The sequence below is a fragment of the Methylobacterium sp. C25 genome (genome assembly GCF_021352225.1).
Classification (GTDB): domain Bacteria; phylum Pseudomonadota; class Alphaproteobacteria; order Rhizobiales; family Beijerinckiaceae; genus Methylobacterium.
In genome coordinates, this window is record NZ_JAAUVI010000001.1 from 450,644 (window position 1) to 905,250 (window position 454,607).

423 protein-coding genes, 3 tRNA genes, 6 pseudogenes and 1 riboswitch (1 of these 433 cut by a window edge) are annotated in these 454,607 nt (G+C 66.8%); of the genes and pseudogenes, 189 read left to right on the forward strand and 243 right to left on the reverse strand.

The features are described 5' to 3' along the window. Positions 1-33: 33 nt before the first annotated feature. Together HCU64_RS02150 and HCU64_RS02155 are read right to left on the reverse strand one after the other, a co-directional pair. The gene (locus HCU64_RS02150) at positions 34-711 is read right to left on the reverse strand and encodes a response regulator (RefSeq protein ID WP_233382142.1); all 678 of its coding nucleotides are present in this window, start codon (positions 709-711) and stop codon (positions 34-36) included. A gap of 13 nt (positions 712-724) precedes the next feature. Then, positions 725-2,203 (reverse strand): ATP-binding protein, encoded by a 1,479-nt coding sequence (locus HCU64_RS02155; protein ID WP_233382143.1) that lies wholly within the window; start codon positions 2,201-2,203, stop codon positions 725-727. Between the two features lie 459 nt (positions 2,204-2,662). On the opposite strand from HCU64_RS02155, the gene HCU64_RS02160 reads away from it, so the two are divergent. Then, complete coding sequence (locus tag HCU64_RS02160) at positions 2,663-3,586, forward strand: hypothetical protein (RefSeq protein WP_233382144.1); 924 nt, start codon at positions 2,663-2,665, stop codon at positions 3,584-3,586. Positions 3,587-3,618: 32 nt separating this feature from the next. Here the strand turns inward: HCU64_RS02160 and HCU64_RS02165 are convergent, their stop codons facing one another. After that, positions 3,619-5,334, reverse strand: coding sequence for a DEAD/DEAH box helicase (locus HCU64_RS02165; RefSeq protein ID WP_233382145.1), 1,716 nt, complete (start codon positions 5,332-5,334; stop codon positions 3,619-3,621). Positions 5,335-5,589: 255 nt separating this feature from the next. Here HCU64_RS02165 and HCU64_RS02170 point away from each other — a divergent pair, with 255 nt between their 5' ends. Together HCU64_RS02170 and HCU64_RS02175 are read left to right on the forward strand one after the other, a co-directional pair. Beyond that, complete coding sequence (locus HCU64_RS02170) at positions 5,590-6,690, forward strand: calcium:proton antiporter (protein WP_233382146.1); 1,101 nt, start codon at positions 5,590-5,592, stop codon at positions 6,688-6,690. An 8-nt stretch (positions 6,691-6,698) separates the two neighbouring features. After that, positions 6,699-7,793: an NAD(P)/FAD-dependent oxidoreductase gene (locus HCU64_RS02175; RefSeq protein WP_233382147.1), complete on the forward strand. Its 1,095-nt coding sequence runs from the start codon at positions 6,699-6,701 to the stop codon at positions 7,791-7,793. 8 nt (positions 7,794-7,801) lie between these two features. Here the strand turns inward: HCU64_RS02175 and HCU64_RS02180 are convergent, their stop codons facing one another. The 14 genes from HCU64_RS02180 to HCU64_RS02245 all read right to left on the reverse strand — a co-directional run bounded on the left by HCU64_RS02180 (position 7,802) and on the right by HCU64_RS02245 (position 22,538). After that, complete coding sequence (locus HCU64_RS02180) at positions 7,802-8,563, reverse strand: ferredoxin reductase (protein ID WP_233382148.1); 762 nt, start codon at positions 8,561-8,563, stop codon at positions 7,802-7,804. Beyond that, positions 8,523-9,128: a sulfite oxidase-like oxidoreductase gene (locus HCU64_RS02185; protein ID WP_233382149.1), complete on the reverse strand. Its 606-nt coding sequence runs from the start codon at positions 9,126-9,128 to the stop codon at positions 8,523-8,525. The genes HCU64_RS02180 and HCU64_RS02185 overlap by 41 nt, the downstream gene beginning before the upstream one ends. A gap of 91 nt (positions 9,129-9,219) precedes the next feature. After that, positions 9,220-9,972, reverse strand: a complete 753-nt coding sequence (locus tag HCU64_RS02190) for a peptidase (protein WP_233382150.1) — start codon at positions 9,970-9,972, stop codon at positions 9,220-9,222. 88 nt (positions 9,973-10,060) lie between these two features. Next, entirely contained in the window at positions 10,061-10,897 is an 837-nt protein-coding gene (locus tag HCU64_RS02195) for a transglutaminase family protein (RefSeq protein WP_233382151.1), read from the reverse strand. 48 nt (positions 10,898-10,945) lie between these two features. Further along, on the reverse strand, positions 10,946-11,890 hold the full coding sequence (locus tag HCU64_RS02200) for an alpha-E domain-containing protein (protein ID WP_233382152.1): 945 nt from the start codon (positions 11,888-11,890) through the stop codon (positions 10,946-10,948). A 191-nt stretch (positions 11,891-12,081) separates the two neighbouring features. Further along, a complete protein-coding gene (locus HCU64_RS02205) occupies positions 12,082-13,521 on the reverse strand; it encodes a circularly permuted type 2 ATP-grasp protein (protein ID WP_233382153.1) in 1,440 nt (479 codons plus the stop codon). A 73-nt stretch (positions 13,522-13,594) separates the two neighbouring features. Further along, entirely contained in the window at positions 13,595-14,332 is a 738-nt protein-coding gene (radC, locus tag HCU64_RS02210; protein ID WP_233382154.1) for a RadC family protein, read from the reverse strand. A 16-nt stretch (positions 14,333-14,348) separates the two neighbouring features. Then, entirely contained in the window at positions 14,349-15,176 is an 828-nt protein-coding gene (gene map, locus HCU64_RS02215) for a type I methionyl aminopeptidase (RefSeq protein ID WP_233382155.1), read from the reverse strand. Between the two features lie 74 nt (positions 15,177-15,250). Further along, the gene (locus tag HCU64_RS02220) at positions 15,251-16,360 is read right to left on the reverse strand and encodes a DUF2125 domain-containing protein (protein ID WP_233382156.1); all 1,110 of its coding nucleotides are present in this window, start codon (positions 16,358-16,360) and stop codon (positions 15,251-15,253) included. 98 nt (positions 16,361-16,458) lie between these two features. Next, a complete protein-coding gene (locus HCU64_RS02225; protein ID WP_233382157.1) occupies positions 16,459-16,824 on the reverse strand; it encodes a hypothetical protein in 366 nt (121 codons plus the stop codon). Between the two features lie 296 nt (positions 16,825-17,120). Beyond that, a complete protein-coding gene (locus tag HCU64_RS02230; protein WP_233382158.1) occupies positions 17,121-17,363 on the reverse strand; it encodes a hypothetical protein in 243 nt (80 codons plus the stop codon). A gap of 156 nt (positions 17,364-17,519) precedes the next feature. Further along, positions 17,520-19,781 carry a glycoside hydrolase family 3 N-terminal domain-containing protein gene (locus HCU64_RS02235; protein WP_233382159.1) on the reverse strand — a complete coding sequence of 754 codons (2,262 nt, stop codon included), beginning with the start codon at positions 19,779-19,781 and terminating at the stop codon, positions 17,520-17,522. An 83-nt stretch (positions 19,782-19,864) separates the two neighbouring features. After that, entirely contained in the window at positions 19,865-21,253 is a 1,389-nt protein-coding gene (cycA, locus tag HCU64_RS02240) for a D-serine/D-alanine/glycine transporter (RefSeq protein ID WP_233382160.1), read from the reverse strand. 121 nt (positions 21,254-21,374) lie between these two features. Then, entirely contained in the window at positions 21,375-22,538 is a 1,164-nt protein-coding gene (locus HCU64_RS02245) for a GGDEF domain-containing protein (protein ID WP_233382161.1), read from the reverse strand. Positions 22,539-22,796: 258 nt separating this feature from the next. Here HCU64_RS02245 and HCU64_RS02250 point away from each other — a divergent pair, with 258 nt between their 5' ends. After that, entirely contained in the window at positions 22,797-23,480 is a 684-nt protein-coding gene (locus HCU64_RS02250; protein WP_233382162.1) for an outer membrane protein, read from the forward strand. 59 nt (positions 23,481-23,539) lie between these two features. Here the strand turns inward: HCU64_RS02250 and HCU64_RS02255 are convergent, their stop codons facing one another. Continuing rightward, positions 23,540-24,214 (reverse strand): Crp/Fnr family transcriptional regulator, encoded by a 675-nt coding sequence (locus HCU64_RS02255; protein ID WP_233382163.1) that lies wholly within the window; start codon positions 24,212-24,214, stop codon positions 23,540-23,542. 187 nt (positions 24,215-24,401) lie between these two features. Between HCU64_RS02255 and HCU64_RS02260 the strand changes: the two genes are divergently transcribed. After that, positions 24,402-25,202: a pentapeptide repeat-containing protein gene (locus HCU64_RS02260; RefSeq protein ID WP_233382880.1), complete on the forward strand. Its 801-nt coding sequence runs from the start codon at positions 24,402-24,404 to the stop codon at positions 25,200-25,202. Positions 25,203-25,207: 5 nt separating this feature from the next. Here the strand turns inward: HCU64_RS02260 and HCU64_RS02265 are convergent, their stop codons facing one another. Then, entirely contained in the window at positions 25,208-25,996 is a 789-nt protein-coding gene (locus HCU64_RS02265) for a methyltransferase domain-containing protein (RefSeq protein ID WP_233382164.1), read from the reverse strand. Positions 25,997-26,407: 411 nt separating this feature from the next. Here HCU64_RS02265 and HCU64_RS02270 point away from each other — a divergent pair, with 411 nt between their 5' ends. Beyond that, complete coding sequence (locus HCU64_RS02270; RefSeq protein WP_233382165.1) at positions 26,408-27,358, forward strand: sialate O-acetylesterase; 951 nt, start codon at positions 26,408-26,410, stop codon at positions 27,356-27,358. A gap of 65 nt (positions 27,359-27,423) precedes the next feature. On the opposite strand, the gene HCU64_RS02275 is transcribed toward HCU64_RS02270, so the two are convergent. The 7 genes from HCU64_RS02275 to HCU64_RS02305 form a co-directional block, all read right to left on the reverse strand. After that, positions 27,424-27,921 (reverse strand): hypothetical protein, encoded by a 498-nt coding sequence (locus HCU64_RS02275; RefSeq protein WP_233382166.1) that lies wholly within the window; start codon positions 27,919-27,921, stop codon positions 27,424-27,426. 362 nt (positions 27,922-28,283) lie between these two features. After that, the gene (locus HCU64_RS02280; protein WP_233382167.1) at positions 28,284-28,769 is read right to left on the reverse strand and encodes a monooxygenase family protein; all 486 of its coding nucleotides are present in this window, start codon (positions 28,767-28,769) and stop codon (positions 28,284-28,286) included. Between the two features lie 114 nt (positions 28,770-28,883). Beyond that, complete coding sequence (locus tag HCU64_RS02285) at positions 28,884-30,431, reverse strand: winged helix-turn-helix domain-containing tetratricopeptide repeat protein (RefSeq protein WP_233382168.1); 1,548 nt, start codon at positions 30,429-30,431, stop codon at positions 28,884-28,886. Between the two features lie 362 nt (positions 30,432-30,793). Continuing rightward, positions 30,794-33,700, reverse strand: coding sequence for an autotransporter family protein (locus tag HCU64_RS25395; protein WP_233382169.1), 2,907 nt, complete (start codon positions 33,698-33,700; stop codon positions 30,794-30,796). A gap of 689 nt (positions 33,701-34,389) precedes the next feature. Continuing rightward, positions 34,390-36,195 carry a methanol/ethanol family PQQ-dependent dehydrogenase gene (locus tag HCU64_RS02295; RefSeq protein ID WP_233382170.1) on the reverse strand — a complete coding sequence of 602 codons (1,806 nt, stop codon included), beginning with the start codon at positions 36,193-36,195 and terminating at the stop codon, positions 34,390-34,392. Positions 36,196-36,221: 26 nt separating this feature from the next. Further along, positions 36,222-37,118: a site-specific tyrosine recombinase XerD gene (locus tag HCU64_RS02300; RefSeq protein ID WP_325169942.1), complete on the reverse strand. Its 897-nt coding sequence runs from the start codon at positions 37,116-37,118 to the stop codon at positions 36,222-36,224. A gap of 89 nt (positions 37,119-37,207) precedes the next feature. After that, a complete protein-coding gene (locus HCU64_RS02305; RefSeq protein ID WP_233382171.1) occupies positions 37,208-37,360 on the reverse strand; it encodes a histidine kinase in 153 nt (50 codons plus the stop codon). Positions 37,361-37,533: 173 nt separating this feature from the next. On the opposite strand from HCU64_RS02305, the pseudogene aroB reads away from it, so the two are divergent. Then, a pseudogene (gene aroB, locus HCU64_RS25535) lies at positions 37,534-39,270 on the forward strand (3-dehydroquinate synthase). A gap of 11 nt (positions 39,271-39,281) precedes the next feature. Here the strand turns inward: aroB and HCU64_RS02320 are convergent. Together HCU64_RS02320 and HCU64_RS02325 are read right to left on the reverse strand one after the other, a co-directional pair. Continuing rightward, complete coding sequence (locus tag HCU64_RS02320; RefSeq protein ID WP_325169943.1) at positions 39,282-39,806, reverse strand: sigma-70 family RNA polymerase sigma factor; 525 nt, start codon at positions 39,804-39,806, stop codon at positions 39,282-39,284. Positions 39,807-39,868: 62 nt separating this feature from the next. After that, positions 39,869-40,099 (reverse strand): NepR family anti-sigma factor, encoded by a 231-nt coding sequence (locus tag HCU64_RS02325; RefSeq protein ID WP_233382174.1) that lies wholly within the window; start codon positions 40,097-40,099, stop codon positions 39,869-39,871. 426 nt (positions 40,100-40,525) lie between these two features. Between HCU64_RS02325 and HCU64_RS02330 the strand changes: the two genes are divergently transcribed. After that, positions 40,526-40,601, forward strand: a tRNA-Thr gene (locus tag HCU64_RS02330). A 210-nt stretch (positions 40,602-40,811) separates the two neighbouring features. Here the strand turns inward: HCU64_RS02330 and cynS are convergent. The 4 genes from cynS to HCU64_RS02350 all read right to left on the reverse strand — a co-directional run bounded on the left by cynS (position 40,812) and on the right by HCU64_RS02350 (position 44,569). Then, positions 40,812-41,300, reverse strand: coding sequence for a cyanase (gene cynS / locus HCU64_RS02335; protein ID WP_233382175.1), 489 nt, complete (start codon positions 41,298-41,300; stop codon positions 40,812-40,814). An 82-nt stretch (positions 41,301-41,382) separates the two neighbouring features. Next, entirely contained in the window at positions 41,383-42,360 is a 978-nt protein-coding gene (locus HCU64_RS02340; protein ID WP_233382176.1) for an ABC transporter ATP-binding protein, read from the reverse strand. 10 nt (positions 42,361-42,370) lie between these two features. Beyond that, positions 42,371-43,210, reverse strand: coding sequence for a nitrate ABC transporter permease (gene ntrB / locus HCU64_RS02345; RefSeq protein WP_233382177.1), 840 nt, complete (start codon positions 43,208-43,210; stop codon positions 42,371-42,373). 3 nt (positions 43,211-43,213) lie between these two features. Further along, entirely contained in the window at positions 43,214-44,569 is a 1,356-nt protein-coding gene (locus tag HCU64_RS02350; RefSeq protein ID WP_233382178.1) for a CmpA/NrtA family ABC transporter substrate-binding protein, read from the reverse strand. Positions 44,570-44,727: 158 nt separating this feature from the next. On the opposite strand from HCU64_RS02350, the gene HCU64_RS02355 reads away from it, so the two are divergent. After that, entirely contained in the window at positions 44,728-46,620 is a 1,893-nt protein-coding gene (locus HCU64_RS02355) for a sigma 54-interacting transcriptional regulator (protein WP_233382179.1), read from the forward strand. Positions 46,621-46,626: 6 nt separating this feature from the next. Here HCU64_RS02355 and HCU64_RS02360 read toward each other — a convergent pair whose 3' ends face one another. From HCU64_RS02360 to HCU64_RS02435, 16 genes are all read right to left on the reverse strand, one after another. Continuing rightward, positions 46,627-47,580, reverse strand: coding sequence for an MBL fold metallo-hydrolase (locus HCU64_RS02360; protein ID WP_233382180.1), 954 nt, complete (start codon positions 47,578-47,580; stop codon positions 46,627-46,629). 10 nt (positions 47,581-47,590) lie between these two features. Continuing rightward, on the reverse strand, positions 47,591-48,925 hold the full coding sequence (locus tag HCU64_RS02365) for an FAD-dependent oxidoreductase (RefSeq protein ID WP_233382181.1): 1,335 nt from the start codon (positions 48,923-48,925) through the stop codon (positions 47,591-47,593). Further along, positions 48,922-50,097: an acyl-CoA dehydrogenase family protein gene (locus tag HCU64_RS02370; protein WP_233382182.1), complete on the reverse strand. Its 1,176-nt coding sequence runs from the start codon at positions 50,095-50,097 to the stop codon at positions 48,922-48,924. Before HCU64_RS02370 ends, HCU64_RS02365 begins: the two co-directional genes overlap by 4 nt. Positions 50,098-50,159: 62 nt before the next feature. Continuing rightward, complete coding sequence (locus HCU64_RS02375; protein WP_233382183.1) at positions 50,160-50,711, reverse strand: OsmC family protein; 552 nt, start codon at positions 50,709-50,711, stop codon at positions 50,160-50,162. A 192-nt stretch (positions 50,712-50,903) separates the two neighbouring features. Next, positions 50,904-52,487, reverse strand: a complete 1,584-nt coding sequence (locus tag HCU64_RS02380; protein ID WP_233382184.1) for a sigma 54-interacting transcriptional regulator — start codon at positions 52,485-52,487, stop codon at positions 50,904-50,906. Between the two features lie 168 nt (positions 52,488-52,655). Further along, positions 52,656-53,429 (reverse strand): ferredoxin--NADP reductase, encoded by a 774-nt coding sequence (locus tag HCU64_RS02385; RefSeq protein ID WP_233382185.1) that lies wholly within the window; start codon positions 53,427-53,429, stop codon positions 52,656-52,658. Between the two features lie 29 nt (positions 53,430-53,458). After that, positions 53,459-53,797, reverse strand: coding sequence for a ferredoxin FdxA (gene fdxA, locus HCU64_RS02390; protein ID WP_233382883.1), 339 nt, complete (start codon positions 53,795-53,797; stop codon positions 53,459-53,461). A gap of 142 nt (positions 53,798-53,939) precedes the next feature. Then, entirely contained in the window at positions 53,940-54,800 is an 861-nt protein-coding gene (locus tag HCU64_RS02395; protein ID WP_233382884.1) for an ABC transporter ATP-binding protein, read from the reverse strand. Positions 54,801-54,852: 52 nt separating this feature from the next. After that, entirely contained in the window at positions 54,853-55,761 is a 909-nt protein-coding gene (locus HCU64_RS02400) for an ABC transporter permease (RefSeq protein ID WP_267922105.1), read from the reverse strand. Between the two features lie 4 nt (positions 55,762-55,765). Beyond that, positions 55,766-57,130: an ABC transporter substrate-binding protein gene (locus tag HCU64_RS02405; RefSeq protein ID WP_233382885.1), complete on the reverse strand. Its 1,365-nt coding sequence runs from the start codon at positions 57,128-57,130 to the stop codon at positions 55,766-55,768. A 226-nt stretch (positions 57,131-57,356) separates the two neighbouring features. Continuing rightward, the gene (locus HCU64_RS02410; RefSeq protein ID WP_233382187.1) at positions 57,357-58,055 is read right to left on the reverse strand and encodes a Crp/Fnr family transcriptional regulator; all 699 of its coding nucleotides are present in this window, start codon (positions 58,053-58,055) and stop codon (positions 57,357-57,359) included. 267 nt (positions 58,056-58,322) lie between these two features. Then, positions 58,323-59,288, reverse strand: a complete 966-nt coding sequence (locus tag HCU64_RS02415; protein ID WP_233382188.1) for a HEAT repeat domain-containing protein — start codon at positions 59,286-59,288, stop codon at positions 58,323-58,325. Positions 59,289-59,296: 8 nt separating this feature from the next. Then, the gene (locus HCU64_RS02420) at positions 59,297-59,530 is read right to left on the reverse strand and encodes a 4Fe-4S dicluster domain-containing protein (protein ID WP_233382189.1); all 234 of its coding nucleotides are present in this window, start codon (positions 59,528-59,530) and stop codon (positions 59,297-59,299) included. A gap of 43 nt (positions 59,531-59,573) precedes the next feature. After that, positions 59,574-61,316 carry a fumarate reductase/succinate dehydrogenase flavoprotein subunit gene (locus tag HCU64_RS02425; RefSeq protein WP_233382190.1) on the reverse strand — a complete coding sequence of 581 codons (1,743 nt, stop codon included), beginning with the start codon at positions 61,314-61,316 and terminating at the stop codon, positions 59,574-59,576. A 67-nt stretch (positions 61,317-61,383) separates the two neighbouring features. Further along, positions 61,384-61,755 (reverse strand): gamma-butyrobetaine hydroxylase-like domain-containing protein, encoded by a 372-nt coding sequence (locus tag HCU64_RS02430; RefSeq protein ID WP_233382191.1) that lies wholly within the window; start codon positions 61,753-61,755, stop codon positions 61,384-61,386. Between the two features lie 244 nt (positions 61,756-61,999). Beyond that, positions 62,000-62,749, reverse strand: coding sequence for a GntR family transcriptional regulator (locus HCU64_RS02435; RefSeq protein WP_233382192.1), 750 nt, complete (start codon positions 62,747-62,749; stop codon positions 62,000-62,002). Positions 62,750-63,027: 278 nt separating this feature from the next. On the opposite strand from HCU64_RS02435, the pseudogene HCU64_RS02440 reads away from it, so the two are divergent. The 6 genes and pseudogenes from HCU64_RS02440 to HCU64_RS02465 all read left to right on the forward strand — a co-directional run. After that, positions 63,028-63,579 (forward strand): annotated as a pseudogene (locus tag HCU64_RS02440) (MFS transporter); the annotation flags it as partial. Positions 63,580-63,787: 208 nt separating this feature from the next. Then, on the forward strand, positions 63,788-64,183 hold the full coding sequence (locus tag HCU64_RS02445; protein ID WP_233382886.1) for an MFS transporter: 396 nt from the start codon (positions 63,788-63,790) through the stop codon (positions 64,181-64,183). Positions 64,184-64,286: 103 nt separating this feature from the next. After that, the gene (locus HCU64_RS02450; protein ID WP_233382193.1) at positions 64,287-65,078 is read left to right on the forward strand and encodes a sterol desaturase family protein; all 792 of its coding nucleotides are present in this window, start codon (positions 64,287-64,289) and stop codon (positions 65,076-65,078) included. A 7-nt stretch (positions 65,079-65,085) separates the two neighbouring features. After that, on the forward strand, positions 65,086-65,475 hold the full coding sequence (locus tag HCU64_RS02455; RefSeq protein WP_233382194.1) for a hypothetical protein: 390 nt from the start codon (positions 65,086-65,088) through the stop codon (positions 65,473-65,475). 15 nt (positions 65,476-65,490) lie between these two features. Beyond that, positions 65,491-65,709, forward strand: a complete 219-nt coding sequence (locus HCU64_RS02460) for a hypothetical protein (RefSeq protein WP_233382195.1) — start codon at positions 65,491-65,493, stop codon at positions 65,707-65,709. Next, the gene (locus HCU64_RS02465; protein WP_233382196.1) at positions 65,706-66,002 is read left to right on the forward strand and encodes a DUF6166 domain-containing protein; all 297 of its coding nucleotides are present in this window, start codon (positions 65,706-65,708) and stop codon (positions 66,000-66,002) included. Before HCU64_RS02460 ends, HCU64_RS02465 begins: the two co-directional genes overlap by 4 nt. A gap of 36 nt (positions 66,003-66,038) precedes the next feature. Here the strand turns inward: HCU64_RS02465 and HCU64_RS02470 are convergent, their stop codons facing one another. Then, positions 66,039-67,178 (reverse strand): HPP family protein, encoded by a 1,140-nt coding sequence (locus HCU64_RS02470; protein ID WP_233382197.1) that lies wholly within the window; start codon positions 67,176-67,178, stop codon positions 66,039-66,041. Positions 67,179-67,595: 417 nt separating this feature from the next. On the opposite strand from HCU64_RS02470, the gene HCU64_RS02475 reads away from it, so the two are divergent. After that, positions 67,596-68,003 (forward strand): hypothetical protein, encoded by a 408-nt coding sequence (locus HCU64_RS02475; RefSeq protein WP_233382198.1) that lies wholly within the window; start codon positions 67,596-67,598, stop codon positions 68,001-68,003. A 164-nt stretch (positions 68,004-68,167) separates the two neighbouring features. On the opposite strand, the gene HCU64_RS02480 is transcribed toward HCU64_RS02475, so the two are convergent. The 5 genes from HCU64_RS02480 to HCU64_RS02500 form a co-directional block, all read right to left on the reverse strand. After that, positions 68,168-68,374, reverse strand: coding sequence for a hypothetical protein (locus HCU64_RS02480; protein ID WP_233382199.1), 207 nt, complete (start codon positions 68,372-68,374; stop codon positions 68,168-68,170). Between the two features lie 227 nt (positions 68,375-68,601). Beyond that, entirely contained in the window at positions 68,602-68,853 is a 252-nt protein-coding gene (gene moaD, locus HCU64_RS02485; RefSeq protein ID WP_233382200.1) for a molybdopterin converting factor subunit 1, read from the reverse strand. A gap of 17 nt (positions 68,854-68,870) precedes the next feature. Next, the gene (pgsA, locus tag HCU64_RS02490; RefSeq protein WP_233382887.1) at positions 68,871-69,467 is read right to left on the reverse strand and encodes a CDP-diacylglycerol--glycerol-3-phosphate 3-phosphatidyltransferase; all 597 of its coding nucleotides are present in this window, start codon (positions 69,465-69,467) and stop codon (positions 68,871-68,873) included. A 58-nt stretch (positions 69,468-69,525) separates the two neighbouring features. After that, positions 69,526-71,577 (reverse strand): excinuclease ABC subunit UvrC, encoded by a 2,052-nt coding sequence (uvrC, locus tag HCU64_RS02495; RefSeq protein WP_233382201.1) that lies wholly within the window; start codon positions 71,575-71,577, stop codon positions 69,526-69,528. A gap of 53 nt (positions 71,578-71,630) precedes the next feature. Continuing rightward, positions 71,631-72,353 carry a protein phosphatase CheZ gene (locus HCU64_RS02500; protein ID WP_233382202.1) on the reverse strand — a complete coding sequence of 241 codons (723 nt, stop codon included), beginning with the start codon at positions 72,351-72,353 and terminating at the stop codon, positions 71,631-71,633. Between the two features lie 349 nt (positions 72,354-72,702). On the opposite strand from HCU64_RS02500, the gene HCU64_RS02505 reads away from it, so the two are divergent. Beyond that, positions 72,703-73,491: a L,D-transpeptidase gene (locus HCU64_RS02505; RefSeq protein WP_233382203.1), complete on the forward strand. Its 789-nt coding sequence runs from the start codon at positions 72,703-72,705 to the stop codon at positions 73,489-73,491. An 88-nt stretch (positions 73,492-73,579) separates the two neighbouring features. On the opposite strand, the gene HCU64_RS02510 is transcribed toward HCU64_RS02505, so the two are convergent. The 5 genes from HCU64_RS02510 to lgt form a co-directional block, all read right to left on the reverse strand. Then, on the reverse strand, positions 73,580-74,335 hold the full coding sequence (locus tag HCU64_RS02510; RefSeq protein ID WP_233382204.1) for a DUF2076 domain-containing protein: 756 nt from the start codon (positions 74,333-74,335) through the stop codon (positions 73,580-73,582). Between the two features lie 261 nt (positions 74,336-74,596). Further along, complete coding sequence (locus tag HCU64_RS02515) at positions 74,597-75,472, reverse strand: outer membrane protein (protein ID WP_233382205.1); 876 nt, start codon at positions 75,470-75,472, stop codon at positions 74,597-74,599. A 339-nt stretch (positions 75,473-75,811) separates the two neighbouring features. After that, positions 75,812-76,582, reverse strand: coding sequence for a peptidoglycan editing factor PgeF (gene pgeF, locus HCU64_RS02520; protein WP_233382206.1), 771 nt, complete (start codon positions 76,580-76,582; stop codon positions 75,812-75,814). A 38-nt stretch (positions 76,583-76,620) separates the two neighbouring features. Next, positions 76,621-77,628 (reverse strand): class I SAM-dependent methyltransferase, encoded by a 1,008-nt coding sequence (locus tag HCU64_RS02525; RefSeq protein ID WP_233382207.1) that lies wholly within the window; start codon positions 77,626-77,628, stop codon positions 76,621-76,623. A gap of 86 nt (positions 77,629-77,714) precedes the next feature. Beyond that, positions 77,715-78,608, reverse strand: a complete 894-nt coding sequence (lgt, locus tag HCU64_RS02530; protein ID WP_233382208.1) for a prolipoprotein diacylglyceryl transferase — start codon at positions 78,606-78,608, stop codon at positions 77,715-77,717. A 154-nt stretch (positions 78,609-78,762) separates the two neighbouring features. On the opposite strand from lgt, the gene HCU64_RS02535 reads away from it, so the two are divergent. Beyond that, on the forward strand, positions 78,763-79,440 hold the full coding sequence (locus HCU64_RS02535; RefSeq protein ID WP_233382209.1) for an MgtC/SapB family protein: 678 nt from the start codon (positions 78,763-78,765) through the stop codon (positions 79,438-79,440). Between the two features lie 11 nt (positions 79,441-79,451). On the opposite strand, the gene ilvA is transcribed toward HCU64_RS02535, so the two are convergent. The 4 genes from ilvA to HCU64_RS02555 all read right to left on the reverse strand — a co-directional run bounded on the left by ilvA (position 79,452) and on the right by HCU64_RS02555 (position 83,374). Further along, complete coding sequence (gene ilvA / locus HCU64_RS02540; protein ID WP_267922154.1) at positions 79,452-81,059, reverse strand: threonine ammonia-lyase, biosynthetic; 1,608 nt, start codon at positions 81,057-81,059, stop codon at positions 79,452-79,454. A 9-nt stretch (positions 81,060-81,068) separates the two neighbouring features. Continuing rightward, a complete protein-coding gene (locus HCU64_RS02545) occupies positions 81,069-81,413 on the reverse strand; it encodes a diacylglycerol kinase (protein WP_233382211.1) in 345 nt (114 codons plus the stop codon). Continuing rightward, positions 81,410-82,462 (reverse strand): AbrB family transcriptional regulator, encoded by a 1,053-nt coding sequence (locus tag HCU64_RS02550; protein WP_442785888.1) that lies wholly within the window; start codon positions 82,460-82,462, stop codon positions 81,410-81,412. The genes HCU64_RS02545 and HCU64_RS02550 overlap by 4 nt, the downstream gene beginning before the upstream one ends. A gap of 219 nt (positions 82,463-82,681) precedes the next feature. Next, entirely contained in the window at positions 82,682-83,374 is a 693-nt protein-coding gene (locus HCU64_RS02555) for a BA14K family protein (protein ID WP_233382212.1), read from the reverse strand. A gap of 143 nt (positions 83,375-83,517) precedes the next feature. On the opposite strand from HCU64_RS02555, the gene HCU64_RS02560 reads away from it, so the two are divergent. Next, entirely contained in the window at positions 83,518-83,844 is a 327-nt protein-coding gene (locus HCU64_RS02560; RefSeq protein ID WP_233382213.1) for a YnfA family protein, read from the forward strand. Here HCU64_RS02560 and HCU64_RS02565 read toward each other — a convergent pair. The 5 genes from HCU64_RS02565 to HCU64_RS02585 form a co-directional block, all read right to left on the reverse strand. After that, entirely contained in the window at positions 83,823-85,025 is a 1,203-nt protein-coding gene (locus HCU64_RS02565) for an MFS transporter (RefSeq protein ID WP_233382214.1), read from the reverse strand. The genes HCU64_RS02560 and HCU64_RS02565 overlap by 22 nt on opposite strands. Next, positions 85,022-86,710: an apolipoprotein N-acyltransferase gene (lnt, locus tag HCU64_RS02570; RefSeq protein ID WP_233382215.1), complete on the reverse strand. Its 1,689-nt coding sequence runs from the start codon at positions 86,708-86,710 to the stop codon at positions 85,022-85,024. The genes HCU64_RS02565 and lnt overlap by 4 nt, the downstream gene beginning before the upstream one ends. A gap of 235 nt (positions 86,711-86,945) precedes the next feature. After that, the gene (locus tag HCU64_RS02575; protein WP_233382216.1) at positions 86,946-88,064 is read right to left on the reverse strand and encodes a hemolysin family protein; all 1,119 of its coding nucleotides are present in this window, start codon (positions 88,062-88,064) and stop codon (positions 86,946-86,948) included. A 45-nt stretch (positions 88,065-88,109) separates the two neighbouring features. Beyond that, entirely contained in the window at positions 88,110-88,595 is a 486-nt protein-coding gene (ybeY, locus tag HCU64_RS02580; protein ID WP_233382217.1) for an rRNA maturation RNase YbeY, read from the reverse strand. A gap of 95 nt (positions 88,596-88,690) precedes the next feature. After that, entirely contained in the window at positions 88,691-89,899 is a 1,209-nt protein-coding gene (locus HCU64_RS02585) for an FAD-dependent oxidoreductase (protein WP_233382218.1), read from the reverse strand. Between the two features lie 129 nt (positions 89,900-90,028). On the opposite strand from HCU64_RS02585, the gene HCU64_RS02590 reads away from it, so the two are divergent. After that, entirely contained in the window at positions 90,029-91,315 is a 1,287-nt protein-coding gene (locus HCU64_RS02590) for a lipopolysaccharide biosynthesis protein (protein WP_233382219.1), read from the forward strand. A gap of 5 nt (positions 91,316-91,320) precedes the next feature. On the opposite strand, the gene HCU64_RS02595 is transcribed toward HCU64_RS02590, so the two are convergent. The 3 genes from HCU64_RS02595 to miaB are packed head-to-tail and all read right to left on the reverse strand — an operon-like array spanning position 91,321 to position 95,091. Beyond that, positions 91,321-92,631, reverse strand: coding sequence for a leucine-rich repeat-containing protein kinase family protein (locus HCU64_RS02595; protein ID WP_233382220.1), 1,311 nt, complete (start codon positions 92,629-92,631; stop codon positions 91,321-91,323). Then, the gene (locus tag HCU64_RS02600; RefSeq protein WP_442785889.1) at positions 92,628-93,722 is read right to left on the reverse strand and encodes a PhoH family protein; all 1,095 of its coding nucleotides are present in this window, start codon (positions 93,720-93,722) and stop codon (positions 92,628-92,630) included. The genes HCU64_RS02595 and HCU64_RS02600 overlap by 4 nt, the downstream gene beginning before the upstream one ends. Before the next feature lie 31 nt (positions 93,723-93,753). Next, positions 93,754-95,091 (reverse strand): tRNA (N6-isopentenyl adenosine(37)-C2)-methylthiotransferase MiaB, encoded by a 1,338-nt coding sequence (miaB, locus tag HCU64_RS02605; RefSeq protein ID WP_233382221.1) that lies wholly within the window; start codon positions 95,089-95,091, stop codon positions 93,754-93,756. A gap of 120 nt (positions 95,092-95,211) precedes the next feature. Here miaB and HCU64_RS02610 point away from each other — a divergent pair, with 120 nt between their 5' ends. Then, complete coding sequence (locus tag HCU64_RS02610; protein ID WP_233382890.1) at positions 95,212-95,658, forward strand: MEKHLA domain-containing protein; 447 nt, start codon at positions 95,212-95,214, stop codon at positions 95,656-95,658. A gap of 9 nt (positions 95,659-95,667) precedes the next feature. Here HCU64_RS02610 and HCU64_RS02615 read toward each other — a convergent pair whose 3' ends face one another. The 4 genes from HCU64_RS02615 to HCU64_RS02630 all read right to left on the reverse strand — a co-directional run bounded on the left by HCU64_RS02615 (position 95,668) and on the right by HCU64_RS02630 (position 98,493). Beyond that, positions 95,668-96,561, reverse strand: a complete 894-nt coding sequence (locus tag HCU64_RS02615; RefSeq protein ID WP_233382222.1) for a lysophospholipid acyltransferase family protein — start codon at positions 96,559-96,561, stop codon at positions 95,668-95,670. A 22-nt stretch (positions 96,562-96,583) separates the two neighbouring features. Beyond that, complete coding sequence (locus HCU64_RS02620; RefSeq protein ID WP_233382223.1) at positions 96,584-97,105, reverse strand: GNAT family N-acetyltransferase; 522 nt, start codon at positions 97,103-97,105, stop codon at positions 96,584-96,586. Further along, positions 97,102-97,782 (reverse strand): tRNA (adenosine(37)-N6)-threonylcarbamoyltransferase complex dimerization subunit type 1 TsaB, encoded by a 681-nt coding sequence (gene tsaB, locus HCU64_RS02625; RefSeq protein ID WP_233382224.1) that lies wholly within the window; start codon positions 97,780-97,782, stop codon positions 97,102-97,104. The genes HCU64_RS02620 and tsaB overlap by 4 nt, the downstream gene beginning before the upstream one ends. A 144-nt stretch (positions 97,783-97,926) precedes the next feature. Then, positions 97,927-98,493, reverse strand: a complete 567-nt coding sequence (locus HCU64_RS02630; protein WP_233382225.1) for a NifU family protein — start codon at positions 98,491-98,493, stop codon at positions 97,927-97,929. A 294-nt stretch (positions 98,494-98,787) separates the two neighbouring features. Between HCU64_RS02630 and rplS the strand changes: the two genes are divergently transcribed. After that, entirely contained in the window at positions 98,788-99,180 is a 393-nt protein-coding gene (gene rplS, locus HCU64_RS02635) for a 50S ribosomal protein L19 (RefSeq protein ID WP_183501984.1), read from the forward strand. A gap of 121 nt (positions 99,181-99,301) precedes the next feature. Here the strand turns inward: rplS and HCU64_RS02640 are convergent, their stop codons facing one another. The 3 genes from HCU64_RS02640 to HCU64_RS02650 all read right to left on the reverse strand — a co-directional run bounded on the left by HCU64_RS02640 (position 99,302) and on the right by HCU64_RS02650 (position 102,175). Next, positions 99,302-100,486: a lytic murein transglycosylase gene (locus HCU64_RS02640; protein WP_233382226.1), complete on the reverse strand. Its 1,185-nt coding sequence runs from the start codon at positions 100,484-100,486 to the stop codon at positions 99,302-99,304. A gap of 148 nt (positions 100,487-100,634) precedes the next feature. Further along, a complete protein-coding gene (leuD, locus tag HCU64_RS02645; RefSeq protein WP_233382227.1) occupies positions 100,635-101,237 on the reverse strand; it encodes a 3-isopropylmalate dehydratase small subunit in 603 nt (200 codons plus the stop codon). An 89-nt stretch (positions 101,238-101,326) separates the two neighbouring features. Next, the gene (locus HCU64_RS02650; RefSeq protein ID WP_233382228.1) at positions 101,327-102,175 is read right to left on the reverse strand and encodes a hypothetical protein; all 849 of its coding nucleotides are present in this window, start codon (positions 102,173-102,175) and stop codon (positions 101,327-101,329) included. Positions 102,176-102,259: 84 nt separating this feature from the next. Between HCU64_RS02650 and HCU64_RS02655 the strand changes: the two genes are divergently transcribed. Both HCU64_RS02655 and HCU64_RS02660 read left to right on the forward strand, forming a co-directional pair. After that, positions 102,260-102,436 carry a hypothetical protein gene (locus tag HCU64_RS02655; RefSeq protein ID WP_233382229.1) on the forward strand — a complete coding sequence of 59 codons (177 nt, stop codon included), beginning with the start codon at positions 102,260-102,262 and terminating at the stop codon, positions 102,434-102,436. 124 nt (positions 102,437-102,560) lie between these two features. Next, entirely contained in the window at positions 102,561-102,962 is a 402-nt protein-coding gene (locus HCU64_RS02660; RefSeq protein WP_233382230.1) for an ABC transporter ATP-binding protein, read from the forward strand. 34 nt (positions 102,963-102,996) lie between these two features. On the opposite strand, the gene ccrA is transcribed toward HCU64_RS02660, so the two are convergent. From ccrA to HCU64_RS02675, 3 genes are all read right to left on the reverse strand, one after another. Beyond that, complete coding sequence (gene ccrA / locus HCU64_RS02665) at positions 102,997-104,301, reverse strand: crotonyl-CoA carboxylase/reductase (RefSeq protein WP_233382231.1); 1,305 nt, start codon at positions 104,299-104,301, stop codon at positions 102,997-102,999. Positions 104,302-104,522: 221 nt separating this feature from the next. Further along, positions 104,523-104,903: a hypothetical protein gene (locus HCU64_RS02670; RefSeq protein ID WP_233382232.1), complete on the reverse strand. Its 381-nt coding sequence runs from the start codon at positions 104,901-104,903 to the stop codon at positions 104,523-104,525. Positions 104,904-104,942: 39 nt separating this feature from the next. Beyond that, complete coding sequence (locus tag HCU64_RS02675; RefSeq protein ID WP_233382233.1) at positions 104,943-106,454, reverse strand: carbohydrate porin; 1,512 nt, start codon at positions 106,452-106,454, stop codon at positions 104,943-104,945. Positions 106,455-106,712: 258 nt separating this feature from the next. On the opposite strand from HCU64_RS02675, the gene proB reads away from it, so the two are divergent. From proB to rsfS, 4 genes are all read left to right on the forward strand, one after another. Further along, the gene (proB, locus tag HCU64_RS02680; protein WP_233382234.1) at positions 106,713-107,849 is read left to right on the forward strand and encodes a glutamate 5-kinase; all 1,137 of its coding nucleotides are present in this window, start codon (positions 106,713-106,715) and stop codon (positions 107,847-107,849) included. Between the two features lie 133 nt (positions 107,850-107,982). Continuing rightward, positions 107,983-109,284 carry a glutamate-5-semialdehyde dehydrogenase gene (locus tag HCU64_RS02685; protein ID WP_233382235.1) on the forward strand — a complete coding sequence of 434 codons (1,302 nt, stop codon included), beginning with the start codon at positions 107,983-107,985 and terminating at the stop codon, positions 109,282-109,284. Between the two features lie 19 nt (positions 109,285-109,303). Continuing rightward, the gene (locus HCU64_RS02690; RefSeq protein WP_233382236.1) at positions 109,304-109,900 is read left to right on the forward strand and encodes a nicotinate-nucleotide adenylyltransferase; all 597 of its coding nucleotides are present in this window, start codon (positions 109,304-109,306) and stop codon (positions 109,898-109,900) included. Positions 109,901-109,995: 95 nt separating this feature from the next. Continuing rightward, entirely contained in the window at positions 109,996-110,385 is a 390-nt protein-coding gene (gene rsfS, locus HCU64_RS02695; RefSeq protein ID WP_233382237.1) for a ribosome silencing factor, read from the forward strand. 97 nt (positions 110,386-110,482) lie between these two features. On the opposite strand, the gene HCU64_RS02700 is transcribed toward rsfS, so the two are convergent. The 5 genes from HCU64_RS02700 to HCU64_RS02720 form a co-directional block, all read right to left on the reverse strand. Continuing rightward, a complete protein-coding gene (locus HCU64_RS02700) occupies positions 110,483-111,166 on the reverse strand; it encodes a DUF4166 domain-containing protein (RefSeq protein ID WP_233382238.1) in 684 nt (227 codons plus the stop codon). A gap of 4 nt (positions 111,167-111,170) precedes the next feature. Further along, complete coding sequence (locus HCU64_RS02705) at positions 111,171-111,731, reverse strand: GbsR/MarR family transcriptional regulator (protein WP_233382239.1); 561 nt, start codon at positions 111,729-111,731, stop codon at positions 111,171-111,173. 63 nt (positions 111,732-111,794) lie between these two features. Further along, on the reverse strand, positions 111,795-112,835 hold the full coding sequence (locus tag HCU64_RS02710; RefSeq protein WP_233382240.1) for an aldose epimerase family protein: 1,041 nt from the start codon (positions 112,833-112,835) through the stop codon (positions 111,795-111,797). An 80-nt stretch (positions 112,836-112,915) separates the two neighbouring features. After that, positions 112,916-114,703 (reverse strand): ABC transporter ATP-binding protein, encoded by a 1,788-nt coding sequence (locus tag HCU64_RS02715; protein ID WP_233382241.1) that lies wholly within the window; start codon positions 114,701-114,703, stop codon positions 112,916-112,918. A gap of 92 nt (positions 114,704-114,795) precedes the next feature. Continuing rightward, the gene (locus tag HCU64_RS02720) at positions 114,796-115,341 is read right to left on the reverse strand and encodes a Spy/CpxP family protein refolding chaperone (RefSeq protein WP_233382242.1); all 546 of its coding nucleotides are present in this window, start codon (positions 115,339-115,341) and stop codon (positions 114,796-114,798) included. A gap of 177 nt (positions 115,342-115,518) precedes the next feature. Between HCU64_RS02720 and HCU64_RS02725 the strand changes: the two genes are divergently transcribed. Next, positions 115,519-116,454 carry a metal ABC transporter substrate-binding protein gene (locus tag HCU64_RS02725; RefSeq protein WP_233382243.1) on the forward strand — a complete coding sequence of 312 codons (936 nt, stop codon included), beginning with the start codon at positions 115,519-115,521 and terminating at the stop codon, positions 116,452-116,454. Positions 116,455-116,464: 10 nt separating this feature from the next. Here the strand turns inward: HCU64_RS02725 and HCU64_RS02730 are convergent, their stop codons facing one another. After that, positions 116,465-116,719 (reverse strand): hypothetical protein, encoded by a 255-nt coding sequence (locus HCU64_RS02730; protein WP_233382244.1) that lies wholly within the window; start codon positions 116,717-116,719, stop codon positions 116,465-116,467. Between the two features lie 196 nt (positions 116,720-116,915). On the opposite strand from HCU64_RS02730, the gene HCU64_RS02735 reads away from it, so the two are divergent. Beyond that, on the forward strand, positions 116,916-117,602 hold the full coding sequence (locus HCU64_RS02735; RefSeq protein WP_233382245.1) for a hypothetical protein: 687 nt from the start codon (positions 116,916-116,918) through the stop codon (positions 117,600-117,602). A 37-nt stretch (positions 117,603-117,639) separates the two neighbouring features. Here the strand turns inward: HCU64_RS02735 and HCU64_RS02740 are convergent, their stop codons facing one another. The 8 genes from HCU64_RS02740 to HCU64_RS02775 all read right to left on the reverse strand — a co-directional run bounded on the left by HCU64_RS02740 (position 117,640) and on the right by HCU64_RS02775 (position 123,903). Further along, entirely contained in the window at positions 117,640-118,530 is an 891-nt protein-coding gene (locus tag HCU64_RS02740; protein WP_233382246.1) for a LysR family transcriptional regulator, read from the reverse strand. A gap of 128 nt (positions 118,531-118,658) precedes the next feature. Further along, on the reverse strand, positions 118,659-118,970 hold the full coding sequence (locus HCU64_RS02745; protein WP_233382247.1) for a hypothetical protein: 312 nt from the start codon (positions 118,968-118,970) through the stop codon (positions 118,659-118,661). Positions 118,971-119,007: 37 nt separating this feature from the next. Further along, on the reverse strand, positions 119,008-119,277 hold the full coding sequence (locus HCU64_RS02750; protein ID WP_233382248.1) for a hypothetical protein: 270 nt from the start codon (positions 119,275-119,277) through the stop codon (positions 119,008-119,010). An 87-nt stretch (positions 119,278-119,364) separates the two neighbouring features. Then, positions 119,365-121,428 (reverse strand): 2Fe-2S iron-sulfur cluster-binding protein, encoded by a 2,064-nt coding sequence (locus tag HCU64_RS02755; RefSeq protein ID WP_233382249.1) that lies wholly within the window; start codon positions 121,426-121,428, stop codon positions 119,365-119,367. A 60-nt stretch (positions 121,429-121,488) separates the two neighbouring features. Next, positions 121,489-122,106, reverse strand: coding sequence for a glutathione S-transferase family protein (locus tag HCU64_RS02760; protein ID WP_233382250.1), 618 nt, complete (start codon positions 122,104-122,106; stop codon positions 121,489-121,491). 144 nt (positions 122,107-122,250) lie between these two features. Continuing rightward, a complete protein-coding gene (locus tag HCU64_RS02765) occupies positions 122,251-122,967 on the reverse strand; it encodes an LrgB family protein (RefSeq protein WP_233382251.1) in 717 nt (238 codons plus the stop codon). Then, on the reverse strand, positions 122,964-123,362 hold the full coding sequence (locus HCU64_RS02770; protein WP_233382252.1) for a CidA/LrgA family protein: 399 nt from the start codon (positions 123,360-123,362) through the stop codon (positions 122,964-122,966). The genes HCU64_RS02765 and HCU64_RS02770 overlap by 4 nt, the downstream gene beginning before the upstream one ends. Before the next feature lie 28 nt (positions 123,363-123,390). Next, complete coding sequence (locus HCU64_RS02775) at positions 123,391-123,903, reverse strand: tellurite resistance TerB family protein (protein ID WP_233382253.1); 513 nt, start codon at positions 123,901-123,903, stop codon at positions 123,391-123,393. A gap of 220 nt (positions 123,904-124,123) precedes the next feature. On the opposite strand from HCU64_RS02775, the gene ppk2 reads away from it, so the two are divergent. After that, complete coding sequence (gene ppk2, locus HCU64_RS02780) at positions 124,124-125,032, forward strand: polyphosphate kinase 2 (RefSeq protein WP_233382254.1); 909 nt, start codon at positions 124,124-124,126, stop codon at positions 125,030-125,032. 73 nt (positions 125,033-125,105) lie between these two features. Further along, a complete protein-coding gene (locus HCU64_RS02785) occupies positions 125,106-126,530 on the forward strand; it encodes a carbohydrate porin (RefSeq protein WP_233382891.1) in 1,425 nt (474 codons plus the stop codon). Between the two features lie 15 nt (positions 126,531-126,545). On the opposite strand, the gene HCU64_RS02790 is transcribed toward HCU64_RS02785, so the two are convergent. Next, entirely contained in the window at positions 126,546-127,574 is a 1,029-nt protein-coding gene (locus HCU64_RS02790) for a CorA family divalent cation transporter (RefSeq protein ID WP_233382255.1), read from the reverse strand. A 109-nt stretch (positions 127,575-127,683) separates the two neighbouring features. Continuing rightward, a pseudogene (locus HCU64_RS02795) lies at positions 127,684-127,820 on the reverse strand (hypothetical protein); the annotation flags it as partial. Positions 127,821-127,834: 14 nt separating this feature from the next. On the opposite strand from HCU64_RS02795, the gene HCU64_RS02800 reads away from it, so the two are divergent. Beyond that, positions 127,835-128,200 (forward strand): hypothetical protein, encoded by a 366-nt coding sequence (locus HCU64_RS02800; protein WP_233382256.1) that lies wholly within the window; start codon positions 127,835-127,837, stop codon positions 128,198-128,200. A 94-nt stretch (positions 128,201-128,294) separates the two neighbouring features. Here HCU64_RS02800 and HCU64_RS02805 read toward each other — a convergent pair whose 3' ends face one another. Both HCU64_RS02805 and HCU64_RS02810 read right to left on the reverse strand, forming a co-directional pair. Next, the gene (locus tag HCU64_RS02805) at positions 128,295-129,701 is read right to left on the reverse strand and encodes a mannose-1-phosphate guanylyltransferase/mannose-6-phosphate isomerase (RefSeq protein ID WP_442785890.1); all 1,407 of its coding nucleotides are present in this window, start codon (positions 129,699-129,701) and stop codon (positions 128,295-128,297) included. 182 nt (positions 129,702-129,883) lie between these two features. Further along, positions 129,884-133,831: a rhamnosyltransferase WsaF family glycosyltransferase gene (locus tag HCU64_RS02810; protein WP_233382258.1), complete on the reverse strand. Its 3,948-nt coding sequence runs from the start codon at positions 133,829-133,831 to the stop codon at positions 129,884-129,886. A gap of 790 nt (positions 133,832-134,621) precedes the next feature. Between HCU64_RS02810 and HCU64_RS25540 the strand changes: the two genes are divergently transcribed. The 4 genes from HCU64_RS25540 (at position 134,622) to HCU64_RS25555 (ending at position 135,759) form a co-directional block, all read left to right on the forward strand. Further along, complete coding sequence (locus HCU64_RS25540; RefSeq protein ID WP_442785891.1) at positions 134,622-134,816, forward strand: hypothetical protein; 195 nt, start codon at positions 134,622-134,624, stop codon at positions 134,814-134,816. 93 nt (positions 134,817-134,909) lie between these two features. Then, positions 134,910-135,305 carry an IS66 family transposase gene (locus HCU64_RS25545; RefSeq protein WP_442785892.1) on the forward strand — a complete coding sequence of 132 codons (396 nt, stop codon included), beginning with the start codon at positions 134,910-134,912 and terminating at the stop codon, positions 135,303-135,305. Positions 135,306-135,436: 131 nt separating this feature from the next. Next, on the forward strand, positions 135,437-135,607 hold the full coding sequence (locus tag HCU64_RS25550) for an IS66 family transposase (protein WP_442785893.1): 171 nt from the start codon (positions 135,437-135,439) through the stop codon (positions 135,605-135,607). Then, a complete protein-coding gene (locus HCU64_RS25555) occupies positions 135,604-135,759 on the forward strand; it encodes a transposase domain-containing protein (RefSeq protein ID WP_442785894.1) in 156 nt (51 codons plus the stop codon). Before HCU64_RS25550 ends, HCU64_RS25555 begins: the two co-directional genes overlap by 4 nt. A gap of 18 nt (positions 135,760-135,777) precedes the next feature. Here the strand turns inward: HCU64_RS25555 and HCU64_RS02820 are convergent, their stop codons facing one another. The 3 genes from HCU64_RS02820 to HCU64_RS02830 form a co-directional block, all read right to left on the reverse strand. Continuing rightward, the gene (locus tag HCU64_RS02820; RefSeq protein ID WP_233382259.1) at positions 135,778-135,918 is read right to left on the reverse strand and encodes a hypothetical protein; all 141 of its coding nucleotides are present in this window, start codon (positions 135,916-135,918) and stop codon (positions 135,778-135,780) included. 90 nt (positions 135,919-136,008) lie between these two features. After that, on the reverse strand, positions 136,009-136,266 hold the full coding sequence (locus HCU64_RS02825; protein WP_233382260.1) for a hypothetical protein: 258 nt from the start codon (positions 136,264-136,266) through the stop codon (positions 136,009-136,011). 340 nt (positions 136,267-136,606) lie between these two features. Continuing rightward, positions 136,607-137,389, reverse strand: a complete 783-nt coding sequence (locus HCU64_RS02830; protein ID WP_233382261.1) for a class I SAM-dependent methyltransferase — start codon at positions 137,387-137,389, stop codon at positions 136,607-136,609. Between the two features lie 701 nt (positions 137,390-138,090). On the opposite strand from HCU64_RS02830, the gene HCU64_RS02835 reads away from it, so the two are divergent. Next, entirely contained in the window at positions 138,091-138,900 is an 810-nt protein-coding gene (locus tag HCU64_RS02835) for an ABC transporter permease (protein WP_233382262.1), read from the forward strand. A 38-nt stretch (positions 138,901-138,938) separates the two neighbouring features. Here HCU64_RS02835 and HCU64_RS02840 read toward each other — a convergent pair. The 5 genes and pseudogenes from HCU64_RS02840 to HCU64_RS02860 all read right to left on the reverse strand — a co-directional run. Beyond that, positions 138,939-139,505: pseudogene (locus tag HCU64_RS02840) on the reverse strand (transposase); the annotation flags it as partial. Positions 139,506-139,859: 354 nt separating this feature from the next. Beyond that, a complete protein-coding gene (locus HCU64_RS02845) occupies positions 139,860-140,783 on the reverse strand; it encodes an inositol monophosphatase family protein (protein WP_233382263.1) in 924 nt (307 codons plus the stop codon). Between the two features lie 969 nt (positions 140,784-141,752). Further along, positions 141,753-143,915 carry a methylmalonyl-CoA mutase gene (gene scpA, locus HCU64_RS02850; RefSeq protein ID WP_233382264.1) on the reverse strand — a complete coding sequence of 721 codons (2,163 nt, stop codon included), beginning with the start codon at positions 143,913-143,915 and terminating at the stop codon, positions 141,753-141,755. A 76-nt stretch (positions 143,916-143,991) separates the two neighbouring features. Continuing rightward, the gene (locus tag HCU64_RS02855; RefSeq protein WP_233382265.1) at positions 143,992-144,825 is read right to left on the reverse strand and encodes a DUF3108 domain-containing protein; all 834 of its coding nucleotides are present in this window, start codon (positions 144,823-144,825) and stop codon (positions 143,992-143,994) included. Between the two features lie 118 nt (positions 144,826-144,943). Further along, a complete protein-coding gene (locus tag HCU64_RS02860; RefSeq protein WP_233382266.1) occupies positions 144,944-145,357 on the reverse strand; it encodes a hypothetical protein in 414 nt (137 codons plus the stop codon). Positions 145,358-145,516: 159 nt separating this feature from the next. On the opposite strand from HCU64_RS02860, the gene HCU64_RS02865 reads away from it, so the two are divergent. Beyond that, positions 145,517-146,458, forward strand: a complete 942-nt coding sequence (locus HCU64_RS02865; protein WP_233382267.1) for a DUF817 domain-containing protein — start codon at positions 145,517-145,519, stop codon at positions 146,456-146,458. A 103-nt stretch (positions 146,459-146,561) separates the two neighbouring features. On the opposite strand, the gene HCU64_RS02870 is transcribed toward HCU64_RS02865, so the two are convergent. Beyond that, positions 146,562-146,777 (reverse strand): hypothetical protein, encoded by a 216-nt coding sequence (locus HCU64_RS02870; RefSeq protein ID WP_233382268.1) that lies wholly within the window; start codon positions 146,775-146,777, stop codon positions 146,562-146,564. Between the two features lie 432 nt (positions 146,778-147,209). Here HCU64_RS02870 and HCU64_RS02875 point away from each other — a divergent pair, with 432 nt between their 5' ends. After that, entirely contained in the window at positions 147,210-147,899 is a 690-nt protein-coding gene (locus HCU64_RS02875; protein WP_233382269.1) for a J domain-containing protein, read from the forward strand. 87 nt (positions 147,900-147,986) lie between these two features. On the opposite strand, the gene HCU64_RS02880 is transcribed toward HCU64_RS02875, so the two are convergent. Continuing rightward, positions 147,987-149,471 (reverse strand): serine hydrolase, encoded by a 1,485-nt coding sequence (locus tag HCU64_RS02880; protein WP_233382270.1) that lies wholly within the window; start codon positions 149,469-149,471, stop codon positions 147,987-147,989. A 429-nt stretch (positions 149,472-149,900) separates the two neighbouring features. Here HCU64_RS02880 and clpS point away from each other — a divergent pair, with 429 nt between their 5' ends. The 3 genes from clpS (at position 149,901) to HCU64_RS02895 (ending at position 153,235) form a co-directional block, all read left to right on the forward strand. After that, on the forward strand, positions 149,901-150,284 hold the full coding sequence (clpS, locus tag HCU64_RS02885; RefSeq protein WP_233382271.1) for an ATP-dependent Clp protease adapter ClpS: 384 nt from the start codon (positions 149,901-149,903) through the stop codon (positions 150,282-150,284). 24 nt (positions 150,285-150,308) lie between these two features. After that, entirely contained in the window at positions 150,309-152,819 is a 2,511-nt protein-coding gene (gene clpA, locus HCU64_RS02890) for an ATP-dependent Clp protease ATP-binding subunit ClpA (protein WP_233382272.1), read from the forward strand. 122 nt (positions 152,820-152,941) lie between these two features. Beyond that, a complete protein-coding gene (locus tag HCU64_RS02895; RefSeq protein WP_233382273.1) occupies positions 152,942-153,235 on the forward strand; it encodes a hypothetical protein in 294 nt (97 codons plus the stop codon). 55 nt (positions 153,236-153,290) lie between these two features. Here HCU64_RS02895 and HCU64_RS02900 read toward each other — a convergent pair whose 3' ends face one another. Together HCU64_RS02900 and HCU64_RS02905 are read right to left on the reverse strand one after the other, a co-directional pair. Then, positions 153,291-153,533 (reverse strand): hypothetical protein, encoded by a 243-nt coding sequence (locus tag HCU64_RS02900; protein WP_233382274.1) that lies wholly within the window; start codon positions 153,531-153,533, stop codon positions 153,291-153,293. Positions 153,534-153,635: 102 nt separating this feature from the next. After that, entirely contained in the window at positions 153,636-154,133 is a 498-nt protein-coding gene (locus tag HCU64_RS02905) for a glutathione peroxidase (RefSeq protein WP_233382275.1), read from the reverse strand. A 222-nt stretch (positions 154,134-154,355) separates the two neighbouring features. Here HCU64_RS02905 and HCU64_RS02910 point away from each other — a divergent pair, with 222 nt between their 5' ends. From HCU64_RS02910 to HCU64_RS02920, 3 genes are all read left to right on the forward strand, one after another. Next, positions 154,356-155,108, forward strand: a complete 753-nt coding sequence (locus HCU64_RS02910) for an invasion associated locus B family protein (protein ID WP_233382276.1) — start codon at positions 154,356-154,358, stop codon at positions 155,106-155,108. Between the two features lie 108 nt (positions 155,109-155,216). Next, complete coding sequence (locus HCU64_RS02915) at positions 155,217-155,711, forward strand: hypothetical protein (RefSeq protein ID WP_233382277.1); 495 nt, start codon at positions 155,217-155,219, stop codon at positions 155,709-155,711. A 102-nt stretch (positions 155,712-155,813) separates the two neighbouring features. Beyond that, positions 155,814-159,170: a hypothetical protein gene (locus tag HCU64_RS02920; protein ID WP_233382278.1), complete on the forward strand. Its 3,357-nt coding sequence runs from the start codon at positions 155,814-155,816 to the stop codon at positions 159,168-159,170. A gap of 3 nt (positions 159,171-159,173) precedes the next feature. On the opposite strand, the gene HCU64_RS02925 is transcribed toward HCU64_RS02920, so the two are convergent. From HCU64_RS02925 to HCU64_RS02945, 5 genes are all read right to left on the reverse strand, one after another. Further along, positions 159,174-159,614, reverse strand: coding sequence for a DUF779 domain-containing protein (locus HCU64_RS02925; RefSeq protein ID WP_233382279.1), 441 nt, complete (start codon positions 159,612-159,614; stop codon positions 159,174-159,176). Between the two features lie 142 nt (positions 159,615-159,756). Continuing rightward, complete coding sequence (adh, locus tag HCU64_RS02930; protein WP_233382280.1) at positions 159,757-161,280, reverse strand: aldehyde dehydrogenase; 1,524 nt, start codon at positions 161,278-161,280, stop codon at positions 159,757-159,759. 218 nt (positions 161,281-161,498) lie between these two features. Then, the gene (locus HCU64_RS02935) at positions 161,499-163,229 is read right to left on the reverse strand and encodes a serine hydrolase (RefSeq protein WP_233382281.1); all 1,731 of its coding nucleotides are present in this window, start codon (positions 163,227-163,229) and stop codon (positions 161,499-161,501) included. 143 nt (positions 163,230-163,372) lie between these two features. Then, positions 163,373-164,617 carry an adenylosuccinate synthetase gene (locus HCU64_RS02940; protein ID WP_233382282.1) on the reverse strand — a complete coding sequence of 415 codons (1,245 nt, stop codon included), beginning with the start codon at positions 164,615-164,617 and terminating at the stop codon, positions 163,373-163,375. A 12-nt stretch (positions 164,618-164,629) separates the two neighbouring features. Further along, positions 164,630-165,544 (reverse strand): hypothetical protein, encoded by a 915-nt coding sequence (locus HCU64_RS02945; protein ID WP_233382283.1) that lies wholly within the window; start codon positions 165,542-165,544, stop codon positions 164,630-164,632. 119 nt (positions 165,545-165,663) lie between these two features. On the opposite strand from HCU64_RS02945, the gene HCU64_RS02950 reads away from it, so the two are divergent. Together HCU64_RS02950 and HCU64_RS02955 are read left to right on the forward strand one after the other, a co-directional pair. Continuing rightward, complete coding sequence (locus tag HCU64_RS02950; RefSeq protein WP_233382284.1) at positions 165,664-166,365, forward strand: NUDIX hydrolase; 702 nt, start codon at positions 165,664-165,666, stop codon at positions 166,363-166,365. Between the two features lie 89 nt (positions 166,366-166,454). Next, positions 166,455-166,805 carry a PilZ domain-containing protein gene (locus HCU64_RS02955; protein WP_233382285.1) on the forward strand — a complete coding sequence of 117 codons (351 nt, stop codon included), beginning with the start codon at positions 166,455-166,457 and terminating at the stop codon, positions 166,803-166,805. Between the two features lie 45 nt (positions 166,806-166,850). Here the strand turns inward: HCU64_RS02955 and pyrF are convergent, their stop codons facing one another. The 5 genes and pseudogenes from pyrF to HCU64_RS02980 all read right to left on the reverse strand — a co-directional run. After that, positions 166,851-167,546: an orotidine-5'-phosphate decarboxylase gene (pyrF, locus tag HCU64_RS02960; RefSeq protein ID WP_233382286.1), complete on the reverse strand. Its 696-nt coding sequence runs from the start codon at positions 167,544-167,546 to the stop codon at positions 166,851-166,853. Positions 167,547-167,577: 31 nt separating this feature from the next. After that, positions 167,578-168,237 (reverse strand): uracil-DNA glycosylase family protein, encoded by a 660-nt coding sequence (locus tag HCU64_RS02965; protein WP_233382892.1) that lies wholly within the window; start codon positions 168,235-168,237, stop codon positions 167,578-167,580. Between the two features lie 62 nt (positions 168,238-168,299). Further along, positions 168,300-169,538 (reverse strand): NAD(P)/FAD-dependent oxidoreductase, encoded by a 1,239-nt coding sequence (locus HCU64_RS02970; protein ID WP_233382287.1) that lies wholly within the window; start codon positions 169,536-169,538, stop codon positions 168,300-168,302. Positions 169,539-169,746: 208 nt separating this feature from the next. Continuing rightward, a complete protein-coding gene (locus tag HCU64_RS02975; protein ID WP_233382288.1) occupies positions 169,747-171,942 on the reverse strand; it encodes a xanthine dehydrogenase family protein molybdopterin-binding subunit in 2,196 nt (731 codons plus the stop codon). A gap of 53 nt (positions 171,943-171,995) precedes the next feature. Continuing rightward, positions 171,996-172,445, reverse strand: a pseudogene (locus HCU64_RS02980) ((2Fe-2S)-binding protein); the annotation flags it as partial. Positions 172,446-172,768: 323 nt separating this feature from the next. On the opposite strand from HCU64_RS02980, the gene HCU64_RS02985 reads away from it, so the two are divergent. Beyond that, positions 172,769-174,322, forward strand: coding sequence for a sensor histidine kinase (locus HCU64_RS02985; protein WP_233382290.1), 1,554 nt, complete (start codon positions 172,769-172,771; stop codon positions 174,320-174,322). Between the two features lie 5 nt (positions 174,323-174,327). Here HCU64_RS02985 and HCU64_RS02990 read toward each other — a convergent pair whose 3' ends face one another. Beyond that, positions 174,328-175,101, reverse strand: coding sequence for a C1 family peptidase (locus HCU64_RS02990; protein WP_233382291.1), 774 nt, complete (start codon positions 175,099-175,101; stop codon positions 174,328-174,330). Next, positions 175,098-177,341: a caspase family protein gene (locus tag HCU64_RS02995; protein WP_233382292.1), complete on the reverse strand. Its 2,244-nt coding sequence runs from the start codon at positions 177,339-177,341 to the stop codon at positions 175,098-175,100. Before HCU64_RS02995 ends, HCU64_RS02990 begins: the two co-directional genes overlap by 4 nt. Positions 177,342-177,595: 254 nt before the next feature. Here HCU64_RS02995 and HCU64_RS03000 point away from each other — a divergent pair, with 254 nt between their 5' ends. Continuing rightward, positions 177,596-177,874, forward strand: coding sequence for a hypothetical protein (locus HCU64_RS03000; RefSeq protein ID WP_233382293.1), 279 nt, complete (start codon positions 177,596-177,598; stop codon positions 177,872-177,874). Positions 177,875-177,928: 54 nt separating this feature from the next. Here the strand turns inward: HCU64_RS03000 and cobT are convergent, their stop codons facing one another. After that, the gene (cobT, locus tag HCU64_RS03005; RefSeq protein WP_233382294.1) at positions 177,929-178,954 is read right to left on the reverse strand and encodes a nicotinate-nucleotide--dimethylbenzimidazole phosphoribosyltransferase; all 1,026 of its coding nucleotides are present in this window, start codon (positions 178,952-178,954) and stop codon (positions 177,929-177,931) included. Between the two features lie 130 nt (positions 178,955-179,084). Between cobT and cobS the strand changes: the two genes are divergently transcribed. The 4 genes from cobS to HCU64_RS03025 all read left to right on the forward strand — a co-directional run bounded on the left by cobS (position 179,085) and on the right by HCU64_RS03025 (position 181,254). Then, positions 179,085-179,912, forward strand: coding sequence for an adenosylcobinamide-GDP ribazoletransferase (gene cobS, locus HCU64_RS03010; protein ID WP_233382295.1), 828 nt, complete (start codon positions 179,085-179,087; stop codon positions 179,910-179,912). A gap of 43 nt (positions 179,913-179,955) precedes the next feature. Next, on the forward strand, positions 179,956-180,168 hold the full coding sequence (locus HCU64_RS03015) for a DUF1289 domain-containing protein (protein ID WP_233382296.1): 213 nt from the start codon (positions 179,956-179,958) through the stop codon (positions 180,166-180,168). Then, positions 180,165-180,860, forward strand: a complete 696-nt coding sequence (locus tag HCU64_RS03020) for a retropepsin-like aspartic protease family protein (protein WP_233382297.1) — start codon at positions 180,165-180,167, stop codon at positions 180,858-180,860. The genes HCU64_RS03015 and HCU64_RS03020 overlap by 4 nt, the downstream gene beginning before the upstream one ends. A gap of 118 nt (positions 180,861-180,978) precedes the next feature. Then, positions 180,979-181,254, forward strand: a complete 276-nt coding sequence (locus HCU64_RS03025; RefSeq protein WP_233382298.1) for an SH3 domain-containing protein — start codon at positions 180,979-180,981, stop codon at positions 181,252-181,254. 12 nt (positions 181,255-181,266) lie between these two features. Here HCU64_RS03025 and HCU64_RS03030 read toward each other — a convergent pair whose 3' ends face one another. From HCU64_RS03030 to HCU64_RS03040, 3 genes are all read right to left on the reverse strand, one after another. Next, complete coding sequence (locus HCU64_RS03030) at positions 181,267-183,297, reverse strand: TonB-dependent receptor (protein ID WP_233382893.1); 2,031 nt, start codon at positions 183,295-183,297, stop codon at positions 181,267-181,269. Between the two features lie 206 nt (positions 183,298-183,503). Further along, positions 183,504-183,700, reverse strand: a riboswitch (cobalamin riboswitch). Positions 183,701-183,786: 86 nt separating this feature from the next. Next, positions 183,787-185,175: a sensor histidine kinase gene (locus HCU64_RS03035; protein ID WP_233382299.1), complete on the reverse strand. Its 1,389-nt coding sequence runs from the start codon at positions 185,173-185,175 to the stop codon at positions 183,787-183,789. Beyond that, a complete protein-coding gene (locus HCU64_RS03040) occupies positions 185,168-185,845 on the reverse strand; it encodes a response regulator transcription factor (RefSeq protein ID WP_233382300.1) in 678 nt (225 codons plus the stop codon). The genes HCU64_RS03035 and HCU64_RS03040 overlap by 8 nt, the downstream gene beginning before the upstream one ends. A gap of 390 nt (positions 185,846-186,235) precedes the next feature. Between HCU64_RS03040 and HCU64_RS03045 the strand changes: the two genes are divergently transcribed. Then, entirely contained in the window at positions 186,236-186,967 is a 732-nt protein-coding gene (locus HCU64_RS03045) for a sigma-70 family RNA polymerase sigma factor (RefSeq protein WP_233382301.1), read from the forward strand. A 13-nt stretch (positions 186,968-186,980) separates the two neighbouring features. On the opposite strand, the gene dusA is transcribed toward HCU64_RS03045, so the two are convergent. Together dusA and HCU64_RS03055 are read right to left on the reverse strand one after the other, a co-directional pair. Next, complete coding sequence (gene dusA, locus HCU64_RS03050) at positions 186,981-187,991, reverse strand: tRNA dihydrouridine(20/20a) synthase DusA (RefSeq protein ID WP_267922108.1); 1,011 nt, start codon at positions 187,989-187,991, stop codon at positions 186,981-186,983. Between the two features lie 9 nt (positions 187,992-188,000). Further along, positions 188,001-188,765 (reverse strand): urease accessory protein UreE, encoded by a 765-nt coding sequence (locus HCU64_RS03055; RefSeq protein WP_325169944.1) that lies wholly within the window; start codon positions 188,763-188,765, stop codon positions 188,001-188,003. A 15-nt stretch (positions 188,766-188,780) separates the two neighbouring features. Here HCU64_RS03055 and HCU64_RS03060 point away from each other — a divergent pair, with 15 nt between their 5' ends. Next, positions 188,781-189,050 (forward strand): hypothetical protein, encoded by a 270-nt coding sequence (locus tag HCU64_RS03060; RefSeq protein ID WP_147045581.1) that lies wholly within the window; start codon positions 188,781-188,783, stop codon positions 189,048-189,050. Between the two features lie 119 nt (positions 189,051-189,169). Here the strand turns inward: HCU64_RS03060 and katG are convergent, their stop codons facing one another. Together katG and HCU64_RS03070 are read right to left on the reverse strand one after the other, a co-directional pair. Further along, positions 189,170-191,356, reverse strand: coding sequence for a catalase/peroxidase HPI (katG, locus tag HCU64_RS03065; protein ID WP_233382302.1), 2,187 nt, complete (start codon positions 191,354-191,356; stop codon positions 189,170-189,172). 168 nt (positions 191,357-191,524) lie between these two features. Next, a complete protein-coding gene (locus HCU64_RS03070) occupies positions 191,525-192,436 on the reverse strand; it encodes a LysR substrate-binding domain-containing protein (protein ID WP_233382303.1) in 912 nt (303 codons plus the stop codon). Positions 192,437-192,623: 187 nt separating this feature from the next. Here HCU64_RS03070 and HCU64_RS03075 point away from each other — a divergent pair, with 187 nt between their 5' ends. Both HCU64_RS03075 and HCU64_RS03080 read left to right on the forward strand, forming a co-directional pair. After that, positions 192,624-193,349, forward strand: a complete 726-nt coding sequence (locus HCU64_RS03075; protein ID WP_233382304.1) for a J domain-containing protein — start codon at positions 192,624-192,626, stop codon at positions 193,347-193,349. Further along, positions 193,346-194,101: an N-acetylmuramoyl-L-alanine amidase gene (locus HCU64_RS03080; RefSeq protein WP_233382305.1), complete on the forward strand. Its 756-nt coding sequence runs from the start codon at positions 193,346-193,348 to the stop codon at positions 194,099-194,101. The genes HCU64_RS03075 and HCU64_RS03080 overlap by 4 nt, the downstream gene beginning before the upstream one ends. 12 nt (positions 194,102-194,113) lie before the next feature. On the opposite strand, the gene HCU64_RS03085 is transcribed toward HCU64_RS03080, so the two are convergent. Continuing rightward, positions 194,114-195,118: a TerC family protein gene (locus HCU64_RS03085; protein ID WP_233382306.1), complete on the reverse strand. Its 1,005-nt coding sequence runs from the start codon at positions 195,116-195,118 to the stop codon at positions 194,114-194,116. Positions 195,119-195,317: 199 nt separating this feature from the next. Here HCU64_RS03085 and HCU64_RS03090 point away from each other — a divergent pair, with 199 nt between their 5' ends. Then, positions 195,318-196,538, forward strand: coding sequence for a TIGR03862 family flavoprotein (locus tag HCU64_RS03090; RefSeq protein WP_233382896.1), 1,221 nt, complete (start codon positions 195,318-195,320; stop codon positions 196,536-196,538). Positions 196,539-196,572: 34 nt separating this feature from the next. Here the strand turns inward: HCU64_RS03090 and HCU64_RS03095 are convergent, their stop codons facing one another. After that, a complete protein-coding gene (locus HCU64_RS03095; protein ID WP_233382307.1) occupies positions 196,573-197,328 on the reverse strand; it encodes a collagen-like protein in 756 nt (251 codons plus the stop codon). 131 nt (positions 197,329-197,459) lie between these two features. Here HCU64_RS03095 and HCU64_RS03100 point away from each other — a divergent pair, with 131 nt between their 5' ends. The 5 genes from HCU64_RS03100 to HCU64_RS03120 all read left to right on the forward strand — a co-directional run bounded on the left by HCU64_RS03100 (position 197,460) and on the right by HCU64_RS03120 (position 202,748). Then, a complete protein-coding gene (locus tag HCU64_RS03100) occupies positions 197,460-197,903 on the forward strand; it encodes a hypothetical protein (protein ID WP_233382308.1) in 444 nt (147 codons plus the stop codon). A 74-nt stretch (positions 197,904-197,977) separates the two neighbouring features. Continuing rightward, entirely contained in the window at positions 197,978-199,501 is a 1,524-nt protein-coding gene (locus tag HCU64_RS03105) for a malonate--CoA ligase (RefSeq protein WP_233382309.1), read from the forward strand. A 454-nt stretch (positions 199,502-199,955) separates the two neighbouring features. After that, entirely contained in the window at positions 199,956-201,110 is a 1,155-nt protein-coding gene (locus tag HCU64_RS03110) for a YihY/virulence factor BrkB family protein (protein WP_233382310.1), read from the forward strand. A gap of 80 nt (positions 201,111-201,190) precedes the next feature. Next, the gene (gene msrB, locus HCU64_RS03115) at positions 201,191-201,610 is read left to right on the forward strand and encodes a peptide-methionine (R)-S-oxide reductase MsrB (RefSeq protein WP_233382311.1); all 420 of its coding nucleotides are present in this window, start codon (positions 201,191-201,193) and stop codon (positions 201,608-201,610) included. 229 nt (positions 201,611-201,839) lie between these two features. Beyond that, complete coding sequence (locus HCU64_RS03120) at positions 201,840-202,748, forward strand: hypothetical protein (RefSeq protein WP_233382312.1); 909 nt, start codon at positions 201,840-201,842, stop codon at positions 202,746-202,748. A gap of 219 nt (positions 202,749-202,967) precedes the next feature. On the opposite strand, the gene HCU64_RS03125 is transcribed toward HCU64_RS03120, so the two are convergent. Further along, positions 202,968-203,402 (reverse strand): L,D-transpeptidase, encoded by a 435-nt coding sequence (locus HCU64_RS03125; protein WP_233382313.1) that lies wholly within the window; start codon positions 203,400-203,402, stop codon positions 202,968-202,970. Between the two features lie 268 nt (positions 203,403-203,670). On the opposite strand from HCU64_RS03125, the gene HCU64_RS03130 reads away from it, so the two are divergent. The 10 genes from HCU64_RS03130 (at position 203,671) to HCU64_RS03175 (ending at position 218,747) form a co-directional block, all read left to right on the forward strand. After that, positions 203,671-205,059, forward strand: a complete 1,389-nt coding sequence (locus tag HCU64_RS03130) for a dicarboxylate/amino acid:cation symporter (RefSeq protein ID WP_233382314.1) — start codon at positions 203,671-203,673, stop codon at positions 205,057-205,059. A 13-nt stretch (positions 205,060-205,072) separates the two neighbouring features. Then, entirely contained in the window at positions 205,073-205,987 is a 915-nt protein-coding gene (locus tag HCU64_RS03135; RefSeq protein WP_233382315.1) for an ROK family protein, read from the forward strand. A 102-nt stretch (positions 205,988-206,089) separates the two neighbouring features. Beyond that, positions 206,090-207,370, forward strand: coding sequence for an aminotransferase (locus tag HCU64_RS03140; RefSeq protein WP_233382316.1), 1,281 nt, complete (start codon positions 206,090-206,092; stop codon positions 207,368-207,370). Between the two features lie 106 nt (positions 207,371-207,476). After that, entirely contained in the window at positions 207,477-209,030 is a 1,554-nt protein-coding gene (locus tag HCU64_RS03145; RefSeq protein ID WP_233382317.1) for a caspase family protein, read from the forward strand. Then, positions 209,027-209,773 (forward strand): N-acetylmuramoyl-L-alanine amidase, encoded by a 747-nt coding sequence (locus tag HCU64_RS03150; RefSeq protein ID WP_233382318.1) that lies wholly within the window; start codon positions 209,027-209,029, stop codon positions 209,771-209,773. Before HCU64_RS03145 ends, HCU64_RS03150 begins: the two co-directional genes overlap by 4 nt. Positions 209,774-209,847: 74 nt before the next feature. Further along, a complete protein-coding gene (locus HCU64_RS03155; RefSeq protein WP_233382319.1) occupies positions 209,848-210,858 on the forward strand; it encodes an ArsR/SmtB family transcription factor in 1,011 nt (336 codons plus the stop codon). Between the two features lie 51 nt (positions 210,859-210,909). Next, a complete protein-coding gene (gene metF, locus HCU64_RS03160) occupies positions 210,910-211,830 on the forward strand; it encodes a methylenetetrahydrofolate reductase [NAD(P)H] (protein ID WP_233382320.1) in 921 nt (306 codons plus the stop codon). Positions 211,831-211,966: 136 nt separating this feature from the next. Beyond that, positions 211,967-215,719 carry a methionine synthase gene (gene metH / locus HCU64_RS03165; RefSeq protein WP_233382321.1) on the forward strand — a complete coding sequence of 1,251 codons (3,753 nt, stop codon included), beginning with the start codon at positions 211,967-211,969 and terminating at the stop codon, positions 215,717-215,719. 262 nt (positions 215,720-215,981) lie between these two features. Continuing rightward, complete coding sequence (locus HCU64_RS03170; RefSeq protein WP_233382322.1) at positions 215,982-217,793, forward strand: AsmA family protein; 1,812 nt, start codon at positions 215,982-215,984, stop codon at positions 217,791-217,793. Between the two features lie 33 nt (positions 217,794-217,826). Next, positions 217,827-218,747, forward strand: a complete 921-nt coding sequence (locus tag HCU64_RS03175) for an efflux RND transporter periplasmic adaptor subunit (protein WP_233382323.1) — start codon at positions 217,827-217,829, stop codon at positions 218,745-218,747. Between the two features lie 57 nt (positions 218,748-218,804). Here the strand turns inward: HCU64_RS03175 and HCU64_RS03180 are convergent, their stop codons facing one another. Together HCU64_RS03180 and HCU64_RS03185 are read right to left on the reverse strand one after the other, a co-directional pair. Next, a complete protein-coding gene (locus HCU64_RS03180) occupies positions 218,805-219,176 on the reverse strand; it encodes a plastocyanin/azurin family copper-binding protein (RefSeq protein WP_233382324.1) in 372 nt (123 codons plus the stop codon). Positions 219,177-219,196: 20 nt separating this feature from the next. After that, positions 219,197-219,397 (reverse strand): hypothetical protein, encoded by a 201-nt coding sequence (locus HCU64_RS03185; RefSeq protein ID WP_233382325.1) that lies wholly within the window; start codon positions 219,395-219,397, stop codon positions 219,197-219,199. Positions 219,398-219,768: 371 nt separating this feature from the next. Here HCU64_RS03185 and HCU64_RS25400 point away from each other — a divergent pair, with 371 nt between their 5' ends. After that, the gene (locus tag HCU64_RS25400; RefSeq protein ID WP_233382326.1) at positions 219,769-221,349 is read left to right on the forward strand and encodes an ankyrin repeat domain-containing protein; all 1,581 of its coding nucleotides are present in this window, start codon (positions 219,769-219,771) and stop codon (positions 221,347-221,349) included. Here the strand turns inward: HCU64_RS25400 and HCU64_RS03195 are convergent. The 4 genes from HCU64_RS03195 to HCU64_RS25200 all read right to left on the reverse strand — a co-directional run bounded on the left by HCU64_RS03195 (position 221,316) and on the right by HCU64_RS25200 (position 228,152). Beyond that, a complete protein-coding gene (locus tag HCU64_RS03195; protein WP_233382327.1) occupies positions 221,316-224,474 on the reverse strand; it encodes an efflux RND transporter permease subunit in 3,159 nt (1,052 codons plus the stop codon). The genes HCU64_RS25400 and HCU64_RS03195 overlap by 34 nt on opposite strands. Before the next feature lie 60 nt (positions 224,475-224,534). Next, positions 224,535-225,494 carry an efflux RND transporter periplasmic adaptor subunit gene (locus tag HCU64_RS03200; RefSeq protein WP_233382328.1) on the reverse strand — a complete coding sequence of 320 codons (960 nt, stop codon included), beginning with the start codon at positions 225,492-225,494 and terminating at the stop codon, positions 224,535-224,537. An 80-nt stretch (positions 225,495-225,574) separates the two neighbouring features. Beyond that, on the reverse strand, positions 225,575-226,279 hold the full coding sequence (locus HCU64_RS03205; protein ID WP_233382329.1) for an OmpA family protein: 705 nt from the start codon (positions 226,277-226,279) through the stop codon (positions 225,575-225,577). A 151-nt stretch (positions 226,280-226,430) separates the two neighbouring features. Further along, the gene (locus tag HCU64_RS25200; protein WP_267922109.1) at positions 226,431-228,152 is read right to left on the reverse strand and encodes a caspase family protein; all 1,722 of its coding nucleotides are present in this window, start codon (positions 228,150-228,152) and stop codon (positions 226,431-226,433) included. Between the two features lie 256 nt (positions 228,153-228,408). On the opposite strand from HCU64_RS25200, the gene ahcY reads away from it, so the two are divergent. The 6 genes from ahcY (at position 228,409) to addB (ending at position 238,825) form a co-directional block, all read left to right on the forward strand. Next, positions 228,409-229,815 carry an adenosylhomocysteinase gene (ahcY, locus tag HCU64_RS03220; RefSeq protein ID WP_233382330.1) on the forward strand — a complete coding sequence of 469 codons (1,407 nt, stop codon included), beginning with the start codon at positions 228,409-228,411 and terminating at the stop codon, positions 229,813-229,815. Positions 229,816-230,182: 367 nt separating this feature from the next. Then, complete coding sequence (locus tag HCU64_RS03225; RefSeq protein ID WP_233382898.1) at positions 230,183-232,696, forward strand: sensor histidine kinase; 2,514 nt, start codon at positions 230,183-230,185, stop codon at positions 232,694-232,696. Positions 232,697-232,803: 107 nt separating this feature from the next. Further along, positions 232,804-234,396, forward strand: coding sequence for a tRNA (adenosine(37)-N6)-threonylcarbamoyltransferase complex ATPase subunit type 1 TsaE (gene tsaE, locus HCU64_RS03230; protein WP_233382331.1), 1,593 nt, complete (start codon positions 232,804-232,806; stop codon positions 234,394-234,396). Positions 234,397-234,412: 16 nt separating this feature from the next. Next, a complete protein-coding gene (locus HCU64_RS03235; RefSeq protein ID WP_233382332.1) occupies positions 234,413-234,838 on the forward strand; it encodes a VOC family protein in 426 nt (141 codons plus the stop codon). A 93-nt stretch (positions 234,839-234,931) separates the two neighbouring features. After that, a complete protein-coding gene (locus tag HCU64_RS03240; RefSeq protein ID WP_233382333.1) occupies positions 234,932-235,678 on the forward strand; it encodes a nucleotidyltransferase family protein in 747 nt (248 codons plus the stop codon). Positions 235,679-235,714: 36 nt separating this feature from the next. Continuing rightward, on the forward strand, positions 235,715-238,825 hold the full coding sequence (gene addB, locus HCU64_RS03245; RefSeq protein WP_233382334.1) for a double-strand break repair protein AddB: 3,111 nt from the start codon (positions 235,715-235,717) through the stop codon (positions 238,823-238,825). Here addB and murJ read toward each other — a convergent pair whose 3' ends face one another. Beyond that, entirely contained in the window at positions 238,826-240,355 is a 1,530-nt protein-coding gene (gene murJ / locus HCU64_RS03250) for a murein biosynthesis integral membrane protein MurJ (RefSeq protein ID WP_233382335.1), read from the reverse strand. Between the two features lie 250 nt (positions 240,356-240,605). After that, a complete protein-coding gene (locus HCU64_RS03255) occupies positions 240,606-241,202 on the reverse strand; it encodes a superoxide dismutase (RefSeq protein ID WP_233382336.1) in 597 nt (198 codons plus the stop codon). A 265-nt stretch (positions 241,203-241,467) separates the two neighbouring features. On the opposite strand from HCU64_RS03255, the gene HCU64_RS03260 reads away from it, so the two are divergent. After that, positions 241,468-242,385 (forward strand): hypothetical protein, encoded by a 918-nt coding sequence (locus HCU64_RS03260; protein ID WP_233382337.1) that lies wholly within the window; start codon positions 241,468-241,470, stop codon positions 242,383-242,385. Positions 242,386-242,416: 31 nt separating this feature from the next. Here HCU64_RS03260 and HCU64_RS03265 read toward each other — a convergent pair whose 3' ends face one another. The 3 genes from HCU64_RS03265 to HCU64_RS03275 form a co-directional block, all read right to left on the reverse strand. Then, on the reverse strand, positions 242,417-244,174 hold the full coding sequence (locus HCU64_RS03265; protein WP_442785895.1) for an HWE histidine kinase domain-containing protein: 1,758 nt from the start codon (positions 244,172-244,174) through the stop codon (positions 242,417-242,419). Positions 244,175-244,410: 236 nt separating this feature from the next. Next, positions 244,411-245,889: a M48 family metalloprotease gene (locus HCU64_RS03270; RefSeq protein ID WP_442785896.1), complete on the reverse strand. Its 1,479-nt coding sequence runs from the start codon at positions 245,887-245,889 to the stop codon at positions 244,411-244,413. A gap of 6 nt (positions 245,890-245,895) precedes the next feature. After that, a complete protein-coding gene (locus tag HCU64_RS03275) occupies positions 245,896-246,705 on the reverse strand; it encodes a DNA-binding protein (protein WP_233382339.1) in 810 nt (269 codons plus the stop codon). Between the two features lie 657 nt (positions 246,706-247,362). On the opposite strand from HCU64_RS03275, the gene HCU64_RS03280 reads away from it, so the two are divergent. The 7 genes from HCU64_RS03280 to HCU64_RS03310 all read left to right on the forward strand — a co-directional run bounded on the left by HCU64_RS03280 (position 247,363) and on the right by HCU64_RS03310 (position 254,193). Further along, positions 247,363-247,773, forward strand: coding sequence for a helix-turn-helix domain-containing protein (locus HCU64_RS03280; RefSeq protein WP_233382900.1), 411 nt, complete (start codon positions 247,363-247,365; stop codon positions 247,771-247,773). Positions 247,774-247,910: 137 nt separating this feature from the next. Next, a complete protein-coding gene (gene metK, locus HCU64_RS03285) occupies positions 247,911-249,086 on the forward strand; it encodes a methionine adenosyltransferase (protein WP_233382340.1) in 1,176 nt (391 codons plus the stop codon). A gap of 361 nt (positions 249,087-249,447) precedes the next feature. Next, positions 249,448-250,152: a tRNA (guanine(46)-N(7))-methyltransferase TrmB gene (trmB, locus tag HCU64_RS03290; protein ID WP_233382901.1), complete on the forward strand. Its 705-nt coding sequence runs from the start codon at positions 249,448-249,450 to the stop codon at positions 250,150-250,152. A gap of 543 nt (positions 250,153-250,695) precedes the next feature. Beyond that, the gene (locus HCU64_RS03295; RefSeq protein ID WP_233382341.1) at positions 250,696-251,181 is read left to right on the forward strand and encodes a hypothetical protein; all 486 of its coding nucleotides are present in this window, start codon (positions 250,696-250,698) and stop codon (positions 251,179-251,181) included. A gap of 345 nt (positions 251,182-251,526) precedes the next feature. Beyond that, positions 251,527-252,393, forward strand: coding sequence for an SMODS domain-containing nucleotidyltransferase (locus tag HCU64_RS03300; protein ID WP_233382342.1), 867 nt, complete (start codon positions 251,527-251,529; stop codon positions 252,391-252,393). 9 nt (positions 252,394-252,402) lie between these two features. Then, a complete protein-coding gene (locus HCU64_RS03305) occupies positions 252,403-253,251 on the forward strand; it encodes a hypothetical protein (protein WP_233382343.1) in 849 nt (282 codons plus the stop codon). A gap of 231 nt (positions 253,252-253,482) precedes the next feature. Next, on the forward strand, positions 253,483-254,193 hold the full coding sequence (locus tag HCU64_RS03310) for a L,D-transpeptidase (protein ID WP_233382344.1): 711 nt from the start codon (positions 253,483-253,485) through the stop codon (positions 254,191-254,193). A 62-nt stretch (positions 254,194-254,255) separates the two neighbouring features. On the opposite strand, the gene HCU64_RS03315 is transcribed toward HCU64_RS03310, so the two are convergent. The 4 genes from HCU64_RS03315 to HCU64_RS03330 all read right to left on the reverse strand — a co-directional run bounded on the left by HCU64_RS03315 (position 254,256) and on the right by HCU64_RS03330 (position 258,982). Continuing rightward, on the reverse strand, positions 254,256-254,465 hold the full coding sequence (locus HCU64_RS03315) for a DUF6894 family protein (RefSeq protein WP_233382345.1): 210 nt from the start codon (positions 254,463-254,465) through the stop codon (positions 254,256-254,258). Positions 254,466-254,899: 434 nt separating this feature from the next. Next, positions 254,900-256,666 carry an ABC transporter ATP-binding protein gene (locus tag HCU64_RS03320; protein WP_233382346.1) on the reverse strand — a complete coding sequence of 589 codons (1,767 nt, stop codon included), beginning with the start codon at positions 256,664-256,666 and terminating at the stop codon, positions 254,900-254,902. 208 nt (positions 256,667-256,874) lie between these two features. Next, complete coding sequence (locus HCU64_RS03325) at positions 256,875-258,209, reverse strand: MFS transporter (RefSeq protein WP_233382347.1); 1,335 nt, start codon at positions 258,207-258,209, stop codon at positions 256,875-256,877. Then, complete coding sequence (locus tag HCU64_RS03330) at positions 258,206-258,982, reverse strand: PRC-barrel domain-containing protein (protein ID WP_233382348.1); 777 nt, start codon at positions 258,980-258,982, stop codon at positions 258,206-258,208. Before HCU64_RS03330 ends, HCU64_RS03325 begins: the two co-directional genes overlap by 4 nt. A 506-nt stretch (positions 258,983-259,488) precedes the next feature. On the opposite strand from HCU64_RS03330, the gene HCU64_RS03335 reads away from it, so the two are divergent. Further along, positions 259,489-259,884, forward strand: coding sequence for a hypothetical protein (locus HCU64_RS03335; protein WP_233382349.1), 396 nt, complete (start codon positions 259,489-259,491; stop codon positions 259,882-259,884). A gap of 182 nt (positions 259,885-260,066) precedes the next feature. Here the strand turns inward: HCU64_RS03335 and HCU64_RS03340 are convergent, their stop codons facing one another. Both HCU64_RS03340 and HCU64_RS03345 read right to left on the reverse strand, forming a co-directional pair. Continuing rightward, positions 260,067-260,507 (reverse strand): PRC-barrel domain-containing protein, encoded by a 441-nt coding sequence (locus HCU64_RS03340; protein ID WP_233382350.1) that lies wholly within the window; start codon positions 260,505-260,507, stop codon positions 260,067-260,069. A 112-nt stretch (positions 260,508-260,619) separates the two neighbouring features. After that, positions 260,620-260,850: a DUF6894 family protein gene (locus tag HCU64_RS03345; protein ID WP_233382351.1), complete on the reverse strand. Its 231-nt coding sequence runs from the start codon at positions 260,848-260,850 to the stop codon at positions 260,620-260,622. A gap of 603 nt (positions 260,851-261,453) precedes the next feature. Between HCU64_RS03345 and HCU64_RS03350 the strand changes: the two genes are divergently transcribed. Next, a complete protein-coding gene (locus HCU64_RS03350) occupies positions 261,454-261,789 on the forward strand; it encodes an SWIB/MDM2 domain-containing protein (RefSeq protein ID WP_233382352.1) in 336 nt (111 codons plus the stop codon). Between the two features lie 71 nt (positions 261,790-261,860). Here HCU64_RS03350 and HCU64_RS03355 read toward each other — a convergent pair whose 3' ends face one another. Both HCU64_RS03355 and HCU64_RS03360 read right to left on the reverse strand, forming a co-directional pair. Then, positions 261,861-262,652, reverse strand: a complete 792-nt coding sequence (locus HCU64_RS03355; RefSeq protein WP_233382902.1) for an SDR family NAD(P)-dependent oxidoreductase — start codon at positions 262,650-262,652, stop codon at positions 261,861-261,863. A gap of 79 nt (positions 262,653-262,731) precedes the next feature. Next, positions 262,732-264,123 (reverse strand): MFS transporter, encoded by a 1,392-nt coding sequence (locus HCU64_RS03360; protein ID WP_233382353.1) that lies wholly within the window; start codon positions 264,121-264,123, stop codon positions 262,732-262,734. 145 nt (positions 264,124-264,268) lie between these two features. On the opposite strand from HCU64_RS03360, the gene HCU64_RS03365 reads away from it, so the two are divergent. The 3 genes from HCU64_RS03365 (at position 264,269) to HCU64_RS03375 (ending at position 266,529) form a co-directional block, all read left to right on the forward strand. Continuing rightward, positions 264,269-265,138 carry an NAD(P)-dependent oxidoreductase gene (locus HCU64_RS03365; protein ID WP_233382903.1) on the forward strand — a complete coding sequence of 290 codons (870 nt, stop codon included), beginning with the start codon at positions 264,269-264,271 and terminating at the stop codon, positions 265,136-265,138. A gap of 524 nt (positions 265,139-265,662) precedes the next feature. After that, positions 265,663-265,905 carry a hypothetical protein gene (locus HCU64_RS03370; protein ID WP_183501872.1) on the forward strand — a complete coding sequence of 81 codons (243 nt, stop codon included), beginning with the start codon at positions 265,663-265,665 and terminating at the stop codon, positions 265,903-265,905. Positions 265,906-266,166: 261 nt separating this feature from the next. Continuing rightward, positions 266,167-266,529 (forward strand): hypothetical protein, encoded by a 363-nt coding sequence (locus tag HCU64_RS03375; RefSeq protein WP_233382354.1) that lies wholly within the window; start codon positions 266,167-266,169, stop codon positions 266,527-266,529. Positions 266,530-266,584: 55 nt separating this feature from the next. Here the strand turns inward: HCU64_RS03375 and HCU64_RS03380 are convergent, their stop codons facing one another. The 3 genes from HCU64_RS03380 to HCU64_RS03390 form a co-directional block, all read right to left on the reverse strand. Next, positions 266,585-267,406: a transglutaminase-like domain-containing protein gene (locus HCU64_RS03380; protein ID WP_233382355.1), complete on the reverse strand. Its 822-nt coding sequence runs from the start codon at positions 267,404-267,406 to the stop codon at positions 266,585-266,587. Positions 267,407-268,185: 779 nt separating this feature from the next. Continuing rightward, positions 268,186-269,364 (reverse strand): MFS transporter, encoded by a 1,179-nt coding sequence (locus HCU64_RS03385; RefSeq protein ID WP_233382904.1) that lies wholly within the window; start codon positions 269,362-269,364, stop codon positions 268,186-268,188. A 214-nt stretch (positions 269,365-269,578) separates the two neighbouring features. Beyond that, complete coding sequence (locus tag HCU64_RS03390) at positions 269,579-270,523, reverse strand: Kelch repeat-containing protein (protein WP_233382356.1); 945 nt, start codon at positions 270,521-270,523, stop codon at positions 269,579-269,581. 125 nt (positions 270,524-270,648) lie between these two features. Here HCU64_RS03390 and HCU64_RS03395 point away from each other — a divergent pair, with 125 nt between their 5' ends. Then, a complete protein-coding gene (locus tag HCU64_RS03395; RefSeq protein WP_233382357.1) occupies positions 270,649-271,362 on the forward strand; it encodes a sulfate transporter family protein in 714 nt (237 codons plus the stop codon). Between the two features lie 7 nt (positions 271,363-271,369). On the opposite strand, the gene HCU64_RS03400 is transcribed toward HCU64_RS03395, so the two are convergent. Further along, on the reverse strand, positions 271,370-271,825 hold the full coding sequence (locus tag HCU64_RS03400; protein WP_233382358.1) for an Rrf2 family transcriptional regulator: 456 nt from the start codon (positions 271,823-271,825) through the stop codon (positions 271,370-271,372). An 88-nt stretch (positions 271,826-271,913) separates the two neighbouring features. On the opposite strand from HCU64_RS03400, the gene HCU64_RS03405 reads away from it, so the two are divergent. Further along, positions 271,914-272,693: a class I SAM-dependent methyltransferase gene (locus tag HCU64_RS03405; protein ID WP_233382359.1), complete on the forward strand. Its 780-nt coding sequence runs from the start codon at positions 271,914-271,916 to the stop codon at positions 272,691-272,693. Between the two features lie 16 nt (positions 272,694-272,709). Here HCU64_RS03405 and HCU64_RS03410 read toward each other — a convergent pair whose 3' ends face one another. After that, positions 272,710-273,000 (reverse strand): hypothetical protein, encoded by a 291-nt coding sequence (locus HCU64_RS03410; RefSeq protein ID WP_233382360.1) that lies wholly within the window; start codon positions 272,998-273,000, stop codon positions 272,710-272,712. Positions 273,001-273,059: 59 nt separating this feature from the next. Continuing rightward, complete coding sequence (locus HCU64_RS03415) at positions 273,060-274,064, reverse strand: 2-hydroxyacid dehydrogenase (RefSeq protein WP_233382361.1); 1,005 nt, start codon at positions 274,062-274,064, stop codon at positions 273,060-273,062. 219 nt (positions 274,065-274,283) lie between these two features. On the opposite strand from HCU64_RS03415, the gene HCU64_RS03420 reads away from it, so the two are divergent. Further along, positions 274,284-274,826, forward strand: a complete 543-nt coding sequence (locus HCU64_RS03420) for an SH3 domain-containing protein (protein WP_233382905.1) — start codon at positions 274,284-274,286, stop codon at positions 274,824-274,826. 54 nt (positions 274,827-274,880) lie between these two features. Here the strand turns inward: HCU64_RS03420 and irr are convergent, their stop codons facing one another. Together irr and HCU64_RS03430 are read right to left on the reverse strand one after the other, a co-directional pair. Further along, positions 274,881-275,384, reverse strand: a complete 504-nt coding sequence (irr, locus tag HCU64_RS03425; RefSeq protein ID WP_233382362.1) for a Fur family transcriptional regulator Irr — start codon at positions 275,382-275,384, stop codon at positions 274,881-274,883. A 118-nt stretch (positions 275,385-275,502) separates the two neighbouring features. Further along, on the reverse strand, positions 275,503-276,717 hold the full coding sequence (locus HCU64_RS03430; protein WP_233382363.1) for a polyhydroxyalkanoate depolymerase: 1,215 nt from the start codon (positions 276,715-276,717) through the stop codon (positions 275,503-275,505). Positions 276,718-277,089: 372 nt separating this feature from the next. Between HCU64_RS03430 and HCU64_RS03435 the strand changes: the two genes are divergently transcribed. Then, positions 277,090-277,746: a glutathione S-transferase family protein gene (locus HCU64_RS03435; RefSeq protein ID WP_233382364.1), complete on the forward strand. Its 657-nt coding sequence runs from the start codon at positions 277,090-277,092 to the stop codon at positions 277,744-277,746. Between the two features lie 24 nt (positions 277,747-277,770). Here HCU64_RS03435 and ligA read toward each other — a convergent pair whose 3' ends face one another. Further along, a complete protein-coding gene (gene ligA / locus HCU64_RS03440; protein ID WP_233382365.1) occupies positions 277,771-280,209 on the reverse strand; it encodes an NAD-dependent DNA ligase LigA in 2,439 nt (812 codons plus the stop codon). Between the two features lie 195 nt (positions 280,210-280,404). Between ligA and HCU64_RS03445 the strand changes: the two genes are divergently transcribed. Beyond that, positions 280,405-280,725 (forward strand): hypothetical protein, encoded by a 321-nt coding sequence (locus HCU64_RS03445; RefSeq protein WP_442785913.1) that lies wholly within the window; start codon positions 280,405-280,407, stop codon positions 280,723-280,725. Positions 280,726-280,740: 15 nt separating this feature from the next. Here HCU64_RS03445 and HCU64_RS03450 read toward each other — a convergent pair whose 3' ends face one another. After that, the gene (locus HCU64_RS03450; protein ID WP_233382367.1) at positions 280,741-281,274 is read right to left on the reverse strand and encodes a c-type cytochrome; all 534 of its coding nucleotides are present in this window, start codon (positions 281,272-281,274) and stop codon (positions 280,741-280,743) included. After that, positions 281,255-282,559 (reverse strand): sulfite dehydrogenase, encoded by a 1,305-nt coding sequence (soxC, locus tag HCU64_RS03455; RefSeq protein WP_233382368.1) that lies wholly within the window; start codon positions 282,557-282,559, stop codon positions 281,255-281,257. The genes HCU64_RS03450 and soxC overlap by 20 nt, the downstream gene beginning before the upstream one ends. A 259-nt stretch (positions 282,560-282,818) precedes the next feature. Here soxC and HCU64_RS03460 point away from each other — a divergent pair, with 259 nt between their 5' ends. After that, the gene (locus tag HCU64_RS03460) at positions 282,819-284,507 is read left to right on the forward strand and encodes a methyl-accepting chemotaxis protein (protein ID WP_233382369.1); all 1,689 of its coding nucleotides are present in this window, start codon (positions 282,819-282,821) and stop codon (positions 284,505-284,507) included. Between the two features lie 250 nt (positions 284,508-284,757). Further along, positions 284,758-285,771, forward strand: coding sequence for an adenosine kinase (locus HCU64_RS03465; protein ID WP_233382370.1), 1,014 nt, complete (start codon positions 284,758-284,760; stop codon positions 285,769-285,771). Positions 285,772-285,852: 81 nt separating this feature from the next. Here HCU64_RS03465 and HCU64_RS03470 read toward each other — a convergent pair whose 3' ends face one another. The 3 genes from HCU64_RS03470 to HCU64_RS03480 all read right to left on the reverse strand — a co-directional run bounded on the left by HCU64_RS03470 (position 285,853) and on the right by HCU64_RS03480 (position 289,097). Beyond that, entirely contained in the window at positions 285,853-286,437 is a 585-nt protein-coding gene (locus HCU64_RS03470) for a hypothetical protein (protein ID WP_233382371.1), read from the reverse strand. Positions 286,438-286,547: 110 nt separating this feature from the next. Then, positions 286,548-286,880: a hypothetical protein gene (locus HCU64_RS03475; protein ID WP_233382372.1), complete on the reverse strand. Its 333-nt coding sequence runs from the start codon at positions 286,878-286,880 to the stop codon at positions 286,548-286,550. A 129-nt stretch (positions 286,881-287,009) separates the two neighbouring features. Next, positions 287,010-289,097, reverse strand: coding sequence for an ATP-binding protein (locus tag HCU64_RS03480; protein WP_233382373.1), 2,088 nt, complete (start codon positions 289,095-289,097; stop codon positions 287,010-287,012). A gap of 242 nt (positions 289,098-289,339) precedes the next feature. Between HCU64_RS03480 and trpA the strand changes: the two genes are divergently transcribed. After that, positions 289,340-290,173 carry a tryptophan synthase subunit alpha gene (gene trpA, locus HCU64_RS03485; RefSeq protein WP_233382374.1) on the forward strand — a complete coding sequence of 278 codons (834 nt, stop codon included), beginning with the start codon at positions 289,340-289,342 and terminating at the stop codon, positions 290,171-290,173. A gap of 7 nt (positions 290,174-290,180) precedes the next feature. Here trpA and HCU64_RS03490 read toward each other — a convergent pair whose 3' ends face one another. The 5 genes from HCU64_RS03490 to HCU64_RS03510 all read right to left on the reverse strand — a co-directional run bounded on the left by HCU64_RS03490 (position 290,181) and on the right by HCU64_RS03510 (position 293,599). Further along, a complete protein-coding gene (locus tag HCU64_RS03490; RefSeq protein ID WP_233382906.1) occupies positions 290,181-291,431 on the reverse strand; it encodes a CCA tRNA nucleotidyltransferase in 1,251 nt (416 codons plus the stop codon). Continuing rightward, complete coding sequence (locus tag HCU64_RS03495) at positions 291,431-291,688, reverse strand: DUF6111 family protein (protein WP_233382375.1); 258 nt, start codon at positions 291,686-291,688, stop codon at positions 291,431-291,433. The genes HCU64_RS03490 and HCU64_RS03495 overlap by 1 nt, the downstream gene beginning before the upstream one ends. Positions 291,689-291,722: 34 nt before the next feature. After that, a complete protein-coding gene (locus HCU64_RS03500) occupies positions 291,723-292,403 on the reverse strand; it encodes a CoA pyrophosphatase (RefSeq protein ID WP_233382376.1) in 681 nt (226 codons plus the stop codon). Continuing rightward, on the reverse strand, positions 292,400-292,990 hold the full coding sequence (locus HCU64_RS03505) for a DUF1285 domain-containing protein (RefSeq protein WP_233382377.1): 591 nt from the start codon (positions 292,988-292,990) through the stop codon (positions 292,400-292,402). The genes HCU64_RS03500 and HCU64_RS03505 overlap by 4 nt, the downstream gene beginning before the upstream one ends. Positions 292,991-293,173: 183 nt before the next feature. Beyond that, positions 293,174-293,599: a PaaI family thioesterase gene (locus HCU64_RS03510; protein WP_233382378.1), complete on the reverse strand. Its 426-nt coding sequence runs from the start codon at positions 293,597-293,599 to the stop codon at positions 293,174-293,176. 211 nt (positions 293,600-293,810) lie between these two features. Here HCU64_RS03510 and HCU64_RS03515 point away from each other — a divergent pair, with 211 nt between their 5' ends. The 4 genes from HCU64_RS03515 to HCU64_RS03530 are packed head-to-tail and all read left to right on the forward strand — an operon-like array spanning position 293,811 to position 300,742. Further along, positions 293,811-294,818, forward strand: a complete 1,008-nt coding sequence (locus tag HCU64_RS03515) for an AAA family ATPase (protein WP_233382379.1) — start codon at positions 293,811-293,813, stop codon at positions 294,816-294,818. Positions 294,819-294,831: 13 nt separating this feature from the next. Next, positions 294,832-295,746 carry a DUF58 domain-containing protein gene (locus tag HCU64_RS03520; protein ID WP_233382380.1) on the forward strand — a complete coding sequence of 305 codons (915 nt, stop codon included), beginning with the start codon at positions 294,832-294,834 and terminating at the stop codon, positions 295,744-295,746. 9 nt (positions 295,747-295,755) lie between these two features. After that, positions 295,756-298,611: a DUF4159 domain-containing protein gene (locus tag HCU64_RS03525; protein WP_233382381.1), complete on the forward strand. Its 2,856-nt coding sequence runs from the start codon at positions 295,756-295,758 to the stop codon at positions 298,609-298,611. Positions 298,612-298,657: 46 nt separating this feature from the next. Beyond that, entirely contained in the window at positions 298,658-300,742 is a 2,085-nt protein-coding gene (locus HCU64_RS03530; RefSeq protein WP_233382382.1) for a hypothetical protein, read from the forward strand. A gap of 33 nt (positions 300,743-300,775) precedes the next feature. Here HCU64_RS03530 and HCU64_RS03535 read toward each other — a convergent pair whose 3' ends face one another. The 5 genes from HCU64_RS03535 to HCU64_RS03555 form a co-directional block, all read right to left on the reverse strand. Next, on the reverse strand, positions 300,776-301,276 hold the full coding sequence (locus tag HCU64_RS03535; protein ID WP_233382383.1) for a GNAT family N-acetyltransferase: 501 nt from the start codon (positions 301,274-301,276) through the stop codon (positions 300,776-300,778). 43 nt (positions 301,277-301,319) lie between these two features. Continuing rightward, positions 301,320-302,423 (reverse strand): microcin C ABC transporter permease YejB, encoded by a 1,104-nt coding sequence (locus HCU64_RS03540; protein ID WP_233382384.1) that lies wholly within the window; start codon positions 302,421-302,423, stop codon positions 301,320-301,322. A 13-nt stretch (positions 302,424-302,436) separates the two neighbouring features. Next, complete coding sequence (locus HCU64_RS03545; protein ID WP_233382385.1) at positions 302,437-304,305, reverse strand: extracellular solute-binding protein; 1,869 nt, start codon at positions 304,303-304,305, stop codon at positions 302,437-302,439. 122 nt (positions 304,306-304,427) lie between these two features. Beyond that, positions 304,428-306,332: an extracellular solute-binding protein gene (locus HCU64_RS03550; protein ID WP_233382386.1), complete on the reverse strand. Its 1,905-nt coding sequence runs from the start codon at positions 306,330-306,332 to the stop codon at positions 304,428-304,430. Positions 306,333-306,470: 138 nt separating this feature from the next. After that, entirely contained in the window at positions 306,471-307,448 is a 978-nt protein-coding gene (locus HCU64_RS03555) for a c-type cytochrome (protein ID WP_233382387.1), read from the reverse strand. 277 nt (positions 307,449-307,725) lie between these two features. On the opposite strand from HCU64_RS03555, the gene HCU64_RS03560 reads away from it, so the two are divergent. The 3 genes from HCU64_RS03560 to HCU64_RS03570 are packed head-to-tail and all read left to right on the forward strand — an operon-like array spanning position 307,726 to position 310,585. Then, complete coding sequence (locus HCU64_RS03560) at positions 307,726-308,469, forward strand: 3-deoxy-manno-octulosonate cytidylyltransferase (RefSeq protein ID WP_233382388.1); 744 nt, start codon at positions 307,726-307,728, stop codon at positions 308,467-308,469. 16 nt (positions 308,470-308,485) lie between these two features. Continuing rightward, the gene (locus HCU64_RS03565) at positions 308,486-309,343 is read left to right on the forward strand and encodes a prephenate dehydratase (protein WP_233382389.1); all 858 of its coding nucleotides are present in this window, start codon (positions 308,486-308,488) and stop codon (positions 309,341-309,343) included. Between the two features lie 27 nt (positions 309,344-309,370). Then, a complete protein-coding gene (locus HCU64_RS03570) occupies positions 309,371-310,585 on the forward strand; it encodes an MFS transporter (RefSeq protein ID WP_233382390.1) in 1,215 nt (404 codons plus the stop codon). A 14-nt stretch (positions 310,586-310,599) separates the two neighbouring features. On the opposite strand, the gene HCU64_RS03575 is transcribed toward HCU64_RS03570, so the two are convergent. Genes HCU64_RS03575 through HCU64_RS03585 form a run of 3 tightly spaced genes read right to left on the reverse strand, consistent with a single transcriptional unit; the run spans position 310,600 to position 313,116 of the window. Beyond that, entirely contained in the window at positions 310,600-311,373 is a 774-nt protein-coding gene (locus HCU64_RS03575; RefSeq protein WP_233382391.1) for an ABC transporter ATP-binding protein, read from the reverse strand. After that, entirely contained in the window at positions 311,354-312,088 is a 735-nt protein-coding gene (locus tag HCU64_RS03580; RefSeq protein ID WP_233382392.1) for an ABC transporter permease, read from the reverse strand. Before HCU64_RS03580 ends, HCU64_RS03575 begins: the two co-directional genes overlap by 20 nt. 41 nt (positions 312,089-312,129) lie before the next feature. After that, positions 312,130-313,116, reverse strand: coding sequence for an ABC transporter substrate-binding protein (locus tag HCU64_RS03585; protein ID WP_233382393.1), 987 nt, complete (start codon positions 313,114-313,116; stop codon positions 312,130-312,132). A gap of 228 nt (positions 313,117-313,344) precedes the next feature. Here HCU64_RS03585 and HCU64_RS03590 point away from each other — a divergent pair, with 228 nt between their 5' ends. Beyond that, positions 313,345-313,716 (forward strand): 4a-hydroxytetrahydrobiopterin dehydratase, encoded by a 372-nt coding sequence (locus tag HCU64_RS03590; protein ID WP_233382394.1) that lies wholly within the window; start codon positions 313,345-313,347, stop codon positions 313,714-313,716. A gap of 70 nt (positions 313,717-313,786) precedes the next feature. On the opposite strand, the gene minC is transcribed toward HCU64_RS03590, so the two are convergent. Continuing rightward, positions 313,787-314,461: a septum site-determining protein MinC gene (gene minC, locus HCU64_RS03595; protein ID WP_233382907.1), complete on the reverse strand. Its 675-nt coding sequence runs from the start codon at positions 314,459-314,461 to the stop codon at positions 313,787-313,789. A gap of 327 nt (positions 314,462-314,788) precedes the next feature. On the opposite strand from minC, the gene typA reads away from it, so the two are divergent. After that, positions 314,789-316,606 carry a translational GTPase TypA gene (typA, locus tag HCU64_RS03600; RefSeq protein ID WP_233382395.1) on the forward strand — a complete coding sequence of 606 codons (1,818 nt, stop codon included), beginning with the start codon at positions 314,789-314,791 and terminating at the stop codon, positions 316,604-316,606. A gap of 77 nt (positions 316,607-316,683) precedes the next feature. Here typA and HCU64_RS03605 read toward each other — a convergent pair whose 3' ends face one another. Next, the gene (locus HCU64_RS03605; protein ID WP_233382396.1) at positions 316,684-317,682 is read right to left on the reverse strand and encodes an aldo/keto reductase; all 999 of its coding nucleotides are present in this window, start codon (positions 317,680-317,682) and stop codon (positions 316,684-316,686) included. Positions 317,683-317,782: 100 nt separating this feature from the next. Between HCU64_RS03605 and HCU64_RS03610 the strand changes: the two genes are divergently transcribed. Continuing rightward, on the forward strand, positions 317,783-318,703 hold the full coding sequence (locus tag HCU64_RS03610; protein WP_233382397.1) for a LysR family transcriptional regulator: 921 nt from the start codon (positions 317,783-317,785) through the stop codon (positions 318,701-318,703). A gap of 56 nt (positions 318,704-318,759) precedes the next feature. Then, the gene (locus HCU64_RS03615) at positions 318,760-319,689 is read left to right on the forward strand and encodes an alpha/beta hydrolase (protein ID WP_233382398.1); all 930 of its coding nucleotides are present in this window, start codon (positions 318,760-318,762) and stop codon (positions 319,687-319,689) included. A gap of 17 nt (positions 319,690-319,706) precedes the next feature. Here the strand turns inward: HCU64_RS03615 and HCU64_RS03620 are convergent, their stop codons facing one another. The 4 genes from HCU64_RS03620 to HCU64_RS03635 all read right to left on the reverse strand — a co-directional run bounded on the left by HCU64_RS03620 (position 319,707) and on the right by HCU64_RS03635 (position 325,265). Beyond that, the gene (locus tag HCU64_RS03620) at positions 319,707-320,798 is read right to left on the reverse strand and encodes a sensor histidine kinase (protein ID WP_233382399.1); all 1,092 of its coding nucleotides are present in this window, start codon (positions 320,796-320,798) and stop codon (positions 319,707-319,709) included. Beyond that, on the reverse strand, positions 320,795-322,297 hold the full coding sequence (locus tag HCU64_RS03625) for an ATPase domain-containing protein (protein WP_233382400.1): 1,503 nt from the start codon (positions 322,295-322,297) through the stop codon (positions 320,795-320,797). Before HCU64_RS03625 ends, HCU64_RS03620 begins: the two co-directional genes overlap by 4 nt. A gap of 225 nt (positions 322,298-322,522) precedes the next feature. Continuing rightward, on the reverse strand, positions 322,523-324,328 hold the full coding sequence (lepA, locus tag HCU64_RS03630) for a translation elongation factor 4 (protein ID WP_233382401.1): 1,806 nt from the start codon (positions 324,326-324,328) through the stop codon (positions 322,523-322,525). Positions 324,329-324,458: 130 nt separating this feature from the next. Further along, the gene (locus HCU64_RS03635) at positions 324,459-325,265 is read right to left on the reverse strand and encodes a HugZ family pyridoxamine 5'-phosphate oxidase (protein ID WP_233382402.1); all 807 of its coding nucleotides are present in this window, start codon (positions 325,263-325,265) and stop codon (positions 324,459-324,461) included. Positions 325,266-325,556: 291 nt separating this feature from the next. On the opposite strand from HCU64_RS03635, the gene HCU64_RS03640 reads away from it, so the two are divergent. The 6 genes from HCU64_RS03640 to HCU64_RS03665 all read left to right on the forward strand — a co-directional run bounded on the left by HCU64_RS03640 (position 325,557) and on the right by HCU64_RS03665 (position 331,025). Then, a complete protein-coding gene (locus HCU64_RS03640) occupies positions 325,557-326,267 on the forward strand; it encodes a response regulator transcription factor (protein WP_233382403.1) in 711 nt (236 codons plus the stop codon). A gap of 32 nt (positions 326,268-326,299) precedes the next feature. Next, positions 326,300-328,150 carry a sensor histidine kinase gene (locus HCU64_RS03645; protein WP_267922177.1) on the forward strand — a complete coding sequence of 617 codons (1,851 nt, stop codon included), beginning with the start codon at positions 326,300-326,302 and terminating at the stop codon, positions 328,148-328,150. Then, on the forward strand, positions 328,147-328,674 hold the full coding sequence (locus HCU64_RS03650; protein WP_233382405.1) for an HPr kinase/phosphorylase: 528 nt from the start codon (positions 328,147-328,149) through the stop codon (positions 328,672-328,674). The genes HCU64_RS03645 and HCU64_RS03650 overlap by 4 nt, the downstream gene beginning before the upstream one ends. Before the next feature lie 123 nt (positions 328,675-328,797). After that, positions 328,798-329,199 carry a PTS sugar transporter subunit IIA gene (locus HCU64_RS03655; RefSeq protein WP_233382406.1) on the forward strand — a complete coding sequence of 134 codons (402 nt, stop codon included), beginning with the start codon at positions 328,798-328,800 and terminating at the stop codon, positions 329,197-329,199. Between the two features lie 143 nt (positions 329,200-329,342). Further along, positions 329,343-329,660 (forward strand): HPr family phosphocarrier protein, encoded by a 318-nt coding sequence (locus tag HCU64_RS03660; RefSeq protein WP_233382407.1) that lies wholly within the window; start codon positions 329,343-329,345, stop codon positions 329,658-329,660. A 138-nt stretch (positions 329,661-329,798) separates the two neighbouring features. Continuing rightward, positions 329,799-331,025: an acyl-CoA dehydrogenase family protein gene (locus HCU64_RS03665; RefSeq protein ID WP_233382408.1), complete on the forward strand. Its 1,227-nt coding sequence runs from the start codon at positions 329,799-329,801 to the stop codon at positions 331,023-331,025. Positions 331,026-331,034: 9 nt separating this feature from the next. Here the strand turns inward: HCU64_RS03665 and HCU64_RS03670 are convergent, their stop codons facing one another. Further along, positions 331,035-331,229, reverse strand: coding sequence for a DUF2735 domain-containing protein (locus tag HCU64_RS03670; protein WP_233382409.1), 195 nt, complete (start codon positions 331,227-331,229; stop codon positions 331,035-331,037). A gap of 359 nt (positions 331,230-331,588) precedes the next feature. Here HCU64_RS03670 and HCU64_RS03675 point away from each other — a divergent pair, with 359 nt between their 5' ends. The 8 genes from HCU64_RS03675 (at position 331,589) to HCU64_RS03710 (ending at position 339,668) form a co-directional block, all read left to right on the forward strand. Continuing rightward, entirely contained in the window at positions 331,589-332,503 is a 915-nt protein-coding gene (locus tag HCU64_RS03675) for a DUF3108 domain-containing protein (RefSeq protein WP_233382908.1), read from the forward strand. 75 nt (positions 332,504-332,578) lie between these two features. Then, positions 332,579-332,902, forward strand: coding sequence for a hypothetical protein (locus HCU64_RS03680; RefSeq protein WP_233382410.1), 324 nt, complete (start codon positions 332,579-332,581; stop codon positions 332,900-332,902). Positions 332,903-332,982: 80 nt separating this feature from the next. Further along, a complete protein-coding gene (locus HCU64_RS03685; protein WP_233382411.1) occupies positions 332,983-336,261 on the forward strand; it encodes a helicase-related protein in 3,279 nt (1,092 codons plus the stop codon). A gap of 55 nt (positions 336,262-336,316) precedes the next feature. Next, a complete protein-coding gene (locus HCU64_RS03690; protein WP_233382412.1) occupies positions 336,317-336,607 on the forward strand; it encodes an RNA-binding S4 domain-containing protein in 291 nt (96 codons plus the stop codon). A 232-nt stretch (positions 336,608-336,839) separates the two neighbouring features. Next, the gene (gene fdxA / locus HCU64_RS03695; protein WP_233382413.1) at positions 336,840-337,178 is read left to right on the forward strand and encodes a ferredoxin FdxA; all 339 of its coding nucleotides are present in this window, start codon (positions 336,840-336,842) and stop codon (positions 337,176-337,178) included. 422 nt (positions 337,179-337,600) lie between these two features. Continuing rightward, positions 337,601-338,191 (forward strand): CarD family transcriptional regulator, encoded by a 591-nt coding sequence (locus HCU64_RS03700; protein ID WP_233382414.1) that lies wholly within the window; start codon positions 337,601-337,603, stop codon positions 338,189-338,191. A gap of 249 nt (positions 338,192-338,440) precedes the next feature. Then, on the forward strand, positions 338,441-339,313 hold the full coding sequence (locus tag HCU64_RS03705; protein ID WP_233382415.1) for an RNA polymerase factor sigma-32: 873 nt from the start codon (positions 338,441-338,443) through the stop codon (positions 339,311-339,313). A 166-nt stretch (positions 339,314-339,479) separates the two neighbouring features. Further along, complete coding sequence (locus HCU64_RS03710; protein ID WP_233382416.1) at positions 339,480-339,668, forward strand: hypothetical protein; 189 nt, start codon at positions 339,480-339,482, stop codon at positions 339,666-339,668. Here the strand turns inward: HCU64_RS03710 and HCU64_RS03715 are convergent. Then, entirely contained in the window at positions 339,665-340,654 is a 990-nt protein-coding gene (locus tag HCU64_RS03715) for a LysR family transcriptional regulator (RefSeq protein WP_325169945.1), read from the reverse strand. The genes HCU64_RS03710 and HCU64_RS03715 overlap by 4 nt on opposite strands. Positions 340,655-341,112: 458 nt before the next feature. Here HCU64_RS03715 and HCU64_RS03725 point away from each other — a divergent pair, with 458 nt between their 5' ends. Together HCU64_RS03725 and HCU64_RS03730 are read left to right on the forward strand one after the other, a co-directional pair. After that, positions 341,113-341,862, forward strand: coding sequence for a 4'-phosphopantetheinyl transferase family protein (locus HCU64_RS03725; protein ID WP_233382417.1), 750 nt, complete (start codon positions 341,113-341,115; stop codon positions 341,860-341,862). A 93-nt stretch (positions 341,863-341,955) separates the two neighbouring features. Next, positions 341,956-342,032 (forward strand) — tRNA-Pro (locus HCU64_RS03730). Positions 342,033-342,234: 202 nt separating this feature from the next. On the opposite strand, the gene HCU64_RS03735 is transcribed toward HCU64_RS03730, so the two are convergent. The 6 genes from HCU64_RS03735 to HCU64_RS03760 form a co-directional block, all read right to left on the reverse strand. Continuing rightward, positions 342,235-343,635: an NAD(P)(+) transhydrogenase (Re/Si-specific) subunit beta gene (locus tag HCU64_RS03735; RefSeq protein ID WP_233382418.1), complete on the reverse strand. Its 1,401-nt coding sequence runs from the start codon at positions 343,633-343,635 to the stop codon at positions 342,235-342,237. A gap of 4 nt (positions 343,636-343,639) precedes the next feature. Next, positions 343,640-344,089 carry a proton-translocating transhydrogenase family protein gene (locus HCU64_RS03740; protein WP_233382419.1) on the reverse strand — a complete coding sequence of 150 codons (450 nt, stop codon included), beginning with the start codon at positions 344,087-344,089 and terminating at the stop codon, positions 343,640-343,642. Positions 344,090-344,091: 2 nt separating this feature from the next. Next, entirely contained in the window at positions 344,092-345,315 is a 1,224-nt protein-coding gene (locus tag HCU64_RS03745; RefSeq protein ID WP_233382420.1) for a Re/Si-specific NAD(P)(+) transhydrogenase subunit alpha, read from the reverse strand. 140 nt (positions 345,316-345,455) lie between these two features. Continuing rightward, the gene (locus tag HCU64_RS03750; protein WP_233382421.1) at positions 345,456-345,749 is read right to left on the reverse strand and encodes an aa3-type cytochrome c oxidase subunit IV; all 294 of its coding nucleotides are present in this window, start codon (positions 345,747-345,749) and stop codon (positions 345,456-345,458) included. Between the two features lie 113 nt (positions 345,750-345,862). Then, complete coding sequence (locus HCU64_RS03755; RefSeq protein ID WP_233382422.1) at positions 345,863-347,224, reverse strand: ABC1 kinase family protein; 1,362 nt, start codon at positions 347,222-347,224, stop codon at positions 345,863-345,865. Between the two features lie 87 nt (positions 347,225-347,311). Continuing rightward, positions 347,312-349,180 carry a M3 family oligoendopeptidase gene (locus tag HCU64_RS03760; RefSeq protein ID WP_442785897.1) on the reverse strand — a complete coding sequence of 623 codons (1,869 nt, stop codon included), beginning with the start codon at positions 349,178-349,180 and terminating at the stop codon, positions 347,312-347,314. A 298-nt stretch (positions 349,181-349,478) separates the two neighbouring features. On the opposite strand from HCU64_RS03760, the gene HCU64_RS03765 reads away from it, so the two are divergent. From HCU64_RS03765 to HCU64_RS03775, 3 genes are all read left to right on the forward strand, one after another. Beyond that, a complete protein-coding gene (locus tag HCU64_RS03765) occupies positions 349,479-350,972 on the forward strand; it encodes a sigma-54-dependent transcriptional regulator (RefSeq protein ID WP_233382424.1) in 1,494 nt (497 codons plus the stop codon). A 213-nt stretch (positions 350,973-351,185) separates the two neighbouring features. After that, the gene (locus tag HCU64_RS03770) at positions 351,186-353,225 is read left to right on the forward strand and encodes a L,D-transpeptidase family protein (RefSeq protein WP_233382425.1); all 2,040 of its coding nucleotides are present in this window, start codon (positions 351,186-351,188) and stop codon (positions 353,223-353,225) included. A gap of 253 nt (positions 353,226-353,478) precedes the next feature. Further along, a complete protein-coding gene (locus HCU64_RS03775) occupies positions 353,479-354,990 on the forward strand; it encodes a DUF882 domain-containing protein (RefSeq protein ID WP_442785914.1) in 1,512 nt (503 codons plus the stop codon). Here the strand turns inward: HCU64_RS03775 and HCU64_RS03780 are convergent, their stop codons facing one another. Next, positions 354,991-355,422: a PilZ domain-containing protein gene (locus HCU64_RS03780; RefSeq protein ID WP_267922113.1), complete on the reverse strand. Its 432-nt coding sequence runs from the start codon at positions 355,420-355,422 to the stop codon at positions 354,991-354,993. It abuts the gene before it with no gap. 567 nt (positions 355,423-355,989) lie between these two features. Between HCU64_RS03780 and HCU64_RS03785 the strand changes: the two genes are divergently transcribed. After that, the gene (locus HCU64_RS03785; protein WP_233382427.1) at positions 355,990-356,154 is read left to right on the forward strand and encodes a hypothetical protein; all 165 of its coding nucleotides are present in this window, start codon (positions 355,990-355,992) and stop codon (positions 356,152-356,154) included. Between the two features lie 54 nt (positions 356,155-356,208). On the opposite strand, the gene HCU64_RS03790 is transcribed toward HCU64_RS03785, so the two are convergent. Beyond that, the gene (locus HCU64_RS03790) at positions 356,209-357,105 is read right to left on the reverse strand and encodes a metallophosphoesterase family protein (protein WP_233382428.1); all 897 of its coding nucleotides are present in this window, start codon (positions 357,103-357,105) and stop codon (positions 356,209-356,211) included. A 204-nt stretch (positions 357,106-357,309) separates the two neighbouring features. Between HCU64_RS03790 and HCU64_RS03795 the strand changes: the two genes are divergently transcribed. Genes HCU64_RS03795 through lpxK form a run of 3 tightly spaced genes read left to right on the forward strand, consistent with a single transcriptional unit; the run spans position 357,310 to position 360,326 of the window. After that, entirely contained in the window at positions 357,310-358,032 is a 723-nt protein-coding gene (locus tag HCU64_RS03795) for a lysophospholipid acyltransferase family protein (RefSeq protein ID WP_233382429.1), read from the forward strand. Further along, positions 358,029-359,333 carry a 3-deoxy-D-manno-octulosonic acid transferase gene (locus HCU64_RS03800; RefSeq protein WP_233382430.1) on the forward strand — a complete coding sequence of 435 codons (1,305 nt, stop codon included), beginning with the start codon at positions 358,029-358,031 and terminating at the stop codon, positions 359,331-359,333. Before HCU64_RS03795 ends, HCU64_RS03800 begins: the two co-directional genes overlap by 4 nt. Further along, positions 359,334-360,326 carry a tetraacyldisaccharide 4'-kinase gene (gene lpxK, locus HCU64_RS03805; protein WP_233382431.1) on the forward strand — a complete coding sequence of 331 codons (993 nt, stop codon included), beginning with the start codon at positions 359,334-359,336 and terminating at the stop codon, positions 360,324-360,326. A gap of 25 nt (positions 360,327-360,351) precedes the next feature. Here lpxK and HCU64_RS03810 read toward each other — a convergent pair whose 3' ends face one another. Beyond that, complete coding sequence (locus HCU64_RS03810; RefSeq protein ID WP_233382432.1) at positions 360,352-360,576, reverse strand: DUF2093 domain-containing protein; 225 nt, start codon at positions 360,574-360,576, stop codon at positions 360,352-360,354. A gap of 110 nt (positions 360,577-360,686) precedes the next feature. Between HCU64_RS03810 and HCU64_RS03815 the strand changes: the two genes are divergently transcribed. Genes HCU64_RS03815 through deoA form a run of 4 tightly spaced genes read left to right on the forward strand, consistent with a single transcriptional unit; the run spans position 360,687 to position 364,022 of the window. Beyond that, positions 360,687-361,127, forward strand: a complete 441-nt coding sequence (locus HCU64_RS03815) for a cytidine deaminase (protein ID WP_233382433.1) — start codon at positions 360,687-360,689, stop codon at positions 361,125-361,127. After that, complete coding sequence (locus HCU64_RS03820; RefSeq protein WP_233382434.1) at positions 361,124-361,963, forward strand: purine-nucleoside phosphorylase; 840 nt, start codon at positions 361,124-361,126, stop codon at positions 361,961-361,963. The genes HCU64_RS03815 and HCU64_RS03820 overlap by 4 nt, the downstream gene beginning before the upstream one ends. Next, positions 361,960-362,715, forward strand: coding sequence for a deoxyribose-phosphate aldolase (gene deoC / locus HCU64_RS03825; RefSeq protein WP_233382435.1), 756 nt, complete (start codon positions 361,960-361,962; stop codon positions 362,713-362,715). Before HCU64_RS03820 ends, deoC begins: the two co-directional genes overlap by 4 nt. After that, positions 362,712-364,022, forward strand: a complete 1,311-nt coding sequence (gene deoA / locus HCU64_RS03830; RefSeq protein ID WP_233382436.1) for a thymidine phosphorylase — start codon at positions 362,712-362,714, stop codon at positions 364,020-364,022. The genes deoC and deoA overlap by 4 nt, the downstream gene beginning before the upstream one ends. A gap of 7 nt (positions 364,023-364,029) precedes the next feature. Here deoA and HCU64_RS03835 read toward each other — a convergent pair whose 3' ends face one another. The 4 genes from HCU64_RS03835 to dnaK all read right to left on the reverse strand — a co-directional run bounded on the left by HCU64_RS03835 (position 364,030) and on the right by dnaK (position 368,574). After that, complete coding sequence (locus HCU64_RS03835; RefSeq protein ID WP_233382437.1) at positions 364,030-364,428, reverse strand: hypothetical protein; 399 nt, start codon at positions 364,426-364,428, stop codon at positions 364,030-364,032. A gap of 116 nt (positions 364,429-364,544) precedes the next feature. Beyond that, positions 364,545-365,192, reverse strand: a complete 648-nt coding sequence (locus HCU64_RS03840; protein WP_233382438.1) for a class I SAM-dependent methyltransferase — start codon at positions 365,190-365,192, stop codon at positions 364,545-364,547. Between the two features lie 171 nt (positions 365,193-365,363). Further along, entirely contained in the window at positions 365,364-366,515 is a 1,152-nt protein-coding gene (dnaJ, locus tag HCU64_RS03845) for a molecular chaperone DnaJ (RefSeq protein ID WP_233382439.1), read from the reverse strand. Between the two features lie 142 nt (positions 366,516-366,657). Beyond that, positions 366,658-368,574: a molecular chaperone DnaK gene (dnaK, locus tag HCU64_RS03850; protein WP_233382440.1), complete on the reverse strand. Its 1,917-nt coding sequence runs from the start codon at positions 368,572-368,574 to the stop codon at positions 366,658-366,660. A gap of 406 nt (positions 368,575-368,980) precedes the next feature. Here dnaK and HCU64_RS03855 point away from each other — a divergent pair, with 406 nt between their 5' ends. From HCU64_RS03855 to HCU64_RS03870, 4 genes are all read left to right on the forward strand, one after another. Next, positions 368,981-369,949: a hypothetical protein gene (locus HCU64_RS03855; protein WP_233382441.1), complete on the forward strand. Its 969-nt coding sequence runs from the start codon at positions 368,981-368,983 to the stop codon at positions 369,947-369,949. Between the two features lie 130 nt (positions 369,950-370,079). After that, entirely contained in the window at positions 370,080-370,958 is an 879-nt protein-coding gene (gene accD, locus HCU64_RS03860) for an acetyl-CoA carboxylase, carboxyltransferase subunit beta (RefSeq protein WP_233382442.1), read from the forward strand. A 54-nt stretch (positions 370,959-371,012) separates the two neighbouring features. Then, the gene (locus HCU64_RS03865; RefSeq protein ID WP_233382443.1) at positions 371,013-372,338 is read left to right on the forward strand and encodes a bifunctional folylpolyglutamate synthase/dihydrofolate synthase; all 1,326 of its coding nucleotides are present in this window, start codon (positions 371,013-371,015) and stop codon (positions 372,336-372,338) included. Between the two features lie 260 nt (positions 372,339-372,598). Then, complete coding sequence (locus HCU64_RS03870) at positions 372,599-373,477, forward strand: outer membrane protein (RefSeq protein WP_233382444.1); 879 nt, start codon at positions 372,599-372,601, stop codon at positions 373,475-373,477. A 151-nt stretch (positions 373,478-373,628) separates the two neighbouring features. Here the strand turns inward: HCU64_RS03870 and trxA are convergent, their stop codons facing one another. Beyond that, positions 373,629-373,949 carry a thioredoxin gene (gene trxA / locus HCU64_RS03875; protein WP_233382445.1) on the reverse strand — a complete coding sequence of 107 codons (321 nt, stop codon included), beginning with the start codon at positions 373,947-373,949 and terminating at the stop codon, positions 373,629-373,631. 400 nt (positions 373,950-374,349) lie between these two features. On the opposite strand from trxA, the gene HCU64_RS03880 reads away from it, so the two are divergent. Next, positions 374,350-375,636: a PQQ-dependent sugar dehydrogenase gene (locus HCU64_RS03880; protein WP_233382446.1), complete on the forward strand. Its 1,287-nt coding sequence runs from the start codon at positions 374,350-374,352 to the stop codon at positions 375,634-375,636. A gap of 24 nt (positions 375,637-375,660) precedes the next feature. Here the strand turns inward: HCU64_RS03880 and HCU64_RS03885 are convergent, their stop codons facing one another. Both HCU64_RS03885 and HCU64_RS03890 read right to left on the reverse strand, forming a co-directional pair. Next, positions 375,661-376,560 carry a TIGR01459 family HAD-type hydrolase gene (locus HCU64_RS03885; RefSeq protein WP_233382447.1) on the reverse strand — a complete coding sequence of 300 codons (900 nt, stop codon included), beginning with the start codon at positions 376,558-376,560 and terminating at the stop codon, positions 375,661-375,663. A gap of 92 nt (positions 376,561-376,652) precedes the next feature. Then, the gene (locus HCU64_RS03890; RefSeq protein ID WP_233382448.1) at positions 376,653-378,071 is read right to left on the reverse strand and encodes an EAL domain-containing protein; all 1,419 of its coding nucleotides are present in this window, start codon (positions 378,069-378,071) and stop codon (positions 376,653-376,655) included. 262 nt (positions 378,072-378,333) lie between these two features. Between HCU64_RS03890 and HCU64_RS03895 the strand changes: the two genes are divergently transcribed. After that, a complete protein-coding gene (locus tag HCU64_RS03895; RefSeq protein ID WP_233382449.1) occupies positions 378,334-378,645 on the forward strand; it encodes a hypothetical protein in 312 nt (103 codons plus the stop codon). A 54-nt stretch (positions 378,646-378,699) separates the two neighbouring features. Here the strand turns inward: HCU64_RS03895 and murA are convergent, their stop codons facing one another. Then, positions 378,700-379,989: a UDP-N-acetylglucosamine 1-carboxyvinyltransferase gene (gene murA / locus HCU64_RS03900; protein WP_233382450.1), complete on the reverse strand. Its 1,290-nt coding sequence runs from the start codon at positions 379,987-379,989 to the stop codon at positions 378,700-378,702. Between the two features lie 141 nt (positions 379,990-380,130). Continuing rightward, entirely contained in the window at positions 380,131-380,331 is a 201-nt protein-coding gene (locus HCU64_RS25560; protein WP_442785898.1) for a hypothetical protein, read from the reverse strand. Positions 380,332-380,746: 415 nt separating this feature from the next. On the opposite strand from HCU64_RS25560, the gene hemA reads away from it, so the two are divergent. After that, a complete protein-coding gene (gene hemA / locus HCU64_RS03905; protein ID WP_233382911.1) occupies positions 380,747-382,030 on the forward strand; it encodes a 5-aminolevulinate synthase in 1,284 nt (427 codons plus the stop codon). 16 nt (positions 382,031-382,046) lie between these two features. Here the strand turns inward: hemA and HCU64_RS03910 are convergent, their stop codons facing one another. Both HCU64_RS03910 and HCU64_RS03915 read right to left on the reverse strand, forming a co-directional pair. Beyond that, positions 382,047-382,577: a DUF2059 domain-containing protein gene (locus HCU64_RS03910; RefSeq protein ID WP_233382451.1), complete on the reverse strand. Its 531-nt coding sequence runs from the start codon at positions 382,575-382,577 to the stop codon at positions 382,047-382,049. 67 nt (positions 382,578-382,644) lie between these two features. Next, on the reverse strand, positions 382,645-383,376 hold the full coding sequence (locus HCU64_RS03915) for an MBL fold metallo-hydrolase (RefSeq protein WP_233382452.1): 732 nt from the start codon (positions 383,374-383,376) through the stop codon (positions 382,645-382,647). Positions 383,377-383,488: 112 nt separating this feature from the next. Here HCU64_RS03915 and HCU64_RS03920 point away from each other — a divergent pair, with 112 nt between their 5' ends. From HCU64_RS03920 to HCU64_RS03930, 3 genes are all read left to right on the forward strand, one after another. Beyond that, positions 383,489-384,052, forward strand: coding sequence for a DUF4337 domain-containing protein (locus HCU64_RS03920; protein WP_233382453.1), 564 nt, complete (start codon positions 383,489-383,491; stop codon positions 384,050-384,052). Between the two features lie 102 nt (positions 384,053-384,154). Then, on the forward strand, positions 384,155-384,670 hold the full coding sequence (locus HCU64_RS03925; RefSeq protein WP_233382454.1) for a phosphate-starvation-inducible PsiE family protein: 516 nt from the start codon (positions 384,155-384,157) through the stop codon (positions 384,668-384,670). Positions 384,671-384,797: 127 nt separating this feature from the next. After that, the gene (locus HCU64_RS03930; RefSeq protein ID WP_233382455.1) at positions 384,798-385,478 is read left to right on the forward strand and encodes a DUF4142 domain-containing protein; all 681 of its coding nucleotides are present in this window, start codon (positions 384,798-384,800) and stop codon (positions 385,476-385,478) included. A gap of 243 nt (positions 385,479-385,721) precedes the next feature. Here HCU64_RS03930 and HCU64_RS03935 read toward each other — a convergent pair whose 3' ends face one another. Continuing rightward, positions 385,722-386,624, reverse strand: a complete 903-nt coding sequence (locus tag HCU64_RS03935; RefSeq protein ID WP_442785899.1) for an N-formylglutamate amidohydrolase — start codon at positions 386,622-386,624, stop codon at positions 385,722-385,724. A gap of 148 nt (positions 386,625-386,772) precedes the next feature. Here HCU64_RS03935 and cpdR point away from each other — a divergent pair, with 148 nt between their 5' ends. The 6 genes from cpdR to HCU64_RS03965 all read left to right on the forward strand — a co-directional run bounded on the left by cpdR (position 386,773) and on the right by HCU64_RS03965 (position 390,171). Next, positions 386,773-387,129 carry a cell cycle two-component system response regulator CpdR gene (gene cpdR / locus HCU64_RS03940; RefSeq protein WP_147045432.1) on the forward strand — a complete coding sequence of 119 codons (357 nt, stop codon included), beginning with the start codon at positions 386,773-386,775 and terminating at the stop codon, positions 387,127-387,129. A 100-nt stretch (positions 387,130-387,229) separates the two neighbouring features. Continuing rightward, positions 387,230-387,487 (forward strand): glutaredoxin 3, encoded by a 258-nt coding sequence (gene grxC, locus HCU64_RS03945; RefSeq protein ID WP_233382457.1) that lies wholly within the window; start codon positions 387,230-387,232, stop codon positions 387,485-387,487. Further along, the gene (locus HCU64_RS03950; protein ID WP_233382458.1) at positions 387,487-388,329 is read left to right on the forward strand and encodes a carbon-nitrogen hydrolase family protein; all 843 of its coding nucleotides are present in this window, start codon (positions 387,487-387,489) and stop codon (positions 388,327-388,329) included. The genes grxC and HCU64_RS03950 overlap by 1 nt, the downstream gene beginning before the upstream one ends. Before the next feature lie 21 nt (positions 388,330-388,350). Then, positions 388,351-388,836, forward strand: coding sequence for a DUF1178 family protein (locus tag HCU64_RS03955; RefSeq protein ID WP_233382459.1), 486 nt, complete (start codon positions 388,351-388,353; stop codon positions 388,834-388,836). An 85-nt stretch (positions 388,837-388,921) separates the two neighbouring features. Then, positions 388,922-389,587 carry a peptide-methionine (S)-S-oxide reductase MsrA gene (gene msrA, locus HCU64_RS03960; RefSeq protein ID WP_233382460.1) on the forward strand — a complete coding sequence of 222 codons (666 nt, stop codon included), beginning with the start codon at positions 388,922-388,924 and terminating at the stop codon, positions 389,585-389,587. An 80-nt stretch (positions 389,588-389,667) separates the two neighbouring features. Next, positions 389,668-390,171, forward strand: a complete 504-nt coding sequence (locus HCU64_RS03965; RefSeq protein WP_233382912.1) for a TIGR00645 family protein — start codon at positions 389,668-389,670, stop codon at positions 390,169-390,171. Here HCU64_RS03965 and HCU64_RS03970 read toward each other — a convergent pair. Then, positions 390,159-391,571 (reverse strand): amino acid permease, encoded by a 1,413-nt coding sequence (locus tag HCU64_RS03970; RefSeq protein ID WP_233382461.1) that lies wholly within the window; start codon positions 391,569-391,571, stop codon positions 390,159-390,161. The two genes, HCU64_RS03965 and HCU64_RS03970, sit on opposite strands and share 13 nt — an antisense overlap. 54 nt (positions 391,572-391,625) lie before the next feature. Next, a complete protein-coding gene (gene mepA / locus HCU64_RS03975) occupies positions 391,626-392,555 on the reverse strand; it encodes a penicillin-insensitive murein endopeptidase (RefSeq protein WP_233382462.1) in 930 nt (309 codons plus the stop codon). Between the two features lie 114 nt (positions 392,556-392,669). Between mepA and HCU64_RS03980 the strand changes: the two genes are divergently transcribed. Beyond that, a complete protein-coding gene (locus HCU64_RS03980) occupies positions 392,670-393,071 on the forward strand; it encodes a PRC-barrel domain-containing protein (protein ID WP_233382463.1) in 402 nt (133 codons plus the stop codon). Positions 393,072-393,098: 27 nt separating this feature from the next. Further along, positions 393,099-393,719: a hypothetical protein gene (locus HCU64_RS03985; RefSeq protein ID WP_233382464.1), complete on the forward strand. Its 621-nt coding sequence runs from the start codon at positions 393,099-393,101 to the stop codon at positions 393,717-393,719. A 36-nt stretch (positions 393,720-393,755) separates the two neighbouring features. Here HCU64_RS03985 and HCU64_RS03990 read toward each other — a convergent pair whose 3' ends face one another. Next, positions 393,756-394,187 carry a MarR family winged helix-turn-helix transcriptional regulator gene (locus HCU64_RS03990; protein ID WP_325169946.1) on the reverse strand — a complete coding sequence of 144 codons (432 nt, stop codon included), beginning with the start codon at positions 394,185-394,187 and terminating at the stop codon, positions 393,756-393,758. Between the two features lie 320 nt (positions 394,188-394,507). Here HCU64_RS03990 and HCU64_RS03995 point away from each other — a divergent pair, with 320 nt between their 5' ends. Beyond that, the gene (locus HCU64_RS03995) at positions 394,508-394,762 is read left to right on the forward strand and encodes a DUF6894 family protein (RefSeq protein WP_233382466.1); all 255 of its coding nucleotides are present in this window, start codon (positions 394,508-394,510) and stop codon (positions 394,760-394,762) included. A gap of 47 nt (positions 394,763-394,809) precedes the next feature. On the opposite strand, the gene HCU64_RS04000 is transcribed toward HCU64_RS03995, so the two are convergent. Both HCU64_RS04000 and HCU64_RS04005 read right to left on the reverse strand, forming a co-directional pair. Further along, a complete protein-coding gene (locus HCU64_RS04000) occupies positions 394,810-395,157 on the reverse strand; it encodes a PetM family of cytochrome b6f complex subunit 7 (RefSeq protein ID WP_233382467.1) in 348 nt (115 codons plus the stop codon). Between the two features lie 93 nt (positions 395,158-395,250). Continuing rightward, positions 395,251-395,403 (reverse strand): hypothetical protein, encoded by a 153-nt coding sequence (locus HCU64_RS04005; protein WP_233382468.1) that lies wholly within the window; start codon positions 395,401-395,403, stop codon positions 395,251-395,253. A 170-nt stretch (positions 395,404-395,573) separates the two neighbouring features. Here HCU64_RS04005 and hyi point away from each other — a divergent pair, with 170 nt between their 5' ends. After that, the gene (gene hyi, locus HCU64_RS04010) at positions 395,574-396,365 is read left to right on the forward strand and encodes a hydroxypyruvate isomerase (RefSeq protein WP_233382469.1); all 792 of its coding nucleotides are present in this window, start codon (positions 395,574-395,576) and stop codon (positions 396,363-396,365) included. Positions 396,366-396,370: 5 nt separating this feature from the next. Here hyi and HCU64_RS04015 read toward each other — a convergent pair whose 3' ends face one another. The 7 genes from HCU64_RS04015 to HCU64_RS04045 form a co-directional block, all read right to left on the reverse strand. Beyond that, entirely contained in the window at positions 396,371-396,844 is a 474-nt protein-coding gene (locus HCU64_RS04015) for a hypothetical protein (protein WP_233382470.1), read from the reverse strand. A 108-nt stretch (positions 396,845-396,952) separates the two neighbouring features. Beyond that, positions 396,953-397,852: a 2-hydroxy-3-oxopropionate reductase gene (locus HCU64_RS04020; RefSeq protein ID WP_233382471.1), complete on the reverse strand. Its 900-nt coding sequence runs from the start codon at positions 397,850-397,852 to the stop codon at positions 396,953-396,955. 23 nt (positions 397,853-397,875) lie between these two features. Next, on the reverse strand, positions 397,876-398,643 hold the full coding sequence (locus HCU64_RS04025) for an HpcH/HpaI aldolase family protein (RefSeq protein WP_233382472.1): 768 nt from the start codon (positions 398,641-398,643) through the stop codon (positions 397,876-397,878). Positions 398,644-398,845: 202 nt separating this feature from the next. Beyond that, on the reverse strand, positions 398,846-400,207 hold the full coding sequence (gene gudD / locus HCU64_RS04030) for a glucarate dehydratase (protein WP_267922183.1): 1,362 nt from the start codon (positions 400,205-400,207) through the stop codon (positions 398,846-398,848). 125 nt (positions 400,208-400,332) lie between these two features. After that, positions 400,333-401,214 (reverse strand): LysR family transcriptional regulator, encoded by an 882-nt coding sequence (locus HCU64_RS04035; protein WP_233382473.1) that lies wholly within the window; start codon positions 401,212-401,214, stop codon positions 400,333-400,335. Positions 401,215-401,297: 83 nt separating this feature from the next. After that, on the reverse strand, positions 401,298-402,884 hold the full coding sequence (gene garD / locus HCU64_RS04040) for a galactarate dehydratase (RefSeq protein ID WP_233382474.1): 1,587 nt from the start codon (positions 402,882-402,884) through the stop codon (positions 401,298-401,300). 12 nt (positions 402,885-402,896) lie between these two features. Next, positions 402,897-404,222 carry an MFS transporter gene (locus HCU64_RS04045; RefSeq protein ID WP_233382475.1) on the reverse strand — a complete coding sequence of 442 codons (1,326 nt, stop codon included), beginning with the start codon at positions 404,220-404,222 and terminating at the stop codon, positions 402,897-402,899. Between the two features lie 378 nt (positions 404,223-404,600). Here HCU64_RS04045 and HCU64_RS04050 point away from each other — a divergent pair, with 378 nt between their 5' ends. Further along, on the forward strand, positions 404,601-404,831 hold the full coding sequence (locus HCU64_RS04050; protein WP_233382476.1) for a hypothetical protein: 231 nt from the start codon (positions 404,601-404,603) through the stop codon (positions 404,829-404,831). A 159-nt stretch (positions 404,832-404,990) separates the two neighbouring features. After that, positions 404,991-405,173, forward strand: coding sequence for a hypothetical protein (locus HCU64_RS04055; protein ID WP_233382477.1), 183 nt, complete (start codon positions 404,991-404,993; stop codon positions 405,171-405,173). Positions 405,174-405,198: 25 nt separating this feature from the next. On the opposite strand, the gene HCU64_RS04060 is transcribed toward HCU64_RS04055, so the two are convergent. Both HCU64_RS04060 and HCU64_RS04065 read right to left on the reverse strand, forming a co-directional pair. Next, positions 405,199-405,735, reverse strand: a complete 537-nt coding sequence (locus HCU64_RS04060; protein WP_233382478.1) for a cupin domain-containing protein — start codon at positions 405,733-405,735, stop codon at positions 405,199-405,201. Between the two features lie 43 nt (positions 405,736-405,778). Beyond that, positions 405,779-406,471 carry a L,D-transpeptidase gene (locus HCU64_RS04065; protein WP_233382914.1) on the reverse strand — a complete coding sequence of 231 codons (693 nt, stop codon included), beginning with the start codon at positions 406,469-406,471 and terminating at the stop codon, positions 405,779-405,781. 233 nt (positions 406,472-406,704) lie between these two features. On the opposite strand from HCU64_RS04065, the gene HCU64_RS04070 reads away from it, so the two are divergent. Next, positions 406,705-407,367: a response regulator gene (locus HCU64_RS04070; protein ID WP_233382479.1), complete on the forward strand. Its 663-nt coding sequence runs from the start codon at positions 406,705-406,707 to the stop codon at positions 407,365-407,367. Then, positions 407,364-408,680, forward strand: a complete 1,317-nt coding sequence (locus HCU64_RS04075) for an ATP-binding protein (protein WP_233382480.1) — start codon at positions 407,364-407,366, stop codon at positions 408,678-408,680. Before HCU64_RS04070 ends, HCU64_RS04075 begins: the two co-directional genes overlap by 4 nt. A 48-nt stretch (positions 408,681-408,728) precedes the next feature. Here HCU64_RS04075 and HCU64_RS04080 read toward each other — a convergent pair whose 3' ends face one another. The 3 genes from HCU64_RS04080 to HCU64_RS04090 all read right to left on the reverse strand — a co-directional run bounded on the left by HCU64_RS04080 (position 408,729) and on the right by HCU64_RS04090 (position 412,214). Further along, positions 408,729-410,075 (reverse strand): HlyD family type I secretion periplasmic adaptor subunit, encoded by a 1,347-nt coding sequence (locus HCU64_RS04080; protein WP_233382481.1) that lies wholly within the window; start codon positions 410,073-410,075, stop codon positions 408,729-408,731. Then, positions 410,072-411,808, reverse strand: a complete 1,737-nt coding sequence (locus tag HCU64_RS04085) for a type I secretion system permease/ATPase (RefSeq protein ID WP_233382915.1) — start codon at positions 411,806-411,808, stop codon at positions 410,072-410,074. Before HCU64_RS04085 ends, HCU64_RS04080 begins: the two co-directional genes overlap by 4 nt. A gap of 331 nt (positions 411,809-412,139) precedes the next feature. Next, positions 412,140-412,214: transfer RNA gene (locus HCU64_RS04090), tRNA-Glu, on the reverse strand. A gap of 141 nt (positions 412,215-412,355) precedes the next feature. Here HCU64_RS04090 and HCU64_RS04095 point away from each other — a divergent pair. Continuing rightward, a complete protein-coding gene (locus HCU64_RS04095) occupies positions 412,356-413,162 on the forward strand; it encodes a TrmH family RNA methyltransferase (RefSeq protein ID WP_233382482.1) in 807 nt (268 codons plus the stop codon). 49 nt (positions 413,163-413,211) lie between these two features. Here the strand turns inward: HCU64_RS04095 and HCU64_RS04100 are convergent, their stop codons facing one another. Together HCU64_RS04100 and HCU64_RS04105 are read right to left on the reverse strand one after the other, a co-directional pair. After that, positions 413,212-415,119, reverse strand: coding sequence for a CHASE3 domain-containing protein (locus HCU64_RS04100; RefSeq protein ID WP_233382483.1), 1,908 nt, complete (start codon positions 415,117-415,119; stop codon positions 413,212-413,214). A gap of 100 nt (positions 415,120-415,219) precedes the next feature. Beyond that, positions 415,220-416,773 (reverse strand): CYTH and CHAD domain-containing protein, encoded by a 1,554-nt coding sequence (locus HCU64_RS04105; protein ID WP_233382484.1) that lies wholly within the window; start codon positions 416,771-416,773, stop codon positions 415,220-415,222. Positions 416,774-417,098: 325 nt separating this feature from the next. Here HCU64_RS04105 and HCU64_RS04110 point away from each other — a divergent pair, with 325 nt between their 5' ends. Continuing rightward, positions 417,099-417,737, forward strand: a complete 639-nt coding sequence (locus tag HCU64_RS04110) for a hypothetical protein (protein WP_233382485.1) — start codon at positions 417,099-417,101, stop codon at positions 417,735-417,737. A gap of 22 nt (positions 417,738-417,759) precedes the next feature. On the opposite strand, the gene HCU64_RS04115 is transcribed toward HCU64_RS04110, so the two are convergent. Further along, complete coding sequence (locus HCU64_RS04115; protein ID WP_233382486.1) at positions 417,760-417,993, reverse strand: GcrA family cell cycle regulator; 234 nt, start codon at positions 417,991-417,993, stop codon at positions 417,760-417,762. 433 nt (positions 417,994-418,426) lie between these two features. On the opposite strand from HCU64_RS04115, the gene HCU64_RS04120 reads away from it, so the two are divergent. From HCU64_RS04120 to HCU64_RS04135, 4 genes are all read left to right on the forward strand, one after another. Further along, on the forward strand, positions 418,427-420,064 hold the full coding sequence (locus HCU64_RS04120) for an inorganic phosphate transporter (protein ID WP_233382487.1): 1,638 nt from the start codon (positions 418,427-418,429) through the stop codon (positions 420,062-420,064). Between the two features lie 115 nt (positions 420,065-420,179). Continuing rightward, positions 420,180-421,220: an NAD-dependent epimerase/dehydratase family protein gene (locus HCU64_RS04125; RefSeq protein ID WP_233382488.1), complete on the forward strand. Its 1,041-nt coding sequence runs from the start codon at positions 420,180-420,182 to the stop codon at positions 421,218-421,220. A gap of 104 nt (positions 421,221-421,324) precedes the next feature. Then, positions 421,325-423,142 carry a chloride channel protein gene (locus HCU64_RS04130; protein WP_233382489.1) on the forward strand — a complete coding sequence of 606 codons (1,818 nt, stop codon included), beginning with the start codon at positions 421,325-421,327 and terminating at the stop codon, positions 423,140-423,142. A gap of 60 nt (positions 423,143-423,202) precedes the next feature. After that, positions 423,203-424,282: a tartrate dehydrogenase gene (locus HCU64_RS04135; protein WP_233382490.1), complete on the forward strand. Its 1,080-nt coding sequence runs from the start codon at positions 423,203-423,205 to the stop codon at positions 424,280-424,282. Between the two features lie 10 nt (positions 424,283-424,292). Here HCU64_RS04135 and HCU64_RS04140 read toward each other — a convergent pair whose 3' ends face one another. Continuing rightward, on the reverse strand, positions 424,293-424,904 hold the full coding sequence (locus HCU64_RS04140) for a glutathione S-transferase family protein (RefSeq protein WP_233382491.1): 612 nt from the start codon (positions 424,902-424,904) through the stop codon (positions 424,293-424,295). Positions 424,905-425,085: 181 nt separating this feature from the next. Then, positions 425,086-426,027 (reverse strand): LysR family transcriptional regulator, encoded by a 942-nt coding sequence (locus HCU64_RS04145; RefSeq protein ID WP_233382492.1) that lies wholly within the window; start codon positions 426,025-426,027, stop codon positions 425,086-425,088. 121 nt (positions 426,028-426,148) lie between these two features. Between HCU64_RS04145 and HCU64_RS04150 the strand changes: the two genes are divergently transcribed. From HCU64_RS04150 to HCU64_RS04160, 3 genes are all read left to right on the forward strand, one after another. Continuing rightward, entirely contained in the window at positions 426,149-427,216 is a 1,068-nt protein-coding gene (locus HCU64_RS04150) for an aldo/keto reductase (RefSeq protein WP_233382493.1), read from the forward strand. 28 nt (positions 427,217-427,244) lie between these two features. Next, positions 427,245-428,387 carry an aldo/keto reductase gene (locus tag HCU64_RS04155; RefSeq protein WP_233382494.1) on the forward strand — a complete coding sequence of 381 codons (1,143 nt, stop codon included), beginning with the start codon at positions 427,245-427,247 and terminating at the stop codon, positions 428,385-428,387. A 116-nt stretch (positions 428,388-428,503) separates the two neighbouring features. After that, entirely contained in the window at positions 428,504-429,328 is an 825-nt protein-coding gene (locus tag HCU64_RS04160) for a 3-keto-5-aminohexanoate cleavage protein (RefSeq protein WP_233382495.1), read from the forward strand. Positions 429,329-429,390: 62 nt separating this feature from the next. On the opposite strand, the gene HCU64_RS04165 is transcribed toward HCU64_RS04160, so the two are convergent. After that, positions 429,391-430,752, reverse strand: coding sequence for an MFS family transporter (locus HCU64_RS04165; protein ID WP_233382496.1), 1,362 nt, complete (start codon positions 430,750-430,752; stop codon positions 429,391-429,393). A 204-nt stretch (positions 430,753-430,956) separates the two neighbouring features. Here HCU64_RS04165 and HCU64_RS04170 point away from each other — a divergent pair, with 204 nt between their 5' ends. From HCU64_RS04170 to HCU64_RS04185, 4 genes are all read left to right on the forward strand, one after another. Next, positions 430,957-431,385, forward strand: a complete 429-nt coding sequence (locus tag HCU64_RS04170) for a VOC family protein (protein ID WP_325169947.1) — start codon at positions 430,957-430,959, stop codon at positions 431,383-431,385. A gap of 152 nt (positions 431,386-431,537) precedes the next feature. Next, positions 431,538-431,879: a DUF6180 family protein gene (locus HCU64_RS04175; RefSeq protein ID WP_233382497.1), complete on the forward strand. Its 342-nt coding sequence runs from the start codon at positions 431,538-431,540 to the stop codon at positions 431,877-431,879. Positions 431,880-432,118: 239 nt separating this feature from the next. Beyond that, positions 432,119-432,901, forward strand: a complete 783-nt coding sequence (locus tag HCU64_RS04180; RefSeq protein WP_233382498.1) for a DUF1236 domain-containing protein — start codon at positions 432,119-432,121, stop codon at positions 432,899-432,901. A gap of 287 nt (positions 432,902-433,188) precedes the next feature. Continuing rightward, positions 433,189-435,357 carry a malate synthase G gene (locus HCU64_RS04185; RefSeq protein ID WP_233382499.1) on the forward strand — a complete coding sequence of 723 codons (2,169 nt, stop codon included), beginning with the start codon at positions 433,189-433,191 and terminating at the stop codon, positions 435,355-435,357. 50 nt (positions 435,358-435,407) lie between these two features. Here HCU64_RS04185 and HCU64_RS04190 read toward each other — a convergent pair whose 3' ends face one another. Next, the gene (locus HCU64_RS04190) at positions 435,408-436,304 is read right to left on the reverse strand and encodes an SDR family oxidoreductase (protein WP_233382500.1); all 897 of its coding nucleotides are present in this window, start codon (positions 436,302-436,304) and stop codon (positions 435,408-435,410) included. Positions 436,305-436,404: 100 nt separating this feature from the next. On the opposite strand from HCU64_RS04190, the gene HCU64_RS04195 reads away from it, so the two are divergent. Both HCU64_RS04195 and HCU64_RS04200 read left to right on the forward strand, forming a co-directional pair. Continuing rightward, positions 436,405-437,229 (forward strand): helix-turn-helix transcriptional regulator, encoded by an 825-nt coding sequence (locus HCU64_RS04195; protein WP_233382501.1) that lies wholly within the window; start codon positions 436,405-436,407, stop codon positions 437,227-437,229. A 68-nt stretch (positions 437,230-437,297) separates the two neighbouring features. Continuing rightward, complete coding sequence (locus HCU64_RS04200) at positions 437,298-437,855, forward strand: dihydrofolate reductase family protein (RefSeq protein ID WP_233382502.1); 558 nt, start codon at positions 437,298-437,300, stop codon at positions 437,853-437,855. Between the two features lie 50 nt (positions 437,856-437,905). On the opposite strand, the gene hrcA is transcribed toward HCU64_RS04200, so the two are convergent. Next, the gene (gene hrcA / locus HCU64_RS04205; protein WP_233382917.1) at positions 437,906-438,958 is read right to left on the reverse strand and encodes a heat-inducible transcriptional repressor HrcA; all 1,053 of its coding nucleotides are present in this window, start codon (positions 438,956-438,958) and stop codon (positions 437,906-437,908) included. Positions 438,959-439,274: 316 nt separating this feature from the next. Between hrcA and HCU64_RS04210 the strand changes: the two genes are divergently transcribed. Further along, positions 439,275-439,496 carry a hypothetical protein gene (locus HCU64_RS04210; RefSeq protein ID WP_233382503.1) on the forward strand — a complete coding sequence of 74 codons (222 nt, stop codon included), beginning with the start codon at positions 439,275-439,277 and terminating at the stop codon, positions 439,494-439,496. Between the two features lie 68 nt (positions 439,497-439,564). Here the strand turns inward: HCU64_RS04210 and HCU64_RS04215 are convergent, their stop codons facing one another. Next, positions 439,565-439,954, reverse strand: coding sequence for a hypothetical protein (locus HCU64_RS04215; protein ID WP_233382504.1), 390 nt, complete (start codon positions 439,952-439,954; stop codon positions 439,565-439,567). 301 nt (positions 439,955-440,255) lie between these two features. On the opposite strand from HCU64_RS04215, the gene HCU64_RS04220 reads away from it, so the two are divergent. Together HCU64_RS04220 and HCU64_RS04225 are read left to right on the forward strand one after the other, a co-directional pair. After that, complete coding sequence (locus HCU64_RS04220; protein WP_233382918.1) at positions 440,256-440,465, forward strand: cold-shock protein; 210 nt, start codon at positions 440,256-440,258, stop codon at positions 440,463-440,465. Positions 440,466-440,700: 235 nt separating this feature from the next. After that, positions 440,701-440,919 carry an AsnC family transcriptional regulator gene (locus HCU64_RS04225; protein ID WP_442785900.1) on the forward strand — a complete coding sequence of 73 codons (219 nt, stop codon included), beginning with the start codon at positions 440,701-440,703 and terminating at the stop codon, positions 440,917-440,919. Here HCU64_RS04225 and HCU64_RS04230 read toward each other — a convergent pair. After that, positions 440,903-441,745, reverse strand: a complete 843-nt coding sequence (locus HCU64_RS04230) for an inositol monophosphatase family protein (RefSeq protein ID WP_233382506.1) — start codon at positions 441,743-441,745, stop codon at positions 440,903-440,905. The genes HCU64_RS04225 and HCU64_RS04230 overlap by 17 nt on opposite strands. 288 nt (positions 441,746-442,033) lie before the next feature. Between HCU64_RS04230 and HCU64_RS04235 the strand changes: the two genes are divergently transcribed. Continuing rightward, positions 442,034-442,552, forward strand: coding sequence for a DUF6101 family protein (locus HCU64_RS04235; RefSeq protein WP_442785901.1), 519 nt, complete (start codon positions 442,034-442,036; stop codon positions 442,550-442,552). Positions 442,553-442,558: 6 nt separating this feature from the next. Here HCU64_RS04235 and ubiA read toward each other — a convergent pair whose 3' ends face one another. Beyond that, the gene (gene ubiA / locus HCU64_RS04240) at positions 442,559-443,539 is read right to left on the reverse strand and encodes a 4-hydroxybenzoate octaprenyltransferase (RefSeq protein WP_233382507.1); all 981 of its coding nucleotides are present in this window, start codon (positions 443,537-443,539) and stop codon (positions 442,559-442,561) included. Between the two features lie 37 nt (positions 443,540-443,576). Continuing rightward, positions 443,577-444,215: a hypothetical protein gene (locus HCU64_RS25565; RefSeq protein WP_442785902.1), complete on the reverse strand. Its 639-nt coding sequence runs from the start codon at positions 444,213-444,215 to the stop codon at positions 443,577-443,579. A gap of 281 nt (positions 444,216-444,496) precedes the next feature. On the opposite strand from HCU64_RS25565, the gene HCU64_RS04250 reads away from it, so the two are divergent. Beyond that, the gene (locus tag HCU64_RS04250) at positions 444,497-445,249 is read left to right on the forward strand and encodes a 16S rRNA (uracil(1498)-N(3))-methyltransferase (protein ID WP_233382508.1); all 753 of its coding nucleotides are present in this window, start codon (positions 444,497-444,499) and stop codon (positions 445,247-445,249) included. Between the two features lie 88 nt (positions 445,250-445,337). Here HCU64_RS04250 and HCU64_RS25570 read toward each other — a convergent pair. Continuing rightward, a pseudogene (locus tag HCU64_RS25570) lies at positions 445,338-445,397 on the reverse strand (SEC-C metal-binding domain-containing protein); the annotation flags it as partial. 327 nt (positions 445,398-445,724) lie between these two features. Between HCU64_RS25570 and HCU64_RS04255 the strand changes: the two are divergent. From HCU64_RS04255 to HCU64_RS04270, 4 genes are all read left to right on the forward strand, one after another. Then, positions 445,725-447,095, forward strand: coding sequence for a glutamate--cysteine ligase (locus tag HCU64_RS04255; protein WP_233382509.1), 1,371 nt, complete (start codon positions 445,725-445,727; stop codon positions 447,093-447,095). Between the two features lie 137 nt (positions 447,096-447,232). Beyond that, a complete protein-coding gene (locus tag HCU64_RS04260) occupies positions 447,233-447,589 on the forward strand; it encodes a hypothetical protein (RefSeq protein WP_233382510.1) in 357 nt (118 codons plus the stop codon). A gap of 75 nt (positions 447,590-447,664) precedes the next feature. Then, positions 447,665-447,910, forward strand: a complete 246-nt coding sequence (locus tag HCU64_RS04265) for a sulfurtransferase TusA family protein (protein ID WP_233382511.1) — start codon at positions 447,665-447,667, stop codon at positions 447,908-447,910. 109 nt (positions 447,911-448,019) lie between these two features. After that, positions 448,020-448,625 (forward strand): NUDIX domain-containing protein, encoded by a 606-nt coding sequence (locus tag HCU64_RS04270; RefSeq protein ID WP_233382512.1) that lies wholly within the window; start codon positions 448,020-448,022, stop codon positions 448,623-448,625. Here the strand turns inward: HCU64_RS04270 and HCU64_RS04275 are convergent. Beyond that, entirely contained in the window at positions 448,612-449,451 is an 840-nt protein-coding gene (locus tag HCU64_RS04275; protein ID WP_233382513.1) for a WecB/TagA/CpsF family glycosyltransferase, read from the reverse strand. The genes HCU64_RS04270 and HCU64_RS04275 overlap by 14 nt on opposite strands. A gap of 68 nt (positions 449,452-449,519) precedes the next feature. On the opposite strand from HCU64_RS04275, the gene HCU64_RS04280 reads away from it, so the two are divergent. Beyond that, positions 449,520-450,323: a polysaccharide deacetylase family protein gene (locus HCU64_RS04280; RefSeq protein WP_233382514.1), complete on the forward strand. Its 804-nt coding sequence runs from the start codon at positions 449,520-449,522 to the stop codon at positions 450,321-450,323. Between the two features lie 10 nt (positions 450,324-450,333). Here the strand turns inward: HCU64_RS04280 and HCU64_RS04285 are convergent, their stop codons facing one another. The 3 genes from HCU64_RS04285 to HCU64_RS04295 all read right to left on the reverse strand — a co-directional run. Then, on the reverse strand, positions 450,334-451,815 hold the full coding sequence (locus tag HCU64_RS04285) for a GumC family protein (protein WP_233382515.1): 1,482 nt from the start codon (positions 451,813-451,815) through the stop codon (positions 450,334-450,336). 394 nt (positions 451,816-452,209) lie between these two features. After that, positions 452,210-453,301, reverse strand: a complete 1,092-nt coding sequence (locus HCU64_RS04290) for a glycosyltransferase (RefSeq protein WP_233382516.1) — start codon at positions 453,299-453,301, stop codon at positions 452,210-452,212. Next, positions 453,298-454,607 carry the 3' portion of a glycosyltransferase gene (locus HCU64_RS04295; protein ID WP_233382517.1) on the reverse strand. The gene runs 682 nt beyond the window's last position, so 1,310 of the gene's 1,992 nt are visible here — the last part of the coding sequence; its start codon lies off the right edge, out of view; its stop codon occupies positions 453,298-453,300. The genes HCU64_RS04290 and HCU64_RS04295 overlap by 4 nt, the downstream gene beginning before the upstream one ends.

Here is a 454,607-nt window from a genome sequence, read left to right on the forward strand (position 1 = left end):
GAACGGTCGGATCGGCCGAGTGAGAGCTGACCTTCAGCCCTGCCGCTGTGCCTGCGTCACCGCCACGTGGATCAGTTCGGCCAGGGTGCGCACGCCGAGCTTCTGGCGCATCTGCGAGCAGGCATTGGTGACGGTCTTGTAGCTGACCGACAATTCCGAGGCGATGGTGCCGTAGGACTTGCCCTGGGCGAGACGCGCCAGGATCTGCTGCTCGCGCGGCGTCAGCTGCGTCTCCGGCGTACGGCGCGGGTCGGCCCGCAGCATCGCCACCTCGGTGGCGAGCCGGCGGTCGAGATAGACCTCCCCGATCCGCACCTGCTCGAAGGCCTGGTACAGCTCGTTCGAGGCGTGGTCCTTGAGCACGTAGCCGAGCGCTCCCGCCTCCAACGCCCGCGAGACGATGACCGGGTCGTTGTGCATCGAGAAGACGAGGATGCGCGTGCTCGGCTCGACGGCCCGCATGCGCCGGATCAGGCCGAGCCCGGCAAGGCCGTTGCCCTGGAAGGTGAGGTCGCAGATGACCACCGGGGGGCGCAGCCGGAAGAAGGCGCGGTAGCCCGAGACGACGCCGGTGGCCTCGGCAACGGTCTCGATGCCGGCATCCTCGAGGACGCGGCGGCATCCCTGCAGCACGATCGGATGGTCGTCGATGACGAGCACCGGAAGAACGGCGCGGCTACGGCTCGGGTCGGGACGGGTCAGGGCGTTCATGATGCTGGCGCGTTCAGGACGAGGGCGGGGCTGGCGGATGCTCGGACCGGACATCCTCGGCTACCTCGGGCTCGATGGGGATGACAATCCGCACAACCGCTCCGGGAGCCGCATTGTCAAGCGCGAAGGTGCCGTCGAGGGCTTCGACGCGCTCGCGCATGCCGGACAGGCCGAGCCCGGTGCCGTGCGAGTGCGGCAATCCCGTGCCGTCGTCTCGGATGACGACGTGCAAAGTCGAGAGGCCACCGCCGGAAGATCCGCGGCGCTCATGGGCCTCGGCCCGGACATGCGTGGCCCCGCCGTGGCGGACGGCATTGGTCATGCTTTCCTGGATGCAGCGGAACACGGTCAGATCAACGAGGTCACCGTAACCGCGCGCCAGACCCTCGAAGCTGCCTTCGAACGCCGTACCGGGATGACGCCTGCCAAAATCCGCGAGCAGCAGATTCAGGCACTCGGAGAGCGGCACCTGACCAAGCGCATGGGGACGAAGCCGATTGAGCAGCTCACGGTTGCGGGCCTGAACCTGGCCGACGATGCCGCCGATCTCGGCCGCACGCGCGGCGAGCTTGCCGCGATCCGGTGTGCTTTCTCCGTCTGCAATGCGAGCGATCGAGGACGCATTGGCCTCCAGGGCGAACAGGCAGGGGCCGAATTCGTCGTGCAGTTCGAGGGCGATCCGACGTCCCTCGTCGTCCTGCGCCGTCAGCAATTGGCGGTTGAGCCGGCCATTTGCCGCCCGGGCTTCTCCCAGGGCACCGGCGACACTGTTGAAGCGTTCTGCGATCACCGCCAGTTCACGAGAGGCCGGCGCATCGAGATGGGCCGTGTAGTCGTGGCGCTCGAGACGGGTCAGCCCATCGGCGAGACGCTCCAGGGGTTTCAGGACGCGCCCGAAGGCGATGGCGAGAGCAGCCAAAACCGCGAGATTGAGGAGCAGACTCGCCAGCGATAGCGACACCGCGTAACCCCAGACCTCGTCGATCTCATCCAAGGGCTCCGCGGTGACCACCGCCTTGCCGATCGGACTTCCGTTCACGACGATCGGCAATTCGTGCTGCTCGGGCGGAGGCGCGATCAGCGCCACGAACCAGGACGGCGCGACGTGATCGTCTCGGCGCAGGTTCGGCAGCACGAAGCCGATCCGCTCGCCCTTCGCATCGAAGACCGCGACCCGCACGTGCCGCAGGGTTTGGAGGCGCAGATCGAGGGTGTGGAGCAGGTTCTCGGGCGATGGGTTGCGCGCCATGCGAATGGTGTCGGCAACCAGCGGCTCGACGGTGGCCCGCGTCGCATTCATCTCCACGATCACGGCGGAGCGCGCATTCAGCACCATTACCGCGCAGCAGACGATCGCGGCGAGGACATCGATTGCAAGCACCACCAAGATGAGCCGCGTGCGCGTCGGCAGGCTCGCCCAGATGGAGGCGCGGCGTCGCACCGCATCCCGGTCGACGATTTGGTGATCGAACTCCGTGCTTTTCGGCATCATGGTCATCGGCGCGGCATTCAGATCGGTGTCACATCCATCCGCGCCAGCCCCGAACTCGGGATATTTCGGCAAAGGACCATCGGATAAGGCACTTGGGTCCTTGCTGTTTTCGCTCGTTCGAACTTCGCCGATCACCGGGACGATGTCCATGACGCGGGACGACCAGATGCACTGATGATTCTCTTAGGAGGAAGTGTGCGACGGGATGCGAGGCGGCCGCATGAAGAGCGCCAATCTGGAGACGAGACAGGAGTGTAAGCCGCTCCCGAGAGTCTCGCCGCGCCCCATACCGGGATTGGTCAAGTGCAGGCCGGTGACCCTTCCTTAATCGTGCGCGCCTAGATCAGTTTCTGTGAGAATGTTGGGTCACGACGACTGTGCCCAGCGCTTCAGACATCTTGTAGCCGCAATGTCGGGGTCGGGTCGTTGCCATTGTACAACGTTCGAGAGTCCGATCTGATGACGGTAAACATCGATCCGTCCGAGGTCCGAGGCGGCGCCTCTCCCGCACCGTCGTTTGCCAAGGCTCGCCTGCGGCTGCCGCTGCGCACGATGCTGATCGGCGGCCTCGGCGGAGCCGGGCTGATCGCCTTCACCGTCGGCGCCTTCTCGTTCTTTTCGACGCTTGCGGATCCACGCGCCCGCTTGCCGAAGCCGATGCAGTCCGCGGCCTCAATGCCCGATTTGAAGGACGGCCTGCCTGCGCTGGTCGACAGCAACGGCCCGGCCAAGGCAACGACCTTCAATCTGCCGCGTCCCACGGCCACCGAGCCCGTGGAGGCATCGCAGCCGATCGTCCAGAAGGCTGCCGTCGCGACGCCCGTTGCCGACCCCGCTCCTGAGCCGGCCAAGGAGGCCGTTGCCGCAGCACCGGCCGCCAAGCCGGAGGCCGTCGCGAGTGCCGCGGCCTTCGATCCGCAGGCGCCGGCCCTTCGCACTGGCCCGACCCCGCCCCAGATCCAGAACGCGGCGACGGTCCCCGCAACCCGGACGGCCGCGATCGTCGCGCCGCCAGTCCGTACCGTCGCGACCATCGCGCCGGCCCGCGCCGAGACGGTGAAGGCAAAGCCTGTGCAGGCGGCTTCCATCGCTCCCGTGGCTTCGCCGAGCCACGAGCCGGACGCGCAGGCGGAGCCGACCTCAACCGCGACCGTGACCTCCCCTCCCCCGGCGCATAAGGCCGTTGCGGCCAAGCCGACGGTGCAGAAGGCGGCTGCGCGCAAGGCGACCGCGAAGACCGCTTCGGCCGAGCCGGACGATGCCCCGGCGGCAACGCCCGCTGCAGCAAGCAGCGACGATTCCGATATTCCGGGCGCCCGTCAGTTCCGGGCTGGCGTCAAGGCGATCACCGGAATCTTCGGCGGCGACACCAAGGAGGACTGAGCCGGTAGACGGCTCAGGCCAGCCGGACGCGTTCAGCCATGCTGGCGCTTCGGCTTTCCAACTTCGCGACGATGCTTGTTGGCACGCGGGCTATGCTTCTTCGGCGGCGGAGCCCCCTCACCCGCCAGCCTCTCGATGGCGACGTCGGGCGGCCCGCGCTCGAAGGCGGCCGCGAAGTCGGCAGCAGCCGTTGCGCGGATCTCGAACTTGGTCTCGCGCTCGAAGATCCGGATCGCGCCGATGTCGCCGCGCCCGATCTTGCCGCGACGGGTCAGCATCGGCAGCAGACGGCGCGGATCGGCGGAGTCCCGGCGACCGAGATTGAGCCGGAACCAGACCGAGGGACCATCTTCGCCGACGCGGGGCGCGCCGACCGGCACGGCGCCACGCTCGCCGGCTGCGGCCTTGCGCTGGCTCTGGCGTGACTCCGTGGAAAAGTTCGGATCACCGACCTCCTCGGGGGCCGGGATGCGGGCGCGGTAGGCGCGGGCGAGCGCTGCGGCGAGCTTCTCGGGAGGCAGCTTGGCGAGCAGGGCATCGGCCCATTCCCGGTCTTCCTCGTTCGGCTCCTCGCTGAAGGACGGGTCGTCGAGCATACGCTCGCGATCGAGGACGCGAACCTCGTCGGCGGTGGGCGGGCCGCTCCACTCATAGCTGACGCCGGCGATCGCGAGCATCTGCTCGGCACGGCGGCGCCGCGAGCCGGCGACGAGCAGCACGCTGGTGCCCTTGCGCCCGGCACGGCCCGTGCGGCCGCTACGGTGCTGCATCACCTCGGCATCGTGCGGCAGGTCGGCATGGATGACGAGGTCGAGACCCGGCAGATCGATGCCGCGGGCGGCGACGTCGGTGGCGACGCAGACCCGCGCGCGGCCATCGCGCAGGGCCTGGAGCGCCGCGTTGCGCTCGCCCTGGCCGAGTTCGCCCGACAGCGCCACGGCGGTGAAGCCGCGCTCGATCAGCGAGGCCTGGAGATGGCGCACGCCCTCGCGGGTATTGCAGAACACGATCGAGGTCGGCGCATCGACGTAACGCAGCACGTTGACGACGGCGTGCTCGATCTCGCGCGGATAGACCCGCACGGCCCGGTACTGGATGTCCGCATGCCCGCGCGAGGCGCCGGCCACGGCCAGCCGCAGGGCGTCGCGCTGGTAACGCTCGGCGAGCGCAGTGATGAGCTTCGGCAGCGTGGCGGAGAAGAGCAGCGTGCGCCGCGTCGGAGGCGCTGCGGAGAGAATGAATTCGAGGTCGTCGCGGAACCCGAGATCGAGCATCTCGTCGGCTTCGTCGAGCACGACGGCCGCGAGCGTCTCGGTCTTGAGGCGGCCGCGCTCGATATGGTCGCGCAGGCGCCCCGGCGTACCGACCACGATATGGACGCCGGCATCGAGTGCCCTCGCCTCGCGGCGCGGGTCCATGCCGCCGACGCAGGGCACCACCCGCGCACCGGTCTCGGCGTAGAGCCAGGACAGCTCGCGCTCGACCTGCAGAGCCAGCTCGCGCGTCGGCGCGATCACCAGCGCGAGCGGGGCGCCGGGAGGCGGTAGCGTCTCGTCCTCTCCGAGCAGGCGTTCGGCGAGGGCGATGCCGAAGGCCACGGTCTTGCCCGACCCGGTCTGAGCCGAGACCAGCAGGTCGCGGCCCTGGGACCCGGCATCGAGCACGGCCTCCTGAACCGGGGTCGGCTCTTCGTAGCCGCGTGCGGCGAGCGTCCGCGCGAGCGGGGCTGGAAGTATCGGAAACGGCACGGGCAATCGACCTTGGAGTCTTGGGGCGGGCAACGCTGGGCGGCCCGCGATCCGTCCGGCGGCAAGCCGGTCTCGGATGAGAAGCAGACGCGCTTCCTACGCGCACCCGGCCCGGAAGGCCACGGCCAGCGACGCATGCCGCTCGTGCGATGCGGCACGTCCCGCGCTGCAGTGGAAAATTGTCCATCCCTTCATCGGGTTGTCGCGCCGACCGACGCATGCCACGAAACCGTGTCGCTGTGGGAAAGGGAGAGGATGGGAACGCTTCTGCGCTTGGTGGTCGCCTGGGCGAGCGTGGCGGCCTTCGCCGTGTTCGGCACCGGCTGGCTCGGAGATCTGGCCTCGCCACTCTGGGTGACCGGGCTGTTCCTCTGGCTCTTCCTCGTCATCATGTGGTCGGCCTTCGGCGTTGTGCACGAAGCGGAAGACCTGGCGCATCGTCTCGGCGAGCCGCTCGGCACGCTGATCCTCACCCTCTCCATCGTCATCATCGAGGTGGTGCTGGTCTCCGCCGTGATGCTGTCAGCCAAGGATGCGCCGACGCTCGGGCGCGACACGATGTTCGCCGTCCTGATGATCGTCCTGAACGGCGTCGTGGGCCTCGGCCTGCTGATCGGCGGCCTGCGCCACCACCAGCAGCGCTACAACTTGAAGGGCGCCGCCGCCTTCCTGTCGGTCATCATTCCGCTGACGGTGATCGCGCTGATCATCCCGAACTTCACGACCTCGACGACGAACGGCTCTCTCACGCCTTTCCAGGCAATCTCGTTCTCGATCTTCACGATCGCGCTCTACGGCGTCTTTCTGCTGATCCAGACCAACCGGCACAAGAGCTTCTTCCTGGAAGCCGAGGCGGAGGAGAGCGAGGCCGCGCCTGAAGGGCACAAGGGCGAGGCTTCGGCCAAGGCCGTCCTGATCCATACGGCTCTTCTGCTCGCCAACATCCTGCCGATCGTGCTGCTCGCAAAGAGCCTCGCCAAGCTGCTCGACCACGGCATCGCCGCGCTTGGCGCGCCGCACGCGCTCGGCGGCGTGCTCATCGCCGGGATCGTGTTCACGCCAGAAGGGATCAGCGCGCTCAAGGCCGTCTCGCGCAACGAGCTGCAGCGGGCGATCAACCTCTGCCTCGGCGCGGCCACATCGACGGTCGGCCTCACCGTGCCGGCGATCCTCGCCGTCGGCCTCATCACCCACCAGACCGTCATCCTAGGCCTCGCCCCCACCGAGATGACGCTGCTGGCGGTCACCCTGATCCTGAGCACGCTGACCTTTTCCGGCACCCGCACGACGGTGCTGGAAGGGGCGGTGCATCTAGTGCTGTTCTTCGTCTACCTGACGCTGATCTTCTCGCCGTGAGTTGAACGATGGACGTGCTCATCATCGGCGCCGGCGTGATCGGTCTCGCCGTTGGGCGAGCACTGGCCCTGCGCGGGCACGACGTCATCGTGGCGGAGGCTGCAACGGCCTTCGGGACTGGCGTGTCATCCCGCAGCTCCGAAGTGATCCATGGTGGCATGTATTACCCGGCCGGGTCGCTGCGCGCGCTCCACTGCGTCGAGGGACGCCGCCTGCTCTACGCGTTCTGCGAGCGCCACGGTGTCCCACATCGCGCCTGCGGCAAGCTGATCGTCGCGACCTCGGAGGGCGAGCGCGCCAGTATCGAGGCGATCCAGGCCCGTGGGCTCGCCAACGGCGTCGAAGGTCTGAGGCTGCTCGAGGGCGCGGAAGCGCGGCGGCTCGAACCCAACCTCGCCTGCGTCGCCGCAATCGACTCGCCGGAGACCGGCATCATCGACAGCCACGCGCTGATGCTGGCGCTTCTGGGGACGATCGAGGATGCGGGCGGAACACTGGCGCTACGCACGCCGGTCGGCTCGATGCGGCGCGTCGCCAACCGCTGGAGGGTCGATTTCGGCGGCCCAAGCCCTGGGACCCTCGACGTCGATGCCGTCGTGAATGCCGCAGGGCTCGGCGCGCAGACCGTCGCCCGAGCGATCGAGGGTTATTCCGCAGAGCGCGTGCCACGGCAGGTCCTCGCCAAGGGGCGCTATTTCGGCTGCATGGGTAAGCCGGCCTTCACGCGGCTCATCTATCCGGCCCCGGTCGAGGGCGGTCTCGGCACCCATCTCACGCTGGATCTCGCCGGGCGGATGCGCTTCGGCCCGGACGTCGCATGGATCGAGACGCCCGATTATACGGTCGAGCCCGAAATGGCCGCCGTGTTCGAGGCGTCGATCCGGCGCTATTGGCCGGGGCTGCCGGCTGGACGTCTGACGCCTGACTATGCCGGGATCCGTCCCAAACTCTCCGGGCCCGGCGAACCGGCCGCCGATTTCGTGATCGACGGTCCGGACGAGCAGGGTCTTCCCGGCCTTGTCCAATTGTTCGGTATCGAGAGCCCTGGTCTGACGTCGTCCCTGTCGCTTGCTGAGCATGTGGCCGACCAGCTGCGGGCCTGAAGGCAGAGTCAGCCGCCGAAGCGCTCGGTGCGGATGGCGCCCGGCTTCACCCCGGCATCGACGAGCAGATCCGAGACCGTGCCGACGAAGGCATTGCCGCCGCAGACGAAGACGTGGCGTGGCTTGCCGATATGGTCGAGGGCGGTCTCGATCATGACCCGGTCGACGCGGCGCCCGGCCGTGGCGCCCTCCCGGGTCGTCAGCAGGGTGAGATCGAAGCCCGGTTCGTCGCGCGCGCGCGCCTCCAACTCCTCCCGCAGGATCGCCTCCGCCGCCTCGCGCACGGAATAGATCAGCAGCATCGGCGTCTCGCTGCCAGTCTCGGCGCGCGCCCGCAGCATCGAGAGCAGCGGCACCACGCCGGACCCGCCGCCGATCAGGAGGACGGGGCCGCCATCCTCGGGCGACCAGACGAAGGACCCGCCGATCGGCCCGCGCAGCTCGACCTCGTCACCGACCTCGGCGATATCGGCGAAGTAGCTCGACACCTCTCCGCCCGTGAGCCCCTCGATCATCAATTCGAGCCCGTCAGCGTCACCCGGGGCAGAAGCAATCGAGTAGCTGCGCTGCGCCTGATAGCCGTCCGGCGCCGTGAGGCGCAGTTCGACGTGCTGGCCGGCCCGATGAGTCCCGTCGAGTCCCGTAAAACGCACGCTCTTCACGCGCGGTGTCACCGGCGTGATCGCGCCAATCCTGGCTTTACGCCAGGGCACCCTGTCTGCGGCCACGTCAGTCTCCGGTGAAGCGCTGCTCGCGCCAGGGATCGCCATACATGTGATAGCCGCGAAGCTCCCAGAATCCGCCCTCGTCCTTCCGGGTGAAGCGCAAGCCCTTCACCCATTTCGGGCTCTTCCAGAAATAGAGATGCGGCACGAGTAGGCGTGCAGGGCCGCCATGATCGGGCGGGATCGGCTTGCCCTCGTAGGAGGTCGCCACCATCGCCCGGCCACCGCGTAGATCCGCGACCGGCACGTTGGTGGTATAGTCGTCGAAACCTTCGAACAACGTGAAGTCCGTCGGCGGCTCGATCCCAACATCGGCCAGGATGTCGTCGAAGCTCACGCCCTCCCAGGCGGTGTCGAACTTCGACCACTTGGTGACGCAGTGGATGTCACCCTTCCAGCGGGTATGCGGCAGCCGCGCGAATTCGGCCCAGGTCCAGCTCTTCAACGGCCGGGGGCCATCGCGCAGGGTGAAGCTCCAGGTCTCCTCCGTCACCCGAGGCGTGGGCCCGAGCTGCAACACCGGAAAGTCCTCGGTGAGATACTGGCCCGGCGGCAGACGCGCAGCGACGTCGGCCTTCGGCGGCCGGCCTGTAAAGCCCCGTGTCACCATCCGTCCCTCCACTCTCTCGCCGCACCCGGCCTCAGCGCCCCGATATGCTCCTTGAGCTCGTGGAGTTCAAAGGCCGCCTCGGCGCGCTCGATTACTTGTTTTTGGGAGGACCGTAGGGAGGGCGCGGGATCGCGCGGTGCGCTGCACGCAGAGCGGCCGACCAGCGCTCGCGCAGGTCGTGGAAATAGGGCTCTCCGGCCTCGATCCGGTGATCGACTTCGAGGGTCAGGGCTCCGCGGCGCGCCACCGCGATGTCGATCGGCAGCCCAACGCCGAGGTTCGAGCGCATCGTCGAGTCCATCGAGACCAGAGCAACCTTGAGGGCGTCGTAAAGGTCGAGACTCGAAGTAACCGCGCGGTCGAGGATCGGCTTGCCGTATTTGTGCTCACCGATCTGCAGGAAGGGCGAGTCCTTCCCGCATTCGATGAAGTTGCCGGCCGAGTAGACCATGAACAGCCGCATCTCGCCGGTGCCGATCTGGCCACCGAGCAGGAAGGAGACCTCGAAGCGGATATTGGCCCGTTCGAAGCCTTCGTGCTCGATCTTGCGGACCTGCCGGACGGCTCGGCCGACGAGTTGCGCCGCCTTGAACATGCTCGGCACGTCAACGAGCTTCTCGGGCGGCTGCCCCTCGACGTCGTCGACGCCCTCGCGCAGCAGGCTCAGGACGGACTGCGTCACCGAGAGGTTGCCGGCGGAGGCGAGCATGATCACCCGCTCGCCCGGGACGTTGAACAGCTGCAGCTTTCGGAAGGTCGAGATGTCGTCGAGCCCCGCATTGGTGCGGGTATCGGCGATCATCACCAGCCCATCCTCGACCAGGACTCCGACGCAGTACGTCATCGCGACAGAGGCCTCGTCACGGGGGAAATCGGGCGCCCGGATCGCATATCGGGCTGGCGTGGCGCAAGGCCGTCGATTGGTGAGGCGGTCAGCCCTGAGACTGGCTCTGGGCGAGCATCGCCTCGTCGACCCGCAGGCGCACTTCCAGACCTTCCGTGCCGCCACCGACACGACTGCCGCGGATCGGGGCTGCGCCGAGATAATCGAGGCCGATCGCAACTCGGACATGGGCATCGGTCGTCGAGATGCCGTGGGCCGCGTCGAAGCCGACCCAACCGAGGCCCGGCACCAACGCCTCTGCCCAGGCATGTCCGGTACGCTGCTCGTCCACCTCTTCCTCGGAACGGACATAGCCGGAGACGTAGCGGGTCGGGATCTCGAGATGGCGCGCCGCCGCGATGAAGACGTGCGCCATGTCCTGGCAGACGCCCTTGCCGGCTTCGAACGAGGCGGATGCCGTGGTGCTGGCGCTGGTCGGACCCGGCTCGAAGGCCACGCGTTCGGGGATCGCGGCGAGGAGCTTGTGCAGCACCGACAGGCGTTCACCCGCGCCGCCCGACGTGGTCTCGTGTGCGAAGGCCTGGATCTCGGGGCTCGGCTCGGTCAACGGCGTCTCGCGCAGGTAGAACGGCTCGGGCAGCCGTTCCACTGCGCCGCGCACGATGCCGGCGGTATCGAAGGTCTCGACCTCGCCGGTCACGCGCACGGTGAGCGCATCGGCCGCCTCGTCGGCAGTGAACCAGTGGACGATGTTGCCGAACCCGTCCTCGCGCGCCGTCAGCCGCCCGTCGACCGAGGGCTCGATCCGCCACTCGCGCACGTGTTGCCCATCGTGGTCGCGCGGGGTCAGCCGGAGGACCTGAATCAGGCCGCGTGCCGGTTGCTCGTAGGTGTAGATCGTGTCGTGAACGACGCGGATGCGCATGCCTGAATCCCGGATGCGTGGGGTGAGCGAGGAGCGGTTGGCGCGAGCCTATATCAGATACTGGTCGCTGATTGCCGCCCCGAGCTTGTTGTTCTCGCCGATGAAGGCCTCGATGAACTCGTGCAGCCCCGAGGCGAAGATCCGGTCGATGTCGGCGTTGTGCAGATAGCTGCGCAGGTTGCTCGCCAGCCGCTGGCTCTCACCGCGGCGACCGTAGGAATCCGCGATCAGGTCGAGATGTTCCACCAGCATGCCGACGCAGTTGGTGAGCGAGCGCGGCATCTGGCGGTTGAAGATCAGGAGGTCGGCGACGAGCACCGGCTTGATGCTCTCGCGGTAGACCCAATGATAGGCGTTGAAAGCCGACACTTCGCGCAGGATCGTGGTCCACTGGAAATAGTCGAGCGTGCCGCCGACACGCTCCGAGGCCGGCAGCAGGATCTGGTACTTCACGTCGAGGATGCGGGCCGTGTTGTCGGCCCGCTCGATCGCCATACCGAGGCGGGTGAACCAGTAGCCGTCGTTGCGCAGCATCGTGCGGTAGGCCGAGCCGTCGAAGGCCAGCGAAACCTGCTTCACCCAATCGAGGAACTGCGAGAACTCGTCCCGCGACAGCTCGCGGCCTTCGTAGCTGCGCAGCTCCAGCCAGGCGCCGTTAATCGCGTCCCACATCTCGGTGGTCAGCGCCGTGCGGATCGAGCGGGCATTCTCGCGGGCGGTCTCGATGCAGGAGCGGATCGAGGACGGGTTGTGCCGCGAGAAGGCGAGGAAGTCGCAGACGGTGTGCTCGTTGACGGCGTCGTAGTGCTTCTTGAACTCGTCGGCGTCGCCCGTGGATTCGAGTGCCGATGCCCACTCGTTGCTTGCCCGGCCACCGTAGCTCGACGGCAGGGCGGCCAGGCGATGCGCCGCATCGAGGATGCGCGCGACGAAATCGGCACGCTCGGCGTAGCGCGAGAGCCAGTAGAGGTTGTCGGCGGTGCGGGACAGCATGGCTCAGGTCACGGCTGCGTCGGGCCCGAAAAGGCCGATATGGGAGGAAAGAGCGAGAATGTCGTCGCAAGCGGCGGCCCGAACCGCTACCCCGCGACGCGGAATTGCTTGAAAAAGGGGCATCTGCTCACTTCCTGCGCAGCTCCTTTGGAAGGCGGGCCCAGCAGCCGCCTCTGCGTTGCGCAATCCGGTCAAGCGTCGAGCACCCATGTGTCCTTGGTGCCGCCGCCCTGGCTGGAATTGACGACGAGCGAGCCCTCCTTCAGCGCCACGCGGGTCAGGCCGCCCGGCACGATGCGGATCTCGTCGGCCCCGGCGAGCACGAAGGGGCGCAGGTCGACGTGGCGCGGCGCGACGCCGGAGGCGACGAAGGTCGGGCAGGTCGAAAGCGACAGCGTCGGCTGAGCAATGAACCCGTCCGGCGCATGGCGCAGCCGCTTGCCGAACTCCTCGATCTCGCGGCGAGTCGCGTGTGGGCCGACCAGCATGCCGTAGCCGCCCGAGCCGTTGACCTCCTTCACGACGAGATCCTTGAGGTTATCCATCACGTAGGAGAAGGCCTCCTTCTCGCGGCAACGATAGGTCGGCACGTTGTGTAGAATCGGCTCCTCGCCCGTGAAGAACTTCACGATTTCAGGCATATAGCTGTAGACGGCCTTGTCATCCGAGATGCCGGTGCCGACGGCGTTCGACAACGTGACGTTGCCGCGCTCATAGGCGTTCATCAGGCCGGGCACGCCGAGGACGCTGTCCGGCCGGAAGACCAGCGGATCGAGGAAGGCATCGTCCAGCCGGCGGTAGATCACGTCGACGCGACGCGGCCCCTCGGTGGTGCGCATGTAGACGACGTCGTCCTTGGTGAAGAGATCGCCTGCCTCCACCAGCTCGACGCCGAGTTTGTCCGCCAGGAACGAGTGCTCGTAGAAGGCCGAGTTGTAGCGGCCCGGCGTCAGCAGCACGACGGTCGGATCGCGCGTCGCCGATTGCGGAGCGAGGCTGCGCAAGGTGGCGAGCAGGGCATCGGGATAGTTCTCGACCGGCGCGACGCGATGGCGCGAGAACAGCTCCGGGAAGAGCCGCAGCATCACCTCGCGGTTCTCCAGCATGTAGGAGACGCCCGAGGGCGTGCGGGCATTGTCCTCGAGGACGAAGAAGTCCTTCTCGCCGGTGCGGACGATGTCGATGCCGGCGATGTGGACGTAGAGATCGTGCGGCACCCGGAAGGCGCGCATCTCCATCTGGTAGTGCTGGTTCCGATAGACCAGATCGGCCGGGATCACGCCCGCCTTGATGCACTCCTCCGCGCCGTAGATGTCGTTGAGGAACATGTTGAGCGCGGTGACGCGCTGCTTCAGTCCCCGCTCCAGAAAATCCCATTCCGGCTTGGTCAAAACCCGCGGAATGATGTCGAACGGGATCAGCCGCTCGGTGGAATCATTCGAGCCGTAAACGGCGAAGGTGATGCCGATGCGCCGAAACAGCATTTCGGCCTGGCTGCGGCGGGTGTTGAAATGCTCGGGCGGAGTCTTGTCGAGCCAAGCCTTCAGAGTGTCGTAGGCGTCGCGGACCGGTCCTCCGGCGGGCAGATCTCCCGGCCCGTTCATTTCGTCGAAGGCTTTCGCCAGCGCCATTCGTGACTCCCCTTGCTCTACGTTCACCTAGGCAAGAGGCAGGCCAGGGGAAGACCTGAGGTTCGCCACGATCTCAGATCAGCTTCAGTCCCTTGAAACTTGCATGACCGTCACGGCCGAGGATGACGTGGTCGTGGACGACGATCCCGAGCGGGGCGAGCACCGAAACGATCTCGCGGGTCATCTTGATGTCCGCGCCGGACGGCTTGGGGTCGCCCGATGGGTGGTTATGGGCGAGGATAAGTGCCGTTGCGCCGAGTTCGAGCGCGCGCTTGGCGACCTCGCGGGGATAGGCTGGCGTGTGGTCGACGGTGCCGCGTCCCTGCACCTCGTCGCGGATGAGCTGGTTGCGCTTGTTGAGGAACAGCACCCGAAACTCTTCGCGACCTGAGAAAGCCATGGCCGAGCGGAGATATTCGACGAGCGCACTCCACGATGACATCACCGGGGTCTCTCCGATCACGCTGCGGGCAATGCGCTGCCCGGCAACGGCGACGAGCTTCAGATCCGCGGCGACGTTGTCTCCGATACCTTTGATCTCTGCCAATTGGCTCGGTTCGGCTGAAAGAACCGCAGCATACGACCCGAAGCGATCGACCAACTTCTTGGCGAGCGGCTTCACATCCTTGCGGGGTATCGAACGAAAAAGAACGAGTTCGAGCAACTCGTAGTCAGGCAGCGCCTCGGCGTTCTTGAGGAAACGCTCGCGCAGGCGGTCACGGTGCCCGATGTAATGCGGCTGTTCCGGCTTGGCCGCCGGCTCGGCGCCGAGCAGATCGGGCGTCGAGGACGACGGCACTCGGCTCTTCATCGGCGCGGGCCTTCGCTCAGACCTGCGGCTTCGGCTGGTCGAGCCCCTTCGGCGACAGCGTGAAGATCTCGTACCCGGTCTCGGTGACCGCGACGGTGTGTTCGAACTGGGCGGAGAGCGAGCGGTCGCGTGTCACCGCAGTCCAGCCGTCCGAGAGCACCTTCACCGACGGGCGCCCAAGATTGATCATCGGCTCGACGGTGAAGAACTGGCCCGGCTTGAACGGCACGTCGTAGCTTGCCTCGACGTAGTGCAGAATGGTCGGTGCGTCGTGGTAGACACGGCCGAGGCCATGGCCACAGAAATCGCGAACGACAGAGCAGCGCTCGGCCTCGGCATATGTCTGGATGGCGTGGCCGATATCGGTGGTGGAGCCGCCGGGCTTGATCGCCTGGATACCGCGCATCAGCGACTCGTAGGTGATTTCGCACAGGCGCTGCGCCTTGCGCGGCACCTCTCCGACGTAGGCCATGCGGCTCGAATCCCCGTGCCAACCGTCGAGGATCAGGCAAATGTCGAGGTTGACGATGTCTCCATCGCGAAGCGGCTTGTCGTTCGGGATGCCGTGGCAGACGACGTGGTTGATCGAGGTGCAGATCGACTTCGGGTAACCGCGATACATCAGCGAGGCCGGATAGGCCCCGTGATCCATCGCGAAGGTGAAGGCGAGCCGGTCGAGATGCTCCGTTGTGACGCCGGGCTGCGTCGCCTCGACGAGCAGGTCGAGCGCCTCGGCCGTCAGGCGGCCGGCTCGGCGCATTCCCTCGAACCCCTCGGGCCCGTGGATCGGCGGCTCGGGCGAGCGCCGGCTGCTGGCGGCGACGGCCTGGTCTTCTCGGCTCATGGATCTTTGCTTGGAGGCATCTGGTCGAACGTCTGTCTACGCCCGGTTGCAGGTGCCGCCAACCCTGCCGAACTTCAATAGAGCGGCGGCAGCGCGACGTTCGGAATCGCGAAAGGCCCGAGCATCAACCGTCCCCCCGCGAGCTTCACGGTGGGGATGGGCTGCAGAGCCGGATCCGCGGTTGCGGCCCCCGACTCCGCTTCCGGATCGCGCCGCTTCATCCCCCCCAGGAACTGGGCGACGAGGTTGCCGATCAGCCCGCCCTTGTCGTTGCCGAGGCGCTTGCCCATGACCTGAGCGACGAGATCTCCGAGACCGGCGGCGCGAACATCGAACTGCCCCTCCGGCCGGTGCGCCTCGTCGAGGCCGACCTCGCCCTTGGCCTGGACGCGGCGGTTGCCCTTGATCAGCGAGAGTGAGGTCACGTCGAGTTGGCCTTCGGCCAGCCGCCAAGCCTCCAGTTCACGCTCGACGGCGCGGGTGCGCAACACGGTGGCGCGCTCCAGCGTCGCGTCGAGGGACGCCCCGATCGGATCGGCATTGCCCACGAGCGGGTCGAGCATGGGGAACACGCCGTCGGTCAGACGCAGGTTGAGATCGACCGCTCCGTCGGACTCGAAGCGGCCAGGCGTCGGGCGGGCATGCATCTCTAGATGCTTGGCCGCGAAATCCACTTGGCCCGGCAGGCCACCGCGCACGCTGCCCTTCGGTCCGTCGACGACGACCGAGGCGCGCACGAAACCGCCCGAGGCGCCGTGGAAACTCCCTTCCAGCGAGGACCAGTTCACGTCGCCGGCGAGATTTCCCTGCTCGACATGGAACGGCCCCGTCGCCTCGAAGATGGCATGGCGCGGCTGGTAGATCTGCACCAGGGCCGTGATGGGCCCGAGCGTAAAGCCGCCATCCGAACGCGCGAATTTCAGGGATGCGCAACGCAGTTCGATGCGGAACGGAAAGCCGGTGATCGTGCGGTCGGCGCAGGTCCAGTTGCGTCCTGCCGCCGCCTCGCGGCCGAGCCACGCATCCATCTCCGAGGCCGCCTTGCCGCGAATCCAGAACCAGCCGGCCGACCACAGCAGCGCCAGCAGGAGCAGCAGGATGTAGGGAAGAAACAGCCCGATCCGCGAGCGCCGCCGCCCCTTGGCGGGTGACGGTTCGGTGTTCGGCTCGGATCCCTGCGCCATCCCGGTCCCTCGGCTCTGCCCGGACGTCGCGGGCGGGCCGTCTTTGACGACAGGAGTTCGGCCGGCGCAAGGGCGACGGCGCGATCGTCGCTGTTCGATCAGTTCAGAGCCGAGGCCGGAATGTCCAAATCCTCCAGGACGGCGCGGCGCTCGTCCTCGGTCTGGGCGAGGCGGTGGACATGCATCTCGGTGGCGCCGCGCCGGGCGACATGCGCCAGCCAGCCGCCCCTCAACCGCTCCCGCGGGCTCTCGCCGGACGTCGCCACGCAGACGGGCTGCGCGATACCGGACCCGTCGCGCCGCACCGCGATCACCACGACATCGCCCATCTCCGCGAGATCGGTCTCGGCCATTTCGTGCACGCCGACGACATAGCGCCGGCCCGACCGGCCACGCCAGGCGCTCAAGGTGACCGCCGGCGTCCCGCGCAGGTTTGCGATGGTTCTGAGTCGCTCCTCGGCCATGTGCGCTCTCCTCGATCCGCCGCTCCGGCCCGGTCCGCCGGTGCGCGAAGCACTTTGTTCACTTTCTGTTCTCGTTTTAGCGACGCATCGACTCCGCCGTCAAGGCCGATCAGCAGAGCCGGAAGCCGGGCGATCAAGCCTGGATCGACACCGCCGCCGGAGGGATCACGAACCAATGTGAGACGAGACCGGCTTGCCGCGTCGAGCCCAGCGAACAGCGAACGTTGAGGCCTGGACCGCTTCCCGATTTGCCATCCTGCTCTGGCAAAACGGCATGCGATGCCGCCTGAGACTGGTTACGCGTGCAGACCCGTCAATCGACACAGCACCTCGATCTGCGCCGGTCCGAAGAGAACGCCATCAGCCTCGATCCAGGGTCGCGCGGTTGCGTCAGGCGACGACGATTTGGCTTTGTCCAGCGCGTCGGAGAAAGACGCGCAGGCCGTCGTATCCGGCCATTGCAGGCAGGTCCGATCAGGCTTGTCCGGCCCTGCCATCCAGAAGAGGCTGATATCGAAGGCTTCGCTTGCTTTGGTCACGGCGCATCGCTTCCTGCTGCGCGGTGAGGGTAGGCCGAGTGCAGCAGTGGCGGGAGTGGCCGGAACGAGAACAGGTGATGCGCCGGCCGAAATCAGATTTCCAGCGGCGCGAGACCATAGCCCGCCAGCATCGCCGACATGAAACGATGGCGCGACCTACCGGCTCCTCGCCTCAATATTGCCAGGCGCCCCGCGCCAACCCGTTTCGACCGCGAAATCCGCGCCCTTCACCGCATCGGAATCCTCGCCGACGAAGACGCGATAGTTGCCGGCCTCCACCACCAAGGTGCCGTCCGCCTCGTGGAAGCCGAGGTCGCGAGACGGGATCCGGAAGCGCGCGATTCCCGTTTCGCCCGGTGCCAGGCTCAAGGGCACGGCACCCTTCAGCAGGCGCAGGGGGCGGCTGCGGCTGGCCACCGGTTGGCTGAGATAGAGCTGGGCGACCGTGCGGCCGGGCCGCGTGCCCGTATTCGTGACGCTGGTCTTGACCTCCAGAGTCGCCTCGTGGCGATCCCCGACGCCCACCTTCGGCGTGAGCACTTCCGGATCCCCGTAGGCGAAGTGCGTGTAAGTGAGCCCATAGCCGAACGGGAAAAGCGGCGAGATGGTCTCGTCGGTATATCCGAGCGTCCAGCGTGCCCCGTCGATATGCGGTCGGCCGCCGGGGCGGCGGTCATAGGTCAGCGGCAACTGGCCAACGGTGCGCGGCCAGCTCAGCGGCATCTTGCCGGACGGCGCGACGTCGCCGAACAGCGTCTCGGCCACGGCCGGGCCGCCCTCTGTGCCGGGAATCCAGATCATCATCGCGGCCTGGGCCCGGTCGATCGCCTCGTGCAATTCGACCGGACGTCCGCCGAAGACCAGCATCACCAGCGGCTTGCCGGTGGCGGCGACCTGCCTGATCAGATCCTGCTGCGCGCCGCGCATGCCGAGATAGGCCCGCGAGGAACCCTCGCCGGACTGGTCGCGCCCTTCGCCCACGACCGCGATGACGAGATCGGCCGCCTTGGCCGCCTCCACTGCTTTCGGGACATCGCTCGGGTCCGCACAGAGGCGGTCACAGCCCGGGGCAAAGTCGAGGGTGATGCCGGCCTTTTCGGCGCGCTCGGCGAGGCCGGTGCGGATCGAGATCACGTCGTCGACCTGGCCGTTGCCCTCGTGCGGGCCGACCTGGTCCCATTTGGACTCGGCGAAGGGGCCAACCAGCGCGATCCGCTTCACCTTGGCGGGATTGATCGGCAGCAGATCGTTCTGGTTCTTGAGCAACACGAAGCTCGCTTGCGCGGCTTCGCGGGCGACCGCGCGAGTCTCGCGCGTGAGCAGCTTGCCGTCTGCCGACGCCGGGTCGAGCAGCGGCTTGTCGAACAGGCCGAGACCGAATTTCAGCCGCAACACACGGCGCACGGACTCGTCGAGCGAGGCCTGCGTGATACGCCCTGCCCTGACTTCGTCCGGCAGGTATTTCACGAACAGCCCGCTGGTCATGTCCATGTCGACGCCCGCCGCAAAGGCTTTGCGGGTGGCGTCGGCACCGTCCTTTGCGACACCGTGTTTGATCAGGCTCGCCACCGCCTCCCAATCGGCGATCAGCACGCCTTTGAACCCCAATTCGCGCCGGAGGATCTGCGTCATAAGATGCGGATCGGCCGTGGTCGGCAGGCCGTTGAGCGCGGTGAGTGCGGTCATCACCGAGTCCGCACCGGCGCGGATGCCGGCGCGGAACGGCGGCAGGTAGGTGTCGTAGAGCTCGGTGGGCGGCACCCAGGTGACGTCGTAGTCGCGCCCGCCATTGACGGCGCTGTAGCCGGCGAAATGCTTCAGCGTGGAGGCGACGCCGCCATCACGGAATCCCTCGACCTGTGCCGCGGTGAGTTGCCCGGTGAGCCAGGGGTCCTCGCCGAGCCCTTCGACCACGCGGCCCCAGCGCAGGTCGCGGGCGACGTCGGCCATGGGCGCGAAGGACCAGTTGACCCCGACGGCGAGGCTCTCGCGCGCCGCAGCCGCGGTGGCGCGCCGGACGAGGCCGGGATCGAAGCTCGCCGCCATGCCGATCGGCAGCGGCAGCACGGTGCGGTAGCCGTGAACGATGTCGAGGCTGACCAGGAGCGGGATGCCGAGCCGCGAGGAGCGGGCATAGGAATCGATGTTGGAGGCCAGGTGTTGGTTCGAGAAGTTGATGACCGCGCCGACCTCGCCGCGTCGAACGCTCTCAGGGTCGAAACCGGGCTCCAGCGAGACGAGGTTGAGCTGCCCCGCCTTCTCCTCGAGCGTCATCTTGCCGAGCAGCGCCTCGACGCGCTCGTCGATCGTCTCGGCCCGCACGAGCGATGCAGCGCAGACGAGCGCCGTGGCGGCGAAAAACCGTGCGCCGATCCGAAAAGCCTTGGCCCGCATCATCCCCTCCCGGTCGACCGCCACGGCTCGAGGCCGTGTTTCGATCGACGCGGGAAGACAACTCGCTGATCAGGATGGCTTAATTGCGCCGAAACGGGTCGCGGGCATCACGCAGCCGCCGTGCGGCGCCCGCGCAACGCCATCCAGGCGATGCCGAGGATCGCGAACCAGACCGGCGACGCCATGAGGGCCAGCCGCGTGTCGGCCTCGAAGGTGAGCAGCACGACGATGAAGGCGAAGAAGGCCAGGCACGCCCAGCACATCAGCACGCCGGCCGGCATCTTGTAGGACGAGCGTGCATGCAGCTCGGGCCTGTTCTTCCGGTAGGCGAGATACGAGAACAGGATCATCGCCCAGACGAACATGAACAGCACGGCCGACAGCGTCGTGACGAGCGTGAAGGCCTCGCCGAGATCCGGCACGAGATAGACGAGCAGCACGCCGCCGAGCAGGCAGAAGCCGGTGAAATAGAGCCCGATCGAGGGCACCCGTTGCGCCGACAGGCGACCGAAGGCACTCGGGGCATCGCCCTTGTCGGCGAGGCCGTAGAGCATGCGGCTCGTCGAGAAGATCCCGCTATTGGCCGACGAGGCCGCCGAGGACATCACCACGAGGTTCACGAAGGCCGCCGCCGCCGGCAGGCCGGCGAGCACGAACAGCTCGACGAAGGGGCTCTTGTCGGCACTGAGGGTCTTCCAGGGCGTCACCGCCATGATCACGGCGAGCGCGCCGAGATAGAACAGCAGAATGCGGATCGGGATTGCGTTGATGGCGCGCGGCAGCGTCTTTTCCGGATCGCGCGTCTCGGCGGCCGTGGTGCCGACGAGTTCGATCCCGACGAAGGCGAAAACCGCGATCTGGAACCCCGCGAAGAAGCCCCACAGCCCCGTCGGAAACAGCCCGTCTCGGGTGATGTTGGCGAAATCCGCCTTGGCGCCCGACGGAGCGGTGAAGCCGGTGGCGACCAGCGCGATGCCGACGAAGATCAGCGCCAGGATCGCGACGATCTTGATCATCGCGAACCAGAATTCGAGTTCGCCGAAGGCCCGCACGTTGACGAGGTTCAGCCCGAGCAGCAGCGCGACGCAGGCGAGTGCCGGAATCCAGCTCGGCATCAGCGGGAAGAAGAACTTGGCATAGGCCGCGATGGCCACGACCTCGGCGATGGCCGTGACGATCCAGCAGAACCAGTAGGTCCAGCCGACGAAGAACCCGGCCCAGGGCCCGAGCAGGTCGTCGGCGAAGTCGGTGAAGGACTTGTAGGCCAGGTTCGAGAGCAGCAGCTCGCCGAGCGCCCGCATCACGAAGAACAGCATCACGCCGATGATCAGGTAGACCAACAAGATCGAGGGACCGGCGACCGAAATGGTCTTGCCGGAACCCATGAACAGGCCGGTGCCGATGGCACCGCCGAGCGCCATCATCTGGATGTGTCGGTTCTCGAGGCTGCGCTCGAGGCCTCGACCGGGCCCGTCAGGTCCGCCGGATCGACCCATACCCGCCACCGCTGCACCCCCGTCCAAGCTTGGCCCTGAAACACCTTGTAGACGACGAAGCCTCGCTGCAGGAAGCACGTTGCCCGTGCATCCGGCCTAAATCTTGGGACGGTCGTCGTTTTCAGGCGGCAAGCCGGTGCAGCGAAGGCTCGGCGACGACGACGCGGCCGCGCCCAGCCCTTTTCGCGGCGTAGAGCGCGGCGTCGGCGCGGCGCATGAGGTCGTCGAACTCCGCGATCTCGCCGGGATTCGCCACGGCGACGCCGACGCTCACCCCGATGCGCAGCCGCGGATAGGCGGCCACCGAAACCGCTGCCACGGCATTGCGGACGCGCTCGGCGATGCGCGCGGCTTCGCCGGCGTCGCGGCCGGACAAGGTGCAGGCGAATTCCTCGCCGCCGAGTCGGCCGAGCACCGCGCCGGGCGGAAGGATGGCCGCCGCGACATGGGAGAAGGCAACGAGCACGCCGTCGCCGACCGTGTGCCCGTAAGTGTCGTTGACCGCCTTGAAGTGATCGAGATCGAACAGGAGCAGAGTGACAGGCTGGCCGCTCGCGAGAAGGCGCTCGGTTCTACCGACGAAGGCGCGCCGGTTGGCGAGCCCGGTGAGCGAATCCGTCTCCGCGGCGAGCCGCTGCTGCCGCTCGGCGCGCTCCTTGGTCATCGCGATCAGGACGAAGGCGATCGCCACCGTGAACAGGACGCCGGCGAAACAGAGGATGGCGATCCAGGGCGATTCCGGGATGCGGGCTGCCGGAATCGACGGAACGAACACCGCGAGCGGCACGCGGATCCAGTACAGGCCCGCATAGAGCGACATCAGGATGATGGCGGACCAGCGGGAGGCCAACGGCTCGTCGCGCCCGCGCAGGATCTCTCGAGCGCTCAACGCACAGAACAGTCCCGCGATCGAAGAGGCGAGCACGATGCGCGTGGGCAGCGACGCGTAGAAGGCGGGCACCAGGCAGGCGAGAACCCAGAGCAGGCCGCCGGACACGGCGAGCCGGTAGGACGGCGGCCGGCCTTCGAAGGCGCGCACGCCGCTCCAGATCAAGCCGTAAGCTGCGAGCATCAGCGCGTTGGCGGCGCCGATGGAGAGGCTGTTCGGGATGGCCCCGCGCAGGCACAGCAGCGCGGAGGCGGCCGCACCGACGATGTGGGCGATCCCCCAGATCGCAAGCGCGCGCGACTTTCGGTCCTGGCTCCAGGACAGCAAGAAGAGCACGCCGACCATGAAGGTGACGACGACCGTCATCAGAAACAGGGTCGGCGTGTCCAGACGCATCCGTCGCGGTCTATCCCTCGATTGCCGTCACCGGGCCGGCACGATCACGAGATTGTTGACCATCAACCGCCAAGATTGCGTTTACGCAACGTGAGGTCATCTCGCCGCACTCGCGCCCGCCGAACGACGGCGCCGAGGTTGCGAGACGCAGGAGTGACGTCGCTGTCGAGCGCCGACATTCTCTTAGCGCCGGCAGGGGCCGAAGTGGCGCAGTCATGCTCGATGACAGACTCCGCAAATCCGTACGATCGGTCGAATTTGCGACACAAGGTCGGTTTGTCTCGGGCGGCCGGCTCGGTCTATCTTGGCCGTATGAGCCTGCTTCGCCATCCCCGCCGCGTGACCTGCTGGGCCGCCTGCCTCGCGGCCGGCTTTTGCGCAGGCTGGGCCAACCCTGCGGCGGCACAAGGCTACTCGCCCTATATCGGCTTCGGAGCGCTGCCCTCCTTCGCCTGGCCGCAGCCGGTTGCGGTCGACGACAGCCGCTGGGCCGGCTCCTACGCGGCGATGTCGGCGGGCTACCAGGTGTCGTCCTCGAAGCATTTCGGCAGCTATTCCGGCCCGACCGTCGGGTTCGAGGGCGGCCGGATGTGGCAGGAGGGTCGTTTCGTCTACGGCATCGTCGGCGGCTTCGATTACCTCTCGGCGGTCGGCGGAAGCCTGAATCCGGGCTTCGGGCGCCTCGCCTATTCGCGCGATTTCGCCGGCGCACTTCAGATGAAGTTCGGCGCGCTCGTGACGCCCGACGTGCTGGTCTACACCAAGGTGGGCGCCCTGGCCGTGCACGAGCAATGGCGCGTGGGGGCAACCTCGGTGTCGCAGCCCTTCACGCGCGACGACATCGCGATCCGGCCGGACGCGCGCGTCGGCGTCGAATGGGCCGTCACCGATCGCCTGTCGCTGGCGGTCGAAGCGGGCGTGACCGGAAGCGGGATCCGCTAAGCGCGCCGCAGGCCGCTGCGGCTGGAGCACGTCCCACTCAGCCGCCCCTCCGACGGCTCCTAATGCGGCTGGTGCCCTGCCAGGGCAGCCCGATCGATGATCGCCACCTGCCCGCGCTTCAGCTCGACCAGGCCCTTGTCGGCCCACTCGCCCAGAACACGGCTGACCACCTCGCGCACGCTGCCGAGGTCGGCGGCGAGTTGCTGGTGCGTCTTGGCGACGATGCCGGCGGGATTGGCCTCGACCAGCAGCCGGCGCGCCAAGCGCTGCTCCAAGGGAGCAAAGGCCACCTCCTCAATCAGCGTCAGCAGGTTGGCCAGCAGCCTGGTGTAATCGTCCAGCACGAAGCGGCGAAAATCCTCGCTCCCGGCCATGAGCTGCCGGAAGGTGCTGACGGGAAAGGCAGCCAGTTCGGTCCTCTCCTCGGCAATGCTCTCGGCCGGGAAGGTGCCGCCCGTCAGCAGGCACTGCGTGGTCAGCACGCAGGTGCCGCCGCCCGTGACCTTGTAGATCAGCATCTCGCGGCCGGCCTCCGACAGGCGAAACACGCGCGTACGCCCCTCGATACACATCAGGTAATTGGCGCACTCGCCCTCCAGCTCGTAGGCCGTGGCGCCAGCCTCCAGCACCGGAAAATGGACGGTGCCGCGGGCGATCTGGAGTTGCGACGCATCGAGCGCCTGGACGATGGGAAAGCGCTCGATCCAGCGCTCGATCCGGTGGTTGTCGGGCATCTGGCGTCACCTCGCACCGGCCCGCTGCGTGGTCCGCCCGGCCGATCCTGCGTTTTTCCCCCGCTGGACAGGGGTTCGGTGACCTGGGTCACCGATCCGTCCGGCGATCTCTCTTAGCATTCCCTCAGACCAAAACACGATGAAGGCCGCGGGCAATGATCCCCGGCCTTTCGACAGGAGAGAAATGATGCGTGCCGCCGCCCTCAGTCTCATGCTCGTCACGCTGGCCGCGCGTCCCGCCTCCGCCGAACAGGATCTGCTGCTCGGGGCGGACATGACCGCCCCAGCCATGACCCAGGCCGAGATGAGCCGCGCCGACATTCAGGGCATGATCGCCAAGGCGAACGGCCAACCCCTTGATCTCCATGACAAGGCGCTGTCCGGTCTCGACCTCTCCGGGCTGAACCTCCGGGGTGCGAACCTCCGCACCGCGCGTCTCAACAAGACCAATCTGCGTGGCGCCGATCTCAGCGGGGCGAACCTGGAACAGGCTTGGCTCCTGAAGGCCGACCTGTCCGGTGCGCGACTGCAGGACGCCAAGATGTTCGGCATCACCGCACGCGACGCCAATTTCAGCGGAGCGGACCTCAGCCGTGCCATGCCCATCGGCGACTTCAAGGGTGCCAACATGAGCGGGGCGACCCTCTTCGACCTCAAGGGTGGCGCAGATCTCAAGAACCAGTCGATGGGCCTGATGCGGACGGTGTTCACCTCGGTGAACCTGTCGGGCGCCAAGCTGAAGGGGGCCAATCTCGGCCGGTCCCGTCTGGAATACGCCAACCTCACGGACGCCGACCTCACCGACGTCGTGCTGATGGGATCCGACCTATCGGGCGCCAACCTGACCGGCGCCACCATCGCCGGGGCCGACTTCAAGAACGTCGACGTGAGCGGCGCGAGGCTCCTGGACCTCAAGGGTCAGGACAGCGCCAAGGACTGGGCGGCGCGGGTCAATGCGGATCGCGCCGTCACCGTGAAAAACGACTGAGTGCGCTACGGCTGCCTCGCAGATTTCGGCTCCCCAGCCCGGCGGATCAGACAAGTGGCGACGGCGTAGGTGACGCTCGCGCCCTGCGCGTCGAAAGCGCGCAGAGCCCGCCGGAGCTGCCCGGCGGAGCGGGGCGCTGCGAGCTCGGCGGGCGTGTCGGCACCGATCGCCCGAAGCGCGCGCAGGAAGGCGGCACCATCCGCGTGGGTCTCCCGAACGTCCTCGAGCCGGATCTCGGTGCGGCAGTTCTCGAAGCGCATCGACCGAAGGGTCTCGATCGTCGGATAGGCCGGGGTCGCCGAGACCCGTCCCGCCTTGTCCTGCGCCGCGTCCCACTCGCGAAACGTTCCGGCGGCAAGCGTGGTGACGGCGAGGAGGCCGCCGGGACGCAACAGAGCGGCGAGCCCAGCCAAGGCGCCCGGCAGATGCGCAAACCATTGCGCCGCAAGGCTCGACGCAATGAGGTCGAACCCGGCTGTCGCCGCGGGACGCTCGGCATCCATGACGGCGAAGTGGAGATCGGGGACTTCCCCGATCCGGGTCCGGCAACGCGCGATCATCGCCGCGGCGATATCGCTGGCGAGCATCGGCCCGACCGAGACCCGGCTCCGCAAGGCCTGCGTCAGGAAGCCGGTGCCGCAGCCGATCTCCAGGACATGCGGCGATGGCGCCAGCGGCTCGGCGGCAATCGCCACGGCGAGGCCGTCGGCCACCATCGCCTGAATCCGGGCGGCACCGTCATACTCGTCCGCGCGATCGAAGGCCCGCGCGACAGCCTGTTTCCACGCGGTCATTCTTGTTCGAGATGCGATCGTCCAGCGGCTCGCGACCGCCCTACCCTGCCGGGGTCGCTCTCTCAAGCCAGCGCGATGCGGGCTTGGACCGCGACGCTCTCAATGCGCTCCGCCTCGCCTGCGCGCCGTCTGCATCCATCACGGCACGCGCGAGGCGGCCACCAAGACAGCCAATCGCCAGACAATGCCGGCGACGCCCCCGCACATGGGCGATCGCGGGTTTTGGCAGTTTCATAGCGACGCGTGCCCTGGCGGCAACTCGACATATTGCGCACGACCTGTAATCATGATTCACCTAATCCGTGAAAAGCAATGTACGCCAGCAGATTCAATCTTTACTTGCTGCAATAGCTCAATATATCAATCTAAACAGTGTATTTTGGATGGTTTTCCTTTGACAAGGAGATCATAATGTCGGTAAAATTTGCGGAAAATCAGTTTAAAAATTTAATCTACATTGTCGTCATATCAGCTTGCATTGCCGCATATCTGCTCGGCGCTTTCAGCGACCGCCATAACGTTTTTCCGATGCCGCAATTGACGGCCCTTCGCGAGCATTTTCGTCCGGCCGGATTCAAACCGGAAAGCCGATATCTCTTCGACAACCAGGAGCGCCTGATCGGCGACGAGAAGCGACCTGCCGTGCCCTGCCCAAAACAGACCAATCGAACCGAGGTGCTGCTGGTGCTCGGACAATCCAATGCAGCCAACTATGCGGGTCAGCGCTATCGCTCAAACTTTGGCGAGAAGATTGTCAATTTCTTCGATGGGCAATGTTTCATCGCCGCTTCCCCATTGCTGGGATCAACCGGCACGAAAGGAGAATATTGGACCGAGTTGGCCAATAAGCTCATTGCCTCACAGAAGGTCGACAACGTCGTCATCGTGCCGATCGCCTATTCGGGTTCGGCAGTCGCACTCTGGGCGGCGGGCGGCAAGTTCAATGATGTCATGGTCGCGACGGTCGGTGCACTGAAAACCGCCGGCTATCAGCCAACGCGGGTCATGTGGGACCAAGGCGAATACGATTATGTGTTGGGTACGACAGAAAAAACCTACAGCGAGCGGCTCACCTCGGTGATCGACACGCTGCGAGGCCAAGGGGTCAGTGCGCCCTTCTATGTCAGCATCGCCTCCAAATGTCTGGAGCCGAGCAACGGCGGCTTCAAGGAAGACGTCGCCGACAACCCGGTCGTCCGGGCTCAACTGGCTCTATCGAGCGGCGCAGGAGGCATCAGGCGGGGCGTCAACACCGATGCTCTGCTTGGTGAGGATGACCGATACGATGACTGCCACATTGGTGGGGCCGGAGCCGCAAAGGTGGCAAGCGCCTGGGCCGACATTTTGCTCAATAATCATTGAGCGCATCAGCCCGTCGATCACCCTCGACCAGATGCAGGATCACATCAAGTACGACGGACTTCGTATCAGCGATTGGACGCCACGGTGGCGGGCGGCCGGAACTCACCTCGCCAGTCGGTGACCTGATCCGTTTGCGACGTGAAGGATGTCGAGAATGTTCCCTTTCCCTTCAAGCCAGCGAATGCGCCGGTCGCCTTCGAGACCTTGAATGTTCCCGTGGCGGTCATCCGTCCCTGGGCATCGGTCGTGACCTTGCCTGTGTAAGGACTGGCGCTCGTTCCATCGGGCGTCGTGAAGACGATCGTCCCTTTCACGGGGCCTTGGCCGGCGGTGAGCCTCACCGTCTCGACGATTGATACCTGCGCGTTATCGAATGGCTGGCCGGGACTCCTGTTCACCCCAGTCCCCCGCTCGTCGATCACGACCTGGTTCGGTGCGATCGGCTGAGGATTCTGCTGATCATAGCGCACGGTGAATGTGCCACCCATCGGCATGGCATATGCGCTCGTCGCAACCAGTGCGAAGATCGGCGCGATAGCAAGGATTCTGACTGGACGAGTCATTGGATATCTCCGTAATTCATCAGCATCATTGAAAATAGCTTCGGATATCTCGGCGCAGAACCGAGTTCTTACGGGGAGATAATTGGCATATATAGCCTGTTGTGTTTCTTCGTATTCTATTGGTTGTTGAGGCAAAGAATGCCCCATCAATGGAGGAGTGTCCTGAGAGAACGCTGAAATGCCGCTGAAATCCGCCCTGTCGCGCCGGGGGCGGATCAGGCTCGGCAGGAGTGTCTAGCGAAACCGCAGACAGACCCAGGGCCCATCCGGGAACGATCGTTTGACCGGTTCCGCTAAAGTCTGACGACCGGCACAGGTGTCGTTTGCACGGAAGCGACCAGAATTCGCCCTGTCTGGGCTCGCTAGTCCGGGTTCGAGGCGCTGCTCGTTGCCGTTGCCCGATATCTGCTCATCATGGTGCCGTGAGCCGGAAGCATGGGCATGAAGGCGGAGAGGCCAACAGGTTGTGGCATGTCGACATAGACCGCCTCCATGCCGCCTCTCATATGATAGGTCTCGTGCCAGAAGCCGGTGCCGCGGGAATCTTCAAGGAAGGTGCGCCACCATTCATGATGCGGCTCTGTCTTGGCCCAAGCCTCGAGACAGTGAATGTCGCTCCAGTACCACCGCATGCCGACATGGGCGGGCCTGAGGCTGTAGATGATCCGATTTTCATAGTGGAGCAGCCCTTTCGGCCGGCTCCTGCCTGCCCATTCGATGGGCTTGTTGAGCCCGAGCAGAATCTTCAATCCGTAGAGCGTCCGCACCCGCATGCCGAGCATAATCACGACAAGATCAGGGTAGCAGCTGAAGTCAGGAACCTCGCGGCGAGCACCAGCGCGAAACATCTGATCCTCCACGACAAATCTATATCATAAATATATCTCGAACCAAACATTGCTCAGTTTTTCATATATACTGAACAGTCACGCCTTAACGCAGCCACTTGATCTGCGAACACGTCACATCGGCAGTCCAGACGCCCGAAGATCTTCAGCAAAGCGATCGGCGATGCGTCGGTCTCTTCCGAAGGCATGCGCGACCCGCGGAATCTTCAGGCTAAATGTCGGGCTCCGACGCAGCAGATCGGCGATCCAGCCGACAGCCTCCTCTGTGCGGTCGAGACGGACACAGGACGCTGCCGCCATGGCATAGGCGATCAGATAACCCGGACTACGGATCAGGGCTCCGGTCGCGTTGCGCAGAGTCTCCTCGAAGCGGTCGAGGGCGTAGAGAGGGCCGGCGGCGATGCCTTGATAGAAGCCCGGAGCCAGGGGACTCAAGCTGATCGCTCGCTCGACGCTCGCCAGTGCGTCGGCGTAGTGGCCCACCCCCGTCTGCGTCAAACTGAGGAAGGCCAAGGCCATGGCCTCGCCTGGGCTCAGCGCGACGCTGCGCTCCGCGGCAATCAGGGCTTCCTCGTATCGTCCCGTGTACAAAAGCGCGTAGCCCAAGGCACGGTGGCCGGTTGGCAGCATGGGGTCGAGTTCCAAACCACGCCGGATCGCCGACAAGGCATGGTCAAGCCGATCCAGGCTTGCTTCTCCCGTAATCGCCATGGCGGCATCGGTTGCGATGCAGAAACCGCGCGCAACATGCGCAGCACCATAGAGCGGGTCCAGAACAATGGCCGTCTCGACGTCTTCCAGCGCCGACGCGACACTCGCCTGGCTGAACTGCAACATCTTGGCCGCGGACCGGACCGTCAGCTCGTAGACATCGAGGCTGGCAGGCGGTCGGCGCAGGCTGGCGCCCTGCTCGTGGCTTTGAACGCCTGAGAAGAGGGTCGCAGCGATCCGCGCGGTCAGTTCGTCCTGCACCACGAACAGGTCTTGTGCCGCAAAAGCGTAGCGCTCCGCCCAGACGTGGCTGTCGGAGATCCCGTCTACGAGCTGGGCGTTGACGATCATGCGGTCGCCGGAGCGCCTGATGCTGCCTTCAAGAATATACCGAACGGCGAGGACCCGCGCGATGTCCGAGGCCGTGCCGCCCAGCGCCTTCGCAGCGAACGAACTGTGTCGCGCAATGACAGTGACGTTTCGATTTCGAGCGAGTTCGGTGGTGATGTCTTCGGCAAAGCCCGCTCCGAGGACGCCATACGTGTTTGGCGCGGCAGTGAACTCGTCAAACGGTAGAATGGCGATGCTCGGCCAGAAGCTCCCCGGAGCCCTGATCGCCGCCGCCGCGACAGGGGCCGGCTCTGATGCGCCGGGGAGGACCAGCATATAGCCGCGTTTCGGTATGGTCCGGATCAGGTCTCGCCCGTCGGGACCCAGGGTTTTGCGGATATCCGAGATGCACTGCGTCAGTGAATCTTCGGTCACGATCACGCCTGGCCAGCAATCGGCGAGGAGATCGTCCTTCGTGACGAGATCGCCTGCGCTCGACGCTAGACGGCGAAGCACATCAAACGAGCGAGGTCGAAGCTCCAGCCGCCGCCCGGCATGAGTGAGAATCTGTTCGCGCCGAAGATCGACGACCATCTCGGAGAGCGTGATGCAATCGACCATTGCAGCCCGGACAATTTCGGACCATCGCGTTGCGCCCCGGCATTTTGCTTCGGCCATCGAGCGAAGAAAAGGGAAATTTTGGCGAAAGAGCAAATCGCTGGAATCAAATTTAGAAAATTGTCAAGCTCGCCGTTAGGTCGCATCTCGTAGATTTTGTGATCCAATTCAGGCAATAAAATATTCAGGAATTACAAAATTGAACCGATAAAACAATCTTTGTCAGACAAATAACCGTCGTTGCTTTTTGCTACTCGAGCGCAAGAATGCTCGTCCGTCGACGGAGGCCTGTTCTCTAAAGGGAAAGCCCCGCATCGTTGGGTGATGCGGGGCTTCATTCGTGAAATCGAGTGGGACAGTCGCGTTCAGAAGCTGTAGCGGGCTCCGGCGCGTCCGGCCTGGATGGTGTCAGTGGTCGCGACCTCGGCATCGTAGTTGACGAAGCCCGTCCATCCGGGGGCCAACACTGCGTTCAGGCCGGCGCCCACCAGGGCCCTGTCGCGGTCGAGGCGGCGCCCCTGGACGGTGAACGGCAGGGCCGGCACCAGGGCAAAGCTCGACTGGATCGTACGGTCCACATCCGCGAAATCGTGGACGTAGGCGCCCTTGATTGCGAAGGTGACGGGCCGCCCGCCGATCTCGGCGAAATGCTCGATGCGCGCGCCGATCTGCGAGCGAGCCGACAGGAAGTCTTTCGCCGCGACGTTCAGGTTGAACGGGCCGAGGCCGGTCTCCGACACGCGATCTTGGCTGAAGGTCGACACCTGGAAGCCGATGAAGGGCGTCACCGAGGCATCCCGCGCATAGGTATAGCGGTAGCCCGCCTCACCCGCCGACAGGAACTGGTCGCCGGTGAGCTTGCCGCGTGCACCACCCGGCTGCAGCGCCTGCAGGCCGGCGAGGGAGCGGGTCATGCGCCCATCGACATGGGCATAGCCCACCGCCGCCGTGGCATAGAGCGGGCCGCTGCCGATGCCGCCGTAGAGGCCAACCTGGGCATTGTCCGTATGGGCGCGCTCGCCCGTCTGCCGCAGCGAGACGTCGACCGAGCCATAACCCGCCGCGATGCCGAGGAAAGTCCCGGCGCTCGGATGCATGTCGACGCCGGCCGCGAAGCCGCCGATCGTCTCGTTGCGGCCCGAATTGGCGACGGTCGCCGCGACGTTGCCAGTTTGGCCGTAGCCGGTCGCCCAGACGCCGTAGCCGCGAGTGGCCTCGACGAAACGGGGCTCGGGCACGGGACCACGGTTCGGCATGTCGGCGGCGTAGGTCGCCGGCGGCAGGGTGAAACCCGTGGCGCCAGCCTCGAACACGCCCGAATAGGCCCGTGTCATCAGCGAGTCGGTGAAGGCCCGGCCGGCCCGGAACTGCGGATCGGCAACCGAGGCGTAGCCCTGGCCGGCCACGCGGTCGAGGATGCCGATGACCGCACGGTCGCTCTGGTTGTCGATATAGGTCAAGGCGGCCGTGTTGCCGGCGAGCAAGGCATCGAAGCTCGGCGCGACGCTGCGCTGGTTCGGGGTCTGCGCCAGCACGCCGAAGCTCTGCTGCTGGAGCGTCAGCACGATGGTGTTGCCCTCGGTGGTGGCAACCGGAGCGAGCAGGGTCGGTAGACCGATCTTGGAGACCGTGTCGAAGCGGCTGTTGTTGAAGCCTCCCGTCGCGTTGAGCACCGTGTAGCGCGTGCCCGGGACGTAGGTTCCGGCCGCACCGACGAGTTGCACGTCGCCGGCCAGCGTCGCAGTGCCGTTGACCTGGAGCTTCGCGCTGGTGCCGTCGGCCTTGACGTTGACGGCGAGCCGGGCGTCGTCGTCCTGGCGATAGGCGCCAGCGACGGTCAGCGTGCCGTAGGGCGTCACATCCGAGCCCGGCATGACCACGCCGAAGTTCGAGACGCGGCCGTTGATCCGGCCGTTGCCGCCGAGAGTGCCCTCCTCGCCGACAGTCGTATTCGCATTAAGCGTCGAGTCGACATACAGCGTGCCGCCATTGACCGCAGCGCCCTGCGAAAAGGTCTGGGTCGAGCCGGCGGCAAGCGTCCATGTGCCACTCGTGACCGTCAGTGAACTGAAGCCGCTGACGTTGCTGGTCAGCCTGCCGTGCCCGCTTCCAGTGGCAGCGGCGGCGGGAGCGGCCGCAACCACGTCATCATCATCGTCGTCGTCATCATCGTCGCCGCCGCCGCCTCCGTTGCCGGCGCCGCCGGCGACATCCATGAGGATGAGGCTGTTCGCGCCGAGGCCGCGGGCGGTGATGTTGCCGCCGATCACCGAATCGGTGCCCAGCGTGACGGTATTCACCGAGCCCGGAACGAGGCCGGCCTGGCCGACGTCCAGGAACGTGATGTTGCCGCTGATCTTGCCGTTGTTAGCGATGGTCTGGTTGCCCTGGCCGAAGAACAGATTGCCGTTGATCGTCCCGTCGTTAGTCAGCTGGCCGTTCCGACGATTGACCACGGCGCTTGCGGCCGTCTGCTGGTCGACGTCCGTATTGCGGATGTCGCCATTGATGATGCCGGTTGCGGTATTGGTGATCGAGGTATTGTAGGGCTGGACAACGTTGGCGGCGTAGGTGGCGATCGCCGCCGAGCCTGCCGCGGTGCTCAGGTTTTCGATGGTGCCGCTGTTGATCACCGTGAAGGACGAGGCGCGGCCGTTGACGGCGCGGGTGTTGGCGCCCGAGGCGGTGATCTTGCCGGCATTGCGCAGCGTGAACGAATCCACGTCGTCGTCGGAATCGACGCCGGCGACCGATTGCGTGGTCTGAGTCGCCGTCGCGGCGCGGGTCGCGGTGATCGTGCCGTTGTTCACGATCGTCAGTTCGTCGATGTCCTCGCCGGCATAGATGCCGATGGCCCGGCCGTTGCCGGACTGCGAAACGCTGATGGAGTTGTTGTTGACGACCCGCACGTCGTCGAACTCGGTGCCGGCAGGCACGCCATCGGCGCTGACGTAGACGCCGTAGAGGCGCTGCGTGTTGCCGATCGTCGTGGCTGCCCCAGAGATCGTGCCGTTATTGTTGAGCGTGACGTTGCTGCCGTAGAGGTTCACGCCGAAATTGTCGCGGTTCTTCGGCGTCGTGATCGAGATCGTGCCGTTGTTGTTGACGACGCTGCCGTCGTTCACGCGGACGTTCGAGAAGGCAAGGTTTGCGCCCGAGCCGCCCGTCTGGGTCGAGCCGCTGATCGTGGCACCCTGCTGGATGTTGACCGTCAGGCCCGTAACACCGGCGGGAGCGACGAAGCCGGTCGCGGTGGTATCCGCGCAGGTCACGGTCGCGCCATTCGTCGGAGCAGCCGGCGCGCAGGCTGCGTGAGCGCCAGCAACAGCAAAAGTCCAGACCGGAATACTCAAAAGGAGAGACCTACGCAGGGATTCTGCGCGCCCGTTCTTATTCACGACACTTCCCCCAATACTTATTTGATATGTCGAGGCGCCTCCTTCCGCAATGCAGACGGACCATACCTCAAGACACCTTGAATAAGCATGCCGATCACGCTCATTCAATACTTATGTTGGTAGGCTTATCAGAGTCATTGAATAGGTTGTAAAAATGAAACAAACCAGAAAAACTTGGGTCAATAAGGCAAAAGATCCGAGCTGTTTCGGAACATTTGCAGTAATAATTCGGCAAATTTTTGCGGGATAAACCGGCAATCGTCTAAGTCAGGGACCTGGATCGGGAATGTGTAGAGGCTCCTCAACCGCAAGAGGCGAGTGACCTCGGCCGCCTTCTCAGCGTGCTGACGACCAGGGCGCACAGCCTGCGATCGCTTCAGCAACGCGAAGACAAGCCTCGAGAGCGTCGGTTCGCTGACCCGCCGAGCCAAGAACGTCGTTCAGTTTTTGCCGGACGTCGGATGTTCGCCTGTCGATTTTTTGCGCCCGAAGGCGGACCGACAGATTCCCACCCGGATATTGCGAGCAAGCAGCGAGCGTCAGACGTCAATCAATCGCCAGCCTCACGGCAGCGCGAACACCGTGAGCTGGCCTCCAGGTGCGGTGTATTGCGAGAGCGCCGCGTAGCCGCCGACCGCGCCGGAGCCGTCGGACGGGTCGGTCAGGCCGGCGGCGAGGCCGATCCCGGCCCAGCCGCCGACGCCGGAGAGCACCGCGACGTACTGCTTGCCGCCATGCATGAACGTCATCGGGTTGCCGACGATGCCGGACGGCGTCTTGAAGCGGTAGAGTTCATGCCCGTCGCGGGCATCGACCGCCTTCAGCCAGCCCTCCAGCGTCCCGTAGAACACCACGCCGCCTGCCGTCGCCAGTGCGCCGGACCAGACAGAAAACCGCTCCGGGATCGACCAGACGATCCGCCCTTTCACTCCGTCCCAGGCGATGAAATTTCCGGTGCGGTCGGAGCCGGGCGGCGGGTAGAGCCCGAGCGTCGCGCCGACATAGGGCTGGCCCGGCACGTAGGTCACGTGGAAGGGCTCGTAATCCATGCAGAGATGGTTGGTGGGCACGTAGAACAGGTGCGTCTGCGGCGAGTAGGCGGCCGGCTGCTGGTTCTTGGCGCCCAGCGCCGAAGGGCAGATGCCCTTCATCACCTCGTCCTCGCCGGTCGTCTCCGGCGCGTGGTCTTTGTCGACGAGGGGGCGCCCGTAGGTCGGCGAGGCACGGTCGCGATTGATCGCCGACGCCCAGTTCACCGTCGGATCGAACTTTTCGGCGGTGACCAGTTCGCCGGTGGCACGGTCGAGGCTGTAGCCGAAGCCATTGCGGTCGAAATGCGTGAGGAGATGGCGGGGCCGGCCGTCGACCTCCTGATCCGTCAGGATCATCTCGTTGACGCCGTCGTAGTCCCACTCGTCATGCGGCGTCATCTGGTAGAGCCAGGCCGCCCGGCCGGTCTCGGGATGGCGCGCCACGATCGACATGGCCCATTTGTTGTCGCCCGAGCGCTGGGCCGGGTTCCAGGTCGAGGGGTTGCCGGTGCCGTAATAGAGGAGGTCAAGGGCGGGATCGTAGGAGAACCAGCCCCAGGCGCAGCCGCCGCCCATGCGCCACTGGTCGCCGTCCCAGGTCTTCAGCGAGGAATCCTTGCCGATGGGCTTGCCGAGCTCCGTCGTCGTCTCCGGATCGACCAGCATGTCCGCGTCCGGCCCCGTCGCATAGGCGCGCCAGATCCGCTTGCCGTCCTTGAGGCCGTAGGCGGTGACGTGGCAGCGGGCGCCGTATTCGCCGCCGGAGATGCCGACGATGACCTCGTCCTTCACCGGAAGCACCGTGGCGGTGTTGGTCTCTCCCTTCGACGGGTCGCCGTTCTTCACCGACCAGTTCACTCGGCCCGTCTCGGCATCGAGCGAGACCAGGGTGGTGTCGTTCTGGTGCAGCAGGATCGCGCCCTCCGCATAGGCGAGCCCGCGATTGACCGTGTCGCAGCACATCACCGGCACGACGTCGGCGGCCTGTTTCGGCGCGTATGTCCAGAGGATGCGGCCGTCATGGTCAAGATCGAGCGCGTAGACTTTGTTCGGGAACGGCGTGTGCACGTACATCCGGTTGCCCACGACCAGCGGCGCGCCCTCGTGTCCGCGCAATACGCCGGTCGAGAAGGTCCAGGCCACCCTGAGCTGCGCGACGTTGCCGGCGGTGATCTGGTCGAGCCGCGAATAGCGGGTATTCGCGTAGTCGACCGTCTGCAGCACCTGCTGACCGGGATCGGCGAGCCGGGTTTCGAGATCGGATCTTTCGGCTTGGCCGACGGCGAAGGCGGGCCCGGCGAGGCTCCACAGGAGCACCGGCAGCAGACAACGTTTCATTCCAAATCGCCTTGTCCGAAGACCCGTCAGCCGTCGTTCAACGGGTGCAGGTCGCGCACCATGCTCTTGAGGCGGTCGTCGAGCACGTGGGTGTAGATCTGTGTGGTCGAGATGTCGGCGTGGCCGAGCAGCTCCTGGACGATCCGCAGGTCCGCGCCGTTGCGCAGCAGGTGGCTGGCGAAAGCGTGGCGGAGCACGTGCGGCGAAATCCGGTCGGCCCGGATGCCGGCCGCGGCGCCCGCGACCTTCAAATCGCGCGCGAAAGCCTGCCGCGTGAGGTGGCCGCTCTCGCTGTCGGCCGGAAACAGCCACGGACCATCACCCGGAACATGACCGAGGTGCTCACGCATGGCCTCCCGGGCGACCTCGGTCAGCGGCACCAGTCGCTCGCGCCCGCCCTTGCCTTTCACGACGAGATAGCGCTCGCGCGTCGAGGCCGCCGAGCGCGGCAGCGCGATCAGTTCCGAGACGCGCAGGCCCGTCGCGTAGAGAAGCTCCAGCAGGCAAAGCATTTTTTTGGATTTGGCCGCCTCCCCGGCGCTCTCCGCGACGGCGATGCGCTGGCGCGCGGCCGCCAGCAGGCTGTCCACCTCGGCGATCGACAAAACCTTCGGCAAGGCTTGCGCACGGCGAGGGCCAGCCACCGGCGCGCTCGGGTCGGAATCCGAAAAACCTTCGGCATAGAGAAACTTGTGGAAGCCGCGGATGCAGGAGAGCCGGCGTGCCGCGGAGGACGCCTTCAGGCCGCGCGACTCGAGATCCGCGATATAGGCGCGCACGCTCGCCGCATCGGCCTCGACGGGATCGATCCCCTCCGCTCCGAGATACGTCAGGTAGTCGTCGAGATCGCGCCGATAGGCCGCCAGCGTGTTGGCGGCGGCGCCGCGTTCGGCGGCCAGCATGTCGAGATACGGCTGCGCCACGTCGGCAGGGAGCTTCTCCGTTCCACCGGCAACGTTGGGCGCTGCCTCCGGGCGGCGTCCTCGGCGTGATGCGCCTGGATGGCCGCCGCTCACTTGTTGCCCGGTTGGAGCTTCGACGCCGGTATGGTGACGCTCATCTCGCGCTGGGTCGGCTGGACGAAGGTCGCCAATGCAAAAATGCCGGCGAAGACGGCCCCCCCGAGGATGGCCAGGATCGCCAGGAAGCGGAACAGGGACGGCACGGCGCGCGAACCTTTCGGACGAACTCTACGATGCGCGCGGCAAGGCCGCTTACGCCTGTCGGACCGGGAGGATCTGGTCCCATGCGTGGCGCGCGAAGGCAAGGTCCACGAAGCCACAGGCAGAGCTTGGCGAATGGCTTCGCCCGCTCTCGAAAACCGTCTATGACCGCGCGATGACCGACCCCGACACCACGGGCTCAGAGCCGGACGACCCGATCGAGGCGCGCATTCGCCGCGCCCTCGGCGCGCGCTCGATCGTGCTCGTCGGCCTGATGGGAGCCGGCAAGAGCACGGTCGGACGCCGCCTCGCCACGCGCCTCGGCCTGATGTTCAAGGACGCCGATTCCGAGATCGAGGCGGCCGCGAACCTCACCATCACCGATCTCTTCGCGATCTACGGCGAGGAGAGTTTTCGCGAGGGCGAAGAGCGGGTCATCGCCCGGCTGCTGCGCCAGGGGCCCATGGTGCTGGCGACCGGCGGCGGCGCCTTCATGCGCGACGCGACCCGCGAGCGGATCGTGCAGAGCGCCGTATCCGTCTGGCTTCGCGCCGAACTCGACGTGCTGATGCGGCGCGTGAAGAAGCGCGGCACCCGCCCCCTGCTGCAGACGGCCGACCCGGAGGCGACGATGCGCGACCTGATGGCGGTGCGCCACCCGATCTATGGACAGGCCGACGTCATGGTCCTGTCCCGCGACGTCTCGCATGACCGCGTGGTGCAGGACGTCCTGGAAGCCCTCGACGTCTGGCTGACCCCGCCGGCCCAGGGCGTCGCCGCGCAGTAGAGCGAGAGAATGAGCGAACGTCTCACGGTCCACGTGCCCCTCGACCAGGGCCGCGACTACGACATTCTGATTGGCCGTGGGCTGCTCGACGAGGCCGGCCCACGAGTCGCCGCCCTCGGCGGCAAGGCAGCCGCCATTGTCACGGACGACACCGTCGCGAGCCTCTATGCCGATCGGGTCCGGCTGTCGCTCGAGGCCGCCGGCCTGCGCTCCGGGACGGTCAGCGTACCGCCCGGCGAGGCCTCAAAGAGCTACGCGCGCTTCGCCGAGGTCTGCGACGGTCTGCTCGCGCACCGGATCGAGCGCGGCGATCTGGTCGTGGCCCTTGGTGGTGGCGTCGTCGGTGATCTCGCCGGCTTCGCAGCAGCCTCGCTCCGCCGCGGCGTGCGCTTCGTCCAGGCGCCGACGAGCCTGCTCGCGCAGGTCGATTCTTCGGTCGGCGGCAAGACTGGCATCAACTCGCCGCTCGGCAAGAATCTGATCGGCGCGTTTCACCAGCCCCGCCTCGTCCTCGCCGACACGGCGACGCTCGATACGCTGTCCGAGCGTGAGATGCGCGCCGGCTATGCCGAGGTCGCGAAATACGGCCTGATCAACGATGCGGCCTTCTTCGATTGGTGCGAGGCGAACTGGTCCGGAATCTTTTCGGGCGGCTCAGAGCGCGAAGAAGCGGTGGCGATCTGCTGTCGCTCGAAGGCCGGTGTCGTCGTGCGCGACGAGCGTGAGGACGGCGAACGCGCCCTGCTCAATCTCGGCCACACCTTCGGCCATGCCCTAGAGCGCCTGACCGGCTACGACTCGACCCGGCTCGTCCACGGCGAGGGCGTCGCGATCGGCCTCGCCTTGGCCTTCCGGTTCTCTGCGCGGCTGGGACTGTGTCCCGGCCAGGATGCCGGCCGCGTCGCCAATCACCTGGCTCTGGCCGGCCTTCCGACGCGCCTGAGCCAGGTCCCAGGTGGCTGCGGCGACGCCGATGCTCTCCTCGACGCCATGGCGCAGGACAAGAAGGTGCGAGACGGGCGGCTGACCTTCATCCTGTCCCGCGGGATCGGCCAGAGCTTCATCGCCCCGGGCATCGAAGCATCGGACGTGCGCGCCTTCCTCACCGATGAACTGGCCGCCTAGGGGCGCCGAGACTATGAGGAACCGAGAGCCGCTCGCGTCATGGCGTCGGCACCGATCTCGTCTCCTGCCTTGGTGCCGAGGATCTCGGTAAGCCGAAGCCTCGCGCGGCTCACCCGGCTCTTCACGGTACCGACGGCGACGCCGCAGATCTCGGCTGCCTCCTCGTAGGTGAAGCTCTGCGCTCCCACCAGCACCAGGGCCTCACGCTGGCTGAAGGGCAGCAGGTCGAGCGCTTCCTGGAACTCACGCAGCTCGAGCCGCACCTCCTGCTCAGGCAGACTGGTCAGCTTGGCCGCCAGAGCGCCATCGCCGTCCTCCACCTCGCGCTTGCGCTTACGCAACTCGGAATAGAACAGGTTGCGCAGGATGGTGAACAACCAAGCGGTCAAATTGGTGCCACGCTGAAAGCTGTCCGCCTTGGTCCAGGCGCGCACCAGCGTGTCCTGAACCAAATCATCGCTGCGATCGAGGTCGTAGGTCAATGAATAGGCAAAGGCTCTGAGCGCAGGGATCGCCCCGAGCAGCAGAGATCGCATCTCCGCGTCGGCTCCAGGCGACGTGTTCGACGCCGGCCGAATCGTGACTGCAATCCGGGTCATCATGAGCCCTCCTTGCTTCGATCCTGAACGGCCAGTTCGTCGACGAGCCGCGTCAATCTCTCGGGCAGGGGCTGATTGAGGACGCCCGCATAGAGAAGGCGCAGATCGCGCCCGATGCGTCTTTGCGCCTCGGCGGCAACGCCGGCGACCGGCGCCCTCTCGGCTCCCACTTCGGATGCGCGGAGCTTCGAGTGTTCGATCTCGGACTGGTTGCGCTCGCGATCGCTCATCGCTCCCCATCATCGTGCCTGCCTGAGGGCCAAGGCCGGCTTCGGAGCGTGCGGAAATTCTGAAACCGTTGCTCCCGTCGGACGAGGCCATCACTTAAGGTCGACGTGGTAGTGCGGCGCGATTTAACCGCCTCTGAAATACGTATTCAGAAGCCTTTCAAGAATCGGAAACGATCAGAAACACAACGCAAATCGGGCTTATAGCCAAGTCAATCACGGACGCAGCTGCCGCTATACCGTCATGGGCCGCTCAATGCTCAAGCGAATGCTTCCAGAACCGATACCTTCAAGCCCGCGGCGGGGCGGACTTGTCGGGCTCGGCGAGAGTTGAAGGTTGCGCGGACCGATCCGGTGTTCCGGCAGCGCGCCGCGGGCGGGCGCATCGGCTTGCATGGCGCGGTAGCGGCTGGTAGCCCATTTCCCGATGCCGGTTTAGCTCAGCTGGTAGAGCAACCGCCTTGTAAGCGGTAGGTCGCGAGTTCAAGTCCCGCAACCGGCACCATCAATTCAGCCCGCCAGGTCAACGACTTAGCGGGCGTTCTTTTTACATTTTGAGGCACGAAACCGTGCTGTGGCTTGCAGGACAGTCTCGTGTTCTGAATGCCGACTTGCTCGACAGCAGCATAGGGGAGCTTCGATCTGAGGCTCCTGATGCATTTGGGTTGCAAGGGTAGCCGGCCGGCGAAAAGCGTTTCGCCGGCCATGACTGGGTTCATGCTTCCTTGAAGCCGTATTCCGGCACGCCATCCTCGGCACCGTAATACTTATAGGGCAGGAACTTGCCCGAGAGGCTCATCTTGACCCGGTCGCCCTTGTTGTTGGGCTCGCGCTCCATGGTCATGTTGAAGTCGATCGCCGACATGATGCCGTCGCCGAAATCTTCCTGGATCAGCTCCTTCCAGGTGGTGCCGTAGACCATCACCAGCTCGTAGAACCGGTAGATCAGCGGGTCGGTCGGCGGCATCTGGGCGATCGAGCCGCGATAGGGCGCCTCGTTGAGCATGCGCTCCTCGGCCTGGCTCAGGCCGAACAGCTCGGCGGCCTTCTTCGCCTGGGCCTTCGGCAGCTTCATCTGGCCCATGCAGGCGGCGGTGATCAGGATCGGCGAGATGCCGCCGATCTCGTCCTGAATGTACTTCCAGGTCCAGCCCTTCTCGCGCTTGATGTCGAGGAGCTTCTCGGTGAGGTCTTCGCGCTTCATGGGTGTCTCCTTTTGCGTTGGGACGTGACTGAGGGTTCCGCCTCACGAGTGAGGCGGTCGGGCGAGGCCGTGGCCGGGCGGTTCAGGCCCGCTTGGCCGGTGGTTCGGAGCCGATGGCGGCCGCATCCGCCTCGCTGAGCGAGGGGCGCACCACCGACGGATGACGCGGATCGTAAGAGGCCGGCATCGCGTCCCGCATTGTCTTCGAGCGGGTCACGAGGAAGTCGATCAGGTGGTTGCGGATCGCGTAGTAGCCGGGCGCGTGGTGGAGTTGCGTGCGGTCGCGGTCCTTCGGCAGCGGGTTCTCGACGATCTCGGCGACCTTGGCCTCTGGGCCATTCGTCATCAACACGATCCGGTCGGCGAGGTAGATCGCCTCGTCGACGTCGTGAGTGATCATGAACACGGTCTGGCCGGTCTCGACGCAGATGCGACGGACCTCGTCCTGCAACGTCCCGCGAGTGAGGGCGTCGAGCGCCGAGAACGGCTCGTCCATCAAGAGAATCTTGGGGTCGATGGAGAGCGCGCGGGCGATGCCGACGCGCTGCTTCATGCCGCCCGAGAGCTCGGAGGGCCGCTTGTGCTCGGAGCCGGCGAGGCCGACCGTCGCGATGGCCTTCTTCGCCCGCTCCTCGACCTCGGCCTTCGGGGCCTTCCGCCAGCGCGAGGAGACCGCGTAGGCGACGTTGCCGAGCACCGTGCGCCAGGGGAGCAGGGCATGGCCCTGGAAGATCACGGCGCGGTCGAGGCTGGTGCCCTCGATTGCCTTTCCGTCGACGATCACCACGCCCTCGCTCGGCGCTTCGAGGCCGGCGAGGATGTTCAGCACCGTCGTCTTGCCGCAGCCGGAATGGCCGATCATGCAGACGAACTCGCCGCGCCGCATCGGCAGCCACAGGTTCTCGAAGATCGTGGTCTGCTTTCCGCCGGGGGCTGGGTAGCGCCGGGCGATGCCCTCGATCGAGATGAACTTTTCGGACGAGGACATGCGCTTGGTCCCGGCGTTCTGGTCGGGAGCGGTGCTGCCTGAGCGCCGCACGAAGGGAAGGAGCTTGCTCATCGCGTCAGCCTCACTCGGGGAAGGTCACGAGGCGCTGGGCGCGAGCGAGCATCTGGTCGAGAACCATGCCAACGAGGCCGATCACCAGGATCGAGGTGATCACGTTGGTGATCGAGAGGTTGTTCCACTCGTTCCAGACGAAGTAGCCGATGCCGGTCCCGCCCACGAGCATCTCGGCGGCGACGATGACGAGCCAGGCGATGCCGATGGAGATCCGCATGCCGGTGAGGATCGTCGGCGCGGCCGCCGGCAGGATCACCGTGAAGGCGCGGCGCACGGGGCCGACCTCGAGGGTGCGGGCGACGTTGAGCCATTCCCTGCGGGTCGAGGCGACGCCGAACACCGTGTTGATCAGCATCGGCCAGATCGAGCAGATGAAGATCACGAAGATCGCGGACAGGCTTGAATCCTTGATCGTGTAGAGGGCGAGCGGCATCCATGCGAGCGGCGAGACCGGCTTCAGAATCTGGATGTAGGGGTCGAGCGCCTGGCTCATCAGCGGCGACATGCCGATCATGAAGCCGATCGGAATCGCCACAGCGACGGCGAGCAGGTAGCCGAGCGCGACGCGGCCGATCGAATAGCCGAGCTGGATGCCGATACCCTTGTCGTTCGGGCCGCGGTCGTAGAACGGGTCCTTCAGGTGTTTCCAGATCGTGGCGCCGACATCCAGCGGGCCGGGCATGGCTGACTTCCCGGTTGTCGCCGACTGGCCCATCAACGCCGCATATTCCGGGTCCATGGCCTCGGTCTTGGCGATGCCGCCGACGGCGACCTGCCAGAGCAGCAGGAAGGCCGCGAAGATCGCCAGCGAGAGCAGGCCGGCGCGCAGGCGAAGGGAGCTCCGCATGGCTCAGCTCGCCCGCTTGATGGCGAAGGAGTCGAGATACTCCTTGGGCTTGTCCGGATCGAAGGTCTTGCCCATCACCACGAAGGTCTTGGTGGTGGCCTCCGGCGGCGTCAGGCCGGCCTGCTTCATGAGCCGGGCCGCGTCGGTGGCGCGGTAGACCTGCTGGGCCACCGCCTTGTAGTCGACCTCGCCCTTGATCTGGCCCCAGCGCTTCATCTGGGTCAGCGTCCAGACCGCGAAGCTCTCGTAGGGGAACGGGTCGAAGGCCACCCGCTTCGGGTCCTTCTTCACATTGCCGAGGCCGTCCGCATAGGTGCCCGTGAGGACCTGCTCGATCACGGTGAGCGGCTGGTTGAGATAGTTGGCAGGCGCGATGGCCGCGGCCACGTCCTTCCGGTTCTCGGGCTTTGAGGCGTAGGCGGTCGCCTCCATGATCGCCCTGAGCAGCGCCGCCGTGGCGTTCGGCATCTGCTGGACGGTCTCCTGCGCGATCGAGAACGAGCAGCAGGGATGCCCGTCCCAGATCTCCTTCGACAGGATGTGAATGAAGCCGACGCCGTCATAAACCGCGCGCTGCACGACGTTGTCGGGCGCCAGGAAGCCGTCGATGTTGTCGGCGCGGAGGTTCGCGACCATCTCCGGCGGCGGCACCGAGCGCAGCTGCACGTCGGTATCGGGGTCGATGCCGTGCTCGGCGAGGTAGTAGCGCAGCAGGTAGTTGTGGTTCGAATAGTCGAACGGAATGGCGAGCTTCATGCCCTTCCAGTTCTTCGGGTCGCGGTTATCCTTGTGCTTGTTGGCGAGGCAGATCGCCTGGCCGTTGACGTTCTCGATCGCCGGCACCGCGAAGGGCACCGGGTTCGAGCCGAGCCCCATGGTGATGGCGATCGGCATCGGCGCCAGCATGTGGGCCGCGTCGTATTCCTTGTTCAGCGTCTTGTCGCGAACCACGGCCCAGCCGGCGGTCTTCACGACGTCCACGTCGAGCCCCTGCTTCTCGTAAAAGCCCATGGGCTTGGCCATGATGATCGGCGTGGCGCAGGTGATTGGGATGAAGCCGACCTTGAGGTCGGTCTTCTCCGGCTTGCCGGCTTCGGCGAAAGCCTCGGCGACGAACCGGGTCGGCAGGATCTGGCTGATGGCGGCGAGCGCCGTGGCGGCGCCGACGCTGCTCAGGAAGGCGCGGCGCTCGACCTCATGTGGGAGAACCGCACGCAGCATCGATTGCTCGACGGTGCGTTGAATGGCGGCGTCGCTCGTCGCGGCCTCGTGCTCGGCCTGGCTAGCATGGGCACCGCACGAGCATGCGCTGCGGCTTAGGCGATGTCGTTTGCCGAAAGGATTGTCGAACAGAGCCATTTGCGCCTCGCACGGTTCGTGACAGCGAAACCGTGGCAAGCGGCGTGCCAGCCTCGCAAATAAAATATATTGAATAAAATCAATGATTTAGAAATCTGCCAAAAATCACGAGATTTCGTGTATTATGAAAATTCGTAGTTCAGGTACGAAAGTTCGTAATGATCTCGGCGCATGGCATCGAGCCGGATGGCTTCGGTCTGGTCTTCGAGGCCTCGCACGAACCGATGCTCGTCCTCGATCCCGGCGAGGACCGCATCGTCGACGCCAACGCCGCGACGGCGCGGCTCCTCGGCTACGCGCGAGATGATCTCGTCGGGATGGCGGTGAGTACTCTTCATCCGGGCCAACTCCCGACGCTCATCGTCTTCACCCAGGCCGTGCAGGCGAGCCGGCGCTGGTGGACGCATGCGCTGACGCCGCGCCATAGCAAAGGCGAGGTGCTGCGCCTGGAATATGCGGGCTCCCTCTTGCCCGGCCCGAAGCAGCGCATTCTCGTGACCCTGGCCGATCTCGAAGAGCGCCGGAACCGCGGCATCGACAGCGAGGCCGACGCCCATATGCGGGCCGGCCTCTCCGAGTGGCAGCGGATGGAGCGGATCTTTCGCGACATCGAGCGCGAGAATCAGCTGATCCTGCGGGCAGCTGGCGAAGGGATCTACGGCGTCAACGCCGAGGGGGTGACCACCTTCGTCAATCCGGCCGCCGAGCGCATGCTGGGCTGGAAGGCTACCGACCTCGTCGGACGGGACATGCATGCCACCGTCCACCACACCCACCAGGACGGCGCGCACTATCACCACCACGATTGCCCGATCTACGCGGCCTTTCGCGACGGCGCGGTGCACCAGGTCGACAGCGAAGTCTTCTGGCGCAAGGACGGCACGGCCTTCCCGGTTGAGTACACCTCGACGCCGATCCGGGATCGCGGCCGGCTGCTCGGCGCCGTCATCATCTTCCGCGACGTGAGTCAGCGGCGCGAGGCGGACGAGCAGTTGCGCACGGCGCTGGCCGAGGTCGACTCGCTGCGCACGCGGCTCGAACTCGAGAACGCCTATCTCAAGGAGGAGATCAGGGCCGAGAGCCACCACCAGGGCATCATCGGCCGCTCGCCGGCGATCGAGGCGACGCTGCGACAGGTCGAGCTCGTCGCCGGAACCGATGCCACGGTGCTGGTCATCGGCGAATCCGGCACCGGCAAGGAGCTGATCGCACGCGCGATCCACGAGGCGAGCCGCCGCCGCGAGCGGCCGCTGATCCGCGTGAACTGCGCGGCGATCCCCCGCGAGCTGTTCGAGAGCGAATTCTTCGGCCACGCCAAGGGCGCCTTCACCGGCGCGCTGCGCGACCGCGTCGGCCGTTTCGAGCTGGCCGATGGCGGGACGCTCTTTCTCGACGAGGTCGGCGAGATCCCCCTCGACCTGCAGGGCAAGCTCTTGCGCGTGCTGCAGGAGCGCTCCTTCGAGCGCATCGGCGACGAACGCACCCGCGCCGTCGACGTCCGCCTGGTGGCCGCGACGAACCGCGACCTCAAGGACGCCGTTCGGCGCGGGCAGTTCCGCGAAGACCTCTACTTCCGGCTCAACGTTTTCCCGATCGGCGCGGTGCCACTGCGCGAGCGCCCCGAGGACATTCCGCTGATCGCGCAGCATTTCCTGAAAGGTGCCGCCCGACGGCTCAACATCCCGGAGCCGCGCCTGACCCAAGGAGATGTGCGTCGCCTGACCCGCTACGACTGGCCGGGCAATGTGCGCGAACTGGAGAACGTCATCGAGCGCGCCGCCATCCTCGCATTGCGCGGGCGCCTGCGCTTCGACCTGCCGGAGGTGGATGCACCCGTTCCCGAAGAGGTGGTGAGCCGGCCCACGGTCTCAGGGCGCCCCGCGACGGAGACCGAGCGTCGCGCCCGCGACCGTGCCGATATCGAGGCGGCCCTTGCCGCCTGCGGCGGCAAGGTCTTCGGGGCCGGCGGCGCGGCCGAACTCCTCGATCTCAAGCCTACCACCCTGGCGTCGCGGATGAAGGTGCTCGGCATCCGACGGCCAGGGCGGTGAGCGCCTTCAGGATCGCGACGTCGGCGACAGCGGGATCTTGAGGTAGCGCGTCCCGTTCTCTTCGGGCTCGGGCAGGCGGCCGCCGCGCATGTTGACTTGGATCGAGGGCATGATGAGGCGGGGCGCCTTCAGCGTCCGATCGCGGGCGGTGCGCATCGAGACGAAATCGTCCTCCGCCGTCCCGTCGCGGACATGGACGTTACCGGCCCGCTGTGCGGCGACCGTCGTCTCGTAGACGAAGCTGTCGCGCCCTGGCGCCTTGTAGTCGTGGCAGAGGAGCAGGCGAGTGTCGTCGGGGAGTGCCAGCAGCCGGCGGATCGAACGGAAGAGCTGGCGGGCATCGCCGCCGGGGAAGTCGGCGCGCGCGGTGCCGTAATCCGGCATGAACAGCGTATCGCCGACGAAGGCGGCGTCGCCGATGACGTAGGCGAGGTCGGCCGAGGTATGGCCTGGTACGTGCAGCACCGTGGCTTCCACGTCGCCGATCATGAAGCTGTCGCCGTCGTCGAACAGGCGGTCGAACTCCTCGCCGGTGCGCGCGAAGTCGGTGCCGGCATTGAACAGCTTCCCGAACTCGTTCTGCACCTGGAGGATGCCGCGGCCGATGCCGAGCCGGCCGCCGAGCTGCTGCTGGAGATAGGGCGCCGCCGACAGGTGGTCGGCATGGACGTGGGTCTCGAGAATCCACTCTACCGAGAGATCGTTCTCGCGAATGTAGGCGATGACCTTGTCGGCGGCCTCGTAGGAGATCGCGCCCGCGGCAGGATCGAAATCGAGCACGCTGTCGATCACTACAGTCGCGCGAGTGCGGGGATCGTGGACGACGAAGGTCGCCGTGTTCGTCGGCTCGTCGAAAAACCCTTGAACGACGCCCTTCGCGCGCTTGCCGGCAAGCGTCGCCGTCACCTGCTCGCTCGCTCGGGCCAGCGCCTGGTCTTCGGTGAGGCTGTGGTTCGTCATGATCCGGTCCTCAGGCTGCCAGCCAGGCGGTGACCTGGCCCTCGTGACGCTGTTCCATCGCCAGACGATGCTCGGTCTGCTCCGTGATGGCCCAGGCGGCCCCGGCGACGGGCCGTCCATGCAGCTCGATCGGCGCCGAGCGCGTCTTCAGCCGGATCACCGGCGCGCTGTGCGTATAGCCCGAATGGTCCCGGCCGAGGATCGCGAAGGCGATGGCCTCCGCTTGGCGCCCGATCGGCTCGATGAACCGGCAGGGCTGGCCCGCGATGCTGATACAGTCGCCGAGCGCGTAGATGTCGGGGCCGCTCGTGCGGAGCGTGGCCTGATCCACGACGATGCCGCTGTCGAACGCGAGGCCGGCTCCGCGCACCAGACGGGAGGGCGTGGCGAGGCCGGTCGCGGCGATCACGGTGGCGGCTTCCATCGCGGCGCCGTCGGCGAAGTCGAGGGCGACCTTGCCGTTCGCGGTACGGGTCAGTTTGCTCACCAGCGTGTTGCCCCGGAAAATCACGCCGAGGCCTTCGAGACCGGCCAGGAGGCGGCGAGAGGCCGGCTCGGGCAGGATCTCCGGCAAGGGCAGCGACGCGGCGCCGATCAGCGTCACGGCATGGCCGGCCCGCGCGAGGTCCTCGGCGAGTTCGCATCCGACCATGCCGGCACCGATCACCGTGACGTCGCGGGGCGCGCCCGCGAGGTCGGCATGCATGCCGGACCAGGCCGCAAGATCGTTGACCCGCCAGCACAGGCTCGGATCGAGATGGCCCGGCAGCGCCGAGCGAGCGCCGTGCGCCAGCACGAGATGCGTGTAGCCGAGCGTTCCGCGCGTGGTGCGCAGGCTGTGCCGCTCCGGAGACAGGCCGATCGCGACGGTATCGGTCATCAGCGTGAGGCCGAGGCGAGACGCAGCCTCTGCGCCGCTCTCGCGGCGCAGCTTCTCCGGCGAGAGGCCGCGCCCGAGCGCCACCGACAGTTCGGGCTTGTGGTAGACGTCGCCGCTGCAGGCGGTGACGAGCGTGATCGCCAGGCTCGCATCCTCGGCGCGGATCGCCTCGGCGGCGCTCCAGCCGGCGAGACCGGCGCCGACGATCACCACACCGGGGCGGCGCTGGCGGATCGCCGGGACGGCTGCCGGCGCGACCGGGGCTCGGCGCTGATACGGCTCGAAATCCGTCTTGGTGACGCCGCAGATCGGGCAGGCCCAATCGTCGGGGATGTCGGCGAAGCGCGTGCCCGGCTCAAGCCCGCTGTCGGGGTCGCCCTCGCCCTCGTCGTAGATCAGGCCGCAGGCCCGGCAGAGAAACTGCTTCCAAGGGCCGAGGCCGTCGGTGGGCTCGATGACGCTCATGCCACGGCTCCCTGAGCGCTGGCGGCGGGAAGGACCTCTCGCGAAAGCCGCGCCATCTCCCAGCGCAGATGCTTGATGGCCGGCGTGACGATCGCCACGAAATGCGCCTCTCGGGCGCGACGCTGGGGGGCGGCCGACATCATGTAGCCGCGCGCTCCCTGGTGCAGCAGCGCCGATTGCGCGGCGCGCAGGGCCAATTCGGAAGTCTGCGCGCGGGCATCGAGCACGTCGATCAGGTAGTCCGTTGCGCTCTCGTAGGGCGTCTCAGCGAGACGCATGACGCGGGCGCGCAACTCGGCCAGCTCCGCCGCAATCTCGGCGGGCCGGTCGTCGAGGAACTGGTTGACGTGGCCGAGGGTCTCCTCGACCGCGAGCATGGAATCGAGGCTTCCCTCGGCGACGCCCAGGCCCATACCGCATTGGAGCAGGATGAAGGCGCCGCGGATCCGTCCGATGAGCGGCCGGGCCGGATCTGCGATGATGTCGCCCTGGCCGACGAAGTAGTCGTCGAGCTTGAGGCCCCAGGTGCTGGTCCCCTCCATGCCGGAGAATTCCGGGCAGCGGCGCAGTTCGGCGCGGTCGCAGCGCAGCAGGAACATGATTTCGTGGCCGATCCCGCCGTTGGCGTCGACGCCGGCGATGGCGCCGCAATACTGGCCCGGATCGATATGGCTCACCCAAGGCAGCATCCCGCTGACCCGGTAGCCGCCCGCGACACGCTGAGCCCGCAGCAGGATCGGCTCGATCCCGGCAAAGGCCTTCATCGGGTTCGAGAGGGCGGTGCCGCCGAAGCTGCGCCCCGCGGCATGGTCATCGAGCAACGTGCCGGTCAGGGCGGGATTGCCGGATTGCTCCATGTAGAGGCCGCAGACGTCGTGGCACCACATCAGGAAGCCGGTCGCCCCGCAGGCGCGACTCACGGCCTGCATGGCGGCGATGGAGAGGCCGACTCGCCCACCGTGACGGTCGAGATGGACGCCCAGCGCGCCCGCCTCGCCCAGCTGTCCCAGGATGTCGAGCGGGTAGGTTCCGTGGTCGATCGCACCTGCCGCGGCAGCGAGCGGACCATCGGCAATGGCCGTCGTCGCGGCCAGCACGGCCTCGTCCGACCATCGGCCAGCTTCGGAGGCATCGGGGGTCTCGGCCGGACGGAGAGCGAGGGCGCTCGGCATCGTGCAATCTCCTCGGAATGGGGGCGACGCGAGGAGCGGGGTGGCCCGCTCCTCGAACGGGCTCAGTCGGCGAGGCCGATCTCGAACGGGATCGGGTTGCGCATCGAGTTGGCGACCGGCGAGTAGGTGTTCGCGTGCCGCGCGATCTCGTCGAGTTCCTCGCGGCTGGCGTCGCCCTCGATGGTCACCTTCACCCGGATCGCCTGGAAGCCCATGTCGGCCGGCATCTTCTCGGCGCCGCCGGCGCCCCAGGCCGCCGGGTTGCCGATGTCACCTTCGAGATGCAGTTCAAGGCGCGAGAGACGGACCCGCTTCCAGGTGGCGACGGCCGTGATCCCAACGGCGAGGCACCCGCCCAGCGCCGACAGGACGATCTCGCCGGGGGCGGGTGCGGTGTTCTCACCGAACAGGTGGAGCGGCTCGTCCACCACCACCGGGGCATGGTCACCGACATAGCTGAGGGTGCGGTACTGGCCGTCGACCACCGTATGCACCTTGTTGGTGCCGCGGGAGCCCGGGTTGCATCGGCCCTTCTCGGCGAAGGCCGCGAGGCCGTCGCGATCGATCGGGCGCAGATAGGCGGAGACGGTTGTCGGGGCGGCGCTGGCGCTCATGGCTGATCCTTTTCTGGCGCGGCCATGCGGGCCGGCTCAAGGGAATCAGCGCAAGGCAAGTGCCAAGATCAGAATCTTCAGGGATTTTCTTAAAAAAATAAATTTTCCAATGATTTGGCAAAACATCCGGATCACGGAGCCATATGAGCGCGACAAGAAATGTCGACAAAATATCGACATTGTCGACATTGTTCAGCCGGTACCGGGGACTGGTTGCAGCTTGCGCCAGCGGTAGGAGAACTGGCGCTCGGTTAGCCCGAGCCGCTGGGCGGCCCGGGTCTTGTTGCCGCCGGCCTGGGCGAGCGCGATCCGCAGTTGTTCGTGGCCATGCGAATCGGCAGCAAGGTACGGACGCACGATGCCTCCCATCGACGGAGTCGGCACGCGCTCCAGCATTGCCGCCTGGATCGGCGCTGCGCCCTGCGAGCCGGCCAGCATCGGCGCGAGATCGCTGGCGTCGAGCACGCCCTCGCTGGCGAGCAGCACGAGGCGCTCGATGAAGTTCGCGAGCTGCCGGATGTTGCCCGGCCAGGGGTGGCGGGCGAGGAGCGCCAACGCGTCCTGCGTCAGGTTCACGTTGCGCTGGTTGTCCTGGTTCGCCCGCGTCAGGAAATGCAGCACGAGGTCCGGGATGTCGCCGCGCCGCTCAGCGAGCGGCGGCAGGACGATCGGGATCACGTTGAGCCGGTAGAAAAGGTCCTCGCGGAAGCGACCATGAGCGACTTCCGCCGCGAGATCCCGGTTTGTCGCCGCGACGAGGCGCATATCCACGCGGATCTCGCGCTTGCCGCCGAGGCGCACCACAGTGCCCTCCTGGAGCGTGCGCAGCAGCTTGGTCTGTAGAACCGCCGGCATCTCGCCGATCTCGTCGAGGAAGATGGTGCCGCCGCTCGCCTGCTCGAACCAGCCGGCTCGCGGCTCGACGGCACCGGTGAACGCGCCGCGCTCGTGGCCGAACAGCTCGGATTCGAACAGGCTCTCGGGGATCGCCGCGCAATTGACCTTAACGAAGGGCCGGTCGCGGCGCGGGCTCGCCAGGTGCAGCGCGCGCGCAAACAGCTCCTTGCCGGTGCCGGACTCGCCGAGGAGCAGGACGCTCGCCGTGGCATCGGCCACCTTCTCCACCTGGACGAGCGCCCGCAGCAAAGCCGGCGAGGTGCCAATGATGCCGTAGCGCGCCCGTTTGATGCGCAGCTCACGGGCGAGCATGTCGTTATGTTCTTCGAGTGCCCGGGTCTTCTGCTCGACCTGACTGTTGAGGGTCAGCAACTGGCCGACCATGGTGGCGATGATGCGCAGGATCGTCAGGTCGTCGGATAGTGCGCGCTCGCGATGGCGGATGCGATGACAGGCGATTGCGCCGATCGTCTTGTGGTTGACCCGGATCGGCAGGGCCAGGAACGAGACGACGCCCCTCGGCAATCGCGCGCGCTCGACGGCACGCGCGAGGAAGATCGGATCCTTGTCGATATCCTGCACGATGATGAGATGGCCGTCCTGGATCACCCGCCCGGTGATGCCCTCGCCCAGAACGTAGCGGCCGCGCGCAGCCTCCTCGCGGGTCAGGCCGTAGGAATGCGCGATGCGGTAGCCGTCGCCATCCGGGTCCTTGAGGACGATGCGCCCGCGGTTCAGGCCGATGATCTCCGAGAGCAGGTGCAGCATCTCGCGCGCGACTTGGTCGAGCTGGATGCCCTTCCCGATGAGGCTCATGACCTCTTGGAGAAGAAACATCTCCTGCGTGCGCCAATGAGCGCCCGACGCATCTTTGCTCATTCGCTGCTCGTTCCGCTGCTCGGATCCCCTTCAAGCGCAGCCGGAGGGAGGCCTGCAAGACCTGTGCGAGCGGGCGTGGCGGCAAGTGTGCTCCCGTTGAACCTTCTTCTGGTCTTCACGACACGCATTGTCGCTCTCTCCCCACAAGGGGAAGAGAGCGCAGCCCGCTCACTTTTCGACGAAGGCCTTTTCGATGACGTAGTGGGCGGCCTCGCCGTGGTTGCCCTCCTCGTAGCCGAGGCCGGAGAGCAGCTCGCGGGTGTCGCGGATCATCTCCGGCGAGCCGCACAGCATGAAGCGGTCGTTCTCGATCGACATGTTCGGCAGGCCAACATCCTCGAACAGCTTGCCAGAGACCATCAGGTCGGTGATGCGGCCGCGGTTGCGGAACGGCTCGCGGGTCACCGTCGGGTAATAGATCAGTCCGGCCGAGATCACTTCGCCGAGGAACTCATGGTTCGGAAGCGACTCGGTGATGGTCTCGCCATAGGCGAGTTCCTGCACCTGCCGGCAGCCATGGACCAGCACAACCTTCTCGAAGCGCTCGTAGGTCTCCGGATCCTTGATGATCGACATGAACGGCGCGAGGCCGGTGCCGGTGCCGAGCAGGTAGAGGTTCTTGCCCGGAAGCAGGTTGTCGAGCACCAGCGTACCGGTCGGCTTCCTGCCGACCATGATCGGGTCGCCGACCTTGAGATGCTGGAGCTTAGAGGTGAGCGGGCCGTTCGGCACCTTGATCGAGAAGAACTCGAGCTCTTCCTCGTAATTGGCCGAGACCACCGAGTAGGCGCGCAGCAGAGGCCGTCCCTCGACCTCGATGCCGATCATCGTGAATTCGCCGTTGCGGAAGCGGAACGAAGGATCGCGCGTCGTGCGGAAAGAGAAAAGCGTGTCGGTCCAATGATGAACGCTGAGGACTCGCTCTTCGAGGTACTTGCTCATGGCATCACCTATGATCTGAGAGATTGCGGTTAGGCGGCGGCCGGGTCGGCGACGCCGAAGACGGTTTCAAGCTTGCCGGTGCGGCCGTCCCATTCGGCGGCGTCGCTCAAGGGGTCGAGCTTCTCGCTGATGTTCGGCCAGATGGCGGCGTATTTGGCGTTGAGGGCGAGCCAGCCTTCGAGGCCCGGCTCGGTATCGGCCTTGATCGCATCGGCCGGGCATTCCGGCTCGCAGACGCCGCAATCGATGCACTCGTCGGGATTGATCACGAGCATGGTCTCGCCGACGTAGAAACAGTCGACCGGGCAGACTTCGACGCAATCGGTGTATTTGCAGCGGATGCAGTTGTCGGTGACGGCATAGGCCATGGCTGGAACCTGTAGGATTTGCTGAGGTGCCGGCACGACGAGAGCGCTCATCGACCCGATCGGGTCGAGACGGGCTCTCTCGGATCATGGATGGGACGCGCTTTCCGTCGGCGAACCGGCACCCCTGCCGTCGGAAAGCGCCTTAGAGGACTGTCGCGAGATCTTGCCCTTCGAGGTTGATCGCGAGGCCCTTCAGCGAGTCGAGACTCACCTCGCCGCCCATGGCGCGGATGCTCTCCTCGCGGATCAGCGACATCAGCCCGCGGCGCAGGCCCAAGAACTCCGAGGACAGGGTCATCGAGGGTTCGCGCGGACGCGGCAACGGCACCACGATCTCGGACTTGATGGTGCCTGGGCGGGCGGTCATCACGTAGATCCGGTCCGACAGGAAGATCGCCTCGTCGATGTCGTGGGTCACGAACAGGACCGAGATCTTCAGCCGCTGCCACATGTTGGTGAGGATCTGCTGCATGATCAGCCGGGTCTGGGCGTCGAGCGCCCCGAACGGCTCGTCGAGGAGCAGGATGCGCGGGCCGGTTGCGAGCGCCCGCACGATGCCGACGCGCTGTTTCATGCCGCCCGAGAGCCGGTCCGGGTAGTGGTTCTCGAACTGCGTGAGGCCGGCGAGGCCGAGCAGCGTCCGGGCCCGGCGCTCGCGTTCACTGCGCGAGACACCGCTCATCTTGAGCCCGAACTCGACGTTCTCGCGCACGGTCTTCCAGGGAAACAGCGAATATTGCTGGAAGATCATGCCCCGGTCGGCGCTGGGCCCCGAGATCGCCTCGCCGTCGACCGTCACTGTGCCGCCCGAGGGCGTGAGGAAGCCGGCCAGCGCGTTGAGCAGGGTCGACTTCCCGCAGCCCGACGGGCCGACGATGGAGACGAACTCGCCCGGCTGGACGTTGAGCGAAACGTCGGAGACGGCCTCGACGGCGCCCTCCATGGTCTCGTAGCGCAGGCAGAAGTCCTGGACCTCGATCAGGCCCCGAGCCGTCCCGGCCATGGCGTGTCCCTTCATCGGATGGATCGACGGTATCGCTGGTTGGAGGCGGCCCTCAGCGGGCCGCACCCCATGGCATGGCCAACCGGCCGAGCAGGCGGATGGCGAAGCTCGAGGCAAGGCCGAGCACGCCGATCGTGATCATGCCCAGCGCGATGTCGGAATACTGGACCAGTGAGTAGGCCTCCCAGGTGAAGTAGCCGATGCCGAACTGGCCGGAGATCATCTCGGCGGCGATGAGCGAGACCCAGGCGACGCCCATCCCCACGGTCAGCCCCGTGAAGATCTGCGGCAGCGAGGCCGGCAGGTAGACCTCGCGGAAGACCGAGGCCTCCTTCGCTCCCAGGCAGCGCGCGGCCCGCACCAGCACCGGATCGACGGTCGCCATGCCCTGCAGCGTGTTGATCAGGATCGGGAAGAACGAACCGAGGAAGGTGATGAAGACGATCGATTCCTCGTTCGTCGGCCAGAGCATGATCGCCATGGGGACCCAGGCGATGGCCGGGATCGGCCGCGTGACCTCGCAGATCGGGAAGACGATCTCGCGCAGGATCCGGAAGCGGCCCATCAGCAGGCCCAGCGGGATCGCGACCACGCTCGCCAGGGTGAAGCCGTAGAGGATGCGGCGGCAGCTCATCCAGATATGATCGCCGAAGACGGGATTGTGGGCCGCGAGGATCGCACGCGCCAACACCTCTTCCGGGCTCGGCACGTTGGTGAAGCGCACGTAGAAGATGGCGTGGTTCACCGTCAGCAGCTGCCAGACCGCGATGAACACGGCCAGCGAGACGAGGCCGAGCATCGCGCCGCGCAGTTGCCCTCGATGCAGCCGGAACCAGCGGGCAATGTGGTCCTTGCGAACCGACGCCCTTGGCGTCGGTTCGGTCTTTTTTGGTGCAAGCGCGTCGCTGGACGCCTCCGGCACGGGCGTCGGGTTGGGGAGGGAACGGAGAGCGGCTTCCAACGGATCAGCCCCCCGTCACTGCGGCCTTGATGGCCTCGTCGTATGGCATCACCTTCGAGCCGGATTTCTCCGCCGCAGCCTCGGCATCGCGCTTCAGCAGGTACGGCGCGATCTCGCCCTTGCCGCCAACGGCGTAGAACGCCTCCTTGGCAAAGAGCTTGATGCCGCGCGACGTATCGAAGACGTAGGCGACGTTGATCTCCTTGCCCTTGGACTTGAGATCGTTGATGGCGCCGAGCGTACAGGCCGCGCTCGAATAGGGCTTGATGTCGCCGCCCTTGACCCAGATTTCGCCAGCCTTGCGCGGATCGGTGATCGGCTTCTTGCAGAAGCTGTCCTCGCCGGAGACTTCGTAATTCGCGGTGCTAGCGAGTTGCTTGTCGTAGTCGAGTCCACGCTCGGCGAAGGCCTTGCGGATCGGCTTGTCGTTGACCCAGGTGGAGACGTCGAACTCCTTCACCCGGTCGAGCTTCTGCAGGACCTTGACGTCTTCCTTGGCCGCGTCGACGAGCTGCGGTTTGATGGTGGGATCAATGGTCATGATCCCGCCCGGGCCGAGGAAGATGTAGACGACCTCCTTGTCGGTGCCGGTCCAGGCCGCGATCTGCTCGGCGGCGCGCTTCGGATCGGCCTTCACCCAGGCCTGCGCATCGAGCACCGCCTGGAGATAGGCGTCGACGATCTCGGGATACTGCTTGGCGAAGTCGGTGCGGACCACGACGCCGTGCCAGGTCGGCAGGTTGGTCTCGACACCGTCGAACACCTTGCGGGCAAAGCCGCGGAACGGCAGCAGCTCGGCGAAGGGGACGAAGTCGGCATGGGCGTCGATCTTCTTCTCCTGCAGGTTGGTCGAGCCGACCTCGGGGCTCTGGTTCACCAGCCGGAAGAAGGTCTGCGGATAGCCTTTGTCCTGCAGCGCCTTGAGCACCATGCCGTGGGCGGCAGAGCCGAAGGGAACGCTGACCACCTTGCCCTTGAGGTCGTCGAAGGAGAAGTTGTCGGTCTCCTTGTTGACCACGATACCGTTGCCGGAGCCGTAGAGATTGTAGGCCGCGACCGAGATCAGCTCGGACTGGCTCTCGGGGTTGTTCTTGAAGGTGTAGCCGTTCACGACCAGCGGATAGTCGCCCATCGCGCCGAACTGCAGCTTGCCGGCCATCATGCCGTTGGTGACGGGCGGCCCGGAGGTGAAGTTCTGCCAGTCGAGGGTGATCTTCATGTCGGCATACTTGCCGGTCTTCGGAAGATGCTTCTCGATGAGCTTGAGCTGGCGGATCACGACGCCGACGGTGGCGGTGTTCGTCGTGGTGTCCTGCGTGCCGATGCCAACGGTGAGGGCGGTCTCGGCGCTGGCGGGGCTCGCGAGCATCGCGCCAGCGGCTGCCAGGAGCGCGATCGCCGAGACCGCGCTTCGTCCAACCCAAGTCGACGTCATCATGCGCTCCGTCCTGTGCAATGTCGCTTCGACATCCAGGTCATGATCAGGCGCTTGTCGGATCGCGATCAAATGGAGAGGTCGAAGTCGAGTCGATTAGTTGCTCAAAAAGTCTCGCCGCCCGCGGGCGTGACGCACTTTTGAGCGAGAAGCATTCGAATTAAGCGTCGTCCTTGGCTCCGGGCATGCGCGCGAGGACATCGGGACGCTGAATCAGGATCTGGGAGCGCCTGGTCGAGACGATGCCTTGCTCGGCGAAACGCTTGAGGCTGATCGTCACCCATTGCCGGGTCGCGCCGACCATGTGTGCGAGATCGGCATGGGTGAAGTCGGCAGCGATCAGGACGCCGCCATCCTCCTCGACGCCGTAGAGCCCCGAGAGGTGCATCAGCAGGAAGGCGAGCCGGTCGGTGATCGAGCGGGTGCCCAGCATCTGGGCAAGCGCGGAGTAGCAGCGCCCCTTGAAGGTGAGCCCGTCGATGATGCCGAAGGCCAAGGACGGGATCTTGGTCACGAGCTGGCGCAGGGCCGTGCCCGGCAGGTGCAGCACCGTCGAATTGCTCGCTGCCATGCCCGACCAGCTATGGGTGCCCGTGCCGAACACCTCCGGCCCCCCCACGAAGTTGCCGGGATACCAATAGGCCAGGGTGATCTCGCGGCCGGTCGGCGCGGCGTAGAAGACGCGGATGCGACCGGTCTCGATCAGCCAGATACCGTCGTTCGGCGTCTCCTGGGTGAACAGGGTCGCGCCCCGGTAGAGGACACGGCGGCGGCCCTTCTCCATGACTTGGCTGCGCTCGGTCTCGCTGAGCCCTTCAAGCAGGGGCCGGGGCCCAGCGGGCTGGGGGAACGCCTCCATTGGATTCGTCGCGGCTCCGAAGCATGTCGGAAGCGACAGGCCCGATGAGAGATGGGCCGTTTCCGTCCGGACGGGGATGGGCTGCATCGCTGAACCTCGCATGTGACGAGGGCAGTGCAGCAAAGCCTGTACCAGCTCTAAACTACGGGGAGGCGAGCCAGTCGCTGGACGCGGGGATCGGACGGGCGTGCCTCCCCGAAGCGAAGCGGCACCGGACCTTCAAAGTCCGATGCCGCTCTGTCGACGGTATGCGCTGAGGTCCTGGCTTCAGACCTCCGCCTGGCACCTGCCAATGGCCCAGCGGATCAGCTTGCGCACGTCGGGATCGGGATCCTCGGAGGAACGCTCGAGGTAGCTGAGCGCCTGCGGATGGGCGATCTCGCCGAGGGCCGCGGCGGCCTCCTTGCGCAGATTGCTCACCTCGGATTCGAGGGCGCTGCCGAGCACGTCGATGGCGGCAGTGGACTTGATCCGGCCGAGTGCGTTGGCGGTCTTCGTCTTCACCTGCCAGACCGGATCGGCCATCGCCGCGATCAGCGGCTCGACGGCCTCCGGGAGGCGGCTCTTGGCGATGGAGACGGCGGCCTCCTCGCGCACCTGCCAGTTCTCGTCCTGGAGGCCGGCAAGCAGCGTCGAGACGCCGGGGCCGCCGGAGCGCAGGAAGACCAGCGCCGACATGGTGGCGCGCCGCACGCTCGCGTCGCTGTCCCGTGCCGTGGCGAGCAGAGCCGGAAGCGCCTCCTCCGCCTTGAGGTAGCCGATGACGCCGAGACCTTCGCGGCGCACTTCCGGAGCGACACTCTGCAGCGCCTTCAGGGCAGCGGAGAGAGCGTCGGGGATCACCAGCTCGCGCAGAGCGCGGAGAGCCGCAGCCTGGACGAAGGGGTCGGTGTGCTCTGCCCGTTCGATGAGCAGCGGCCCGCAGGTCGGCTCCTTCTTCTCGGAGAGAGTCTCGGCAGCGGTACGGCGAACCTCCTCGTCTGCATCCTCGAGAGACGCGACCAAGCCCTCGACCACATCGGGGCCGTCATGCTCGTCGAGGGCTTTTGCGGCCGCGGCACGCACGGTAGCGTCGTCATCCGCGAGGCCCTTCAGCAGCAGGACCTTGGCCTCGGCGCCCACGGCCTCGGCAAGCTCCATCATCGCGACGCGGCGGATGCCGGCATCGGGGCTCTCAGCGCGCTCTGCGAGATCTTCCAAGTCGTCGTCGAAGGTTTCGAATACCGGTGCCATAATCGACCTCAGCGCAGCAAGTAGGGGATGTTGACCTTCACTGCATTGGTCGGGCAGTCGACTTCGCAGGGCATGCAGTACCAGCACTCGTCGTACTTCATGTAGGCCTTCTGGCGCGTCTCATCGATCGCGAGGATGTCGAGCGGGCAGACATCGACGCAGACGCGGCAGCCCTTCTCGGCGATGCACTTGTCGTCGTCGATGACGACCGCGGCGCTCTTGGCCTGGTTGATGATGGGCATGGAGTATCTCCGTGTCTCAGGGGGATAGGGCCGTCGCGGCGCGCTATTCGGCGGCGACTGGCGTCTTGATGCGGAGCTGGTGGTAGGCGCTCATCTCTTCCTCGGCGACGGGAACGATGAACGGGTCGACCTCGCGCTTGGCGCTCGCCATCCTGCCCTTCTCGTCCTTGAACAGGACCGTGTGGCAGGCCCAGTTCGGGTCGGTTTCCGGGTGGTCGACACGCAGGTGGTAGAAGCCCCAGCGGCTCTCGGTGCGATAGAGAGAGGCGTGGGCGGCCATATCGGCGCAGTCGAGAATGGTCTGCGTCTCGAGCGCGCGCAGCAATTCGTGCGGGTCGCGGGCGACGAGGTGGCTGAGATCCTCGCGGACCTCGGCAAAGCGGCGCTGGCCGAGCTCCATCTTGGCCGTGACCTTCGGCGGCTCGAGATAGTCGTTGACGAAGCGTCGGGTCTTGAACTCCATCTCGTTGGGGGTGATGCCGTCCTCGCGGCGGGTCGGCGCCAGCACGCGCTCCTGCTCGGCCACGACGTCGCCCTGGTCGTATTCGGCCAGCGTCGTCGAGGCACAGTAGGCGGCCGCATGGGCGCCGGCGATGCCGCCATTCACGAAGGCGCCGAGCATGTAGTTGTGCGGCACGGCCGCCATGTCGCCGACCGCGTACAGGCCGGGCACGGTCGTCTGCGCATACTCGTCGACCCAGACGCCCGAGGCCGAATGGCCCGAGCAGAAGCCGATCTCGGAGATGTGCATCTCGACGGCGCGCTGGCGGTAATTGGTGCCGCGCCGCTCGTGGAACCGGCCGCGCGAGGGCCGTTCGTTCGAGTGAAGGATCGTCTCGATCTCGGAGATCGTCTCCTCGCGCAGGTGGTCCATCTTGAGGAAGACCGGGCCGTTGCCGCCCTGAAGCTCGCGCCAGAACTCGAGCATCATCTGGCCTGACCAGTAATCGCACTCGATGAAGCGGTCGCCCTTGTTGTTGGCGGTGTAGCCGCCGAACGGGCCGGTCACGTAGGCGCAGGACGGGCCGTTATAGTCCTTGATCAGCGGGTTGATCTGGTAGCATTCGAGGTTCGCGAGCTGGGCACCGGCATGGTAGGCCATGGCGTAGCCGTCACCGCAATTCGCCGCGTTCTCGTAGGTGCCGAACAGGTAGCCTGAGGCCGGCAGACCGAGCCGCCCGGCCGCGCCGCAGGCGAGCACCACGGCCTTAGCCTTCACGATCAGGAACTCGGAGGTGCGCGTATTGACGCCGATGGCACCGGCGATGCGGCCATCCGCATCCTTGAGCAGGCGGGTGGCCATGTAGCGGTTGGTGACCGCGACCTGGAGGCGGCGGAGTTGCCGATAGAGCACCTTCTTGACGTTGTGCCCCTCGGGCATCGGCAGCACGTAGGTCCCCATGTGGTGGACCTTGCGCATGTTGTATTCGCCCGAGCCGTCCTTCTCGAACTTGACCCCGAGCTTGTCGAGGTACTGGATCATCGGGAATGAGCCCTGGGCGTAGGCCATCACCGCCTTCTGGTTGACGATGCCGTCATTGGCGACGGTGATCTCCTTCACGTATTGCTCAGGCGTGGCGTAGCCCGGCACGACGGCGTTGTTCAGCCCGTCCATGCCCATGCTGATCGCGCCCGAGCGCTTCACATTCGCCTTTTCCATCAGCAGCACGCGCAGCTTCGGATCGGCCTCCTTGGCCTTGATCGCGGCCATCGGGCCGCCGGTGCCGCCACCGATGACGAGGATGTCGGTCTCAACGATTTCGACGATGGGACTCGTTTCGGTCATGATGCGGGCTCGCTGATCGGGCGCTGGCCGGAGCCGCGCACTCGGGAAAGAAAACAGGTTCGGTCGGTCATGCCGCCTGGGGCGTGCGGTCGTCGTCGACGGCGATCGCCGGGTCGGAGGCCTCTCGGGCGAGGTCGCGCAGGTAGACCCACGGGAAGATCCCGCGCGCATGCCCGTCGGAGAAGCCGAGATTCACGGCGTATCCGCCGAGCGGATCGATCTTGGTGACGGCCACGGCCTGGAACGAGGCAGGGAACTTGTCCTCGATCCGGTCCCGCGTGCACCAGGCGCAACGGCAGCGCAGTCGCAGCGTCTCGGCTGGCAGGACAGCCTCCTCGCCATTCGCCCAGACGAGACGCAGGTCGCGACCACCGCGGGAGACCACGGCATCGGTCGGAACGGCTTCGGGATCGAACGGCGGTTGTTCGGGCAATCTCATGGTGGGTCCGTCATCCACTGGTGCCTGAAGGCAGGTGGATTAGAACCGGCGTAAGAGACGCCAGCGAGCAATTAGTTGCCGGAAGGGCTCGAAAGGTTTCGGCAGCCTCGCGTCGGGCCGACGTCCGCAGCCTCTAGCGTATGGTCGTCGGGAGAGCAGGATCGCCATCGAGCGACGGCTTCATCCAGCGCCGCATCTGAATATCAGCCGCGCGGCGACGGACTTCGGCGAACAGTCTTCGGTTTCACGTATCGAGCGTCTTCCTGGCGAAGCTCTCGATGTAGTCGATGAGCCGATCTGAGGCGGCGCCGGCCGCCTCGGCATCACGCCTCGCGACGGCGTCGCAGACGTCGGCATGGAGGTTGGCGGTCAAGGGCAAGTCCGCAGCCTGCTTGTAGTGCTGGTACCAGAATCGACGCGACAGGCCGGCCATGTTCGCGAGTGAGCGCACGGCAAATTCGTTGCGTGAGGCCGCAGCGATCAGCTCGTTGAATTGATGGTCGAGCCGCATGAAGGCGAGATCGTCCGAAGAGGCGGCGGCCGCGCGCATGTCGCGGGCAATCGCATCGAAAACCGTGCGCTCTTCCTGCGTCGCACGCTCGGCGGCGAGCCGGGCGATCAGGCCTTCCAGCACCCGTCGCGTTTCGAGGAGACGCAGCTGAGTGCGCACATTGATCTCCGATACGAGAATCCCGCGCCGCGGCATCACGACGACGAGGCCGTCGCGAACGAGACGCTGGAGGGCCTCTCGGATCGGTGTCCGGCCGATGCCCAGACGCTGCACGAGATTCTGCTCACCGAGGACCATGCCCGGCGGCAGGACGAGGGTGGTGATCAGCTCCTCGAGCTGCCGGTAGGCCTTCTCCGTGAGCGTGAGGTCGGGCAGATCCCCCTGATCGGCCCGAGTGACGGAACCCGCCTTGGCACGGCCGGCGCTCGCTCGCCCACGCTTCTCCAAGCCACGGGTCGAGGACTTCCCGCTCACGAAGTTCATGTTCCATCCGCCTCGTACTTGCCCCGCATGCCTAGCACGCCGCCTTCGGCGATGCATGGCTGATAAAGCCAGTGTGCGCACATGATCGCCCACTGATATATCTTGCGCATCTCAGACATATCCTTCATGCTGACTAGATAAAATAATGCATGTGGGAGGGTGTCTTGGTAGGGCAGATCGCGATACCGGCCAGCGGCGCACTGCCGGCTGAGGCAGAGACGAGATCCATTGCGCGCGCGTCGAGCGGAATGATTGCTGCGCGGCTCGAACGGCTGCCGATGACGCCGTTTCAGCGCAACATCTTCCTCATCATCGCGACTGCCTGGTTTTTCGATTCGATCGATCTCGGCTCGCTCACCTTCCTGCTCGGTTCGATCAAGACAGAGTTCGGCCTCACCACCGCCCAGGCGGGCCTGCTGTCGAGCATGAGCTTCGTCGGCATGTTCCTGGGCGCTGGCATTTCCGGAATGCTGGCGGATCGCTTTGGCCGGAAGATCGTCTTCCAGGTCAGCATGATCTTCTGGGGCCTGGGCAGCCTGTGGTGCGCCTTCGCCCACGACGCCACCACACTGGGTTACGCCCGACTGCTGCTCGGCTTCGGAATGGGCATGGAGTTTCCCGTCGCCCTCGCGATCGTTTCGGAGTTCCTTCCGACGGCGAAACGCGGTCGCTACCTCGCGATCATGGAAGGCTTCTGGCCCCTTGGTTTCATCGCGGCTGGCTGCCTCTGCTACGTGCTGCTCTCTTACTTCGACTGGCGTGCCGTCTTCCTCGCCCAGGCCATCCCGGCGCTTTTCCTCTTCGTGATCCGGTTCTACGTGCCTGAGTCGCCACGCTGGCTGGCCGATCGCGGTCAGCACGACGAGGCGAACAGAGTGATGAGCGGCATCGAAGCGAAGGTCGGCGCGCATCTCGCCGGCCGCTCGCTTCCCGAGCCGCAGCCCCTGCCCGAGCAGCCTCAGGGCGAACGGCGCTTCTCCTTTCTGGACGATCCTGATTTCGCTCGCGGGCGTCCCCGGCTTCATCACCTCGGCAATCCTGGTCGAGCGCTGGGGCCGCAAGCCGACCGCCGTGCTGATGCTGCTTGGGAGCGCCGTAGCCGCCTACCTCTACGGCCACTCGCCGAGCTTCGGCTGGCTGATCGCCTTCGGCTTGGTGATGCAGTTCTTCCTGTTCGGAATGTGGTCCGTTCTCTACGCCTACACGCCCGAGCTCTACCCGACCCGGGCACGGGCCACAGGCGCCGGCTGTGCCTCCGCCATCGGTCGCATCGGCTCCCTGATCGGCCCCTACGCCATCGGCATCATCCTACCGACCTTCGGCCATGGCGGCGTCTTCGCTCTCGGCGCCGGCTCGTTCGTGATCGCCGCGGCGAGCGTGGCTTTCCTCGGGATCGAGACGAAGGGTCAGGCGCTGGAAGCCATATCGAGCTGACGGGTCAGGGTGTGTGGCGCACCTCGCATCGATCGCGCAGCCGTAGGCGTTGCAATCTAATATATCAGTGATATTTTAAACGCCGACGAACGGAGGAGATGCCATGGAACTCGCGGTCACCAAGATGAGCGAGCGGCAGCGCGCCTACCGGGCTAATTACCGCCAGCGGGTTGCCGGCTGGTACAACGGCGTCCTGCACATCGCGATCATCTACACGATCGGTCTGACGGCGCTTTACATCTACATCTCGAACCTCAAGGCGCCGAGTTGGGTCGAGTTGCTGACGGTCCCGGTCGTATTTCTGTTTTGCAACTTCTTCGAATGGTGGCTGCATCGCTACGTGATGCATCGCCCGTCGCAGAACCCGGTGGCGCGCGCCGTCTACAACCGCCACACGCTGCAGCATCATCAGTTCTTCACTGAGCACGAGATGCGTTTCGCCGATCACCGGGACTACCGGGTGACGTTCTTCCCGCCCTATGCGCTGGCGACTTTCACGCTGTTGTCGATTCCGGGCGCGATCGTCCTCGGCAATCTGTTCTCGGCCAATGTCGGCTGGCTGTTCATCACGACGACGACCAGCATCTACATGATCTACGAGTTCATGCACTTCTGCTGCCACGTCGACGAAAACTGGTTCGTGCGGAACATGCCGTTCATCAACACGAACCGGCGGCATCACACAGCCCACCACGATCAGTCGATCATGATGGAGCGCAACATGAACCTCACCTTCCCGATCATGGATTGGCTGTTCGGAACGTCCGATCTCAACCGCGGCCTGCTCGGGACGCTCCTGAACGGTTACGACACCCGCTTCGTGAAGACCGATATGCGCAAGACCGCCCGCACGCCCGGCGCGACGCCGTCGGGTGCGATGCAGCCGGCGGAGTGAGCCCGCCATGAGCATGATCGAACCGAATGTGTCGGCGCTCGCCTGGTTCGCCCTGTTCGCGGGCGTCGCTAGCACGGGCTTCTACGTCCTGACTGGCGTGTTTCCGCTGGAGACGCGCCCGGACTTGAGGGGCCGTCCGCTTGGCCTCGCGCTGGTCGTCGCCAACGTGGTCCTGCTGCTCGCCCTGATCGGCGGCAGCCTCGCCTACGGCGCTGCGGAGCTGCGCTGGACGAGCCTCGTCATCGTCAGCGGTCTCGCGGTTCTGTTCGCACCGGGGTTGTTCAACATCTGGCCGCAAGGCTGGCGCGACGGGGTCGCCGGGCTCGTCATCGTCCTCACGGGGATCAGCATTTCGGTCGGCCTGCTGCAACATGTCGGTGCGGTCTTCAGCCTGTAATCCAGGAGCGATCCCATGCCGTTTCGTATCAAGTTCGGTCTGTCCGTCGCCGTAGCCTTGGCTGCGCTCGGAGGCTGGTTCTACATGCGCTACCTAGGTCAGAGCGGCCCGCAATGGGCTGTCGCCTTCCTCGGTCCGTTCATGGTCGTGAGCCTATGGATCTTCCCGGAGGTCATGCGCACCCGCTCCGAGGGCCGTACGCCGCGCCATCAACTGAGGGATGCGCGTCCATGAGCAGGATCTATCTGGGCGACCGCACCATCGACGGCATCGTCCTGACCGTCGATGGTGAGCCGCTCGATGACCACGCTGGAACGCGCTGCTACTCGCGCAACGGGTTCGAATGGAGCTACGAGGGCCCGGAGCCGTCCCAGCTGGCCTATGCGATGCTCGTCGAGCACCTCGGCGATCCTGCTCAGGCGGAGCGGCTGCAGGAGCCCTTCATGCGCAACGTCGTGGCGAATTTCCAGAACGAGTGGGAGATGAGCTCGGCGGACATCGACCGGGTTCTCCAGAACCTCCGCTAGGCGCTTCTCCGAGCGATCGAGCCGAAGCCGACATCATCAGGCAGCAACTGGTTGGGAACGACCAGCAATGGGTTGCAACGTGGCATGACGAGCCAGCGTGGCGAGAAGATCCGTTTGCGTGATGACGCCAATGATCATCCGGTCGGCCGAAACGATGACAATCGCATGGGTCCGACCATCCGTGAGCGTCTGAACCAAGCCGACAGCCGGGTCGTCCTTGGCCGCGACCTTCGCCTCTTGGACCACATCGGCAACCTGCACGGCGGCCTTCTTCGCGAGTTCGCGAAGGCCGACCGTTCCCAGCAGTCTGCCGCCTTCGTCGACAACGGGAAGCGTCCTGATGTTGTGGTCGAGAAGCAGTGCCGTTGCCTGCTCGATCGTCCCGCTCCCTGTGATCGTAATGACGTCGCGGGACATGACGTCTTCGCAAGTGAGTTCGCGATGGGTGTGTACGAGGGCCTGTAACTCGACCTGGTGGAGGAGACGGTCGAGATCGGCTCGATTGATATCCAGTGTCTCGTTCATCACCGTCAGAGCCGCATCGACATCCTCGGCCCTGAAACCGACGCGCAAGCCAGCAGGAAGATCAGCCGTCCCATGTGTGTTGACCGGTGGTTTGACCGGCACGTGCGGATAGCTCCGCCCCGAAAGCTTGTGAAAGACGACACCCAAGGTGACCAGGATCACCGAATTGATGCACACCGGAAACAAGGGGAACAAGAAACCAGCCGACGTCACAGCGTGACCGCCGATCAGAGCCGTCAACGCGGCCGCGCCACCCGGCGGGTGAAGCGAGCGCGTAAACGACATAGCCGCGATCGCGAGTGAAACGCCGACGCCGATCGCCATGATCGGATCCGGAACGAACCGGGCGGCGAGAACGCCCATGAGCGCGGAAATCGTGTTCCCCCCGATGATCGACCAGGGTTGGGCGAGTGGGCTTGCAGGCACCGCGAAAAGGAGCACCGCCGAAGCGCCCATCGGTGCAACGATCAGGGGGATGTGTGGCCCTTCGCCGAAGAACCAGCCGCAGATGAGACCCGTCAGGGCAATGCCGATGAGGGCGCCGAGACAGGCGATAAGGCGCTCCCTGAGCGTGGCTCCGGCGAGGATCGGCCTGAAGATCTGAAAGCCGAAGAGTTTCGCTCCTGGTGTCGATACCTTGGGATCGGCCATTCGCTGTCTTCCTCGACGCACGCGGGGAGCTTCGGAAGCGAGGCCACGCAAGCGGGCCAAGCCTCCATCGAAGCGCCGGGCTGAGCGTAGCAGTGGCCACGCTTCGGCAATGAGCGGTCTAAACGCAGAGCGGATTTGCACATTGCGCGTGCAAAGCCGCTCAGGATTGCAGCATTACCGGTTCAAATGAGCCGGCGCAATAAAGGTATATCGTGTTTGGTATACCAAATGCCCATCAAATGGGCATCGAAAGGCTCTGCATCGAGGCGAGGAGAGGTGCCTCGACCCGCGTGAGGTGCACACGCCGATGGCATTCCTGACGACAGCGCGCAGTGCGGCCGCCACCACCAAGGAAGTCCGCTCAGTCGGGGAGTGGCACGCAAGTTGCCCCGTCTATTCGTGTTCAGGGGCTGTCGAGTGAGAGCGCTCGATCCGATTGAGGTCGCATCGATGACACAAGGACTTACACCGGACGAAGGCAAGCCCAACAAAGATCTCAACGGTTTCGCAAAACTACTGCATTCGCTTGCCAATCACATGCTTCTCATTTCAGGATGTTATTTGGTTGCAATCGTTGCCGCGCAATTGATGATTTACAACCGGGATGGCCAGTGGATCGGCGCTATTCGGCCGCTTTACGCGAAAATCATAGATTCCAACGTCGCGGCGATCTCGGCGGATTCGGGTGTGCTCTCTTACATGTTGGATAGTGTGAACACGCTGTTTCTCGCTGGCGGGACGATGCTCGTGTTCGGTGGCATTAAACTCGCGCTCGGACATCGTATTCCGCCTAAAGACGTCTCGATGGAGCCTTTGATTGCATGACCTGTGATCAGGCTCGTCGTTGGGCCTGACCAGCGTATCGTTTTTCCAGGCGGCCAACTCCGGTTGCCTTCATCTCAAAAGCTGACGTTCCGCATTCGGCCACTCTCAGCGAGCGAAAACCCAATCTGGGTCTGCTTTCGGGCAGCATGCGCCGCCGCTTCTCATCAGCTGGCCGCCGCCGCCGTGGCTGCAGCCTTTGCGTTCGACGATGCGGAGTAGGATTCAAGCAACCTGATCGCCGCCGCAAGCTCACCCATGGCGTCCCGAGCGACGATGATGCCGTGTCGCTCGTACACAGCCCTCAAGGCTTCCTCGGCGAAAGTCGCTGCGTAGATCAATTTGGCCAGATCATCTTGAGACACGTCCGCCATCGATCATCCCCGTGTCGCCGCACGCCCGGGCTTTAGCATAGCCTTCGCCGTTTGACCTGCTTCTCAATGTCCCGGTGTCACAGGTCGACAAGCGCCGCCCGATGCGCAGATCGGACGGCGAGGATCGAGGGACGAGAGCCTTTCCGGCACGTCGCCGGTCATCCGGAGTGAGGGAACGTCGTCACGCCGATACCGCTTGCTTGCAGCGGCTGTTCGGCTTGCTCGAGTCAGCCGCCGGTCATCGGTGGGAAGAACGCGATCTCTCGAGCCCCGTGGATCGGGCTGTCGGTGCGGGCATGGACCCGATCGATGGCCGCGCGCACCACACCCTCGTTCTCGAAGGCGTAGGCATATTCCTCGCCGCGGCCCTTCAGCCACGCGACGAGGTCAGCGACCGTTCTGGTGTCGGAAGGAGGCGTAACGGTTTCCTCGGCCTTGCCGATCCGTTCGCGCACCCACGCGAAATACACGAGCTTCATGACGGTCCCGACCAAACTCAAGGCTCGTCGATGACGTGCCGGATCCCCGCTCTCATGTAGTCCCAGCCGGTATAGAGCGTGAGGGCTGCGGCGATCCAGAGCAGGACAAGGCCGATGGTGACCGTGCCGGGCAGGATCGTCTCACCGGCAGGCCCAGCCACCAGGAAGCCGAGCGCCATGATCTGTAGCGTCGTCTTGTACTTTGCGACCTTGCTGACCGGCACGCCTACCTTCAGCTCCGCGAGATATTCGCGCAGGCCCGACACCAGTACTTCGCGGCACAGAATGACAATGGCGGCCCAGACCGACACGCCGCCAATCGTGTGATCGGCCACCAGCATCAGGAGGCAGGCGGCCACCAAGAGCTTGTCGGCAATCGGGTCGAGCATGCGGCCGAGCGCAGACGTTTGCGCGTAGGTGCGGGCGACGTAACCGTCGAGATAATCGGTGATGCCGGCAGCGATGAAGACGCCGAGGGCCGCGAAGCGGGCCGAATGTTCTTCCGGCCAGAACAGCAGTGCCACAAGCACCGGGACCGCGACGAGGCGGCCGTAGGTCAGGCAGTTCGCCAGCGTCCAAGCCTGCGAGCGCCTCTGAGGAAAGACCACGTTCATCGGCGCGGTGAAATCACGCGCCTGCGAGGGCGTCAACCGCGGCGTTTGAGACATGGGCTCAGGCATTTGCATGGAAGAAGTCGTAGACCGCCCTTGCCGTGGCCGCATTCACACCCGGTGCCTGGGCAAGATCCTCCAGCGCGGCGCGCTGGATCGCCTTCACGGTCCCGAAATGGTGGAGCAGCGCGCGCTTGCGCGTCGGCCCGATGCCGGCAATTTCGTCGAGCGGGTTGCGGACCAGCTCGCGCTTGCGCTTGGCCCGGTGCGTGCCGATGGCGAAACGGTGGGCCTCGTCTCGCAGGCGCTGCACGAAATAGAGCGTCGGATCCCGGGGCGGCAGCTTGAAGGGCGCCTTCCCTGGAATGAAGAAGGTCTCGCGGCCGGCATCGCGGTCGCGCCCCTTGGCGATACCCGCCAGCGCGACGTCGGTGACGCCGACCTCCTCCAGCGTCGAGCGGGCAGCCTCCAACTGGCCCTTGCCGCCGTCGATTAGGACGAGGTCGGGCCAAGCCGGAAACACATCGCCGTCGGCATCCGGTTCTGCAACGGGCTCCGGCGCCCCATCCTCCGCGGCGGTGGCCACTTCCCTGGACGTGCGAGGCGCCTCCTTGACCAGCCGCTTGAAGCGCCGGTGCAGAACCTCGCGCATCATGCCGAAATCGTCGCCTGGGGTCAGCTCCTCCGATTTGATCGTGAAGGTGCGGTAGTGCGTCTTCATGAAGCCGGTCGGCCCGGCGACGATCATCGCGCCGACCGCATTCGTGCCCGAGATGTGAGAATTGTCGTAGACCTCGATCCGTCGCGGCGGCGTCGCGAGGCCGAACGCCTGGCCGAGGGCTGCAAGTAGCTTGCCCTGAGAGGCCGTGTCCGCGAGACGACGGCCGAGGGCCTCCTTCGCGTTGCGCTGCGCGTACTCGACCAACGCCTTGCGCTCGCCGCGCTGAGGCTGGTGGATCTCAACACGATACTCGACACGGCTCGACAGGGCGGCGGCGACAAGCTCCGCATCCTCGATGGCATGACTGACCAGGACCGCCCGCGGGGCCGGCTTGTCGTCGTAGAACTGGCTGATGAACGAGGCGAGCACCTCGTCCGGGCTCATGCTCTTGTCGGCCTTGGGGAAGTAGGCGCGGTTGCCCCAGTTCTGGTGGTTCCGGAAGAAGAACACCTCGATGCAGAACTGACCGGCCTGCTCGTCGAGGGCGAAGACATCGGCTTCCTCGACGCCCTGGGTGTTCACACCCTGCGTGCCCTGGATTGTCGAGAGCGCGGCGATCCGATCGCGGAATCGCGCGGCGCGCTCGAACTCCATGGCATCCGAGGCCTCCTGCATCGACTCGCGCATCCGGTCCTTTACGGCGTTGGACTTGCCGGACAGGAAGGCCTTCGCGTTCTCGGCGAGACCGGCATAGTCCGCCTCCGAGATCTCTCCGGTGCAGGGGCCGGAGCAGCGCTTGATCTGGAAAAGCAGGCAGGGCCGGCTGCGGTTCTCGTAGTAGCTGTCCGAGCAGGTGCGCAGCAGGAAGGCGCGCTGCAGCGCGTTCACCGTGCGGTTGACCGCCCAGACGCTGGCAAAGGGTCCATAATAGTTGCCCTTCCGACGCCGTGCGCCACGGTGCTTGACGATCTGAGGGGCCGGCCCGTCGGCGGTGAGCAGGATGTAGGGGAACGACTTGTCGTCCCGCATCAGCACGTTGAAGCGGGGCTTGAGCTGCTTGATGAGGTTGGCCTCGAGCAGCAGCGCTTCGGTCTCGGTGGCGGTAGTGACGAATTCCATCGCCGCCGTCTGCGAGATCATGCGGGCGATGCGATTTGAATGGGCTTGGCCGCGGGCATAGGAGCCGACGCGCGCCTTCAGGTTCTTGGCCTTGCCGACGTAGAGGACGTCGCCCTTGTGATCGAACATCCGGTAGACGCCGGGCGAGCCCGGCAATGTCGACCAGAAGCGCTTGATCACCTCGGTGCCGGCGGCGACTGCGCCGGGCTCGAAATCGAAGTCGATCTCGGCCGCATCGTCGAGGGCGGGAGCCTCCGGCTCGTCGTCCTCGGGGGCGTCGAACCCATCGGGGGGAACGTCGCCTTGGTTCGATCGGGGTCCGGGGCGGCTCATGGCCCCGATGTAAGGCCCGGCGATTCCGCTTGGAAGGGCCGGCGGCGTGCGCCTCAGTCGAACAGCGCGTCGATGTCCGACTGATCGACGTGACCGGGATCCTCGTCGAGCTTCGGCCCGTTCAGGAGGGACTTCTCGTCGTCGATGCTCACGGCGGGCGCATCGACGGTGATCAGCTCGCGGAAGCTGTCGAGCCCGCTCCAGGCTTCGATCATCCGGTCGAGATGCTCCTCGACGAACTTCAGCACGCTGACGATCTTGCTGATGCGCTGGCCGGTGAGGTCCTGGAAGTTACAGGCCTCGTAGGCGACGATCACACGCTCGAGGATGACGTCGACATGCGCCTGAGTCGCCTTCGGAAGGCGCTGGCCGCGCAGCATGTTGGCGTTGGTCTCGATCTCCTCGATCGCGCCGAGGATGGTCGAGGTGGCGGCTTCGGTCGACTCGACGACGGCATCGAGCTCGCCCGCGACACGGCGCATACCCTTGCCGGCGCTGTCCGAGCGGTGGAGGTTCGCAATCTCCTGCTTGGTCCGCGTGATCGCGTCCTTCATCAGGTCGAGTTCGGAGCGCATGGCGAAGGCCTCGCTCAGCTCGCGCCGGCAGGCATCGACGGTCTCGCCGGCACTGGCCTGCGTGAGACGCTTCAGGTCCTGGATCGCGGAGAGGATCTCGTCGAGTTGGGCCGCTCGGGCCGGAGACGCCGCCGCCGACTCGGCCTGGGCGTCGAAGCTGAGGCCGAGGGTATCCTCGATGCGGTAGCGTTTGGCGGTCATCGTCGGCTTCGGCCCATGGCGGGGATGGCAGGTGAAAATCCCGCAAAACGGTTTCCAATTGCTGAAAGAATTCAGCGTCGCTTTCGTATTTACCGGGCGTTCACGACGAATCGTCTCGGCCGTGCGCCGGATATCGCCTCCCTCCCCCCTCGACGAGACCCGTTTCCCACGAGTAAGTTACTGAAATCGATCGGATTTTAGTCAACCTGCCCGCGGCGCGCTTCCCGGAACGTCGTGAACGATTCACCACGTTCCTTCACCGCATTCTCGTGCTGTCCGGCCAAGCTCGTCCCGGACAGCCCCGCATGAGCCCTGCCGGCTCTCCCGGGCGCGACGAGGACGACATGCGATGCGTTTGACGGTGACTCTGTGCGCGGCCGGGATCGCCGCCATCCTCTCGGCGACGGCGGCGCAGGCCCAGTCGCGTTCCGGCCAGTACGGCGGCGGCTTCATCGAGTATCTGGTGACGGGCGGCGAGACGATGCGCGCTCCGGCTGGCGGCCGCGCGTTGCGCGACGACGGCGTGCTGCCGCGGCACCCCGCAGCCTACGGCTATGGTGGGCCGGATGCGATGCGCTATCCCGATGGCGATCCCTATTCGGGCAATAGCCCCGAGGCGTCGGCACCGCGTACGCGCCTCGCCGCCCTCCCCCCGCAGGCCGCTCCTCAGGAGGCCACGATCGGCCGCGCGATGGACCCGCGCTACGAGCGCCAGGTCGTCGAGTTTTCCGGCAGCCAGCGTCCAGGCTCGATCGTGATCGATACGAACGCCAAATATCTCTATCTCGTGCAGGGCGGCGGCCGCGCCGTCCGCTACGGCATCGGCGTCGGCCGGCCCGGTTTCCTCTGGCACGGCACCAAGACGATCAGCGCCAAGCGCGAATGGCCGGATTGGACGCCGCCCGCCGAGATGCTGCTGCGTCGTCCCGACCTGCCGCGTCACATGGCAGGCGGACCGGCCAACCCGCTCGGCGCCCGCGCCATGTATCTCGGCTCGTCGCTCTACCGCATCCACGGCACCAACGAGCCGCATACGATCGGCCAGGCGGTGTCTTCGGGCTGCATTCGGATGATGAACGAGGACGTCATCGATCTCTACGAGCGCACCCCCGTGGGAACGCGCGTCGAAGTGATCTGACGACCGGCTTTCCGAAAGAAAGCCCCGGCGCGGATCTCTCCACGCCGGGGCTTTTCTATTCTGTTTCGTGCGATACGGGCGACTGCGATCAGACCCAGTCGTCGTCCCCACCGCCTCCGAAGTCGCCGCCCGAGTCACTGTCGAACGAGGCGTCGTCGAAGTTGCCGGAATCGCTGCCGCCGCCGAGCGCCGAGCCGAGATCCTGGTTGTCGCCGCCGCTACCGAAGAAGTTGTTCTCGGTGATGTTGTCGCCACCGCCGAGGCCCGCCGCCGCGGCGCTGCCGAGATGCGAGTGGCCGCCCGCGAAGGCGTTCGACAATGCGCTGCCGAGGAGCATGCCGCCGGCCGCGCCCGCGGCCATCGGAAGAGCCGTCGCGAGGAAGCCGCCGCCCCTTGCCGGGGCCTGCTGAGCCTGCCCACCCCAGGGACCGCCCTGCTGCGGACCGCCATAGGCCGGCTGTCCGCCATAGCCGCCCTGCTGCGGATATCCCTGTTGAGGGTACCCCTGCTGCGGACCACCCTGGTTGCCCCAGGGCTGTCCGGCCGGACGCTGCTGCGGCTGCTGGTCCGGGCGCGCGCCACCGCCGAAGATGCTGGACAGGAAGCCGCCACCGCCCTGCGGCTGCTGCTGCGCCTGCTGCCTGGTCTGTTCGAGCTGCTGGTTCAGGCTCTTGATCGCCTCTTCCTGCACGTAGATCAGCTGAGCCATGGCGTAAGGCGCATAGGGCTGGCTGCGCAGCTTGTCGGCAATGAAGCGCTCGGCGTCGGCGTCGCGCGGCTGGTTCCCAGCCTGCTCCAACCGCTGGAAGATGCCGTTGATGATGTCGCGTTCTTCGCTGTTCATAGGCCGTCCTCCTGAGGGCGGGCGGCAGCAAGGCCACCGCATGACGCCTCAGAGATGGGGGGCTGCGACAGCTTTGTCAGGGGTCTCCGCAAACTTTGGCCTGCGCTCAGGGGCCGCGGGATGAAAATCGCCGGTGGCCGCCGCGGTTGGCATAGGCCCGAAACGGCGGAAGCCCGGCCGTGAGGCCGGGCTTCCTGAGCGATACCGAAGCGGCAGAGCTTGATCGGGCACGACCGCGAGGATCGCCCCCCAAGTTCGGTCTTAGTACGAGCCGAACTTGTAGTTGATGCCGGCGCGGACGACAGCGAACTCGGTGTCGCGGACACGCGAGCCGCCGGAGGCGACGACGACGCCCGGGCTGGAGGTGGTGACGAGCGCACCAGCGTTGTTGACGGCGAAGGCGCCGGCGCTGGCGTTGCTGTTGCGATCGAGGTTCACGTACAGACCTTCGACCTTGAGGGTCACGGCCGACGAGCGGAAGAAGTTCAGGAACGAGTCGGTCGGGAGAGCGTACTCGATACCACCGCCTGCGACCCAACCGGTCTGGAAGTCGTTCGAGGACACGCCCGTGCCGAACTGGCTGCCGCCGCCGCTGCCGTAAGCGAAACCGCCGGTGCCGTACACCAGGGTGCGGTCGAAGGCGTAGCCGAGGCGGCCGCGAACGGTGCCGAAGTAGTCGAGGCCCGAGAGGCCGTTCGGGTTGAACACGGCCTGCGCAGCGAGCGGGCCGGTCGAGACGAAGCGGTTCCGCTCACGACCGAAATCGGCGTACTGGGCGTCAGCCTCAACACCGATCACGAAGCCCGAGCCCGGGGTGAACTGGTAGTTGTAGCCGATCTGACCACCGCCGACGAAACCGTCGTTGCTGCGGTTGCCCGGGAAAGCGATCGCGGCGGTCGTGCCCGGCAGGACCAGCGTGCTGGCGCCGTTGACGCCGAGGACGGTCGGGCCGTTGTTGTCAGACGTGCCGAAGCCGTAACCGGCGTTGAAACCGGCGTAGAAGCCCGTCCAGGTGAAGACCGGAACCGGCGTGAAGACCGGCGGGGGCGCAGCGCGGCGCGGCAGGTCGGCAGCGAAGGCCGAGCCAGCGAGAGCGATAGCAGCGAAGGCCGTCGTGGCCCGGAGGAAAGATTTCATCGTACTGGTCCCTTTTACTCTGCACCGATCCACCCTGAGGGCCGGTCCGGCGCGGTTCCCCGTATCTATTCCAGCAACCGAGGGGATGCTGTTGCGCTGCAACCACGCCAGCCGTCCCGAAGGCGGCCCCTTTGTGGCAGTGGTTGCCGATCCCTTGGTCACTTGAGGCTAAAACGCCACCAAACGGTCAAGGTTGCCTTACCGCCGAGCTTTTTTCCCCTGTTTTGTTGGACAAGTTGTCGCAGGGGTGGAACCCGTACGGCCAAGTTCCGAGAGCGTGATACCAAGCTGGTAGGAGCCTGCGATGTGCGGTGCCGCACCCGAATTCCGGCTCCGAGATCACGGGGTCAGGGCGATTGCCGAGATCAGCCGGCCATAATCGGCCTCGCCGCGATGGGTCGTGCGCCGGTAGCTGTAGAAGCGCTCGTCGTCGGCATAGGTGCATGCACCGAGGATGACGGCCTCGCCGACACCAGCTTCCTCCAAGCGATTCAGAATGAAGCCCGGCAGATCGAACTGCGCGTGCCCGGGCCGCTCGCCCTCGGCGAAGAAACGCTCGGAGCCCGGCGCCTCCGCGCGGAAGCGCTCGACGAAGTCTTGTCCGACCTCATAGGCGGGCTGCGAGATGGTCGGCCCGAGCACGGCGACGATCCGGCTCCGATCCGCACCGAGTTCCTCCATGGCGGCGACCGTGTTTGCGATCACGCCAGTCAGCGCGCCTTTCCAGCCGGCATGAGCCGCGCCGACGACGCGGCCCTCGGGATCGGCGAACAGGATCGGCCCGCAATCGGCCGTGGCGATGCCCAGCGCGAGCCCCGGAACCCGCGTGACCATTGCGTCGGCCTGCGGACGTTCGTCGAGCGGGAACGGCGCCTCGACGGTCACCACCCGGTTCGAATGCACCTGATAGAGACTGACCAGGGCATCCTTCGGCAGGGCGAGCTGGGCGCACATCCGCCCCCGGTTCTCGGCGACGCAGGCTGCCTCGTCGCGGGAACCGATGCCGCCATTGAGCGAGGCGTAAAGCCCCTCCGAGACGCCGCCCTGACGGGTGAAGAAAGCGTGCCGCACATAAGAGTGCGAAGAGAGTTCGGGCGCTTCGATGAACATGGCGGGTCCGGGGCGATCGATCGTTGCGAGGGCCGTGGTCACGCCGATGCCGGAAAGCCGGGCAGCGCGTCGAGCGAGGAATGGCTGATGCAGAGCACCTTGAACAGGGAGCCCATGCCGCGCCGCGCCGGGTCGGTCAGCCGCGCATGGGCCGCTTCGATCGCCTCGGCCTGAGCCGGCGTCGCGCGCTGCTTCAGCCGGTCGGCGCGCAGGCGCAGGCCGAGGGCGCCCAGAAAATCGCGCTGGCCGACGGGACCGTGGATGCGCGCACCTTCGGCGGAAGCGGCGGAAGCGAGTGCGGCGAAATCGACATGGGTTGTGAGGTCGGCCTCGCCAGGCGCCTCCAGCGGATCGACGAAACGATGGCTGGCGAGCGCCTGCAACGTGTCGCCGAAGCCTGGGCGGACATGGCCGTAATCGATCGCGAGCAAAGCGCCACCCTGGCGGACGAACCGTCCAGCGAGTGTGCGCGCGGTTGCGAGCGCCGCACTCGGCACGGTCAACACGACACCGACGGGTGCATCACGAGTGATCGTCCTATCCGGCTCGGGGGACAGGCCGCGCACCAGACGCGTTCCATCGGCCGAGAGGCCGACCAGCCGCTCGCACCATCCGGTCTCCCGCCGCTCGAACTGCCTGACGGGCAGTGCATCGAAGAACTCGTTGGCGACGAAGATCGCAGGACCGTCGGGAAGGGTGTCGATGGCCTCGTGCCAGTGCGGCGAGACCCCGGAGAGACGATCCTCCTGGAGTGCGCGCAGAACCGGGCTGGTCTCGACGAGGTGGAGATCGATCGCGGCACCGGGTGCGGCAGAGCGCAGGGCCCGCACGGCATCCACCATCAGCGTTCCGCGGCCCGGACCCAGCTCGACGAGATCCAGCCTCTCGGGTGATCCCATCGCGGCGCGGGTTGCGGCGATCCAAACACCGATCAGCTCGCCGAACATCTGGCTGATCTCAGGCGCGGTGATGAAGTCGCCGCCGCGTCCGAGGGGATCGCGCGTCCGGTAATAGCCGTGGACCGGGTGGCCGAGGCAAAGGGCCATGTACCGGTCGAGGCCGATCGGGCCGTTCTCACGGATCTCGGCCGCGATCTCCGCGAAGAGCGGCGTCGGCTCTGGGCTGGTAGTGGTCAGATCTGTCCCGCCTCGGCCTGAACCTCGACCTCGGGATGACGCGGCCGGGTGACGCCGCGTGCAGCGAGCACGATGTACATGATCCCCACGATGGCCATGGGCACGCACAGGAGCATGCCCATGGTGATGCCTCCACCGAGCGCGCCGACCTCGCGTCCGAACAGGAAGCCGAGTTGCGGATCGGGTTCGCGGAAGAACTCACAGAAGGTCCTAGTGATGGCGTAGCCGAGGACGAAGATGCCGCCTAGGAGCCCTGGCTTGCGGAAGCCGAACCGGCGCACGCTGATCGCCATGACGATGAAGAGCAGGAGCCCTTCCGCCGTCGCCTCGAAGAGCTGGCTCGGATAGCGCGGAACATCCCCCCCGGTGGGAAAGACGATGGCGTAGGGAAAGTCGGGTGCCGCCCGGCCCCAGAGCTCCCCGTTCACGAAATTGGCGATGCGTCCGAAGAACAGCCCGATCGGCACCACCACGGAGGCGAGATCCAGCATGGTGTAGCCGTTGAGCCCGCGCCGATGCGCGAACAGCAGGAGAGCGAAGATCGAGCCGAGGAACCCGCCGTGGAACGACATGCCGCCGTTGCGAATCGCGAGGATCTCGGCCGGGTCGTCCATGTACATCGGCAGGTTATAGAAGAGCACGTAGCCGATGCGGCCGCCGAGCACGACGCCGAGCGCCACCCAGACGATCAGGTCGTCGACGTCGCTGAGCTTCGGCCGCTTGACCACACCCCAAAGCGAGTCGGACGCCACCAACTGGCGCGCGTAGAACCAGCCGCCGACGAGTCCGGCGATGTAGGCCAGCGCGTACCACTTCACGATCGGCACGCCGCTGATCGAGATCGCGACGGGATCGATGGCCGGGAACGGGATGGCGAAGAGGGGTGGCATCGGCTGAGGTCCCGGAGCGTCGGGCTATGCGATCGGTCGCGCTGGCCTTGCACCCGCGCCCGCGGAACCGTCAAGCGCGGCGGCCCGTGCTTGCCTCGATGCCTGTAGCGCGGGAAAGCTCCAGCTTTACGACGAAGCGACGAGGGCAGTCGGCTTGTTGAGCAACGTGGAGATGGTGGCGCGTCTGGTCCTGGCGGGCGCGCTCGGCAGCGTGATCGGCTTCGAGCGCGAGCGCTTGCTCTGGGCAGCAGGCCTGCGCACGCACATGCTGGTCTGTGTCGGCGCCTGCCTGATCATGATCGTCTCCGCCTTCGGCTTCGCCGACGTGATGGGCGCCGACAAGATCGTGCTCGATCCCTCCCGCGTCGCGGCCCAGGTCGTCTCGGGCATCGGGTTTCTCGGCGCAGGAACCATTCTCTTACGCGGCGAGGTGGTGAAGGGACTCACCACGGCAGCGAGCCTCTGGGCCGTTGCGGCGATCGGCCTCGCCATCGGCGGCGGCCTCTACGTGGCGGGGATCGCGACCACCGTCATCGTGATCGGCATCCTCGCCGGCGTGAAGCCGATCGAGGAGAAATGGCGGGGGCACATGCAGACACGTGGGCTGCAACTGACCGTGCGGAGCGGGACAATGTCGATCGACACGCTGCACGTGGTCGCCGGCGCCCGCGCCTCCCGCGTGCGTCAGTTCGTGGTCAGGCCAGGCGCGGACCCGGACCACGAGGAGGTCACGGTGTCATTCGTCCGGCTGTCGCAGACGAGCGTCGACGCGATCGCCGCGAAGCTGCGCAAGAACGAAAACGTGATCAGCGTCGCGTCCTCGGACGACTAGCGGCGAGCCGTTCAGACCGAGGCGTCGTCCAGGAACAGCCGGTAGGCCGGGTTGTCGGTCTCGTCGACATAGGGATAGGCGAGCGCGTCCAGCGCCGCGTCGAAGCGGGCACGCTCGGCCGGCGGCACGTCGATCCCAGCGAGCACACGGCCGTAATCGGCGCCGTGGTTGCGGTAGTGGAACAGCGTGATGTTGAACCCGTCGCCGAGCGCCTCGAGGAACTTCATCAGAGCCCCCGGCCGCTCCGGAAACTGGAAACGGTAGAGCCGCTCGTCGGGCAGCCCCTGAGCGCGCCCGCCGACCATGTAGCGCACATGGACCTTGGCCATTTCGTTGTCGCTCATGTCGAGCACGCGATAGCCCTCGGCGGTCAGGGAGGCGATCAGCTCGCGCTTCTCCGGCCGGCCGCCGGGCAGGTTGATGCCGACGAAGATCTGCGCCTGTGCATCACGGGCGTAGCGATAGTTGAACTCGGTGATGGCGCGCGGCCCGAGCGCGGCGATGAAGGCGCGGTACGAGCCCGGCCGCTCGGGGATGGTGACGCCGATCAGGACCTCACGCTCCTCGCCGATCTCGGCGCGCTCCGCGATGTGGCGCAGGCGGTCGAAATTGAGGTTGGCACCCGAGGAGATCGCGACGAGCGTTCCGCCGCCGCCGTTCTCGGCCGCCCAGGCCTTGGCGCCGGCGAGACTGAGCGCGCCCGAGGGCTCGGAGACGGCACGGGTGTCGTCGAAGATGTCCTTCACCGCCGCGCACATGGCGTCGGTATCCACCGTGACGATCCCGTCGAGATGCTCGCGGCAGAGCCGAAAGGTCTCCTCGCCGACCTGGCGCACCGCGGTGCCGTCGGCGAAGAGGCCGACGCTCGGCAGCGTGACGAGGCCGCCCGCATCGAATGCCGCCTTCATGCTCGCGGCATCATCCGGCTCGACGCCGATCACCTTGGTCTCGGGCCGCAGGTACTTCACGAAGGTGGCGATGCCGGCCGCGAGGCCGCCGCCGCCGATCGGCACGAAGATCGCCTCGATCGGCCCCGAATGCTGGTGCAGGATCTCCATGCCGATGGTGCCCTGGCCGGCGATCACGTCGGGATCGTCGAAGGGGTGCAGGAAGACCAGGCCCTGCTCGGACTCGAGCCGGCGGGCTTCGCCGAGCGCCTCGTCGAAGTTGTCGCCGAACAGCACGACCTCGGCACCCCGCGCGCGGCAGGCATCGACCTTGATGGCCGGCGTCGTGCCCGGCATCACGATCACCGCGCGCACCCCGAGTTGCGCCGCGCCGAGCGCCACGCCCTGCGCATGGTTGCCCGCCGAGGCGCAGATAACACCGCGCGAGAGCTGTTCGGGCGGCAGTTGCGACATCTTGTTGAAGGCGCCACGCAGCTTGAACGAGAAGACCGGCTGCAGATCCTCGCGCTTGAGCATGACGGGACGGCCGAGGCGCGCCGACAGGCGCGGCATCGGATCGAGCGGGCTCTCCTTGGCAACGTCGTAGACGCGGGCGGAGAGGATCTTCTTGATGTAGTCGGTCACGGCAGGGGAACTTCGCGACGGGGCGGGAGGACTCCGGAGAGCCCGATCTAGTCCCTCCGGCCGCCGGACGCGAGCACCCTGGCGCAGGTCTGCCCTTCAGAGCCGGTCGATCAGCGCCGCAATCCAGACGAGAGCAGCGAGCCCCTGCGCGGCAAAGGCTCCCGCGGAGGCGAGATCCTTGACCACGCCAATGCGGGCGTGCCGGTCGGGATGAAGATGGTCGCAGAGCTTCTCGATCGCGGTGTTGAGAAACTCTGCGCAGAGCATCAGCAGCAGGCTCGCCAGCAGCGCGACGCGCACCCAGAGGCCCGTGCCGAGAAGCAGGGCGGCGGGCAGCCCGAATGCCAGCAGCAGGAGTTCCAGCCGGATCGCGCGCTCCGTGCGGGCTCCGTAGACGAGGCCGCGCCAGGAATTCAGGAAGGCGAAGTAGAGCGCCCTCATGCGGCCGCATCCGGCGCGGAGCGGGCGATCCAGCGCGCCAGGATCGGGCCGGTCAGCAGGACCGTGAACAAGCGAAGCGTCTGCACGCCGAGGACGAAGGAGACATCGGCCTTCGAGCCGACGGCGATGATGGCCACGGAATCGAGGCCGCCGGGGCTGGTCGCCAGGAACGCGGTCAGGAAGTCGATCGGCAGGAGGAAGGTCAGCCCGTATGCCCAGGCGCCGCAGAGCAGGATGATCGCGATGGTCGCGATCAGGATGCCGGGCAGCGCGTGCAGCGTCGTATGCAGGGTCTCGCGCGTGAAACGCAGACCAACATACCAGCCGATCGCTGCATAGGCGGCATCGAGCAGCGGCCCGGGCACCGCGACGCTGGCGATGCCCGTGGCATGCAGGGCCGCGCCGAGCAGCATCGGACCGACGAGGGCGCCGGCCGGCATCCGCAGCATCAGCGCGACGCCTGCGCCGACGGATGCGATCCCGAGGGTCGCGGCGATCGAGGTGAGCGGCAGGAGTGGGGCCGCCACGCTCGCCGGCTCGGCAGAGACGTCGACGAGCAGACGCGCCACGACAGAGGCGGTGAGAACGACGGCCGCGACGCGGACGTACTGCATGAAGGCGACGAGACGCGGATCGGAGCCGTAGGCCTCCGACATCGCCACCATCGCGGCGGCGCCCCCCGGCGCCGAACCCCAGGCCGCAGTCGCACCGGGCAGGACCTGCAGCCGCGTCAGGGTGATGCCCACGACGACGCCGGCCATCACGGTGACCAGCACTGCCGCGACCATCAGGGCGCCGTCGTCGATGATGGTCCGAGCGATCTCGGGCGTCACCGAATGCGCTACGAGGCACCCGATGATCGATTGCGCCGCCAGGAAGAGTGGACGCGGCAGAAGGAGCCGGGCGCCACCGACGCCGAAGCCGATGGCGGCCAGCATGGGCCCGAGCAGCAGCGCCGCGGGGAACCGGGCGTAGCTGAGCGCGATGGCCAAAACGGCGGAGACCGCGAGGAGCCCCATCCAGCGAGCGGGCGTGCGGAGATCGAGCAAGGGCTGCTGCCGCAGGTTCCAGGGAGCGCGCGCGGGAGCACCGCGCCCGGTGCCGCTACACCGCTTGCGAGCGCCTGTCACGGTTCGACGACGTGAGAAGCCCTCTTCCTCAGCCGGTACGACAGAGCCCCGCGAAGCTCGAGCTTCGCGGGGCGTCTTCAGGAAGCCGACTGACTAAAAAAGGCCGGCGCCAAGCGGCGCAGGCCCTTTCCGATTCGGTTACGGGCAGGCGTGCCGCGCGCCGTCATTGCCGAGATAGGTCCCGGTGCGGCGGTCGTAGGATTTGAAGCGGCTGACGCAGTAGGCGACGGATCGGGCCGGCTGGACGGCCTGGGGCTGCCCGACGTCATAGCCTTCCTGATCGTAGCCGTAGGCCGCCGGGGCGTAACCGCCGTAATAGCCGTCGTCGTACCCGTAGCCGTCATAGCCGTAGCCATAACCCAGGCCACCGAGCGCCAAGCCGAGGCCAAGGCCGCCATAGCCCCAACCATAGCGGTTATGGCGACCATGCCAGCGGCCGTTCCAGCCGCGGTTAGCCGCGAAGCCCCGTCCGGCGACACCGGGGTTGAGACCTCGGTTGATACCGCCGCCGACAACGGCGCGCTGGAAGCCGTTATTCACTCCAACGCCACCGATCGCACCCCGCTGGGCACCGATCGCCGAGGCACCACCGAATCCGGCCGGCCTGAAGCCGCCACCGAAATTGCCACCGCGGAAGCCGCCTGCGCCCATTCCGCCCCGGAAGCCACCGCCACCACCGAAGCCGCCGCGGAAACCACCGCCACCGCCGTGGAAACCACCGCCGCCGCCGTGAAATCCTCCGCCACCGAAGCCGCCGCGAGCGTCCGCGGTCGCAGGAACCAGAAGGAGAGCACCGGCCAATGCCACCGATGCCGTCAGGATACGCTTCATCGTCTTCACCACGTTGCGGGAGATGTCCCTTGGGGAAGAAACGCGCCTGAGCTTGGTTTGATCATGCGGCATAACGGTATTTGTTGCCGACGAAGCTCGAAGCGTGGCTTGCTCGATGCCGGTCGGCGTTCGAGAGAGGGTTTATGACGACCTTCGCCGCCTTTATCGGTGCTGCGCTCGCCGAGATCGCAGGTTGCTTCGCCTTCTGGGCCTGGGCGCGGATGAACGCCTCCGCGCTCTGGCTATTGCCGGGCATAGCCTCGCTTCTCGCCTTCGCGAGCCTGCTCACCCTCGCCGATACGGCCGCGGCAGGGCGCGCCTACGCGGCCTATGGCGGGATCTACGTGGTCGCTTCCCTCATCTGGCTGCGCCTCGTCGAAGGCGTCCACCCGGATGGCTGGGACCTCGCGGGTGCAGGGCTTTGCCTCGCTGGGATGGCCGTGATCCTCTACGGACCGCGCGCGGCCTGACCGACATGCAGGTTGCGCCCTGCGCCGAGGCCACAGAGCGCAGCCCCGAGCGCCACGCCGGCGAACAGGATCGTCGGCCAGGCCCAGCCACCGCTGATCTCGTGTGCGAGCCCGAACCCGAAGGGGCCGAGTGAGGCGAGCGTGTAGCCGAAACCCTGCGCCATGGCGGAGAGGGCACCGGTGCTCGCCGCATCGCGCGCTCTCAGAACGATCACCGTCAGGCCGAGCCCGAAACAGCCTCCCAGGGCGAAGCCTTGCACGATCGCCGCCACCACCATGCCTTTCGCCGGGCCGAAGCCGAGCGCCGCGAAGACCACGACGGTGATGAAGAGGCTGCCGACGATCCAGCCGCGCTGATCGCGTGCGCCGGCCGCCAAAATCGGCACCACGAGAGCGCCCGGCGCCTGCGCGAAGGCCGACAGCGCGGTGAGATAGCCGGCATCGACGGCATCGAGCCCGCGTCCCTGCAACAGCGCCGGCAGCCAGCCGAACTGGATGTAGGCCAGCGAGGATTGCAGACCCATGAACCCGGCCACCTGCCAGGCGAGCGGCTCCCGCCAGAGCCGAACTGCCGGCTCCGCGCCCCGGACAGCGGCCGCCGCGGGGCGCAAGCGTGCAAACGGAATCCAGGCGACCACGGCTGCGAGCGCCGGCAGCGCCCAGACGGCGAGTGCGGCAGCCCAACCCTGGCCAAGCCAGTGTTCCAGTGGCACCGTCAGTCCGGCCGCCGTCCCAGCGCCGATGCAGAGTGCCATCGTGTAAAGCCCGGTGGCGCGGCCGGCATGGCGGGAGAAGTCGCGCTTCACGAGCGCCGGCAGCAGAACGCCAGACAGTCCGATCCCGAGCCCGGACAAAGCCGCCCCAGCGAACAGGGCGGGCAGGCCTCCGAGACCACGCAGTAGCAGGCCCGCGAGGACGGCGACGAGCCCCGCGAGAATGCCCACATCGACGCCGAGCCGTCGGATCGCCGGCGGCCCGAAGGCGCCGCCGAGGCCGAGGCACAGCACCGGCAGGGTGGTGAGTAAGGCGGCGGTCGTGGCGGTCGATCCGGTATCGGCCAAGATTTGCGTCAGCAAAGGCCCCACGCTCGTCAGCGCCGGCCGCAGGTTGAACGCAACCAGCATCACAGCGAGGCCGAAGAGGAGCGGGCCGTATCGTCTTGCTTCAGTCGTCGCGTTCATGCGGCACCATTGGCGTCGCGCCGGCGGCCCGCGAAGGCGACGAGGAGGGCGCCGAGCAGCATCGCGGCGAAGGGAGCGTCGCCCAGAAAAGAATAGACGGTGCGGCCGGGGATACGCGCCGGCAGCTCCGCATCGAGCACGCCCTCCTGGCCGAGGGGCAGCGCGGCGACGATGCGTCCATGTGCATCGACCACGGCCGAGATGCCGCTATTGGCGTCGCGCACGAGGGGCAGGCCTTCCTCGACGGCGCGCAGCCGCGCCTGGGCGAAGTGCTGATGTGGCCCCGGCGTGTTGCCGAACCAGGCGTCGTTGGTGAGGTTCAGGATCAGGCCCGGCACCACGGCACCGCCATCCAGCGCGTCGGCCGGCACGATGGCGCCGGGAAAGATCGACTCGTAGCAGATCGTCGCCGCCACCGGCGGCAGGCCCGGCACGGCGAGGATACGCTGGCCCGCCCGCAATCCCGGCGTGAAGCCGCCCGGTACCGACACGAATTGCCGAAGGCCGACCGCCTTCAGAATCGCGTCGAACGGAGCTGGCAGATATTCGCCGAAGGGCACGAGATGCACCTTGTCGTAGATCGGGCCGAGGGTGCCGCCATGCTCGATCGTCAGGATCGCGTTGAAGAACACCGCGTGCTCTCGGGTGAAGGGCTCCTGCGCCCGCGCCGCACCGGTAATCAGGTGCTTGTCCCTGGGCAGCACCGCGCCGATGCGCCCGAGCGTCTGGGGATCGCGCTGGATCAGGAAGGGAAATGCGGATTCCGGCCAGACGATGTGGGTGACGTCGGCGATGCCGCTGCGCTCGGGGGATGTCGCGCGATCGCTGAGCGCGAGATACTTGTCGACGACGGCGTCGCGATGGCCGGGCTCGAACTTGTCATCCTGCTGGATGTTCGGCTGGATCAGGCGCAGTCGTACCCCGGCGATGGTCGCGTCGGGTCCACTCGGGATGCGCCAGGCCCCGAACAGAGCGAGCGCCGCCAGGATCGAGCCGCCGAGGACGAGAGGTCCGAAGCGAGCGCGGGGGCTGGCGCCGGTGGCGAGCGTTGCGGGAGCGGCAGCGATCGGCACGACGATAAGGCTGAGGCCGTAGAGGCCGACGAGCGATGCCCCCTGCATCAGCCAAAGATTGCCGCCGAGCGCCATGCCGACATTGTTCCAGGGAAAGCCGGTGAACAGATGCCCGCGCAGCCACTCGCTGCCGGCAATGGCGAAGGCGAGCGCGAAGAGGCGTCCCGCCCCGCGTGACCAGACGAGCCGGGCCGCCGCGAACCCGAAGGCGTAGAATACGGCGAGCACCGCCGGCAGCCCGACCACGCCGAGGGGCATCGCCCATGCGAACTGATCGGCCTCCACCAGAAAGGCCGCACCGAGCCACCACAGGCCGGCCACGAAGTAGCCGAAGCCCCAGCCCCAACCGACGAGGGCGCAATCCCGGAGTGTTCTCCAGCCGCGAGGGCCGGCACTCGCGCCGTCGATCAGCCAGACGGCCACCGTGAGCGACACGACGAGGGCCGGCAGAATGCCATAGGGCGGCATCGCCAATGCCCCGACCGCACCCGCCAGGACGGCGAGCCCGAACCTCGGCCAACCGTGGCTCAGGATGATGCGATGGGCGATCGCCTCGAGCCAGCCGCCGACGGGCAGACCGGTCTGGGCATCGCTCTTGCGCGCGAGGGTCATGCGAGGCGGATCATCGGACGGCCGAGCTTGGCGTTGAGCCGCTGGGCATTACACGATTCCCAGACTTTGGCTGCCTCCTGCGAGACTCAGCCGCGATCCGACCGTCTCGACCCGCGCTTCGGTGAATCGGCGGAGTACAGCTTCGCTCCAGTTCCGATCGCCACGGCCCTTGGCCTCCTGCCCCGCCTCGCCTTCCGATCAGCGAGGCGCGCGGAGATCGGCGCGTCAGCGGTCTTCAGCCCCCGGCCGCTTGAGCCGGCGGCGGCTCGGCTGACGGAGCTGGCAGCGCCAGGGGCACCACCTGACCGACCTTCGCCTGCCCGCGCTGCAGGCGCAGGCGCTTCACGCGGCGCGGATCGGCATCGAGCACCTCGAATTCGAGTTCGCTCGGTCCAGCGATGATCTCGCCCCGCGAGGGCACGCGGCCCGCGAGCGTGACGATGAGGCCGCCGATCGTGTCGATTTCCTCCGCCATCTCGCCGGCCGAGGCGACCAGGTCGACGCCGGTGGCCTCCGAGACCTCGGCGAGGCCGGCGCGGGCGTCGGCGACATAGGCCTCGGTCTCGCCCTCGACGCGGTTGACGAGTTGGCCCTCGGCCACGTCGTGCTCGTCCTCGATGTCGCCGAGCACCACCTCGATGAGGTCCTCGATCGAGATCAGCCCGTCCGTGCCGCCATACTCGTCGATGACCAGCGCCATGTGGGTGCGCGTCGCCTGCATGCGGACCAGCAAGTCGATCGCCGGCATGGAGGGCGGCACGAACAGGACCGGGCGCTGGATCCGGGTCGAGGCTAGGGTCGCCGACAGATCGACTTTTCCGAGATCGAGATCGCGCACCGCGCGCGCCGGCAGCCGACGTACGCGGGTCGGCGTCGCCGGCTTGTCTTCGGTCGTGGCCGCAGCAGGAGCGGCTGCGCGGCGGGTGGCCGGCTCGGCCTTTGAGGCGAGGTACTCCACGAAGTCGCGGATGTGGACCATGCCGCGCGGGTCGTCGAGCGTCTCGCCATAGACCGGCAGACGCGAATGGCCGGCGGTGCGAAAGAGCTTGAGCAGATCGCCGAGGCTGCTGTCAACCGGCACGGCGACGATGTCGGCCCGGGGTACCATGACGTCGTCGACGCGCACCTTGTGCAGGCCGAGGACGTTCTTGAGCATCGCCCGCTCCAGCGGGGAGAACGAATCCTCGCCCGTATCGGGCTCGGCCAGGGCGTCCTCGATGCCGGTGCGCAGGCTGTCACGTGAGCGCAGGTTGAAGACATTCAGCAGGCGATCGTACCAGGCCTCGCGGGGCTGGGCGTCGGCATCTGCATTGGGCGCGGCCAGGGCCGCGCCGCGACTTCGGTCGTTCGTCATGTCTCTCTTGAATGTCCGAGGCGGAAGTGCCGGTGTCGAAGCGGGTCAGTCGGCGTAGGGATCTGGGATGCCGAGCGTCGCCAGGGCCGCGACTTCGATGGCTTCCATCGCGTCGGCCTCGGCCTCGCCGGTCTCGTGATCCTGCCCGAGCAGGTGAAGAGTGCCATGGACGAGGAGATGCGCGAGGTGGTGGCTGAGCGGCTTCGACTGCTCGGTACTCTCGCGCAGCACCGTGTCATAAGCAAGAACCACGTCGCCGAGCGGCTCCGGCTCTCCCGGCGGCACAGGCTGGTCGGCCGCCGGAAACGAGAGCACGTTGGTGGGCTTGTCCTTGCCGCGCCACGTCTTGTTGAGGTCCTGCACGGTCGCGTCATCGGCGAGCATGACGCTCACCGAGACATGCCCCACATGCGAATCGGGCAGGGCCGAGAGGCCCGCGGTGACGGCCTGCTCGACCAGGGCCTCGAGGTCGGGGACGGCCGCCTGCCAGCGCTCGTCCTCGATGGCGACGTCGATCTCGGGTTGGCTCACGGGCGAGGCTTGTCCGGCGGTGCGAGAGGCGCTGTTAGCGAGCGCACGCCCCTTCCGGCAACAGGCCACGAGACAAGGCTGGCCCGCGAAATGGTCTAGCGACGCTCCATGAAGCGGTTGGCCGGAAGCCGGTAGAGCATCCTCACCAGTGTCGCGCTCTTCACCCGCTTCAGCTTCCAGCGAAGGGAGGTCTCGATCTTGATCGAGCGGGCGTCGAGGCTCACGCGGAGTGCCGAGCGATCGCGCGCCTGCTTGACCGGGTCGGCGTAAAAGCTCGCGAGCTTGCTCGCCCCCATCCCCGGCGTCGCGAGCCAGTGCGGCATGTGGACGTGGCAGAGCCGGTCGACGTCGGTCAGCGCCTTGTCGATGCCGGTTCCGGTGATCGGGCAGCTCGTCGAGAAGGCGTCGCCCACCACCACGAAGCCGTCGCGTTCGTGGTCGCGGACGCGGTAGAGGTCGATCGGGCGCAGCACCACGGGGCCGTCGACGCGGATCTCGCCGAAAGTCTCCTCCAGCGTCGGCATCAGCGCGCGCAGCATGGCTTCCGGGGCGAGCCGGAAATCCCGCGACCAGGCATCCGACGGCGTGCGGTAGACGTAGAGGTTGGCCCGCATCGTGCCACCGACCGGAAACAGCGTCAGGTAGGAGACGCGGTCACCGAACTGCTCCCCCGTCCAGACCAGCGAGGGAAACGGAAAGTCACCCGGCGGGCGCGTCAACGTGAACCCTGCCGCAAGCGTGTGGGCGGGGCTCACCATCTCCTTGCGCAGGCCGAGACCACGACGCACCTCCTCGCCGAGGCCGGTCGCGACGACGAGGAGCCGCGCCGTGAGGTTGCGGCCGTCGCGCAGCCGGACCGTCTGCCGGCTCGGGTTCGTCTCGATGGAATCCGTACGCCCGACGACGATCCGGACCGTGGGCGGCAAGGCGGCGCGGAGACCATCGACCAGGCGCGCGTAGTCGCAGCCGTATTCCCGCCGCGTATTGCGATCGGCGATCCGGCCGAAACGATGCAGCCAGACCCCGTCGAACCCCGTCGTGGCCGCACGCGCCGCCTCGCCGAGCCCCATCTTGTCGAAAAGCCGCATCTGCGGCTCACCGAGCTTTTCCGCGCGGAATTCGGGAGGGTGGCGCTCGTGCTGGGCGATCAGGATGACACGCCGCCCCTGGCGGGCCAGAGCAGAGGCGGCGGCGATGCCAGCAATGCCGGCACCGAGCACGATCACCTCTGCCTCGTCGCCGGTGGCATCCGTCGGCCGTGCGGATTGACCGGGGCTGGATCTCAGGGTGTCTTGCGCCGCCATGACGCCTCTCGCGGATCGTCTGCCATCGCAAGCGACGGCAGCATGGCCCCCGCACCGTCAAACGCCAGTCGCAACGCCTCGGCAAGGGGTGAATCTGCGTAGCTCTTTAATCCCGGAGATAACAAACTCTTGATCCGTCTGCTCTCCCCGAGGCTGGCTGCCCTGCGACGGCACCTGCCCTTGGGGCTGTCCTACATCGCGTCCAGCGGCAGCCTCGTCGCGTCGAGCGCCGCCCAGCTTGTCACCTTCGCGATCCTGGCGCGAGCACTCGGCCCCCACGAGTTCGGCCTCTTCGTGAAGCTCGCCGCGATCACCAACGTCGCCGTGCATGTCTGCGGGATCGGTGCCTCCGACTGCCTGTTGCGCCGGGTGTCGCAGGACAGGGCGATGTATCCGGCCATGCTCGGCCACAACCTCATCCTCATCGGCCTGACCGGCGCGCTCCTCGTCGCCCTCGGCCTCGCGGTGCTGCCATTCTGGATCACGATTAGCCCCGACCCAGTCGTCAATCTGAGCGCGCTGGCACTCTTCCTGATCACGAACGTCGTCCTGGTGCGGCTAACGCTGCTGACGGATCTGATTTTCCTCGGTCATTCGCGCTATGCCTCGGCCAACCGTGCCGTCGTCGGCTACGCGGTGGCGCGAACGGTCACCGCGATCCTCGCCTGTCTCGTCTTCTCGACCGCGAGTCTCGCGCAATGGACGGCTTGGCAGTTCGCCGGCAACCTCGTCGTGGTTGCGGCCTACGCGTGGTGGCTTCGCGGGCTCGGCCGGCCGCGCCTCACGGTCGTGCGCGAGGAGATCCGGCTCGGCCTGTTCTTCTGCTCGCAATTCGTGGCGCGCTCGGTCCGGCAGAACGCCGACCTGTTCATGCTCGGCCTCGTCGCCTCGATCGAAGTGGTCGGCAGCTACGGTGTCGCGCGGCGCATCCTGGACAGCAGCTACCTCACGATCGACGCGCTGAACCGGATCGCGTTTCCCAGCTTCGCCAAGACCAGCCTCGGCGGCATCCACGCCGCGATGCCGAGCGCCCTGCGGCTCCTGCCCGTCGCGCTGGCACTCGGGCTCGCCACCTCGATCGGATTGTTCGTCGTCTCCGGCTACCTGCCCCTGATCTTCGGGCAGGACTACACGTCGCTGACGCGGTTCGTCGGGATCCTCGCCTGGCTTCCGCTCTTCATCGCCGCCTCCTCCATCGCCATGGACGTGCTCGGCGCCTCCAGCCACCAGGGCGAGCGCGCGGCGATCGTCAATGCGACCAATCTCGGCGGCTCGCTGCTCATCGTGTGGTTTTCGTGGTGGCTCCCGCCGAACGGCACGTTCGCCGCCCTCTACATCATCGAGGGCTGCACCGTCGCCGCGGCGTGGCTGATCCTGCTCAGGCTCGTCCGCCGCAGCGCTGCGCGGACGGCGTAGCGGGCTTACGCTGCGTCGAGCGCAGCGACCACCTCGCCCATCAGCGGGCGCGCCGCCGGCTCGGCCTGGCTGCAGGCCCGTTGAAGTTCCTGCAGCGCTGCCGCTGGCGCCGGGCCGAGGGCCAGGAGTTCGCCGAGCAGCAGGCCCCAGGCCCTCACCTCGATCCGCTGAAAGGCCGCGCCGTCCGAACCGGGCGGAAGCCACGAGGCCGCGCCGAAATCGCTGAGGACCGCTTCGCCGGCCTCGCCGTCCCAAAGCAGGTTATGCGCATAGAGGTCGCCGTGCAGCAGGCCGCGCCCGTGCAGGTGAGCGGCAGCCGAGGCAGCGGCCCGGGCGAGCCGCCGCACGGCATCGTCGCCGAGGCACAGGGCCGGGTCGTAGACGTCACGGCTGCAGCTCGCCAAGCTCGGCGGCCCGGCCAGTGCGTGCCAGTGCGATGGCAGCAGGCGCATCGCCAGCCCCTCGACGCCGTCGGGATGCCCCGCCAGCCGGCCGATGCCACTCGCGAGATGAGGGTGTTCTCCAGCAGCCAGGCATGCCGCCACCTCGCGGTCCGGCAGCCCGTCGCTGGTCATGGCGCCCTTGAACAGCTTGAGCGCGATGCTGCGTGTCTCGCCGGCCGCGCGCCAGGAGGCACGGTGGGTGATGCCGGACGCGCCCTCCCCCAGCCGCTCGCCGAGGGTGACATCGTTCCACGATACGGCAGCGACGCCGGCCAGCGGCGTCACGCGTTCCAGCGGATTGCCGGCATAGGACAGCCAGGCGAGACTGGGCAGCGTCGCCAACCAAGCTGGCAGCGCCTCGAAGCGGTTGGCCGCGAGCCGGATCAGCTCGAGACCCCGGGCGTTGGCCAGCCCCTCCGGCAGCGCGCGGAGTCGGTTGCCGGCAAGCAGCAGTTTCTGAAGATGCGGCCGTTCGCCGAGCGCAGCCGGCAGCTCTTCGACGGTATTGTCCGTGAGCGTCAGCCAGCGCAGGGCGGCCGGCAACGCCTCGCCCGGGACTTCGCGCAGCCCGGCGCCGCGCAGGCCGATCTGGCTCAGCGCGGGGCAATCGCCCAGCGCCGGCGGCATCCGCTCGAAACGGTTGCCGGACAGGAAAAGGACGCGCAGCTTCTTCAATCGGCCAAGCTCGGCAGGCAGGCTCGTGAGGTTGCCGCCGCCGAGATCGAGCACCTCCAGGCTGTCGGCCAGGCCGAAAATCTCCTGCGGGAACTCGGCAAGACCGCCAGGTAGGAAGAGTTCCCGCGCTCCCGCGAGATCGCCGCGGCGAAGCGCCGTGAGCGTGTCGGCCCGGCTGGCGCGCACGGGTCCGCTCACGCCACTGGGCGCCGCCGCGGGTTCGGGTTGCGGTCGGCCTCCGCCTCGCCGTGGCTCGCGGCCTCGTAGGCGGTGACGATGCGGCGGACGAGGTCGTGACGCACCACGTCGACGTCGCGGAAACGGACGCGGCCGATGCCCTCGACTCCGTCGAGCACGTTCACCGCTTCGACGAGACCGGATTTCTGGCCGGGCGGCAGGTCGATCTGGCTCGGATCGCCGGTGACGATCATCCGCGAGTTCTCTCCCAGGCGGGTGAGAAACATCTTCATCTGCATCGAGGTGGTGTTCTGCGCCTCATCGAGCAGCACCACGGCGTTGGTCAGCGTGCGTCCGCGCATGAAGGCGAGCGGCGCAATCTCGATGATGCCGGTCTGCAGGCCGCGATCGACGTGGCGCGCCTCCATGAAATCGTAGAGCGCGTCGTAGATCGGCCGCAGATACGGATCGACCTTTTCGCGCATGTCGCCGGGCAAGAAGCCGAGGCGCTCCCCGGCTTCCACCGCGGGGCGCGACAGGATCAGCCGCTCCGCATGCCCCTGTTCCAGCAGCGAAACGGCGTGCCCCACGGCAAGCCAGGTCTTGCCGGTGCCGGCAGGGCCCTCGGCAAAGACGAGTTCCTTGGTCCGCAGCAGCTTGATGTAGTCGCTCTGCGCGGCGTTGCGGGCCCGCACGGCGCCGCGGCGACGGGTGGCGATCTGCTCGAAATGCTCGCGATCCGGCTCGGCCGCGATCTCGGCCGAGGGAAACAGATTGCCCTGGATCGTGACCTCCTGGATCACGCCGTCGACATCGCCGAGCGTCACAGCCGTGCCGCCCTTGCGCACGCGGGCATAGAGCCGCTCGAACACCCGGCGGCCTTTCTCGGCGGCATCGGGCGTACCCTTGATGACGAGGTGGTTGCCGAGCGCCGTCGCCGTCACGTCGATGCGCCGCTCGATATGCGCGACGTTCTGGTCGTATTGGCCGAAAACGAGGCTCGCGAGCCGATTATCCTCGAAGGTCAACGAGACCTCGACGGTCTCGGCCAAGCCGCCCGGCGCGGCTGGTCCCCTCCCCTTCAGGGCCCGCCCGGCGGCGTCATTCGGCACTGGCGAGATCCTTCAAGCGGAATTCCTTCTGTCAGGCAGCAGCCGCATCGGGCAGCAGCTCGCCGAAGAGGCTGTTGGCGCCGCTCCGAGTGATCCTGACCGTCAGCAGGGTACCGATGGTCGATGCCGGCGCATCGATCTGTACCATGAGCAAATGTGGCGTCTTGCCGGCGACCTGCCCAGGGTGGCGTCCGGCTTTCTCGACGAGAACTTCGACGGTCCGACCGACCATGCTCTCGTTGAAGGCGTGGCGCTGCTGGTCGAGGAGGTGCTGCAGCCGGGCGAGGCGCTCGGTCTTCACGGCTTCCGGGATCGCATCCTCGCGCTCGGCAGCGGGCGTGCCGGCGCGGGGGCTGTACTTGAACGAGAAGGCGCTCGCGAAGTCGATGTCGGCGACGAGACGCATGGTCTCCTCGAACTCCGCGTCGGTCTCGCCGGGGAAGCCGACGATGAAATCCGAGGACAGGGCGATGTCGGGCCGCGCCTCGCGAACCCGCGCGATGAGCCGGCGATACTCGTCCGCCGTGTGCTTGCGGTTCATCGCCTGCAGCACGCGGGTCGAGCCCGACTGAACCGGCAGGTGCAGGTAGGGCATCACCAGCGGGTTGTCGCCGTGGGCGGCGATGAGGTCGTCGCCCATGTCGTTGGGGTGGCTCGTGGTGTAGCGCAGCCGCGCGAGCCCCGGCAGGTCGGACAGCGCCCGCATCAGGTCGGCGAGCGTGGCGGAGCCGCCGCCGGGCGCCTCGCCGTGATAGGCATTCACGTTCTGGCCGATCAGGGTGATCTCGCGGACGCCGCCGGCGAGCATCGCCTCGGCCTCGGCACGGATCTGGGCCACAGGCCGCGAGACCTCGGCACCGCGGGTATAGGGCACCACGCAGAAGGCGCAGAACTTGTCGCAGCCTTCCTGGATGGTCAGGAAGCCGGTGACGCCGCGGTTGCGGCGGGCCGGCAACTTCGAAAACTTGTCCTCGATCGGAAACTCGGTGTCGACGACGCGGCGACTGCGAGACTCGGCCAGCAATTCCGGCAGGCGATGATAGCTCTGCGGACCGACCACCACGTCGACGGCCGGCGTGCGGGCCAGGATCTCGCGCCCCTCGGCCTGCGCGACGCAGCCAGCGACGACGATGCGCGTATCGAGCCCGGCCTGGGCCCGCTCTGCCTTCAGCACGCGCAGGCGGCCGACCTCGGAGAAAACCTTCTCGGAAGCCTTCTCCCGGATGTGGCAGGTGTTGAGGACGACGACATCCGCCTCCTCCACCGTTTCCGTCGCGGAATAGCCCTCCGCCGCGAGCAGGTCCGCCATGCGGCCCGCATCGTAGGCGTTCATCTGGCAGCCGTAGGATTTGACGAAGGCTTTCTTCAACGTGGTCCGGCCGTGTTGAGCTCTGCGCCGACGGCCCCGCCGACGGTCGTTTCAGGATATGGAGGCGGCCTTAGCACGCTTTCCGGCTCACGTCGCCGAGGCCGAACCCGGGAGATCACCATCGCCGACCTGACGAAAGATCCCGACTTCTTCGCGCTCCTGGCCGGCAGCCACCAGCGCCTCGTCGGCAGGCCGCTTCTGCCCGACGGCGCGGATGCGCGATGGGCCTACGAGGACGCGCCGTTCGCACTTCTGGCGCACGACACCGATGCCGATCCGCGCTTCGTCTACGCAAACCGCATGGCGCAGCAGAGTTTCGGCTATGGGCTCGGCGAGATGATCGGCATGCCCTCGCGGCTTTCGGCGGAAGCGCCGGATCGCGCCGAGCGTGACCGGCTTCTGGCAGCCGTGGCGCGGGATGGCTACGTCGCCGGCTATTCGGGGATCCGGATTGCCAAGTCGGGCCGTCGCTTCCCGATCGTCGACGTCGTGGTGTGGCAACTGATCGACGAAGCAGGCGTGACCCACGGTCAGGCCGCGACGTATCGGCTGCCGTCGAACGGTTAGAAGCTCGTCTCAGACCGCCGCGATGCCCGGCGCGGAGACGTCGGCGCCCTCGTTGCCGGCCTGGCGGTCGGCGGCTTCGGCGGCGCGGTTGCCCGCCGTCGCCGTCGGACGACCGGCAAGGGCATCGCGGAGCGACCGCCGGACCGCCGCTTCGGCCTGCGCCGTCGCAACCTTGCGGTCGGTGCCGGGTTCGAAGGCGATTGGTGCGCCCCAGACCACGTGGAGATCGATCGCACCGCGCCGCGCGAAGAGGTCGAGATGGGGCGCGAGCTCCATGTCGCCGTACCAGGCGACATCGGGGCGCTCGATCCGCGTCAGCGGCAGGCCGCCGCGCCCGGTATAGGCGAGCGCCAGGGGCTGCAGCCGGATGCGGGCAAGGCCTCCGGTCCCCTCGGTGAGCGCCTCGCGAGCGGCGCCGACCAGGGAGGAGCGGAACGGCAGCAGGCGCAGGCCGTCGCCGGTGGTGCCCTCGGCGAACAGCACGACGAGTTCGCCCGCCGCGAGCCGCTCGCCGATCATCGAATTCACGGTGGCGGTGGCGCCACGCCGCGCCCGATCGATGAACACCGTGCGCTGGAGCCGCGCGAAGGTGCCGATCACCGGCCATCCGGCGATCTCCGACTTCGCCACGAAGGAAAGCGGGCGCAGCGCCCCGAGCACGACGATGTCGAGCCAGGAGACGTGGTTGGCCAGCACCAGCGCGCCCTCCCCCGCCCGCGGCGGCGTGCCGCTCTGGATCACCCGCACCGAAAACAGCCACAGGAAAACGCGGTGCAGCAGGACCGGCAGCCGGCCGGCGAGGCGTCCGCGCCCGTAACGCAGACTCAGCACGTGCGGACCGACGATGAGCGCGAAGAACAGCGCGTAGAACATCATCCGCGCGATGATCCCGATGCGCGCCATGGCGTTCACGCGGTACGCACGCTCAGGCCAGCGTAGCGCGCATAGTCAGCGCCGTGGCGCGGCTGCCGTCGGGCCGCGGATAGTATCCGGTACGCTCGCCGGTCTTGGTGAAGCCGTGACGCGCATAGAGCCGCAGGGCCGGATCGTTGCCCTCGTCCACTTCGAGATGGACGTTGCGCACGCCCGCGAAGCTGAGCGCAGCGAGATGCTCGCGCAGCAGCCGGTGGCTGTGGCCGCCGCCGCGCAGGGCGGGCGAGAGCACGATGGTGAGGATCTCAGCCTCGTCCTCGACCTTGCGGGATAGCGCGAAACCATGGACGCCGTTGCCGCGCCAGAGACCATGCGCCTCGGTGGAACGCTCGCAGAGCATCCGCTCGAATTCATGCGCGTCCCAAGGACGCGCGAAAGCGGTGGCGTGCAGGCGCGAGAGCGCCGAGGCTTGTCCCGGATCGCGCAAGGGCGCGATGTAGGGGGTCGAGCCCCAGGCATCCCACCAGGCGGACCACCAGTCGAGAGCCCAGAAGGGGGACAGGCCGCGCGTCATTGGAGCGCAATCCTCGTATGTTCCTGGGGCTGGGCGTCGGCGCCGCGCAGGTAGAGTGGCCTCGGCAGCGCCTGTTCGGGATCGGCCACGAGGCCGAGCTGGGCGACCCAGGCGATCAGCGGTGCGCCGGTCTCGGCGACGGTGACTTCGAGGCCGCGATCCTTCGCGGCCGCTGCGAGCGCCTGGGCTCCGGAGCCGACCAGGGTAATCCGATCACCGACGATGCGCTCCAGCGCCTCCTCGACGGATAGACGGACGGGCGGCACGGCGACGCCGGCCGAGGCGCTGATCGCCTGCAGATAGACCGAGCCGTGGCGCGCATCGATCGCAGCGACGACCAGGCCCTCGGTCTGCAGAGCGAGTTGCGGTGCGAGCAGCGCCGACAGCGTCGTCACCCCGACGACCGGGATCTTGGCGGCAAGCCCGATGGCGCGCGCCGCCGACAGACCGACCCGCAGCCCGGTATAGCTGCCGGGGCCGACCGTGACCGCGACGCGGTCGAGGGTCTCGAAGCCGCCCTCGACACGCGCCATCACCCGCTCGACAAGCGGAAGAAGCGCCTCGGCATGGCCGCGCGAGAGCGTCATCGACTCCTCGCCGAGCAGCTCTTCGCTCTCGTCGGTGGCGACGCAAGCGGAACAGGCGTCGAGCGCCGTATCGATGGCGAGAATGCGCACTCTGACTCCGTTTCGGGCCGCGGTGCTCGCGATCACCGCCCCTCTGGCACCACGTTTAAGGCAAGAACGGCCGCCCCGTCAGCGCGGGGCGGCCGATTTGAGGTGCATTGACGAGGAAGTGTTGCCGGTGTGCCCGGCGCTTCCTCAGATCGCCTGGACTTCGCGCACGCTCGGCAGGAAGTGGCGGAAGAGATTCTGCACGCCCTGGCGCAGCGTCGCGGTAGAGGACGGACAGCCCGAACAGGCGCCCTTCATCTCGAGGTAGACCACGCCTTCCTTATAGCCGCGGAAGGTGATGTCGCCGCCGTCGCTCGCCACGGCCGGACGCACGCGGGTCTCGAGCAGGTCCTTGATGGTCACGACGATGTCGTGATCGGCCTCCTCGTAGAATTCTTCCGCGCTGCCCTCCTCAAGCACCACACCTTCGGCGAGAATCGGGGCGCCGGACTGGAAGTGCTCCATGATCGCGCCGAGCACGGCGGGCTTCACCTGCGGCCACTCGCTCACACCGTCGGCCTTGGTCACCGAGATGAAGTCGTGCCCGAAATAGACCCCGGAGACGCCGGGCACGTCGAACAGCGCCTTGGCCAGCGGCGAGCGCGCAGCACCCTCCTCATCCTTCGCCTCGAAGGTCGATTCGGGCAGCACCACGCGTCCGGGCAGGAACTTCAGCGTGGCGGGGTTCGGGGTGGCTTCGGTCTGGATGAACATGGCTATCGAAAAATCCTTGTCCGCTGGCGCCGGTTCAAGGCCGGCCGGGAACGGCGCCGGAGCGGTCCGACACCATGTTTCATGTGGACCCGAATGCCGATTTTCTCAACATGGCAGGGCAACGTGCCGAGCTGATCTGCAACGCTCAGCCCCTGTCACGATACCACTCCATGACCGCGGCGTGACAAACGTCCTCGCCTCCTGTATGGCGCACGCCAACTCACAACAGGATGCCGAAATCCTGACGCCCGTTATCCATGAGGGATGGCGCGGCGCGACGGCCGGAGCTTTGCCATGAACATCATCCAGCAGATCGAGCAGGAAGAAGTTGCTCGTCTCGCCAAGACCATTCCCGACTTCCAGGCCGGCGACACGCTCATCGTGAACGTCAAGGTCAAGGAAGGCGAGCGCACCCGCGTCCAGGCCTATGAGGGCGTCTGCATCGCGCGCTCGGGTGGCGGCCTCAACGAGAGCTTCACCGTCCGCAAGATCTCCTACGGCGAGGGCGTCGAGCGCGTGTTTCCCGTGCATGGCCCGCTGATCGACTCGATCAAGGTGGTCCGTCGCGGCAAGGTGCGCCGCGCCAAGCTGTACTACCTGCGCGACCGTCGCGGTAAGTCGGCCCGTATCGTCGAGCGCACCGACCGCACCGCGAAGGCCGCCAAGGCTCCTGCCGCCGCCGAGTGATCGCTCGCGGGCTCCTGTCGCGGAGCCTACGTCCAAGAATACAAAAGCCCGTTCCGATGTCTCGGAGCGGGCTTTTCGTTGCGACCAGATGCGAGATCCAGCCGGAAGAGGCAGACCGAGGTTAGCCTCCTAGCGCCTGCAGCACCTTGCCGCCGGGACGGCCGGTGAGCGGCATGCCGAGGCTGCGCTCGACGGCCTTGATGGCTTCGCGAGTCTTCTCGCCGACCTTGCCGTCCGGCTCGCCGACGTCGAAGCCGCGCTTGGTCAGGCGAACCTGGAGATCGCGACGCTCTGCGCGCGAGAGCGGCGGATCGTCGGTCGGCCAGTCGGCCTGCACACCGGGACGGCCGCGAAGGCGGTCCGAGAGCACGGCGATGGCGAGCCCGTAAGATTCGGCAGCGTTGTAGGAATAGATCGCGTCGAAATTCTTGGTCACCAGAAAGGCCGGTCCGTTCGCGCCGGCGGGCGCCAGGATACCGACGGGACCGGAGGCTGTGAGCGGGCTGCCATCGGCCTTCGTAACGCCCAAGGCGCTCCAGTGCCCGACTGGGTGTTTGCGGGTACGGCCGGCGGCGGCGGTGTTGAAGCCGCGCGGCAGGCGGACCTCGTAGCCCCAGCCCATGCCATTCGACCATTTCGCGGCGCGCAGGAAATTGGCGGTCGAGCCGACGGCATCGGCGGTGGAATCGACGACGTCGCGGCGACCATCGCCGTCGAGGTCGACCGCGAGGCGCTGGTAGGTCGAGGGCATGAACTGGGTCTGGCCGAAGGCGCCGGCCCAGGAGCCGGTGAGGCGCGAGGGCTCGATGTCGCCGCGCTCGATGATCTTGAGCGTCGCGATCAGCTCACCGCGAAAATAGTCGCGACGGCGGCTGCCGGAGCAGGCGAGCGTCGCGAGCGACTGCACCAGCGGCATGGTGCCGAGGTTCTTGCCGAAATTCGACTCGACACCCCAGACGGCGGCGATGACGTGGCGATCGACGCCGTAGCGCTGCTCGGCGGTGGCGAGCGCCTGTGCATTACGGCGCATGGCGGCCTTGCCGTCCTCGACGCGCTCGTCGTCGACGAGGGCGGCCATGTAGTCCCAGATCGGCGTCTTGAACTCGGGCTGCTTCTGCGAAAGCTCGATGACCTTGTCGTCGTATTCGATCCCGCGGGTTGCCGCACGGAAGGTCTGCGCCGAGACGCCGGCCGCTGCGGCCTGATTCTGAATGCCGGCGAGGCAGGAATCGAAGTCGGCTCGTGCGGGGCTTGCTGCGAGGCCGGCGAAGCAGACGAGGGCGGTGATCGTGGCGCGCGAGGTCATCGGAGCGTCTCCTGCCGGCTCTGCCGTCGCCGCACTGTCCGACGACGAACCGAAATTCGTTTCGTCGGATCGTGCTCTGGCTATTCCGCAGATTTAAGGCGCCCGGATGGTAAAGACTTCTCTAACGAAATCTTCTCGAACTCCGGTCTCAGGCCCAGCCCCGCTCCGCGAGCTTGGCCTCGTAGCCGGAGATCGCCGCGCCACGCTCCAGGGTCAGGCCGATCTCGTCGAGACCGTTGAGCAGACTGTGCTTGCGCGCCTCGTCGATGTCGAAATGCAGCGTGCCGCCATCCGGCCCCTTGATGGTCTGGGCGGCGAGGTCGACGGTAAGCGTCGCGTTGGCGCCGCGCTCAGCATCCTCAAACAGTTTTTCCAGATCTTCCGGCGAGACGACGATCGCGAGGATGCCGTTCTTGGCGCAGTTGTTGAAGAAGATGTCGGCGAAGCTCGTCGAGATGACGCAGCGTATGCCGAAATCGGCGAGCGCCCAGGGCGCATGCTCACGCGACGATCCGCATCCGAAATTGTCGCCAGCCACCAGGATCTTGGACTGGCGGTAGGCCGGCTTGTTCAGGATGAAGTCCGGGTTCTCCGAGCCGTCGTCCCGGTAGCGCATCTCCGAAAACAGGCCCTTGCCGAGGCCGGAGCGCTTGATGGTCTTGAGATACTGTTTCGGAATGATGCGGTCGGTATCGACGTTGATGATGCGCATGGGGGCGGCAACGCCCTCCAGAGTCGTGAACTTGTCCATGATCGTCGCCGTCGTGACTGTCGTCGGCTCGCGCCGTTCTGAACCCGCCTTCTAGCAGCGCGCCGAGGCCGTCGGAAGCCGCCCTCGGCTCACGCGTTCTTGCCGAGGATCGCGGCTTTCTCCTCGTCCGTCAGGACGAGCGGGCGGAAATCGGTGGCGACGAGCAACGCGCCCTTCGGGCTGGTCAGGGCGAGAAGTCGCGTCCCCTGTGGGTCGAGCGAGATCGGCTCGCGATAGCGCGACTTTCGATCGTAGACGCCCGGATTCGCCGGCACGATCCCCAGCCGCTGCTTGGAACGACGCAACCCCTCCGGCCCGTCGACTTCGAAAGTGATCTCGCGCGCATATTCGGGGTTCTTGACGTAGCGCGAGGCGATCACGCGCGCCGCGACGGGCTGGGGATCCTTGACCAGGATGCGCCACAGCCGGGCCTCGCGAAGCGCCATCCAGACGCCGAAGGCGATCACGGCGCTGAGAAAGGCCAACCCACCCGTCAACTCGGCGACGGCGATCCAACGCTCCGCAGCGGCGTCGACCATGGCGTTGAGCGCGAGGCTGCGTGGATCGGCCGGGTCGACTTTGGCGACCGGGCGAGGGAGCGGGTTGTCGAGACCGCCGAAGACCAGCGCCGACACTTCCGTCTCCTCGCTCTTGCCTGGCGAAGGCTCGTAGCTCACCGTGAGACTGCACTGCGCGGCGAGGAGGAGATTGCTGCGGCAACCTCCGCGGACGTCCTTCACCGCAACCAGGCGGCCCTCCTTCCAGATCCGCTGATCCTGTAGAATCTCGCGCGACTGGCTGATGCCGATGAATGCGGCTCCGGCAAGCGAGGCGACGACCATGAACGCGCCGAAGTAGAGGGCGCCCTGGGCGCGCCAGCCGGCCTTCAGCGCGATCGGTCGCCGGGGAAAGGCCGCGAGCGGAGCGCTGTCCGTCATGTTTCGGTCTCAAGAACAGTATTCGGAAGGGGCCCAAGGCCGGCGGGATCAAGACCTGTGACCGACCGAACCGTCGAGGACCCCATGTCCGACTCGTCCAACACCTTCAAGAAGGCACCGAAGCGCAAAGGCGACAAAGGCCGTCGGGTCACGATGTCGCCAGAGATGAAGCAGGCCTATGCCGATCTCATCACCAAGCGTGGGGAAGAGGAGGAGACGTATAAGCGCCACCTCCCGCAGAACGAGACCGGCAAGCGCTGAGACACCGGGTCTCGATCACGGCTTTGCTTCACCAAGTCGTGCATTGAGGCATCGAAAGTGCCGTGCCACCGCTCCGCTTGCCGAGTGATCCATGATCGCTCGTGATCGGAGGACGAGACAGCCTGTGACCGCGCCTGGGCAACACCCATCGACCGTCGAAGAGCTCAACGAAGCGCTGCGGCTCTACCGCCGAACCGTCCTCACGGTCATCGCGCTGGGTGTTCTGGGCCTTCCGGCTTGCTGGGGCCTCAGCATTCTCGGCACCTGGCTGAAGCCGCCCTATGGCCTCTACATCTACGGCGAGAGTCTCGCGACATGGGGCCTGATCGTGGTCGTCGGACTGCTGATCGCACAGCTCTGGTGGGGCGGCCGTCAGATCGGGCGCATCCTCAGCGACCCGGTGACGAGCGCCGCGCCCGCGATCGGCGTGATGACAGCACAAACGGTCATCGCCCAGCGCGCGCACGCAATGGGCATGAAATGGACTGGCTTCTTCGGAGACCTGCAACCCGTCCGCAAAGGCTGATCGCCTCGCGGACGGATGTGTTGGCGCGAAGGCCTCAGACCGCCTTCTTCGGGCCGGCCTCGATCACGTCCTCGACGGTGCGCAGTCCGGCCTTGGTCGCGTTGACGAGGCAGGCCATGTTGCCCGGCGGGTGCTGGTTCTTCCACATCTTGGTGTGGGCCTCCGGGATCTTCTCCCAGGGGTAGACCTCGCTCATGCACGGGTCGACGCGGCGGTCGATCACGAAGCGGTTGGCCGAGGCCGCCTGCTTGAGGTGGGCGAAGTGCGAGCCCTGGATACGCTTCTGGCGCATCCAGACGTAGCGGGCGTCGAAGGTGATGTTGTAGCCCGTGGTGCCGGCGCAGAACACGACCATGCCACCGCGCTTCACCACAAGGCAGGAGACCGGGAAGGTCGATTCGCCCGGGTGCTCGAACACCATGTCGACGTCCTTGCCCTTGCCGGTGATCTCCCAGATCGCCTTGCCGAACTTGCGGGCTTCCTTGAGCCAGACGTTGTATTCTTCGGAGTTCACCTTGGGCATCTGGCCCCAGCAGTTGAAGTCCTTGCGGTTGATGACGCCCTTGGCACCGAGGCTCATCACGTAGTCGCGCTTCGATTCGTCCGAGATCACGCCGATGGCGTTCGCGCCCGAAGCCGCGATGAGCTGCACGGCGAACACGCCGAGACCGCCCGAGGCGCCCCAGACGAGGACGTTGTCGGAGGGCTTCAGCTGGTGCGGCGTATGGCCGAACAGCATGCGGTAGGCCGTGGCGAGCGTCAGCGTATAGCAGGCCGCTTCTTCCCAGGTGAGGTGCTTCGGGCGCGGCATCAGCTGGCGCGACTGCACCCGGCAGAACTGCGCGAAGGAGCCGTCCGGCGTCTCGTAGCCCCAGATGCGCTGGGAGTTCGAGAACATCGGGTCGCCGCCGTTGCACTCCTCGTCGTCGCCGTCGTCCTGGTTGCAGTGGATGACGACCTCGTCGCCGACCTTCCACAGCTTCACCTTGGAGCCGACCGCCCAGACGATGCCCGAGGCATCGGAGCCGCCGATATGGATGTCGCACTTGTGCGAATCCATCGGCGAGACCGGCTCACCGAGCGAACCCCACACGTGGTTATAGTTGATGCCGGCAGCCATCACGTAGACGAGCACGTCGTCGTCGCCGAGCGACCAGGTCGGGACGACCTCGACCTCATTGGCGCTCTCCGGCGGCCCGTGGCGGTCCTTGCGAACCACCCAGGCGTACATGTTCTTCGGCACGTGGCCGAGCGGCGGGACCTCGCCGAGATCATAGAGGTCCTTTTTCTCGGTGGACCCACCCGTCCAGGTTTGGGTCACCGCTGCGCTCGATGCCATCTTGGCACTCCTCAGGTACGAAGTTTCGCGTCGCTATAGCGACGTTACCGAGGGTGTCCAAGGGGGCCAAAGGGCTAAGGATAGACGGCAATCCACGTAATCGGGCGTCGCCCGAGACGAGCGGCAAATGAATACAAAATTATCCCCAAAATCAGGGAGAGTTGCGACGCAACGGCAACATGACGAAAGCCGAAACCGCAGCCAGCGGCTTCGCTAATCAGTCACCGGATCGGCTGAGCCCGATACGCTGATCTTCGCGCATGCTCGAATTTCGACCACGTGCGATCCCCACGCGCAAGCGAGCCAGTGGTCGCCGGCTGCAACATCGACACGGGATCACCGGCGAGTGTGCGGCCTTGAGGGATCGGCGGGCCTGCCGTCGCGCCGAGCGACGCCGCAACACTACCGGTCGAACCGTAGCCCTGCGCGTTGGCGGTGGAGATGGTCGCGCCGGTGGCAATCGCCGCGACGGCGGTCAGAACGAGGATACGCTGGCTCATGGACAGCTCCGCTTCGATGTCACTGGCCGATGATGCGATCGGGACCAGCTGAGATGTGAAGCGGATCTGGGACGGCATGGCGTCATTCAAAGTGCGGCGCAACACATCATGCTGCGCGGCACTCTCAAGCCGAATGGCTTGCTAGATGCTGCCGGGCCCCTTGGCGAGGCCGAACAGCGTGAAGAGGTCGCAGGAGAACTTGGCGCCGAGCACGAAGGCGTCCGGGATGGGCTTGGGCCGGAACGGAAAGCGGGTCTGGTCCGGGTTGACGATGTACTGGAGTTGCGGCGTCAGGCGGGCGGCCGGCGAGAGCTGGATGCCGTAGTTCAGTTCCATCATGATCTGTTGGGTGGCGATGTCGCGCGGGTCGAGCCCTTGAGAGGCACGGGCCGCCCGGATGTTGGCGAGGCCGAGCGACGAGTATTTCTGGACCGAGACCACGAAACCGACGGTATCGAAGGGACGGTCCGCAAAGGTGCCGGTCTCCACGGCACCGAGTTCGAGGAAGTAGTCCTGAGTCTGGCGGCCGCCAGTCGACTTCATCGCCACGCCGAACAGGCTCAAGCCCTGCGGCTGCGTCGGATCCGGCCGCCAGACCATCTGGTCGAACCGCGCGTAGACGAGCGAGCGGCCGAATTGCGTGAACGGATCGAGCCCCGAGAACAGAGAAGAGCCTCCAAGGACGTCGCGCACCGGGTCATTGTACTTCGAACGGTCGACCACGGCGCCGATCCCGTAATTGCGCGGCATCAGGTCGTTGTCGAAGGTCGTCGAGTAGCCGACCTCCATCGGGATGACCGCGCCCGTCGCGCCGCGAGTGGACCAGTCGATGCCGTTGTCGGTCGACAGCAGCAGGTTCGGGTTCACCTCGTAGGCGCCGATATGGACAAAGAATTTGCGCTCGTCATCGATCCAGAGCTTGGCGTGGCCGGCCCAGCTCGAAGTCGGGAAGTAGGTGAAGTTCGTGGTCTTGAAGGTGAAGGTCGGCGAGCCGCAGGTCGCGTTGTTCTGGAAGTTGCAATAGAGCGGCGAGCCGAGGAAGGCGCCCTGCCCGTTCAGGCGCCCGACCTCGAAATCCAGCCGGTTGTCGAACAGCTTCTGCTGCCAGCTGAGCTGGGTCAGCCGCGCCGTCTGCCCGCCGCCGTAGATTTCCTGCACCGATGTGTCGTTGCCGATGAAGTCGTTGGACAGGCTGCGGCCGTGGCGCTGGGTGACGATGGAGTGGAGCGAGGCGCCCTCGATCCCAGCGAGCCGGTTCAGGTCAGCGTCGATGCCGAAGAAGATCTGCGCCGAATAGGCCGTGCCCTGCCGGATGCCGCCGATCGGGTTGGCAGCGGATTCGCTCGTGTAGTTGAGCAGGAAGGTCAGGCCGTTGCCGAGATCGAAGGTGCCCGGCGGCAACTTCGCAGGCGCGGCGGTCTGGCCCTGCCGAGAGGCGTTGCCCTGGGCACTGTCAGCAGCGGCGATGCCCTGGCTCTGGCCGCCCCGCGCCGAACGCGGTCTCGCGGCCCGCGCCCTGGCCGGCCCGGGCTTCGGCCGGACGATCGGCGCCTCGGCCCCAGGCGCCCCCGGGGAAGCAGGCTGAGCCGACGCGGGCGTCATGGCGATCGCACAGAGTCCAAAGGCGGATAGACCCGTGAGAAACGCCTTCATCGCATCGCTCCCATCACTTCGTATCGTGCGGGCCGATCTCCGCCGGCGCTCGAATTTATTAACATGCCGCAATCGCGGCTGAACACGCCGCCGGAGCGATACGAACGAAATGCAAAATTATTCCGGTTCGCCTGTGCCCTGAACGCCTCAAGCGCAGCCTGTGTGACCACGCCGCAATCCTGTCCTCTGCTGTTCAAGCCCTGCGAGTTCGTGCAAACGGGAAGCGTCCCCTCCGCCTCCACTCGCCTGCATCCTCTCGTGTCGACACCTGCCCTCGAAGATTTCCGACGCGTCGTCATCAAGGTTGGCTCCGCCCTGCTCGTCGACAGCAGCCGAGGGCGCCTGCGCCATGCCTGGCTCGCGGCGCTTGCCGAAGACATCGCAGAGCTGCATGCGTCAGGCGTCGACGTCGCCGTGGTGTCCTCCGGTGCCATCGCGCTGGGGCGTACCGTGCTCGGCCTGCCACCCGGCCTCCTGCGGCTGGAGGAGAGCCAGGCTTCGGCAGCGGTGGGGCAGATCGCGCTCGCCCGGCATTGGACCGAGGCACTCGGGCATCACGACATCGTCGCAGGCCAGATCCTGGTGACGCCGCGCGACACCGAAGAGCGCCGCCGCTACCTGAATGCGCGCGCCACCGTCCAGAAGCTGCTGGAGGTGCGCGCCGTGCCCGTCGTCAACGAGAACGACACCGTCGCCACCGTCGAGATCCGTTACGGCGACAACGACCGCCTCGCCGCTCGCGTCGCCACCATGATCGGCGCCGACGTGCTGGTGCTCTTCTCCGATGTCGACGGGCTCTACACTGCGCCGCCACATACCGATCCGAATGCACAACACCTGCCTGTGATCGACCGGATCACGCCCGAGATCGAGGCGATGGCTGGCGGACCGGCCTCCGAGCTTTCGCGAGGCGGCATGCGCACCAAGGTCGAGGCTGCCAAGATCGCGGTGGCCGGCGGCACGCACATGGTCATCGCCGACGGCCGCGGAAAAAACCCGTTGCGCGCCATCCGCGAGGGGAAGCGCTCTTCCTGGTTCCTCTCGGCCTCCACCCCGACGGCGGCTCGGAAAACCTGGATCGCCGGGGCGTTGGAGCCGAGCGGCGCGCTCGTCATCGACGATGGCGCCGCTCGCGCCTTGCAGAGCGGCGCAAGCCTGCTGCCCGTCGGCGTCACCGCCGTCGAGGGCGCCTTCGGCAAGGGTGACGCCGTGCTGATCCGCGACAAGTCCGGCCGCGTGCTCGCCCGCGGCCTCGTCTCCTTCGACAGCACCGAGGCCCAGCTCATCATCGGTCGGCCGAGCCGCGAGATCGCCGAGCTGCTCGGCTATTCGGGCCGCAGCGAGATCGTCCATCGCGACGACATGGCGACGGTCGGCCAGATCAATCCTGTCTGAGGCTCCGCGCTGGGCGCAACGGTGCCGTCCCCGGCCTAGGCGCTCCTGGACTTGTTGGGAAAACACCCCACGTGCGATGAGACAGCGAAATATCCTGCGCAACGCACGCGCCACCGATGATGGAAACGGGACAGTGCCTGTTCTGAACCTGCGCTCCGAACTCGCGGACGCCGACGACCTGCCCACACAGATGGCCGAGATCGGCCGCCGGGCTCGCGCTGCGACGCGCGGCATGGCACTCGCGTCCGCTCAGACCAAGGACAATGCGTTGCGCGCCATCGCCGAGCGCATCCGCATCAACGCCGCCGAGATTCTTCGCGAGAACGCGCGCGATGTCAGCGCCGCCAAGGCGGCGGGACAGTCCAACGCCATCATCGACCGGCTCACCCTCGACGAGCGCCGAGTCGCCGGCATCGCCGAAGCGGTGGCCCAGGTCGGAGCGCTGCCCGATCCGATCGGGCGCCAGCTCGCCGCCTTCGAACGGCCGAACGGCTTGATGATCGAACGCATCGCCGTACCGCTCGGCGTCGTCGGCGTGATCTTCGAAAGTCGGCCCAACGTCACGGCCGATGCCGGGGCGCTCTGCCTCAAGGCCGGCAACGCCGCGATCCTGCGCGCCGGCTCCGATTCGCACCGGACCGCGACGGTGATCGCCCGCGCCATGAGCGAGGGCCTCGCCCAGACCGGCCTGCCGGCGGACGCGATCCAGCTCGTGCCGACTCGCGACCGCGCCGCGGTCGGCCTGATGCTGTCCGGCCTCGATGGCTCGATCGACGTGATCGTGCCGCGCGGCGGCCGCAGCCTCGTCGAACGTGTCCAGGCCGAGGCGCGAGTGCCGGTCTTCGCCCATCTCGACGGCATCAACCATGTCTATGTCGCGGCCGGCGCCGATCTCGACATGGCCCGCACGCTGCTCCTCAACAGCAAGATGCGCCGCACCGGCGTCTGCGGCGCGGCCGAGACGTTGCTCGTCGACAAGGCGGTCGCCGAGACGCACCTCAAGCCGCTGGTCGAGGCCCTGCTCGAGTCCGGCTGCGCCGTGCGGGGCGACGAGGCAGTGCGCGCAGTCGATTCCCGTGTCACGGCGGCGGACGAAGCCGACTGGCACACCGAGTATCTCGACGCGATCATCGCGGCGCGTGTCGTCGACGGTCTCGACGCCGCGATCGACCACATCGAGTCCTACGGCTCGCATCACACCGACTGCATCGTCACCGACGACGCGGAGGCGGCCACCCGCTTCCTGGCCGAGGTCGATTCTGCGATCGTTACCCACAATGCCTCGACGCAGTTCGCCGATGGCGGCGAGTTCGGCTTTGGTGCCGAAATCGGCATCGCCACGGGCCGGATGCACGCGCGCGGTCCGGTCGGCGTCGAACAGCTCACCACCTTCAAGTACCGCGTCCACGGCAACGGGCAGACGCGTCCGGTCTGACGCGTTGCGACGACAGGCAATGGAGACGGCGCGCCTGCCGCCGGCTTTGCCCGGCCTTCGGATCGGGCTCTACGGGGGCTCGTTCAACCCGGCCCATGCCGGTCATCTTCATGTTAGCCGCATGGCGCTGAAGCGTCTGCGGCTCGACCGGGTCTGGTGGCTGGTGACGCCCGGCAATCCGCTGAAGGACCGCAACGACCTCGTGCCGCTCGCTGAGCGCATGGCGGCTGCGATGCGCGTGGCCCGCGATCCCCGCATCGCCGTAACAGGGTTCGAGGAGACGATCGGCGCGCGCTTCACCATCGAGACCCTGCGCTGGCTGCGCCGCCACTACCCCTCGGTTCAATTCGTCTGGATCATGGGCGCCGATTCGCTGGCGAGCTTCCACCGCTGGGAGCGTTTTCAGGAAATCGCCTCGCTGATGCCGATCGCCGTGATTGATCGGCCCGGCTACACCCTGTCCGGGCCGAACGCCCCCGGAGCCCGGACGCTCGCCCGCTGGCGCATCGACGAGACCGATGCCCCGCTCCTGGCGGGCCTGCCGCCGCCGGCTTGGGTCTTCCTGCATGGCCCGCGTTCATCCCTGTCATCGACGGCGCTGCGGAACCGTGTATGAAGGCGCGGTTGGCGAGGCGGCATTGAAGTCGGCGGCCAAACCATCCAAGTTTTCGTGACAGAACGACAGCCGCCTCGGACGAGGCCGCGCCTATAGTGGGAACCGATCCGCTGAACGACCAACACGCACAAGAAGCGCAGGCCTCCGAGGATCTGAAGTCCCTCGCGCTGGGCTGTCTCGACGACATGCAGGCCGAGGAGACGATCGCCATCGATCTCGCCGGCAAGACGTCTCTCGCCGACACCATGATCATCGCCTCCGGCCGTAACCACCGCCATGTCGGCGCCATCGCCGACAAGATCCTGCAGGGTCTGAAGAATGGCGGATACGGCACCCCGCGTGTCGAGGGCATGCCGGCCTGCGACTGGGTGCTCATCGATGCGGGCGACCTCCTCGTCCACATCTTCCGTCCAGAGGTGCGCGGCTTCTACAACCTCGAGAAGATCTGGGGCGACGATCGCCCCTCGGCCCATCTCGGCGGCTGAGTCTTAGGCACCGCAGCTCCTTCGATCCGCCGAACGGCACTCATCCCGAGGTGCTGCGCAGCGGCTTCGAAGGATTCCAGGGATCGCCTGACCGGTCTCAGCGCCCTGGCGTGCCCGGAACGCTGTCCCGAAACTCCGCTTCCTGTCGGATCAGCAGCCCGAGCAACGGGTGCCGAAGGTCGAGGATGAAGCGGAAGGCGTCGTCCGTCATGGCGGCATGGGTCACGCTCAGAGCGCCCGGCGAAAGCCAGGCCGGCAGCGTGAGCCGCAGACCCAGCACATCGACAAAATAGCCGCGGCTGCGAAACACCAGCGCTCCATCCTCGACGCCGACGCTCAGCCTCATGCCGATCCCCGCGCCGATATGCTCTTCGAGGCCCGTCGGCCCGGCGAAGCGCTTGGCCGAGTGGATCATCTGCGGAAAGCCGCTCGGCCGGGCATAGAGCCGCGTCCAGATTTGGCCGCCGCCTTGAGGGTCCTCGGTGACCGACACGACGCTCGCCATGCCGACAGCCCGGGAGAGCGGCAGCGGCGCGCCGATGAAGCGCGTCGCCTGGGCCAAGAGCCACCCGGCCCAATTCATCCGCGTCGAGACGACCTGCCCGGCATAGACTGCGCTCGCCCCCTGCGGCAGCCGCTTCGAGAAGCGGCGGCGCACGGCCTCGGGCAGGCAGGCCCATTGCGCTTCCGGGATCAGCGCGCGGAAGCGGAGATCGAGCAGATCCGTCCTGGCCGGTACGGGCGCTGTGGGCGCCGGGCGGCAGCGTGCGAGTGCGGACATCGAACTACCCCTCCGGCTTCGAGGGTAGGAAACGGACGATGCGGCTGCCGAGCTTGATCAGCTTGGCGAGTGTCCCGTGCGGCACGTGCAGCATCTGCGCGTACCAGCCCTCCATCGTCTGCGTGAAATCGAGCATCGCTGTCAGCCGCCGCTGTGCCACTTGGCCGATGGCGGGATCCCCCTCTGCCTGGAGCGCGCACGCGCGCAGAGCCGCGATGGCCGGGTCGATCTCGCGCTCCTTGCGTCCGGCGGCGATCCGCGTCGCCATCTCCCAGAGATCGGTCTCGGCCACGAAGTGATCGCGCCTGTCGCCGAAGACCGGCACCCGCCGGATCAGGTTCCAGCCGGTGAGTTCCCTCAATGAGTTCGAGACGTTCGAGCGGGCGATGCCGAGCGTGTCGGCAATCTCCTCCGCCGTGATCGGCTTCTCGGAGAGGTAGAGCAGGGCGTGGATCTGCGCGACGGAGCGGTTTACGCCCCATTGGCTGCCCAGGTTGCCCCAGTGCATGACGAAGCCCTCGACGGCTGCGGGAAGCTTCCTTTGTTGGTCCGTTATTTCTGTCATGACAGAAATTAGAGACCTGTTCGAGCTGCCCGTCAAGCCATTTCGGGTATGGCGAAGCTCGGCTTATGCCACCGAGAACCGAAACGTCGTCGTCGACACGAACGGCGCGCCAGACCTCAGCACCGTCGAGGGGAAGTCCGGGTGGTTCGGTGCATCCGGAAAGCCCTGCGTCTCGAAGCAGACGCCGTCACCGGAGCGATAGGTGCGTTTCGAGGGGCCGACCAGCGTGCCGTCGAGATTGTTGCCCGTGTAGAGTTGCACGGCCGGCTGGGTCGTCGCGATGTCGAGGCGGCGGCCACTCGACGGCTCGAGGCAGGAGGCGGCCGGTCGCAGGCCGCCGCCGGCATTGCGAAGCACGAAATTGTGGTCGTAGCCCTTGGCCAGCACGATCTGCGGGTCGTCCTGGCGGATGCGCTGGCCAACCGCCGTGGCCTTGCGGAAGTCGAAGGGCGTGCCCTCCACGGAGCGTATCTCGCCGGTGGGGATCTGGCCGGCATCGGTCGGCGTATAGGCATCCGCCGCGATCTCGACGACATGGCCCATCACGTCGCCGGAGCCTTCGCCGGCAAGGTTGAAGTAGCTGTGATTGGTGAGGTTGAGGACGGTCGGCTTGTCCGTGAAGGCGCGGTAATCGATGCGCAACACGCCATCCTCCGGCAGGCTGTAGACCACCTCGAGGTCGAGATTGCCCGGAAAGCCCTCCTCGCCATCGGGGCTGCGCCGCATCAGTACGACGCGCTGGGCATCCGCAGCCTCGATCCGGAAGAGCCGCTTGGCAAAGCCATTCACGCCGCCATGCAAGGTGTTGGGCGGGTTGTTGATCGGCAGCTCATAGGCCGTGCCGTCGAGGGTGAAGCGGCCGCTCGCGATGCGGTTGGCGTAGCGGCCGGCCAGCGCCCCGAAATGCGGGCTCACCGTCTCGTAGCCCTCGACGGAATCGAGGCCGAGCACGATGTTCGCCAGGCGGCCCTGGCGGTCGGGCGTCTCGATCGTGGTGATGATGCCGCCGTAATCGAGTACCTGGACGCGAAAATTGCCGCGCTCCAACGTCAGCCGGCTGACGATCTCGCCGCCCTTGGTCTTGCCGAAGATCTCGCCGGCCATTCGGATCTCCCGCCTGCCACGCTCCCGCGTGGAACATTGCGCGCGAGCCGGCTTCGTCCATGGGCTCGGGACGCCCTGCCCTATTCTTCGGCGAGGACCGGCTGGGGCTCCGACGGCTCGGAGAGTTGCAGGCGATGGAGCCGCGCGTAGGCGCCCCCCGCCGCGACCAAGGTGTCGTGGGTTCCCGTCTCGACGACCCGTCCTGCATCGAGCACTGCGATCAGGCCGGCATCGCGCACGGTTGAGAGGCGATGAGCGATGACGAGCGTCGTGCGCCCCGTCATCAACCGCTCCAGGGCGGCCTGGACGAGCCGCTCAGATTCGGAATCGAGCGCGCTCGTCGCTTCGTCGAGCAGCAGGATCGGCGCATCTTTCAAGAAAGCGCGGGCCAGCGAGACACGTTGGCGCTCACCGCCGGAGAGCCGGCTGCCGGACGGCCCGACGCGAAAGTCGTAGCCTTCGGCAAGCCGCGAGATGAAGCCATGCGCCGCGGCAGCCTCGGCGGCGGCCTCGATCTCGGCACGGCTCGCACCGGGGCGGCCGAAGGCGATGTTGGCGGCGATGGTGTCGTCGAACAGCACGACGTCCTGCGAGACCACGGCAACGGCCTCTCGCAGCGAGGCCAGCGTCACGCGGCGGATGTCCTGGCCGTCGATGAGCACACGGCCCTGCGTGACGTCATAGAGGCGCGGCACGAGGTTGAGCAGCGACGACTTACCCGAGCCCGAACGGCCGACCAGCGCCGTGGTGGTGCCACCCGGCACCGTCAGGTCGATCCCTTCGATGGCCGGCGCGTCCTCGCGGTAGCGGAAATGCAGGTTCTCGAAGCGGATCTCCCCCTTCGTCACCTGCAGAGGCACGGCGTCTGCCGGCTCGCGGATCGTCGCGGGCTCGTCGAGCAGCGCATAGTAGCGGGTCAGGGCGGCGGAGGCCTCCTGCAGGATGGCGTTGAGCGTGCCGAGCGCGCGTGCGGGCTGCGAGGCAAGCAGCAGGGCGGCGACGAAACCCGTGAAATCTCCGACCGTCTTCTCGCCCGACATCACCCGTTGCCCGACCAGCACCAGCACGGCGGCAACTGCAAAGCCGCCGCCGACCTCGAGCAGCGGATCGAGCCGGCCGCGGGTGTTGGCCGCCTTCATCTTGAGCCGGCGCACATGCTGCAGGGCGTCGGCGGCACGGCCTTTCAGATAGCCTTCGAGCGCGTAGGTCTTGGCGACGCGCGCTCCCTGCAGGCTCTCACTGATCAGGCTCGCCATCAGGCCCATCTGCTCCTGCGTGTTGGTGGAGACGCGGCGCAGCTTCTTGCCGACCCGGCCGATCGGCCCGGCGACGAACGGAGCGGTCACGCCGGCCGCGAGGGTCATGATCGGGTCGATCCAGAGCAGGGCGCCGACCAGCGCGATCAGCATGGCGAGGTCGCGCAGCATCACGGTGGAGATGCGGGTCAGCGCCTCCTTGATGAAGGCGAAATCGGTGGTGAAGCGCTGTGTGAACGAGGCGGCGCTCTCGCGACCGAGCTGCGCCATGTCGGCTTCGATCAGGTGCGCATAGAGCGCAGCCTGCATGTCGGCCTCGACCTGGGTGACGACGCGGTTCGTAAGCACGGTCTGGCCGTAGAGCGCGAAGCCTCGCACGGCCGTCACCGCGATGACGACGAAGGGTCCATAGATCAGCGCTCGCTGGTCCTTGGCGTCGAAGGCGTCGAAGGCTGCCTTGATCAGCGTCGGGTACAGGCCAGTCGCAGCCCCGACGATGGCGATCAGCACGAGCACGGCTGCGAGCGTCGCGCGATGCGGCGCCATCCACTCGCGCCAGAGCCGTCCGAGAAGGGGGAGAGTGTCGCCTCTCAGGAGCGGGCGCCGCGCCATGCGTTTCGCGTTTTCCGTGATCCGACCCCGTCGAAGGGACAGCGGTGTTTGCCGCCGCCGCCCCCCGGGATCAAGCGAAACCCGCGAAACGATCAGTCGTTGTGCTTGTCGCCCGGCCCGTCGCCCTCGCCACCGCGATGGCGCCAGCCTCCATGGCCGCCCTCATCGCCACCGCGCCCGCGCAGCGGATGCGCGAGGATCGCAGCGCGTCGCTTCTGACCCTCGTCGAGGGTGGCATAGAGCGGCCCGGTGGCGTCGGCGAGCTTGCGCAGGGCCTCGCCGCGGGCGGTCGCCGCATCGGCCATGGCGCGCAGGCGGGTCGGTGCGTCCTGGGACTTCTCGCCGCGCTCGCGCCAGGCCTGCATCCGGGCCTGCCGCTGCTTGAACATGTCGCGCATGGCCGCCTCGACCGGTGGCCAGAGCTTCTCCTGGTCGGCATTGAGCTTCATGCCGGTGTGGAGCGCGGCGATGCGCGCATCGGCAAAGGCCGCACGGTCTTCGGGGGTCAGCGCGCTCCAGCGCCCGTGCCGATGGCCGGGGCCGTCCCAGCCGTGACGCCCCTCGGCGCTCGCCGAGGCAATGGCGCCAGCACCGGCCAGCCCGGCCAGCATCACCGCAACGATCACACGTTTCGACATGGCGGAACCTCGATCCAACGAATGAACTCACCCCAGGCCGACAGAATGCCCAAGCCCGTGTATCCGGCGTATGTCCGGCACGTTGCGGCTTCGTCACGTTGCGTAACGCGCGACCCGATTGGCAATGTGATAATGTTACATTATCTGACCGAGATCGGTGAGAGGCGGACGGGATCGATGAAGGGCAACCGGCACTTGGGACTTCAGCGAGCGGGGGCGTGGCTGCTGCTGATCCTGGCCGTCCTCGCGCCGGCCGGGGCCTCGGCCGAGGAGCCGATCAAGGCGGTGGCGACCTTCTCGATCCTCGGCGATCTCGTGCGCCAAGTCGGGGGAGACCGCGTCGCCGTCACCAACCTCGTCGGGCCGGATGCCGACGCGCACAGCTTCAGCCCGTCACCGGACGATGCGCGCCGGCTCGCCAGCGCCGACATCGTCTTCGTCAACGGCCTCGGCTTCGAGGGCTGGATGGAGCGGCTGATCCGCGCCTCCGGTACCAAGGCGCCGGTGATCGTCGCGTCGAGCGGGGCGAAAACCATCGCCGGGTCGCGTGATCACGCCGATCATGATCACGGCGATGTCGCGGACAACCATGAAGATCCGCATGCCTGGCAGAGCGTGGCGAACGCCAAACTTTACGTCGCCGCCATCCGCGACGGGCTCTCGCGGATCGACGCCGCCCACGCGGCCACCTACGCCGAGAATGCCAGGGTCTATACCGACAAGCTCGACGCGCTCGATGCGGAAATCCGCATGACGATTGCCGAGATCCCCGAGGCGCGCCGGCGGATCATCACCACGCACGATTCCTTCGGTTACTACACGCAGGCCTATGGCTTGCGATTCGTCGCGCCGCAGGGCCTCTCGACGGACAGCGAGGCCGGCCCGCGGGACGTCGCCCGCATCATACGGCAGATCCGCCAGCAGAAGATCCCGGCGGTCTTCCTGGAATCCATCGCCGATCCGCGCCTGATGCAGCAGATCGCCCGCGAGAGCGGCGCCAAGGTCGGCGGCAAGGTCTATTCGGACGCGCTGAGCGCGGCGGACGGGCCGGCGCCGGGCTATCTCGAGATGATGCGCGCCAATCTCCGGGCGTTCCGCGACGCGCTGGGCTAGCGCGCGGCGTTCAGTCCAGCTTCGCCTCGACCCGGCGCGTGGGTGTGCGGGCCAGCGTCTGGATCACGCGGGGCGGACGGCTCGCCTTCTCGGCGATCTCGGCTTCCTGCTCCTCGATCATCGTCCGGGCGGGCTCGTCGCCGTCGAGGCCGCCGAGGATCTCCATCGGGATGCGGCGGTTCGAGGCGAGGCTGCCATCCTCGAACACCACGTCGAACAGAACGAACCCGCGCTCCTGCGGCTTCGACTTCACGCGCTTGGCCATGGGAGGAGACTCTTTTGATCGATCGCGGCCATCCTTGGCGAGGCCGGCGATACGGAATGCCCGAAACGACGAGACCAATGGGTCTCGCTTCGGGCGCCTGCATAGCCCCGTCCGCGGTCGCCGCCTACCCCGCCCGGCGTCGCGTCTGCTAAGCGCCGGCAGCCATCCTCTTCTCACTCACAGCAAAGCCAACGACGTGAACGACTGGATCCAACGCGATGTCGGCGCGGTGCCCGGCACGCCCGATACGATGCGGCTGATGCAGCGCAGCGACGGCTTCACCATCATGGTGGGCAAGGTCGAGCTGATGAGCGACCTGCTCTGCGCCTCGGAGCGAGCACTGGCGACCCTGGCCTGCGAACGCCTTCGCGACCGTCCGGCCGCGCGCATGCTCATCGGCGGGCTCGGCATGGGTTTCACGCTGCGCGCCGCCCTGGATGGGCTCGGCCCGCAAGCCGGCGTCGTCGTCTCCGAACTCGTCCCCGCCGTCGCCACCTGGGCGCGCGGCCCCCTGGCGCATCTGTTCGAGGGCGCGCTCGACGACCCGCGGGTCGTGCTGCGGCTCGAGGACGTCAACCGCATCATCCAGGAGGCCCCCGCGGCTTACGACGCCATCCTGCTCGACGTCGACAACGGCCCGGAGGGGGCCACGCGGAGACAGAACAGCCGCCTTTACGACGAATGGGGTCTGAAGCGCGCGCGCTGGGCCTTGCGCCCCGGCGGCATCCTGGCGGTCTGGTCCGGCCACCCCGACCGCAAGTTCAAGGCGCGCCTGAAGCGGATGGGGTTCTCCGTGGAGGAGATCCGCATCCGCTCGAACGTCGATAGCGGCCGCCGCCACGTCCTGTGGCTCGCGACGGTGCGCTCCGGGCAGGTCGAGTAGGCCCCTTCGGCTGAATCCACGGAGCGGCTGCCGCCGCTCAGTTCAGGAACCGGTCGGCGCGAAGGCGGGCCACGGCAAGATCGACGAAGGCCCTGACCTTCGCCGGAGCCTGGCGCCCCTCGGCGTAGATGACGTGGATCGGGAGGGGTGGCTCCTCGTAATCGCCGAGCACGATCTGCAGGCGTCCGTCGAGCAGGGCCGGACCGATCTGATAGTGCAGCACCCGCGTCAGGCCCCAGCCTGCCGACACGGCGGAGATCGCGGCTTCGTTCGTGTTGGACTGGAGAACCGCGTCAATCGTCACCCTGTGGTCCCCCCCGAAACGCCATTCCGGCGAAGCCCAGGCACTCGTGGGTGCCGCGATACGGTGGCTCCTCAGGTCGGCCGGGGTCTCGGGAACGCCGTGCTTCTCGAAATAGGACGGCGCGCCGCAGACGACCCGGCGCACCGCGCCGACCTTGACCGCAGTGAAGCCGGAATCCGCGAGGTTCCCGATTCGGATGGCGACGTCGATACCCTCCTCGACGATGTTTACGGAGCGATCCACGAATAGCGTCTGCGCCGCCATGGTCGGGTAGCTGTCGAGGTACTCGGTGACGACGGGCAGGACGTACATGTGCCCGAACAGGAGCGGCGCGGTGATGGAGAGCGTCCCGGACGGCGTCGCGTAGGAGCCGGCAGCGGCAGCCTCCGCCTCGGCGATGTCGGCGAGGATGCGCCGGCAATCCTCGACATAGCGCCCGCCAGCCTCGGTGAGCTTCACCGAACGCGTGGTGCGCACGAACAGGCGCGCGCCGATGGTTTCCTCCAGCGCCGCGATGGCGCGGGTCACGGCCGGAGCGCTCATGTGCATCTGGCGCGCGGTCTCGGCGAAACTCATCGTCTCGGCGACCTTCGCGAAGATGCGCATGGCATGCCAGCGGTCCATCGACTGTCGTTCGCTCCCGGACGAGACTCGGAGCGCGCAGCCGCGCCCTCCGACAGCCCCTATCATCCGGGATGGAACAGCCAATCGGCAAGGCGCGAACACGCGGCTCTCACCGCTAAGGCAGTGGATCACGCCCGAGCGGCCAACTCCTCAATCTCGTCGCAGACGGCCTCGGCGATGCCGAACCGTCGGGCGCGGGCGCGCTCGATCCGCACGCGGTCCCGGTCGCCAGAGGCCGAAGCCAGCGCGAGGGCCAGGGCTGCGGAGGTCCGCATGTCGAAGCTGCGGCCATGCCGGGCGGCGTCGATCTCGGCCCCGGTCATGCCGAGCCGGCAGGCCGCTTTCTCCTGTCGGCGGTGCAGCGCCGGATCGCCGTAACCCGCCGTGAGACCGAGAGCGATCGACAGGCGCACGCGCTCGTCGAGCGTGAAGGAGGACATTGTGGGATTTCCGATCGGCGGCTTCGTGGCTCTGGAGTCAGGTCGCCTGCCGGCCGGAGACGGGGACAATCACACCGGCTCGCCTGTCGCGCGCGATGGCCTCGACGATCTCGGCGTCGCCGAAACCGGCCGCATGGACCGCAGCCATGTCACTCAGGGCGACCGCGCCGCAGACGGGTGGAATCCCGACGGAGGCGGGGAGGCCGCGGATCGCCTCCGGCACCCGGCCGCGATGCCTGTGGAGTGCCTGCAGGAACCACCGGGAGGGGCCGTGCTGCAGGCCGAAGGGAATCGAAAGACGGTGCATGATCTCATCCCCGTTCGAGGCGTCGGCTCCTCTCGAGAGACCGAGGGCAATCGCGAAAAACCTCGTTTTTTCCGCGATTTGACGATGTCAGAGGGCGAGTTGAATGCGGTCCTCGCCCTCGGCCGGCGCAGCCGAGCAGATCAGCACCTCGCCCTCCTCCAGGGGAGCCGTCGGCTCCCGCAGATAGGTGACCTTTCCGGCCAGCAGCCGGGTCTTGCAGGTGCCGCAGGAGCCCGTCCGGCAGCTGAATTCCGGGCTGAGTCCCCGCGCCTCGGCGAGGTCGAGCAGGGACCCGGATTCAGGCGTCCAGCGAGCCTCCTTCGTCGAGTCCATGAACGCCACCGGCACCGGCTTGGTCGAGGGCGGCGGCCAGGACGATACGGGTGCCGCCGCCGGCAGGGTCCGGACCAGCGACGAGGGCCCGAACGCCTCCGCATGGATGCGCTCGTCCGCGATGTTCAGGCCGCGAAGGCCGTCGTAGAGCGCCTGCGTGAACAGCGGCGGCCCGCAGAGGTAGAAGTCGTAATCGGAGAACGGCAGGAAGCGGCCGAGCATCGCCATGTCGATCCGACCGGCGACATCGTAGTCGACGCCCTCCTCGGCGCCCTCCGGATCGCTCAGCACGCGAACGACCCGCACGCCCCCCTGCGCGGCCTCGACGATGGCCTCGAGCTCCCGGTCGAACGGGCGCTCGCTTTTCGAGTGGGCCGCGTAGAACAGGACGGTCGGACGGATGCCGCGGGTGCGCAGGCCCTCGTAGACGACGTGGCGCAGCATCGCGAGCATCGGCGTGATGCCGATGCCGCCGGCGAGCAGCACGGCCGGGCGCTTCTCGCGCGCATCGATCGTGAACATGCCGTTCGGCGCTCGCGCTTCGATGATGTCGCCGACGCGCAGGGTGTCGTGCAGGTGCCGCGAGACCACGCCGTCCCGCTTCACGCTGATGCGGTAGACCGCATCTGACGGCGCGACCGACAGGGTGTAGGTGCGGATGACCGGCTTCTCCGATCCCGGCAGCGTGACGCGGATCGGCAGGTGCTGCCCCGCCTTGTGCGGGAGCAGCCCGGCGCCATCGTCCGGAATCAGGTGGTACGAGCGGATCGCCTGACTCTCGTCGACGATCCGCGCCACCTTCATCGGGCGCCAGCGCGTCGCCAGTTCGGCCGCACGGAGGCGGTCGGCGGCCTGCTGCCAATCGCCGGTCATCAGGGCGTTCGGCGACCAGCCGTCTTTGCGGAACGACCAGCGCAGGGGCAGCGCGCCACGCCGCCGCACGATGCGGCGGGGGCGGAAGCTCCACAGGCGCTCAGCCCCCTGGAAGGCGGCGATCTCGGGCGAGTCGAGGATGACCTCGGCCTCGCCCGTCATCTGTAGCAGGTCGCCCGTCTCGAAATCGGCGAAGACGAGGCCGGCCTTGCCGTTCAGCAGGATGTTGCCGAGCGTCGCGAAGAACAGATTGCCGGCAAAATCGGGGATGGTGAGCGTGCCGTCCTCGGCGATGCGCACGAACCCGGTCTTGCCGCCGCGATGCGAGACGTCGACCTGCCGCCGGTCGTCGCGCTCCGCATAGGAGGCAACGAACAAGGTGTCGGCCGCAGCGATCATCGCGCGGGCCGATGGGTCGAGCGCGACGCTCTCCTCGACGAGGCCGGCGAAGGGCTCGCGCGGGTCGCGGACATAGTCGAGGTCGCGCAGCTGGATGTATTGCGGGCAGTTTCCGAAGCTCTGATCGACGTCGAAGCGGAAGCCTTCGCCGGTCTCGGCGCGGACGATACCGTTCGCGCGGTTGCGGCGTCGGGTGTTCAGCTCGATGCCGAGCAAGCCGATGGCATTGCCTTCCGCCATGCCTTCGGTGGCCGGATCGCTCGCGTCACCCCGTGCGCCGATCTCGAGGATGTGCGCGTCGGGGGACGCGATGAAGCCCGGCCGTCCCGGCAGGATCGTCGCCCAAGGATCGCCCTGGCGATCGACGCTGCCGAGGATGATGAAGGGGATGTGCTCGAAGAAGTCGCGATGCTGGTCCGGCAGGTAGTCCCGGACCACGCGCTGACCGACCTGCTCCATCCGTTCGGCGACGCCGGCCTTCTCCTGGATGGCCTTCTCCCCGGCATGCCAGGTGGCCAGCTTGCTCATCGTCGTCACGTCGCTCATGGCCGTGTCCTCCGATCGGGTGAGACAGGGCGCGCCACCCGGCGCGCCCTGAGCTTCATGTCACGCTGCGGCCGAGAGGCCGGCCGGGGTCTCGACGAAGGAGACGAAGCCCGGCAGCGCCTCGACCCGGCGCAGGAAGGCCGTCACCTTCGGATAACCCGAGAGATCGACATTGCCCTCGGGAGCGCGGGCCACGTAGCTGTAGATCGCCACGTCGGCGATGGTCGGGCGCTCGCCGACGAGCCAGTTGCGGCTGCCGAGATGCGCTTCGAGGCGCCCCAGCAGGGTGTGGGCCCGGCCGATCACTTCCTCGGGGCTGAACTTCGCACCGAAGACGGTGACGAGACGGGCCGCGGCCGGGCCATAGGCCAGCTCGCCGGCGGCAACCGACAGCCAGCGCTGCACGGCAGCCTCGCCCTGCGCATCCGACGGCAGCCAATCGGACCGTCCGAGCTTGCGAGCGATATAGACGAGGATCGCGTTGGAATCGGAGACGACGACGCCGTCATCCTCGAGCACCGGCACCTGGCCGAAGGGGTTCAACGCGAGGAATGCGGGCGACTTATGCGCGCCGGCCATGAGGTCGACCTCGACCAGCTCGTGCGGAACACCGAGCAGCGAAAGGAACAGGCGAGCCCGGTGCGAGTGGCCGGATAGGGGATGGACATGGAGTTTCATCGGTTTGATCCCTGGCTGTCATGGCCGGGATGTCCCCGGGCCGTGATCAGAGAGTGCTCTGGGACCTTGCCGATGATAATGCCCGATCTCGGCAGTTCATTGCTGCGCGAGGCGGAATAATGAATGGAGCGACCGAAGCAGGGACTACCTGATCAGCCCGAGCGCCACCGGCACGAGCATCGCCGTGAGGAACGCGTTCAGCCCCATGGCGATGCCGGCGAAGGTGCCGGCGGTCTCGCTGACCTGGAAGGCGCGGGCAGTGCCGAGGCCGTGGGCCGCAAGCCCGGCGGCGAAGCCACGGGCACGCAGGTCGCGGATCCTCAGGAGGTTGAACAGGGGCGAGACGATGATCGCCCCAACGGCGCCGGTGATCATCACCAGCACGGCGGCGAGGGTCGGATCGCCGCCCAGCGTCTCGACGATGCCTATGGCGACGCCCGTCGTCACCGATTTCGGGGCGATCGCCACGATGATCTCGTGGTTCAGACCGAGCGCCCGGCCGAGCAGAAGGGCGGTGCCGAGCGCCGTGACGCAGCCGACGACCAGGGCCGCGAGCATCGGCAGCAGGGCGCGCATCACGATGGCTCTGCGTTCGTAGAGCGGCAGGGCCAAAGCCACCGTCGCCGGGCCGAGCAGGAAGTGCACGAACTGCGCGCCCTCGAAATAGGTCTGGTAGGGCGTGCCGGTGAGCTTCAGGACAAGCCCGGTCAGCCAGATCGCGTGCAGCACCGGGTTGGCGAACGGGTGGCGTCCGGTCGCCTCGGAGAACCGGTCCGCGATCGTGTAGGCCACGAGCGTCACAGTCAGCCACAGGAGCGGCGTGCGCGAGAGATAGACCCAGAGGGCGAAATCGCCGTTCACGGGCGCTCCTCCGGCGGCCGCACGAGGCGGGAGACCGCGGCGAAGGTCAGCGCCGTGGCCGACAGGGTCAGCACCACGGAGACGAGCAGCACGACGGCGAGCGCGAGGCCGTTCGCCGCCAGCACGTCGAGCCGGCCGACGATGCCGACGCCCGCCGGCACGAACATCAGCGAGAGATGGGCGAGCAGGCCCTTCGCGGTAGTTTCCAGCCCGCCATCGACGAGGGGGCGCGGCAGGATCGTTTCGGCGGCCCGGCGATACCGGTCCCGGATCAGCAGGAAGCCGAACATCAGCGCGGCCCCGAGCACCGGCCCGGGCACAGGCAGACCGCTCGCATGCGCCGCAACCTCGCCGAGGAGTTGGGCGACCAGAATGAGGGCGAGGCTGACGATCACCGCGGGAAGGGGCTCCGCCCGAGATCCGTCACCGGCCCGTGCGGCCAGCCTGCGCCAGCTCCGCCGTGGCCTCGGCCGCCATGCGGGCACCGTCGCGGGCGCGGCCGATGGCGGTCTCGTCGAGGCCCAGCAGTTTGCCGAGCCGCCAGACCAGAGCCTCCTCGAACTCGTGCACGTCGCCATCCGCTCCCGCGACGGACCAGGCCATGGCCAGGATGCGCTCGCGCTCCTCGGTATCGCCCTCCCCGATCAGCTCGACGAGGCTCGACATGTCGCGGGTCTCCGCGTCGAACGCGGCGGCGCGGGCGATCAGCGCCGTCGCCTCGGCCTCCGTCGCCGCGAAGCGGGAGCGCACGAGCCGGGTCAGCCGCTCGGCCTCGGCGGGGTCGAGCACGCCGTCGGCCCGCGCGACGTGGACCAGCAGGGCCGTGGCCGCGAGATGCTCGTCGGCCTGGGCGGCCGTTTCCGCGTCCAGGCGTACGGGCTTGTCGGAGCCGAAGGCCGCCGAGGCGTATGAGATCAGTCGGGCGAACAGCGCCATGGGGGCTCGCGGAGCGTGAGGTGCGCTAACCTTGGGAGGGGCGCCATCGCCGTCAAGCGACGAGGCCGTCCGCGGACGAGATGGCGACGGGGCGTGGCCCTGCTGCATCGCGCGCGGCGGACGGCGGTGGGGAAACCTCGTCCAGGAGCACGGCCTTCTCGGAACTGTCACGAACGGCGGTCTAATCCGGGTCGGAACGACATAACCTGGAACAGCCGAGATGACCGACAACGCAGCCACCATCGAGGCCATCCGCCGCGAGCTGGCGGACAGCTACGACGAGGAGTTCGAGCTGGAACTCGAGGACGACCGCCTCGAGAGCCTCGATGAGGCCGCCGCCGAGCGCAAGGCCAGAGGGCTCGACCGCAAGGTCTATTTCCGCGAACTGCTCCGCCTCCAGCACGAACTCGTCCGGCTGCAGGATTGGGTGAAGAGCCAAAACCTGCGGGTCGTGGTGCTGTTCGAAGGTCGCGATTCCGCCGGCAAGGGCGGCGCGATCAAGCGCATCACCCAGCGCCTCAACCCGCGGATCTGCCGCGTGGCGGCGCTCCCCGCGCCGAGCGAGCGGGAGCGCACGCAATGGTACTTCCAGCGCTACGTCGCCCATCTGCCGGCAGCCGGCGAAATCGTGCTGTTCGACCGCTCCTGGTACAACCGCTCCGGCGTCGAGCGGGTGATGGGTTTCTGCACCGAAAACGACGTGGAAGAGTTCTTCCGCTCCGTGCCCGAATTCGAGCGGATGCTCGTTCGCTCGGGCATCATCCTGGTGAAGTACTGGTTCTCGATCACCGACGAGGAGCAGGAGTTCCGCTTCCAGATGCGCATCCACGATCCGCTGAAGCAGTGGAAGCTCAGCCCGATGGATGTCGAGTCGCGCAGCCGCTGGGAAGACTACACCCGCGCCAAGGAGGAGATGCTGGCCCGCACCCACATTCCCGAGGCGCCCTGGTGGGTGGTCGAGGCGGTGGACAAGAAGCGCGCCCGCCTGAACTGCATCAGCCACCTGCTCGAGCAGATCCCCTACGGCGAGGTTCCGCATCCGCCGGTGAACCTGCCGGACCGCGTCCGCCACGACGACTATATCCGCCACCCGGTCGCGCCGGAGCTGTACGTTCCGGCCAAGTTCTGATCCGGCAGACGCGTCGGCCATGGCCCGCCGGCGCCTGCCCGAACGGCTGCGACACGTCGCAGCCGCCGTCGCGATGGCAGGCGCCCTCTGGGGCGGCGGCCCGGTTCAGGCGCAGCAATCGCAGCTGCCCCTGACCGGCGCCGGCGGCGATCCGCAGACCGCGGTCGCCCAATCGCGCACCTCGGATCAGGTCTCCGTCACCAATGGCGGCTCGATCCAGTCGTCGCTCGGACCCTACGGCGATCCGTTCGGATACCGCGCCTACCTCGCCGAGCGCGGGATCACCTACGTCGTCACCTATATCGGCGAGGGGCTCGCCGACGTGCGCGGCGGCCTGCGCCGCGGCGCGACCTATGGCGGGCGCCTCGACACCTCGCTCGACGTCGACCTCGACAAGCTGGCGGGCTGGAGCGGAGCCCGCTTCCATACCGACTTCTTCCAGATCAACGGCCACGGCCTCAGCCGCAAGTTCGTCGACAACCTGACGACCGTGAGCGGCATCGAGGCGCTGTCGGCGACGCGGCTGTTCGAACTCTGGATCGAGCAGCGCCTGTTCGACGACAAGCTGTCGCTGAAGGTCGGCCAGATCTCGGCCGATACCGAGTTCGCCATCGCCCAGTCGGCGGTGGTGTTTCTCAATGCCGGTTTCGGCTGGCCGAATATCGGCGCCGTCGTGCTGCCGAGCGGCGGCCCGATCTATCCCCTGGCGACCCCGGCGATCCGCGCGAAATACGTGCCCGACGAGCACCTCTCGTTCCAGGCCGGGCTCTTCAACGGCGACCCTGCGGGCGTGCCGGCCGCGGGCGACGTCACCGATCCGCAGCGCCGCAACCCCAGCGGGACGAGCTTCCGGGTGAACGACCCGGCTCTCGCCATCGCCGAGGTCGCCTACGCCTACAGCATCGCCAACGACGCAAAGGGCTTGCCCGGCACGGCGACGCTCGGCGGCTGGCATCATTTCGGCCAATTCGACAGCCCGCGCTTCGACAGTGTCGGCGGCCGCCTTCTGGCCGACCCCCAGGCCAGCGGCTTCGCGCGCCGCTTCCGGGGCGACGACGGCATCTACGCGATCCTGGACCAGACGATCTATCGCGAGCCCGATCACGACGACCAGGGCGCCAGCGTGTTCTTCCGGGTTTCGGCGACACCGTCGGACCGCAACCTGGTCAGCTTCTACCTGGATACGGGCATCGCCTATAAGGGCCTCTTCCCGGACCGCCCGAACGATACGATCGGTCTCGGCCTGCTCTATTCGCGGATCGGCTCGGCCGCCCGCGGCTACGACCGAGACCTCGTCTTCCTCGGACAGGGAACCGGCCCGATCCGCAGCAGCGAGGCGGTCCTGGAGTTAACCTATCAGGCCGAAATCGTGCCGGGCCTGACGGTGCAGCCCGACTTTCAGTACGTGATGCGCCCCGGCGGCGGTCTCGTGGACGATCAGGGCAATCGCATCCGCAACGCCGCCGTCTTCGGCCTGCGCACGACCATCAACTACTGATCGGAACGGTCAACCTCACTCACGCGGCGACCTGATGCCGAGCGCGCGGATCACGCCGAACACCGCCAAAGCGGACACGACGCCGATGACGATCGCGATCGTCGAGCCGTTCTCCAGATCCGAAAGCGGCAAGCCCTTGGTGTTCATCCCGAACAGGCCGGTGACCAGCGTCGGCGGCAGGAAGACCGCCGTGAGGATCGAGAGCGTGTAGATCTGGCGGTTCGACTCCTCGGCGAGGTGCGCGGTCACCTCTTCCTGCATCAGCCGGCTGCGATCGGCGATCATCACCATGTCGCGGTCGAGAGCGTCGAGGCGCTGGGCGATCCGGCTGGCCGTCTTCACCGCGGCCGGCGCGATGTTCTCGTCCTCATCCGCTGCCTCGAGGCGGTGAAACACGGCACGCAGGCCGAGCAGCTGCCGGTGCAGACGCACGGCATCGCGTCGGATCGGACCGAGGCGCCGACGCTCGCCGCGGGTGCGTCCGCGCCGCTCGAGGATGTGGTCCTCGATCGTATCGAGCTCGTCGACGAGGCGCGCGCCCGTGGCGGCCATCGAGGCGATGACGTGGCTGACGAGCGTCTCGAGCAGCGCGATCGGCGCGTTCATGCTCTTGCCCTCGGCCGCAGCCTCACGGACCGCCTCGGGCGCCAGGACGGGATGACGGCGGCCGCTCACCAGGAACTGCGACCCCATCACGAAATGCAGCCGCCCCGCGGCATCCGCGTTCGCTTCCGGGCAGAATTCCTGGACGAGATCCGCCACCACGCCGCCGATATGGCCATCCTCGACCGCGATGCGCTGGTGCTCGTCCGACCCGAAGGCGGAGGCAGCCAGATGGGCTGGCCCGAACCGCCCTTCCGCGATGGCGTCGGTCAGCCGCGCATCGTTCAGATTGAAGTGCAGCCAGAAGAACGACTCGCCGAATTCACCGGGCGCCGGCAGGGGCTCGCCGTGAGGAACGAGATGGCCGAGGCCCGTCTCGTCAAAGCGCATGGCCCAGAGAAGGCCGGGCATGGCCGGCGCGTCGCTCAGAAGGTGTTGCATGGGGATGAGTGCCGGCCGTTCCCGAGGTCTGGAACACCTGCGACGACATCGCAGGCCGGGCGTGTTCCTGGCTCAGCTCCGGCTACACTTTCATGACGGCCGCCGGCGGCTACCGTCCATAGATATCCTCGACGCGGATGATGTCGTCCTCACCCGTATAGGAGCCCACCTGGACCTCGATCAGTTCCAGCGGAATCTTGCCGGGGTTGGTGAGGCGGTGCATCGAGCCGATCGGCAGGTAAACGGNCGGACTTGAACCGATGCAGCGCAACAAGGTGAGCGCCGTCTTCACGCTGGCCAGGGTCGCCGCTGGCCTCGGAGTAGACGAAGACGCCCTGTGCGACATCATCGTCGACATGGACCCTGAGGACGGTCTGATCTGGGTCCACGGCTTGGGCGACGAGGCATGCCCCGCATTGACCCGCGACGGCATCAACAAGGTCAAGGTGCGGATCGCCGCCCACAGAGCGGAAAAAGACCTGCCGCCGCCTAAACCGAAGCCCACGAGTCCTTCACCGGACGGATACCCGCATCCGCGCGATGCGGAACGAGAAAGTCGACACGCCCGCCGCCACCAGCACGATGCTGAAGGAGCTCAGTTCTTTGTTCGAGTGAGCCAAGGATAACAGCCTCGCTGACATCAACCCGCCAAAGGAAGTCAAGTGAATCTGCTATGGCTTATCCATCGAATTTCAGTTCATCACGAATTAAAGGCGGTGCTCAACGCCCGTATATATCCTCGACGCGGATGATGTCGTCCTCACCCGTATAGGAGCCCACCTGGACCTCGATCAGTTCCAGCGGAATCTTGCCGGGGTTGGTGAGGCGGTGCATCGAGCCGATCGGCAGGTAAACGGCCTCGTTCTCGTGCACGAGCACGATTTGCTCGTTCAACGTCACCTCGGCGGTGCCCTTGACCACGACCCAGTGCTCGGCGCGATGGAAGTGCTTCTGCAGCGAGAGCCGGCCGCTTGGCGTGACCATGATCCGCTTCACCTGGAAGCGCTCGCCGATGTCGATGCGCTGATACCAGCCCCAGGGACGGTACATGCGGCGATGCGCATCCGCCTCCGGATGGGCCTTCTGGCGCAAGGTCGTGACGAGGTCCTTGACCTCGCCCGAGCGGGATTTCGAGGCGACGAGAACGGCATCGGGCGTTGCCACGACCACGACGTCGTCGAGGCCGACCACGGTGGTCAGCCCCTCGCCTTCGCTGTGCACGAGACTGTTACTGGTGCCGACGAGCTCGACCCGGCCGCGCACGGCGTTGCCCTGCGCGTCATGATCCAGAACCTTCCAGACCGCGTCCCAGGTGCCGACATCCGACCACGGGAACGAGACGGGTAGCACCCCTGCTCGACTGGTCCGTTCCATGACGGCGTAGTCGATCGAGGTCTTGGGCGCCTTGGCGAAGGCAGCGGCGTCCAGGCGGATGAAGTCGAGGTCGGTGGTCGCTGCCTCAAGCGCAGCGCGGGCGGCGGCGAGAATCTCGGGCACGTGGGCTTCCAGCTCGGCGATCATCACGTCGGCACGGAACAGGAAGTAGCCGGAATTCCACAGGCCGCCCTCGGCGATCAGCCGCTCGGCGCCGGCCGTGTCCGGCTTCTCGACGAAGCGCTCGACTGCGTGGAGTCCGGGCAGGCGGTCTAGGGCCAGACCGGGGCGAACATAGCCGTAATCGCTCGACGGCCGGGTCGGCTCGATGCCAAGGGTCATGATGTGGCCGGCCCCGGCACCCACCGCTGCGTCTCGAGCGGCTCTGCGAAAGGCCTCGGTGTCGCCGATGACATGGTCAGCCGCCAGGATGAGGACGACCGTCTCGGGATCCCGCTTGGCCGCACTGAGCGCGGCAACGGCGACGGCCGCGGCGGAGTCCTGCCGGCTCGGCTCCAGCACGATGTCGGCCGCGACGCCCACCTGTTGAAGCTGTTCGGCGACGATAAAGCGCGAATCCGAGGAAGCGATCACGATCGGCCGTGCGAAGATCGAGGCATCCGTCACGCGCTGGGCCGTAGCCTGGAAAGTCGAGGTCTCGGCATCGACGAGCCGTGAGAATTGCTTCGGCATGCTCTCGCGGGAGGCCGGCCACAACCGCGTGCCGGAACCTCCACACAAAACAACTGGCAATACAGTCCTAGCGGTGCACAAAATCAAAACTCATCAATCATACCCCTAAATAACTTAAATTCCAATCCAATGCACTGCCTATATACCGATTCAAGCTAAAGTAACTATAATCCAAATGAGTTTATATATTGTATTTCAAAACTCCCTATAAAATATTATAAATCGTTCCTGTCGTAAGTCAACTACTGTGCCAACTTTCTTTGATGACGGCAATAATTTCTAACCTCGGATCGATCGTCAAACCGACTGATAAACGGCTCATCAAAATAACTCATTGTTGGTGCTGTTCCCTGAACGCGTGAACCCGTCATCTGAAGGACAATAGCATTGGCTATTACATCACTCTCCCAACTCAGCGTCCTACTACGCATTGCTTTGACCGACTGCGCACGTCGAGTTGCGGCTTGCTCAGCATCGAGCTCTAAAACATGCAGTATAGCATCCGCAATTGATGGCGCATCCTGGTATGCAAGCACTGCCGTGCCATCAGCATAATCAAATAAATTATTATACCGATACAAATCAATAGGAATGCACCCGGCGGCCATCATCTCGAATGGTATGCGAGATGGATTAGTCAGACTCAAGCAAAGCCCGACCGAACATTTATTGTACAGCTCATTGATCTTATTCTGATCAAAGATCAATCCAAGATTTTCAATACCATGCATTGAATTTAATGCAACATTAGAGCCATAGGCATAAATTCGAACAGATGGATCCAGCCTCTTAATCAACGACAGCGCATCCAATGCAGTCTCAGCTAGCCGACGAGGCTTCTCCGGCTGATACAAAAAGCAGATCGCGCGCTCGCGCTTCGTATCAGTTAAACAACGATAGATGTTATGATCCACACCTAGTCCTGACGAAATTGCGACTCCCCCAGTCATGCTTGGAATAAGATGAGACAGCCACCGACCAATAGTAAAATGTGTTAAGCCAAACGAATAACTATTCTCCGCTTTAACATAACCATCGCTCATAGGATTGAAATACGCTTCAAAATCTTGAACGAGGTACCCCTTATGTCTCGCGTTACTTAACTCCGCCACGAACGAAGCTGAATGAGCAACAGTGGCTAGGGCATAGTCCAAATTAATATGTTTGTGCCATTGCGAATGGATGACAACAGATGAATCTTCAAGCCATTCTTCTACTAACTCAAGACCTTCCCCCTCCTGTTCCACAAAACAATGAACCTCGCACCCGAGCCTGCGAATTGCTCTGACCACCGCAAATATTGTCCGGTGTCCTCCTGATCCTGCAATTGGTGCCGGTGCAAATACTCCTACGCGCAACTGTCCAGTGCAAGTACTCCCTCCCAGGCGAGCATAAGTCAACGCGGTCGGACAGGAGATTACTTGTTGCGTCGACTGCCTTTCCCACCACCTGACTACTGCTTCAGAGTTGTACAAAGCTTGTGGCCATCGATGATTCTTCGCAGCATCGGAAATCCTTAAGTGGACTTCAGCGCTTGTGGTATGGTCCAAAATTTCATCGAGAAAGTCATGCCCACCTATTATGTCAACATCTCCCGTCCCAAAAGTCTCGTTATGCTCAAGTGCTAGAAACGCATCAGCGACCTCAGAAGGGGGATTATTGGAGAGATCTAATAATAATGACCTCGAAAATTCCTTGAGACTCGATGATGTGAGTCCGTGTAAGCGAATATATTCGATAACTAGTCCTACGACATGAAGCATTCCCGCCTGTATCGGCTCTATGTATTCCTTAATAACGGCTTCTTCATTCTTCACGATGAGACGTGAGACAATAACTGAATCTGTTTCATCTAGATATTTCAGAACAGATCCGCCTTGCGAATTAAATAACATTTCAAGAGGAGCAACATCGGCGGCAAGCGCTGAAGTTGGGTCGCCGTTCTCATCATACAACCAGCCAAACTTTACGCTGTTCTTGGGTTGCTCATTCAAAAACTTATTAAGTCCCAGGTAATGACCGCGAATAGGCCTCCCCGTTATATGGGCTATATTATCCTGTATCGTGCCTCTCCAACCAATATCAACGACGATCGGTGCGCGATCATGTGAGGCGTCAAAGTTTTTGCTCTTCAAATACCGGAAAAAAACTACTCTTTGATATTCAATCGTCTCGGTGATAATCGATTGAACCCTAGAGTCCATGACAACAGCCATAAAATCGGAATCGAGCCATGGATATTGAATCTTTTTATCAAATTGCACTTGTAGATCACCGCACACGCCTTCCATTAACTTTAGATCTAAGTTAAGGGAAACCGAAAAAGACCTTAAAGATTGCGAGCTATATAAACTCCACATCCGCATAAGATCGCCTGTAAAATTCTGCGATAGCGACGGACCATATGTTGACCGCCGGCTGACCTCCAAAATTTCCAAATTCGGATAAGCTGAAGAATAAGGATCCTCCTGAATTATTTGATTAGCTATTTTTCTGAAAAACACACCCTCTCTTGTAAAGAAGAAAACATCAGATGCACCTTCGCTGATAGCGTCTTCAATAACTGACAATGCAAAACCTATCGCAATAGGCGCTAATCTTGCGCCTACAGCCTCTTTAAACCTCCCCTGACTAACTAATTTCTGGGCAGCGTTCTCTAATATGCTGTAAATTCGAGCCTCATGAGTGAGATTATTACCCGCCGCCCCATCGTCATAAGCAACTTTAAACCAATTAGTTCTGTCGATTTCGATTTTGTTCTTGTACAAGCGAGCGTCGATCCCCGCTTTCCGCGCAGATGTTATATCAGCCTGAATATTATCACCTACATGAACCCAGTGAGACGTACTCTCAATTTCCAAAGCATCCTCTACGACTTTGTACAATTCACCGCTGCGTTTGTTTTTATAGGTTTCAGATGAAACGAACCCATTCATCAAAAGGTTATCAATATTGTGAGATTTCAGAACATTTCTTATAAAATTAGAATCCGTATAGAAATCTGATATGAAGTATATCGGCCTTTTGTATTCAATAAGTGCAGATTTTGCAAGTTCATCTACCCGCGTCGAGCGCCGCTCTGCTGAAAGCTCAAACTGTATCGCGGCTGTATATATTTCCAAATGCCTCGTCTGCGACAAACCATTTTTTAAACTTATTTGAAGCCATCGGGTTACCACATCTTCAAGACGGTATTCCCAGTCTGCGGTTGCAACCTCACGCTCCGCCTCAAATCTGCATCGAAGGAGAGCGTTAGGATCACGAAGATGAGGCAGTATGTCGAGTTTGAACTTTACGCACAAGCTTCGAGAGACCTGTAGTTTGATTTCATCTGGATGACAATCTCTACGTAATATAGTATCCCAAATATCAACTGTAAGAAATGCGGCATCACCAATAAATGGAAATATTTCGGACGAAACGTCGATCGCAGGCACAGGCGTATCGGCTTTCGCTTGCTGCATTATTTCAGCTTTGTTTCGGTAAGGCTTTCTTGCGTCGCTTAACGTGACGCGATATCCGAAACGCCGCTGATCATCCTTGGCCGATGTCGCTTTCATCTTAGAATTCAGAACAAGGTGCGTCAGTAACTCAGATTTTGAGCCTGTGAAAGAACTGTATCGACGGGAATACCATCGCAAATCGACGTTCGGGTGCGGTGGCCGCCCTTCTTCGATGCCATACTTTAGAAAATGAAATAACGGATTTATTTTAACCTTTGAGACGTCAGAATTTTGAGACACATACCAATCAAGATTAAAAAACGGGCTCGGATTAAGGCCGCGCTTCCAGCCAATTGTTAGAAAGTGCAAATATGGGGGAATCTCATTAAAATTTGTTTCAGAATATTCATCATGCGACCTGACACATGTCATGTAATACTGACTATCGAATAGCGGACATGGGTCCCTAAACTCATACTGCCCATGGTTTACAAAATGCCGAAGAGCGTCAGCGTTCGATCCAGATATGTCGTCATACTTTTGTTGATAGAAAATTGGATCAAATAGGTACAGATCGCTTATATTCGCTAATTCTAATCTTTTTATAAACTTGCGCGGGTTTCCAAATAATTTGGTTCTATAAAGTCGCATGCCATTTATTTCGATCATGACTCGCAGTATAGCGAGGCTTGAATGGGCGCGAGATCCATTTGGTTTTATTGGAAATCGCAAGATCAGCTTCGCCATTTAAAGAGTCCTTTTTAACTAGTCTATTTTATCAGTAGAGGTATCTTCGTCAAATAAATTATAAAATTATCGATTGATGTAATTTCGTATTAATCTTTCGTGCTATGTTCAGTATCTCATTTTCTTTCAAATTAAATGTCATTTAGGTCCGGAATCTGTTCGATCTAGACTGCTGCTTACTCGGCCTATAGCGGCTATCGCCTTGGCTTTTGAATGAGCTATCTTGAGGGCGGACTAGCCTTCTCAACGAGCATCAATGAGTCATTGGACCTGACCATCAATGCCCGTCGAGCGAGCGCTCTGCCCGCTTAGCTGCAAGGTTGTCAACACCGGTCGCCGCGTTTGCTACGGTATCGAGAGCTGGGCCCACTCACGTAGCGACGGCCAAGTTGTTATCGTCGCCGCATCAGCTTGGGCTTGCGCCAGGCGGTTCGGTGACTCGGACGGGTGATGATGCAGTCGACTAATGCGTCTGAGGATCGCTTCGGCAGTTTTGTCCAGGTGAAGGGTTTTGGTCCTGATTGTGCCGGGCGATGTATCGTTTGATGGCCGATGATCGAGAACGGCGTCGTCCGGCTGAGCGCGGCGGAGTTCGCGGCACTCCTCGAAGGCTTAGACTGGAAGCGCATCCATGCGGCTCGTCCCGTCAGCGTGCCGAGAGTGGTAAGCTGAGCAAAAAGCCTAGTTGACGGGCTGCATCGCAGTGGTAAGGCACTGACAGATCTGCTCTAATCAAGCTCGTGGCTGCACCTGCTTCGCCCTCGTCCGCCTGCACCAGATCAGCGAGGACGTGTCCGAGCGCCTCGAGGTGGCCAGGGCAGTTCGGGGTGCTAGTCATCAGCCGCCCGCCCTACGCCTACCGTGCCTGCGAAACGCGATCGTGCAGGTTGTGGTACCGGCACGGCTAATCGAGGGCGGCCTGCCCCCCGACGCTCTCGTGGCGCAGGTTCTCGTCTCCAAATACGCCGACCACCTGCCGCTCTAGCGGCAGGTGCAGATTTTCGCCGGCCAGGGCGCCATCTTCGACTGATCACCGCTGGCCGACTGGGTCGGACGCACAGGCTTCTTCCTCCGGCCCGTGCATGAGCGGCTGCTGGAGACGCTGAACCGATCAGGCAAGCTGTTTGCCGACGAGACCACCGCACCGGTGCTCGATCCAGGGCCCGGTCGCACCAAGATCGGCCAACTCTGGGCTGATGCCCGTGACGACCGGCCCTGGGGCGGATCTGATCCGCCGGGCGTTGCCTACGTCTACGCGCCCGACCGCACTGGCGGCCGGCCGATCGCGCATCTGGCGGGGTTCGAAGGCGTGCTGCAACTCGACCGCTATTCCGCCTACGGGGTGCTGGCCAAGGGCGGAGCGGTGCGGCCGGCCTTGCTCAAGCCATGTCCGTCGAGCTTCTACGAACTCGCCGCCGCCTCGCCGATCGCCACGGAGGCGCTGGCGCGCATCGCTGCGCTCTATCGGGTATAGATCGATCCGTGGTCGCCCGGCCGACGAGCGGCGCGCCATGCGCCAGGAGGGAAGCCGGCCGGTCATCGACGCGCTGGAGCCGTGAATGCGCGAGAGGCTCGGCCTCGTCAGCCGCAAGAGTAAGCTCGTCGATGCGATCCGCTACGCCGTTGTCGCGCTGGGCTGGCTTGAGACTGTTCCTCGGCGACGGCCGGGTCGAGATCGACTCCAACATCGTCGAGTGCGCGATCCGGCCCCTGGCCTTAAACCGAATAAACAGATCTTCGCTGGCTCGGACGGCGGCGGCCAGCATTGGGCGGTGATCGCCTCGCTGATCGAAACCTGCGAGCTCGTCGGCGTCGAGCCGCACTCCTATCTCACCGACGTCAGCACCCGGATCGTCGAGGGCCCATCCACAGCGTCGTCTCGACGACCTGCTGCCATGGCCCTCCCGGCGACGCCAGCCCTATTCTGAGCAACCTTTGTGAGGGGCTCACATCCCGAAGCCATGGAAAACCTCTTTCAAGGACTTATGGGTCTTGTCACGTGAGGTGAGGCGCATGTGCAGGGCGACGGGGGCCGCCTTCCAGCGATAGATGGCCGGCAGGGCCGAGGTGTGAAGGGCGGTTCGCACACGGGCGCGCCCACCGCTGATTTGTAACGTTCGCAGCGATGCCGGCGAAGCTTGCTGCCTGTTCGCGCGAGAGGGGGCCGAGTTCGGGCATCAGCACGGCGAGCCGCAGGGCGGTCTTGAGGCCGAGGCCAGGGGGCTAGAGCAGGTCGACGCGATCGCGAGATCGGGCTCGGCCCGAACCGCCGCGACGAGGCGATCGGCCAGCGGTTGCAGGCGCGGATCGGGGGCGGCGCGCCCGGGCTGGCTCTTGATAACGAGTGCTGTGAAGGCGGCCATCAGGGCGGCGTCCAGCCGCTCGATCCTGGCCCGACGCAACTGCATCGTGGCGAAGGCTACGGTCCGCGGCATGCTCGACAACTATGCCGCCGCTCACAAACTCCGGAAGGTACTGGCTTAGCTAGTGCGCCATTCGCGCCGGATCGTCCACTTCACTTAAGACCTCAGCCTCTCTGCTCAGCACTGTCGAAGGCTCCTTCTTGGCCCTGTCGAGCGCCGGGGCAACTTGAACGGCATCGCCGATCTCCAGCCCCCGATCTGCCGCTACATCGCCGAGCACAACGAGCGCGCACGGCCGTTTCGCTTGAAAAAGCCCCAAACGCCATCTCGGCGCCATCAGTCCCCGAACCACCCGCCTGAGTTACTGCACTAATCGCATCGGACAGCTGCTGCAGCCTAGTTACGATGTCAATCAGCATCTTATCCAAGGTTTTTGAACAATTCCCAGCCCGCATCCGTCTTGATAAGGCAAATCATCAGCATTCTCATTTCCATCCACAAACGAATTAATAAGAAAAGGGGTTAGATTCATGCATGCTGCCCATTCCTGGACAGCTGGTAGAACTCCACCATTGGACGAAGCGTCGAAAGCTTTAGCGAATCGAGAAACATCGTGAAGCACCAAGAAACCACCGGGCACTATCTCATTCCACCATAATTCCAGTTCTCGAAGAGTGTGTTCGTACATATGCGAACTATCAATGAAAACGATTTGTGGCTTCCCATCAAGCCATTCGTACGCTCGCTCTGGGCAAACTTTATCTGCGCTATCCATAACTTCGAGTTTGACGATCTGACTTAAATTTGCCAGCTGAATCCATGCTTCAGTGTAATCAGTCATATCCCTATCAATATCAACGCTCCATAATGCGCGATTTTTACCCATTCGCGCTAAAGCAAAACCTAACAACAGCGTACTATATCCAGCATAGTGGCCACACTGAACGACGCGAGATATTCCGTTACCAGATATAAGGCCTAGCAGTAGACTAATTCCCGGAACGCTGATTTCACCCGGGCTTTTAAATTTTTTTCCGGTATCCAGAAACCAGTCAGCCATCAAAGACCATTCAACATCAGTCATACTTTGAAATATCGGAGGCACATAATTGTTCTGTGGCCGTTGGTACCACCAAAATCTGTTATCCGAACGTCCTATAAAGTCGAGCGTTTTTCTCTGCGGCGCTTCACTCATCTAACTTACTCCCTTTTGCTGATATTTGAAACTTATGATCTATAGAACCTACATCTCTTGGCTGGAAGAGACGCAACATTGAACCACAACTATCGTTTCGTGCCTCCCTGAAGTCAATCGCGAAACTTCTAAATATACGCCGACAATTTATTTGCGGCGATCGCTAGGAGGAATTGCAATGCGGTGGGACGACCGTGAATTAAGATAGTTTTCCAAATTCATAAACTATTTGCAACAATTTTTATTTATTAAAAATCTCATTATATTCGTCTATCAAACTTAAATACATGATAAATAAAATAACGAATTAGCTTACTTATTTGCGATATTTATTATGGTAATATAATTGGTCATTATTTTATGATTGCTACCCTTAGCCAGCTGAGACGGCGGCTCATCAGGCGCTTCGATTCGCGAAAAGATAGTTACAATCAGTCCGAAGATCGCCCGGGGCGGGTTCTCCTCAAATTACACGTAATTCGATCAATAACTTGGCGATCTTTTATTATAAAATACTTATCGATTAAGCTGACTCGATTGCGTCTCGGACATCGACCGCCGGGCAATTGTTAGATGGTAGCTCGCAGTGGGTAACGATGCCATTTTGGAGCCATATTATTGATTTATTTGGCTTGCGCTACATGTGGCTGCGAGATTTTTCGAATATTCCTCGATCAGTAAGCGAGAATGCGGAATAAAATATGGATGCCGAAATTGAAGTTCGCGCCTCTCAACTAAGACAGCCTAGCCACGACTCGGTTGATGCCTATCTACGGGTAATCAGTGCTCTAATGTTGCGTGACATGCGAACGCGTTTTTTTGGATCCTATTGGGGCTACGTCGCCCAGGTTCTTTGGCCTGTCGCGCATATGTTTATTATTTCGGGCGCATTGGTATTTCGTAAAGTGCCCGCGCCTTTTGGTGACAGTGTCATGATCTTTGCTGCGTCAGGAGCTGTTCCCGCTCTGGCGTTTCAATATATTGCGAGAGAGATGATGAAAGGCATCCTTCTTAATAGGCCCTTGATCTATTATCCACAAGTGAAAGCTTTTGATGTAATGATTTCAAGAGCCACAATTGAGATAATCGGTAGCTTAATGGGCGTTATTATAATTTTTGTATTATTACTTTGTCTTGGAATTAATCCTATTCCAGAAAATATACCTACCGCAATATCGGGTTATCTGTGTGCGGTCTGTCTTGGCATTGGTATTGGCACAGTAAATTGTGCGATTGTCCAATTTTTTCCCGGATGGCTCCTCGGTTTCATTGGCATTAACATCCTCCTGTATATTTCTGCTGGAGTTTTCTTTCTAGCAACTGATTTTCCCTCCCAGATATATGGAGTGATGAAGTGGAATCCGATACTTCAGCTCGTCGAGTGGGTAAGGCTTGGATATGACCCGTCATTGCCCATAGAAATTGATTATATATATATGTTTATGTGGGTATTTGGATCGCTAACATTTGGTCTTTTGCTTGAGCGTACAGTAAGTCGGCGATCAAGTTAGTTGGTTAATTCAAATATTTTGGAAGACATTACAATAAGTTACTTGGGCTTGCGCGAGGTGAGGCGGTGGCTTAGACGGGTGATGATGCAGTCGACTGATGCCTTTGAGGATGGCTTCGGCGGTTTTGTCCAGGTCAAGGGTTTTGGTCCTGATTGTACCGGGCGATGTATCGTTTGATGGCCGCCTGCAAATCGACGATCCCGGTCAAGGTGCCCCGTTGGAGCGGACAGCGCGTGAGGGCCAAGAAGAAGCCCTAGACGGCGTTTAGCTAGGAAGCCGAGGTCGGGGTGAAGTGGAAGGTCCAGCGCGGTTGGTGCGCGAGCCAGGCGCGGACGTTCGGGTGCTTGTGGGCAGCGTAGTTATTCAGGATCGCGTGAACCTGCCTGTCGGGACGGCTGCTTCGACGGCGTTGAGGAAGCGGATGAACTCACCAGGCCGGTGGCGCTGCATGAATCGGCCCAGCACCGTGCCCTCCAGCACACTGAGAGCGGCAAACAGGGTCGGCCGTGGTGCGTATAGTCGTGAGTTTGGGCGGCCGGATGCCCTGGCTTGAGTGGTAGGTCGGGGCAGTTCCGCTCCAGGGCCTGGATCTGGCTCTCCTCATCCTGAGGCCTTCGAAGGATCGTCGATGGACAGCACGACGGCATGGACCGACGATTCCAAGGGTTCCGGATACGCGACGCCGCTGCGGACACCGCAGTAGGCGGTAGCTGTTCCCGAGTATTCTTGTAGTGTTCCCACGGCTCGACCCTGTTGAGGTCATATCGAAAAGCTTCTTCGGGGGGGCTCGTTGTGGCGGTTGCCGCTTACCGCTTACGCTTCTCGACCGGCCCGTCACATATAGATTGATGCTCGACGTCTCGAAAAAAGAAAGCCGGTCGCGCGATACTTCCGAGCGCACGGCGAACTCTTCCAGTTCGGCGCCGATGTAACCGGCGGCAGATCTTTTCTAGGCCCAGTCAGGTCTCGATTTGTGCGGGATAAGGTGGGATGGGAAGAGCAATTTGTATAGCAGAGGCCAGCTTAACCGCATCATCACGGCCTCTACAGACCAGCCAGAGTTCACTGTGTGCTGAAAAATCGTTGTCGAAGAGCGCTATGAGTGACGATGGTGCCGGGGTCACGTCTGGCCAACGGTAAAGCTCGAAGCCGAGAGCCTCAAAGATCGGCAAGGCTGCAGCAAGGTCCCAAAGTTTATGGTTGTGAACGGTTGCGTCTAGCCGACCCGTCGCCAAAAGTGCCGCATCCGCAATTGCGCTACTTTCACACCATGGAAAGTAGCCTCTCTCATAATCGAACAGGTAGCGCTTCGAGGCTTGGCACAGCCAGCCGACGTGAAAGGTTGGAGTCATGGACGGTTCGAGTGTTTGTAGGTCATCAATGCGCCGACCACCAAGCGTCGGAGCCCAGAGCGCGCTTCCTTCATGTGCTGCGATCAAAATTCCTCGCTGCCCTGCTGGATCGATAGGGCTTTTCGGGAGCTGTCGATCACCGGACCAAGCGGGGAGGATCATGACGCCGGTTCGTGCCCGCCCGTTTCGACATGCCGCAATCATCGTGCCCCATGCAGAGAGGCCTCCGGCATAAGGCTTTGTCCCGTCGATCGGGTCCGCCACAAAGGTCCACTTGTCTTCGCCGATCATCCGAGCCGCCCTATCCCAGCCGATTGTCTCGGCGGTTTCCTCCTCGACGATGCGAACGCCGAAGCGGTCGTGCAGGAGCCGGCTGATGCGGAGGTCGGTCTGGGTGAGCGCTTGCCCGAGTCCCTCTCCCTTGTGCGAAACAACCAGACCCTCGGCGCGGGCGCGCAGCGCCATCTCCGCCGCGTCCTCGGCGAACGTAAGCATCTTATCGAAATAGTCGGCGTCTTGAAATTTGGTCATGCCTCGCTTTAGCGTGCAGCAGTTGCTTGCGCACCCAGCTCTGACTCATATGTCGAACGGCCCGAGTCGCAAGCGGCTTTTGGAGGTGTGATCCTGCCGGGGGCGGTGCAGTCATACGTCCGGCCTTCAATGCAGACCTGAGGACCGCTGGCCATGATCAACTCCGCGATGTCGGATCGCCTTATCGATTTCGCGAGCTCGGTTGTTCATTGAGTCAGGCGGCGTAATAGATATCGGGCGCGTGCCCGTCGTGGACTTCCCTGCTTCTGCACCGTGTTCGTGTTCGGCTACTCTGCCCAGATCTCGTGATCACACCGGGGTCGGCTCCGGCTCCCTGTACGTTCCTCCCTTGGTGGGGAGGGCCCAGATGATCTGGCGAGTGTGACGGCCGCAAGCTTGTAGAGCCTGCGAGCCAGCAGGGCCGTCAGCCAAGCCGGCAACGGCACCCCGCGTTTCGTCTGCTTGATGATCGACTAAGCGCCGACAATGAGGAGCGTCCGGGGCCGACGTTGCTTTGCTTCTAAATCGATCCGAGCCTGTCCTTGCCCCCGCTGGGGATCAGACCTAACGTGAGCCCCAATCAGGTTGCGAAGTCTCGGCCTCGCCTGGAGTCGCTTGGATCGTGGACGGTGGCGCGAACCACGGCATGATCGTCTCGTCAGGATTGAGGCTGGCTGGCGATAGCGCTCAGGCTGCCTCGGCACACGGACCGGTGGCCGGGCGCCAATGCCAGGAAAGAAGCTCGTGCAGGCGCTGCGCCGGGNGGATCACCGGAAGAACGCGCTCGACGCTGACTTCGGACATCAGAACTTGCCGCCCCAAGAGACAGATGATGGTCCGCTAGGCGCCCTCGACGTCCCGGCCTGAGACGTGAACGAGGGAAGCCTGCGGGAGACTGACCCGCTCCGGGACGGACCGGGTCAACTCAGATCCGCCCAAGCAAAAATCGCGCAGGCGCTTCAGCGGGGATTACTCCGCAGCCTGCTGCTTCGCGTAGCCCAGTCTCTCATTCAGCTCGCTCAGCAGCTTGACCGCCGCCTCGGCGATCACCGTGCCGGGCGGGAAGATCGCCGAGGCGCCGGCCGCGTAGAGCGCGTCGTAATCGGCCGGCGGGATCACGCCGCCGATGACGATCATCACATCCTCGCGGCCCTGCTCCGTCAGCGCAGTCTTCAATTCCGGCACCAGCGTGAGATGGCCGGCGGCGAGCGAGGAGACGCCGATGATGTGGACGTCGTTCTCCACCGCCTGGCGCGCAGCCTCGTCCGGCGTGGCGAAGAGCGGTCCGATATCCACGTCGAAGCCGAGATCGGCGAAGGCCGAGGCGATCACCTTCTGGCCGCGATCATGTCCGTCCTGGCCCATCTTGGCGACGAGGATACGCGGGCGGCGCCCGTCGTTCTCCTCGAAGTCCTCGACGAGGTGCCTCACCTGTTCCACCGCCGGCGACATGCCGCCCACCTCCCGCTTGTAGACGCCCGAAATCGAGCGGATCTCGGCACGGTGACGGCCCCAGGCCTTCTCCAGCGCCTCTGAGATTTCGCCGACCGTGGCCTTGGCCCGCGCCGCATTCACGGCGAGTTCGAGCAGGTTCTCGCTCGTGTTCACCGCGTTGGTGAGCGCGGCGAGCGCCGCATCGACATCGGCCTGTTTGCGCTCGGAGCGCAGCCGCTTGAGCTTGTCGATCTGGAGCCGACGAACGTTGCCGTTATCGACACGCAGCAGCTCGATCGCCAGTTCGTCGTCCGGCTTGTACTTGTTGATGCCGACGATGGTCTGGCGCCCGGAATCGATGCGCGCCTGGGCGCGGGCCGCCGCCTCCTCGATACGCAGCTTCGGCACACCGGCCTCGATGGCCTTGGCCATGCCGCCGAGTTCCTCGACCTCCTTGATGTGCTCCCAGGCCCGCTTGGCGATGTCGGCGGTGAGCCGCTCGACATAGTAGGAGCCGCCCCAGGGGTCGATGATGCGGGTGGTGCCGCTCTCCTGCTGCAGGAAGAGTTGGGTGTTGCGGGCGATGCGCGCCGAGAAATCGGTCGGCAGGGCCAGCGCTTCGTCGAGCGCGTTGGTGTGGAGCGACTGCGTGCCGCCCTGCGTCGCCGCCATCGCCTCGATGGCGGTGCGGGTGACGTTGTTGAACACGTCCTGCGCCGTCAGCGACCAGCCCGAAGTCTGGGAGTGCGTGCGCAGCGGCAGCGACTTCTCTTTCTGCGGATCGAACTGCTTGACGAGCTTCGCCCAGATCAGGCGCGCGGCCCGCATCTTGGCGATCTCCATGAAGAAGTTCGTGCCGATTGCCCAGAAGAAGGACAGGCGCGGTGCGAACTGGTCGATGGTCAGACCGGCGGCGAGGCCCGCCTTGATGTATTCGACCCCGTCGGCGAGCGTGTAGGCGAGTTCGAGATCGTTCGTCGCCCCGGCTTCCTGCATGTGATAGCCGGAAATCGAGATCGAGTTGAACTTCGGCATGTTCTTCGAGGTGTAGCCGAAGATATCCGAGATGATCCGCATCGATCCCTTGGGGGGATAGATGTAGGTGTTGCGGACCATGAACTCCTTGAGGATGTCGTTCTGGATCGTGCCGGCGAGCTTTTCGGGCGGCACGCCCTGCTCCTCGGCCGCAACGATGTAGAGGGCGAGGATCGGCAGCACTGCGCCGTTCATCGTCATCGATACGGTCATCTCGTCGAGCGGAATGCCCGAGAAGAGCGTGCGCATGTCGTAGATCGAGTCGATCGCCACGCCCGCCATGCCGACGTCGCCGGAGACGCGGGGGTGGTCGGAATCGTAGCCGCGGTGGGTGGCGAGATCGAAAGCCACCGACAGGCCCTTCTGCCCCGCCGCGAGGTTGCGCCGGTAGAACGCGTTCGAATCCTCGGCCGTCGAGAACCCGGCATATTGCCGGATCGTCCAGGGCTGCGCCGCGTACATTGCCGGGTAGGGGCCGCGCAGATACGGCGCGATTCCCGGGAACGAGCCGACCCCTTCCAGGCCCTCGCGGTCCTCGGGACCATAAAAGCCCTTCACCGGGATGCCCTCGGGGGTCATCCACGGCTCGGAGACCGGGGGCGGCGGAGCGGGGATCGGCTCGGCCGCGTAGGACAGGGTGGTGAAATCGGGAATCCGGGACATCGGCGAACTCTAGTACAGCCTTTGCCCGGTTATAGAAGCTTTGAGGCGGCGGCCAAGCACACCTTATGGTGGAGCGCTAAGGTTGTGCCGAGGCCTTGGCGCCCTTGCCCGGCTTCGGCGCAGGCGGGGTCTCGCCCCAACGCGTCGCATCGATCTTGGCCGTGCCCCAGGTCAGGCCGACGCTGATCGACAGCGGCAACAGCAGGCCGACCTCCGGTGCCGGGGCCAGGCGGATGCGCATGTCGTCGTTTTCCTGCATCCGCTTCACCGACGATCCCTTCGGCCGATGACCCGAGACCGGCACCCAGCGCGCCCGGCAATCGAGCACGGGCCCGCGATAGGGCCCCTTGGTGACGGTGCTCACGCTGCCCCGGGAGAGCACGATGTCCACGCGCGTCAGCCCGTCGAAGACCGGAATGCGCCGATCACAGAACGACGGCTGGAGCGGCCCGGACGGAGCGGGAATCGCGAGCATGCCGACCGGATCGGTCACGCCGACCTTGTCGCTGGCCGGGACCGGGAGCCGATCGGGGCGCGGTGTCGGCATCGGGTCGACCGAGGCGCTCTTCACGGTGCCGTCGTTGAAGGCGACGGCGACCGTCACCGGATAATCCGAGTAATGCGCGTCGATCTTGAACGACGAAGGCACGGCCCCCGATTTGGACATCCGGCCGCTCGATCCGGCCTTGCCGCCGCCTTGGAAGAACCAGCCGGCCATCCCGGCGAGCCCCCCGTCGAGATCGAGCGAGTAGTGATCCGCGTTCCGCTCCGCCGTCAGCGTCGACTTGCCGACCGTCAGGCCGAGAAAGGACAGGCCGTAATCGACGACGAAGGTTCGCGGTGCCGCTTCGGCGGCCAGCGTTGACGCCGCCAGGAGCGCCCCCACCAAGCTGCTCAGCCGCCATACCATGTTCGACTCCGACCTACCGACCCGAAACACCCCCTGGATGCCGCCATCCTCCCGCTTCGCGGCGGGATCATGTCAGCGGCGGCGCCTGGCGGTGAACAACAAGCGCCGCCGGGCGGATTCACGCTCGGCCGAGAAGCCAAGTCCTTCGCGTCTCGATCATTTCATCGAGCCGTGCCCGGCGTTTCTCCTTGCGCTGACAGTCGCCGGGGCAATCGCAGTGACAATCCGGGGATTCGCAGGACAGCACGGACAGGAGGACGAAGCCGATCGCGATGGCGGCGAGCGCGTAGAGCGGCCACGCGAACCCGATGCCGACCACGAGCGCGAGCCCGAGCTTGAGGGTAATCGAGCCGGCGACCTTCAACTTCAGCAACGTCGCCAGGGTCCCGCCGGCGCCGAGGCCGCCGCGCAGGGCCCTCAGGATCGCGATGCGGATGCGTCGCCGTGCAGCAAGCGCCTCGAGCCGCGCCAGCTCTCGCTCGACGCGGATGACCGATGGGTCACGGCTGTCATGGGTCCTCGACGGCAGCATCGCGCCCTCCCCTTTCGCCAAGCGCAGTGTTGTCGCTCGAACGATTGTCGCTTGAAGGCGGCACTTTCATCCGTGCGCCAGCGAACGCGAGCGGGCGGCCATCATCGCTAAGCTTGGCACGCTCGCATGGCGTCGAGTATCGCGATGGGAGGGGTTCGCATGACATGGCGACGCGGTGGCAAGCCCGAGGAGACCAGCGCGGCGCGGCTCTGGCGCCCGCTCTCGCGCTTCATCACGGCGGAAGCCGACCTGGGCGCGCGTGTCGCCGCCAAGGGCCCGGCGGCGGCTTTCGCCTACGAATTCCTGCGCTTCGGGGTGAAGCAGGGCTGGGCCTGCCTGTTCGGCGGCTTGATGTGCGCGCTGCTCATCGGCACGCATCTCTTCTACCCGGCCCATGCCGCGCTCAGCCGCTACGACTTTCTCACCCTCGCCGCGGTGGCGATCCAGGCGGCGCTGCTGGCGCTCAGGATGGAGACCTGGGAGGAAGCGAAGGTCATCGCGCTCTACCATGTCGTCGGCACCGTCATGGAGATCTTCAAGACCGGTGTCGGCTCGTGGATCTATCCCGAGGAGAGCCTCTTACGGATTGCCGGCGTGCCGCTCTTCACGGGCTTCATGTATGCGAGCATCGGCTCCTACATCGCCCGCGTCTGGCGGCTGTTCGACTTCCGCTTCAAGCGGCATCCGTCGCTGATGTTCACGCTGCCGCTGGCCGCCGCGATCTACGCGAACTTCTTCGCGCACCATTACATGCCCGACTTGCGCATCGCGCTGTTCGCGGTCACCGCGCTGCTGTTCGGGCGGACGATCGTCCACTTCAAGGTCTGGCACACGCACCGTTCGATGCCGCTCATCGTCGGGTTCGGTCTCGTCGCGCTGTTCATCTGGTTCGCCGAGAACATCGGCACGGCGACCCGGGTCTGGATCTATCCGAGCCAGGCCGCCGGCTGGTCGCCGGTCGCCTTCGCCAAGCTCGGCTCCTGGTTCCTGCTGATGATCGTCTCCTACGTGCTGGTGACGCTGGTCAGCCGACCGAGAGCCATGAGGGAGGCGGCCTCGGCGACCGAGCCGGTCTCGATGCCCGCTGCCGAAAGCGCCTGAACCGCGCCGGGAGGCGCCGCAGACGAAAACGGCCCGGACCCGAGATCGGGCCGGACCGCTTTCTGCCGGAAGCCCGGCCATATCGATCGGCGAAACGCCGCAATCAGTTGAGGTAGGTGCGGATCCAGTTGGGGGAGAGGATCTCGCCCTCTTCCGTGATGATCCAGGGCTGCTTGGCCGGGTCGGTCAGGGCGCCGGCGGCGGCGGCGAGCGCCTCGCGCAGCGTGTCGTAGCGAGCGGGCTGCGCCAGCGGCGACGAAGCCGGCAGCGTGCGCCAAATCGTCAGGTCGGCCGGTCGTTCGAGAGCCTCGGTTTCCATGTCTCGACTGTCCTCTTGAACCCTGTTCTCTTGAGGCTCATCGGCGATGTGTCGCTTCAACGAGCCGAGATGATGCTTCTTCGTGCGCAATTGGGAGCATCTGTTGACGTCTTTGCGATCATTTCAGGCAATTCAGGCCTGATCGACACGTTCTCGACGCAGTTCCACACTCCCGACACAAAGGTTTCACGGCCTTTGCGCCTTGGGTGCACCTCGGATGCTCCTCATCGGCAATACGATGACTGTGCGTTCGAAGTGTAAGCAATTCGTTAGCTTGGCGGCTACCATCGCTGCAGTGCGGTGGCGCACCTTCACAGCTTGTGGACGACTGTGGGCATCTTGCATCATTCGGCAGTATCGGCCGGGCGTCGGTGATCGAGCGCACCCGTCTCGAGCCTTTACCTGGGAGCCGAACGATCCGATCACGGGGCCATGCTTCTCGCCCTCGGTCTCGTCGCGCTCTTCGGCTTCTGGTGGCTCGGCCGCAGCGGCGGCCGCCTGCCTGCGGGCCTGACCCCGCGTCGGCTCGCGGGATATGCGGCTTTCGCGCTCGCCGCCCTGCTGGCGATGCGCGGCTCCCTGCTGCCGTCCGCCTTGCTGGCGGGAGCCGGCCTCTGGATCGTGTGGGGTGGGGAGAGGCTGGCCGGCAGGCTGGGCCGCCTCCTGTCGGAGCTGACGCCGAGGCGGTCGGCGCGGCGCACCGCGAGCATCGAGCTCGATCACGGTTCGGGTGACGGCCTCGTCCTGGCCGGCCCCCGAGCCGGGGAGCGCCTGTCGGCCGTTCCGCGCGACGATCTCGTCGCGTTTCTCGCCCTCTGCCGAGGGTCCGATCCCGAAGGCGCGGGTCTTCTAGAGGCGTATCTGGACCGCCGGCATCCCGGCTGGCGTGTAGACGCTGAGCGCGATCTTGACCCGCGGACGGGCCGCCCGCTTGACCCAGGGGCGATGACGCAGGAGGAGGCCTATCAGATCCTGGGGCTTGAGCGCGGGGCGTCCCTGGAGGAGGTCCGCGCGGCGCACCGAACGCTGATGAAGCGGCTGCATCCCGACCAGGGGGGCAGCGCTGCGTTTGCCGCTCGCGTCAACGCGGCTCGAGACAGACTGACGAACCGACATCGCTGATACTCCACGCGCGTTGTCAGAAGGTGATGGGTGAGATTGGCCGCCGGCCCGGACGAGGGTCGGCGGGTAGTCACAGGCTCCCGGTCGTCAGCTCCGGGTGGCGAAGCAGTTGAAGCCGTTCTTCTTCAGCGCCGAGCAGGCATCCTGCGCGGAGCCCTGTTCGGCGAAGCCCGAGAACCGGGCGCGGTAAAGCGTCGTGCCGCCATGGCTGACGCGCACAGTGTAGGGCGCTGCCTTGCCGAGCGCGCCACCGGCGCGGCCACGGGCCTCGGCCAACATCGACTTCGCCTTGTCCTCGTCATCCATGGCGCCGAGCTGGATCACCCAGGCGGTCGGCGTCACGCCGCGCGAGGTGATCTCGGCCTTCTCGGGCTTGGCCGGTGCCTCGGAGCGAGCGGCGACGGCGTCATAATCGTAGGCCGGCAGCCTTGCGCTCGACTTGCCACCCGGGAACGGGGCTTGCGCCGGGGCGCCGGCATAGGCCTGCGCCGCGCCGGGGATCGCCTGCAGAGGCTTGCGGCTCATGCCAGGCGTCGTGGTCGGGACAGCATCCGTCGAGTTCGTCGTCTCGATCTCGTCGTCCTCGGCCGAGGCGTAGCGGGTGCGGGTCTTCGACGCGGCGTCGGCGATGACGGCCGGGCGGCCGCGCTCGGCCGTCTCGATCAGGCCCGGCACCTGGCGGGCACCGGCATAGGCGCGCGGCAGGCTGGAGCGGACGAGGTCGGCCATGATCCGGTCCCGGCTCGCGCCCGACTTGCCGCCGAGCACGATGGCGACGATCTGGCGGTTGTCGGACTTCGCGGCGGTCATCAGGTTGAAGCCGGAATCGCGCGTGTAGCCGGTCTTGATGCCGTCGACGCCCTGGACATTGCCGAGCAGGTGGTTGTGGTTGCCGATGACCCGGCCGCGGAAGGCGAAGGAACGGGTCTGGAAGTACTTGTAGTAGTGGGGGAAGCGATCCTGGATCGCGCGGGCGAGCACCGTGAGATCGCGGGCCGTGGTGATCTGGTCGGCATCCGGCAGGCCGGAGGCGTTGGCATAGTGCGTGCGGGTCATGCCGAGCGAGCGAGCCTTGCTCGTCATCATCTCGGCGAACCTTGCTTCCGACCCGGCGATGTTCTCGCCGATGGCGCAGGCCACGTCGTTGGCCGATTTCGTCACGATGGCCTTGATCGCGTCCTCGACCTCGATGGTCGAGCCGGGGCGCAGGCCGAGCTTCGACGGAGCCATGGAGGCGGCGTTGGCCGAGATCGTCAGCGGCGAATCGAGCCGGTAGCGGCCGCGCTCGAGCTGCTCGAACAGCATGTACAGCGTCATCACCTTGGTGATCGAGGCCGGGTGACGCAGGGCGTCCTCGTTGACCGCGTGCAGCGTCTTGCCGGTCTTCACGTCGACAACCATCGCGGCATAAGGCGGATTGTAGCCGCCGGCCACAGCGCGATGATGGGCCGCCCGATGATGCCCGTGGCGGCGTGCTTCGGCCGGGGTGGTGATCGCGGCAAGGATCGCGGCAGCGACCAGGGCTGCGGGAGGAACGGTCGAACGAAGGGTACGGCCTGACGCGCTACGCATTACCGATGATCCGTTCCGCACTCTTCGAACCGATTGGCCGGCCAGCGCCGCGCCGTCATCGCGGACAGCACCGGGTCGGCCCGGCATTCCGCTCCATCACTGATGCGCAACGGTATGCGGACGCGGTTACGCGGCCGTTAATTCGGACGCGTTCGGCGACGAAACCGCGTGGTTCGACAGCAAGCTGTGCGAAAGTCGCACGTCACCAATCGTAAAGATCGTGCGCCGGACCCGGACAAGTGAGCGCATCCGACTGGCGGAGTCGGATCACGGCCTATAGATTGCCTGTTGCTGGTTGCGTCTCAGCGGCGCCCTGGGCGGAGGGCCGCCTCAGGTCCGTCACACTTCCCACGAACAACGTCATACGAACGAAATATGCCGCCGGACGGACTCGATACGATTCCGATGTGTCAGACACCGAAGCGGGCCATGGCGACCGCTGGACACGAAGGCTGGCGCGCCAACGGCGCCACGCCGATCACGGCCGCGGGTCCGCGCGGGTCCGGCGATGGCGACCGCTCGAACACCGCGATCATCACGCGCACCAAGCCGAAGACGAAGCGCCCGAGCCTCTACCGGGTGCTCCTCCTGAACGACGACTACACGCCGATGGAATTCGTCGTCCATGTCGTCGAGCGCTTCTTCAATAAGAACCACGACGACGCATATCAGATCATGATGCACGTGCATCAGAACGGCGTCGGCGAGTGCGGCGTCTTCACCTACGAGGTCGCCGAGACGAAGGTGACGCAGGTGATGGACTTCGCCCGCAAGCACCAACACCCTCTCCAGTGCGTTATGGAGAAGAAGTAAGGCCCCGGAACAAAGGCTCGAGCATTGCCAAGCTTTTCACGTAGCCTGGAACAAGCCCTCCACCGCGCACTGGCCCTGGCCGGTGAGCGGCGCCACGAATACGCGACGCTGGAGCATCTCCTGCTCGCTCTGGTCGACGATCAGGACGCCGCCGCGGTGATGCGGGCCTGTTCCGTCGAGGTCGACGTCCTCAAACGCAACCTCGTCGAATACGTCGACACCGAACTCTCCAACCTCACCGGCGACGGACGCCAGGACGCCAAGCCCACGGCCGGCTTCCAGCGCGTGATCCAGCGCGCGGTGATCCATGTCCAATCCTCGGGACGTGAGGAGGTGACCGGCGCCAACGTGCTCGTCGCGATCTTCGCCGAGCGCGAGAGCCACGCCGCCTACTTCCTGCAGGAGCAGGACATGACCCGTTACGACGCGGTCAACTACATCAGTCACGGCATCGCCAAGCGACCGGGCGCCTCCGAGTCGAAGCCCGTGCGCGGTTCGGACGAGGAGGGATCCTCTGAGCGCCCCGGTGGCGACGAGGAGGGTGGCCGCAGCACCAAGAAGAAGGGTGACGCGCTCGATGCCTACTGCGTCAACCTCAACAAGAAGGCCAAGGACGGCAAGATCGATCCTCTGATCGGCCGCCATTCCGAGGTCGAGCGCACGATCCAGGTGCTCTGCCGCCGCCAGAAGAACAACCCGCTGCTGGTGGGTGATCCCGGCGTCGGCAAGACCGCCATCGCCGAGGGCCTCGCCCGCAAGATCACCCAGAAGGAGGTGCCGGAGGTTCTCGCCGACGCCACCGTCTTCTCGCTCGACATGGGCACGCTGCTCGCCGGAACCCGCTACCGCGGCGACTTCGAGGAGCGCCTCAAGCAGGTGATGAAGGAGATCGAGCAGCACCCGAACGCGATCATGTTCATCGACGAGATCCACACGGTGATCGGCGCCGGCGCGACCTCGGGCGGTGCGATGGATGCCTCGAACCTGCTCAAGCCTGCGCTCGCGAGCGGAACGCTGCGCTGCATCGGCTCGACGACCTACAAGGAGTACCGCCAGTACTTCGAGAAGGATCGCGCCCTGGTGCGTCGCTTCCAGAAGATCGACGTCAACGAGCCGTCAGTGCCGGATACGATCGAGATCCTGAAGGGGCTGAAGCCGTATTTCGAGGAGTTCCACAAGCTGAAATATACGGCCGACGCCGTGAAAGCGGCCGTGGAACTCTCTGCGCGATACATCAACGACCGCAAGCTGCCGGACAAGGCGATCGACGTGATCGACGAGACCGGGGCCTCGCAGATGCTGGTTCCGGAGGCGCGCCGCAAGCGCACCATCGGCGTCAAGGAGATCGAGGCGACCATCGCCACGATGGCCCGCATCCCGCCCAAGACCGTGTCGAAGGACGATGCGGTCGTGCTGCAGAACCTCACCGAGAACCTGAAGCGGGTCGTCTACGGCCAGCCCAACGCCATCGAGGCGCTGACCTCGGCGATCAAGCTCGCCCGTGCCGGCCTGCGCGACCCGGACAAGCCGATCGGCTCCTACCTGTTCGCCGGCCCGACCGGCGTCGGCAAGACCGAAGCCGCCAAGCAGCTCGCCGCCTCGCTCGGCGTCGAGATGCTGCGCTTCGACATGTCGGAATACATGGAGCGCCACACGGTGAGCCGCCTGATCGGCGCGCCTCCCGGCTATGTCGGTTTCGACCAGGGCGGCCTGCTCACCGACGGCATCGACCAGCACCCGCATTGCGTGCTGCTGCTCGACGAAATCGAGAAGGCCCATCCGGACCTGTTCAACATCCTGTTGCAGGTGATGGACCACGGTAAGCTGACCGACCACAACGGCAAACAGGTCGATTTCCGCAACGTGATCATCATCATGACCACGAATGCGGGTGCGTCCGACATGGCGCGGGCTTCCTACGGCTTCACGCAGAACAAGCGGTCGGGCGACGACGTCGAGGCGATCAACCGGTTGTTCGCACCGGAATTCCGCAATCGGCTCGACTCGATCATCTCGTTCGGCCACCTGCCGAAGGACGTGGTCGCCAAGGTGGTCGACAAGTTCGTGCTGCAGCTCGAGGCTCAGCTCGCCGACCGGAACGTCACCATCGAGCTCTCGGACGAGGCACGCGAGTGGCTCGTCGAGAACGGTTACGACGATGCGATGGGCGCGCGCCCGATGGCCCGCCTGATCCAGTCGACTATCAAGACGCCGCTCGCCGACGAGGTCCTGTTCGGCAAGCTGAAGAACGGCGGCCTCGTGCGCGTCGTCCTGCGCAAGGCCGACGCCGACGCCAAGGGGCTGAAGGACATCTCGGCGAAATCCGCGCTCACCTTCGAGTTCCCGGCCGGTCCGGTGACGCCGCGTCCCGAAAAAGACGTGACCAACGCGGTGAAGCGCCACAAGCGCTCGAAGCCGCGCTCCGCTCCCAAGCGCAAAGGTGGCGGCGGCGGCAAGAATGGCGGGCCGGACGGCTCTGGCGGCACCGGCAGTGTTCGCAGCACGGTGCCGAAGGTGCCGCTCGTCAAGGCGTGATCGTTGCAACCACTCGGGGAAGGCGGGTTGCCTTCCTCGGGCCGGTCGCGGATATGGGCGCACCGAGATGAGACGAGCGAGGGCGGGGGCGCTCTCGCGCATCTGCTGACGACGGGGGCACCATGACGAGCGACACGCATGAGGACGCTCTCGCGCCTGCGCCCAGGCAGGCTCCGGCTCCCAAGCCGAGGGTCACGGCCAAGACCAAGCTCACCGGACGCGAAGCGCGCCGCAAGCGGCGCAAGGCCCGCCGGCGCGGCGAGGAAATCCTGGCCTGGATCCTCGTCCCACTGATCGTTCTTGCGCTCTGGTGGAGCGCGAACGCCGTGTTCGACTTCTTCGGAACCACGCCCAGCACGGTCTGGGACCAGCTGATGATGGCCAAGAAGCAGCTCGAGAAGAAGGGTCTGCCGTAGCTCCCGGCCCGCGATCGCCGCGAACCGGTTCGATGCCGACCCGGTGGGACCGTCTTTAGTCGCAGCGCTCCTTGCGGACGGTCGTGGTCTCGCCGTCGTCGTCGGTGCGCGTGACGGTCTTCGATTCGCATCCGGCTGCGGGCGGCAGATCGCGGTCCACCTCACGGCGCTCGATGACAGCGGCAGGGCGGTCACGCACGACGACCGCAGGCTCGTCGCGTTCGATGACGGTGGTCTGGGCGGAGGCGGCGCCGCTCAGGGCGACGACGGTCGCAGCGGCGAGAAAGAGGGCTCGCATGAGTCTCTCCGAGCTGTGGGACAAGCCCATCAAACGACCTCGACAGCTGGACAGTTCCAAATGATGGCCGCGCCGCGCCGGACCTCCGGCCCGATATCGTGCTCAGGCTGGCGCCGCCTCGGCGAGAGCATCGGCCACGGCCCGTTCGAGATCCGCCGGCTTGGTCTTGGGTGCGAACCGGGCCATCACCCGGCCGTCACGCCCAACCAGGAACTTCGTGAAATTCCACTTGATCGACTGTGACCCGAACAGGCCCGGGCGCTCACGCTTGAGCCGGATGAACAGCGGGTCGGCCGCCGGCCCGTTCACCTCGACCTTGGCGAGCACCGGGAAGGTCACGTCGTAGGTGAGCGAGCAGAACTGCGCGATCTCTTCGGCATTCCCCGGCTCTTGCGCGCCAAACTGATTGCAGGGCAGGCCGAGCACGACGAGACCAGCCGCGCGATGACGCCGCCAGAGCGCTTCGAGCCCCTCGTATTGCGGCGTGAACCCGCATTTCGAAGCCGTGTTGACGATGAGCAGGACGCGACCACGATACTGGCTGAGCGGGTGAGGCGCGCCGCCCGCATCGCTTGGTGAAAAATCGTAGATGCCGCTCATGCCGCGTTCCTCGTATACGCCCGCGGTCTCATACAGTGGCGTCGCCGGAAAAGCTCGCACCATCGCCGCGGGCGATCCGGGATAATTAGGCAAGTTCAGTTTTGAATAGATCCAAGATCAACGCGGCATTCCTGCATCGTCACCAATCTTTTGCCGCCGGCATGATTGCGCCGCGCCGCTGGCAACGTTAGGCGGCGCACACGCTGTGCTGAAGGCCGCTCCATGACACCGATCCGCTTTTCCCTGCTCACGGCAACGTTGCTGATCGCATCTGCGACGCTCGCGCCGCCGGCTCGGGCGCAGGAGCCCGAGGCCCCGGCCGCCGCGCCTGAAGCACCGGCCGCGCCCGAGGAGGCCGCCAAGGCGAAGCCGCGTCCCAAGAAGGTCCTGCCGCACAAGCCGAAGGTCGCCGAGCCCAAACCGGCGGATGCCAAGCCGGCCGATCAGAAGACGGCGGAGCCTGCGGCCAAAGCGGCCTCTGACGGCACGTTGCTGGAGCCGGCGGTTTCCGATGCAAAAGTGCAGTGGCCGAACGGGGCCCGCTCCGTCAGCGAGTCCTATGGCGACTGGACCATGAACTGTAATCGCGAGGGCTCGCAGACGGATTGCGTGGTGATCCAGTCCCAGGGCGATCGCCGCACTGGCCGGCGGCAGTTCAGCGTCGAACTGCGTGCGCCGAAGGATGGCCGCGCCGAGGGTCTGATCCTGATGCCGTTCGGCATGCAGATCGAGCCCGGCGTCAGCTTCAAGCTGGACGACCGCACCCTCGGCAAGGGCGCGCCCTTCTCCTACTGCGTCAATGACGGCTGCCTCGTGCCGATCAGCCTGCCGACGCTCGCCACCGATACCATGAAGACCGCCCAGACCATGAGCGTGTCGGGGATGAAGCAGGACGCGAAGGAGCCGACGACGATCAGCGTGCCGCTGGCCGGCTTCGCGGCCGCCTTCGCCAGAGCCGCCGCTTTCGGTGGTTGAGACCGGGCAGAACAGGCAAGCCGCGCTGGGTTGACCCCGGCAGCGTCCTCCCGCAACGGAAGGCCAACGCGCGATCACAGGCGCACTGGAAATCCGTTTGGGAGGAAGATGATGAAGCAGGCCCTATCCGCCGTATGCCTCGCGGCCGCTTTCGCCGCGGCCTCGGCTGGCCCACTCGCCGCCGAGACGCCCGCTGCGCCCGAACCGGCTCCGGCGCAAGCGGCGCCGGCACCTGCTCCCGGCCCACAGGCCGACCCGCGCGTCGAGCGCCAGCGCAAGGGCGCCGCGAAACTCGCCGGCATGATCCGCTTCGTGGACGTCGAGTGCCCGGATGCGAAGCCCGATTACGACCGCTTCAAGAAGGTCATCGCGTCGATGGGCGTCGACCTCAAGGACCTCGAACAAGGTCCGCTGATGATCGAGTCGCTGGGCTACAGCGAGGCCTACAAGAAGAATACCGCCGAGAGCTGCAAGCGCGCCTTCGAGCATTTCGGCGAAAGCGGAACCACGGTCCCGGGGCTCCTCGCCCACAAGGCACCGGACGCGAAGGCGCCAAACGCCACCGCTCCTGATGCGAAGCCTCCCGAAACCAAGGCTCAGTGACGAGACCTTAAGCGCGCATTCACCCCGTTCAGCGACACTCCGGCCCGAATGTGGCGTACGGCCGACCCTGTCGCGGGGTCGCCGAGAGTTCGGACGGGCGCGATGCGATTGCGAGCCGAGGGCGAGAGGCGGCCGCGCGGGGCGAGTGCCCTGCTGCGGCTCGTCGCGCTATCGGCCCTCCTGGGGCTCGCTTTGCCGGGCGCCTCGGCCCAGGCCGCGCGCCTGGTTTCGGCCAATGGCAGCCAGCCCGGCGGCTACGGCCGCATCATCCTTGCGTTCGATGTTCCGGTCGCGGTCAAGGCGCGCCTCTCGGGCGCGATCCTGACGCTCAGCTTCGGCGAAGCCGTCAAGGCAGGGTCTGAGCGGATCGCAGCGGGCATGCCGGATTTCGTCAGCATCGTGCGGCGCGATCCCGACGGCTCCGCCCTCAGGCTTGCCCTGCAGCGCGGCTACCGCGTGAACCTGCAGCAAGCCGGCGAGCAGGTCTTCGTGGACCTGCTACCGGAAAGCTGGGCCGGACTGCCACCGCCGCTGCCACCCGAGACGATCGCCGAACTCGCCCGCCGTGCCCGCGAGGCAGAAGCCGCGCTGACGGCCAGCAAGCCCGCACCGCTGCCGCAATCCATTGCGGCGGAAGTCTCGAACGCGCCCGGACGAACCCGGGTCAGCCTCAGGTTGCCGCGCGACCTCAAGGCGGTCTTCGAAGAGGCCGACGAGGGTCAGCGCCTGACGCTGGCCGGCGCATGGCGCATCGACGATCAGGGCGCACGTGGGCGCATGAAGCCCGAAATCGGCAGCATTCACATCGTGAACGATGCCTCGGGCGCGCAGCTGACCGCGCTCCCTGCCGACGGCGTCAGGGTCGAGACCAGCCGCGATGGCGAGGAAGCGGTCATCGACTTCCTTTGGAAACTGCCCGAGACCGCGAAGGCCCAGGACGGCAAGGACGCCTTGAAGGCTGCAACTGCCGACCCCGGAAAACCCACGCACGACAAGGCCGAAACAGACGGTCCGGCTACGGCCACGGCCGCCCCGAAGGGCGAACCTGCCAAGGCGGAAATCCAACCGACGGAGCCGCCGCCGCGTCGCGCCGGCTCTGGGCTGGTCTTCCCCTTCGAGAAAGCCGTCCCGGCCGCTCTGTTCGAGCGGGCCGGCATTGCCACGCTCGTGTTCGAGACGCCGGGGCCGATCGCGGTGCCGCCTCCCGGCGCGACCGGACTGGTGCCGCTCGGCCCCACGCAGCGGGTCGGGAACGTGACGGTGGTTCGCTTCAACGTGCCGACGGGCACCCTCGTCGACCTCCTTCCGGTCACGGAGCCACGGGGCTGGGAACTCGCGACCGGCGACGTCGTCGCGCCGAGCGAGAGCCTGCTCGCCAGACGCGCATCGGGCGGCAAGGGCCGCGTCGCCATCGGCGTCGGCCTGCCCGATCCCGGTTCGGTCACCTGGCTCGATCTCGACGGCGAGCGCGTCGCCGTGGTGACGGCGGGTGGCACGAAGCGGGCAGGTGTGTCGAAGCCGCAGCGCTTCGTCGATTTCGAGTTGCTGCCGAGCCGGGTCGGCCTCGCGGTGCTTGCCAATGCCGACGACCTCGCCGTGAGACCAGACATCGACGGGATTGCGATCGAGCGCGAGGGCGGCGTCGCGGTGTCGGGCCTCACCCGTGCGCCGGAGCCGACCGTCGCGCCGGCCGGTGATTTGGTCATCGATCGCGATGCTTGGCAGACCGCGCGGCGCGGCGATGTCGGCGCGGCGTTGCGTGAAAAATATGCCGCAGCAGCGGGTGCCTCGAATGCGGAACGCAGTGCGGCCCGCCTCGCGCTCGCCAAGGCACTGATGGCCAACGGTCTCGACATGGAGGCGCTCGGCGTCCTCGCCGTCGCCGCGTCGGAAGACCCTGTCCTCGACGGCGAAGCGCAGACCGCGCTGATGCGCGGCATCATGACGGCGCGGATCGGACGCTTCGACGAGGCCGAGAAGATATTGGCCAACGAGCGGTTCGCCCGCAATCCCGAAGCGCGGCTCTGGCGGGGTTACATCGCGGCCCGACAGGGCCGTTGGGGCGCGGCCGATTCGAGCCTGAATGCCGGCATATCGGTGCTGGAGCGCTATCCCGAGGGCGTCGCGGCACCGCTCTACGCAGATGCCTCGGAAGCATCGGTCGAGCTCGGCGACTGGGACGGCGCCCTGCGCACGATCCGCGCCGCGACGCTCGGAGCCGACGCGCTGACCCGCGACCGCGTCACGCTGCTGCGCGCCCGGATCGACGAGGCCAAGGGCGGCGTCGCAGCGGCGCTCGAGAGCTACGACGCCCTCGCCGCCAAGGCACAGCGCCCCATCGCGGCGGCCGCGAGCCTGCGCGCGACGATGCTGTCGCAGACGCAGCACAAGATCGACACCAAGGAAGCCATCGACCGGCTCGAGACGCTGGCTCTCATCTGGCACGGCGGCGCCACCGAGGCCGAGACGCTGGGCATGCTCGGCCGCCTCTACACCGAGGCCGGCCGCTGGCGGCAGGTTTTCGCGACGGCGCGGCGCGCCAATATCCTGGCGCCGGACGCGCCCGCCACGCGCACGATGCAGGAAGCCGCGCAGGCCCTGTTCGAGGATCTCTTCCTCGGCGAGCGTGCCGCTTCGCTCGGCGGCGTCGAGGCCCTGGCGCTCTATTTCGACTTCAAGGAATTCGCGCCGATCGGGCGGCGCGCCGACGAGATCGTGCGGCGGCTGGCCGACCGGCTCGTCGCCCTCGACCTGCTCGAATCCGCCGACGAGCTCCTGGACCATCAGGTCGCGCACCGCCTGACCGGCCCGGCCCGCGCCAGTGTCGCCGCACGGCTCGCAACCATTCGCCTGATGGAGGGCAAGCCGCTCGAAGCATTCAAGGTCCTGGAGGAGACGCACCTGCCATCGCTCAGCGAGGACCTGCGCCGCGCCCGCGCCTTGCTGCGCGCCCGCGCCCTGTCCGACCTGACGCGGACCGACCTTGCCCTGGAGACGATCGAGGGAGAGAGCGGCCCGGATGCCGAACGCCTGCGGGCCGACATCCTCTGGTCGGCACGGCGCTGGCGCGAGGCCGGCGAGGCGCACGAGGGACTGCTCGGCGACGTCTGGCGCGGCAAGAAGCCCCTCGACGATGCGGCTCGCGCCGACGTCATTCGCGCCGGGATCGCCTATGGGTTGGCCGGCGAGAGCCTTGGCCTGGAGCGGTTGAAGGCAAAGTTCGCCGGCCCCATGGCCGACGGACCCGATGCGCGCACATTCGCTCTGCTCACCCGCAGCGACGCGCCGCGCACAGCGGCTTTCCGTGAGGCGGCCCGCCGCGCCACCTCCGCGGAAACGCTTGGCGCGTTCCTCGCCGAGTACCGCAAGCACTATCCGGATGCCGCCGTGCCCGAGCGTGGCTCCGAGGGCGCCGCCTCGCGCGCCGAGGCGAGCGGAACGCCAACCCCGAAGGGCTGAACGTCAGATCTGGCAGGCGCCGGCGAGCGCATCGTTCTCGGCCTGGCTGAACAGGCGCGAGCGGATGTGGAAACGCTTCTCGCGGCCGTTCTCCAGCGAGAACATGCCGCCGCGGCCCGGCACCACGTCGAGGATGATGTGGGTGTGCTGCCAGACGCCGAACTGCGAGCGCGAGATGAAGAAATCCGCCCCGGCGACCTGGCCGAGATGCACGTCTCCGTCACTCGTGATGAAGTCGCCGACGGGGTAGCACATCGGCGACGAGCCATCGCAGCAGCCGCCCGACTGGTGGAACATCACCGGACCGTAATCCGCCTTAAGCTCTTCGATGAGCTCCAGTGCGGCCGGCGTTGCCGTCACGCGCAGCGGCGTGCCGGCATTGTCGGCCTGTTCGGCGGTCACCGGCTCGGCGGCTTCGACGGGGCTCGTGGCCTGTTCAGTCATGAGGTCGTCTCCCTAAGCTGTTCTGTTGTTATGTGAGGCGTTCGGCGTCGAATTCCACGCTGCGTCGGACGGAGAGCGGAGCGCTTCAAACAAAAAACCCCGGCCTTTCAGCCGGGGTCGGAGGTGCGGGAGGAAACGCCTCCTAGAAGAAGCCGAGCTTCTTCGCGGAGTAGGACACCAGCATGTTCTTGGTCTGCTGGTAATGGTCGAGCATCATCTTGTGGGTCTCGCGGCCGATGCCGGACTGCTTGTAGCCGCCGAAGGCCGCGTGGGCCGGGTAGGCGTGGTAGCAGTTCGTCCAGACGCGGCCGGCCTGGATGGCGCGGCCGAAGCGGTAGGCGCGGGTCCCGTCGCGGGTCCAGACGCCGGCGCCGAGGCCGTAGAGCGTGTCGTTGGCGATCGAGAGCGCCTCTTCGTCGTCCTTGAAGGTGGCGACGGAGAGAACCGGGCCGAAGATCTCCTCCTGGAAGATCCGCATCTTGTTGTGGCCCTTGAACACGGTCGGCTGCATGTAGAAGCCTTCCGCCAGATCACCGTCGCGGTTGCCGCGGGCGCCGCCGGTGAGGCACTGCGCGCCTTCCTGCTTGCCGATGTCGACGTAGCTCAGGATCTTCTCGAGCTGCTCCGAGGAGGCCTGGGCGCCGATCATGGTCGCCGGATCGAGCGGCGAGCCCTGGGTGATCGCCTCGACGCGCTTGATGGCGCGCTCCATGAAGCGGTCGTAGATCTTCTCGTGCACGAGCGCGCGGCTCGGGCAGGTGCAGACCTCACCCTGGTTGAGGGCGAACATCGTGAAGCCCTCGAGGGCCTTGTCGAAGAAGTCGTCGTCCTCGTTCGCCACGTCCGAGAAGAAGATGTTCGGCGACTTGCCGCCCAGCTCCAGCGTGACCGGGATCAGGTTCTGCGAGGCGTACTGCATGATGAGGCGACCCGTGGTCGTCTCACCGGTGAAGGCGATCTTGGCGATGCGGGGCGAAGAGGCCAGCGGCTTGCCGGCTTCGAGGCCGAAGCCGTTGACGACGTTCAGCGTGCCGGGCGGCAGGATGTCGGCGATCAGTTCCAGGACGACCAGGATCGAGGCCGGGGTCTGCTCTGCGGGCTTCAGCACGATGCAGTTGCCGGCGGCGAGCGCCGGGGCGACCTTCCACACGGCCATCAGGATCGGGAAGTTCCACGGGATGATCTGGCCGACGACGCCGAGCGGCTCGTGGAAGTGGTAGGCCACCGTGTCGTGGTCGATCTCGGAGATCGAACCTTCCTGCGCGCGGACACAGCCGGCGAAGTAACGGAAATGGTCGATGGCGAGCGGGATGTCGGCATTCACCGTCTCGCGGATCGGCTTGCCGTTGTCCCAGGTCTCGGCCAGCGCGATCAGATCGAGGTTTTCCTCCATCCGGTCGGCGATCCTGTTGAGGATGCGGGCGCGTTCGGCCGGCGCGGTGCGGGCCCAGGCATCCTTGGCGGCATGCGCGGCGTCGAGCGCCTTGTCGATGTCCTGCGCGTCGGAGCGGGCGACCTCGCAGATGACCTTGCCGGTGATCGGCGAGGTGTTCTCGAAGTAGCGGCCGGCCGCGGGGGCGACCCACTTGCCGCCGATAAAATTGTCGTAGCGCGGCGAAAAGGGCGACTTGGTCTTGGCGTCAGCCAAAAATTCCGGCTTGTTCATCGGCATTCCTCCGTGTGGCTCTTTGGCGGCTTTGTTGCGGGAGACAAATCCAGCCGGTGCCTCAAATCAAGGTGGACTTTAGGCCAACCCCGCGCCGCACCCCGCAAGTCATTGTCCGATAACGGCTTTTTCTCAAGGCAGAAATCCGCCTGGGTGCCGCTTGCGGGAGCGTCTTCTACGCCTGTTCCGGGATGATGGCGACACCTGGCGGCGCGCCCTCAGCGGGTCTGCGTCCTGGCCGGCTTCTTCGTGGAAGCCTGATCCGGCTCGATGCGGTGGGCGGGTGTGTCGAGACCGTTCCGATGCAGGACGAGGCCCGTGGCGCGCCCCCCGCCATCGAGTTCGAAGCTCAACTGGGCATCGACCGTCTTGAGGAAGAACTCCCGTTCGTTCTCCGCGAAAACCTCGCTGCGGGGCTGGCCTGTGGCCTGGGCATAAAGGCGGCCGTTCTCGAAACTGACGGTCAGCACGGCGTTCGGGCCGAGGTCGTAGCGGCCGGTGAGCCGGCGCAGGCGCGCGCGGTCGACCGCGACCTCGTGACGGAGCGGCCGTGGTTGGGCGAGGATGCGATCCGCCTCCTCGGGAGCGATCCTCGGCGCGATGCGGTCGCGTCCCGCCTGATGGAAAATCAGGCCGTTCGGGCGCCCGTCCGGCTCGGTGTCCAGGGTGATGCGGGCATCGATCGCTGGCGAGACGAAGGTGCGGTCGCTCTCGGGAAGGAACAGCACGGCCGGCTCCCCCGTCCCCTTCGAGAGGAGGCGTCCATGCTCGCGGGTGATGGTCAGGAAGAAGCGCGGCCCGAGCCGATAGGTGCCGGCATAGCGATCGAGGATCACATCCTCGAGGACGATCGAGTCGGGCGGATCGAGCACGCCGAGCCAGAGCGCGGAGAGTTCGCGGGCGATCTTCTGCGCGGGCGCATTCTCGTTGTTGGCGAGCACGATCACGTCGAGCCCGTCATCGGGATAATGGTCGATCATGGAGAGGAAGCCGGACACGGCGCCCCCGTGCGACCACACCCGGCGCTCATGCGCCTTGCCGACATACCAGCCAAGCCCGTAGCCGCGACCGCCATCGTCGGTCATCTCGGCGAGCGAGGCGGCCGAAAGCACCTTTCCTCCGAACAGCGCACGGCTCCAGGCGAGCAGGTCGTCGGCCGTGGAATAGAGGCCGCCGGCGGCATAGGCGATGCTGGAGGCCATGGCCGGCGCGTTGCGCCAATGCGCCTGGCCGAAGCGGTAGCCCGAGGCTCGGCGCGGCAGCACCAAGCTGACGTCGTCGTAGCCCGTCTCCGTCAGCGCCAGCGGCGTGAGGAAGGTGTCGCGGATGTATTGCGCATAGGGCTGGCCGGTCGCCGCCTCGATCGCCATGCCGAGCAGCACGTAGCCGGTGTTGCTGTACTCCATCCGCGTCCCCGGCTCGAAGAGCAGGGGCTCGTTCTCGACCAGCGCGATGATTTCCTGCGGTGAGCGTTCGAGGCGGGAGATCTTGGCGTAGTAGTCCGGCAGCGCCGTGTAGTTGATGATGCCGGAGGTGTGGCTGAGCAGGTGCCGCAGGGTGACGTGGTCCCAGGAAGCTGGCGCACTGGGCACGAACTGGCGGATACGGTCGTCCAGCTTGAGCTTGCCGGCCTCTACGAGCTTCAGGATCGCCGCCGCAGTGAACGGCTTGGTGAGAGATCCGATACGGAAATGCGTGTCGAGGGTGTTGGCCGCGTTCCATTCGCGATTGGCGAGGCCGTAGGCGCGGCGGAAGACCGGCTTGCCGTCTTTCGCCACCAGGATCGTGCCGGAAAACAGGCCGGATTGCAGGTAGGGCTCGATCAGGCCCTCCGCTGCGGTTGCGTAGGTCGCCTCGGTGACACGCGGGCGCGCCGCGGCCGGCAGCACCAGCGCGAGCCCGAGCATGACGATCGCGCCGAGACGCGATGCGAACCTGTCACCGATCACGCAATCCTCTGTCCGACGGGATTTTCGCCGAGGCGCACCCAACCTTTGCACTCATTGCGGCCGAGCGATGACATCCCACCGGCAGGCCCAATGCGGCAAGACATCTTGCCGTGCGCGAGCACACATCAATTGGCGATGAGCCGTCAGGCCTTCACCTCGGCGGCGAGATTGCAAAGCGTCGTTCGGCTCGGGCCATAGCTCGATAGCGGAAGGTTTCCATCGGAAACCATTGCCGCTGCGGCCTCGGCGAGCCGTTCGGCAGGCCCTTGGACGGTGCAGCCTCCGCTCATCCAAGAGACCGGCCTGCCCTCGAACTGATCGAGGCAGGTCATCGCGAGGCGCGGTTCGACCTGCAGCCGACCTTCCGCGTCGGAGAGATCGGCCCGGATGGCACCGCCGAGAACGTCGAGGTCGAGCCGGCCGAAGCGAAGCTGCCCCTGCCAGGGGTTGGGCCGATTGGTGGCATCCGCGAAAAGCGGGCTCGGCGGCGCTACCTGCTCGTGGGCGAGCGGGCCGGCCCCGTGGCGGGTGACGTAGGCGCGGGTGGCGTAGACGGCCTGGAGCCGGCCAAAGCCGAGTTCGCCGGCCACATCGAGCACATTGGCGAGCCCCGTGTTCGAGCGGGTGACGTGCGGGAAGGCGCCGCGATCCTGGTCGAGCATCAGCCCCTGCGCGCCCTCGAAGATGACGGGCGTATCGGCGGCCACGGCCTCCGATGGCCGGCCGGCCAGATCGACATGCGCCAGCATGCCGACCGCGAGCGCGACCGCGCGCTCCAGCCCCTCCTCCGACAGGATCAGGTCGCGGTGGCGCAGGTACAGGCCGGGATGGCCGAGCCGCGTCAGGCGCGCCGGCACCCATTGGCGGCGGATGCGGTCGAAGCGGTCGCGCAGACGCCCGAGATCCCCGCGCAGCATGGCGAGATCGGTGGCGAAGGCCGGGTTCAGGTTCCGCTCGATCGTCTCGCCGAAACCGAGCCCGCAGGAGCCGTGACGACCGCCGCCGCGCGCCTCCTCCACGAACTGGTTGATCATCATGTCCCAGGGCGTGGTCAGCAGCCCGCGCTCGTCTGCCCGGATGCGGGGCGCGACACCGAGCTGCGCGAGCGCCGCGATCTCCCCGGCGAGCACGATCGGGTTCGATGCAAAATGCCGGGACAGGAAGGTCGATGCGCCGGCAAAGCTTCCCGACCCGACATGGTGGAAGACGTGGCGGCGCCCATCCGGCGTGGTCACGGTATGCCCGGCCTGGGCACCGCCATTATGCCGGATCACCACCGTGCCTGCGCCGAGGCGGTCGGCAAGGGCGTCGGTGACGACGCCCTTGCCCTCGTCGCCATAGCCCGCCCCGATCACCGCGAAGGCGGGTGCGCGCTCTGCTGTGCTCATGCTCTCCTCCCCTCAGCGGAACCAGGTGCCGAAAAAGCCGGGCGATGGCGGTGCCAGGGCCGCCCGAACAGAGGCCGCGGCCGAGGCATTCGTCCAGGATGAGGCCGCATCGTCTGGGTCGACGCCCTCCGCGACCTGGATCGCCGAGACGACGAGCTCGGCGAGATTGCGGTAATCGTCGAGGATCAGCAGCCTGCGCCCGAGCAGCGGCTGCCAGGTCCGCAACGCCTTGTGGAAGCCACCATCCGTCGCCGAAAAGCCCTCGCGCAGGATGACGTGGAAGACGTCGTAGCTGCGCTGGGCCAGGCCCAGGCATTCGGCGGCGGTCGCGTCGCGCTCCAGGCGGATGCCGAGGAACTGCGCTGCTTCCTCGCGGGTGACGTAAGGCAGGATCGGCTCGTCTCCGAAGGAGAACAGGTAGCCGCGCTTGCCCCGCTTCTCGAAGGAGTCGGTCGCGGTCTTGGTGCCGCAGAACAGCCAGGGCAGCGCATAGCTCTCGCCGCCATTGCCGCCGCCGCCGCCTTCGACGAAGAGCTGACGCATCTGCTCGGCGAGCCGGATGTCGGCCTCGAACTGCGTCGCCTGCAGCGGGGCGCGATCGCAAGTAGCATCACCCACCGCTATCGCCATGATGTGCGGATCGCTCACCGGCTTGCGGGCCAGGATCTCCGAGACCAGTACCCCGAGCTTGTCCTGCATCAGGATGCGCGCGACTTCGCCGAGGCTGCCGGTGACGTCGCTCGCCAGCACGATCGGCGTCGAGGCCGCGTTATCCGGCCCGTCGCGCGATTCCCTCATGCGGATGCGCGCCGGGTCGTATTCCGGCAGCAATCCGCGGCTCGTGAAGATCTCCTCCCGGCTCCGGCCGGCCGTGTTGCGGCCCGCCCAATCCCGCCAATCGGCGGTGCTCCATCGTCCGTGTCCCATTGCGACCTCCTTGCTGTCCGGCCTCATGCCGTACCGCTTGATACGCCACATCTTTGTTATTTGCAAATAACAAAGATGTGGCAGCTGGCACTCCCGGAGGGATGGGGTAAGACGTGCGCATGCCGGACGACTTCCCGCCCGTGATCCTGACGATCGACTGCGTGCTGCTGACCTTGCCGAGCGATGTGCCGGCGGCTGGCCTCAGCGTGGCGCTGCTGATGCGCGATACCGCGCCCTTCGAGGGCGTGGCGGCCTTGCCCGGCGGCTATGTCCACGCCGACGAGGATGCCGATCTCGAAGCGGCGGCGCGGCGCGTGCTCGCGGCCAAGCTCGGCATTGGCGGGGCGAGGTTCTTCCTCGAGCAGCTCTGCACGGTATCGGGATCCGCTCGTGACCCACGTGGCTGGTCGGCCAGCGTCGTCTATTACGCACTCGTCCCGGAGGCGCGGCTGACAGGTGTGGTGGGCCGGCTCGCGCCGGTCGACGCGCTTCCGCAATTGGCCTTCGATCACGCAGCGATCGTAGCGCGAGCGGTGGAACGCCTGCGCGCCAAGACGAGCTATTCGAACTTGCCGGGTTTCCTGCTGCCCGAGACCTTCACGCTGCCGGAGTTGCAGGACGTCTACGAGCGCGTGCTCGGCCTCGCCCTCGACCAGAGCGTGTTCCGCAAGCGCATGGACGAGATGAACCTGATCGAGGCGGTGCCGGACGGCTTTCGGAAGGGCGGCCGGCACCGGCCGGCACAGCTTTATCGGCTGCGCGACGGCTCCGCCTCGCTGCACGACCGGATCGTGGCCCAGCGCCCGCGCGGCCGCCGCTGAAAGGCCTGCACGAGGGCAATCTGACGTTTACGCATTCCTAGGAGTGAGAATGTAAATTCCAAAAAGGATGCCTCGATCTTCGGGCGGAAATGATCACACGGGCCGAAGAGCGTCGGGAGACCAACTGGATCGCGATGATCCGGCTCGCCGATGGGACGGAGATCCCCTGCACGGTCAAGGACGTATCGAAATCCGGTGCGCGGCTCGGCGTGCCGAGCAAGATAGAGCTTCCCGATCACTTCAAGTTCAAGGTGCTCGGCCGCGATTTCGTCTGCGCGGTAAAGGTGGCGTGGCGCCGTGGCGAGTATGTCGGCGTGACCATCGAGCAGGTCGGCAAGCTCAAGCAGCCGGCTGCGAAGGAGACGCCGGAACCGACCGCAGCGCCGCCCGAAGCGTCCAATACGATCCAGGCCCGCCGCAGCCGGTTCGCGGAACGCTGAGCCCTCGCGCGGCCTCGGATCGCTGCCCCAAGAAAGCTGCCGATATCACGCCATCTCTGCGACGATCGCTTGCGCCACCGCGCGCGGATCTGCCGCTCCGGTGATTGGACGGCCGACCACGACATGGTCGATGCCCGCCGCCCGCGCCTCGCCCGGCGTCATCACCCGCTTCTGATCGCCGAGATCCGCACCGGCCGGGCGAATTCCCGGCGTGACGATGAGCCGGTCGGGACCGATCTCGCGCCGCACCGAGATGGCCTCGACCGCGCTGCAGACGATGCCGTCGATCCCGGCTTCCGCGGCCTGCCGGGCGCGCAGCGCGACGAGTTCGGGCACAGGCAAGGCGTAGCCGGCCTCGCGCGCATCGTTCTCGTCGTAGGAGGTGAGCACGGTTACGGCCAGGATCTTGAGACCGCTGCCGGCGGCGCCCCGCACCGCGGCGCGCATCGTCTGCGGATAGGCGTGTACGGTCAGGAAGGTCGCGCCGTGACCGGCGAGCGAGCGCACCCCCTCCTCCACGGTATTGCCGATGTCGTGAAGCTTGAGATCGAGGAAGGTCTTGAGCCCGCGCCGGGCGAGCCGCGCCGCGAAGTCGAGACCGCCAGCGTAACCGAGCCGGTAGCCGATCTTGTAGAAGGTCGCAGCATCACCGATGCGTTCGACCAACGCCTCGGCCGCCGCCACGTCGGCGAGGTCGAGGGCAACGATCAGGCGGTCGCGGGGATCTTGTAGCTCGGGCATCGGCGGTCCCGGTTGAAGGTTGGCGGCACCATCACGGGTCGGCTGGAGCTGTCAATGCCGCGGGCGGCGCCCCCATCACCCGCGCGACCTCGGCCTTGAGCACCGGCAAGAGCTCGGTCTCGAACCAGGGCTGCGCCTTCAGCCAACCGTTGTTGCGCCAGGAGGGATGAGGCAGCGGCAGGATGCGCGGCCGGCGCGGTTCGGCGAGGATCTCGCGCCAGCGCCGCACGGTCCCGGTCAGGCCGCCCTCGAGACGCCCGAGATGCCAACCCTGCGCATATTGGCCGATCAACAGAATCAACTCCAGGTTCGGCAGGCCTGCGAACAGTTCCTCGCGCCAGCGTTCCGCGCATTCCCGCCGCGGCGGCCGGTCGCCGCCCTTGGCGTCGAGCCCCGGGAAGCACGAGCCCATCGGCACGATCGCGAGGCGGGTGGCATCGTAAAACTCCGTCTCGTCGAGCCCGAGCCAATCGCGCAGGCGCACGCCGGAGGGGTCCTTGAACGGCACGCCGGAACGATGCGCGCGGTTGCCCGGCGCCTGGCTCGCGATGCACAGCCGCGCCGTGCCCGACCCTTGAATGATCGGCCGCGGCTCCTGCGGCAGGGGCGCCCCGTAAAGCGGGTCGTCGCGACAGATCCGGCAGGCGCGCAGGCGTGCGGCTGTCCTCTCGAAAGGCACGGGGGCGGGCATCACCGGGACATGGGTTGTCCGGCGCCCCAAGACGATGGGCGCTTCGCCGGTGCGGCAACCGATCACGTGGCCTGTGGCGCGGCCGGGCGGCTCTGGACGATCGGTGCGGCGGCCGCGAGGATCGCGTCGCGACCGCCGGGCGGATAGATGCGCTGGCGGTTGATCACCGTCTTGACCCGCTTGGCCTCCTCACCGGAGGCGACGAGGACATCGCGCTGCCATCCGCTGGTATAGGCCGCGCCCCAGGGGCCGAGATCGAGCACGGTAACGTAGTCGGGCGCGGAAAAGGCGATGCGCTCGGCGGGAATGCCGAGGAGATCGCAGGCCGCGTTGTGCCCCGCGAGGCGGCCCATCGGCCGGGCGTGCTGACAGGACATCACCGTCGCGTGCCCCGCCTCGTCTGCAACCGCGCGAGCGATGTCGCCTGCCGCGTAGATGCCGGGCACACCCTCCACCGCGAGGTAGGCATCGACCCCGAGGCGGCCGAGGGCATCGCGGGGCGCGGCGATCTGCTCGGCCAGCGGGCTCGCGCGCAGGCCGGTCGCACAGATGACCGTGCCGACCGCGATGGCCTCGCCGTTCCCCAAGGTGATCCCCTGGTCATCGACCGAGGCGATCGCCGTGAGGGTCCGGACCTCGACGCCGGCCTGCGCCAGAGCCGCGAGGATGGCCGGGCGGCCAGCGCCCATATCGGCGCCGATCTCCGGGCCACGCTCGATCAGAATCACACGGACCGGCTCATCCGAACCGGCCGTCGTCTTCAGAGCGGCGAGGCGCGCCGGCAATTCGCAGGCGATCTCGATCCCGACGAGGCCCGCGCCGAGCACGGCTGCGGTCCAGCGGCCCGGGCGCTGTGGGCCTTTCGACAGGGAGCGCAGATGCGTGTCGAGCCGGGCCGCGCCGGCATGGGTATCGACGTCGAAGGCGTGATCCGCCAAGCCGGGGATCGGCGGCGGAGCCACGGCGCTCCCCGCGGCGAGGACCAGCCGATCATAGGTCAGTTCCTCCCCGGAGCCGTCTGCGGCGCGCAAAGTGAGCGAGCGCCCAGCCACATCGATCCGCTCCACCCGCGCCTCGCACCGCCGGACACCGATCGGTACGAGCACGTCGTCGAGCGGCACGCGGATGCCGTCGAGATCGCTTTCGTAGCAGCGCACGCGGATGGTGTGGAACGGATCGGGGGCGACGAGTTGGATGTCGAGCCCACCCTCGGCGCCGTGAAGGTCGCGCAGGCGTGACGCCGCGGCCGCGGCCCACAATCCGGCGAAGCCGCCGCCGACCACCACGATGCGCTTCGTCATCCGGGTATCCTCCACCGACTCGTCGGCAGCGGCAGAGTATCGGCTGAATGGGGCCGGCCGTCATTGTGGGCCGGCGGCACGTCATCGGCGCATGAAAAAGCGGCGTGGCCGGGAAGCCACGCCGCAGGGGACTTGGGGGGTCTAAACCTTCAAGAGGGCTGCACCATCGCGCAATCCCGCCGCCGCCGATGTGTGCAACCGCACGCGTTCACGCGCCCTTCAACCCCGTCAGATCGAGCGGCAGCGAGCGCAGGCGCTGCCCGGTCGCGGAGAACACCGCGTTCGAGATCGCGGGTGCGAGCACTGGTACGCCGGGCTCGCCGATTCCGGTGGGCGCCTCTGACGAGGGCATGATGTGCACCTCGACCTGCGGCATTTCCGGCATCCGGGTCGGCTGGTAGCTGTCGAAATTCGTCTCCTGAACCACACCGTCCTTCAGCGTGATGCGGTTGCGCAGAACCGCGGAGAGCGCGAAGCCGACCGCCCCCTCGACCTGAGCCCGGATGACGTCCGGGTTCACCGGCACGCCGACATCGACGGCGGCGACGATGCGGTTGACCTTCACCGACGAGTCGCCGGCCGTCACATCGGCGACCATGGCGACGTAGGAGCCGAAGCTCTCGTGCACGGCGACGCCGTAGCCGCGACCCTTCTCCGTCGGCTTCTGGTCCCAGCCGGCCTCCTTCGCGGCGAGCTTGAGCACCGCCGAGAGCCGGGGTGCGCGCCCGAGCAGGCCGAGGCGGTAGGCGACGGGGTCGGCGCCGGCAGCATGCGCCAATTCGTCGATGAACACCTCCATCGCATGCGCGGTGTGGGTGTGGCCGACCGAGCGCCACCACAGCACCGGCACGCCCTCTCGACCGTTATGCACGTCGAAGCGATAGGCCGGGATCTGGTAGGGCGTGTCTGAGGCGCCCTCGACGGTGGTGGCGTCGATGCCGTTCTTCACGATCATCGCCTCGAAGGGCGAGCCGATCATGATCGACTTGCCGACGATGGTGTGGCGCCAGCCGGTCACGGCGCCCTTGGCGTCGAGGCCAGCCTTGATCGTGTGGTAGACCGTCGGCCGGTAATAGCCGCCGGCCATGTCGTCCTCGCGCGTCCAGACGAGATGGACCGGCGCCTTGCCGTCCCAGGCGGCGACGATGCTCGCGGCCTCGGCGAAATAGTCGGCGCCGGGCGTCGCACGGCGGCCGAAGGAGCCGCCGGCCCATTGCGTGTGCAGGCGGACCTTGTTCGGCGTGACACCCAGGGTCGCCGCCACCACCGCCTGCTCCACTGTCTGAAGCTGGCAGCCGGCATAGACGTCGAAGGTGCCGTCCGACGCGCGCTCGATCGTGCAGTTCAGCGGCTCCATCGCGGCATGCGCCAGATAGGGGAAGCTGAACTCGGCCTCCAGAACCTTGACCGAGCCCTTGATCGCCGCATCGGCATCGCCGGCCTGGGAGGCGACGAGACCGGGACGTTTGGCGGTCTCGCGGTACTCGGCGAAGATCTTGTCCGACGAACGCGACTCGGCGGCGCTGTCATCCCACTCGACCTTCAAGGCCTCCCGGGCCTTCTTCGCGGTCCAGGTGTCGCGCGCGATCACGGCGACGCCGGAGGGGATCTTGACCACCGCGACCACGCCCGGCACGGCCTTCGCCGCAGCATCGTCGACCCGTTTCACCGTGGCGCCGAAGCGCGGAGGATGAGCGACGAGCGCGGTCACCTGACCGGGACGGCGGATGTCGAGGGAGTAGATCGCGCTGCCATCGGTCTTGGCGACCGAGTCCAGGCGATGGCCCTTCTTGCCGATCAGCGTCCAGGCGCTCGGATCCTTCAGGCGCGGCTCCTGCGGTACCGGCAGGCTGGCGGCGGCCTCCGCGAGTTGGCCGAACCGGGCCTCGTGGTTCGAGGCGGCGTGGCGCACCACGCCCTTCGCCACCGTGATCTCCCCGGCCGGCACCTTCCACTGGGACGCGGCGGCGGTGACCAGCATCTCGCGGGCCGCGGCGCCGGCCTTGCGCAGCTGGAACCAGGAATTGGCGATGGCGGTCGAGCCGCCGGTGCCCTGAACGGGGCCCATCAGCAGGTTGTTGTAGAGCGCGGCATCGGCGGGCGCGAAGGCCGTGCGCACCTGCGCCCAATCCGCGTCGAGCTCGTCGGCGAGGATGGTGGCGAGGCCGGTCGTGTTGCCCTGGCCCATGTCGAGATGCTTGATCATCACCGTGACGGTGTCGTCGGCGGCGATGCGCACGAAGGCATTGGGCTGGGCCGGGACCTTCGACAGGTCCGGGCCGGCCGCCGCATGGGCCGGGTTCTTCAGATCGAGCCGGAAGCCGATAAGGATGGCGCCGGCGGCGCCTCCGGCGAGAAAGGCGCGGCGGGACGGCGTGGCTTTGGGCCGGGCAATCTTGAGCATGGCAGGCTCCGCTTCGGCAAAGAATGTCGGGAAGGCAGTGAGAACGATCAGCCGAGCGTGCGGGCGGCCTCGTGGATCGCGGCGCGGATGCGCTGGTAGGTGCCACATCGACAGATGTTGCCCTCCATGGCGCCATCGATGTCGCCATCGGACGGTTTCGGATTGTCCGTGAGCAGGCCGATCGCGGACATGATCTGCCCCGACTGGCAGTAGCCGCACTGCACGACGTCGAGGTTGCGCCAGGCACCCTGCACCGCCTCGGCGACCTTGCCCGACACGCCCTCGATCGTGGTGATCTTGGCCTCGCCGACATCCCCGATCCGGGTCTGGCACGAGCGGACCGGCTGACCGTCCATATGCACGGTGCAGGCACCGCACTGCGCGATGCCGCAGCCATATTTGGTGCCGGTCATGTTGAGGCGGTCGCGAATGGCCCAGAGCAGCGGCATCTCTGGATCGGCGTCGACGTCGTGGGAGACGCCGTTGACGGTGAGCTTCAGCATCGCGGTCTCCGCTTTTTTGGGGCGTCCGACGTGATGTGCCTGCGGGCGCCTCACACGATGTGCGCCAGCGCACATGAAGCTGGAATCGTTCCGAAAAGTCGACTCGCGGTCAATGGTCCGGGGCGGTCGGATGGCGTCGGACGCGCCTTCACCTGAGATCCATGCGCCTCAGTGCCGCAAGCATCAGAAACCCGCGGATCGCGAGCGATTTCTCGAAAATCCGCGAGATCGCTGCAGGCGGTTCTTAACGGTTCCGGCGCACCCTGTGGGTTCTCGTTTTCGGCCCCGCCTTGCGCGAGGCTTCCCTGCGCAGCCCCACCCGAATGTCCGAACTGACCGCGGAGATGGTTCAGCGCGGCCGCGGCCCGTCCCATGAGGAGGTCGCTCGCCGCCGCAGCATGTCGCGCGATCTTCGCTCGGCACGCGAGCGGCTGACCTCGACCAGCGGCCTGGAACGGGCCTTCGACTTCGAGCTGATGCGGCTCTACGCGCAGTATCGCGCCGACGCTGCCATCCCGCTGGTGATGTTCGCCATCACGCTGGCAGGGGCCTCGACCATCTGGGTGCCTCCGATCACCGCGGCGCTCGGCTGCGGCCTGGTCGTCACGGCGCTGGGTGCGACGACGATGGTGTGCCGGCGCTTCCTGAAGGAAGCGACCGCCAGCAACGCCATGAAGCGCTGGCGGCGCAACTTCGTGCTCGGCGAGATCCTGCAGAGCAGCACCTGGGCGCTGCTCATCCCGCTGACGGTCGCGGATGCGCGCACCTTCTCGCTGTTCGGGCTCGTCGTGGTCGCGGCGGTGGCGACGATGCTCGCCGCGACGGTGCCGCTCGCCGCGATCTGTGCGCTGGCGCCCCTGACACTGGCAGCGCTGTCGCTGCTCATCGACGCGCAGGGCACCCACACGGTGCCGCTCGTGGTGATGGCCGTAGGTAGCCAGGTCTTCTTCGCAGGGCTCGGTCGCCGGCTCTACGCCTCGGCGGTGGGTGCCCTGCAGTCGCGTGCGGAGAAGGACGCGATCTTCGCCGAGCTGGAACAGGCCAAGGCGAATTCCGACGAGGCCCGCAAGCGCGCCGAAGAGGCGAACCTCGCGAAGTCGAGCTTCCTCGCCACGATGAGCCACGAGCTGCGCACCCCGCTCAACGCCATCCTCGGCTTTTCCGAGGTGATGAAGAACGAGATCTTCGGCGCGCACGCCTCGCCGGCCTACCAGGAATACGCTACCGACATCCACGACAGCGGGATGCACCTGCTCAACCTGATCAACGAGATTCTGGATCTCTCCCGCGTCGAGGCCGGCCGTTACGACCTCAACGAGGAGGCGGTTCCGCTCGCCTCCGCCGTCGAGGAAGCCCAGCACATGATGGCGCTGCGCGCCCGCGGGAAGAACCAGACGATCAACGTCCATGTCGACGCGTCGATGCCGCGGCTCTGGGCCGATGAGCGCGCGCTTCGGCAGATCGTGCTCAACGTTCTCTCCAACGCCGTGAAGTTCACCCCCCAGGGCGGCGAGATCACCGTCAAGGTCGGCTGGACCTCGTCCGGCGGCCAGTATGTCAGCGTGAAGGATTCCGGACCGGGCATTCCCGAGGACGAGATCGGCACGGTGCTCACATCCTTCGGCCGCGGTTCTCTCGCCATCAAGACCGCCGAGCAGGGCTCGGGCCTCGGCCTGCCGATCGTGAAGGGCCTCGTCGACCTTCATGGCGGCGGCTTCCAGCTGAAGTCGAAGCCGCGCGAGGGCACCGAGGTGATCGTGACCTTCCCGGCGAGCCGGGTGATGGACACGCTGCCGGCGGTCGATCTGACCCCGAAGAAGGACGAGGCGGCTGATGGCCGCCAGGGCGCGGCCTCCAAGCGCCGCCGGGCTGCCTGACGGCGCTAATCGATCACGTAAGCCGCCCGCGCCCGCTCGCGCCAGTAATCGTAGCCGAACCAAGCATATCCGCCATCGGCCCAACCTCGGCCCCAGGAATTCTGGATGCGGAAGGCCTGCCGCGCATCGTCGTAGCCGACGGCGAGCATGGCGTGCCCGCTCTTCGGCTCACTGTCCTTCAGGAACACGCCCGTACCTGAATGGGCGCGCAGGGCATCGCCCATTCCCACCGAGAAGATCACGACCCGCCCCTCGGCGAGCTCGGTCTTCACCTGATCGAGCCGCGATCCGTCGAGCGCCCGCCAACTCTTGATCCGGTAGCGGGCCGCATCCGAGCGCTCGGCCGCCGAGGGGCGGCGGCCGCACCAGCCCGCATCGAAGGCGTAGTCATCGAGCGGCAGCACCCCGACGTCGCGCAGCATGTTGAGCGTCGAGGAGATCCGCGTCGGACTCTGGCAATAGGGGTCGTTGGAGACTTGGTTGTAGGTGAAGGCCGGGCTGAGCACCGGCCCGCCCGGATGCGTGCGGCGGTAGGCCTGCGTGGCCGCGCCGTAGACCGTGCTCCAGGAGGTGCAGCTCTTCGTGGCGCCCTGGCTGCGCGGCGGCGGGACGGTCGCCGACAGATCGACCTGCTTCGGCAGGACCGATCTCACCTGGATCGGACGCACGGCCGGGCCGAGCTCTTCGAGCGTCTCCTCGATCGCGCCCTGGGCCAACGCGCTGCCGATGCCGGCCACCAGGAGCGCGGCGGCCATCGCGACCGCTCTCGGCGACATCATCGCTTCACCTCCGTCATGCGCTGCGCCAGCACGACGCGGTCGTCGATGGCGTAGAGGAAGCAGGGATAGAGCGAGTCGACGTCGTTGCAGGCCGCGAAGGCCTTGGCCTGGGCTTCCGCGCTGGTCGATCCCGTCGCCCAGAAGACGCCTTTCGGGACGTGGATCGCCATCGCCTTCGGGCTTACGGCGGCGGCGTAGTTGGCGCGATCCTGCGCCTGGCGAGGGAGCGCGAACGGCACATCGTCGGCCGCATAGGCACGCGCCTGCGTGACGCGCGCCATGTCGCGGTGTGGCGCGGTCTTGAGATCGGTTGTGGTGACGGTGTCGTCACGCGCGAACAGAACGCAGGGCGTTCCGTAGCGAAGCTGGCAGGCCTCGAGGGCCGACCGTTCGGCCGCCGCATCCGATGCGGCGCGGCTCCATGTGAAGGTGCGGCCGCTCTCGACCTGGACGGCGAGCGCCCTGTGCGCGCCGAGCTTCATATAGCTGGTCACCACGCCGCCATCGTGACCGATGGCGGAGAAGAGCGCGCGCAGTTGCGTTTCGGGCGAGGCCACCGCGGCATTCGCGACCGCCGGAGGCTGTGCGGCGGCCGTCGACCCGATCGACGGACTGGGACTTTGTGCCGGCGGGGTCGGAGCGGGGTTTGCGGGCGTGGCTTCCGCGATCGGCACGGTTTTGCGCTGGACGAGGACCACCTCGCCAGCGGTCGCGTAGAGGAAGCACGGACCGTCCTTGCCCAGTCGCACCGGATCGTCGTTGCAGGCTTTGAGCGCAGCGATCTCAGCCTCCCGCTGGCTCGCACCGCCCGCGACGAAGATCCGGCGCCACGGATGGATCGCCATCGCCTTCGGCCCCGTCAGCGCCCGATAGCCGGCCACGTCGTTGCCCGTGCGGCGCGTCTCCGCGATCGGCATCCGCGCCGGATCGAACGGGCCGGCATAGCCGACCTCCTGCGCGACCTGGCGCACCCAGTCCGAAGTATCCATGTCGGCGAGGCCGTCATCGACGGCCGCCAGCGTGCAGGCCCCGCCCCACCGGATCTGACAGCTCTCGAGGGCACTGATCGCGGCTGCCCGCGTGGTCTGCGCGCTCGACACGCGCCAGGTACCGGGTGGCTCGTTCGAGACCGCGAACGCCTTGTGCGTGCGCTCCTGGAGGTAGCTCCCCAGGCGCTCGGACACGCGCGTGATGTTCGGGGCGAGCACCGCCACCCGCTTCTGCAAGGTGTCGAAAAATGGCGCTGCGGCCGGCGGCGGCGCGACCGCGGCCACCGTCGACGTGCCGGGCGGCGGGCTCGCGCGCGACGCGGCGGCGACGCGACGCTTGGCGAGGTCGCTGAAGGTGCCCGAGGGAAACCGCGCGAGATAGGCTTCGAAATCGGAAGCCTCCGTGCTGTCCTTGACGCTCTGCCAGAAGAGCAGATCGGCATCGATCGACGGCGCGCGTGCCGGCTGCTGCGAGGCCGGCACGACGCCCGGCTTGAAGAAGAACTCGCCTTCGAGCGCGGAATTCTCCCATGGGACCTGCATCCCCCGCGTCGCCTGCCTCACGTCGCGCCGCACGAGCGAGAGCATCTGGCGCACTTCGAGGCCCGGCGTCTCGATATGGCGGAGCAACGCCGTCGTGAACGGGCTGTCGGGGCCGTCGCCATCGGAGGCGACCGTGCCCGGCGCCGTCGCGAAGGCGACGAGCGTTCCGGCCCCCGCGGAGACCTGGCCCATCCCGCCGCGCTCGATGCCGCGGCCTCCGGTGGTCAGACGTTTCTGGAACGGGTTGTCGCGGCAGGAATCGAGGAAGAGCAGGGTGACGCGGGCCGAGCCGTCCGTCTGTTCGAGCAGGCTGTCGACGTCGAGCGCCTCGAAGCGAAGGTCCCGCGTCTCCTTGAGCTGCATGCTCGCCGGCAGCAGCCAGTTGCGGCCGGCCACTTCGAGCGCATGGCCGGCATAGAAGAATACAGCGGCCTCCGCCCCCCGGGCCGCATCGCCGAAGCGGCGTACGGACGCCTCCAGCGTGGCCCGATCCGGATCGAGCACGGTCTGCACCTGGAAGCCGAGCCGCTTCAGCGCCGCACCGACGCCGTTCGCATCGTTGAGGGTGTTGGGGAGCGCAGCCGCGTTCTTGTAGGCCGAAACGCCGACGACGAGTGCGACACGGGGGGCGGCCGCCGCCTGCTCCGTCACCGCCGCCCATGCGAGCACCGCAACGGTGAACACCAAGAGGGCAGTGCGGCGGATCAAGGCGGGCCTCGCGGGCAGATGGATCGTCATAACCCACGCTCACGCTTCGTGAAATACGCCGGGCTCCGCCTCACGACATCCGTCCAGAGGATAGGCGCCGGCGGCATCGAGAGCTCGGATCGCCCCCTCGCGGCGCGCATCTGCGTCCTGCGACATTCCAGCCGATCGTCCGCTGAAACGCGCTCTTCGTTCGTTAGCCTGACAGGAGCACGGCTGCCTCGCCGGCCCCTTCAGGCAGACAGGACCCAGAACGGATGAAGAGAACGATATGCACCGCGCTGCTCGCGGCCGGCCTGCTCGTGGCCGGTGGCCTGGGCGCTCAGGCCGCTGCCGTTTCGCCTAACGAGAGCATCCGGGCGAGCGAGCCCATCCAGCTCGCGCAGATGAACAGCCCGGGCGACGGCTTGACGCCGGGCTCCGCACGCAGTGGCAACGGCCGCCCCCGGATGCACGGTCACTACCGGCGGCACCACCATTGGCATCACCGTCACCATTGGCGCCACCACCGGCACCATCGCCGCTTCTGGCGCTGACGTCGGGCGCGGCATCGTTCCGGCGTGGGTCGCTGCGCCGGAACGATGCCGGGATCAGCCCGCGCTCTTCCCCGAGATCCCTGCCTGCTCGAAGGTCGCCATGTCGCGGTGGCAGGCGAGCGCGCCCTTGATCACGCCCATCGCGAGCGCGGCACCGGACGCCTCGCCGAGGCGCAGTCCCAGGGACAGCACGGGCTCCAGCCCGAGGCGATCCAGAACCTCTGCGTGAACGCCCTCGGCCGAGACGTGGCCGGCAACGCAATGCTCCAGCGCGCGCGGATCGAGGGCGTGCAGCACGGCCGCCGCCGCGGTCGAGACGTAGCCGTCGAGCACCACCGGCACCCGCTGCAGCCGGGCCGCCAGGATCGCCCCAGCCATCGCCGCGATCTCGCGGCCGCCGAGCCGGGCGAGAACGGCGAGCGGATCGTCGAGATGCCCGGCTTGGGTCCTGAGAGCTAGCGCCACCGCTTCCGCCTTGCGGGCGAGGCCGGCCGCATCGACACCGGTGCCGCGACCGACCCAATGCTCCGGCTCGCCCCCCCACAGCGCGCAGTAGATCGCCGCGGCAATGGTGGTGTTGCCGATCCCCATCTCGCCGATGCCGAGGCAATCGGTGCCGGCGGCCACCGCCTCCATCCCGAAGGCCATGGTGGCGACGGTCGATTTCTCGTCGAGGGCCGGCCCCTCGCAGATGTCACCGGTCGGCATGTCGATGGCGAGATCGAACACCTTAAAACCGAGCCCGTAGGCCGCGCAGAGCTGGTTGATCGCCGCGCCGCCGGCCGAAAAGTTTTCCAGCATCTGGCGGTTGACCGCATCCGGGAAGGCCGAGACGCCGCGTGCCGTGACGCCGTGGCTGCCGGCGAAGACGCAGACCAGCGGCCGGTCGAAGCTCGGCTTCGCCTTGCCCTGCCAGACCGCGAGCCATTCCACGAGGTCTTCCAGCCGGCCGAGCGAGCCGCCGGGCTTGGTCAGCACGGCGTCGCGGGCGCGTACCGCGGCGAGGGCATCCTCGTCGGGGCCGGGCATCTCGGCGACGAGGCGCCGAATGTCGGCGAAGGGCGAGGATTCGTCTGTCATCGCGCGAACTCGAGCGAACGGGGCGCCGGGAGGCGTGGCGGGAAGCGGTTGCGGCGCTATAGAGGTCCTGGCGAGCGCGGTGAAGGCGTGCGGACGATCCGACGCGGCCGAGCCCGGCAACAGGCGAGCGATGAGCGACGACCGGGCCGACCATACCCCGCCCTTCCCCGGCGCGGGCGTCCTCTACGACATCGCCGCCTGCCTGCGCTTCTTCACGCGCCTGCCCATCCCGCCGCTGCCGGATGAACCGGCGCCCTATGCGACGCCGGATTTCGCCACCGTCCCCCGCGTGCTGCCGCTGGCCGGCCTGCTGCTGGCGCAGCCGGCGGCTTTGGTGCTCGTCGCTGCCTGGGAATTGCGGCTCGGCCCGTTCGTCGCCGCAGCATTGGCGCTGGCGGTGCTGGCGCTCGTCACCGGCGCGATGCATGAGGACGGCCTCGCCGACGTCGCCGACGGGTTCGGCGGCGGCAATACCTGGATGCGGCGGCTCGAGATCATGCGAGACAGCCGCATCGGCGCCTATGGCGGCACCGCCCTGGTGCTGTCCTTCTCGCTGAGGCTCGGCGCGCTGGCGACGCTGCTCGACCGTTCGGGTGCCCTCGCAGCCCTGGCGCTGCTGCTGGCGGCCGCCGTCTCGCGCAGCGCGGCCCTCGCGCCGATGGTGCTCCTGCAACCCGCCCGAGCCGACGGCGCCGGCGCCTCGGTCGGCCGCCCGTCGCCTTCGACGCTCGCCGTCGCAGCTGGCATCTGCATCCTCCTCGGGCTGATCGCCTGGGCGATCGGGCTGCCGCTTCTCGGCGTCGCGCTGATGCTGGCGCTCGCCCCGGCCGCCGCCTACGGTCTGACCCGTCTCGCCCGCCGGCAGATCGGCGGCCAGACCGGCGACGTCATCGGCGCCTGCCAGCAGGTCGCGGAGATCGCCGGGCTGATCGGGCTGCTGGCCGCGACCCCGGTGTGAGGCCTTGATTCCGGCCCCCCCGTCGGCCCATCTGCCACCCGTGATGAACGCCCCGCCCCGTCCGAAGCCGTCGAGCCCCTGCACCAAGGTCTGCATTCTCGATGCCGTCACCGGGCTGTGCGAGGGGTGCGGCCGCTCACGGAACGAGATCGCCCTTTGGGGTTCCATGAGCGAACCGCAGCGGCTGGCGGTCATGGCGCTCCTTCCCGAGCGCCTGCGCCAGGCCTACCCCCACCGCATCGACGAGGGACGATGAGACTCTGGATCGGCCTCGGCATCCTCGGCGCAGCCTTGATCGCGCTGATCGTGGCCGGCGACCACAGCCAGGTGGTCGGCGTCGACTCGGATCAGTTCGGGCGCATGGCCTATCTCGGCGCGCTCCTCGTGCTGATGACCGCCGGCGTCTGGCACCGCTTCCGCGACCGCATGGGCGAGAACCTGCGCCACCTGCTGATCTGGGTGGTGATCGGCGCCGTCGTCATCGCCGGCTACGCCTACAAGGAGCAGGCCAAGGAGTTCGGCGGTACCATGCTCGGCTCGCTTCGGCCGGGCACCGCCGTCGTCGGGGCGGGCGGCGAGGTCACCATCACCCGGCGCTCGGACGGCGACTTTTCGGTCTTCGCCGAGATCAACGGTCGGATGGAGCAGCGCTTCGCCTTCGATACCGGGGCCAGCTCGGTGGTGCTGACCATGGAGAGCGCAGCCGCACTCGGCATCAAGCCGGCCGAACGGGAGTTCACGCAAAAGGTCTCCACCGCCAACGGCACCGCGCTGACGGCGCCGATCCGGCTCGAATCCATCACCATCGGGCCCATCACTGAGCGCAACGTGGATGCGATGGTCAGCCAGCCGGGCGCGCTGAACTCCAACCTCCTCGGCCAGAGCTTCCTGACGAGGCTGCCGTCCTACGAGGTGCGTGGCGACCGGTTGATCCTGCGGAGCCGCTAGCGACTTGCCCTCGGCCCATGTTCAGTATGGGGGAGGTCTCGCAGGGTCCCTGGACTTCGCCGGACGGTGGCTGACTGCTACGCTTTTGCCGGCCGACTCGGGGCCGGAGGAGACAAAGATGCGGATGTGGGGGTTCTCGGCGATCGGCCTGCTGGCGGCAGCGGGTGCGCAGGCGGCGGAGTGCCGCGTCACCGATCCCACCGGCACGCCGCTCAACGTGCGGACCGCGCCGAACGGCCGCGTGGTCGGCACGCTCGTCAACGGCCAGCGCGTCAGCGTCCTCGAGCGCCGGATGATCGGCGGCAAGGCCTGGGTCTATGTCGGCGATGTCGAGCTCGGCGACCAGCCGATCGGCTGGGTGTTTCGCGAATTCGTGAGCTGCTACGGGCGCTGAGGCCCGAGCATCTCAGAACCGCCCCGCCAAAGTCAGCCGGACCGCGGTGGGCTCGACGGGGTGGAAGTGCTTGTCGGCGATGCCGGCGGCCGGCTCTCCGGGCAGGCGCGACTCGTAGAAGTAGGTGATCTGGTCGGCCTTGGCGTTGGTCAGGTTGAGGACGTCGAGCGCCAGGCTCATGCCGTTGTCGAAATTGTAGCCGACGCGGCCGTTCAACAACGCGGTGGGTTTCGAGCGCACCGAGTTGTCCTCGATCAGCGGGCGCGGGCCGAAATAGCGCAGGCGCATGGAGCCGAACCAGCCGAGCCCCTGCCCTACCGTGAAGCCGGCCGAGGCGATCGTGGTCGGTGCTTCCGGCACGCGGTTGCCCACCGGATCGGGATCGGTGAAGCGGGCATTGGTGATGGTCAGGTCGCCTTCCAGCGACAGCCAGGAGGTGACGGCATAGCGGTTGGTCCATTCGATGCCGATGCGACGGGTCGGGCGGCTTGGCTCCGTGGTCCCTGTATCGCCCGCGAAGAGATTCTCCGAGGCGAAGTCGAGACGAAACAGCGCCAGCGAGGTCTCCAGCCCGGCGATGGAGCGGTTGCGGATGCCGACCTCGTAGCCCGTGGAGGGCACCAGGAACGGCGAACGGTTCAGCGTGAAGAGCGGGCTCTGCGGATCGACCGTCGCGGTCACACCGCGCACGTCGTTGGAGTGGAAGCCGCCGCCATAGTTCACGAAGATCTCGGTATCGAACCACGGCCCGAGCACCAGGCCGAGCTTCGGGTTCACGATGCCGTCACGCGCCTTGCCGGAATTGGCGGGCGTGTCCGAGACCACGTCGGCATAGTAGCCGTCGGCCCGGAAACCGACGCTCGTGCGCAGCCAGTCGGTCCATTTGACCCGGTTCTCGTAATAGAAGGCCGCGCTCGCCTCGAGCACGCGGTCATCGAGGACGGTCGAGCGGTATTGCCGGTTCGCGGTGTTGAACAGGCCGACCCGGATCGAGTCGGTCCGGGTCTGGACGCCGATCTCGTTCTCCATCGACAACCCGAACAGGCTGCCCTCGAAGACATGCGAGACCTCGCCGCCGCCGAGGATGCGCTGGTCGCGCTGGTGGAATTGGTCGCCGTTGACGGGGTCGTTCAGGAAATAGGTGAAGTCGTTGAACAGGTTCATCTGGTAGCGGATCACGTAGGCCGAGGCCCGCGTGATCCCGGTCTCGTCGGTCATGCTCCAGCGACCGGAGAGCGAGAAGCGGCCGGTATCGCCGCCATCGGTCGGGTTGAGCGTTCCGAACCGGCCGATGAGGCCTTCGGAGACGGCGCGCTCGGGGATCTGGTTGGTGGCGTTCCACTTGGCCCAGTAGGCCATGCCGGTGACCGAGAAGCCGTCGCGCTGCGTGCCCTGGCTGTAGCGCAGCACGCCGTTCAGCTTGCCGAGCCGATCGGGCACGTCCCAGGGGCCGTCATAAGTCTGCGCCTCGCCGGCCACGAGCAGGCGGCCCTCGCCGAGGGGTGCGGAGGTGATGGAGAGCGCGCGCTTGTAGCCGAAGCTGCCCAGCGAGAGCTGCGCGAGGTTCTTCTCCACGCTGTCGAGATAGTCGATCCGCACCGATCCGGCGGAGGCGAAGTCCCCGTCGCGGGCGAAGTAAGGCCCCTTGTGAAACTCCACCGCGCCGACGAGTTCGGGGATCAGGAAGTTCAGGTCGGCATAGCCCTGGCCATGGGCGTTCGTGCGCATGTTCACCGGCATGCCGTCGACCTCGATGGCGATGTCGGTGCCGTGGTCGAGGTTGAACCCGCGCAGGAAGAACTGGTTGGCTTTGCCCTCGCCGGAATGCTGGGTGACGATCAGGCCGGGCACCGCTTCCAGCGCCTCGCCGGGCCGCGTGATCGGGCGGCTGTTGAGCTGCGCCCCGGTGATGGTGCCGGCGCTGGCCGAATCGACGACGCGCAGCGCCCCGCCCGTGCCGATGACACCGTTGACGTAGCCAGCGCTCGCGGCGGTCCGGGCACCAGTGGAAGGGGCGCCTGCACTGTCCCCGGCGACGGCGATCTCTTCGAGTTGCGCGTCCTCGGCGGCTGCGGTCAGGGTGAGGGCGAGGAGGGCGGCCGTAGGGAGCGCGAGAGCGGCGAAAGTGGGCAGGCGGGACACGGGACCTCGGGCAACGGCAGTGGCACGTCACCGCGAACGAGGTCTCGGCGCGAGGTTCGGCCCCGCGTCTCGACACCCGCCGGAGCACCCCGCCCAGCGTGTTTCGCGTGTGACCACGACAGACGGCAGGTCTCCTGGCTCACGGGTCGCTGCCTTCCCTCCGTCTTCCCGGGCGAGGAACCCAGTGACATCGGTGGGGGAAGGCTCGCCGCTCACAGTTGCGGGGGCAGCCGCGGCATCGGGGTCAACCCCTCACCGCGTTCCCTTTTGATCCCCGAGGGGAACCGTCTGCCGAGAGCTAGGCCGTAAGCGGCCGGATGGTCAATACGCTCCTGTCGTGCCGCGATGCACCGTGGTACGGGCGCGACACCCATCGATGCTTAGCCGGCTTTACGACCGCCGCGCAGCAGGTGGCGGCAGCTGCGAAGCAGGGCAGACGATGCTGAAGCGGCAGCCGGTGGGGGGCACGTCCTCGACCGCGATCGTGAAATCGTGCAGCGTGACCACCGCAGCGACGAGGCTCAGGCCAAGGCCGCTGCCCACACTGTGGCGCGCCTCCTCGGCGCGGTAAAAGCGCTGGAAGATGCGGTCGCGCTCGGCGGGAACGATCCCGACGCCGGTGTCCTCGACGCTCAATGCCAGGCCGTTGCCCCGTCCCTCCAGGGACAAGCGGATCTGGCCGCCTTCCGGCGTGAACTTCACGGCGTTGTCGACGAGGTTGGCGATCGCCTCGAACAGCAATTCGCGATCTCCCGTGACCGGCGGCAAGCCCGGTTCGATGACACGTTCGATCACGATGCCCTTCTCTTCGGCGAGGGGATCGTAGATTTCGGCCACCTCGACGAGGCTGCGGGCGAGATCGACCTCGCCGAAGGCCGCGCGGCGACGGCCGTGTTCGATCTCGCCGATCCGCAGGATCGCCGTGATCAGGCTCAGGCACTGGTCGAGCCAATCGAGGCCGCGGTCGATCGCCGTCTGAAGCTCCTCGACCGTGCTCGCCTCGTCGCGGCTGCGCTCCAGCCTCGCACGAAGGCGTGTCAGCGGCGTTCGCAGGTCATGCGCGATCGCATCGCCGACGCTGCGCACCTCGTCGACCAGCACCTCGATCCGGTCGAGCATCGTGTTCACGTTAGCGACCAGCCGGTCGAACTCGTCCCCCCTGCTTCCGACCGGAAGGCGCTGGCTCAGGTTTCCGCGCATCACGGCGGTAACCGCCCCCTCGGTGGCCACCAGCTTCCGACGCGCGTGCGCCGACAGCACGATGCCGCCGGCGATGGACAGGATCGTCATCGGGATCAGCGCCATGCCGAGGGCACGCACGGTCACGGCCTTGGCGCGGTCGATGTCCTCCCGGCTGATCGCCACCACGACGACGTGACCATCGGCATGCTGCAGGGCCGCACAGAGCAGGTCGTCGCGAGGCTCGCCCCCTGCCACGGCAATGGGAGCGCGAAGCTCCTGGACTTTGCCGTTCCGCGCCAATCCGCGGGGCAGAACGGTGATGTTGCCGGCGAGAGGGGCTCCCTCCGGCCCAAAATAGCCGGCAAATCGATCGTCGTGGCCGCCACCGCCGAGCCAGTCGTCGATACGGGCGACGGTCCGAGCGGGATCGGCGGCGATGTAGGCGAGCTGCGTCTCGACCAGCTCGTCGTTCTCGGCGCGTTCGAGCGCGGAAGTCTGCCAGAAGATGAAGGCGAACAGGATCAGCGACAGCGCAGCCGACCAGAGCGCGACGGCGGCGGACCAGCGGAAAGCCGTGGTCGAGACGAGCCTAATCATCGGAGATCAGCGCGAAGCCCAGGCCGCGCACGCTGTGGATCAGGGGCGGCTCGCCGGCCGCCTCGAGCTTGCGCCGCAACCGTCCGACATGGACGTCGATCAGGTTGGATTTCGGCACGAACCGATAGTTCCAGACTTCCTCGAACAGCATGGCGCGTGTCACGACCTGACCAGGACGCCGCATCAGGTAGTCGAGGAGCTTCAATTCCCGCGGCAGGAGTTCGAGATCCCGACTGGCACGCCGGCCCGTGCCGGCGACGAGATCGAGTTCGAGGGTGCCGACCCGCAGGATGGCTTCCTTCGCTTCCACGGGGCGGCGAAGCAGCGCTTCGATCCGCGCCGCGAGCTCGCCGAGCGCGAACGGCTTGGTGAGATAGTCGTCGCCTCCGGCGCGCAGGCCCCGGATCCGCTCGTCGACATCGCTGAGCGCGCTGAGCAGCAGGGCCGGCGTACGGTCGCCGGCCTGTCGCAGGCTCTGTAGCACGGCCAAGCCATCGCAGCCCGGCAGCAGCCGGTCGAGGATGATCGCGTGCCATCCGCCGCGGAAAGCGGCCTCCTGGCCTTCCGGGCCGCTCGCGGCCCGTTCCACCTCGTGGCCGCGCCGACGGAGGTCACCGAGCACGTCCTCGACCGTGTCATCGTCGTCCTCGACGAGCAGAAGCCGTCCCATCCCAGCGTCGCCATTACGCGCGACGCGTGCCGCCGCGGATGCAGTATGGCCAAATTCGAGCACGCCGGTCGCGGTGCATTCCGTACTTAAACTCGAATTTAGTGGCGCTCGCCGGCCTGACTTCCATCTTCTCGGGGTGCGACGGGCGGATCGAAACCGACCGATGGTGAGGCGAGCTCACCGACGAGTGGCGCTCGATCAGACCGGAAGCGCCAGCCATGACCTAGAGCAGGAAGTACATCGAAGTGCTTTCGGCTCTATTTTTGCATCTGTACTACAGATTTAGAATTTTTATACTTTTAATTATCCATTCATAATCAGTTTGCCACACCATCCTCGTCTCGATTGCTTGATGAACATCTACACAGGCAGCGAAGGAGGGTTGGTAGTTTGTCTACACTGGTAACAGCGCGGCCCGAGTGGCCGGTCGAGGACGACACAGCGACAGTCGAGCGGCCTGCAGCGCGACGGCCGAGACTTTCGGCCTCCGATCGTGCGCATCTCGGTTGGCAACTCCGCGACGTCTACAAGGTGCTGGAGAGTGCACAACCGCCGTCGCGCCTGCTGGCGCTGATCGCACAGCTCGAATTGCTGCCCTCGCCCGACGAATCCGGTCCCGCGGCGTTCCGCGATGGATTGATGGCCGCCCTGCCGGGATTGCGGGCCTTCGCCATGAGCCTCGCCGGCGGTGCGAGCCAGGCCGACGACCTCGTCCAGGAGACGCTGCTCAAGGCCTGGCAGAACCAGACCCGCTACCAGCCGGGAACGAACCTCAAGGCCTGGCTGTTCACCATCCTGCGAAACACCTTCTACAGCGAGCGCCGCAAACGGAAACGCGAGGTGGAGGATGCCGACGGCATGCTCGCCAGCCATCTCGCCGCCCTGCCCGACCAGGAGGACGGCATGGAGCTGCGGCAGGTCTGGTCGAAGATCGCGAAGCTGCCCACTACCCAGCGCGAGGCGCTGCTCCTCGTCGGCGCGCAGGGCATGACCTACGAGGACGCGGCCGAGCTGCTCGGCTGCCAGATCGGAACCGTGAAGAGCCGGGTCAGCCGCGGCCGCTCCGAGCTCGCCCATTCTCTCGGCTTCGCCGATGGCCGGCTGAGCCGCATACCGGCCTGATCTCTTCGGCGGTTCAGGCCGCCTGCCCCGCCGGCAGCGGCTGCCACTCCCGCGAGACCCTGCCGACCGCCTCGCGCAGGGTCGCGAGGCCCGCATCCGGCGCCATGCCCGCCGTGGCGAGGTGGCGGCGGAAGGCGCGGGCGCCGGGACGGCCGTTGAACAAGCCGAGCATGTGCCGGGTGAAGGCGTGCAGCCGTAGGCCGGATTCCAGCCCCTCGGCGATGGTCGGCGCGAAGAGGTCGATCGCCGCGAACGGGTCGGCGGCAGGCGCGGCCTCGCCGAAGAGCAGCGGGTCGACGTCGAGCAGGATCGCCGGATCGGTATAGGCGGCGCGCCCGATCATCACGCCATCGACTTGCTCCACGAGCTCGGTGGAATGGCGGATCTCGGTGATGCCGCCATTGATCGCGATCGGCAGCGCGGGATGGGCTGCCTTCAGGCGGAAGACGCGGCCGTAATCGAGGGGCGGGATGTCGCGGTTCTCCTTCGGCGACAGGCCCTTCAGCCAGGCCTTGCGGGCATGCACGACGAGGCCGTCGACATCGGCCGCTTTCACCGCCGCGACGAGGGCATCGAGGGCCGCTTCCGGGTCCTGGTCGTCGACGCCGATGCGGCATTTCACGGTCACCGGCACCGAGACTGCCGCCTTCATCGCCGCGACGCACTCGCCGACGAGACTCGGCTCGCGCATCAGGCAGGCGCCGAAGCGGCCCTCCTGCACGCGGTCGGACGGGCAGCCGACATTGAGGTTGATCTCGTCGTAGCCGAGGTCTGCGCCGATCCTGGCGGACGCCGCCAGCGCCGCGGGATCCGAACCGCCGAGCTGTAGCGCGACCGGATGCTCGGCATCCGAGAACCCGAGCAGCCGTTCGCGATCGCCGTGCAGCACCGCGCCGGTCGTCACCATCTCCGTATAAAGCCGGGCCCGCGCCGAGAGGACGCGGAGGAAGGCCCGGCACTGCCGGTCCGTCCAGTCCATCATCGGGGCGACCGAGAAGCGGAAATCTCGCGCGGTCAGGGTCATCGGCAGTCGTCAGTGGTCGTGGTGGCCATGGTGCCCGTGATCATGATCGTGGTGATGATGGTGATCATGACTGTGATCATGGCCGCAGGAATGGCCGTGAGCATGACCATGGTCGTGGTCATGCGCGTGGTCATGGCCGTGATCGTGGCCGCAGGTGCTGTGGTCGTGCGCCTCCTTCTCCGGCCGGAAGGCGCGCTGGACCGGGGTGGCGGCGCAGCCCGAGCCGCGCACCAATTCGGCAGCGCTGTCAGGGACATAGAGCACATCCGCACCGATTTCGGCCGGCACGTGGTTGCCGCCGAGCTGCCAGGCGAGGCGCACCAGCCGGGCGACGTTCTCGGCGCGCACTTCGAGGAGCGCCTCCTCGGCTGCCTTCACAGCGATGAGACGACCATCATCGAGGCGGAAGGCATCCCCGTCCTGCACCTCGGTGGGCTTTTCCAGCGCGAGATCGAACGCGATCCCGCCTAAGCCGCTGAGAGATCTCGCAGAAACCTTCCGCGCGGCGTGGTCGAGGACGACCGTGTCCACGACCTGCTCTGGCCGGACGGCGGCCTTGCGGACGATCAGGGTGGCGTTCGGCATGAGATCCTCAAAGGGCTCGGTGTGTTTGCGCAACAGCTTGCGCCTCAAATGGCCTCTCGCGCGCGAAATGTCATGCCCCGCGCCGCGGCCGCCCCAATCTTGACCGTATCGCGTGACGTGCCTGCATCGAAGGCCGCAATCGGCCTCAGGGTGCGCGACGGCGAAAACGCCGCGCGGGCCGATGCACAAGGGAGTCGTTCGACCATGAAGAAGATCACCGCGGCCCTGCTCGCCGCCACCCTGGCGCTGTCCGTCGGCGCCTGCAACACGCCGGGCGAGCGCGCCGTCGGCGGTGGCGCCCTCGGCGCCGGCCTCGGCGCTGCGGTCGGCGGTCTGGCCACCGGCCGCGCCAGCGGCGCTCTCGCCGGCGCAGCCATCGGCGGCGCTGCCGGCGCCATCGGCGGCGCTGCCACCGCCCCGCGCTGCCCCTACGGCACCTACCGCGACGCCTACGGCGACGTGTACTGCCGCTGAGCCGTTCCGGCTCGACACCGATCGATCAGGAGGCCGGGGCATCACCCCGGCCTCTTTTACGAGAAAGGGCGGCGCTCGCCTCCGAGCGCCGCCCTTCTTTTGTTACGTCGTGTGAACGCTCAGGCCGCGACGTCGTAGCGGTCGGCGTTCATCACCTTGGTCCAGGCCGCGGCGAAGTCCTCGGCGAACTTCTGCTTCGCATCGGAGCCGGCATAGACCTCGGCCAGCGCGCGCAGCTGCGAGTGCGAGCCGAAGATCAGGTCGACGCGGGTCGCCGTCCACTTCTTCTCCTTCGTCTTGCGGTCCTTGCCGACGAAGGCGTTCTCGGATCCGGCCTTCTCCCACTCCGTGCCCATGTCGAGCAGGTTGACGAAGAAGTCGTTGGTCAGCTTGCCCGGCTGGCTCGTGAAGACGCCGTCCTTGGAGCCGTTGGCATTGGCGCCGAGCACGCGCAGGCCGCCGACCAGCACCGTCATTTCCGGAGCCGACAGACGCAGCAGTTGCGCCCGGTCGACCAGGGCCTCCTCAGGCGCCATGAACTGCGCGCCCTCGCGGAAGTTGCGGAAGCCGTCGGAGCGCGGCTCCAGGGGCTCGAACGACTCGACGTCGGTCTGCTCCTGCGACGCATCCATGCGGCCCGGGGTGAACGGCACGGTGACGGCGAGGCCGGCATCCTTGGCCGCCTGCTCGACGGCAGCGCCGCCGGCCAGGACGATCAGGTCCGCGAGCGAGACCTTCTTGCCGCCCGACGCCGCGCCGTTGAACTCGGCCCGGATCGCCTCGAGCTTGCTCAGCACGCTGGCGAGGGTGGCCGGCTCGTTGATCTTCCAGTCCTTCTGCGGAGCGAGACGCACCCGCGCACCGTTGGCGCCGCCGCGCTTGTCCGAGCCGCGGAAGGTCGAGGCCGAGGCCCAGGCGGCCGAGACGAGCTGCGGAACGGTGAGGCCGGAGGCGAGCACCTTCTGCTTCAGCGCCGCCACGTCCTGCGCATCGACGACCGGGTGGTCGAGGGCCGGGATGCGGTCCTGCCAGATCAGCTCTTCCTGCGGCACGAGCTTGCCGCGGTAGAGCTGGATCGGGCCCATGTCGCGGTGGGTCAGCTTGAACCAGGCGCGGGCGAAGGCGTCGGCGAACTCGGCCGGGTTCTCGTAGAAGCGGCGCGAGATCTTCTCGTAGGCCGGGTCGGCCTTCAGCGCGAGATCCGAGGTCAGCATCTTCGGGCGATGCTTCTTCGACGGGTCATGCGCATCCGGCACGTCGGCGGCCACGTCCTTGGCGACCCATTGCAGGGCGCCAGCCGGGCTCTTCTCGAGCTCCCACTCGTGCTTGAACAGGTTGTCGAAGAACAGGTTGCTCCACTGCGTCGGCGTCTGCGTCCAGGTCACCTCGGGGCCACCGCCGATGGTGTCGCCGCTATGTCCGATGCCGTGCTTCGAGCGCCAGCCGATGCCCTGGTCCTCGATCTCCGCGCCTTCCGGCTCGGCACCGAGGAAGGACGGGTCGCCAGCGCCGTGTGTCTTGCCGAAGGTGTGGCCGCCGGCGATCAGCGCCACGGTCTCCTCGTCGTTCATCGCCATGCGGGCGAAGGTCTCGCGGATGTCGCGAGCCGAGGCGAGCGGGTCCGGCTTGCCGTTCGGGCCTTCCGGATTGACGTAGATCAGGCCCATCTGCACGGCGCCCAGCGGCTCGGAGAGCTGGCGCTCGCCGGAATAGCGCTCGTCACCGAGCCAGGTGCCCTCGGGGCCCCAGAACAGCTCCTCGGGCTCCCAGGTGTCGACGCGACCGCCGGCGAAGCCGAAGGTCTTGAAGCCCATCGATTCGAGGGCGACGTTGCCGACGAGAACGTAGAGATCGGCCCAGGACAGCTTGTTCCCGTATTTCTGCTTGATCGGCCACAGCAGGCGTCGACCCTTGTCGAGATTGACGTTGTCCGGCCAGGAGTTGAGCGGCGCGAAGCGCTGCTGGCCGCCGCCGGCGCCACCGCGCCCGTCCGTCGTGCGGTAGGTGCCGGCGCTATGCCAGGCGAGGCGGATGAACAGGCCGCCGTAATGGCCGAAATCGGCCGGCCACCAATCCTGGGAATCGGTCATCAGGGCGTGAAGGTCCTTGATGACGGCGTCGAGATCGAGGGTCTCGAACTCCTTGGCGTAGTCGAAGACGTCGCCCAGCGGGTTGGACCGGGGATTGTGCTGGTTCAGGCGCTCGAGGTTGAGCTGCTCGGGCCACCAGTCGCGGTTACGTCGGCCGCCGGGGCCATGCGCCACCGGGCATTTGCCGCCGCCCTGACCATCAACCTGCATGTCCATGTCGAACTCCATCACGTCGGCGAAAATCGTTCACGGGCGCGCCGCAGCTTGGCTCGTATGGAAGCCAGCATCTTGAACGGCACGCCATCGAAGACCGTGCCGGCGGGATGTAGGGCTGTTTAGAGCGTTTGTATAATTGATTGCCGACATAGCTGTGATTGGTCGAACCTATGACGCCTCCGTCGCCGGCAGACGAGACACCCCATGCGGCAAGTGATCGCGCAGAGTCCGGGCCACCAGTTGGAGATCTCGCGATCGGGGATAGGAACGCCGCCAGACAAGCCCGATCCGCCGCCCCAACCCGGCATCGAGCGGGCGTACCGTAACACCGCGGTTTCGGAATTCCTCAACAGCCATGGCCGGCAGCAACGTGCTGCCCATGCCGGTCGCCACCATCTGGCGGATTGTTTCTAGGCTCGTCGCCCGGAAGTCTTCCTCGACATCCCGGTCGGGCGTTCGGCAGAGCGAAAGCACCTGGTCGCGCATGCAGTGCCCTTCGGTGAGCACCAGCAGCCGCCGCCCGCGCAGATCGTCCTTCGTCAGCACTTCGGCCAGGGGCTCGTTGCCCCTGGGTTCGGCGAACCAGAACGGCTCGTCGAACAGGGGCAGGGTCTCCAGTCGGCCGTCCTCCACAGGAAGGGCCACGAGGGCGGCATCGAGCCGGTGCGAGAGCAGGCGCTCGATCAGCGAGGCGGTAAGGTCCTCGTGGACCGCCAGACGCAGCTCCGGGTAGTCGGCGTTGAGCGCCGGCACGAGCCAGGGCAACAGGTAGGGGCCGAGCGTTGGGATCACACCGAGGCTGAACGTACCGACCAGCGGCCCGGCAATGCGCCGTCCGACACTGGCGATGGCCTCGACATCGGTGAGGATCTGCCGCGCCCGCGCAACCACCTCCTCACCGTGGGCGGTGACGCGAACCGAGCGGTTGGTGCGCTCGAACAGCATCACGCCGAGCTGCGCTTCGAGCTTTTTGATCTGTGTGCTGAGTGTCGGCTGGCTAACATGGCAAGCCTCGGCCGCGCGGCCGAAATGGCCGTGATCGACGAGCGCGACGAGATAGCGGAGATCCTGCAAGGTCATGAATGACCGTGGCTGCGTGAAGCGGCGGAAGTCCAGCGCTGTCGATGAAGGCCAGGGCAGCGATATCGCCTTGCGCCCGCCCCACCATTCGGCTTTAGCAACCGACCCGAAACGCTGCGCAGGCCCAGCCCGTGCCCCAACGTCTCCGCCAGCGGCGCCTCGCCGCCCTCTCGAACGGCACCGCGCGATGAGCCTAGGCATCTGGGGCAAGCTCGGCGGGGCCGGGCTCGGCGCGCTCGTCGGCGGCCCGATCGGCGCGCTCGTCGGCTCTGTGGCCGGGCATTTTCTGGTGGACCGCGAAGGCGCGCCCTTCGGCGCGACGCCGCGAGACGTGGTCTTCACCACCGGCCTCGTGGCCCTCGCCGCCAAGATGGCGAAGTCCGACGGCGTGGTGACGCCCTCCGAGGTCGAAGCCTTCGGGCAGGTGATCGAGGTCGAGCCGGCGGCGCGCCCGGGCGTCGAGCGGCTGTTCGACCTCGCCAAGCGGACCACGGACGGGTTCGAAGGCTACGCGCAGCAACTCGCCAGCACCTTCCGGGACGAGCCTGCCCTGCTGGAGGACGTGCTCGACGGACTGTTCCACATCGCGAAGGCCGACGGGGCCATCCATGAGAACGAAGACCGCTACCTGCGCGAGGTCGCCCGCATCTTCGGGCTCGACGAGCCGGCCTTCGAGCGGCTCGCGGCCCGTCACGTCCTACGCGCGGACGACCCGTATCTCATCATCGGCCTCGAGCGCGGTGCGAGTGACGCCGAGTTGAAGGCTCGCTACCGCTCCCTCGTGGCCGAGAGCCACCCCGATCGCGCCATTGCCCGTGGCCTGCCGCCAGAAGCCGTCGCGATCGCAACGCGGCGACTGGCCGCGATCAACGCCGCCTGGGATCGCATCACCGAGGAGCGGGCGCTGGCATGAGCTTCTCAGCTGACAGTCCGCTCGTTCATGAGGTCGTGCCCTCGCCGAACCACGGCGAGCGCAAGGACGGCCCCCTCGACATGCTGATCCTCCACTATACCGGCATGGCCAATGCGCAGGTCGCCCTGGAGCGGCTCTGCGAAGCCGCGGCACAGGTCTCCGCCCATTACCTCGTCTTCGAGGACGGCCGCATCGCGCAGCTCGTGCCGGAGACCCGACGCGCCTGGCATGCGGGCCTCGGCTCCTGGAAGGGCGAGGGCGACGTGAACTCGCGCTCGATCGGCATCGAGATCGTGCATCCTGGCCATATCGGGGGGCTGCCGCCCTACCCGGCCGAGCAGATCGAGGCGGTGATCGCGCTCTCGAAGGACATCGTCACTCGCCACGCGATCCCGGCGAACCGTGTGTTGGCCCATTCCGACGTCGCGCCCGAGCGCAAGGAGGATCCCGGCGAGAACTTCCCGTGGGACAGCTTCGCGAAGGCTGGAATCGGGCATCTCGTGACGCCCGCCCCGATCCGCGACGGCCGCTTCTTCGCGCAGGGCGACTCGGGCCAGCCGATCGAGGCTTTGCAGGAGATGTTCTCACTGTACGGCTACGACCAGCCGGTCACCGGCCAGTTCGACACGCGCACGCAGGCCGTCGTCACCGCCTTCCAGCGTCATTTCCGGCAAGCCCGCGTCGACGGCGTCGCCGACGCCTCGACGATCACGACGCTGCGCGACCTGATCGCGGCCCAACCTCCAGGCTGAGACAATCTTCGCTCAGGCGCGGTGCCGTGCCTCGTCATGCGCATCCGCGATCCCGCGGGTGCGCCACAGGCTGTAGACGATGCCGATCGTCAGCAGCACCAGCGTCACGGCGAGCGAGACCCAGGGCGGCAGGTCGACGAGGCCGAGCGTGTCGGCGACGACGATCTTGCCCCCGATGAAGATCAGGATGAAGGCGAGCGCCGTCTTGAGATAGGCAAAGCGCTCCACCATCGCGGCCAGCGCGAAGTAGAGCGAACGCAGGCCCAGGATCGCGAAGATGTTCGACGTGTAGACGATGAACGGGTCGGTGGTGATCGCGAAGATCGCCGGCACGCTGTCGACGGCGAAGATCACGTCGGCGATGTTCACCGCCGTCAGCGCCAGGGCGAGCGGCGTGAACCACAGGACGGACTTGCCCGATTTGGGATCCGGCAGACGCACCAGGAACTTCTGGCCGTGCGGCTCCCGGGTGATGCGCAGGTGACGGCGCAGGAAGCGCAGCGAGGCGCTGTTTTCGACATCGGCCTCGTCCTCCTCCTTGGAGAACAGCATCTTGAGGCCGGCATAGATCAGAAAGGCGGCGAAGAGCGACAGGACCCAGTGTGCCTGGGCGACGAGCGCCGAGCCGAGCCCGATCATCAGGCCGCGCAGCAGGACGGCGGCGAGGATGCCCCAGACCAGGACGCGGTGCTGGGCCGAGCGTGGCACGCCGAGCGCCGTCAGGATGACCGCGATGACGAAGACGTTGTCCATTGACAGCGAGTATTCGATGACCAATCCGGTCACGAACTCCTCGCCATGCGTGCGGCCCATGTACCACCAGACCCAGCCGCCGAAGGCGAGGCCGAGGAGCAGGTAGCAGGTCGTGAGGACGAGGCTCTCCTTGACCCCGATCACCCGGCCCTTGTCGCGGTGGAGCAGGCCGAGATCGAAGGCCATCAACCCGATGACGAGGGCATGGAAGCCCAGCCACATCCAGACGGGCTGGCCGAGCCATAGGGTATGAAGGAAGTCCATCGGTCGCGGAGCCCCATGCTTCGTTGAAGAGAGCATCGGCTCCGACATCACGGACGCATGAGATGCGTCCGCCAGAGGGGCCCGCAGCCGATGGGCGCGAGTTAGCGAGCCGAGTCTGGCGAATCAAGGGCAGCCTCTACAACAGCACCACAGAGGCGAAGGGTTGACAGCCGCCCTCCCGACACGGCCTGCCCCTGGCATGGAGCGAGACGATTTCATCGCAGTGGTTGGCGGAGGCCCCGCCGGGCTGGCCGCCGCCGAGGTTCTGGCTGCGGCGGGACGGCGCGTTACGGTCTACGACCGGATGCCGTCGGTCGGCCGCAAGCTGCTGATCGCCGGTAGAGGCGGCCTGAATCTCACGCATTCCGAAAAGCTGCCCGCATTTCTCGAACGGTACCATCCGGCCCATGCAGCCCTGCGAGAGGCGGTCGAGGCCTTCCCCCCCGACGCCCTCCGCTCGTGGTGCGAAGGACTCGGCCAGCCGACCTTCGTCGGGTCGAGCGGCCGCGTCTTTCCGAAGAGCTTCAAGGCCTCACCGCTGCTGCGCGCCTGGCTCGCGCGCCTTGGCACACTCGGCGTCACCATCCGCACCCGCCACAGTCTCACGGCCTGGGATGGGATTGGGCTGTCATTCGAAAGCCCGGATGGGCTCGTCGAAATCCGACCACGCGCCCATCTGCTTGCCATGGGCGGCGCGAGTTGGCCGCGACTCGGTTCGGATGGAGCCTGGGTGTCTCTACTCCGAGACCGCGGGGTTGCAGTCGCGCCGCTGCTTCCTGCCAATGTCGGCTTCTCGGTGCAATGGTCCGAGCATTTCGCCGGCCGCTTCGCGGGCGAGCCGGTCAAGCGTGTCGGCTTTAGGCTCGACGACAGGCAGGTACTCGGCGAAGCGATGATCTCCGCCCAAGGCATCGAGGGCGGCGCGGTCTACGCGCTCTCGCGATGCATCCGGGAGGCAATCCAGGCGGAAGGCACCGCGACGCTCCTCCTCGACCTCCGCCCCGATCTCGACGCGGAGGCGCTGGCCCGGCGCCTCGACCATCCAAAACCCGGTGCCTCCATGGCGACACGCTTGCGCAAGGATGCGGGCCTCAGTCCCGTCGCCGCCGGCCTATTGCGCGAAACCCACGGCCTGCACCTGCCGGACGCGCCCATGGCGCTGGCCTTAGCGATCAAGGCTTCGCCCCTGCGGCTCCTCGCTCCAGCGCCGATCGCCAGGGCGATCTCGACGGCCGGCGGCGTGTCGTTTGACGGCCTCGATCCGCGCTTCATGCTGCGCGCGCAGCCCGGCAGCTTCCTTGCCGGGGAGATGCTTGACTGGGAAGCGCCGACCGGTGGCTACCTGCTCCAGGCGGCAATCGCGAGCGGGCGCGCCGCCGCTTCGGGCATGATCGCTTGGCTGCGAGAGACCGGCGGCTGAATGCTTTCGGCTTGCCAGCCCTGATCGTGCGCGCTCAGGGCTTCGCGCAGAAGGCCGTCATGCCCTCGGCGCCCGCCGGGCAGGTCGCCTGCGCCGAGCCGCCGGCGCCAGATCGGTAGCTCGCGCTTGCACCGCCGAGGCAATAGGCCGAGATCAGCAGCTCACCGCTTTCGCAAGAGAGCTCACAGCCGGCTTCTGGACAAGCGCCGGAATGCACCGGCCGCAGCGGGAGGGCGGCCGGTGCCGACGCACCCGGCTCGCCCTTCGCGCCCGCCTCGCCCTTGGGACCAGCGGGACCCGGTGCTCCCGGGGTTCCGGTTGTGCCCTCTGCACCCTGTGGGCCGGAAGGTCCCTGGACTCCGGCCACGCCCTGCGGCCCCGTCGGCCCCGGCTCGCCCTTCGGACCGGGTTCGCCCTCCGGCGCACAATTGGCGATGACCGCCTCGCGCTCGTCCTCCTCGGCCTTCAACGTCGCGACACAGGTGCGCGGGCGGTATGGCAATCGGAAGGTGAAGCGGCCGCGGCCATCGGCGGCCACCGAGATATCGTCGTCGAGCACGACGATCAGGCCGCCCTTGCGCACGCTGCCCGAGATGCGCAGGTCGCCCGCCTCGATTCGGGCATCGTAGACCATGATCGGCTGCTGAGGCTGCCGCGGCCTGCGCGGTTTCGACCGCTCGCGCGGCGCCTCCGTTTGAGCTCCCAGAGCCGGAGCTGCCGGCTGCTGAGCGGCCGCAGGCCATCCCGCGACGAGCATCAGCGCCAGCGCTACACAGACGCGCCCGATCATGAAACCTGCTCCTCCGAGAACCGGTCTGCACCTGCGGCCGCGTCGGGCCTCCGGTCAAGCCTGCGCGAGCGGCTGCGAGGCCACGCGGAATGGCCTCGACTTCCCACGGCGCCTTTGTCAAAGACTGCGCCATGATCCGGACCGCCCTCGCCTGCCTCCTTCTCCTCTCGAGCGCCGCACAGGCCGACGAGTGCGACGCCCTCGTCGGGCGCATCGCCGATGCCACCGGCGCCAAGAAAGTGGGGCGGCGGGTCGGTCCCAGCGTCGACGTGCGCTCGGCCGGCGGCCTCAAGATCGACATCACCTGCCGCGCCGAGCCGATCGTCCAGGCCTCGTCCTCCGATCCGAGCCCATCGGCCGGCTATTACCGCGACCTGTCGATCGCCGGCGGGATTGCGATCGAGGTTCCACCGGCTGCCGTCGAAGCCGCCCTGGTGAAAGCCTACGACACGGCGCTGCGCGAGCGTCGCAAATCCTTCATCCAGCAGAGCGGCTGGTCGGCGAGCTGCTACGCTGATCCGGGTTCATCGTCCCTCCGCACGCTTTGTTCGGTGGGACGCATTCCGCCCGGCTGACCCCCGACGGGCTTGAACGCCGCGCCGAACCGCGCCAATCCCGTCGCCGGGACCGGAAACGCCGACGGCAGGCAATGGCCAATCATCTCTTCGACCTCATCCTCGCGCATCTGCCGCCGGCGCCGGCCAGCAAGATCCTGCTCGAGACCCCGGACGGGCTTCGCGTCAGCTACGCCGACCTCGTTGCACGCTCGGCCGCCTATGCCTCCGCGCTCTCCACGCTGGGCGTCAAGCCAGGTGACCGCGTCGCAGCCCAGGTCGAGAAGAGCCCAGAAGTCATCTTCCTCTTTCTCGGCGCAGTGCGGGCCGGCGCCGTCTTCCTGCCCCTCAACACCGCCTATACCGACCGGGAGATCGCCTATTTCCTCGGCGATGCCGAGCCAGCCGTCTTCGTCTGCGATCCGGCCCGCGAGACTGCTCTCGCGCCTGTCGCGAAAGAGGCCGGCGTCGCCAGTCTGCGGACCCTCGGGGGCGACGGCCGCGGCAGCATGCGCGAGGTGGCCGACGCCTCCAGCAGCGCATTCGAGGACATTGCACGCGGGTCCGACGAACTCGCTGCGATCCTCTACACCTCCGGGACGACGGGGCGCTCGAAGGGCGCCATGCTCAGCCACGGCAACCTCGCCTCGAACGCCCTGACACTGGCAGAGGCTTGGCGCTTCACGGCTGACGACGTGCTGATCCACGCGCTGCCGGTGTTCCACACCCACGGCCTGTTCGTCGCCACCAACACGGCGCTGATGGCCGGCGCGTCGATGCTCTGGCTGCCGCGGCTGGACGCGAAGCAGATCCTCTCCGTAATGCCGCGGGCCACGGCTATGATGGGCGTGCCGACCTTCTACACGCGCCTCCTCAAGGAGCCGGGCCTGACGCGGGAGGCCACCGCGCATATGCGCCTGTTCACTGCCGGGTCGGCGCCGCTCCTCGCCGAGACGCATCGCGAATGGTCCGAGCGCACTGGTCACGCCATCCTCGAGCGCTACGGCATGACCGAGACCAACATGAGTACCTCGAACCCCTACGAGGGCGAGCGCATCGCCGGCACCGTGGGCTTCCCGCTGCCAGACGTGGCGCTGCGTGTGGTCGATCCCGAGTCGGGTGCGCCAGTGCCGGACGGCAACGTTGGCATGATCGAGGTGAAGGGCCCCAACGTCTTCAAGGGCTACTGGCGGATGCCCGAGAAAACCGCAGCCGAGTTCAAGGCGGACGGCTTCTTCATCACGGGCGATCTCGGCAAGATCGATACGCGGGGCTACGTGCACATCGTCGGCCGAGGCAAGGACCTGATCATCACCGGTGGTTACAACGTCTATCCGAAGGAGATCGAGACCGAGATCGACGGCCTGCCTGGCATTGTCGAATCCGCGGTGATCGGCCTGCCTCATGCGGATTTCGGCGAAGGCGTCACCGCGGTGGTCGTCGCCGCGCCGGAGGCCCGCGACGAGGCCAAGATCCTCGCGGCGCTGGAAGGCCGGCTCGCCCGCTTCAAGCAGCCGAAGCGCGTGCTCTTCGCCGACGATCTCCCGCGCAACGCCATGGGCAAGGTGCAGAAGGCCCTGCTGCGCGAGACCCATGCGGGGCTCTACGAGAAGGGCTGAGCGACTGCGTCAATCGTGCGTGAGCATCTCCGCGAGTTGCTCCGCCGTCGTCAGCGGCACGACGTGCCTCTCCGCCGACCGAGACGCGACCACGGTTCTGTCGAGGATCGCGCCACGCCGATCCATCGCCGCGCCGAGGCATGTCAAAGCAAGAAACCCGACCGCGACCGCAAACTTCCAGTCTTTCACGGCAATCCGACTGGCCTTGGACAGTGTTTGCGCACTCATCATCCTTCTCCATTGAAATCATTCTTTGAAAGAAAGATTGGTGACGCCGCCGATCCATCGCAATTCGAGAGTCGTTTACTGAGCTTTCGCCTACGGCGAAGGCTGCTGATGCGCCCCGGCATCGATCGTCTGCAACGCATCCGGCAACGCGTTCGAAAGCCGAGGAACAGCCAAGCCTACTCCGCGGTTGACCCCCGTCGCTCAAACCCCAGCCGCCCCGACACGCATGCCATCGCCCCCTGCATCTCCGTCCGAGCGCCCAGGCGAGGCCGGATCGGCACTCTGGACCGTTGCGCTCGGCATCGCGCTGGTAGCGATCGCCGCGAGTCCGCGCCGCAGGCGCTCCGAGCGGGACGCAGAGCCGGAGCCGGAGCGCACTGCGCGCGCCAACGGCGCCCATTCGCACGAGGGCCGGACCGCACGCTGGGTCGCGGCGACGCAGGAGGATCGCGGCCGGGCCGCGAGGGATCCCACCGAGATCCCAGCGCCCGGCTGGAAGGACATCGCCTTCCGAGTCTTCCAAGAATTCAACAAGGACCGCGTGCTGTCGGTGGCGGCGGGCGTCACCTTCTACACCCTGCTCTCGCTGTTTCCGGCGGTGGCGGCTTTGGTGACCTGCTACGGCCTGATCGCAGACGCAGGCACGATCAACGTCCATCTCGCCAGCCTGCGTGGCGTGTTGCCGGATTCGGCCATCGACATCGTCGGCGACCAGGTAAAGCGCATCGCGACCAAGAGCGGCGGCACCCTCGGGCTCACGTTCTTCACCACCCTGCTGCTCTCGGTCTGGAGCGCGAACGCGGCCATGAAGGCGATGTTCGACGCGCTGAACGTCGTCTACGAGGAGCAGGAGAAGCGCAATTTCTTCTGGCTGAACCTGCGCTCGCTCACCTTCACCATCGGCGCCCTGCTCTTCGTGATCATCGCCCTCTCGGCGATCGTCGTGCTGCCGGTGGTGTTCAACTTCGTCGGCCTGGGTGACGGGGCCTGGGCCCTGGCGATGCTGCGGTGGCCGGCCCTGCTCATCGTCATCCTCGGCGCGCTGACCATCCTCTACCGCTACGGCCCGAGCCGCGAGCCGGCGCGCTGGCGCTGGGTCGGCGTCGGGGGCGCGATCGCCGGCCTGCTCTGGGTCGTCGCCTCGATCCTGTTCTCCTGGTACGTGGCGAATTTCGGCTCCTACAACGAGACCTATGGCTCGCTCGGCGCCGTGATCGGCTTCATGACCTGGATCTGGATCTCGGCGACCATTGTTCTGCTCGGCGGCGAGATCAACGCCGAGATCGAGCATCAGACGGCGCACGACTCGACCACCGGCCGCGAGAAGGTGCTCGGTGAGCGCCAGGCCCGGATGGCCGACACCGTGGGCGCGGCCGCCTAAGGCGTCTTCACGCCTCGCGGGATCGGTGCCAAGACCCCATATCCGGGCCACACAAGACCCCAGAGATATGGAGGATGCACATGGCCGAGCGCGATGCCGGCACGATCAGCCCGCCCGAGACTCGCAGCGACGCGGAATGGCGCCAAATGCTCACGCCCGAGCAGTACCACGTGCTGCGCGAGCACGGCACCGAGCGGCCCGGCTCGAGCTGCTTCAACGCCGAGAAGCGCGCCGGCACCTATAGCTGCGTCGGTTGCGGTGCCCCGCTCTTCGAGACGGGCACCAAGTACGAGTCCGGCAGTGGCTGGCCCAGCTTCTTCGATCCCCTGGAAGGCGCCGTCGAGACCACGGTCGATCGCAGCCACGGGATGACCCGGACCGAAGTGCACTGCGCGCGCTGCCAGGGTCATCTCGGCCATGTCTTCAACGACGGCCCGGCCCCCACCGGGCTTCGCTACTGCATGAACGGCGTGTCGCTCAACTTCGAGCCGGCGGACTGATCCTGCCGCCGCTCGAAGGGCGTTGTATGGGGACGAGAGGGTTAATGGCGGCGTGACAAAGGTCGAACTGTCTTGATTTCGACGGCGTTTCGCTTAGCGGTGAACGGGATAGAGATGCCGAGCGACTTCGCTTACCCGGTTTCGAGACGACGGCAGGGCGCCGGCGGCGCGAGATCCCGGCCGAAGCGACCGGGCCGCTCGACGTCGAACCCCGCGGGGAGGTGAGCGTATGAGTGTCGTCCGGCGTTTTCTGATTGCTCCGTCGCTGGTGCGACTGATCCGCAAGGAGCGCGGGGGTGCCCGCATCACCGAGGGCTATTTCGCCCCGCAGGCTGGGCGCACGTCCTTCGTCCGGATCGACGGGCAGGATTGCCACCTCGTCCTTGTCACCACGGATTCCGAAGGCCGCTCGACGGAAGAGCGTACAGAGGTTCCGCGCGCCCACGGTGACGCGTTGCTCGACGTTTGCTCTGGCAAAGCTGCCTACGAGCGCACCCTTGTCCCGCTCGGTGGCCGAGACGTCCAGATCGACCGCTACGTCACGCCCGCCGGGCTCGACATCGCCAACGTGTCCTTCGACGACGAGGCCGCCGCGAACGCCTTTTCGGCGCCGACCTGGTTCGGCACCGAGGTGTCGAAGGAGGCTGCCTATGAACGCCACGCCGTCGCAATCCAGGGCGTCCCGGATGCGGGCGAGATTGGCCTAAGCAACGCCGCCCTCAACGCGGTGCTCGACCTGATCGAGCCGCGCTTCGGTTTCGGCAGCAGCGTGCGCCGCTCGTCCTTGACCGAGTCATCGTCAATCCCTGCAGCACCAGCCCCTGCACCGGTCACACCGCCGGCGCCCGCACCAGTAGCCGAGATGCCCGCACAGGAACGGGTCGAGGCCCCGGCTCCGGAGCCCGTCGCCGAAACGCCGGCCGCCGCGCCGCAGCCCTCACCGGCTCCTACCGAGGAGCCCAAGTCCGCTGCGGCAGCCGAGGAGAAGGGCGACGCACGCATAGACGACGTGATCGAGAGCCTGTCGCAGGCCCTCAGCGCGGCGATCCAGCAACCGAAGGAACCGGCCAAGGACGACAATCCCGGCGGTTCGTTCGAGCGCTGGACGGTCCGTCCCCGTCGCACGAACCAGAGCTGACGCCGGGCCGTCGCCGATCGGACGTCGCCGTCGTTCGACGCTCGATCCCGACGGTATCGGCAGCGGCCGCATTGCTAAGCCGGCGCGAGGGCTCGCCCAAAAGTAGCGGCGCGCCCGGCCAAGGCTGAGAGACCGCGCAAGGCCGCCTTTAATGCCAAGCGCACTCCGAAACCCAAGTCTTCCTACGGTTTGTTCGCTCCCGTCGAACCGCAGTGTGATTTAGCGGATCACGACCCGCGTCCCACCATAGGTCTGCGTCAGACCGTAGAGCGCGGCGGCGTTGGCGGGCGCCAAACGAATGCAGCCGTGGCTCGCCTGACGTCCGAGATGGCCGACCGCGTAGGTGCCGTGGATCGCGTAGCCGCCGCGGAAGAACATCGAATAGGGCATCGGCGAGTTGTGATACTTCCTCGAGAAGTGCATCCGCGCCATGTGGCCGACACGATAGCTGCCGCTCGGCGTGACGTAGCCCTTCCGGGCGGTCGAGACGGCCCAGTCATGCGCCAGTACGCCGTTCACATAGACGCGCATGCGCTGGCTCGACCGGTCGACCTGGGCGACGACGTCCGCTCGCGCAGGGGCAACGACGCTCGCGAGCGCGCACGCCGAGAGAACGGCCAAAATGGCCGTCTTGAGTAATCTGGACAAAGACACGGGAGAACTCCGCCTCAAGCCAACGCAGCCATCGGCTTCTCTTGCTCGACCGAGCAAAGACCGGTCGACATCAAGAGCTGGGCCGCACGGATATTCGTGGCACTACGTGGTGTGGCAGAAAAGAGGCCTCGCCTCAGTTTCGACAACTTTCTCACATGCGCGGCGCTGTTGAACTACCGATATGCCGTTGAGCGGCAACGGCAAACCCGCTAGCGTCCTCCTTGGCCCGCAAGAGGCCGACACGATCGAGTGTCAAAGGCGAGGAAAGATGGCCCAGTCGATCACACATCATCCTGGAGCAGCCGACTCCACGGGGCAGCACACCCCCTGGTACAAGGTGTTGTATATCCAGGTGTTGATTGCGATCGCGTTGGGCGTCCTGCTCGGGTGGCTCTATCCCGACCAGGGCAAGTCGCTGAAATGGCTCGGAGACGGCTTCATCGCGCTGATCAAGATGATGATCGCGCCGATCATCTTCTGCACGATCGTCCACGGCATCGCCTCGATCGGAGACCTCAAGAAGGTCGGCCGTGTCGGCCTGAAGGCCCTGATCTATTTCGAGGTCGTCTCGAGCGTGGCGCTGCTGATCGGTATCCTGGTCGGCGAAGTGATCAAGCCGGGCGCAGGCTTCGGCGCTGATCCGTCCAAGCTCGATGCCAAGGCGGTCGAGGGCTACGCCAAGCTGGCGGCCAGTGACTCGACGGTGGCACACATCCTCGCGATCATTCCCAAGAGCTTCTTCCACGCGCTCGCCGACGGCGACCTGCTCCAGGTCCTGCTGGTCTCGATTCTCACGGGCGTCGTGCTCACCGGCATGGGCGCGAAGGGTGCAGGCATCACCCACGGCATCGATGCCGCTGGTCAGGTGTTCTTCCGCATCATCGGCATCATCGTGAAGCTCGCGCCGATCGGTGCCTTCGGCGCGATGGCCTTCACCATCGGCCAGTACGGCATCGGCAAGGTCATCGACCTCGCCTGGCTGGTGGGCACCTTCTACATCACCTCGCTGCTCTTCGTGCTCGTGGTGCTCGGAGGCATCGCCGCCTTCTCAGGCTTCTCGATCTTCAAGTTCCTCGCCTACATCAAGGACGAGCTCCTGATCGTGCTCGGCACCTCGTCCTCCGAGACGGTGCTGCCGCACATGATGACGAAGATGAAGCGCCTCGGCGCCTCGGACTCCGTCGTCGGCCTCGTGATCCCGACGGGCTACTCGTTCAACCTCGACGGCACGAACATCTACATGACGCTCACCACGCTGTTCCTGGCGCAGGCGGTGGGTGCGGACCTGACCGTCGGGCAGTACGCGACCATCTTCCTCGTCGCGATGCTGACCTCGAAGGGCGCGTCGGGCGTCACCGGCGCGGGCTTCATCACCCTGGCCGCCACCCTCGCCGCCATTCCGGGCAACCCGGTCCCCGTCGCCGCGATGACGCTGGTCCTGGGCGTCGACAAGTTCATGTCCGAGTGCCGGGCCCTGACCAACCTGGTCGGCAACGGCGTCGCCACGGTGGTGGTCTCCCGCTGGGAGGGTGAGCTGGACAAGGAGAAGCTGCGCCAAGTGATGGCGCATCCGATCGCCATCGGCACCGACATTTCCGACCACGACCCGGAAGCCCCCTCTCAGGCCGGCGCTCCGACCATCGCAGCAGCGCAGTAAATCTGCGCCGGCCTTGGAGCGGGCACGCATTGGCATCGATTTCGGCGGTACGAAGATCGCCGGAATTGCGCTGGCCGCCGACGGCCGCACCCTTGCCGAGCGGCGCATCCCGACGCCGCGCGGCGATTACGACCAATCACTCTCCGCCGTCGCGGACCTGGTTGCCACCCTTGAAACCGAGGCCGGCATACTGGGCGCGAGCGTCGGTGTCGGAATGCCCGGCGCGATCTCGCCGGCGACGGGCCTGATCAAGAACGCGAATTCCACCTGGCTGATCGGCAAGCCGTTCGAGACCGACCTCGCACGGCTGCTCGGCCGCCCGGTCCGCGTTGAGAACGACGCCAACTGCCTCGCCGTGTCCGAGGCGACGGATGGCGCGGGCGCCGGCGCCCATCTCGTCTGGGCAGCGATCCTCGGCACGGGCGTCGGCTCAGGTATCGCCGTCGGTGGTCGCCCTCTGTCGGGCCGCGGACGCGTCAGCGGCGAGTGGGGCCACAATCCCTTGCCTTGGCCCCGCGACGAGGAGAGGCCCGGTCCGGCCTGCTATTGCGGCCGCCATGGCTGCATCGAAACCTGGCTCTCGGGCCCGGGCATCGCCGCCGACCACGCCCGCCGAACCGGACAGACACGAACCGGCGAGGCGATCGTCACCGCAATGCGCGAGGGCGACCCGACAGCGCAGCAGACCTTCTCACTTTACCTAGACCGAATGGGCCGCGGCATCGCCCATGTGGTGAACATCCTCGATCCGGACGTGATCGTCCTCGGCGGCGGCCTCTCCCGCGTATCCGAGCTGCTTGCCCGCTTGCCGGATGCCATTGCTCCGCACGTGTTCTCCGACGTCTTCGACACACCGGTCCGCGCGAGCCTGCACGGAGACGCTTCGGGCGTACGCGGCGCGGCATGGCTCTGGGACGCGCCAGCTTGACACTGCATGGGAGGTGTCACCGGCACTCCCTACACAGACGGAACCGCCGCTTGTATGGGAGGGCGGCTTCCGTCCGTTCGCCCCAGTCAGGCCGAGACTACGATGACCACGATCACCAGCATGGATTCCGAGACGCTGCGCAGCCGCCATGACGCGGTGCGCGCCGAGTACGAGGCCTTCAAGGCGCGCGGGCTGAAACTCGACATGACGCGCGGCAAGCCCTCGCCCGAGCAGCTCGACCTCGCGAACGCCATGCTGACCCTGCCGGGCAACGGCGACTACTTCGCCGACGGCCATGTCGACGCGCGCAACTACGGTGGCCTGAACGGCCTGCCCGAGACCCGCGCGCTGTTCTCGCAGATGATCCAGGCCCCGGCCGACCAGATCGTCGTCGGCGACAATTCCAGCCTCGCGCTCATGCACGTCACCATCGCCTCAGCCATGATGAAGGGTGTGCCGGGCTCGACCGCACCCTGGAGCCAGGGCGCGCCGACCTTCCTCTGCCCCGTCCCCGGCTACGACCGCCACTTCGCGATCTGCGAGGAGTTCGGCATCCGCATGATCCCCGTGCCGATGACCGGCCAGGGCCCCGACATGGACATGGTCGAGCGCCTCGTCGAGGACCACGCCGTGAAGGGCATCTGGTGCGTGCCCAAGTACTCGAACCCCTCGGGCGAGACCTACTCGCTGGAGACCTCGCGCCGTCTCGCCGCCATGCAGACCGCCGCGCCCGACTTCCGGATCTTCTGGGACAACGCCTACTCGGTCCACCACCTCACCAAGGACCACCACACCGTCCCCGACATCCTGAAGCTCTGCGCCGATGCTGGGCATCCGGACCGCGCCTTCATATTCGCATCTACCTCGAAGATCACGCTGGCCGGCGCCGGCCTCGCCTTCTTCGCGAGCTCGCCGGAGAACGTGCGCTGGTACCTGGAGCGCGCCTTCTTCCGCACCATCGGGCCAGACAAGCTCAACCAGCTCCGCCACGTGCGTTTCCTGAAGGACCACGCCGGTCTCAAGGCGCATATGGAGAAGCAGGCGCAGATCATCGCGCCGAAGTTCGAGGCGCTGCTGCAGATCCTCGAAGCCAAGCTCGGCGGCACCGGCGCGGCCGAGTGGCTGCGCCCGGCCGGCGGCTACTTCGTCACCGTCGATGCGCTCGAGGGCACCGCCAAGCGGATCGTGACGCTCGCCAAGGAGGCCGGCATCGCCCTGACTCCGGCTGGCGCCACGTCGCCCTACGGCCAGGACCAGCACGACCGGACGCTCCGCCTCGCGCCGACCTTCCCGTCGCTCGCCGACGTGAAGTCCGCTTCTGAGGGCATTGCGATCTGCATCCTGCTCGCGGGAATCGAGAAGCAGGCCGGCATCCACGGCTGATCCTCCACAACTCCACGTTATCCCGGCCGCTGCGGCGGCCGGGGCGACTTGCATCGCTGCCGCCACGCCTTAAACGGGATTTGTCGAAACGGACGGACGATCCTGCATGCAAAGGGGCCGGTACGCGATCGCAGCTTTGCTGAGCGTCTGCCTGTTTGCCGTCGTCGGGGCCTCCTCCGCCTGGGCCGAGGGAAAGCGCGCTTTCGTCGTCGGCCTCAACGCCTATCCCAATCTCGGCCCTGATGCTCAATTGCAGCGTGCGGGGAACGACGCCCAGGCGGTCGGCGATGCTCTGGAGCAGATCGGCTTCACGGTTACCCGCTTCACGCAGAAGGCAGATCTCGCTCCGCTCCTGTCGAGCTTCGGCCAGTTCGTCAGCACGGTGAATCCCGGCGACACCGTGGTCTTCTTCTTCGCCGGCCACGGCATCTCGCTGGACGACGGCACCTATCTGCTGCCCTCCGACGTGCCGGCCCTTAAGCCGACCGACGAACTGCTCGCCAAGCGCGCCACTATCGCCGAGCGCGAGATCAGCGGCCAGCTGCGCGGCACCGGCGCACGTGCTGCCCTCGTCGTCCTCGATGCCTGCCGCAACAACCCGTTTCCGCCTCGTGGCACGCGCGCGCTCGGCAATTCGACGCGGGGCCTCACCCGCATGACCCCGGCCGACGGCGTCTTCACCCTGTACTCCGCCCGCGAGGGTCAGACGGCCCTCGACAGCATCGCAGGCGATGACAACCGCAACTCCGTCTTCACGCGCATCTTCGTGCAGACCTTGAGAAAGCCCGGCGTCAGCATCTCGGAATTGGGCGAGACCGTGCGCGACGACGTCGCGATGCTGGCGCGCTCGGCCGGCCACGACCAGGTGCCGGCCGTCTACAATGATCTGATCGGCGCGCGGAAACTCTACCTCGCCGGCGCGCCCCCGACGCCGGCCACCGTGCCCCCGCAGGCCCCAGCGACTGCCCCCGTTGCAGCACCTGTGGCGGCTACCCAGCAAGTCGCCGCTTTGCCACCGGCCCAGCCGCCGGCTCAGACTGTGGTGCAGAGGCCGGTCGAACCCGAACCCGTCGTCGGGCCGATGCCGGATTGGTGCACGCGTGGCGGCCCCGGCACACGGATCGAGCGCATCATCTGCGCCGATCCGCGTCTCGGCGGCTCGGACGTGAAGCTCAACCAGGTCTACGTTGCACGGGCGGCGAAGCTCACCGGGCCGACGCGCCTGCGATTCATCCAGGACAGCCGGGACTGGATCCGCGAACGAGACGCGCGCTGCGCCGCCGGAACCGATGCGGCCATCCGCACCTGCCTGCTCGCAGCCATCGAGGAACGCACCGACGCCCTGTCCGCGCCAGACCGGCCAACGGCAGCGGAGATCGCGGTCGAGCGGCCGGAATGGTGCCTCGGCAACACGCCGAAGAATCAGATCGAGCGCATCATCTGCTCCGATCCAGAACTGTCACGCTGGGATGTGCGGCTGAACCGTCTCTACAACGGCACTGTCGCGCGGCTGAACGGTCAGGCCCGTCTTCGCTTCGTCCGCGAAAGTCGCGAGTGGCTTCTCGATCGCGACGCCAGGTGTGCCGGCTCGCCCGTGAGTGCGATCCGCGGCTGCCTCCTCGCCGCCGTTCAGCAACGTGCCGCGGAGATCGGGCCGTGATCGCCCGGCTCGCAGTATCGGTGCTGATGCTCGGCTTTGCCGCGCTCCACGCCGACGCTGCCTGCGAGCGATCGTCCTTCCGCATCATCCTCGATGTCGGCCACAGTCCCGAGTCTCCGGGCGCCAAGAGTGCGCGCGGCGTCGACGAGTACCAATTCAACCTCGCTCTCGCAGCGGTGATCGAGGCGCATCTCCAGCAGCGCGGCTACACTGAAACCACCCGGATGCTGACAGGAGGCGGCAGGGCCGGCCTCGGGAACCGAGCCGCAAAGGCGAATGCGCTGCAACCCGATCTCTTCCTGTCGGTGCACCACGATTCCGTCCAGAAGGCGTTTCTCGAAACCTGGTCGGTGAACGGCTCAGACCAGCAGTACAGCGATCGTTTCAAGGGCTGGTCGTTGTTCGTGTCGCAGGCGAGCGGACACCCGAACGAGAGCGCGGCTTTCGCTCGGATATTGGCCGACAGGCTGCTCGCCTCTGGCCTGCCTTTCACGCGCCATCACGCCCAGGCCATCCGCGGCGAGAACCGCCGCTTCCTCGACGCGTCGCGTGGCATCTATCGCTACGACGCGCTCGCCGTGCTGAAGGCGACGGAGGCACCAGCAGTCCTGATGGAAGCCGGTCTCATCGTGAACCGGGGCGAGGAGGAGCAGCTCGCGGGCGCGGATCGGCAGAATCGGATCGCCTCTGCCGTAACCGATGCGGTGGATGCGTTCTGCGCTTCTACGCGCGGCGCACGATAGCCGGCGCCCGCGCGCGGTCCCACCGCATCCGAAAAGGCTTGCCAAAGGCTCGCATCGAACATAAAGATATCTTTATGTCTGATACGAACCCGATCACGACAGCATCGCTCCCCTTCGCGGACACCGTCGGCATGCTGCGCGCCGTCGCGGAGGAGACGCGTCTGCGCATCCTCGCGCTGCTCGCAGATGGTGAGCTCTCCGTCAGCGACCTCACCGACATTCTCGGCCAGTCGCAACCACGCATCTCCCGCCACCTCAAGCTGCTCGTCGAAGCCGGTTTGGTCGAGCGGCACCGCGAGGGTGCCTGGGCGTTCTTCCGCCTACGGGAGGCGAGCATCGGCCTGATCGATCCCATGATCGCTGGGCTCGACCGCGAGACGCCTCCCCTCTCCGAGGATCGTGCGCGTCTCGATGCCGTCCGCGAGCAGCGCGCGGAGTCAGCCCAGTCCTTCTTCGCGCGGCTGGCCCCGAAATGGGACAGCCTCCGCTCGCTTCACGTACCCGAGGCGACCGTGGAGGCTGCGGTCCTCGACGCCCTTGGCGAGGCGCCGATCCGGAACCTCGTCGATCTCGGCACCGGCACCGGCCGCATGCTCGGTCTGCTCGCACCGCTCTCAGGGCGTGCGACGGGGCTCGACAGCAGCCACGCCATGCTTTCTGTGGCGCGCGCCAACCTCGAACGGGCCGGCCTCTCGAAGGTCGACCTGCGCCAGGGGGACATCCACGCGCCGCCCTTCGGCCGCGGCAGCTTCGATCTCGTCGTGGTGCACCAAGTGCTGCACTATCTCGACGACCCGGCGCGCGCCCTGCGCGAGGCCGGGCGCCTCGTCGCGCCGGGCGGCCGGCTGCTCGTGGTGGATTTTGCCCCGCACAGCCTCGAGCATTTGCGCGAGACACAAGCTCATCGTCGCCTCGGCTTCGCGGCCGATCAGGTCTCGGGTTGGCTCGTCGAGGCCGGGCTCGACCATGTCGAGCACCGCGACATCGCCCCGACCGATGGGACCGAACACCCTCTCACGGTGACGCTCTGGCTCGCCGCCGATACCTCCTCCGTCGCCCTGAATTCCGCACGCGCCGTCGCCTGACCGGCGTGCCCGACAGCCTCGTCTGAACCGATAGACATAGAGGACGACACCATGGCCCCCTCCAAGAGCCACCGCGCCAGCCGGGACGGCTTCAAGCCGATCCGTGTTTCGATCGAGTTCTTCCCGCCGAAGACCGACGAGATGGAGAAGATCCTGTGGTCGTCGATCGAGCGGCTCGCACCGCTGCAGCCGAAGTTCGTCTCAGTGACCTACGGCGCTGGCGGCTCGACCCGCGAGCGCACCCACAACACCGTCGCACGCATGGTAAAGGAGACCAACCTCAAGCCGGCCGCGCACCTCACCTGCGTCAACGCGACGAAGGAGGAGATCGACGGCGTCGTGCAGTCCTACTGGGACGCCGGCGTGCGCCACATCGTGGCGCTGCGCGGTGACCCGGCCGACGGCGTCGGACAGGCCTACAAGGCACATCCCGGCGGCTACGCCCAGTCCAGCGATCTGGTCGCGGGGATCAAGAAGATCGGCGACTTCAAGGTCTCGGTCTCAGCCTACCCTGAAGTGCACCCGGAGGCCGCCTCCCTCGAAGCCGACATCGACGCGCTCAAGGCGAAGGTCGATGCCGGCGCCGACCAGGCGATCACGCAGTTCTTCTTCGATAACGACGTCTATTTCCGCTATCTCGACAAGGTGCGCGCAGCCGGGATCACCATCCCGATCATCCCGGGCATCCTGCCGGTCCAGAACTTCAAGCAGGCGGCGAACTTCGCCCGTCGGACCGGCGCCTCGGTGCCCTACTGGCTCGCCGCCCGTTTCGAGGGCCTCGACGATGACGTCGAGACGCGGCGCCTCGTGGCAGCGGCCGTCGCCGCCGAGCAGGTCGTCGACCTCGTCGATGCGGGGGTCAACGACTTCCACTTCTACTCGATGAACCGCTCCGATCTGGTCTATGCGATCTGCCACATCCTCGGCCTGCGCGGGCACGGCCCGAAGGCGACGGATCGGAAAGCAGCTTGAAGTATCCCCCGTCCTGCCTGGCTCTCGCCTTCGACGAGCCCGGGCGTGACGTGGGTTTGGAAACACGCACTTGAGTTTCGCTGCGGCGCCTCGACATGAGGTGACCGCTGGGATCGACGATCCCGAAGGATATCCAATGACCGACCTGCGTCCTGTCGACGGCATCGAGATTGAAAAGGCCCTGCGTGAGCGCGCGGCCGAGAAAATCCTCGTCCTTGACGGTGCGATGGGCACCGTGATCCAGCGTCTCGGCTACGGCGAGGCGGATTTCCGCGGTGCGCGGTTCATGGACCACGGCCATGACCAAAAGGGCAATAACGACCTCCTGATCCTGACCCAGCCCGACGCGATACGACAGATCCACCTCGACTATTTCCTGGCCGGCGCCGACGTCTGCGAGACCAACACCTTCTCCGGCACCACGATCGCCCAGGCCGATTACGGCATGGAATCGATCATCCACGAACTGAACAAGGAAGGCGCGCGGCTCGCCCGCGAGGCCGCCAAGCTCGCCGAGGAGCAGGACGGCCGCCGCCGCTTCGTCGCCGGCGCCATCGGCCCGACGAACCGCACGCTGTCGATCTCGCCGGACGTGAACAATCCCGGCTACCGCGCCGTGACCTTCGACCAGGTGAAGCAGGCCTATGTCGAGCAGGTCCGCGGCCTGATCGAGGGCGGCGCCGAGCTGATCCTGATCGAGACGATCTTCGACACGCTCAACGCAAAGGCCGCGATCGCCGCCGCCTGGCAGGTCTTCGAGGAGACCGGCGTCAAGCTGCCGATCCAGATCTCTGGCACGATCACCGACCTGTCGGGCCGCACGCTCTCCGGCCAGACGCCGGAGGCCTTCTGGCACTCGCTGCGCCATTCGAGCCCGCTGACCTTCGGCCTCAACTGCGCCCTCGGCGCCAAGGAGATGCGCGGCCACATCGCCGAGCTCTCGCGCATCTGCGACACGCTGGTCTGCGCCTATCCGAACGCCGGCCTGCCGAACGAATTCGGGCTCTACGACGAGAGCCCGGAAGCGATGGGCAAGCTCGTCGGCGAGTTCGCGGCCTCAGGCCTCGTCAACATGGTCGGCGGCTGCTGCGGCACGACCCCCGACCACATCCGCGCCATCGCCCAGGCCGTCGCTGACAAGGCACCGCGAAAAATCCCCGAGCGCGAGCCTCTGATGCGCCTCTCGGGCCTCGAGCCCTTCACGCTCACGAAGGACATCCCTTTCGTGAACGTGGGAGAGCGCACGAACGTCACCGGCTCGGCCAAGTTCCGCAAGCTGATCACCAACGGCGACTATGCGGCCGCCCTCGATGTTGCCCGAGATCAAGTCGCGGCCGGCGCGCAGGTGATCGACGTGAACATGGACGAGGGCCTGCTCGATAGCCAAAAGGCGATGGTCGAGTTCCTCAACCTCGTCGCCGCCGAGCCTGACATCTCGCGCGTGCCGGTGATGGTCGATTCCTCGAAGTTCGAGGTGATCGAGGCCGGCCTCAAGTGCCTGCAGGGCAAACCGATCGTGAACTCGATCTCCATGAAGGAGGGCATCGAGAAGTTCATCCACGACGCCAAGGTCTGTCGCTCCTACGGCGCCGCTGTAGTGGTGATGGCCTTCGACGAGCAGGGCCAGGCCGACTCGTACGAGCGTAAGGTCGAGATCTGTACCAAGGCCTACAAGGTGCTGACCGAACAGGTCGGCTTCCCGCCGGAAGACATCATCTTCGATCCGAACATCTTCGCGGTCGCCACCGGCATCGAGGAGCACAACCCCTACGGTGTGGCCTTCATCGACGCGACGCGCACTATCCGTGAAACCCTGCCGCACGCCCACATCTCGGGCGGCGTCTCGAACCTCAGCTTCGCCTTCCGCGGCAACGAGCCGGTGCGCGAGGCGATGCACGCGGTGTTCCTGTACCACGCCATCAAGGCCGGCATGGACATGGGCATCGTGAATGCCGGCCAGCTCGCCGTCTACGACGAGATCCCGGCCGAGCTACGCGAGCTCTGCGAGGACGTCGTCCTCAACCGCCGCGACGACTCCACCGAGCGCCTGCTGGAGGCCGCCGAGCGCTTCAAGACCGGCGGCGAGGCCAAGGCCAAGACGGCCGATCTCTCCTGGCGCGAGGCGCCGGTCGAGAAGCGCATCGAGCACGCGCTGGTCAACGGCATCACCGAGTACATCATCGCCGACACCGAGGAGGCCCGTCAGGGCGTCGCGCGCCCACTTCACGTCATCGAAGGCCCGCTGATGGCCGGCATGAACGTGGTCGGTGATCTGTTCGGCTCAGGAAAAATGTTTCTGCCGCAGGTGGTGAAGTCTGCCCGCGTGATGAAGCAGGCCGTGGCCTATCTCGAGCCCTTCATGGAGGAGGAGAAGAAGGCCAATGGTGGCGACGGCAAGCGCAAGGCTGCCGGCAAGGTGCTGATGGCGACCGTGAAGGGCGACGTCCACGACATCGGCAAGAATATCGTCGGCGTCGTGCTGGCCTGCAACAACTACGAGATCATCGATCTCGGCGTGATGGTGCCGGCCGCCAAGATCCTCGACGTCGCCAAGAAGGAAGAGGTCGACATCGTCGGCCTGTCCGGCCTGATCACGCCGTCGCTCGACGAGATGGTGCATGTCGCCGGCGAGATGGAGCGCGAGGGTTTCGACGTACCGCTTCTGATCGGGGGCGCCACCACCAGCCGCGTCCACACCGCGGTGAAGATCCACCCGGCCTACGAGCGCGGCCAGGCGGTCTACGTCACCGATGCAAGCCGCGCGGTCGGCGTGGTGTCGAGCCTGATCTCCAAGGAGAGCCGCGGCGGCGTCATCGAGAACCTGCGCGCCGAGTACAAGAAGGTCGCGGATGCGCATGCCCGTTCGGAAGCCGACAAGCAGCGCCTGCCGCTGGCCAAGGCCCGCGCCAACGCCTTCAAGATCGACTGGTCCGGCTACTCGGTGAAGAAGCCGTCCTTCACCGATGCGCGGGTGTTCGGTTCCTACGAGGTCGCCGATCTCGTCCCCTACATCGACTGGACGCCGTTCCTGCAGACCTACGAGTTCAAAGGCCGCTATCCGGCGATCCTCGACGATCCGGAGCAGGGCCCGGCCGCGAAGGCCCTGTTCGACGACGCCCAGGCGATGCTCAAGCAGATCGTCGAGGAGCGCTGGTTCAACCCGAAGGCGGTGATCGGCTTCTGGCCGGCCAACACAGTCGGTGACGACATCCAGCTCTACACAGGCGAGAGCCGCGGCGAGGTGCTCGCCACCTTCCATGGCCTGCGCCAGCAGCTCTCGAAACGCGACGGCCGTCCGAACACCTGCCTCTCTGACTTCGTCGCCCCGAAGGACAGCGGCGTGGCCGACTATGTCGGTGGTTTCGTCGTGACAGCCGGCCTCGAAGAGGTGCGCATCGCCGAAAAATTCGAGCGGGCGAACGACGACTATCGTTCGATCCTGGTGAAGGCCCTAGCCGATCGCATCGCCGAGGCCTTCGCGGAGCGGATGCACGAGCGCGTGCGCAAGGAGTTCTGGGGTTACGCCGCCGACGAAGCCGTATCGATTGAGGATCTCGTCCACGAGAAATACGACGGTATTCGCCCGGCGCCCGGCTACCCGGCCCAGCCCGACCACACCGAGAAGGTCACGCTGTTCGATCTGCTCAAGGCCGAGCGCCGCATCGGCGTGAAGCTCACCGAGTCCTACGCGATGTGGCCAGGCTCCTCGGTCTCCGGGCTGTATATCGGCCACCCGCAATCGCACTATTTCGGTGTGGCCAAGGTGGAGCGGGACCAGGTCGAGGACTACGCCCAGCGCAAGGCGATGGACATTCGTGAGGTCGAGCGCTGGCTTGGGCCGATCCTCAACTACGATCCGGCAAGCTATCTGGCGGCGGCGGCAGAATAGTCTGGCCGCCTGCCGACTATGAGTTCGTCAGGTTACATCAGCGACTGCTCCCGACGTCTGGGAATGTGCACCGGCTCCGAATTCGGAGCCGGCGCTCATCCGCATCGATGATGCTCGGCCACGGCACTGGCGTGGATCAACTCGAACGACAGATGCGAAACGTCACCCGGCTGCGACCAGGCGGGTAGCGGGGTCTCGACAAAAGCACCGTGCCGATGGGAGACCAGGGCATGCCCGTGCCTCTGACCTCGGCGAGCATTGCATGAGACTTCGCGGCCTCGCCATTGCCGGACTGGCTCTGATCGTCGTTGCCGTGACGGCAGTGGTGGTCTGGCCCTCGATCGCCGAGACCGCGCGCCGACGCGTAGCCGACCGGCTGCGCGATGAGACCGGCCAGGATTGGCGCGTCGAAGGCGTCGGCCTGACCTTCTCACCGATGCCGCAGATCGTCCTTCGCAACCTTGCTTTCGGCGACGATCGCGAGGGGTCCGAAATCGCCGGCGCGCGGATCCTTGAGCTGCGGCTCGGCAATCCGGTGTCGATGATGCTCGGCTCGGGCAGCAACGGACACGCCGTCGCGCAGGGCGTGAGCATTCGGACGCCCCTCACTGGGAAGTCTGGGACGGCCGGAACGGCCACATCAACGCCGAGCAATGGCAAGGCGGTGAGCGTCGAGATCACCGCGCGAGGCGCCAATGCTGGCCTAGCGGAATCGGGCCGTGCCGCTTTTGCCTCCGCCGAGACCATGGAGGTCGACTTCGATCTCGCTTCGGCAAAGGCAACGAGCGAGATCCGCGCGACCCTGGAACTGCCCCGCACGAGCGCCACGGCGAGCCTCTCCTGGCCAGTCGCCCGCCAGGACAAAGGCGACTTCACCTTCGCCCTCGACCCGCGCGACGCGAAGGCCGTGCGTGTCGCAGCGAGCGGAAAGGCAAGCGTGCGACCGACCGGGTTCTCGCTCGACACCCAAGCTGGGACGATCGATGCCGCGCCGTTCAAGGGCAGCGTCTCCATCGATTGGGACCAGGCCAAGCCTCGGATCAGTCTGGATGCACAACTCGACGCGCTCACACTGATCGACGCGACCAGCGCGACAAAGCTGGAATCTGGGCAGCAGGCCGGGCTCGTCGTGCCGGTAACCCCGGACACCATCCCGGACGTGCGTTGGTTCTCGGGCATCGATGCGACGGGCAAGGTCAGTATCGCACGCCTCACGCTCGGCCCGACGCGGTTCGATACGGTCACACTGACGGGCACAGTAAAGAACAACGGGCTCGATGCGGCTTTCACCGCCGCCTCTGGCTACGGTGGCAGCGCGCGGGGCCGCTACGTGCTTTCGCCCGAGGCGGAGAGTGTAGGTCGGCACCAATTCGCCGTCTCGCTCAGCAAGATGCAGGTGCTCCCACTCCTGTCCGATGCCTTCGGAGTGCGCGGCATCGACGGCAGCGGCACCCTGCGCGTCGATCTCCAGGCCACGGGCACGGAAGTCGATGCCGTGCGTCGCTCGCTCAAGGGCTCAGCCAACCTGTCGGTGACGGATGGCAAGATCGATGGGCTCGACCTCGCCGGGGCGATCGGCTTGCTTCCCTCAAAGAATGGTCGAAACGGCGCGCTGGCCACACGGCTCGGCCGGCTCGCCGGCAATTTCAGCATCTCCGAGGGACAGGCCATTTCGAACGACCTTGCGGTGAAGACCTCGCTGATCGAGGCGACCGGCATCGGCAGCATCGATCTGATCGCCCGCACCCTCGATGTGCGGCTGAAGCCGCAGGTCGTCGCCTCGGGCGCGAGGCAGCAGGGAAACCGCAACCCGCTCGACGTGCCCGTCCACATCGTCGGCCCCTGGGCCAACCCCGCCGTCTCTGCGGATTTCTCCGGCATCGCCGAAAATCCCGAGGGCGCCATGCAGTCGCTCCAGGATCTCGGCTCCAGCATCATCGGCGAAAAGGGCACGAAGGATATCGGCGATGCGCTGGGCGGTCTGCTCGACGGTCTCCTCGGAAAATCGGACCGTGGATCGCCCCTGCGCCCCCGCTCGCGGTCTCTCGACGACGACCCCGACTCCGCACGATGATGCCGGCCCAAGCGCGGCCATGAGGGCGGCCCGATGATCCCACGACGCGAGATGGTCTGGCCGAGCGCCCGCCTCTGGAGCGCGCTGGTGCTCGCGGCTGTATTGCCTTGCAGCCCGGGTCTCGCGGCGGACGAGCCCTCGGCCCGGCCGGTGGAGATGTCGGTCAGCGTGCGGCCGGTGCAGAAGCGCTGCTTTCGAGACCGGATCGAGGTCACCGGCACCCTCGTCGCCCGCGAGATCGTCGATATCGGCGCGGAGCAGGAGGGGACGCGTGTCACCCAAGTCCTGGCCCAGCCCCTCGACGAGGTAGCCTTGGGCCAGGTGCTTGCGCGGGTCGCGCAGCCGAGCGACGCGGCCAACGCACCCGGTCTGGCGGTGCGGGCGCCTATCGCAGGCTTCATCGTGCGAAGCATCGCGACGGCGGGGGGCCCGGTCTCGTTGAGACTCGGTCCGCTCTTCCGCATCGCGGCCAATGGCGAAATCGACCTCGATGCCAATGTCGCTATCGACGATCTCGCCAGGCTCAAGGTTGGGCAGGCCGCAACGGTGACGCCGCTCGGCCTCGCGCCGATCACCGGAAAGACGCGCCGGGTTGATCAGGCGACCGATCCCGCCACGCAGCTCGGCACGGTGCGGATCGGTCTCGGCTCGGGCCAGGATCTGCGCATCGGAACCTTCGCGCGCGGCATCGTCGACGTCGGCGAGAGCTGCGGGCTCTCGGTGCCATTCTCGGCGGTGACCTTTGAGCCGGAAGGCACCATCGTCCACGTCGTCGCGCGAGATCGCATCGAGGCGCGCCAGGTCGCCATTGGTCTCACCAACGGTGAAGACGCCGAGATTCGCTCCGGGCTCGGCGAGAACGATCTTGTCCTGACGCGAGCCGGGGCCTTCGTGCGCGAGGGCGACAGGGTCAACCCGGTTGTGCTGGGCGATGAGGTAAGGGCCGAACGCTAGTCGCTCGCCTCTTCCAATCCTGGCTGATCGTCTCGACCAGCCAGGACCGAAGCCAGCCTACTCCACCGTCACTTCGCCCTTCATGGCGATGGAATGCGGAGTGCAGATGTACTTGTAGCTGCCGGGCTCGTTGAATTTCAGGGCGTATGACTCGTCCTTGTTCAGCATCGGGCCCTGAGCCTTGTCCCAGCCCTTGGCCGGCCCGCCGCGAAGCTGAACGTTGTGAGCGACTTCGTCTTCGTTCTTCCAGCGGACGATGCTGCCGGCCTTCACCTTTATGGTCGCGGGACCATAAGCCATGTCCTTGATGCTGATATTCGTGACCTCACCGCTGGCAGCGCTGGGATTTTCGACAATTTCGACTGGCGCAGCCTGTGCAACTGCAGATGAAAACACAGTCAGACACGCAACCAAAACAATTGAACGCATTTTTCTTCACCATCCACGATTTATTTGTAGTGACGAGACGCCGGTGCTTCGATCTCCCCGAGCGCAATCCGGCTCACGGAGCCGAGGCTCTTCTTGAGCCAGCCGGGGCGAAGGGCACTTTCGGCGGAGGTCGCAGCGTTCCAGGCCAAGACGATGCCGGCTGCCAGAATGGGCAGCATCAGGAGCGCATCGAGCGCAAAGAAGATGTCATTCCAAGACATATTTGACCACGAGACAAATCCCGGCTGGAAGTGCGCGCTCGTGAGTGATCGATAATAAGCAAGAAAGCAAATCTTTTATTTGGTATTTATATCTATTACAATGAGCCTCACTCAAAAACTCTTTGCGCCCGGGATTAATCTGATCTTGAGAACGTAACTATTGAGCGACCCGACGTGGATAGCCTCCGCTCCCGAAGTCTGCCTGCCTTGGGCTTGCCCCTAGCATACGGCGCTCGTACTCTGGCCACGGCGCTCCGAGGCGCCGCCGGACCCGCGGAAAAGGTTCAACCTGCTCGGACGATCGATGCGTCGACGCTCTGCCCCTGTGCAGCCGGATTGCGGGTCTTCGGCCCTCTGCACATGGAGGCACCGTGAAGACCCTTCCTGCATCACCCGATCTCGCGCACCTGAAGAAGCAGGCGAAAGTGCTTCTGCGCGATGCCCTGGCCGGCGATCCATTGGCGCTGCGGCGCTTCGTCGAGACGCTACCGGCGGCCCGTGGCCTGGCCGCCGCCGCCCTCGCCGATTACGCGCTCAAGCTCCACGATGCGCAATCCGTCGTGGCGCGCGAGTTTGGCTTCGCTTCCTGGAGCGAGTTGAAGCGGCTCGTCGAGTGGAAGCGCAGCGAGGCGGCCAAGCGCATCGAAACCTGGCTGAGCTGGGTATTGGACGGCAATGCCGGCATCCGAGGATTGGCGATCCGGATGCTGCGCGAGGAGCCTGGGCTGCTCGCTGGCGACCCTTGGCTCGCCTGCGCGATCGGCGACGCGCCTCGCATCCGGAGTGCCCTCGCCGCAGACCCGGATTGGGTGCACCGCCCCGGCGGCCCTTCGGGCATGACGCCGCTCATCGCCGTCACCCATTCTCGGCTGATCCTCGAAGACGCCTTTACGGGCGGCCTCCTCGCGAGCGCCGAATTGCTGCTGCGCGCCGGCGCAGATCCCAACGCAACATGGATCGACCCACGCTCTCCCGACTCGCCGCTCTCCGCGCTCTACGGTGCGGCCGGCCGGACGCATCATCCAAGCATGATGCAGTTGCTGCTCGATGCGGGAGCGAAGACGGATGACGGCGAGTCGCTCTACCATTCGGTGGAGAGCCGCGATCTCGCCTGCACCCGGCTCCTTCTCGAAGCCGGCGCACGCGTGACCCGCACCAACGCGATCGGTCGTGTGCTCGATTTCGACCGGCTCGATGGACTGCTGCTTCTCCTTTCGCATGGCGGCGACGCGAGCGAGCGACCCTGGATTCATCACGCCATCCTGCGCGGTCGCTCGCTGGCGCATATCCGCGCCCTGCTCGACCACGGGGCCGATCCGCACGCCGTAGACGCGCAGGGCGTCAGCCTGTTTCGCTGGGCGCTCATTCATGGCCGCGAGGATGTCGTCAGGCTGCTGCGCGAGAAAGGTGTCGACGAGCCTCTGAGCGAGGAGGACGCGTTCGTCGCTGCCTGCACCCAGGGCGACGAGACTTCGGCGCGCCGGCTTCTGGATCGCGTGCCGGATATTCTTGCCCGGCTCAGTCCGGTTCAGCTCGAAGTGATGCCGCAACTGGCCGATACCGGCGAGCTGGATGCTGTACGCACCATGCTCACCCTCGGCTGGCCGCGCGAGGTCAAGACGGCCTGGGACACGACGGCCCTGAACCTCGCGATCTTCCGCGGCGATGCGGCGATGACGCGGCTGCTTCTGGATCATGGTGCCGATTGGCGCACGCGGCATGGCTTCGGCGACATCTCGCTCGGGACGCTGTCCTTCGCCTCGCGCTTCGGCGAGACCGACGATGCGGCGCCGCGCGATTATGTCGGCTGCGCCGAGGCGCTGGTCGCGGCTGGCGTACCGCTCACCGAGTTCGAGCGCTACGGCCTCCCGGAGGACGTTACCGCCTTCCTAGAGGAATGCCGATCGGCAACCGGCGGTCAGCGCGCCGGTCCGGAGGAGCCGACGGCCTGAGGCACCGCACCCGGTGACGGGTTCGCGGACTCGGCAGTTGCCTCGCCTGGGCCCGCTGGCTTCTTACGTCGCTCGAACAGGGAGGCGAGCCTGCGGAAGGCCGCCCCCGATCCGCCGGACAATTTCATCATCACCACGAAGACCGCCGGCACGAAGACCAGCGACAGCAGCGTCGACAGAATCAGGCCGCCGATCACCGCGATGGCCATGGGCGAGCGGAACTCGCCCCCGATGCCGAAGGCCAGCGCCGAAGGCAGCATCCCGGCCACCATCGCGATGGTGGTCATCACGATCGGCCGCGCCCGCTTCTGCCCGGCATCGATGATGGCGGCGTCGCGCGGCATGCCGTGGCGGATCGATTCCACGGCAAAGTCGACGAGCATGATCGCATTCTTGGTGACGATGCCCATCAGCATGAGGATGCCGATGGAGACCGGCGTCGTGAGCTGCTTGCCCGTGATCATCAGCGCGATCACCGCGCCGCCCAGCGAGAGCGGCAGCGAGAACAGGATGGTGAGCGGCAGCAGGAACGAGCCGAACAGCAGCACCAGCACCGCATAGACCATCATCAGGCCGGCCGAGATCGCGTGGGTGAAGCCCTCGGAGAGCTCGTTCAGGCTCTCGGCATCGCCCGATTGGCTCACGGTGACGCCCTTCGGCAGCGACTTCATCACCGGCAACGTGTCGATCGACTTCAGCACGTCGCCGAGGGCGGCCATGCCGACGAGGTCGCAGGCGACCGTCGCCTGACGCTCGCGGTCGTAGCGGCCGATGTTCGAGGGTCCCTGCTGGAAATCGAGATCGGCGATGGCTGAGAGGGGGATCGAGCCGCCGCCACCCTTGGGCACACGCAATTGCTCGAGGATGTGGCGGTTGGCGCGGGCTTTGTCGTCGAGCTGCACCCGGATCGGCACCAGCCGGTCGCCGGCATCGAATTTCGCGAGTGCCGGCCCGACATCGCCGATCGTGGCGACGCGGATCGTCTCGGCGAGGATGGTCGGCGAGACGCCGAGGCGCGCGGCGAGGTCGAGGCGTGGGCGGATCTGAAGCTCCGGCCGGTCGAGCGTGGTGCCGGAGATGACGTTCGCCACCGTCGGCAGGCGACGCATCTGGCCAGCCAACTCGTTGGCGACGTTCGCGACGATGCGTGGATCGGGGCCGCGCACCACGAGAGAGATCGCGCGCAGGCCGTTCTCGTCGACGAAGTAGAAGCGGATGTCAGGCACCTGCCGCAGGCGCTTGCCGATCTCGCGCTGCAACTCGACCTGCGTGATCGAGCGATCGGCCTTCGGCGTGTAGTTGATGATCAACGAGGCGCGGCGGAACTCCACGGGCTCCTTCGGCACGCGCCCGCCATCGACGAAGACGCTGCGGACTTCGGGCAGCCCGCGGATCACCGAAACGACCTGCTCGGTGGTCTTCTCGGTGTCGGAGAGCTGGGCGCCCGGCGGCAGCTCCAGCGCCATCACCGAGCGCGCGGTATCCTGAGCCGGCAAAAACCCTTTCGAGAGCAGCCCGACGCTGGCAATCGAGGCGGCAAAGAAGGCGAGGCCGATCAGCACGGTGACGAAGGACCACTCAACCGAGAGCGTCACGAGCTTCGTATAGGCGCGCAGCACCGGCCCTGGCGGCTTCTCCTCGGCCTGATGCGGCTTCATCAGGTAGGCAGCGAGCATCGGCGTGACGAAGCGCGCGGCGATCAGCGAGAAGAACACCTGCACCGCAACGGTGATGCCGAACTGCTTGAAGAACTGGCCGGCGATGCCAGACATGAAGCTCGCCGGGGCGAAGATCGCGATGATGGTCAGCGAGATCGCCACGACGGCGAGGCCGATTTCGTCGGCGGCATCCATGGCCGCCCGAACCGGGTTCTTCCCCATCCGCATGTGGCGGACGATGTTCTCGATCTCGACGATGGAATCGTCGACGAGGATGCCGGTCGAGAGCGTGATCGCCAGGAAGCTGATCAGGTTCAGCGAGAAGCCGAGCATGTCCATCGCCCAGAAGGCGGGGAAGATCGACAGGGGCAGCGAGACGGCGACGATCACCGTGGCGCGCAGGTCCCGCAGGAACAGGAAAACGATGACGACGGCGAGGATCGCGCCCTCGAACAGCGTGTGGATCGCCGCCTCATAGTTGCCGACCGTGAAATCGACCGAGGTGTCGATCAGCGTCAGTTCGTAGTCAGGGTTCTCGGCCTTGATCTCCTTGATGCGCTTGGCAACGGCATTGGCGACGACCACATCGCTGGCGCCTTGTGCCCGTTTGATGCCGACCGCCACTGTCGGCTCGCCATTATGCCGGGCGAAGGTGCGCCGGTCGGCGATGCCGTCGGTGACCATGCCGAGATCCTGTAGCCGGACCTCGCCGCCGCCCGGCAACGTGATCATGGTGCCAGCGAGCTCTTCGAGCGTCTTGGCCGAGGCGAGAGTGCGGATCGCCTGGTCGCGGCCGCCGATCTCGGCCCGGCCGCCGGTGACGGTGATGTTGGTGCCGTAGAGGCGCCGGCTGACATCGGCCGCGGTCAGCCCGAAGGCCTGGAGCCGGTCGGGGTCGAGGGCAACCCGGATCTCGCGTTCGACGCCGCCAATCACCTCGACCTGTGCCACGCCCTTCACGTCCTGGAGGGAGCGCTTGACGGTGTTCTCCATGAACCAGGAGATCTGCTCCTGGCTCTTGCCCTGGGCGGAAGCCGCGTAGGTGACGATCGGCAGGCCGACGACGTCGACGCGCTGGATCAACGGCTCCTGCACGCTGCGCGGCAAGTTCGCCCGGATGCGCGTCACCGCATCCTTGACGTCGTTCAGCGCCCGGTCGGTATTAGTCTCCAGGCGGAAGGCGATGGTGGTGATAGAGAGGCCGTCGGTCACGGAGGATGCGATGTGGCGCACGCCCTCGACGCCGGAGACGCCGTCCTCGACGGTCTTGGTGACCTGAGCCTCGATCTCGGCCGGCGCTGCACCGAATTGCGAGACCACCACGGAGACGAGGGGGATGTCGGCGCTCGGCAGCCGGGTCACCGGCAGCCGCATGAAGCTCGTCCAGCCGAGGATGAGCAGGATGATCGAGAAGACGACCGATGGCAGGGGGCGCTTGATCGCAAGCGCCGAGATGTTGAGCGACATCAGATCACGACATGCGCGAACGGAGGAGGTGATCGGACGCAGTCATGCGCAAGCCCATGTCTATCGTGATGCTCCGCCGGTACCCTCAAGGATCAACGAGCGCACCTTGTCGCCGGGGCGCAGGTCGTTGCCGGAATTGGCGACGATGGGCTCGCCTTCGCTGAGCCCGTCGCTGATGCGGATGGTGTTCTCGTCGAAGAGCCCGGTGCGGACGCTGCGTGTCTCGACCGCTGTCCCGTTCAAGACCTGAACAGTCGCCTCGCCGTTGCGATAGCTCACCGCCGTACGCGGCACCGACAGGCCGCAATCGCGAGCCGTCTCGAGTATGGCGCTCGCGAACTGGCCTGGGCGCAGGGCGGTAGCCGGCTCGATCGAGAGACGGGCGCGGCCAAGCTGGGTCGACGGATCGACCTCGGTCGCCGGAACGCGCACAGTGCCGGCCGCCTCGCGGCCGTCCTCGGTGAGGATGCGGGCCGCCAGACCAGTGCGGATCTTGGTGACGAACAGGCTCGGCACGTCGACGAGAAGATCAATGCCGGCATCGGCCATGATCCGCACCTGCGGCTCCGGCGGCTGGCCCGAGGCACTGGGAGCCGCCGAGGGCAAGCTCGTAACCATTCCGACGCGCACGTTCAGCTTGGTGACCCGGCCGGCGATCGGCGCGCGCAGGCTATAGCTCGGCGGAAGCGCCTGAGCCGGCGGCACCGGCCGCCCCGCATCGGCCCCGAGTCGCGTTGCGCGCAAGAGCTCCTGCCCGGCGCTAACCGTGTCGCCCTCGCCGACCAGGATCTCGGAGATGCGGTAGCCTTCGAGCGGCACGCTGGCGCCGCTCTCCTCGCGGGCGAGCGCGAAGCCGCTGATGCGGACCTGCTCCTTCAGGCAGGCAGCGCCCGCGCGTACGCCGACGACGCTGGTGCCCTCGGGCGTGCTCTCGGCCCGAACAGGCGTCACGAGGCAGGCGAGGATCGACGTGACCCCAAGGAGGTCACGAAATCGGCGCCCGATCGAATCCTCGCGCATGCCCCCGCTGCTCCGTCTCGGCCATTTTCGGGCCGTCCATGGGTATCGTTTGTGCCGCCGGGCATGCCGGAGGCATGGGATCAGCGCTCGGCGGTCTTGACCTGAAGCATGTTCACGGCCTGGACGCGGCGGTTTTCGCGCCCGAAGGGATCATCCGCGTTCTTGAGGTGCGACTTGCCGTAGCCGACGCCGATCAACGTGTCGGCCGGGATGCGGTAGGCCTGGACGAGGTAACGCTTCACGGCATCGGCGCGACGCTCGGAAAGCTTTTGGTTCGGATCCTCGCCGCCCTTCGCGTCGGTATGGCCACCGATCATGAAGGTCTGGCCGCGAAGCTCGGGGCTGGAAAGCGCCTTGCCGAGTTTATCGGCGGTCGCGAGGGCTTCGCCGCGCAGCACGTCGGAGTTGAAGTCGAATTCCATGACGAGGTCGATCGCCGGCTTGTCGGCAGCGACACTGTCGAGTTTCGCCCGATCACCCAGGGTCAGCGAGCGCGTCGGCTTCCCGCGCAGGGAATCGACGAAAGCCTTGTCGGGGCTGATCGCGGCAGCCTGGGTCGGACCACCCAGCGTCAGGCCGCGCGTCTTCGGCGGCGGCATCAGTGCACGCACGATCTGCTGCTCCGTCACCTCCTGGGCGCCGGCCGATTGGGACAAAGCGACCAATGCCAGGGCACCAAATCCGATCACCCGGCGGACCGCTCGTGCAGAGCTCACCATCAGAGCCTCCCATGACAGGGCGTAGAGGTCGATACCTGCGACATCCTGCGCCTCGGTTGTCTTCACACGACGCGGCGCGCCGATCAACGATGTGATGACAGGCGACCCACAGATCAGCCGTGCGCCGCAGCACGTAACGATAGAACATCCCAGTCTTCGGGCGCCGTGCAGGCCAAAGGCTGCTGTTCTCCTCGATCGATCCGTCCGCTACCCCAGTTCAGCGCAGCCCGTAGCCGGCGAATTCTTCGCCGATGCCGGAATTGAGCTGCAGAGCGCCTGCAAAGTCCTTCTCGGCCTGCCCAGTCAGGCCGAGCCGCCGCTTGGCGATTCCCCGTCCATACAGCGACGAGCTGTGGGCCGGGTCTAGCCTAAGTGCGGCGTCGTAATCGGCGACGGCGGCACGAAAGCGGCTCGCCTTGAGGTTCACGAAGCCACGGCTGTCGAGGGCATCGACGTAGTTCGGGCGCAGCTTCAGCGCCTGATCGCAATCGGCACGGGCGCGGTCGAGCGCGCCGGCTACGGCTTGCATCCAGCAGCGGTTGTTGAAGGCATCCGGATTGTTGGGATTCATCCGGATCGACTGGTCAAAATCGGCGATCGCCGGCGCCGTTTCCCCACGTTGGGCATAAAACTGGCCGCGCTCGTAATAGGCCTGCTCGTCCCGCGGGTTGATCTTGATCCGCTCGTCAAGCGCCGCCTTACGTGTGCTTTCTGCGGGCGTGTAGGTCTGCGGCTGCGTGGGCTGCGGCAGAGCGGCCGCCTCGAGTTTCGCGATCTCGGCGCGCGCCTGGGCAGCCAGGGATCCGTCAGGGTGGCGCTCGAGGAAGTCCTGGTATGCCTCCCGCGAGCCGATGGCCTTCGCATCTTCGAATTCGCGCAAGGTCGTCGCCTCGCTCGCCGCCGGCGCATCCGGCTCTTTCGCGGCCGTCTGGACTGGTTGCGAGGGTTTGGGGTCTGACGACGTGGCTTTCGGCTCGACGGCAGGAGCAGAGTCCGCGGCAGCCGGAGAGAGCGGAGGATCGCTCGGGTCTGGTGGCAAGTCGAGCTTCGTCACCGGCGCTTCCGGCTTGGGCTTGGGCTCGGGCTTCGTTTCGACGGGGACGGGCTTGGTCGGCAGCTGCGGCGCCTTGTTTTCGACCATAACCGGCGGCTTCGCCACAGCCGGCTTCACCCAGCTCTGATCGAAGGAGAAGGGGTCTTCGAGCCCCGAGACCAGGGCGGGCACCTGCTGCCCCTTGCTCGCCTTGGACAGGGCATCGCGCGTGGCGCCGAACGCCTGCTCGGCGCTGATCCCCGGCAGCGCAATCTGCTTGACGAGCTCCGTGGCGAACAGCCCTCTGCTGGCCGTCGTCTCGTTGACGACGCTTCCGGCGGCCGCCGAGTAGAGCACCAGCGAGCCCGGCTGCGCCGCGGCCGATGCCAGCCCGGTCGAGAAACTGCGATAGCGGCGTTCGAACGGGTTGCGGCGCGAGGCATCGAGCACCAGCACCCGGCTGGTCGCGCCGCGCTTGGCCGCATCAGCCATCAGGGCATCGACGCCGATCGCCTCCTCCAGCACGTTCGGCTCGCTCCAAATCTTCGCATCGATCGGGATCAGGTAGTTCTTGCGAGCGACCTGGATGGCGTAACCGCTGTAGAAAATCAGCGCCGTCGAACCCGGCTCGATCCGGCGCAGGAAGCCTTCGATCGCACTCAGGAAGCGGTCTTTGGTGAGGTTGGTCGCGACCTCCACCGCAAATCCGCGTCGCGTCAGTTCGTCTGACAGGGCAGCCGCATCATTCTTCGGCGTCGGCAATTCGGCGTCGCTGTCGGGATAATCGGCATTGGCGATCAGCAATGCGACCCGGCCCGAGGCGGCCTGAGCGGGAGCCGGCGGACCGAATAGGGTGAGCGCCGCGAGGCACGACAGCGAGACCGCAAGGATTGAAAGAATACGCATCCAGTCCTCGTCAGACTCGGCGTTGCGGTGATAGCGGCCGGCGCAAGCTCTCTGCAAGAGTGCGTGGCCTTTTCGTCAATCGCCTGTGGCTGCGCCCTGAGACGGCCGCCGGATCGCCCGGTGGGGCCTTCGCCGTACCCAGATCAGCAGACAGCTTCGAACTTATATAAAGACATCTTTATGTCTTGATTGATTCCCAGTTGGCAGCCTGCTAGGGACAGCGCAGACCGCCGGCACAGCAAAAGGATTGAGACGCATGGCTGCCGCCACCGATTACATCGTCAAGGACATCGCTCTGGCCGATTACGGCCGCAAGGAAATCTCCATCGCTGAGACGGAGATGCCGGGCCTCATGGCCACCCGTGAGGAGTACGGCGCGTCGCAGCCGCTCAAGGGCGCCAAGATCGCCGGCTCGCTGCACATGACCATCCAGACCGCGGTGCTGATCGAGACGCTCAAGGCTCTCGGCGCCGACATCCGCTGGGTCTCCTGCAACATCTACTCGACGCAGGACCACGCCGCCGCCGCCATCGCGGCCGCCGGCATCCCGGTCTTCGCCGTGAAGGGCGAGACCCTGGAGGATTACTGGAACTACACCGCCAAGCTGTTCGACTGGCATGACGGCGGCATGCCGAACATGATCCTCGACGACGGCGGCGACGCCACGATGTTCGTGCATCTCGGCCTGCGCGCCGAGAACGGCGACACCGCCTTCCTCGACAAGCCGGGCTCCGAGGAAGAGGAGGTGTTCTTCGCCCTCCTCAAGAAGAAGCTCGCAGAGAAGCCGAAGGGCTGGTTTGCCGGCCTCGCCGACGCGATCCGCGGCGTCTCCGAGGAGACCACCACGGGCGTTCACCGCCTCTACAACCTCGCCAAGGAGGGCAAGCTGCTCTTCCCGGCGATCAACGTGAACGACTCCGTCACCAAGTCGAAGTTCGACAACCTCTACGGCTGCAAGGAGTCGCTGGTCGACGGCATCCGCCGCGGCACCGACGTGATGATGGCCGGCAAGGTCGCCATGGTCGCGGGCTTTGGCGACGTGGGCAAGGGCTCGGCGGCTTCGCTGCGCAATGCCGGCTGCCGCGTGCTGGTCTCGGAGATCGATCCGATCTGCGCGCTCCAGGCCGCCATGGAAGGCTACGAGGTCGTGACGATGGAAGACGCGGCTCCGCGCGCCGACATCTTCGTCACCGCCACCGGCAACAAGGACATCATCACGATCGATCACATGCGCGCCATGAAGGACCGCGCGATCGTCTGCAACATCGGCCACTTCGACAACGAGATTCAGGTCGCCGGCCTGAAGAACCTCAAGTGGTCGAACATCAAGCCGCAGGTCGACGAGATCACCTTCGCCGACGGCCACCGCATCATCCTGCTGTCGGAAGGCCGCCTGGTGAACCTCGGCAACGCCACCGGCCACCCGTCCTTCGTGATGTCGGCCTCCTTCACCAACCAGACCCTCGCCCAGATCGAACTCTGGACGAATCCGGGCAAGTACGAGAAGCAGGTCTACACGCTGCCCAAGAGCCTCGACGAAAAGGTGGCCAAGCTTCACCTCGAGAAGATCGGCGTGAAGCTCTCGAAGCTTCGGCCTGATCAGGCGGCCTATATCGGCGTCAGCGAGAGCGGTCCGTTTAAGCCCGAGCACTACCGTTACTGATCTTTCGCCTTCGGCGCGAACCCGCCGAAGACTTGACGACGACTGGAAAGCCCGGCCTTGCGCCGGGCTTTTCCTGTTTCGTTCCCAGTCAAAAACCGACTCACCAACGTGAGCCGAAGTCAAGGTCGGTTTTTCTGACTGTGTCTTTTCTGCGCCCAACGTCGCTGGCGTGAGTTGCACGCCGAATTCCCCCTTCCGGCGCGATTCGGCACCGAGATATGGTGAACCGATTCTCAGGTGAGGGTGCTTCGCGTTCGGCCGTTGCCGGGAGCGGATCGGCAGCGATTGCCAGCCGGGATGCTCGATGGAGCGCCCCGGCTGCACCCCGTCGGCGGTCCGCCGGCGGGTCTTGGAGACGGTGGGGGTCATGGGGCTTGAACGGGCGGCGCGCAGCCTGACGCGCGCCGGCGCTCTGTGTGTGGTCTTTGCCTGGGCGCCGTGCACGGCGACCGCGCAAGACACCGTGGCGCCGGCCGGTCCGCTGATGCACGCCATGCCGGCGCATAGTGCCACCGTTCTCGCCGTTCTCGTCGGACTGACGGCCTTCGCGACCATCCTCTCACTGCTCTACCTGCGCGAGCGCTCCGGCTGGAACCGCCGCGAGCGCGCCCTCCAGAGCGCGCTCATTGCCCTGCAGGGCGCCGACGACCGGGCAGAGTTGCTGCTCAACGCCGACAGCCAGGTCATCATCGCCTGGGCAGGTCGCAGCGAGCCAACCATCGAAGGCGATCCGAGCTTTGCGCTGGACGGCACGCATCTCGGTGCCGTGGCGCAGGCCCATTCCGCGAGCCGGCGCATCCTCGCCTTCAACACGTGGCTCCTGCAATCCGACGCGGCCGCGCTGGAGGCCGAGATCGAGACGCTGTGCCGGCGCGGCACCGGCTTTCGTCGGACCCTGCGCACGCAATCGGGTCGCTTCGTCGAGGCGCATGGTCAGGCGGTGAGTGGCCGTGCGCTCCTGCGGCTGCGCGAGACCACCGGCGAGCACCGGGCGCTGATCGAGGCCCGTGCCAGCATCAGCGCTGCCGCGGACGAGATCCTCGCCCTGCACAGCCTGCTCGACGCGATCCCACAGCCGGTCTGGCATCGCGACCGCGCCGGCGCGCTGGCTTTCGTCAACACCGCCTATGTCTCGGCAGTCGAGGGCGGCAGCCGCGAGGCGGTGCTGCAGGCCGCCACCGAACTGCTCGACCGCAGCGCCCGAGAGAGGGTCGCGCGCGAGGAGACTGGGCTCGAAGGCGCCTCGCAGGCCCTGCGGTTATCCGCCGTCGTCGCGGGAGCGCGTCGTATCCTCGACGTCAGCGAGAGCACTGCCGAGGATGGCCGCGTTGGTATCGCCGTCGACGTGACCGACCTAGAGAGTGTGAAGGCCGACCACCAGCGCCAGATGGCGGCGCATGTCCGCACCCTGGACCGGCTGCCGACGGCGGTGGCGATGTTCGATCAGGCCCAGCGGCTGATCTTCCACAACGCGGCCTACCAGAAGCTCTGGGACCTCGATCCGGCCTTCCTCGACGGCCGACCGCTCGATGGCGAGATCCTCGATCGCCTTCGCGTGATGCGAAAGCTGCCGGAGCAGGCCGATTTCCGGAGCTGGAAGGCCGAAGTTCTCGGCGCCTACCGCGCCGTCGAGGCCACCGAAGGCCCGTGGTATCTGCCCGACGGCCGCACGCTGAACGTCATCGCCGATCCGAACCCGCAGGGCGGCCTGACCTACCTGTTCCAGGACGTCTCCGAGAACCTGATGCTCGAATCCCGCTACTCGGCGGCGATGAAAGAGCAGGCCGAGACCCTCGACACACTCAAGGAGCCGGTGGCCCTGTTCGGTGCCGATGGTCGCCTCAGGATCGCGAACCAAGCCTTCCGGGCGGTCTGGCGTGTCAACGAAGCCTCCGTGCAGGAACATCCCCGAATCGATGCGGTGATCGCAGCTTGCCGCACGCTCTCGCCCGACCCCGAACCATGGATGGCGATCCGCGGCATCGTCACGGGCCTGAGCGAGACCCGCTCGGGCCTGTCGTGCCGTCTGGAGGTGCTGGACGGCTCGGTGCTCGACTGTACCGCCCAGCCTCTGCCGGCCGGAGCGACGCTGCTGACCTTCATCGACGTCACCGCCAGCGTGAACGTGGAACGCGCGCTGACCGAGAAGAACGATGCGCTGGAGCGGGCAGCGCAGCTGCGCGACACCTTCGTCCACCACGTCTCCTACGAGCTGCGGTCTCCGCTGACCAACATCATCGGCTTCACCGAACTCCTGGGCGACGAGACCGTCGGGCCGCTGAACGGCCGCCAGCGCGAATATGCCGATCATATCCGGGGCTCGTCCTCGGCGCTGCTCGCCATCATCAACGACATCCTCGACCTCGCATCGATCGACGCGCACTCGCTGGCACTCCAGCGCGAAACGGTGGACGTGCGCTCGACGATCGAGGCGGCGGCGCGGGGTGTCGAGGACCGGCTCAAGGAATCGAACGTCGCCCTCGATCTCGACGTGCCGGGCAATGTCGGCAGCTTCCCGGCAGATGCCAAGCGGGTGCGCCAGATCCTGTTCAACCTGCTCTCCAACGCGGTGGGCTTCTCGCGCGCCGGCCAGCGGGTACAGGTCGAGGCGCGACGCACCTCCGACGAGCTGGTGCTCAAGGTGATCGACCAGGGCCGCGGCATCCCGGCCGACGTGATCGCTCGGGTGTTCGACCGGTTCGAGAGCCACACGCTGGGCACCAAGCACCGCGGCGTCGGCCTTGGACTCTCGATCGTGCGCTCCTTCGTCGAGCTGCATGGCGGCCGTGTCGCCATCGAGTCGACGCTGGGGGCCGGCACTTGCGTCACCTGCGTCTTCCCCTTGGAGACACCGGAGGGCAACCGCAACGCTGCGGAATAGGGCCGAAGGCTCCCGGAACAAAGCTGTTTTGGTCTAAGGTTGCACCCGGACACGTTGACCTTCGCGCATGGCCGATCCACGCGGGGGACCGGGCGGAGGAGAATGCGGTGAACGAGGATCGGGACAGCCGGCACGCGGCGGAGACCACGACGGAGGCGCTGAAGCCCTGGGAGATCGTGCTGCCCGAAGAGGGCGCCACCGAGGATCTCGGGGCCTTCCTCGCCGGCATGCTCGTGCCGGGCGACCTCGTGGCGCTGTCCGGCGGCCTCGGCGGCGGCAAGACCGTGCTCGCACGCGCCATGATCCGCGAGCTGACGCGCGACTACGACCTCGAGGTGCCGAGCCCGACCTTCACGCTGATCCAGCCTTACGAGGCCAAACCCCGCGGGGACCAGCCGGGCGCGCCGATCGTCCATGCCGACCTGTACCGGCTGCGCGGGCCGGACGAGTTGATCGAGCTCGGGTTCGACGAGATCACCGACGGGGCGATCACCCTGGTCGAGTGGCCAGAGCGGATGGAGCCGCGCGCCACGCCGATTCTCACGGTGGAACTGTCGCTCAGGCCGGAATTCGGCGAGGGCGCGCGTTTCGTGCGAATCGACGGGCTCAACGGCATGCGCGCCCGGCTCGACCGTGCCCGCGCGATCCGCGCGTTGCTCGGCCGCAGTGGGTGGGACGAAGCCGGACGCCAGTTCATGCAGGGTGACGCCTCGGCCCGCGCCTACGAGCGGCTGGTGAAGCCGGACGGCACGACCGCCGTGCTGATGATCGCCCCCGCCCGTCCAGACGGGCCTCCGGTGCGCGACGGCAAGCCCTACAGCGCCATCGTGAAGCTCGCCGAGAACGTCGACGCCTTCGTCGCCATGGATCGCGGACTGCGCGCGCTCGGCTTCTCGGCCCCGAAGATCTACGCGGAGGATCGCGAACAGGGCCTGCTGATCATAGAAGACCTCGGCCGCGAGCCGGTCGTCGAAAACGGCGCGCCGCGGCCCGAGCGCTACTCGGAGGCCGTGCGGCTGCTCGCCCGGCTCCACGCCACGGACCTGCCGCCCGTGCTGCCCGTGGCGGACGGCATCGAGCACCATCTGCCGCCCTACGATCTCCAGGCGATGCTGTTCGAAGCCGAGCTGATGCCCGAATGGTACACGGCCCATAAGGGCAGCTCCCTCGACGACGCTGCCCGGAGCGAGTTCCTCGCCCTCTGGACGGACGCGCTGAAGGATCTTCTGGCCGAGCCGCCCACCTGGACGCTTCGCGATTACCACTCACCGAACTTGATCTGGCTCGCGGAACGCGACGGGCTGGAGCGGGTCGGCGTGATCGACTTCCAGGACGCCGTGCTCGGTCATCCGGCCTACGATCTCGCCTCGCTGCTACAGGATGCCCGCGTCGACGCCAGTGCCGATTTCGAACTGCGCCTGCTCGGCCTCTACATCCGCGAGCGCCGTGCCCGCGACCAGAACTTCGACATGCAGGCCTTCGCCCGCGCCTACGCGGTGCTGGCTGCGCAGCGCGCCACGAAGATCCTCGGCATCTTCGCCCGGCTGAACAAGCGCGACGGAAAGCCGGGCTACCTCGCCCACCTGCCGCGGATCGAGGGCTACCTCGCCCGCAACCTCGCCCATCCGGCGCTCGAAAGCCTGCGCACCTGGCACGCGAGGCACCTGCCGGACCTCGTCGCGATGCCGGCCGGCGACTGAGCCCATCAGAGCCGTCATGCAGCCGCGCCTGACCCTGATCACCCTCGGCACGGACGATCTGCCCCGCGCGATCCGGTTCTACGAGGCACTCGGCTGGTCGCGCTCGGTGAAGGAGGCCGAAGGCGTCGCCTTCTTCCAGCTCGGCGGCCTCGCGCTCTCGCTCTACCCCCGCGAACACCTCGCGCGGGATGCCGGCCTGCCCGTGGAGGGCAGCGGCTTTCGCGGCTTCTCGCTCGCCTACAACACGGCGAGTCGAGAGGAGACCGATGCGGTCCTCGCCAAGTCCGTCGAAGCGGGAGCGACGCTGGTGAAGGCCGGGCACGACGTATTCTGGGGCGGCTATATCGGCTACTTCGCCGATCCCGACGGCTTCCTCTGGGAGGTTGCCTGGAATCCGGACTTCACCCTGTTGCCCGACGGCAGCATGCGGCTCCCGGACTAAACGATCGCCGCCATCTTCGCTTGACGCGGGAAGCGCCGTGAACAGGATGCCGCGGCACGGCCTGTGCCTGTGCCTTCGAGAGAGCCGGCCGGTATGAGCGACGCCCCCCAACAGCCCGCGATCTCGCGCGCCTTCGTCCTCGCGGCCGGTCTCGGCAAGCGGATGCGCCCGATTACCGCGACGGTGCCCAAGCCCCTCGTCGAGGTCGCCGGCAAGGCGTTGATCGACCATGCGCTCGACCGGGCTGCGGAAGGCGGCATCCGCGAGGCCGTCGTCAACATCCACTGGCTCGCCGACCAGATGGAGGGCCATCTCGGCCGCCGCACCGAGGCTCCGTCCATCACCATATCCGACGAGCGCGACGCGCTGCTCGAGACGGGCGGCGGCGTGAAGAAGGCGCTCGCCCATTTCGGCGAGGAGCCCTTCGTGATCTTCAACTCCGACTCGTTCTGGCTGGAAGGCCCTCGGCCCAACCTGTCCCGTCTCATCGAGACCTGGGACCCGGACGCGATGGACATCCTGCTCCTCGTCGCCCCCACCGCGACGAGCCTCGGCTATGAGGGCGCCGGCGACTTTTTCATGGACCCCGACAGTCGCTTGTCCTGGCGCGGTGAGCGCGAGGTGGCGCCTTTCATCTATGCGGGCGTCGCGATCGTGAAGCCCGAACTCTTCGCGGATACGCCGGACGGCTCGTTCTCCCTCACTCTGCTGTTCGGCCGCGCCATCGAGCGCCAGCGCCTCTACGGCCTTCGCCTTGACGGCCAATGGCTCCATGTCGGCACGCCGGAAGCCATTGCCGCCGCCGAGGCACGGGTGAAAGAGAGCGCGACGGCGCCGTAGGGCATCGAACGGCGGTCGGTGCTAGAAGACGCGCGCATGCCCGCGTCTCACATCTTCACGATCCCGCCCGGCGTCCCGTTCCTGCCGACACTGGCGGAGGCGTTGGTCTCCGGGCAGCTCGTGGGCGATGTCGGGGCCGATCCCTTCGCGCTCGGTACGGTCACCCTCTATCTGCCGACGCGGCGCGCCGTGCCGGCCTTGTCGGCGATCCTGTCGGAGAAGCTCGGGCAGGCGGCCCTGCTGCCGCGGATGATCCCGCTCGGCGAGGCCGACGAAGCGGAGCTCGATCTCGCGGCGAGCCCGCAGCTCGAGACTGCCGCTCAGGCGCTGAACCCAGCGATGCCGCCGCTGGAGCGCCGGCTGATCCTGTCACGGCTAGTGCAGAGCTGGTCGAGTTCGATCGACCGCAACCTGCTGCCGATCAGCGACGACGTCCCCTTCCTAGTGCCCTCGTCTCCGGCCGACTCCCTCTGCCTCGCCGCGGATCTGGAACGGCTGATGGATGCGATCACCGTCGAGGGCCTGCCGTGGAAGGAGATCGGCGCTGCGGTCGAGGAAGAGCATTCGCGCTATTTCGGCCTGACCCTCGACTTCCTGCGGATCGCAGCCGAGCATTGGCCGCAAATCCTCGCAGAGCGCGGATTGAGCGACCCCGTTGCCCGCTCGCGTCTGATGGTACTGGCCGAAGCCGAGCGGCTGCGCCGCGAGAGACCGTCCGATCCGGTCATCGTCGCCGGCTCGACGGGCTCGGTCCCAGCCACCGCCAAGCTCATCGCGGCGATCGCCTCGCTCCCCCGCGGCGCCGTGGTGCTGCCTGGCCTCGACCAGAGCCTCGACGCAGAGGGCTGGGACGCGATTGAGACGGACGAGGACATCGCACACAGCCATCCGCAAGCCATCCTTCATCGGCTGCTCGGGCCGGGCTGTCTCGATGTCGACCGCGCGGACGTCGTCTCCCTCGGCGCGCCATCGCCCGCCGCGGAGGCTCGGCAGATGGCGCTGTCCCAGGCGCTGCGTCCGGCAGAGACCACCGACGCCTGGGCGGAGATCGACACCGACGTGCGCATCGCCACCGCGGGCCGAGGCCTCGACGGCATCGCCGTGGTCGAGACCTTGGACGAGCGTGAGGAAGCCCTGGTGATCGCGCTGGCGATGCGCGAGACGCTGGAAACGCCCGGTGCCACGGCAGCCCTCGTCACGCCGGACCGTATGCTGGCGATGCGCGTTTCGGCAGAGCTGGCCCGCTGGCGCATCACAGCGGAGGATTCAGCCGGCGCGAGCCTCGCCCGCGCACCGGCCGGACGTTTCGCCCGACTCGTCGCCGAACTCGCCGTGGCCGTCGAGCCGGCACGGGTCATCGCATTGCTGTCGCATCCCTTCACCCGCCTTGGGCTGACGCGCGGGGACGTGGTGCGCGGGGCGGCCGCCTTGGAGATCGGGACATTGCGCGGGCCGGCCCCACGTCCGGGTTTCGTAGGCCTTCGCGAAGCGATCGGCGCGGCAAGATCGGGAATCGGCCGCGTGCCGCGCGCGCGTCGGCGGCTGAAAGCCATCGACTGGGATCTGGCCGAGACGCTCATCGAGCGTCTCGACGCAGCTTTCGCAGGCTTTGCCGGTGCCAGCGATGACGCCTGCAATCTCGTCGGCATCGCAGAGCATCACCGCGCGACCTGCGAGCGCTTGATGGACGTTGCGGCCGGCGACGCCTCCGGGGCGCCCGACGATCCCTCTCTCGATGCGCTCGACAGCCTGTTCGACGATCTCGGTTTCGCCACCACCGAGGAATTGGCCGGAAAGCTGCGCGACTATCCGGCTTTCTTCGCCGCCCTCGCCCAGGATCGCACCATCGTCGCGATGCCGGCGGCCGTGCATCCACGGCTGCGCATCCTCGGATTGCTCGAGGCGCGCCTCCTGAGCGTCGACCGCATCATCCTCGGCGGGCTCGACGAAGGTGTCTGGCCGATGCGGACCAAGACCGACGCCTTTCTCAACCGGCCGATGCGTATCCGCGTCGGACTGAACCCGCCGGAGCGGCGTATCGGCCAAAGCGCGCACGATTTCGTGCAGGCGCTCGGCTGCCACGACGCCGTGATCACCCGAGCCGCCAAACGCGAGGGCACGCCGACGGTGCCCTCGCGCTTCCTGCAGCGATTGCGGGCCTTTTCGGGCGAGGAGGCCTGGCAGGTCTCGGTCAAAGCGGGCCAGCGCCTGCGCGATTACGCCGTCGCCATCGACAGCAGCGGCGATGGCCGCGCACCGCGCCTGACCCGGCCGGCGCCGAAGCCGGACCCGTCACTGTTTCCGCGCAGCCTCAGTGTCACCCGCATCGAGCGGCTGGTCCGCGACCCCTATTCGATCTTCGCGGAATACGTGCTCGGCCTCGAAGCCCTCGACGATCTCGCCGTGCCGCCCGGTGCCAGCGAACGCGGCACCCTGGTTCACGACGTCATGGCGAAGTTCGTCGGGCTCTATCCCGATGCCATCGACGATCCGGACCGGGCCAAGGCGGATCTCGACCGGCTGGCCGAGGACGAGTTCGCCTGGATCAAACGCGACTATCCCGAACTATACGCCGAGTGGTTTCCGCGCTTCCAGCGCATGGCCGCGACCTTCCTGAACTGGGAACGCGCCCGCCGGCCCGAGCTAGCGCAGATCCGTCCTGAGATCGGGGGCAAGTGGACCATCCCGCTGGGCCAGGAAAGCTTCGCCCTGACCGGGCGCGCCGACCGCATCGAAGCGCGTCAGGACGGCACTTACTGCATCGTCGACTTCAAGACGGGCGCGCCGCCGAGCAACAAGACGGTCTTTGCCGGCTTCTCGCCACAGCTCACGCTGGAGGCTGCCATGCTGATGCACGGCGCCTTCGATGGGATGAAGGCCACGACGACGCCGGACCTGCTCTACGTCCATGCTTCGGGCGGGCGCGACCCGTTCCGCCCCGTGCCGGTGAAGCCGCCGCAGGGAGAAGCGCGCACCGTGGACGCTATCGTCGACGAGCATGTCGCGCGGCTGCGCGGCCTGATCGCGCGGTTCATGACCGGCGAGGCCGCCTATGTCTCGCGGCCCTACCCGCAATATGCCCGCGCCTACAACGAGTACGACCACCTCGCCCGCGTGCTGGAATGGTCGCTGGCCGGCGAGGAGTAATCAGGCCCGCCTGAGCCGCAGCCCGAACGCGGCGAGAACGGCGACAAGGGCCCCTGCATAGGCGACCGCCCCTGCAACGCCGAGCACCGAGAGCACCGCGATCTCGCGCAGATGCGGTAGCGGCGGCACGATCTGCTCGGCGAAGGGCAGCCCGTAGACCGCGAGCGCGGCCAGCACCCCGCAGGCGATCGTCACGCCGAGCACCGTCACCCCGAGCGTCCGGCCCGGCGCCGTCCAGCCGCGGCGCAGGGCCATTCCGTAGAGCAGAATCAGGTTGATCCACTGGCCGACGGCGGTGGCCAGGGCGAGGCCCGTGACGCCGTAGGGGCCGGTGAGGACGATCTTGAGCAGCACGTTGACCGCGATGCCGGTGAGCGAGGCGACGAGAGGCGTCACCGTGTCCTGGCGCGCGTAGAAGCTCGCCACGGCGCTTCGCACCAGCACGACGGCCGGCAGCGAGACCCCGTAGGCCGCCAGCACCGAGGCCGAGCGGGCGGCGTCCTCCGCGGAGAAGGCGCCTCGCTGGAACAAAGCGGCCATGATCAGGCCCGGTAGGGTCAGGAAGGCCACCGTGAACGGGGCCGACAGCGCCAGCGAGAACCCGGCGGCCCGGTTCTGCGCCGCATGGGCTCCGGCCGCGTCCCCCGCCGCCAGCCGCCGGCTCATCTCGGGGAGCAGCACGGTGCCGGCCGCGATGGCGATGACGCCGAAGGGGAGCTGGTAGAGCCGGTCGGCATAGTAGAGCGCCGAGACCGCGCCCACCGGCAGGAAGCTTGCGATGATCGTGTCGGCGAAGGAGGCGATCTGGAACCCCGCCGAGCCGACCACCGCGGGTCCGAGCACCTTGAAGAAGCGGCGCATGTCGGGGTCACGCAGCGTCGGGCGCGTCGCGTTCGGGGCGAAGCCGCCGCGGCGGCAGGCCCACCAGACCAGGGCGAATTGAAGCACGCCGGAGACCGTGACGCCCCAGGCCGCAGCGTAGCCCGCATTCGGAAACAGGCCGACCAGCGCCAAAGCCGCCAGCATCGCCAGGTTCAGGAGCACCGGCGCCCCCGCCGCCACCGCGAACTTGCGATGGGCGTTCAGCACACCGGAAAACAGCGTCACCAGCGTCATGAAAAGCAGGTAGGGGAAGGTGATCCGCGTCAGCGACACCGCGAGATCGAAGCGCTGGGCATCCTGCGAAAAGCCCGGCGCGAGCGCCTGCACCACCCACGGCATAGCCGGCCACGCGAGGGCCAGCAGGGCCACCTGAACGATCAGCATCAGCGTGAAGACGCGATCGGCGAAGCGTGTGGCGGCCCCGGCTTCTCCCGCCTCCTCCAGCCGCGCATAGGCCGGCACAAAGGCAGTGTTGAAGGCACCCTCGCCGAAGATCGCACGGAAATGGTTCGGCAGGCGGAATGCGACGACGAAGGCGTCGGCGATCGGTCCAGCGCCCATGATCGCCGCCATCACCACGTCGCGGGCAAAGCCCGTCACCCGCGAGACCAGCGTCCAGCCACCGACGGAGAGGATCGAGCGGATCATGCGTGTCGCTGGATTGATGTCGGCGAGAAATGATGGATTCGCACGCGCAGCCTCGCCTCCCGGACGCCCTCAACCGCCTCGGGACGAGGTGGCGCAAACGACGCCTCCTGGCGCGTGGCAGGTCTAAGCGTCGCGCGGCGCCGCGCGCAAGCGGCCGATCCGCCGCTGCAATGGATCGAAACGAAAGAAGCCGCCCCCGAGCAGGGACGGCTTCGATCTCACTTCGCCGAAACGGCAGTGCTGAGCCGGCTTATTTCGCCTCGCCGTAAAGCTTCTCGACGTATTCCCAGTTGATCATGTTCTCGACGAAGGCCTTGAGGTAGTCGGGCCGACGGTTGCGATAGTCGATGTAGTAGGAGTGCTCCCAGACATCGACACCGAGGATCGGCTTGGCGCCATGCACCAGCGGGTTCTCGCCGTTCGGGGTCTTCATGATGGCGAGCTTGCCGTCCTTCACCGCGACCCAGGCCCAGCCGGAGCCGAACTGGCCGATGCCGGCCTGGACGAAGTCGGCCTTGAACTTCTCGTAGCCGCCGAGATCCTCGTCGATCTTCTTGGCGAGCGCCGCCGGGGGCTGACCGCCGCCATTGGGCTTCAGCCAGTTCCAGAAATGGAGGTGGTTGAAGTGCTGCGCGGCGTTGTTGAAGAGCGGCTGGTTCGAGCCGTGCGAGGCCTTGACGATCTCCTCGAGGCTCTTGCCTTCAAGCTCGCTGCCTTCGAGCAGCTTGTTGGCGGTATCGACATAGGCCTTGTGGTGCTTGTCGTGGTGAAACTCGAGGGTTTCCTTCGACATGTAGGGGCCGAGCGCGTCGTAGGCGTAGGGAAGCTCTGGCAGGGTCAGGGTCATCTGGTCACTCCGTGTCGGTTGAGCCCCGGGGCCTGGATCGGTCTTCGCGCACGGTGGGTGCGTGTGGCCTCTCGGGACGACCGGCTTGTAGGTAAGTCACGCCGCCGCCTCGGCAACGCCGCAATGTCGCATGATCGTCCTGCGTCGATCGTGCGGCTGTGCGCAAGCCCGCCGCATCCGGTCACGCAATTTTGAAAAAGCACCTCAAAGCTTTATCCTCGCCGCATCACCCGCAGCCCTCGCTGCGGCCGTACATGAGTATCCCATGATCGTCGCGCTGTTTGCGCTCAGCCTCGTCATGATCCTCGGCGGCATCGCCGCGGTGACGCAGGGCTTCCCCTACGTCCGCCTCGAGAGTGGGCAAGTCCTGGTGATGGGCGGTGCCACGGCAGCGTCCGCAGGCGCAGTGCTGCTCGGCATCGCCATGGCGCTCATCGAGGTGAGGCGGCTCATCTCGCGGCTCGGCCAGCGCCACGGCGGCGACGCCGCGTCCGAACCGGCTCTCGATGCGACGGCTGCCCCGCTGCGTGCGCCCGCCATCGAGGATACCCCGCACGTCTCGATCGGACCGGCCGCGGCCACGGCCGGCGCGGCCGGCCTCGCCGGCGTTGCGCTCGGAGCGGCGCGCGACATGTTCAGCCGCGACCGTCGACCATCCCTCGATACGCCTCCCGCCCAATCCTTCGACGCCGAGCCACCGCTGCCGGATCTGATCCCTCCTGCCGTGCCCGGGCCAGTGCCACCACCCGCTCCGGGCGAGCCGGTATCACCGGACGAGGACTTGTTCGCTTCGCCCGACGACCGCCTCGGGCAAGGCGCGCGCGCCGCTGCCGATCTGCCGATCGACGAGAAGGCCCCCGAACCTGCCGCAGAGCCCGATCCGGCTCAAGAAGAACTCGCGTTGCGGCCGGCCCTCGACGCGCCGGCCGCTGAAGCTGAGGCCACCGCCGTGGTTGCGACCACGCTCCCCGAAGAGGTCTCGATTAAAGAGGCAGAGGCGCAGAAACCCGAGGAGCTACAGGTTGTCGGGACCTACTCGTCCGGCGCCAACACTTACGTCATGTTTGCCAATGGGACGATCCAGGCGGACACGCCGCGCGGGCATTTCACGTTCCAGTCGCTCGACGAGCTGAAGGCCTTCGTGGATTCCGGCGGAGAGGCGAGCACCCGCGGAGCGGCCTGATCCGCAGACCACACATCGTCTGCAATACGCGTCAGACCAACGGATTAAGCGCTGCGTTCCGACCGGGCAGAGGCGCCTGCATGACCAGGCGGAATCCATCAGCGGCGTACTCGCTCTCCACATGAGCCTGGACCTGCGTGGTCAATACCCGCTGCAGCAGGCGTGAGCCAAACCCCTGGCGCGACGGCTTGGTGACGAGCGGTCCGTCACTCTCTCGCCAGACCAGATGCAGGTTGCCGGCCTCGCCACCCGGGACGATCGACCAGCTCACGCTGATGCGGCCCTGTCGCGTCGAGAGCGCGCCGTACTTCGCCGCGTTGGTGGTGAGTTCGTGGATCGCCATGCCGATCGGTACGGCGACGTCCGACGGGAGATCGACTTCCGGTCCGTCGAGAGTGACGCGGGATTCGAGGCCGCCGTCGTCGCCTGTCCCGAGATAGGGAGCCAGCTCGTTCGCCAGCAGGCCGTGCAGACTCGCCGTCTGCCAGGTGTCCTCGGTCAGCACCGAATGCGTGTGCGAGAGCGATTTGATGCGTCCGACGAAGGCTTCGTAGAAGCTGTCGATGCTGGTCGCGGTGCGCGCGGTCGAACCGACGATCGCCTGCACCGTGGCCAGCGTATTCTTCACCCGGTGGTGCAGTTCGCGGATCAGCAGGCTCTGGCGTTCCTGCGCGTCACGACGGTCGGTGACGTCGGCGATCACCCCGATCAGGCGCGTCGGCAACTGCCCCGGGGCGTCGCGCTCGAAGCGGCCTGCCATCTCGATGCTGCGCCAGGCGCCGGTTTCGAAATGTCTGATACGGCCGGATACCTGGAGGATACCGTCCTTGCGCAAAGCCTTGGTGATCTCTCGGCGCACCTTGGTCCGATCCTCGGGATGGACGATCTCCTTGAGGAACTCGCCCTTGCCGAGGCCGCCATCCTCCCGCCGGCGCCCGAAGATCTCGAACATGCGTTCGTTCTCCCACAGCGCTGCATCGTCGAGCAGGTGCCATTCGAAGATGCCGAGTTCGGCCAGCGAGGTGGCGACGCGCAGGCGCTGCTCGCGTTCACGCAACAGCCGCTGCGCTTCGAGGCGCTGCGTGACGTTGCGGACGACGCCAACCATACCGCTGAGCGTCCCGTCAGCGCCGTAAGTCGGCTGGCCGCGCACGCCGATGGCGATCTCCACGCCGTCGCCGCCACGGACGAACCGGCTCTCGAACTCCCAGGGCTCGCGACGGGCCAACGCCGAGGTCACGGACTGATAGACGCGCTGGTAGTCCCGAGGGGAAAAGCCAGTCTGCATCGTGGCCCATCGCGCGGAGCGGCCGGCCGGGTAGCCGAGGATCTCGCCGGCGCGGCGCGAGAGCGAGACTTGGCCGCGCGTCGCCTCCCATCGCCATTCGCCGAGGCCGGCAGCCACGACGGCGTCGCGGTTCTGCTCGGCCCGGACGAGTTCGTCGGCGTCGACCGGCTCGACCACGGCGACGAGGTCGGGTTCACCTCCTGCCCGCGCCGCCGACGTGATCGTCAGTCGCAGGTCGACGCCTTCGCCGTCAGCCCTGCGCCAACGCCGGATGCCGGGCGCAAGCACCGGCGTGCGGTCGGTGAGCAGCTTCGTGACGGGCGCGCCGACGAGGCTGCCGGGCGTGTAGCCGAGAAGGCGGCAGAGGAAAGGGTTGGCATCGCGCAGAGTCCGGCCGTCCGCGGCGATCAGCGCGAGGCCGACGGACGCCGCCGAGAACACCACCTCATGCAGGCCGGGAGCGGGCGGAGCCGCCCGGTCGTCCTCGCCACTGTCTTCCAAGACGCAACCTCGTTCAGCGGGCACACAGCCGTGCTGTCGGGCGGAAATGGGTCGCTCGCCAGCCCTGTCCAGCGGAGCGCGCGCACCATGGACGTCACAGCGTGCAACGGCAAGGCTTGGGCAGAGGCGGTTCGAGGTTCGGTTTCCGCTTCCGTCTTCGCAGCCTAGGAATGGCGGGATCGAGAGCGCTCTCCCACCATCTGGCCGCTGTCGGGTCCCTTCGGCAGATCGACCCCTTACTCTTCGATCAGCTTGTAGCCCTGGCCCGGTCTGAGGGCTGTGCCCCGTTCGAGCCCGTTCAGGGCGAGGAAGCGATCGAGCGCACGATCGGGCACGACCATACGGGCGGCGAGTTGCTCAGCCGTATCTCCCGACGACGCCGTGACGATGCGCAGGTGCAACGGCTTCAGGGAGCGCGCCTCGTCCGGATCGACGCCCGAGAGGCTTTCGACCCAGCGCCGGAAGGCGGCATCGGGGTCGGCCGAGCCTTTGGCGGCCATGATCATGCGGAATGTACTCTCGCCGACGCGGATGGCGGCGAGGCGGAAGGTCCAGTCCTTACCCTTCGAGACCGCAAACACCGCCGGGCGACCACCGACGATCCGATTCTCGATGGAGGCGGCATCGATCCCGTCGTTCCAGGTCGCCTTGAGGACGTCTTCGAGGCTGCGGCCGGTGCTGCTCTCGACCTGATCAAACAGGATGCGGCGGCTTCCGTCCCGGGTGGTGCCGAGGACCGCGTTGCGGGTGTTCTCGATGGCAATGCCATCGGGGATCTCGAAGGCGATACCGAGACTCGGATGCAGGAAGCGGTTGCCGCGCACCATGCCATCGCCCGGATTATCGCCGTAAGCGATGCCGTCGATCGCCGCGAGGAACCGCGCCCGCTCGTCGACACCGAGCCCCGGCGCGCCGATCCGCCGTGCGGCCCGGGTGACAAGGTTGATCCGCTCCGCCGTGCCCGGATGGGTCGCGAGCATATCCGGTTCGGCTCCTGATCCGGTGCCGTTCTTCAGCGCGGTACTGCGGTTGAGCGCATTCAGAAAACGAGCGGCACCGAAGGGATCGAATCCGGCCCCAGCCAGCGTTTTCACACCCGCCGCATCCGCCTCCAGTTCCTGGTCGCGGGAGAAGCGCGCCAAGGTGACCTTCGACTGGCTCTCCATCTGTGCGCCCGTGGCCGGGTCGTTCAGAACGTCGGCGACGACGCGGCTGACGAGCTGCGAGCGGAGCGCCATCTCGGTGCGAGCCGTAGCATGACGCAGAGTGACGTGGGCGATCTCGTGGGCGAGCACGGCCGCGACTTCGGAGGTGTCCGAGGCAAGGGCGACGAGACCGCGAGTCACGTAAAGTCGGCCACTCGGCAGCGCGAAGGCGTTGATCACGGGCGAATCGAGCAGCGTGACGGCATAGGCCTCGTCCGGCCTTTCACTCGCGCGCACCAAGCGGTCAGTGACTTCAGTCAGGAGCCGGAGTGTGGCGGGCGCACGGTACTCGCCGCCGAAGGAAGCGACGAGCTTGGCGTGGTCGGCCTCGTCGGCCATGCGCCTCCCGGTGGTCCGCGGCGCCTGGGCGGGCACGGAGATCGTGGCCGGCGCGAGGATCGTGCCGGTCTGTTCGCCTGCGCATCCTCCGAGCGCAGCGGCTAGCCCGCCGAGCGCGATCAGGCGCCGTGCGAGTCTCATCCACGATCGATGCTGCAGAGCCCCAACCATCACCCGTCAGCGCGTCAGCGCCCGCTCCCCTTCCAGCACCTCGAGCATGTCCGTGCTCACGATCTCGAGGACCGGCCCTCGCCGAACCTCCAGTCTGCCGCGAACCCGCGCGAGGCGCCCCCTCAGCGTGGCGGCAGTCAAACCACGCTCGCGCATGATCCGCCAAGTGCGTTTCGTCACGGTTACGGTCAAGCCGTCTGCCGACCGTCTCACGAAGTCCAGATAGGTGCGCTCGGTTCGCTCACCGACGCCGACGATCCGGCCCTCGGCGACGACGAAGCGCCCTGCCTGTGTCGCAAGTGCCGGGCCGTCGCGGGCGTCTAGGACTGGATCGCGCCATACACCCCGCCGCGCGAGCCGTGGTTCGCCTTCGAGCGCAATCAAGTCAGCACGGCAGAAAAGATCGCTCTCGCCGGCATCTGCGTGGGCGAGGCCGGCGGCGACGAGGCCGGTGGCGAGATCCGCGGGCTCGTCGGCATCGGAAGTGGGCTCGACGACGGCATCGATGCGCGCGCGGCCCCAGCGGTCGGCCTCGCCGCGCTGGCTGATCGCCAGCTCCCTGCCGCGGAAGCCGGCAAGATAGGCAGCGGCCTGCGCCGCGTCCGGCTCGGTCTCGGGCCAATGGATGCCATCGAGGATCGCCCGCGTGCCAGAGCCCAGCACCAACTCTCCACGACGGCCGACGGCATCGAGGCGATCCTCTCGCAGATCGGAGGCCCGACAGGAATCCGGCGCGATGCGTGACGCGGCCGCCGCCGGCAGGATTGCCAGCAAGAAGATCAGGCAGGCGCCGGCAGGGACGGAGGATCGTGACACGGAGGGTCGAACCGGTATCGATGCGGCGGACGGGAGGCCAAGGGTGAGCCCGAAGCAGATCTTCACGACCATCTGCGGCAGTTCTTCGACCGTGTGGGGGCATTTCCCGCAAAGGTTGCTTCCGCAGGCCGGCCAAGCGCTCGATCAACCGGCAGCCATCTTCCGCAAGCGGCCAGTTGGCGCTGCTCCGCCGCGATGCTATGGCAGTCGCGGTTGTCTCCGTAGCTCAGCTGGACAGAGCACAGGTTTCCTAGAGAAAATTGGGCGCCGCGAGGGGAAACCGCGCGGCGGATCCGCTCAAAGTCGGGGAAAGCTGAAAGCGCTCGCAAGGGCGCCTGCCAATCCCGAGCCAAGCCTGCGATCGCCGCAGGAAGGTGTAGAGACTAGACGGGCGGCACCTAAAGGCTTCGGCGCGAAGCTCATGGTGAAGGGATAGTCCAGGCCACGAACACCCGAAGGACAACCCTAGGGTGGCGGCGAAAGCCGAAGTGGTATGAAACCTGGGGTCGCAGGTTCGAGCCCTGCCGGGGACGCCAACCACTCATTTTTAACGCAGAATTAGTTGTCTTTTTATCTTTTGTTATGATTTAGATCTTGCGCAGTGCCGAGATCGTCCCGAAAGATCTGGCATGGGGACAGGGCTGCGCAGGACGCGAGATGGCCGGGCAAAAAACCGACGCGCGAGATATCTATCTCGGCCAACGGATGGCGGAGGAGCGTAAACGCCGCTCGCTGACACAGCGCAAGGTCGCTCAAAGCTTCGGCATGTCTGCGGCGCAGCTCCAGAAATACGAGAAAGGCATCAATCGGGTCAGCGCGATCCATCTCGAGATCCTGAGCCGAATGACCGGCGTGCCTTTGTCGGAATTTTTCACCGAAATCCCTCACCTCGACGACGTCCCCGATCGCGGCTTCGCCGATGCGGAGCAACGGACCTTTTCCTCGGACGAGCCCTGGGCTGGGCTAGCCGCCGTGGTCGTCCAGCACGTCTCCGACCACTTCGACGAGCCGCGACGGCGCGATTTTGGTCTCGTGATCGATGCGCTCCAGCGCCAGCTGAGCCGGTGATCCCTTTCTGGAGTCGTTCGATATAGCGGACGATTTCGTCAGATCGGGTTGACCGTTTTTTTGGGGGGTGCGAGAAGCTTTGGCTTCTGGGTCAAGCGCCGCGGTGTGTCTGGCGCGCCCGTCATCGGGGGTGCTGCATGCCTCGTTCCGACTTCCTGTTCACGAGTGAGTCCGTCTCGGAAGGCCACCCCGACAAGGTGAGCGACCGGATCTCGGATACCGTCGTCGACGCCTATCTCGCGGCGATGCCCGAGGCCCGCCTCGGCGTCGAGACGCTGACCACCACGAACCGCGTGGTCATCGCCGGCGAGGTCCGCGGCCCCGATTCCGTGACCTTCAAGGACCTGGAAGAGCTCTCCCGCGAGGCCGTGAAGGACATCGGCTACGAACAGGACGGCTTCCACTGGAAGAACAACGACGTCCAGATCTACCTGCACGCCCAGTCCGCCGACATCGCCCAGGGCGTCGACGCGGCCGGCAACAAGGACGAGGGCGCAGGCGACCAGGGCATCATGTTCGGCTACGCCTCGGACGAGACCCCGTCCCTGATGCCGGCCCCGATCTACTACGCCCACAAGATCCTCAAGGACCTCGCCGACGCGCGGAAAGCCAAGCAGGGCGACGCCGCCAAGCTCGGCCCCGACGCCAAGAGCCAGGTGACGGTGCGCTACGCCAACGGCCGCCCGGTCGAGGCCACGCAGATCGTGCTCTCCACCCAGCACCTCGACGAGTCCCTCGACTCGGCCGACGTGCGCGCCATCGTCGAGCCCTATATCCGCGCGGCCCTGCCGAAGGACTGGATCACCGAAGGCACCGTCTGGCACGTGAACCCGACGGGCAAGTTCGTGATCGGCGGTCCCGACGGCGATGCCGGCCTCACCGGCAGAAAAATCATCGTCGACACCTACGGTGGCGCGGCCCCGCATGGCGGCGGCGCCTTCTCCGGCAAGGATCCGACCAAGGTCGACCGTTCGGCGGCCTACGCGGCCCGCTACCTCGCCAAGAACGTCGTCGCGGCCGGCCTCGCCAGCAAGGCGACGATCCAGCTCTCCTACGCGATCGGCGTCTCCAAGCCGCTCTCGATCTATGTCGACCTGCACGGCACCGGCAACGTCGACGAGGCCAAGCTCGAGGCCGTCCTGAACGACGCCATCGACCTGTCGCCCCGCGGCATCCGCACGGCGCTGCAGCTCAACAAGCCGATCTACGCCCGCACCGCGGCCTACGGCCATTTCGGCCGCGAGCCCGACGCCGATGGCGGCTTCTCCTGGGAGAAGACGGACCTGGCCGACAAGCTGAAGTCGGCCTTCTAAAACCCTCCTCCGTCATTGCGAGCAAAGCGAGGCCATCCAGGGCCACACCCGCGAACGCGGCGTGTCGGCCCTCTGGATGGCTTCGGCTCAGCCTCGCAATGACGACGGCGCACAGCCACCGGCACACCACTCCCACCGGCACATCCCACCCAGCCACCTCATCCTGAGGTGCGAAGCGCAGCGGGAGCCTCGAAGGAGGCCTCCAGCCAGCCCTGCGATCCCTGGAGCCCTCCTTCGAGGCTCCCGCTTCGCGTCCGCACCTCAGGATGAGAGCGCGGGTTGGAAGCCAGCCCAAAAACGCGCTTGTCCCGCCCCCGGCTCTGCGCGACACGGGCCTCCCGTCCAGCGCGAGACCAGTCCCATTTCCCCCGATCCGTCAGACCGCGCCTTCTTCGGCCGCCGCAAGGGCAAGCGCCTGCGGCCTGCCCAGGAGGACCGCCTCGCCTCGCTCCTGCCGGCGCTGCGCGTCACGCCCCCCGAGGATGGCAGCCTCCTCGATCCGCCCGCGCTCTTCCCCGCCCCCGTCGACGAGGTCTGGGTCGAGATCGGCTTCGGCGGCGGCGAGCATCTCGCGGATAACGCTGCGAAAAACCCGCGCGTGGGCATCATCGGTTGCGAGCCCTTCGTGAACGGCGTGGTGAAGCTGCTGCGCGAGATCGACGAGCGCGGCCTCGGCAACGTGCGCATCCGCGACGAGGACGCCACCGCGCTCCTCGCGGCCCTGCCCGATGCGAGCGTGGCCCGCCTCTACCTGCTCTATCCCGATCCCTGGCCGAAGCGCCGCCAGCGCAAGCGCCGCTTCGTCTCGGATGCCTCGCTGGCCGAGATCGCCCGCGTCCTCAAGCCCGGCGGCCTGTTCCGCTTCGCCTCCGACATCGACGACTATGCCGGCTGGACCCTGGTTCGCGCCGCCCGCTGCCCCGCCCTGCGCTGGACGGCCGAGCGCGCCGAGGACTGGCGCCAGCCCTTCCCGGGCTGGCCCGGCACCCGCTACGAGGCCAAGGCCATCGCCGCCGGCCGCCGCCCGAGCTACTTCACTTTCGTCCGCGAGCCGAACCCGGCCTGATCATGTTCCGGGCGATGACGCGCGACAGCATGCGCCGCATGCCGCCCGTCATGGCGAGGCCCCGCCGACGCCATTCAGGGCCACCGGGAAGGTGACGCGGGTGCTCACACTGGGTGGCTTCGCAACGCTCGCCATCCTGGCCGTGCATCGGCAAACCGAACGCAACCGCGCCGAAACGCGTCCCATCGACGGGATTTGGGACGCCCGTCCCACCCGTCCCGACCCGTCCCACGCCGGCCCGCACTCCGCGGACGCTTCTCGCACCGTTCGCCCAAACAAACGTAGCCGCGCCGATCGCCGGCCACCCACCCATCAATCCCAGCCGCCCGATCCCACCAATCCCCCTCATCCTGAGGTGCGAAGCGTAGCGGAGCCTCGAAGGATCCCTCCAGAAGCCAGCGAGATCCCTGGAGCCCTCCTTCGAGGCTCCGCTACGCTCCGCACCTCAGGATGAGGTTGTAGGTAGGAAGCCACCACCCCAAGAATCTTGACACCCAACCCATATTATGACATATTTCCTATATGTGGGGAAGCGTGCTCAGATTGTCGACCGCCCTCCCGGACCCTCTGGGCGAAGCAGTCAGCCCCACACGCCCGCGAGGCAAGCCGCATGATCCCTCAGCCCTGGCCGAGGTGCGGCGGCTGATCGAGACGAGCGCCCTGTCCTACCGGGCCATCGCGCGGATCACCGGCGTGCCGCGGGCGACCATCTCGCGCCACGTGCTGGAGGGCGGCTGGATCAGGCCGCAGGGCGGCCCAGGTGCCGACGACCTGCCGCCGCTCAGCGCGGAGGCCGAGCGCCGGGTCCGGCGCGGCCTCCTGGCGGAGCGGGTTTTGCGCGCGGCCGAGCATCTGGTCGAACAGGTCGAGCTGAACCCGACCGCGACCCCCGCGGCCTTCGCCCGCGCCGTCCGGGTGCTCGCGCTGGCGCAGCGGCTTGATCGGCCCGGGATGCCGCGCTCGCGGTTGGCGCGGGCGCAAAGGGTAAAGGGGGACAAGGGATCACGGAGATCCCGCATTCAGTGCTGATGCTCATTCGCGAGCAGGAGCAAGATTCTCCTCACACAGTCTCAATTAAAAGTCGTTTCCGTCAGCATGGCTCGCCCCCGTTGTCGATGTCAAAGAACTGCTGAAATCCTGTATTTAAACAAGTAACAGCCCCGCCTGTATAAATAATATTATTTTATATTGACGATCAAAGAACTCTACCTTCGTTAGAAATGTAAAACCTCAAATTAACAAACTTATTATTTGAAAGCAAAGCAAAACTTCGGTGATGAGGCCAGAATGCACGACGGGATGTTGTACGTCTGCGCTAACTATGGAACGATCAGACGGAAGACATAATCGAACGCAATATGAGTCAGGCCGCACATGGCAAAAACCGTCGACGACGCGTTCGTCATATTCGCCAACTGGCTAAGGGCAACAACAACAGAAACAGAAAGAGCAGCCTCTCATCGGAGGAGCATTCAGGGAAGACTTACCACCGATTTTGACCTAAAGACGATGTTTAGATCGGGGTCCTTCGGACACGATACAGGCGTTAGCGGGTATAGCGACATTGATTATTTTGCCGTTATTCCGGCAGAGAAGCTGAAACAAAATTCCGGAGCCACACTCCGAGCAGTCAAGGAATCGTTGCAAGGCCGATTTCCTTATACTGAGATATCCGTTCGGAGCCCTGCCGTTATTATCCCATTTGGAAATTCACCAAGCGAAAAACACGAAATCGTCCCCGCGGATTATGTTGAGGTAAAGGATGGACATAGAGTATATGACATACCTGACCGAGAAAATGGTTGGATGAGATCAAGTCCGGCAGCTCATAACAAATGGGTTACCGATGAACACCAAAGACTTGGCAATAAACTTAAACCGCTAATTCGAATGATAAAGGCATGGAATTATTATAAAGAAGCGGGCATAAGATCATTTTATCTAGAACTGCGGACGACAGAGTATGCGCGCAGTGAAAGCACGATAATTTATAAATGGGATGTCTTAAGGGCGCTGCGCCATATAAAAAATAAAGAACTCGCCGCGATGCAAGACCCGAAAGGCATATCGGGATATATCTATCCCTGCACAGATGCAGTGAAGCCAAGCGCTATATCGAAGGTCGACACCGCGCTGTCTAGAGCAGAAAAAGCGATAGAATCGGAGAAAAAAGGCAACATCTCCGAGGCCTTCTACTGGTGGAACATGTTGTTCGATAATAATTTTCCATCTTACTATTAGGACGGCATTATGGCTCTAAGCTCCGAAAATCTTGTTGGATATTTGCGCGCCGAATTCTCAAAAGCAGCGCGACGCCGGGTCTGGTTATTTTTTGTACAGTTAGCCATCGCCGTCCCAGCGGCCATATCTGTAGTCGTTAGTGATGCCATTCTGACGTATATACTTGCGCTGATCGGTGTCGCGCTTCTAATTTTCTGGTGGGCACTTAACGCTTCATATTTGGCCGCTCGCAATGCTGCTCATTCAGCACGTCGCGCCGCCCTGCTATCGGGTGGATTGGTGGAACAATTTTCTCCCAGTGAGATCATGAGCTTAAAGAGTCGCCTTACTGTCTCTGAGGTCACAGCAAAGTCCTTTGAAAAAACAGATTATTATGCATCGAAACTTCCAATAGGCGCCTCGCGGCTAGGAGAGCTTCTTGAAGAATCTGCTTTTTATAGTGCGGATCTACAAAGAGCTAGCGCAACTTGTATGCTTGTAATCATAGTAATTTTTACTGCTATTGCGACCCTTGCGGCTGTTGCCGCCGTACCCTTCTTTCAGCGTGACACAACTCTTCTTATCGTCAGAATTGGCTTGGCCGTCTTGGTTTTCGCGATGTCTTCGGATTTGTTGGGTGCTTATGTCGCACACAAGTCAGCTGCGCGCGCTATAGAAGAAGTTCGAGCTCGTTTGATTACGGCAGATCGAAGTGGTTATCCATTTCCGGATGTTTTGTTGGCTATGATGGATTACAGCTCGGCCGTGGAGAGCGCGCCCGAAAGTGTCCCGTTTGCTTATAGGTTCACCGAGAAGGACCTAAATCAAAGATGGGCCGAGTACCAAAACGATCGCGAAGCTGCCCGGGCCGCCGCGTAGGCCTTTTTGGTCCCGCGTGGATCGGCGCGGGCGCATCAACCCTGGCATGACCGACGGTCTGGAAAACCTCCGCATCGCCCCCTCTCCTGCCTCACGGATGCCGCACAGTCGGTGCCATACGGCGAAGGCTGAGCTTGCAAGTCGCGCTGTCCCTCGGCCATGTCAGCTTGGCCATAAGCGCGCGGGAGCGTCGGCTGACGCGTCGGGCGCCGGAGAGGGGATCCCAGGGTCATGATGTGGGACGATGGGAATGCCGGGATCGGCGAGAGCGACGAGGCCACCCTGCTAGCTCGCCGGCCAGGGCTGGTGAGTCGCCGGGCGTTTCTCGGCGGCACGGCTTTGGGTCTCGGGGCGCTCGGGCTCGCCGGGTGCTCGGGGACCGATGCCCTGCTGCTCGCCGAGGCGCGCCAGAATTACGGGCCGATGCCGGACGAGAAGTTCGCGATTCCGGCCGTCGACATCAGCAAGGTCGATCCGAAATATTATCGGCGGGTCGTGCAATACGAGTCGAAGGAAGCGCCGGGCACGATCATCGTCGATCCGGGCAAGTTCTACGTCTACCGCATCGAGGGCGACGGCACGGCCACGCGCTACGGCGCCAATGTCGGCCGGGACGGGTTCCTGTGGCACGGGGACGCCTATGTCGGCCGCAAGTCCGAATGGGCGACCTGGACGCCGCCGAAGGAGATGATCAAGCGCCAGCCCGAGGCCGCCAAATACGCCCGCGGCATGCCGGGCGGGCTCGACAATCCGCTCGGCGCCCGCACGCTGCATCTCTACCAGAACGGCGCCTATACGCTCTACACGATCTACGCGAGCAGTGCGCCCGAGACGATCGGCAGCGGCATCACCAGCGGCTGCGTCGGCCTGCTGAGCCAGGACATGATCCACCTCTATGCCCGCACGCCGGTGAAGACGAAGGTGGTGGTGCTGCCGGCTTGAGGCAGCCACGAACCGCATTGCCTACGAGCAGCGGCTGACCGGAGACCGGAACGGCGAAGGGCCTAAATCGCCATCCGCTGGACTTCGCCGCCCTGTTCGTCCCGGATGACGAGCGTCCAGCCGCTCGCGTCGATCAACTCGCCGCTCTCGTGCATGTCCTGGATGCCAAACCGGGCCTCCGTGACGACCTGGTCGAGATCACGGGCCATCACGCCCTGCGCGTCGCGGAGGGATTCGCAGCCACTCTGAAGGTCGAAGTAATAGCGCGGCACGGGCTCGTCCTCCGCGGCTCGTTGGGCGGCGAACATTTCACTGCACGGTGCGTATGCACGTCATCCAACCTCAGGTGCGGATTGTTACGGACTTTGACACATCGCGACCATAAACTTTATCAGTATTCACAGCTTGATTTCTTGCCAAGCTGAGTACTCACCACCGTTTTGCTGAGGAGTGCTGATATGGCGGCCCAACAGGATCGGAGCCTGAAGCAAAGCTCCCTCGCACCCAGCGAGGACTCGGAGGCACGACTCCGTGCGCAGATCCGCGAGATCTTGAGAAATCTCGTGCGCGCCATCAACGAGAAGGCTCGTCACGGATAGGCCCTTGGCCGGCTAGCTCGGCTTGACGACGAGACGGACCATCGCGGTCGCCGAAGCCGTTTTCAGCGCGGGGCTTCGTTTCCGCCACCGACCGAGGCGGCTGTCGATCACGCCGCCGCCAGCGACATCGACATCGATTCCTTCTTGAGCAGCTCGCGGTAGAAGCCCTCCTTGTGGGTGAGCATCTCGGGCGAGCCGTCCTGGCTGATGGAGCCGTCCTCGAGCACGACGATCCGGTCGAAATCCTTGAGCGTCGAGAGCCGGTGCGCGATGGCGATGACCGTGCGGCCCTTCATCAGGTTGGCGAGCGCCGCGCGGATCGCCGCCTCGGACTCGGAATCCAGCGCCGAGGTGGCCTCATCGAGCAGCAGGATCGGCGAGTCTTTCAGGATCGCGCGGGCGATGGCGATGCGCTGGCGCTGGCCGCCCGACAGCTTCACGCCGCGGTCGCCGACGATGGTCTCGTAGCCCTCAGGGAGAGCCTCGATGAAGTCGGTGCAATGGGCGGCCTCGGCGGCCTTGCGCACGTCCTCGTCGCTCGCATCCGGCCGGCCGTAGCGGATGTTTTCCAAGAGCGAGCGGTGGAACATCGAGACGTCCTGCGGGACGACGGTGATCGCCTCGCGCAGGGATTCCTGGGTCACCAGGGTGATGTCGTGGCCGTTGATCTCGATCTTGCCGCCCTGCACTTCGTAGAAGCGCTGGATCAGCGAGAACAGGGTCGACTTGCCGCCGCCCGACTTGCCGACGAGGCCGACGCTCTGGCCCGCCGGGATCTGCAGGTTGAAGTCGGTGAAGACGGCGCGGCCATCCGGGTACTTGAAGGCGAGGTGGTCGAAATTCATCTCGACGCCGGTTTCGCCCTTGAGCTGAACGGCCTCGGGGTGGTCGACGAGGTCGTGCGGCTGCAGCAGCGTGTGCAGCGCCTCGGAGAGGCGGGCGGTGTGCTGGGTGGCATCGACCAGCGCCACGGCGAGGTCGCGGGTGGCGGCGAGGATGCGGATGCCGAGTGTCGTGACCAGCACGACCTGACCGTTGGTGGCGTTGCCCGCCTCCCACATCTTGATGACCCAGTAGAGCAGGCCGAGGATCGAGACGACGGTGAGGAAGGCGTGCGTGATGCGCAGCTTCTCGAGGTAGAGCAGCGACGAGCGGCGCGAGCGCATCTCGGTGCCGATGGTGCCCTCGAAGCGCACCTGCTCGCGGCGGAAGGCCGAGAAGGCGCGCACCAGGTTCATGTTGCCGACGAGGTCGACCATCTCGCCGTCGACGCTCGCGGCCTTGGCCGCGAAGTCGTGGTGCAGCGGCTTGCCGGCCGAGGCCATCTTGAACATCAGCACGACGACCGCGCCGAAGATGCCGGCGAGCACCAGCGCCATCGTGAGGTTCACGGTGCCGATGTAGATGATCGACAGGAAGGCCGCGATGCAGGGCGGCATCACGTTGAAGGTCGCCATGTTCTCGACCGTGAAGATCGCGTTCGAGGTGGCGGTGATGCGCGAGGCCAGCGTGCCGGGCTGGCGGTCCGCGAAGAACTTCGGCGAATGCCCGGTGAGATGGCGGAACAGGTCGCGGCGAATGTCGCCGGTGACGCCGACGAAGGTGAAGGCGCCGACGAGGGCCGCGACGCGCCAGAGCATGTTGTCGGCGGCGATGAAGGCAATCAGCACCGCGAGCGCCGGCCAGACCATGCCGCTGCTCGGGCCCTTGCTCAGCGAATCGACGACGCCCTTCAGCGCCCAGTCGGTCGAGACCGAGAAGCTGACCGCGCCGAGGACGGAGATCAGGATCACCAGATGCGGGAGCAGGCGCCGCTTCAGATAGCGGCCGACGAAGGCAAACGGCCTGTCCGCGTATTGGGTGAGTTCTTCCATCGCGATCGCAAATCCCGATTCGATCGATACACGCCGTCGCTGAAGCGGAACGATCCCAAACGCAAGGGGCTCCCGGAACGCAACGCGAAGCGTCGCCTTCTGTTGCGGCAGGCGGCCGTTTTTCCGCTTATGAGCGGGCGAACCTGAACCCGAGTTGAGCGCCCCGAATCCCCCGACAGGAGCCGGCAATGCAAGAGCGCTGCCGGGATCAGGCCGTACGGTCCGCCTGCCGGGTCTCCGGCATGAGCAGCGCGACAAGCACCGTTCCGAGCGCGCCGACGATGGCGAGGCCGAGGAAGGCGCTCTGGCTGCCGAGACGGTCGGCCATGTAGCCGCCGAGCGAGGTCGAGAGCGCGGCGCCGAGGCCCATCGCCGTGCCGACGGCGCCGAGCGCAAGGTTGAAGCGGCCGGTTCTGCGGGTCACGTCGGAGACGATCAGCGGCACCATCACCCCGAGCACCGAGGCCGAGACCCCGTCGAAGACCTGGACCGCGACGAGCCAGTAGGGGTTGTCCACGTAGGCGAAGAGCAGGCCGCGGATCGGCAGGGCGGCGAAGCCGATCAGCAGGAGCGGCTTGCGGCCCCAGACCTGAGCGAGACGGCCGGCAAGCGGCGCGGTGAGCGCGAGCACGGCTTGCGGGATCATGATGCAGGCGGCCACCAGCGCCGTTGCGGTCTCGCTGGCGCGCATCGTGAGCACGCTGCCGACGAGCGGCATCATCGCGGCATTGGCCAGGAAGAACAGCACCATGCAGGCGGCAAAGCACAGCAGCGCCTTGTTGGTGAGCAGCGCCTTCATCGAGGAGCCGCCCTCGGCATCGCCCAGGCCGGCCTCAGGCTGCGAGACTTCGCCGATGGCGCGGGCCGGGATGAAGGACAAGGCGAACAGGGCCGGGATCACCAGGGCACCGGCGAAGTAGAACACCGCGTCGTTGGTCAGGTAGTAGCCGATGGCGCCCATCGAGGCGGCGCCGAGCGCGTTGCCGATGGCGGAGAAGCTGGCATTGCGCCCGAGCCGCGCGCCAGCCTTGGCGTGGCCGACCATGCCGATGCCGATGGCGGCGATGGCCGGCGTCAGCACGCAGCTCGCGGCCGAATGGATCGCCATGGCGAGCAGCACGACGAGATAGCTCGGGAAGGCGGCGAGCATTACCGCGCTCGCCCCGACCCAGAAGGCCGAGAAGGCCGCCGCGAAGCGCTTCGAGCGCGAGGCATCGACGAAGGCGCCGCCGGGCACCTGGCCGAGCAGACTGACGAGGCCGCCCACCGTAAGGGCGAGGCCGATATCGGACTGTGTCCATTTCTGCTGGGTGAAATAGACGGCGAGGAACGGCCCGAACCCGGTCTGCAGGTTCGCGATGAAAAAGGTGAAGGCGTCGAGGCCCTTCGCGGCGGCCTTCGGCGGCGCGCCTGGCTCCGGTGTCGGGCCTCCTGCCGAGGAATCACGACGCGGAGAGGGACGGGAGGAGCGCCCGCGCATCTCTGCTCGGCCCGCGTCCCGCGGCCCGATGGCGCGTCTCTCCAGGGGACGGTTCGGGATCATTTGTCCGGAGTCTTCTCCGGCTTGTCGGCCGCCTTCTCGGGCGCAGCGGGCTTGTCCTGTGCCACGGGCGCGGCAGGCGCTGCCGGAGCCACAGCAGGGGGAGCAGCAGCCGGCGCGGCAACTGCAGGAGCAGCGGTTGCAGCGGCGGCCGGGGAGGCAGCCTGCTCGCCTTCGACGGGCGGCGTGCTGGCGCCGGCGGCACCGAGCACGACGATGGGCTCGCCGGTCTTGTATTCGGGGGAGACACGGACCTGGTTGCGGTTCAGCGCCAGGGTGATGCGGCCGGCCTTGCCCTCCGTGGTGAACTTCAGAACCCGCCAGTCCACGGCGATCTTGCGCGAGCCGACGCCGAGGAAGCCGCCGAAATCGATGATCGCCGCACGGGGATGGCCCTCGCGGTCGGTAATCACGTCGATGATCCGGCCGAGGTCGTCGCCGTTCTGGGCGCGCACGCTCTTGCCGAGCAGTCCCTCGTAATCGGCCGTGTCGAGGACCAGGGCCGGGGTGCCATGGCTCGGTGCATTGGCAGCGTTGCTAGGAGGTTGGACCGGGGTGGCGGCGGGCGCAGACCCCGTCGGCTGGGCGACAGGCGGCGGTGCGGCAGGCGTCGGCGCAGGTGAGGCGGGCGGGGGCGCGGGCGGCGGCGTGGTCGCGGGTGCGCTCGGGGGGGCCTCGGGCTGTCCCGCGGAACCAGCTTCGCCGGCATGGGCGGCCGTCGCCAGGGTACCAAGGGCGATCGTCAGCGATGCGATCGTCCGGATCAGTCTCAGCACCCGTCTACCTCAAGGTTGGCTCCACCCGTCGCAGATCTGACAGACGACGAAGGTTCGGCCGGCTTCGTTAACGACCGGTTAAACCACTGGAGAAGCAGCGGCCACCGCGCTTGCCGATATCGCGCCCGACCTGGGCGAAGTTAAGGATGCCGCACAGCCGGATGATGGCAGCGCGGCCGATCGCCCGAGGGGGGACGCCGCCACGGTGGCGCAACCGTGCAACGCCCGCGGGAAACCGCGATGCAATCCCACCAAATCGTGCGGACAACGTTGGGACCGCTCGACATGGGTCGATGCGATGTCTGTTTTTCGCCCAATCCTGGTCTTAGACGTGCCCGGAACACGGCCTAGAGCATGCTGCGAAAAAGTGGCAACGGTTTTTCGCACAAAGCATGCTCTAAACCATTGAATCGATCACGTTTTCTGCGTTTCGACGGATGCCGTCGAAACGCAGCGTGATCTAGCCCGCCGACTGCACTAGCGGCTTGTTCGAGGATCTTGAGCCCATGTCCCTTCCGTCGAGACTCTGCGCCGTGGCGCTCCTCGCCGTCTCGCTCGGTGCCTGCAACAGCGGCCTCGGGAACATCATTGGCGGCACGGGCGGCGTCATGCCGGAGACCGAGGTCGGCCCTCCGCCTTCCATGCGCGGCAGCATCAAGGGCGCCCCGCAGCGCACCTCCGTAGCGGTCGACGACGACGGCAACCCCGTCTCCACCGCCCCGACCCGGGCGCTGTCGCTGCCCAAGAGCGCGAAGGGAGAGGTGCGCAGCGCCGATGCCGGCCCGCGCCGGATCAACCGCGACGAGATCGAGGGTGCCGATACCGGCGGCCGCAGCAGCGGCAGCAGCATGGGGCCGTCCATGACCCCCAGCGGCGGCATCGGCATGGGCGGCAAGTTCTAAGGTCTGTACGACGACCGTTTCCGTCCGATTGCAGCCTTCGCCGGGTGTCGTATGCGGCTCTCGGCCGACGGGGGCCGCGCGCGAAGCCGTGACGCTGGGCTCGAGGCTGGGCTGCGCGGGACCCGGCGAGTCCCGACCCTCCTTCGCGGCCACTTTCCCTGCAGAGGAGGTGGGGCGGTCCTTCACGCCGCGGGCGCCTTCCTGCCACCATAGTGACCCTTGAGGCGCTCGCCGTAACCGGGCTCCGAGAAGGGGTCTTCGCCAGGTCCATGGGTTGGCGCCCCCTCCAGCGTCTCGCGATCGATGTCGACCACGTAGCCTCCGAGTTCCACCGAGTAGGTGAGCGCGTTCCAGGGCAGAGGGTGGTAGGTCTCGCCGATGCCGAGGAAGCCCCCGAAGGACAGGACCGCGTAGGCGACCTGTCCCGAGACCTTGTCGACCATGAAGTTGTAGACCGAGCCGAGCCGTTCTCCCATGCCGTCGAAGACCGGTGTGCCCTCGACCTTGCTCGAGGCGATCAGGCGCCCCGTCTCGTCGACCGCGACACCTTCGCCGGAGGACGGATCGAGTTCCAGACTTCCCGGAGGCCTCAGCGCGCGCTCCTTCGGCAGATCGGTCGGCATTGGTCGTCTCCCTGCCAGATCATCGCGATCACAGGGCTGCCAAAGCGCGGGAGCCGCCGGTGGTTCCCAGCCGAGCGCTCGGCACAGGGGGATCGTCGGGGCTACGCCGCGCTCAGCTCTCTTCGATCTGACTCACGACGCGGATCCTGAGTGAAGTTTTGCCCGCCTCGTCGCGGACCGTGAGAACGAGGGCGCTCTCACGTGCGTCAGCGGCTTCGGCAGCGAGCAGATTCAGAGCAACCTTGAGGGCTTCCTGGCGGACGGACTGCTTGCTCGTCAGGATCCGCCCCACCTCATCCCGGATGTCGGCACCGTCGTAAATATCGAAATAGAACCTGGGCAAAATCGTCTCCGCAACTGGTACGGCAGGAGCAACTCAAATCTCCCGCGCCAGATACAGATCATATAAGCTTCGATCTACCGAATTCACGCCCTTTTATTCAACGTTCGGTTCCGTATTTTAGAACTGTACCGAATATACAGCCAGAGAGGGCGGCTACGAGCGGCAGGCTGTCGGTCGCGGCGGCCGGGCGCAGGGCTCCGATCTGCCGTCCTCGTGCATCATGGCCGGACGTCTCCGGCGGCCGGCGTCCTGCTCTCGGTGCGGGGGAGCCCTGGCCCTCTAAGGGATCGCAGGACGGGCGCTCCCTGCGCGAAGACGGGGTCATGTCGTCGGAAAGAGAGAGAAATCAGGGCGATCCAGGGGGAAGTCGACCATTTCGGCTTGACCTTGTCCCACAGGACGGAGAACAGATTTCGCTCGGTGAGTGCAGACTCCCCCGAGAGCGCGGAACGCTCCCCCGGCACGGCCACACCTGTGGATGGCACGATCGGCGGAGACATCCCGCTCTTGGAACGGCGGCATCACCGTCTAGTTGTTGCTGCGACGTGCCCGTGGGGCGGGCAGGCAGACTCTCTGCGCTTGAGCGCCGAACGGAGGAAACCAATGGCTACTACGACCAAGAAAACCACGACCAAGGCCGCCGCGCCGAAGGCCGCTGCCGCGAAGGCCGCCCCCGCCAAGGGCGCCGCCGCCAAGCCGAACGCCCTTCAGCAGCCCCTCAAGCCGTCGCCCGAACTCGCTGCCATCGTCGGCGATAAGCCGCTGGCCCGTGGCGAGGTCGTCAGCAAGGTCTGGGAGCACATCAAGAAGCACAACCTCCAGAACCCGGCCAACAAGCGCGAGATCGTCGCCGACGACAAGCTCAAGAAGGTCTTCGGCAAGGACAAGTGCTCGATGTTCGAAATGAACAAGCACCTCGCCGCTCACCTGAAGGCCTGAGCCTCGCCGGAGCGACCCTCCTTCGGAGCAGCGCCGGCCCTGTCAGGGCTGGCGCGCTCCTCAACGGGTGATCAGGCGATGCTGCGCAGCACGCCGCCATCGACCCGCAGGGCCGCGCCCGTCGTCGCGCTGGCGGCCGGCGTGCAGAGATAGGCGACCATGCTCGCCACCTCTTCGGGGCGAGCGAGGCGCTGGAGCAGGGATGTCGGGCGGTTCTCCGCGATGAACTCGCGGCCGACCTGTTCGAGATCCGCGCCGGCACCGCCCATCGACTTCAGGAAGTCGGCGACGCCCTCGGTGAGGGTCGGACCTGGCAGCACGCTGTTCACGGTGACGCCGCTGCCGCCGACGGTCTCGGCGAGGCCGCGCGAGATGGCGAGCTGAGCAGTCTTCGTCATCCCGTAATGGACCATCTCAACCGGGATGTTGATCCCGGACTCGCTGGCGATGAACACCACGCGCCCCCAGCCGCGCTCGACCATGCCCGGCACATAGGCCCGCGACAGCCTCACGCCGCTCATGACGTTGACGTCGTAGAAGCGCTGCCAGTCCTCGTCCGGGATCTCGAAGAACGGCTTCGGCTCGAAGATCCCGGTATTGTTGATCAGGATGTCGACCTTCGGCAGGCCCGCGATCAGATCGGCGACGCCTTCCGCCGAGGCGACGCTGCCGACCCCGGCGATGAACGCGCCGTCCGGAACCTCGCTCTTGAGCTGCGCAATGGCGGCTTCGACCCGCTCGCCGGTGCGGCCGTTGATGGCGACATAGGCGCCGAGCCGCGCCAATTCCCGCGCGACCGCGTAGCCGATTCCGCCAGTCGAACCGGTGACGAGGGCGCTCTTGCCCTTGAGATCGATGTCCATGCTCTCACCCGAGTCGTCGTGAATGTCTCGCCCGCTCGCGCGTCCAACGCGCGAAACGGTCGCTCGGGCCATGCCAGTCTCACGGCTTCGAGGCCAGCGGCTTTCTCAGGACGCTGGTGACCGTTCCGGTCAGCGCCAACGCGATGGCCGCGCCGAGCGACAGCGTGACCGCATGGGCCGGGTTGCCGCCGGCCTCTCCACCCGCATGGGTCAGCCCGAACAGCACGGCGACGAGCGCCGCACCGAGCGACTGGCCGGTGAGCCGCGCCGTCGATTGCATGCCGCTGGCGCCGCCGCTGCGCGCGGGCGGCGCGCTGGTGATGATCACCCGGTTGTTGGGCGACTGGAACAGCCCGAAGCCGAGCCCGGTCAGGCTCAGCCGCCAGGCGATGTCGAGGGTCGACGGGTCGGCCGGCAGCATCAGCACGGCCGTGAGCCCGGACGCCATGGCGACGAGGCCGATCCCGCCGAGCAGCCCCGGCGGGTAGCGGTCGGACAACCGGCCGGCGAAGGGCGCGATCGCGGCCACCGCAATCGGCCAGGGGGTCATCAGCAGCCCCGTCCGGGTCGCCGAGAGATGCAGCACGTCCTGCAGGTAGAAGGGCAGCGCCACGAAGGCGGTCATCTGCGCGGAAAAGGCGCAGATCGAGCTCGCCATCGAGAGGGCGAAGGCCGGAATGCGCATCAGGTCGACCGGCAGCAGCGGCGCCGGCAGGGCGAGTTGGCGGCGCACGAACACCGTGCCGATGACCAGCGCCGCGCCGAGTTCGGCGAGGGCGAATGGACGACTTTCGGGACTGCCGAGCCCGTCGACGCCGATGATGACAAGGCCGAAGGTCAGGGCGTTGAGGACGCTGCTCGGGATGTCGAGGCGGCGCCCGCTGGTCGGGGTGTAGGGCAGCGTGCGCGCGCCGACGAACAGGGCCGCCAGCCCCACGGGCAGGTTCACGAGGAACAGCCAGTGCCAGGTCGCGACCGAGAGGATCGCCGCCGCCACGGTCGGCCCGGCGGCGGAGGCCACGGCGACGATGAGCGCGATGTTGCCGACGCCACGCCCGATCAGCCGCGCGGGGTAGATGAAGCGCACCAGCGCGATGTTCACGCTCATGATGCCGGCTGCGCCGAATCCCTGCGCGATCCGCGCGACGATCAGGAGATCGAGGTTCGGCGCATAGGCGCAGGCGGCCGAGGCCAGCGTGAAGACCGACAGGCCGGTGAGATAAACCTTGCGGTAGCCGATGCCGTCGCCGAGCGCCGCCAAGGGCAGCAGGGTGGCCGTCACCGCGATCTGGTAGCCGTTGACCAGAAAGATCGCCTGATCCGGCCGCACCGCGAGGTCCTTCGCCATCGCCGGCAGCGCCACGTTGACGATTGCGCCGTCGAGCACCGCCAGCGTCATGGCCAGGGCGATCGCCAGGAGGGCAAGCAGTCGCTCGCGGACCGGCAGGCCGTCGTGAAGGGGATCCGTCATGCGTTCCGGGAGGGTCTCCGATGGCGACGGGAACGGGGCGCCGCCCTATCTCCCGCGCGTGATGGATCCGCTCCTATCCCAAGGAGCCCCGACGCGTCTCGCGTCGGCCCGCAGTTCCTCGACGACCGCTGAGGCAGGCATGAGCATGGATGTCGGATTTCTCGGGCTCGGCCGCATGGGCCGGGCCATGGCCGCCAACCTGGTGAAGGCCGGCCACACCGTTCGGGTCTGGAACCGCTCGCCGGAGGCCGCCAAGGGCATCGCGGGCGCCATCCCCGTCGCCACGGCGGCCGAGGCGTTCCGCGGGGACGCCGCCATCACCATGCTGGCCGACGACGCGGCCCTGCGCGCGGTGATCGTCGAGGGAGGCCTGCTCGAGGCCGCCGAGCGCCCGGCGGTGCATGTCAGCATGTCCACGGTGGCCGTCGCCCTGGCAAAGGAGCTGGCGCCCCTGCACGAGAAGGCCGGCATCGCCTATGTCGCCGCCCCCGTCTTCGGCCGGCCGGATGCGGCGGCGAATGCCGCGCTCAATATCGTCTCGGCCGGCGACGAGGCGGCCATCGCCCGGGTGCAGCCGCTGCTCGACGCCATGGGCAGCAAGACCTGGCGCTTCGGCCGCGAGCCGTTCAGCGCGAACGCCGTGAAGCTCGCCGGCAACTTCATGATCGTCTCGGCGATCGAGGCCATGGGCGAGGCCTCCGCCTTCGCGGAAGGGCACGGCGTCTCGAAGCAGTCGCTGCTCGACCTGCTCACCGGCACGCTCTTCGCCTCGCCGGTCTACAAGAATTACGGAGCGCTGATCGCGGAGGACCGTTACGAGCCGCCGGGCTTCACCCTGCGGCTCGGCGCCAAGGATATCCGCCTCGTCCTCGCCGCGGCGGAAGGCGCGGGCGTGACCATGCCCTTCGCCAGCGTGCTGCGCGACAACCTCATCGACGCGATCAGCCACGGCGACGGAGAACTCGACTTCGCGGCGCTGGCCACCGTGGCGGCGCGGCGCAGCGGGCAGTCGTGACCGGAGACGAAGAAACTGACTGTCGCTGCCTGTCTCGGCGGATGCGGCGCGTCGTCATCCGCAGCCGGTGCCAACTCGGCATCACCGTCGCAGCCCCGATCGCGCGGAGGTATCGGTGTAGACAGCAGCGCGAACTGAGCTTCATCGGACGGGTCGAAACGCACGGCCATCGACCGCTGCGCCAGACTTTTCCGTTCCGTTAACCAAGTCTTGCCGTTCGCCTGCCATAGAGGCTCATGACCCAGCGAACTTCACCATTCTGCGATGTCCAGATTGATGGCGTCTGGGTAGCGATGCCTGTGTCGGTGGCGCACAAGATCCATCGGGACAACGTGAAGCGCTGCACCGACTGTCACGGTGCCGTGGCGACCGCAGGCGTCTACACCCCAGGCGGACAGGTCAACCTTCAGCATCGCAAGCGGCACGACGGCTGCCCACGCCTCGAGAGCCGCTACAAGGGTCGACCATCTCGACATCCTATGGCGTTGGCCTGATCTCCATCGTGGATACGCTAGGACCAATGCATGGCAATTAAAGCACTCAACGACCGTAAGAAGCTGTCGAACGACTTCAACGAGGCGAATGACGCATTTATCGATGAGGTGCTAGGTGCGTTTCAGTCTGGCCGCTTACCTCGCGACCTCGCCCGCGCTTATCTCGCGCATCCGGTCGCGATGATGCATTCCGACGGGGCACAGGCCGTGGCCGGGTACTTTGAGCGAATGCTGGCGCAGCGACCGAACATTGAGTGGACGCCTGGCGATTGAGCGCTCGGGGCGGCGCTGACCGTCTGATCGAGAGCTGCGGGTTTCTCGCGTGCTGGCTGCCAGCGATTGCACATGCGGCGCGATCGGTCGGATGTCGCTCGTGCCTGGCGCCAGATGATCGATGATGTGCGTTCGTCGGAAGGCATATCGAAAGGTACCTGCCGGTTCAGAATAAATATTTTCGCTCGTGTTCGGTTTTATGATCCGCGCACTAGATCGATAGTGTAAATTTTTACGCGCCATCAAATTTGAGAATCGGCAATGAAAATTATCGCCTGGCTGACAGATCAGATTCGGCGGAGAAAAGAATCTTCTCGAAATAAAAATTTGAGCGAAAGACGAGCTGACGCGATCGAAAACGGTACATTTTCCGATGAATCCACTTTTGGTGGTCGTGATTTTGACGAAAAGTATCGACTGGCAATGCGCCTGACCCAGAATTACGTTGATCAACATTATCCTAATTCGTATCATGCAAAGCAAACCAAAGATTTTGATCAAACCATTGACTACGAAGGCGTCAGAACGGACGCAATCAGTATTTTATCGTCCTCCATTTGCGCGTCATTGAGACAAGGTGCGGGCGCCGAAAAAGCCGCAAGTGTAGCAATCATGAAAATTTAGCCAGATAAGTATACGCTCGTAAAAGCTGTCGAAAATGACCGATGCGAAGCCGACATTAACGCGCGATGGCGGGCGCCTCTTCAGTCGTAACCAGAAAATTGACGAGCGAGTTCGGCCCGAAGGTGAGCGTCAGCGGCACGTCGGCAGCATCGCGACCATATGCAATCAATATTCGGCCGATACGTGGGCTGTTATTCCGCGGGTCGAACATGTGCCAGCGTCCGCCCAGGAAAACCTCCATCCAGGCCGCGAAATCGCCGGGTGAATGCGGCAGAGGCAAGCCGATGTCGCTGACATAACCGGTGCAGTAGCGCGCGGGGATGTTCAGACATCGGCAAAAGGCGATCGCGAGGTGAGCATAATCGCGGCAGACGCCTCGTTGCTCCTCGAAGACCTCTGCGGCTGTGCGCGTCGGCCGCGAGTATTCGTATCCGAACGTGATCCGATCATGCACGTAATCGCAGACGGCCTGCACACGCGACCACCCTGGCGGCAGGCTTCCGAAAAGATTCCAGGCAATCTCCGAGAGCCGATCCGTCTCGCAATAACGACTCCCGAGAAGGAAGAGCAGCGTGTCCGTCGGCAACATCGAGGCTAACGCCTCGGTCGCGCCCGTGTCGGGCGGTGCTTCATTCTCGCTGTGGTCGCGCACGACCGTATCGGTCTTCAGCGTCAGGCGGCCGGCCGGCGCGACCAGACGGGTGCACCAATTTCCGAAACTGTCACGATATCCCTCGAGCGGTACGGATGGCGTCGTCAGAATATAATCCGGCCGCTCGAGGTCAGAAAACCGCGATGAGTGAATATTGAGCATCGCGATGAGGGTTGTCGGATACTGAAATTCGTAGGTCATCTCGCAGCCGACGAGAATTCGCATTCGTGCTCGTCCAAAATTGTCGAGAAATCGAGGCCGGCGATTCAGCTACCGTCTGCAGTGGCTTATCGGCCGGTTAAACGAGAGGCCGCATCGTCGCGCAAAAGATGCGATCGAGGCGGCCCCTCAGACAGTACGAGCGAGCGCTCTCACGCCTACTTTCGTCCGGCTGTCTTCATAGCGTCGCTGACAAGATTCTTCGTCGACGGTGCAGACGCATTCATCTTCACGACGGGCTTCTTCGGCTTCTTCGCCTCACGACTGCCGCGCTGCTTTTCCGTAGCCATGATCGTCACTCCCGATCTGTGATTGTGGAACTGGTCGCACCGCACCTGGCAGCCACGGCATGCAGAAGCAGATGGCCAAAATGGCCGGGCTGCTCGGCTGACCCAAGGATGTCCGATGGATATCGATCCTGGCCACGTGATCTCCCGAACCCTGCAGGCGGGAGCACTTGGCCCTCAGTCACCGGAGCCTGTCGTTCTCGGCCGGTGATGAGCCAGGATGCGCTTCTTCAGCGGTGAAAGATAGCCGTGCGTGCGTCGCTATCGGCGTTGCGCCCTCTTTGCTGCGTGCTCCCCCGTCTGCGCCATTCGGCGTTAGCCGCAGGCCGCCTGAGGAAGCGAAAACCGCAAGCGCGCAATGGGTGACGCTGCTGTCAAAATGGGAGCCGTCCGAATGAGCGCTTTCAGGCGCGGCTTAATCTTGCGTCGAGTACGTCGCTGGGTCGAAAGCGGACCCAACGCGTGGGTCGTCTCAGTCAGCGGCTCCCAACCTGTCTTTCAGGCGGCAATGCCGGTCTTGCCGCGATCGAGCGCCAGAGAGACCGCCCACACGGCAAGGCCGCCGAGCGCCAGGGCGACGCCGACCCAGCCCGTTGCCGGAAGGCCAAAGCCCGCGGCGATGGCGAGACCGGCGAGCCACGGACCGAGGGCATTGGCGACGTTGAAGGCGGAGTGGTTGAGCGCGGCGGCCAGCGTCTGCGCGTCCTCGGCCACGTCCATCAGCCGCGTCTGCAGGATGGTGGCGAGGCCGCCGCCGCAACCGATCAGGAACACCACCGGCAGCAGGGTCCAGAGGCTCGCGGTCGCGGCGGGGTAGAGGGCCAGCACAACGGCACTCCACACCAGCGTCGCGCCCGCCGAGAGCATCAGCTTGCCCGATCGGTCCGCGACCCAGGCCCAGGCGAGATTGCCGACCGTGAGGCCAGCACCAAAGACGGCGAGCGCCACCGGGATCAGGGCCGGCGAGACCTGCGTCACCGAGAGCATGGTCGAGGCGAGGTAGGTGTACATCGAGAACATGCCGCCGAAGCCGACGGCGCCGATGCCGAGCGTCAGCCAGACCTGCCCGCGCTTGAGCGCGCCGAGTTCGCGCAGCGGGCTCGCCCCCGCGATCGGCGCACCGAGGGGAGCGTACAGCCGCACCAGCGCGGCCGTCAGCAGGGCGAGCCCGGCGACGATCCCAAAGCTCCAGCGCCAGCCGAAGAGCTGGCCGATGGCGTTGGCCAGCGGCACGCCGATCACGGTGGCGATCGTCAGGCCAGTCAGAACCTTCGCCGCCGCCTGCGCCCGCTTCGCGTGCGGCACCAGCGACGCGGCGAGCAGCATGGCGACCCCGAAATAGGCGCCATGCGGCAGGCCGGCGAAGAACCGGAAGGCCATCATCGCGGGGTAGCTCGGCGCCAGGGCGGAGAGCAGGTTGCCGATGGCGAACATCAGCATCAGGCCGACCAGAAGCGTCCGTCGGGCGATGCGCGCGGCGAGCACCGCGATCACCGGCGCGCCGACCACGACGCCGAGCGCATAGGCACTGATCACGTGGCCGGCCGTCGGCGCATCGATGTCGAGGGCCGGCGCGAATTCCGGCAGCAGGCTCATCGAGGCGAACTCGGTCGTGCCGATCGCGAAGCCACCGACGGCGAGCGCGAGGATGACGAGCGAGGGATGGACGTCCCGCACGGCGGCAGCCGACGTGGTCTCATCGCAGCAGACGGAGGAAGGGTTCGTCACGAGCAGCCCATTTTGCAGCGCAGCATAAACGCCAACCTAGCGACGAATGCCGGGAATCACAGGCCCACGCCGTGGCATGTCCGCCTTGTGCTCGGCGCAACTGCATCTCGTTATCCCGGGCTCCGCTGTGCGGCGCGGGGATGACGGAGAGGAGTGGGCGCCCTCAGCGCGTGGCCGGATCGGCCTTCGGATCGAACACCTCGACCGTCCCGGACTTGAAGCCGCCCGGTTTCGGGCTGCCGACGAGGGTGTAGATCCGGCCGTTGTAAGTCACCGCACCGAAGCCGTGCCGGGCCGTCGGCAGCCGGGCGAGGCTCCGCCAGAAGTTCTTCGGCAGGTCGAAGGCCTCCACCTGGTCGTAGGTCTTGTGGTTCGACTCGCCGCCGATGACGTAGACGTCCTGGCCCAGCGCCGCCGAGGCCGTACCGCTGCGTGCGGTGGGCAGCGGGGCGGCCTCGCTCCAGGCATCCTTGGCCGGATCGTAGACCTGGTTCACCGCGAGATTCTTCCCGGAATCGCCATCGACCCGGCCACCCACCGCGACGATCCTTCCACCGACGGCCTGGACCGAAAGGTGATCGCGCGGCGTCGGCAGCTTTGCGGCCTTGCTCCAGCGATCGGCCGCCGGGTCGTAGACCTCGTGCGCGGACGTGTTCTTGCGGCCCGAGACGCTGCCGCTGACGACGTGGATCTTGCCGTCGAGCAGCGTCGCGCCGCCGGCGGCGCGGGCCGTGGGCAGCGGCGCGCGCGGCGTCCAGGCATTCGTCTTCGGATCGTAGGCCCAGACCTTGTCGGTGGCGTCCCAGCCGTTCACGTAGCCGCCGAAGACGTAGATCAGGCCGCCCTGCCCCACCGCCATGGTGTGGTGGACGGGATAGGGAGAGGCTGCGCCACGGCTCCAGACGTCCTTGGCGAGGTCGTAGATCAGCAGTTCGGTGGCGCCGTTATAGTCGCCGACCACGTAGGCCTTGCCGTCGATGGCCGCGACGGCGACCTCCGAGCGCTCGGCCGGCGCGCTGCTCGCGGCCGCCCAGGCTCCGACCTCGTGCGCGGCGACCGGGGAGGCCATCAGGATGCCCGCAAGCAGCAGGGCGGTGGATCTCGGCATGCTCGGCTCCGTTCTGAGCGCATTCGCGGGGTGAACGCACGGGACCTCGAAAAGCCCCCGCCCTTGCGCCGATCACGGAGTGCGGCGAGAACCGCTCGCGACGTCGTTGCACAAGCGGACCCACGATGCTGATCAAAGCCGCTGCCGCAGCCCTGCGGCAGGTCTTCTCGCCGGCCATGCGGGCAATCCTCCTGAAGTCGCTGGGACTGACGCTCGGGCTGCTGATCGTGGTCTGGTTCGCGCTGACCCGGCTGATCCAGTGGTTCCAGTCGGGCCATCACATTGCGGCCGACTATCCGATCCTCGACACCATCGCCTTCTTCCTGGCCGGGGCCGGCCTGTTCGTGGCGCTCGCCTACATCATGCCGGCGGTCTCGATCCTGGTGGCAGGCTTCTTCCTCGACGATGCCGCCCAGATCGTCGAGCGCACCGACTTCCCGAACGACCCGCCCGGCCGCGCCCTGCCCTGGAGCCAGGCCCTGCTCTACGCCCTGCGCTTCGCCGGGCTGGCCCTGGTGGTGAACCTGATCGCCCTGCTGTTGATCTTCGTGCCAGGCGTGAACCTCGTCGCTTTCTTCGGCGCCAACGCCTACCTGCTCAGCCGCGAGTATTTCGAGGCCGCCGCCAGCCGATTCCGGCCGATCTCCGAAGCGCAGGAGATGCGCCGGCACTTCAACCTGACGACGCTCGCTGCCGGGGCCATGCTTGCCGGGCTGATGGTGGTGCCGGTCGTGAACCTCGCCGTGCCGCTCTTCGGCATCGCGCTGATGGTCCACCTGCACAAGGGCTTGAGCCGCAAGGCGCTGCTCGAGGCACCGGCAGCCGGGAACGCTCGCTAGCGGTCGACTATCCGCACCGGGAAGCAGGGTTTGGCCCACCGGGCTCGCACCGTGCGTCGAAGCCGCGCGCCAATTCGGCAAGGCTGACCGAGCCCAACCGCGCGATGAGCAGCGCCTCGGCCTCGCGCAAGGTGTCCTCCAACGCCGCGTTGACGACCTTCTCGACCGCGCAATCGGGATTCGGATGATCGCTGCCGATCGCGAAGATGCGTGGTCCGCCGACCGCGCGATGGACGTCCAGGAGCGACACGTCCTCCAGATTCGCGGCGATGGTCCAGCCGCCGCCATGCCCCTTTTCCGATCGCACGTAGCCGGCCTCTCGCAGGCCCGCCATCGTGCGGCGGACGACCACGGGACTCGTACCGAGCATCTGGCCGATCACCTGCGAGGTCATCGGTCCATCGCGGCGCGCCATGTGGAGCAGCACGTGGAGGGTACGGGAAAGGCGGCTGTCGTTGCGCACGACACGATCCTTCACGCGGGACCCGCGGATTGGCAACCGAGACATATCACGCTACTTATGAAGTTACGTGATTGGTGGAGCCTCCGAGATGCGCGAGTTCGAGAACCCTGATCGGTGGGACAAGGCCGCCGAGCACTACGAGCAGACCGCCCATCCGTTCACGGCACGCTTCGCCGAAGCCGCGCTCGCGCGGGTGCCCCTGTCGGAGCAAAGCCGCGTCCTCGATGTCGCCACGGGAACCGGCGCGCTCGCGCTCGCGGCGGCGCGGACCGGAGCGCAGGTCCTCGCGGTCGACTTCTCGCCCGGCATGGTGGCCCGCGTCACCGCAGCCGGACTGCCCAACCTCGATGCCGAGGTCATGGACGGACAGGCGCTCGCCCTGCCGGATGCCGGCTTCGATGCCGTGTTCTCGATCTTCGGCGTGATCATGTTCCCGGACTGGCGCAGGGGGCTCGCGGAGATGGCGCGGGTAACGCGACCCGGCGGCCACGGCGTCGTGGCGACGTGGCAGGAGCAGGGTGCCGCGACGTTCCTGCTGCTCGGCCAGATCCGCCGGACACTCTTCCCCGAGCGCGAGAGCATGGCGATGCCCGACGGGGTGAAGGCGCTCGGCGATCCGGATGCCTTCGCCCGCGAATTGGTCGCCGCGGGGTTTCAGATGCCGCGGATCGAGCGCGTGGTCTTCGACTACGAACTCGACGTCGCGATGCTCGACGAGCCCGACACGCTGTTCGGCATGTCGCCCGACTGGGCCAGTCTGAACGCCGAGGACAAGGCGGCGGTTGTCGCCGAAGCGCGGCGGATGGCGGGAGCTCGACCGATCCTGCCGATCCCCTCGACCGCGCTCATCGCCGTGGCGGAGCGCTGAACTTTCGCTCCCGCCGTTAGGCGTCGTCCTCACGGCCGAAGACTTCGCCCTGCTCCGCGAGGCGGGCATCGTCGACATCGGTCCGCAGCCGCTGCCGGTCGCGGTACCGGGTCAGCGCCTCCTGCCAGCCGAGCGGCAAGCCGAGGCTGTTCTCCTGGGCCTGGGCGGCGATCTTGCCCAGCAGTTCTTGCCAATCCTCCTCGGACACGTCCTGCACCATGTCCGCAGAGCCATTCCCGCGCAGGACCTCCTGCGCCAGCGCGATCAGCGGCGCGATCGTCCGGTCGAGTTCGCTGTCATCCGCCATAGCCTGATCCTCTTCGGGCCGTCATTCGACGTCGAGCGCCGATCGGGGAAAACCCCGCTTCAGAGCATGCTCGGAAGGATGCGGTCCGGGGGCCGGTGGCCGTCCATGAAGGTCTTGATGTTGATGATGACCTTCTCGCCCATGTCGGTGCGGCTCTCGTGGGTGGCCGAACCCATATGCGGCAGCAGCACCACCTTGCCGGCGCGTGCGAGCTTAACGAGGCGCGGGCTGACCGCTGGCTCCTGCTCGAACACGTCGAGGCCGGCCCCCGAGATCTCGCCGGCTTCGATCAGCCGCGCGAGGGCGTTCTCGTCGATCACCTCGCCACGGGCGGTGTTCACGACGATCGCCTCGGGCTTCATCAGCTTGAGGCGGCGCGCCGAGAGCAGGTGATAGGTGGCCGGCGTATGCGGGCAGTTCACCGAGACCACGTCGACGCGCGCCAGCATCTGGTCGAGGGACTCCCAGTAGGTCGCATCGAGGCTCTGCTCGGTCGCCGTCGGCACCCGACGGCGGTTGTGGTAGTGGATCGACAGGCCGAAAGCCTTGGCGCGCTTGGCGAGTGCCTGGCCGATCCGGCCCATGCCGACGATGCCGAGGCGCTTGCCGGTGATGCGGCGGCCGAGCATCCAGGTCGGCGACCAGCCGGTGCTCCAGTCGTCGTCGGGAATGATGCGCGCGCCCTCGGCGACGCGGCGTGCCACGGCCAGGATCAGCGCCATGGTCATGTCGGCGGTGTCTTCCGTCAGCACGCCCGGCGTGTTGGTGACGGTGATGCCGCGCTCGAGTGCCGTGCCGACGTCGATATGGTCGACGCCGTTGCCGAAATTGGCGATCAGCTTGAGGTTCGGGCCGGCCTGGGCCAGCAGCCCCGCATCGATCTCGTCGGTGACGGTGGGCACGAGGACGTCGGCCTCGCGGAGTGCAGCCGCGAGCGCATCGTGCTCCATCGGCTTGTCCTCCGCATTGAGGCGCGTGTCGAACAGCTCGCGCATGCGGGCCTCGACCGCCTCCGGCAGGCGACGGGTCACCACCACCAGAGGCTTGCGCTTCAACGACGACATGGTTCCTCCCGCGAGGGCACTCGTTACGCGTTCGGCGGGTTCCGCAGCGTCTGGGCTTACGCTCCGTTAACCGTGACACGGCCAGATGGAACGATCGGCCGACGCGCCTCGGACCACGCTCCGCCGCACATCTTCCCGGTTTCTCTATCAGAGAGAGGTCGGAAGACAATGCGGGCCAAGCTCCCGCGGCTTCGGGCGACGAGCCAAGGACCATCGATGATGCGCAACGCGATTCTCGGGACTTCCCTCGCCTTCCTTCTCGCCGGCCTCAACGCCGCGAGCGCCGCCGCCCCCGAAGGTGGGCGCGCGACCAAGCTACCGCTGCCCCGCTATGCCAGCCTGAAGACCGACCGGGTCAACCTGCGCGAGGGTCCGTCGAAGGACCACCGCACGCTCTGGGTCTATCGCCGGGCCGGGCTGCCGGTGGAAATCATCGCCGAATTCGAGACCTGGCGGCGCATTCGCGATTCCGAGGGCACGGAGGGCTGGGTGCTGCACTCGCTGCTCTCCGGCCGCCGCACCGCTGTCGTGACGCCACAGGCCGGCGCCAACGCCACACCGACCGTGCCGCTACTCGCGCGTGCCGAGGCCGGCGCCTCCGAGGAGGCAAAGCTCGAACCCGGCGTCATCGGCAACGTGAAAAGCTGCACGGGTACCTGGTGCCGCGTCATCGTGGCGCTGCCGCAGACCCGCGGCGATGTCGACGGCTATATCCGCCAGGAGCGCCTCTGGGGCGTCTACCCGAACGAAACGGTGGAATGAAAAAAGCCGGCGATCCCTCGCCGGCTTTTCGAAAACTCTCGCGACCCGGCCGGATCAGGCGCGACCCGAAACTCCGCGGCGGCGCAGGCGCACGATCACCTCGACGCCGGCGATCTCCATGCCCTCGGGGGCGTTCGGCAGAGATTCGACCGAGATGCCGCATTCCGGCATGTCCATCACCTCGCCCTCTTCCTCGAGGAAGAAGTGGTGGTGCTCGCTCGGGTTGGTATCGAAATAGGCCTTCGACCCGTCGAGCGCGAGCTGGCGCAGAAGGCCGGCTTCGGTGAACTGGTGGAGAGTGTTGTAGACGGTGGCCAGCGAGACCGGCACCTTGGCGCGCATCGCCTCGTCGTAGAGCATTTCCGCCGTCAGGTGGCGATCACCACGGCCGAACAGCAGCCAGCCGAGCGAGAGGCGCTGACGGGTCGGGCGCAGGCCTGCCCGGCGCAGCCGGTCACGCAGGTCGGACAGCGGGCAACCACGACGGCCCGGAGCCTCGCTCGGAACGGATGACGGACGTGCGTTCAACACGGCCTGAAGCTGCACCAGATCGGACATCGGCGGGCTGAGGGCTCACTCTTCAACAGACATAGAGCGCAAGAGTATACGGGGGCGGACCGCCTGCGGCAAGCTGGCCGGCGGAACCGTCCCCGGCATCCCATGCAGGGCTCGGCTCTCAGGCGTGGGACTGGATGAAGTTGCGGACCAACGGATAGGTCTGCGCTTCCCATTTGCGCCCCGAGAAGACGCCGTAATGGCCGACCCCGGCCTGCAAATGGTGGCTCCGCATATGGGGCGGAAGGCTGGCGCAGAGATCGTGCGCCGCCATGGTCTGGCCGACGGCGCAGATGTCGTCACGCTCGCCCTCGACGGTCATCAGGGCCGTGCGCTGGATCGAGCGCATGTCGATCGACTCGCCGCGATAGGTCAGGGCATTCCGGGCGAGCGTGTAGTCCTGGAACACCGTCTTGACCGTCTCGAGATAGAACTCGGCGGTGAGGTCGAGGACGGCGAAATATTCGTCGTAGAAGGTCTCGATGGCGCGCGCCTTGTCCGATTCGCCGCGCACGTAGTGCCAGAACAGGTCCTGGTGGGCCTGGCTGTGGCGCTGGGCGTTCATCGAGACGAAGGCCGCGACCTGCATGTAGCCCGGATAGACCCGGCGGCCGGCACCCCGGTGTCGGTCGCTCACGGTGCTGATCAGGTTCTTCTCGAACCACTCGATCGGCTTGGAGGTGGCGAGCTCGTTCACGGAGGTCGGGCTGATGCGACAATCCACCGGGCCAGCCATCAGCGTCATGCTGCGCGGCTGGGCCGGGTTCTTGGTGTGGGCCATCACGGCGGAAGCGGCCAGCGCTTGCACGGCCGGCTGGCAGACGGCGACGAGGTGTGAGCCCTCGCCCATCGTCTCCAGGAATCGGACGACGTGGTCGACATAATCGTCGAAGCCGAACTCGCCCTCGGAGAGCGGCACGTCGCGGGCATTGTGCCAGTCGGTGATGTAGACGTCGTGGTCGGCGAGCAGGGTGCGCACGGTGCCACGCAGCAGCGTCGCGAAATGCCCCGAAAGCGGGGCGAGCACCAGAACCTTCGGTTGCGGGCTGGCGATGTCCTTGCGGAAGCGCAGCAGCGTCGCGAAGGGCGTCGCCACCACCGCCTCCTCGACCACCGGCACCTCGCGATTGCCGACCGTGACCGAGCGAATCCCGTAATCCGGCCGGGCGTAGGTCAGCCCGGCGCGCATCATCATGCGTGCGCCGGCCGACCACCAGTTGGCATGGTCGCGGAACGGCGTGCCCGCCCAGGGCGATACCGCCTGGTTCAGCATCTGCCCCCAGCTGCGCGTCTGCTGGGCGAAGTCCGACTGGGCATCGAACGCACGGTACATCATCAGATCCGCAACTCCCGGCGCGTCCACGATGATCCGACATGCCGGCGCTCGAGTGAGCGCAGCAGCGGGGGAGCAAGGGTTACGGGTGCAAGCGATCTTCGCAACCGGCTAAAGGTACAACTTCACCCTGTTTTGGAGTCAGTGAAACAAAAATGCCTCATGTATCCAATCGACCGTAAACGGTTGTTCTACGGCCCGAATTTCGAAAACCGGCCGGTACCTCGCTTGTATTAGACTAACCAAAGGCCATGGCGCTCTCCCGTGGTTTATCCCTCGTCCGGCGCACGGCCGTCCCGTCATCGCTGCCGAGCCATGCCGCGGCACGATACTTGGATGTCCCATCGGAGGGACCGATTCAGCGGGAAGAGAGTCATGGCGGACGCGACGCTCACGATATCCAGCCGCAACTACTCGTCGTGGTCGCTGCGCGGCTGGCTGCTCTGCCGCATGGCCGGGCTGGATTTCGAGGTCGAGCTGCTGCCGGGGTCGGATTCCTCCACGCGCGCCGAGCTCCTGCACCTGTCGCCGTCCTTCCTGGTGCCACGGCTGACCCACGGCACGGTCGGCGTCTGGGATGCCCTCGCCATCGGCGAATACCTCAACGAGACGTTTCCCGGCGCAGGCCTGCTGCCGGAAGCGGCGGCCGAGCGAGCCCGCTGCCGCGCCGTCTCCGCCGAGATGCATGGCGGCTTCATCAATCTGCGCTCGGCGCTGCCGATGAACCTGCGAGCGCACATCCCGGGCTTTCGCATCTTCAACGGCGCGAGGGGCGACATCGAGCGGATCGTCGCGATCTTCGAGGATTGCCTCGGTCGCTCCGGCGGTCCCTACCTGTTCGGCGCCCGGCCGACACTGGCGGATGCGATGTACGCCCCCGTCTGCACGCGCTTTCGCACCTACGACGTGCCGCTGCCCTTCATGGCGCAGACCTACCGGGACACGATCCTCGCCTGGGACCTCCTGGCGGAATGGACCCAGGCGGCGGTCAGCGAACCGGACGAGATCGAAGAACTCGACATGGAGTTCTGATCTCGGTCGCGTCTTGGCGTGCGGTCAGGCGCTCGCCAGCATCGCCAGCCAATCTTCCTCCGAGATCACCTTCACGCCGTGCTTCTCGGCATCCTTGAGCTTCGAGCCCGCACCAGGACCGGCCACGACGAGGTCGGTCTTGGCCGAGACCGAACCGGAGACCTTGGCGCCAAGGCGCTCGGCGGTGGCCTTGGCCTCGCTCCGGGTCATTTTCTCCAGGGTGCCTGTGAAGACCACGGTCTTGCCAGAAAAAGCCGCCGACGAGGTCGCGGCCTCAATCGGCTCGGCGCTTACTTCTTCGAGCAGCGCGGCGACGGCATCGGCGTTGTGCTTCTCCGAGAAGAACTCGATCAGCGAATCCGTCGCGACCGGACCGATCTCGCCGTCATCGGCGAAGAGGTGATAGGCCTCGCCCGGCTTCTGCTCAGCCGCTCGTTCGAGGGCCGCCTCCGCCGTCTCGGCGTCCTTGTAATGCGCGAGCAACGCCTCGCCCTGGCTCGCGGTCAGACGCCCCCTCAGGCGCGCGCCCTTCGACTGCTCCTTCAGCGTCTCGCCGGGAAGAGGCGCTGTGTCGGAGAGCAGCTTGTCGCGCGTGCCCGGACCGATCCGCGGGATCGCCGACAGCTCCAGCCAATCCGGGCCGGCCTGGGCTTTCGTCGCCGCGGCGAGCGCGTCCCGGAGCGCTGTCATATCGGGGAAGCGCTTGGCGAGCGCCTTGGCCGTCGATTCCCCGATATGCGGGATGCCGAGCGCGAAGAGGAAGCGATTGAGCGGGATCGTGCGACGGGCATCGAGGGAGGCGAGCAGGTTCTTGATCGCCTTATCCTCGTCGTCACCCTTTTTCTTGGCGACCTTCTTCGGGGCGGCCTCGCCCTCGCCGCGCCTTTGCGCCGACAATTCCTCCCGGCGCGCAACGATCGCAGCCCTCAACGGCTCGAATTCAAGCCGGAAGAGATCGGCCGGCTGCTTCACGAGCCCGGCCTCGAACAGCACCTCGATATAGGTCTGGCCGAACCCTTCCAGATCGAAGCCGTTGCGCGACACGAAATGTTTCAGCCGCTCGATGCCCTGCGCTGGACAGATCAGGCCGCCGGTGCAGCGCCGCACCGCGTCGAGCTTCTTGGTCCGCGGATTGAACTCCCGCACCGCCTTGCTGTCGCAGGCTGGGCAGAGATCGGGAAAGACGAAGGGCTTCGCGTCGGCCGGGCGCTTGTCGAGCACCACGTCCAGCACCTTTGGGATGACGTCGCCAGCGCGCACCACGATCACCGTGTCGCCGACGCGGATGTCGCGGCCGTCGCGGATCGGCTCGCCGTCGCCGCCGACGCCCTGGACGTAGCCCTCGTTGTGGAGCGTGGCGTTCGACACCACCACGCCGCCGACCGTCACCGGCTTCAGCCGCGCCAGGGGGTTGAGCGAGCCGGTGCGGCCGACCTGGATGTCGATGGCCTCGATCGTCGTGAGCGCCTGCTGCGCCGCGAATTTGTGGGCCAGGGCCCAGCGGGGCGAGCGTGAGACGAAGCCGAGCCGCTTCTGCAGGGCGAGGTCGTCGACCTTGTAGACGACGCCGTCGATGTCGTAGCCGAGATCGGCTCGCTGCCGCTCGATCTCCCGGTAATGCGCGATCAGCTCGGCCGCCGTCTCGCAGCGGACGGTCAGCGGGTTCACGGTCAGCCCGAAGCTCTTGAAGCGCTCCAGGACACCCGACTGAGTGCCCTCGAAGGGCGGCTTCACCTCACCCCAGGCATAGGCGAAGAAGCGCAGGGGGCGTGACGCCGTGATGTTCGGATCGAGCTGGCGCAACGAGCCGGCGGCGGCGTTGCGCGGGTTGGCGAAGAGCGGCTTGCCCGCCGCCTCCTGTCGCGCGTTGATGCCGGCGAAGTCCTCGTGGGACAGGTAGACCTCGCCGCGCACCTCGCAGATGCCGGGCGGGTCACCCTTCAAGGTCTCGGGGATGTCGTCGATCGTCAGGGCATTCGCCGTGACGTTCTCGCCGACCTCGCCGTCTCCGCGCGTCGCGGCCGTGACGAGCGTCCCGTCCTCGTAGCGCAAGGACAGCGACAGACCGTCGATCTTCGGCTCGGCCGTGAAGGCCAGCGGCTCGCTTTCTGGCCAGTTCAGGAACCGGCGCACCCGCGCTACGAACTCTTCCACTTCTTCCTCGGCGAAGGCGTTGCCGAGGGAGAGCATCGGCACGGCGTGTTTCACCTTCTCGAATTTCGAGGAAGGCTTTGCGCCGACCGAGGCGCTAGCCTCGCCTGTCCCGGCAAGATCGGGGAACCGCCCCTCGATCTGCTCCAGCTCGCGCCGCAAGGCGTCGTACTCGGCATCCGAGATCTCGGGGGCATCCTCGCCATGATAGAGGCGGTCGGCCTCGGCGATCTCGGCGGAGAGGGAGGCATGACGCGCCTTGGCGCCGTCTTCGGTGAGGGACTCGACGGAGGCGGAAGCTGCCCTGGTCATGAACGCGGACCCCTGTGAAGCGGCGCCTTCTACAGCATCGCGCCCCGCCTCGGACAAGCCTGGCATTGGCCATTGCTTTGGACGGAGGCCATCGCGGTCGAGCGGGGCTGCATCCGCACCCGAATCCTGCCACACGCCCCGGCGAAAGACGCCTCGAGGGTGACCGGAGTGAGTTCGATGCAGACCGCGCGAGCGATGATAGTGGCAGTCCTGGGAGTTTGGGCGCTCGGCCAGGGCACGGCGCTCGCGGCGCCGATCGCCTGCACGCCACCTGTGCCCCCGACGGCCGAGACGAAGCCCGACAAGCCGAAGCTTCCCGAGAAGCCGGCCTGCCTCGATGCCAAGAGTGGTTGCCCGGGCTGGGAGGCCTACAGCTTCAACGATGCCGTCAAGGCCTATAACCTGCAGGCGCAGGCCTTCCGGCCCCTCGCCGAGGCCTACATCCAGAAGCTCAATGCCTACGTGAAGGCGAGCAGCGAGTATGCCGGTTGCGAAGCGAAGTCGCTTCAGAATTAGCCGGCAAATCGAGACTCAGCGCACGTCGGGCCGTGGATCGGGCACGAAGCCGTCTCGGTTCGGCATGCGCACGGCCGAGAGCGAATGGGCGTCGAGCACCGCGTCGTCCGCGACCAGCCCGTTGAGATTCAGCAGGTAGCCGACCACCGCGTAGACGTCGTCGTTGCTCAGCGATTGCGGCGCGTTCATCGGCATGGCGCGGTGGACGTAGTCGAACAAGGTCGGCGCATAGGGCCAGTAACTGCCCACCGTCTTCACCGGCTTGGCCGAGGCGAGCGTGCCCTTGCCGCCCACGAGCTTGTCGCCGAGGCCGCCTTCGCCCTTCTCGCCATGGCAGGAGGCGCATTGCGCACCAAACACCTCGCGGCCATGAGCGACGCTGCCGCTACCGGCGGGCAGCTTCTTGCCCTCGCGGTCGATGTCGATGTTCCAGGCCGCGATCTCGGCCTCGCTCGCAGGGCGGCCGAGCCCGTAGCGGCCCTCGGCCTGCGCCGATCCGGCCAGTGCCAGGATCAGCGCGGCGGCGATCTCAAGCCTTCGGATAGCCATTGGAGACCTCTCCGCTCACCGCGATGCGCCAGGGGATCACCGCGTTGTCGTGGTAAAAGGAGTTCATGCCGCGCGCCTTGGTCAGCGCATCGAAACTCGGCTGGACGTAGCCCGTCTCGTCGGTAGCGCGACTTTGGATGATGACGGGCTCGCCGGTCCAGCTCCAGGGCAGGCGGAACCGGGTCAGCGCCTTGTTCAGCACGGGCGCCTGAAGCCCCGCATCCTGCCAGGTCTTGCCGTCATCGACCGAGACCTCGACCCGGGCGATCTTCCCGCGGCCGCTCCAGGCGATGCCGGTAATCTCGTTGAAGCCGCGCCCCACCCGCTGCGTGCCCGAGGGCCGCGTGATGATCGACTTCGCCTCCATCATGAAGGTGAATTGCCGCGCCGTGCCGTCCGGCATCAGGTCGGTGTATTTCGAGGTTTCTTCGCGCGAATAGGCCGGCTCGTCCGTGACGTTGAGGCGGCGCAGCCATTTCACGCTCATGTTGCCCTCGAAGCCGGGCAGGAAGACGCGCAGCGGATAGCCCTGCTGCGGCCGCAGGCGCTCACCGTTCTGGCTGTAGACCAGCAGCGCGTCGTCGAGACACTTCTCGATGGGGATGCTGCGGGTCAGCGCGGCGGCATCCGCGCCCTCGGCGACGACCCATTTCGCGCCCGGCTTGAGGCCGGCCTCCTCCAGCACCGTCTTGAGGCGCACGCCGGTCCATTCGGCGCAGCTCACCAGCCCCACGAGGTCTGAGGCGGTCTTGCCGGCATGGATCGCCTTGAAGTCCGGATTGCCCGAGCATTCGAGAAAATAGACGTGCGATTCGCTGGGAAAGCGCCGGATGTCGTCCATGGTCAGGACGAGCGGGCGCTCGACCAGACCATGGACCATCAGACGGTGCTGGGCCGGATCAATCTCGGGCACGCCGCCATGGTGGCGCTCGTAGAACAGGCCGTTGGGCGTGATGATCCCGTCGAGATCCTGTAGCGGCGTGCGCACTGAGGCCGAGGTGTACTGCTTCAGCGATTTCGGGATGTTCTTGACGACGTGCTTCTCGAAGGGCGAGGGCGTGCCGTAGGGCTGCGCGCCGGTATCGGCGCCGGGCGCCTTCATCCATTCGGGGATATGGGGTGGACCGTTCGGGTCGTCGGCGAGGGCTGTTTCCGCCGCGAGGCCGCCCGCCATGGCGCCTCCGACCAGCGCCGTCCCTCGCGACAGGAAGCGCCTGCGTGACGGCGAGACAGTCTCGCCATCGGCCTCGTCACGGCCATGGCCGACATCGCCCGGGTTCGTCATGCCATCCTCCCCTCGACCGGGCCGCCCTGACGCAGCGCGGACCACCGTACCCTATCGCCGTCGCGGCCGAATGCACCAGCCGAGCCGTCAGTGACAAAACTGCAAGCGCTCGCAAAAGGCTGCTGCTGGAACGCTCAAAATGCCCGCCGATCATGCACCAACCCTTCACCAAAGGATCACTTTTTAACATTTGAGGAGCAATGACTGGGATTAAGCAGCCGCACGCGCCCGATCTGACCGGCTGTCATCGAGGTTCGACGTGTCGCTCCAGAAATTCTCCATCCGGTCCAAGCTGATCTTCGCATTTGCGCTGTTGACGGCCTTCGTCGTCGGCCTCGGTAGTCTCGGGATCATCGGCGCTCAGCGCTTGCGCGAGAACAGCCTTCAGACCGAGACGAACTGGTTGCCGAGCATCCGCGCGCTGGGCGTGATCGACACCTACACCGCGCGTTCCAGCGCCCTCCTTCTCCGCCATACGCAGGCCACCGATCCGGCGCTGGTCGCCGCTATCGAGAAGGACATGGACAAGTTCGCGAAGATCCTCGCCGACAGCCAGGCCAACTATGCCCGTATGATCTCCTCGCCCGAGGAGAAGAGCACCTACGACGCCTTCGTCGCAGCAATCGGCCAGTTCCAGATAGTGCGCGATAGCATCCTGCAGCTCTCGCGCAGCGGCCAAAAGGCCGAGGCCTTCGCGCTCTACGAGAGCAAGGGCATCGGCCCACGCCGCATCGCATCAGCCGAGCTGGCCAAGCTCGTCACGATCAACAACGACGGCGCCGCAGCCGCCGCCAAGCGCAGCGCCGAAGTCTTCGACAGCACCTGGGAGCTCGGCCTCGGCGCCGTGATTCTTGGCCTCATCCTGTCCGTGCTCTCGGCCGGCCTGATCATCCACCAGGTGAGCAGCGGCATCGCCTCCGTGGTCAAGCCGATGCAGGCGCTCGCCGCCGGCGACCTCACGGTCCACGTGCCGCACCAGCAGGAGAAGACCGAGATCGGCACCATTGCCGTCGCGGTCCAGGTCTTCAAGGACGGCCTGCTGCGCATGCGCGCCCTCGAAGACGAGACGGCCCTGGCCCGCGCCAGCGCCGAGGAGCAGCGCAAGCACACGATGCGCACGCTGGCCGATGGCCTCGAGCGCGCCGTCGGCGGCATCGTCGGCATGGTCTCTTCCTCGGCCACCGAGCTGCAGGCGACCGCGCAGACCATGACCGCCACCGCGAGCCAGACGGCGGGCCAATCCGGCTCCGTTGCCGCCGCCGCGGAGGAGGCCGCGTCCAACGTCAACACCGTCGCCGCAGCGGCCGAAGAGCTCGGGGCCTCGGTGCTGGAGATCGGCCGCCAGGTCGGTGGCTCGGCGGATCTCGCCCGCGCCGCCGTGACCGAAGCCGGTCAGACCACCGCCCTGGTAAAGGAGCTGAGTAGCGCCGCCACCCGTATCGGCGATGTCGTTGCCATGATCTCGACCATCGCCGCCCAGACCAACCTGCTCGCGCTCAACGCCACCATCGAAGCGGCGCGCGCCGGAGAGGCTGGCCGCGGCTTCGCGGTGGTGGCATCCGAGGTGAAGGAGTTGGCCGGCCAGACCGCCCGCGCCACCGAGGAGATCAGCAGCCAGATCACGCAGATCCAGGGCTCGACCGGCCAGGCCGTGACCGCGATCAGCTCGATCACCGCTCGGATCGAGGAGATCAGCGGCGTTGCCACCTCGATCGCCGCCGCCGTCGAGGAGCAGGGCGCCGCCACGCAGGAGATCGTGCGCAACGTCGCCCAGGCCGCGATGGGCACCAGCGACGTCACCACCAACGTCGCCGGCCTCGCCACCGCGGCCGACGAGACGGGCGCCGCCGCGAGCCAGGTGCTCGGCGCGGCCTCCGAACTGTCGCGGCAGGCCGAGCAGCTGACGGACGAGGTCAACCGCTTCCTCGTCACCGTGCGCGCCGCCTGAGCCTCGCGCTCATCCGGCCCCAAACGCGTCATTCCGGGGCTCGCGCAAGCGAGAACCCGGAATCCAGAACCGTCGACGGATCCGACCGAAGCGGAAGACTCCCGTTTCGTCGACCAAGCTCGGCGGCTCTGGATTCCGGGTTCCGCGATGCGGCCCCGGAATGACGGGGGAGCACTTGCTCACTCGGTTGACGCCCCATCGCGGCGATGCGACAGCCCGAGCCATACCGACCGCCAGACCGGATGGCCCGATGTCCCAACCCCTCGATCTCCTCGTCCTCGGCAACGCCATCGTCGACCTGATCGCCCGCACCGACGAGGACTTCCTCGCCAAGCAGGGCGTGCCGAAGGGCGCGATGGCGCTGATCGACGAGGCACGGGCCGAAGAACTCTTCGGGGCCATGGGCCAGACGACGGTGGTGTCGGGCGGCTCGGGCTCCAACACCGCGGCGGGTGCGGCCATTCTTGGTGCCAAGACCGGCTTCATCGGCAAGGTCCGCGACGACGAGCTCGGCGGCCTCTTCGCCCACGATCTCCGCGCGACGGGCGTGCGCTTCGACGTGGCCGCCGCCACGGACGGCCCGGCCACCGCTCGCTGCTTCATCCTGGTGACGCCCGACGGCGAGCGCACCATGAACACCTACCTCGGCGCCTGTCAGAAGCTCTCGCCGGCCGATGTCGACGAGGCGACCGTGAAGAGCGCCCGCGTCACCTATCTGGAGGGCTACCTCTGGGATCCGCCGGAGGCCAAGGACGCCTTCCGCAAGGCCGTGAAGATTGCCCACGGCGCCGGAAACGCGGTGGCGCTCACCCTGTCCGACGCCTTCTGCGTCGACCGCTACCGCGACGAGTTCCTCGGCCTGATCCGCGACGGCAGCATCGACATCCTGTTCGCCAATCTCGGCGAGCTGAAGAGCCTCTACCAGACCGACGATGCCGAGGCCGCCGTGAAGGCCCTGCGCGAGGAGCGTGACGCGAAAGGCCGCCACCTGCTCGGCCTCGTTACCCGCTCGGCCGAGGGCGCGCTGGTGGTGAAGGGCGGAGAGGTCAAGTCCGTGCCGGCCTCACCCGTCCACGAGGTCGTCGACACGACGGGCGCGGGCGACCTGTTCGCAGCCGGCTTCCTTGCCGGGCATGCCCGCGGGCTGGATCACGTCGCCAGCGCGCGCCTCGGAGCGCTCGCCGCGGCCGAGGTGATCGAGCATATCGGCGCGCGTCCGCAGAAGGACCTCGTCGCCCTGGCCAAGGCTCAAAACCTGATCTGATCCGTCAGGCGCCCTCCGCGCGGCCCCTCGCCCTGAGGGCGAGGAACAGCACGGCATAGGTGCAATCAGTCCAAAGCCGTCTCAGGCCTGGAAGTCGAGGAGCATCGCGCTGGCGGAGCGATTTCCGCCGGTGCTGCCATTGGCACCGTAGGCACTCGACTGGTTCTGCGATTCCTGCAGCTGCTTCATGAAGGTCGACAGCAGGTCGCCCGCGGAATCGCTGGTCGAGGACGTCGTGCTCGTCCCGTTTAGTACCGTGGCGAAGGGATCGTCCGAATCATCGGAATCGTCCGAACCGTCATCGGCCGGGGGTGGGCCGGGAGGCGGTCCGCCGGCGCCGCCGACGCCATGATGTCCGCCATGACCACCATGGCCCTGCGAGAGCACCTGCTTGAGGGTATCGGCCTGGTCGCTGGTCAACGCGCCGCTATCCACCTGCTGCGAGATCAGGCCGTCGATCCGGCTCTTCAGATCGGAAGGATCGAGGCTGCTCGGCGAGACCGACCCATTGCTCGTCAGGCTGCTGTCGATGGACTCGACCGCGCTGTCGAGGGCGGTCTGGTCGGTGCTCTTGATGCTGCCAGCGCTGACCTTGCTCGAGATGCTGTCGAGGATGCGCTGCTTAGGTGAGGGATAGGCTTGGCTGGCTGCCGAGATCGTGCTCATCGAAGGGCCTTCGTAGTGTGGGATAATGTCCCACTGTCGAGACCCTGCGCTCGTAGAGTTAAGATTCGGTCGCCTCGCGCCGTCATCCGGATGGATCGTCTTCGGACAGTCTATCGTGCTTCGAGGGCCTCGAATTCCTTCTCGGCCTTGGCGCATGCGGTGTCCGAGGGCTTCGGCAGGCTCGTCTCGAAGGACAGCGCCTCATTGAGCGCCGGCAGATAGCGATCTTCGGTGAAGGCCGCGCCGACCGTGGCCAGCATCCGCTGACGGTTGGCTGCAATCGCTGAACCCGTCCGATCCTGCCCGACGCCGCAGGCGATGGCGCGCCCGACGATGCGGCCCTGCCGGGCGCCCTCGACCTGCGGAATGACCAGGGGCTTGTCCTGGGCTGCCGCAGCCGAGCCCAGCAGCGAGAGGGCGAGCGCCCATACCGAAACCTTCATCCGAGCCCAGCCGCTTCTTCGAGGAGCTTACGGTTGTCACGGATCCGATCCGCACGGGTCGCAGCCGACCGCGAGTGTGATCAGGCCTGACGGCAGGACAAGGCAAGGGCTTTTCCGCCGCGAGCCGCTTCAGGCCGCCTGCGAACGCCACTCCAGCAGTCCCGGCAGCGCCTTGAGATCCAGGGGCTTGGGCAAAAAGTCGTCGAAGCCGGCCTCGCGAGCGACACGCTCGTCTTCTCCGGCCGCGTTGGCAGTCAGCGCGACAAGGAGATGCGGCACCGGCGCCCCATCGGCTTCGAGAAGGCGGATGCGCCGGATCGTCCCGAGCCCATCGAGACCCGGCATGCGGATGTCGATCAGGGCGAGGTCGAAGGGCTCAGCCGACGCCTCGATCGCCGCCAACGCCTCGATTCCATCGCGGGCGAGCGTCACCGTGGCACCCAGGCGTTCCAGCGCCTTGGTCGCGAGCAATGCGTTGATCGCATTGTCCTCGGCGAGCAGCACCCGCTTGCCCGATCCCGGCAAATACCGCGCTCCGGGAGGCGTGGCGGTCACCGGCTGAGCGAGAGCGGGGCGCGGCGCCGGCTTGGTTTCCGCCGCCTGCTCCTCCGCAGCGGGGCCAGCGCCCGGTTCGAGCAGGCGGTCGAACAGCGAGCGGGCGCGCACCGGCTTGATCAGATAACTGTCGAACCCCGCCGCCCCCGGTGCGCCGAACTCGCGGCGATCGAAGGGCGAAAGCAGGATCAGGCTGCAGCGCACGCCGCTCCGCCGCGCCTCGGCCGCGAGGCGCCGAACGTCGGCGTCACCCAGCGAGCGGTCGGCGATCAAGGCATCGAAGCCGGCGCCGGAGAGCGCATCGAGGGCGGCCTCCACACTCGGGACGATGACCGCTGCAGCGCCCGAGCGAGACAGGCGTCGCGCGAGATACTGGGCCTGGAACGGCGAATCGGCCGCGATCAGAACCTTCCTCGCCCGTAGCGAGGGCGCGCGGATCACGACCTCGTCCCCCGAAAGCGAGAGCGGCAGGATCACACGAAACACGCTGCCGCGGCCGGGCTTCGAGGTCACTTCGATCCGCCCGCCCATGCGGTCCACCAGGCGCTGGGTGATGGCCAGCCCGAGGCCGGTGCCTTCATGGCTCCGGCTCGCGCTGCCGTCGCCCTGTTCGAATTCCTCGAAGAGCATCGGGATGCGCTCCTCCGGGATGCCCGGCCCGGTATCCTCGATCGACAGCACCACGGCCTCGCCCGCCTGGGACAGGCTAACGCCGACGCCGCCGGCTTCGGTGAACTTGATGGCGTTGCCTGCGAGGTTGAGCAGGATCTGACGCACCCGGTCGGCATCGCCGACGCGCTGGGCGAGAAAGTCCTCGGAGACGTCGAGGGCGATCTCGAGCCCTTTGTCCTGCGCACGGGGTGCGAGCAGCTCGACCACACCCTCGACGGTTGCGGCCACGTCGAAGGGATCGGCTGCGAGGTCGAGCTTTCCGGCCTCGATCCGCGAGAAATCGAGGATCCCGTCGACGAGCGTCAGGAGCGCCCGGCCACTGGTCTGCACGGCTTCGACATAGGTGCGCTGCTCGGCATCGAGGCCGGTCTCCAGCACGAGATCGGCCATGCCGAGGATGCCGTTGAGCGGCGTACGGAACTCGTGGCTCACGGTCGCGAGAAAGCGAGACTTGGCGATGTTAGCGCTCTCCGCCCGGCTCTTGGCCTCGTCGAGCGAGCGGGTCGCCTCGATGCGGGCAGTGACGTCGCAGCCCGCGCGCAGCCAATGCGGCGCGCCGCCGGTGCCCTGGACAGGCATCTCGATGAAGGAGAACCAGCGCGGTCGCCCATCCACGGGCAGCACCCGCTCCTCGACCTGGCGCACGCCATCGGGACGCTGGACGACATCGCCGGCTTCCAGGATCTGCAATTGGACGCTGGAGCCGAGGAGATCGATGGGCTTCGCGCCGAGCAAGGCGGCGAAACCCTCGCTGGCGAAGGTGATGCGACCCTGCTCGTCGCGCTGGACGATGCACTCGGTGGTCGCCTCGATCAGGGTCCGGTAACGCTCCTCGCTCTCGGAGAGCAGCCACAGACGATCCTGCAACGCCTCGGCTTCGTCGGTCTCGTGCGTCAGCGGCCCGCTGCGCCGGATGGCGACGACGAGGATGGTCGTCAGCACGATCACGGTCAGGCTCAAGACCAGCAGCGCGATCCCATCGACCGACATCAGCACGCTCCGCGCACGGCCCGAGGGCCAATCTCACGGATCGTCGCAGCGGCGCATGAAGGTCGGCTTGAGAAAGACGCCTAAGGGAGTCTGACCAAAATGCTCTGAATTCTCGTGATTTTTGCCGAATGGCCGGCTTGGCCGGCACTATCGCGGCATGCGCCCGCGCTTCACGCCTCGGCGTCGATGGTGTAGGCGCGGCGCCTTCGGCCCCTGCTTCTCACGTTCCCGGATTTCGGCCCATGACCGCCCGCATCGACGCCACCTTCGCCCGCTGCCGCGCGGAAGGCCGTGCGGCCCTCGTGACCTACGTGATGGCGGGCGACCCCGATCCCGAGACCTCGCTCGCCGTGCTGAAAGCACTCCCGGAAGCGGGCGCCGACATCGTCGAGTTCGGCCTTCCCTTCACCGATCCGATGGCCGACGGCCCCGCCATCCAGGCGGCCGGCCTGCGCGCCCTCGCCGCGGGGCAGGACCTGCGCAAGACCCTCGACCTCGTGGCACGCTTTCGCGAAGGCAACCGCGACACCCCCGTCGTGCTGATGGGCTACTACAACCCGATCTACGTCTACGGCGTCACGCGCTTCCTCGATGACGCGCTCAAGGCCGGCATCGACGGCCTGATCGTGGTCGACCTGCCGCCCGAGGAGGATGACGAGCTCTGCCTGCCTGCTTTGGCCAAGGGCCTCGCCTTCATCCGCCTCGCCACGCCGACCACCGACGCGCACCGTCTTCCTGCCGTCCTCAAGAATACGGCAGGCTTCGTCTACTACGTCTCGATCACCGGCATCACCGGCACAGCGACCCCGGATTTCGGGCGCGTGGCCGAGGCCGTCGGCCGCATCCGTCCGCATACGGACCTGCCGGTAGTGGTTGGGTTCGGCGTGAAAACGGGGGCGCATGCCGCCGAGATCGCCCACGGCGCCGACGGCGTCGTGGTGGGTTCGGCCCTGGTCGCGGCGCTGGCCGGCAGCCTCGATCCGGACAACCGCGCGACCTCGGGCACCGTCGCCGCGGTCGGCAACCTCGTGCGTGAGCTCGCCGAGGGCGTGCGGGGCGCGAAGTCGCGCGGCTAGGTCCGGCTCAGTCCCGCTGCTCGCCGGCCGCCATCACGGCTCGGGCGATCAGCCGCTCTCGCGCGGCCTCGTCGATCGGGCAGCCCTCCGACAGCCAGAGCGCGCGGGCTGCCGCGAGACCCCGGCCGAGGCCGCGTCCGGGACGAACACCGCGGGCGACCAGGTCGCTGCCCCCGAGCGGGAGCGCCGGCGTATCGCGAGAGTCGACGAGCTTGCTCAGCGCGTCTGAAGCCTCGGCCTCCACCTGTGGCCGGGGCTCGCTTGCGATCGCGCGAAGGGCTTCTGCAACCATGCCAGGACCGTGCGTCGCCGCGAGGCCGCGCATGTCCCGCGCATCGATCTTGCCCCGCCCGCGAAGAGCGGCGAGCACTGTCGCATAGGCGGCGAGATGAGCGTGCTCGGCCTTCGAAAGACGCAGGGCATCGCGCAGCCGCCCGGCATCCTCCACCGTCTGCACTGCCAGGGCTGCGAGCCGCGCCACGGCCGGCGAGGCCGGATCGGCGGAGGCACGGGCGAGGCGCCCGAGATCGCCGACCCCGCCGAGAAGCCGCGCGAGCAACCCGATCTCGCTCATCACCGCGACGGCCGGCACGGCGCGCGGGGCGAGGAGCAGCTTCAGCAGCTCCGCTCTTACGCGCTCATGCGAGAGGCGATCGAGCGAGGTGCGAGCCGCGACGATGGCCTCGAGCGCCGGCCGATCCGGCTCGCCCCGGCCGAACCGCGCGTGGAAGCGGAAAAAGCGGAGCGAGCGCAGCGCGTCCTCGCGGATGCGCGTCGCGGGGTCGCCGATGAAGAGGACCCGGCCCTCGGCGAGATCGTCGAGCCCGCAACCGGGATCATGCAGGTCGCCGTCAGCCCCGAGCGAGAGTGCGTTAATGGTGAAGTCGCGCCGCTCGGCATCGCGGGTGAAATCGCGACCGAAGCGCACCACGGCGTGGCGGCCGTCAGTCTCGATGTCCTCGCGCAAGGTCGTGACCTCGAACGGCGCGCCATCGACGACGAGGGTCACGGTGCCGTGCTCGAACCCCGTCGGCACCGCCTTGAGGCCCGCGGCCTTGGCGAGCGCCATGGTCTCTGCAGGTGGATGGGTGGTGGCGAAGTCGATATCGGCCGCGTCGTGCCCGAGCAGCGCATCGCGCACGCAGCCGCCGACGAGGCGCGTCTCCTGCCCCTCCCGCTTCAGCGCTGCGAGACAGGTCGCCACGCCCGTCCGGTCGAGGAGACGCTTCGGCCCGTCCGCATCGAGCCCTGCCGGGATCACTTGAACTCTCCCGGCACGATACGGCCATTCTCCATGTGCGGCGGGACGTAGCCGTCTTGATGGCGGGGGGCGAAAATCCCCGTCAGCACCAGCGAGGCGACGACGATCGAGGCTCCTGCCAGCACGAGGCGTAGCCACTGCTCCTCCCAATGCTCGGCCTGCAGCGGGTTGCGCCGCATCAGCACCAGGAAGCAGGCAAAGGCGATGAAGGGTATCGCGAAGAGCGGAATCTCTTCGATGATCCAGCGGAGCATGGCGGGCGATTGACGCGAATTCGGAGCCGCGCGCCTACCGGAACAGGCGCTCGTAGAGATTATGCACGATCCCGGCCGTGAGGCCCCAGATCAATCGCTCTCCGAACGGGATGGCGTAGTAGATCCGCATTCGCCCCTGCCAGCTGCGCGTTTTGATGAGGTGACGTCCGGGATCCATGAGATGGTCGAGGGGAACCTCGAAGACGTCGGCGACCTCGTCAGGATTGATGGTGAAACGCGCGCCCGGCTCGACCAGGCCGACCACGGGCGTGACCAGAAACCCCGTGGCTGACAGATAGGGGTCGAGATAACCGAGCGGACGCACGGCCGACCGCGGCAGACCGATCTCCTCTTCCGCCTCGCGGAGTGCGGTGTCGATCGGCGACGGATCACCGGGATCGACCTTGCCCCCGGGAAATGCGATCTGCCCCGAGTGGTCGCGCAGATGGGCGGAGCGCTGCGTCAGCACCACCGCCAGGCCGCCGGCGACCGGCATGATCGGAACGAGCACGGCCGCCGGGCGATGCGGCTGCAGCGGCATCACCGAGGCCCAATCGGGGTTCAGATCGTGATCGCCGCGCGGATTGCAGGTGGGATCGTCCGGCCCCGGCGCTTCGCGCGACAGTCCACGCTCGGCCCGACGCCGGAAGTCCGAGAGCGCATCCGCGTGGATCGCCGGGAGGTCGAGGGCGAGCGCCCCGTCGGGTGGCCTCATCCGACAGCCTCGAGTTCGGCGCTCGGCATGATGGCGTGGAAGGCACCGCCGGCCGCCAGCCCGAACCAGGGCTTGCCGTCGATCCGGCGCTCTTCGACGAGTTGCATCAGCTCGTGGGTGAGCGCGCGCGTCAGCAGGGCCCAGAGGTCCCCGCGCACCTTCACGTAGGGCTTCAGGCCGCCGGAACCGTCCCGCTCGAAGCGAAGCGGGTGGCTGTCGTCGAGCGGCACCAGATCATCGACATTGGTGCGGAAGCCGATGCGGCGCGCCTCCGCCTCTCCCTCCACCGCCATCTCGACGGCCACGAAGGGCGCATCGTCGACCGTGATGGTCATGCGCTCGACGGGCGTGACCAGCACCGTCGATCCGTCGGGCTCCCTGCGCAGGATCGTGGAGAACAGCTTCACGAGAGCAGGCCGACGGATCGGCGATCCCTCATGGAACCAGGTGCCATCGGCCGCGATGCGGATGTCGATCGTCCCGCAATGCTCCGGGTGCCAGCGCTCCACCGGAGGCGTTCCGCGCTTCGGCAGGTCACCGAGCGCCGCGCTGAGCCGGTCGAGGGTCGGGTCGGCTGAGTCGGTCATGCCGTCGCAGTTTCACTGTCTCTGGTCCAATGTCGACCTGCCGAGGCCTCCAACGCGCAGGCTCCTCACCAGTTGCCCGCAGGAGCACATGCAACAGCTCTGCACGCCGTTGTAGCACTGGCGCTGGTCGATGAATTCCGGAGCCGCAACGCCAGCCTCTCCTCCGAACCGCTCGGCCACGCGTCAGGACCGGTCCTTCAGAACCTTCCAGATCCCGGAAACGGTGACCAGCGGGCGGCCCCCGCTCGTCAGGATCGAGCGCACGAAAACGAGCGACGAGGTCTTACGCACGATCTCGGGCACCGTCTCCACCAGATCGCCGATCTTGGCCGCGCCGACGAAGTGGACGTTCATCTCGAGGGTGACGCAGCTCGCACCATCCATCGCTTCCATCGCGACGATGCTGAGTGAACGATCGGCGAAGGTCACGAGCATGCCGCCATGCACGAGCCCGACGAGATTCACGTGCTTCTGCTCGGCCTTGAAGGCGAACTGCTTGCGACCCTCCACGAGGCGGTGATGGACGGGACCGGTGAGCGCGACGAAGCCAGGATCGTCGAAGGCCGTCCAGCCGGCCGGAAACGCCGTTTCGTCTCGTCCCTCGCCCATCCTGCCCTGCTCCCATGCGGTGAACCATCGGGCCGCCCACCGCATGATGTCGCGGCCAGGCTGCCGTCCGCCCAATCCCGCCCATATAGCGTGCGGCGGCTCGGGCGAAACCGCAGTGCTTGCGTTCGCACCATGTTCGGCGGCAGACTCGATGTCCCTCGGTCACGCTCGCGAGCGACGTGATCCTTCTTCACGCGGAGCATTTCCCTCGATGGCACAGGGCGCCAATCCGGCAGCGACGAGCCTCGACGACGGCATCGTCGCGACGGCGGAATCCTGCCTCGCTGCGGTCGGGCGGGCCCGCGAGTCGATCCATTCGGTGATCTTCGGTCAGGAGGCCGTGGTCGACCTCGCCCTCGTCACCATCCTGTCCGGCGGCCATGGCCTGCTCGTCGGCTTGCCAGGGCTGGCCAAGACCAAGCTCGTCGAGACGCTCGGCACCGTGCTCGGGCTCGATGCCCGCCGCGTGCAGTTCACGCCCGACCTGATGCCCTCCGACATCCTCGGCACCGAGATTTTGGACGAGGATGCCGAGCGCCATCGCTCGTTCCGTTTCGTGAAGGGTCCGATCTTCACGCAGCTGCTGATGGCCGACGAGATCAATCGCGCCTCGCCGCGCACGCAATCCGCCCTGCTCCAGGCCATGCAGGAGCATCACGTCTCGGTGGCGGGTGAGCGGCACGACCTCCCCCGCCCGTTCCACGTGCTCGCCACCCAGAACCCGATCGAGCAGGAGGGTACCTATCCACTGCCCGAAGCCCAGCTCGACCGATTCCTGCTGGAGATCGACGTCGGCTATCCCGACCGTGCCGCCGAGCGCCGCATCCTGATCGAGACCACCGGCGTCGAAGACCAGACCGCCAAGCCCGTGATGACCACGGACGAACTCCTGACGGCGCAACGCCTTGTCCGACGCCTTCCGGTGGGAGATGCGGTGGTCGACGCGATCCTCGACCTCGTCCGCTCGGCACGTCCCGAGGGCGGCGACGCTTCGATCGCGAAGAAGCTGCTCTGGGGTCCCGGCCCCCGCGCCAGCCAGGCGCTGACGCTGGCCGTGCGTGCCCGCGCCCTGATCGAGGGCCGCGTCGCGCCTTCCGTTGCAGACGTGAAGGCGCTGGCCGAACCGGTGCTCAAGCACCGCATGGCGCTCAACTTCGCCGCCCGCGCCGATGGAGAGACCATTCCGGGGCTGATCGCGCAGCTCGCGAACAAGCTCTGAGGCGCCGCACGGAATGGTCCAGACCCGGCTCGTCGAAGCCGACCGACGCATCCCCGGACGGGGCGAGACGGAAAGCGCCCTCTCGCTCGCCGACAGGATGCCACGCCTGATCCTCGAGGCGCGTCGCGTGTCGAGCCTGCTCGCGCATGGCCTGCACGGCCGGCGCCGGGCTGGGCCGGGCGAGACATTCTGGCAGTTCCGGCCCTTCGTGACGGGGGAGGCCGCTGCGCGCATCGACTGGCGCCGCTCGGCCCGCGACGACCGGCTCTATGTCCGCGAGCGCGAGTGGGAAGCCGCCCATAACATCTGGTTCTGGATCGACCGCTCCGCCTCGATGGGTTTTGCCTCGGATCTCGCGCAGGCGCCGAAGATCGAACGCGCCCTGGTGCTCGGGCTGGCGCTGGCCGACACCTTCGTGGAGGGCGGCGAACGGGTCGGATTGCTCGGGCTGACCCGCTCGGTCTCCTCGCGCGGCGTCGTCGAGACCATGGCGCAGACCCTCGCTCACGACGAGGCCGGCCTGACCCAGGACCTGCCGCCCACCGCGACACCCGGCCGCTTCGACGAGGCGATCCTGATCAGCGACTTCCTGACCCCGCTCGACCGCATCCGCGAGTCGGTGCAGGCGATTTCGGGACGCGGCACGCATGGTCACCTCGTGATGATCGTCGATCCGATCGAGGAGACCTTCCCCTTCGCCGGACAGGCCATGCTGCACGAACCGGAGAGCGGAACGAGCCTCGACATCGGCGATGCGGAAGCGTGGGGCGATGCATACCGGACCAGGATCGCGGCGCATCGCGACGGGCTGTCCGAGATCGTGCGCGCTCAGGGCTGGACCCTGACCATCCACCGCACCGATCGCCCGGCTAGCGAGGCGGCTCTACGCCTACTGACGCTCGTCGCCGCCGCGCGCGGAAGCGGCTGAGGAGACGCGGTGTTCGGACTTCCCCTCACCTTCGCCGCACCGCTCGCGCTGGCCGCGCTCGCCGCGCTGCCGGCCCTGTGGTTCCTGTTGCGGGTGACGCCTCCGCGGCCACGCCGCATCGAGTTTCCGCCGCTCAAGCTCGTCGCCGACCTGCTGCCGAAGCGCGAGACGCCGGCCCGCACGCCGCCCTGGCTGCTGCTGCTGCGTATCCTCGCCGCCGCCTGCCTGATCCTTGCGGTCTCGGGGCCGGTCTGGAATCCCGCCGGCATCGGTGCTGCGGCCGGCCGCACGCCACTCCTCGTCCTGCTCGATAACGGCTTCAGCGCCGCACATGACTGGCGCGACCGGCTCCGCGCCGCCACCGACGAGATCGAAGGTGCTGCCCGCGACGGCCGCCCGGTGGCGCTGCTGCCGGCCGCCGATCCGGTCGGGACGCCGGGAAGCGTGCTCGAGGCCAAGGCGCCGGCTGCCGCGCTGGAACGCCTGCGCGCCGTGCAGCCCCGGCCAATCCTCACAGACCGTGCCGCGCACCTTCAGCAGATCGGCGCCTTCCTCGACAAGACACCGAACGCGGCCATCGTCTGGATCAGCGACGGCATCGAGGATGCCGGCGGCGCGAGCTTCTCGAAAGGCCTCGCCGACCTTGTCGCCAAGCACGGCACCGCACTCACGATCCTTAAGGCCGAGCAGCCACCCGCCTTGGCGCTGGCCGGCGGCGAGAGCGGCGGAAGGCTCGTCGCCCATGTCCTGCGCGCGTCGCCGAACGGACGCGATGCGGGTACCGTGCGCGCACTCGACCAGAAGGGCCTGCCCCTCGCCGAGACGCCCTATGCCTTCGAGCCCAACGGCACCGAGAAGGAAGTCGGCTTCGACCTGCCCGTGGAGATCCGCAACACCATCGCCCGGCTGGAGATCGTCGGCGAGCGCTCGGCCGGCGCGGTCGTGCTGATGGACGAGCGCGGCAAGCGCCGGCGCGTCGGGCTCGTCTTCGGCGGGACCAGCGACCAGGCTCAGCCACTGCTGGCGCCCACCTACTATCTGTCGCGCGCGCTCACGCCGTTCGCCGACGTGCAGCAGCCGCGCGGCGGCCAGGGCACGGCGGAAGCCATCGGGCAGATGCTCGACAACCAGGTCACGGTGCTGGTGCTCGCCGATGTCGGCGCGCTCGACGACAAGACGCTGGCGCGCGTCACCCAGTTCGTGGACGAGGGCGGCCTGCTTCTGCGCTTCGCCGGCCCGCGTCTCGCGGCCGGGAACGACCCGCTCGTGCCGGTGCGCCTACGTCGCGGCGGCCGCAATCTCGGCGGCACGCTCTCCTGGGACAATCCGAAGACGGTGGCGGATTTCGCGCCCGAAAGCCCCTTCGCGGGGTTGAAGCCGCCGCCGGATATCGGCGTGCGTCGCCAGATCCTGGCCGAGCCCGACGGCGACCTGCCCGGCAAGACCTGGGCCTCGCTGCAGGACGGCACGCCCGTCGTCACCGCCGAGAAGCGTGGCCAGGGCCTCGTCGTGCTGTTCCACGTCACCGCCGACACGACGTGGTCGAACCTGCCGCTCTCCGGGCTCTTCGTCGATATGCTGCGCCGGGTCGTCGGCATGGCCGGATCGGGCGCGAAGCCCACGACGGGCGATGGCGGACAAGCCAAGGCGGCTGTGCTGGCGCCGCGTCTGACGCTCGACGGTTTCGGCGCGCTCGGCTCTCCGCCTGCCTCGGCCACCGCCGTCTCGGCCGATTACGGTGACCGCGCCACGCACGATCATCCGCCCGGCTTCTACGGGCCGGCGGAGGGCGGCATCAGCGTCAACGCCCTGAAGCCCGACGATCGCCTCAAGCCGCTCGACATCGGCAGCATCGCCGGTGCGCGCCTCGGCGGGCTCGGCGGAGCAGAGACGGTGGATCTGCGCGCCGTCCTGTTCAGCCTCGCCCTGGCGCTGCTCGTGCTCGACACGCTGGCCGGCCTTTGGCTCGGTGGCTTCCTCGGTGGGCATGGCCGCGGGAGCGTGATGCGCCGCCTGCGCAGCCGGCCGGCCGCCATGGCTCTCGTGGGCCTCGGCCTGCTCGCTTTCTCGCCGGCAATCGAGCCTGCCCGCGCAGCAGATTCGCAGTCGAGCCGTGCCGGGAACATCGAATCCGCCCTGATCACGCGTCTCGCCTTCGTCACCACGGGCGACGAGACAGTCGACACGGCGAGTCGCAGCGGGCTCGCGGGCCTGACGCAGGTTCTCGCCGCCCGCACCGCGCTGGAACCCGGCGAGCCGGCGGCCATCGACCCCGCCAAGGACGAGCTCGCCTTCTACCCGCTGATCTACTGGCCGATCGTCGCCGGCCGGCCCCAGCCGAGCGAGGCCGCGATCCGCAAGATCGACGCCTTCATGCGCAACGGCGGCACCGTGATCTTCGACACCCGCGATGCCCTGGTCGCGCGCCCGGGCGGACCGCCGACGCCGGAAGGCGCCTATCTGCGCCAGATGCTCTCGACCCTCGAGGTGCCCGAGCTGGAGCCGATCCCGAACGACCACGTTCTCACCAAGGCCTTCTACCTCGTCGACAACTTCCCCGGCCGCTACACGACGGGCCAGACCTGGGTGGAGGCGCTGCCGCCGGCGCCAGCCGACAGCGCTGAGCGGCGTCCGGCCCGTGCCGGCGACGGCGTCACACCGATCATCATCACCGGCAACGACCTCGCTGCGGCCTGGGCCTTCAGCAAGGACGGGGCACCGCTCTACCCGATGTCGGGCGGCGACCAGCGCCAGCGCGAGATGGCGTTCCGAGGCGGCGTGAACATCGTGATCTACACGCTGACGGGCAACTACAAGGCGGATCAGGTCCACGTGCCGGCGCTGCTGGAGCGGCTAGGACAGTGATGTTTTTTCCGAGCAGCCCCCCTCCCCCACTCGAAGGCTTCGCCTCATGCTGAGCCTGAGCTTTACTCCGCTGATTCCCTGGCCGGTGCTCGCCGGCTTCGGCGTCATCGTCGCGCTCTTCGTCGTGCTCGCCGTCGTGGCGCGTGGCCGGACGGCCCTGCTGCGCGCCGTGGCGCTGGCGCTCGTGCTCGCGGCCCTGGCAAATCCGTCCCTCGTCCGGGAGGATCGGGAGCCGGTGAAGGACGTCGCCGCGGTGATCGTCGACCGCTCGGGCTCGCAGACGCTGGGCGACCGGCCGCAGATGACCGATCAGGTGAAGGCCGAGCTGGAGCGGCGCTTCGGCTCGCTCACCAATATCGAGCCGCGCTTCATCGACGTTCAGGACGCCAAGGACGGCGACGACGGCACCAAGCTGTTCACCGCTCTCTCGCAATCGCTCGCAGACGTGCCGCCTGAACGGCTGGCCGGCGTGGTGATGCTCACTGACGGGGTGGTCCACGACATCCCGCAGAGCCTGGAGGCGCTCGGCATCAAGGCGCCGCTGCACGTACTCGTCACCGGACACCCGGATGAGCGCGACCGGCAGATCAAGATGCTCGAAGCCCCCCGCTTCGGCATCGTCGGCAAGGACCTGACCATCCGGGCCGAGGTTCAGGAGCGCGGCGGCACGGGCAATGCCGTCGTCACCGTGCGCCGGGACGGCGAGGAGATCGGCCGCAAGAGCTTCCCCACCGGTCAGCCCTTCTCGCTCACCACGAAGATCGAGCATGGCGGCCCGAACGTCGTGGAGATCGAAGTCGAGCCGCTGCCGGGCGAGCTGACCACGGTGAACAACCGCGCCGTCCTGCCCATCGAGGGCATCCGCGAAAAGCTGCGCGTGCTGCTCGTCTCCGGCGAGCCTCACCAGGGTGAGCGCACCTGGCGAAACCTGCTGAAGTCCGACGCCAGCGTGGATCTCGTCCACTTCACCATCCTGCGGCCGCCCGAGAAGCAGGACGGCACGCCGATCTCCGAGCTGTCGCTGATCGCCTTCCCGACCCGCGAGCTGTTCGTCCAGAAGATCAAGGACTTCGACCTGATCATCTTCGACCGCTACGCCAACCAGAGCGTGCTGCCGTCGGCCTATTTCGACAACATCGTCCGCTACGTGAAGGAAGGCGGCGCTCTGCTCGTGGCCGCCGGCCCGGAATTCGCCTCGCCGATGAGTCTGGCGCGCACGAGGCTCGCTTCGGTGCTGCCGGGCGAGCCCAACGGCAAGGTGGTCGAACAGCCCTTCAAGGCTGCCCTGACCGATACCGGCGCGCGCCATCCGGTGACGCGGGCGTTGCCGGGCTCCGAGGCCAAGCCACCGGCCTGGGGCGACTGGCTGCGCATCGTCTCATCCGAGGCGCGGCCCGGCATCCAGCCCATCATGTCCGGCCCGAACGGTCTGCCGCTGCTCGAATTGTCGCGCGTCGACAAGGGTCGCGTGGCGCTGATGCTGTCGGATCAATCCTGGCTATGGGCGCGCGGCTATCAGCAGGGCGGTCCCTATCTCGACCTGCTGCGCCGCCTCGCCCATTGGCTGATGAAGGAGCCGGGCCTTGAGGAGGAGGCCCTGCGCGCCCAGACCACCGGCCGTGGCCGCGAGGTCCGCGTCGAGCGCCAGACCATGAGCGAGACGGCCGAACCCGTCACCGTGACCGGGCCGACCGGCAACACCCGCACTCTCGACCTGACGCAATCCGAGCCGGGGCTGTTCACCGCGACCTTCGAGGCGGAGCAACTCGGGCTGCACACTCTGCGCTCCGGCAATCTTGTTGCCTTCGTCAGCGTCGGCCCGGCCAATCCGCGCGAATTGGCCGATGTGTTCAGCGATACAGAGCGGCTGAAATCCGTGGCGGAGGCCAGCGGCGGCACCATCCGCCGCGTCTCCGATGCCAATGGCGGCACCACGATCCCACGCCTGCAGATCGTCCGCGGCGGCCGCCTCGGCGGTGCCGACTGGATCGGCTTCCGCCCGAGCGACAGCGCCAACATTCTGGGCGTGGAGGTCTATCCGCTCGCCTTGGGGCTGTGGGCGCTTGCGGCTCTCGCGCTGGCGGTGCTGGCAATGTGGCTGGTGGAGGGGCGGCGGGGCCGAGCGGCATAAGCCGCTCCAGCTCCTCCCTTCTGCTTGAGACGGCTAGCGCGCTCTGGAAATGGCCCCCGACACACCGTCGGCACCACCGTCCGTCAGCGCGAGCCACAGGAAGCGCGCCGGATCGACTGGTCCCGGCAAGACGAGACGCCCCATCGGCACAGCGGAGAAGCCGAAGCGCCGGTAATACGGCAGGTCACCGACCAGCACGACGAGCTTGTGGCTCCCGGCCCGCGCTGCATCGACTCCCGCATTCATCAGCGAGCAGCCGATGCCCCGATTGGAGAAGCTCGGATCGACCGTCAGCGGCCCCAGGGCTAGCAGCGGATGTCCAGCGGCTTCGGCCAGGCTGAAGCGGATCGAGCCGACTAGATAGGTCCCGACCAAGGCCGTGAAGCACAGCTCCGGCACCAAGTGCGCGCCCTCGCGCAGCCGATAGGCGGTGCGCGCGAAACGGCCCGGCCCGAAGGCCCGGGCATGCAGGCGCTCGATCGCCGCCGCATCGTCGGGACGTTCGAGCCGGATATCGAGGGGAAGCGCGGTCACTGCAGCGTCAATCGAAAGAGGTCCGCAGCGCCGATACCAGACCTCACGCCGCCCGTGCAGAGAAATCGATGCGCGGATCGATCCAGGTGTAGATCAGATCCGAGAGCAGGTTCACCGCCAGCCCCATCAGCGAGAAGATGTACAGGGTCGCGAACACGATCGGATAGTCGCGCCCGATGATCGCGGTAAAGGACAGGAGCCCGAGCCCGTCGAGCGAGAACATCGTCTCGATCAGCAGCGAGCCGGTGAAGAAGGCCGTGATGAAGGCGCCCGGGAAGCCCGAGATCACGATCAGCATCGCATTGCGGAAGACGTGGCCGTAGAGCACGCGCGTTTCGGTCAGCCCCTTCATCCGCGCCGTCATCACGTATTGCTTGCGGATCTCGTCGAGGAACGAGTTCTTGGTCAGCAGCGTGGAGGTGGCAAAGGCGCCGAGCACCAGGGCCGAGAGCGGCAAGACGAGGTGCCAGCCGTAGTCGAGCGCCTTCCCGGCAAGACTGAGCTGGTCGAAGTTTTCGGAAGTCAGACCGCGGATCGGGAAGATCTGAAAGAACGAGCCGCCGGCGAAGAGGATGATGAGGAGCAGGCCGAACAGGAAGCTCGGGATCGCGTAGCCGATGATGACGACGCTCGACGTCCAGATGTCGAAGCTCGACCCGTCCGAGACCGCCTTGCGGATGCCGAGCGGGATCGAGATCGCGTAGGAGATCAACGTCATCCAGAGGCCGAGCGAGATCGAGACCGGCAGCTTCTCCTTGATCAGCTGCAGCACCGAGACGTCGCGAAAATAGCTCTTGCCGAAATCGAAGCGGGCATAGTCCCAGAGCATCTTGGCGAAGCGCTCCGGGGCCGGCTTATCGAAGCCGAACTGCACCTCCAGCTTCTTGATGAAAGCCGGGTCGAGGCCCTGCGCGCCGCGATACTTCGAGTTCGAGTCGCCGCTGCCGCCGCGCGTCACACCACCGCCGAGATCGCCCTGGCCGCCGGTGATGCGCGAGAGCGATCCCTCCTGCTGGCCCTGCATCTGCGCGAGCACCCGTTCCACGGGGCCGCCAGGGGCGAACTGGATGATCGCGAATGTGATCAGCATGATGCCGAAGATCGTCGGGACCATCAGCGCGATGCGGCGGGCAATGTAGGCGAGCATGCAGGTGCCGTCCTCAGTTTCGCCCGATCCGCGCGGCCTTGGCCTCGTCGAACCACCACAGGCCCGGTGCGCCGAGCCCGTATTTCGGTGGCTTGTCTGGGTGGCCGAACACGTCCCAGACCGCGAGCTTGTAGTTCGGCGAATACCAGGCGGGAATCCAGTAGCGCCCGGCGCGCAGGACCCGGTCGAGAGCCCTGCAGGCGATGGTCAGCTCCGCGCGAGAGCCCGCTGCCACGACCTTGTCCAGCAGCGCATCGACCGCGGGGTCGCTGACCCCGGCGAGGTTGTTGGAGCCTGCAATCCCGGCCGAGCGGGAGCCGTAAGATTCGCGGACTTCCGGTCCCGGGGTCGGATCGGCGCCCGATGCCCGGGAGCTGATATCGAAGTCGAAGTCCCGCATGCGGGCCTGATACTGCGAGACGTCGACCACGCGCTGGCTCGCCTTGATGCCGAGCAGCCCGAGATTCTTGATGAAGGGCTGGATCACCGGCTCGAAGACCGGATCGTTGTCGAGGAATTCGAATTCGAGCGGCTTGCCGGTCGGCAGCAGCAGCCGGCCGCCATCGCGCTTGCAGCCGGCCTCCTTCAGCAGCGTGTCGGCCCGCTTGAGCAGGGCGCGATCCTGTCCCGAACCGTCGGCGACGGCCGGCGACCACGGCTCGCCGAAGACGTAGGGGGCGACGATCGCTGAGAGCTTGTCCCGCAGCGGCTCGAGCAGGGTCAGTTCCTCGGCGGAGGGCGTCCCGTTCGCCATGAGGTCGGTCTTCTCGAAGAAGGACGAGGTGCGGGTATACGCCCCGTAGAAGGCCGAACGGTTCGTCCAGGGGAAGTCGAAGCACAGCCCGATCGCCTCGCGGATACGCGGATCCTTGAAGGCCTCGCGGCGGGTGTTGAAGTACCAGGCCTGGATGTTAGGCGGCGACTCGTCGGGCAGCGTGTCGCGCTTGACGCGGCCTTCGCGCACGGCCGGGAAATCATAGCCCGTCGCCCAGATGCGCGAGGTGTATTCCTGACGATAGGTGAAGGCGCCGCCCTTGAAGGCCTCGAACGCCACCTGTCGGTCGCGGAAATACTCGTAGCGCACCCGCTCGAAGTTGTTCTGGCCGACCGTCACGGGCAGGTCCGCCGCCCAGTACTGGGGTACGCGCTCTAGCTCGATGAAGCGGCCGATATCCATGCGCGAGACCCGGTAAGGGCCCGAGCCGAGGGGAGCCTGAAGGGTCGGCTCCTCGAAATCCCGGGATGCGAAGAAGGTCGCGGAAAAAATCGGGAGCTGCGCCACCACCAGCGGCAGGTCGCGGCTGCGCCCGGCCGCGAAGCGCACCACCAGCGTCTCGTCGTTCTCGGCTGTGGCCTCGGCCATGTCGCGGATGACCTGGGAGATGGTCGGATGGCCCTTCTCCTTGAGGATGGTCAGGGAGAAGGCGGCGTCCTTGGCGGTCAGCCGGGTGCCGTCGTTGAAATGGGCCTGGGGTCGCAGGAAGAACCGGTAGGTCAGGCCGTCCTGGCTGATCTCGACGGCGCGAGCAACGAGCCCATAGAGCGCGTCGGGCTCGTCCAGCGCCCTCACCATCAGGGTGTCGAAGGTGAGGTTCATCCCCGCCGCGCCGTTGCCGCGGAAGACGTAGGCGTTCAGCGTGTCGAAGGTGTCGAAGGCCTGGTTGCCGAAGGTCTGCGTGAGTTGCGCGGAGAAGCTGCCGCCACGGGGAGCTTCGGGGTTCACGTAGTCGAAATTCGGAAAGTCAGCGGGGTATTTGAGCTCGCCAAAGCTCGACAGGCCGTGCGTGATACGCGCCTCGGCGGCACGAGACCGATGCGGCAGCACGCCCGCAGCGGTGAAGGCGCCGGCACCGATCAGGAGGTCGCGCCGGCTCGTCTGCATGATCCCGTCATCGCGATCCGCAAGCAAAGCATCCCGGGGCAACACCCGCGACCCCACCTCGTTGGGTCTGCATTGCTTCGCTTCGCTCGCAATGACCGGAATGCGCTCGACGGGCACCTTGCTCAACGCGGCGCCCCCGTCTTGGCGGCGAGCGTATCGTCGTACCACCAGATCGTGGGAAAGCCGGAGCCGCCGTATTTCGGCAGCACCTTCGGGCGCGAGAAGCGGTTCCAGTGGATCGTCCGCGTCACCGGGGACGACCATTGCGGCAGCACGTAGTTGTGGGCCAGCAGCACGCGGTCGAGGGCGTGGGTCGCCGCGATCTGGCTCTCGCGATCGGTGGCGTAGACCACCTTTTCGATCAGGGCGTCGATGGCCGGGTCCTTGATGCCGGCGAGGTTGCGCGTGCCCGGCTTGTCGGCGGCGGCCGAGCCCCAGAACTCGCGCTGCTCGTTGCCGGGCGAAAGGGATTCCGGCCAATTCGAGGTGGTGATGTCGAACTCGTAGCCGCGCATCCGGTTCTGGTACTGCGCCTGGTCAATCACCCGGATCGAGCTCTGGATGCCGATCAGCTTGAGCTGCGCAGCGAAGGGCAGGATCACCCGCTCGAACACGTTCTGGAACTCCAGAAATTCGACGGTGAGCGCTTCGCCGCTGGTCTTGTTGACCATCTGGCCGCCCTTCAGCTCGTAGCCGGCCTCGCGCAGCAACTTCACCGCCTCGCGCAGGTTGGCGCGCACCGCCTCGGGGGTGACGTTGACCGGGTTCTTGTAGCGCTCGGTGAAGACGCTGGCCGGGATCTTGTCCTTCAGGCTCTCCAGCAGATCCTTCTCCTTGCCCTCGGGCAGGCCCTGCGAGGCGGCGAGCTCGGAGCCGTAGAAGAAGGAATCGATCCGGCTGTATAGCCCGTAGAAAAGCTGCCGGTTCATCTCCTCGAAATTCATGGCGAGGTTGAAGGCCCGGCGGACACGCTCGTCCTTGAACTTGTCCTTGCGCAGGTTGAACACGAAGGCCTGCATGATGCCGGTGCCGCGACCTGGGAATTCCTCCTTGATCAGGCGGCCTTCCTTCACGGCTGGGAAGTCGTCGTAGGCTGTCGCCCAGTTGCGGGCGATGTTCTCGGTGCGGAAGTCGTAGAGGTCGCCTTTCAGCGCCTCCAGCAGCACCGAGCCATCGCGAAAATACTCGAAGCGCACGGTCTGGAAGTTGTTGCGCCCGACATTCACGGCCACGTCCTTGGCCCAGTAATCCGCGACGCGCTCGTAGATCGCGCTGCGGCCGGCATCGATCTTGGCCAGCTTGTATGGCCCCGAGCCCAGCGGCAGCTCCAGGGTGGTCTGGGTAGCGTCCCGCGGCTTGCCGCTGGCGTCCTTGCCCGTCCACCAGTGCCTGGGCAGCACCTGCATCTGGCCGAGCACCTGCGGCAGTTCGCGATTGCCGGCCTCATCGAAGCGGAAGGTGACCTCACGCTCGGCTGTCTTTTCGGCCTTCGAGACGCTCTGGTAATAAGCGGAATAGAATGGGCTGTTGGCCTTCAGCGTGTCGAAGGACCAGATCACGTCGTCCGGCGTGATCGGCTGGCCGTCATGCCACCTGGCCTCCGGGCGCAGGCGATAGGTGACGGATTTGCCGTCCTCGGCAATGCGCACGCCCTCCGCGATCAGGCCGTAGGAGGAGAACGGTTCGTCGCCCGAATCCTCCATCAGCGAGTCATAGATCTGGGTGATCCCGCCCTCGAGGTCCCCCTTCAGCCCGTTGACGATGTAATTGAGGTTGTCGAAGCCGCCCTGGGCTCCGAGCCGAACGAGGCCGCCCTTAGGAGCAGCCGGGTCGGCATAGTCGAAGTGCTTGAAATCGGCCGGGTATTTCGGGTCGCCGAGCAGCGTCAGCGCGTGGCGCCAGGTGCCGGGCGCCTCCTGGGCCGAGACCTGAGCCGCGCCCCCCTGCGCTGCAGCGTTGCGGGCGGCGGCGACGGCCAGAGCTCCGATGAGGAAGCTACGGCGTCCGATCACGGCGGGTGCTGTCACGGTCGAGCGGTCTCCCGGTCTCTCTCGCGGCAGGCGTGCCGCGTGGGTCGGGCGACGTTCTAGGACGGAGGCCGGCCCGAGGCCAACCCGACGCGTGCGCGCAGGGTGGACTTCGGACGGGGCTGCGCGCTTACCTGCTTACTGCTGAGCCGGCTTCTCGTCGGCAGGCTTCTGCTCGACCGGCTTGTCGGCAGGCTTGGCATCCGCAGGCTTGGCATCCGCAGGCTTGGCATCGCCGGCAGGCTTGGCGTCATCCGCCTTCTTCTCGCCCTCGGCCGGCTTGGATTCGGGCTTCGCCTCGTCTGCCTTCTTCTCGGGCTCGGCAGGCTTGTCGGCCGGCTTCGCCTCCGCGGGCTTGGCGTCTGCAGGCTTGGCGTCTGCAGGCTTGGCATCTGCAGGCTTGGCATCTGCAGGCTTCTTGGCATCCGCCGGTTTGTCGGCAGGCTTCGCGTCGGGCTTCTTGTCACCCTCGGCCTTCTTGTCAGCCTCTGCGGGAGCCTTCTTGTCGCCTTCGGCGGGCTTGGCCGCGTCGTCCTTCTTGCCCTCTTCCTTCTTGTCCGCGGCCGGAAGCGGCTTCGGGCTGTCGGCGAGGGTGTGCAGGTAGGCGATGACGTTGGCGCGGTCGGTCGGGGAGGAGATGCCCTGGAAGGCCATCTTGGTGCCCTTCACATACTCGCCGGGCTTGGTCAGGAAGTGATCGAGGTCCTCGTAGCTCCAGTCGCCGCCCTTGGTCTTCATGGCGTCGGAATAGCCGAAGCCCTCGTGCGAGCCTTTCTTGCGGCCGACGACCTCCCAGAGGTCCGGACCCATCTTGTTGGGGCCGCCCTTCTCGAAGCTGTGACAGGCCTGGCAGGCCTTGGTGCCGCCCTTGCCCTTTTCGGCATCGGCGCTGGCGAGGCGGGTCGCGATCGAGTCCCCAGCACCCGCAGCCTCGCCGCCGCCTGCCGGCGCGGCGCCGTGCTCTCCGCCCTCCTTGCCACCACCCGGCAGGGCATAGCCCGCGGTGCCGGCGGGCTTCGGCGTGTAGATCAGTTCGGCGAGAAAACCCGTCCCGAAGGCGAACAGCAGGGTCCCGAGCACCGCGCCCGCGACCTTGTTGATCTCGAAGGAGTCCATTCTCGCCAGCTCCGCGCAGGGTCCGGGACCCGGCCTATCGATGGTCCGAAGGCAAGCCGCCGGACTTTGGAGGATTTCGAAGGTGCTTAGCCGCAAGCCCCCGTTCCTGACAATGGCCGAGCACGTCGCGAAGGGTCGCATCACGCGGAATTGGTGGCCATCGGTGTGGGCGAGCCGACCGATGACACTCCGGCTCGCGCAGGCGTTCCATGACAAGGTCAGCCGCCGCTGTTAAGCACCGGCCTTCCGCGGCGTTGCCCGCGCCTTCGATCGAACCATGTCCGATCCGCTCGTCCTGATTCCCGCCCGCCTCGCCGCGACGCGCCTGCCGAACAAGCCGCTCGCCGAGATCGCTGGGGAGCCGATGATCGTGCATGTCTGGCGCCGCGCCATGGAGGCCGGCATCGGCCCCGTCGTGGTCGCCACCGACACCCCCGACATCGCCGCCGTGATCGAGGCGCAGGGCGGCCTCGCCGTGATGACGCGCGTCGACCATGCCAGCGGCTCGGACCGGCTCGCCGAGGCTCTCGAGATCGTCGACCCCGACGGCCGCCACGACGTCGTCGTGAACGTCCAGGGCGACCTTCCGACCATCGACCCGTCGGTGATCGGTGCCGTGCTGCCGCCCCTCGCCGACCCCTTCGTGGACATCGCGACGCTCTGTGCGGTGATCACGGAGGCCGAGGAGGCTGAGAATCCGAACGTCGTGAAGCTCGTCGGCCACAACGTCGGCCCCAACCGCCTGCATGCGCTGTATTTCACGCGGGCTCGCGCGCCCTGGGGCGAAGGCCCGCTGTTTCACCACATCGGACTCTATGCCTACCGGCGAAAGGCACTGACCCGCTTCGTCTCCCTGCCGCAGGGTGAGCTCGAAAGGCGCGAGAAGCTGGAGCAGCTGCGCGCCCTCGAAACGGGCATGCGCATCGACGCCATGATCGTCGACGACCTTCCGCTCGGCGTCGATACCCCCGCCGATCTCGACCGTGCCCGCACGCTGCTGACGCGTCGGCGGCTCAACTGACCGAAGCCTTCAGACCATGACCGACAAGACCATCGCCTATCAGGGCGAGCCCGGCGCCAACTCGCACATCATCTGCGCCCAGGCCTATCCCGATTGGGCCTCGCTGCCCTGTGCCACCTTCGAGGACGCGTTCGCGGCCGTGACCGAGGGGCGCGCGGCGCTCGCGATGATCCCGATCGAGAACTCGATCGCCGGTCGCGTCGCCGACATCCACCACCTGTTGCCGCATTCGCCGCTGCACATCATCGCCGAGCACTTCCTGCCGATCCGCTTCCAGTTGATGGCGATGCCGGGGGTGAAGATCGAGGACCTGCGCAGTGTACACAGCCACGTCCACGCGCTGGGCCAGTGCCGCCGCGTGATCCGCCGGCTCGGCTTGAAGCCGGTGGTGGCCGGCGATACCGCCGGCGCGGCCCGCGAACTGGCCGAGGCCCGCGACCCGACCCGCGCGGCGCTCGCTCCGGCGCTAGCGGCGGACGTCTACGGGCTGGAGATTCTGGAGAGGGACGTCGAGGACGAGGCCGACAACACCACCCGCTTCGTGGTCTTCTCGCCCGAGCATGGACCGACCGTGCCGATGGGGACGGAAACTGTGACCAGCTTCGTTTTTCGGGTGCGCAATATACCAGCCGCGCTCTACAAAGCGCTGGGGGGATTCGCCACCAACGGCGTCAACATGACGAAGCTCGAAAGCTACATGGTCGAAGGGCGGTTCACCGCCACGCAATTCTACGCCGAAGTGGACGGACACCCGAACGATCCGGCACTGGTGCGCGCCCTGGACGAGCTCCGCTATTTCTCGCGCGAGTTGCGGATCATCGGGACCTACCCGGCTCACCCATTCCGAGCGACGACGCGGCAAGCGGCGGAATAGGCCTGCCGTCATGACGGACCGTTCCGCATGACCGCCGGATTCGGATCGACCAGCGCAGCCGAACCAAGCCCATCGTCGCATTCCCGGCTGGTCCTCGTGCTGGCGGCGGCCGGCTTCGCCAGCAGCTTCGCCCTGCGCTCGGCAGAGCCTCTCGTCGGCGTGCTCGCGCGTGACCTGGAGAGCGACCCGCACACGGTGGCCCTCCTGTCTGCTGCCTTCGCGCTGCCCTATGCGCTGATCCAACCGATCCTCGGCCCCGTGGGCGATGCCCTGGGCAAGGAACGTGTGCTCGTCGCCGTCCTCGCCGCCCTGACCGTCGCCCTGATCGGCTGCTCGGCTGCACCAAATCTCGAGCTTCTCTTCGGACTGCGCATGATCGCAGGCGCCGCGGCCGGCGGTTGCATCCCGTTGTCCCTGGCGATGCTCGGAGACCGGGTGCCGATCGCGCAGCGCCAGGTCGCGATCAGCCGATTTCTCGTCGCGGTGATCCTCGGCCAGCTCCTGGGCTCGACTTTCGCCGGTCTGATCGAGGCCTTTGTCGGTTGGCGCGGGGTCTTCGCCTCAACCGGCATCGTCGCGGCGCTCGGCTGCGCCACCACGCTGTTCGGCTTCGACAAGGACAATCGGGCGCCCCCTAGGCCGATCGAGGTCCGGCAGGCCATCGCGCGCTATGGTTCGCTCATCGCCAATCCGCGGGCGCGGCTTCTATTCTCTGCGGTTTTCGTCGAGGGCGTCGCGATCTTCGGCGTGCTGCCCTACATCGCACCGCTGCTGGCCGCCCGCGGAGAGGGAGGTCCACGCGAGGCCGGCCTGGTGCTTGCCGGCTTTGCGGTGGGAGGCCTGCTCTATTCGCTGATGGTACCGCTGATGCTGCGCTTCCTCGGCATCTACCGAATGCTGATTGTCGGCGGCGCCATCTGTGCCGTCGCCTTGCTGATCGTCGGGCTCGCCGGCAACTGGCCGGTTGATTGCGCGGCCTTCGTCGGCCTCGGCCTCGGCTTCTACATGCTGCACAACACCTATCAGGTGCAGGTGACGGAGCTTTCCTCGACGGCGCGGGCCTCGGCGGTCGCCCTGCACGCCTTCTCGTATTTCTGCGGGCAGGCCATCAGCGTCGCCATCTTCGGCTTCACGCTGGAGCATCTTGGGCAGTTCCCGGCCTTGTCGCTCTGCGCAGCGGTGATCTTTGCCGTGGGCGTGGTGACCTCGATCCGGTTGGCGCTGCGCCCGAAGGCTGCCTAACCGAGAGCGGTTGATCAGTCGGCGATCACGCTCGGATAGCGTTGCGCCAACCCACTCCGCGTCGCCTCGGCCCAGCCGCGCGTCCGCTGTGCCCGTGGCGTGTCGAGCGGAATGGCGGCAACGAGGCTCGCCGGGCGGCCGGAGAGCAGCAGCAGCCGGTCGGCGATCTCGATGGCCTCGTCGACGTTGTGGGTGACCATCAATACGCTTGTGCCGAAGCGCGCCACTGCCTGGACCACGAGGCCACGAAGTCCCGCGGCCGCCGCATCGTCGAGCGAGACGAATGGCTCGTCGAGGACGAGGATGCGCGGCTCCTGGGCCAAGGCGCGGGCCAGGGAGACGCGGCGCTGCATGCCCAGCGAGAGCGCACCCGGATAGCGCGAGCGCCACGGCGTCAGCCCGAGGGATTCGAACAGATCATCGAGATTTTTTGCCCGTTCGGGTCGTGGGAGCGCCAAGCGCACGTTCTGCTCGACGGTGCGCCAGGGCAGCAAGCGCGGGTCCTGAAACACCATGGCGATGCCGGCCTCGGCCGGATCGGGCGCGACGCTGCCCTCGTAGTCGGCGTCGAGGCCGAGGAGGATGCGCAAGGTCGTGGTCTTGCCGGCGCCCGAGGGGCCGATCAGGCAGGTGATCTCCCGTGGGCCGACATCGAAGGCGAGGTTGCGCACCGCCTCCACCGGCTCAGTGCCTGCGCGGCGATAGACCTTCTTTGCGATGGCGACCCGCAGCAGCGGCTCACTCACCTCGGTCAGCGCTGCGGCAATCTCAGCGCCAGCGGCGGACATGGGCATCGATCGGCTGGAGGATCAGGGTGTCGATCGCGAGCATCACGGTCATGAAGACGAGGCTGTAGCCGATCACCGCCGTGACGTCGAAGAGCTGGAAATAGTAGTTGATGGCAAAGCCCACGCCGTTCGGCCGGCCGATCAGCTCCACCACCAGAACGATCTTCCAGGCGAGCGAGATGCCCGAGCGTGCCGCTGCGATCACGAAGGGCTGGAGCTGCGGCACGAGAACGTTGCCGATCCAGGTGCGCCTGTCGAAGCGATAGCTCGCAGCCATCTCCTCCAGGCCGGGATCAAGCCCGCGAGCACCCTCGCGCATGATCACCGCGACGTTCGGCAGCTTGTTCAACGCCACCGCGACGATCGCCGCCGTCTCGGTGAGCCCGAGCCAGACATAGGCGAGCACGGTGATGACCAGGGCCGGAGTATTGAGGATGACGAGCAGCGGCGTGTCGAGGATCTGGTCGGCCCATTTCGAGCGACCGAGCACGATGCCGAGCAAGCCGCCGAGGCTCATGGCGATCACGAAGGAGACGGCCACGCGCGCCAGCGTCACACCGACATTGGTGAACAGGTCGCCCTTCTCGGCTTCGCGGATAACGAAGGCGAGCACGGCGCTGGGCGCGGGCAGCGTGCGCACATCCGCGTAAACGGACACGGCCTGCCACAGCACCAGCAGTACGACGAGCGAAACGAGACGCGTGAGGAGAGCCATCAGCGCGTCAGCGGCTCCGGACGAGGCGTGAGATCACGAACTCAACCCTTGCCCGTCGCATCGAGATAGAGGTTCGGTGGCAGGGTCTTACCGGTGCCGACGAGCTGCTCGCCACCCGTGCGAACCAGCGTCGAGAAGATCTGCTCGCCATCGGCCCGTTCGGCGTCGACGGATCGACGCGGCACGCCGGCGAGAAAGTCGCGCTTGAGTACCTCGAAGGTCGCATCGTCCTCCGCTGCCATCAGCGGCCGCACGATGCTCCAGGCCTCGGGCTCATTGGCAAGGATGTCCTTCGCCGTGCGCGAGGCGCGAGCGAAGCCCTTCACCGCCTCGGGGCGCTGATCGACGGTCTCGCCCTCGAACAGGTAGCCGATCAGCGAGACCGCACCCTTGGCGCCGAAGGCCCGCATGACGTCGTCGGCACTGATCAGGCGCTTGAATCCCTTGGCCTCAAGACGTGCGCAATACTGCCAATAGAGCAAAGCAGCATCGAGTTCGCCGGTCTCGAGCTTCTGCGCGAGGAGCGGCGGTGCGCCGAAGGCGAGCTGGGCATTGTGCTCGAGGTCGATGTCGCCGGTCTCACGGCCCTGCGCCTTCAGCAGCACCCAGCTCTTGTCGAGGGCGCCGCCCGCCACCCCGAGCCGCTTGCCCGAGAGGTCCTTCAGCCCTTTGATCGGACTGTCGGCGGGCACCATCACAGCGCCCTCGGTGGTCGAATAGGGCAGGAACTTCACGTTGCGGCCCTCGCTGCGCAGCCGCGCCGCCCAGATCAGGTCGCCGACGATGGTGTCGAGCCGGTTGCCTTGAAAGGCGATGCGCGCAGCGTCGTTCCCGGCGAGCTTGACCAGCTCCAGGGTGAAGCCATTCGCCTCGTCGAGCTTCCGCGCTTTGATGACGGCCGCTTCCCAGGAGGCGGTGCCGAAGGGGAGGACGCCGAGCTTGATCGTGTCGGAGGCCGCACGCGCCGGCAGGATGGCCGGAAGCGGCCAGAGCGCTGCGGTCGCGAGCAATCCGCGCCGTGACAACATGGGCGGCTTCTCCCTAGACCGTCGGGGACCGATCATCCGACCCTGCTGGCCGAACGCAATCTCTTGAATTTCAAATAAGGTTTCGCTTTCACGCCGTCCACAGCGCAGAGGCTCTACGGGGCTGCGGCAAATGCCGTACCCGGACGCCGCACCGGAGGACGGTTGCGCCGTCCTGGAACGCGGCGCAAGCTTCGTGCGAGACGGATCACGATACGAGGAGAGACGAGCATGGCCAAGGCGACGGTCTTCGACGACGCGCAGGTTGAGGAGCAGCTGAAGACCGAGCTGCCGACTTGGCGCTTGGAGGATGGCTGGATCCGGCGGACCTACAAAACGGCCGGCTGGAAGGGCACACTGATGATCATCAACACCGTCGGCCACCTCGCCGAGGCCGCCTTCCACCATCCCGACATCACCGCTTCCTACGCCTGGGTCGAGGTTCGGCTCATGAACCATGCGGCCAAGGGCATCACCGAATCTGACTTCGCCCTGGCGAAGAAGATCGAGGACGTGGTGATGTGGCAGCCCGGCAAGGAAGACGGGCCACTCTCCGGCACGCCGGACGACCCGCGCTTTGCCTACATCAAATATGAGAAATAGCCGGCTATTTTCCTGCTCATCGCGTCATCCCGGAGCGCGGAAGGCGAGCCCGGAATGACGGAGTGGTCCTTCAGTCGAGCGCAGTCACGACGATGGCATCGTCGACGAGCCGGGCATGGACCGCCTGCCCCCAATGCTTCTGCCCGAGGTCGTCGGCAGTCTTGTAGAGCCCGTCGATCGCGATGAGTTCGGGCTCGAAGCGACGGGCGACGATGCGGGCATTGGCGTCCCCCACGGCTCCGGCAATGGCGCGTCCACGCAGCGCGCCATAGACGTGGATGGAGCCGCCGGCGATGATCTCGGAGCCCGAGGCGACCGAGCCCATCACGGTGACGTCCCCTTCGAGGTGCTGCACCACCTGCCCGGACCGGACCGGCTGATCGAGCACCAGCGAGCGCGCCCGCGTCGTCGGCTTGGCGGCCGCCGGAGCCGGCGCGGCGGGAGCCGATGAGGCAACGTTGGCATTGCCCTCGGGCACGGTGACGTCATCGGCCGGTTTCCCTCCCGTCAGCGGGGGCGGGAAGCCGGGGCCGAGTGCCGTCGGGCCGATGCCCTCGATGCCCAGAATGGTGATGCTGCGCTTGGCGAGTTCGGCGCAAAGCTCGGTGAGATCCGAGCGGTCGAAACTCAGGCCCGTCACGTCGAGGATCAGCGCCCGCACCGTGAGGAAGGCTGGTGCGCGCTGCTTGAGCGCATCGAGCTCATCGAGCCACTGCGCGATCGGCGGAACCGGTGCCAGCACCATCGCCAGGAACGAGCGCCCACGGAAGCGGATCGGCGGGCGAGAGGTGTCAGGGCCGGTCAAGGCAGTATCCGCTGAGGGTCGAGGACGGGTGGGCCATCCGTCCTTATAGCAGGTTGCACGCCGCACCCGTGGCCGCGACGCCCCGTCAACACGTTTCCGTCGTGGCTTTTTCCTCTCGGAGAGTCGGCATGCGCACGGGTGCCTTGCCGGATGCGACGGCTGTCTCTATTGCAGCGCGACACGATTTAGCCTGCCCGCCCGACATCGAGGGCCGCATGACGCGGCCCCCGCCCTGTCGGGCTCGACCCGTTTCGGACCTTATTCCCGATGAAGCTGCGCAACATCGCCATCATCGCCCACGTCGACCACGGCAAGACCACGCTCGTCGACAAGCTGCTCCAGCAGTCGGGCACCTTCCGCGAAAACCAGCGCGTCGAAGAACGGGCGATGGACTCCAACGACCTGGAGAAGGAACGCGGCATCACCATCCTGGCCAAGGCGACCTCGGTCGTCTGGAAGGACACCCGCGTCAACATCGTCGACACCCCCGGCCACGCCGATTTCGGCGGCGAGGTTGAGCGCATCCTGTCGATGGTCGACGGCGTGATCGTGCTGGTGGACGCCGCCGAGGGCCCGATGCCGCAGACCAAGTTCGTGGTCGGCAAGGCGCTCAAGATCGGCCTGCGCCCGATCGTGGCGATCAACAAGGTCGACCGGCCGGACGCCCGTATCAACGAGGTAGTCAACGAGGTGTTCGACCTCTTCGCCGCCCTCGACGCCACCGACGAGCAGCTCGACTTCCCGATCCTCTACGGCTCGGGCCGCTCCGGCTGGATGAACACAGCGCCGGAGGGCGACCAGTCCGAGGGCCTCGCCCCGCTCTTCGACCTCGTGCTCCAGCACGTGCCGCAGGCGAAGACCGAGGACGGCCCGTTCCGCATGCTCGGCACGCTGCTCGAGGCCAATCCGTTCCTCGGACGCATCATCACCGGGCGGATCGCATCCGGCACGGTGAAGCCGAACCAGTCGATCAAGGTCCTCGATCGTACCGGCAAGGTCGTCGAGACCGGGCGCGTCTCCAAGATCCTGGCCTTCCGCGGCCTCGAGCGCGCCCCGATCGACGTGGGCGAGGCCGGCGACATCGTCTCCATCGCGGGCCTGCTCAAGGGCACCGTGGCCGACACCTTCTGCGACCCGCAGGTCAACGAGCCGATCCAGGCCCAGCCGATCGATCCGCCGACCGTGACCATGTCCTTCATCGTCAACGATTCGCCGCTCGCCGGCACCGAGGGCGACAAGGTCACGAGCCGCATGATCCGCGACCGCCTGTTCAAGGAGGCCGAGGGCAACGTCACGCTCAAGATCGAGGAAGCCGCCGACAAGGATTCGTTCTACGTCTCCGGCCGCGGCGAGTTGCAGCTCTCGATCCTGATCGAGACCATGCGCCGCGAGGGCTTCGAGATCGCGGTCTCGCGTCCGCGCGTCGTCCTGGAGAAGGACGAGGATGGCAGCACGCTGGAGCCGGTCGAGGAGGTCGTGATCGACGTCGACGAGGAGTATTCCGGCGTCGTCGTGCAGAAGATGTCCGAGCGCAAGGCCGAGATGATCGAGATGCGTCCGTCGGGCGGCGATCGCCTTCGCCTCGTCTTCCACGCCCCGACCCGCGGCCTCATCGGCTACCAGGGCGAGTTGATGACCGACACGCGCGGCACGGCCATCATGAACCGCCTGTTCAAGGCCTACGAAGCCTTCAAGGGCGAGATCGCCGGCCGCCGCAACGGCGTGTTGATCTCGAACGACAAGGGCGAGGCCGTGGCCTACGCCATGTGGAACCTGGAAGACCGCGGCCCGATGATGATCGAGCCCGGCGCCAAGGTGTACCAGGGCATGATCGTCGGCGAGCACAACCGCGAGAACGACCTCGAAGTGAACGTGCTTAAGGGCAAGAAGCTCACCAACATCCGCACCACCTCGAAGGACGAGGCCGTGCGCCTGACGCCGCCGATCCGGATGACGCTGGAGAAGTCGCTGGCCTGGATCCAGGACGACGAGCTGATGGAAGTCACGCCGAAGTCCATCCGCCTGCGCAAGACCCACCTCGACCCGAACGACCGCAAGCGGTTCGAGCGCTCGAAGGAAGCCTGACGGGCTGAGCGTCCCGCTAGAGACGAGCAAAACGAAACGGCCCGGGGCAATACCGCCTCGGGCCGTTTCGTTTCGGCTTACCGGTTGATCATCGCCATGCCCGGCGCGGTATAGCGCGCGCCGACTACGGCCTCGCGCGGGATCGCAGCCTCGATCTCGGACAGCTCGGCAGCGCTCAGTGCGATGTCCGCCGCTGCAACGTTCTCTTCGAGCCGCGAGATCTTCCGGGTGCCCGGAATCGGTACGATCGCATCGCCCTGGTGCAGCACCCAGGCGAGCGCGAGCTGCGCGGTCGTCACGCCCTTCGCGTCGGCGATCTTTTCGAGCGTCGCCACCAGCGCGAGGTTGGCCGCCAGCGCATCGCCCTGGAAGCGCGGCGAAGTGCGACGGTAATCGTCTTCCGGCAGGTTGCTGAGATCCTTCAGCGCGCCCGACAGGAAGCCCCTGCCCAGCGGCGAATACGGCACGAACCCGATGCCGAGCTCCTTGCAGGTCGGCAGCACGGCGGCCTCGGGGTCGCGTGTCCAGAGAGAATATTCGCTTTGCACGGCGCTCACCGGCTGCACGGCATGAGCGCGGCGGATGGTGTCGGCGCTCGGCTCCGAGAGGCCGAAGGCGCGCACCTTGCCGGCCTTGATCAGCTCGCCGACCGCGCCGGCCACGTCCTCGATCGGAACGTTCGGGTCGACGCGGTGCTGGTAGAACAGGTCGATATGGTTGATGCCGAGCCGCTTCAACGAGGCATCGGCGACCTGCTTGATGTGCTCCGGGCGGCTGTCGAGCCCGGCGATGCGGCTCAGACCCTTGCCCTCGGGGCTGATGTCGAAGCCGAACTTGGTGGCGATGACGACCTTGTCGCGCAGGCCCCTCAGCGCCTTTCCGACGACCTCCTCGTTCTCATAGGGGCCGTAGACTTCCGCCGTGTCGAACAGGGTGACGCCGACCTCGACCGCGCGGCGCAGGGTATCGATCGCCCCCGCCTCGTCCTGGCCGCCGTCATAGACACCGGTGAACCCCATGCAGCCGAGGCCGATGGCGCCGACGTTGAGGTCCTTTCCGAGCTGACGTTGTTGCATGCCGTTTCTCCTGGCTCGTCGAATGCCAGGGTAGATACGGCCATGGTGTCATCCGGATAATTCGTGCAATCCTGCACGAGCTGTTCGATTTGATGCATCAATGCCGCGCGCCGACCTTGCTGCCCTTTCCGTCTTCGCGACCGTCGCCGAAAGGTGCAGTTTTCGCGCGGCAGCACGTGAGCTCGGCCTGTCACCCTCGGCCGTCAGCCATGCGGTCAGCGCCCTGGAAGCGCGTCTCGGCGTCCGCCTGCTGGCCCGCACCACCCGAAGCGTCGCTCCGACCGAGGCCGGGCGCGCCCTCCTGCGCGAGCTTCAGCCGGCGCTTGCCGGGATCGACGCAGCCGTCGGGCAGGCGATGGAGAGCGGCGCGAATCCGTCCGGGCTGCTACGCATCACCGTGCCCCGCTCCGTGGTGGAGGTGCTCATCATGCCGCGCCTCGGCGATTTCGTGCGCGCCTATCCCGGCATTGCGGTGGAGTTTCATGCCGAGAATGGCCTGATCGACATCGTCGCGCAGGGTTTCGATGCGGGCCTGCGGTTCGGCGAGAGCCTGAACAGCGAGATGATCGCCGTTCCCTTCGGGCCACGCCAGCAGCGTCTCGTCGCCATCGGCGCCCCGAGCCTATTGGCGGAACGCCCGCCCCCACGCCATCCGCGCGATCTCGTCGATCATCCCTGCCTCGCCATGCGGCTGACGAGCGGTGCGCTCTACGCCTGGGAGATGGAAAAGGACGGCGAGGCCATCGACGTCGCCGTGACCGGCCCGCTGATCTTCAACGACAATCGCCTGATCCTCGCCGCGGTGATCCAGGGCCTGGGCTTCGGCTTCATTCTGGAAGGCCTCGCCGCGCCGGCCATCGAGCGCGGGGAGATCGTGCGGATCATGGAGGATTGGTGCCCGATCTTTCCCGGCTTCTTCCTCTACTATCCGAGCCGGCGGCAGATGCGGCCGGCTTTGCGCGCCTTCATCGACTTCTTCTCGGAGGCCGCAAAGCCCTCTTCGGAGCGTGGGCTTGCTTGACAGTCCGGCGCACCGGCCAAGATCACTCGCGCCACCTCCTCTCCGCCGGAGCCCCCATGACCGACCCCAGTCGTCGCGCCCTCATCGCCGGAAGCGCAGGCGCGTTGCTCGGCGGAGGGCTGATCGCCGCCCCGAGCGCCGCGCAGAACCTCGTCGAGGGGCCCGACAACTGGGCGACGATGAACCGGGCCGAGCGCGATGCCGCCTACAACAACTCGGCAGCCGTGCCGGAGAGCGCCGGCATGATCGATCGCTGGAACGCCGCCTCGGCCGACCTGCGCAAGCAGCACAAGGACACGGTCGATCTCCCCTACGGCAAAGGCGAACGCAATCGCTGGGACCTGTTTCCGGCCAAGGATCCGAAGGCGCCGTGCTTCGTCTTCGTCCACGGTGGGTATTGGCAGGCACGCTCGCGCGAGAGCTTCGCCTGCCTCACGGACGGCGTGCGCGAGGCCGGGATGTCCGCTGCTCTGCCGGGCTATACGCTCGCGCCCGACGCCACCCTCTCGCAGATCCTCGCCGAGCTGATCTCGGCGCTCGATTGGCTGGGCAAGGAGGGTCCGGCGCACGGCATCGAGGGGCCGGTGATCATCTCCGGATGGTCGGCGGGCGGCCATCTCGCCGCGCGGCTGCTGCCACATCCGAGCGTGCGGGCCGGCCTCGCCATATCCGGTGTCTTCGAGCTGGCCCCTCTGCGCGACACCTATCTCAACGAGAAGCTCAAGCTGACTGACGAGGAGGTGGCGAACCTCTCTCCGCTCCGCTTGCCTGCCGTCGAGAAGCCGCTGACCCTGGCCTACGGCACCGCTGAGCTGTCGCCCCTCGTCGAGAATTCGCGCGTCTTCCACGCTTTCCGCGCCGCGCAGCATGCCCCCGGTGCGCTGATCCCCGTGCCGAAAGCCAACCACTTCACCGTGCTTGACGCGCTGCGCCCGCGCGACGGCCTGCTCGCGCGGGCGGCGATCGATCTCGCCTACGGTCTCTGATCAGGCTTAAACCGGCTTCAGGTCAGCGGCGCCTCGATCCGGCAGACCACACCAGTCGGCTCGAAGGCGATCTCGACCGTGCCGTCGAGGTCGCGCGCCAGGCTGCGCTCGATCAACCGAGAGCCGAAGCCGCGCCGCGTAGGCTTCACGACGGGCGGCCCGTCCTGCTCCTGCCAAGTGAAGCTCAGACGCGGGTCGTGCCCGTGTGTGTCCTCAGACGACCAAGCGATGGTGACGAATCCGGCTTGGCTGGAGAGGGCGCCGTACTTCACGGCATTGGTGGCAAGCTCCTGCAACGCCATCGCGATGGCGAGCGACATACGCGGGTTGACGCGCACGTCCGGCCCCGTCACCCGGAAGCGCCGGCCGTCGCGGTCGCGAAACGGTGCGATCGCCTGGGCCACGACGTCGTGGAGATCGGCCCCGTCCCAGTTCTCGCGGGTGAGCACGTCGTGAGCGCGCGAGAGGGCGAGCAGGCGCTGCTCCAGCGCCTCGTTGGCCTGAGTGGTATCGTCGGCGTTGCGCAGGGTTTGCATCGCGATCGACTGCACAGTGGCGAGCGTATTCTTCACCCGGTGGTTCAGCTCGTCGATCAGCAGCCGTTGGTGTTCGGCGGCAACCTTCTCGGCGGCGAGCATCACCTTGAGCCGCGCCTCGCCGAGGCGAAGGTCTTCCAGACGCCCGCGGGCCTCGTACTGACGGCGGCGGCCGCGCAGGGCGGCCTGCACCATGCTGATCAGGGTGGTCGGGTGGAACGGGCGCTCCAGGAAGCTGGTGTTGCCGAAGACTTCGGAGAGTCGAGCGGCCGCGGGGTTCCGCTCGACGCCGCCGCCGTGCCCCGTCAGGACGATGAAGGGAATGTCGGACCAGGCCGGCTGGGCCGCGATCCATCGGCTGATGCCGGCGAGATCCGCCGTGCGTACCGCCTCCTCGGTGACGAGCACCATGCCGGCGATCTCCTCGAGACCGCGTTGCAGGGCCGATATATCCTCGCAGATCAAAGCACGCAGATCCGCCTCCCGGAGCAGGGCGGCGGCGATCGCGGCGTCACGCCCGAGGGGGGCAAGTATCAGCACCCTCTCGGAATTCGGATTTCCTGGAGCGGTCACGGCGTCGCATTATCCAGGAGCGGAACGCTCTCCTTGACCAATTCGGGAACCCCGCGAAACACGCCCTGAAACTCCTTGAGCGGTTCGCCGACCCGCAGGCCGTCATCGCCGATGCGGTATTCGCGAATCGTATCCTCGTGCGCTCCGGTCCGCTTCTTCACGACCGAGATCGCCCGGCGCACTTGCCCTGTCGCTTCGAAGTAGCGCAGCAGGATCACCGTGTCGGCGAGGTAGGTGACGTCGACGGGCGCCTTCATGTTGTCGCCGAGGAGCCCGTGCTGGGCCACCGTCACGAAGGTCGTCGCCCCCTGACGGTTCAGGTATTGCAGCAATTCGTGGATGTGGAGGATCAGAGCGCCCTCCTCCGGCATCGCCGCCTGGTAGCCGTTGAGGCTGTCGATCACGACGGTCTTGGCCTGCAACTCGTCGACCACGCTGCGGACCTTGTGGGCGAACTCTCCCGGCGAAAGCTCGGCCGCGTCGACCTGCTCGATCACCAGTTGGCCGCTGTCGCGCTTCGCTTCGAGATCGAAGCCCATGACCCGCGTGCGCTCCAGCAGCAGGCCGAGTTCCTCGTCGAAGATGAACATCGCGGCCCGCTCGCCGCGCGCCACCGCCGCGCAGACGTATTGGATCGAGAACAGCGATTTGCCGGTTCCCGCCGGTCCCAGGATCAGAGTACTCGATCCAGTATGGACGCCCCCGCCGAGCAGGGCATCGACCTCGGGAATGCCGCAGGTCAGCGGAACGCGCTCGAACGCCGTCTTGTGTTCCAGGGAGACGAGGCGTGGGAACACCCGGATACCCCCTGTCGTGATGGTGAAATCGTGGTTGCCGCCACGGAAGCGCTGGCCGCGGTACTTGATCACACGGAGCCGGCGGCGTTCGGCGCCGTAATCGGGCGCCAGTTCCTCGAGCCGGATCACGCCATGCGCAATGCTATGGACCGCCTTGTCCATCGTGTCGCTGGTGAGATCGTCGAGCATCAGCACCGTCGCGCCCTGGCGCGCGAAGTAGTGCTTGAGAGCGAGGATCTGCCGCCGATAGCGCAGCGAGCTTCCTGCGAGCAGCCGGATCTCCGACAGGCTGTCGAGCACGACACGGACGGGCTTGATCGCGTCGACCTTCTCGAAAATCGCTTTGGTGCTCTCGCCGAGTTCCAGGTCGGACGAATAGAGCAGGCTCTGCTGCTGGTTGGCGTCCAGCAGGCTCTCCGGCGGGGTAAGTTCGTAGATGTCGACCTTGTCGCCGATCGTCCAACCGTGGGATTCCGCGGTTTCGCGAAGCTCGCCTTCCGTTTCCGATAGCGAGATGTGGAGGCTTCGCTCGCCGAGCCGCGCGCCCTCGAGCAGGAACTGCATCGCGATCGTGGTCTTACCGGTGCCTGGATCGCCCTCGAGCAAATAGAGCCGGTTTCGAGTCAGTCCGCCGCCGAGAATGTCGTCGAGACCGGATACAGAAAAGGCGGCCTTTCCGGCCATCATTGGGATCGAAGTCATAGGGCTCAAACGTCGCCGTACCGAAACTGGTTCACTCGTAAGCCGGCGAGGGATCACACGGACCCATCTCTGAGCCGGCTCGAGAACCGAGCCTCAGCACTCCGCTGGAGCCCACCCGGAGCACGTCCGACGATGCGGCTTCTGCCCGTCACTCAGCTGCATGTCGAGGCAGTTGCGGCCTCGCGATCGACGCGCCGTTGCGCGCGACGCAGGCAGTGAAGGAACTCAGTCGTCCATCTTGAGCGCGGCGATGAACGCCTCCTGTGGGATCTCGACGCGGCCGAACTGGCGCATCTTCTTTTTGCCCTCCTTCTGCTTGTCCAGGAGCTTGCGCTTCCGGGAGATGTCGCCGCCGTAGCACTTGGCGGTGACGTCCTTGGAAAGGGCCTTGATGGTCTCGCGGGCGATGATCTTTCCGCCGATCGCCGCCTGGACCGGGATCTGGAACAGGTGGCGCGGGATCAGGTCCTTGAGCTTCTCGCACATGGCGCGGCCGCGATGCTCGGCGCGCGAGCGGTGGACCAGCATCGAGAGGGCGTCGACGGGCTCGGCATTGACCAGGATCGACATCTTCACGAGGTCGCCCTCGCGGTAGTCGGAGATGTGATAGTCGAACGAGGCGTAGCCCTTCGAAATCGACTTCAGGCGGTCATAGAAGTCGAACACCACTTCGTTGAGCGGCAGGTCGTAGACGACCATGGCGCGCTTGCCGACGTAGTTGAGGTCGACCTGGGTGCCGCGTCGGTCCTGGCAGAGCTTGAGCACGCCGCCGAGATATTCGTCGGGCGTCAGGATCGAGGCGCGGATCCAGGGCTCCTCGATCGACTCGATCTTCATCACGTCCGGCATGTCGGCCGGATTGTGCAGCTCCTTCATGGTGCCGTCGGTCATCTGCAGGCGGTAGATGACGGAGGGCGCCGTCGAGATCAGGTCGAGGTTGAATTCGCGCTCCAGGCGCTCCTGGATGATCTCGAGGTGCAGCAGACCGAGGAAGCCGCAGCGGAAACCGAAGCCCAGCGCGGCGCTGGTCTCCATCTCGTAGGAGAACGACGCGTCGTTGAGCCTGAGCTTGCTCATGGCGCTGCGCAGGTTCTCGAACTCGGCGGCGTCGACGGGAAACAGCCCGCAGAACACCACCGCCTGCACGTCCTTGAAGCCCGCCAGCATCTCCTTGCACTGGCGCTTGTCCTCGGTGATCGTGTCACCGACGCGGGTATCGGCGACCTCCTTGATCGAGCCGGTGAAGAAGCCGACCTCGCCGGGGCCGAGCTCGCCGATATCCTGCATCTTGGGGCGGAACACGCCGATCTTGTCGACGCCGTGAACGGCGTCGGCCCGCATCATGCGGATGTTCATGCCCTTCTTCAGCACGCCGTCGACGATGCGCACGAGAACGACGACGCCGAGATAGACATCGTACCAGGAGTCGACCAGCAGCGCCTTGAGCGGTGCGTCGCGGTCGCCCTTCGGCGGCGGCAACCGGGTGACGATGGCCTCCAGCACCGCCTCGATGTTGAGGCCGGTCTTGGCCGAGATCGGCACGGCGTTCGAGGCGTCGAGGCCGATCACCTCCTCGATCTGCTCCTTGACCCGGTCCGGCTCGGCCGCGGGAAGGTCGACCTTGTTGAGGACGGGCACGATCTCATGGTTGGCGTCGAGCGCCTGGTAGACGTTCGCGAGAGTCTGCGCCTCGACGCCTTGGCTGGCATCGACCACCAGCAGAGAGCCCTCGCAGGCGGCGAGCGAGCGCGAGACTTCGTAAGCGAAGTCGACGTGGCCGGGCGTGTCCATCAGGTTGAGGACGTAATCCTTGCCATCCTCGGCCCGGTATTCGAGGCGCACCGTCTGCGCCTTGATGGTGATGCCGCGTTCCTTCTCGATATCCATGGAATCGAGCAGCTGCTCGCTCATGTCGCGCAGCGCCACCGTGCCGGTGGTCTGGATCAGCCTGTCGGCGAGCGTCGACTTTCCGTGGTCGATATGCGCGACGATGGAGAAGTTGCGGATGTTGTCGATGGGTGAGGTGGTCATCGTGGTCCCCGGCGCGAGGCCGCCCGTCCGAAGAGCGGCTGAGGCGCACGGCATGTCTGAAGAGGAAAGGTTTTCGAGCCGCGGGAGATAGCAGCGGCAGGCCCCAGCGCCAAGGCGGCAGCGAAAGGCGTTAGGCCCCGCCACCCGCCCGCGCGGCCTGGGCCATCGCGACGAGAGATTTTCGCAGGGCGCCCATATCCGTGACCGGGCTCGGATAGAGCACCCGCGCCGTGCGATCGCCCGCGATCAGATCCATGCCCTCCGGGTCGAGGCCGGTCAGGCGCCAACCGCCGCCCTCTTCGCCGACGCCCTTGGCATAGAGCTCGATCGCGTCGGCGTGGTCGGCATTCATGTGCTCGACTGCGCCGCGCTCACCCTGGATCACCGCCTCGGCCTGGCCGAGGTCGAGCAGCAACTCGGAGGGCGTCAGCGTCGCGGCCTTGGCGAAGCCGCCGTTGAGGTGCCCGGCGATTGGCTCCAGGGCAAAGAAACCGAAATCCGGGAAATCGGCGTAGAGCTTCGCCTTCGGATGGCGCGCCAGGAAGCGCTCGCGCCGGCGCTGCTCGTCGGTGCGCACGGCCTGACCCGTGACCGTGAGACGCGGATGGGCGAGCGGATCGCCCTTCCCGCCGGCAGAGAACAGAAGCGAGGCGCGCGGATCGGCCATCAGGTTGCGGGTATGGGCCGAGAGCCGGGAAAGCAGCATCAAGGGCGTTCCGTCGACATCGGTGGCAATCGTCACGAGCGAGGCGAACGGGATGCCGCTCTCGGCATCGAGGGTGGCGAGCGCCCCGGAGCGGATGCTTCGCAGGAGCTGCCGCCCAAGGCCGATCGCGTCGAAGGGCGCCTCGCCCGCAGGAAGCGGCCGGGCGGGCTCGCGCGGCTGCGAACCGCCTTCCGGTTCAGCCACTTGCTTCGAGGGCCCGTTCTCCGACATCGCCTGGCTCCTGCTGCGGCACTGCGCCGGCTCGCGAAACCAGCATAGCGCGCAGGCACCCGGCGGCGCGAGAGCGCCACGTCGGGGCTCGCCCTTCATACGGCCAAGCTATGAGACTCGCTCGCTTTTTTCGAACGATGGTCGTAAAGAACCTGTCTCTGATGCGCGAAGCGGTTCACCCCCGAAGCGAACCGCGATCCGCGTCGATGACAAGCCTGTTCAACAGGACCGGCACCGGGGCGGCATTTCTCGTGACCATCCGCCGACGCGCCGATTAGTCAGGGAAAGCGCATGCCGACCATCGCCCTCGTCGACGACGACCGAAACATCCTGACTTCGGTCTCGATTGCGCTCGAGACCGAAGGTTACCGTATCCAGACCTACACCGACGGCGCCTCGGCGCTCGACGGTCTGAAGCACTCTCCGCCCGATCTCGCGATCTTCGACATCAAGATGCCGCGCATGGACGGAATGGAACTTCTCAGGCGGCTGCGGCAGAAATCCGACCTTCCCGTGATCTTTCTGACCTCGAAGGACGAAGAGATCGACGAACTGTTCGGCCTCAAGATGGGCGCGGACGACTTCATCCATAAACCGTTCTCGCAGCGGCTCCTGGTCGAGCGCGTGAAGGCGGTCCTGCGCCGTTTCGCCCCGAAGGATCCGGCCAACGCTGCCAAGGCCGAGGCCGATGCCGCCGCCCGCTCCCTGGAGCGAGGCCAGCTCATGATGGACCCCGAGCGGCACACCTGCACCTGGAAGGGTGAGCCGGTGACCCTCACCGTCACCGAGTTCCTGATCCTGCAATCGCTCGCCCAGCGTCCGGGGGTGGTGAAGAGCCGCAACGCGCTGATGGACGCGGCCTATGACGACCAAGTCTATGTCGACGACCGCACCATCGACAGCCACATCAAGAGGCTGCGCAAGAAGTTCAAGGTGACCGACACCAGCTTCGACATGATCGAGACGCTCTACGGCGTCGGCTATCGCTTCAAGGAAGCGTGAAAGCCCTCCACAGGACGAAGCGCCTCAGCGCGATGCTCGCACCCTTCTTCCGCAACTCCTCGTCCGGCGATGCCGGCTCGCGCACGGCCGGCCGCTTCGGCACGCTGTCGACGTTGTTCCGCCAGCCGCCGCTGAACTGGCTGAGCGACGTCTGGAACGGCATCGGCCAGCGCGCATCGTCCAGCCTGACGCGTCGCATCGTCGTCCTGAACCTCGTCGGGCTGATCGTCCTGCTCGTCGGCTTCCTCTACCTGAACCAGTTCCGGCAGGGGCTGATCCAGGCCCGCATCCAGAGCCTGCTCGTCCAGGGCGAGATCATCGCCGGCGCTCTGGCCGCGCAAGCCTCGGTCGATACGGACACGATCCGCGTCGACCCCGACCGCCTGCTCCAGCTCCAGGCCGGCGAAGGCAAGGAGAGCGACGACGACCCCTCCGCGCTGAGCTTCTCCCTGAACCCGGAGAAGGTCGCGCCGCTGCTGCGCCGTCTGGTGACGCCGACCGGGCACCGCGCCCGCGTCTACGATCAGGAAGGCAGCCTGCTGTTCGACACGCGCTCGCTCTCGACGCGTGGCGAAGTTGGCCGCCCCGAGATGCCGCGGCACAAGCGCAATTTCCTCGAACGAAGCTGGGACTTCCTGCAGGTCCGCATCCTCGGCCTGATGCTCGGCGACCGCGCCGGGACGGCCGAGGAGGTCGGCCCGCAGAACGGCCGCAGCCTCAAAGAGGTCGAGGCGGCCCTGTCCGGTTCGCGCGGAACCATCGTGCGCCGGAACGACCTCGGCGAGACCGTCGTCTCGGTCGCCGTGCCGATCCAGCGCACCGGCGGCGTGCGCGGCGCGTTGATGGTCTCGACGCAAGGCGACGACATCGACCGCGTCATCGCCTCCGAGCGCTTCGGTCTGCTTCAGGTCTTCCTGGTGGCCGCGGCAGTGATGCTGGTGCTCTCGATTCTGCTCGCTGGCGCCATCGCCGGGCCGGTGCGGCGCCTCGCCGATGCGGCCGAGAAGGTCCGCATGGGCATCAAGTCGCGCCAGGAGATTCCGGATTTCACGAGCCGCACCGACGAGATCGGGCATCTTTCCGGCACGTTGCGCGACATGACCCAGGCGCTCTATCGCCGGATCGACGCCATCGAGAGCTTCGCGGCGGATGTCAGCCATGAGCTGAAGAACCCGCTGACCTCACTGCGCAGCGCCGTCGAGACGCTCCCGCTCGCCAAGTCCGACGAATCGCGCGGCCGCCTTCTGGAAATCATTCAGCACGACGTGAAGCGGCTGGACCGCCTGATCAGCGACATCTCGGACGCCTCGCGCCTCGACGCCGAACTCGCCCGCGCCGAGGCGCGCCGCGTCGACCTCAAGAAGCTGCTGACCACCGTGGTCTCGGTGGCGAACGAGCGCAGACGTGCCGATGCGGCGGTCATCAAGTTCGACCTCGAAAAGCCCCCGAGCGAGTTCGACGACCCGTTCCGCATCGTCGGCCATGACAGCCGCCTCGGCCAGGTGGTGAACAATCTGCTCGACAATGCCCGCTCTTTCTCGCCGCCCGGTGCAGGGGTGCGGGTCGCCCTGCGACGCTCGGCCAAGGAAATCGAGTTCATCGTCGAGGACGAGGGGCCTGGCATCCCCGAGCATGCCCTCGAACGCATCTTCGAGCGCTTCTACACCGACCGACCAGAACAGGGCTTCGGCCAGAATTCGGGGCTCGGCCTATCGATCTCGCGGCAGATCATCCAGGCCCATCGCGGCACGATCCGCGCCGAGAACCGTCCCGGCCCTGCCGATGAGGATGGCCAGCCCACGGTGCGCGGCGCGCGCTTCACGGTGCGGCTGCCGCCGGCCTCGCGCGCCGACCTTTTCGGACCCGACGAGAAGGCCGCATGAGCGAGGACGGGCGAGTCTCGGCCTCCGAGCTCACCTGCCACGCGACCTGCCTCGTCCTCGGCGAGGACGGCATCCTGATCCGAGGCGCAGCCGGCACCGGGAAATCGTCGCTCTGCCTCGAACTTCTCGACCATGCCGACATGGTGGGGCGATACGCGCGGCTCGTGGCGGATGACCGGGTTCGGCTTGCCTTGCGGCATGGCCGCATCGTCGCCCGCCCACACCCGGCCGTCGCGGGCCTGATCGAACTGAGGGGACTCGGCATCCGGCGCATGATCAACGTCGCACCGGCTGCCGTGATTCGGCTGGTTGTCGACCTCGTGGACGCGTGTCCACGATACCCGGACGACTCGATCGAGCCCGCAACGATTCTTGGGATCGGGCTGCCCAGGCTGCGGCTTGAACCGCGCCAGCCTCGCGCATACGTGATTCGACAGGCGCTTACTGCGATGCGGCAAGAAGCGATCGTGTCTCCACGGTCGCACTCGGCCGCCGCTATGGCCGCGGACGACCGCGACGTGTAGCGCCGGCAAGGTCATCATGTATGGTGATGGCTGAGAATGGACAAAACGTCTCAGATGGCTCGCGCTGTATCTTGCGCTGCACAACTCGGCGACGCCGCTCGGACGGCGTCGGAAAGCGGTTCCATGATTGGAATGGTTCTCGTGACCCACGGCATGTTGGCGACCGAGTTCAAGGCCGCGCTCGAACATGTCGTCGGCCCGCAGGAGCAGATCGAGACGATCACGATCGGCCCCGAGGATGACATGGAGTTGCGGCGGCGCGACATCATGGCCGCAGTCGCGAGGGTGAATTCGGGCGCGGGCGTCGTCGTGCTCACCGATATGTTCGGTGGCACGCCATCGAACCTCGCCCTGTCCTGTATGAACGGCGGCCAAGTCGAGGTGGTCGCCGGAATCAACCTGCCGATGCTGATCAAGCTCGCCAGCGTGCGTGACGAAGAAAGCTTGAGCGACGCGGTGCTCCATGCCCAGGAAGCCGGCCGCAAATACATCAACGTCGCCTCACGGGTCCTAGCCGGAAAATAGCCCACCGGCTTTGCGCCCTGCGCGACAAGTCCTTCATCCTGTCGGTCGCCGTTCAGCTTGAGCGCTCTATCTGCGCTCTGGCTTCCCACCCGCTTGGGAGGCTCTTTTCCGGTCCGGCCGCTTTCCAGGACGACGCGACGGCGATGAGCGACAGTTTCACCGATGACGAGGCGCCGGAGATTCCCGACGGCGGCTTCCTGCGTTCGCTGCCGATCATCAACAAACGCGGCCTGCATGCGCGCGCCTCGGCGAAATTCGTGCAGATGGTCGAGCGCTTTTCCTGCACGGTCACGGTGACGCGCGCCGGCGAGACGGTCGGCGGACGCTCGATCATGGGCCTGCTGACGCTGGGCGCTGCTCAGGGCACCTCGATCTACGTCACGGCCGTCGGCGAGGATGCGCAAGCCGCGCTCGACGCGATCGACGAGTTGCTGGCGACCCGGTTCGGCGAAGACGAGTGAGCGGCTGGCCAAGGGCCAACCCGATCCAGCCATTGGTGATTCCGCCTCGGCAACCGTCGGCGCGCGAGCGGGTTATAGCCCGAACACGGCCGCGCTTCGTGCAAGGCCACGCGTCACGCAATCGCACCCGGAGCCCCAATGCCGAAGCAGGACCGCCATCAGCCACGGCCGCCGGAACTGCTTTCTCCTTGGCGTAACGATACCCGCGTCCGGCTCCAGCGCGAGGCCCGCGCCTTCGCACGCGACGTCGTTCTGCCGATTGCCGACGAGCTCGATCCGCAGAAGGACGAAATGCCCCGCTCGCTCATCGACGCGATGGCCGAGAAGGGATGGTTCGGCATCACCATCCCAGCCGAATACGGCGGCATGGGCCTCGGGGTCTTCGAATATTGCCTGATCTCGGAAGAGCTGTCGCGCGCCTGGCTCTCGGTGGGCTCGATCCTCGCCCGCGGCCAAGGCCTCGGCACCCAGACGCTCGACGACGACCGCAAGCGGGAATTGCTGCGGAAATCCGCCCGCGGCGAGTGGATCGGCAGCATCTCGCTCTCCGAACCGACCGCGGGATCGGATCTCGCCGGCGTGCAGACCCGGGCGGTGCGCGACGGTGACGAATGGGTCCTGACCGGCACGAAGCGCTGGGCCGGCTTTGCGAAGGCTGCCGACTTCATCGAGGTCCTCGCCCGTACCCGTGATCCGGAGCCGGGCGAATCCCGCTCGGCCGGGCTCGAGCCGTTCCTCGTCATCAAGAAGCCCGGCACTTTCCCCAACGGCATTACTGGAAAGGTGATCGACAAGATCGGCTATCACGGCTTCCTCACCTTCGAACTGGAGCTCGACGGCGTGCGCGTGCCGGAGAGCGACCGGCTCACGGGGCTCTACGGAGACGAGGGTGCGGATGGGGATTCCGGCGGCTTCGCCTCGGTGCAGCGAGGGCTCAACATCGCCCGCGTGCATACGGCCGCCCGTGCCGTGGCGGTCGCGCGCGCTGCCGTCGAGGACACGCAGGCCTATCTGCAGGAGCGCGAGCAGTTCGGACACCCGATCGGCGACTTCCAAGCGCTACGTTTCGCGCTGGCCGATATGGCGGCGGAGGTCGCACAGGCCCGCGCCTTCTGGCAGCAGGCCGCGCATCTGCTCGACGAGGGAGAACCGGCCGAGAGCGGCTGCGCCATGGTGAAGCTGCTCGCCACGGAGATGGCAGTGAAGGTCACGAACCAAGCCATGCAGCTGCACGGCGGCAACGGCTACACGACCGAGCGACGGGTCGAGCGCTATTGGCGCGATGCGCGGCTGACGACGATCTTCGAGGGGACGAGCGAGATCCAGCGCCGCATCATCAGCGACAGGATGCTGCCGAAGGCGTGAGCGCGGGGCTCACGACTTGCGGGCGCGATCCTCTGCGATAGCGGCGTCGTGATACGAGCCGCTTCCGAAATCGCAGAAAGCAATCCGCGAGGGCATCAGCTCGATCACCGGCGCGACCTGATCGCGCTGGATCGGTTGGCCTGCACGTGCGCGCGGCACAAACTGATAGATCCGGGCCGATTCCTGGTGGCTGCTCACGGACATCGCATTGCCTCTGCTTGTGCGATCCTACGATTACTAACCTTCAATTCGAAGTTCGTATCAGACATTTCAAGTCGTTAACATCATCTTAATGATGAAATGCCGTCGAATGCTTTCAATATGTGCATGCTGAATTTCGGATCATTCGTGAGCAACTGCAGCAAGCATGCCGAAACTTTGGACGCGCCGAAACATCGGGCAGCGGGCCGGTCCGGCCGGGCGGCTTTCTGCGGGTGTGCCCTCCTGGCGACTTCACGCCGGAGAACCGTCTGTTAACCATGAGGCTGGACGATGGATCCGTAATGATGCGTCCAGTGCCGACACCGGTCGCGCGCTGTTCTGAGGACATTCCAGTCGTGACCATGTGCGCCCTGCCCGCTCCGCGCGCCGCCCTCATCTCGGCCGCCCTCCTGTGCGGTCTCGCCAGCGGCAGTGCCGAGGCCCGGCCGCGGGCAGCAAAGGTTCCGCCCGGCGGGACGGGCGTGGTCGTCGATTATGGCGTGAACCTCGCCGGCTTCCCGATCGGCACCGCGCAGCTCTCCGGCGCCTTCCAGGGCAGCCGCTACAGCATGGACGTCTCGGCCCGGCTCACCGGCCTCGTCGGCGCCGTCACCGGCGGCCAGGGCTCGGCCCGCGCCTCGGGAGCCCTCGCTGACAAGCCGCTTCCGAATGCCTTCTCGATCGCGACCCGCACCACGAATTCCGGCATCGCCGTGCGCATGGCGCTTGCCAACGGCAACGTCTCGCGTGCCGAGGTCATCCCGCCGCTGCCGGACATGGGTGACCGCGTTCCGGTGACGGCCGCCGCCAAGCGCGGCATCGTCGATCCGGCCAGCGCCCTTTTGATGCCTGCGCATGGCCGCGGTGAGCTCACCGATCCCGCCAATTGCAATCGGACCCTGCCGATCTTCGACGGCGCCACCCGCTTCAACGTGGTGCTGAGCTATGCCGAGACCCGACAGGTCGAGAAGCCCGGCTACAGCGGCCCGGTCCTGGTCTGCAACGCGCGCTACGTGGCGATCGGCGGCCATCGCCCTGACCGTCCCGGCGTGAAGTTCATGGAAGACAACCGCGACATGTCGGTCTGGCTCGCGCCGGTCGAGGGGTCGCGCGTGCTCGTGCCGATGCGCATCTCGGTGCGCACGACGGTCGGCACCAACATCATCGAGGCGACCCGCTGGACGCGCTCCGGCGGCGCTCCGACCGGAACCGCCGGCCACACGGGTGGCTCCGCGGCGGGAGCGACGTTCGCGCAGGCGGCGATTTCCCCGCAATAAGCCGGCGATAACAGGCGGCGTGGTCGCGATGCCGGAGAGAGTGAAATCTTCACGGTTCCCGAGTGTGATCACCCGATGCGCCGGAATGTTCTCTTCGTAGCGACCCTGATCCTCGGCAGCCCTGCCGCGGCAGGCGAACTGACCGCTGGGACCCCCGATTGCGGCGGCGATGCCTTTTCCTCTGCTGAGGTCATCGAGCACCGGCCGCCTCGGCGCGGGCCGCTGACCGCCGTGCCGGAAACCCTCTGCGCCGACCTCACGCCGCAGCAGCCTCCGGCGAGGGTCGACATCTACGCAAACCCGATCATCGCGCCGCAGGTTGGCTCCGGGCCGCGTTCGGCCCCATATGGTATGCGGCAGCCGCTCGTCGGAGGCCCGCCGCAGCCGCGCTATCCGTAGAGGGTTCGCCGGCTACGGGTTCACCGGCGCGGCCTCGACGCGCATCGACGTCCCCCGTCGAAGGGACCGCCGACCACAGGATGAACTTTCACTCACTTTCCCCGCGGGCGCGCTCGCGCGGTGCCACGGCGGTGCTCGGCCCAACCAATACCGGCAAGACCCATCTCGCCATCGAACGGATGCTCGCGCATCCCACCGGCATGATCGGGCTGCCGCTGCGGCTGCTCGCCCGCGAGGTCTACCTGCGTGTGGTCGCACGGGTCGGCGAGGAGAAGGTCGCCCTCGTCACCGGCGAGGAGAAGATCAAGCCGGAGCGGCCGCGCTACTGGATCTGCACCATCGAGGCGATGCCGCGCGACCTCGACGTCGCCTTCGTCGCCATCGACGAGATCCAGCTCGCCGCCGACATGGATCGCGGCCACGTGTTCACCGACCGCCTGCTCTACCGGCGCGGACGTGAGGAGACGCTTCTGATTGGCTCCTCGACTATGGCGCCGCTGGTGCAGGCGCTGGTACCGGGCATCCAGATCACCACGCGGCCGCGCCTCTCGCAGCTCACCTTCGCCGGCGAGAAGAAGATCTCGCGCCTGCCGCGCCGCACGGCGATCGTCGCCTTCTCGGCGGAGGAGGTCTACGCCATCGCCGAGTTGATCCGGCGCCAGCGCGGCGGCGCGGCGGTGGTGCTCGGCGCGCTCTCGCCCCGGACCCGCAATGCGCAGGTCGAGCTCTACCAGTCGGGCGAGGTCGACTACCTCGTGGCGACGGACGCGGTCGGCATGGGGCTCAACCTCGACGTCGACCACGTCGCCTTCGCCGCGACCTGGAAATACGATGGCACGCGCTTCCGGAAGCTGACGGCGGCCGAGATGGGACAGATCGCGGGACGCGCGGGACGCCACCTCTCCGACGGCACTTTTGGCTCGACGGGACGCTGCAAGCCCTTCGAGCCGGAGATGGTCGAGGCGCTGGAGAACCATCAGTTCGACCCGCTGCGCATCTTGCAATGGCGCAATCCGGATCTGAACTTCGGTTCCCTCGACGCCCTGCAGAAGAGCCTCGACGAGCATCCGCACGAGAGTGGCCTGACCCGCGCGCCAATCGGCGAGGACCAAGCCTCCTTCGAGATCCTGTCGCGAGAGGACGACATCCGCGACCTCGCGCAGGGCAAGGCTGCAGTGCAGAGGCTCTGGGACACTTGTGGCGTGCCCGACTACCGCAAGGTCCATCCGCAGACGCATGCCGACCTCGTGGCGCAACTCTACCGCTTCCTGATGCGCGGCATGGCCGGACGCATCCCGAATGACTGGTTCGCCAAGCACGTCGCGATGATCGATCGCACAGATGGCGACATCGACACCCTGTCGCAACGGATCGCCCAGGGGCGCACCTGGACCTTCGTCGCCAATCGCCCCGATTGGCTGATCGACCCCCTGCATTGGCAGGGCGAGACTCGTCGGGTAGAGGACAGGCTGTCGGATGCCCTGCACGAGCGCCTCGCGAGCCGCTTCGTCGACCGGCGGACCAGCGTCCTGATGCGGCGCTTACGAGAGAACGCGATGCTCGAAGCTGAGATCACTCCCGGCGGTGACGTCACCGTCGAGGGTCAACATGTCGGCCACCTCCACGGCTTTCAGTTCGTCCCCGATGCCAATGCAGAGGGCCAGGAGGCCAAAACCCTGCGAAGCGCCGCCGAGAAGGCGCTGGGCGGCGAGATCGAGGCCCGTGCCGAACGCTTCTCGGCAGCCGCCGATTCCGCCCTGGTGCTTTCGCATGACGGCATCGTGCGCTGGACCGGCGACCCGGTGGCCAAGCTCACCCCCGGCGACAAGCTGTTCGAACCGGGCCTGCGCCTGATCGCCGACGAGGGCCTGACCGGCCCTCATCGCGAGAAAGTCGAGACCCGGCTCAATGCCTGGCTAAAGGCCTACGTGGTGCGGCTGCTCGGCCCGCTCATGGAGATCGAGTCGGCCGCCGATCTCACCGGCCTGTCGCGCGGCATCGGCTACCAGGTGGTCGAGGCGCTCGGCGTCCTCGAGCGCGCCAAGGTCGCCCACGAGATGCGCACCCTCGACCAGGATGGCCGGGCGAACCTGCGCCGCCACGGCATCCGCTTCGGCGCCTATCACATCTTTTTGCCGGCTCTCCTGAAGCCGGCCCCGCGCACCCTCGCGGCCCAACTCTGGGCGTTGCGAAACGGCGGTCTCGATCAGCGCGGCCTCGACGAGATCGCGCATCTCGCCGGCTCCGGCCGCACATCGATCAAGGTCGACCAAGACATCGCCAAGGGGCTGTACCGTGCCGCAGGCTTCCGCGTTTGCGGCGAGCGGGCCGTGCGCGTCGACATCCTGGAGCGCCTCGCCGACCTGATCCGGCCGGCCATCGCGTACCGTCCCGGCACGACGCCGGGCGAGCCGCCACCCGGCACTGCCGATGGCGACGGCTTCACGGCAACCGTCAACATGACGTCGCTGGTCGGCTGTTCGGGCGAGGATTTTGCCTCGATCCTCAAGTCGCTCGGTTACGTCTCCGAGACACGCGAGGGTCCGGCCATCACCGTTCCGCTCGTCCCGGCCGCCGCAACCACGCCTGCCGCGCCGTCGCAGCAGACGGCCGCCACCGAGGCCGTCGTCTCCGACGAGGCCGAGGCAGCGGGCAACGAGTTGGCCGAGCCGACCGCGGAAGCCGCAGCATCCGGCGAGGCCGATGCCGCCGAGGCGCCTGCGGCCGAGGCCGCCGCCGAAACGGCCGTGGAAGCTGCCCCGACCGCTGCAGAGCCCGAGGCTGAGGCCCACACCGCTGAGGCGGCAGCCACCGCAGAACCCGAGACAGCAACAGAAGAGCCTGCTGCCGAGCCTGCGCCCGAAATCACAGCCGTCCAGGCCGCTTCCCCCGAGCCGGACTCCACGGCCGAGACCGCTGCGGCGGAGGCCTCGGCCGAAGCCGCCGCCCCGGCTGAGCCAGCTCCTCCCGAGACGACCGAAGTCTGGCGTCTTCACCGCCATCAGCGTCCCGCCGGCCAGCGGCCGAACCGCGGTCCGCGCCAGGGCGAGCCGAGAACCGGGGAGGCCCGCCAAGACGGAGGCCGCCGCGAGGGCGGTCGTCCGGAGGGCGGACGGCGTGACGATCGCAACCGCCGCGGCGGCGATCGCCCCGAAGGCGGACGCGAGCGTTTCGAGGGCGGCCCGCGACGCGAGCAAAGGGGCCGTCCTGATCGCCGGCCCGATCAGGCGCGTGACGACGTCCGGAAGGCGGAGGCCCGCCCGCCGCGCCGTGAGCGGCAGCCCGACCCCGACTCGCCCTTCGCTAAGCTCGCCGCACTCAAGGCGCAGCTCGAATCCGGCGACGGCGGCAAGAGCTGAGCCGAGCTGACGAGGACGCCGCGATGGGGACACCCGCAACGGCGCAAGGTCCCGGTTGAACCCCGGCCGCCAGCGCCTCGACAAGTGGCTCTGGTTCGCGCGCTTCGCCAAGACGCGCTCCCTCGCCGCACGCCTCGTCACGGACGGCCACGTGCGGATCAATGGCAAGCGAGCTGAGGCGGCGTCCAAGGGCGTCGCAATCGGCGACATCCTCACGGTCGCCGCAGCCCACGGCACAGCGCTCATCCGCGTCCGCGATCTCGGAGAGCGCCGCGGCCCCGCGCCAGAAGCGTGCCTACTCTACGAGGACGTCGACCGAACGCCCGATGATCCGGCGCCAGCATGAGCGGCCCCGCCTGCGGCATGGCTGCCGCGCGACACACGTCGCCGACATGATGTCGCGCACTTCACATCGGCTTGTCAGTCCGGAAGGCAGGGTCTAAGGCGCACGGAGACGTGCAGGTCCGTCCGATCCTGCGCGTGATCCAACAGGAAACCGACGCTCGACGGACCCTGCAGGTCCGTCACCGCCCGCGGCAGGACAGGCCCGAGAAAGCGTACCGAGGACCAAGCAGCCCATGACCTACGTCGTCACCGACAACTGCATCAAGTGCAAGTACATGGACTGCGTGGAGGTGTGCCCGGTGGACTGCTTCTATGAAGGCGAGAACATGCTCGTCATCCATCCGGACGAGTGCATCGATTGCGGCGTCTGCGAGCCGGAATGCCCGGCCGAGGCCATCAAGCCGGATACCGAGCCGAGCCTCGAGAGCTGGCTGACGCTCAACGCGAACTACGCCAAGAGCTGGCCCAACATCACCCAGAAGAAGGACGCTCCCGCCGACGCGAAGGAGTGGGACGGGGTCGCCAACAAGCTCGCGGAGCACTTTTCCGCCAATGCCGGCTCTGGCGACTGAGCGCCGCAGCCTCCGGGAGAAGCCTCTCGCTGGGCCCGGCTCGGGCGCCCGGCAGAAGAGGCCATGAGGATCGGACGGCCGGCAAACCGCTTGTGCGGGGCCTTTGCCGTGCCGCGGCAATCCTTTGATTCGAGGCCCGGTTTGTGGTAGACATATGTCTGCCGTCGCTCTCGCTTGACGTGCTCCCTCCGCCGCCTTCTTGCGGTTCCAGCTTTGGACAGAGGTTGCATGCGATCGCCCGCGGAAAGCCTTCTCGCTTTCCGTGGCGGTTTAGTCTTTGCGCGATCGCATGGCGAGCCCGGGAGCCGGCGGGAGCGAGAAACGCGCCTGCCGGTCGAGTGGTGTGAGCCGGGTATCCCAACCCGGAAGTGACCCTGCGCGGCCCGTGACCTCCGCGCGCGATGATCTGGAGCCCTTCTCGCATGACCACAGCCAAGAAGACGACGCCCGCCGCCGGCCGTCAGGGCTTCAAGACCGGCGAGGCCGTCGTGTATCCCGCTCATGGCGTGGGTCGCATCACCGCGATCGAGGAGCAGGAGATCGCTGGCTACAAGCTCGAGTTGTTCGTCGTCTCGTTCGAGAAGGACAAGATGGTTCTGCGCGTTCCGACCGCGAAGGCCAACAGCGTCGGCATGCGTAAACTCGCCGAGCCGGAGCTCGTCAAGAAGGCGCTCGACGTGCTGACGGGCCGTGCCCGCGTGAAGCGCACCATGTGGTCGCGCCGCGCCCAGGAATACGAGGCGAAGATCAATTCCGGCGACCTGATCTCGGTGACCGAGGTCGTGCGCGACCTGTACCGTTCCGAGGCTCAGCCCGAGCAGTCCTACAGCGAGCGTCAGCTCTACGAGGCGGCCCTCGACCGGATCGTGCGCGAGATCTCCTCGGTGAACAAGATCACCGAGACCGAGGCCCTGAAGCTCATCGAGCAGAGCCTCGCCAAGTCGCCGCGCCGCGCCAAGGCCGATGCCGAGGGCGACGCCGAGAGCGACGACGTCCAGGAGGAGGCGGCCTGATCGGCCTCCCGTTCTCGATGACCTGACATTTCGAACCCGGCGCCTAGGCGCCGGGTTTTTTCGTTTCGAAGGGCATCCGGCTGTGCCCTTGAATTTCTCGCGCCCCGTTCCACCTTGCAGCGCGAAAAGTGCGGAACAACGTTGGACGCGGGCGTGTTGTGGTTACGCCCAGCGAGGGGCCGCGCGACACGATCGGCCGTTGCGGCACCCCTGCTGCCATAAGACTTGGACCAGAAAGGCACGACGGGGATGGCGGAAATCGCAGGGATTCGGCGTCAGTTCATACGGACAGCCATGGAGGCGCCGTTTCTCGCGAGGGATGAAGAACGCGGCCTTGCGGTGAGCTGGAAGGACAATGGCGACGAGCGTGCCCTGCACCGCCTGATCTCGGCTCATATGCGCCTCGTCATCGCCCTTGCTGGGCGCTTCCGTCACTACGGGCTGCCTATGGCCGATCTCGTCCAGGAGGGTCATGTCGGCCTCATGGAGGCTGCGGCCCGCTTCGAGCCGGAGCGCGAGGTCCGCTTCTCCACCTACGCGACCTGGTGGATCCGGGCCTCGATCCAGGATTACATCCTGCGCAACTGGTCGATCGTCCGTGGCGGAACCAGCTCTGCCCAGAAGGCACTCTTCTTCAATCTTCGCCGCCTGCGCGCGCGCCTCATGCAGTCTACAGAGGAGCAGGTCGGTTCAGAGATCCATAGCCGGATCGCGACGGCGATCGGCGTCTCCACCCAGGACGTCGCCTTGATGGATGCGAGGTTGTCCGGCCCCGACATGTCGCTCAATGCTCCGGTCGGCGAAGAGAGCGAGGCCTCCTCCGAGCGGATGGACTTCCTCGTCGACGGAGCCGCCCTGCCGGACGAGACCGTAACCGCAACGGTCGACGGCGAACGCCGCCTGAACTGGCTGAAACAGGCCCTTACGGTGCTGTCCGAACGCGAGCTCCGGATCCTGCGAGAGCGCCGCCTCGCCGAGGATCAGGCAACGCTGGAAGCTCTCGGTCACCGTCTCGGCATCTCCAAGGAGCGTGTGCGGCAAATCGAGAACCGAGCGCTCGAGAAGCTTCGCCGCGCCTTGGCAGACCGATTTCCGAGTTCGGCGAACAACATCTACGCCTGATCCGTGATCACATTTCAGAGACGGCGGGGCGGCGATCGCTCCGCCGTCTTCGTTTTCGAGAGTTCATTCTGCTTTTTACATGCGGCTGAACACGAGGTTGCCGGATTAGTCGGGCAGGGGGCGTTCGGCCCTCATCCTTGAGGCCCGATAACCAGCAGGTGACCCTGTGAAGGTGATCCCGACCCTGGCAATCCTGATCCCGGCCCTCGCGGTATCAACTCTCGCGGCGACCTGTCGGCACGGGCTCGCGCCTTGCCAAGCTGCGGCCCTGTTCTACGGGACGCTGGCAGCGGCCGAACTGGTCTATCTCGCTGTAGCCGTCGTCCAGGCGAGGGACGAGGCGCTCGTCGATTAGGAGCGCACGGCGAAGATCGGCTGCGGCACGTGATCCTTGCGGCCATCACCGGAATAAGCATCGGGCACCGGGGTGCCACGGGCGACGGCGATCAGGATTGCGCTGAGACGCCGCGTGGCGAAATCGATGAAGGTGCGTGCCTTCGCCGGCAATAGCCGCGAGGTGGTCACGATGTAGACGGGCGTAGGGGGCAGCCACCACTCCGGCAGCACGCGCTCCAACTTGCCAGCGATCAGATCACGCTCGACGTTGATCAGGTTTGCCGAGGTGATACCCTGCCCTGACACCGCGAACTGGCGCGCGAGGCTCAGGCTGTTGCAGGAGACCGGCCCGTTCACCGTGACAGTTGCCGTCTCGCCGCCGCGGGTCAGAACCCACTTGGCACTCGTTCCCTGCGCCGGAAGGATCATGCGGTGCTGGGGGAGTTGCTGCGGATGCTCCGGCCGCCCCTGGGCGAGCAGATAGGACCGCGAGGCGAACAAGGCGTTCTCGAGATCGCCGACCTTGCGCACGATCAGGGATGTCTCGCGGGGCTCTTCGATGGCGATGGCAAGATCGTAATTGTCGGCCACGAGATCTACCGGCGGCGGCCTGAGGTCGATGTGGACGTGGATGTTCTCGTGCTCACGGGAGAATTCCGAGATGATGCCCGAGAGATGGCGCAGCACCCAGAAATCCGGGGGAACCGCGATCTTCAGCAAACCGCTTGGGCCCTTGGCCTGGGAGACCATGTCGTCAAAGGTGCGCTGCGCTTCTTCGACCAGCCGGGTGGCCTGGTTGAGATAGGCCTCGCCGTAAGACGTCAGAACGAGTTTTCTCGTAGTCCTATCGAGAAGACGTAGACCAATAGCCGACTCAAATAACGTTATCCGTCTCGATAACGACGAGATGGGCATGCCCAGCGCTGCAGCCGCCTGGCTGAAACTCTTGCGTTTGGCGACCTCTACAAACAGCGCCATATCTCTAAGAACTTGGGGATGTGGCATAATGACGTCTGCTCGTTCTTTGAGGATTTAGTCGTCTTTCAGCGCAACGATCGCCTCACTCATGAGGTAATTTATTTCAATAGATCATACCGCGAAGCAATCAATGACGGCGTCCCATTTCGGTACGTTTTCGTTCATGGAATCATTTTTCCGCTTATGAAAGAGAACCCCGTGGAAGGGCATGGGATCCCCGAAAAAGCGGTGCGGGAAGGTGTTTTGTACACCAAAAGGCATAGTGTCATTTGCTCCGACGACCGTTCTCGTCAATGCCCGAATCGCCCGATTTGACGACCCAGCGCCTGGAGATTGATCGGCCCATGGCCATCCATAAAGTAATGACATCCGATTAGCTTGACATGGCTGCCACTGAACTTGGTTAATATTACTGTACGGCATCAGTTTGACTCGCGAGTGAGGTCTCCAAACCTCTCGTCACCGTGGGATCGGAGCAGGTCGCAATGAGCCCGATCGGGCGGCATTCCGCCGAGACGGATCGTCTTCGGGAGCCGACGGTCTGGCGAGTTGATCTCACCCTCGATGAGGGAGGGCGTCGGGCTTGCCTCGCTATACTCTCCGAGGACGAGCGCGCCCGCGCCGCACGGTTCCTGCGTCTGGAGGACCGAGACCGCTACGCAGCGAGCCATGCGGCCCTGCGCCGGATCCTAGGCTGCACGCTCGGCACCGATCCAGCCCTGCTCCGCTTTCGCTCGGGCCCTGCCGGCAAGCCGGAACTCGAAGCGCCGTGGCGGGATCGTCTGGCGTTCAACCTCTCGCATTCCGGTAAGATCGGCCTGATCGGGCTGTCGCCGACCGCGCGGATCGGCGTCGACGTCGAGTTGATGCGCTCGATGCCGGACTGTCTGAGCCTCGCCCGCAGCCATTTCGCGCGGCCTGAGACGGCAGCGCTCGAGGCCCTGCCGGCAACGGAGCGTCTGGCGGCCTTCTACGCCTGTTGGACCCGCAAGGAGGCTTTCATAAAGGCTTTGGGCTCGGGGCTGTCGTTTGCGCTCGACCGCTTCGTCGTCACGGTTCCCCCCAAGCCGCCGGCACTGGTCTCGATCGACGGCTCGCCCGGGGCCGCGTCGGCCTGGACCTTGCAGCATCTGGATCTCGGGGCCGGCCATGTCGGCGCGGTGGCGATCGAGGCCCAGGGTGCGGCCTGCCTGCTTCGAAGCCTCAGTGAAGGCTGGGCCAGTCGCCAGGAATGAGCCGGAAAACCTTTTCCCAATGCGCTTGCGGGGGGCACGCCCCCCAGCTATAAGCCCGCTCGCTGGCCGGAAGCAGAGCTTTTGGCCGTGCTTCGGAGTGTAGCGCAGTCTGGTAGCGCACCACGTTCGGGACGTGGGGGTCGCAGGTTCAAATCCTGCCACTCCGACCAAGATATCAAAGATTTAGGCCGATGCCCGAACATCTGGCCAATCCCAATCATCGGTGATCACGAGGCGTAGGCCGGTTGGCGGTGTCCTGACGCCGTCTCGCGCCTGCGCACTGGTCCGATCGCGCTTCTGGATGGCAACGAAAAGCCCCCGCCAACCTTTCGGTCGACGGGGGCTTTTTTTGCTGCTGGATCGGTCCGACGATCACATCGCCTTGAGGATCGAATCCACCATCTTCTTGGCGTCGCCGAACAGCATCGTGGTGTTCTGGCGGAAGAACAGCTCGTTCTCGACGCCGGCATAGCCGGAGCCCATGCCGCGCTTGAGGAAGAGCACCTGCTTGGCGTTCTCCACGTCGAGCACCGGCATGCCGTAGATCGCCGAAGTCTTGTCGGTCTTGGCCGCCGGGTTGGTGACGTCGTTGGCGCCGATGACGAAGGCGACATCCGCGTCACGGAACTCGCTGTTGATGTCCTCGAGCTCGAAGACCTCATCGTAGGGCACGTTCGCCTCGGCGAGCAGCACGTTCATGTGGCCCGGCATACGGCCCGCGACCGGATGGATCGCGTACTTCACCTCGATGCCTTCCTTCTTGAGCATGTCGGCCATCTCACGCAGCGAATGCTGCGCCTGGGCGACAGCCATGCCGTAGCCCGGGACGATGATGACGCGCTCGGCGTTCTTCATGAGGTAGGCGGCATCGTCCGCCGAGCCCTGCTTGACCGGACGCTGCTCCTGGGTGCCGCCTGCGCCGCCCCCGGCGGTCTCGCCGCCGAAACCGCCCAGGATGACCGAGAAGAACGACCGGTTCATCGCGTGGCACATGATGTAGGACAGGATCGCACCCGAGGAGCCCACCAGCGAGCCGGTGATGATCAGCGCGAGGTTGCCCAGGGTGAAGCCGATGCCGGCTGCCGCCCAACCCGAATACGAGTTGAGCATCGAGATGACGACGGGCATGTCCGCGCCGCCGATCGGGATGATCAGCAGGCCACCGAGCGCCAGCGACACCAGGACGATCAGCCAGAACAGGGCCTTGCTCTCGCTGCCGATGAAGAAGGCGAGGAGCAGCACCAGCAGCACGGCGAGGCCGATGTTGATCAGGTGACGCTGAGGCAGGATGATCGGCTTGCCGGACATGCGGCCCGACAGCTTGGCGAAGGCGATGACCGAGCCCGTGAAGGTGATCGCGCCGATCGCCACGCCAAGACCCATCTCGAACAGCGACTGTTTGTGGATGTGGCCGTTCTCGACGATGCCGAACGCCTGCGGGGCGTAGAGTGCACCGGCGGCCACGAACACCGCAGCCATACCCACCAGCGAGTGGAAGGCGGCGACGAGTTCCGGCATCGCCGTCATGGGGATACGCTTGGCGATCACGGCACCGATGCCGCCGCCGATGGCGAGAGCGATCAGCACGAGACCCCAGGCGCCAGCACCGGCCGGAGGATGGCCGATCAGCGTGGTGAGCACGGCGAGCGCCATTCCCGCCATGCCGTAATAGTTGCCCTGACGGGAGGTCGTCGGGTGCGAGAGCCCCCGCAGCGCCATGATGAACATGACGCCGGCGACGATGTAGAGAAGCGAGGAGATATTCTCAGACATCGGCTCAGGCTTTCTTCTTGTACATGCTGAGCATGCGCTGAGTGACGAGGAAGCCGCCGAAGATGTTCACGCTGGCCAGGATGATGCCGATGAAGCCGAAGGCACGGGCCCAGCCTGTGCCGGCTTCCATCAGCGGCACGCCGACGGCGAGGAGCGCGCCGACGATGATCACGGAGGAGATCGCGTTGGTGACCGACATCAGCGGCGTGTGCAGAGCCGGGGTCACCGACCAGACCACGTAGTAGCCGACGAAGATCGCGAGCACGAAGATCGCGAGACGGAACACGGTCGGATCGACCGCGCCATGGGTCGCGGCGGCGACGCCGTGACCGAGGCCGTCGGCGATGCTCTGGGCGTAATCGGCGTTCTGACGGGCAATGTCAGCGGCCGCACGAGCGGCGGCCGCTGCGGACTGAGCCTGGTCGGCCGCCGCACCGGAAGGAAGATTGGCCATTCTTATTTCTCCCCGGTCGCAGGCGTAGCGGGTTTGGTTGCGTCGAGACCCGGGGCGTCGGGCAGCTTGGCCTCGGTCACGGGAGCGTCGGATTTCGGCTTGAACGAGTCGTGGACGACCTGACCATCGCGGGTCAGGTTAGTCGCCTTGACGAGTTCGTCGTCCCACTTCACCGCGATTGCCTTCGCTTCCTTGTCGACCATGGTCTCGACAAAGGCGAAGAGGTTCTTCGCGTAGAGGCCCGAGGCGGTCGCGGCGAGGCGGCCCGGCACATTGGCGAAACCGACGATCTTCACGCCGTTCTCAGTGGTGACGACCTCACCGAGCTTGGCGCCCTCGACGTTGCCGCCGCGCTCCACCGCGAGGTCGACGATAACCGAGCCCGGCTTCATCGAGTCGACCATGGCCTTGGTGACGAGCTTCGGCGCAGGCCGGCCCGGAATCAGCGCGGTGGTGATGATCAGGTCCTGCTTGGCGATGTGGCTCGCGACCAGCTCGGCCTGCTTCTTCTGGTACTCGGCCGACATCTCCTTGGCGTAGCCGCCCGAGGTCTCTGCCTGCTTGAACTCGTCGTCCTCAACGGCGATGAACTTGCCGCCGAGCGAGGCGACCTGTTCCTTCACGGCCGGGCGCACGTCGGTCGCCGAGACCACGGCGCCGAGGCGCTTGGCGGTGGCGATGGCCTGGAGACCGGCGACGCCGACGCCCATGATGAAGGCCTTGGCCGCGGGCACGGTGCCGGCGGCAGTCATCATCATCGGCAGCGCCTTGCCGAACTCGGCAGCGGCATCGACCACGGCGCGGTAACCGGCGAGGTTCGCTTGAGAGGACAGCACGTCCATCACCTGCGCGCGGGTGATGCGCGGCATTAGCTCCATGGCGAAGGCGGACACGCCGGCATCGGCCATCGCCTTCAGCTCGGCCTCACGGCCGTAGGGATCCATGATGGCGAGGACGAGGGCCCCGCTCTTGATGAGCTTCAGCTCTTCGGCGTTCGGACGGCGGACCTTGAGGACGAGGTCGGCGTCGCCGACGGCCTCGGCGGCCGAGCCGACGACCTTGGCACCGGCAGCCTCGAAGTCCGCGTCGGGGATGCCGGAATCCTTACCGGCGCCGGATTGGACCGCGACCTCGGCACCGAGCGCAACGTACTTCTTGACCAGTTCGGGGACGGTCGCGACCCGGGATTCCCCCGGATCCGATTCCGTCAAGACGCCGATGCGCATTCAATAGCTCCCGTTCTTACAGCATCCCCGCGAGGATACCGGTATCCGAGCCTGATAGATCAAATTTTTACCTGCGCGGGCCGCTCCGCCGGATACCTCGGGCGACCCGCTTCAGGACTTCGCGAAATGCCTTGGCGGGCTTAGCCGAACGCCAGGGCGAGAAGGAGGAGCGCCAATACTGCGGCCGGAGCCTTCCAGCCGATCGCCGGAACGAAGGCACCGATTGCCGCGGCAACCCAGGAGATCAGAACACCGGCAATCGCGGTCAGCCAAGCCTCGCGCACGCCGCCCACGGCCAGAGCCACGACCCAGCACAGCACGGTCGCCGAACCGATCTCGACGAATTTCACGAAGCCACGATAGGTCTGCTCGTGAGTCTTCTCGTCCATCGCCGGGCTGTACAGCGCACCGGACAGGGTCTTGGTATCGGCCATTGCGAGCCCGTTCCCTCGAATGTGTCTTATTCTGGTCCCGGGCGATTTAGCGCATGGTTTTCGCAGCGGCAATCGGCTTGGCCGTCGGCAAATGATTGATCTGAGGGATTTCCTCAGGCTGGCGAGGTCAGACCGACGGCATCCAGAGCTGATTTTTGGCGCGCACCGAGGGAGTCAAGAGAGAAGTGCTCGATCTCGGCCTCGAACAGGCGATGGTAGTTAAGCTCGGAACGCAGATGTAGGAACACCGCACCGAGGCCGACTGCCGCGCGGTCCATGAAGACGAATTCCTGCGGCACCGTCACCGGGCCGTGCTCCTTCAGCGCCTGGTGCACCGAGAAGGCCTCGCGGCGGCCATAGGCGCCGGGTTTCACACCATCGGCCACCGTCCGAGTGCGATCTTCGAGCAGCGGCCCGTAGATGAAGCGCGCCCAGATGTTGAGGATGTCGATGGTCTTGCGGTCGAGGCGCTTGAAGCCCCAGACCTCGTATGCGTGCACGACGCGGTCGTGCTCGTCGTTCTGCAGACCCCGATAGAGATCGACCACGCCGCCGACGAAGCGCGGGTGGAAGATCCGCACGCAGCCATAGTCGAGCAGATTGATGCCCTGTGCCTCGCCGCCCTCGGAGAAGACGGTGTAGTTGCCGAGATGCGGGTCGCCGTGGATCACCGCGGCGCGGCTGAACGGGTGCCACCACGCCTTGAACATCGCCTGCGCGATACGGTTGCGGATCTCCACCGGCGCCTCCGCGAAGGAGAGGATGCGCGCGCCGTCGAGCCATCCCAGGGTGAGCAGCCGCTTGGTGGAGAGATCGGGATGGACCACGGGCACGCGCACCGTGTCGAAATCCTTCAGCACGCTCCCGTACAAAGCGGCATGCTTGGCCTCTCGAGCGTAGTCGAGCTCCTCGCGGACCCGGGCGCCGATCTCCTTCTTGATCTCGCTGGTATCGAGCCAGGTGTTCATCCGGCGATGAAGAGCGAAAGCCACTTCGAGTTGCTTGAGATCGGCCTCCACGGCCGACTGCATGTCCGGGTACTGCAGCTTGCAGGCGAGCGCCGCTCCATCGCGCGAGGTCGCCTTGTGGACCTGGCCCAGCGAGGCCGCCGCTGCGGGCTTGAGGTCGAAGCTGCCGAACCGAGTCTGCCAGTCGGCCCCGAGCTCGGCCATCATCCGGCGTTTGACGAAGGCCGCGCCCATCGGCGGAGCGTCCGCCTGCAGCTTCTGCAACTCGGCCGCGTATTCGGGCGGAAGCAGATCGGGAATGGTGGCCATCAGTTGGGCCACCTTCATGATCGGGCCCTTCAGACCGCCGAGCGCCTGGGCCAGAGCCGCAGCGTTGGTGGTACCTTCCCCACCGAACAGCCGCGCAGCCGCCATGCGTGCGGCGACGCCGCCCATATTGGCGCCGACACTGGCATAGCGGCTTGCGCGGGCAGTGAAGCGGTTCGCTTCGCGGTCGGATTCGGCCATCGGGCGACGTGTCTCGTGCGACTGTTTCTCTCGAGATAAGCCGTGGCTTGACCGCTACCAGAGCGATGGGGCCGCGCGTCGCGGGCGTCAGCCCTCTTCCATTCCCTCCAACTCCGCGATCATCCCCTCGATCATCCCGAGCCCGATCTGCCAGAAGCTCGGATCGCTCGCGTCGAGGCCGAAGGGTTGGAGCAGTTCGCCGTAAGGCTTCGATCCGCCGGCCTTCAGGAGCGCGAAGTAGCGATCCACGAAGCCCCCCTCCGCCTTGGCGTAGACGCCGTAGAGCGAGTTCACGAGGCAATCGCCGAAGGCATAGGCGTAGACGTAGAACGGCGAGTGGATGAAGTGTGGGATGTAGGCCCAGAACGGCTCGTAGCCCTTGTCGAGGGTGATGGCCGGGCCGAGGCTCTCGGCCTGTACCGACATCCAGAGTTCGTTGATCTGCTCGGCAGTGAGTTCGCCCTTGGCGCGGGCAAGGTGGACCTTCCGCTCGAACGAGTAGAACGCGATCTGCCGCACGACCGTGTTGATCATGTCCTCGACCTTGGCGGCGAGCATGGCGCGCCGTTGGGTCGTATCCTTGGTGGCGGCGAGCAGGCGGCGGAAGGTCAGCATCTCGCCGAACACGCTCGCGGTCTCGGCAAGCGTCAGCGGCGTCGGCGCCATCAGCGCGCCATTGCCGGCGGCGAGCACCTGATGCACCCCGTGGCCCAGCTCGTGCGCGAGCGTCATCACATCCCGCGGCTTCCCTTGGTAATTCACCAGCACGTAGGGGTGAGCCGAGGGCACGGTCGGATGGGCGAAGGCGCCGGGCGCCTTGCCGGGCCGTGTCGGCGCATCGATCCAGCCATGGTCGAAGAACTTTTGGGCGATGCCCGCCATCTCCGGTGAGAAGGCACCATAGGCATCGAGCACCGTGTCGCGTGCCTCGGTCCAGGGGATGGTGCGCTGCTCGACCTTCGGCAGCGGCGCGTTGCGGTCCCAATATGGCAGCGCCTCGACGCCGAACCACTTGGCCTTCAGACGGTAATAGCGATGCGACAGCCGCGGATAGGCGGCGCGAACAGCCTCGACCAAAGCGGCGACGACCTCGGGCTCGACGCGGTTCGAGAGGTGGCGCGCGTCGGCGACGTCCGCGAATCCGCGCCAGCGATCCGAGATCTCCTTGTCCTTGGCGAGCGTATTGGTGATCAGCGTGAAGATCCGCAGGTTGCTCCGCAATGTCTCGCTGATCGCGCCGGCTGCCTCCTGACGGACGGCGCCGTCCGGGTCCTGCAGCTTGTTGAGGGTCGGCTCCAAGGGCAGCTTCTCGCCGCCGACCGGGAAGCGCAGCGCCGCGATGGTCTCGTTGAACAGACGGTCCCAGGCCGCGCTCGCCGTCACCGACTTTTCGAGGAAGAGCTTCTCGATGCGGTCATCGAGCTGGAACGGCTTCTCCTTCCGCAGGTCATCGATCCAGGGCTTGTAATGCGCGAGCGGACCCGAGGCCGTCGCCTTGTCCATCACGGCATCGTCCACGCGGTTCAGCTCGAGCCCGAAGAACAGCAGGTCGCCCGAGGCGGCGGTCAGCCGCTCGCGGGTATCGCCGTAGAACTTGGCGCGGGCCTCGTCGGTGGTGTCACCCGAATAGACGAGCCCGGCAAAAGACATCAGCCGTCCGAGCAGATCTTCGATCGCCTCGTAGGCCTTGACCGCTGCCCCGAGCGTCTCGGATGCATCCGCGCTCTCGGCGAGCTCGGCGATCCGGCCGGAATAGGTCTTTGCGAAATCCCGACACTCGGCCTCGGCCCTAGTGAGGTCGTCGCGGTATTCCGGGGCGTCGATCCCCGAATAAAGATCACGCAGATCCCACTCCGGCAGCGCGCCGAGCCCGACCGCGTCGGCCATGGCCCTCGCCGTGGCGGGACTCCGCGCAGTCATCGATAATCCTGCGGAGGCTGCGACTCGGCTCGACATGGGGCTCTGCTCTCCGGCGGCCTCTCGGCCGCCTCATCAGGTTCGTCTGAGCGCCTGATATCGCGTGCCTCGGCGGCCGTTCAACGAGGCAGGCCAAATTCCCGATGAAGATCCTCGTCGGCGAGGCCATTCGCACACGGCCCGGCAAAAACTCGCAACGTCGTTAAGCGGAGCTTTACGCTCTTCGGCGACCCTGCGCTTCGAAACGGAACAGCCTGAGCCGTTCGCCGACCGCCTCACACCAGAGTCGATCCGGAAGCGTGGCCGGCTGTTCCCAACCAAGAAGCGAGGGACCCGTATGTCGACAACCGTCCTCATCGTCGATGACGATCCGGTACAGCGCCGGCTCGCGGAGAGCATGGTGCGCCGGCTCGGCTTCGACGCCCGGGTCGCCGAGAACGGTCTCGACGGCCTGAACGCCCTGCGGGCCGGCGGCGAGATCGACGTGGTGCTCCTCGACATGGTGATGCCGGGCGGCCTGGACGGCCTCGGCGTGATGGCAGAGATGCAGAAGGCCGGCATCGACACGCCGGTGATCGTGCAGACCTCGAACGGCTCGATCGACGCCGTGGTCAACGCCATGCGTGCCGGCGCCGTCGACTTCGTGGTGAAGCCGGCGGGTGCGGAGCGCCTGCAGGTCTCGATCAAGAACGCCCTGCGCGTCGACCAGCTCGAGGAAGAAGTGCGCCGCATGCGCCGCCGCGCTTCCGGCGCACTCGGCTTCAAGGACCTCACCTCGAAGAGCCCGGACATGGACCGCGTCATGCGGCTCGCCGAGCGTTCGGCCAAGTCGAACATCCCCGTGCTGATCGAGGGTGAATCCGGCGTCGGCAAGGAAGTGCTGGCTCGCGCCATTCAGGGCTCGGGCGACCGGCGCGGAAAACCCTTCGTCACCGTCAATTGCGGGGCGATCCCGGACAACCTCGTCGAGTCGACCCTGTTCGGCCATGAGAAGGGCGCCTTCACTGGCGCCACCGAGCGCCATGCCGGCAAGTTTGTCGAGGCGTCGGGCGGCACGCTCTTCCTCGACGAGATCGGCGAGTTGCCCCTCGATGCCCAGGTGAAACTGCTGCGCGCCTTGCAGGAAGGCGAGGTCGACCCCGTCGGTGGCAAGCGCTCCGTGCGCGTCGACATCCGCCTGATCTCGGCAACGAACCGCTCGCTTCTCGACCTCGTGAAGCAGGGCAAGTTCCGCGAAGACCTCTACTACCGCCTCAACGTCTTCCCGATGACCCTGCCGCCGCTGCGCGCGCGTCGCGAGGACATCCCGGATCTCGCCCGCTCGTTCTGCGCGCGTTTCGCAGCCGAGGAAGGCAAGCGCCTGCGTGGCATCTCCTCAGAAGCCATGGCTTTGCTCACCCGCTATCCCTGGCCAGGCAACGTCCGTCAGCTCGAGAACGCCCTTTTTCGCGCTGTCGTGCTCGCCGATGGCGACGAACTCTCGGTCGCGGAATTTCCGCAGATCGCGGCGCAGGTCGAAGGCTTCGACGTTCGCATCCCGCCGCTGCCGAACCAGCCGATGCTGCCTGCCGGCGGCCTGGAGCCGGTGCGCGAGATCGTTCGTGTCGAGGTGCGCGACCCGCATGCAATGTCCCTCGTCGTCGAGGACACGAGCGAGATGAAGACGATGGAGGAGATCGAGGCCGAGGCGATCCGCTTCGCGCTGCAGTTCTACCGCGGCCGAATGTCCGAAGTCTCGCGTCGCCTTGGAATTGGCCGATCCACCCTCTACCGCAAGCTGAAGGATCTGGGCCTCGACGGCGACGAAAAGTCGGACGAGGCCGCAGCCTGAGGTTGTCCACCGCGATCTCGCGGCGTGCCGCCACCCTGCGTGGCGGCGATACGCTGGCGAGGCGTGGAAGGGCAGACACTTGAGGGTGGCCGGCTCGACACAGATCGTGCCGAAGCGACGTCTCAGGAGAGCGGTGCGGTTGCACACGGCCGTGCTTAAGACGATAATCATACAGTCCGTATGGCCCTCGGCCGTACTGGAGGAGACTTCGTCATGCGCGCTTCGTCGAACGCTTCGCGTACGGCCGCCGCGGTTCTGGCCATGGCGCTGGCGTCCTCCGTCGGCGTGACGACATTGGCGCGCGCGCAGTCGGCTGAGACAGAGCCGTCCTCGACGATGCGCAGCGCCGCCGTCGAGCCCTCCGAGGCGGTCAAGGCCGCAACCTCACCGTCTGCTTCGGGCGATGATCTCAGCTCGCTGCCGCCCACTAGCGACGCGCCGCCGCAATCCGATTTCAAGGAACCCGTCAAAGAGGAGCAGCCGGTCACGGCCGCCCCCTCGGCTCCGACGCAGGCACTCGACGCGCAGGGCGAGGCCATCCTTGCGCGACTGAAGGACGGCAAGCCGCTGCTCGCACGCCTCACGCCGAAGGAGCGCGAGGCAATGCAGGTGTTTTATACCGTCGCCGACTACAAACCGGTCTGGATCGATGGCGGCGCCTTTACGCCTGCCGCGCAATCCCTGATCACGCGGCTGCGGGCCGCCGCCGAGGACGGCCTCAATCCGAGCGCCTATCCGGTCCCGTCATTGGCCGATGGCGGCCGGACGATGTCCCCCGCCGAGATCGCTGATGCCGAGTTGAAGCTTTCCGCCGCCATCGTGCTCTATGCACGCGATGCTCGCGGCGGACGCGTCAACCTCGCCGCAATCTCGAAGCTGATCACGCCGGACCTCAACATCACCCCGGCCGATCTGGTGCTGGGCCAACTCGCCGTCTCGGGAACGGAGGCCGGCGACCGGCTTCAGGCCTACAATCCGAACCAAGAGGGCTACCTCGCCCTCAAACAGCGGCTTGCCACGTTACGGGGTGCCGACCCGGTATCGACCGCGAGCGCGCCCAAGCCTCTGCGGCTTCCGGTTGGCCCGGTCCTCAAGATCGGGATGAGCGATCCACGCGTATCGCTCCTGCGCGAGCATTTTGGCCTGCCCGCGCGCAGCGAAGGCACCCTCGACAAGGCGCCTGGAGAGGCCGACGTCTACGACAAAGCCGTCTCCGACGCGGTCGCCAACTTCCAGCGCAGCCACGACCTGCCAGACAACGGACACCTGACCCGCTCGACGATTGTCGCGCTCGCACTCGCCAGCGCTCCGGCATCGGCACCACGCAGCGGGGACGAAGCGGAGCTGATCTCGAACATGGAGCGCTGGCGCTGGTTGCCGCGCGAACTCGGCTCCGACTACGTTCTGGTCAATGTTCCCGAATACCGGCTGCGCGTCTATCGCGGCGGCGTGATGCGTGACGAGACCCGGGTCATCGTCGGGAAGACGGATTCGCCAACACCGATCTTCTCCGGCGCCATGGAGACCGCGGTCGTGAACCCGTCATGGTTCGTGCCCCCCTCCATCCTCAAGCAAATGCTCGCCTCCGGGCGGACCGCCGGTTTCGAGGTGGTGAATCGCCACGGCCAGATCTCGCTGCGGCAGCCGCCCGGCGAGAAGAACGCGCTCGGCTTCATCAAATTCCTGTTTCCGAACCAGCACGCGGTCTACCTGCACGACACGCCGAACCGCTCGCTGTTCTCGGCCTCGAAGCGTGCCTTCAGCCATGGCTGCGTGCGCGTCGACGACCCATTCCGCTTTGCCGATGCCGTGCTGCCCGATACTTGGACCGAGGCGAGCCTGAGAAAGCTGATCGGCAAGGGCGAGCGCTCGATCAAGTTGCCGCATAAGCTGCCGGTCCACATCGCCTACTTCACGGCCTTCGTGGACGATGCGGGGGTCTACCGGACGCTGCCGGACCTTTACGGTTACGACGCCAAGATCAAAGAGGCACTTGGTCTGTCGACGCGTCCGGGCGCGATGGTCTCGGTGCCGAAGGAACCGGCGCGTCGCATGGCAAGCGTCCCTTCCGTACCGGCGGCGCAAGCAAATGCCCACCCGAAGCCGTCACGGCCTCGGCGGGAAGCGATGCGGGCTCCCATTGAGCAGCACGCGCCTGTTCAGCGCCAACGCCGCGCCGCGCCGGCAGTGCACGGCGAGCCAGATCTGTGGACACCGGCACCGCCGCCCTCCACGCCTCGATTCTGGTGGTAGGGACGGCGGACCGTTTCTCGGCCCCTGCCCGCTGGGCAAAATTCGAGATTTGATGACTCTTTCCAGAGCCCGGATGCATCCGGGTCCTTGCCCGGCACGATTCCGCCACGGTTGAGCTTTACCCAGTTCACGAGAAGGTGAGCAGCAGTAGGCCCCGTTACCCGTGCCGTCACGGCTTCCGGCAACCTTGCGCTCGCCATGACGCCCCGTGTCACCCACAGCGCGTCATGCCGTCTGCGAGGGGTGGACCACCGTGCTGACATCGCTTCGGGACCGAACCAGCGCGCTCGCTGGGAAATCCGTCAGCTACCTGCGCCGTAGCGGCGTGCCGGCCCTGCGACGCTCGAAGCCCAGGCAGCTCGCCTCGATGCTGACCGTGGCCGCCGCGCTACTCGCCGGCACCGTCGAGACCGAGAATGCGGTCGCCAACGGCGACACCCGTACGCTTTCACTGATCCACGAACACACCAAGGAAAGCGCGACCGTCACGTTCAAGCGCGATGGCCGCTACGACAAGGCCGCTCTCGAGCAGCTCAACTGGTTGCTGCGCGACTGGCGCGAGGCCGAGGCCACCAAGATGGACCCGCGCCTTTTCGACGTAGTCTGGGAAGCGCAGCGCTCGATCGGCTCGACGCAGCCCCTGCGGGTCGTCTGCGGCTACCGCAGTCCCAAGACCAACGGCATGCTGCGCCGCCGCTCCCGCGGCGTCGCCGAGCACAGCCAGCACATGCTCGGCAAGGCCATGGATTTCTTCATGACCGACGCCTCGATCGACGACATCCGCGCGGCCGGCGTGCGGCTGCAGCGCGGCGGCGTCGGCTGGTATCCGCGCTCGGGCTCGCCCTTCGTGCATCTCGACGTCGGCTCGGTCCGCGCCTGGCCGCGCATGACCCACGATCAGCTCGCTCGCATCTTCCCCGACGGCAAGACTGTCCACGTGCCCGCGGACGGCAAGCCTTTCCCTCGCTATGAGGAGGCGCGTGCCGAGATCCTGGCACGCGGGGGCACCGTGCTCGGCTATACCGCGGTCGCCGCGAACGAAGAGTTCGACGACGGGCCGAGCATCAAGGGCTTCTTCGCCGGCCTGTTCGGCGGCAATGCACCAACATCCGCGCCCGCAGCCGCGCCGGCCAAGGCGCGCGGCAAGGCAACGATAGCAGTGGCCAGCGCCGACCCGGACGATGCGATCGGCGCCCGCCAGGCGCTCGCCTACGCCGCGCCAAACAGCACCGACACGCTGCGCGACGCAATGCTGCGGCGTGAGGGTCGCGAAACGCCCTCGGCCAAGGGCCTGCTCACCGCCGAGAAGGCGGACCAAACACCGGGCGAGCGCACGGCCCGACTGGCTCCCCTACCGCCGCGGCGGCCGGCCGAGTTCGCCGCGATCGCCGCCGCCATCGCGGCGCCGCTTCCACCGGGACGCGCCGTGCAGGTTGCCGGTATCGGCAATGCCGGCCTCGCCAACCTCGCGCTCGGCAACCGGCCAGTCACCCCGGCGGCATTCCACCTGCTGCCGCCCGAGGCCGACGCGCGGGATCACCTCCGTGCGCTGTTTTCCGCCCAGGCACAGGGCGCCTCCGAGCCGGCGCGTCACGATGCGCCGATTCGGCTCGCCGCAATCCAACCGAAGCCGGGCGAGACGCCGGAGGATATCTTCACCGTCGATGCCGTCGCGACGCGGTTCACGGCCCGCAGCCCGGGCGACGACCTCGCCGCCACACATTTCTCGGGCTCGGCGATCGGCCTCGTCCCGCTCCGCAATTGATCAGTACGGCGAGAAACGGCTCAGCCGGCGTCCGATCAACCTGGAAGTCTCGGCCGGATCGGCCTCGGGTTTCGGCTTCTCCGGCTCAATGGCCGGCGGAGGCTGCTTCGCGAACCGCTCGATGCGGACGCCGGCACAGTGGTTCTTCCGCCAGACCGACCTGACGTTGAAGAGGAAGTCGTACCCCACCACCTTGAGCTGGAAGCTCTCGGGCAGAGCGACCGTGTCGGGAAGGCCGAGCCGGGCGCCGGATTTCGACACGTCCTTAACGGTACAGGCGATCTCCTCGCCGTCGGACAATCTGATCTTGCCGATCCAATTTGTCGGCGTGCGTGGCTCGCTGCGTCGTTCGACTGCGTGCGGGTCGGCCGCCGCCGCTCCGCTCGCATCTCCCGAATTCGCGAGAAATCTGACGAGCCCTTCCCCTGGCATGGATCCCACCGCGCCTCCTCAAGGCTGCGATGCTGTCACCAAAGTCTTGATACCTGCTTTCGCAACAATAGCTTTTCGCGCGATCGCGCCGAAATCTGATTTCCGTCAACAGCTCAATTGCACTCGAGCGCGAGCGACTCCACGGGCTCGCCACGAAGGATCGAGACGGTCAGCGGGATCTGCGTGGAACGCGCGCGGTCGCGCCACCTTCACATTCGCGTGACGAAGTCTGATCTAGGTCGGTGCACGCGATTGCCTCGATCGCGTTTCGCTGCACGGCACAATTCGAACGCCGCCAGACAGCCGACAACCGAACAGGCCGTGGATATCAATCCGGCCTCCGATACTTACGCAGTTTCCGCGCGGCGGCGGCAACGCTGTCTTGTCGCGGAACAGGTTCCCGAACCGCGGATTCGAGCCTCAGCCACCGTGAAATGTCTCCCGCGCCGCAGCGACGAATCTTGGTCGGGACGCGGTCTGGCGCTCTTGTCGGAGGGGCCGGGCCGGGTAGCATGACCTCATTCAGTCGCGTCGGAAACGATCATCCTGGGGGCAGGGAGCCAACGCATGCAGGAAGCGATACGCGTCAAACCTACGCAGGACGGCACCTACACGGTCTATCGCGGCACAATGGCCCTCGTTGCGGGCCTGACTCGTCTACAAGCGGAGCGCTACGAGGCGAGCATCGCCCGGCGGCAGCCGCGCACCACACCGATTGCGATGCTGGGCTGAGCCCTCGGAACGGACTGGAAGAAGGCGTGGACCCGATCAGGTCCGCGCCTTTTTTCATGCCGGCAGCAATGTCAGCGGGCGCAACGGGCCGATCGTGCCCTCCGCGGTCAGCCCGCGCTCTGCCGCAGTGACGATGAAACGGCCGCCATCCCTGATGATGTCGTAGAGGTAGTAGGAAGCCCGGTGATGCTCGCGGATGCTGCGAGCCGAGGCCGACGGCGCCCCGACGATGGGGATCGCCCCGTTTGGCCCCTCGACGAAGGCGACGCTGCCGACATGGTTGTGCCCATGAAGGATCAGCTCAGCACCGGCGCGGGCGATCATCGCGGTGAAGGCCTCTGCATCCTTCAACTCGCGACCGGGGCGCGCCCCGCCAGGATGGGGCGGATGGTGGATCATGACGACCCGGAACGGCGGATCGGATTCGGTAGCCAGCGCACGAAGCAGTTTTTCGGCAATCTCGATCTGTGGAGGCCCGACGCGGCCGGTCGCGGCGAACGGCTTGGTCGGAATGGCCGAGGACAGCCCGATCAGAGCGATGGGTCCGCGCCGGCGCAGATAGGGAAACACGCCGGCGCGATCGTCCTCACCGCTCGTCCACGCGCCGCAGGCGGCGAGCAGACCTTCGAGGGAGCCGCGCACATAGGCATCGTGATTGCCCGGCACGAAGCTGACACTGTCCGCCGTGCCGAGGGCCTCGAGGAAGATCCGCGACGTCTCCCACTCGTCTGGCAGGCCGATATTGCAGAGGTCGCCCGTACAGGCGATGTGGTCGCAATCCTGCAGCCGGAGATCGGCGACGAGGTCCGCTAGCAGGCCCATGTCGTGATGACGGCCGCGCCCGCGATGCCAGTTCACGAAGCCGGTGGCACGCTTGCTCAGGAGTTGCCGCAGCTTCGGCCGCGGCAGCGGCCCGACATGCGGATCGGTGATGTGGGCAAGACGGAACATCGGCGAGGCAGGCTACGCGATCGTGATTGGGCGACCGATGCGCCCGCATGTGCCGCAGTGAGGTCGAAGGTCAACCGCGCGCCGTTTCTCGCGCCCGACGAGGTTGCGCCGCAATCTTAACTGAGGGTACAGAGCCGGCGGCTCGCCGCCCGCGTTCGCGGCCACCGGCGACAGCGCGCGAAGAGCGGGAGACCGCCCCGGCATATGGGCCTCATCAAGACCATCGGCCGAAAGCCGCCCGTGCAGAAGGCCCTTGGCCTGACCGCTTACGGCTATCTGAACCTCGTGCGGCGCACCAACCGCTTCACCGTGGTTCCCGCCGCGCCCGACGCTTGGCTCGACGAGACCGGTCCGTTCATCGCCGCGATGTGGCATGGCCAGCATATCATGATCTCGTTCATGAAGCGGCCGCACGATCGCATCGCTACGATCATCTCCAAGTCGCCCGACGGCAACATCAACACCTACGCCCTGGAGCGGATGGGTGTGCGTGTGATGCGCGCCTCGGGCGCTCGCGGCCGCGTGGTGCGCGATGCCAAGGCAAAGGGTGGCGCCGAGGGTCTGCGTGCGATGGTGCGGGCGCTCAAGGGCGGTGACACCGTCTGCTTCTCGGCCGACGTGCCGAAGGTCTCGCGGGTCTGCGACGCCGGCATCATCATGCTCGCCCGCTTCTCAGGCCGACCGATCCTGCCGGTAGCCGTGGTGACGAGCCGCCATATCCGCTTCAACTCCTGGGACCGGGCCTGCCTTGGATTGCCGTTCGGCCGCGGGGCCATGGTGTTCGGCGAGCCGATCTGGGTTCCGCGCGAGGTCGAGCCCGACCTCGTCGACAGCCTGCGCATGAAGGTGCAGACCGAATTGAACCGCGTTCACGACCACGCCTACACCCTCGTCGGGCGTCCGGACCGCGTCGGGAACCCGGCATGAGAGCGCCGTCCCTGCCCGTGACACTGCGGGCCTATCGCTTTGGCCTGTATCTCGGCGAACCGGCCGTCGCAGGCCTCCTCGCCTGGCGGTCGCGGCGCGGCAAAGAGGACCCCGGACGCCTGCCGGAGCGCCGCGGACGTCCGGGCCGAGCACGCCCTGCCGGCAATCTCGTCTGGATGCACGGTGCCAGCATCGGCGAGTCACTCTCGTTGATCGGCCTGATCAACGGCATGATCGAGCGAGGCTTCTCGGTGCTCGTGACGACGGGCACGAAGAGCGCGGCCGAGCTGCTCGGCTCGCGCCTGCCGCCCGGCGCGGTTCACCAATACATGCCGCTCGACGCGCCGCGCTGGATCGAGCGCTTCCTCGACCATTGGCAGCCGGATCTCGCGGTGCTGGCCGAATCCGAGATCTGGCCGAACACCGTGATCTCGCTCCACCGGCGCGAGGTGCCGCTGATCCTCGTCAACGGCCGGATGTCGGAACGCTCGTTCAAGGGCTGGGCACGCTCGCCAAGGACGGCCGAGGCACTGCTCGCGCGCATCTCGATCTGCCTCGTCCAGACCAAGGATGATGCCGAGCGCTTCCTGCGGCTTGGCGCACCACGGGTGAAGGTCGTCGGAAATCTCAAATACGACTCGGCCGTGCCGCCGGCCGACGCGCAGCAGCTCGCCTATCTCGGCGACATGGTCGGCGACCGGCCGGTCTGGGTCGCGGCAAGCACCCATCCCGGTGAGGACGAGGTGGTGGCCGAGGCCCACACCCTCTTGAAGCAGCGCCTCCCGAACCTTCTCACCGTCATCGTGCCGCGTCATCCGCGCCGGGGCGAGGAGGTGGCTGCCTGCGCCAACGCCGCCGGTCTGCGCACCAGCCGGCGCGCCAAGAACGGGCGGCCTCAGGCCTCCATCGACCTCTACGTGGCCGACACGCTGGGCGAGCTCGGCCTGTTCTACCGGCTCAGCCGGCTGGTCTTCCTCGGCGGCTCCCTGGTTCCGCATGGCGGCCAGAACCCGATCGAGCCGGTGCGCCTCGACACTGCTATCCTGCACGGGCCGAACGTCGCCAATTTCTCGGAGCCCTACCGCGCCCTCGATGCCGCAGGCGGCGCGCTCACCGTCACCGACGCGCGCGACCTCGCGGCCGCCGTCGGCGAACTGCTCGCCGACCATCGCCGCATCGATGTCATGGCACAGCGCGGCCACGCAGCCCTGCTGCCGTTCGAGGGCGCCGTCCTGCGCACGCTAGCGGTGCTCGATCCCTTCGTGGCGCAGCTCAAGCTGGCAGCCCGGGCCCCGGCCTGAATGCGCACGCCCGGCTTCTGGGCGCAGATGCCCCCGTCCCCGCTGGCACGCCTCCTGGCGCCCGCAGGCGCCGTCTACGGACGCTTCACTGCCAAGCGCATGGACAGGCCGGGTGAGCAGGCCGCCTGCCCCGTGCTCTGCATCGGCAACCTCACCTTGGGCGGCGCCGGCAAGACGCCCACAGCGCTTCGTATCGCGGCGATGCTGCGCGCGCAGGGCAAGCAACCCGTCTTCCTCTCGCGCGGCTATGGAGGACGGGAGCGAGGGCCACTCGTCGTCGATCCGACCCTGCGGAACGCCGATGCAGTGGGTGATGAGCCGCTGCTGCTCGCACGCATCGCTCCGACCGTGGTCGCGCGCGATCGGCCGGCCGGCGCCCGACTCTGCGTCGCGCAAGGCGCCGACGTCATCGTGATGGACGACGGCCTTCAGAATCCAAGCCTGGCCAAGGACTTGTCGCTCGTGGCCGTCGATGCTGGATCCGGCATCGGCAACGGCCTCACCTTTCCGGCGGGCCCATTACGTGTGCCGCTCGCGCAGCAATGGCCGCATGTGGGCGGGATCGTCATGATCGGGGACGGGGCCCCCGGCGAGGCAGTGGCGCGGGAGGCGGAGCGCCGCGGTTTGCCGGTCCATCGCGGCAAACTGATCCCGCAGGCCGATCACGGTCTGGAAGGGCGCCCGATCTTCGCCTTCGCTGGCATCGGTCGGCCTGAAAAGTTCTTCGACACCCTGCGGAGCATGGGGGCCGATCTCGCCGGGACGCAGGTCTTCGGTGATCACCACCGCTTCTCGCAAAGCGATCTCGCGGGCTTGGCCGATGCCGCCAGCCGGGTCGGCGCGACGCTCGTCACAACGGAGAAGGATGCCGTGAGGCTGCCGCGCGCTTTCGCGCAGACGCTCGCGGTACGACTCGTATTCGATGACGAGACGGCCTTGCGGGCGCAAATTGCGGCGATGCTTCGATCGCGGCCGGCCTCGCTTCAGGCCTGACCGCCCGGTCCGACTACCACCAAAGCTATTTCGCCAAGCCGACCGCTTTCAGACGCTGCATGGCAGAGTCTGGGCTTGCGTAGGCCTCCTGGCGTTCGACGCTCCAGTAGCGCAGGGCATCGAGGGGAATTTCCTCGCCAGTCACGGCGCAACGCACGAAGTTACCGGGCTTGATCACCCGCATCGTGCCGTCGCCGTACTCGACCTTCGCCTCGCCGCCGGGTGATCCACGATCGTAGCGACCGAGCATCCTTGCCACTCCTGCCTCGTCCCTCGCGTCATAACGCCGTCCGAGCGCGATTGTCGATCGAACCGAGATGCCTCTCGACAGGGAGTGGCGGCTCGGGCCTATGTTCGGCCATGCCAAGCCCGGTTCCGCAGGCCACCGATTCCGCGCCGGATCAACCCGCCGTCGAGGCCCTGTTCGAGGCGGCGCGCGCGGTGCGTGAGCACGCCCATGCGCCCTATTCGCGCTTCCGCGTCGGCGCAGCGCTCGTCGACGAGGCCGGCCGTATCCATGCCGGCTGCAACGTGGAGAACGCGGCCTACCCGGTCGGCAGTTGCGCCGAGGCCGGCGCCATCGCCGCGATGGTAGCCGCGGGTGGCAGGCGCATTGCAGCGATCCTCGTCCTCGGCGACGGCCCGATCCCCGTGACGCCCTGCGGCGCCTGCCGCCAGCGCATCCGTGAATTCGCGGGACCCGACACGCCCGTGCTGGCCGCCGATCCGGCCGGGTTGCGTGCTCGCTTCACCCTCGACGCGCTGTTGCCGGCTTCGTTCGGCCCGGAAAACCTGGCGTGACCGCGGAGTCGCTCCTGGAGGTCGCGCTCGGATGCCTGAGGCAGGGCGGTTTCGAAGGTCCATATACCTCCGCCATCGTCACCGGAACCGGCCTCGGCGGCCTAGCCTCCTGCTTGGAGCAGCGCATCGGCATCGCCTATGCCGACATTCCCGGCTTTCCGCGCTTGGGCGTCAGCGGGCATGCCGGATCGCTGTTTCGCGGGCGTCTGGCGGATCGTCCCGTACTCGTCTTCGAGGGCCGCATCCATGCCTACGAGGCGGGGGACGCCGCCGCGATGCGGTTGCCGTTGACGATTGCGAAGCGTCTCGGCGCCGAGACGCTCTTGCTCACGAATTCCTCCGGCTCACTGATGCCGGAGGCCGGTCCCGGCAGCCTCGTGGCACTCTCCGATCACATCAACCTCTCGGGGTTCAATCCGCTGATCGGCGAGCCCAGCGATGCCCGCTTCGTGCCGATGATCGATGCCTACGATCCCGGCCTTCGCGCGTTGCTCCGCGACGCTGCCGCAGCCTCTGGAATTTCGCTGCACGAGGGCATCTACGCCTGGTTCTCTGGGCCGAACTTCGAGACGCCCGCAGAGGTGCGCATGGCCGGGCGGCTCGGGGCGGATCTCGTCGGCATGTCGACGGTGCCGGAGACGATCCTCGCGCGTTTCCTCGGCCTGAGGGTCGCCGCGCTTTCCGTGGTCACCAACCACGCGGCCGGCATTGCGGGCGGTGATCCGCACCACGCCGAGACCAAGGCCGTCGCGGCTCGCGCGGCCGACGACCTCGCCCGTCTCGTGACCGTCTTCCTGGCGCGCCTTCCCCTCCCCTCTTCGGCACCCGGATCATGACAGCAAGCCCGATGCTCTCGCCGCAAGATGAGGCCGGAATCGCCCGCCGTGCCATCCCGCTTCTCGACCTCACCGATCTCGGCGATGCCTGCCGTGCCAGCGCCATCGACACGCTCTGCCGCGCGGCGCGAGAGGGCAGCGTCGCAGCGGTTTGCGTCTGGCCGCAATTCGTCGGGCAGTGCTTGCGTGGGCTGCACGGCGATCCGATCGCAGTCGCCACCGTCGTCAACTTCCCGACCGGCGGCGAGGACATCGAGCGGACTGTAGAGGACACGGTCCAGGCTCTTCGCGATGGTGCGCAGGAGATCGATCTGGTCATGCCTTACGGGGCTCTGCTGCGCGGAGAGCTGGCGCCGGTGCGCGACATGATCCAGGCCGTGCGCGAGGTCTGCGACCAAGGGCAGCCGCTGAAGGTGATCCTCGAGACGGGCGTGCTCGGCAATTCAGAACCGATTGCCGAGGCCAGCCGGATCGCTCTCGAATCCGGCGCCGACTTCATCAAGACCTCCACCGGAAAGACCGCCGTGTCGGCGACACCGGAGGCGGCCGAGGTGATGCTGAAGGCGATCCGCGATCATGGAAGCGGCGGCCTCAAGATTTCCGGCGGCCTGAAAACCGTCGCGAATGCCGCGACCTATCTCAGCCTCGCAGACGGGATCATGGGACCCGGCTGGGCCACTCCGAAGACGATGCGGCTCGGGGCGAGCAGTCTCTATGCCGACCTCGCTCGAGCCAGGGACGCAGTACCGTGAGGCTGCCGCAGGAGGTCATCCGGGCCAAGCGCGATGGCGAAACGCTGGACGGCGCTGCGATTGCCGAGTTCATCGCAGGGCTGACCGAAGGCTGCGTCACCGAAGGGCAGGCTGCGGCCTTCGCGATGGCCGTGTTCTTCCGAGGGCTGTCGCTCGAAGAGCGTGTCGCGCTTACGCGGGCGATGACGGAATCCGGCACCGTGCTGCGCTGGGACCTTCCCGGTCCGACCCTAGACAAGCATTCCACCGGCGGCATCGGCGATGCCGTGAGCCTCGTGCTGGCGCCGATGGTCGCGGCCTGCGGCGGATATGTGCCGATGATCTCCGGACGCGGCCTCGGCCATACGGGAGGCACCCTCGACAAGCTCGAAAGCATTGCCGGCTATAATGCGACGCCGGGACTGGACGTCTTCCGTCAGGTTGTCGCGAAAACGGGCTGCGCCATCATCGGCCAGACCAGCGAACTCGCGCCGGCCGACAAGCGCCTCTACGCGATCCGCGACGTGACCGGCACGGTAGAATCGCTCGATCTGATCACCGCCTCGATCCTCTCAAAGAAGCTTGCTGCGGGCCTCGACGGCTTGGTCATGGACGTCAAAGCGGGTTCGGGCGCCTTCATGGGCACGCACGACGCAGCGCGGGCGCTTGCCGAGAGCATCGTCGGCGTGGCGAACGGCGCCGGCATGCGGACGGTTGGATTGATCACCGACATGGACGCGCCTCTCGCCTCCGCCGCCGGCAATGCCGTGGAGGTCAGCTACGCGATCGACTATCTCATCGGCCGGAAGCAAGAGCCACGGTTTCACGCCGTGACGCTGGCTCTCGCCGCGGAGATGCTGGTGATCGGCGGCCTCGCGGCGGATACGGCCGAGGCCAGCAGGCGGCTGGAGCAGGCCGTGGCGTCCGGTCAGGCGGCCGAACGGTTCGAGGGGATGGTAGCAGCGCTCGGCGGTCCCACGGACCTCTTAGGCTCCGGATCCGAAAGCCTGCCGGCCGCACCCATCACCAAGTTCGTGAAGCCCGACGTGCCGGGCATCGTCCAAAGCGTGGCGACGCGGGCGATCGGGCTCGCGGTCATCGGGCTCGGTGGGGGACGAACCCGACCCCAGGACGGGGTCGATCATGCCGTCGGCTTTACGGCCCTGGCGCGTCCCGGCGATACGATCAGCGCCGATGCCTGTCTCGGGATCGTGCACGCCCGCGACGAAGACAGCGCGGAAAGGGCGGCCGCCTCACTCAAGGCGGCCTACCAGGTTGGTGCCGACGCGCCCGGGATCACTGAAGCGATCCTCGAACGCGTCGAGTGAAGCGGCCTTACCAGTGGTGGCGATGGCCCCAACCGTGATGACGGTGGCCCCAACCGTGATGACGGTGGCCCCAACCGTGATGGCCCCAACCGTGGTGACGATGGCCCCAGCCGTGGTGACGATGGCCCCAGCCGTGATGATGGTGATGGTGATGCCAGCCGCGATGGCCGCGCCAATGCACGGCGGTCGTGCCGGCGTCACCTGCCACTGTCTCGGCGGCTGCGGGCGCCAGCGGGGCGGCCTGGGCAGTTCCCGCCACGGCTGCGAAGAGTCCGCCTGCGATCACGGCCGCAGCGGCGAGAGCGGTGCGCCCACGCCGGGTCGTGCGATCCTTCATCATGCTGAGCTCCTTGTCGTCGGGCCGGGCGATCCCGGCCTGGACGAGAAGAGCTAGGGCGCTCGCCATGAATGTGGCGTGAGAGGGAAAGCAACAAACTGCAACAAAGAGCGGCAAGCGCTGATCAGCGCCGCGACACTTTCGTCATTGCGAGAGGAGTTGAGCAATGACGGCTGTCGCGGGGGTCAGGGTCGGCGATACACCCAGACGCGCGCTGGCGGCAGGTTGAGCCAGACCTTGTTGGAGCGGCTGGCCGTATAGCTGCCCGCCTCGCACTTCGCCGGGATCGGCGGCACGACGGCATAGGTGAACTGCACGAAGGGTGCGCCGGGATGCATCAGATCGTGTGCGCTCTGGAGCAGATCCATGCGCTGCTCCAGCGGCTTGGTGAAGAGCGGCAGGCTGGAGATCGTCGCCGCGCAAGGGACCTCGAGCAGCCCTTTGAGCGTGTCGCGGATCCGGTAGGCATCCCCCTGAAGCACGGTCGCGCGGGGGAAACGGCTGCGAAGCAACTCGCAGAAGCCCGGATTGAACTCCACCAGGATCAGCCGCTCCTGGTCGATGCCGCGGCGGACGAGCGCCTCCGTCACCGGGCCGGTGCCAGGGCCGAGTTCGACCACCGGGCCGTTCATGCGCGGGTCGACATAGGAAGCCATGGTGCGCGCGAGCATCTTCCCCGACGGCGTCACCGAACCAGTGACGAGGGGGCGCTCGAACCAAGAGCGCAGGAAGCGGGCATCGTCCTCGAGCGCCTCCCTCCGTTCGCCCAACGGTCGCTTGACGCCACTGGACACGGCAACGGCTTTGGCGCTGGAACGGCGAAGCGGCGGCAAGAGCGAAGACCCTCGGGTCGGAGATGGGCGAAAAAGGCTAGACGACGAAAGCCTTCACACAGTCAAGGCGGCAACCAGAGCCAGGCCCGCCGACGGCAACTCGCGACCCGGTGCGACCTGCCGCCACAGCCATAACAGGAAACATGCCGCGTTTGATCCCGCGGCCTGCAATCACTGACGCGTCGCCCCGCTGACGAAGAAATCCTTCACCTTCGAGAAGAAGCCGGCGCTCTCAGGGTGGTTCTCGGCCGAGGCCGACTGGTCGAACTCCTGGAGCAGCTCGCGCTGGCGCTTGGTCAAATTCTGCGGCGTTTCGACCGAGACCTGGATGTACAGGTCGCCGACCTCGCGGGAGCGCAGCACCGGCATGCCCTTGCCCTTGATCCGGAACTGCTTGCCTGCCTGCGTCCCGGCCGGGATGCGCACCTGCGTCTGGCCGCCATCGATCACCGGCACGGTGATCTCGCCGGCGAGCGCGGCGGTGACCATCGAGATCGGCACGCGGCAGAACAGGTCGGCGCCGTCGCGCTGGAAGAAGAGATGCGGCGCGATCGACAGGAAAACGTAGAGGTCGCCCGACGGGCCGCCGCGCAGACCGCTCTCGCCTTCGCCGGCCAGCCGGATTCGCAGGCCGTCGTCGACGCCCGCCGGCACGTTGATCGAGAGGCTGCGCTCGCGCTCGACGCGGCCAGCACCGGAGCACGAGGTGCAGGGATCATCGATCACCTCGCCGCGGCCGTGGCAGGTCGGGCAGGTGCGCTCGATCGCGAAGAAGCCTTGCGCCGCCCGGACCCGGCCGTAGCCGGCGCAGGTTTGGCATGTCCGCGCCTGGGAGCCGGGCTTGGCACCCGTTCCGGAGCACGCCTCGCAGGCGATCGAGGTGGGGATCTTGATCGTCTCGGTCTTGCCGGAGAACGCCTCCTCCAGCGTGATCTCGAGATTGTAGCGGAGGTCCGCGCCACGCTCGCGGCCCGGCGCACCACCACGTCCGCGTGCGCCGCCACGCCCGGCCTGCGCGTCGCCGAAGAAGTTCTCGAAGATGTCCGACATGAAGTCGCCGAACTCGTTTCCGAACCCGGGTCCGCCCGCGCCGCCCTGGCTGAAGGCGGCATGGCCGAAGCGGTCATAGGCCGCTCGCTTCTGACCGTCGGAGAGGCACTGATAGGCCTCGTTGACCTCCTTGAACTTGATCTCGGCTTCCTTGTCGCCGGGATTGCGGTCCGGGTGATGGACCATGGCAAGCTTGCGGAAGGCGACTTTGAGTTCGACCTCGGTCACCGTCTTGGTGACGCCGAGAACCTCGTAGTAGTCCCGCTTCGACATGCCCGTCCTCGAAACCCTCGACATGCCTGATCCCCGAGGGATGCTCGGGGATCAGGCATGTCTTCATACCGTTACTGCACGAAAGAGCGACTGAACGCATCGGGGCCGGATCGCTCCGGCCCCGTCGTCGCAACGCCTGAGATCAGGCGCGCTTCTTCTCGTTCTTCTCGTCGACTTCCTGGAAGTCAGCGTCGATCACGTCGTCCTTCTTCTCACCCTCGTGAGCAGCGCCACCTTCCTGGGCACCCTCGGCCTGGCCGGCGGCGTACATGGCCTCGCCGAGCTTCATCGAGGCCTGCATCAGGTCGTTGGTCTTGGCCTTGATCGCCTCGACGTCGGTGCCTTCCAGCGCCGTGCGCAAGGCCGCGATGGCCGACTCGATGGCGCCCTTCTCGGACGCGCCGACCTTGTCGCCATGCTCCGCCACCGATTTCTCGGTGGTGTGGATCAGGCTCTCGCCCTGGTTCTTCACCTCGACGAGCTCGCGGCGCTTCTTGTCCTCGGCGGCATTCGCCTCGGCATCCTTGACCATCTTCTCGATGTCGGCGTCGGACAGACCGCCCGAGGCCTGGATGCGGATCTGGTGCTCCTTGTTCGTCGCCTTGTCCTTCGCCGTCACGTTGACGATGCCGTTGGCGTCGATGTCGAACGTCACCTCGATCTGCGGCATGCCGCGGGGGGCCGGTGGGATGCCGACGAGGTCGAACTGGCCGAGCATCTTGTTGTCGGCCGCCATCTCGCGCTCACCCTGGAAGACCCGGATGGTGACCGCGTTCTGATTGTCCTCGGCCGTCGAGAAGGTCTGCGACTTCTTCGTCGGGATCGTGGTGTTGCGGTCGATCAGGCGCGTGAACACGCCGCCGAGCGTCTCGATGCCGAGCGAGAGCGGGGTCACGTCGAGCAGCAGCACGTCCTTGACGTCACCCTGCAGCACGCCGGCCTGGACCGCGGCGCCGATGGCGACGACCTCGTCCGGGTTGACGCCCTTGTTCGGCTCCTTGCCGAAGAAGCCCTTCACGACCTCGGTGACCTTCGGCATGCGGGTCATGCCGCCGACCATCACGACCTCGTCGATCTCGGCGGCGGTCACGCCGGCATCCTTGAGCGCCTTGCGGCAGGGCTCAACGGTGCGCTGGACGAGATCGTCCACGAGCGACTCGAACTTCGCCCGGCTGAGCTTCAGCGCGAGGTGCTTCGGGCCGGTCTGGTCGGCAGTGATGTAGGGCAGGTTGATCTCGGTCTGGGTGGCCGAGGACAGCTCGATCTTCGCCTTCTCGGCGGCCTCTTTGAGGCGCTGGAGGGCGAGCTTATCCTTGGTCAGGTCAATACCCTGCTCCTTCTTGAACTCGGCCGTGAGGTACTCGACGATCCGGTTGTCAAAGTCCTCGCCGCCGAGGAAGGTGTCGCCATTGGTCGACTTCACCTCGAACACGCCGTCGCCGATCTCGAGGATCGAGACGTCGAAGGTGCCGCCGCCGAGGTCGTAGACCGCGATGGTGCCGGACTTCTTCTTGTCGAGGCCGTAGGCGAGCGCAGCCGCGGTCGGCTCGTTGATGATGCGCAGCACCTCGAGGCCGGCGATCTTGCCGGCATCCTTGGTGGCCTGGCGCTGGGCGTCGTTGAAGTAGGCGGGAACCGTGATCACGGCCTGCGTGACGGGCTGACCGAGATAGGTCTCGGCCGTCTCCTTCATCTTCTGCAGGGTGAAGGCGGAAATCTGCGAGGGCGAGTAGCGCTTGCCGTCGGCCTCGACCCAGGCGTCGCCGTTGTCGCCCTTGACGATCTTGTAGGGGACGAGACCCATGTCCTTCTTGGTCAGGGGGTCGTCGAAGGTGCGCCCGATCAGGCGCTTGATCGCGAAGAAGGTGCGATCCGGGTTGGTGACGGCCTGGCGCTTGGCCGGCTGTCCGACGAGGCGCTCGCCATCGTCCGTAAACGCGACGATGGACGGGGTGGTGCGGGCGCCTTCCGCATTCTCGATGACCTTGGCCTGCGACCCTTCCATAACGGCGACGCAGGAATTGGTGGTGCCGAGGTCGATACCGATGACTTTACCCATGGTGGGATCCCTCTGGTTCTCTGTTCAAGCAGACCGCCGAGCCCCGAAGCAGCTCGGCCCATGGCTGGGTTTACTGGCGGTGCAAAACTGAAAGCGTGGAAACGGACTGGGGGAGGGTCCGCACCGTAATCCGGTTGGATCGGCCCCCTCGCCGTGCCTCGCCGGATATAAGAATGTGGTCGCGGAGCCGCAAGACGATGAGCCGAGACGGGCGCGAAGCAACGGCCTCTGCCAGATTCGCTGGCGAAGTGGCTGTTCTGGTCTCGAAATGTTAAGTGCTCGCCACGTCCCCGCCACAGGTTGCGTGCTAGAGCGCCATCCGACCCTGCCCTCTCGATGCCCTCGCGCCTCCGGCGAGACCGGTATCGCGGCGGCCGAATCCTCCGCTTTACGGGCGAGACTTTCGATGCGCCTCCCCCGCATTCTGCTTCTCTCGGCGATGATGCTGCCCGCGGCCCTCGCTGCCGCCGGGCCGGCGAACGCCCAGAACTTTTTCGAGGAGCTGTTCGGGATAGGCCGCGCGGCGCGTCCTCCGCAGCCGCGCCAGCCGGTTCCCGGCGCACCGATTCCCGGAGAGCCCGGCGCTCCACCTCCTGGCGACGTCCCGCCCGCGGCACCGGCAGCTCCGCCGCCACCGCGCCAGCCCGTAGTGCTCAGGGCACCGGGAGAGGACAACGTCGTCGGCCAGGACCTGCTGCTCAACGGCCTGACCGGCAGCCTGAAGCTGGAGCGGACAGGGGCCGCGGTCAGCGCCCGGATCAATCTGCCCGGAACAAAGATCTCGCAGCCGACCGAAACCTGCACTGTGAAGCTCAACGGCGGTAACCCGATCGCTCTCGCCTCGTCGGGCAAGCCCGAAGGTGTCGCGCGGTTCGAAGCGGCCGCTGCCGAGTGCCCCCTGCGCTTCGACGTGCTCGAAGGCAGCGTGCTCGCGACGCCGCTCGGCGGCAGTCCCATTTGCACCTTCTCCGCCGCGGATTGCGCGACGACGCCGAAGGGCCTTTGGGGACCCGGCGCCGCCAGCCTGATGCCGCGCGCCGGAGAGTTCGACAGCGCCCGTGGCACCGCCGACCGGGCGGTCTACGACAACTACAAGGTCATGACCCAGCGCGTGCGTGGCCAGGACGTGCGCCCTGTGGTTCAGGAACAGGCCGCCTTCTCCTCCGACCGCGAGGAGCTCTGCCGGACCTATGCTCGCGAGGGCGCGCACGGCTTCTGCCATCTGCGTTTCACCGAGGCCCGCGCGGTTTCGCTTGCCACCCGGCTCGGCGTGACTGCGCCGACGGCGAGCGTCGCGCCGCGGCCCGTGCGCCGCAAGCCCGCGCCCGTCGATGGCGCCAATCCCGACGCCGCCACCTCGGCCATCCCGGACTGAGGCCGGTCACAGGCCGCCGCGCGCAATCCGTTTCGCCGCGACAGGATCTGGGATAAAGCGCTCGCCGATATCCGATTGCCCGCCGGGCGGTCGTGCTCACTATCCGTGGTTTCGCGGCAGGGACGTTCGCATGGTCGAACCGATGAACTGGATCTCGGAGGTCGTTCGCCCGAGGATCAAGACGCTCTTCAACAAGCGCGAGACCCCGGAGAACCTCTGGATCAAGTGTCCCGATACCGGGCAGATGGTCTTCCACAAGGAGGTCGAGCAGAACCTCTGGGTGATCCCTGGCTCCGAGCATCATCTCAAGATGAGCGCCCAGGCGCGCCTCAAGACGATGTTCGACGAGGGCACCTGGATCGACGTGCCGCTGCCCGAGGTCGCCACCGACCCGCTCAAGTTTCGCGACGAGAAGAAATACGTCGACCGCCTCAAGGAGGCCCGCGCGAAGACCGGCATGCCGGACGCCTTCAAGATCGGCTTCGGCCGCGTCAACGGCTTGCCGACGACGATCGCGGTGCAGGAATTCGCCTTCATGGCCGGCTCGCTCGGCATGGCGGCAGGCGAGGCTTTCGTTCGCGGCGCCGAGACGGCGCTGGAGAAGCGCACGCCTTACGTGCTGTTCTCCGCGTCGGGCGGTGCGCGCATGCAGGAGGGCATCCTCTCGCTGATGCAGATGCCGCGCACCACGGTTGCCGTGCGCCGGCTCAACGCGGCAAAGCTCCCCTACATCGTCGTGCTGACCAACCCGACCACGGGCGGCGTCACCGCCTCCTATGCGATGCTCGGCGACGTGCATCTGGCCGAGCCCGGCGCGCTGATCTGCTTCGCGGGCCCGCGCGTGATCGAACAGACCATCCGCGAAAAGCTTCCCGATGGCTTCCAGCGTTCGGAGTACCTGCGCGAGCACGGCATGGTCGACCAGGTGGTCCATCGCAAGGATCTCAAGGACACCATCGCGCGGCTCTGCGGCCTCCTCCTGAATGTGCCGACGGCCAAGGCCGCCTGATCCGCCGGTCATCGTGACCGGCCAACCAACGACGAAGACCGCGATCAGCGAGACATGGATTCTTCAGACGCCCTGATGGGGCGCTTCCTCGCCCTTCATCCGCGCACGATCGACCTGTCGCTCGGCCGGATCGAGAGCCTTCTCGCCAAGCTGAACCATCCGGAGCGGCGCCTGCCGCCGGTGATCCACGTTGCCGGCACCAACGGCAAGGGCTCGACCATCGCCTTCATGCGGGCGATTCTCGAAGCCGGTGGTCTTGCCGCGCATGTCTACACCTCGCCGCATCTCGTGCGGTTCCACGAGCGCATCCGGATCGGCGGCATCGGCGGAGGCACCTTCGTGCCGGAGGAGCGCCTCGCCGAGGCCTTCGCACGTTGCGAGGCGGTCAATGCCGGCGATCCGATCACGGTATTCGAGATCACCACCGCTGCGGCCCTGCTACTCTTCTCCGAAGCCCCGGCCGATGTGCTTCTTCTCGAAGTCGGCCTCGGCGGTCGGGTCGACGCCACCAACGTCATCGCTCAACCCGCCTGCGCCGTCGTCACCCCGATCGGTCGAGACCATGCCGAGTATCTCGGCGACACGCTCGAATCGGTGGCGACCGAAAAGGCCGGCATCTTCAAGCGCGGCTGCCCGGCCGTGATCGCCGCGCAAGACTATGCCGAGGCCGACTCGGTGCTGTGCCGGCAGGCCGAGCGAGTCGGTGCCACACCGATTCTCGTCGGCAACCAGGATTTCTCGGTCCATCAGGAGAACGGCCGCTTCGTCTATCAGGACGAGACCGAGTTGTTCGATCTGCCTCTGCCGCGACTCACCGGACGCCATCAACTCGTGAATGCCGGAACCGCCATCACCGCCCTGCGCGCGGCTGGCTTCGGCGATCTCGGAACGGCCACCTACGAGGCGGGCCTGCGCAACGTCGACTGGCCGGGACGCCTGCAGCGACTCACCCGCGGGCGACTCGCAGACCTGATGCCGAAGGATGCCGAGCTCTGGCTCGATGGCGGCCATAACGCGGATGGCGGCCGCATCCTCGCCGCCGCCATGGCCGACCTGTGCGAGCGGAGCGACGTGCCGCTGGTGCTCGTCGTCGGACTGCTTGGAACCAAGGATGCCGAGGGCTTCCTGAAGAACTTCGTCGGCCTCGCGCGAATCCTGGTTGCAGTGCCGATTCCCGGCCAGATCGCTGCCCGTCCGGCAGACGAGGTCGCGCAGATCGCGCAATCCGTCGGGCTCGCCACCCGTGTGGCGCGCGGCACCGAGGCCGCCCTGCTTGGCCTGTCGAGCGAGGCTTTCGAGCGGCCGCCCCGCGTGCTGATCTGCGGCTCGCTCTATCTTGCGGGCGCCGTTCTCGAAGCGAACGGGACGCCGCCGGTCTAGAGCTGAAGCTCTCGCCAGCAATCGCGACCGCGGCGGGCGGCAGCTCTAATTAAGTATCCAGTAACCAAGAATGCATCGAATGCCGATAATGTGATTCAGGCGGTTGCGAGGGGAATCGCCTCTGCAGAGCGGACCATCGATCACTCTGTCGGATACATCCGGATGTCTCGAAGCGGCCGGTGTGTCCTCGAGGCTACATCCCCTCGATGGGGAATGGTCTAGCTTCTCCGGCGATCGGGCACCTCGCTGGGGATCAAAAAATGAAAAAGCTTCTCACATCGTTCGCCGCCTTCACGGCGCTCACCGCTGCCGCTTCCGCTGCTGACCTGCCGCGTCGCGCTGCTCCTCCCGTCTTCACGCCGGTTCCGGTTTTCACCTGGACGGGCTTCTACGCCGGTTTCAACGCTGGTTACGGCTTCGGCGTTGGTGATCAGGCTCCGACCATCATCGGCGTTCCGGCCAACGGCCTCGTGCTGAACGGCGCTGGCGCTGCCACGACGGGCGTTCTCGCCTTCGGTAACGGCGCCAACAACGACGGCTTCGTCGGCGGTGGTCAGATCGGCTACAACTATCAGTTCACCCCGGGTTCGGGCGTGGTTGTCGGTGTCGAAGCCGACGCCCAGTACGCCGACTTCGGTCGCGGCCGGAACCAGTTCGCTGTGGCTGGCGGCGTCGCCAATCCGGGCGTCCTGTTCTTCAACCCGAACGGCCTGTCGGGCCTCGACTACTTCGGCACCGTCCGTGGTCGTCTCGGCTATGCGTTCGATCGCGTCCTGTTCTACGCCACCGGCGGCTTCGCCTACGGCGCTGGCGGCGGCCGTCAGTTCGGCCTGCCGAACTCCTCGACCGACGACTTCAAGACCGGCTACGCTGTCGGCGGCGGTATCGAATACGCTCTGCCCACCGACTCGTTCCTGAACTTCTTCCGCTCGTCGGCAGTGACGTTCAAGGTCGAAGGTCTGTACGTGAACCTCGATCAGAACGGCCGAAATGCTGGCACCTTTGCCATCAACGGCGCTGGCACCACCTTCGCGACCGGTACCGGTGGCAACGTGCTCGTGGCTGGCCCCGGTGGCCGCACCGACACCGAGTTCGCCGTCGTGCGCGCCGGCATCAACTACAAGTTCGGCTCGTACTAAGCCGAACCCACGGGTCTCGACCCTCAAAGGAAAGCCCGGCCAACTGGCCGGGCTTTTCTCGTTTGGACCGACCCGGCAGACGCAGCGACAAACAAAAAGCCCGGCCTCACGGCCGGGCCTTCGCTTAATCGACGATCGTGCCGGAGAGCGGTCAGGCGCTCGCTTGGATCCAGCGCGACAGATCACCCTTGGGCGCCGCACCGACCTTCTGGCTGGCCAGCTTGCCGTCCTTGAAGATCATCAGCGTCGGGATCGAACGGATGCCATAGGTCGAGGCGATGCCGGGATTCTCGTCGACATTGACCTTGGCGATCTTCACCTTGCCCTGAAGGTCCGCGGAAATCTCCTCCAGCGCCGGACCGATCTGACGGCAGGGGCCGCACCATTCCGCCCAGAAATCCACGACGACGGGCTCGGCGGACTGAAGAACGTCCTGCTCGAAGCTCGCATCGGTTACCTTGACCGTCGCCATCGTCAAACCCTTTCGCAATCTCGTGTCCCCGCGGACCCACGCCGTATCGAGCGACCATCCTCACTGAGGATCGACGCCGGGGACTGATTGCAGAATTGGCGACGGGCCATCGCACGGTCAAGGCGCCTTCGCTGGAGGCAGCCCTGGCACGCGGATACCTCATGCCGATCAAACGTTCTGACGCGGGAGCGAAAACCCTTACGCGCATCGGTTGGCAGTGCCGATGATGCCTTCAGCCCTCGCCGCGAGGCTTTGCCGCCCCATCTGCGGGTGTGACCCGCGCCGACTCGCGGTTACCAGACCTATCCCGAACCTTGCGGCGCCAGCGTCGCTGGGACCGGCAAGGCGCCCGGACGGCGGACCCATCCGCGGCCATGCCCGACCTTAAGGATGTGATCACGTGAAGCGCACTCTCTTCCTCTTGCTCGCCACCGCCGCCACCCTCGGGCTGGGCCAGCAGGCGTGCCTCGCCCAGACCAACAATGCGGGCACCCCGGCAGCGCGCGTCGGGGGCGAGGCGTTCCAGGCCCCGAACGCCTCCGGCAGCGGGAGCACCGCCGAGTCGCAGGCACCAAATACCGACTACAAGCCCCTCTTGCCGAACCAGACCCGTGCGCCTCAGCCTGCGCAGAAGACGGAGGTCGAGGTCGCATCGGTCGCAAAGGGCTTGGCCTCACCCTGGGCGCTGGAGTTCCTGCCGGACGGTCGGATGATCGTGACCGAGAAGGCAGGCAAGATCCGCATCGTCTCGAAAGACGGCGCCGTCGGCGATCCGATCGCGGGCGTGCCGAAGGTCGATTCCCGAGGGCAGGGCGGCTTGCTCGACATCGCGCTCAGCCCGAGCTTCGCCGCCGACAGGCTCGTCTACATCAGCTATTCGGAGCCGCGCGAGAAGGGCAACGGAACCACGGTCGCGAAAGCCAAGCTGATCGAGACCGGCGGCACGGCCAAGCTCGACGATCTGAAGGTGATCTTCCGCCAGACGCCGACCTATGACGGCGACAAGCATTTCGGCTCGCGCCTCGTCTTCTCGACGGACGGCAAGCTGTTCGTCACCGTGGGCGAGCGCTCCGACAAGCAGACCCGCGGACAGGCCCAGGATCTCACCAGCGGCCTCGGCAAGGTCTTCCGCATCGACACCGACGGCAACGCACCGAAGGACAACCCCTTCGCCGGCAGCGACAAGGCGAAGCCCGAGATCTGGTCCTACGGCCACCGGAACGTGCAAGGCGCGACGCTCGACGGCCAGGGCCGCCTCTGGATCGTCGAGCACGGCCCACGCGGCGGCGACGAGCTCAACCGTCCGCGCCCCGGCATCAATTATGGCTGGCCGCTGGCAAGCTACGGCCTCGAATATTCGGGCGAGAAGATCGCAGACGGCGCGACCGTGGCGGCCGGCACTTCGCAGCCGGTCTATTACTGGGACCCGGTGATCGGCCCGTCGGCCATTGCCTATTACGACAAGGACGTCTTTCCCGCCTGGAAGGGCCAGTTCGTCATCGGCGGCCTCGTCAGCAAGGGCCTGGTCGTGCTCAAGCTCGCCGGAGACACCGTCGTTACGGAAGAGCGTGTGCCCCTCGACCATCGCATCCGCGACGTGAAGGTCGGTTCGGACGGCGCGATCTACGCCGTCACCGAGGGCGAGAACGGTGAGATTCTCAAGCTGACCTCCAAAAAGGGCAGCTGAGCCTCGCACCCGTCGAGCGGCAGCCTACCAGGTCAGCCGCTCGATCACCGCATCCGGCGTGACCGGCTGTCGCGAGAGCCAGTCGGCCACGTCGCCGAGACTGTGGTGCTCGGCGGTGATGCCGAGTTCCTCGGCATGGATTCCGCGGGCGACGAGGATCGAGGCGATACCCGCCGCGCTGGCCCCGGCGATGTCGGTACGAATGGCATCGCCCACCGCCACGACCCGCGCGAGGTCGGGTGCAGGCAGGCCGTCGAGCGCTCCAGCCTTGGCCAGGGCCGCGTCGTAGACCGGGCGGTACGGCTTGCCGGCATAGACGACCTCGCCGCCGATCTCGGCATAGGCCGCAGCGATGACACCGGCGCAGGGGATCAACTGGCGATTGCGCTCGACCACGAGATCCGGGTTGGCGCAGATCATCGGGATCTCTCTTGCCCGGAAGTCGGCGAGAGCCTCCCGGTAATCCTCGGCCGTCTCGGTATCGTCGTCGAACAGGCCCGTGCAGACCACGCGCTGCGCCTCGGCAGCCTCGACCAGCGCCAGATCGAGCCCGTCATAAATCGGCCGGTCGCGGTCCGGGCCGAGGTGATAGACCCGCTCGCCCGGATGATGCGCCAACAGCTCGTGCGTTAGGTCCCCCGAGGTCAGGATGGCGTCGTAGGCCTCCCTCGGCACGCCGTAGCCGTCGAGGATGGTCTGGACCCCGCGCCACGGGCGCGGCGCATTCGAGACGAGGATGACGCGGCGCGGGCGCTCGCCGGGCAGTCGGCGGTAGCGGATGAGTGCCTCACCGGCCGCCTTGTGGCCGATCCGGCCGTCATGGAGCACACCCCAGACATCGCAGAGGACGAGGTCGAAGGATTCGGCCACCTCCGCGAAGCCGCGAAGCGTGGGAACGGGGGCCGCGGCGGCGCGGTCGGACATGGACATCTCGAATCTGGGAGAATGTCCGTCCGGTTAGGGACGACGGCCCTGGAAATCAATCGCCTGGAGGTGAGACCAGACGCCTGCTGCCGTCATACGGCGCGGCGGAGGAAATCCCGGAAGGCCTTGCGCTGCGGGGGCGGCTCGGATGCCGGCTGAGTCTCGCCGCCATCCTGCGTGGCGGCCGCGGGAGCGGAAGTCTTGGCCTCGGCGAAGACCTCTGCGCGCACTGCCTTCGGCCCCGCAAACACGGTGCCTTGAGCCATTGGGACGTCGAGATCGATCAGGTCGGGAACCTCCCCCTCGCGTTCGACCTCGGTCGCCACCAGCCGGATGCCGGCCCGGCCGAGGGCGGTGACGAGGTCCTCGACCGCGATGTCGGGCATCGTCTCCCGGGAAGGCGGCCGCAGCAGCAGCGCGGCCGGCACCTTGATCTGCGAGACACCCCGCTCGGCAAGTTGACCAGAGTCGAAGCGGAGGTCCGTCGGCCGGTCGAGACCGAAGCCGAGGCGTCCGCGCAGGGCGCCGAGAACCGCGTTCTGCTCGGCGTCGAGGCTGCGCCAGCTCGCCTGCGGCAGGGTCACGGTCACACGGCCGACGATGTCCGAGCCGTCGGAAACGAGTCCGCCGAGCGAGCGCAGGAAATCCGGCTCGAACAGCGAGAGGGGCGAGAGGCCGTAGGCCACAGTCGCATTGCTGCCGCGGCCCTGCAGGTGCCGGGCGATCACCGTGCTGCTGCGGATCATGCGGCGGTCGAGCGCCGTGGTGCGGCCCTGTCGCTCCAGCGCCGGCAGGAATGCTTCGGGCGCCAGGATCTCGGGTCCGAGCCTGAGGCGGGCCAGCGCCTCGTAGGAGACCACCTTGCGCTGCGGCAGCGTCACGATGGGCTGCAACCAGACTTCGAGGCCGTCGCCATCGAATGCCTCGATCAGCGCAGCCTCGTGCTCGGGATCGCGATTGGCCGGCACGAAGGCAGGCGGCTTGAACGTCGTGCCCGGCATGGGAACCCGGCGCAGCGGGCCAGCGGGCGGCGCTTCCGTCGGTGTCACAGGCGCGGGTGCGGCCTTGAGACGTCCGATCTCGGCCTCCTGGGCAGAGACGACCTCGGCGAGTTCGCGCACGATGCCGCTGAGCAGGCCTATCTCGCGTGTGACGTCCTCGACTCCGGCGGCTAGCGTCTCGTCGGCGGCCGTCGGCGCGTCAGCCGGCGGCTCCGTCTTCGCGAGAACGGCGCGGGCAGCGACGGTGATCGCGGCCTCTGCCTTGAGCAGGCGCTGTGAAAGCACGCCGATCTCGCTCGACAGCTTCTCCTGAGAGGCCGAGAGACCGGTGACCCGGCGCTGTTGCATGATCGCGGTCAGAAGCGTCGCCATGAGCCCGAGCACGGCCAGGCCCAGCGCTCCCGCGACGGGGGCCACGATCGACAGGGGCAGCACAACCAGCAGCCCGACGAGACCGATGGTCCAGAGGCCGCCACGCAGGCCGATCGACTTGGCCATCGGGGTCTTCATCTCACAGGTCAGCGCAACCAGAAGCAGATTAACCTTTTTGGCGAGGGCGCGACTCGGCCGCAAGGCGCCATCGCGCTCCCAGTCAAGTCACCAACCGATAATGCCAAGGTGTGGCATTGTCCGCGGTGTCAGCCTCGGTTCATCCGCCACCGATAGAAATGAGTTTGTAACGAGCGCCTGGTTCGACGACGGACGATGAGGCGACAAGGCGAGGCGATCGGCAGTGTCTGCGCGATGGCCTGCGCGCGAGGGATGGCAGCGAATGATCGTGAAGCGAGTGGCGTTGGCAGCGATGGCCGCGACGGTGTTGGGAATGGCGGTCGGCGCCGTACCTGCAGCCGCCCAATATGGTGGCCCATACTACAATGGCGATGAATACGATCGCCCGCGCCGTTACGAGCGCCACTATGACGACGAGTATCGCCCGCGCCCGCGGCCCTACGGGCGCCAGGGAAGCCTCTGTGTGACCAAGCGCGGCAATTGCCCCTACCCGCCGGCACCGCAGGATTCGCCGTGCCGCTGCGATATTCCCGGCTTCGGCCCGAAGCGTGGCGCGATCGATAACGGATACTGACGCGCGGGTTCAGGATATGATGTCCGGCGAAGAACGGCTTCGCCGGACAACGTCTCAGGAACGGACGCGCCGGATCTCGGCGCCGCAGCGGCCGAGCTTGGCTTCGAGGGCCTCGAAGCCGCGATCGAGATGGTAGACCCGGTTGATCTGGGTCTCGCCCTCGGCGGCGAGACCGGCAATCACCAGCGAGACCGAGGCGCGCAGATCGGTCGCCATGACCGGCGCCCCCTTCAGCCGATCGACCCCCTCGACGATGGCGAGGTCACCGTCGAGGCGGATCTTGGCACCGAGCCGGGCCAGCTCCTGCACGTGCATGAAGCGGTTCTCGAAGATGGTTTCGCGAATGGTCGACCGGCCCTTGGCCAGCGTCATCAGCGCCATGAACTGCGCCTGCAGATCGGTCGGAAAGCCCGGGAAGGGATCGGTCGTGACGTCGGCTGCATGAATTCCACCGCCGTTGCGGCGGACGCGGATTCCACCGGGGACCGAAGACACCTCCGCCCCCGTGGTGCCGAGCAGGTCGAGCGCCGAGGACAGCAGGTCGGCGCGGGTATTCTCCAGGACGATGTCGCCGCCGGTCATCGCCACCGCCATGGCGTAGGTGCCGGTTTCGATGCGGTCCGGCAGGACCTCGTGGCGCGCACCACCGAGCCGGGCGACGCCCTCGACCACGATGCGCGAGGTGCCGGCGCCTTCGATGCGAGCGCCCATCTTGATCAGGCATTCGGCGAGGTCGACGACCTCGGGCTCACGCGCCGCGTTGTCGATGACGGTGGTGCCATAGGCGAGCGAGGCCGCCATCAGCGCGACATGCGTGCCGCCGACCGTGACCTTCGGGAAGCTCATCTCGGCGCCGCGCAGGCCGTTCTTGGTCTTGGCGATGACGTAGCCGCCGTCGATCTCGATCTGCGCGCCGAGTTTTTCCAGCGCCATGATCAGCAGGTCGACCGGCCGCGTGCCGATAGCGCATCCGCCGGGCAGTGAGACCTTCGCCTCTCCGAAGCGCGCCAGAAGCGGCGCCACCACCCAGAAGCTCGCCCGCATGGTCGAGACCAGATCATAGGGAGCGGTGGTGTCGATGATGTTGGAGGCGGTCAGACGGATGGTCTGGCCGGTCTCGGTGGTCTGGCCGGGGCGCTTGCCGACGACCATGTGGTCGACGCCGTGATTGCCGAGAATGCGCAGCAACGAGGCGATGTCGGCAAGGCGCGGGACATTGATGAGCTCGAGCGTCTCGCCGGTCATCAGGCTGGCGATCATCAGCGGCAGAGCCGCGTTCTTCGCGCCCGAGATCGGGATCACGCCATTGAGCTGCGCGCCGCCAGTGATGTGGATGCGGTCCATGTCGTTCCCCGGGCGCGAACCCGTCTGCCGAGCGCCGCACCGATCATGTTCGGGGCCGATGCCCCTCTAAACGGCCAAGTATAAGGCCTATGGGGCGGAAAGAGGATGACGGGGGATCGCGGAAGTCATGCGCTGTGGCCGTCATGCATCGTGAGCGTCGGCGACGTCCCGCAGCGCTTTGTTCGATCCGTCGTTCCCGCTGCCGGCCGGCGTTTCCGCGGGCGGCCTCGGCTCCGTCTGCTCGGGGTCATGGTCAATGGTCTGCGCCCGGCCGCGAGCCTGTTCTTTCCGGCGCTTGAGATTGTCTCGCAGGGCTGACTTCAACCGTTCCTGGCGCGACATCGGCTAAGACCCCGTCTCCATTGCGCGACGCATCGTCGCCGCTCGAGCCGGTCCGGGCCAATAGCCGTCAGCGGCGCTAGACGTCTGCCGAAACACGACTTTTCGCAACGCGACCTCTGCCGGCTCGGGAGCGGCCGCATCCTACACTCCAAGACCGCTAGCGATTTCGCGAAGCCGTCTCAACAGGTGCAGGCCAGCATTGCCCAGAAGTCACCTTGAACCAATTCCAAAATCCCTACTATTGTCCCGGCCACAGAACACACTCGGCCGGGCCACTGCGGAGGGTACCCTCCCGTAGCGAAACCGGTCCTGCGGCTGGTCGAGAGGCATCGAAGCCCGCAGCCGAGAAGAGCGTCGAGGACGGATGCCCGTGACACTAGTGCCTGAGCAGACCATCGACTCCGATCGTCTGGACATGGACTTCGACCGTCCCAGCAAAGCTCGGGCCAGTTCCTCGCCCAAGATCGATTACGACCGACATTTCCGTGAGGCCGTCGACCGGCTGCATGCCGAGCGCCGCTATCGCGTCTTCGCGGATATCGAACGGATCGCGGGCGGCTTTCCGCAGGCGAAGTGGCGCAAGCCCGACGGCGGCACCCGCGAGATCACGGTATGGTGCTCGAACGATTATCTCGGCATGGGCCAGCACCCCAAGGTCGTCGGCGCGATGACCGACACGGCCAAGCGCTGCGGCGTCGGCGCAGGCGGCACCCGCAACATCGCCGGCAACAACTCGCCCCTGGTCGATCTGGAGCGTGAACTCGCCGACCTCCACGGCAAGGAGGCGGGCCTCGTCTTCACCTCGGGCTACGTCTCGAACCAGACCGGCATCTCGACGATCGCCAAGCTGATCCCGAATTGCCTGATTCTGTCGGACGCCTTCAACCACAACTCGATGATCGAGGGCGTGCGGCACTCGGGCTGCGAAAAGCGCGTGTTCCGCCACAACGATCTCGGCCATCTCGAGCAGCTTCTGCGCGAGGCCGGCGACCGTCCGAAGCTCATCGCCTTCGAGTCGGTCTACTCGATGGATGGCGACATCGCGCCGATCGAGGCGATCTGCGACCTCGCCGATGCCTACGGCGCGATGACCTATATCGACGAGGTCCACGCGGTCGGCCTCTACGGCGAGCGCGGTGCGGGAATCGCCGAGCGTGACGGCGTCATGCATCGCATCGACGTGATCGAGGGCACGCTCGCCAAGGGCTACGGCTGCGTCGGCGGCTACATCACCGGCTCGGCCGTGCTCTGCGATGCGGTGCGCAGCCATGCCGCCGGTTTCATCTTCACCACCGCCCTGCCCCCGGCCATCGCCGCCGCGGCCCGCGCCTCCGTACGCTACCTCAAGCGCTCGAAGACCGAGCGCGAGGCGCATCAGCGCCAAGCCGCGCAGACCAAGGCTGCGCTTGACGCCGCCGGCCTGCCGGTGCTCGCCACCGACACGCATATCGTGCCGGTGATGGTGGGCGATGCCGAGCTGTGCAAGGCGGCCGCCGACCATCTGCTCGAGCATCACGGCATCTACATCCAGCCGATCAACTACCCGACCGTGCCGCGTGGAACGGAGCGCCTGCGCATCACGCCGACGCCGTTCCACGACAATGCCTGCATCGCCACCCTGACGGCAGCGCTCGTCGAGACCTGGGACACGCTCGACCTGCCGCGGGCAGGCACGATCTTCGCCGCCGCGGCAGAGTAAGGCGGCCGTCGAAGCCTCAGGGCTTGGCGGACCTGTCCCAGCCATGGGCCTGCGAGGCCTTGGCGATCTTGTCACGCAGTTCCGGGGTCAGCGAGCCCATCCATTGCTGCATGCCGGTCAGCATGGCCTGGGAGAGCTGCGGCTGGGCCTTGACCATGTTCTTGCCGGCCGGGGTTCCATAGAAGGCGGCAACGGCCTTCAGGTCGTCCTTCGACAGAACCGCCGCGAAGGCGAGAGCCTGGACGGAGAGCAGGTCGTCGTAGTGCGCGGCAAGCGTCGGCAGCACGACTTCGTCGACCATGATCTGCGCCCGGTCGACTTCCTTGATGCCCATCTGCTGCATCATCCCGACCATTGGGGTCTTCATGGCCGCCAGAACCGCCGCGCGGTCACCCTGCGCGGCTGCGACGACCTCTTTCGCGGCGGCGAGACGCTCAGGATCGGCCGCCACTTGTGGCGTCGCGCCGGGTTTGGCAGGCGCCTCCGCCAGAGCCGGCGAGAGACAGACGCCGAGGGAGAAAAGTCCGGCTACGACCAGTAGGCGCATGAAGAGGATTCCTTATCTCGCGAGGAGAGCGGATTATCCTCCTTCTACGACGCAACGGCGACAGGGCTCAAAACGCGACGACCAAACCGTCCTCGGCCGCGATGTAGTCCTCCGGCGGATGCGCGATCATCTCTTCGCTCATATGCGTGAGCATCAGCTTCTTCGGAGCGATCTCCGGCAGGCGAGCCTTCAGTGTCGCCCAGTCGAGGTGAAACTTCACCGGGCGCTCGATGGTGTAGCCCTCGGCGATCAGAAGATCGGCCTCGTGGCCAGCCGGCACGATGGCGTCGACCCATTCGGTGTCGCCGGTATAGGCCACGACCTTGCCACCGCTCTCCAGGCGCAGCGCCTGGGACGGTGCGCCGGAGGGGTGCCGCATGGTGAAGGCGCTGGCTGTGACCTCGCCAACCGTCAGCGGTGCCCCCGCCTCGATCTCCTGAACCTCCACCGCGAAACGGCGCTCGACCGTGCTCGAGCCCGGAAACAGCGCCTCCATGGTCGCGAAAAGCCGTGCCTCGGTTCCCGGCGGCCCGACGATGACCAGCGGCTTGGTCCGCCGGCTGACCAGTTGCCCGTCGAGGATCAGCCAGGGCAGGCCACCGAAATGGTCGCCATGCAGATGGGTGATGAAGACCGTGTCGATCCCGTTCGGGTCGACACCGAAGCGGCGGATCGCGATCAGCGAGGATGCGCCGCAATCGATCAGGAAGTTGGTTCGCTCCGCCTCGACATGGAAACAGGTGTGGAAGCGCCCGCCCGATCCGAACGCGTCGCCGCAACCGAGAACCTGAAGCCGCATGGTCGTTTCGTCCCGTTGTCGAGGATCAATCCACCGAAGCAGTTTCGCGTTGCGCGCCGTCCCGTCATGGGCTGTGACTGCGACGCTTGCGAATCACTGAGGGATGACACGGATGTCGGGTGGCGGTCACGGGGCGATCGAGGGGTCGAACAAGCGCGTGGCGCTGCTGATCTCGATCCTGGCGCTGTTTCTCGCCGGCGCCGAAACGCTGGCCAAGAGCGCGCAGACCGAAGCGCTCGGCGCCAATGTCGAGGCCTCGAACCAATGGGCGTATTTCCAGGCCCGAACGATCCGTGCCACCGTCCTCAAGACCGCCGACGAGACCCTGGCGCTGACGACGCCCGCTCCGGGTAACGAGGCCGCCGTGAAGGCCAAGCGCGAGGACTGGGCCAAGACCATCGCCCGCTGGGAATCCGAGCCCGCCACCGGCGAGGGCCGCAAGGAGCTCGCCGCGAAGGCCCAGGCCTCCGAGCACAAGCGCGACCTCGCCCTGGAGCGCTATCATCATTACGAGCTGGCTTCGGCCGCCTTCCAGGTCGGGATCGTGCTGGCCTCGGCCCAGGTGATCACCGGGATCGTGCTGCTCGCTTTCGCCGGGGGCTTCCTCGGCTTCGCCGGTCTGGCACTCGCCGCCTTCGGCCTGTTCGCGCCGCACACGCTGCCGTTCCTGCATTGAGGTCGAGCGGGCCGCGGCAAGGAGAAGTATAGCCTTCGCCGGACGCGCCTGTCAGAGTTGCGCCCGGCGGCCTTTGTCCGAGCCGCAGCGGATGGGCCGGCCATGGCACAGCGCTCCGATGACGAGGTCGAGAACCGGCTGACCAAGCTGTCGGCCTTCCTCTTCCTGCACACCGAGCACCTGGTCTACGCCCTGCTCGGCGGCCTGCTCGCAGTGACCGCCGCCCTCGCGCTGCTTGATGCCGCCGGCGTGCTGTTCGAGGCGCTGAAGAAGTTCGGCGGCGCGCAGCCGATGCTCGATGTCATCGACCGGCTGCTCTTTCTACTGATGATCGTCGAGATCCTGCACACGGTGCGGGTCTCGATGCGCTCGGGCCGGCTGACCTGCGAGCCGTTCCTGATTGTCGGCCTGATTGCCTCGATCCGGCGGGTCCTGGTGATCACACTCCAATCCTCGGAGGTGATGCACGGGTCGATGACCGCCGAGCGACAGGCCCTGTTCAACGCCTCGATGGTCGAACTCGGCGTGCTCGCCGGGCTCATCCTGGTGATGGTGATCTCGATCTTCCTCCTGCACCGCGCCGAGCCGGCGCAACCGCAGGCCGCCGGCGAGGAGTAGCGGCGTGAGCGGGAAACCCGCTCCGCACAAGGCTGGAATGCAGGAACGGCGATTCTTCCCGCTTGTTGGTCGGCCGGTTGCGCCGGCATGACCGGCGCAGAACACGCGTCGATGAAGAGCAGCGTAGATGAAACAGACCCTCGCCCTGGCCGCATTCGGCCTGTCCGCGGTTCTCGCCGGCCCCGCCCTTGCGCAGGAGCCATTACCCGTCCGCATCGTGCCGTCCGAGCCCCCCGTCGCCTTCAGCGCCGTCACGAGCACCAGCACCTTCCGCACCGAGGCCCTTCGCTCAGATGCCGCGAGCATTGCGTCGAGCCGGCTCGCCCTGCAGCGCTCGCACAATCGCGACGTTCGCGACTATGCCCGCCGGGTGATCGAGACCCGCAAGGCGACGACGGAAGCCCTGCTTCCGCCCGGCACTCTGCTCACGGCCGGTGGACTCATCGCCTTCGACCGCATGGGTGACGTGTCCGCCTCCGATAATCCTTCCAGCATCGTGCTCACCCCCGTGGCCGTCACGACGCGGATCGTCGACGGCGAACCGGGACAGCCCGGCCGACGCGTCGCCCTCGGTCCACAAGGCCAGGCCAGGGTCGACCAGCTTCGCGCAGCTCCCGATCCCGGCAGCTTCGATCAGATCTACGTCGCGCAGCAGGCACGTGCCGACGCCCAGGCACTCGCACTCTACGAAGGCTATTCGCGCGGCGGCGACAGCGCGCAGGGGCGTCGCTTCGCCAACGAGGCCCTGCCCTACATTGCTGCGGAGCACGATCGCTCTTCGAATATCGACCTGAGCCTGGGGAGCTGACCCCTCCAGCGCCCCTCACAGTTGCATAGCTTGCGAGCCTCACAAGCCGGCCATGCGCTCAGCGCGGGGAATTTTCATGCACGCCCGCTTGCGCTTTGTGCGCCGCACTGTATCTTGTGCATTGCGAGATCGCGATGGCGTCGCGGTCTTGCAGCCCTTCTTGGGCGTTTCCTCCCTAGACTTCGGGCCGCTCCTTCGGGAGTGGCCTTTTTTCTTTTTGGGCTGGTCTCGGTCAGGCGAGATCTACTCGGCGGCGATACGCTGCGTGCCCCAGCCAGACCAATCGGCCGCCACTGCCGCCACGACCTGCGCCAGGCACTCCACCAGACCATCGAAATCGGCCGTCAGGGCGAGCGTGCGCTCGTTCATGTAGAGGTCGCGATTGATCTCGATCTGCAAGGCGTGCCGGGACAGGTTCGGCTCGCCGTAATGCTCGGTGATGAAACCGCCGGCATAGGGCTTGTTGCGCACCACGCGCAGGCCGCACGCCCGCATGTGATGCTCGAAACTGTCGATCAAGGCCGGCGCGCAGGCTGTGCCGAAGCGGTCCCCGAGCACGACGTCCGTCCTGGGGTCTTCATTGCGGCCGAGGCTCGTCGAGGGCATCGAATGGCAATCGACCAGCACGGCATTGCCGAAGGTCTTCACCGTGCGCTGGATCAGGCTGCGCAGCATCCGGTGATACGGCTTGTAGAGGTGCTCGATGCGCGCGAGCGCGTCCTCGACCGGCAGCCGCTCGCGATAGATCTCCTGCCCATCCGCGACGATGCGCGGCACCGTGCCGAGCCCTCCCGCCACCCGCATCGATCGGGTGTTTGAGAAAGGCGGCAGCCGCCCGAGAAACATGCGCGGATCGAGCTCGTAGGGCTCGCGGTTCACATCGAGATAGGCGCGCGGAAAGTTCGCCCGCATCAGCGGCGCACCCAGCGCAACGACGGGCGCGAACAGGCGGTCGACATGCGCGTCCTCGGAGCGCCGCAGCGACAACGAGTCGAGACGCGAGGCGGCCAGGAAATGATCCGGATAGATGGCGCCCGAGTGTGGCGTATTGAACACGAACGGAACCGCGTGCGCGTCCGGCTCGTCCACGGCGAAAGGCGGCTCGAAACCGGAAGGTTGGGGCGCGGGGCGCTCGGTCATCGGCATACTATTGCTGCGCGCGCGCGATCCTGTCCACCGAGCCGCGACACCGGGGCCGCCGCGCAACCCTTAACGTCGTGTTTACCAACCCGCCGCTTTATGGAAAGAACAACCGAGTCGTTTCGGGCCCAGAAGAGCCCCAGGAAGCCGTGCGATGAAGATCCTTCTGGCGGAAGACGACAACGACATGCGCCGCTTCCTCGCCAAGGCGCTCCAGAACGCCGGCTACGAGGTCCTGTCGTTCGACAATGGCCTCTCCGCCTATAACCGGCTGCGCGAAGAGCCCTTCGAACTGCTGCTGACCGACATCGTGATGCCGGAGATGGACGGCATCGAGCTGGCGCGCCGCGCCACCGAGCTCGATCCCGACATCAAGGTGATGTTCATCACGGGCTTCGCCGCGGTTGCCCTCAACCCCGACTCGAAGGCCCCGAAGGACGCGAAGGTGCTCTCGAAGCCCTTCCATCTGCGCGAACTCGTCAACGAGGTCGAGAAGCTGCTGGCCGCCTGAGCCGTCGGCAAAGCTGGGCGCCTGTGTGGCGCCTGCAATAGGAACCGCCTGCCGGGACACTATATGGGTTGTGCAATCCCTGGCACGGCCTTCCCAAACTATGCAGCCGGTAACCATCTACACCACAGCCTGGTGCCCCTACTGCTCGGCGGCGAAAAGCCTGCTGAAGGAGAAGGGCGCGGCCTTCAACGAGATCGACGTCGAGAAGACCGCGGGCGCGCGGCTCGCCATGATGCAGCGCGCCAGCGGCCGCACCAGCGTGCCGCAGATCTTCGTCGGCGAGACGCATGTCGGCGGCTGCGACGACCTCTATGCCCTCGACAGAGGGGGCCGTCTCGATCCCCTGCTGAACCCCTGATGGCAGACGCCGCGCCTTCTCGCTTCGTCGCCGCCTGCGTGCAGATGCGCTCGGGCCGCGAGCCGTTGGCCAACCGCGATGCGGCCGTCACCGCGATCCGCGAGGCCGCCGGCCGGGGCGCCGATTATGTCCAGACCCCCGAGATGACCTCGTTGGTGGAGCGCGATCGGGCGCGGCTGTTCGACAGGATCGGACCGCAGGAGAACGATCCGACGCTCGCCGGCCTGCGCGAGGCCGCGCGGGAGAACCGGGTCGTCGTCCAGATCGGCTCCCTCGCGGTCAGGAACGGCGACAAGATCGCCAATCGCGCCTTCCTGATCGACGCCGACGGCGAGATCCGTGCCGCCTACGACAAGGTCCACCTCTACGACGTCGACCTCCCGAACGGCGAGAGCTGGCGGGAATCGGCGACGTACACGGGCGGCGACTGCGCGGTGGTGGCGAGCCTGCCCTGGGCGAAGATCGGCATCTCGATCTGCTACGACATCCGCTTTCCCGCGATCTTCCGCGCGCTGGCCGAGGCCGGGGCCGAGGTGCTCACCGCGCCCGCCTGCTTCACCCGACAGACGGGCGAGGCGCATTGGCACCTGCTGCAACGCGCCCGCGCGGTGGAGACGGGGTCCTTCATGATCTCGGCGGCCCAGGGCGGCCTGCACGAGGATGGCCGCGAGACCTACGGGCACTCGCTGATCGTCGACCCGTGGGGGCGCATCCTGGCCGAGGCCGACGGCGACGAACCCGGCATCATTCTCGCGGAGATCGATCTCGCCCAAGTCACCGAGGTGCGGGGACGTATCCCGGCCCTGCGCAATGCGCGGCCTTTCAGCGTGCGGCACGCCTGAGCCGTCCCCATCTGAAGTCCCATGATCCGCTACACCCTCGCCTGCGATTCCGGCCACGGCTTCGAGAGCTGGTTCCCCTCCGGCAGCGCCTACGATGAGCAGGCGGAACGGGGCCTCGTCACCTGCCCGATCTGCGACTCGCGCAAGATCTCCAAGGCCTTGATGGCGCCCGCCGTCGCGCGCCGCGACAGGGAGCGGAGCGGCCTGCCCGCACCGGCAGAGACGCAAGCCGAAACGCCGCCTGCTGCGGCGCCGGACGCTGCGATCCCGATGATCGCCGAACCGGAGCGGCGTCTGCGCGCCCTGCTGCGGGCGGTCCGCGAGGAGGTGACACGCTCAGCCGACAATGTCGGAGCGCAGTTTCCCGAGCAGGCCCGCGCCATGCATTACGGCGATGCGCCGACCCGCGCGATCTACGGCGAGGCGAGCCTCGAAGAGGCCCGCGCCCTCATCGACGAGGGGATCGAGGTCGCGCCACTGCCGCCGGCGCCCGACGACAGGCACTGAGCCGCTCGGTACGCCCATCGCAACAACGGGGATCGCACCCCATATTCGGGACCAAGACATCTCCCGACATGCGAGAGGCGTATCCATGCTGTTCTTCCGCAAGCGCGCTGAAATGCCGTCTGCCGCGGACGCCCTTCCCGGCCGCGCGACACCGCTGCCCACCGCCGAGCGGCACTTCATCAACGGCAACCCGCTGAAAGGTCCCTACCCGCCCGGTATCGAGACCATTGTGCTCGGCCTCGGCTGCTTCTGGGGTGCAGAGCGGAAGTTCTGGCAGTTGCCTGAGGGCGTTTTCGTCACGGCCGTGGGATATGCCGCGGGTTTCACGCCGAACCCGACCTACGAGGAAGTCTGCTCGGGCCTGACCGGGCACAACGAGGTGGTGCTCGTGGCCTACGATCCGGCCGTGCTGCCGCTCGAGTCGCTGCTCAAGACCTTCTTCGAGAGCCATGATCCGACCCAGGGCTATCGCCAGGGCAACGACACGGGCACGCAGTACCGCTCCGGCATCTACACGATGAGCGAGGCCCAGGCCGCGACCGCTCACGCGGTGCGCGAGAGCTACGGGCGGGCGCTTGCGGAGCAGGGCTACGGAGCGATCACCACCGAGATTGCGCCGTTGGAAGCCTTTTATTTCGCCGAGGACTACCACCAGCAATATCTGGCCAAGAACCCTGCCGGGTATTGCGGCCTCGGTGGCACCGGCGTGTCGTGCCCGGTGGGACTCGGCGCAGGCACCGCAGCGGCTTGATCGTCGAAAGCGGGGCCGCTTGAAGACGCGGCACCCGCATGCGACATCCGCTGCCGGTCGCAGAGGGGATCGGCGGACGGATGTTGGAACGGGGCTTCGAGCGCTTTCTTTTCGCGAGCCGATGGCTGCTCGCGCCGTTCTACGCGGCCCTGGTGCTGGGGCTGCTGATCCTGCTGGTCAAACTGGTCCAGGAGATCTGGCACTTCGCCGGGCACCTGCTGGAGCTGAACGAGTCTCAGACCATCCTCGGCGTGCTGACGCTGGTGGACCTGTCGTTCACCGCCTCGTTGCTAATCATCGTGATGTTCTCAGGCTACGAGAACTTCGTCTCGAAGTTCGACCATACGGACCACAAGGACTGGCCCGAATGGATGGGCACGATCGATTTCACTGGGCTGAAGCTCAAGCTGATCTCGTCGATCGTCGCGATCTCGGCGATTCAGCTGCTCAAGGCCTTCATGGACATGAAGAACTACAGCGACCGTGACCTCGGCTGGTTCGTCGGCATCCACATGGTCTTCGTGATCTCGGGGCTCCTGATGGCTCTGACCGACCGCATGTCCGCCGGCCATCACGACACGTAGTCGGTCCGGCCGCCGAGCCGGCGCCGGACGCCGTAGGCCGCCAGCACGATCGCGGCCGAGAGCAGGCTGAGCAGCAACTGCGAGCGCGTCTCCGGCTGGAAGGCCATGGCGGCCAGGATGCCGAGCATCGCGGCGATCGTCGCGAGCGTCAGGTAAGGGTACAGCCACATCCGCACGACCGGGCGATCCGGCGGGATGCGCGGTCTCAGGATCAACTGCGAGACCGCGATCGCCAGGTAGACCAGCAGGATGACGGCGCCGGACGAGTTGAGCAGGAACAGAAAGACGGCATCCGGCGAAAGATAGGCTGCCACCACGGCGAGATAGCCCATCGCCGTCGAAACGAGGATCGCGGGCATCGGCACACCGGACCGGTTGAGCCGCATCAGCGCCCTCGGCGCCTCGCCACGCTCCCCGAGCACGAACAGCATCCGGGAGGCGGTGTAGAGGCCCGAGTTCAGGCAGGACAGGACAGCGGTGAGCACCACCGCGTTCATCGCGTCGCCCGCCCAGCCGAACCCCATCCGCTCGAAGGCGGCGACGAAGGGCGAGCCGCCCGGCGCCAAGCCGTCCCAAGGCAGGATGAGCGTGAGCAGCAGGATCGAGCCGACGTAGAAGACGATGATCCGGATGGCGACGGTGCGGGTCGCCCGCGCGACGGCCTTCGCGGGCTCAGGTGTCTCGGCGGCGGCCACCGTGGCGATCTCGGCGCCAACCATGGAGAAGACCACCACGACGATCCCGGAAAAGATCGCGCCGACCCCGTTGGGAAACAGGCCTCCGCCGCGCGTCCAATGCGACAGGTCCATCGGATGGCCGGGCCAGAGGCCGAGGGCGAAGGAGCCGCCGATGACGAGAAAGGCGAGGATCGCCAGAACCTTTATGCCGGCAAACCAGTACTCGAACTCGCCATAGGCGCCGACGGAGGTGAGGTTCGTCGCCGTCATCAGCAGCATCAGGCCGAGGGACAGCGTCCAGAGCAGCGCTTGCGGCAACCAGACCTGCAGCAGCCCGGCACCGGCCACCGCCTCGAAGCCGACGACGATCACCCAGAAATACCAGTAGAGCCACGCCGTCGAGAACCCGGCCCAATCACCCAATGCCTCTCGCGCATAGGTGACGAACGAGCCGGTGGAAGGTGCCGAGGTGGCCATCTCGCCGAGCATCCGCATCACCAGGATGATGAGCAGACCGGTGGCGGCATAGGAGAGGAAGGCGCCCGGCCCGACCTGCCGGATGACGGACCCCGAGCCGACGAACAATCCGGCACCGATCATGCCGCCGAGCGCGATCATGCCGAGATGGCGCTGACGGAGCCCCTGGCGCAGGGTCCCGGCCGTGCCGTCGGGCCGCGGGAGGGCGAGCGTGTCCTGGCGAGGCACCTGGGCGGGGACGGTCATGCGCCCGATGGTGCACGAACGGGGCCGCTGGCGCGAGAGCCGCAGCCCGGCCGACTATCGCGCGTGCAGAACCGCCTGACAGGCGGCCGGCAAGGCGGCCATGGTCATCGGGGGCTTCGGCCGCGGCGGATGCTTGGGCTTGGGCGGATGCAGCACTGCGTTGCTGAACCAATAGTCCAGCTCCGAGCCGCAGCCATCGCCGCCCGGAGGCGGGGCCTGGTCCTCGCACGTTTGCGAGCCGCGCGGGCAGGCGAGGCGAATATGGTAGTGGTAGTTGTGCCCGTACATCGGGCGCACCTTGGTGAGCCAGCCTCGGTCGCCGCCAGCGCTCCGGCAGAGCGCTTTCTTGATCGCCGCGTTGACGAAGATGCGCGCCACCTCAGGCTGCTTGGCCGTGAGGCGGATCAGTGAGAGATGCGCCGAGGTCCAGACATCGGGATCGATGTCGAGGCGATCGCCGCGCACCATGTCGGTGGCCGAGATCTGCTCGCGCTCGGCGCGGGTCAGAGTGCGGCCCGGCATCGGCGTCAGCCAGACATCGGCATCGATGCCGATCTGGTGCGAGGCGTGGCCGGTGAGCATCGGACCACCGCGCGGCTGCGCCATGTCGCCGACGAGGAGCCCCGGCCAGCCGACCTGCGGTGCCGTGTTGGCGAGACGCTCGAGGAAGTTGATCAGGTAGGGCGTGCCCCAGCGCCGATTGCGCGACGGGCGCATCACCTGCCAGGTCGGACCATCGAAGGGCAGGCCCTCGCCCCCCGCGAAACAGCCCTTGGCATAGGAGCCGTAGATGTGGCTGGCGCCGCTCGACGGCACGGTGACGCGGCCGAACAGCGCCTTGGCCGGCGTCGACGGGTCGTTGGGGTTGGCGAGCGGCGGCAGCGGTTTCGGATCGAGCGTTCCCTTGTCCTGCGCCTGAGCCGGTCCTGCGAGAATCGCCAGTGTGAGGGCGAGAGCGGCGGGCAGACGGGCAGTCAGCGGCATCGGCTGGGGGATCCCTCGACCATGAGGCAAGCCGACGGGCTCACCGCACCGGAACGTGCCCGGTCGCCCAGGCGTTTTCGAGGCGAGATGTAACAAGGTTGCGAGCCGCGCGCCATGGACACGGAAACCCACGCCCCCTCGGTCGCCGCCACGGGCGATCGGCCACCACGCACTCTCATTGCAAGCGACCGCGTCGTTGGTGCGGAAGTGCGGCGGCCGGACGGCAGCAAGGTCGGCCGCATCGAGCGGTTGATGCTCGACAAGGCTTCCGGACGCGTCGCCTATGTGGTGATGAGCTTCGGCGGCTTTCTCGGCCTTGGCGAGGACTATTACACGCTGCCCTGGGCCGTGCTGACCTACGACACAAGCATGGACGCCTATTCCGTCGACATCACCGAGGAGCAGCTCCGCAACGCGCCCGCGCGCTCGCCCGAAGGCGGAGATCCGCAGGACGAGCGCGAGTGGGAGGAGCATGTCCACCGCTACTACAACGCGGCCCCCTATTGGGGGATCTGAGAGAGGCCCGACCCGGCGTCAGGGCCGATGAGCCGCCTTTCGGACGACGTCCTTAGGGTCCTCGAACAAGCGGCGCCGGCCGGGCTGAAGCGCGTCGCGGAGCGGCGCTGGGTCGGCGATCCCAGCGACGGCATCCGCCCGCTCTTCGAGTTCCAGGCGCTGAAGGGCAATCAATATTCGGCCCGATGGGGCTTCTCCGTGGATTTCGTCCCGCGCCTGCATAACAACGGCAGACTCGCCTGGAAGCGCACGGCCGGCACGGCGTTCTTCGATCTGACGATCGACCCGCTCGATGCCGCGACGAGCAAAGCTGCGCTTTGCCTGCTCAGTCGGGACGACAGCCTACGGCGCGTCGAAGCTCGGATGGGCGGCGTGCGCCGTGCCGCGTCCGCCGATCTCTCGTCCGTCGTCGCGGTCGAGGATCTGCTCGCCCTTTTCAGGCGCCGCGCCGCACTAGCGAACCACCGGTTCAGTCTTGCGAACTACGTCCAGACCGATCTCGCCTGGGGCCTCCTGCTCTGGGCGACCGGGCATGGGGCCGAGGGGTCGGAACGCCTCTCGCGCTGGTGCGTGCAGTTCGGCATCGATCCTGAGGCGCCGATCCTCAGGCAAGCTCGCGAAGACGCGCAACGAACGACCGGCCAATGATCAGCCCCGTTCGAGGGCCTTCCGGGTCTCGCCCGGTCAGGCCATCTGCACGACGGCCCGGGAGAGCATCGCACGGAATCCGGTCGTTTCGTCCACGCCGAAGCGGCGCTCGAACTCCGCCTGCGCCTGCTCCCAGGCCGGCGCCATGTGCTCCAGCAGCGAGAGCCCTGTCGGCGTCAACTGGACGAGACGCGTGCGCGCGTCGGAGCCCGGACTCACATTGACGAGCCCGTCACGCTCCAATGGACGGAGCGCCCGGCTCATCGTGGTGCGATCCATGACACAGATTTCGGCAAGGCTCTGCATCCCGACCGGTTCGTGTCGTCGGACGGCTCGAAGCAGGGAGAATTGCGATGCGCGCAGGCCCGCGGGCGCGAGATGGCGATCGTAGATCTGCGTGACCTGCCGGGCAGCCTGGCGAATGGCCGTGCAATGGCAGGGCGGGGGTAGATAGGATTGATGCGGCACGGCCGCCCCTGCGTGTTTGGATCAGACGGCGTAGCATGGTCGCCATGTCCGAAGCCACCGCGGGCCTCGATGCGAGGTTGCGTGAGCTTTCCCGCGCATCGGCGCGGCGCCTTCGCAGGGATCGAAACGATTAGGTGTTTCGACTGTGAGAAAATCTCACGAGCCGTGATTTTTGCTCATGCTCGTAATTTTGAATGCGGTCGATAGTTCGGTCGGCAGTCGATCCGAAGCAATATCTTGCGATTTCACAGCTTAATCGGCCTAGACAACGTCGTGATTACACGGAAAGATAGTCGCACCTGTTGGGAGGCGACAGGCTCATGCCGCGATACTTTTTCGATGCTCACGACGGGCGCGAGATGGTCGATCACGACGGGCGCGATTGTCTGAACGACGGAGCGGCCATTCGTCATGCAGCCGTCATCGCCAGCGATTTCATGAAGGATCCGACGACGCGGCCGGAGGATGGCGGAGCCATCGTCGTGACGGTTCGGGACCAGGGCCGAAAGGCGAAGGCCGAAGTGCGGCTCGCCTTCAATGTGCATTGGTCGGAAGTGGCCGATCGCGTCGTCTGACGCGTGCCTCGACCAACTCACTTCGTACCGTGTGACCGCGGTCCGGCTCAGGTCCGCATCACGAAGCCGATCGGCTCGCGGCCCGGCTGGCCGAGCCAGAGCAGCGCTGCACCGGCCAGCAGGACCACGGCAGCGGCAGGTGCCAGAGTCAGCGGCAAGACGAGCACATGCCAGAGCCAGGGAGCGACGCCTTCGATCGAGCTCTGAAGCGCACTCGCCTTGTCCTTGAACAACGCGAACAGCAACTCGCTCACCGTCGTGATGCGCAGGGTGTTGTTCGCGATGGAGCGGGCGCCGTCATACACGATCTGGACGAACCCGGCGGCCAGGAGCAGCAACCCGAGTGCACGGCTGAGAAAAGGCAGGCCGAGAAAACTGGCGATGGAACGGATCATCGAAACGGGCCTCGCCGCTCCGCCTGGGCAGAGCCGGTCGATGAGTTGAATACGGGGCCATCGGAAGCGGCGCAAGGCAGGCACCGAGGGCGCCTACCAGGTGCGCAGGTCTCGTGCGTCCTCGTCTTGGTCGGCCGGCTTTTCCGTGCGCAGCCTGCGCCTGACGAGCCGCGCGAGCAGAACAGAGGCTCCGGCCGCGATGCCGAGCCCGATCATGAGGAGGATGGGAAGGATCGTCGCGGTCATGCCGCCGCCTTGCCCTCTGCGGGTAACGGTCTCATCAGAACATGGCGATCTCGCCCTGACGCGCGTCGCGCCAATTCGCGGAGAAAGACGCCCTTCGTCGGCGTCCACTCCTCGTGGCGGCCGGGCGCGGAGGAGTGAAGCGACAAGGCCCGCCGCAGGTTCCAGGATCGATGCCGCGCTTCTCCGCCAATCTCAGCCTGCTGTTCACCGAATACGGTTTTCTCGACCGCTTCGAGCGGGCTGCCCAGGCCGGGTTCGAAGCAGTGGAGATCCAGTTTCCCTACGGCACGCCGAAGGAGGCCATCGCCGATCGGCTCGCGCGCCATGGACTTGCCTGCGTGCTGCACAACCTGCCGCCGGGAGACTGGGAGTCGGGCGAGCGCGGTATCGCCATCCTGCCGGAGCGGGTCTCGGAGTTCCGCGAGGGTGTCGCCCAGGCGATCGACTACGCGAGGACGCTCGGCTCCCCCAGGCTGAATTGCCTCGCCGGGCTGGCGCCGGAGGGGATGAGCCGCGCTCGGTTGCGCGACACCTTCGTCGACAACATCGCCTTCGCGGCCGCGGAGTTGGAACGGGCCGGCATCCGCCTGGTGATCGAGGCGATCAACACCCGCGACATGCCGGGCTTCTTTCTGACCGGAACCGAGCAGGCCCTCGACCTGATTGCCGAGACCGGCTCCACCAACATCTTCGTGCAGTACGACGTCTACCACATGCAGATCATGGGGGAGGATCCGGGCACCGTGATCGCGGAGCATCTCGGGCGCATCGACCATATCCAGATCGCCGATGCGCCCGGCCGGCATGAGCCCGGCACGGGTGTCATCGACTTCGCCAGCCTGTTCGAACGGCTCGACCGGCTCGGATACGATGGATGGATCGGCGCCGAGTATCGCCCGGCGGCACACACGCAGGACGGCCTCGCCTGGTTCGCACCTTACCGGGCCAAGGCGAAAGCCTGACCCCGTCAGGGCTTCACGATCTCGGGCGGCTTGCCGTCCGTGGTGAAATCCGCCGAGAACCTGCCGCCGCGGGTTTCGGCGCTGCAGTTCACACTGCCCGGGCGGTCGTTGGGGTTGGTGAAGCGGCAGATCCCCACGGCCTTCTCGCGGTCGTATTGCCCCTTGAAGCCGAAGATCACCCCATCGACCGGCTGAACGGCCGTGTCCGGGTCCGGCTTGACCTGGCTGCTTCCGAGCCCGGTGAAGGTGAGCGCCGCCCCATCGCTGGTGACGAAGTAGAACCCGACGCGCCCGGTCGCATAGCTCGTGTTGAGCAGCGTGCCCGTGCACTGGCCGGTGACGTCCTGGCCGCCGATCACCAGTCGCTCGCAGGTGCCCTTGACGGTCGCCAGGGTCGGCGCTTCCGCCGTCTTGGGCACGGCCGAAGCCGTGCCGACGAACGTGAGCAGAACGCCGAGGCTGAGGACCGACCGGATCATGCCTCCAGCATAGCCGGCCACGCTTATCGAGCCATGAAGGATTCGCTCGATTGCACAGGCTACAGAGCGCGGTGGATGAGCGCACGGCCCCGGGAGGGGACCGTGCGGCTAGCGCCCGGTCGGGGGCGTTTCGCCGATCTCGTGACCGCCCATCAGCTCCAGGGCCCGCACCATGGCGGAATGGTCGGCATCGGCCCCGCCATTGGCGACACAGGCCGAGAAGAGCTGTTGGGCAAGCGCCGTCGCCGGAAGCGCCATGCCGAGGGAGCGGGCACCCTCGAGGGCGAGGTTCAGGTCCTTCTGATGCAGCCGGATGCGGAAGCCGGGATCGAAGCTCCGCTTGATCATCCGATCGCCGTGCAGTTCGAGGATGCGCGAGGTCGCGAGACCGCCGGTGATGGCCTGGCGGACCTTGGCCGGATCGGCGCCCGCCTTCGACGCGAAGAGCAGACCCTCGGCCACCGCCTCGATGGTCAGGGCGACGATGATCTGGTTGGCCACTTTGGCGACCTGGCCCGCGCCGGCCTCGCCGACGTGAGTGACGGGCTTTCCCATGAGGTCGAAGAGCGGTTTGACCCGCTCGAAAGCCTCTGCTTTGCCGCCGACCATGATCGAGAGCGCGGCGTTCTTGGCCCCGACCTCGCCGCCGGAGACCGGCGCATCGAGATAGTCGCAGCCCTTCTCGGCGATGCGGGCGGCGAAGTTGCGCGTGGCGATCGGCGAGATCGAGCTCATGTCGACGACGACCTTGCCGGGCTTCAGCCCCTCCGCGACACCGTCGGGGCCAAACAGCACCGCCTCGACGTCGGGCGTGTCCGGAACCATCAGGATGATCACGTCCGCGCGCTCGGCGACCTCGGCCGCGCAGGCGCAGGCCGTGCCTCCGGCGGAGATCAGCGCCTGCGGGACCTGGCGGCGCGTCTTCAGGAACAGGCTGTGGCCGCCCGCGATGAGGTGGCCGGCCATGGGGGTGCCCATGATGCCGAGGCCGATGAAGCCAACGTTCATGTCCGTCTCCGAATTGCTTTCGATCAGTCGTGGCGGAAGCGCTTGGCGAGAGCCTCGGAGCTGCGGGCGAGCAGGCCCATATCCGAGCCGACGGCCGTGAAGGTGGTGCCGGCGCCGATATAGCGCTGCGCCAGCTCCTCGTTGGCGGTGAGGATGCCGGCATGCTTGCCCGCTTTGTGGATGCGCGCGATCGCCGTCTCGATCACCGCCACCACCTCCGCGTGGTTCTGCTGGCCGAGGAAGCCGAGGCTGGTGGAGAGGTCGCCGGGGCCGATGAAGACGCCGTCGACGCCCTCGACCGCAGCGATCTCCTCCAAGTTGTCGAGGGCGCGGCGGGATTCGATCTGCACGGCGATGAAGATCTCGGCCTCGCAGCGGGCATGATAGTCCGGAATGCGGCCGAACCGGGCTGCGCGCGGGGCCTGCGAGAAGCCGCGCACGCCGCGCGGAGCATACCGCGTCGCGGCGACGGCGCGGTGGGCCTGTTCGGCATCGTCGATGTTCGGGATCATCAGCGACTGCGCGCCCGTGTCGAGGATGCGCTTGATGGTGATCGGCTCGTCGCTCGGGACGCGCACCATGGCGCTCGCCGTGCCCTCGCCCATGGCCTGGAGCTGGCCGTAGATGTCGCGCAGGTCGTTGGCCGAGTGCTCCATGTCGAGGAGCAGCCAGTCGAAGCCGGAGCCGGCGACGATCTCGGTGGAGATCGGGCTCGCCAGGCTGCACCACAGGCCGATCTGCTGACGGCCTTGCGCGAGCGCGGCCTTGAAGCGGTTGGTCAGGACGTCCATCGCACGGGTCTCCTTCAAATCTCAGGCAGCAGTGATTTGAGCCCTCGCACTGTCATTCCGGGGCCGCGGAGCGGAACCCGGAATCCAGAGCCGCCGAAGCTCTTCGAAAGTGCTGAAGCGTCGCGTGTCATCTCGATCCGACTGCGTTTCTGGATTCGGGGTTCTCGCCTCTGGCGAGCCCCGGAATGACGAGACTGGTTGTTCACCGAACCAGGCAGGGGCGCTTGTTGTCGAAGGTCCAGCCGGGGATCAGGAAGTTCATCGCCGCAGCGTCGTCGCGCGCGCCGAGGCCGTGGTCCTGGTAGAGGCGATGCGCCGCCTCGACCTCGGTCCAATCGATCTCGATGCCGAGGCCCGGCCGCTCCGGCACCCGGACGAGACCGCCGCGGATTGGCAGCGGCTCCTTGGTCAGGCGCTGGCCGTCCTGCCAGATCCAGTGGGTGTCGATCGCCGTGACCTTGCCGGGCGCCGCCGCCGCGACGTGGGTGAACATGGCGAGCGACACGTCGAAATGGTTGTTCGAGTGCGAGCCCCAGGTGAGGCCGTGGTCGCGGCAGAGCTGGGCGACGCGCACCGAGCCGGCCATGGTCCAGAAATGCGGATCGGCCAGCGGGATATCGACCGAGCCGAGCTGGATGGCGTGGTTCATCTGCCGCCAGTCGGTGGCGATCATGTTGGTGGCCGTGGGCAGGCCCGTGGCGCGACGGAACTCGGCCATGATCTCGCGGCCCGAGAATCCGTCCTCTGCGCCGCAGGGGTCCTCGGCATAGGCGAGCACGTCGCCCCGGCCCTTGCAGAGGCGGATCGCCTCCTGAAGTGACCACGCCCCGTTCGGATCGAGGGTGACGCGAGCCTGCGGGAAGCGCTCGTGGATCGCGGTGACGGCGGCGATCTCGTCCTCGCCTGACAGCACGCCGCCCTTCAGCTTGAAGTCGTTGAAGCCGTAGGCCTCGTGCGCGGCTTCCGCGAGGCGAGCCACGGTCTCCGGCGTCAGAGCCTCTTCGTCGCGTAGCCGCAGCCAGCCGTCGCGGGCCTCAGGCTCGCGGTAGGGCAGATCGGTGCGGCGGCGGTCGCCGACATAGAAGAGGTAGCCGAGCATCTCGACCGCCTCGCGCTGCTGGCCCTCGCCGAGGAGCGCCGCCACCGGCACGTCGAGGAACTGGCCCAGCAGGTCGAGGAAGGCGGATTCCACCGCCGTGACCGCGTGGATGGTCACGCGCAGATCGAAGGTCTGGAGGCCGCGTCCGCCCGCATCGCGGTCGGCGAAGCGGGTCCGCATGGCGTTGAGCGCCGCCTGCCAGTCGCCGAGCGGCCGGCCGATCACCAGGTCGCGGGCATCCTCCAGAGTCTTGCGGATGCCCTCGCCGCCGGGAACCTCGCCGAGGCCGGTGGCGCCGGTCGAGTCGGTGAGCACGACGAGGTTGCGGGTGAAGAAGGGTCCATGCGCGCCGCTGAGGTTCAGCAGCATCGAATCCCGGCCGGCGACGGGCACCACCTTCATCTCGACGATGGCGGGCGTGCGCGACAGGCCGCGCGATGGCGCGGCGGCGGATTGGGCGAGCATGGCGTTCTCCCGGATGGTGCCCGCATGCGATGCGCGGGCATCCGAGAGGGACCACACCATGCCCGCCGATGCGGGTCCAAGCCAAAGACTGGATCGATCGATGCACATTGCGCATCGATCGATCGTCATAGCCGGTCGAGCAATCCGACGAGCGCCTCGATCAGCGGATCGTCCCGGTCGCGGCGCCAGGCCACGTACAGCTCGGCAGATTTGGGCCGCATCGTCACCAGCGGCTTGAAGACGACGCCCTCGAAGCGCAGCCGCTGGGCGGCTTCCGGCACCAGGGCAAGGCCGAGCGAGGCGCGCACCAGGGCGAGAGTCGAATGGATCTGCGTGAGCTGCTGCAGCACGCGCGGGCGCACACCTGCCTCGTCGAGGAGGCCCTGCACGAGATCGTGGAAATAGCGCGCGTCGTAGGGGGCGTAGTGGATGAACGGCATCTCGTGCAGGTGACGGACGGTGATGACCTCGGAGCGCGCCAGAGGATGGTCAGCCGGCAGTGCCGCGACGAGGGGCTCCGCCAGCGCGCGGGCGCATTCGAGGTCCGGATGCGTCACAGGCGGGCGCATCAGCGCGGCGTCGATGCGCCCGGAGAGGAGTTCTTCAAGCTGGTCGCGGGAAACCATCTCGCGCAGAGCCAACGTCACATCCGGCAGGGCATTGCGGAAGCCGATGACGAGACGCGGCAGGAAATCGTAGGCCGAGGCTGCCGTGAAGCCGAGCCGGAGGGTGCCGGCGCGTCCCGCCGCAACCTGCCGGGTCACGTGGGCCGCAGTTTCCGCGAGCCGCAGGATGCGCTGCGCCTCGGGCAGGAAGCTTCGCCCGGCCGCGGTGAGCCGCACGGAGCGGCTGGTGCGCTCCAGCAGGGCCGCGTCGAGGATCCGCTCCAGCACCTGGATCTGCCGTGACAGCGGCGGCTGCGTCATGTTCAGCCGCGCGGCAGCGCGGCCGAAATGCAGCTCCTCGGCGACGGCGACGAAGCAACGGAGCTGGCTGAAATCGAGCATCGGGCGCCCCCTGGCATCGGAGGCTACCTACATCGGCTCTTTTGCGACGGCGACGAGCACCCGGCCGGCACGAGCCCGATCGCTCAGGTGATCGGCGCCGGGTTGAACAGCGTGAGGTCGTTGTAGAGCCCCCATCGGTCCGACCATGGGCGCTTGCGGCCGCTCGCGACGTCGAGGATCAGGCGGAAGAGGTCCCAGCCCGTCTCCTCGATGCTCGCCGCGCCCGTAGCGATGCCGCCAGCGTCGAAATCGATGAGATCGGGCCAGCGCTCGGCGAGTTCGGTCCGGGTCGAGACTTTGATGACGGGCGCCTCGGCGAGGCCATAGGGCGTGCCGCGCCCGGTCGAGAACACCTGTAGCGTCATGCCAGAGGCGAGCTGGAGCGTGCCGCAGACGAAGTCGCTGGCGGGCGTCGCCGCGAAGATCAGCCCCTTCTCCCGCACGCGCTCGCCGGGAGCGAGGACGCCGGCGATCGCGCTCGTGCCCGATTTCGCCACCGAGCCGAGGGCCTTCTCGACGATGTTGTTCAGGCCGCCCTTCTTGTTGCCCGGCGAGGGGTTGGCGCTGCGGTCGGCTCCTCCCTTGGCAAGGTAGGCGTCGTACCAGGCCATCTCGCGGATCAGCGCATCGGCGACCGCCGGGGTCGCGGCGCGTGGCGTGAGCAGATGGATGGCGTCTCGGACCTCGGTGACCTCGGAGAACATCACCGTCGCGCCGCTGCGGACGAGGAGATCGGCGGCAAAGCCCAAGGCCGGGTTGGCGGTGACGCCCGAGAAGGCGTCGCTGCCGCCGCATTGCAGGCCGACGACGAGATCGGAGGCCGGGCAGGTCTCGCGCACGCGGCGGTTCAGCACCGCGAGGCGCGCCTCGGCCATCGCCATGATGCTGTCGATCATGCTGCCGAAGCCGACATGGCGCTCGTCCTGCAGGCGCACGACGCTGTCCTGCGCCGTCTCGGCCTTGCCGTCGGCGGGGAGCAGGCGCTCGGAGACGAGCTTCTCGCAGCCGAGCCCCACCACCATGACCTCGTCGCCGAAATTCGGGTTTCGGGCGAGGCTCTGGAGGGTCCGGATCGGAATGACGGCCTCGGGGGCGTTGATGGCGACCCCGCAGCCATAGGCGTGCGTCAGCCCGACCACGTCGTCGACGTTCGGAAAGCGCGGCAGCAGCTCGCGCTTGATCCGCTGGATCGCCACGTCGAGCGTCCCGGCCACGCATTGCACGCTGGTGGACACCGCCAGGATGTTCTTCGTGCCGACGCTGCCATCCGGATTGCGGAAGCCCTCGAAGGTGTAGCCGTCCAAAGCGGGAAGCGGAGCCGGTGGTCGCGAGGCCCGTTCGAGGGCTTCGAGGGCCGGCGCCTCGGGGGTCTCGACGCGGGATTCCTCGACCCAGGTGCCGCGGGCGATCGGACCGAGCGCGAGGCCGACGATCTCCCCGTAGCGCCGCACCGGCGCGCCGGCCGGGATGTCCTCGAGGGCGACCTTGTGGCCCTGCGGCACGAACTCCGCCAGCGTGAGCCCGTCCGGAAAGACCGTTCCCGCCGGGAGACCGAAGGCGTTGACCACGATGGCGACGTTGTCGTGCGGGTGCAGCCTGATGGTGCGGGGCTCGTCACCGGAGGCGATGGGCGGTGTCCGCTGCGGCGCGTGGTCGGTTGCCGTGAGCATCGGTCCGGTCCCTCAGTGCAGCTCGACGCGGCGGATCTCGCCGACGACGGCGAGGTAGCAGAACACGGCAATCAGGGCGTTGATCCCGACGAAGACGAGAGCGCCGTTGAACGATCCGGTCTGCTGGACGATGTAGCCGATGACGATCGGCGTGGTGATGCCCGCCGTGTTGCCGAAGGTGTTGAAGAGGCCGCCCGAGAGGCCGCCGCTCTGGCGCGGCGAGGTATCGGAGACGACGGCCCAGCCGAGGGCGCCGACGCCCTTGCCGAAGAAGGCCAGCGCCATCAGGCCGACGACGACGGCATCCGCCTGGACGTAGTTGCAGCCGATGATGCTCATCGAGAGCAGCATGCCGCCGACGATGGGGATCTTGCGCGCGGCGGTCAGCGAATAGCCGCGCTTCAGCAGGGCGTCCGAAATCACACCGCCAAGGACACCTCCGACGAAGCCGCAGAGAGCCGGGACGACGGCAGCGAAACCGGCCTGCAGGATCGAGAGGCCGCGCTCCTTCACCAGGTAGACCGGGAACCAGGTCAGGAAGAAGTAGGTCAGCGTCGTGATGCAGTACTGGCCAATATAGATGCCGAGCAGCATCCGGTTGCCGAGAAGCTGGCGCAGGGTGTGCCAAGTATTGGTCGGCGCCGTCGCGGCCTTGCGACCGTCCATCTCCATCAACGCGCCGCCGGCCTCGAGATAGTCGCGCTCCGCCTGGTTGATGCTCGGATGCTCCTTGGGACCGTAGACGACTTTGGTCCAGGCGAGCGCGAGAACGATGCCGAGCGCGCCCATCAGAGTGAAGACGTGATGCCAGCCGAAGTGGTGGACCACCCAGGCCATCAGGGGCGTGAACAAAACCGTCGCGAAATACTGGGCGGAGTTGAAGAGCGCAGAGGCCATGCCGCGCTCGCTCGCCGGAAACCAGGCGGCCGTGATGCGCGCATTGGCGGGGAAGACGGGCGCCTCGGTCAGGCCGACCAGCAACCGCAGGGCGAACAAGAGCAGCACCGCGGTGAAGCCGGTGACGAAGCCAACGGTGCCCTGGAGGAGGGTGAAGCCCGACCACAGGAAGATCGCGGCGGCATAGACCCATTTGACGCCGTAGCGGTCGAGCAGCCAGCCGCCGGGGATCTGGGCGAGAACGTAGGACCAGGCGAAGGCCGAGAAGACGTAGCCCATCTGGACGGAGCTGAGGCCGAGCTCCTTCGCCATGTCCGAGCCGGCGATCGAGATCGTCGCCCGATCGGCATAATTGACGGTCGTGGCAATGAAAATCATCGCCAGAATCACGAGCCGAACACGACTCGGCTTGGCCAGCGACACGGCAAGCGCGACGCCCATGAGCGTTCTCCCATGTGATCGAGCCGCCCGGTTGTTACCGTGGCGGAGGTTGGCCGGCTTCTTCGCCCCGATCGGGACAGGCGGCTTTTGGCACCGACACCCTAGGGGCCGGATCGATGCGCAGTCCAAGTCAAACACTGGATTGATTGATGCGTGACGCGCATCGATCGGCGTCGATATGACCCCGGGGCCGAGATGGCCGTGCCGGGGTCCCGGCCGCATCACGGGTGCTACGGCGCCTTGAGAGAATTCTTCTCTGCTGGAATTGCCGCGGAGAAGGACTCTCCCCGCCGGCGCGGAAATTCGAAAACCGCCTCCATTGCTTCGAGGCTATGCTGTGACGACTTAAAGATCTCACTTCGAGCAACCGTGGTCGCCATGCGTCCCATTCAATTCGATCCCTTCGGAGAGCCGGTCGCACAGGGTGCCGACCAGGGCGGCACGGGTGCCGTCTCTCGGATCGCGCTGCGCACCGGCGTCGGCCTGTTCTGGGCAATGGTCGTCGTGATCGTCGCGGCGCGCGCCGCCTATTTCGACCCGGACTTCGCCGAGAAGTTCGGCAGCGTCGCTTCGCTGATCGGCCACCTCAAGACCATCGTCGGCGCGTAAACCTTCCGACACCGAGACTGCGAAAGCGCCGCGGGCTGGCGGCCCCGCGGCGCTTTCGTTTTGGGCGGATCGCGGGACGCAGGGTGCGCCTGCATCAAAAATGGCGGCGTAACCAGTCCGACCCGTTGCCACGCGTCCGGGAAGCGCGATCTAGGGACGATGTCGAACAGCGAACGCCCCACGCTAGCGCCGGAGCCGAGCCGCGAGGTGTCGCCAAAGCTGGACGAGGGCACGCGGGCACGATTGGGCGAGCAGTTGAAGCGGCTCTACGATCCGATCATCGAAGAGCAGCTCGACCCCCATCTCGTGGAGCTGCTGCAGCTCCTGGCCGCCGAGCGCTGATCTTCGCCGTCACCGACGCGGCGGATCAGACCTTCCGCCAGCCGGGCTTCGAGGGATCGACCAGCGTGTAGCCGACCGGGGCGATCCCGCAGATCGCGATCACCGCCGGCTCTTTCGCACCCGGGACGACACCATCGAAATGGGGCGTGCCGGCGACGCGGCGGACGTAGCTGCCGGCCTTGACCGGAACGCAGGAGGCCGGATCGAAATCCCCTCCGCTGTTGCACCACCAGGTGCCGGACAGAACCGTGCAGAACCGGTCTGTCGCGTAGAAATGCGGGGCGCTCATATAGCCCGGCCACCAGCGCACCAGCATGTAGTACAGCCCGCTGCCGTTCGGATCACCCGTCAGGGCACAGCGATCCGAAGCGCCCTCCGGATAGCCCTTCGTCGGAACCCATTTCAGGGCCTCCGGCGGCTGGATGATGGTCTGAGCCGGGTCGAGGGGGCTCGCTGTCGCGGAGCCTGCCAAGATCGGGCCGAGCAGCATGGGAAGGGCGCCGACCAGCGACGCCGCAAGCACCTCCCGCCGGCTCGACTCGTCAGGGATGACATGGGTCATGGCGTCCTCCTGTCCCGGAAAGGTGGCGTATCCTCAGCCCGCTCTAGCCTCGCACCGGCGCGTCCGACTCGTGGATGTCGGCCGGCGCCTCGCTGAACGCCTCCGACGGGTCGGCGGATCGCGGCCGGCCGGCAACGGCACCCGGCCCACCGAGCACGACCACGCGCGTGCCCACCGGAACGCGGCGGTGCAGATCGATGACGTCCTGGTTCAGCATGCGGATGCAGCCCGAGGACACCGCCTCGCCGATGCTCCACGGCTCCGTGGTGCCGTGGATGCGGTACAGCGTGTCGTTCCCGCCCTTGAAGAGGTAGAGCGCGCGCGCACCCAGGGGATTGCCCACGCCACCGGGCATGCCGCCGGCCCACTTGCCGTTGCGCTCGGGCTCGCGGCGCAGCATGTCCGGCGTCGGCGTCCAGCGCGGCCAGTTCGCCTTGCGGCCGACCGTGGCGGTGCCGGTGAACTCGAGCCCGGCCTTGCCCACGCCGACGCCGTAGCGCATCGCCTGGCCGCCCTCCATGACTAGGTAGAGGTAGCGGTTGTAGGGATCGACCACGAGGGTGCCCGGCTGCTCCCGGGTCGGGAAGTCGACGACGCGCCGGACATAGTCGGGCTTGAGATCCCCCTCCGCGATCGCCGCGACCGGGAAGGGCTCGTCGGTCAGGGCCGCGTAGCGGCGGAGCACGTCGGGGCCGAAGCGATGGCTCACCGCGGCGGCCTCGGGCTGGCCGCCCATCGAGGCCGTGCAGGCGCCGAGAGCCGCGGCGAGCGCCAGGACCGAGGCGAGGCGTAGCACGGAGGCCGATGCGCCTCGGACCAGATCACGCCGGTCGGCGGGACGTGTATGGACGGTGTTCGACATGATGGCGACGCGGTGGGTTGTTCGATCAGGTCGCCTCGGTCGGAAACGCAGCTTAAGCCAGGCTTAAGGCAGCGCTTCAGACTGCTCCGCAATCGAGGAGACACGCGTTGCGCCTGCTTGTTGTCGAGGATGATCCCATCCTGTCGGATGGTCTCAAGGTTGGGCTCGGCCTGTCCGGCGCGACCGTCGATTGCGTCGCGACGTGCGAGGATGCGGCCGCGGCTCTCCTGACCAGCGAATTCTCGGCCGTCGTGCTCGATCTGATGCTCCCCGACGGCACGGGCCTCGACGTCCTGCGTGCCATGCGGGCCCGGGGGGATCGCACGCCGGTGGTGCTGCTGACGGCGCGCGACGCGGTCACCGACCGGATCGCCGGGCTCGACGGCGGCGCGGACGACTACATCGGCAAGCCGTTCGATCTCGACGAGCTCTCTGCCCGCATCCGGGCGGTGGTGCGCCGCGCCGCCGGCCGGGCCTCGGCCGCCCTGGTCCATGGCGGCATCCGGCTCGATCCGGGCAGCTTCGCGGTGAGCGTGGACGACAGGCCAGTTCCGGTCTCGCGGCGCGAGTTCATGGTGCTCGGCGCCCTGATGGAGCGCCCGAGCGTCCTGCACTCCAAGTCCGATCTAGAGGAGAGGCTCTACGGCTGGCAGGAAGAGGTCGAGAGCAACGCCGTGGAGGTCCACATCCACAACCTGCGCGCCAAGATCGGGCGGCAGGCCATCGAGACGGTGCGCGGCCTCGGCTACCGGATGAGGGCCGTCGCATGACCGCGCTTCGCACCAGGCTCTTCGCCATCCTCGTCGTCGCCACCGGCCTGATCTGGCTGAGCGCGGTGCTGTGGATCTACGTCAGCTCCAAGCGCGAGGTGGAGCATTTCGTCGACACACAGCTCCAGGAAGCCGCCCGCATGGTGATCTCGGTGGCCGACAAGGTCACTCCGGGCTCCCGAACCGGCGCACCCGAGACGCCGATCCCGGCGCTGGGTTACGAGCACCAACTCACCTGCCAGATCTGGTCGCTATCGGGCAGCATGCTGGCTCGCTCCAGCGGCGCCCCGGAGCACCGCATGACGGACACGCCTTCCGGTTACTCGGAGCGTGAGATCAACGGTGAGACCTGGCGCGTCTTCACCCTGGAGGACCCGGGCAAGGGCCTCCGCGTCATGGTCGGCGACCGGCTCGGCATGCGCGAGCGACTGGCCACCGACCTGGTGCGCAGCTTCCTGATGCCGATGATCCTCGTGGTGCCGCTGCTCGGCCTCCTGATCTGGGTGAGCCTCGGACGCGGCCTTCGACCGCTGCGCCGCATGGCGCGCGACCTCGCGGCACGCGACGCCGACGACATGCGCCCGATCGATGCCGGGCGCGCGCCGGCCGAGGTACGGCCGCTCGCCGATGCCCTCAACGCCCTTTTCCTGAAAGTGGAGACGGCGCGCCGGCACGAACGGACGGTGACCGCCTTCGCAGCCCACGAGTTGCGCACGCCGCTGGCGGGGCTGAAGACGCAGGCCCAGGTCGCCATGGCGAGCACCGACCCCGGTATCGTGCAGGCGGCGCTCCGCCAGATCCTCGCAGCCGTCGACCAAACCACCCGGCTGGTGCGCCAACTCCTCGACGCCGCGCGGCTCGATGCCGAAACGGAGATGCGCCCGCTGATCGATGTCGAGGTCGGCCCCCTGATCGCCGAGACGGTTGGCGGCATGCGGGTCGGGGACGGCATCCGGACGATCGTCGACCCGCGCCTCGCCGATCTCAGGATGAGAGGCGATCCGGAAAGCCTGCGCCTCGCCATCCGCAACCTCCACGAGAACGCGATCCAGCACATGAGCACCGGCACGGTCGAATGGGGCCTGAGTCCCACCGGAGCCGGCTTCTTCGTGCGTGACGAAGGACCGGGCATCCCGGAGGAGGAACTTCCGCACGTCACGACCCGCTTCTTCCGCGGGCGCCACAAAAGCGCATCGGGAAGCGGCCTCGGTCTGGCGATCACCGAGATGGCCGCGCGCCGCTCGCGTCTCGCCTTGCGGCTGCGCAACCGCCCGGATGGCTCCGGCCTGCAGGTGGACCTCGACGCGGCTTGAGGCCGGCAAGGCTTGTGATCGGGATTGTCGGCGACCGATCGATCCTCGTCACCGCTCACGCCAAGCCTTGGCGACCTGATCGGAAATGGGCTTGGTGAGGTAGCTCAGCACCGAGCGTTCTCCCAATTGCACGAAGCTCTCCACGGGCATGCCCGGCACCAGGCGCGCGCCACCGAGCCGGTCCAGCTGATCCGGGAGGACACGAATGCGCACGGTGTAATAGCTCGCGCCGGTTTTGGGGTCGGTCACCACGTCTGCCGAGACGCGGCTGACCACGCCTTCGATCTCGGGCGTGGTCCGTTGGTTGAATGCCGAGAAGCGCAGCACGGCCCTCTGATCGAGGCGCACGTTGTCGATGTCCTGAGGTTGAATGCGCGCCTCGACCGCGAGTTGATCGGCCGAGGGCACGATCAACATCGCCGGCTCGTTGGGAGTCACCAGGCCGCCGACCGTATGCACCGTCAGCTGATGGACGGTTCCGCTCTGGGGTGCGCGCAGTTCGACCCGTTTGAGCTGATCCTCGGCGGCGATGCGCTTCTCGACCAGTTCCGAGCGCTTGCCGCGGATCTCGGCGAGGTCCTTGCCGGATTCGGTGCGCAGATCCTGGTCGATCTGCAGGATCTGCAATTCGGTTTCGGTAATCTTGCCTTTTGCCGAGGCGGTCTGCGCGATGAGCTGCCCGCGCTCGCCCTCCAGCCGGGCACCGTCCCGTTCCAGCAGGGTGACCCGCGAGAAGGGCACGAGGTTCTTGGCGTAGAGCTGGCGCACGCCGGCCAGCTCACTCTGGATAAGTGCGATCTCCCGCTCTTTAGCCGCTGCCTGCTGCGTCAGGCCCCCGATTTCCTCGCGGAGCTGGGCCATCCGCTCGCGCAATTGCGCCTTCTGCCCTGCGCGTGCCGTGATGCGGAGGACGAACAGACGTGCCTCCCCGTCGATCAGCCGGGCCACCGTCGGATCGGCGATCTTCTCGAGGAGCTCGGGCGGGAACATGACTGTCGCCGCCCCGTCGCGCTCGGCCTCGTCGCGCGCGCCTCGGGCTGCAAGCTCATCCAACGCTTTGACGATGATATCGAGATTGGCGCGGGTCTGGGTCTGGTCCAGTCGCACCAGCACCTGCCCGGCCGCGACGGCCTGACCTTCGCGGACCAACAGTTCGCCGACGACCCCTCCGGTGGGGTGTTGCACCTTCTTCACGTCCGACTCGACGACGAGCTGACCTGGCGCGATGAGGGCGCCTGAAATCTGAGTGAAGGTCGCCCAGCCACCGATACCGAAGACGAGCACACCGCTGAGCCCGAGGGCCACGGCGAGATGGCGGCGGATCGAGGCCTGAGCCTGCGATCCATAGTTGACCGGCACGGCAAGCAGCCCCGAGCTTGCCGCGGCGCTGCTCATCGCAGACTTCCTTGGGTGGCGCGTGCGCCGACATCCTCGGGCCTGGCCGGCATCTGCGCAGGCGGCGCAGGAGGCATGGTCTGGAGCACGCGCCTGAGCACCTCTTCTTTCGGGCCGAAGGCGTGGACGCGCCCGTCTGTCATCATCAGGACGAGGTCGACGGCGGCCAGCGCGCTGGGCCGGTGGGCTACGACGATGCAGATCCCACCGCGCCGACGGACGCCGAGGATGGCCTGTGTCAGGGCATGCTCACCCACGGCATCGAGATTGGCGTTAGGCTCGTCGAGAATGACGAGGAACGGCTCGCCGTAGAGGGCACGGGCCAGGCCGACCCGCTGGCGCTGACCGGCCGAAAGGCCGGAGCCGCCTTCACCGAGTCGTGTGTCGTAACCATCCGACAGGCGAAGGATCAGTTCGTGCACGCCGGCAGCCTGCGCCGCCGCAATGACGGCCTCTGCGGAGGCGGCCGGATCGAAGCGTGCGATGTTCTCGGAGATGGTACCGGCAAAGAGCTCGACCTCCTGGGGCAGAAAGCCGAGATGGGGACCGAGATCCACGGCCGACCATTGCTCCAAGGCGGCCCCGTCGAGACGGACTTTCCCGCGCACGGCCGGCCAGATCCCGGCCAGGCAGCGCGCGAGCGTGGACTTGCCGGAGGCTGAAAGGCCTATGATTCCCAGCCCCTGACCGGCCTGAAGCACGAGGCTGACGTCGTGGACGATCAGGCGCGGCACGCCGGGGGGCGCGACGCTAACCGCTTCGGCGACGAGCGATCGCCGCGGCGCCGGCAGAGCGTGTAGCGGGCGCGATGGGGGAATGCGGGTAAGCAGGTCGGCGAGGCGCCGCCAGCTCTGACGGGCTTGGACGAAGCCCTTCCAATTCGCGATGGCCTGTTCGGCAGGCGCAAGCGCGCGAGAGACCAGAATCGAGGAGGCGATGATGATGCCGCCGGTGGCCATGTTGTTGATCACGAGCCACGCGCCCAATGCCAGCACGCCCGATTGCAGAACCATCCGAAAGGTCTTGGATAGGGTGGCGTAGCCGCCGGTCGCGTCGGAGAGGCTCTGTTGGGCCTGAAGATGGTCGTCGTTGGCGCGAACCCATCTGTTCGCGAAACGCCCTTGCATGCCCAAGGCCTGCAGGACTTCCGCGTTTCGACGGCCTGCCTCGGCTAACGCGTTGCGCTGCTGCATCGATCGGGTGGCGGACAGGGTCGGCTGGCGCGTCGCGCGGTCGGTCAGCACCGTGAGGCCCGCGAGCACGAAGACCCCCGCGAGGGCCATGATGCCGAGCAGGGGATGAAACAGGAAGCAGACGAACAGGTAGATCGGCATCCAGGGCAGGTCGAAGAAGGCGCTCGGCCCGGACCCGGACATGAAGCTGCGCACCGCATCGAGGTCACGTAGCGGCAGCAGACCATCGCCAGGCAGGCTGCCCTTCAGCGGTGCCTTGACGACGAGTTCGAAGACGCGGCCCCCGAGGTCTTCGTTCAGGCTAGCCGCCGTACGGGCGAAGATGCGGGCACGGAGCATCTCGAGCACACCCTGGAAGGCATAGAGCGCCAGGGCCAACATCAGTAGGCCCGTCAGGGTGGGAACGGATCGGCTAGGAATGACCCGGTCGTAGACTTCGAGCATGAAGAACGAGCCGGTGAGATAGAGGAGGTTGATGAGCCCGCTCATCACGGCAGTGCCGAGGAAAGCCGCGCGACAGCGCCTCAATGCGAGCCGCAGCTCCGCCTCACCTGAATCGGCTCGCTGCTCGAGGCCTCTAACCAATCCGTCCTTCCTCGCCTGCGCTTCAGGACCGCGAGTGGAAGTCCGCAACACCTGGACTGCGTTCGGGCAACCCGAACACAGTGTCTTCGCAAGCAAGAAGAATGCGCGGCGTTGCAGGCCCTGCCGCGCGCGACTTCGGGACGCGCTCCCATCGGGAAGGTTCGACAGCAGCCGATCGTCAATGACGTCGACGTCGCGCGAATGAAATTCGCGCGCCCGCCGGCAGGGGCAGCCGGATGGCAGCTGACTCGTCAGCCGCGCCGGATGTTCGTGGTTATGGAGGAAATGGCGCGCCCTGCGGGAATCGAACCCGCCTTTTCAGCGTGAAAGGCTGACGTCCTAACCGATAGACGAAGGGCGCTTGCTCTGGGCGGGTCGGTCTATAGTCGGCTCGGGCGGCCACGGCAACGGTCTTCCGTTCAGGTCGGGCCGGCAAGGACGGCTTGACGTGACGGGCGGATGCCGGTCTGAGGCCGAGCGAGTTCATTTTCACGAGCGGTCCATGACATCCCGACGCGACGGTCCGCCCCGGTCTTCCGGCCCAGGCCGGTTCCGGTACCGGCCCCAGGGCCATCGGCCGGCCGGACCGGCAGCCCGCGAGGGGCTCGACCACGTCGTGCTCTACGGCTGGCATCCGGTCTCCGAGGCGCTGGCCAACACGGAGCGCGGTCTGCATCGGCTTCTCGCCACGGAGAACGGCGCGGCGCGCCTCCGCGAAGAGCTCGGCACGCTCCGCATCGAGCCCGAGCTGGTCAAGCCGAGCGCGATCAACGCGCTGCTCGGCCCCGACGCCGTGCATCAGGGGCTCTATCTCGAAGCCGAGCACCTGCCGGCGCCAGGGATCGATTCCGTGCCGCAGGACGCGCTGCTGGTGGCCCTCGACCAGATCACCGATCCACACAATGTCGGGGCAATCGTGCGCACGGCGGCGGCCTTCGGCGTCACGGCGATCGTCACCACCGCGCGGCATGCGCCGAACGCCACCGGCGTCATGGCGAAATCCGCCTCGGGCGGGCTGGAGCACGTGCCGTTGATCGTGGTGCGAAACCTCGCCGAGGCCCTGATCGCGCTGGGCGAGCGCGGCTTCACGCGGATCGGACTGGATTCGGAGGCCGATACGAATCTCGACGCCGTGAAGACCGCCGCGGGCATGGTCGTCGTGCTCGGCGCCGAGGGCAAGGGCCTGCGCCAGCGCACCCGCGAATGCTGCGACGTGCTCGCCCGCATCGATTTCACCGGGGCGATCCGCAGCGTGAACGTCTCGAATGCCGCTGCCATCAGTCTCTACGCGCTGACCCGCGGACGGTGATGTCGGAGGTGACCCCCGCGGCTGGCGCCGCAAGGGTCGTCCGCCGGATCTAGGCCGCGATCGCCTCCCGGACCTTGTGCGCGAGGCCTTCGAGGGTGAAGGGCTTGCCGATCAGCTTCACGTCCGCGTCGATCACGCCGTTATGGACGATGGCGTTGCGGGTGTAGCCCGTCGTGAACAGCACCTTGAGGTCCGGCCGGCGCAGTCGCGCGGCATCGACGAGTTGGCGCCCGTTCATCTCCGGCATCACCACGTCGGTGAAGAGCAGCGCGATGTCGGGATGGGCGTCGAGCAGGCGGAGCGCCGTGGCGCCGCCCTCGGCATGGATCACCGTGTAGTTCAGGTCACGCAGCACCTCGACGGTGAGGCGGCGCACGGCGGGCTCGTCCTCCACCACGAGGATGATCTCAGTTGGACTCCCCTCGGGGACGGCAGCGGCACGGCCAGTTGCCTTTGGAGCCACGACCTCGGCCGGGCCAGCGAGACGCGGCAGGTAGATCTTGACCGTCGTTCCGGTGCCGGGCTCGGAATAGATCTTCACGTGGCCCTCGGATTGCCGGACGAAGCCGAAGACCTGGCTGAGGCCCAGACCCGTGCCCTGGCCGACCTCCTTGGTGGTGAAGAACGGCTCGAAGGCCTTGGCCGCCACCTCGGGCGTCATGCCGGTGCCGGTATCGGTCACGGCGATCATCACGTACTGGCCCTGCGTGATGCCGAGATTGTCCGAGGCGTAGCCCTCGTCGATATACGCGTTGGCCGTCTCGATGGTCAGACGGCCGCCGGCCGGCATGGCGTCGCGGGCGTTGATGGCGAGGTTCAGGAGGGCGCTCTCGAGCTGGTGCGGATCGGCGCGCGTGCGCCAGAGGCCGCCGGCCTGGACCGTCTCGACCTGGACCGTCTCGCCGAGCGTGCGGCGCAGCAGCTCCGACATGCCGGAAACGAGCCGGTTCGGCTCGAGGAGCTCGGGCGCGAGCGGCTGCTTGCGGGCGAAGGCGAGGAGCCGATGCGTCAGCGTCGCGGCGCGGTTCGCGCCCTCCAGCCCCTGCTCGACATAGCGCTCGAATTGCCGCCCCGTGGCCGGCTCACCGCGATCCGACTGGCGCTTCAGCATGTTCAGGTTGCCGACGATGATCGCCAGCATGTTGTTGAAGTCGTGGGCGAGGCCGCCGGTGAGCTGGCCCATCGCCTCCATCTTTTGCGCCTGCCGCAGCTGGGCCTCGAGCCGGTCACGGTTGGCGTTGGCGACGACAAGCTCGTCGTTGGTCTCGCGCAGCGCCTCGTAGGCATTGGTCAGGCGGGCGTTGCGGCGGCGCGCGTCGGAGACGACGAAGGCCGCCAGTGCCACGATGAGGGCGACGGCAACGGCGATGGCGACCTCGACGATCACGGTCATCGCACCAGCGGATCGGCGCAGGTCGAGGATGTGCTGGCGCGTGCGGGCATCGAGCTTGTCGGCGAGCGCGCGGGCACGTTCCATCAACGCATTGCCGAGGCCGGTACGGACACGATTCAGGCTGCCTTCGACCTGCCCCGCCTTGCGCATCTCCACAGTCGTGCCGAGTTCGGAGAGCTTGTCCTTCATCAGCCGGCCGAAGGCGTCCAGGTCGGCAGCCTGGTCGGGCTCATCGACGAGGCCGGCACGGACACGGTCGAACCGGCTCTGCAGGGCTTCGATGGCATTCGTATAGGGGGCGAGATAGGCGACATCCCCGGTCAGCAGGTAGCCGCGCTGGCCGGTCTCGGCATCCTGGAGGCCGGAGAACAGGCTGACGATATCGCCGCGTACGTCGAGCAGGCGGCGCAGCTCGGCATCGCTCTGCTGCTGCGTGAAGACGAGCCAGGCCGTCGCCAGGACGATCGCGACCAGCAGCATGAAGCCGCCGATGAGGGGAGCGAGTGCCTTCGCCGTCGAACGCCGGAGGCGAACATCCACGGCATGCGACTCGATCTCGGTCATCAGACCTCGGGCGCCGCCGACCCGGGGCGCATTCAGAATAAACGGGTAGCGGCCTTGTCCGAATATCTCAAGTTGGCGTGCTGCGACTCCGCACTGTGAATCAGCGCCAGAACGGCCTCATCTCCACAAGAGCCTCGTGCGCGTCATCCGCCTTCTCGACGAGCTTCGTGGCGCGCGCGTCGGCCTCCGCATCGGCAGTGGTGAGGCCGACGGCGTACAGGGCCGCGCCGGACGGGGCCTCGCCCGCACCTTCATCCCGCGCCGCCACGAGACGGTCGGCGATCTGGTGGGCGGTGGAGAGGTCGTTCAGCGCGCCGAGATGGTCCTGCAGGTCCGACAGCGCGGCCACGAAGGCCTTGTGACGCTTGGCGGCCTTTTTCTCTGGAAAAAGCGGGCCGAAGAACTCGGCGCCGTAGCGCAGCTTCTTCGCGACGATCCTGACCTGGTGACGCTCCTCGGGTTCGAGCCGGGCGAGGTGATGGCCGCGCTTCTTCAGGCGGCGGCGCAGACGCTCCAGCACCGTGACGGCGAAGTCGCGGGCCGAGTGATCGCCGGCCTTTCCCGTGCGCCAGGCGCCGGTCTCGACCCATGTGACGAGGTCGATGATCAGGGCTCGCCAGGCCGGCCCGTCGAGAATCGCGAAAACCGCCGCATAGGCCTCCTCGCGTTCGGCGGAGAGGCGCTCGCGCAGATCGTCGAGGCCGGCCTCGCCGGGGCGGCGCGCGATCTCGCCGGGCAAGGTCTCGTCGAGGAAGACGTCGAGGTTGCGCGCGGTGCCGAACGGCTCGGTGACGCGCTTGATCGCCGCGCGCAGGTCCTCGGCCTTCTCGTCCTGTTCCAGCAACGGCTTGAACAGAGAGAAGGCCGATCGGAGCCGCCGCAGGGCGACGCGCATCTGGTGCAGGGCCTCGGGTGCGCGGCCGTGGCGGAACACATCCTCGTTGAGGCGCAAGTGACGCAGGCAGGCCTTGGCGACGGCGGCAAAGGCATCGCCCGCGTCGATCTCGGGATCGAGGTCGAAGCTGCCAGCCTTGCTCGGGTTGTGCAGCCGTTCGTCGATCAGGGCGTAGCCGCGCTCGCCCTTGCTCAGCACGCCGAGGCGCAGCGGCGCGCTCTCGCCGAGAGCGCTCGCCAGGGTGAACAGATCGGCGGCGCTCCCGTCTTCGAGTTCGAGCTCGACCTCGCAGAGCGGCGCGTCGCCCGCATCCGTCTCGACGCGGCCGGTATCGAGCGTCGCGACGATGCTGGACGAACCGTGCCGGATGGACCGCTGGCTGCGCTCGACGACGGTGCGAAACAGTCGCGACAGGGCGGCCGATTTTGCCTCGCCGAGAACGGCGGCGGCCGGCGTATCGGCGAGCAGGGCGACATCCGGCTCCTGCCCCGCGACGTCCCATTCCCACTCGCCCCGGTCGAACAGGCCGATGGCGGCAGGCGCCGCCGATTTCAGGGTCTGGATCGCGCGCTCGCCCTCGCGGCGCAGGCGAAGCGAGAGGCCGGCGGCGTGGAGGTCTCGGCCGGCCGTGTCGAAATAGGTGGTATCGAGGAGGCTGGTCGCGGCATCCTCCGCCTGAAGCAGGGGATGTCCCGCAAGCGGCGTCAGGTCAGGCCCATCGCATATCAGCTTCAGCTCGATCTCGCGCGGCGCCTTCATGCCGTTTTCCGTTCTCCATTCGCATGCCGCGCCCGTCGCACGGCCGGAACGCCGCGACGATCGAGTCGCCTGCCGGCGACGTCACTTGATCTGTAGCGGGACAGTCGCCGTTTCGCGAGGCCGTCTCCCGCCAGAAACGACCGCGGTGGAGGCGCGTTCCAGCGCCAGATCACGGGTCGAAATGTTGCCCGATGAAGCCTGATGCGATGGACGGGGACGGGGCTCGCCGTTAAGATTCCGCTCTCTTGTTTCCCGCCTGAGTCCGACGCCGATCCGTTCGCGACGGAAACGCTCTGACCTCGCTCATGCTGTCGGGAGGAAGGCCATGTCGGTCGTGACGCGCCGCGGAACGGTCAGCCTTCTATTCGGCCTGCTGCTGTCGGCTTCTGCCCTGGCGCAAACCGCGCCGGGCAACCCCTCCTGGACCGACCCGCCTACGCGCGGGGCGGAGGGTCCGAAGCCGGATATCGCCAAGCCCGAAACCAAGGCACCGGTCGCTGAAAAGGCACCCGCCGAGCCGACGCCCGCCGAGCGCGCGGCGACGACGCTCGGCGTGAAGCCGGTCGAGGCCGGCAAGCAAACTGCTTCGAATGGTACGGCACAGACCCATCGCCGCGTCGTGCGGCCACGGATGGTCGAGCGCCCGATGGTGATCACGCGACGCCGGGTCCACACCGCCGCACGCGTGATCCATCGTCGGTCCCATCAAGCCACGCGAGCGACGGCCCGGAATCTCGCCCTCGCTGCCGAATACAGGTCAGCCCGAAGACATGCCTCGATCTCATCGAGACGCCGTCTGGCGGAATGGGGCAACTTGATCGAAGAGAATCCGGCAAGTCGCGCCGCGGCAGCGCGCGGGCCCGGCTATGCAGCTACGCACATGCCTACAAACGGCGCCCCCCAGGGCCGCCGCTTCCAGTCTCGTCTACCGTTTGACGGCGCCGATTTCGGCGATCTCGACTGAGAATACCGCGACGAGCGGCAATTCAGCGGATGCGGCCCGGACGTGCAGGCTCGAACACGATTCGGCGGTGGAACGCGCACCAGCTCTTGCCGTCGGCCACGGGCGCACCGCAGCACACTGCCTGATCGCTCGGCTCTCCGATGATGAACTTGCATACGAAGGCGCCCGACTGCGCGAAGGGGACGCGCAGCTTTGCGGACGGCTCCGCGATAGGGTCGGCCTCGCTGATCTGCGACATGCGGACGAGCTGGTTCATGAACTTCGGACTCTTGGGGTGTGCCTGGATGCCCCCGGCGATCCGGCGGCGCGTACAATGTACGTCCTGCCCCAAGCCGGTTACGGGAATCTGCGACGTTCTTGGTGAATGCCGCGGAACCCTAACGGCTCCCTACCGGCAGCACCGGCGCGCAGGAGTCATGCTACTGTCATAGCTGGGATTCTTCGCTCGGGAAACAAGTCCCGGTTGCGGAAGAGTGCGGTGCACACAAAACGAAGGTGACCAAGAGCCGCACCGCACGCATGGCAGGCCCGTAAGCTGACCTTGGGCGTTCAGATCCGCCGCTCTTTTACACCCACGATTCGCCTAAAGTTTTCATCCCCGGCAAAACGGTTTGGAAGCTGTTTTCGTCACGGAACTGATATGTGCCCCTTGTAGGCATCGCCCGTCTTCCCAGCGGGACTATGCCATCATGTCGGATGCAATTGCAGCACCGCCGCCTCTTGCGGCCCAACACTCTCAGAGCAAAGGCGGTCCGCGCCTGGATCATGGCACGCATCCAGCCGGAATCATCGTTTTCCTGCTCATCCTGATCGCCGGCCTCGGCTATGCAGTCGTCAGCCTCATCGCCGACATGAACGCAGTCGGCGAGTCGCCGCTGGCCATCGGCGCCTTCGTGCTCCTCGGAATCGCCCTGCTCATCGCCCTCGGCTTCGAGTTCGTGAACGGCTTCCACGACACGGCCAACGCCGTGGCGACCGTCATCTATACCCACTCGCTGCCTCCGATGGTCGCGGTGGTCTGGTCGGGCACCTTCAACTTCCTCGGCGTGATGCTGTCGAGCGGCGCGGTCGCCTACGCCATCGTCACCCTGCTTCCTGTGGAGCTGATCCTCCAGGTCGGCTCGGGCGCAGGCTACGCGATGATCTTCTCGCTGCTCATCGCCGCCATTTTGTGGAACCTCGGCACCTGGGCCCTCGGCCTGCCGAACTCCTCCTCGCATGCGCTGATCGGCTCGGTGCTCGGCGTCGGCCTCGCCAACCAGCTCATGGGCGGCGGCGACGGCACGTCCGGCGTCGACTGGGGCCAGGCCTTCAAGGTGTTCCAGGCGCTTCTGTTCTCGCCGGTCTGCGGTTTCGTGCTGGCGGCCCTGCTGCTGCTCGCGCTGAAGTTCACCGTGAAGCGCAAGGATCTCTACGAGGCTCCGAAGGGCGAGACCCCTCCCCCGCTCTGGATCCGCGGCCTGCTGATCCTGACCTGCACGCTGGTCTCGTTCTTCCACGGCGGCAATGACGGCCAGAAGGGCATGGGCCTGATCATGCTGATCCTGATCGGTGCAGCCCCGACCGCTTACGCCCTCAACCGCACCATGTCGGATGCCACCACCCCGGCCTTCGTCCAGCAGTCGCAGACGGCGAGCACCTTGTTCGCGAGCCATGCCAAGGGCAGCTCGGTCGCCCCCGACGCGGAGTCGGCGCGCAAGATCGTCGGCGAAGCCCTGAAGTCCAAGCAGCTGAACACGCCGGACGTCTTCGCCGCGCTGTCGACGCTCTCCACCGACATCGCGAACTCGGTGAAGAACTACGGCTCGATCCGTCAGGTCCCGGCTGCCGCGACCTCGAACGTGCGTAACGACATGTACCTGGCCTCCGATGCGGTCCGCCTGCTTCCGGCCTCCGGCGCCACCCTGTCGGACGAAGAGAAGGGCACGCTCAAGTCCTATGGCACCCTGCTGAACGACGGCACGCGCTACATCCCGACCTGGGTGAAGGTCTGCGTGGCGCTCGCGCTCGGCCTGGGCACCATGGTCGGCTGGAAGCGCATCGTCGTCACCGTCGGCGAGAAGATCGGCAAGACCCACCTGACCTACGCGCAGGGCGCCTCGGCCGAACTCGTCGCCGCCGGCACCATCGGTCTCGCTGAGCTCTACGGGCTGCCGGTCTCGACGACGCACATCCTGTCGAGCGGCGTCGCCGGCTCGATGGCCGCCAACGGCTCCGGCCTGCAGGCTTCCACGGTCCGCAACATGGCGCTGGCCTGGGTGCTCACCCTGCCCGCCGCCATCACGCTGGCCGGCGGCCTGTTCTTCATCCTGCGCCACGTTTTCTGATCACCGACGCAGATCGAGACGGGAAGGCCCCGGGGCTCGCGCCCCGGGGCCTTTGCTTTTGGCCGCGACGTGAGGGATGAACAGCCATCTCCCGCGGCGTCGGAGCGGCACCGGAATGCGCGTCCTCGTCACCGGTTCGGCCGGTTTCATCGGCCACGCCCTGAGCCGCCGCCTGCTGAGCGAGGGGCACAACGTCACCGGCTTCGATGCCTTCTCCGACTATTACGACGTCGACCTGAAGCGTGCGCGTCATGCCGAGCTCGCCGCTTTCCCGGATTTCGAGCCGGTGGAAGCCCGGCTGGAGACGCCCGGCGCGCTCCTCGACACGGTGGCCCGCTTCCGACCGGAGATCGTGGTCCATCTCGCGGCCCAGGCCGGGGTTCGCTACAGCATCGAGAACCCGGGCGCCTATGTCGACGCGAACATCGTCGGCACCGCAAACCTGCTGGAGGCCGTACGGACGCATCCGGTGCGCCACCTGCTGCTCGCCTCGACCAGCTCGGCCTATGGCGGCGGCGCGACCTCGCCCTTTCGAGAGATCGACCGTGCGGTGACGCCCGTCTCCTTCTACGCGGCCACCAAGCTCGCGACGGAGGCGATGGCGCATTCCTACGCGCATCTCTTCGGAGTGCCGACGACGGCTTTGCGCTTCTTCACGGTCTATGGGCCCTGGGGCCGGCCGGACATGGCCCTGTTCCTGTTCACCCGGAAGATCCTGGCAGGCCAGCCGATCGAGGTCTTCTCCGGCGGCACGGCCGAGCGCGACTTCACCTATATCGACGATCTCGTCGAAGGCCTGATGCGGCTGATGAATTGCGTGCCGCCGAAACCCGGCGAGAGTGCCCCGATCGGCGCGGCCGACACGCTGAGCCCCGTCGCGCCCTATCGCCTCGTCAATATCGGCGGCGGACGGCCGGTGCGGCTCGGCCGGATGATCGACGTGCTGGAAGAGGCCCTGGGCCGGCCAGCGGAACGCATCCCCCTGCCCCTGCCGCCGGGCGACGTCACGGCCACGCGGGCGAGCACGGGGCTGCTGCAGGCGCTGATCGGCGCCGTGCCCGAAACGTCGATCGAGACCGGGATCCCGGCCTTCGTGCGCTGGTATCGCGATTTCTACCAGACGGATGTCGATCCCCTGGCCGAGCCGTCACGCTGAGCCGCATGCTCCCGACGCTCCGGCATTGACTCCGTCCTGATGCCCGATACTCCCCTGCGCATGGCTGGCAGCGCCGCCCGACCCAGAATGGACGTTTCCCGCACATGAACCCGGCGCCGGCTCCCGCCGCGCGGACCAAGTTGACGGTCCCGGAACGGCTGCGCGCCCTGGTGCGCGGAAGCGAGGCGGGCCTCGTCGCCCTCGCGGCGGTCATCGGCTGCATCGGCGGTGCGGCCGTCGCGGCGATGAGCGCGACGACGCAGCTCCTGCGCGAACTTCTCTTTCAAATTCCGCATGGCAGCCGCCTCAGCGCCATGCCCGATCTGCCGGCGATGGTCGCGCTCGCAGGCCCGACGATCGGGGGCGCCGTCTTCGGCCTTCTGACCTACCTCGTGGCGCGGCGGCGCGGCGGCCAAGGCCGCCGCCCCCTGATCGATCCGATCGAGGCCAACGCCCTGCATGGCGGCCGGATGTCGCTGCGCGACTCGGTCTACGTCGCCATCCAGAACATCATCTCGAACGGGTGCGGCGCCTCCGTCGGCCTCGAGGCGGGCTATACCCAGATCGCCGGCGGGATTGCCTCGCGCGCCGGCATCGCCTTCGGCCTGCGTCGCTCGGACCTGCGCACCCTCGTCGGCTGCGGCTCGGCCGCCGCCATCGCCGCCGCCTTCGGCTCGCCGCTGACCGGCGCCTTCTACGCCTACGAATTGATCATCGGCACTTACACCATCGCCACGCTGGCGCCGGTGGTGGTCGCCGCCTTCTGCGGCAGCCTCGTCGCGCAGGCCCTGGTCTCGCAGGCCGCCTTCGTCGACGTGAGGGCGCTTGTCGGGACCGTGCATCCCGGAATCACCGCGGCGGATACGCTGCCCTGTCTCGGGCTCGGCCTGATCTGCGCCGGCTGCGGCATCGCGATCATGCGCGGGGTCACGCTGGTCGAGCAGGGATTCCGCTGGATCGCGCTGCCGACGGCGCTGCGCCCGGCCCTCGGCGGTCTCTGCACCGGCGCTCTCGCGCTCGTCGCCACGCCGCAGGTGCTCTCCGGCGGCCACGGCGCCCTGCATTTCCACCTGTCCGAGACCGCGGCCGCGTTCAGCGCCTTCGGCATCGCGAGCCTGTTCGCGGCCAAGGCGGCGGCCTCGGCCATCTCGATCGGCTCGGGCTTTCGCGGTGGCCTGTTCTTCGCCTCGCTGTTGCTCGGCGCGCTCGCCGGGAAGCTGTTCTACGTGCTCGCGCCCGGCGTCAACGCCTTCGACATGACGGCGACCGCCTACGCCATCGTCGGCATGGCGGCACTCGCCGTGGCCATCGTCGGCGGCCCGCTGACCATGACCTTCCTGGCGCTGGAGATGACCGGCAGCTTCCCGCTCGCCGGCCTGGTGCTCGTGGCGGTGATCGCCTGCTCGCTCACCGTGCGGAAGATCTTCGGCTACTCCTTCGCGACCTGGCGCTTCCACCTGCGTGGCGAGAGCATCCGCAGCGCGCACGACATCGGCTGGATCCGCAACCTCACCGTCGGACGCCTGATGCGCAAGGAGGTGCAGACCGTCCCGCTCGACATGCCGCTGGAGGACTTCCTGCGCGAGCATCCCCTCGGCTCGCCCTCGCGGGTGGTGATGACCGATGCCAGGGAGCGCTATGCCGGGATCGTCCTGGTGCCGGAGGCTCATGCCCGGGCCCGGGAGGAGGGCGCCTCCCATCTCGCCGACCTCGTGCACCATGTCGACGACGTGCTGCTCACCGACATGAACGCCAAGCAGGCCATGGCCACCTTCGACCGCACGGAGAGCGAGGCGCTGGTGGTGGTCGACGGCACGGTGAGCCGGAAGGTCGTCGGCCTCCTCACCGAGAGCCACACGCTGCGCCGCTATTCCGAAGAGCTCGATCGCCAGAGGCAGGCTGTCGTCGGCGAGACGTCTTGACGCCGCCTCGCATCGGCGCAACTCCCCGCGCGGGGGATGCAGCGAGTCCGGAGAACGAGAATGGCCGCCTCTTCACGCAGCTACCGCATCGCGGTGATCCCCGGCGATGGCATCGGCAAGGAGGTCGTGCCCGAGGGCGTGCGCGTGCTGGAGGCGGCTGCCAAGCGCCATGGCTTCACGCTGCAGCAGGACTGGTTCGATTTCGCCTCCTGCGACTACTACGAAAGACACGGCCGCATGATGCCGGAGGACTGGAAGGCGCAGATCTCCGGCCACGACGCGATCTTCTTCGGCGCTGTCGGCATGCCGGAGCGGGTGCCCGACCACATCTCGCTCTGGGGCTCGCTGATCCAGTTCCGGCGCGAGTTCGACCAGTACGCCAACCTGCGTCCCGTCCGCCTGATGCCGGGCGTGAAGAGCCCGCTGGCCGATCGCAAGCCGGGCGACATCGACTTCTGGGTGGTCCGCGAGAACACCGAGGGCGAGTACTCGAATGCGGGCGGGCGCATGTTCGCCGGCACCGACCGCGAATTCGCCATGCAGGAGACGGTGATGACGCGCTACGGCGTCGACCGCATCCTGCGCTTCGCCTTCAACCTCGCGCAGTCACGGCCGAAGAAGCACCTGACCTCGGCCACCAAGTCGAACGGCATCTCGATCACGATGCCCTACTGGGACGAGCGCGTTCACGCCGTCTCGCGCGACTTCCCGGACGTGCGCTGGGATCAATACCATATCGACATCCTGACCGCGCATTTCGTGCTGAATCCGGATCGATTCGACGTCGTGGTCGCCTCGAACCTGTTCGGCGACATCCTCTCCGATCTCGGCCCGGCCTGCACCGGCACGATCGGCATCGCGCCCGCGGGCAACATCAACCCGGAGCGGCTGCACCCGTCGGTCTTCGAGCCGGTCCACGGGTCGGCCCCGGACATTGCGGGCCAGGGCATCGCCAATCCGATCGGCCAGATCTGGTCCGGCGCGATGATGCTCGAGCATCTCGGGGAAAAGGCGGCCGCGGACGAGATCGTCGCCGCGATCGAGCGCGTGCTTGCCGAGCGGACGCTCCGCACGCGCGATCTCGGCGGCAATGCCGATACCGAGAGCTGCGGGGAGGCCGTCGTTCAGGCGATCGGCTGACGGAGCCGCGTCAGGCCCGGAGACCGACCCGGCTCTGCTGGAACGGCACGAAGCCCGGCAGGGCCTCGACCCGCTTCAGCCAGGCCAGGACGTTGGCATAGCCGGACAGGTCGACATCGCCCTCCGGCGCGTTCGCGATGTAGCTGTAGCAGGCGGCGTCGGCCGCGGTCGGGCGTGACAGCGCGATCCAGTCGCGCTCCGCCAGCTCGGCGTCGATGACCTCGAGGATCGCGTGGGCGCGCTCGATCGCCTCCGGTGGATTGGACTTGGCGCCGAACAGGGTGATCAGCCGGGCCATGCAGGGCCCGTTGAAGATCTGGCCGGTGGAGATCGAGAGCCAGCGCTGCACGGTGGCGGCCTCCGCCGGATCCTCCGGCAGCCAGTCCGTCTTCCCGAATTTCTTCGCGGCATAGACCATGATCGCGATCGAATCCGGCACCACCACGTCGCCATCGACCAGCACGGGCACCTGCCCGAGCCGATTGAGCTTCAGGAAGCTCTCCGTCTTGTGCTCGCCCTGCGCGAGGTTGAGCACGACGAGCTCGTGCGGGATGCCGGCGAGCGACAGGAAGAGATGCGCGCGGTGGGCGTGGCCCGAGAGCGGAGCGAAATAGAGCTTCATGTGGGCCTCCGGGAGCGACCAGGCGTGCAATGATGATGGCGAGCATGTCCGGTTCGCCGCGCGCTGATAAGAGCCGCCAGCGGCAATGGATTGTTTCGCCGTTTGCAACAGTGACACTTCGCCGAGAGCGCAGCGGACACCCGAAGCCGCTGAATTTCAGCAAAAGCTGTTCGTTCAGAAATTACAGTGACGTGTTGCTCCTCGTGCCGACGAGCGCCGGCAGCCCCTCCTCCGCCCGGATCATGTCGATGAGCTGGCGCAGGCCCGGCGGCAGTTGGCGCCGGCTCGGATAGTAGATCGTGAACGGCGGTCCCTCGGAGGCCCAGTCCGGCAGCACGATCTCCAGGGCGCCGGAGCGCACCTCTTCCGCGACGCGCCGCGCCAGGCAATAGGCGAAGCCGACTCCGCGGATGGCGGCGTCCACCGAGTGCTCGGTCTCGTTGGCGCAGGCCGGCCCACGCACGTCGACCTGGACGAGGTTCTCGCCATTGCCGAGCTCCCACGGAAAGCTGCTGTTGTCGCCGACACGCATCTGCACGCAGGGCAGCCGGGCGAGATCCTGCGGCCGCTCCGGCCTGCCGTGGCGGGCGATGAGATCGGGCGAGGCCACCACCACCCAGTCGAGCGGCGCCGTCAGGGCGATGCCGACCATGTCGTGCGGCACCCGGTCTCCGTAGCGGATGCCGGCATCGAAGCCCTCGCCGACGACGTCGACCATGCGGTCGTCGACCGTCACGTCGAGATGGATGTCCGGGAAGGCGTCGACATAGCGGCGCAGCACCGGCCCGAGCACGAGGCGCGCGGCATCGCGCAGGACGTTGAGCCGCAGCCGTCCCATCGGAAACTGCCGATGCTGTTCCAGGGTCGTCAGCGCGTCGCGGATCGTCTGGAAGCCGTCGTCGAGCTGCGCGGCGAGGTTCGCTCCGGCCTGGGTCGGCCTGATCGAACGACTGGTGCGGTTGATGAGCCTGACACCGAGATCGCCTTCGAGCTTCCGCAGGCGATGGCTGAGCGCCGAGGTGCTCACGCCCAGCTCGATCGCCGCCTGCGTCATGCTCCCCCGGCGAATGATCGTCAGGAAGACGTTGAGGTCAGCCAGCATCGCCCGATCGAAGGTTCGCATCGACCGTCTCCCGCTCCCACCGCTCCGGCTCACAGCTTCATTGAGCTCAGCTCAACAAACCAGCCCTTACGCGGCGCGTTTGATGAACCATACTCAATGCCAGCAACGAAAGGAGCCAACGATGGACACGATTCCTCTCGGACGATCCGGCCAGAAGATCTCCCGCTACGTGCTCGGCACGCTGACCTTCGCCGGCACCAACGGCTTCGAGACCCTCGGCAGCATCGACGTCGCGCAGGGCAAGCGCCTCGTCGACCGGGCGATCGAGGCCGGCGTGAACGCCTTCGACACCGCAAACCTGTACTCGAAGGGCGATGCCGAGAGCGTGCTCGGCGAGGTCCTGCAGGGCCGGCGCGACAAGCTGCTGGTCTTCAGCAAGGGCCGCTCGGAGGTCGAGGACGGGCCGAATGGCGGTGGCGCCTCGCGCCATCACCTCAACGCGCAGCTCGAGGCCTCGCTGCGGCGGCTGCGGACCGACTGGCTCGATCTCTACTTCGTCCACCAGTGGGACGGCGTCACGCCGATCGAGGAGACGGTCGAGACGATGTCGGGCTTCGTGAAGTCCGGCAAGATCCGCTACTGGGGTGTCTCGAACTACAGCGGCTGGGCCCTCGCCAAGACGGCGATGATCGCGCAGGCCCCCGGTTTCGTGCCGCCGGTCGCGCACCAGATCTACTACACGCCCGAGGCCCGCGAGGCCGAGTACGAGCTGATCCCGGCGGGCGACGAGCTCGGCATCGGCGCCATGGTCTGGAGTCCCCTCGGCCAGGGCCTGTTCGGCGGCCGCGTGAGCGCGGATGGCGCCGCGCCTAACGGCACCCGCCAGGGCACCGCGGGCTGGCGCGAGCCCTATGTCGCCGATCCGGCGCGCTTCACGCGTGTCCTGAAGGCGGTCGAGACCGTCGCGACGGAAACCGGGCGCTCGGTGCCGCAGGTGACGCTCGCCTGGCTGCGCGACCGGCCCGGCATTGGTTCGATCGTGCTCGGCGCCCGTGACGAGAACCAGCTCGCCGACAACCTCGCCTCGGCGGACCTGACGCTCTCGCCGGAGCAGGCGGCGCGGATCGAAGCCGCCGGGCGGCCTCAGCCGATCTACCCCTACTGGCACCGCGCCATGTGGGGCCTCGACCGGCCGACGCCCTCCGAGCGCGGCTACCTCGAACAGCACCGCCAGACCCTCGGCCTCTGATGCCACCGATCAGCGAAAGGAGTTCGCGATGACCCAGTCCAGCAACAGCAACCGCCGCGAGATCCTCGGCCTCGCCGGCGCCACCGCCGCCGCTCTCGCGGTGCCCGGCCTCTCGGCACAGGCCGCGGCGCCGGCCTCGAGGGCCAACGGCAGCGCGCTGCGTGCCCGGGAGATCTTCAAGCCCCCCTTCCGCTTCGGCCTCGGCGGCGTGCCGCTCGGCAACGAGTTCGCCGTCGTCACCGACGAGGATGCGCAGGATACGCTCGATGCCGCCTGGAAAGCCGGCACGCGCTACTTCGACACGTCGCCCTGGTACGGGCTCGGCCTCGCCGAGCGCCGCTTCGGGCAGTTCCTGCACGGCCAGGACCGCGACAGCTTCCTGATCTCGACCAAGGTCGGGAAACTGCTCAAGGCCTCGCCGAAGAACGATGCCGCCTCGCTCTTCCCGTACGGCACCTCGCCGAACAACGTGGTCTTCGACTACACCGCCGACGGCGTGCGCCGCTCGATCGAGGACAGCCTGCAGCGGATGGGGCTCGACCGGATCGACGTCGTGTTCGTGCACGACATTTCGGCCGACAACGCGCTCCTGCCGACGCCGTGGCCCGAGCAGTTCGCCATCGCGCTGAAGGGCGCCTTCCCGGCACTGTCGAAGATGCGCGAGGAGGGCCTGATCCGCGGCTGGGGCATCGGCGTGAACACGCCGGAGCCGATCCTGCGGGTGATGCGGGAATCCGATCCGGACGTGTGCCTGCTCGCCTCGCAATACTCGCTGATCGACCATGCCAACGCGCTGAACAACGTCTTCCCGGTGGCGCGCGAGAAGGGCGTCGGCTTCGTGGTCGGCTCCTCGCTCAATGCCGGCTTCATCTCCGGCAGCCCGCGCTACAATTACGGCAAGACCTCCTGGAACATCGCTCCGGCGCATCTCGCCAAGCGGGAGCGGCTCCGGGCGGTCGCCGGCCAGTTCGGCGTCGACCTGCGCACGGCGGCGCTGCAGTTCTCGGCCGCCCCCGACCTCGCCCTCTCGCTCATCGTCGGCGCGCATACGGAGGCGCAGGCCCTCGCCAACGCCACCTCGATGAAGGCGACCGTGCCGCCCGAGTTCTGGGCCGAGCTGAAGAAGCAGGGGCTGATCGAGCAGAACGCCCCGGTTCCGGGCGCGGCCTGACCGGATGCAGCCGGGAACGCCGGTCAATGTGATCGGCGTTCCCGGCCTGCCACCGCCGTCATGGCTTTTCGGCGGGATGGCCCGGCGCTAGATCGCGGGCATCAGGAGGCCCGCCCATGAGACCCGTCGTCATTGCCGTCGCCATCACCGGATCGGTGCCGCGCAAGAAGGACAACCCGACGCTTCCGGTGACGCCGGCCGAGCAGATCGAGTCGACCCATGCGGCCTACGAGGCCGGCGCTTCGCTGGTGCACATCCACGTGCGCAACCCGGACGAGACGCCCTCCTCCGATCCGGATCTCTTCGCGCAGGTCCAGGAGGGCGTGCGCAAGCATTGCCCGGACATGATCGTGCAATTCTCGACGGGCGGGCGCGGGCGCGATCCGGCGGCGCGGGGCCTCTCGCTGCAGCACCGGCCGGACATGGCCTCGCTCTCCACCGGCTCGGTGAACTTTCCGACCATCGTCTACGAGAACCCGGCCGCGCTGGTGACCGATCTCGCCGGCGGCATGAAGCAGTACGGCGTGCGGCCCGAGATCGAGATCTTCGACCTATCGCACCTGCACGGTGCGCGACGCCTGCTCGACGAGGGGCTGATGGACGGTTCGCCCCACGTGCAGTTCGTGATGGGCGTGAAGAACGCGCTGCCGGCCAAGAAGCGGCTGCTCGACATCCTGCTCGCCGAGCTGAAGCGCGTGTTGCCGATGGCGACCTGGACGGCCGCCGGCATCGGCCGTCATCAGAGCGAAGTGATGGGTTGGGCCCTGGAGCGCGGCGCCGACGGCGTCCGCACCGGGCTCGAGGACAACATCCGCCTCTCGAAGACCAAGCTCGCCAACGGCAATGCCGACCTCGTGCGGGTGGCCGTCGAACTCTGCGCCCAACACGACGCCCGCCCGGCGACGCCGCGCGAGGCGCGCGGCATGCTCGGCCTGCACTGACGAAAAAGGAGCGGCCCGCGAAGGCCGCTCCCCTGAGATTGCTGGATGTTGGCAGCGCGCCGTCAGGCGGCGACCATCCTGGCCGGCTTCTGACCGAGCGCCTCCTCGACGGTGCCGTCGCCGTCGAGATAGCCGTGCTTCTTCGGATTCGGCATGATCAGCGAGGCGATGAAGCCGATGCCGAGCATCACGGTCACGTACCAGAAGAACGAGCTCTCCATGCCCACCTCCTTCAGGTACAGCGCCACCGCCTCGGCCGTGCCGCCGAAGAGCGAGTTCGCCACCGCGTAGGACAGGCCGACGCCCAGCGCGCGGACATGGGTCGGGAACAGCTCGGCTTTCACGATGCCGCTGATGCCGGTGTAGAAGCTGATCACCGCCATGCCGATCATGATCAGGCCGAAGGACGCATAGGGGTCCTTCGTCGCGCCGATCGCCGTCATCAGCGGCACCACCATCAGGGTGCCGAGGCCGCTATAGAGCAGCATGTTGGCCTTGCGCCCGATCTTGTCGGAGAGCCATCCGAAGATCGGCTGGATCAGCATGTACACCAGCAGGCACGCCGTCATGATGCGCGACGCCGTGACGGTCTCGATATGGGCCGAGTTCACGAGGTACTTCTGCATGTACGTCGTGAAGGTGTAGAAGCTCAGCGAGCCGCCGGCGGTGTAGGCCACCACCACGGCGAAGGCCCGCCAGTGCTTGAACAGGGCCGAGAAGGTGCCGGATTCCTTCGATTCCAGGTCCTTCTTCGTGGCCGTCTCGGCGAGCGAGGAGCGCAGGAACAGCGCGACGAGGGCCGCCAGGGCGCCGATCACGAAGGGGATGCGCCAGCCGTAATCCATCAGCTCCTGCTTGGTCATGAAGGTCTGCAGGATGATGAGCACGAGCGAGGCGAGCAGCTGGCCGCCGATCAGCGTCACGTACTGGAACGAGGCGTAGAAGCCGCGGCTGCCCTTGGTGGCGACCTCGCTCATGTAGGTGGCGCTGGTGCCGTACTCGCCGCCGACCGAGAGGCCCTGCACCATGCGGGCGATCAGCAGCAGGATGGGCGCCGCGGCGCCGACGGTGGCGTAGGTCGGCAGCACGGCGATGGCGAGGGAGCCGCCGCACATCATCAGCACCGAGATCATCATCGATGTACGGCGACCGAGCCGGTCCGCGAGACGGCCGAACAGCCAGCCGCCGATCGGCCGCATGAAGAAGCCCACTGCAAAGACCGCCGCCGATTTCAGGAGCTGGCTGGTGCCGTCGCTCGCCGGGAAGAAGACCGGCGCGAAGTACAGCGCGAAGAAGGCGTAGCAGTAGAAGTCATACCACTCGACGAGGTTGCCTGAGGACGAGCCGACGATGGCCAGGATGCGGCGGCGGCGATCTTCCGGATCGTCCGGCTGTGTCGGCGCGATCGAGATGGCGTCGGTCATCATTCCTCCAAGGCGGCCTTATCGCCGGCTGCTGTTTTGCCGGGACGGTTGCGCAAACCGGCACTCGGCACAAGCCCTTAGCCGTCATCGTCCGCATCTTGAATGCAGTCGTGGAAATGATCGCTGTGGTACTGTGGCTCGCTTTCGACGCCGCCCTATTCTGGCACACGCATCCAAGCCGCCAGCTTTGACGGATCACCGGCCGTGTCGAACGCTCCTGCTCCACCGCTCAACGGCATCCTCGAAACCGCGCTCTATGTCGACGACATGCCGCGCGCCCGCGCCTTCTACGAGGACGTGCTGGGCTTGAGGCCGATGGTCGAGGACAGCCGGCTCGTCGCCTACCCGGTCGCGCAGGGCAGCGTCCTGCTGCTGTTCCACCGCGGCAGCACGCTCGCGCCGGTGACGCTGCCGGGCGGCGTGGTTCCGCCGCATGACGGATCCGGACCCCTGCACATGGCCTTCGCCATACCGGCCGAGAGCCTGGACGCATGGCGCACTCGGCTCGATGCGCACGAGGTCGCCATCGAGAGCCGGGTTGCCTGGCCAAAGGGCGGGACCAGCCTCTACTTTCGCGATCCCGACGGGCATGCGCTCGAACTCGCCACGCCGGGGCTCTGGGCAAACTATTGAGCGCCGCCGTTTCGGCCGCCGGATTTATGGCAACGCTTCCCGCGCTAGATGGCCCCTTCGCGGCGGGATCCATCCGGCCGCACATGGTCGCAATCAGGGGACACCGACAGCACATGCAGCGACACTCAGCTCTGGCTCTTGGCGCATTCGCGATGAGCCAGCTCGCTCAGCCCGCTTCGGCTGCCGACGACTTCACCTTCGATTACCGCATCGAGCGGGCCAGCGCGGCCAAGTTGAGCATCGACACCTGCGCGGAGATCACGAAGCGGACGACGCAGGCACCGGGCTATGTGCAGTCGGTCAACCGCGAGGCCGGCAAGCTCGTAACCATCACGGGTGGCCCCGCGGCCGGTGGCTCCGCCTTCATCGTCCACTGCATCGCCTCCGACGATAAGACGGTCTACGTTGTGCAGGCGCTCGACTACCGGGGCCGGAAGACGGAAGCCGCCGCCTTCGCAGACAAGATCCGCGACGCTCTGAAGGCCGGCGAGTAGGGTCGGGCCGGGATACGCCCCTGGCTCGGCTTCGAGCCTGGGGGCGACCTCTGCATCGCTCGGTCGGCCGCAAAGCTTTGCAGACGAGCCAAGATATCGACGAGCTTGACCAAGATCGTCGGTCATCCATCAGTCGTTTCACATTTTATTCGGAACGGTTTTTCCGAGCTCTTCGTTGCGAGCCTCGAAACGGTTGCCTGAAGGCGGCCGTCATCATCTTGAAAAAGGGATCAGCGGCGATGAACAAGCTCTTTCGGGGCACGATGACGGCTGCCTTGATCGCAGTCGGCGCAACGACGGCCTTTGCGCAAGGCGGTGGTGCAGGCGGTGCGGGCGGCGGGGGAGCCGGGGTTGGCGCCGGTGGTGCGGGCGGTGGCGCCGCAGGAGGAGCGGGTGGTGCTCGCGGCGGCGGCGAGATGGGCGGCGGAGCTGCCGGCGGCGCACGCGGCGGTGAGATGGGCGGGGCCGGCGGGGGAGCACGTGGCGGTGCTGCTGGAGGAGCCTCGTCTCGCGGAGAGGAAGGTGGCGCGCGTGGCGGCGCGGCCGGCCGTGAAGACGGCGCGTCGGGCGAGAAGGGCGGCAAGCCCGGCATGGCCGGCGAGAAGGGCGGTCGCGATGCGCAAGGCGAGCGCGACGGCAAGATGGGCAAGGGTGAATCCGGCGAGAGAGGCAAGGGCGAGGCAGGCGAGAAGAGCGGCCGTGGCGAGACAGGTGGCCGCGCAGGCGGTGGCGAGCGCGGCGGACGCGGTCAGGCCGCAGGCGCTTCGAAAAGCCTGACCACGACCCAGCGCACCGAGTTCCGCTCGACGATCACCAAGTCGGGCGTGCGCCCCCTGACCAACGTGAACTTCAGCGTCAGCGTCGGCACCGCGATCCCGCGCTCGGTCCGGCTCAACCCGCTGCCGGCGACGATCCTCACGCTGGTCCCGGCCTATCGCGGCTACGACTACGTGCTAGTCGGCGACGACATCGTGATCATCGATCCCGACACCTATGAGATCATCGACGTCATTCCGGCCTGATACCGGCGGATCGATCATGGAAGGGCGGGGCTTTGGCTTCGCCCTTTTTCGTCGCCTCAACTGGGGCGTTTAGGCCGCTTTTTCGCAACGCTTGCTTCCGGGATCGTCTCGGTGCGGCCATCTCAGGGGCGAAGAAGGCAGCGAAGCGGCAGCCACGCGCCTCACAAACTGAATTCAAAAACACAATCGCGATTCTGTTTCAAAAAAACTTTGATGCCATCTCAAAAATTGCTTGATAAGCCTTGCGGCCGGAATCTCCGACCACGTGAGGGCTGCGAGCAAAAGCCATGGATCGTCTCAACGTTGGTGGCCTCGGCGTCGCGCGGGCACTTCATGACTTCGTCGTCGACGAGGCTTTGCCCGGCACCGGGATCTCGTCAGAGGTTTTCTGGGGCGGTCTGGGTGCGATCGTCCGGGATCTCACGCCCAAGAACCGTGCCCTGCTCGCCAAGCGCGCATCGCTTCAGGAACGGCTCGACGCCTGGCATCGCGAGCGTGCTGGCAAGCCCCTCGATGCGGCCTACGAGGCGTTCCTGCGCGAGATAGGCTATCTTGAGGCCGATCCGGGCGCCGTGCAGGTCGGGACCGAGAACGTCGACGACGAGATCGCCCGCATTTCCGGGCCGCAGCTCGTGGTCCCCGTCTCGAACGCCCGCTACGCGCTGAATGCGGCCAATGCCCGCTGGGGCTCGCTCTACGACGCGCTCTACGGCACCGACGCCGTCTCGGAAGAAGGCGGCGCCGAGCGAAGCGGGGGCTACAACCGCACCCGCGGCGCTCGTGTCGTAACCCGCGCCCGCGCCTATCTCGACCGGTTCGTGCCGTTGGCCGGCGGGCGCCATGCCGACGTCGTCACCTATGCCGTGGAAGACGGGGTGCTGGTCGGCAACCTGAATTCCGGCGAGACCGTCCCCCTGGCCCGGCCAGACGGGTTTGCCGGCTATCGCGGCAAGGCGAGCATGCCGTCGGCCCTGCTGCTGCGCCATAACAACCTGCATCTCGAGATCGTCATCGACCGGACCCATCGGATCGGCCGGTTCGACGCGTCCGGCGTCGCCGACATCCTCCTCGAATCCGCGATCTCGACGATCATGGATTTGGAGGATTCGGTCGCCACGGTGGATGCCGAAGACAAGGTCGTCGTCTACCGCAACTGGCTCGGCCTGATGAAGGGTACGCTGGCGGCATCCTTCTCCAAGGACGGGCGTACGCAGGAGCGGCGCCTCAATCCCGACCGGCACTACATCGCGCCCCACGGCGGCGAGGTGATCGTGCCCGGCCGCTCACTGATGCTCGTGCGCAATGTCGGCCACCACATGGATACCGATGCAGTGCTCGACGCCGAGGGCAACGAAATCCCGGAAGGCATGCTCGACGCCGCCGTCACGGCGCTCATCGCGATCCACGACCTGAAGGGCGATGCGGGCCTGCGCAACAGCCGCAAGGGTTCGGTCTACATCGTGAAGCCGAAGATGCACGGGCCGGAGGAGGTCGCCTTCGCGGTCGAGCTGTTCGCCCGGGTCGAGGCGATGCTCGGCCTCGAGGCCAACACCCTCAAGATGGGCATCATGGACGAGGAGCGCCGCACCACGGTGAACCTCGCCGCCTGCATCAAGGCGGCCGCCGCGCGCGTGGTCTTCATCAATACCGGCTTCCTCGACCGCACGGGCGACGAGATCCACACCTCGATGGAAGCCGGTCCCGTCATCCGCAAGAACGACATGAAGGCGACGGCCTGGATCAAGGGCTACGAGGAAAACAACGTCGATGTCGGCCTCGCCTGCGGGCTGCTCGACAGGGCGCAGATCGGCAAGGGCATGTGGGCGGCGCCGGATGCCATGGCCGAGATGCTGATGCAGAAGGGCGCCCATCCCAAGGCCGGGGCCAGCACCGCCTGGGTGCCCTCTCCCACTGCAGCCACACTCCACGCGCTGCATTACCACGAGACCGACGTGCCGGGCCGCCAGGCCGAGCTCGCACGCAGGCCCCGGTCGGCGCTGGCCGAGATCCTGCAGATCCCGCTCGCCACCTCCAACTTCCCGCCGGACGACGTCCAGCAGGAGATCGACAACAACGCCCAGAGCATTCTCGGCTACGTCGTGCGCTGGATCGACCAGGGTGTCGGCTGCTCCAAGGTTCCGGACATCCACGACGTCGGCTTGATGGAGGACCGGGCCACCCTGCGCATCTCGTCCCAGCACATCGCGAACTGGATGCACCACGACGTGGTCAGCGAGGCGCAGGTGATGGAAACGCTGAAGCGCATGGCAAAGATCGTCGACCGCCAGAACGCGGCCGATCCCCTCGACCAGCCGATGGCGCCGGATTTCGACGGACCCGCCTTCAAGGCCGCCTGCGACCTGATCTTCAAGGGCCGCGAGCAGCCGAACGGCTACACCGAGTGGGTGCTCACGGCCCGCCGTCGCGAGGCGAAGGCGCAGGCTCGAACGGCCTGAGCGAAGGGAGGCGCCGCAGCCGGGCCGCGGCGCCTCTTCGCGACGACCGCTCAGGGGGCTCCGTCGTAGCGCATCTCCGAGAGGTCGGCGATCAGCCCGGGGCCGGTCGGCTGCCAGTCGAGCGTCGCCCGCGTCCAGGCGCTCGACGCGGGCATGTCGAGGCCGACGAACATCGCCAGCCAGCCGAAATGCGCCGGGGCCTCGTCTGGCGAGAGCGAGACCGCGGGCACGTTCAGCCCCCGGCCGACCACCTCCGCAATTTCGCGAGCGGAGACACCCTGCTCCGCGACGGCATGGTAGCGCGCCCCCGGCTCCCCGCGCTCGATGGCGAGCCGGTAGAGGCGGGCGACGTCGAGGACATGGGCGGAGGGCCAGCGATTGGTGCCCTCGCCGACATAGGCCGAGGCGCCTTTCTGCCGCGCCACCTCGATCAGCGGGCTGATCAGGCCCTGCTTGACCGTGTCGTGCACCTGCGGAAGCCGCATCACCGAGACGTTGACGCCGGCCTCCAGCAGCTTTGCTCCGGTGACCTCCGACACGACGCGCGGGTTCGGATGGCTCGTGTTGAACACGTCCTCCACTGCGAGGCCGCCGGCCTCGGGCGTGCCCATGCCGGTGCCCGAGGTGATGAGCAGCGGGCGGCGGCTGCCAGCCAGGGCTTCGCCCAGGGCCGTGATGACGCGGCCGTCCTTCTGGCAATTGGCCACGAAATTCGAGAAGTCGTGGTCGAAGGCCGTGTGGATCACGGCGTCGGCCTCGGCCGCTCCCCGCCGCAGGCTGTCCAGGTCTTCGATGTCGCCGCGATGCGGCTCGGCGCCGGCCTCGGCGAGGGATCGTGCCCCGGCATCGGACCGGGTGAGGCCGAGAACCCGATGCCCGGCCGCCAGGAGTTCGGGCACGATGGCCGAGCCGATGAAGCCGGTGGCGCCGGTGAGAAAGATGCGCATGCGATGTCCTCCATGATGGATCGCAAGCGCCCTATCGGCCCCAACTCTATCCCGTTAAAGTAGTGATCTTATCCTGGTATAGCGACCAACAGGCTGGCCGATGTCCGCTGAGCCCGACAACCGTCTCGGAGACTACCTCAAGGATCGCCGCGCCCGGCTAGATCCGGCGGCCTTCGGGTTTGCTGGCCGCAGGCGCACGCCGGGCTTGCGTCGGGAGGAGGTGGCCCAGCGCTCCAACATCAGCACGACCTGGTACACCTGGCTGGAGCAGGGCCGCGGCGGCGCGCCTTCGGCCGACGTGCTGAACCGGATCGCCGGCGGCCTGATGCTGACGGAGCCGGAGCGCGAGCATCTCTTCATGCTCGGTCTCGGGCGCCCGCCGGAGGTCCGCTACCGGCCCTTCCAGGGCATCGCGCCCCGGCTGCAGCGCCTGATCGACACCCTCGAAGTCAGCCCGGCCCTGATCAAGACCGCGACCTGGGAGGTCGTCGCCTGGAACCGCGCCGCCGCCGTGGTGCTCACCGATTTCGACAAGGTCCCGCTCAGCGAGCGCAACATCCTGCGCCGCGTGTTCTGCGATCCGCGCGTCCGCGACGCCCAGCAGGATTGGGAGGGCCTGGCACGCTTCGTCGTCGGCGCGTTCCGGGCCGATGCCGCCCGTGCCGGAGCCGCCTCGGAAGTCCAGGCCCTCGTCGACGAACTCTCGCGTGCGAGCCCCGAATTCGCAGCGCTCTGGCGCGAGAACGACGTCCACGTGCACGGCGATGGCGTGAAGCGGCTGCGGCACCCGGTTCTGGGCTCGATCGAGCTGGAATTCTCATCCTTCGCCGTCGACGGCCGGCCGGATCTCGGGATGATCGTCTATAACCCGGTGGCCAGCGCGGTCGCCGACGAGATCCGCAGGCTCGTCGCAGCTGCCACTTAGTCTGTGAAACCCGATGCGTGGCGCCGCCGCCTCCATGTGATCTCCTTTGTAGGGCTTAGACTTGCCGCATGGGACTCTTGATCTTCAGCATCAACCTCACCCTGGACGGCTGCGTCGACCACCAGGAGGGAATTGCCGATGACGAGACCCACGCCTTCTTTACCCGCCTCATGGACGAGGGCGGTGCGATGCTGTGGGGTCGCGTCACCTACGAGATGATGGAGAGCTATTGGCCGGCCGTCGCCCGCGGCGAACGGGAGGCGCCGCCGGCGATACGTGAGTGGGCGATCAAGCTGGAGGCCAAGCCCAAATACGTCGTGTCGTCGACACGAAATGCCTTCCCCTGGACCAACAGCCACCACATCTCAGGCGACCTGCGCACGGGCGTGCAGAGGCTCAAGGACGCAACCCCGGCCGGCGTGCTTCTCGGTAGCGGCACGCTCGCGACCGAGTTGGACCGGCTGGATCTCATCGACGAGTACAAGCTCCTCGTCCATCCAAGAATCGCCGGCCACGGCCCGACCCTCTACCAGGGCGGGTTGCCCGGCACGCGACGGCTCACGCTGATCTCGGCCACGCCGCTCAGCAACGGTGCGGTAGCCATGCATTACCGGCGCGCGCACTGACCCAGTGCAGCCTCTGCCAGACCACATCGCGGGCTGGTCGCCGTGTCTCGCTAACGGCTGCGGTCGAGCAGCCCCGAGACCACGCGGGCGGTGTAGTCGACCATCGGGACGATGCGGGAATAATTGAGCCGCGTCGGCCCGATCACGCCGACGACGCCGACGATCTTCTGCTCGCCGTCGCGGAAGGGTGCGGCGATCAGCGAAGAGCCGGAGAGCGAAAAAAGCTTGTTCTCCGAGCCGATGAAGATGCGCACCCCGTCACCGCCCTCGGCGCGGGAGAGCAGCTCGATAACGTCCTTCTGCGTCTCGAGATCGTTGAAGAGCAGCCGGATCCGCTCCAGATCCTCCGCCGCGCGCAGGTCGTCGAGGAGATTGGCCTGCCCACGCACGATCAGCTGGCGCGCCTCCGAAGGGCCGACCGTCGTCGCGAGCCCCGCATCGACGAGGCGCTCGGTGAGCGCATCGATCTCGCGCTTCATCGCCTGGCGCCCGGCCTCGATCTCGCCGCGGAGCATGTCGAGGGTGCGGCCGTGCAGCCGGGCATTGAGATAGTTCGAGGCCTCCTGCAGGGCACCGGCCGGGAGACCCGGCGGCAGATCGACGAGGCGGTTCTCGACGCTGCCGTCTGTCGAGACCAGCACCACGAGGGCCCGGGCCGGATCGAGGCGCACGAATTCGATGTGCTTGAGCTGCGCATTCGCCTTCGTGGTGAGCACGACGCCTGCGCCCCGCGAAATGCCGGAGAGCAGGCTGGAAGCCTCGGCCAGCGCGGAATCGAACGTATGGCCGGAGGCGGCAGCGCGCATCTGCGCTTCGATCCGCGTTTTCTCTTCCTGGCCGACATCGCCGAGCTCCATCATCGCATCGACGAAGAAGCGCAGACCCTGCTCGGTGGGCAGCCGGCCGGCCGAGGTATGCGGAGCGAAGATCAGTCCGGAATGCTCCAGGTCCGACATCACGTTGCGGATCGATGCCGGCGAGAGCGCCATGGGCAGCGTGCGTGCGAGATTGCGCGAGCCCAGCGGCTCCCCGGTGACGAGGTAGCTCTCGACGATCTGGCGAAAGATCTCGCGCGAACGCTCGTTGAGCGTCGCGAGGGCCATCGCCTGATGCTGGGGGGTGAGGAAGGGGCTGTTGTCGGTCACACACGCGATCCTGGCGGCCGATTGTGTCCGGCCAAGGCCCGCGGATCAATCTCTGCCATACGCCATGCGCGCCGGCTCAAGCGATGACGGCGATGAGGATCTTGGCCTGGGCCAAGTCAGGCATGGGGCTCTCTTGGACATCAGGCAAATTCGCCGACCAACCATGGAGCACGCGTCGGTGTTCCCGCGTCATTTCGGGGCGATTGCCATACGGAACCGGCTCGCCGACGCGGGATTGGTCCAGCATACCCACCATCGATCGAGGAGACGGACCATGGCCAATCCCGGCATGCCGACCCCCGAACCGAATCCCGGCGGCAAGATCCCAGGCGACCTGCCGCCTCCGACTGAGCCGGACGACCTGCCCGATATCGGCCCGACCGGCCCGCGCACGCCCTATCCGGTAGACGATCCCGATATCGACGAGCCGAAAGGTCCCGGGTCCGAGCCGGACTACCTGCCCGGCGGTCCGACCGATCCCGGCATCAGACTCTGAGGCGATACCGTTTCGCGATTCCCTGGAAGCCCTCGTGCCGAGATCCGGCGCGGGGGCTTTTTGCAGGCTCAGTGGCCGCCGTGAGAGGTGCGCACGTCGCGCGGTGCGGCCAGGATCTCGGTGAGGCTGGTCGCCACGTGGCGAGCCTCCTCGTCGGTCAGACGGAGTTGGAACGGCGGCAGGGCGCCCGCCTGCAACGCGACGACCGGTTGGCCCTGCTCATCGGTGCCAACCTCTATCGCCGAGGAGGTGACGTCGAGCATCGCCACCTCTTCCCCGTCGAGATCCTCAGGCAAAGCAGGATCGTCGCCGTCGTCGATCGCCGTCAAAAGCTGGCCCACGGCGCGCACGAGCGCGCGGGCTGCGCGGGCGTCCATCACCACGGCGGTCGACTGATCGTCCTTCTGAAACGACAACTGAATGTTCGCGCCTTCGAGCGAAACCGAGATACCCGCCATGGAATGCCTAACTGCCTGAGCCATACCGTATATGGACCGGCGACGGGCAAAACGACAGGGCCGGAGCGGCGGCGCAACCCTGCTGCTGGCGGGGCCGCAGCCCGGAAAGCGAGCTTTCCGCCTTGTTGTGGCCGCTTCGATCCCTTACATCATTGGCAGCGGGTCTAATCGCTCCGAGCGCGCATTTATCAAGTCGCCTCGGCACCCGCTCATCCGACACACTATTCGGACACGAACCATGATGCTCGCGCCGGGCAGGCGCGCGCCTATGGTTCATCAAGATGACGACGAGGAATTCTACGTGGATACCGGTACTGTTAAGTGGTTCAACGAGACCAAGGGCTACGGCTTCATTCAGCCCGATGACGGCGGCAAGGACGTGTTCGTGCACATCTCGGCCGTGGAGCGCGCGGGCTTCCGTACGCTCGTGGAAGGCCAGAAGATCTCCTACGAGGTCCTCCAGGACAAGCGCAGCGGAAAGGATTCCGCCGGCAACCTCCAGGCGGCCTGACGCCTGCTCATCGGTGCCGGCCATTCAGGCCGGCACCGTACCGACGACCGTGACGGTGCCCGGCCATTGCCACCGGGCTTTCATGACCGAGCGGCGTCCACGTTCATCGCAACGTCATTGCAACCAACCAGAAACGAGGTCGATCTCGACGAGTCGAGAAACACGGCCCCAAGAAAGAAAAGACAACACGCACATGCAGTTTGAGTACACCCCCCGCCATAGCGGGCGCTCGCCCGTGACCGACGCGGCGACATTCCGGGTGGAACGCCTGAAGCGGGGCGCCTTCGACGACGCCTCCCAGGCCGACATCACCCACCTGATTGACCGTTCGTACCGCTATCACTCCAGCCAGGAGTTGCGCTGGCATCTCGCGGAACGCCTGGGTACCAGCCCGGCCGCGATCAGCCTGACCGAGACGAGCCGCCGCGGCTTCAACTTCAGCCGGCGGCCTTGAGGGCCGCCAAAGTCGGCTCGCACAGGGCCTTGGGAGCTGCGATCAGCTCCCCATGCCGTGGCTCCGGCCGGTTGTAGCGCGCCGGCTCGCCATCCAGATCGCAGACCATGCCTCCGGCCTCGCGCAGGATGAGATCCGCGCCGGCGAGGTCCCAATCCCGCGAATCCCCTGAGATCAGTCCGAGATCGATTGCCCCTTCCGCGATGCGCGCCACACGCAGGGCTAGGGAAGGGATGCGCTCGATCCGAGTCAGTTCCGGCCGGCTCCCGAGCCGGGCGGCGCCGCGCAGCAACCGCTCCTGAAGCGGCTTCGGGCCAGTGACGCGGATGCCGTCGAGCCCGGTCACGGCCGAGGCGCTGATCGGCGTGCCGTTCAGGCTCGCCCCGCCCCCGGCCGTCGCCTCGTAGAACGCCCCCAGCGTCGGCCCATAGACGATTCCGAGCACCGGCTCGCCCCGAGCCAGCAGCGCCACTGCGATCGACCAGTCGGGATGGCCCGACAGGAAGGCGCGCGTGCCGTCGATCGGATCGACGATCCAGACCCACTCGCTATCGATTCGAACCGGATCGTCGGTCGTCTCCTCGGAGAGCCAAGCCGCCCGCGGCTCGATTTCCTCGAGACGAACCTTGAGGAAGGTGTCCACGGCGACGTCGGCCTCGGTGACGGGCGAGCCGCCTGCCTTGGACCAGACGCGCGCGCGGGTTTGTCCACCCTCGCGAAAGAACGGCTTCGCGAGCCCCGCTGCCTCGCGCACGGTCTCGCTCACGCGCGGCAGAAGGGAGGCGGCGAGAGCGCGCGCCTCGGCGGAGTAGACGGTGTCGGCCATGCGTTCCGGATACTGTCGCTGCGGGAGGGCGGAGCAGGTGTCCGTTGTAGGCGGCATCCGCCTGCGGTCACAAGGATGGTGGCGCATCGCCGCTCACGGCCCGCGGGAACCGAAAGATCGAGTTGCGCCAATCATCGCAAGGATCCGTTGAGCATTCCCGACACAACAGCGATGTCCACGATCGCTTAACGCTCACTCTTAAGCCAGTTTGAGTGGATGCGAGGCAATTGTGCTTGTCATGACGGACGGTCCGACAGAGGCCGCCAGCCGAAACAGGGCGCCGACACGATGAACACTTTCCTGCACTCCGATCAGGACTGCCATAACACGGCGCAGGGCGACCTGATCCAGGATGGCATCGACGCCTCCGCTTTCGCGGCGAACGGTGTTTTCTCCGCGAGCCCGCTCGCGATGATCGCGCCAGGCGAAGCGGCCGGCATCGTTCTCGGCTTTGCCGATCACGGATCGGACGAGGGTGGTGAAGATCGTTTCAGCCTGCTCGTGGTCGATGCCGACGGCGAGGTGCTCAGCCGTCTCGGGCCGTTCGGCGAGGACGACATCGTCGCCCTGTGGCGTGATTTTGCAGCGAAGTCCGGCCTGCCGCGCATGATCATCCGTGAAGGCGGCGGTCTCAGCACCGTCTCCCGCCAGCTCGGCCGGGTCGCGCTCGGCACCACCCGCCAGCGCCGCCGCCACGGCCTGCTCAACGGCCGGCGCCCGCGCTTCCTGGTCCGCCGCAAATCCGCCCGCCTGCCGGCTCGCCCGCAGATCTATCGCAACGAGAACGAGATCATCGCCCGTTCTTGAGCTGGTTCAGATTCCGGCGAAGCCTTGCCAGAGGCAATCCGCCGCAAGGCCCGCGAAGAGGATCAGTCCGGCATTCCGGTTCGAGCGGAATAGTTTCAAGGCACTCAGGCCGTCCCGCGGCTCCAGCCTCATGACCTGCCGGGCGAGATGGCCCGCAAACAGCGCCAGACCGAGCCAGCCGAGGAGTCCGGCTCCGGCGAGCCAGAGGGCCGGCACCATGAGCAGCACGGCGGCGGCGTAACAGACGCCCACGGCAGTGATGAGCCGGCTTCCGAACAATCGTGCCGAGGAGCTGATCCCGGCGAGTTCATCGTCCTCGATGTCCTGGACCGCATAGATCGTGTCGTAGCCGATCACCCAGGCGATGGTTCCGGCATAGAGCCAGAAGGCTGGCGGATCGAGCCGCCCGAACAAGGCGACCCAGCCCATCAGCGCGCCCCAGGAGAAGGCGAGGCCGAGCACCGCCTGCGGCATCGGCATCACGCGCTTCATGAAGGGGTAGATCGCCACCGGCGCGAGCGAGGCGATGCCGACCAGGACCGCGGTACCGTTGAACTGCAGCAACACGCAGAGGCCCACGAGCGCCTGCGCCACCAGGAAGGCGGCGGCAGCTCGCGTCTCGATCTGCCCGGATGGCAGCGGACGCGAGCGGGTGCGCTCCACGCGCCCATCGAGGTCGCGATCGGCGATGTCGTTGTAGGTCGAGCCGGCCCCGCGCATGGCGACGGCGCCGATCAGGAAAAGCAGGAGATGAACGGGATCGGGAAACAGCCGATCATCGGCCGTCGCGGCGAGTGCCGCGGACCACCAGCACGGCAGCACAAGGAGCCACCAGCCGATCGGCCGCTCGATCCGTGCCAGCCTCAGGTAGGGGCGCCAGCCGCGCGGCGCCCAGTGGTCGGCCCAATGGCCAGCGACCGCGTCGGCGACCTGGCCGGCAGGGGGCAGATCACCGCGGCTCGCCTCCGTGCGTTCGCCGGAGGGCACGAACTCGATTACTTCAGCGGCTCAGCAAAGGGCGCGCTCAGAGCGCGCCCTGGGGCATCTTGAAGCTGCCGGACAGGCCGGGTCCACCGAGCAGGCCGCCGCCGCCGCCTTCGCGGGCCTGAGCTTCCATCTTCGTGACCTGGGAGGCCATGCCGCAGACCTTGGTCTTGATGCCGCCGACCTTGTCGTTGTCGGCCTTGAAGCCCGTAGAGAAGGAATCCGGGATCGAGCACCATTCCTTGTTGCTCGAGATCCATTTTATGCCGGCGACGCCATTGGCGTAGAGCTTGCCGAACAGCGAGCAGGCCTGGGCCGGAGTCATCTTCTGCTTGCTTTGCGAGGCGGCGTTCGCCTTGGCGACGAGGGCCTTACGCTCGTTCAGGGTGTGCTGGATCGCGTTGCAATCGACATTGCCCTGACCGCCGACCGATCTCGCCGCGGGCGAAGCCATCGGCGACGGAGCCGGGACGCCCATTCCCATGGACATGGAGGGGGGGGCCGCAGCAGCGGACTGGGCCGGGGCAGCCGCACCAGCATCCGCGGGGGATTCGGGCATCTGCTGGAACATGCTCTGCTGCGCGAGAGCCGGGCCTGCCGCGAGCAGGAGGCCCAGCGCCCCGAGCACGGCCGGGACGGTTTTCGACGACGTGAGCCCCTTCGGCATCCTGTTCGACATGACCCTTGTATCCCTCTCCCCCGCCGCTCCCGTGGGTCTGGGCCCTTCGGAATTCGGCTTTGCCTGTCCGATCGGATCGGCGCTCGCGGCGCCCGGTCCTCCTGGATGGCTTTCTCGACCGTGATGACGGCCGATTCCGCACAGGATTGTGGCGGCAATCGCGTCGCGGTCATCGGAAGGGGGATGACGAGCCCGACTTGGCCGAAAGCCGGGCCGCGTGATCTTTTCGCATCACCGGCGGTCGCGTTGACTCGGATCGAGCCTCACGCGAGGGAAGCGGGATGGCCGCCTACGACTTCACCGCACCCCGGCTCTATGTCGAGGCGGACCTCCGAGAGGGTCTCGTGCTGCCCCTCGAACGGGCCCAGGCCGGCTACCTGCTCACCGTGCTGCGTAAGGGCGAGGGCGACGGCGTCCACCTCTTCAACGGCCGCGACGGCGAGTGGCGCGCCGAGATCAGGCCCAATGGCCGCAAGAGCGCCGACCTCGCGCTGATCGAGCAGACCCGGCCGCAGTCGGCGCCGGCCGACCTGCACTATCTCTTCGCGCCGCTGAAGACCGGACGGCTCGACTACATGGCCCAGAAGGCCGTGGAGATGGGCGCCGGCCTGATCCGGCCGGTCTTCACGCGCTACACGCAAGGCGAGCGGATCAAGCTCGACCGGCTCCGCGCCAACGCGATCGAGGCGGCCGAGCAATGCGGCATCCTCACAATTCCCGACATCGCCGAGCCGGCCCGCCTGCCCGAGGCGCTCGACGCCCTGGAGCCTGCTCGCCTGTTGGTGTTCTGCGACGAGGATGCCCCGGTCGCCGATCCGGTGGCGGCGTTGCGCGCCGCGGCCGATCCGGCAGCGGCGCCCCCGGTCGCCGTGCTGGTCGGCCCCGAGGGCGGCTTCAGCCCGGACGAACGCGAGCGGATCGCGGCGCGCCCGAACACCGTCGCACTCTCGCTCGGCCCACGCATCCTGCGCGCGGACACCGCGGCCGTCGCCGTGCTGGCCCTGGTCCAGGCCGTGCTCGGCGACGCGCGGTGAGCCTCAACGATCGCGGACGTAGCTGTGACGGTTCACTCCGTCGTGCCGGCCCGAGCGCATGCAGCAGCGCTTGAAAGCTCCTCGTGGAGCCGCAGGGGCAGGGATCGTTGCGGCCGAGCTTTTCCTCGAGCGCCACGTCGCCATGCACGACGCGAATACCGGTCTTGACCCGGCTCTCGCTCGGAAAAGGATTTTCGACGCTTAGACGTGACCTCGAAAGCAGGCCAGATCGTCGTGACGGTTACGCTGTGCCATCGTCGCCTCCTCTGCTGGGGGGCAAGCGGCGTAGATGGAGCCGTCGTCGGAAGCAAGCGGCGGCAACCTCGGCAACCAGCCCTGCGTTGTCCGGACTTGCGCCGTGGATTAAGCACACGACATCTCAGTCGGGCCGGTCGCGGTCTTCTCCGCGGCACGACGCTGCGGGCTCGCGCGCCTCGCCCGTTTCGTCCGATTGTTTCGACCGGGAAGCCTGCGCATGGCGCGCGATACCTCCGATACGACGCCGCTGACCACGCGGGCCGAGCTGATCGAATGGTTCTCCGTGGGGGAGAAACCTCCGGAACAGTTCGCGATCGGCACCGAGCACGAGGCGATTCCTTTCTACCGCGACACCCACACGTCGGTCCCTTACGAGGGTGAGCGCGGCATCCGGAGGCTGCTCGAAGGCTTCGGCCGCGAGACCGGATGGGAGCCGATCCTCGATGCCGGCAACATCATCGGTCTGGCGAGCACCCGCGGCGGCGGCGCCATTTCCATCGAGCCGGGCGGCCAGTTCGAATTGTCGGGTGCGCCGGTACCCGACGTTCACAAGACGATGAGCGAGCTGCGCGCGCATCTCTACGCCCTGATGTGCGCCGCCGACCCCCTCGGCATCGGCTTCCTCGACCTCGGCATGAGCCCGAAATGGACTCGGGAAGAGACCCCGCTCATGCCGAAGAGCCGCTACCGGATCATGCACGGCTACATGCCGAAGGTCGGCACCCTCGGCCACGACATGATGCTCCGCACCGCCACCGTGCAGGTGAACGTCGACTTCTCCGCTGAAACCGACATGGTGAAGAAGCTCCGCGTCTCTCTCGCCCTGCAGCCGGTGGCCACCGCGCTCTTCGCCAATTCGCCCTTCACCGACGGACGCCCGAACGGCTTCCTCTCACGCCGCTCCGAGATCTGGCGGGACACCGACCGCGACCGCACCGGCATGTTCCCGCAGGCCTTCGAGGACGGGTTCGGCTACGAAGGCTATGTCGACTGGCTGCTCGACGTGCCGATGTATTTCATCAAGCGCGGGCAGACCTATCACGACGTCTCCGGCGCATCGTTCCGGAGCCTGATGCAGGGACGGCTCGACCAGCTCCCGGGCGAGTTCGCTACCGTCTCCGATTGGGCGAACCATGCCTCGACGGTCTTTCCGGAGGTGCGCCTCAAGCGGTTCCTCGAGATGCGCGGTTCCGATGTCGGCAACCCGGCGATGATCGCCGCGCAATCCGCCTTCTGGGTCGGCCTGCTCTATGACCCCACTGCGCTCGATGCGGCCTGGGACCTCGTGAAGGGCTGGAGCGCCGAGGATCGTGAATGCGCACGGGCAACGGTGCCGCGGCTCGGCCTCGCCACGTCGCTGGCCGGCAAGAGCATCGGAGCGGTGGCCGCCGAGGCGCTGGCGATCAGCCGCGCCGGGCTGCAAGCCCGTGCACGACGCGATGGCACCGGACGCGACGAGACCGTGTACCTGCGTCCGCTCGAGGCGATCGTTGTGGCAGGCCGCACCCATGCGGAGGACCGCCTCGCAGATTACGATGGCCCCTGGCAGAAATCCGTCGAACCGGCTTTCGACGCCTGCACGTTCTGACGCCGTTCGCGATCCCTGGCGGCGCTCTGCGACGTGCGCAGAGGCACATGGCTCCGCACAGTCCAGCAGGGTTGGGAACGCCGCAGGGCCGATGCGAATTGTTAAGTCGGTTTGATCACCCGACGGAGATACGCTCCATGTCGCGCTTCACCACCTTCGCGCTTGCCGGCCTGACTGCAGCGGGCATGACGGCTGCAACTCTTCCTGCAGCCCAGGCGGCTCCCTTTCCGGCCTTGAACGGCACTCAGGTCGGTGGGGTAAACACCAGCGTCGATCACGTCTATTGGCGCCGGGGCGGCTATTACGGCTACCGCCGGGGCGGCTATGGCGGAGCCCTCGCCGCAGGCGCGGCGCTCGGCATTATCGGTGGCGCCATCGCCGCGAGCGCAGCTCCGCGCTACGGCTACTACGATTACGGGTATTACCGCCGGCCGGCCTATGCCTACCCGGCTTACGGGTATCCGGCCTACGGCTATTACCCCTACGGCTACTGAGCCGGGCCACCCGACGCCGATTCGCTCTGCCGACGGTGAAAGCCGTCCGCGGAGCTTTTCGTGTTATGGCCGGCCATGCCCGACGTCTCGGAGGCTCCTCCGATCGCCCTCGATCTGACCGGCCTCAAATGTCCCCTGCCCGCTCTGCGGACCCGCAAGGCCTTACGCGGCCTCCAGCCCGGTGCCCGGCTCGCGGTGACCGCGACCGATCCGCTCGCGGCGATCGACGTCCCCAACGCGGCGCGTGAGGAGGGCGCCCGTGTCGAGTCGCAGGCGCGAGATGGCGCCGTGACGCGGTTCGTGATCCGCGCGCAGGGTTGAAAGAAAGCCACACTCCCCGAGGTTTCGCGCGCCGGGCGCTCGGCTGCCTCATTGGCGCACGGATCGCCCTCTAGGGCACGCACCGGATGTAGCCATCACCGGAGACGCAATGGCCCCCTCGATCCGAGGCACCCGCACTGTCCACGAGGGCTGGAGCACCGTACTCGTCGCCGACCTGACCATGCCCGACGGCACGCGCCGCAGCCGCGAGGTCGAGGACCATGGACGGGCGGTCTGCGTGTTGCCCTACGATCCCGAGCGCAGGGTCGCCTTGCTGATCCAGCAATTTCGCGCGCCGCTCTTCTATGCGGAAGGCGTCACCGATCTCATCGAGGCGCCGGCCGGCCTGCTCGACGAGACCGATGCCGAAGACGGCGCCCGTCGCGAGGCCTACGAAGAGACCGGGCTGCGGCTCGGGCGCCTGGAGCCGGTCGCCTCGGTCTGGAGCATGCCGGGCATCTCGACGGAGCGGATGCAGCTCTTCCTCGGCGCCTATCGCGAAGGCGACAGGATCGGCGAGGGTGGGGGGCTGGCCGAGGAGGGCGAGGACATCACAGTCGTCGAGATGCCGCTCTCGACCCTCGCCGCAATGAGCGATGCCGGCGAGATCACCGACATGAAGACGCTCGCCCTGGTCCTGGCGCTCCGGCTGCGTCACCCGAGCCTGTTCGGACGGGTCGCGGTTGCCCGGCCCGAACTCGTTACTCCGGCCTGACAGGCAGTGGCGCCGCCCTGTCGCGGATGAAACCCGACGGCGACCAGGACGACGTCCGGCGGCCCCGCCCCAGGGCTGCATCGAGGTTGTCGCGGCCGCGCGAGGCGGCGACGATCCTGAGAAAGCGCCACGAGCGCAGGAAGTAGCGCGGAAACAGCCTGCGCGGCGCGTGCAGGAACCGGAAGAACCATTCGAGGCCCATCCGCTGCATCAGGACGGGTGCGCGCGGCACCAGCCCCGTGGCCACGTTCAGGGCCTCGCCGACGGCCAGGGTCACCGGGCTACCCAGAAGCGATCCGTAGCGGTCGACCCAGATCTCAGACTTCGGCGCGCCGACACCCAGGATGAGCAGCGTCGTGCCATGCGCACGGATCTCGGCCGCCAAGCGGCGCGAATAGGCCTCGTCTTCCTCGAACCCGAAGGGCGGCGTCGTGGCGGCGACGGCATCTGAAGCCAGCCCGGCCGCTGCGAAGGCCGCGGCGGCCCGCGTGCCGACGAGATCGCTCGACCCGATCACGAATACCCGGCGCTCGCTCGGCTGAGGAGCCGCGAGAGCGGCAGCGATGAGGTCGTGGCCTGTGATGCGGCGAACGATGCGCGAGCCGGTGAGACGGGCCAGCCACACCAGCGGCATGCCGTCGAGCGTGCGCATTGCTGCCCCGTCATAGGCCTTTCGAAACGCTGCGTTTTCGGCCAGGATGACAATGTGGTCCACATTGGCCGTGACGATGAGACGAGGACGCGTGTGCGGCAGCGCAGCTGCAGCGTCGAGCACCTCGTCGGCGCTCGCCGTGGTGAACGTCGTCCCGAACAGGCGAACACTCATGTTGACGATCCCGACGAAACGGCATTGGACCGCGGCCATCCGGTCTCCGGCTGCGCGTTGAACGCGACGTGGACCAGCGGGCTCTGAACGGCAAGGCGATGGCCACGATCGAACGAGGCTGGTCGGGCGGCCGCGACCGGCAGCTCTGGCGGCTTCTCGCCCGTGCCGTGCCCGGACACCGCCGGACGCTGCGCGGAGACGGGCCGGTCGCCAGCATCACCTTCGACGACGTGCCCGAAAGCGCAGCCACGACGGGCGCCGAGATCCTCGGACGGCACGACATGCGTGCGACCTACTTCGTCGCGACCGCTCTGTGCGGGCGGCAGGACCGCTACTGGCGCGTCGCCGACCGTGCGCGCATTCGCGAATTGTCGGAGGCCGGCCACGAGATCGGCTGCCACACGGCCCGACACGTCAACGTACAGTCCCTGCACGGGCTCGACCTCCTGCGGGAATGCGAGGTGTCGAGCGCCATGATCGCCGAGATCTGCGGCCGGGCGCCGCGCAATTTCTGCTATCCGTTCGGCGATGTCGGCCTGATCCAAAAGCGCATGCTCGGCCGGCGTTTCGACACCTGCCGGACGATCTACGAGCATCCGAATGCCGGCCGCGTCGACCCCGCCATGCTCGGCGCCTACGGCCTGTTCGACTCCGTGATGGATCGCGACCGGCTGAGCCGGATCGTGCGCAGGACGGTAGCGCGCCGGGGTTGGCTGATCCTGTACGCGCACGACGTCGCGGACGAGCCGACCCCGATGGGCGTCACCCCGCGCCTCCTCGACGAGACGCTGAGCTTGCTGGCCGAGCACGGTGTCCCGGTGAAGACGGTGGCCGAGGCCGCGCGCCATCACGGTCTCGTCGCGACCGAGTGAACACGTCAGCTTAGGCATCGGCCGCCCTCAGGCTGCGCGTATCCGGCGCCGGGCGCCGCGCCTTGCGGGCGCGCTTGCGGTCACGGTCGGCTCCGAGCATCAGAGCGATTGCCCCGCCCAGCAGCAGGCCGAGCACCAGAGCGACCGGGAGGGCGATCCGTGGCGAGGGCGGCCAGGCGCGGACGCGGGCCGGCGTCGCGGTCGAGATGACGCGCACGTTCGTGTTGTTTAGCCGTTCCTGCTCGCCAGCCTCGCGCGAGCGCTTGAGGAAGGCCTCGTAGACACTACGCCGGGAATCGGCGGCACGCTCCAGCTCGCGCAGGCCGACGCTAGCACGGTCGGTCTTCGAGAGGTCGGCCTTCACCTGGTCGATGTTCTTATGAATCGCCGCCTCGCTCGCCGCAGCGCGGTCGTAATCCTTGCGCGTCGACTCGATGATGCGGGTCTTCTCGATCTGGATCAGCCGCTGGAGGTCGCGCTGCTGTGCTTCCATCTCGGCCATGGCCGGATGGCGGGAGCCGAGACGGGTCGCGAGCTCCGCAGTATTGCGCGAGAGCGTCGCGTATTGCTGACGCAGGGCCTGCATCTCCAGCGATTGCAGCATCTCCGGCAGCGCCGTGCCGGCATCGCCAGCCGACATCTTCTTGGCCTGGTCGAACCGCGAGCGCGCCTCGGCGGTGCGGATCGAGGCCGTGACGAGCTGCTGGTTGAGGTCGCCGAGCTGCTGGTCGCTGAACGGACGACCGGTAGAGGTCGCCAGCTTGTTGGTCGCGCGATAGTTCGCGACCTTGCCCTCGGCCTCCTCCAGCGCCTCGCGCAGCGTGTTCAGGCGTGAGGTGAGCGAGTCCGAGACGCGCTTGGCCGCCTCGGTCCGGGCATTGGCCTCTTCCTCGAAATAAGCGTCGCCGATGGCATTGGCGATGGTGGCGGCCTTCTGGGGATCCTTCGACTTGGCCTGGACGTCGATCACGAAGGTCCGCTCCGGCCGGCGCACCAGGACGTTCTGGCGCAGGGTGTCGAGCGCCATGTTGACGGGGTCGCGGCTGGCCGCAGGCGGCATCATCCCGAGCGCGTTCTTCACGAAGGAGGCGAAGGGGCCGGTCGTGTCGGGCTTGGTGAACTCCTCGTCGTGATCGAGCCCGAGCTTGGCCACGACCCGGCGCAGAACGTTGTCCGACTGGATCACCTTGGTCTGGCTCTCGGCAAGCGAGACGCCGGCGTCGGATTGCGGCGAGCGCACGGTGACGTCGTTGTCGACGCTGCGCAGGTCGGACGGGTCGATCAGGATCTGGATGCTCGAGACGTAGGTCGGGGTGAGCATGCCGAGCACGGCCACCGCAGCCGCCACCATGAACAGGCCGGACAGCACGATGAAGCCCGAACCGCGCCACAGGCGCCGGGCGGCCGAGGACAAGCTGAGGCCGGGGGCGGCCGGCTCGGCCATCACCATCCTCACTGGTTCGCCGCGCAGGGGACTGGCGAAATCGAACATTTCACTCTTGCCTCGGTTCGACCTGCACCGTTCGGCCACGGGGACCGCCGGCGGGTCGGCGATGGTCTCGATTCATTGCCCTCTGTGCCGCTGCGGCACGTTCCGGCAACGAATGGGAAACCATGCGCAAGGCAGATGCCAAGACGATCTTCGCACTGAAACCCGACATATCCACGCGATTGTGGCCTTGCTGCGATGTCAGAGACCGATTTGGCAATTTGCGGAAATAATATTAACCATTTTTCGGCGCTCGAAGAGTCCAGGTCTGGCCGTCTCATGTGTGCCGACTTGGAACAAGTCAGACTTGTTGCTCGACTTGCGTTGGCTGTACAGTCGGTACGTAGTTAATACGCTGTGCCATGTAGACGCGTATCTTGGCCCGGCGGCTGCGCCATCAGGTCGGGGAGACGATGCCCGCGGGGTCGCCGTAGGCTGAAGCGTCCCTCTCCAGGAAGGCGCGGAAGCGCGCGAAATCGTCGGATGCGCGGGCGTTCCAGTGGGCGACGTTGTTGCGGGAGAAGGCGGCAGCCTGCGCAAGGCGACCGGAACGGGCGAAGCCGAGAAGCTCCCGGGCCGCCTCCTCCGGCCTCTCCGGATGGATGAACAGGCCGGACGAGCCCAGCACCTCGGAGAAGACCGGGGCCACAGGCGCCGCCACAGGCAGGCCGCCGTGCTGGACCTCGAGAAGCGGCAGGCCGAGCCCTTCCGCCTTCGCCGTCGAGAGCAGCATGTGGCAACGCCCCGCGAGGCTGCGCAGGCCGGAATCGTCGAGATATCCGTGCAGTGTGAGGAAGGGCGGCGGCGCATCGAGGAAGTCGTGCCGCCCCCAGCCGATCCGGCCGACGAGGTGCAGTTCGGCAGGAATGCCGGCCGCGTTGAGTGCGGCGGTGATGGCGACGGCAGCCGGATAGTTCTTGCGCGGCTCGACCGTGCCGATCGCCAGGAGCCGCAGGGGTTCGCCTAGCACATAGGTGGCCGGTCCGGCGAGGTCGCCGAGGCCGAAGACGTCGCTTACTGCCGGCCGCAAAAGCGCCACCAGCGCGTCGCGCCGGCACAGCCTGCGAAGGTCCTCGCCTGTGGTGCGCGAATTGACGAGGAAGGTTCGGCCGAACCGAGCGGCCAGAGCGAAACTCGGCGCCATGTAGGCGCGCGCGCGCCAGTTCAGATCCTGCGGCCGCGTCACCAGGAAGGTGTCGTGGATGTAGGTCACGCAGCGCCGGCCGAGCGCCAGGGCGAGCGGTCCCGGTGGGAAGCCGGGAAACACGAAGAGCGCCGAGGGATCGGCGAGACCGCGCGCCGGCAGGCCGAATTGCTGATCCAGAATCATCCGGGCGAGGCTCGGGGAGCGCAGCAGGCGCACCTCGTGCGGCGCGAGGCGCTCGGGGACGAACAGGTCGAGAGCCACGCGCTCGATCCCGGTGACCGGTCCGCGGATGTTGGTCTGGTCGACGTAGATGCGGCGTGGCGCAGTGCAAGCGGCTGTCATCCGGAGACCCTACGGCGGAGCAGGGCGGCGGCGTAGAGCGCCCTGCGCATCCAGAGCGGCATGCCGCGGCCAAACACGGCCTGCTTTGCCCGGCGCAACAGGCGGATCGCGGGCCGCGACGGCGCGGCGACGAGCCCGCTCGCGCCGGCCTGCCGGTCCCTGGCGAAGGCGAATTGCCGGAGCATCTCGGGGCGAAAACGCAGCCGTGTTTCCGGCGTAACGCCCGGCATTCCCGGCCAGCCGGCGAGGGCGTCGTGCAGGGAAACGGCGCAGGCCGCGTGGCTGAAGCGGCTCTCCAGCACGATACGGGCGAAGGCGCCGAGGCGGCGCCGAAGAGCCGCGTCGACGATCAGCCGGTCGAGGCCCTGGGCCAGCGCGCCCTCGCGCGGTTCGACGAGCAGCCCGGTGACTCCGTCGATCACCGCCGAGGTCAGGCCAGTGGCCCGGTAGGCCACGGTCGGCGTGCCGCACAAGCCGGCCTCGATCGGGGTCTGGCCGAGGGTCTCGAGCCGGCTTCCCGTGAGATAGATGTCGCAGGCCGCGTACCATTGCGCCAGCGTCTCCTCGTCGCCGATCAGGCCAGGTGCGTGGAGGTCGGAAAGGCCGAACACGGCGGGATTGTCGAGGCGCCCTACCGCGACGAAGCCGACACCCGGTCGCGCCACACGCGCAATGGTGGCGACGAGATCATCGAAACCCTTGTCAGGCGCATCGGCGATGACCGCGGCGAACACCACGAGGACGTCGCTCTCGGGCAAGCCGAGCTCACGGCGCAGCGTGACTCTGTCGCGCGGGCGAAAGACGCCTGTCGGGAAAGCCAATTGGACAGGAGCGATGGCGGTGCCGTTCGGCGCGAGCGCACGGGCACGGGCCTCAGTCCAATCCGAATTGGCGAGAAGCAGTGGCGCCGAAAGGGCTTGCCGCTTTTCGGCAAAGGCGCCGGCAATGCGGTCCGGAGCGAGTTGCGGATATTCGGCAGGCGTCGGGCAGCGCCCGTCGCAGCCGCTGGCGATGACCTCACAATCCTTGGGATGTGCGCACCGCCCCGTCAGGGGGAAGAGATCGTGCAGGGCGATCGCCATCGGCAGCGCGGCCGCCAGACGCCCGACGAGGCCTCCGCCCCGCGTCGCTCCGTGGAGGTTGCCCGCGAGCACGAGGTCGTGGCCGCCGCCAAGAATTGCCGCCTCGGTGCGCGGAAAGCGGTCGCTCCACTCGGCTGCGGCCGGCGGCGACTCGTCGGCCAGCCTGAGATGGGCGATCCGGTGCCCCGCCAGATTCAGCGCCTCCGTGAGGCGGCGATGGGCAA

Coding starts and splice junctions, on each gene's coding strand:
- HCU64_RS02945 (WP_233382283.1), bottom strand. CDS start 165,544: ATGGGACACGGACGATGGAGCACCGCCGATTGGCGGGATTGGGCGGGC.
- HCU64_RS03075 (WP_233382304.1), top strand. CDS start 192,624: ATGAGCCTAGGCATCTGGGGCAAGCTCGGCGGGGCCGGGCTCGGCGCG.
- HCU64_RS02955 (WP_233382285.1), top strand. CDS start 166,455: ATGATCACACGGGCCGAAGAGCGTCGGGAGACCAACTGGATCGCGATG.
- HCU64_RS03095 (WP_233382307.1), bottom strand. CDS start 197,328: ATGATCGGGCGCGTCTGTGTAGCGCTGGCGCTGATGCTCGTCGCGGGA.
- HCU64_RS02565 (WP_233382214.1), bottom strand. CDS start 85,025: ATGAACGCGACGACTGAAGCAAGACGATACGGCCCGCTCCTCTTCGGC.
- HCU64_RS03360 (WP_233382353.1), bottom strand. CDS start 264,123: ATGACGGATCCCCTTCACGACGGCCTGCCGGTCCGCGAGCGACTGCTT.
- HCU64_RS03970 (WP_233382461.1), bottom strand. CDS start 391,571: ATGACCGTCCCCGCCCAGGTGCCTCGCCAGGACACGCTCGCCCTCCCG.
- HCU64_RS03800 (WP_233382430.1), top strand. CDS start 358,029: ATGAGAGCGCCGTCCCTGCCCGTGACACTGCGGGCCTATCGCTTTGGC.
- HCU64_RS03760 (WP_442785897.1), bottom strand. CDS start 349,180: ATGTCGAGCCGAGTCGCAGCCTCCGCAGGATTATCGATGACTGCGCGG.
- typA (WP_233382395.1), top strand. CDS start 314,789: ATGAAGCTGCGCAACATCGCCATCATCGCCCACGTCGACCACGGCAAG.
- HCU64_RS02900 (WP_233382274.1), bottom strand. CDS start 153,533: ATGCGAGCCCTCTTTCTCGCCGCTGCGACCGTCGTCGCCCTGAGCGGC.
- fdxA (WP_233382413.1), top strand. CDS start 336,840: ATGACCTACGTCGTCACCGACAACTGCATCAAGTGCAAGTACATGGAC.
- HCU64_RS02365 (WP_233382181.1), bottom strand. CDS start 48,925: ATGAGCGTCATCGAGCCCACCGACGGCCTCGGCCCTTGGAAGCAGTTT.
- HCU64_RS03925 (WP_233382454.1), top strand. CDS start 384,155: ATGGCACAGCGCTCCGATGACGAGGTCGAGAACCGGCTGACCAAGCTG.
- HCU64_RS02505 (WP_233382203.1), top strand. CDS start 72,703: ATGCGTTTGACGGTGACTCTGTGCGCGGCCGGGATCGCCGCCATCCTC.
- HCU64_RS04055 (WP_233382477.1), top strand. CDS start 404,991: ATGTCGAACAGCGAACGCCCCACGCTAGCGCCGGAGCCGAGCCGCGAG.
- HCU64_RS02640 (WP_233382226.1), bottom strand. CDS start 100,486: ATGACCTCGCGCGCCACGATCACCGCCCTCGTCTGCTTCGCCGGCCTC.
- HCU64_RS03685 (WP_233382411.1), top strand. CDS start 332,983: ATGAACTTTCACTCACTTTCCCCGCGGGCGCGCTCGCGCGGTGCCACG.
- metH (WP_233382321.1), top strand. CDS start 211,967: ATGACCGACCTGCGTCCTGTCGACGGCATCGAGATTGAAAAGGCCCTG.
- HCU64_RS02220 (WP_233382156.1), bottom strand. CDS start 16,360: ATGGCGCAGGGATCCGAGCCGAACACCGAACCGTCACCCGCCAAGGGG.
- HCU64_RS04000 (WP_233382467.1), bottom strand. CDS start 395,157: ATGATCCGTTCCATCGCCAGTTTTCTCGGCCTGCCTTTTCTCAGCCGT.
- HCU64_RS03705 (WP_233382415.1), top strand. CDS start 338,441: ATGGCGGAAATCGCAGGGATTCGGCGTCAGTTCATACGGACAGCCATG.
- HCU64_RS04005 (WP_233382468.1), bottom strand. CDS start 395,403: ATGACCGCGACGATCCTTCCCATCCTCCTCATGATCGGGCTCGGCATC.
- deoC (WP_233382435.1), top strand. CDS start 361,960: ATGACAGCAAGCCCGATGCTCTCGCCGCAAGATGAGGCCGGAATCGCC.
- HCU64_RS02790 (WP_233382255.1), bottom strand. CDS start 127,574: ATGCAACACCTTCTGAGCGACGCGCCGGCCATGCCCGGCCTTCTCTGG.
- HCU64_RS02325 (WP_233382174.1), bottom strand. CDS start 40,099: ATGAGCGATCGCGAGCGCAACCAGTCCGAGATCGAACACTCGAAGCTC.
- HCU64_RS04050 (WP_233382476.1), top strand. CDS start 404,601: ATGCGTCCCATTCAATTCGATCCCTTCGGAGAGCCGGTCGCACAGGGT.
- HCU64_RS03780 (WP_267922113.1), bottom strand. CDS start 355,422: ATGCCAGGGGAAGGGCTCGTCAGATTTCTCGCGAATTCGGGAGATGCG.
- HCU64_RS03930 (WP_233382455.1), top strand. CDS start 384,798: ATGAAACAGACCCTCGCCCTGGCCGCATTCGGCCTGTCCGCGGTTCTC.
- HCU64_RS04185 (WP_233382499.1), top strand. CDS start 433,189: ATGGATCGTCTCAACGTTGGTGGCCTCGGCGTCGCGCGGGCACTTCAT.
- dnaK (WP_233382440.1), bottom strand. CDS start 368,574: ATGGGTAAAGTCATCGGTATCGACCTCGGCACCACCAATTCCTGCGTC.
- HCU64_RS02845 (WP_233382263.1), bottom strand. CDS start 140,783: ATGACCAAATTTCAAGACGCCGACTATTTCGATAAGATGCTTACGTTC.
- HCU64_RS04275 (WP_233382513.1), bottom strand. CDS start 449,451: ATGAGTGTTCGCCTGTTCGGGACGACGTTCACCACGGCGAGCGCCGAC.
- HCU64_RS03355 (WP_233382902.1), bottom strand. CDS start 262,652: ATGGACATCGATCTCAAGGGCAAGAGCGCCCTCGTCACCGGTTCGACT.
- HCU64_RS02870 (WP_233382268.1), bottom strand. CDS start 146,777: ATGGAAACCGAGGCTCTCGAACGACCGGCCGACCTGACGATTTGGCGC.
- HCU64_RS02725 (WP_233382243.1), top strand. CDS start 115,519: ATGAAGGGCAACCGGCACTTGGGACTTCAGCGAGCGGGGGCGTGGCTG.
- HCU64_RS04095 (WP_233382482.1), top strand. CDS start 412,356: ATGACATCCCGACGCGACGGTCCGCCCCGGTCTTCCGGCCCAGGCCGG.
- HCU64_RS02755 (WP_233382249.1), bottom strand. CDS start 121,428: ATGAGCGACGTGACGACGATGAGCAAGCTGGCCACCTGGCATGCCGGG.
- HCU64_RS02155 (WP_233382143.1), bottom strand. CDS start 2,203: ATGATGCCGAAAAGCACGGAGTTCGATCACCAAATCGTCGACCGGGAT.
- HCU64_RS02690 (WP_233382236.1), top strand. CDS start 109,304: ATGGAGACGGCGCGCCTGCCGCCGGCTTTGCCCGGCCTTCGGATCGGG.
- HCU64_RS03000 (WP_233382293.1), top strand. CDS start 177,596: ATGAAGAGAACGATATGCACCGCGCTGCTCGCGGCCGGCCTGCTCGTG.
- HCU64_RS02775 (WP_233382253.1), bottom strand. CDS start 123,903: ATGGCGCTGTTCGCCCGACTGATCTCATACGCCTCGGCGGCCTTCGGC.
- HCU64_RS03810 (WP_233382432.1), bottom strand. CDS start 360,576: ATGCTCGGTCGCTACGATCGTGGATCACCCGGCGGCGAGGCGAAGGTC.
- HCU64_RS03815 (WP_233382433.1), top strand. CDS start 360,687: ATGCCAAGCCCGGTTCCGCAGGCCACCGATTCCGCGCCGGATCAACCC.
- HCU64_RS03380 (WP_233382355.1), bottom strand. CDS start 267,406: ATGCGAATTCTCGTCGGCTGCGAGATGACCTACGAATTTCAGTATCCG.
- HCU64_RS02555 (WP_233382212.1), bottom strand. CDS start 83,374: ATGAAGCGTATCCTGACGGCATCGGTGGCATTGGCCGGTGCTCTCCTT.
- HCU64_RS04035 (WP_233382473.1), bottom strand. CDS start 401,214: ATGCTCGATTTCAGCCAGCTCCGTTGCTTCGTCGCCGTCGCCGAGGAG.
- HCU64_RS03645 (WP_267922177.1), top strand. CDS start 326,300: ATGCTCGCACCCTTCTTCCGCAACTCCTCGTCCGGCGATGCCGGCTCG.
- HCU64_RS03305 (WP_233382343.1), top strand. CDS start 252,403: ATGGCTCTAAGCTCCGAAAATCTTGTTGGATATTTGCGCGCCGAATTC.
- HCU64_RS02180 (WP_233382148.1), bottom strand. CDS start 8,563: ATGGCGATCCCTGGCGCGAGCAGCGCTTCACCGGAGACTGACGTGGCC.
- HCU64_RS03560 (WP_233382388.1), top strand. CDS start 307,726: ATGTCCGATCCGCTCGTCCTGATTCCCGCCCGCCTCGCCGCGACGCGC.
- HCU64_RS02975 (WP_233382288.1), bottom strand. CDS start 171,942: ATGCTCAAGATTGCCCGGCCCAAAGCCACGCCGTCCCGCCGCGCCTTT.
- HCU64_RS03145 (WP_233382317.1), top strand. CDS start 207,477: ATGCAAAGGGGCCGGTACGCGATCGCAGCTTTGCTGAGCGTCTGCCTG.
- HCU64_RS03105 (WP_233382309.1), top strand. CDS start 197,978: ATGGCCAATCATCTCTTCGACCTCATCCTCGCGCATCTGCCGCCGGCG.
- HCU64_RS25200 (WP_267922109.1), bottom strand. CDS start 228,152: ATGCGTATTCTTTCAATCCTTGCGGTCTCGCTGTCGTGCCTCGCGGCG.
- HCU64_RS03675 (WP_233382908.1), top strand. CDS start 331,589: ATGTGCGCCCTGCCCGCTCCGCGCGCCGCCCTCATCTCGGCCGCCCTC.
- HCU64_RS02370 (WP_233382182.1), bottom strand. CDS start 50,097: ATGCCGAGCGCCCTCGCTCTCCGTCCGGCCGAGACCCCCGATGCCTCC.
- HCU64_RS04105 (WP_233382484.1), bottom strand. CDS start 416,773: ATGAAGGCGCCGCGCGAGATCGAGCTGAAGCTGATATGCGATGGGCCT.
- HCU64_RS02875 (WP_233382269.1), top strand. CDS start 147,210: ATGCTTCTCGCCCTCGGTCTCGTCGCGCTCTTCGGCTTCTGGTGGCTC.
- HCU64_RS03510 (WP_233382378.1), bottom strand. CDS start 293,599: ATGGGCGAGGGACGAGACGAAACGGCGTTTCCGGCCGGCTGGACGGCC.
- HCU64_RS03140 (WP_233382316.1), top strand. CDS start 206,090: ATGACCACGATCACCAGCATGGATTCCGAGACGCTGCGCAGCCGCCAT.
- HCU64_RS02450 (WP_233382193.1), top strand. CDS start 64,287: ATGGAACTCGCGGTCACCAAGATGAGCGAGCGGCAGCGCGCCTACCGG.
- HCU64_RS02360 (WP_233382180.1), bottom strand. CDS start 47,580: ATGACGAACCACAGCCTCACCGAAGACCAGGCGCTGGCCCGAGCGAGC.
- HCU64_RS02750 (WP_233382248.1), bottom strand. CDS start 119,277: ATGCACCGTCTTTCGATTCCCTTCGGCCTGCAGCACGGCCCCTCCCGG.
- HCU64_RS03435 (WP_233382364.1), top strand. CDS start 277,090: ATGGCGGACGCGACGCTCACGATATCCAGCCGCAACTACTCGTCGTGG.
- HCU64_RS02705 (WP_233382239.1), bottom strand. CDS start 111,731: ATGACAGAAATAACGGACCAACAAAGGAAGCTTCCCGCAGCCGTCGAG.
- HCU64_RS02270 (WP_233382165.1), top strand. CDS start 26,408: ATGTCGGTAAAATTTGCGGAAAATCAGTTTAAAAATTTAATCTACATT.
- HCU64_RS03515 (WP_233382379.1), top strand. CDS start 293,811: ATGGCACAGGGCGCCAATCCGGCAGCGACGAGCCTCGACGACGGCATC.
- HCU64_RS03390 (WP_233382356.1), bottom strand. CDS start 270,523: ATGCCGAGATCCACCGCCCTGCTGCTTGCGGGCATCCTGATGGCCTCC.
- HCU64_RS02175 (WP_233382147.1), top strand. CDS start 6,699: ATGGACGTGCTCATCATCGGCGCCGGCGTGATCGGTCTCGCCGTTGGG.
- HCU64_RS03155 (WP_233382319.1), top strand. CDS start 209,848: ATGTCTGATACGAACCCGATCACGACAGCATCGCTCCCCTTCGCGGAC.
- HCU64_RS03625 (WP_233382400.1), bottom strand. CDS start 322,297: ATGACTTCGATCCCAATGATGGCCGGAAAGGCCGCCTTTTCTGTATCC.
- katG (WP_233382302.1), bottom strand. CDS start 191,356: ATGGACATGCAGGTTGATGGTCAGGGCGGCGGCAAATGCCCGGTGGCG.
- HCU64_RS03395 (WP_233382357.1), top strand. CDS start 270,649: ATGCTGATCAAAGCCGCTGCCGCAGCCCTGCGGCAGGTCTTCTCGCCG.
- HCU64_RS03750 (WP_233382421.1), bottom strand. CDS start 345,749: ATGGCCGATACCAAGACCCTGTCCGGTGCGCTGTACAGCCCGGCGATG.
- pgsA (WP_233382887.1), bottom strand. CDS start 69,467: ATGAACGTGGTCTTTCCTCAGAGGCGCTCGCAGGCTTGGACGCTGGCG.
- accD (WP_233382442.1), top strand. CDS start 370,080: ATGGTCGAACCGATGAACTGGATCTCGGAGGTCGTTCGCCCGAGGATC.
- HCU64_RS02620 (WP_233382223.1), bottom strand. CDS start 97,105: ATGACGCGCGGCCTGTCCCCCTTCTGGGCTCTCGACTGGTGGTCCGCC.
- HCU64_RS03870 (WP_233382444.1), top strand. CDS start 372,599: ATGAAAAAGCTTCTCACATCGTTCGCCGCCTTCACGGCGCTCACCGCT.
- HCU64_RS03635 (WP_233382402.1), bottom strand. CDS start 325,265: ATGTCGGAGAACGGGCCCTCGAAGCAAGTGGCTGAACCGGAAGGCGGT.
- HCU64_RS02585 (WP_233382218.1), bottom strand. CDS start 89,899: ATGGCGGCGCAAGACACCCTGAGATCCAGCCCCGGTCAATCCGCACGG.
- adh (WP_233382280.1), bottom strand. CDS start 161,280: ATGAACAAGCCGGAATTTTTGGCTGACGCCAAGACCAAGTCGCCCTTT.
- HCU64_RS03660 (WP_233382407.1), top strand. CDS start 329,343: ATGAGCGACAGTTTCACCGATGACGAGGCGCCGGAGATTCCCGACGGC.
- pgeF (WP_233382206.1), bottom strand. CDS start 76,582: ATGTTCATCGAAGCGCCCGAACTCTCTTCGCACTCTTATGTGCGGCAC.
- HCU64_RS03480 (WP_233382373.1), bottom strand. CDS start 289,097: ATGTCGGTCGATGGGATCGCGCTGCTGGTCTTGAGCCTGACCGTGATC.
- HCU64_RS02720 (WP_233382242.1), bottom strand. CDS start 115,341: ATGTCGAAACGTGTGATCGTTGCGGTGATGCTGGCCGGGCTGGCCGGT.
- clpS (WP_233382271.1), top strand. CDS start 149,901: ATGGCGACCGCTGGACACGAAGGCTGGCGCGCCAACGGCGCCACGCCG.
- HCU64_RS03375 (WP_233382354.1), top strand. CDS start 266,167: ATGAAAATTATCGCCTGGCTGACAGATCAGATTCGGCGGAGAAAAGAA.
- HCU64_RS02785 (WP_233382891.1), top strand. CDS start 125,106: ATGGCAGGCGCCCTCTGGGGCGGCGGCCCGGTTCAGGCGCAGCAATCG.
- hyi (WP_233382469.1), top strand. CDS start 395,574: ATGCCGCGCTTCTCCGCCAATCTCAGCCTGCTGTTCACCGAATACGGT.
- HCU64_RS02160 (WP_233382144.1), top strand. CDS start 2,663: ATGACGGTAAACATCGATCCGTCCGAGGTCCGAGGCGGCGCCTCTCCC.
- HCU64_RS25550 (WP_442785893.1), top strand. CDS start 135,437: ATGCGATCCGCTACGCCGTTGTCGCGCTGGGCTGGCTTGAGACTGTTC.
- HCU64_RS04215 (WP_233382504.1), bottom strand. CDS start 439,954: ATGGCGGGTATCTCGGTTTCGCTCGAAGGCGCGAACATTCAGTTGTCG.
- HCU64_RS02915 (WP_233382277.1), top strand. CDS start 155,217: ATGATGAAGCAGGCCCTATCCGCCGTATGCCTCGCGGCCGCTTTCGCC.
- HCU64_RS04265 (WP_233382511.1), top strand. CDS start 447,665: ATGCCCGACGTCTCGGAGGCTCCTCCGATCGCCCTCGATCTGACCGGC.
- HCU64_RS02860 (WP_233382266.1), bottom strand. CDS start 145,357: ATGCTGCCGTCGAGGACCCATGACAGCCGTGACCCATCGGTCATCCGC.
- HCU64_RS03080 (WP_233382305.1), top strand. CDS start 193,346: ATGAGCTTCTCAGCTGACAGTCCGCTCGTTCATGAGGTCGTGCCCTCG.
- HCU64_RS02260 (WP_233382880.1), top strand. CDS start 24,402: ATGCGTGCCGCCGCCCTCAGTCTCATGCTCGTCACGCTGGCCGCGCGT.
- HCU64_RS03410 (WP_233382360.1), bottom strand. CDS start 273,000: ATGGCGGATGACAGCGAACTCGACCGGACGATCGCGCCGCTGATCGCG.
- HCU64_RS03085 (WP_233382306.1), bottom strand. CDS start 195,118: ATGGACTTCCTTCATACCCTATGGCTCGGCCAGCCCGTCTGGATGTGG.
- HCU64_RS04100 (WP_233382483.1), bottom strand. CDS start 415,119: ATGACCGAGATCGAGTCGCATGCCGTGGATGTTCGCCTCCGGCGTTCG.
- HCU64_RS04150 (WP_233382493.1), top strand. CDS start 426,149: ATGGACACGATTCCTCTCGGACGATCCGGCCAGAAGATCTCCCGCTAC.
- HCU64_RS03855 (WP_233382441.1), top strand. CDS start 368,981: ATGCGCCTCCCCCGCATTCTGCTTCTCTCGGCGATGATGCTGCCCGCG.
- HCU64_RS02190 (WP_233382150.1), bottom strand. CDS start 9,972: ATGACGTACTGCGTCGGAGTCCTGGTCGAGGATGGGCTGGTGATGATC.
- grxC (WP_233382457.1), top strand. CDS start 387,230: ATGCAGCCGGTAACCATCTACACCACAGCCTGGTGCCCCTACTGCTCG.
- HCU64_RS03785 (WP_233382427.1), top strand. CDS start 355,990: ATGCAGGAAGCGATACGCGTCAAACCTACGCAGGACGGCACCTACACG.
- HCU64_RS02420 (WP_233382189.1), bottom strand. CDS start 59,530: ATGCCCATCATCAACCAGGCCAAGAGCGCCGCGGTCGTCATCGACGAC.
- HCU64_RS02740 (WP_233382246.1), bottom strand. CDS start 118,530: ATGGACCGCTGGCATGCCATGCGCATCTTCGCGAAGGTCGCCGAGACG.
- HCU64_RS03225 (WP_233382898.1), top strand. CDS start 230,183: ATGGGGCTTGAACGGGCGGCGCGCAGCCTGACGCGCGCCGGCGCTCTG.
- ccrA (WP_233382231.1), bottom strand. CDS start 104,301: ATGGCATCGAGCGCAGCGGTGACCCAAACCTGGACGGGTGGGTCCACC.
- cobT (WP_233382294.1), bottom strand. CDS start 178,954: ATGACAGACGAATCCTCGCCCTTCGCCGACATTCGGCGCCTCGTCGCC.
- HCU64_RS03665 (WP_233382408.1), top strand. CDS start 329,799: ATGCCGAAGCAGGACCGCCATCAGCCACGGCCGCCGGAACTGCTTTCT.
- lgt (WP_233382208.1), bottom strand. CDS start 78,608: ATGCCACCCCTCTTCGCCATCCCGTTCCCGGCCATCGATCCCGTCGCG.
- HCU64_RS02265 (WP_233382164.1), bottom strand. CDS start 25,996: ATGACCGCGTGGAAACAGGCTGTCGCGCGGGCCTTCGATCGCGCGGAC.
- HCU64_RS03270 (WP_442785896.1), bottom strand. CDS start 245,889: ATGGTTGGGGCTCTGCAGCATCGATCGTGGATGAGACTCGCACGGCGC.
- HCU64_RS04020 (WP_233382471.1), bottom strand. CDS start 397,852: ATGAACGTTGGCTTCATCGGCCTCGGCATCATGGGCACCCCCATGGCC.
- HCU64_RS03200 (WP_233382328.1), bottom strand. CDS start 225,494: ATGCGCGAGGATTCGATCGGGCGCCGATTTCGTGACCTCCTTGGGGTC.
- HCU64_RS02865 (WP_233382267.1), top strand. CDS start 145,517: ATGACATGGCGACGCGGTGGCAAGCCCGAGGAGACCAGCGCGGCGCGG.
- HCU64_RS02415 (WP_233382188.1), bottom strand. CDS start 59,288: ATGGCACCGGTATTCGAAACCTTCGACGACGACTTGGAAGATCTCGCA.
- HCU64_RS02560 (WP_233382213.1), top strand. CDS start 83,518: ATGACGACCTTCGCCGCCTTTATCGGTGCTGCGCTCGCCGAGATCGCA.
- metF (WP_233382320.1), top strand. CDS start 210,910: ATGGCCCCCTCCAAGAGCCACCGCGCCAGCCGGGACGGCTTCAAGCCG.
- HCU64_RS03615 (WP_233382398.1), top strand. CDS start 318,760: ATGACCGACCCCAGTCGTCGCGCCCTCATCGCCGGAAGCGCAGGCGCG.
- HCU64_RS02510 (WP_233382204.1), bottom strand. CDS start 74,335: ATGAACAGCGAAGAACGCGACATCATCAACGGCATCTTCCAGCGGTTG.
- HCU64_RS04235 (WP_442785901.1), top strand. CDS start 442,034: ATGAACACTTTCCTGCACTCCGATCAGGACTGCCATAACACGGCGCAG.
- HCU64_RS02185 (WP_233382149.1), bottom strand. CDS start 9,128: ATGGTGACACGGGGCTTTACAGGCCGGCCGCCGAAGGCCGACGTCGCT.
- leuD (WP_233382227.1), bottom strand. CDS start 101,237: ATGGACAAGTTCACGACTCTGGAGGGCGTTGCCGCCCCCATGCGCATC.
- HCU64_RS02970 (WP_233382287.1), bottom strand. CDS start 169,538: ATGACGAAGCGCATCGTGGTGGTCGGCGGCGGCTTCGCCGGATTGTGG.
- HCU64_RS03545 (WP_233382385.1), bottom strand. CDS start 304,305: ATGCAGACGAGCCGGCGCGACCTCCTGATCGGTGCCGGCGCCTTCACC.
- ahcY (WP_233382330.1), top strand. CDS start 228,409: ATGGCTGCCGCCACCGATTACATCGTCAAGGACATCGCTCTGGCCGAT.
- msrA (WP_233382460.1), top strand. CDS start 388,922: ATGCTGTTCTTCCGCAAGCGCGCTGAAATGCCGTCTGCCGCGGACGCC.
- HCU64_RS03180 (WP_233382324.1), bottom strand. CDS start 219,176: ATGCGTTCAATTGTTTTGGTTGCGTGTCTGACTGTGTTTTCATCTGCA.
- HCU64_RS04025 (WP_233382472.1), bottom strand. CDS start 398,643: ATGGACGTCCTGACCAACCGCTTCAAGGCCGCGCTCGCGCAAGGCCGT.
- HCU64_RS02455 (WP_233382194.1), top strand. CDS start 65,086: ATGAGCATGATCGAACCGAATGTGTCGGCGCTCGCCTGGTTCGCCCTG.
- HCU64_RS03735 (WP_233382418.1), bottom strand. CDS start 343,635: ATGTCTGAGAATATCTCCTCGCTTCTCTACATCGTCGCCGGCGTCATG.
- HCU64_RS04250 (WP_233382508.1), top strand. CDS start 444,497: ATGGCCGCCTACGACTTCACCGCACCCCGGCTCTATGTCGAGGCGGAC.
- HCU64_RS02245 (WP_233382161.1), bottom strand. CDS start 22,538: ATGCGTCTGGACACGCCGACCCTGTTTCTGATGACGGTCGTCGTCACC.
- HCU64_RS04195 (WP_233382501.1), top strand. CDS start 436,405: ATGTCCGCTGAGCCCGACAACCGTCTCGGAGACTACCTCAAGGATCGC.
- HCU64_RS03240 (WP_233382333.1), top strand. CDS start 234,932: ATGAGCGACGCCCCCCAACAGCCCGCGATCTCGCGCGCCTTCGTCCTC.
- HCU64_RS03570 (WP_233382390.1), top strand. CDS start 309,371: ATGACCGCCGGATTCGGATCGACCAGCGCAGCCGAACCAAGCCCATCG.
- HCU64_RS03715 (WP_325169945.1), bottom strand. CDS start 340,654: ATGCCACATCCCCAAGTTCTTAGAGATATGGCGCTGTTTGTAGAGGTC.
- HCU64_RS02385 (WP_233382185.1), bottom strand. CDS start 53,429: ATGAGCAAGTACCTCGAAGAGCGAGTCCTCAGCGTTCATCATTGGACC.
- rplS (WP_183501984.1), top strand. CDS start 98,788: ATGAACATCATCCAGCAGATCGAGCAGGAAGAAGTTGCTCGTCTCGCC.
- HCU64_RS02675 (WP_233382233.1), bottom strand. CDS start 106,454: ATGAAGGCGTTTCTCACGGGTCTATCCGCCTTTGGACTCTGTGCGATC.
- HCU64_RS02500 (WP_233382202.1), bottom strand. CDS start 72,353: ATGACCGCCAAACGCTACCGCATCGAGGATACCCTCGGCCTCAGCTTC.
- HCU64_RS03415 (WP_233382361.1), bottom strand. CDS start 274,064: ATGTCGTCGTTGAAGCGCAAGCCTCTGGTGGTGGTGACCCGTCGCCTG.
- HCU64_RS03725 (WP_233382417.1), top strand. CDS start 341,113: ATGAGCCCGATCGGGCGGCATTCCGCCGAGACGGATCGTCTTCGGGAG.
- HCU64_RS02320 (WP_325169943.1), bottom strand. CDS start 39,806: ATGCGATCTCTGCTGCTCGGGGCGATCCCTGCGCTCAGAGCCTTTGCC.
- cynS (WP_233382175.1), bottom strand. CDS start 41,300: ATGAAGCGCGAAGACCTCACCGAGAAGCTCCTCGACATCAAGCGCGAG.
- HCU64_RS03280 (WP_233382900.1), top strand. CDS start 247,363: ATGGCCGGGCAAAAAACCGACGCGCGAGATATCTATCTCGGCCAACGG.
- HCU64_RS02225 (WP_233382157.1), bottom strand. CDS start 16,824: ATGGCCGAGGAGCGACTCAGAACCATCGCAAACCTGCGCGGGACGCCG.
- HCU64_RS04080 (WP_233382481.1), bottom strand. CDS start 410,075: ATGAGCAGCGCCGCGGCAAGCTCGGGGCTGCTTGCCGTGCCGGTCAAC.
- HCU64_RS03090 (WP_233382896.1), top strand. CDS start 195,318: ATGGAGCGAGACGATTTCATCGCAGTGGTTGGCGGAGGCCCCGCCGGG.
- HCU64_RS02350 (WP_233382178.1), bottom strand. CDS start 44,569: ATGGCTCTGTTCGACAATCCTTTCGGCAAACGACATCGCCTAAGCCGC.
- HCU64_RS03565 (WP_233382389.1), top strand. CDS start 308,486: ATGACCGACAAGACCATCGCCTATCAGGGCGAGCCCGGCGCCAACTCG.
- HCU64_RS03790 (WP_233382428.1), bottom strand. CDS start 357,105: ATGTTCCGTCTTGCCCACATCACCGATCCGCATGTCGGGCCGCTGCCG.
- HCU64_RS03895 (WP_233382449.1), top strand. CDS start 378,334: ATGATCGTGAAGCGAGTGGCGTTGGCAGCGATGGCCGCGACGGTGTTG.
- minC (WP_233382907.1), bottom strand. CDS start 314,461: ATGGTGCTGGCACCGGTTCCGCCGATCGCGCAGTGGCTCGATGAGCTC.
- garD (WP_233382474.1), bottom strand. CDS start 402,884: ATGCTCACGGCAACCGACCACGCGCCGCAGCGGACACCGCCCATCGCC.
- map (WP_233382155.1), bottom strand. CDS start 15,176: ATGAGCCGAGAAGACCAGGCCGTCGCCGCCAGCAGCCGGCGCTCGCCC.
- HCU64_RS03370 (WP_183501872.1), top strand. CDS start 265,663: ATGGCAATTAAAGCACTCAACGACCGTAAGAAGCTGTCGAACGACTTC.
- HCU64_RS03120 (WP_233382312.1), top strand. CDS start 201,840: ATGAGTGTCGTCCGGCGTTTTCTGATTGCTCCGTCGCTGGTGCGACTG.
- HCU64_RS03670 (WP_233382409.1), bottom strand. CDS start 331,229: ATGTCCGTGAGCAGCCACCAGGAATCGGCCCGGATCTATCAGTTTGTG.
- HCU64_RS25560 (WP_442785898.1), bottom strand. CDS start 380,331: ATGTCGCGCCAGGAACGGTTGAAGTCAGCCCTGCGAGACAATCTCAAG.
- HCU64_RS02650 (WP_233382228.1), bottom strand. CDS start 102,175: ATGACGGACAGCGCTCCGCTCGCGGCCTTTCCCCGGCGACCGATCGCG.
- HCU64_RS04015 (WP_233382470.1), bottom strand. CDS start 396,844: ATGATCCGGTCGGTCCTCAGCCTCGGCGTTCTGCTCACGTTCGTCGGC.
- cycA (WP_233382160.1), bottom strand. CDS start 21,253: ATGGGTCGATCCGGCGGACCTGACGGGCCCGGTCGAGGCCTCGAGCGC.
- msrB (WP_233382311.1), top strand. CDS start 201,191: ATGGCCGAGCGCGATGCCGGCACGATCAGCCCGCCCGAGACTCGCAGC.
- HCU64_RS02880 (WP_233382270.1), bottom strand. CDS start 149,471: ATGCGTAGCGCGTCAGGCCGTACCCTTCGTTCGACCGTTCCTCCCGCA.
- HCU64_RS02375 (WP_233382183.1), bottom strand. CDS start 50,711: ATGAGCGCCAGCGCCGCCCCGACAACCGTCTCCGCCTATCTGCGCCCG.
- HCU64_RS03500 (WP_233382376.1), bottom strand. CDS start 292,403: ATGAGGCCACCCGACGGGGCGCTCGCCCTCGACCTCCCGGCGATCCAC.
- HCU64_RS03420 (WP_233382905.1), top strand. CDS start 274,284: ATGCGCAACGCGATTCTCGGGACTTCCCTCGCCTTCCTTCTCGCCGGC.
- trpA (WP_233382374.1), top strand. CDS start 289,340: ATGACCGCCCGCATCGACGCCACCTTCGCCCGCTGCCGCGCGGAAGGC.
- HCU64_RS03405 (WP_233382359.1), top strand. CDS start 271,914: ATGCGCGAGTTCGAGAACCCTGATCGGTGGGACAAGGCCGCCGAGCAC.
- HCU64_RS02405 (WP_233382885.1), bottom strand. CDS start 57,130: ATGCTCGCGAGCCCCGCCAGCGCCGAGACCGCCCTCACCGTTGGCATC.
- dnaJ (WP_233382439.1), bottom strand. CDS start 366,515: ATGTCGAAGCGGGACTACTACGAGGTTCTCGGCGTCACCAAGACGGTG.
- HCU64_RS04200 (WP_233382502.1), top strand. CDS start 437,298: ATGGGACTCTTGATCTTCAGCATCAACCTCACCCTGGACGGCTGCGTC.
- pyrF (WP_233382286.1), bottom strand. CDS start 167,546: ATGCCCGAGCTACAAGATCCCCGCGACCGCCTGATCGTTGCCCTCGAC.
- ntrB (WP_233382177.1), bottom strand. CDS start 43,210: ATGCGGAGCTCCCTTCGCCTGCGCGCCGGCCTGCTCTCGCTGGCGATC.
- HCU64_RS03605 (WP_233382396.1), bottom strand. CDS start 317,682: ATGCAACAACGTCAGCTCGGAAAGGACCTCAACGTCGGCGCCATCGGC.
- HCU64_RS03020 (WP_233382297.1), top strand. CDS start 180,165: ATGAGACTCTGGATCGGCCTCGGCATCCTCGGCGCAGCCTTGATCGCG.
- HCU64_RS03365 (WP_233382903.1), top strand. CDS start 264,269: ATGGATGTCGGATTTCTCGGGCTCGGCCGCATGGGCCGGGCCATGGCC.
- HCU64_RS03700 (WP_233382414.1), top strand. CDS start 337,601: ATGACCACAGCCAAGAAGACGACGCCCGCCGCCGGCCGTCAGGGCTTC.
- HCU64_RS03955 (WP_233382459.1), top strand. CDS start 388,351: ATGATCCGCTACACCCTCGCCTGCGATTCCGGCCACGGCTTCGAGAGC.
- HCU64_RS03495 (WP_233382375.1), bottom strand. CDS start 291,688: ATGCTCCGCTGGATCATCGAAGAGATTCCGCTCTTCGCGATACCCTTC.
- HCU64_RS02525 (WP_233382207.1), bottom strand. CDS start 77,628: ATGGCCCTTTGCCTCGGCCACCCGGTCCACGGCTATTACCGGACGCGC.
- HCU64_RS03950 (WP_233382458.1), top strand. CDS start 387,487: ATGGCAGACGCCGCGCCTTCTCGCTTCGTCGCCGCCTGCGTGCAGATG.
- HCU64_RS02285 (WP_233382168.1), bottom strand. CDS start 30,431: ATGGTCGATTGCATCACGCTCTCCGAGATGGTCGTCGATCTTCGGCGC.
- hrcA (WP_233382917.1), bottom strand. CDS start 438,958: ATGGCCCTCGCGACGCTCAACGAGCGTTCGCGCGAGATCTTTCGCCAG.
- HCU64_RS02280 (WP_233382167.1), bottom strand. CDS start 28,769: ATGTTTCGCGCTGGTGCTCGCCGCGAGGTTCCTGACTTCAGCTGCTAC.
- HCU64_RS04230 (WP_233382506.1), bottom strand. CDS start 441,745: ATGGCCGACACCGTCTACTCCGCCGAGGCGCGCGCTCTCGCCGCCTCC.
- HCU64_RS03915 (WP_233382452.1), bottom strand. CDS start 383,376: ATGCGGCTTCAGGTTCTCGGTTGCGGCGACGCGTTCGGATCGGGCGGG.
- HCU64_RS02615 (WP_233382222.1), bottom strand. CDS start 96,561: ATGGCGCGCATCGGGATCATCGCGCGGATGATGTTCTACGCGCTGTTC.
- scpA (WP_233382264.1), bottom strand. CDS start 143,915: ATGTCCCGGATTCCCGATTTCACCACCCTGTCCTACGCGGCCGAGCCG.
- HCU64_RS03100 (WP_233382308.1), top strand. CDS start 197,460: ATGATCCGGACCGCCCTCGCCTGCCTCCTTCTCCTCTCGAGCGCCGCA.
- HCU64_RS03745 (WP_233382420.1), bottom strand. CDS start 345,315: ATGCGCATCGGCGTCTTGACGGAATCGGATCCGGGGGAATCCCGGGTC.
- HCU64_RS02575 (WP_233382216.1), bottom strand. CDS start 88,064: ATGACGAACGACCGAAGTCGCGGCGCGGCCCTGGCCGCGCCCAATGCA.
- HCU64_RS03650 (WP_233382405.1), top strand. CDS start 328,147: ATGAGCGAGGACGGGCGAGTCTCGGCCTCCGAGCTCACCTGCCACGCG.
- HCU64_RS04120 (WP_233382487.1), top strand. CDS start 418,427: ATGTCGGATGCAATTGCAGCACCGCCGCCTCTTGCGGCCCAACACTCT.
- lepA (WP_233382401.1), bottom strand. CDS start 324,328: ATGACCACCTCACCCATCGACAACATCCGCAACTTCTCCATCGTCGCG.
- HCU64_RS03575 (WP_233382391.1), bottom strand. CDS start 311,373: ATGTCCGCCGCTGGCGCTGAGATTGCCGCAGCGCTGACCGAGGTGAGT.
- HCU64_RS03430 (WP_233382363.1), bottom strand. CDS start 276,717: ATGATGTACCGTGCGTTCGATGCCCAGTCGGACTTCGCCCAGCAGACG.
- metK (WP_233382340.1), top strand. CDS start 247,911: ATGCCTCGTTCCGACTTCCTGTTCACGAGTGAGTCCGTCTCGGAAGGC.
- HCU64_RS04125 (WP_233382488.1), top strand. CDS start 420,180: ATGCGCGTCCTCGTCACCGGTTCGGCCGGTTTCATCGGCCACGCCCTG.
- HCU64_RS02295 (WP_233382170.1), bottom strand. CDS start 36,195: ATGAAACGTTGTCTGCTGCCGGTGCTCCTGTGGAGCCTCGCCGGGCCC.
- HCU64_RS02745 (WP_233382247.1), bottom strand. CDS start 118,970: ATGTCCTCCTTCACGCTCGACGAGCGCGTGCGCCTGTCGATCGCTCTC.
- HCU64_RS02545 (WP_233382211.1), bottom strand. CDS start 81,413: ATGAGGGCGCTCTACTTCGCCTTCCTGAATTCCTGGCGCGGCCTCGTC.
- uvrC (WP_233382201.1), bottom strand. CDS start 71,577: ATGAGCCGCCCCGGACCCCGATCGAACCAAGGCGACGTTCCCCCCGAT.
- lnt (WP_233382215.1), bottom strand. CDS start 86,710: ATGACCCTCGCGCGCAAGAGCGATGCCCAGACCGGTCTGCCCGTCGGC.
- HCU64_RS02200 (WP_233382152.1), bottom strand. CDS start 11,890: ATGCTGTCCCGCACCGCCGACAACCTCTACTGGCTCTCGCGCTACGCC.
- HCU64_RS03475 (WP_233382372.1), bottom strand. CDS start 286,880: ATGAAGGTTTCGGTATGGGCGCTCGCCCTCTCGCTGCTGGGCTCGGCT.
- HCU64_RS04065 (WP_233382914.1), bottom strand. CDS start 406,471: ATGGGCGGCCAGCCCGAGGCCGCCGCGGTGAGCCATCGCTTCGGCCCC.
- HCU64_RS03530 (WP_233382382.1), top strand. CDS start 298,658: ATGCTGAGCCTGAGCTTTACTCCGCTGATTCCCTGGCCGGTGCTCGCC.
- HCU64_RS03505 (WP_233382377.1), bottom strand. CDS start 292,990: ATGACCGACTCAGCCGACCCGACCCTCGACCGGCTCAGCGCGGCGCTC.
- HCU64_RS02465 (WP_233382196.1), top strand. CDS start 65,706: ATGAGCAGGATCTATCTGGGCGACCGCACCATCGACGGCATCGTCCTG.
- HCU64_RS02395 (WP_233382884.1), bottom strand. CDS start 54,800: ATGGCCGGGACGGCTCGGGGCCTGATCGAGGTCCAGGACTTCTGCCTG.
- HCU64_RS04180 (WP_233382498.1), top strand. CDS start 432,119: ATGAACAAGCTCTTTCGGGGCACGATGACGGCTGCCTTGATCGCAGTC.
- HCU64_RS03335 (WP_233382349.1), top strand. CDS start 259,489: ATGTCCCTTCCGTCGAGACTCTGCGCCGTGGCGCTCCTCGCCGTCTCG.
- HCU64_RS03040 (WP_233382300.1), bottom strand. CDS start 185,845: ATGGGACGGCTTCTGCTCGTCGAGGACGACGATGACACGGTCGAGGAC.
- HCU64_RS04285 (WP_233382515.1), bottom strand. CDS start 451,815: ATGTTCGATTTCGCCAGTCCCCTGCGCGGCGAACCAGTGAGGATGGTG.
- HCU64_RS03340 (WP_233382350.1), bottom strand. CDS start 260,507: ATGCCGACCGATCTGCCGAAGGAGCGCGCGCTGAGGCCTCCGGGAAGT.
- addB (WP_233382334.1), top strand. CDS start 235,715: ATGCCCGCGTCTCACATCTTCACGATCCCGCCCGGCGTCCCGTTCCTG.
- HCU64_RS04115 (WP_233382486.1), bottom strand. CDS start 417,993: ATGAACCAGCTCGTCCGCATGTCGCAGATCAGCGAGGCCGACCCTATC.
- HCU64_RS02910 (WP_233382276.1), top strand. CDS start 154,356: ATGACACCGATCCGCTTTTCCCTGCTCACGGCAACGTTGCTGATCGCA.
- HCU64_RS03885 (WP_233382447.1), bottom strand. CDS start 376,560: ATGTCCGACCGCGCCGCCGCGGCCCCCGTTCCCACGCTTCGCGGCTTC.
- HCU64_RS02460 (WP_233382195.1), top strand. CDS start 65,491: ATGCCGTTTCGTATCAAGTTCGGTCTGTCCGTCGCCGTAGCCTTGGCT.
- HCU64_RS02255 (WP_233382163.1), bottom strand. CDS start 24,214: ATGCCCGACAACCACCGGATCGAGCGCTGGATCGAGCGCTTTCCCATC.
- HCU64_RS03170 (WP_233382322.1), top strand. CDS start 215,982: ATGAGACTTCGCGGCCTCGCCATTGCCGGACTGGCTCTGATCGTCGTT.
- HCU64_RS02430 (WP_233382191.1), bottom strand. CDS start 61,755: ATGAGATTGCCCGAACAACCGCCGTTCGATCCCGAAGCCGTTCCGACC.
- HCU64_RS02825 (WP_233382260.1), bottom strand. CDS start 136,266: ATGCCGCGGACCGTAGCCTTCGCCACGATGCAGTTGCGTCGGGCCAGG.
- HCU64_RS03985 (WP_233382464.1), top strand. CDS start 393,099: ATGAGCCGCCTTTCGGACGACGTCCTTAGGGTCCTCGAACAAGCGGCG.
- HCU64_RS04210 (WP_233382503.1), top strand. CDS start 439,275: ATGGCCAATCCCGGCATGCCGACCCCCGAACCGAATCCCGGCGGCAAG.
- HCU64_RS04135 (WP_233382490.1), top strand. CDS start 423,203: ATGGCCGCCTCTTCACGCAGCTACCGCATCGCGGTGATCCCCGGCGAT.
- HCU64_RS03765 (WP_233382424.1), top strand. CDS start 349,479: ATGTCGACAACCGTCCTCATCGTCGATGACGATCCGGTACAGCGCCGG.
- cobS (WP_233382295.1), top strand. CDS start 179,085: ATGAGCGACGACCGGGCCGACCATACCCCGCCCTTCCCCGGCGCGGGC.
- HCU64_RS04130 (WP_233382489.1), top strand. CDS start 421,325: ATGAACCCGGCGCCGGCTCCCGCCGCGCGGACCAAGTTGACGGTCCCG.
- HCU64_RS03445 (WP_442785913.1), top strand. CDS start 280,405: ATGATAGTGGCAGTCCTGGGAGTTTGGGCGCTCGGCCAGGGCACGGCG.
- HCU64_RS03890 (WP_233382448.1), bottom strand. CDS start 378,071: ATGAAGACCCCGATGGCCAAGTCGATCGGCCTGCGTGGCGGCCTCTGG.
- HCU64_RS02515 (WP_233382205.1), bottom strand. CDS start 75,472: ATGAAATCTTTCCTCCGGGCCACGACGGCCTTCGCTGCTATCGCTCTC.
- HCU64_RS03865 (WP_233382443.1), top strand. CDS start 371,013: ATGGATTCTTCAGACGCCCTGATGGGGCGCTTCCTCGCCCTTCATCCG.
- HCU64_RS02985 (WP_233382290.1), top strand. CDS start 172,769: ATGTCCGAACTGACCGCGGAGATGGTTCAGCGCGGCCGCGGCCCGTCC.
- lpxK (WP_233382431.1), top strand. CDS start 359,334: ATGCGCACGCCCGGCTTCTGGGCGCAGATGCCCCCGTCCCCGCTGGCA.
- HCU64_RS03655 (WP_233382406.1), top strand. CDS start 328,798: ATGATTGGAATGGTTCTCGTGACCCACGGCATGTTGGCGACCGAGTTC.
- HCU64_RS02700 (WP_233382238.1), bottom strand. CDS start 111,166: ATGTCCGCACTCGCACGCTGCCGCCCGGCGCCCACAGCGCCCGTACCG.
- HCU64_RS02895 (WP_233382273.1), top strand. CDS start 152,942: ATGACGAGCGACACGCATGAGGACGCTCTCGCGCCTGCGCCCAGGCAG.
- HCU64_RS02655 (WP_233382229.1), top strand. CDS start 102,260: ATGTCCGACTCGTCCAACACCTTCAAGAAGGCACCGAAGCGCAAAGGC.
- HCU64_RS02800 (WP_233382256.1), top strand. CDS start 127,835: ATGCAGCGCAACAAGGTGAGCGCCGTCTTCACGCTGGCCAGGGTCGCC.
- HCU64_RS02425 (WP_233382190.1), bottom strand. CDS start 61,316: ATGACCGAAACGAGTCCCATCGTCGAAATCGTTGAGACCGACATCCTC.
- HCU64_RS03470 (WP_233382371.1), bottom strand. CDS start 286,437: ATGAGCACGATCTCGGCAGCCAGCCAAGCCTATCCCTCACCTAAGCAG.
- HCU64_RS25565 (WP_442785902.1), bottom strand. CDS start 444,215: ATGTCGAACAGGATGCCGAAGGGGCTCACGTCGTCGAAAACCGTCCCG.
- HCU64_RS03035 (WP_233382299.1), bottom strand. CDS start 185,175: ATGATTAGGCTCGTCTCGACCACGGCTTTCCGCTGGTCCGCCGCCGTC.
- HCU64_RS04145 (WP_233382492.1), bottom strand. CDS start 426,027: ATGCGAACCTTCGATCGGGCGATGCTGGCTGACCTCAACGTCTTCCTG.
- HCU64_RS03740 (WP_233382419.1), bottom strand. CDS start 344,089: ATGGCCAATCTTCCTTCCGGTGCGGCGGCCGACCAGGCTCAGTCCGCA.
- HCU64_RS04160 (WP_233382495.1), top strand. CDS start 428,504: ATGAGACCCGTCGTCATTGCCGTCGCCATCACCGGATCGGTGCCGCGC.
- HCU64_RS03325 (WP_233382347.1), bottom strand. CDS start 258,209: ATGATCCCGAACCGTCCCCTGGAGAGACGCGCCATCGGGCCGCGGGAC.
- HCU64_RS03910 (WP_233382451.1), bottom strand. CDS start 382,577: ATGCGCCTACTGGTCGTAGCCGGACTTTTCTCCCTCGGCGTCTGTCTC.
- cpdR (WP_147045432.1), top strand. CDS start 386,773: ATGAAGATCCTTCTGGCGGAAGACGACAACGACATGCGCCGCTTCCTC.
- HCU64_RS02275 (WP_233382166.1), bottom strand. CDS start 27,921: ATGACTCGTCCAGTCAGAATCCTTGCTATCGCGCCGATCTTCGCACTG.
- ligA (WP_233382365.1), bottom strand. CDS start 280,209: ATGACCAGGGCAGCTTCCGCCTCCGTCGAGTCCCTCACCGAAGACGGC.
- HCU64_RS04045 (WP_233382475.1), bottom strand. CDS start 404,222: ATGGGCGTCGCGCTTGCCGTGTCGCTGGCCAAGCCGAGTCGTGTTCGG.
- HCU64_RS03680 (WP_233382410.1), top strand. CDS start 332,579: ATGCGCCGGAATGTTCTCTTCGTAGCGACCCTGATCCTCGGCAGCCCT.
- HCU64_RS02950 (WP_233382284.1), top strand. CDS start 165,664: ATGCCGGACGACTTCCCGCCCGTGATCCTGACGATCGACTGCGTGCTG.
- HCU64_RS03935 (WP_442785899.1), bottom strand. CDS start 386,624: ATGCCGATGACCGAGCGCCCCGCGCCCCAACCTTCCGGTTTCGAGCCG.
- dusA (WP_267922108.1), bottom strand. CDS start 187,991: ATGACCCTGACCGCGCGAGATTTCCGCTTCTCGGTCGCCCCGATGATG.
- HCU64_RS02925 (WP_233382279.1), bottom strand. CDS start 159,614: ATGACTGAACAGGCCACGAGCCCCGTCGAAGCCGCCGAGCCGGTGACC.
- HCU64_RS04255 (WP_233382509.1), top strand. CDS start 445,725: ATGGCGCGCGATACCTCCGATACGACGCCGCTGACCACGCGGGCCGAG.
- HCU64_RS04110 (WP_233382485.1), top strand. CDS start 417,099: ATGTCGGTCGTGACGCGCCGCGGAACGGTCAGCCTTCTATTCGGCCTG.
- HCU64_RS02810 (WP_233382258.1), bottom strand. CDS start 133,831: ATGGCGAAGCTGATCTTGCGATTTCCAATAAAACCAAATGGATCTCGC.
- HCU64_RS03580 (WP_233382392.1), bottom strand. CDS start 312,088: ATGGCTCTCCTCACGCGTCTCGTTTCGCTCGTCGTACTGCTGGTGCTG.
- HCU64_RS02855 (WP_233382265.1), bottom strand. CDS start 144,825: ATGGTATGGCGGCTGAGCAGCTTGGTGGGGGCGCTCCTGGCGGCGTCA.
- ppk2 (WP_233382254.1), top strand. CDS start 124,124: ATGACCGACAACGCAGCCACCATCGAGGCCATCCGCCGCGAGCTGGCG.
- HCU64_RS03965 (WP_233382912.1), top strand. CDS start 389,668: ATGTTGGAACGGGGCTTCGAGCGCTTTCTTTTCGCGAGCCGATGGCTG.
- HCU64_RS02965 (WP_233382892.1), bottom strand. CDS start 168,237: ATGCCCGCCCCCGTGCCTTTCGAGAGGACAGCCGCACGCCTGCGCGCC.
- HCU64_RS03795 (WP_233382429.1), top strand. CDS start 357,310: ATGGGCCTCATCAAGACCATCGGCCGAAAGCCGCCCGTGCAGAAGGCC.
- HCU64_RS04165 (WP_233382496.1), bottom strand. CDS start 430,752: ATGACCGACGCCATCTCGATCGCGCCGACACAGCCGGACGATCCGGAA.
- HCU64_RS02990 (WP_233382291.1), bottom strand. CDS start 175,101: ATGATGTCGCCGAGAGCGGTCGCGATGGCCGCCGCGCTCCTGGTGGCC.
- HCU64_RS02480 (WP_233382199.1), bottom strand. CDS start 68,374: ATGGCGGACGTGTCTCAAGATGATCTGGCCAAATTGATCTACGCAGCG.
- HCU64_RS04155 (WP_233382494.1), top strand. CDS start 427,245: ATGACCCAGTCCAGCAACAGCAACCGCCGCGAGATCCTCGGCCTCGCC.
- HCU64_RS03610 (WP_233382397.1), top strand. CDS start 317,783: ATGCCGCGCGCCGACCTTGCTGCCCTTTCCGTCTTCGCGACCGTCGCC.
- moaD (WP_233382200.1), bottom strand. CDS start 68,853: ATGAAGCTCGTGTATTTCGCGTGGGTGCGCGAACGGATCGGCAAGGCC.
- HCU64_RS04290 (WP_233382516.1), bottom strand. CDS start 453,301: ATGACAGCCGCTTGCACTGCGCCACGCCGCATCTACGTCGACCAGACC.
- HCU64_RS04075 (WP_233382480.1), top strand. CDS start 407,364: ATGACCGCGCTTCGCACCAGGCTCTTCGCCATCCTCGTCGTCGCCACC.
- HCU64_RS02905 (WP_233382275.1), bottom strand. CDS start 154,133: ATGAGCGGCATCTACGATTTTTCACCAAGCGATGCGGGCGGCGCGCCT.
- HCU64_RS02195 (WP_233382151.1), bottom strand. CDS start 10,897: ATGCGCATCCGCGTCGTTCACGACACGATCTACACCTACGAGCAACCG.
- HCU64_RS04060 (WP_233382478.1), bottom strand. CDS start 405,735: ATGACCCATGTCATCCCTGACGAGTCGAGCCGGCGGGAGGTGCTTGCG.
- HCU64_RS03185 (WP_233382325.1), bottom strand. CDS start 219,397: ATGTCTTGGAATGACATCTTCTTTGCGCTCGATGCGCTCCTGATGCTG.
- HCU64_RS03110 (WP_233382310.1), top strand. CDS start 199,956: ATGCCATCGCCCCCTGCATCTCCGTCCGAGCGCCCAGGCGAGGCCGGA.
- HCU64_RS03060 (WP_147045581.1), top strand. CDS start 188,781: ATGAAGAAGATCACCGCGGCCCTGCTCGCCGCCACCCTGGCGCTGTCC.
- HCU64_RS03520 (WP_233382380.1), top strand. CDS start 294,832: ATGGTCCAGACCCGGCTCGTCGAAGCCGACCGACGCATCCCCGGACGG.
- HCU64_RS03920 (WP_233382453.1), top strand. CDS start 383,489: ATGTCGGGTGGCGGTCACGGGGCGATCGAGGGGTCGAACAAGCGCGTG.
- HCU64_RS03320 (WP_233382346.1), bottom strand. CDS start 256,666: ATGGAAGAACTCACCCAATACGCGGACAGGCCGTTTGCCTTCGTCGGC.
- hemA (WP_233382911.1), top strand. CDS start 380,747: ATGGACTTCGACCGTCCCAGCAAAGCTCGGGCCAGTTCCTCGCCCAAG.
- HCU64_RS04140 (WP_233382491.1), bottom strand. CDS start 424,904: ATGAAGCTCTATTTCGCTCCGCTCTCGGGCCACGCCCACCGCGCGCAT.
- HCU64_RS02435 (WP_233382192.1), bottom strand. CDS start 62,749: ATGAACTTCGTGAGCGGGAAGTCCTCGACCCGTGGCTTGGAGAAGCGT.
- HCU64_RS02715 (WP_233382241.1), bottom strand. CDS start 114,703: ATGGCGCGGCGCCCGCTCCTGAGAGGCGACACTCTCCCCCTTCTCGGA.
- HCU64_RS03980 (WP_233382463.1), top strand. CDS start 392,670: ATGGACACGGAAACCCACGCCCCCTCGGTCGCCGCCACGGGCGATCGG.
- HCU64_RS03260 (WP_233382337.1), top strand. CDS start 241,468: ATGATCGTCGCGCTGTTTGCGCTCAGCCTCGTCATGATCCTCGGCGGC.
- HCU64_RS03350 (WP_233382352.1), top strand. CDS start 261,454: ATGGCTACTACGACCAAGAAAACCACGACCAAGGCCGCCGCGCCGAAG.
- trxA (WP_233382445.1), bottom strand. CDS start 373,949: ATGGCGACGGTCAAGGTAACCGATGCGAGCTTCGAGCAGGACGTTCTT.
- HCU64_RS03310 (WP_233382344.1), top strand. CDS start 253,483: ATGATGTGGGACGATGGGAATGCCGGGATCGGCGAGAGCGACGAGGCC.
- soxC (WP_233382368.1), bottom strand. CDS start 282,559: ATGACGAACCCGGGCGATGTCGGCCATGGCCGTGACGAGGCCGATGGC.
- HCU64_RS02920 (WP_233382278.1), top strand. CDS start 155,814: ATGCGATTGCGAGCCGAGGGCGAGAGGCGGCCGCGCGGGGCGAGTGCC.
- HCU64_RS02355 (WP_233382179.1), top strand. CDS start 44,728: ATGATCTCGGCGCATGGCATCGAGCCGGATGGCTTCGGTCTGGTCTTC.
- HCU64_RS03995 (WP_233382466.1), top strand. CDS start 394,508: ATGCCGCGATACTTTTTCGATGCTCACGACGGGCGCGAGATGGTCGAT.
- HCU64_RS03255 (WP_233382336.1), bottom strand. CDS start 241,202: ATGACCCTGACCCTGCCAGAGCTTCCCTACGCCTACGACGCGCTCGGC.
- HCU64_RS03235 (WP_233382332.1), top strand. CDS start 234,413: ATGCAGCCGCGCCTGACCCTGATCACCCTCGGCACGGACGATCTGCCC.
- HCU64_RS04175 (WP_233382497.1), top strand. CDS start 431,538: ATGAGCCAGCTCGCTCAGCCCGCTTCGGCTGCCGACGACTTCACCTTC.
- HCU64_RS03590 (WP_233382394.1), top strand. CDS start 313,345: ATGGCCAAGGCGACGGTCTTCGACGACGCGCAGGTTGAGGAGCAGCTG.
- HCU64_RS04270 (WP_233382512.1), top strand. CDS start 448,020: ATGGCCCCCTCGATCCGAGGCACCCGCACTGTCCACGAGGGCTGGAGC.
- mepA (WP_233382462.1), bottom strand. CDS start 392,555: ATGCCGCTGACTGCCCGTCTGCCCGCCGCTCTCGCCCTCACACTGGCG.
- HCU64_RS02710 (WP_233382240.1), bottom strand. CDS start 112,835: ATGGCCGGCGAGATCTTCGGCAAGACCAAGGGCGGCGAGATCGTCAGC.
- HCU64_RS03015 (WP_233382296.1), top strand. CDS start 179,956: ATGAACGCCCCGCCCCGTCCGAAGCCGTCGAGCCCCTGCACCAAGGTC.
- HCU64_RS02380 (WP_233382184.1), bottom strand. CDS start 52,487: ATGAGCAAAGATGCGTCGGGCGCTCATTGGCGCACGCAGGAGATGTTT.
- HCU64_RS02470 (WP_233382197.1), bottom strand. CDS start 67,178: ATGGCCGATCCCAAGGTATCGACACCAGGAGCGAAACTCTTCGGCTTT.
- HCU64_RS03835 (WP_233382437.1), bottom strand. CDS start 364,428: ATGGCGAGCGCCCTAGCTCTTCTCGTCCAGGCCGGGATCGCCCGGCCC.
- HCU64_RS03555 (WP_233382387.1), bottom strand. CDS start 307,448: ATGGACTCCTTCGAGATCAACAAGGTCGCGGGCGCGGTGCTCGGGACC.
- HCU64_RS03585 (WP_233382393.1), bottom strand. CDS start 313,116: ATGTTGTCACGGCGCGGATTGCTCGCGACCGCAGCGCTCTGGCCGCTT.
- HCU64_RS03025 (WP_233382298.1), top strand. CDS start 180,979: ATGCGGATGTGGGGGTTCTCGGCGATCGGCCTGCTGGCGGCAGCGGGT.
- HCU64_RS02205 (WP_233382153.1), bottom strand. CDS start 13,521: ATGGCGCTGGCGAAAGCCTTCGACGAAATGAACGGGCCGGGAGATCTG.
- murJ (WP_233382335.1), bottom strand. CDS start 240,355: ATGATCCGCTCGATCCTCTCCGTCGGTGGCTGGACGCTGGTCTCGCGG.
- irr (WP_233382362.1), bottom strand. CDS start 275,384: ATGTCCGATCTGGTGCAGCTTCAGGCCGTGTTGAACGCACGTCCGTCA.
- HCU64_RS03195 (WP_233382327.1), bottom strand. CDS start 224,474: ATGTCGCTCAACATCTCGGCGCTTGCGATCAAGCGCCCCCTGCCATCG.
- HCU64_RS02830 (WP_233382261.1), bottom strand. CDS start 137,389: ATGAGTGAAGCGCCGCAGAGAAAAACGCTCGACTTTATAGGACGTTCG.
- HCU64_RS03175 (WP_233382323.1), top strand. CDS start 217,827: ATGATCCCACGACGCGAGATGGTCTGGCCGAGCGCCCGCCTCTGGAGC.
- HCU64_RS04260 (WP_233382510.1), top strand. CDS start 447,233: ATGTCGCGCTTCACCACCTTCGCGCTTGCCGGCCTGACTGCAGCGGGC.
- HCU64_RS03540 (WP_233382384.1), bottom strand. CDS start 302,423: ATGCTCGCCTACATTGCCCGCCGCATCGCGCTGATGGTCCCGACGATC.
- HCU64_RS02760 (WP_233382250.1), bottom strand. CDS start 122,106: ATGAAACTCCATGTCCATCCCCTATCCGGCCACTCGCACCGGGCTCGC.
- HCU64_RS02835 (WP_233382262.1), top strand. CDS start 138,091: ATGGATGCCGAAATTGAAGTTCGCGCCTCTCAACTAAGACAGCCTAGC.
- HCU64_RS02150 (WP_233382142.1), bottom strand. CDS start 711: ATGAACGCCCTGACCCGTCCCGACCCGAGCCGTAGCCGCGCCGTTCTT.
- HCU64_RS03755 (WP_233382422.1), bottom strand. CDS start 347,224: ATGGCCGAATCCGACCGCGAAGCGAACCGCTTCACTGCCCGCGCAAGC.
- murA (WP_233382450.1), bottom strand. CDS start 379,989: ATGGACCGCATCCACATCACTGGCGGCGCGCAGCTCAATGGCGTGATC.
- HCU64_RS03450 (WP_233382367.1), bottom strand. CDS start 281,274: ATGGCTATCCGAAGGCTTGAGATCGCCGCCGCGCTGATCCTGGCACTG.
- HCU64_RS02340 (WP_233382176.1), bottom strand. CDS start 42,360: ATGAGCAAGCTCCTTCCCTTCGTGCGGCGCTCAGGCAGCACCGCTCCC.
- HCU64_RS03130 (WP_233382314.1), top strand. CDS start 203,671: ATGGCCCAGTCGATCACACATCATCCTGGAGCAGCCGACTCCACGGGG.
- HCU64_RS03300 (WP_233382342.1), top strand. CDS start 251,527: ATGGCAAAAACCGTCGACGACGCGTTCGTCATATTCGCCAACTGGCTA.
- HCU64_RS03640 (WP_233382403.1), top strand. CDS start 325,557: ATGCCGACCATCGCCCTCGTCGACGACGACCGAAACATCCTGACTTCG.
- HCU64_RS03070 (WP_233382303.1), bottom strand. CDS start 192,436: ATGACCTTGCAGGATCTCCGCTATCTCGTCGCGCTCGTCGATCACGGC.
- gudD (WP_267922183.1), bottom strand. CDS start 400,207: ATGCTCGCCCAATCCGCCGCCGCGCCATCGCGCGGCCTGTCGCGCACG.
- HCU64_RS02940 (WP_233382282.1), bottom strand. CDS start 164,617: ATGAGCACAGCAGAGCGCGCACCCGCCTTCGCGGTGATCGGGGCGGGC.
- HCU64_RS03770 (WP_233382425.1), top strand. CDS start 351,186: ATGCGCGCTTCGTCGAACGCTTCGCGTACGGCCGCCGCGGTTCTGGCC.
- fdxA (WP_233382883.1), bottom strand. CDS start 53,797: ATGGCCTATGCCGTCACCGACAACTGCATCCGCTGCAAATACACCGAT.
- HCU64_RS02170 (WP_233382146.1), top strand. CDS start 5,590: ATGGGAACGCTTCTGCGCTTGGTGGTCGCCTGGGCGAGCGTGGCGGCC.
- HCU64_RS02410 (WP_233382187.1), bottom strand. CDS start 58,055: ATGGAGGCGTTCCCCCAGCCCGCTGGGCCCCGGCCCCTGCTTGAAGGG.
- HCU64_RS02630 (WP_233382225.1), bottom strand. CDS start 98,493: ATGTTCATCCAGACCGAAGCCACCCCGAACCCCGCCACGCTGAAGTTC.
- HCU64_RS03465 (WP_233382370.1), top strand. CDS start 284,758: ATGTCCCAACCCCTCGATCTCCTCGTCCTCGGCAACGCCATCGTCGAC.
- HCU64_RS04190 (WP_233382500.1), bottom strand. CDS start 436,304: ATGCGCATCTTTCTCACCGGCGCCACCGGCTTCATCGGCTCGGCCATC.
- HCU64_RS02730 (WP_233382244.1), bottom strand. CDS start 116,719: ATGGCCAAGCGCGTGAAGTCGAAGCCGCAGGAGCGCGGGTTCGTTCTG.
- radC (WP_233382154.1), bottom strand. CDS start 14,332: ATGAAGAGCCGAGTGCCGTCGTCCTCGACGCCCGATCTGCTCGGCGCC.